Source organism: Alteromonas sp. Mac1 (assembly GCF_001562125.1).
Classification (GTDB): domain Bacteria; phylum Pseudomonadota; class Gammaproteobacteria; order Enterobacterales; family Alteromonadaceae; genus Alteromonas; species Alteromonas stellipolaris.
Map to the genome: position 1 here is coordinate 3,611,930 of NZ_CP013932.1, position 461,373 is coordinate 4,073,302.

General features: G+C 43.5%; 356 protein-coding genes, 3 tRNA genes, 3 rRNA genes and 2 pseudogenes (2 of these 364 only partly in view). 193 read left to right on the forward strand and 171 right to left on the reverse strand.

Annotation, left to right across the window (positions count from 1 at the left end):
• The 3 genes in view from gshB to ruvX are tightly spaced (at most 42 nt apart) and all read left to right on the forward strand, a layout consistent with a single transcriptional unit that may run on beyond the window.
• Positions 1-461, forward strand: partial view of a glutathione synthase gene (gshB, locus tag AV939_RS15440; protein WP_057789899.1) — the final stretch only. It extends 493 nt beyond the left edge of the window; only the last 461 of its 954 coding nucleotides appear in the window; its start codon lies off the left edge, out of view; its stop codon occupies positions 459-461.
• A 42-nt stretch (positions 462-503) separates the two neighbouring features.
• The gene (locus tag AV939_RS15445; protein WP_082604836.1) at positions 504-1,070 is read left to right on the forward strand and encodes a YqgE/AlgH family protein; all 567 of its coding nucleotides are present in this window, start codon (positions 504-506) and stop codon (positions 1,068-1,070) included.
• Positions 1,063-1,497, forward strand: a complete 435-nt coding sequence (gene ruvX, locus AV939_RS15450) for a Holliday junction resolvase RuvX (protein WP_057789897.1) — start codon at positions 1,063-1,065, stop codon at positions 1,495-1,497. Before AV939_RS15445 ends, ruvX begins: the two co-directional genes overlap by 8 nt.
• A gap of 227 nt (positions 1,498-1,724) precedes the next feature.
• Here ruvX and AV939_RS15455 read toward each other — a convergent pair whose 3' ends face one another.
• Genes AV939_RS15455 through AV939_RS15465 form a run of 3 tightly spaced genes read right to left on the reverse strand, consistent with a single transcriptional unit; the run spans position 1,725 to position 4,210 of the window.
• A complete protein-coding gene (locus AV939_RS15455; protein ID WP_057789895.1) occupies positions 1,725-2,039 on the reverse strand; it encodes a putative signal transducing protein in 315 nt (104 codons plus the stop codon).
• Positions 2,040-2,044: 5 nt separating this feature from the next.
• Complete coding sequence (locus AV939_RS15460) at positions 2,045-3,157, reverse strand: PilT/PilU family type 4a pilus ATPase (RefSeq protein WP_057789893.1); 1,113 nt, start codon at positions 3,155-3,157, stop codon at positions 2,045-2,047.
• A 9-nt stretch (positions 3,158-3,166) separates the two neighbouring features.
• Complete coding sequence (locus AV939_RS15465) at positions 3,167-4,210, reverse strand: type IV pilus twitching motility protein PilT (RefSeq protein WP_057789891.1); 1,044 nt, start codon at positions 4,208-4,210, stop codon at positions 3,167-3,169.
• Between the two features lie 24 nt (positions 4,211-4,234).
• Between AV939_RS15465 and AV939_RS15470 the strand changes: the two genes are divergently transcribed.
• The 6 genes from AV939_RS15470 to AV939_RS15495 all read left to right on the forward strand — a co-directional run bounded on the left by AV939_RS15470 (position 4,235) and on the right by AV939_RS15495 (position 10,331).
• Positions 4,235-4,921, forward strand: coding sequence for a YggS family pyridoxal phosphate-dependent enzyme (locus AV939_RS15470; protein WP_057789889.1), 687 nt, complete (start codon positions 4,235-4,237; stop codon positions 4,919-4,921).
• Positions 4,922-4,977: 56 nt separating this feature from the next.
• A complete protein-coding gene (proC, locus tag AV939_RS15475) occupies positions 4,978-5,799 on the forward strand; it encodes a pyrroline-5-carboxylate reductase (protein WP_057789887.1) in 822 nt (273 codons plus the stop codon).
• A 21-nt stretch (positions 5,800-5,820) separates the two neighbouring features.
• Positions 5,821-6,360: a YggT family protein gene (locus tag AV939_RS15480; RefSeq protein ID WP_057789885.1), complete on the forward strand. Its 540-nt coding sequence runs from the start codon at positions 5,821-5,823 to the stop codon at positions 6,358-6,360.
• 22 nt (positions 6,361-6,382) lie between these two features.
• Positions 6,383-6,823: a DUF4426 domain-containing protein gene (locus AV939_RS15485; protein WP_057789883.1), complete on the forward strand. Its 441-nt coding sequence runs from the start codon at positions 6,383-6,385 to the stop codon at positions 6,821-6,823.
• 200 nt (positions 6,824-7,023) lie between these two features.
• On the forward strand, positions 7,024-7,962 hold the full coding sequence (locus tag AV939_RS15490) for a transposase (protein ID WP_057789880.1): 939 nt from the start codon (positions 7,024-7,026) through the stop codon (positions 7,960-7,962).
• A gap of 347 nt (positions 7,963-8,309) precedes the next feature.
• Positions 8,310-10,331 (forward strand): NADPH-dependent 2,4-dienoyl-CoA reductase, encoded by a 2,022-nt coding sequence (locus AV939_RS15495; protein ID WP_082746064.1) that lies wholly within the window; start codon positions 8,310-8,312, stop codon positions 10,329-10,331.
• A gap of 93 nt (positions 10,332-10,424) precedes the next feature.
• Here the strand turns inward: AV939_RS15495 and AV939_RS15500 are convergent, their stop codons facing one another.
• Positions 10,425-10,760: a VOC family protein gene (locus AV939_RS15500; protein ID WP_057789876.1), complete on the reverse strand. Its 336-nt coding sequence runs from the start codon at positions 10,758-10,760 to the stop codon at positions 10,425-10,427.
• Between the two features lie 579 nt (positions 10,761-11,339).
• Positions 11,340-12,356: pseudogene (locus AV939_RS15505) on the reverse strand (polysaccharide lyase family 7 protein); the annotation flags it as partial.
• A 508-nt stretch (positions 12,357-12,864) separates the two neighbouring features.
• Between AV939_RS15505 and AV939_RS15510 the strand changes: the two are divergent.
• Positions 12,865-13,203, forward strand: a complete 339-nt coding sequence (locus AV939_RS15510) for a tRNA-binding protein (RefSeq protein WP_425593396.1) — start codon at positions 12,865-12,867, stop codon at positions 13,201-13,203.
• Positions 13,204-13,278: 75 nt separating this feature from the next.
• On the opposite strand, the gene AV939_RS15515 is transcribed toward AV939_RS15510, so the two are convergent.
• Together AV939_RS15515 and yaaA are read right to left on the reverse strand one after the other, a co-directional pair.
• Positions 13,279-13,917: a glutathione S-transferase family protein gene (locus AV939_RS15515; RefSeq protein ID WP_057789870.1), complete on the reverse strand. Its 639-nt coding sequence runs from the start codon at positions 13,915-13,917 to the stop codon at positions 13,279-13,281.
• 75 nt (positions 13,918-13,992) lie between these two features.
• Positions 13,993-14,769: a peroxide stress protein YaaA gene (gene yaaA, locus AV939_RS15520; RefSeq protein ID WP_061997874.1), complete on the reverse strand. Its 777-nt coding sequence runs from the start codon at positions 14,767-14,769 to the stop codon at positions 13,993-13,995.
• 288 nt (positions 14,770-15,057) lie between these two features.
• Here yaaA and tal point away from each other — a divergent pair, with 288 nt between their 5' ends.
• The 4 genes from tal to AV939_RS20525 all read left to right on the forward strand — a co-directional run bounded on the left by tal (position 15,058) and on the right by AV939_RS20525 (position 18,357).
• Positions 15,058-16,017 (forward strand): transaldolase, encoded by a 960-nt coding sequence (tal, locus tag AV939_RS15525; RefSeq protein WP_013782892.1) that lies wholly within the window; start codon positions 15,058-15,060, stop codon positions 16,015-16,017.
• Between the two features lie 18 nt (positions 16,018-16,035).
• On the forward strand, positions 16,036-17,685 hold the full coding sequence (gene pgi / locus AV939_RS15530) for a glucose-6-phosphate isomerase (RefSeq protein ID WP_061997875.1): 1,650 nt from the start codon (positions 16,036-16,038) through the stop codon (positions 17,683-17,685).
• A 307-nt stretch (positions 17,686-17,992) separates the two neighbouring features.
• Positions 17,993-18,169, forward strand: a complete 177-nt coding sequence (locus AV939_RS20070; RefSeq protein ID WP_013782890.1) for a DUF3545 family protein — start codon at positions 17,993-17,995, stop codon at positions 18,167-18,169.
• A gap of 122 nt (positions 18,170-18,291) precedes the next feature.
• Positions 18,292-18,357: an IS3 family transposase gene (locus tag AV939_RS20525; protein WP_442854556.1), complete on the forward strand. Its 66-nt coding sequence runs from the start codon at positions 18,292-18,294 to the stop codon at positions 18,355-18,357.
• A 140-nt stretch (positions 18,358-18,497) separates the two neighbouring features.
• Here the strand turns inward: AV939_RS20525 and ung are convergent, their stop codons facing one another.
• The 5 genes from ung to AV939_RS15555 all read right to left on the reverse strand — a co-directional run bounded on the left by ung (position 18,498) and on the right by AV939_RS15555 (position 25,180).
• Positions 18,498-19,157: a uracil-DNA glycosylase gene (gene ung / locus AV939_RS15535; RefSeq protein ID WP_061997876.1), complete on the reverse strand. Its 660-nt coding sequence runs from the start codon at positions 19,155-19,157 to the stop codon at positions 18,498-18,500.
• Positions 19,154-20,440 carry a threonine synthase gene (gene thrC / locus AV939_RS15540; protein ID WP_061997877.1) on the reverse strand — a complete coding sequence of 429 codons (1,287 nt, stop codon included), beginning with the start codon at positions 20,438-20,440 and terminating at the stop codon, positions 19,154-19,156. Before thrC ends, ung begins: the two co-directional genes overlap by 4 nt.
• 53 nt (positions 20,441-20,493) lie before the next feature.
• The gene (thrB, locus tag AV939_RS15545) at positions 20,494-21,447 is read right to left on the reverse strand and encodes a homoserine kinase (RefSeq protein WP_057789860.1); all 954 of its coding nucleotides are present in this window, start codon (positions 21,445-21,447) and stop codon (positions 20,494-20,496) included.
• A gap of 62 nt (positions 21,448-21,509) precedes the next feature.
• Positions 21,510-23,975, reverse strand: a complete 2,466-nt coding sequence (gene thrA / locus AV939_RS15550; protein WP_057789858.1) for a bifunctional aspartate kinase/homoserine dehydrogenase I — start codon at positions 23,973-23,975, stop codon at positions 21,510-21,512.
• A 329-nt stretch (positions 23,976-24,304) separates the two neighbouring features.
• A complete protein-coding gene (locus tag AV939_RS15555) occupies positions 24,305-25,180 on the reverse strand; it encodes a LysR substrate-binding domain-containing protein (RefSeq protein WP_061997878.1) in 876 nt (291 codons plus the stop codon).
• Between the two features lie 240 nt (positions 25,181-25,420).
• Between AV939_RS15555 and AV939_RS15560 the strand changes: the two genes are divergently transcribed.
• Positions 25,421-26,569: an S-(hydroxymethyl)glutathione dehydrogenase/class III alcohol dehydrogenase gene (locus AV939_RS15560; protein WP_057789854.1), complete on the forward strand. Its 1,149-nt coding sequence runs from the start codon at positions 25,421-25,423 to the stop codon at positions 26,567-26,569.
• A gap of 71 nt (positions 26,570-26,640) precedes the next feature.
• Here AV939_RS15560 and AV939_RS15565 read toward each other — a convergent pair whose 3' ends face one another.
• Together AV939_RS15565 and AV939_RS15570 are read right to left on the reverse strand one after the other, a co-directional pair.
• Entirely contained in the window at positions 26,641-27,285 is a 645-nt protein-coding gene (locus AV939_RS15565) for a response regulator transcription factor (RefSeq protein ID WP_057789852.1), read from the reverse strand.
• Positions 27,282-28,421 (reverse strand): sensor histidine kinase, encoded by a 1,140-nt coding sequence (locus tag AV939_RS15570; RefSeq protein ID WP_057789850.1) that lies wholly within the window; start codon positions 28,419-28,421, stop codon positions 27,282-27,284. The genes AV939_RS15565 and AV939_RS15570 overlap by 4 nt, the downstream gene beginning before the upstream one ends.
• Before the next feature lie 132 nt (positions 28,422-28,553).
• Between AV939_RS15570 and AV939_RS15575 the strand changes: the two genes are divergently transcribed.
• The 7 genes from AV939_RS15575 (at position 28,554) to arsB (ending at position 33,420) form a co-directional block, all read left to right on the forward strand.
• Positions 28,554-29,324 (forward strand): hypothetical protein, encoded by a 771-nt coding sequence (locus AV939_RS15575; protein ID WP_057789848.1) that lies wholly within the window; start codon positions 28,554-28,556, stop codon positions 29,322-29,324.
• A 66-nt stretch (positions 29,325-29,390) separates the two neighbouring features.
• On the forward strand, positions 29,391-29,915 hold the full coding sequence (locus tag AV939_RS15580; protein WP_057789846.1) for a hypothetical protein: 525 nt from the start codon (positions 29,391-29,393) through the stop codon (positions 29,913-29,915).
• Between the two features lie 57 nt (positions 29,916-29,972).
• Positions 29,973-30,620 (forward strand): protein tyrosine phosphatase family protein, encoded by a 648-nt coding sequence (locus AV939_RS15585; protein ID WP_231701226.1) that lies wholly within the window; start codon positions 29,973-29,975, stop codon positions 30,618-30,620.
• Between the two features lie 124 nt (positions 30,621-30,744).
• The gene (locus AV939_RS15590) at positions 30,745-31,098 is read left to right on the forward strand and encodes a metalloregulator ArsR/SmtB family transcription factor (protein WP_057789843.1); all 354 of its coding nucleotides are present in this window, start codon (positions 30,745-30,747) and stop codon (positions 31,096-31,098) included.
• A 53-nt stretch (positions 31,099-31,151) separates the two neighbouring features.
• Positions 31,152-31,622 (forward strand): arsenate reductase ArsC, encoded by a 471-nt coding sequence (locus AV939_RS15595; RefSeq protein ID WP_057789841.1) that lies wholly within the window; start codon positions 31,152-31,154, stop codon positions 31,620-31,622.
• The gene (gene arsH / locus AV939_RS15600) at positions 31,622-32,341 is read left to right on the forward strand and encodes an arsenical resistance protein ArsH (RefSeq protein WP_138118219.1); all 720 of its coding nucleotides are present in this window, start codon (positions 31,622-31,624) and stop codon (positions 32,339-32,341) included. The genes AV939_RS15595 and arsH overlap by 1 nt, the downstream gene beginning before the upstream one ends.
• A gap of 65 nt (positions 32,342-32,406) precedes the next feature.
• Positions 32,407-33,420, forward strand: a complete 1,014-nt coding sequence (arsB, locus tag AV939_RS15605) for an ACR3 family arsenite efflux transporter (RefSeq protein ID WP_061997879.1) — start codon at positions 32,407-32,409, stop codon at positions 33,418-33,420.
• Between the two features lie 105 nt (positions 33,421-33,525).
• Here arsB and AV939_RS15610 read toward each other — a convergent pair whose 3' ends face one another.
• Positions 33,526-33,912, reverse strand: a complete 387-nt coding sequence (locus AV939_RS15610; RefSeq protein ID WP_061997880.1) for a response regulator — start codon at positions 33,910-33,912, stop codon at positions 33,526-33,528.
• A gap of 252 nt (positions 33,913-34,164) precedes the next feature.
• Between AV939_RS15610 and aceK the strand changes: the two genes are divergently transcribed.
• The 3 genes from aceK to AV939_RS15625 all read left to right on the forward strand — a co-directional run bounded on the left by aceK (position 34,165) and on the right by AV939_RS15625 (position 38,091).
• Positions 34,165-35,895: a bifunctional isocitrate dehydrogenase kinase/phosphatase gene (gene aceK / locus AV939_RS15615; protein WP_082746065.1), complete on the forward strand. Its 1,731-nt coding sequence runs from the start codon at positions 34,165-34,167 to the stop codon at positions 35,893-35,895.
• Between the two features lie 67 nt (positions 35,896-35,962).
• Entirely contained in the window at positions 35,963-36,646 is a 684-nt protein-coding gene (locus AV939_RS15620) for a response regulator transcription factor (RefSeq protein ID WP_061997881.1), read from the forward strand.
• Complete coding sequence (locus tag AV939_RS15625) at positions 36,640-38,091, forward strand: sensor histidine kinase (protein ID WP_061997882.1); 1,452 nt, start codon at positions 36,640-36,642, stop codon at positions 38,089-38,091. The genes AV939_RS15620 and AV939_RS15625 overlap by 7 nt, the downstream gene beginning before the upstream one ends.
• A gap of 26 nt (positions 38,092-38,117) precedes the next feature.
• On the opposite strand, the gene AV939_RS15630 is transcribed toward AV939_RS15625, so the two are convergent.
• A complete protein-coding gene (locus tag AV939_RS15630; protein ID WP_061997883.1) occupies positions 38,118-38,666 on the reverse strand; it encodes a DUF3833 domain-containing protein in 549 nt (182 codons plus the stop codon).
• A 181-nt stretch (positions 38,667-38,847) separates the two neighbouring features.
• The gene (locus tag AV939_RS15635) at positions 38,848-39,399 is read right to left on the reverse strand and encodes a chalcone isomerase family protein (RefSeq protein ID WP_231519326.1); all 552 of its coding nucleotides are present in this window, start codon (positions 39,397-39,399) and stop codon (positions 38,848-38,850) included.
• 178 nt (positions 39,400-39,577) lie between these two features.
• Between AV939_RS15635 and AV939_RS15640 the strand changes: the two genes are divergently transcribed.
• The 4 genes from AV939_RS15640 to nspC all read left to right on the forward strand — a co-directional run bounded on the left by AV939_RS15640 (position 39,578) and on the right by nspC (position 43,697).
• Entirely contained in the window at positions 39,578-40,636 is a 1,059-nt protein-coding gene (locus AV939_RS15640) for a 1-aminocyclopropane-1-carboxylate deaminase/D-cysteine desulfhydrase (protein WP_082604829.1), read from the forward strand.
• 137 nt (positions 40,637-40,773) lie between these two features.
• The gene (locus tag AV939_RS15645) at positions 40,774-41,184 is read left to right on the forward strand and encodes a hypothetical protein (RefSeq protein WP_061997885.1); all 411 of its coding nucleotides are present in this window, start codon (positions 40,774-40,776) and stop codon (positions 41,182-41,184) included.
• Between the two features lie 150 nt (positions 41,185-41,334).
• Positions 41,335-42,537, forward strand: a complete 1,203-nt coding sequence (locus tag AV939_RS15650) for a saccharopine dehydrogenase family protein (protein WP_057789823.1) — start codon at positions 41,335-41,337, stop codon at positions 42,535-42,537.
• A 29-nt stretch (positions 42,538-42,566) separates the two neighbouring features.
• The gene (nspC, locus tag AV939_RS15655; protein ID WP_057789821.1) at positions 42,567-43,697 is read left to right on the forward strand and encodes a carboxynorspermidine decarboxylase; all 1,131 of its coding nucleotides are present in this window, start codon (positions 42,567-42,569) and stop codon (positions 43,695-43,697) included.
• A 105-nt stretch (positions 43,698-43,802) separates the two neighbouring features.
• Here nspC and AV939_RS15660 read toward each other — a convergent pair whose 3' ends face one another.
• The gene (locus tag AV939_RS15660) at positions 43,803-44,066 is read right to left on the reverse strand and encodes a hypothetical protein (protein ID WP_057789818.1); all 264 of its coding nucleotides are present in this window, start codon (positions 44,064-44,066) and stop codon (positions 43,803-43,805) included.
• Positions 44,067-44,179: 113 nt separating this feature from the next.
• Positions 44,180-45,022, reverse strand: coding sequence for a 16S rRNA (cytidine(1402)-2'-O)-methyltransferase (gene rsmI, locus AV939_RS15665; RefSeq protein WP_057795940.1), 843 nt, complete (start codon positions 45,020-45,022; stop codon positions 44,180-44,182).
• A 139-nt stretch (positions 45,023-45,161) separates the two neighbouring features.
• Between rsmI and AV939_RS15670 the strand changes: the two genes are divergently transcribed.
• The 14 genes from AV939_RS15670 to AV939_RS15735 all read left to right on the forward strand — a co-directional run bounded on the left by AV939_RS15670 (position 45,162) and on the right by AV939_RS15735 (position 58,656).
• The gene (locus AV939_RS15670; protein ID WP_057789816.1) at positions 45,162-47,144 is read left to right on the forward strand and encodes a penicillin-binding protein activator; all 1,983 of its coding nucleotides are present in this window, start codon (positions 45,162-45,164) and stop codon (positions 47,142-47,144) included.
• Positions 47,145-47,150: 6 nt separating this feature from the next.
• Entirely contained in the window at positions 47,151-47,492 is a 342-nt protein-coding gene (locus tag AV939_RS15675) for a YraN family protein (protein WP_041452467.1), read from the forward strand.
• 230 nt (positions 47,493-47,722) lie between these two features.
• Positions 47,723-48,319 (forward strand): phosphoheptose isomerase, encoded by a 597-nt coding sequence (locus AV939_RS15680; protein ID WP_013782861.1) that lies wholly within the window; start codon positions 47,723-47,725, stop codon positions 48,317-48,319.
• A gap of 13 nt (positions 48,320-48,332) precedes the next feature.
• Positions 48,333-48,914: a BON domain-containing protein gene (locus AV939_RS15685; RefSeq protein WP_057789814.1), complete on the forward strand. Its 582-nt coding sequence runs from the start codon at positions 48,333-48,335 to the stop codon at positions 48,912-48,914.
• Positions 48,915-48,957: 43 nt separating this feature from the next.
• Entirely contained in the window at positions 48,958-50,313 is a 1,356-nt protein-coding gene (locus AV939_RS15690; RefSeq protein ID WP_082605028.1) for an MFS transporter, read from the forward strand.
• Positions 50,314-50,477: 164 nt separating this feature from the next.
• A complete protein-coding gene (locus AV939_RS15695) occupies positions 50,478-51,140 on the forward strand; it encodes a deoxynucleoside kinase (protein ID WP_057789810.1) in 663 nt (220 codons plus the stop codon).
• Entirely contained in the window at positions 51,137-51,946 is an 810-nt protein-coding gene (locus tag AV939_RS15700) for a hypothetical protein (RefSeq protein ID WP_057789808.1), read from the forward strand. Before AV939_RS15695 ends, AV939_RS15700 begins: the two co-directional genes overlap by 4 nt.
• A gap of 234 nt (positions 51,947-52,180) precedes the next feature.
• On the forward strand, positions 52,181-53,140 hold the full coding sequence (locus AV939_RS15705) for a hypothetical protein (RefSeq protein ID WP_061093594.1): 960 nt from the start codon (positions 52,181-52,183) through the stop codon (positions 53,138-53,140).
• Between the two features lie 139 nt (positions 53,141-53,279).
• Positions 53,280-53,942 (forward strand): hypothetical protein, encoded by a 663-nt coding sequence (locus tag AV939_RS15710; protein ID WP_057789803.1) that lies wholly within the window; start codon positions 53,280-53,282, stop codon positions 53,940-53,942.
• A gap of 137 nt (positions 53,943-54,079) precedes the next feature.
• Positions 54,080-55,396, forward strand: a complete 1,317-nt coding sequence (locus tag AV939_RS15715; protein WP_057789801.1) for a HEPN domain-containing protein — start codon at positions 54,080-54,082, stop codon at positions 55,394-55,396.
• Between the two features lie 263 nt (positions 55,397-55,659).
• Positions 55,660-56,337, forward strand: coding sequence for a DUF7010 family protein (locus tag AV939_RS15720; RefSeq protein WP_231751131.1), 678 nt, complete (start codon positions 55,660-55,662; stop codon positions 56,335-56,337).
• A 124-nt stretch (positions 56,338-56,461) separates the two neighbouring features.
• Positions 56,462-56,791 carry a DMT family transporter gene (locus tag AV939_RS15725; protein ID WP_057789799.1) on the forward strand — a complete coding sequence of 110 codons (330 nt, stop codon included), beginning with the start codon at positions 56,462-56,464 and terminating at the stop codon, positions 56,789-56,791.
• A 15-nt stretch (positions 56,792-56,806) separates the two neighbouring features.
• Positions 56,807-58,000, forward strand: a complete 1,194-nt coding sequence (locus AV939_RS15730; protein WP_057789797.1) for a sensor histidine kinase — start codon at positions 56,807-56,809, stop codon at positions 57,998-58,000.
• A gap of 50 nt (positions 58,001-58,050) precedes the next feature.
• Positions 58,051-58,656 carry a response regulator transcription factor gene (locus AV939_RS15735; RefSeq protein WP_057789795.1) on the forward strand — a complete coding sequence of 202 codons (606 nt, stop codon included), beginning with the start codon at positions 58,051-58,053 and terminating at the stop codon, positions 58,654-58,656.
• Between the two features lie 95 nt (positions 58,657-58,751).
• Here AV939_RS15735 and AV939_RS15740 read toward each other — a convergent pair whose 3' ends face one another.
• The gene (locus tag AV939_RS15740; RefSeq protein WP_057789793.1) at positions 58,752-61,016 is read right to left on the reverse strand and encodes a TonB-dependent receptor; all 2,265 of its coding nucleotides are present in this window, start codon (positions 61,014-61,016) and stop codon (positions 58,752-58,754) included.
• Positions 61,017-61,763: 747 nt separating this feature from the next.
• On the opposite strand from AV939_RS15740, the gene AV939_RS15745 reads away from it, so the two are divergent.
• The 6 genes from AV939_RS15745 to AV939_RS15770 all read left to right on the forward strand — a co-directional run bounded on the left by AV939_RS15745 (position 61,764) and on the right by AV939_RS15770 (position 70,327).
• Positions 61,764-62,432, forward strand: a complete 669-nt coding sequence (locus AV939_RS15745) for a GntR family transcriptional regulator (protein ID WP_057795938.1) — start codon at positions 61,764-61,766, stop codon at positions 62,430-62,432.
• A gap of 23 nt (positions 62,433-62,455) precedes the next feature.
• A complete protein-coding gene (gene prpB / locus AV939_RS15750; RefSeq protein ID WP_013782842.1) occupies positions 62,456-63,331 on the forward strand; it encodes a methylisocitrate lyase in 876 nt (291 codons plus the stop codon).
• Positions 63,332-63,683: 352 nt separating this feature from the next.
• On the forward strand, positions 63,684-64,808 hold the full coding sequence (gene prpC / locus AV939_RS15755; protein WP_057789789.1) for a bifunctional 2-methylcitrate synthase/citrate synthase: 1,125 nt from the start codon (positions 63,684-63,686) through the stop codon (positions 64,806-64,808).
• A gap of 27 nt (positions 64,809-64,835) precedes the next feature.
• Complete coding sequence (acnD, locus tag AV939_RS15760; RefSeq protein WP_061998227.1) at positions 64,836-67,427, forward strand: Fe/S-dependent 2-methylisocitrate dehydratase AcnD; 2,592 nt, start codon at positions 64,836-64,838, stop codon at positions 67,425-67,427.
• A gap of 335 nt (positions 67,428-67,762) precedes the next feature.
• On the forward strand, positions 67,763-68,941 hold the full coding sequence (prpF, locus tag AV939_RS15765) for a 2-methylaconitate cis-trans isomerase PrpF (protein ID WP_061997886.1): 1,179 nt from the start codon (positions 67,763-67,765) through the stop codon (positions 68,939-68,941).
• Positions 68,942-69,091: 150 nt separating this feature from the next.
• Complete coding sequence (locus AV939_RS15770) at positions 69,092-70,327, forward strand: response regulator (protein WP_061997887.1); 1,236 nt, start codon at positions 69,092-69,094, stop codon at positions 70,325-70,327.
• 24 nt (positions 70,328-70,351) lie between these two features.
• Here AV939_RS15770 and AV939_RS15775 read toward each other — a convergent pair whose 3' ends face one another.
• The 4 genes from AV939_RS15775 to AV939_RS15790 all read right to left on the reverse strand — a co-directional run bounded on the left by AV939_RS15775 (position 70,352) and on the right by AV939_RS15790 (position 76,957).
• Entirely contained in the window at positions 70,352-71,530 is a 1,179-nt protein-coding gene (locus tag AV939_RS15775) for an ROK family transcriptional regulator (RefSeq protein WP_057789783.1), read from the reverse strand.
• A 74-nt stretch (positions 71,531-71,604) separates the two neighbouring features.
• Positions 71,605-72,834, reverse strand: a complete 1,230-nt coding sequence (locus AV939_RS15780; protein WP_061997888.1) for a glycerate kinase type-2 family protein — start codon at positions 72,832-72,834, stop codon at positions 71,605-71,607.
• An 11-nt stretch (positions 72,835-72,845) separates the two neighbouring features.
• Entirely contained in the window at positions 72,846-74,420 is a 1,575-nt protein-coding gene (locus AV939_RS15785; RefSeq protein ID WP_057789778.1) for a sodium:solute symporter, read from the reverse strand.
• Between the two features lie 83 nt (positions 74,421-74,503).
• Positions 74,504-76,957, reverse strand: coding sequence for a TonB-dependent receptor (locus AV939_RS15790; protein WP_057789776.1), 2,454 nt, complete (start codon positions 76,955-76,957; stop codon positions 74,504-74,506).
• Positions 76,958-77,146: 189 nt separating this feature from the next.
• Between AV939_RS15790 and AV939_RS15795 the strand changes: the two genes are divergently transcribed.
• The gene (locus AV939_RS15795; protein ID WP_057789774.1) at positions 77,147-78,442 is read left to right on the forward strand and encodes an MGH1-like glycoside hydrolase domain-containing protein; all 1,296 of its coding nucleotides are present in this window, start codon (positions 77,147-77,149) and stop codon (positions 78,440-78,442) included.
• 15 nt (positions 78,443-78,457) lie between these two features.
• Positions 78,458-79,696, forward strand: a complete 1,239-nt coding sequence (locus AV939_RS15800; RefSeq protein ID WP_231701230.1) for an AGE family epimerase/isomerase — start codon at positions 78,458-78,460, stop codon at positions 79,694-79,696.
• Between the two features lie 97 nt (positions 79,697-79,793).
• Here AV939_RS15800 and AV939_RS15805 read toward each other — a convergent pair whose 3' ends face one another.
• The 3 genes from AV939_RS15805 to arcB all read right to left on the reverse strand — a co-directional run bounded on the left by AV939_RS15805 (position 79,794) and on the right by arcB (position 84,487).
• Positions 79,794-81,470 (reverse strand): PH domain-containing protein, encoded by a 1,677-nt coding sequence (locus tag AV939_RS15805; RefSeq protein ID WP_057789771.1) that lies wholly within the window; start codon positions 81,468-81,470, stop codon positions 79,794-79,796.
• Positions 81,470-82,048 (reverse strand): PH domain-containing protein, encoded by a 579-nt coding sequence (locus tag AV939_RS15810; protein ID WP_061997889.1) that lies wholly within the window; start codon positions 82,046-82,048, stop codon positions 81,470-81,472. The genes AV939_RS15805 and AV939_RS15810 overlap by 1 nt, the downstream gene beginning before the upstream one ends.
• Before the next feature lie 81 nt (positions 82,049-82,129).
• Positions 82,130-84,487, reverse strand: coding sequence for an aerobic respiration two-component sensor histidine kinase ArcB (gene arcB, locus AV939_RS15815; RefSeq protein ID WP_057789766.1), 2,358 nt, complete (start codon positions 84,485-84,487; stop codon positions 82,130-82,132).
• A 650-nt stretch (positions 84,488-85,137) separates the two neighbouring features.
• Here arcB and gltB point away from each other — a divergent pair.
• From gltB to AV939_RS15835, 4 genes are all read left to right on the forward strand, one after another.
• A complete protein-coding gene (gene gltB, locus AV939_RS15820; protein ID WP_057789764.1) occupies positions 85,138-89,604 on the forward strand; it encodes a glutamate synthase large subunit in 4,467 nt (1,488 codons plus the stop codon).
• A gap of 14 nt (positions 89,605-89,618) precedes the next feature.
• Positions 89,619-91,034 carry an FAD-dependent oxidoreductase gene (locus AV939_RS15825; protein ID WP_057789763.1) on the forward strand — a complete coding sequence of 472 codons (1,416 nt, stop codon included), beginning with the start codon at positions 89,619-89,621 and terminating at the stop codon, positions 91,032-91,034.
• A gap of 276 nt (positions 91,035-91,310) precedes the next feature.
• Complete coding sequence (locus tag AV939_RS15830) at positions 91,311-91,778, forward strand: hypothetical protein (protein ID WP_057789760.1); 468 nt, start codon at positions 91,311-91,313, stop codon at positions 91,776-91,778.
• Entirely contained in the window at positions 91,778-92,002 is a 225-nt protein-coding gene (locus AV939_RS15835) for a helix-turn-helix transcriptional regulator (protein ID WP_057789758.1), read from the forward strand. The genes AV939_RS15830 and AV939_RS15835 overlap by 1 nt, the downstream gene beginning before the upstream one ends.
• 121 nt (positions 92,003-92,123) lie before the next feature.
• On the opposite strand, the gene AV939_RS15840 is transcribed toward AV939_RS15835, so the two are convergent.
• The 5 genes from AV939_RS15840 to AV939_RS15860 all read right to left on the reverse strand — a co-directional run bounded on the left by AV939_RS15840 (position 92,124) and on the right by AV939_RS15860 (position 105,661).
• Positions 92,124-98,258, reverse strand: coding sequence for a pectinesterase family protein (locus tag AV939_RS15840; protein WP_061997890.1), 6,135 nt, complete (start codon positions 98,256-98,258; stop codon positions 92,124-92,126).
• 98 nt (positions 98,259-98,356) lie between these two features.
• On the reverse strand, positions 98,357-101,293 hold the full coding sequence (locus AV939_RS15845) for a TonB-dependent receptor (protein WP_057789756.1): 2,937 nt from the start codon (positions 101,291-101,293) through the stop codon (positions 98,357-98,359).
• A 138-nt stretch (positions 101,294-101,431) separates the two neighbouring features.
• Complete coding sequence (locus AV939_RS15850) at positions 101,432-102,775, reverse strand: pectate lyase family protein (RefSeq protein WP_231751132.1); 1,344 nt, start codon at positions 102,773-102,775, stop codon at positions 101,432-101,434.
• Positions 102,772-103,515 (reverse strand): IclR family transcriptional regulator, encoded by a 744-nt coding sequence (locus tag AV939_RS15855; RefSeq protein WP_057789754.1) that lies wholly within the window; start codon positions 103,513-103,515, stop codon positions 102,772-102,774. Before AV939_RS15855 ends, AV939_RS15850 begins: the two co-directional genes overlap by 4 nt.
• A 109-nt stretch (positions 103,516-103,624) precedes the next feature.
• Complete coding sequence (locus tag AV939_RS15860; protein WP_063456795.1) at positions 103,625-105,661, reverse strand: pectate lyase family protein; 2,037 nt, start codon at positions 105,659-105,661, stop codon at positions 103,625-103,627.
• 476 nt (positions 105,662-106,137) lie between these two features.
• Here AV939_RS15860 and AV939_RS15865 point away from each other — a divergent pair, with 476 nt between their 5' ends.
• The 8 genes from AV939_RS15865 (at position 106,138) to AV939_RS15900 (ending at position 111,540) form a co-directional block, all read left to right on the forward strand.
• Complete coding sequence (locus tag AV939_RS15865; protein ID WP_057789752.1) at positions 106,138-106,533, forward strand: hypothetical protein; 396 nt, start codon at positions 106,138-106,140, stop codon at positions 106,531-106,533.
• Positions 106,534-106,676: 143 nt separating this feature from the next.
• Positions 106,677-107,264, forward strand: a complete 588-nt coding sequence (locus tag AV939_RS15870; RefSeq protein WP_013782829.1) for a DUF2726 domain-containing protein — start codon at positions 106,677-106,679, stop codon at positions 107,262-107,264.
• 192 nt (positions 107,265-107,456) lie between these two features.
• Entirely contained in the window at positions 107,457-108,155 is a 699-nt protein-coding gene (locus AV939_RS15875; protein WP_057795931.1) for a 5'-methylthioadenosine/adenosylhomocysteine nucleosidase, read from the forward strand.
• A 6-nt stretch (positions 108,156-108,161) separates the two neighbouring features.
• A complete protein-coding gene (locus AV939_RS15880) occupies positions 108,162-109,130 on the forward strand; it encodes a cobalamin biosynthesis protein CobD/CbiB (protein ID WP_057789750.1) in 969 nt (322 codons plus the stop codon).
• A gap of 1 nt (position 109,131) precedes the next feature.
• Positions 109,132-109,968, forward strand: a complete 837-nt coding sequence (locus AV939_RS15885) for a cobalamin-binding protein (protein WP_231751133.1) — start codon at positions 109,132-109,134, stop codon at positions 109,966-109,968.
• Positions 109,969-110,015: 47 nt separating this feature from the next.
• A complete protein-coding gene (locus AV939_RS15890; RefSeq protein WP_057789748.1) occupies positions 110,016-110,420 on the forward strand; it encodes a rhodanese-like domain-containing protein in 405 nt (134 codons plus the stop codon).
• Between the two features lie 156 nt (positions 110,421-110,576).
• The gene (locus AV939_RS15895; protein ID WP_013782824.1) at positions 110,577-110,981 is read left to right on the forward strand and encodes a DUF2721 domain-containing protein; all 405 of its coding nucleotides are present in this window, start codon (positions 110,577-110,579) and stop codon (positions 110,979-110,981) included.
• The gene (locus tag AV939_RS15900; protein ID WP_057789746.1) at positions 110,959-111,540 is read left to right on the forward strand and encodes a GNAT family N-acetyltransferase; all 582 of its coding nucleotides are present in this window, start codon (positions 110,959-110,961) and stop codon (positions 111,538-111,540) included. The genes AV939_RS15895 and AV939_RS15900 overlap by 23 nt, the downstream gene beginning before the upstream one ends.
• A 92-nt stretch (positions 111,541-111,632) precedes the next feature.
• Here the strand turns inward: AV939_RS15900 and tyrS are convergent, their stop codons facing one another.
• On the reverse strand, positions 111,633-112,832 hold the full coding sequence (gene tyrS, locus AV939_RS15905; RefSeq protein WP_057789744.1) for a tyrosine--tRNA ligase: 1,200 nt from the start codon (positions 112,830-112,832) through the stop codon (positions 111,633-111,635).
• Between the two features lie 466 nt (positions 112,833-113,298).
• On the opposite strand from tyrS, the gene AV939_RS15910 reads away from it, so the two are divergent.
• Together AV939_RS15910 and AV939_RS15915 are read left to right on the forward strand one after the other, a co-directional pair.
• The gene (locus AV939_RS15910) at positions 113,299-114,624 is read left to right on the forward strand and encodes an OapA family protein (protein WP_061997891.1); all 1,326 of its coding nucleotides are present in this window, start codon (positions 113,299-113,301) and stop codon (positions 114,622-114,624) included.
• 7 nt (positions 114,625-114,631) lie between these two features.
• Positions 114,632-115,786 (forward strand): anhydro-N-acetylmuramic acid kinase, encoded by a 1,155-nt coding sequence (locus tag AV939_RS15915; protein ID WP_057789741.1) that lies wholly within the window; start codon positions 114,632-114,634, stop codon positions 115,784-115,786.
• A 15-nt stretch (positions 115,787-115,801) separates the two neighbouring features.
• Here the strand turns inward: AV939_RS15915 and AV939_RS15920 are convergent, their stop codons facing one another.
• The gene (locus tag AV939_RS15920; protein ID WP_057789739.1) at positions 115,802-117,877 is read right to left on the reverse strand and encodes an extracellular solute-binding protein; all 2,076 of its coding nucleotides are present in this window, start codon (positions 117,875-117,877) and stop codon (positions 115,802-115,804) included.
• A 285-nt stretch (positions 117,878-118,162) separates the two neighbouring features.
• Positions 118,163-119,494, reverse strand: a complete 1,332-nt coding sequence (gene fucP / locus AV939_RS15925) for an L-fucose:H+ symporter permease (protein WP_057789737.1) — start codon at positions 119,492-119,494, stop codon at positions 118,163-118,165.
• Between the two features lie 489 nt (positions 119,495-119,983).
• On the opposite strand from fucP, the gene AV939_RS15930 reads away from it, so the two are divergent.
• Positions 119,984-121,303, forward strand: a complete 1,320-nt coding sequence (locus AV939_RS15930) for a carbohydrate porin (RefSeq protein ID WP_082604826.1) — start codon at positions 119,984-119,986, stop codon at positions 121,301-121,303.
• Between the two features lie 267 nt (positions 121,304-121,570).
• Positions 121,571-122,692 (forward strand): alkene reductase, encoded by a 1,122-nt coding sequence (locus tag AV939_RS15935; protein WP_057789736.1) that lies wholly within the window; start codon positions 121,571-121,573, stop codon positions 122,690-122,692.
• 150 nt (positions 122,693-122,842) lie between these two features.
• Here AV939_RS15935 and AV939_RS15940 read toward each other — a convergent pair whose 3' ends face one another.
• Positions 122,843-123,289, reverse strand: coding sequence for an SRPBCC family protein (locus AV939_RS15940; RefSeq protein WP_057789734.1), 447 nt, complete (start codon positions 123,287-123,289; stop codon positions 122,843-122,845).
• Between the two features lie 239 nt (positions 123,290-123,528).
• Here AV939_RS15940 and AV939_RS15945 point away from each other — a divergent pair, with 239 nt between their 5' ends.
• Positions 123,529-124,491 carry a D-2-hydroxyacid dehydrogenase gene (locus AV939_RS15945; protein WP_057789732.1) on the forward strand — a complete coding sequence of 321 codons (963 nt, stop codon included), beginning with the start codon at positions 123,529-123,531 and terminating at the stop codon, positions 124,489-124,491.
• Here the strand turns inward: AV939_RS15945 and AV939_RS15950 are convergent.
• Together AV939_RS15950 and erpA are read right to left on the reverse strand one after the other, a co-directional pair.
• Positions 124,485-125,057, reverse strand: a complete 573-nt coding sequence (locus tag AV939_RS15950; RefSeq protein ID WP_057789730.1) for a glutathione S-transferase family protein — start codon at positions 125,055-125,057, stop codon at positions 124,485-124,487. The two genes, AV939_RS15945 and AV939_RS15950, sit on opposite strands and share 7 nt — an antisense overlap.
• Positions 125,058-125,181: 124 nt before the next feature.
• On the reverse strand, positions 125,182-125,526 hold the full coding sequence (erpA, locus tag AV939_RS15955) for an iron-sulfur cluster insertion protein ErpA (protein WP_013782811.1): 345 nt from the start codon (positions 125,524-125,526) through the stop codon (positions 125,182-125,184).
• Positions 125,527-125,736: 210 nt separating this feature from the next.
• Between erpA and AV939_RS15960 the strand changes: the two genes are divergently transcribed.
• Positions 125,737-126,570: a polyphosphate kinase 2 family protein gene (locus AV939_RS15960; RefSeq protein ID WP_057789729.1), complete on the forward strand. Its 834-nt coding sequence runs from the start codon at positions 125,737-125,739 to the stop codon at positions 126,568-126,570.
• 88 nt (positions 126,571-126,658) lie between these two features.
• Here AV939_RS15960 and minE read toward each other — a convergent pair whose 3' ends face one another.
• The 4 genes from minE to AV939_RS15980 all read right to left on the reverse strand — a co-directional run bounded on the left by minE (position 126,659) and on the right by AV939_RS15980 (position 130,199).
• Positions 126,659-126,916 (reverse strand): cell division topological specificity factor MinE, encoded by a 258-nt coding sequence (gene minE / locus AV939_RS15965; RefSeq protein ID WP_057789728.1) that lies wholly within the window; start codon positions 126,914-126,916, stop codon positions 126,659-126,661.
• Complete coding sequence (gene minD, locus AV939_RS15970; RefSeq protein ID WP_013782808.1) at positions 126,916-127,725, reverse strand: septum site-determining protein MinD; 810 nt, start codon at positions 127,723-127,725, stop codon at positions 126,916-126,918. The genes minE and minD overlap by 1 nt, the downstream gene beginning before the upstream one ends.
• 29 nt (positions 127,726-127,754) lie before the next feature.
• A complete protein-coding gene (gene minC, locus AV939_RS15975; protein WP_057789727.1) occupies positions 127,755-128,510 on the reverse strand; it encodes a septum site-determining protein MinC in 756 nt (251 codons plus the stop codon).
• 297 nt (positions 128,511-128,807) lie between these two features.
• Positions 128,808-130,199: a class II fumarate hydratase gene (locus AV939_RS15980; protein WP_057789725.1), complete on the reverse strand. Its 1,392-nt coding sequence runs from the start codon at positions 130,197-130,199 to the stop codon at positions 128,808-128,810.
• Positions 130,200-130,640: 441 nt separating this feature from the next.
• On the opposite strand from AV939_RS15980, the gene AV939_RS15985 reads away from it, so the two are divergent.
• Positions 130,641-131,801 carry a putative manganese transporter gene (locus AV939_RS15985; protein ID WP_063456791.1) on the forward strand — a complete coding sequence of 387 codons (1,161 nt, stop codon included), beginning with the start codon at positions 130,641-130,643 and terminating at the stop codon, positions 131,799-131,801.
• 64 nt (positions 131,802-131,865) lie between these two features.
• Here AV939_RS15985 and AV939_RS15990 read toward each other — a convergent pair whose 3' ends face one another.
• Complete coding sequence (locus AV939_RS15990; RefSeq protein ID WP_057789720.1) at positions 131,866-132,591, reverse strand: DUF6776 family protein; 726 nt, start codon at positions 132,589-132,591, stop codon at positions 131,866-131,868.
• A 116-nt stretch (positions 132,592-132,707) separates the two neighbouring features.
• On the opposite strand from AV939_RS15990, the gene AV939_RS15995 reads away from it, so the two are divergent.
• The 3 genes from AV939_RS15995 (at position 132,708) to AV939_RS16005 (ending at position 135,081) form a co-directional block, all read left to right on the forward strand.
• Entirely contained in the window at positions 132,708-134,384 is a 1,677-nt protein-coding gene (locus AV939_RS15995) for a chloride channel protein (RefSeq protein WP_057789718.1), read from the forward strand.
• A gap of 2 nt (positions 134,385-134,386) precedes the next feature.
• Positions 134,387-134,815 carry a protoporphyrinogen oxidase HemJ gene (gene hemJ / locus AV939_RS16000; protein WP_057789716.1) on the forward strand — a complete coding sequence of 143 codons (429 nt, stop codon included), beginning with the start codon at positions 134,387-134,389 and terminating at the stop codon, positions 134,813-134,815.
• A 68-nt stretch (positions 134,816-134,883) separates the two neighbouring features.
• Entirely contained in the window at positions 134,884-135,081 is a 198-nt protein-coding gene (locus AV939_RS16005) for a hypothetical protein (protein WP_057789713.1), read from the forward strand.
• On the opposite strand, the gene AV939_RS16010 is transcribed toward AV939_RS16005, so the two are convergent.
• Entirely contained in the window at positions 135,078-135,755 is a 678-nt protein-coding gene (locus AV939_RS16010) for a UPF0149 family protein (protein ID WP_057789711.1), read from the reverse strand. The two genes, AV939_RS16005 and AV939_RS16010, sit on opposite strands and share 4 nt — an antisense overlap.
• Positions 135,756-135,973: 218 nt before the next feature.
• On the opposite strand from AV939_RS16010, the gene AV939_RS16015 reads away from it, so the two are divergent.
• Positions 135,974-137,230 carry an Nramp family divalent metal transporter gene (locus AV939_RS16015; protein WP_057789709.1) on the forward strand — a complete coding sequence of 419 codons (1,257 nt, stop codon included), beginning with the start codon at positions 135,974-135,976 and terminating at the stop codon, positions 137,228-137,230.
• A 127-nt stretch (positions 137,231-137,357) separates the two neighbouring features.
• Here the strand turns inward: AV939_RS16015 and AV939_RS16020 are convergent, their stop codons facing one another.
• From AV939_RS16020 to typA, 3 genes are all read right to left on the reverse strand, one after another.
• Positions 137,358-138,503: a MalY/PatB family protein gene (locus tag AV939_RS16020; protein ID WP_057789707.1), complete on the reverse strand. Its 1,146-nt coding sequence runs from the start codon at positions 138,501-138,503 to the stop codon at positions 137,358-137,360.
• Between the two features lie 141 nt (positions 138,504-138,644).
• Positions 138,645-139,037, reverse strand: a complete 393-nt coding sequence (locus AV939_RS16025; protein WP_057789705.1) for a response regulator — start codon at positions 139,035-139,037, stop codon at positions 138,645-138,647.
• 209 nt (positions 139,038-139,246) lie between these two features.
• The gene (typA, locus tag AV939_RS16035; protein WP_057789703.1) at positions 139,247-141,076 is read right to left on the reverse strand and encodes a translational GTPase TypA; all 1,830 of its coding nucleotides are present in this window, start codon (positions 141,074-141,076) and stop codon (positions 139,247-139,249) included.
• Positions 141,077-141,506: 430 nt separating this feature from the next.
• On the opposite strand from typA, the gene glnA reads away from it, so the two are divergent.
• The 4 genes from glnA to glnG all read left to right on the forward strand — a co-directional run bounded on the left by glnA (position 141,507) and on the right by glnG (position 146,202).
• Positions 141,507-142,916 carry a glutamate--ammonia ligase gene (gene glnA / locus AV939_RS16040; RefSeq protein WP_057789700.1) on the forward strand — a complete coding sequence of 470 codons (1,410 nt, stop codon included), beginning with the start codon at positions 141,507-141,509 and terminating at the stop codon, positions 142,914-142,916.
• A gap of 105 nt (positions 142,917-143,021) precedes the next feature.
• Positions 143,022-143,591, forward strand: a complete 570-nt coding sequence (locus tag AV939_RS16045) for a hypothetical protein (protein WP_057789698.1) — start codon at positions 143,022-143,024, stop codon at positions 143,589-143,591.
• A 126-nt stretch (positions 143,592-143,717) separates the two neighbouring features.
• On the forward strand, positions 143,718-144,803 hold the full coding sequence (gene glnL / locus AV939_RS16050) for a nitrogen regulation protein NR(II) (protein WP_057789696.1): 1,086 nt from the start codon (positions 143,718-143,720) through the stop codon (positions 144,801-144,803).
• Positions 144,793-146,202 carry a nitrogen regulation protein NR(I) gene (glnG, locus tag AV939_RS16055; protein ID WP_057789694.1) on the forward strand — a complete coding sequence of 470 codons (1,410 nt, stop codon included), beginning with the start codon at positions 144,793-144,795 and terminating at the stop codon, positions 146,200-146,202. The genes glnL and glnG overlap by 11 nt, the downstream gene beginning before the upstream one ends.
• Before the next feature lie 115 nt (positions 146,203-146,317).
• On the opposite strand, the gene AV939_RS16060 is transcribed toward glnG, so the two are convergent.
• Entirely contained in the window at positions 146,318-147,457 is a 1,140-nt protein-coding gene (locus AV939_RS16060; protein WP_057789692.1) for an HD domain-containing phosphohydrolase, read from the reverse strand.
• A gap of 226 nt (positions 147,458-147,683) precedes the next feature.
• Between AV939_RS16060 and AV939_RS16065 the strand changes: the two genes are divergently transcribed.
• From AV939_RS16065 to AV939_RS16090, 6 genes are all read left to right on the forward strand, one after another.
• The gene (locus AV939_RS16065) at positions 147,684-148,409 is read left to right on the forward strand and encodes a 1-acylglycerol-3-phosphate O-acyltransferase (protein ID WP_057789690.1); all 726 of its coding nucleotides are present in this window, start codon (positions 147,684-147,686) and stop codon (positions 148,407-148,409) included.
• Between the two features lie 30 nt (positions 148,410-148,439).
• A complete protein-coding gene (rraB, locus tag AV939_RS16070) occupies positions 148,440-148,838 on the forward strand; it encodes a ribonuclease E inhibitor RraB (protein ID WP_057789688.1) in 399 nt (132 codons plus the stop codon).
• 113 nt (positions 148,839-148,951) lie between these two features.
• Positions 148,952-149,791 carry a choice-of-anchor H family protein gene (locus AV939_RS16075; RefSeq protein ID WP_057789686.1) on the forward strand — a complete coding sequence of 280 codons (840 nt, stop codon included), beginning with the start codon at positions 148,952-148,954 and terminating at the stop codon, positions 149,789-149,791.
• Positions 149,792-149,974: 183 nt separating this feature from the next.
• Complete coding sequence (locus tag AV939_RS16080) at positions 149,975-151,381, forward strand: sensor domain-containing diguanylate cyclase (protein ID WP_057789684.1); 1,407 nt, start codon at positions 149,975-149,977, stop codon at positions 151,379-151,381.
• Positions 151,382-151,523: 142 nt separating this feature from the next.
• Positions 151,524-152,810, forward strand: a complete 1,287-nt coding sequence (locus AV939_RS16085; RefSeq protein ID WP_057789682.1) for an ABC transporter substrate-binding protein — start codon at positions 151,524-151,526, stop codon at positions 152,808-152,810.
• A 34-nt stretch (positions 152,811-152,844) separates the two neighbouring features.
• Positions 152,845-155,508: an ATP-binding protein gene (locus tag AV939_RS16090; RefSeq protein ID WP_057789680.1), complete on the forward strand. Its 2,664-nt coding sequence runs from the start codon at positions 152,845-152,847 to the stop codon at positions 155,506-155,508.
• Between the two features lie 159 nt (positions 155,509-155,667).
• On the opposite strand, the gene AV939_RS16095 is transcribed toward AV939_RS16090, so the two are convergent.
• From AV939_RS16095 to pepA, 3 genes are read right to left on the reverse strand one after another with little or no spacing between them, the layout of a single operon-like run.
• A complete protein-coding gene (locus AV939_RS16095; RefSeq protein WP_057789678.1) occupies positions 155,668-158,442 on the reverse strand; it encodes a valine--tRNA ligase in 2,775 nt (924 codons plus the stop codon).
• Between the two features lie 39 nt (positions 158,443-158,481).
• Positions 158,482-158,907, reverse strand: a complete 426-nt coding sequence (locus AV939_RS16100; protein WP_013782780.1) for a DNA polymerase III subunit chi — start codon at positions 158,905-158,907, stop codon at positions 158,482-158,484.
• Between the two features lie 6 nt (positions 158,908-158,913).
• A complete protein-coding gene (pepA, locus tag AV939_RS16105) occupies positions 158,914-160,419 on the reverse strand; it encodes a leucyl aminopeptidase (protein ID WP_057795927.1) in 1,506 nt (501 codons plus the stop codon).
• 262 nt (positions 160,420-160,681) lie between these two features.
• On the opposite strand from pepA, the gene lptF reads away from it, so the two are divergent.
• A complete protein-coding gene (gene lptF / locus AV939_RS16110; RefSeq protein ID WP_057789675.1) occupies positions 160,682-161,782 on the forward strand; it encodes an LPS export ABC transporter permease LptF in 1,101 nt (366 codons plus the stop codon).
• A complete protein-coding gene (gene lptG / locus AV939_RS16115) occupies positions 161,783-162,844 on the forward strand; it encodes an LPS export ABC transporter permease LptG (protein ID WP_057789673.1) in 1,062 nt (353 codons plus the stop codon).
• 151 nt (positions 162,845-162,995) lie between these two features.
• Here lptG and AV939_RS16120 read toward each other — a convergent pair whose 3' ends face one another.
• Positions 162,996-163,439, reverse strand: a complete 444-nt coding sequence (locus AV939_RS16120) for an RDD family protein (protein WP_057795925.1) — start codon at positions 163,437-163,439, stop codon at positions 162,996-162,998.
• A 463-nt stretch (positions 163,440-163,902) separates the two neighbouring features.
• Between AV939_RS16120 and AV939_RS16125 the strand changes: the two genes are divergently transcribed.
• From AV939_RS16125 to AV939_RS16190, 14 genes are all read left to right on the forward strand, one after another.
• The gene (locus AV939_RS16125; protein WP_057789671.1) at positions 163,903-164,436 is read left to right on the forward strand and encodes a sigma-70 family RNA polymerase sigma factor; all 534 of its coding nucleotides are present in this window, start codon (positions 163,903-163,905) and stop codon (positions 164,434-164,436) included.
• Complete coding sequence (locus tag AV939_RS16130) at positions 164,433-165,134, forward strand: anti-sigma factor (RefSeq protein ID WP_057789669.1); 702 nt, start codon at positions 164,433-164,435, stop codon at positions 165,132-165,134. The genes AV939_RS16125 and AV939_RS16130 overlap by 4 nt, the downstream gene beginning before the upstream one ends.
• A gap of 156 nt (positions 165,135-165,290) precedes the next feature.
• Positions 165,291-166,871: a DUF4331 domain-containing protein gene (locus AV939_RS16135; RefSeq protein ID WP_057789667.1), complete on the forward strand. Its 1,581-nt coding sequence runs from the start codon at positions 165,291-165,293 to the stop codon at positions 166,869-166,871.
• Positions 166,872-166,883: 12 nt separating this feature from the next.
• Complete coding sequence (locus tag AV939_RS16140) at positions 166,884-167,384, forward strand: Ig-like domain-containing protein (protein ID WP_057789665.1); 501 nt, start codon at positions 166,884-166,886, stop codon at positions 167,382-167,384.
• A 75-nt stretch (positions 167,385-167,459) separates the two neighbouring features.
• Complete coding sequence (locus AV939_RS16145) at positions 167,460-168,599, forward strand: hypothetical protein (protein ID WP_057789663.1); 1,140 nt, start codon at positions 167,460-167,462, stop codon at positions 168,597-168,599.
• Between the two features lie 9 nt (positions 168,600-168,608).
• Positions 168,609-169,751, forward strand: a complete 1,143-nt coding sequence (locus AV939_RS16150; RefSeq protein ID WP_057789661.1) for a HupE/UreJ family protein — start codon at positions 168,609-168,611, stop codon at positions 169,749-169,751.
• A gap of 204 nt (positions 169,752-169,955) precedes the next feature.
• A complete protein-coding gene (locus AV939_RS16155; protein ID WP_057789659.1) occupies positions 169,956-171,329 on the forward strand; it encodes an MATE family efflux transporter in 1,374 nt (457 codons plus the stop codon).
• 86 nt (positions 171,330-171,415) lie between these two features.
• A complete protein-coding gene (locus AV939_RS16160; RefSeq protein WP_057789657.1) occupies positions 171,416-173,281 on the forward strand; it encodes an IucA/IucC family protein in 1,866 nt (621 codons plus the stop codon).
• Positions 173,268-175,034, forward strand: coding sequence for an IucA/IucC family protein (locus tag AV939_RS16165; RefSeq protein WP_057789655.1), 1,767 nt, complete (start codon positions 173,268-173,270; stop codon positions 175,032-175,034). The genes AV939_RS16160 and AV939_RS16165 overlap by 14 nt, the downstream gene beginning before the upstream one ends.
• A gap of 16 nt (positions 175,035-175,050) precedes the next feature.
• Positions 175,051-176,358: an AMP-binding protein gene (locus tag AV939_RS16170; RefSeq protein WP_057789653.1), complete on the forward strand. Its 1,308-nt coding sequence runs from the start codon at positions 175,051-175,053 to the stop codon at positions 176,356-176,358.
• A gap of 2 nt (positions 176,359-176,360) precedes the next feature.
• Entirely contained in the window at positions 176,361-177,692 is a 1,332-nt protein-coding gene (locus AV939_RS16175) for a DUF6005 family protein (RefSeq protein ID WP_061997892.1), read from the forward strand.
• Positions 177,689-178,531 carry a sugar phosphate isomerase/epimerase family protein gene (locus AV939_RS16180; protein ID WP_057789649.1) on the forward strand — a complete coding sequence of 281 codons (843 nt, stop codon included), beginning with the start codon at positions 177,689-177,691 and terminating at the stop codon, positions 178,529-178,531. Before AV939_RS16175 ends, AV939_RS16180 begins: the two co-directional genes overlap by 4 nt.
• A gap of 29 nt (positions 178,532-178,560) precedes the next feature.
• On the forward strand, positions 178,561-179,655 hold the full coding sequence (locus AV939_RS16185) for a heparan-alpha-glucosaminide N-acetyltransferase domain-containing protein (protein WP_057789646.1): 1,095 nt from the start codon (positions 178,561-178,563) through the stop codon (positions 179,653-179,655).
• Positions 179,656-179,820: 165 nt separating this feature from the next.
• A tRNA-Leu gene (locus AV939_RS16190) sits at positions 179,821-179,907 on the forward strand.
• A gap of 308 nt (positions 179,908-180,215) precedes the next feature.
• Here the strand turns inward: AV939_RS16190 and AV939_RS16195 are convergent.
• Positions 180,216-181,313, reverse strand: coding sequence for a Gfo/Idh/MocA family protein (locus AV939_RS16195; protein ID WP_057789644.1), 1,098 nt, complete (start codon positions 181,311-181,313; stop codon positions 180,216-180,218).
• A gap of 367 nt (positions 181,314-181,680) precedes the next feature.
• On the opposite strand from AV939_RS16195, the gene AV939_RS16200 reads away from it, so the two are divergent.
• From AV939_RS16200 to AV939_RS16210, 3 genes are all read left to right on the forward strand, one after another.
• Positions 181,681-182,469, forward strand: coding sequence for a lipase family protein (locus AV939_RS16200; RefSeq protein ID WP_057789642.1), 789 nt, complete (start codon positions 181,681-181,683; stop codon positions 182,467-182,469).
• Between the two features lie 405 nt (positions 182,470-182,874).
• Positions 182,875-186,483 (forward strand): FG-GAP-like repeat-containing protein, encoded by a 3,609-nt coding sequence (locus AV939_RS16205; RefSeq protein WP_061093596.1) that lies wholly within the window; start codon positions 182,875-182,877, stop codon positions 186,481-186,483.
• Entirely contained in the window at positions 186,480-188,579 is a 2,100-nt protein-coding gene (locus AV939_RS16210) for a multiheme c-type cytochrome (protein WP_082604822.1), read from the forward strand. The genes AV939_RS16205 and AV939_RS16210 overlap by 4 nt, the downstream gene beginning before the upstream one ends.
• A gap of 35 nt (positions 188,580-188,614) precedes the next feature.
• Here the strand turns inward: AV939_RS16210 and AV939_RS16215 are convergent, their stop codons facing one another.
• The 8 genes from AV939_RS16215 to AV939_RS16250 all read right to left on the reverse strand — a co-directional run bounded on the left by AV939_RS16215 (position 188,615) and on the right by AV939_RS16250 (position 204,588).
• On the reverse strand, positions 188,615-189,478 hold the full coding sequence (locus AV939_RS16215) for a hypothetical protein (protein WP_057789636.1): 864 nt from the start codon (positions 189,476-189,478) through the stop codon (positions 188,615-188,617).
• Between the two features lies 1 nt (position 189,479).
• Positions 189,480-189,953, reverse strand: a complete 474-nt coding sequence (locus tag AV939_RS16220; RefSeq protein ID WP_057789634.1) for a hypothetical protein — start codon at positions 189,951-189,953, stop codon at positions 189,480-189,482.
• Positions 189,954-189,973: 20 nt separating this feature from the next.
• A complete protein-coding gene (locus tag AV939_RS16225) occupies positions 189,974-191,254 on the reverse strand; it encodes an Ig-like domain-containing protein (protein WP_082746066.1) in 1,281 nt (426 codons plus the stop codon).
• 10 nt (positions 191,255-191,264) lie between these two features.
• Positions 191,265-195,080, reverse strand: coding sequence for an Ig-like domain-containing protein (locus AV939_RS16230; RefSeq protein WP_061093598.1), 3,816 nt, complete (start codon positions 195,078-195,080; stop codon positions 191,265-191,267).
• Positions 195,081-195,234: 154 nt separating this feature from the next.
• Positions 195,235-196,368 carry a hypothetical protein gene (locus tag AV939_RS16235; protein ID WP_057789630.1) on the reverse strand — a complete coding sequence of 378 codons (1,134 nt, stop codon included), beginning with the start codon at positions 196,366-196,368 and terminating at the stop codon, positions 195,235-195,237.
• 16 nt (positions 196,369-196,384) lie between these two features.
• The gene (locus tag AV939_RS16240) at positions 196,385-199,999 is read right to left on the reverse strand and encodes a carboxypeptidase regulatory-like domain-containing protein (RefSeq protein ID WP_197427682.1); all 3,615 of its coding nucleotides are present in this window, start codon (positions 199,997-199,999) and stop codon (positions 196,385-196,387) included.
• Between the two features lie 155 nt (positions 200,000-200,154).
• The gene (locus AV939_RS16245; protein ID WP_057789626.1) at positions 200,155-200,757 is read right to left on the reverse strand and encodes a PEP-CTERM sorting domain-containing protein; all 603 of its coding nucleotides are present in this window, start codon (positions 200,755-200,757) and stop codon (positions 200,155-200,157) included.
• A 687-nt stretch (positions 200,758-201,444) separates the two neighbouring features.
• Complete coding sequence (locus AV939_RS16250; protein WP_057789624.1) at positions 201,445-204,588, reverse strand: WD40/YVTN/BNR-like repeat-containing protein; 3,144 nt, start codon at positions 204,586-204,588, stop codon at positions 201,445-201,447.
• A 272-nt stretch (positions 204,589-204,860) separates the two neighbouring features.
• Between AV939_RS16250 and AV939_RS16255 the strand changes: the two genes are divergently transcribed.
• Positions 204,861-205,118: a hypothetical protein gene (locus tag AV939_RS16255; protein ID WP_057789622.1), complete on the forward strand. Its 258-nt coding sequence runs from the start codon at positions 204,861-204,863 to the stop codon at positions 205,116-205,118.
• A gap of 11 nt (positions 205,119-205,129) precedes the next feature.
• Here the strand turns inward: AV939_RS16255 and AV939_RS16260 are convergent, their stop codons facing one another.
• The 3 genes from AV939_RS16260 to AV939_RS16270 form a co-directional block, all read right to left on the reverse strand.
• Positions 205,130-206,395, reverse strand: coding sequence for a GGDEF domain-containing protein (locus AV939_RS16260; protein ID WP_057789620.1), 1,266 nt, complete (start codon positions 206,393-206,395; stop codon positions 205,130-205,132).
• Between the two features lie 331 nt (positions 206,396-206,726).
• Positions 206,727-207,845, reverse strand: a complete 1,119-nt coding sequence (locus AV939_RS16265) for an adenosylhomocysteinase (protein WP_057789618.1) — start codon at positions 207,843-207,845, stop codon at positions 206,727-206,729.
• A gap of 237 nt (positions 207,846-208,082) precedes the next feature.
• Positions 208,083-209,126, reverse strand: coding sequence for a CDP-glycerol glycerophosphotransferase family protein (locus AV939_RS16270; protein WP_057789617.1), 1,044 nt, complete (start codon positions 209,124-209,126; stop codon positions 208,083-208,085).
• Positions 209,127-209,350: 224 nt separating this feature from the next.
• Between AV939_RS16270 and AV939_RS16275 the strand changes: the two genes are divergently transcribed.
• Both AV939_RS16275 and AV939_RS16280 read left to right on the forward strand, forming a co-directional pair.
• Positions 209,351-210,433: an ADP-ribosylglycohydrolase family protein gene (locus AV939_RS16275; protein ID WP_061093599.1), complete on the forward strand. Its 1,083-nt coding sequence runs from the start codon at positions 209,351-209,353 to the stop codon at positions 210,431-210,433.
• A gap of 41 nt (positions 210,434-210,474) precedes the next feature.
• Positions 210,475-210,831, forward strand: a complete 357-nt coding sequence (locus tag AV939_RS16280; RefSeq protein ID WP_057789615.1) for a RidA family protein — start codon at positions 210,475-210,477, stop codon at positions 210,829-210,831.
• A 133-nt stretch (positions 210,832-210,964) separates the two neighbouring features.
• On the opposite strand, the gene AV939_RS16285 is transcribed toward AV939_RS16280, so the two are convergent.
• From AV939_RS16285 to AV939_RS16325, 9 genes are all read right to left on the reverse strand, one after another.
• Positions 210,965-212,116, reverse strand: a complete 1,152-nt coding sequence (locus tag AV939_RS16285) for a hypothetical protein (RefSeq protein WP_057789613.1) — start codon at positions 212,114-212,116, stop codon at positions 210,965-210,967.
• Positions 212,117-212,124: 8 nt separating this feature from the next.
• A complete protein-coding gene (locus tag AV939_RS16290; protein WP_057789611.1) occupies positions 212,125-212,841 on the reverse strand; it encodes a hypothetical protein in 717 nt (238 codons plus the stop codon).
• Positions 212,838-215,015, reverse strand: a complete 2,178-nt coding sequence (locus AV939_RS16295; RefSeq protein ID WP_057789609.1) for a hypothetical protein — start codon at positions 215,013-215,015, stop codon at positions 212,838-212,840. Before AV939_RS16295 ends, AV939_RS16290 begins: the two co-directional genes overlap by 4 nt.
• Positions 215,016-215,220: 205 nt before the next feature.
• On the reverse strand, positions 215,221-215,892 hold the full coding sequence (locus tag AV939_RS16300; RefSeq protein WP_057789607.1) for a hypothetical protein: 672 nt from the start codon (positions 215,890-215,892) through the stop codon (positions 215,221-215,223).
• Positions 215,893-215,915: 23 nt separating this feature from the next.
• On the reverse strand, positions 215,916-216,542 hold the full coding sequence (locus AV939_RS16305) for a hypothetical protein (protein WP_057789605.1): 627 nt from the start codon (positions 216,540-216,542) through the stop codon (positions 215,916-215,918).
• Between the two features lie 113 nt (positions 216,543-216,655).
• Positions 216,656-217,240 (reverse strand): RNA polymerase sigma factor, encoded by a 585-nt coding sequence (locus AV939_RS16310; RefSeq protein WP_057789603.1) that lies wholly within the window; start codon positions 217,238-217,240, stop codon positions 216,656-216,658.
• Positions 217,237-220,416, reverse strand: coding sequence for a CHAT domain-containing protein (locus tag AV939_RS16315; RefSeq protein WP_158443224.1), 3,180 nt, complete (start codon positions 220,414-220,416; stop codon positions 217,237-217,239). Before AV939_RS16315 ends, AV939_RS16310 begins: the two co-directional genes overlap by 4 nt.
• 233 nt (positions 220,417-220,649) lie before the next feature.
• Entirely contained in the window at positions 220,650-221,858 is a 1,209-nt protein-coding gene (locus AV939_RS16320; protein ID WP_057789598.1) for a M24 family metallopeptidase, read from the reverse strand.
• 85 nt (positions 221,859-221,943) lie between these two features.
• The gene (locus AV939_RS16325) at positions 221,944-223,743 is read right to left on the reverse strand and encodes a sensor histidine kinase (RefSeq protein WP_057789596.1); all 1,800 of its coding nucleotides are present in this window, start codon (positions 223,741-223,743) and stop codon (positions 221,944-221,946) included.
• An 84-nt stretch (positions 223,744-223,827) separates the two neighbouring features.
• Between AV939_RS16325 and AV939_RS16330 the strand changes: the two genes are divergently transcribed.
• Positions 223,828-224,247, forward strand: a complete 420-nt coding sequence (locus AV939_RS16330) for a BLUF domain-containing protein (protein WP_057789594.1) — start codon at positions 223,828-223,830, stop codon at positions 224,245-224,247.
• Positions 224,248-224,318: 71 nt separating this feature from the next.
• On the opposite strand, the gene AV939_RS16335 is transcribed toward AV939_RS16330, so the two are convergent.
• The 11 genes from AV939_RS16335 to AV939_RS16385 all read right to left on the reverse strand — a co-directional run bounded on the left by AV939_RS16335 (position 224,319) and on the right by AV939_RS16385 (position 239,243).
• Complete coding sequence (locus AV939_RS16335; protein ID WP_057789593.1) at positions 224,319-225,044, reverse strand: HAD family hydrolase; 726 nt, start codon at positions 225,042-225,044, stop codon at positions 224,319-224,321.
• An 80-nt stretch (positions 225,045-225,124) separates the two neighbouring features.
• Positions 225,125-226,156 carry an ABC transporter ATP-binding protein gene (locus AV939_RS16340; RefSeq protein WP_057789591.1) on the reverse strand — a complete coding sequence of 344 codons (1,032 nt, stop codon included), beginning with the start codon at positions 226,154-226,156 and terminating at the stop codon, positions 225,125-225,127.
• Between the two features lie 10 nt (positions 226,157-226,166).
• Positions 226,167-226,991: a carbohydrate ABC transporter permease gene (locus AV939_RS16345; RefSeq protein ID WP_057789589.1), complete on the reverse strand. Its 825-nt coding sequence runs from the start codon at positions 226,989-226,991 to the stop codon at positions 226,167-226,169.
• 3 nt (positions 226,992-226,994) lie between these two features.
• On the reverse strand, positions 226,995-227,867 hold the full coding sequence (locus AV939_RS16350) for a carbohydrate ABC transporter permease (RefSeq protein ID WP_013782745.1): 873 nt from the start codon (positions 227,865-227,867) through the stop codon (positions 226,995-226,997).
• Between the two features lie 68 nt (positions 227,868-227,935).
• Positions 227,936-229,243, reverse strand: a complete 1,308-nt coding sequence (locus tag AV939_RS16355; RefSeq protein ID WP_057789587.1) for an ABC transporter substrate-binding protein — start codon at positions 229,241-229,243, stop codon at positions 227,936-227,938.
• Positions 229,244-229,403: 160 nt separating this feature from the next.
• Complete coding sequence (locus AV939_RS16360; RefSeq protein WP_061997893.1) at positions 229,404-230,819, reverse strand: hypothetical protein; 1,416 nt, start codon at positions 230,817-230,819, stop codon at positions 229,404-229,406.
• Positions 230,820-231,418: 599 nt separating this feature from the next.
• Positions 231,419-233,167, reverse strand: a complete 1,749-nt coding sequence (locus AV939_RS16365; RefSeq protein WP_061997894.1) for a diguanylate cyclase — start codon at positions 233,165-233,167, stop codon at positions 231,419-231,421.
• Between the two features lie 232 nt (positions 233,168-233,399).
• Positions 233,400-235,511, reverse strand: coding sequence for a GGDEF domain-containing protein (locus tag AV939_RS16370; protein WP_082604820.1), 2,112 nt, complete (start codon positions 235,509-235,511; stop codon positions 233,400-233,402).
• A 206-nt stretch (positions 235,512-235,717) separates the two neighbouring features.
• A complete protein-coding gene (pedF, locus tag AV939_RS16375; protein WP_063456788.1) occupies positions 235,718-236,218 on the reverse strand; it encodes a cytochrome c-550 PedF in 501 nt (166 codons plus the stop codon).
• A 165-nt stretch (positions 236,219-236,383) separates the two neighbouring features.
• The gene (locus tag AV939_RS16380) at positions 236,384-238,171 is read right to left on the reverse strand and encodes a PQQ-dependent methanol/ethanol family dehydrogenase (protein ID WP_057789580.1); all 1,788 of its coding nucleotides are present in this window, start codon (positions 238,169-238,171) and stop codon (positions 236,384-236,386) included.
• A 184-nt stretch (positions 238,172-238,355) separates the two neighbouring features.
• A complete protein-coding gene (locus AV939_RS16385) occupies positions 238,356-239,243 on the reverse strand; it encodes a substrate-binding periplasmic protein (protein ID WP_057789578.1) in 888 nt (295 codons plus the stop codon).
• A gap of 172 nt (positions 239,244-239,415) precedes the next feature.
• Between AV939_RS16385 and AV939_RS16390 the strand changes: the two genes are divergently transcribed.
• The 15 genes from AV939_RS16390 to AV939_RS16455 all read left to right on the forward strand — a co-directional run bounded on the left by AV939_RS16390 (position 239,416) and on the right by AV939_RS16455 (position 255,973).
• Positions 239,416-240,702: a hypothetical protein gene (locus tag AV939_RS16390; protein WP_231751134.1), complete on the forward strand. Its 1,287-nt coding sequence runs from the start codon at positions 239,416-239,418 to the stop codon at positions 240,700-240,702.
• Positions 240,699-241,679 carry a PQQ-dependent catabolism-associated beta-propeller protein gene (locus AV939_RS16395; protein WP_057789576.1) on the forward strand — a complete coding sequence of 327 codons (981 nt, stop codon included), beginning with the start codon at positions 240,699-240,701 and terminating at the stop codon, positions 241,677-241,679. Before AV939_RS16390 ends, AV939_RS16395 begins: the two co-directional genes overlap by 4 nt.
• Complete coding sequence (locus AV939_RS16400; protein ID WP_057789574.1) at positions 241,670-242,389, forward strand: ATP-binding cassette domain-containing protein; 720 nt, start codon at positions 241,670-241,672, stop codon at positions 242,387-242,389. Before AV939_RS16395 ends, AV939_RS16400 begins: the two co-directional genes overlap by 10 nt.
• A 60-nt stretch (positions 242,390-242,449) precedes the next feature.
• The gene (locus AV939_RS16405) at positions 242,450-243,259 is read left to right on the forward strand and encodes an ABC transporter permease (protein ID WP_057795914.1); all 810 of its coding nucleotides are present in this window, start codon (positions 242,450-242,452) and stop codon (positions 243,257-243,259) included.
• A 26-nt stretch (positions 243,260-243,285) separates the two neighbouring features.
• Complete coding sequence (locus AV939_RS20415; RefSeq protein ID WP_082746067.1) at positions 243,286-245,064, forward strand: leucyl aminopeptidase family protein; 1,779 nt, start codon at positions 243,286-243,288, stop codon at positions 245,062-245,064.
• Positions 245,065-245,158: 94 nt separating this feature from the next.
• Positions 245,159-245,230, forward strand: a complete 72-nt coding sequence (gene pqqA, locus AV939_RS20075; RefSeq protein WP_073324441.1) for a pyrroloquinoline quinone precursor peptide PqqA — start codon at positions 245,159-245,161, stop codon at positions 245,228-245,230.
• A gap of 70 nt (positions 245,231-245,300) precedes the next feature.
• A complete protein-coding gene (gene pqqB / locus AV939_RS16415; protein ID WP_057789570.1) occupies positions 245,301-246,221 on the forward strand; it encodes a pyrroloquinoline quinone biosynthesis protein PqqB in 921 nt (306 codons plus the stop codon).
• Between the two features lies 1 nt (position 246,222).
• Positions 246,223-246,978, forward strand: a complete 756-nt coding sequence (gene pqqC / locus AV939_RS16420; protein WP_057789569.1) for a pyrroloquinoline-quinone synthase PqqC — start codon at positions 246,223-246,225, stop codon at positions 246,976-246,978.
• A complete protein-coding gene (pqqD, locus tag AV939_RS16425; protein WP_057789567.1) occupies positions 246,978-247,253 on the forward strand; it encodes a pyrroloquinoline quinone biosynthesis peptide chaperone PqqD in 276 nt (91 codons plus the stop codon). Before pqqC ends, pqqD begins: the two co-directional genes overlap by 1 nt.
• Positions 247,246-248,430, forward strand: coding sequence for a pyrroloquinoline quinone biosynthesis protein PqqE (pqqE, locus tag AV939_RS16430; RefSeq protein ID WP_057789565.1), 1,185 nt, complete (start codon positions 247,246-247,248; stop codon positions 248,428-248,430). Before pqqD ends, pqqE begins: the two co-directional genes overlap by 8 nt.
• An 18-nt stretch (positions 248,431-248,448) precedes the next feature.
• Positions 248,449-250,176, forward strand: a complete 1,728-nt coding sequence (locus AV939_RS16435; RefSeq protein ID WP_057789563.1) for an insulinase family protein — start codon at positions 248,449-248,451, stop codon at positions 250,174-250,176.
• 129 nt (positions 250,177-250,305) lie between these two features.
• A complete protein-coding gene (locus AV939_RS16440) occupies positions 250,306-252,771 on the forward strand; it encodes a TonB-dependent receptor (RefSeq protein WP_082604818.1) in 2,466 nt (821 codons plus the stop codon).
• Between the two features lie 215 nt (positions 252,772-252,986).
• The gene (locus AV939_RS16445) at positions 252,987-254,216 is read left to right on the forward strand and encodes a hypothetical protein (RefSeq protein ID WP_057789561.1); all 1,230 of its coding nucleotides are present in this window, start codon (positions 252,987-252,989) and stop codon (positions 254,214-254,216) included.
• A gap of 114 nt (positions 254,217-254,330) precedes the next feature.
• The gene (locus AV939_RS16450; protein ID WP_057789559.1) at positions 254,331-255,161 is read left to right on the forward strand and encodes an SHOCT domain-containing protein; all 831 of its coding nucleotides are present in this window, start codon (positions 254,331-254,333) and stop codon (positions 255,159-255,161) included.
• Positions 255,162-255,313: 152 nt separating this feature from the next.
• On the forward strand, positions 255,314-255,973 hold the full coding sequence (locus AV939_RS16455) for a response regulator (protein ID WP_057789552.1): 660 nt from the start codon (positions 255,314-255,316) through the stop codon (positions 255,971-255,973).
• 63 nt (positions 255,974-256,036) lie between these two features.
• On the opposite strand, the gene AV939_RS16460 is transcribed toward AV939_RS16455, so the two are convergent.
• From AV939_RS16460 to AV939_RS16490, 7 genes are all read right to left on the reverse strand, one after another.
• Positions 256,037-258,580 (reverse strand): hybrid sensor histidine kinase/response regulator, encoded by a 2,544-nt coding sequence (locus AV939_RS16460; protein ID WP_082604817.1) that lies wholly within the window; start codon positions 258,578-258,580, stop codon positions 256,037-256,039.
• Positions 258,567-259,742, reverse strand: a complete 1,176-nt coding sequence (nosP, locus tag AV939_RS16465) for a nitric oxide-sensing protein NosP (RefSeq protein WP_057789550.1) — start codon at positions 259,740-259,742, stop codon at positions 258,567-258,569. The genes AV939_RS16460 and nosP overlap by 14 nt, the downstream gene beginning before the upstream one ends.
• Entirely contained in the window at positions 259,708-261,798 is a 2,091-nt protein-coding gene (locus AV939_RS16470) for a 4Fe-4S binding protein (RefSeq protein ID WP_057795908.1), read from the reverse strand. The genes nosP and AV939_RS16470 overlap by 35 nt, the downstream gene beginning before the upstream one ends.
• Positions 261,799-261,839: 41 nt before the next feature.
• Positions 261,840-263,357: an acetaldehyde dehydrogenase ExaC gene (gene exaC / locus AV939_RS16475; protein ID WP_057789547.1), complete on the reverse strand. Its 1,518-nt coding sequence runs from the start codon at positions 263,355-263,357 to the stop codon at positions 261,840-261,842.
• Between the two features lie 143 nt (positions 263,358-263,500).
• On the reverse strand, positions 263,501-264,130 hold the full coding sequence (locus AV939_RS16480) for a response regulator transcription factor (RefSeq protein WP_057789544.1): 630 nt from the start codon (positions 264,128-264,130) through the stop codon (positions 263,501-263,503).
• Entirely contained in the window at positions 264,127-265,368 is a 1,242-nt protein-coding gene (locus AV939_RS16485) for a sensor histidine kinase (protein ID WP_057789542.1), read from the reverse strand. Before AV939_RS16485 ends, AV939_RS16480 begins: the two co-directional genes overlap by 4 nt.
• Positions 265,369-265,539: 171 nt before the next feature.
• Positions 265,540-266,364 (reverse strand): alpha/beta fold hydrolase, encoded by an 825-nt coding sequence (locus AV939_RS16490; RefSeq protein ID WP_057789540.1) that lies wholly within the window; start codon positions 266,362-266,364, stop codon positions 265,540-265,542.
• 686 nt (positions 266,365-267,050) lie between these two features.
• On the opposite strand from AV939_RS16490, the gene AV939_RS16495 reads away from it, so the two are divergent.
• From AV939_RS16495 to AV939_RS16520, 6 genes are all read left to right on the forward strand, one after another.
• On the forward strand, positions 267,051-267,782 hold the full coding sequence (locus AV939_RS16495; RefSeq protein ID WP_057789538.1) for a FadR/GntR family transcriptional regulator: 732 nt from the start codon (positions 267,051-267,053) through the stop codon (positions 267,780-267,782).
• Positions 267,783-268,023: 241 nt separating this feature from the next.
• On the forward strand, positions 268,024-269,487 hold the full coding sequence (locus AV939_RS16500; RefSeq protein WP_061997896.1) for a polysaccharide lyase family 7 protein: 1,464 nt from the start codon (positions 268,024-268,026) through the stop codon (positions 269,485-269,487).
• Positions 269,488-269,651: 164 nt separating this feature from the next.
• The gene (locus AV939_RS20310) at positions 269,652-270,374 is read left to right on the forward strand and encodes a hypothetical protein (RefSeq protein ID WP_197427683.1); all 723 of its coding nucleotides are present in this window, start codon (positions 269,652-269,654) and stop codon (positions 270,372-270,374) included.
• A 63-nt stretch (positions 270,375-270,437) separates the two neighbouring features.
• Complete coding sequence (locus AV939_RS16510) at positions 270,438-273,326, forward strand: Ig-like domain-containing protein (RefSeq protein WP_057789534.1); 2,889 nt, start codon at positions 270,438-270,440, stop codon at positions 273,324-273,326.
• An 18-nt stretch (positions 273,327-273,344) separates the two neighbouring features.
• On the forward strand, positions 273,345-276,107 hold the full coding sequence (locus AV939_RS16515) for a TonB-dependent receptor plug domain-containing protein (protein ID WP_057789532.1): 2,763 nt from the start codon (positions 273,345-273,347) through the stop codon (positions 276,105-276,107).
• On the forward strand, positions 276,098-277,183 hold the full coding sequence (locus tag AV939_RS16520) for a cytochrome-c peroxidase (RefSeq protein WP_063456787.1): 1,086 nt from the start codon (positions 276,098-276,100) through the stop codon (positions 277,181-277,183). Before AV939_RS16515 ends, AV939_RS16520 begins: the two co-directional genes overlap by 10 nt.
• A gap of 101 nt (positions 277,184-277,284) precedes the next feature.
• Here AV939_RS16520 and AV939_RS16525 read toward each other — a convergent pair whose 3' ends face one another.
• The 6 genes from AV939_RS16525 to AV939_RS16550 all read right to left on the reverse strand — a co-directional run bounded on the left by AV939_RS16525 (position 277,285) and on the right by AV939_RS16550 (position 289,426).
• Positions 277,285-280,317, reverse strand: coding sequence for a TonB-dependent receptor (locus AV939_RS16525; RefSeq protein WP_057789530.1), 3,033 nt, complete (start codon positions 280,315-280,317; stop codon positions 277,285-277,287).
• 51 nt (positions 280,318-280,368) lie between these two features.
• A complete protein-coding gene (locus AV939_RS16530) occupies positions 280,369-283,086 on the reverse strand; it encodes a chondroitinase-B domain-containing protein (protein ID WP_057789528.1) in 2,718 nt (905 codons plus the stop codon).
• A 436-nt stretch (positions 283,087-283,522) separates the two neighbouring features.
• Positions 283,523-284,524, reverse strand: coding sequence for a polysaccharide lyase family 7 protein (locus AV939_RS16535; RefSeq protein ID WP_057789526.1), 1,002 nt, complete (start codon positions 284,522-284,524; stop codon positions 283,523-283,525).
• Between the two features lie 48 nt (positions 284,525-284,572).
• Positions 284,573-285,868, reverse strand: a complete 1,296-nt coding sequence (locus AV939_RS16540) for an MFS transporter (protein ID WP_057789524.1) — start codon at positions 285,866-285,868, stop codon at positions 284,573-284,575.
• A 75-nt stretch (positions 285,869-285,943) separates the two neighbouring features.
• Positions 285,944-288,265, reverse strand: coding sequence for a polysaccharide lyase 6 family protein (locus AV939_RS16545; protein ID WP_057789522.1), 2,322 nt, complete (start codon positions 288,263-288,265; stop codon positions 285,944-285,946).
• 414 nt (positions 288,266-288,679) lie between these two features.
• Positions 288,680-289,426, reverse strand: coding sequence for an SDR family NAD(P)-dependent oxidoreductase (locus AV939_RS16550; protein WP_057789520.1), 747 nt, complete (start codon positions 289,424-289,426; stop codon positions 288,680-288,682).
• Positions 289,427-290,197: 771 nt separating this feature from the next.
• Between AV939_RS16550 and AV939_RS16555 the strand changes: the two genes are divergently transcribed.
• The 5 genes from AV939_RS16555 (at position 290,198) to AV939_RS16575 (ending at position 297,461) form a co-directional block, all read left to right on the forward strand.
• Entirely contained in the window at positions 290,198-291,076 is an 879-nt protein-coding gene (locus tag AV939_RS16555) for an NAD(P)-dependent oxidoreductase (RefSeq protein WP_057789518.1), read from the forward strand.
• 420 nt (positions 291,077-291,496) lie between these two features.
• Entirely contained in the window at positions 291,497-291,841 is a 345-nt protein-coding gene (locus AV939_RS16560) for a cupin domain-containing protein (RefSeq protein WP_057789516.1), read from the forward strand.
• Between the two features lie 4 nt (positions 291,842-291,845).
• Positions 291,846-293,153 (forward strand): MFS transporter, encoded by a 1,308-nt coding sequence (locus tag AV939_RS16565; RefSeq protein ID WP_057789514.1) that lies wholly within the window; start codon positions 291,846-291,848, stop codon positions 293,151-293,153.
• Positions 293,154-293,450: 297 nt separating this feature from the next.
• Complete coding sequence (locus tag AV939_RS16570) at positions 293,451-294,014, forward strand: DUF2780 domain-containing protein (protein WP_057789513.1); 564 nt, start codon at positions 293,451-293,453, stop codon at positions 294,012-294,014.
• 90 nt (positions 294,015-294,104) lie between these two features.
• Positions 294,105-297,461: a DUF748 domain-containing protein gene (locus AV939_RS16575; RefSeq protein WP_057789511.1), complete on the forward strand. Its 3,357-nt coding sequence runs from the start codon at positions 294,105-294,107 to the stop codon at positions 297,459-297,461.
• An 85-nt stretch (positions 297,462-297,546) separates the two neighbouring features.
• Here the strand turns inward: AV939_RS16575 and AV939_RS16580 are convergent, their stop codons facing one another.
• The 9 genes from AV939_RS16580 to AV939_RS16620 all read right to left on the reverse strand — a co-directional run bounded on the left by AV939_RS16580 (position 297,547) and on the right by AV939_RS16620 (position 306,114).
• Positions 297,547-298,512: a vWA domain-containing protein gene (locus AV939_RS16580; RefSeq protein WP_057789509.1), complete on the reverse strand. Its 966-nt coding sequence runs from the start codon at positions 298,510-298,512 to the stop codon at positions 297,547-297,549.
• 22 nt (positions 298,513-298,534) lie between these two features.
• Positions 298,535-300,046, reverse strand: a complete 1,512-nt coding sequence (locus AV939_RS16585) for an FHA domain-containing protein (protein ID WP_156454645.1) — start codon at positions 300,044-300,046, stop codon at positions 298,535-298,537.
• Between the two features lie 36 nt (positions 300,047-300,082).
• Positions 300,083-300,901 carry a PP2C family protein-serine/threonine phosphatase gene (locus tag AV939_RS16590; RefSeq protein ID WP_057789504.1) on the reverse strand — a complete coding sequence of 273 codons (819 nt, stop codon included), beginning with the start codon at positions 300,899-300,901 and terminating at the stop codon, positions 300,083-300,085.
• A 2-nt stretch (positions 300,902-300,903) separates the two neighbouring features.
• The gene (locus AV939_RS20315; protein WP_197427684.1) at positions 300,904-301,710 is read right to left on the reverse strand and encodes an FHA domain-containing protein; all 807 of its coding nucleotides are present in this window, start codon (positions 301,708-301,710) and stop codon (positions 300,904-300,906) included.
• A gap of 9 nt (positions 301,711-301,719) precedes the next feature.
• A complete protein-coding gene (locus AV939_RS16600) occupies positions 301,720-302,529 on the reverse strand; it encodes a MotA/TolQ/ExbB proton channel family protein (RefSeq protein ID WP_057789502.1) in 810 nt (269 codons plus the stop codon).
• A gap of 33 nt (positions 302,530-302,562) precedes the next feature.
• Positions 302,563-302,931: an FHA domain-containing protein gene (locus tag AV939_RS16605; protein ID WP_057789500.1), complete on the reverse strand. Its 369-nt coding sequence runs from the start codon at positions 302,929-302,931 to the stop codon at positions 302,563-302,565.
• A gap of 1 nt (position 302,932) precedes the next feature.
• Positions 302,933-303,460 (reverse strand): hypothetical protein, encoded by a 528-nt coding sequence (locus AV939_RS16610; RefSeq protein ID WP_057789498.1) that lies wholly within the window; start codon positions 303,458-303,460, stop codon positions 302,933-302,935.
• Positions 303,461-303,471: 11 nt separating this feature from the next.
• A complete protein-coding gene (locus tag AV939_RS16615; protein WP_057789496.1) occupies positions 303,472-304,278 on the reverse strand; it encodes a hypothetical protein in 807 nt (268 codons plus the stop codon).
• Between the two features lie 69 nt (positions 304,279-304,347).
• A complete protein-coding gene (locus AV939_RS16620; RefSeq protein ID WP_057789494.1) occupies positions 304,348-306,114 on the reverse strand; it encodes a serine/threonine protein kinase in 1,767 nt (588 codons plus the stop codon).
• Positions 306,115-306,649: 535 nt separating this feature from the next.
• On the opposite strand from AV939_RS16620, the gene AV939_RS16625 reads away from it, so the two are divergent.
• From AV939_RS16625 to AV939_RS16635, 3 genes are read left to right on the forward strand one after another with little or no spacing between them, the layout of a single operon-like run.
• Entirely contained in the window at positions 306,650-308,482 is a 1,833-nt protein-coding gene (locus AV939_RS16625) for a PP2C family protein-serine/threonine phosphatase (protein ID WP_061997898.1), read from the forward strand.
• Complete coding sequence (locus AV939_RS16630) at positions 308,469-310,832, forward strand: M4 family metallopeptidase (protein WP_158443223.1); 2,364 nt, start codon at positions 308,469-308,471, stop codon at positions 310,830-310,832. Before AV939_RS16625 ends, AV939_RS16630 begins: the two co-directional genes overlap by 14 nt.
• Before the next feature lie 41 nt (positions 310,833-310,873).
• Positions 310,874-313,378 (forward strand): ATP-binding cassette domain-containing protein, encoded by a 2,505-nt coding sequence (locus tag AV939_RS16635; protein ID WP_138118244.1) that lies wholly within the window; start codon positions 310,874-310,876, stop codon positions 313,376-313,378.
• 139 nt (positions 313,379-313,517) lie between these two features.
• On the opposite strand, the gene AV939_RS16640 is transcribed toward AV939_RS16635, so the two are convergent.
• The 3 genes from AV939_RS16640 to AV939_RS16650 form a co-directional block, all read right to left on the reverse strand.
• Complete coding sequence (locus AV939_RS16640) at positions 313,518-314,909, reverse strand: DEAD/DEAH box helicase (protein ID WP_057789485.1); 1,392 nt, start codon at positions 314,907-314,909, stop codon at positions 313,518-313,520.
• 510 nt (positions 314,910-315,419) lie between these two features.
• On the reverse strand, positions 315,420-316,034 hold the full coding sequence (gene eda, locus AV939_RS16645; RefSeq protein WP_013782684.1) for a bifunctional 4-hydroxy-2-oxoglutarate aldolase/2-dehydro-3-deoxy-phosphogluconate aldolase: 615 nt from the start codon (positions 316,032-316,034) through the stop codon (positions 315,420-315,422).
• 29 nt (positions 316,035-316,063) lie between these two features.
• Positions 316,064-316,966 (reverse strand): sugar kinase, encoded by a 903-nt coding sequence (locus AV939_RS16650; RefSeq protein WP_231701231.1) that lies wholly within the window; start codon positions 316,964-316,966, stop codon positions 316,064-316,066.
• A gap of 520 nt (positions 316,967-317,486) precedes the next feature.
• On the opposite strand from AV939_RS16650, the gene AV939_RS16655 reads away from it, so the two are divergent.
• Both AV939_RS16655 and AV939_RS16665 read left to right on the forward strand, forming a co-directional pair.
• Positions 317,487-318,218: a FadR/GntR family transcriptional regulator gene (locus AV939_RS16655; RefSeq protein WP_057789480.1), complete on the forward strand. Its 732-nt coding sequence runs from the start codon at positions 317,487-317,489 to the stop codon at positions 318,216-318,218.
• Between the two features lie 446 nt (positions 318,219-318,664).
• Positions 318,665-319,990, forward strand: a complete 1,326-nt coding sequence (locus AV939_RS16665) for a mechanosensitive ion channel family protein (RefSeq protein ID WP_057789476.1) — start codon at positions 318,665-318,667, stop codon at positions 319,988-319,990.
• Here AV939_RS16665 and AV939_RS16670 read toward each other — a convergent pair.
• Positions 319,987-320,472, reverse strand: a complete 486-nt coding sequence (locus AV939_RS16670; RefSeq protein WP_057789474.1) for a hypothetical protein — start codon at positions 320,470-320,472, stop codon at positions 319,987-319,989. The genes AV939_RS16665 and AV939_RS16670 overlap by 4 nt on opposite strands.
• A gap of 388 nt (positions 320,473-320,860) precedes the next feature.
• The gene (katG, locus tag AV939_RS16675; RefSeq protein ID WP_061093601.1) at positions 320,861-323,161 is read right to left on the reverse strand and encodes a catalase/peroxidase HPI; all 2,301 of its coding nucleotides are present in this window, start codon (positions 323,159-323,161) and stop codon (positions 320,861-320,863) included.
• Between the two features lie 507 nt (positions 323,162-323,668).
• Here katG (AV939_RS16675) and AV939_RS16680 point away from each other — a divergent pair.
• The 5 genes from AV939_RS16680 to AV939_RS16700 all read left to right on the forward strand — a co-directional run bounded on the left by AV939_RS16680 (position 323,669) and on the right by AV939_RS16700 (position 330,779).
• Positions 323,669-324,247 carry a porin family protein gene (locus AV939_RS16680; protein WP_057789472.1) on the forward strand — a complete coding sequence of 193 codons (579 nt, stop codon included), beginning with the start codon at positions 323,669-323,671 and terminating at the stop codon, positions 324,245-324,247.
• Positions 324,248-324,420: 173 nt separating this feature from the next.
• Complete coding sequence (locus AV939_RS16685) at positions 324,421-326,271, forward strand: monovalent cation:proton antiporter-2 (CPA2) family protein (protein WP_057789470.1); 1,851 nt, start codon at positions 324,421-324,423, stop codon at positions 326,269-326,271.
• A 188-nt stretch (positions 326,272-326,459) separates the two neighbouring features.
• Positions 326,460-327,620 carry a GGDEF domain-containing protein gene (locus AV939_RS16690; protein ID WP_061093602.1) on the forward strand — a complete coding sequence of 387 codons (1,161 nt, stop codon included), beginning with the start codon at positions 326,460-326,462 and terminating at the stop codon, positions 327,618-327,620.
• Between the two features lie 241 nt (positions 327,621-327,861).
• Entirely contained in the window at positions 327,862-330,063 is a 2,202-nt protein-coding gene (locus tag AV939_RS16695; RefSeq protein WP_057789466.1) for a VTT domain-containing protein, read from the forward strand.
• Positions 330,051-330,779, forward strand: a complete 729-nt coding sequence (locus AV939_RS16700) for an endonuclease/exonuclease/phosphatase family protein (protein ID WP_057789464.1) — start codon at positions 330,051-330,053, stop codon at positions 330,777-330,779. Before AV939_RS16695 ends, AV939_RS16700 begins: the two co-directional genes overlap by 13 nt.
• Here the strand turns inward: AV939_RS16700 and AV939_RS16705 are convergent.
• Entirely contained in the window at positions 330,728-331,732 is a 1,005-nt protein-coding gene (locus AV939_RS16705; RefSeq protein WP_057789462.1) for a LysR family transcriptional regulator, read from the reverse strand. The genes AV939_RS16700 and AV939_RS16705 overlap by 52 nt on opposite strands.
• A gap of 422 nt (positions 331,733-332,154) precedes the next feature.
• On the opposite strand from AV939_RS16705, the gene AV939_RS16710 reads away from it, so the two are divergent.
• The 6 genes from AV939_RS16710 (at position 332,155) to AV939_RS16735 (ending at position 339,379) form a co-directional block, all read left to right on the forward strand.
• Positions 332,155-334,755, forward strand: a complete 2,601-nt coding sequence (locus tag AV939_RS16710) for a TonB-dependent receptor plug domain-containing protein (RefSeq protein WP_057789460.1) — start codon at positions 332,155-332,157, stop codon at positions 334,753-334,755.
• 118 nt (positions 334,756-334,873) lie between these two features.
• On the forward strand, positions 334,874-335,695 hold the full coding sequence (locus tag AV939_RS16715) for a sulfite exporter TauE/SafE family protein (RefSeq protein ID WP_057789454.1): 822 nt from the start codon (positions 334,874-334,876) through the stop codon (positions 335,693-335,695).
• A gap of 32 nt (positions 335,696-335,727) precedes the next feature.
• Positions 335,728-336,897, forward strand: a complete 1,170-nt coding sequence (locus AV939_RS16720) for a pyridoxal phosphate-dependent aminotransferase (protein ID WP_057789450.1) — start codon at positions 335,728-335,730, stop codon at positions 336,895-336,897.
• A 249-nt stretch (positions 336,898-337,146) separates the two neighbouring features.
• Positions 337,147-337,515: a response regulator gene (locus AV939_RS16725; RefSeq protein WP_057789445.1), complete on the forward strand. Its 369-nt coding sequence runs from the start codon at positions 337,147-337,149 to the stop codon at positions 337,513-337,515.
• Positions 337,512-338,096, forward strand: coding sequence for a chemotaxis protein CheX (locus AV939_RS16730; protein WP_057789440.1), 585 nt, complete (start codon positions 337,512-337,514; stop codon positions 338,094-338,096). Before AV939_RS16725 ends, AV939_RS16730 begins: the two co-directional genes overlap by 4 nt.
• Positions 338,096-339,379, forward strand: a complete 1,284-nt coding sequence (locus tag AV939_RS16735) for a sensor histidine kinase (RefSeq protein WP_057789439.1) — start codon at positions 338,096-338,098, stop codon at positions 339,377-339,379. Before AV939_RS16730 ends, AV939_RS16735 begins: the two co-directional genes overlap by 1 nt.
• 3 nt (positions 339,380-339,382) lie before the next feature.
• On the opposite strand, the gene AV939_RS16740 is transcribed toward AV939_RS16735, so the two are convergent.
• Positions 339,383-340,393 carry an MBL fold metallo-hydrolase gene (locus tag AV939_RS16740; protein ID WP_057789437.1) on the reverse strand — a complete coding sequence of 337 codons (1,011 nt, stop codon included), beginning with the start codon at positions 340,391-340,393 and terminating at the stop codon, positions 339,383-339,385.
• Between the two features lie 231 nt (positions 340,394-340,624).
• Here AV939_RS16740 and AV939_RS16745 point away from each other — a divergent pair, with 231 nt between their 5' ends.
• Positions 340,625-342,994 carry a DNA polymerase II gene (locus tag AV939_RS16745; RefSeq protein WP_082604814.1) on the forward strand — a complete coding sequence of 790 codons (2,370 nt, stop codon included), beginning with the start codon at positions 340,625-340,627 and terminating at the stop codon, positions 342,992-342,994.
• 241 nt (positions 342,995-343,235) lie between these two features.
• The gene (locus tag AV939_RS16750) at positions 343,236-343,835 is read left to right on the forward strand and encodes an EF-hand domain-containing protein (RefSeq protein WP_057789435.1); all 600 of its coding nucleotides are present in this window, start codon (positions 343,236-343,238) and stop codon (positions 343,833-343,835) included.
• A gap of 623 nt (positions 343,836-344,458) precedes the next feature.
• On the opposite strand, the gene rrf is transcribed toward AV939_RS16750, so the two are convergent.
• The 5 genes from rrf to AV939_RS16775 all read right to left on the reverse strand — a co-directional run bounded on the left by rrf (position 344,459) and on the right by AV939_RS16775 (position 350,113).
• A 5S ribosomal RNA gene (gene rrf, locus AV939_RS16755) occupies positions 344,459-344,574 on the reverse strand.
• A gap of 168 nt (positions 344,575-344,742) precedes the next feature.
• Positions 344,743-347,732 (reverse strand): 23S ribosomal RNA (locus tag AV939_RS16760).
• A 591-nt stretch (positions 347,733-348,323) separates the two neighbouring features.
• Positions 348,324-348,400, reverse strand: a tRNA-Ile gene (locus tag AV939_RS16765).
• A gap of 4 nt (positions 348,401-348,404) precedes the next feature.
• Positions 348,405-348,480: transfer RNA gene (locus AV939_RS16770), tRNA-Ala, on the reverse strand.
• Positions 348,481-348,580: 100 nt separating this feature from the next.
• Positions 348,581-350,113, reverse strand: a 16S ribosomal RNA gene (locus AV939_RS16775).
• The 16S, 23S and 5S rRNA genes sit together here with 2 tRNA genes alongside, the layout of an rRNA operon.
• Before the next feature lie 263 nt (positions 350,114-350,376).
• Between AV939_RS16775 and AV939_RS16780 the strand changes: the two genes are divergently transcribed.
• Positions 350,377-350,841, forward strand: a complete 465-nt coding sequence (locus AV939_RS16780) for an RNA recognition motif domain-containing protein (protein ID WP_057789431.1) — start codon at positions 350,377-350,379, stop codon at positions 350,839-350,841.
• A 37-nt stretch (positions 350,842-350,878) separates the two neighbouring features.
• On the opposite strand, the gene AV939_RS16785 is transcribed toward AV939_RS16780, so the two are convergent.
• Positions 350,879-352,156: a DUF5610 domain-containing protein gene (locus AV939_RS16785; RefSeq protein ID WP_057795900.1), complete on the reverse strand. Its 1,278-nt coding sequence runs from the start codon at positions 352,154-352,156 to the stop codon at positions 350,879-350,881.
• 157 nt (positions 352,157-352,313) lie between these two features.
• Between AV939_RS16785 and trmA the strand changes: the two genes are divergently transcribed.
• Positions 352,314-353,408, forward strand: a complete 1,095-nt coding sequence (gene trmA, locus AV939_RS16790) for a tRNA (uridine(54)-C5)-methyltransferase TrmA (protein ID WP_057789430.1) — start codon at positions 352,314-352,316, stop codon at positions 353,406-353,408.
• 64 nt (positions 353,409-353,472) lie between these two features.
• Here trmA and fabR read toward each other — a convergent pair whose 3' ends face one another.
• Positions 353,473-354,093, reverse strand: coding sequence for an HTH-type transcriptional repressor FabR (gene fabR / locus AV939_RS16795; RefSeq protein WP_057789428.1), 621 nt, complete (start codon positions 354,091-354,093; stop codon positions 353,473-353,475).
• 283 nt (positions 354,094-354,376) lie between these two features.
• Between fabR and AV939_RS16800 the strand changes: the two genes are divergently transcribed.
• The 4 genes from AV939_RS16800 (at position 354,377) to sthA (ending at position 359,005) form a co-directional block, all read left to right on the forward strand.
• Positions 354,377-355,702: a DsbA family protein gene (locus AV939_RS16800; protein WP_057789426.1), complete on the forward strand. Its 1,326-nt coding sequence runs from the start codon at positions 354,377-354,379 to the stop codon at positions 355,700-355,702.
• A gap of 48 nt (positions 355,703-355,750) precedes the next feature.
• Positions 355,751-355,924, forward strand: coding sequence for a hypothetical protein (locus tag AV939_RS20205; RefSeq protein WP_156454646.1), 174 nt, complete (start codon positions 355,751-355,753; stop codon positions 355,922-355,924).
• A gap of 356 nt (positions 355,925-356,280) precedes the next feature.
• Positions 356,281-357,408 carry an acyl-CoA desaturase gene (locus AV939_RS16805; protein WP_057789424.1) on the forward strand — a complete coding sequence of 376 codons (1,128 nt, stop codon included), beginning with the start codon at positions 356,281-356,283 and terminating at the stop codon, positions 357,406-357,408.
• A 169-nt stretch (positions 357,409-357,577) separates the two neighbouring features.
• Positions 357,578-359,005, forward strand: a complete 1,428-nt coding sequence (gene sthA / locus AV939_RS16810) for a Si-specific NAD(P)(+) transhydrogenase (protein WP_057789422.1) — start codon at positions 357,578-357,580, stop codon at positions 359,003-359,005.
• 52 nt (positions 359,006-359,057) lie between these two features.
• Here the strand turns inward: sthA and AV939_RS16815 are convergent, their stop codons facing one another.
• Positions 359,058-359,372 (reverse strand): hypothetical protein, encoded by a 315-nt coding sequence (locus AV939_RS16815; RefSeq protein WP_057789421.1) that lies wholly within the window; start codon positions 359,370-359,372, stop codon positions 359,058-359,060.
• A 115-nt stretch (positions 359,373-359,487) separates the two neighbouring features.
• Between AV939_RS16815 and AV939_RS16820 the strand changes: the two genes are divergently transcribed.
• Positions 359,488-360,066 (forward strand): uracil-DNA glycosylase family protein, encoded by a 579-nt coding sequence (locus AV939_RS16820; RefSeq protein WP_057789419.1) that lies wholly within the window; start codon positions 359,488-359,490, stop codon positions 360,064-360,066.
• Positions 360,067-360,070: 4 nt separating this feature from the next.
• Here AV939_RS16820 and AV939_RS16825 read toward each other — a convergent pair whose 3' ends face one another.
• Positions 360,071-362,305, reverse strand: a complete 2,235-nt coding sequence (locus tag AV939_RS16825) for a bifunctional diguanylate cyclase/phosphodiesterase (protein ID WP_057789417.1) — start codon at positions 362,303-362,305, stop codon at positions 360,071-360,073.
• 134 nt (positions 362,306-362,439) lie between these two features.
• On the opposite strand from AV939_RS16825, the gene AV939_RS16830 reads away from it, so the two are divergent.
• Positions 362,440-363,351 carry a TIGR03899 family protein gene (locus tag AV939_RS16830; RefSeq protein ID WP_063456780.1) on the forward strand — a complete coding sequence of 304 codons (912 nt, stop codon included), beginning with the start codon at positions 362,440-362,442 and terminating at the stop codon, positions 363,349-363,351.
• Positions 363,352-363,460: 109 nt separating this feature from the next.
• Here AV939_RS16830 and AV939_RS16835 read toward each other — a convergent pair whose 3' ends face one another.
• Genes AV939_RS16835 through AV939_RS16845 form a run of 3 tightly spaced genes read right to left on the reverse strand, consistent with a single transcriptional unit; the run spans position 363,461 to position 367,744 of the window.
• Positions 363,461-364,207 carry a phosphoadenylyl-sulfate reductase gene (locus AV939_RS16835; RefSeq protein ID WP_057789415.1) on the reverse strand — a complete coding sequence of 249 codons (747 nt, stop codon included), beginning with the start codon at positions 364,205-364,207 and terminating at the stop codon, positions 363,461-363,463.
• Positions 364,200-365,918, reverse strand: a complete 1,719-nt coding sequence (gene cysI / locus AV939_RS16840; protein WP_013782651.1) for an assimilatory sulfite reductase (NADPH) hemoprotein subunit — start codon at positions 365,916-365,918, stop codon at positions 364,200-364,202. Before cysI ends, AV939_RS16835 begins: the two co-directional genes overlap by 8 nt.
• Positions 365,918-367,744 carry an assimilatory sulfite reductase (NADPH) flavoprotein subunit gene (locus tag AV939_RS16845; protein WP_057789412.1) on the reverse strand — a complete coding sequence of 609 codons (1,827 nt, stop codon included), beginning with the start codon at positions 367,742-367,744 and terminating at the stop codon, positions 365,918-365,920. The genes cysI and AV939_RS16845 overlap by 1 nt, the downstream gene beginning before the upstream one ends.
• Before the next feature lie 372 nt (positions 367,745-368,116).
• Between AV939_RS16845 and AV939_RS16850 the strand changes: the two genes are divergently transcribed.
• Entirely contained in the window at positions 368,117-370,174 is a 2,058-nt protein-coding gene (locus AV939_RS16850; protein ID WP_057789410.1) for a TonB-dependent receptor plug domain-containing protein, read from the forward strand.
• 71 nt (positions 370,175-370,245) lie between these two features.
• Here AV939_RS16850 and AV939_RS16855 read toward each other — a convergent pair whose 3' ends face one another.
• From AV939_RS16855 to dusA, 7 genes are all read right to left on the reverse strand, one after another.
• Positions 370,246-371,001, reverse strand: a complete 756-nt coding sequence (locus AV939_RS16855) for a TIGR04219 family outer membrane beta-barrel protein (protein WP_057789408.1) — start codon at positions 370,999-371,001, stop codon at positions 370,246-370,248.
• Positions 371,002-371,004: 3 nt separating this feature from the next.
• The gene (locus AV939_RS16860) at positions 371,005-371,997 is read right to left on the reverse strand and encodes a DUF2333 family protein (protein ID WP_057789406.1); all 993 of its coding nucleotides are present in this window, start codon (positions 371,995-371,997) and stop codon (positions 371,005-371,007) included.
• A 157-nt stretch (positions 371,998-372,154) separates the two neighbouring features.
• Positions 372,155-372,499: a hypothetical protein gene (locus AV939_RS16865; protein ID WP_057789404.1), complete on the reverse strand. Its 345-nt coding sequence runs from the start codon at positions 372,497-372,499 to the stop codon at positions 372,155-372,157.
• Complete coding sequence (locus AV939_RS16870) at positions 372,499-372,699, reverse strand: PspC domain-containing protein (protein WP_013782645.1); 201 nt, start codon at positions 372,697-372,699, stop codon at positions 372,499-372,501. Before AV939_RS16870 ends, AV939_RS16865 begins: the two co-directional genes overlap by 1 nt.
• Before the next feature lie 88 nt (positions 372,700-372,787).
• Positions 372,788-373,459: a phage shock protein PspA gene (gene pspA / locus AV939_RS16875; RefSeq protein WP_057789403.1), complete on the reverse strand. Its 672-nt coding sequence runs from the start codon at positions 373,457-373,459 to the stop codon at positions 372,788-372,790.
• 354 nt (positions 373,460-373,813) lie between these two features.
• Positions 373,814-374,095, reverse strand: coding sequence for a hypothetical protein (locus tag AV939_RS16880; RefSeq protein ID WP_057789401.1), 282 nt, complete (start codon positions 374,093-374,095; stop codon positions 373,814-373,816).
• A gap of 228 nt (positions 374,096-374,323) precedes the next feature.
• Positions 374,324-375,367 (reverse strand): tRNA dihydrouridine(20/20a) synthase DusA, encoded by a 1,044-nt coding sequence (gene dusA, locus AV939_RS16885; RefSeq protein ID WP_082604812.1) that lies wholly within the window; start codon positions 375,365-375,367, stop codon positions 374,324-374,326.
• A 330-nt stretch (positions 375,368-375,697) separates the two neighbouring features.
• On the opposite strand from dusA, the gene AV939_RS16890 reads away from it, so the two are divergent.
• Genes AV939_RS16890 through AV939_RS16905 form a run of 4 tightly spaced genes read left to right on the forward strand, consistent with a single transcriptional unit; the run spans position 375,698 to position 380,610 of the window.
• A complete protein-coding gene (locus AV939_RS16890; RefSeq protein ID WP_057789400.1) occupies positions 375,698-376,234 on the forward strand; it encodes a hypothetical protein in 537 nt (178 codons plus the stop codon).
• Positions 376,235-376,240: 6 nt separating this feature from the next.
• The gene (locus AV939_RS16895) at positions 376,241-378,013 is read left to right on the forward strand and encodes an OmpA family protein (RefSeq protein ID WP_057789399.1); all 1,773 of its coding nucleotides are present in this window, start codon (positions 376,241-376,243) and stop codon (positions 378,011-378,013) included.
• Entirely contained in the window at positions 378,010-378,495 is a 486-nt protein-coding gene (locus tag AV939_RS16900; RefSeq protein ID WP_057789398.1) for a Rab family GTPase, read from the forward strand. The genes AV939_RS16895 and AV939_RS16900 overlap by 4 nt, the downstream gene beginning before the upstream one ends.
• A gap of 9 nt (positions 378,496-378,504) precedes the next feature.
• Complete coding sequence (locus AV939_RS16905) at positions 378,505-380,610, forward strand: sensor domain-containing protein (protein WP_057789397.1); 2,106 nt, start codon at positions 378,505-378,507, stop codon at positions 380,608-380,610.
• Positions 380,611-380,685: 75 nt separating this feature from the next.
• Here the strand turns inward: AV939_RS16905 and fghA are convergent, their stop codons facing one another.
• Complete coding sequence (gene fghA, locus AV939_RS16910) at positions 380,686-381,528, reverse strand: S-formylglutathione hydrolase (protein WP_057789386.1); 843 nt, start codon at positions 381,526-381,528, stop codon at positions 380,686-380,688.
• A 124-nt stretch (positions 381,529-381,652) separates the two neighbouring features.
• On the opposite strand from fghA, the gene AV939_RS16915 reads away from it, so the two are divergent.
• From AV939_RS16915 to AV939_RS16925, 3 genes are read left to right on the forward strand one after another with little or no spacing between them, the layout of a single operon-like run.
• Positions 381,653-382,567, forward strand: a complete 915-nt coding sequence (locus AV939_RS16915) for an acyltransferase (protein WP_057789382.1) — start codon at positions 381,653-381,655, stop codon at positions 382,565-382,567.
• Complete coding sequence (locus AV939_RS16920; protein ID WP_057789377.1) at positions 382,564-383,457, forward strand: acyltransferase; 894 nt, start codon at positions 382,564-382,566, stop codon at positions 383,455-383,457. Before AV939_RS16915 ends, AV939_RS16920 begins: the two co-directional genes overlap by 4 nt.
• 2 nt (positions 383,458-383,459) lie before the next feature.
• Positions 383,460-384,746, forward strand: coding sequence for a mechanosensitive ion channel family protein (locus AV939_RS16925; RefSeq protein WP_057789375.1), 1,287 nt, complete (start codon positions 383,460-383,462; stop codon positions 384,744-384,746).
• Positions 384,747-384,827: 81 nt separating this feature from the next.
• On the opposite strand, the gene AV939_RS16930 is transcribed toward AV939_RS16925, so the two are convergent.
• A complete protein-coding gene (locus AV939_RS16930; RefSeq protein WP_013782633.1) occupies positions 384,828-385,019 on the reverse strand; it encodes a hypothetical protein in 192 nt (63 codons plus the stop codon).
• Positions 385,020-385,364: 345 nt separating this feature from the next.
• Here AV939_RS16930 and AV939_RS16935 point away from each other — a divergent pair, with 345 nt between their 5' ends.
• Together AV939_RS16935 and AV939_RS16940 are read left to right on the forward strand one after the other, a co-directional pair.
• The gene (locus tag AV939_RS16935) at positions 385,365-386,165 is read left to right on the forward strand and encodes a DUF2884 family protein (protein ID WP_061997899.1); all 801 of its coding nucleotides are present in this window, start codon (positions 385,365-385,367) and stop codon (positions 386,163-386,165) included.
• Positions 386,166-386,414: 249 nt separating this feature from the next.
• Positions 386,415-387,275, forward strand: a complete 861-nt coding sequence (locus tag AV939_RS16940; protein ID WP_057789371.1) for an NAD-dependent epimerase/dehydratase family protein — start codon at positions 386,415-386,417, stop codon at positions 387,273-387,275.
• 133 nt (positions 387,276-387,408) lie between these two features.
• Here the strand turns inward: AV939_RS16940 and AV939_RS16945 are convergent, their stop codons facing one another.
• The 3 genes and pseudogenes from AV939_RS16945 to AV939_RS16955 all read right to left on the reverse strand — a co-directional run.
• Positions 387,409-388,830, reverse strand: a complete 1,422-nt coding sequence (locus AV939_RS16945) for a sodium-dependent transporter (protein WP_057789369.1) — start codon at positions 388,828-388,830, stop codon at positions 387,409-387,411.
• Positions 388,831-389,037: 207 nt separating this feature from the next.
• A complete protein-coding gene (locus AV939_RS16950) occupies positions 389,038-389,847 on the reverse strand; it encodes an SDR family NAD(P)-dependent oxidoreductase (protein ID WP_057789367.1) in 810 nt (269 codons plus the stop codon).
• Positions 389,848-389,941: 94 nt separating this feature from the next.
• A pseudogene (locus AV939_RS16955) lies at positions 389,942-390,334 on the reverse strand (thiol-disulfide oxidoreductase DCC family protein); the annotation flags it as partial.
• Positions 390,335-390,517: 183 nt separating this feature from the next.
• Here AV939_RS16955 and msrA point away from each other — a divergent pair.
• Entirely contained in the window at positions 390,518-391,063 is a 546-nt protein-coding gene (gene msrA / locus AV939_RS16960) for a peptide-methionine (S)-S-oxide reductase MsrA (protein WP_057789365.1), read from the forward strand.
• Between the two features lie 188 nt (positions 391,064-391,251).
• Here msrA and AV939_RS16965 read toward each other — a convergent pair whose 3' ends face one another.
• Positions 391,252-392,397 (reverse strand): hypothetical protein, encoded by a 1,146-nt coding sequence (locus AV939_RS16965; protein ID WP_057795892.1) that lies wholly within the window; start codon positions 392,395-392,397, stop codon positions 391,252-391,254.
• 255 nt (positions 392,398-392,652) lie between these two features.
• On the opposite strand from AV939_RS16965, the gene AV939_RS16970 reads away from it, so the two are divergent.
• The 5 genes from AV939_RS16970 (at position 392,653) to AV939_RS16990 (ending at position 397,947) form a co-directional block, all read left to right on the forward strand.
• The gene (locus tag AV939_RS16970) at positions 392,653-394,527 is read left to right on the forward strand and encodes an alkaline phosphatase family protein (RefSeq protein ID WP_231751135.1); all 1,875 of its coding nucleotides are present in this window, start codon (positions 392,653-392,655) and stop codon (positions 394,525-394,527) included.
• A gap of 20 nt (positions 394,528-394,547) precedes the next feature.
• Entirely contained in the window at positions 394,548-395,087 is a 540-nt protein-coding gene (gene fldB / locus AV939_RS16975) for a flavodoxin FldB (protein ID WP_057789361.1), read from the forward strand.
• A gap of 2 nt (positions 395,088-395,089) precedes the next feature.
• On the forward strand, positions 395,090-395,875 hold the full coding sequence (locus AV939_RS16980) for a CLCA_X family protein (RefSeq protein ID WP_057789359.1): 786 nt from the start codon (positions 395,090-395,092) through the stop codon (positions 395,873-395,875).
• A gap of 140 nt (positions 395,876-396,015) precedes the next feature.
• Positions 396,016-396,423, forward strand: a complete 408-nt coding sequence (locus AV939_RS16985) for an ExbD/TolR family protein (RefSeq protein WP_057789357.1) — start codon at positions 396,016-396,018, stop codon at positions 396,421-396,423.
• A gap of 171 nt (positions 396,424-396,594) precedes the next feature.
• Positions 396,595-397,947 carry a choice-of-anchor A family protein gene (locus AV939_RS16990; RefSeq protein ID WP_057789355.1) on the forward strand — a complete coding sequence of 451 codons (1,353 nt, stop codon included), beginning with the start codon at positions 396,595-396,597 and terminating at the stop codon, positions 397,945-397,947.
• Here AV939_RS16990 and AV939_RS16995 read toward each other — a convergent pair.
• From AV939_RS16995 to AV939_RS17030, 8 genes are all read right to left on the reverse strand, one after another.
• Positions 397,930-400,500 (reverse strand): cellulose synthase subunit BcsC-related outer membrane protein, encoded by a 2,571-nt coding sequence (locus AV939_RS16995; RefSeq protein WP_057789353.1) that lies wholly within the window; start codon positions 400,498-400,500, stop codon positions 397,930-397,932. The two genes, AV939_RS16990 and AV939_RS16995, sit on opposite strands and share 18 nt — an antisense overlap.
• Positions 400,500-401,537 carry a glycosyl hydrolase family 8 gene (locus tag AV939_RS17000; RefSeq protein WP_063457261.1) on the reverse strand — a complete coding sequence of 346 codons (1,038 nt, stop codon included), beginning with the start codon at positions 401,535-401,537 and terminating at the stop codon, positions 400,500-400,502. Before AV939_RS17000 ends, AV939_RS16995 begins: the two co-directional genes overlap by 1 nt.
• 14 nt (positions 401,538-401,551) lie before the next feature.
• Complete coding sequence (locus AV939_RS17005) at positions 401,552-403,825, reverse strand: cellulose biosynthesis cyclic di-GMP-binding regulatory protein BcsB (protein WP_057789349.1); 2,274 nt, start codon at positions 403,823-403,825, stop codon at positions 401,552-401,554.
• A gap of 2 nt (positions 403,826-403,827) precedes the next feature.
• Positions 403,828-406,044, reverse strand: coding sequence for a UDP-forming cellulose synthase catalytic subunit (gene bcsA / locus AV939_RS17010; RefSeq protein WP_057789346.1), 2,217 nt, complete (start codon positions 406,042-406,044; stop codon positions 403,828-403,830).
• Entirely contained in the window at positions 406,025-406,528 is a 504-nt protein-coding gene (locus AV939_RS17015) for a hypothetical protein (RefSeq protein ID WP_057789344.1), read from the reverse strand. Before AV939_RS17015 ends, bcsA begins: the two co-directional genes overlap by 20 nt.
• 201 nt (positions 406,529-406,729) lie before the next feature.
• Positions 406,730-407,236: a YgjV family protein gene (locus AV939_RS17020; protein ID WP_057789342.1), complete on the reverse strand. Its 507-nt coding sequence runs from the start codon at positions 407,234-407,236 to the stop codon at positions 406,730-406,732.
• A 15-nt stretch (positions 407,237-407,251) separates the two neighbouring features.
• Positions 407,252-407,986 carry a tRNA1(Val) (adenine(37)-N6)-methyltransferase gene (locus AV939_RS17025; protein ID WP_061997900.1) on the reverse strand — a complete coding sequence of 245 codons (735 nt, stop codon included), beginning with the start codon at positions 407,984-407,986 and terminating at the stop codon, positions 407,252-407,254.
• Between the two features lie 72 nt (positions 407,987-408,058).
• Positions 408,059-408,679 (reverse strand): NAD(P)H-binding protein, encoded by a 621-nt coding sequence (locus AV939_RS17030; protein WP_057789339.1) that lies wholly within the window; start codon positions 408,677-408,679, stop codon positions 408,059-408,061.
• A gap of 72 nt (positions 408,680-408,751) precedes the next feature.
• Between AV939_RS17030 and AV939_RS17035 the strand changes: the two genes are divergently transcribed.
• Entirely contained in the window at positions 408,752-410,959 is a 2,208-nt protein-coding gene (locus AV939_RS17035) for a S9 family peptidase (RefSeq protein WP_057789333.1), read from the forward strand.
• A gap of 142 nt (positions 410,960-411,101) precedes the next feature.
• On the opposite strand, the gene AV939_RS17040 is transcribed toward AV939_RS17035, so the two are convergent.
• Entirely contained in the window at positions 411,102-411,476 is a 375-nt protein-coding gene (locus tag AV939_RS17040; RefSeq protein WP_013782610.1) for a PH domain-containing protein, read from the reverse strand.
• Between the two features lie 9 nt (positions 411,477-411,485).
• Positions 411,486-414,458, reverse strand: coding sequence for a putative bifunctional diguanylate cyclase/phosphodiesterase (locus tag AV939_RS17045; RefSeq protein ID WP_057789328.1), 2,973 nt, complete (start codon positions 414,456-414,458; stop codon positions 411,486-411,488).
• A gap of 157 nt (positions 414,459-414,615) precedes the next feature.
• On the opposite strand from AV939_RS17045, the gene AV939_RS17050 reads away from it, so the two are divergent.
• Genes AV939_RS17050 through AV939_RS17060 form a run of 3 tightly spaced genes read left to right on the forward strand, consistent with a single transcriptional unit; the run spans position 414,616 to position 418,040 of the window.
• Positions 414,616-415,629, forward strand: a complete 1,014-nt coding sequence (locus tag AV939_RS17050) for a serine/threonine dehydratase (protein WP_057789326.1) — start codon at positions 414,616-414,618, stop codon at positions 415,627-415,629.
• A 2-nt stretch (positions 415,630-415,631) separates the two neighbouring features.
• A complete protein-coding gene (locus AV939_RS17055; protein ID WP_082604809.1) occupies positions 415,632-417,377 on the forward strand; it encodes an amidohydrolase in 1,746 nt (581 codons plus the stop codon).
• 21 nt (positions 417,378-417,398) lie between these two features.
• The gene (locus tag AV939_RS17060; protein WP_057789324.1) at positions 417,399-418,040 is read left to right on the forward strand and encodes an MBL fold metallo-hydrolase; all 642 of its coding nucleotides are present in this window, start codon (positions 417,399-417,401) and stop codon (positions 418,038-418,040) included.
• 117 nt (positions 418,041-418,157) lie between these two features.
• Here AV939_RS17060 and AV939_RS17065 read toward each other — a convergent pair whose 3' ends face one another.
• The gene (locus tag AV939_RS17065; RefSeq protein ID WP_057789322.1) at positions 418,158-418,673 is read right to left on the reverse strand and encodes a lactoylglutathione lyase family protein; all 516 of its coding nucleotides are present in this window, start codon (positions 418,671-418,673) and stop codon (positions 418,158-418,160) included.
• Between the two features lie 99 nt (positions 418,674-418,772).
• Between AV939_RS17065 and AV939_RS17070 the strand changes: the two genes are divergently transcribed.
• Positions 418,773-419,666: a LysR family transcriptional regulator gene (locus tag AV939_RS17070; protein WP_057789320.1), complete on the forward strand. Its 894-nt coding sequence runs from the start codon at positions 418,773-418,775 to the stop codon at positions 419,664-419,666.
• A 31-nt stretch (positions 419,667-419,697) separates the two neighbouring features.
• On the opposite strand, the gene AV939_RS17075 is transcribed toward AV939_RS17070, so the two are convergent.
• The 3 genes from AV939_RS17075 to AV939_RS17085 form a co-directional block, all read right to left on the reverse strand.
• Positions 419,698-420,543: a class II glutamine amidotransferase gene (locus AV939_RS17075; RefSeq protein ID WP_061997901.1), complete on the reverse strand. Its 846-nt coding sequence runs from the start codon at positions 420,541-420,543 to the stop codon at positions 419,698-419,700.
• A gap of 91 nt (positions 420,544-420,634) precedes the next feature.
• Positions 420,635-421,750: a DUF917 domain-containing protein gene (locus AV939_RS17080; protein ID WP_057789317.1), complete on the reverse strand. Its 1,116-nt coding sequence runs from the start codon at positions 421,748-421,750 to the stop codon at positions 420,635-420,637.
• A complete protein-coding gene (locus AV939_RS17085) occupies positions 421,747-423,111 on the reverse strand; it encodes a cytosine permease (RefSeq protein WP_057789316.1) in 1,365 nt (454 codons plus the stop codon). Before AV939_RS17085 ends, AV939_RS17080 begins: the two co-directional genes overlap by 4 nt.
• A gap of 481 nt (positions 423,112-423,592) precedes the next feature.
• Between AV939_RS17085 and AV939_RS17090 the strand changes: the two genes are divergently transcribed.
• A complete protein-coding gene (locus AV939_RS17090; protein WP_057789314.1) occupies positions 423,593-424,126 on the forward strand; it encodes an Lrp/AsnC family transcriptional regulator in 534 nt (177 codons plus the stop codon).
• Here the strand turns inward: AV939_RS17090 and AV939_RS17095 are convergent.
• Entirely contained in the window at positions 424,115-424,831 is a 717-nt protein-coding gene (locus tag AV939_RS17095) for a Crp/Fnr family transcriptional regulator (protein WP_057789313.1), read from the reverse strand. The two genes, AV939_RS17090 and AV939_RS17095, sit on opposite strands and share 12 nt — an antisense overlap.
• Positions 424,832-424,909: 78 nt before the next feature.
• Between AV939_RS17095 and AV939_RS17100 the strand changes: the two genes are divergently transcribed.
• Positions 424,910-425,899, forward strand: coding sequence for a sterol desaturase family protein (locus tag AV939_RS17100; RefSeq protein WP_082604807.1), 990 nt, complete (start codon positions 424,910-424,912; stop codon positions 425,897-425,899).
• Positions 425,900-425,949: 50 nt separating this feature from the next.
• Here the strand turns inward: AV939_RS17100 and AV939_RS17105 are convergent, their stop codons facing one another.
• From AV939_RS17105 to AV939_RS17165, 13 genes are all read right to left on the reverse strand, one after another.
• A complete protein-coding gene (locus tag AV939_RS17105; RefSeq protein ID WP_376738722.1) occupies positions 425,950-426,801 on the reverse strand; it encodes an MBL fold metallo-hydrolase in 852 nt (283 codons plus the stop codon).
• Between the two features lie 89 nt (positions 426,802-426,890).
• Positions 426,891-427,154: a DUF1653 domain-containing protein gene (locus tag AV939_RS17110; protein ID WP_057789310.1), complete on the reverse strand. Its 264-nt coding sequence runs from the start codon at positions 427,152-427,154 to the stop codon at positions 426,891-426,893.
• A gap of 114 nt (positions 427,155-427,268) precedes the next feature.
• On the reverse strand, positions 427,269-428,342 hold the full coding sequence (gene dinB, locus AV939_RS17115) for a DNA polymerase IV (RefSeq protein ID WP_057789309.1): 1,074 nt from the start codon (positions 428,340-428,342) through the stop codon (positions 427,269-427,271).
• 256 nt (positions 428,343-428,598) lie between these two features.
• The gene (nqrM, locus tag AV939_RS17120) at positions 428,599-428,832 is read right to left on the reverse strand and encodes a (Na+)-NQR maturation NqrM (RefSeq protein WP_013782597.1); all 234 of its coding nucleotides are present in this window, start codon (positions 428,830-428,832) and stop codon (positions 428,599-428,601) included.
• 10 nt (positions 428,833-428,842) lie between these two features.
• The gene (locus AV939_RS17125) at positions 428,843-429,874 is read right to left on the reverse strand and encodes an FAD:protein FMN transferase (protein ID WP_082604806.1); all 1,032 of its coding nucleotides are present in this window, start codon (positions 429,872-429,874) and stop codon (positions 428,843-428,845) included.
• A gap of 66 nt (positions 429,875-429,940) precedes the next feature.
• Positions 429,941-431,173: an NADH:ubiquinone reductase (Na(+)-transporting) subunit F gene (nqrF, locus tag AV939_RS17130; protein ID WP_057789307.1), complete on the reverse strand. Its 1,233-nt coding sequence runs from the start codon at positions 431,171-431,173 to the stop codon at positions 429,941-429,943.
• Positions 431,174-431,193: 20 nt separating this feature from the next.
• On the reverse strand, positions 431,194-431,802 hold the full coding sequence (gene nqrE, locus AV939_RS17135; protein ID WP_013782594.1) for an NADH:ubiquinone reductase (Na(+)-transporting) subunit E: 609 nt from the start codon (positions 431,800-431,802) through the stop codon (positions 431,194-431,196).
• A gap of 3 nt (positions 431,803-431,805) precedes the next feature.
• Positions 431,806-432,438: an NADH:ubiquinone reductase (Na(+)-transporting) subunit D gene (locus AV939_RS17140; protein WP_057789306.1), complete on the reverse strand. Its 633-nt coding sequence runs from the start codon at positions 432,436-432,438 to the stop codon at positions 431,806-431,808.
• Between the two features lie 10 nt (positions 432,439-432,448).
• Positions 432,449-433,213: a Na(+)-translocating NADH-quinone reductase subunit C gene (locus AV939_RS17145; RefSeq protein ID WP_057789305.1), complete on the reverse strand. Its 765-nt coding sequence runs from the start codon at positions 433,211-433,213 to the stop codon at positions 432,449-432,451.
• Positions 433,203-434,405 (reverse strand): NADH:ubiquinone reductase (Na(+)-transporting) subunit B, encoded by a 1,203-nt coding sequence (locus AV939_RS17150; RefSeq protein WP_013782591.1) that lies wholly within the window; start codon positions 434,403-434,405, stop codon positions 433,203-433,205. The genes AV939_RS17145 and AV939_RS17150 overlap by 11 nt, the downstream gene beginning before the upstream one ends.
• Before the next feature lie 2 nt (positions 434,406-434,407).
• Positions 434,408-435,748, reverse strand: a complete 1,341-nt coding sequence (locus AV939_RS17155; RefSeq protein WP_057795884.1) for a Na(+)-translocating NADH-quinone reductase subunit A — start codon at positions 435,746-435,748, stop codon at positions 434,408-434,410.
• Between the two features lie 476 nt (positions 435,749-436,224).
• Positions 436,225-437,403 carry an enoyl-ACP reductase FabV gene (fabV, locus tag AV939_RS17160; protein WP_061997902.1) on the reverse strand — a complete coding sequence of 393 codons (1,179 nt, stop codon included), beginning with the start codon at positions 437,401-437,403 and terminating at the stop codon, positions 436,225-436,227.
• Between the two features lie 386 nt (positions 437,404-437,789).
• Positions 437,790-438,410, reverse strand: a complete 621-nt coding sequence (locus tag AV939_RS17165; RefSeq protein WP_057789303.1) for an FKBP-type peptidyl-prolyl cis-trans isomerase — start codon at positions 438,408-438,410, stop codon at positions 437,790-437,792.
• 233 nt (positions 438,411-438,643) lie between these two features.
• On the opposite strand from AV939_RS17165, the gene ppc reads away from it, so the two are divergent.
• Positions 438,644-441,265: a phosphoenolpyruvate carboxylase gene (gene ppc / locus AV939_RS17170; protein WP_061997903.1), complete on the forward strand. Its 2,622-nt coding sequence runs from the start codon at positions 438,644-438,646 to the stop codon at positions 441,263-441,265.
• 106 nt (positions 441,266-441,371) lie between these two features.
• Here ppc and katG (AV939_RS17175) read toward each other — a convergent pair whose 3' ends face one another.
• Complete coding sequence (gene katG / locus AV939_RS17175; RefSeq protein ID WP_061997904.1) at positions 441,372-443,561, reverse strand: catalase/peroxidase HPI; 2,190 nt, start codon at positions 443,559-443,561, stop codon at positions 441,372-441,374.
• A 611-nt stretch (positions 443,562-444,172) separates the two neighbouring features.
• Positions 444,173-445,111 (reverse strand): malate dehydrogenase, encoded by a 939-nt coding sequence (mdh, locus tag AV939_RS17180; protein WP_057789297.1) that lies wholly within the window; start codon positions 445,109-445,111, stop codon positions 444,173-444,175.
• 232 nt (positions 445,112-445,343) lie between these two features.
• Here mdh and argR point away from each other — a divergent pair, with 232 nt between their 5' ends.
• A complete protein-coding gene (gene argR, locus AV939_RS17185) occupies positions 445,344-445,808 on the forward strand; it encodes a transcriptional regulator ArgR (protein WP_013782583.1) in 465 nt (154 codons plus the stop codon).
• Positions 445,809-446,576: 768 nt separating this feature from the next.
• Positions 446,577-449,177: a TonB-dependent receptor plug domain-containing protein gene (locus tag AV939_RS17190; protein WP_061997905.1), complete on the forward strand. Its 2,601-nt coding sequence runs from the start codon at positions 446,577-446,579 to the stop codon at positions 449,175-449,177.
• A 177-nt stretch (positions 449,178-449,354) separates the two neighbouring features.
• Here AV939_RS17190 and AV939_RS17195 read toward each other — a convergent pair whose 3' ends face one another.
• Together AV939_RS17195 and AV939_RS17200 are read right to left on the reverse strand one after the other, a co-directional pair.
• Positions 449,355-450,038: a type 1 glutamine amidotransferase domain-containing protein gene (locus AV939_RS17195; RefSeq protein WP_061997906.1), complete on the reverse strand. Its 684-nt coding sequence runs from the start codon at positions 450,036-450,038 to the stop codon at positions 449,355-449,357.
• A 181-nt stretch (positions 450,039-450,219) separates the two neighbouring features.
• On the reverse strand, positions 450,220-453,240 hold the full coding sequence (locus tag AV939_RS17200; RefSeq protein WP_061997907.1) for a TonB-dependent receptor: 3,021 nt from the start codon (positions 453,238-453,240) through the stop codon (positions 450,220-450,222).
• Between the two features lie 434 nt (positions 453,241-453,674).
• On the opposite strand from AV939_RS17200, the gene AV939_RS17205 reads away from it, so the two are divergent.
• From AV939_RS17205 to AV939_RS17225, 5 genes are all read left to right on the forward strand, one after another.
• A complete protein-coding gene (locus AV939_RS17205) occupies positions 453,675-454,535 on the forward strand; it encodes a PhnD/SsuA/transferrin family substrate-binding protein (protein WP_231517765.1) in 861 nt (286 codons plus the stop codon).
• Between the two features lies 1 nt (position 454,536).
• Positions 454,537-455,475, forward strand: a complete 939-nt coding sequence (locus AV939_RS17210; protein WP_231517764.1) for a hypothetical protein — start codon at positions 454,537-454,539, stop codon at positions 455,473-455,475.
• 188 nt (positions 455,476-455,663) lie between these two features.
• The gene (udk, locus tag AV939_RS17215) at positions 455,664-456,287 is read left to right on the forward strand and encodes a uridine kinase (RefSeq protein ID WP_061997908.1); all 624 of its coding nucleotides are present in this window, start codon (positions 455,664-455,666) and stop codon (positions 456,285-456,287) included.
• Positions 456,288-456,299: 12 nt separating this feature from the next.
• The gene (locus AV939_RS17220) at positions 456,300-457,511 is read left to right on the forward strand and encodes a NupC/NupG family nucleoside CNT transporter (RefSeq protein WP_057789282.1); all 1,212 of its coding nucleotides are present in this window, start codon (positions 456,300-456,302) and stop codon (positions 457,509-457,511) included.
• A gap of 185 nt (positions 457,512-457,696) precedes the next feature.
• Positions 457,697-458,536, forward strand: coding sequence for an isopenicillin N synthase family dioxygenase (locus AV939_RS17225; RefSeq protein WP_061997909.1), 840 nt, complete (start codon positions 457,697-457,699; stop codon positions 458,534-458,536).
• A gap of 138 nt (positions 458,537-458,674) precedes the next feature.
• Here the strand turns inward: AV939_RS17225 and AV939_RS17230 are convergent, their stop codons facing one another.
• A complete protein-coding gene (locus tag AV939_RS17230; protein ID WP_061997910.1) occupies positions 458,675-459,844 on the reverse strand; it encodes a tetratricopeptide repeat protein in 1,170 nt (389 codons plus the stop codon).
• A 187-nt stretch (positions 459,845-460,031) separates the two neighbouring features.
• On the opposite strand from AV939_RS17230, the gene AV939_RS17235 reads away from it, so the two are divergent.
• From AV939_RS17235 to AV939_RS17245, 3 genes are all read left to right on the forward strand, one after another.
• Positions 460,032-460,538: a fasciclin domain-containing protein gene (locus AV939_RS17235; RefSeq protein ID WP_156454647.1), complete on the forward strand. Its 507-nt coding sequence runs from the start codon at positions 460,032-460,034 to the stop codon at positions 460,536-460,538.
• 147 nt (positions 460,539-460,685) lie between these two features.
• A complete protein-coding gene (locus tag AV939_RS17240) occupies positions 460,686-461,102 on the forward strand; it encodes an MAPEG family protein (protein WP_061997912.1) in 417 nt (138 codons plus the stop codon).
• Between the two features lie 120 nt (positions 461,103-461,222).
• Positions 461,223-461,373 carry the beginning of a GGDEF domain-containing response regulator gene (locus AV939_RS17245; RefSeq protein WP_057789273.1) on the forward strand. Its footprint extends 809 nt past the window's final position, so only the first 151 of its 960 coding nucleotides appear in the window; its start codon is at positions 461,223-461,225; its stop codon lies off the right edge, out of view.

Sequence of the window (461,373 nt, forward strand, 5' to 3'; positions counted from 1 at the left end):
GCATGGGCGGCGCTTCAATTTTCAGAGTGAAGCCAGATGGAAATAACTTAGGCGTAATCATTGAAACGTTAACCAACTTGGGCAAACGTTACATGATGGTTCAAGAATACTTACCACAAATTAAAGATGGCGATAAACGTATTCTGATTGTGGACGGTGAAGTGATTCCTTATTGCTTAGCGCGCTTACCTACTAAAGGGGAAACCCGCGGTAATTTAGCTGCAGGCGGAACGGGCAGACCCCAAGAGATTTCAGAAACCGATCGTGCGTTGGCTGAAGCCGTGGCTCCCACGTTACGAGATAACAACATTTTATTTGTTGGGCTGGATGTGATTGGCGAAAAAATCACAGAAATAAACATTACTAGCCCAACGTGCGTAAGAGAAATAGAGGGTCACTATAATGTTAATATTATGGGCTCGTTATTCGACGCAATTGAAAAGCGCCTTACAGCTAAATAGCGTTTTGCACTGACAGTAGGTAAGTGAGAAGTAGAGGAAACAATGACAGAACTGAAAAGTTTACAAAACCACTTTCTAGTAGCGATGCCTTCGCTAGATGACCCGTATTTTTCTCGCTCTCTCACTTATATTTGCGAACACAATAAAGACGGTGCCATGGGGCTGGTAATCAATCAGCCTTCAACCATGAATTTGAAAGAGTTGCTTGAGCAAACCGACAAAGACTTAACCGTGGCAGAAGATAAAGCCGAGCAAATTATTCTTGCTGGCGGACCGGTGAGTCAAGAGCGAGGGTTTGTTCTGCATTCCAGTCAAAGTGGGTGGGACTCAAGCTTGACCTTATCGCCTGACGTTATGATTACCACTTCAAAAGATATTTTATCCGCCATTGGCACTAATACAGGGCCAGATTCATCCATTATCGCGTTAGGTTACGCGGGCTGGACTGCCGGGCAACTTGAACAGGAAATGCAAGATAACTCATGGCTAACCATAGAGGCCGATGACGAAATTTTGTTTAACACACCTATCCATAAAAAGTGGCAAGCAGCAGTTAATAAACTTGGAGTAGATGTGTGGCAACTTGCCCCAGGAGCTGGGCATGCCTGATATTGGTAGTAGAACAGTACTAGCGTTCGACTTCGGCACAAAAAGTATTGGTGTAGCAGTAGGACAAGAAATTACCGGTACGGCGTCGCCGCTTGCAGCCCTTAAAGCCCGTGATGGCATTCCAGATTGGAATGTAATTGAAAAGCTTTATGAAGAATGGCAACCGCACCTTGTGGTAGTTGGTTTACCGCTGAATATGGACGGCACCGAGCAAGAAGTCACACAGCGCGCCAAGAAATTCGCTAACCGCTTGCACGGTAGGTTCAAAGTAGCAGTGGATTTATGCGATGAAAGGCTCACCACCACAGATGCAAAGTCTATGTTGTTCGAACTTGGCGGTTATAAAAAGCTAACCAAGGAAAAAATAGACAGCGTATCGGCCTGTGTGATTTTTACTAGCTGGGTTGAAAATCAATACGGCGACTAGCCACTCGCCGTTATCTGGACACCCGCCGTTATCTGGACACCCACCTTTCCAGTTTGCTGGACACCCACCTTTTCAACCCCCTTGTTACACTGATATTTTTTTGAGCAGTTTGCTGGACACCCACCTTTTCAACACCGTTGTTACACTGATATTTTTGGCTAACGCTAGCTGGACACTCACAGTTCCAATTACGAATTAACGAATAAGAAAATCAGTAATCGGTAACGCTAAGGTCTACTTTCTCCGCACTTCCAGCAGGTATCAAAAGCTTCACCGTTTGGCTCACCACAGTTACCACACACCCACGGAATTTGCTCGGTAGGTTCGTGGCTGTCCATTAAAGAGCTCACAACCTTATTGGCTCTGGCAGACCAAGATTCATCAATTAGCCAAAGTTCAGGCTGTGATTCTTGCCATGGCAGTTCGCCCATCGCCCCACCTGCAAATTCGTTTTTCACTAGGTAAGGTATAGAGAGCGCATCGAGTTCACTTTTTACCGACTGAAGTAAAAAAGGGTCTGGCGACGTAAAAAGCTTAATCAAGAGTTTTAGTCATCCATATCTATCGAGACATTCGACAATGTGCCTAAGCTTGACCCATCGTTGGAATCTAGCTTAATCATTAGGCGCAAATCATTAGGAGAATCAGCGTGATGTAATGCTTGGTCTAAATCAATACTTCCCTCGCGATATAAGTCGTACAACGCCATATCAAAGCTTTGCATTCCTAACTCTTTGCCCTTTTTCATCGCTTCTTTCAAGCTACCTATTTCATTACGTTGAATAAGATCGCTCACTAAGGGAGAGTTTAATAGAATTTCAATTGCCGCTACCCGTCCCTCACCGTCTTTGGTTGGAAGAAGCTGTTGCGCCACGATAGCTTTTATATTTTGGCTTAGGTCAAAACGTAACTTGTCGTGCTGATCTTTTGGCGCTAAGTGCATAATACGCTCAATTGCTTGGTTAGCATTGTTGGCATGGAGGGTTGCTACGCACAAATGACCCGTATCAGCGAACGACATGGCGTATTCCATTGTCTCCATTGAACGAATTTCACCAATAAGAATGACGTCAGGCGCTTGTCTCAGCGAGCTTTTCAATGCATCGTCAAATGAGTGGGTGTCTATGCCTACTTCACGCTGAGTTATCACGCAAGATTTATGCTCGTGCACAAACTCAATAGGATCTTCAATAGTTAGAATATGTCCGAAAGAATTACTATTTCGGTGGCCGATTAAGGCCGCCAAAGAGGTCGATTTACCTGTACCGGTACCTCCTACAAAAAGCACCAAGCCACGTTTTGACATGATGATATCTTTTAGCACCGTGGGTAAACCCAGGTCATCAACCTTAGGTATTTCGGTAACAATACGACGTACCACCATCCCAGCTTGATCTCTTTGCCAAAACGCTGAACAACGAAAACGACCTAGGCCTTCTCGTACAATGGCAAAATTACATTCCTTGGTACTATGAAAAGCCTCTTTTTGCTTTTCATTCATAGCTTCATGAACAAGTGCTAATGCATCTTCGTCATTAAAAGAATTTTCCGAAATGGGGGTTAGCTTACCGTGCACTTTCGCGCTAACGGGAAAGCCCGCGGTAACGAATAAGTCAGAAGCAGATTTCTCTACCATTTTTTCTAAAAAGCTATCTAACATTACTCGTCCTTAAAAATTACTCATCGATTGCTTGTCTTTCGATTTAGCAGCGGCGTCTTCTTTAGAAATTGCACCTAGTGCCAACAAACGTTGTAAGCACTGATCCATAGTTTGCATACCCGTAGCTTGCCCCGTCTGAATAACGGAATACATTTGAGGTACTTTATCTTCACGAATAAGATTTCGAATTGCTGGAATACCTACCATGATTTCATGCGCTGCTATTCGCCCTCCCCCCACTTTTTTCAGCAGGGTTTGAGAAATAACTGCCCTCAGTGATTCAGATAACATAGAGCGCACCATCGCTTTTTCTTCGGCAGGGAACACATCGATAATACGGTCTATGGTTTTAGGGGCAGAGTTAGTATGCAAGGTGCCAAAGACTAGATGCCCCGTTTCCGCAGCTGAAATGGCCAAGCGAATTGTTTCTAAATCACGTAGCTCACCCACTAATATCACGTCCGGATCTTCACGTAATGCTGAGCGAAGTGCGTTACTAAAAGAGTGGGTGTCTCGATGGACTTCTCGTTGATTTACTAAACTCAATTTATTTTCGTGTACAAACTCGATAGGATCTTCAATAGTGAGAATGTGCTCGCGCTTGTGCGAATTGATATGATCAACCATCGCGGCAAGGGTTGTACTCTTACCCGACCCCGTGGCGCCGGTGACTAGAACTATTCCGGTAGGTTGGTTGATTATTTCTTTGAATATTTCAGGTGCACCTAAATCATCAAGGGTAAGGACCGTGTTGGGGATAGTTCGAAGCACTGCTGCTGCACCGCGATTTTGTACAAAAGCATTTACACGAAACCTCGACAAGCCACTAATTTCGAATGAGAAATCGGTTTCCAAGTTCTCTTCGTATTCTTTACGTTGCATGTCATTCATTATTTCATAAATAAGTGCATGGACTTGTTTATGATCTAATGCGGGTACATTAAGCTTACGCATTTCTCCGTCTACGCGGATAAGAGGTGGCAGACCTGCTGATAAGTGCAAATCTGACGCTTTATTTTTAACGCTGAAAGCCAAAAGTTCGGTAATATCCACAACAACTCCTCAAAAAGGTGAATAATGCAAACAATAGCAGAAAGACTCAATAGTGCACGACAGGATGTGAGCCTAGCTACTGCCAGCGCTAATCGTCCACCAAATTCAGTTAAATTGCTAGCCGTGAGCAAAACTAAACCGGTATCGGATATTATGGCAGCGTATGAAGAGGGACAACGTACATTCGGCGAAAACTATATACAAGAAGGTGTAGATAAAATACAGCAACTGTCTGCACTTATCGATGTTGAATGGCATATGATAGGCCCTATTCAATCGAACAAGACAAAAGTAGTAGCCGAGCATTTCGATTGGGTCCAATCCGTTGACAGGGAAAAAATAGCCCGTCGTTTGAATGACCAACGCCCAGCGAATATGGCGCCTCTGAATGTGTGTATTCAAGTGAATATCGATGATGAAGCGAGCAAGTCAGGTGTAAAACCTGAAGAGGTAGATGAACTAGTACGCTTTATTAGCCAGCAAGACAAGCTTTGCTTACGTGGGCTAATGGCAATTCCAAAAGCAAACCCAGACAGCCATGAACAAGCGCAAAGCCTCAGTGCTTTAAAGGAATTGTTCGACCGATACCATACAAACTTGACCAATTTTGATACCCTGTCCGTAGGAATGAGCAGTGATATGCAAAGCGCCATCGCTCATGGGTCTACCATGGTAAGAATTGGCACCGCTATCTTTGGCTCACGCGACTAGTTCCTACTATTTTTTACTGAACACTGTTCGTTTTTTCAACTTACAATAGGATTCATATGCAACAAAAGAAATTGGCATTTATAGGCGCGGGCAACATGAGCCGCAGCATTATTAGTGGTTTAATTCAGTCTGGCTACGATAAGACACGCATCTTAGCGAGCAACCCGTCTACTCCGAAACTCGATAAGTTAAAAGAAGAATTCGGTATTCAAATTACCCAATCTAATGATGAAGCCTGCCAGTTTGCAGATGCTATTGTGCTAGCCGTGAAGCCCCAAATGATGGGTGATATGTGCGCAGACCTTCAGCAGAACAACGATTTATCTGGCAAGCTATTTCTTAGTATTGCAGCTGGGTTGCCCGTTTCTCGTTTACAAGAAATGTTAGGTGGCGAATATCCGGTTGTTCGTATTATGCCAAATACGCCAAGCCTACTTAGTAAGGGTATGTCGGGCATGTACGCAGATAACACCGTGTCAGAAGACGACAGAACTTACGTTGATGATGTGATGAATAGCGTAGGTGAAACGGTATGGGTTGAAGAGGAAGATGGAATTAACGGCGTTATCGCCGCGGCAGGCAGCAGCCCAGCCTATTTCTTCTTGTTTTTACAAGCCATGCAAGACGAAGCCATAAACATGGGCTTCGATAAAGCCCAATCCCGTTTGATGGTACAACAAGCTATGTTGGGCGCTGCTGAAATGGTTTGTCACAATCCTGACCTTGAATTAAGTGAGCTTCGTGCCCAAGTTACTTCTAAGGGCGGCACCACGGCCGCGGCAGTCAATACCTTAATTGATCAAGGTTTGAGTGATATCGTAAGTAACGCGATGCGCGCTGCGGTAGCTCGCGCTGAAGAAATGGCAAAACAGCTTTAACGTTTTTAGGAACATCAAAACATGAATGCAACGGTTTTTCTGGTAGATACACTATTTGGTTTGTATTTAATGGTGGTTGTCTTACGCCTATGGTTGCAACTGGTTAGGGCTGATTTTTATAACCCTATGAGCCAGTTTATCGTAAAGGCCACGCACCCTCTTGTGGGGCCGTTGCGCAGATTAATTCCTTCGATTGGCCGCTTCGACACGGCTACCTTCGTGCTAGCGCTGGTTGTTGCGGCGTTGAAAATAATTACGCTTTCACTGATGGTTGGTGGGAGTTTGAATCCTGTGGGCATCATAATCGTTGCGCTGATTGAAGTAGTAAAAGAAACCCTTTCTATCATGTTCTGGGTGTTAATTTTACGCGCGATTCTAAGTTGGGTATCGCAAGGCCAAACGCCTATCGACTACCTTCTTTATCAACTTACTGAGCCGTTCTTAGCCCCCATTAGAAAAGTTATACCGCCATTAGGTGGTCTAGACCTATCAGTGCTGATTGCCATTATTGGGCTACAGTTTTTACAATTGCTACTTCAAGACACATTCAGGTTCTTTTAAGCTGAATCTGCGGAGTGATAAGATGAAAAAAATCAGTACATTACTTTTTGGTTTATTGGGTAGTTTATTACTTATTATAAGTAGTGCAGCACACGCCGAGCAAAAGCAACAACTAGGCGAATGGGATGTGCATTACATGGTAGTGAGTACTCCCTTTCTTACCCCGGAAGTTGCGGCCTCTTATGGCATAGTTCGTAGTAAGTTTAACGCCCTGGTCAATATTTCTGTCCTAGATGCCGTAACCGGAACCGCTCAACGCGTATCTGTTTCAGGTACTGCCAAAAACTTGATAGGCACCACTAAGACACTCACCTTTAAGAAGGTAGAAGAAGGCGATGCAATTTACTACCTAGCGGTGCTGCCTTTTAGAGACAGAGAAAACTACAGGTTTAGTATTGATGTTCAACGCGGAAATACTATGCAAACCTTGAATTTTAAACAAGAAATGTTTGTTGATAGTTAGGGTTTAAAGTAAGCGTGAAGCATATAAATGTGATTGTGTAAAAACCTCAAAGGGCGATTGAAAATTCGCCTTTTTTTATGCGCGCTAAAAGTTTGGACGCTAAAAGTTTGGACACCCACCCGAACTATCCTCTTGTTCAGTATATTTAACCTGAAATGTAGCTCAGTATCATTATCACTATTTTGAAATTGAGCTCCATTATGCCAAGCCCTAGAAAGTCACTAATCTGTTTACAGAACACGCCCTACTATCACTGCGTATCTCGGTGTGTGAGGCGAGCATTTTTGTGTGGTAAAGACCGTTATTCGGGGAAGAGCTACGAGCATAGGCGCCAGTGGGTTGAAGATAGGCTCATAACGCTAACAAGCGTATTTTCAATTGATGTATGTGCTTATGCGGTAATGAGTAACCATACCCACTTGGTATTACATGTAGATAGAAACGAAGCGTTGTCGTGGACCACCGAGGAAGTATTGAGGCGTTGGCATTCACTACATAAGGGCACTGTATTAACCCAGCAATATATGCAGCCCGCACAGCGAGCTTCGCTTACAGAAGCTCAGATAACGACCATCATATCGACAGCAAATATATATAGACAACGGTTGTACGATATCAGTTGGTTTATGAGGTTACTGAATGAGTTTATTGCTCGTGAAGCTAACAAGGAGGATGAGTGCACTGGACGTTTTTGGGAAGGAAGATTTAAATCGCAGGCTCTACTTGATGAAGCCGCATTGGTGGCATGTATGGCCTACGTAGATTTGAATCCACTACGCGTGGGACTTTCAAAAACGCCAGAAACATCTGAATTCACCAGCATTAAGCATCGAATAGAGGCAGTGCAACTTGGGGGGCAACCTAAGTTCCTTAAACCATTAGTGGGAAACGCTTCGCAAGCTTTGAAAGGGTTGCCTTTTAATTTAGCTGATTACTTAACCTTGGTCGATGAAACTGCTAGGCAAATTAGCACAGGTAAATCCGGTTACGTACTCCACAATACCTCGCCAATTATACAACGCACCGGCTTATCGCAAATAAACTGGAATAGTATGGTCGTTGGGATTGAAGATATCTTTTCAAACTCTATTGGCCTTTCAATTGCCCAGCGAAGGCTAGCCCTCTCTAGAGCGGGTTGATATCACCCAAATAGATCAAATTCATTAAAATAGCGCGCAGCCAGGTTCACTGAAATCAGATCAATCACAAGTTTTAGCTTAATATTTTCCATACCTAAAACTTTTAGTTTTAGGTGAGTATTCGCTGCACCATTTTGCCTCACCAATGTTTTATATCGCGTCTGAAAAGCTTAATTTAACCTGTGTCGTAGTGCCTAAATTTGTGCTTAAAACTATGGGTGTCTTAACATTATATTCAATTTTTTATAGCTCAATCCTTTACCCCCAAAGCATACTGGTAAATAATCTTAAGATACTGGTCGGGCAAGTTTGTGGCTGTCCGAATAAAAATTATAACGAGAACAACCATGACCAACGCATACCCTCACTTACTTGAGCCCTTAGATCTTGGCTTCACCACGTTAAAAAATCGTACTTTAATGGGCTCTATGCACTTAGGCCTTGAAGAAGAAAAAGGAGGCTTTGACAAGCTTGCAGCATTTTACGCAGAACGAGCTAAAGGTGGTGTGGCGCTTATTGTAACAGGTGGGATCAGCCCAAACATTTCTGGCTGGGTAGCCCCTTTTGCAGGAAGAATGACAGCCAAGCGTCATGCTAAAAAACATAAAGTGATTACTGAGGCTGTACATGCAGAAGGCGGTAAAATTTGTATGCAAATTTTGCACTCTGGTCGTTACGGATATCATCCTCTAGCGGTATCAGCTTCCCCAATGAAGTCTCCAATTACCCCTTTTAAACCGCGAGCTCTATCCTCAAAAGCTGTGACAGGCACAATTAAGGACTATGTAAATTGTGCTGCTCTTGCCAAGGAAGCTGGGTACGATGGCGTAGAAGTGATGGGCTCTGAAGGTTATTTAATTAATCAATTTTTAGTGAAGCGAACTAATCATCGAGATGATGAATGGGGTGGGTGTCTAGAAAACAGGGTGAAAATAGCGGTAGAGATCGTCAAAGGGATCCGTGAAAAGGTGGGCACTAATTTCATCATTATTTATCGCCTATCGATGCTGGATTTAGTTGAAGGCGGCGCAAAATGGGACGACGTTGTTTATCTTGCCAAAGCGATAGAAAAAGCTGGTGCTACGCTCATCAATACGGGGATTGGTTGGCATGAAGCTCGTGTTCCAACTATCTCTACTTCGGTGCCACGCGCTGCGTTCACGTGGATTACACAGCGGATGAAAAAAGAAGTATCAATTCCGCTTGTTACCACTAATCGAATTAATACACCTGAAGTCGCCGAAAGCGTCTTGGCTGATGGCCATGCTGACATGGTATCAATGGCGCGTCCATTTCTAGCTGATTCTCAGTTTGTCACCAAAGCTATGCGCAACGAATCCAAATTAATTAATACGTGTATTGCGTGCAATCAAGCATGTTTAGACCATGCGTTTGAACAAAAACGTGCTAGCTGTTTAGTAAACCCTCAGGCCTGCTACGAAACAGAACTTACTTTTACTCCAGTAGAGCACAGTAAACATATTGCAGTGGTCGGGGCCGGTCCTGCTGGGCTTGCATTCGCTATGTACGCTGCTGATAGAGGCCATAAAGTCACCATATTCGACAAAGCGAGTGAGCTTGGTGGGCAATTCAACTATGCGAAACAAGTACCTGGTAAAGAAGAGTTTTATGAAACCATTCGCTACTTTAGTAATCAACTTGAGCGTACCGGAGTTATAGTAACACTCAATACCGATGTTACCTCTAAACACCTTATTGAAAGCGGGTTTGATGATGTTGTATTGGCTACGGGTATCAACCCTCGAAAACTAACTATCGAAGGTGCAGACCATCCAAAGGTCATGAGTTATATCGATGTGCTGCGCGACCACAAGCCTGTGGGGCAAAAAGTAGCTATCGTTGGTGCGGGAGGCATCGGGTTCGATATAGCCGAGTATTTAGTTGAAGACAAAGAACTAACGCTCAACACTGATAAGTGGCTGTCTCATTGGGGGATTGATAAAAACTACACCAACGAAGGCGCGCTCACTGAGAAAAAATATACCCCATCAAGCCGAGAGGTATTTTTACTGCAACGCAAGACATCTAAAGTTGGCAAGGGTTTAGGTAAAACGACAGGCTGGATCCATCGCCAATCATTGAAGCTTCACAATGTACAAATGGTAAATGGTGTCAGTTATGAAAAGGTTGATGATGAAGGTTTACATGTTCTAATAAATGACAAACCAAAATGCTTAGTCGTAGACAACGTTATCGTGTGTGCGGGGCAAGTACCGTTCAAGCCTTTGCAGGCTCCACTGGAGGCAGCCGGTGTGAGTGTCCACATTATAGGTGGTGCAGATGTTGCCGCTGAACTAGACGCGAAGCGTGCTATTCGCCAAGGTGCTGAGCTAGCTGCTAAAACTTAAAGATTAGTATTTAAAGGTGGGTGTCTCAGTTTAGCTTTATAAAAAAGAAGGGAAGCTAATTAGCTTCCCTTCTCTATATTTCTTATATTTTTACTAGAATTGGTCGAACATGATGGTGTTCCCATCAGGATCTTTCACTACGCAATGCCCTGGCCCCTCTTCGCCTTTGACTGGCACATCTATTTCAATGCCTTTGTCCATTAAGCGCTGCTCGAGTTCGCGCACGTCAGCGGGGTTGAAGGTTAAAATATTGCCTTCAAACATGCCCTCGAACAAACCAATCATGGTTTGACCACTTTTCATGATAACCCACTTTTCTTCTACAGAGCCGCATGACGGCATTGCCTCAAAACCGAGTGTTTCATAAAACGTTTTCGAGATGGCAATATCACTGACCGCTAAACTTAACGAAAAAAGCCCAGGTTGCACTGTGTTCTCCTAAGAACCTAACAGAATGAATTACATACTGTAGATAAGTGCGCGAGCAAGATCACGGCAACTGGTCGCAAAACGTTCAATTTTTACGCTATATTAGTGCTGCCACTCTTTCGTCAGCAAAACCGCTTCACCGCCCTCTACCTTCACTTCTTTGCGCGACTCTTGGCCTTGGCTGTCTACCGCATAAAACTCGTAAACGGTTATGCCAGTGCCATGCTGAATACTCTCAATAATGCGTTTGGCTTCGAAATCAGGTGAAGATTGTTTTAAAGCCCCACTAACATTCTCAGGCAACTGCGACCACACTAGGTCTCTTTGTACTTCTACAACTGTCCATTCGTCAGCCACTTGTAACATATCAAACTCAATTTCTTTGCCATCGACCAATACACCTTCAACATCAAGATAAGTCTTGCCATGCTTTAGCTCTTTTTCCACTTCATTTACTGTGAAAGATGGCTCAATAGCTTTGATAGCAGTTAACGCATTGGCTGGAATGTCACTAACATTCATACTTACTTTTTGGTTTAGCGTAGCACCAATTTTGGCTTTTTCACCATGATTGGCTTTTGGCGCAACGCTCTCTCCTACTTCTAACCGCGTGAACGTTACACTGGCGTAATCACCATTAGCTTTATCTTCTGCCCAATTTCCTGTACCAAGACACGCAGGGTACCAAAAACCTGGGTCATCTTTGGTGCTACATTGGTTATAGGCTCCTGCTTTGAAATAGTTCCAATCCAACGTATACCCATAAGGGTGATCGTGCTTATCTAACTTACCGTAAGCATCTACACCGTTAGCGAGGTTAATTTTGTATTCAACGGTTTCATGCCCCTCGGCTTCAAAGGTTAAATACATCACATCACCATGCACATTTACTACGTAGCTTAATGCTTCGCCTAACGCTAGCCCAGCTTCACCAGGATCTTCTGGATTCGTCCATAAATTGCCCCATACCGGATAAGCAATATCTCTTCGATTAGCATCATCTTTCGGAAGATTACGTTCATAAGTCCAAAATACCGAGCCTTTTTCATGGTTAGGCCATTTTTTATAATAAATTTTAAGCGGTTCGTTGCCCCAACCAAAACCTTGTACCTTTTTTTCCCATTTGCTGGCATGTATCTGACCAATAACCACGGAATAAGCGGGCGCTTTTTCAGGGTATTTAGCACGAAGAGCAACATGATTCACTTTTAACGTAGCTTCCATCTTGCCGCCTATTCGTCCAAAACGTTTCGCAATAGGGTTACTAGCTACAGTGAAATTGTTCTTTGGCGACTTAGTTTTAATTCGTGTACTTTTTCCACGTAACATATGACGCAGTTCACTTCGCGTATTGCTTGAATTCGCGGTTGTCAGCGCTTTGTTTGGAGACGTGAATACCATACCGCCATTTTCGTCTATGTAGAAAAAGTCAGGATGGGAAAAATCTTGGATATCTTTAACTGACACACTATCCGGCTTCCCATCATTATTTTCATCGGTCGGCAACGTAATGTTCCACTCACTCAAATCAAATTTATCAGCGGGAACGTCATCCGCAATAGCACCAACACTGAATACTGAAAGTAGGAGCAACATAGCCGCATTGCTGCGATTTACTCGCTGAGGAAAAGCTCTCATAAAAAACCTCTGTAATAATATGTTAAGCGTACTTCTTATGCGGTACTTGCTTGATACATACCTCCTCCATAAAAACAACCTATGGCATTACCAATAAACCATCAGAAGCGCTTTTAGGAGCAGATTTAAAATACCAGAAAACATTACCAACCAAGAATTAATGTAATACCAATTTAACATTCAAACAATTTAATTACAAAATACTTTCATTTTATTCATTAGATTGTGGAGAACGATTGCTCAATATGTAGTGATGAAATGTAAAGGAGGGTTCGATATTGAAAATATGTGGGTGTCCATGAACGAAACACTGGCACGTAGGATGTCGATAGGTGTGTGTCCATGAACGAAACAATTTTGCTTAAAGTGTCTAATTACCCACTAATTGCGGCTTATCTGCAACTTAGTTGTTCGCGACAACCTTTATACTGGCTTGAATAAACACTTAGATAGAAACTAGGACAGCATGATGGACACCATTCAGTGGCAAGAGTTTGATATGGTTGAATTAAGAACAGGGACTATTATTGAAGTCAGTGATTTTCCTGAAGCTCGTAAACCAGCTTACAAACTACTTATTGATTTTGGGGAGGATATTGGAACCCGTAAATCCAGTGCCCAAATAACTGAACACTATCTAGCTGAAGAATTGTTGGGAAAGCAAATTGTGGCTGTAGTTAACTTTCCGCCCAAGCAAATAGGCCCGTTCATGTCAGAATGCTTAGTCACGGGCTTGTATCGTAAGGATGGCGTTGTTTTAATCAGCCCAGATAAACCTGTGCCTAATGGCGCAAAATTGGGCTGACTATCTAACCGCAGTCTGATCCGCTCTACATCGATTATCAAAATGGGCAATCAACATCTGACCCATAAAGCTGTCTTAAGTATCAGTCTTAGACAAATGTGCCATCTCGTTGCGCCATGCTTTTTCATAAGCAGGGCGAGATAGCACCCGTTCAGCGTACGATTTCACATTGTCGAACTTAAGGTCAAGGTCGCTACCTTTAGCCCATGACAATACTTGGGCTGTCACAATGTCTGCCATTGTAAACAGGCTTCCGCACACATACTCTTTGTCGTTGAGAAGTAGCGAGAAAGCCGTTAATGCTCGGTCGAATTCCCACGCCGCTGTATCTTGCATTTGGGGAATACGGTGCTGCTCAGGTAAAGCAAAGGTATGTTTAGCTTTACTCCAAAGCGGCTGTTCTAACTCAGTAACAGCAAATACCATCATTTGCTCATACAGCCCGCGAGCGAAAGTACCGGGTGCAGGTATAAACTCTTCCATTGCATGCTTTTCAGCTAAGAAAGTGACAATAGCAGCCGACTCAGAAAGCGCACCTTCTTCAGTGACTAATACAGGAATTTTAGTGGCCGGGTTAAGTGTTTTAAAAGCTGAGTTTAAGTGTTCACCGGCTTTTAAATTCACCACCTTGTACTCGTAAGGTAAGCCAATTTCTTCTAAAGCCCATGCCACCCTTACCGACCGAGTTTTCGGGTATCCATAAAGTGTATACATTGCGTGCTCCGCGTTTAAAATACTTCAATTTAACAGCATAAAGCCATATTGAAGCCAAAACGCGGTGCAAACAACTTATGCGTCTTGGCGACGTAAAAAGACTAACTCAGTGGCCGTGCTTTGTGACTCGCTATAAACATAACCTTCACTATCGAAAGCCTGCAACCCTTCCACATCACTCACTTCGTTTTCAAGAATATATCTTGCCATTAATCCACGAGCTTTTTTTGCAAAAAAGCTGATGATCTTATATTGATCATTTTTATAGTCTTTAAAGACAGGTGTAATCACCATCCCTTCAAGTTCTTTTTTCTTAACGGCCTTGAAGTACTCATTAGAAGCAAGGTTCACCAACACGTTATCGCCCTGCGCTTGCATGGCGTCGTTTAGAACCTGTGTAATGCGGCTACCCCAAAATGCATAAAGATCTTTACCTTCAGGGTTAGCTAGCTTGGTCCCCATTTCTAAACGGTATGCTTGCATTAAATCTAATGGGCGTAACAAACCATAAAGGCCTGACAAAATTCGCAAGTGGTCTTGCGCATAGCTCACTGCTTTATTACTTAATGTATTAGCGTCTAGCCCTGTGTATACATCGCCATTGAATGCGTACATGGCTTGTCGCGCGTTATCAGCGGTGAAAGGGGTAGAAAACTCAGCAAATCGATTAGCATTAAGTGTGGCTAACTTGTCACTAATTTTCATCAACGAAGAAAGGTCGGCTGGCGAAAGGGTACGACACACTTCCATCAAACGCTCAGTGTCTTGAAGCATGGTAGGCTGCGTGAAATCATCCACTTTAATGGGGGTTTCAAAATCTAGGTTTTTCGCTGGGGATACTACAACTAACATCTTCGACTCCTTATCTTTTTCAGGCTTCATTATACCACTGTGGAAAAGTTGAGGTTGAATTTACCGTCAAAAAACCATAAATCAAGGTAACAGAGAAATCCGATTAGCCAGTATTTCCCGTGTCTGCGCTATAAATTGTCACACGGGTTTGGTATAACTATACCCAAATACGCAAACGTTTGAATCTATCAAACTGTTACGCCCTACATACGCAAAAGCGAACCGCTTTACACGACTTGCCTTACCGGCAATTCGTCCGAGTTTTTTAATTTAAGATTAGAGAGAATTATGAGCAACCAGCTAGCTTCGTTACGTGAGATCACCACGGTCGTTGCCGACACCGGCGATATCGACGCAATCAAAAAATACCAGCCAGTAGACGCAACAACAAACCCTTCTTTGTTGTTAAAAGCCGCCAGCTTGCCTCAGTATGCCAGCCTAATCGACGACTCAGTAGCATGGGCCAAACTACAATCATCAGATAGCGACCAACAACTTATCGATGCATCCGACAAACTTGCCGTCGCTATTGGTAAAGAGATTTCAGACTCTATTCCAGGTCGTATTTCTACCGAAGTAGATGCCCGTTTATCTTTCGACAAAAATGCCACAGTTGAAAAAGCGGAGCGTCTTGTTCAGCTTTATCAGGATGCCGGTATCGATAAGTCACGTATTCTTATTAAAATGGCATCAACCTGGGAAGGTATTCAAGCAGCTGAAATACTTGAGAAAAAAGGCATTCAGTGCAACCTAACTTTATTGTTTAGTTTCGCCCAAGCACGTGCTTGTGCCGAAGCTGGCGCATACCTAATTTCACCGTTTGTAGGCCGTATTCTAGATTGGTACAAAAAGTCGACCGGTAAAACTGAATACGCTGCTGATGAAGATCCAGGTGTGGTGTCGGTTACCAGTATTTATAACTACTACAAAGAGCATGGTTACAACACGGTAGTAATGGGCGCAAGCTTCCGCAATATTGGCGAAATTCAATCGCTAGCGGGCTGCGATCGACTAACTATTAGCCCCGCTTTATTAGAAGAGCTTGCCAATGAACCGGGCGAGCTTACTGTGAAGCTTAAAGATAACGGCGCAACAAAAACCCCTGGCGATCGTTTGACCGAGTCTGAATTCCGCTGGGAAATGAACCAAGATGCTATGGCGACTGAAAAGCTTTCTGAAGGTATCCGCAACTTCGCTGCAGACCAAGACAAGCTTGAAGTGATGCTTCGTGAAAAGTTAAGTGCATAAACCATAGGGAATTAGTAAATGAGTACATTGACATCATTGCCACAATGGCAAGCACTTAATCAAATTGCAGCTTCGATGAAAGATGCACACATGCGTGATTGGTTTAAAGCAGATCCCAAACGTGCTGAAAAAATGCAGTTAGAAGCGTGCGGCATTTTTCTTGATTACTCAAAGAACCGTGTAAACGAACACGCGCTAGGTGCTCTTTTCGATTTAGCCCGTGCGTGTAAGTTAGATGACGCCCGCGACGCCATGTTTAACGGCGAGCAAATCAACAGCACTGAAGGACGAGCGGTTCTTCACACGGCACTACGAAACTTCTCCGACTCACCTGTCATGGTTGATGGCGAAGACGTGATGCCCGAAGTACGTGCCACCCTTGATAAAATTCGCGACTTCACCGCATTAGTTCACAGTGGCGAGCATAAAGGCTACACAGGCAAATCTGTGAAGCATATTGTTGCTATTGGTATTGGTGGTTCTTTCCTTGGTCCTAAGATCATGACTGAAGCCCTAAAACCTCATGCGGTTGAGACGGTTAAGGTTCATTTTGTAGCGAATGTTGATGGCTGCCATATCCATGATGTGTTAACTAAACTCGATCATGAAGAAACCCTTGTCGTGATGTCTTCTAAGTCATTCACTACGCAAGAAACGTTGCAGAATACCCTTTCTGCCAAGGCTTGGTTCTTGAAGTCTGGCGGCACGCAAGAAGATATCGCCAAGCACTTTGTTGCCGTGTCTTCAAACGTAAAAGCAGCCACTGAATTCGGAATAGCAGAAGATAACATTTTCCCTATGTGGGATTGGGTGGGCGGTCGTTATTCTTTGTGGTCAGCAATTGGGTTACCTATTTCATTAGCTTTAGGTTTTGATAACTTTAAAGGCTTGCTTGAAGGCGCGTTCGATATGGACACGCACTTTAAAACAGCACCTTTAGAGCAAAATCTACCTGTTTTACTTGGCCTATTAGGCGTGTGGTATCGCAATTTCTTCGATGCGCAATCTCAGGTGCTATTGCCTTATTATCATTATCTTCGCGGCTTACCAGCTTACGTACAGCAGCTTGATATGGAAAGTAATGGTAAACAAGTCACTCAAGGCGGCGAAGCGGTAGATTACGCTACAGGCCCTATTATTTGGGGTAGTGAAGGAACTAACGGTCAGCACAGCTTCCATCAGCTTATTCATCAAGGTTCTGGGGTTATTCCGGCCGACTTTATGTTGCCATTGAATGTGCCTAACCAAGATGACACACATCATGCGATGTTAGCATCAAACTGCTTTGGGCAAGCGCAAGCGCTTATGCAAGGCAAAACCTTTGATGAGTGTTATGCAGACCTAGAAGGTAAAGGCTTAGACGAAGCGCAGCGCACTCGTTTGGCGGCGCACAAGACCATGCCGGGTAACAAGCCTAGTAACACTTTGATGTTTGATAGCCTTACGCCTAAGACACTTGGCGCACTAGTTGCAATGTATGAGCATAAGGTATTCGTTCAGGGTGTTATCTGGAACCTTAACTCATTCGACCAATGGGGCGTAGAGTTAGGAAAAGTACTGGGCAACCAAGTACTGGCAGGCATTCAAGGAAATGCGGAAGAAGAAAGTTTTGACGCATCTACCCAACAATTGATTGCCCGTTTCAGAGCAGCGAATGCACCAAAATAAGGAACTCCGAGTGATGTAATCACTCAAATTTGGTGCAAATAATAACTGAACGGCCGGCTTACCCCCGGCCGTTTTTATTGGCAGAAAATAAGAACGTACAAGCTAATGTGCAACTAAGTATGTCACCTGCCAACTGTTTTGCTAAACACGCTGACGATATCTCCCTGTGTCATCATACTGTCACAATTTGTTAATAAAAAGTAAATTTACTTGTTTTATTTTAATTGTGGCTGTGATACAAAATTATACAGAGGGAATAAAAACTAAACTCTGTATTGTTGTAGTGGTAATAAAAAGGAGAATCCCAGTGGACAAATCAGACTTATTTGCCATGCTAGATATTGAAGCAAGCCCAGCGAAAACAAAAAGTAAAAAACGCAAGTGGAGAGAGATTGAAGCGCTTCAAGATCGCTTCAAACTGGAAAAGGAGCTCTCTGAACTCGATTGTGGTTTCGAATACGAGTTAGAAACACTGGAAAGATAATATAAAGGCCGCCTGCTAATAATGAAGTGACCCCCAATAGTTGGACTATCCAATTACTGGGGGTCTTTTTATGTCCAAACATCACAGAGCATTTAAGTTAAATCTAGCGCGACTAGCGCAATATTAAGCTGAAATTAAAAGGCCTGAGTCCGATACAATATCGAAATCAGGCCTTGGTTGCCGCTTAGAAATGAGTCCAACTTAATGGGGTCACTTCATAACAGGCGGCCTTTTTACTTTCTGGGTTCTTAACTTTCGACGCTGCGTAAGCACTATGGCTGACGCTGGCTTTTAGTCACTCGCTATTCTAGCCAGGTGCTGCCATAGACTATACCTGCCAAAGAATGGGTGAAAGCCCTTTGCTTGTTAGGTAGGCATTGGTGTCGCTAAAATGATGACAGCCAAAGAAGCCTCTGTAAGCTGATAATGGTGACGGATGCGGCGCATGTAGCACACAGTGCTTAGTGCGATCGATATGCTTGCCTTTTTTCTGTGCATGACTGCCCCACAATAAAAACACCACGTTTTCTGCGTGCGTGTTAACCGCCTCTATTACCGCATCGGTATAGGTTTCCCATCCCCACTTAGCATGACTGTGTGCCTTGCCCTGCTCTACCGTTAATACTGTATTAAGCAGCAGTACGCCTTGCTTTGCCCAAGGGGTAAGCGTGCCATGGTTTGGAATTGAGAAGTCGGTAATATCGTTGGCCAATTCTTTATAAATATTAACCAGCGAAGGAGGTGTTTTAATATTTGGTAAAACCGAGAAGCATAAGCCGTGGGCTTGATGTGGGCCGTGATAAGGATCTTGCCCTAATATCACTACCCTAACCTTTTCAAGCGGTGTCATGTTCAGTGCGTTGAATACATCTTCTGAAGGCGGGTAAATAACTTTACCCGCTTCACGTTCAGATGCTACTTTTTGCATTAGGGCTTTAAAGTAAGGTTTGCCTTCTTCACTGCCCAATGCTTGTGCCCATGTGGTCACGCTTTTAGTAAATCCAACATATGCTGTTTTAAAGCATCGTAAGAGGCAGGTAAATCAACCGCTAGGCTGTCTTCACCGGCAACATCAGCTAACGGCTTAGGTAAGCTAATAGGTGTACCCAATACGTTTTCTACCGTCTCACGGAATTTCGCAGGATGCGCAGTACCTAAGAAAAGACCAATTTCGCCGTCTTCTAGGTCATGGCTTACTGCACGGTAAGCAATAGCCGCATGAGGCTCACTGGTGTAGCCTAACTGCGCTAATTGCCGCATGGCTAACTGAGTGTACTCTTCATCTACCATTTCGCCTTTTAAGCAGCTTTTATCTACATAGCCTTGCTCAATTAAGGCTTCAATGCGTGGCCAATTGTTAGGTTGGCTAACATCCATGGCATTCGACATGGTAGCGACTGTCTTCTTCGGTGCCCACTCGCCGGTTTTTAAATAGCGAGGTACAGTATCATTGGCGTTAGTAGCAGCGATAAAGCGTTTAATCGGTAAGCCCATTGATTTAGCAATCATACCGGCAGTTAGGTTACCAAAGTTACCACTTGGTACTGAGATAACCAGTTGGTCACGCTTTTCTTTAGGTAACTGACTTACCGCTTCAAAGTAATAGCACACTTGAGCGAGTAAGCGACTAATATTAATTGAGTTGGCTGAGTTAAGGTGTAAACCTTCACGAATATCTGGGTCGTCGAATGAGGCCTTCACTAGCGACTGACATTCATCAAAGTCAGATTCCACCGCGACTGTGTGAATATTACCACCAAGGGTGGTAAACAGCTTTTCTTGCAGTGCACTAATTTTCCCTTTAGGGAACAAGATAACCACATTGATATTATCAATACCGTGGAATGCATGCGCTACCGCAGCCCCTGTATCTCCAGAGGTAGCAGTCAGAATAGTGACCGGTTTACCTTCACTGATTCTTGATAAGGTTTGCGCCATGAAGCGACCACCAAAATCTTTAAACGCCAACGTGGGCCCGTGGAAAAGCTCCAAGGTATAAATGTTGTCGCTTACTTTCTCTACCGGCGCGCCAAAGGCAAACGCGGTATTCACGATTTCTTCTAATTCACCATTGTTAAGCTCATCACCAATAATGGCGCGAAGTACTGCAATGCTGCGCTCCGCGAACGGCATTTCAAGCAGTTCATCAATGTTTTCTAGTTTCGGAATATGAGTAGGGAAATACAAACCTTGTTGTTTACCCAACCCTCTTTTAACTGCTTCAGAAAATGAGGCAGTGTCCTGTGCATCTTTTAAATTAACCAATTCCACGTTTTAATACCTTTTTTCGTTGTGCCGTAACATCTAGCTGCTGTATCACTTCATTAAGTGATAGGGCCAACCGTGGTTCCCTGCTCAGGGATTTGGCACACATGGCTAAAGCCATCTTCATTTTGAATATAATGTTCGTCTAAATAGGCAACGATACGCTGCGCTTTTTCTTCACTATCACACACGGCAAATACCGTTGGACCTGAACCCGAAATACCAAAGGCTAACGCGCCTTCTTGCTCGCTGAAGGCTCTTGCGTCATCGAAACCCGGTAATAGCTGTTTACGATAGGGTTCAGCAATCACATCTTTCATCACCGAAGCTGCAAGCTCATTTTCTCCTGCATGCAAGGCGTGTACAAACACCCCTAGCTGGCGACCAAATGTTAGCGCTGTGGCCATGTCAACCTGCTTGGGTAATATGTCTCGGGCGGCCGCCGTAGAGACGCTAATACCAGAATAACAAATAGCATAATACCAGTCTTTCACTAAAGGTAGCGACAAGGTAACTGGCGACGTAGCGCCTGTCATCAATGTCATACCGCCAACATAACATGGCGCTACGTTATCGTAGTGAATACTACCGCTGATTTGCCCTTCTAATTCGCCCATCATGGTCAACAAAGTGTCTTCATCGAAGGGATAATCGAAAAAAGCATTTAGCGCAACGAAGGCAGCAACAATTGAGCTTGCGCTCGACCCCAGTCCACTGCCGATAGGCAAGTTTTTAGATAAGGTCATCGCCACTGGCGTGGTGGTTTTACCCACCTTTTCCATTTGCGCACAAAAGTAGTGATAGCATTGCGTCACAATATTGCTATCGGCGTCGCCAGGCAATTTGTGTGCGAAAGGGCCAACCGTGTTTAACGAAAAGGTATCTGCACTCTCAATATCGACTTCGTCGCCTAAGCGGGAACCATCGACAGGGGCAAGCGCGGCGCCTAGTACATCAAACCCTAAACTTACATTGCCAATAGATGCTGGCGCATATGCTCGTAATGCTTTCATAATACTTTTCTTTAATTACTCTTTTAACTTCAGTGGCTCTTTTGTTCTAGAAGAAGAGCCAGTTAGTGTGCCATTTGCTTCCATGGCATAGTACGCAGTATATCTGCAAATACACCCGCAGCCGTTACTGTACCACCTGCCCCATAGCCTCGAATAACATAAGGAATAGGCTGGTAATAATCGCTGTTAATGGCCAACGCGTTTTCGCCGTCTTTTACTTGCGATAATGGGTTAGATGCAGGTACCGCCTCAATAGTTACTTTACACTTATCGCCTTCAATGCTGCCAATATAGCGAAGTACTTTTCCTTCGGCTTTTGCAGCATCTACACGCTTAGCGAATTCAGCATCAAGTTCAGGTAACTGTGTCATGAATTCATCAATGGAGCAGTCTTCGGCAAAACCGGCTGGCAACACTGATTCAATTTCAATATCAGAAAGTTCAAGATCTAGGTCTGCTTCACGAGCCATAATAAGCAGTTTACGCGCAACGTCCATACCACTTAAGTCATCACGGGGATCTGGCTCGGTATACCCATTGTCTTTAGCTGAACCAGTGGCTTGCGATAACGACATGCCTTCTTCTAATTTACCGAATACGTAAGATAAGCTGCCTGACAATATACCTTCGAAACGATGCAACACATCACCGGCACTAAATAGCTTTTGAAGGTTATCGATAACCGGCAAGCCGGCACCTACTGTGGTTTCGTACAAGTACTGACGGTTGGTAGATAATGCCGTCTTTTTCAATTTACGATAGTAGTCTATTGAACTAGTATTGGCTTTCTTGTTTGGTGTCACTACGTGAAAACCATTTTCCATCATGTCTACATATTGCTGAGCAATAGCATCATGACTGGTGCAATCCACAATAACTGGGTTTACTAAGCTATTGTCGTTCACAAACTGCTGCAAACGTTCAACAGAAAGCCCTTCGCTGGCCGCATCTAATGCGGGTTTCCAGTCTTGGTTTAGGTCAATACCTTGGCTATTGAGTAACAACTTACGGCTATTGGCAATACCGTAAACCCGCAACTGAATATTACGATTAAGTAAAGCTGGCTGTTGTTTTGCAATTTGGCTTAACAGCTCGGTTCCCACGTTGCCACACCCTACTAAAAATACATCAATGGTATGGCGGTCTGAGAAAAAATTCTGATGGATTACCTTAACGGCTTTTTTCGCCCGTTTATTTTCAATAACCGTTGAAATAGAGCGTTCTGAAGACCCTTGGGCAATTGCCACGTTATTAACGCGAGCTTGCGCCAACGAGTTAAAGAAGCGCGCCGCTAAGCCCTTCGCATGACGCATACCGTCACCCACTAGGGTAACAATCGCTAAGTCGTGGCGTACTTCAATAGGATCTAACAATTGGTTTTGCAACTCTAACGCAAAAGCATCTTCTAACAAGCTTAATGCGCGATCAGCATCTTTGCTTTGAATACAGAAGCTTATTGAGTATTCAGAAGATGACTGAGTGATTAGGCTTATAGAAATATTAGCATTCGACATTACTTCAAACACACGGCTCGCCATGCCAACCATGCCTTTTAGGCCAGGACCTGCCACGTTGAACATAGTGACATTTTCAAGTTGTGAGATGCCTTTAACCGAGGTCCATTTTTCACTGGCTTCGTTACTAATTAACGTGCCAGGTGCCGCAGGGTTAAGCGTATTACGAATTAGGCAAGGAATATGATGCTGTGCAATTGGCCCAATGGTTTTAGGGTGAAGTACTTTCGCACCAAAATAAGAAAGCTCCATGGCTTCTTGATAAGTTAGCTTATCAAGAAGTACTGCGCCTTCAACCTGATTCGGATCGGCATTATACACGCCGTCTACATCGGTCCAGATCTCACAACAGCTCGCGTCGATACAAGCCGCTAAAATAGCCGCAGAGTAGTCAGAGCCATTGCGTCCAAGCGTTACTTTTTCACCGGCCTCGTTCGCAGCAACAAAACCAGGCATTACCAATAATTCACTGCCATCTACAGGCACATCAGTAAAACGAGCTTTACTTAATGAAACATCAGCAATGCTGTCTAAGTACTCACCTTCTGCAAGAATGTAAGTCACAGGGTCGATAATACGATTTTTAACGCCTTTTGCCGTTAAGATACCGCTAAATAACGTAACCGAGATGTACTCACCAATACTTAATATACCGGCTGCAATATTGTCAGGTGCTACACCTAACAATTTAATGCCATCGAGGTGCTGATTGAGTACACGCAGTTGCGCCTGAATAAAGTCAGTAACATCAGCGTGAGCGAAGCCGCTGAGCTCTTCGTTTAGTGCATCAGCAATACCGGTCACGGTAGACGTCAATTTTTCAAATAGAGGGTGGAAATCTTCGCCAGCGGCTGCTTGCTCACACAAAAGTGACAATGCATTCGTTACCCCTTTAGGGGCAGAAAGTACCACTGCAGCGCCATCGGTTTGGTGGGTGGCCGTGCTAATGTCGTTCACGCGCAAGTAGCGCGGTGCGTCGGCAAGTGATGAGCCCCCAAACTTTAAGACTTTCATGTGCTGCTCCTATATCGGTTACGCCAGGTTACTGCTTTTAACGGTTACTATGACGTGAGTAAAAAAAAGCCCGCTCTCTGTGAGGGCGGGCTTTCGTTGTCTTATGCTTACTTGCACTAGCCAGCGACCGCCCGTTTTAAGGTGGTAATCATAATGCCGGTGGTGCCAATAAGAAGAATCGTTTTCATAGGGTCAATTTGCCGTATAGACGTCTATCTGTCAACCGCAGTTTTCACCATACTGTATTGCAAAAAGTGAAACACAATCCATTTCACATTTCGATTTCAGCGATATTCCATTATAAGTGGCAGAAAATATAACGAAACCCACTATTCATCATCAATTAACTTCGCCGATAGAAAATCAACTAATAAGCGTATTTTTGGCACTAAATGCCTATTCGATGGGAACAATGCCCATACCGCCTCTCGCTTGTCTCGATAGGGCGATAGCACTTCAATTAACTTGCCTGAGGCTAACGAATCGCGCACATAAAACCCTGGAAGTTGCACTAATCCCAGCCCAGCCAAGGCAGCATGATGTAGTGCATTACCACTGTTGTACTTCACACGTCCCTTCACCCTTACGGTTTGTATTTTCCCGTCATGATTAAAGCGCCAGTGAGGCTGTGAACCTACTAAGCACTGATGTTCACTAAGCATGTTGGTACTCGTTGGTGCAGGAAAAGCATGTAAATATTCAGGGCTGGCGCAAACGTAGAGTTGCCGAGTAGCCAGCTTTTTGGCCACCATTGTCGAGTCTTCTAAATTGCCAATGCGGATAGCAAGGTCAAAGCCCTCGTCGATAATATCCATCGTGTCGTTAGTAAACCGGCACTCCACCTCTATACCTTCGTATTTTTTCAAAAACTGATTAATAAGCGGAGCAATAAAAGCCTCGCCAAAGGCGACTGGCACGGTGAGCTTAATTAGTCCTTGGGGTACTTTTTGAAGTTGGCTCACGTTGAGCTCTGCCTCTGCCAAGGCACTTAGTGCGGGCTGGCATTGCTCAAAATAAATGTGCCCAGCTTGAGTCAGTGACACACTTCGAGTAGTGCGGTTGAATAACTTTACCCCTAAACGCTTTTCCACGTTAGCGACTTTTCTACTAATTTGCGCACCTGATGTGTCTAACTTGGTAGCCGCCGCGGTAAAACTGCCAGTACTGGCCACTGCGCAAAACTCTGCAATACCTTCCCACATCATGGCGTTTACCCTTATTGATTCTAGTTTGCTGCATGGTGCTTACAATTGATGATACTCAATAAAGGGCACCGTTTAACTGATAATTAAACACCAACTAATTATTACACTCAAGTAATAATGAATTACCAAATCTGTATTTATAAAACCAGACCTCAGGTCTATAATCTATCTCATAACCTAGACATTACAGGTAGCGGCATCGTGCTGTTTACCCACGCAGTATTATATTAGGAGCATGCCATGACATTAGCATTGAAAGAAGGTCAGACTCATATTAAGTCTAAAGCAGCTGTTGCTTGGGGCCCAGGCGAAGCATTAAAAATGGAAGAGCTTGACGTAGAGCTTCCGAAAAAAGGCGAAGTGCTAGTACGTATTGTTGCCACTGGCGTGTGTCATACCGATGCATTTACCCTTTCAGGTGACGATCCAGAAGGTGTTTTCCCATCTGTACTTGGCCACGAAGGTGGCGGTATTGTTGAAATGGTTGGTGAAGGCGTGACTTCTGTTGAAGTAGGCGACCATGTTATTCCTTTATACACAGCAGAATGCGGTGTATGTAAATTCTGTACGTCTGGCAAAACCAACCTATGCCAAGCAGTGCGTGAAACCCAAGGTAAAGGCTTAATGCCAGATGGTACCAGCCGTTTCTCGAAAGACGGTGAGCCAATCTACCATTACATGGGTTGCTCTACCTTTTCTGAGTACACTGTTTTACCTGAAATTTCATTGGCGAAAGTAAATAAATCAGCGCCCCTTGAAGAAGTCTGCTTGTTAGGCTGCGGTGTTACTACCGGTATGGGCGCAGTACTTAATACTGCAAAAGTGAAAGAAGGCGATACCGTTGCTATCTTCGGCTTAGGCGGCATTGGGCTTTCAGCCATCATTGGTGCCCGTATGGCTGGCGCTAGCCGCATTATTGGTATTGATATTAACGAAAGTAAGTTTGACCTAGCCAAACAACTTGGTGCGACTGACGTTATAAACCCTAAAAATTTCGACAAACCTATTCAGGAAGTCATTGTTGAAATGACTGACGGCGGTGTTGATTTCTCATTTGAGTGTATTGGTAACGTGAACGTAATGCGTTCGGCGTTAGAGTGTTGTCATAAAGGTTGGGGCGAATCGGTGATTATCGGTGTTGCCGGTGCGGGTCAGGAAATCTCTACTCGCCCATTCCAGCTTGTAACTGGTCGAGTATGGCGTGGTTCAGCGTTCGGCGGTGTGAAAGGTCGCTCTGAACTTCCTGGCATTGTTGAGCGTTATTTAGATGGCGAGTTCGGGTTGCAAGAATTCATCACCCACACAATGGGGCTAGATGAAATTAACGATGCATTCGATTTAATGCACAAAGGTGAAAGTATTCGCTCTGTTGTTCATATGAATAAATAGCTCTTAGTTGTCACTATTGCCGTCAAGTGTAAAAGGCCCGCGTTGAGTAACTTATGCGGGCTTTTTTGTGTTTACAACCAACCCAATTCTAGCGCTTTAAGTACTGCTCGGGTTCTGTCTCGTACCCCCATTTTCGCCATAATCGCAGAAACTTGATTTTTAACCGTTCCGGTTGATTTAAACATCGCTTCAGATATTTCTTTATTGCTGTAACCGGCGGCAACTAAGCGTAAAATTTCTATTTCTTTTGGGCTTAAGGTTTCTGGCTGTTCAAACGACTCGAAATTCACTTCTAACCCTTGCAACCCTTTAAGCACTTTTTCGGTTACGCTTGGTTGAATAAGGGTTTCCCCATTAACTACCGATTTAATTGCGCTAATTAAAGTTTCCAGCGAGACATCTTTAAGTAAATATCCTTTCGCCCCCGACTGCATCGCTTGGGTCACCAGTTCGTGATCGTCAAATGTGGTTAGCATAATAACGGGGGTATCGATGTTATGGTCGCGCATGGCACGCAAGGCATCAATTCCCGTCATTTCGGGCATACGAATGTCCATTAATACAATATCTGCACTATTAATAGTAAGCGTATTAATAACTTGGGCACCGTCATCACATTCCGCGACTACTTCAACACTGCTATCCAGTGCCAACAACGATCGAATACCTTGTCGCACTAGCATTTGGTCTTCTACCAACACAACACGAATGCTCATAGCGGCTCCGGCAACAATATATGTGTAGAAAAGCCATGTTTATTAAAACTAAACTTCACTGAGCCACCCGCCTCTTCGATTCGCTCCGACATACCTGTTAACCCATTCCCTAACTGTATTGTTTTTGCCGTAGGCACTTGTTCATCCTGTAGCGTTAATGAATACCCTTCTTGGTTTTTTTCCAAGGTCACATACAAGTGCGCAGACTGCGTATGCTTAATAGTATTGGTTAAGCTTTCTTGTACACAGCGAAGCAAAATATCAGCTGTCGAGACATCTTCAATACTGACATTATCAGCAATAGATAATTGAAGGCTGGGTCGCGGTAAGTCTTTAAATAATGCCCTTACCGCTTGTTGCCAATCTAATGGCGCGTTTTCACGAATATCAGAAACCGCTTCTCGCACATCTGAAAGTAACAACTTTGCTAAGCTGTGACATTGGTCTACATGTGCCTTTACCTCGTCTTGGCCTGCTGCGTTGGCTTTGTGGGAAGCCACCTGCAAGTGAATGGTCAGTGCAGTTAAGTGGTGACCCAGTACATCGTGAATATTTCTGGCAATTCGCAGCCTTTCGTCTTGCCGACCAGCTTGGTGAATAAGTTGCTGGGTACTGGTTAATTGTCGATTTAGTGCTTCGGATTTTTCTCTGGCCGACTTTTCTTTAATAGCCACATTCGACATCATCATGGCAAACAAATTAAATGTCCAAAACAGCGCCGCTGTTAGCCATGCGTGGGGATCTTGCCAATAAAAGGTATGTATCACTCCTAAAGGTAATGCGGCGAATACCGAAACGACCAAACACGTTCCCCACCCTGCATAATAAGGTAACAGTGCCGACCATATCACCAAAAATATAGCAAGGTAGCTGTAGGGAAGTAAGAACAAACCTCCCACTGCCAATAAGTACATTGCAATTAATAGAGGAATACGCCACTTAGGAAGCGTCATATCTCGGCGAGTTATTACGCTAAGGCACGCCGCTATTCCAACAACCACCGCAACAATTAACCATGGCCTGTGGGATGAGGCACCATATTTTGCAAATGCATAGTAAAGCGCTGAGCAACTCACAAACAGCCATGTAACTGAGGCGCTTGCTCGCTCTATATTAAAAAAACTAATTATTTTCATAAACCTATTATTAACTTAAGCGGGAATAAATACATAGGCCAAAAGTCACTTTCTATCTTGTGACTTTCAGCACTAATACAACAAAGAAGATATTGGCAAACTGACTACATCACAACATTAAGGATGTAAGTCATGCAGAACATTCACAGCGCTATCGTTATATTTCATATTATTTGTGGTGCAATATCACTGTTACTTTTTTGGGGGCCATGCTTCACTAAGAAGGGCGGAAAACAACATAAAAAGATAGGTAACATTTACTTGGCCACAATGACGCTGACATCAGTCAGTGGCGTGGTTAGCTCATCATTAGTGCTGCTTGCTCCCCTTCTCATTTTCCCTACAATGCCGGCACATTTTGAATCTGTTGAGTATTTTCTTGCTTACCTTCAAGGCCAATACATATTTTTATTGATGCTAAGCCTGCTGGTTTGGAACAACGTTCGCCACGCAAAACGGGTGCTTGAAGTAAAAGCGAATCGTGCCGAACTTCGTAATATTGAATACTTATGGCTACCCAGCGCATTATTTATCGTGGCCAGCATTGCCTTATATCAAGGCATAAAATACAACATTACACTGACCCAAATTTTTGCCCCCCTTGCTCTTTTTAACTGTATTGGTATTGCACGATATGCATTCAAAAATGACATCGCTAAGGGGGAATGGGTAATTCAACACATTGGGCATATTATCGGGTCAGGCATTGGAGCCTACACTGCGTTTTTCGCTTTCGGTGGCCGCTCGCTATTTCAAAGCCTCCCCCTACTTCAAATAGGAAGTTGGGTATTGCCAAGTTTAATCGGCGTCCCTTTTATTATTTGGCTAAGTAGGAAGTATTTGAATATGTTTAATCCAACTGCCCTTTCGACATCAATCGTTAAAAAACCATCAAACACATAGTGCACTTGCTCTTTACCAGAAAAATATATTAGTGTGTATATATCATACAAAAGGATTTGTGATTTCATGAAAAAGAAAATGGAAAAAAAGCTAAATGTGCTAATTATCCTAGTGTTACTTTCTGCGTCCGCCCCCTGTTTTAGTAAAGCAGATTCTGAGCAGGCACCTGAAAAAGAAAACGACATTGAAACCATAGAAGTCACCGCTAAACTAAAATTGCATCAATTAAAGTACGCTATAAAACAGCGCTCTTACGAATTTTTCGATGTTTTTAATAAGTACAATGATGTACCTGAGTTCGAAGTCATTTGTCATTACCGAGCACCAAAAGGCTCAAAAATAAAGCGAAAAGAGTGTGAATCTCGTTATATAAAAGCGAAAAGAACACAGCTTATTGATATTGCAGTGACAACAGGCGGTAGACTTCCAGACGAAGGGCTTGTTGATATTCAAACTCGAGTCATGCGTATTGAATCACAAATGCACCTGCGCTCATTAATTATCGACAACCCTGAGCTACAAGAAAGTTATAGTTCGTTAAAAGATGCTATGGACCGATATGAAAAGCATAAAGATGCAAGCAAAGAGTAATGCTTTAATCGTTAACGATTATTCCCCTTTTAAAAATATCAATAACGAGACCTTAAAATGAAAATGTTAGTCGCTTTGTCGTCAGTTTTATCTATCGCATTAACCCTGAGTAATGCATACGCGAACCAAGCAGCTGAAAGCACAGAAACTAATAACGTAGAAGCTAAAGTTAGCTCTGAAACGACGCCTACGCCTAACATTGAAATTACTCTCGACTCGTTAACCAATTACCAAGTCAATAACGACCACATGGTGAGTTCAGGGTTACCTTCTGCTGCACACTTTCAATTATTAAAAGACGAAGGCGTAAATCGGGTTATCGATTTAATACCCGGCGATAGACTGCAAGAACAGCAAGTGGTTGAGGGGTTATCGCTGAACTATCACAATGTTCAGGTTGAATGGGAAAACCCCACCCTTGCTAATTTCAAAGAGTATATTGGCTATATGGCACTAGGGAACTCAAATGACGATAAAGTGCTTACACACTGTAAATTGAATTGGCGGGGCGCTGTATTTACCTACTTATACCGCATTACCGCATTGGGTGAGTCAGAACTATCGGCAAAACAAGACTTACTTGCTATTTGGCAACCTAACCAAACATGGTTTGCGTTTATGAATACGGTTATCGACGACTTCAATGCAGGAAATAACGCAAACATTTCCACAACCGTCACTCCACAAATAGAGCCCCCAAAATAAAACTCACAATTCAATAACCCACCTCCTAAGTAGTTAGCTTACTGACTTACTCTTTTCGCTTTACATATACGAAAAATCATATACGATATGCAACATATATGATTTAACGTATTTGAGATGAGTGATGACTGCATCAGTATCTTCAAAATGTGTGTCGCTTTCACCGCTGTCATTGTTTAAATGTCTGGCGGAAGAAACTCGGCTAAAAACATTATTAATGCTTTGTGTAAAAGACGAGCTTTGCGTGTGCGATCTCACAGAAGCCCTTAACCTCAGCCAACCTAAAATTTCTCGTCATTTAGCCGATTTACGCAAGTGCGAGCTAGTGGCTGACGAACGCCGTGGTAAGTGGGTTTATTATCGTTTAAATCCAGCTCTTCCAGCATGGGCAAAAGAGGTTCTTCATTTATCTGCCAGCAGCAATGCGGAATACATTAAAGACGCACTGAACAATCTCAAATGTGACACGGACTGTTAATCGCTCTTCTTACTTTATTCAAATATGTGACGTAAACCACCAGGATTTTTGTAATGAAAATATTGTATATCTGCACGCACAACCGTTGTCGTAGCATCCTTTGTGAAGCCATTACTAATGCTTCAAGCCATTCATCCTTAGAAGCGCGCAGTGCGGGAAGCCAACCTGTGGGTGAAGTACATCCTTTGTCATTAAAGTACCTAGCCGAGCAAGGCTATAGTACAGATGGGCTTAAAAGCGAATCTTGGGATGACTTTGAAGACTACCAGCCTGACATCGTTATTACTGTATGTGACTCTGCGGCCGGTGAGGCCTGCCCTGTATACTTCGGTAATTCACTAAAGCTGCACTGGGGTCTTGAAGATCCGTCGAAAATAGAAGGCAGTGAAGAAGACAAAGCTCAAGCGTTTTATAACACTATCGATATTATCGAAAAACGCGTTGCCGCACTTACCGATATTGTTTCTCGCAAACTCGCTATTGAAGACATTAAAAAAGCCCTGCAAGAAAAAGGAGCGCAATAATGTCTGAACCAGCATCACCTTCTAGCAATTTAGTGGCAAGCGTTGCGCCTTCACCAACTTCTGAAGATTTCGCAAAAACGTACTCTGAACACAAGCCGCGTATATTATTACTTTACGGATCGTTACGAGCGCGTTCTTACAGCCGACTCGTGATTGAAGAAAGCGCACGATTGCTTGAATACTATGGTTGTGAAGCCAAAATTTTTGACCCAACAGGCTTGCCTCAGCCGGATACCGAAGATGAAACCCATCCCAAGGTAAAAGAGCTTCGTGAATTAATGATGTGGTCTGAAGGGCAAATTTGGTGCTCTCCTGAGCGTCATGGAAGCATGACAGGCATTATTAAAAGTATTATCGATTGGGTGCCATTAAGCATTGGCGCGGTTCGTCCAACCCAAGGAAAAACGCTAGCGGTAATGCAAGTAAGCGGTGGTTCCCAGTCATTTAACGCAGTAAACCAAATGCGAGTGCTTGGTCGTTGGATGCGCATGTTGACCATTCCAAACCAGTCATCGGTAGCAAAAGCCTTTTTAGAATTTGAAGACAATGGCCGGATGAAGCCATCTTCGTACTATAACCGCATCGTCGATGTAGTAGAGGAATTGGTGAAATTTACCCTGCTGACTCGCGACAACAAGGATCATCTTGTTAATCGCTATTCTGAGCGTGTTGAAAGCGCAGAGGAATTGAGTAAACGCGTTAACCAAAAAACGATTTAATCAACACCATAGTAGCTAGCTACTATCAACATAAAAGACATTAAAACCATTAAGGACAGTGTCTCATGGGATTTTTTGAACGATACCTCTCTGTATGGGTGGGGCTTTGTATTATTGCTGGCGTAACTGTCGGAAGCCTTTTCCCTGATTTTTTTGCCCTGGTTGCAAGCCTTGAGTACGCCCACGTAAATTTGGTTATAGCGGTACTGATTTGGCTCATGATTTACCCTATGATGATTCAAATTGATTTTTCATCTATCAAGGATGTAGGTAAAAAGCCTAAAGGGCTGGTGCTCACTCTCGTGGTGAACTGGCTTATCAAGCCTTTCACTATGGCACTACTTAGTTGGTTATTCTTTAAAGGCATTTTTGCCGACTGGGTAGACCCACAAACGGCCACAGAATATATCGCGGGTATGATTTTACTTGGCGTAGCCCCTTGTACCGCCATGGTTTTTGTGTGGAGCCATTTAACTAAAGGCGATGCCAACTACACCTTGGTGCAGGTCTCGATTAATGACTTAATAATGATCATCTTGTTTGCCCCTATTACCGCGATGCTTCTAGGTGTTACTGACATTACAGTACCTTGGGATACCTTACTTCTCTCGGTTGTCCTATACGTGGTACTGCCACTAATTGCAGGAGTAGTAACCCGCAAAAAGATTGAGAAAAAAGGCGAGCAAGCCGTTACCGCAATTATCGAACGCTTAAAGCCATTCTCAGTCCTTGGGCTATTAATTACCATTGTATTGCTGTTTGGCTTTCAAGCAGAAACAATATTGGCTCAACCTCAAGATATAGTGCTTATCGCGATTCCGCTTCTTATTCAAACCTACGGTATTTTTGCGATAGCGTATTTTGCAGCGAAAAAAATGAAGCTACCACACAATATTGCCGCACCTGCTTGCATGATTGGTACGTCTAACTTTTTCGAACTGGCCGTGGCTGTTGCCATTTCATTATTTGGCTTACACAGTGGTGCCGCGTTGGCGACTGTAGTGGGTGTGTTGGTTGAAGTGCCTGTAATGTTGTCGCTGGTTTGGTTTGCCAATAGAACCCGCCACTGGTTCGATTAAAACTCATATCAGTTTGCACTAGAAAGATTAAAAGCAAAAAGGAGCTCATTGAGCTCCTTTTTTAATATTCTTTATTTTTAGTTGTTTCTTTATTTTCTTCGTTCTTTAACATGCCATGGTTTCTGGCAAGATAAAGCCGTAGCGTTTTAAGGTAGTTTCTAAAGGCAGTCGTTTAAGCGGCTTTTCAATGAACGCCAGAGCGCCCAACTCCATCACGCGGTTTTGCATTACTGGCTGAATATCACCTGAAATGACTACAACAAACACTTCAATTTTACGGCGCTTTATTTCTTCAAGCACACCAACTCCATCGAGTATCGGCATGGTTAAATCTAGCAGCACTAAATCAATGCGATGATGCCCCATTACCTCAAGTGCATCCACGCCATTAGAGGCTTCAAAAATTTCACTCGCTAATCCATCGGGCAAGTTACGGCGCGCCATTTTTCTCGCTAGCGCCGAATCGTCACAAATCAGAATGTTGAAGCTCATGGTCTACTCTTAGTAATCTACAAGTACTTAATTCGCTACATAGAATTGGTAGCTGTAAATGTATTGTCGAAAACGTGGATGAATAAAGTAAGGTTAAGACTATATTAAACGAAAGTATAAAAAAACACTTTTAGGCTAATTTTCCAGTAGCTTATCGTAAATTTTTGTTATTTTAGGAGGTATATGCAGCCAAACTTAAAAATAAAACTCACTGCGCCGCATGAAAAATCACTAATTGTTAAAGGCTAAATTATGCTGGATGTCACCCTTTCTAAAAAAGTCGCTTATCAAATTCTTTCTCATTTTGATAAGAGCTATCGTTGGTTTACGCGTATCACGAGAGGTGCCCAATCTCGATTTGAACAAGGCCAATGGAAAGAAATTCAGCTAGCGTCAAAAGAGCGCATTACCATTTATGAGCAAAGCCTTTCCGATGCCGTTGCCGATGTTTACCATTTAACTGAAGTACACAAAAAGAATGACGAATTTTGGCAAGAGCTAAAGAAGACGTTCGCACGACAACTTGAAGGTCACCCGCAATTTGAGCTGGCCGAAACCTTTTATAACTCAGTAATTGGGCGTTTATTCAAGCACCGCAAAATAGACAACAGCATGATGTTTGTATTGCCAAGTCGCTGCTTTTTACCCGGCCAAGACCGAGATAAGGTCATTCACAGCTTCGATACCACTACCACGGTGCGCGAGATGTACGTGTCTATATTCAAAATCTATCGCTACGGCATCCCTTTTGAAGACTATGAACGTGACATGCAAAACCTTGAAGAAGCACTTAGAAAGCGATTAACCACACAGCAATTGGCCAGCGTTCATACCGTCGAACTTCTAAAGCCCACGTTTTTTAGAGGAAAATCAGCGTATCTTATTGGCAGAATTTGTATGCCAGAAGAAACCCTTCCTTTTGTTATCTCGTTGCAACGCAGTGATGAACACACATTGTTCGTAGATGCATTACTTACACACAGAAGTGATTTGAGCGTTATTTTCGGTTTTGCCAGAAGTTACTTCATGGCTGATACCCAAAACCCAGCAGAAGTGGCTGCGTTTTTACAAGAACTCCTACCCAATAAAAAACACTTTGAGCTATACATGTCACTGGGTCACTACAAGCATGGAAAAACGGTCTTTTATCGAAACTTCCTCGATCACATGGATACCACTGACGATCACTTCGAGGCCGCTCCTGGCATAAGAGGATTGGTAATGATGGTTTTCCACCTACCCTCTTACGGTGTGGTGTTTAAAATCATCAAAGATGAATTTGCAGAAAGTAAGAAGATCACCCGTGAGCATGTTAAAGACTGCTACCGGTTAGTGAAAATGTCAGATCGTGTTGGCCGCATGGCAGACACCCATGAATACGTTAACTTTCGCTTTCCCCTGTCTCGAATCGACCCTTTACTCATTGAAGAGTTAAAGGAAACCTGCGCATCTAGCCTAGAATTTACCGAAGATGAACTTGTCATCAAGCATTTATACATAGAACGTAAAATGACGCCGCTTAACTTGTATCTTCAACAAGAAGAAGATGAAGATAAAATACGCAGCGCTTTAAACGAACTCGGACTTTGTATTAAGCAGATTGCCATGGCCAATATCTTCCCAGGCGATATGTTACATAAAAATTTCGGTATTACGCGTCATGGCAGAGTTATCTTTTACGACTATGATGAAATATGTTTAATGAACGAACGTCATTTTAGAGCGCTACCCAAATCAGATGACCCTTATGCGATGGACATGTTGTCGGTTGGTCCAACCGATGTTTTCCCCGAGCAGTTTGAGCATTTTATTGTTGGAAAACGGAAACTTAAGGATATTTTGAAGTCGTTACATGGTGACCTGATGACCCCTGAATACTGGCACGAAGTACAGATGAAATGTGCTCGCGGGGACATTCAACATTTTACGCCATATAACGCTAATGTCCGTTTTAATAGGGGTGTTAAAAGCATCTCAAAGTGATCGCAACACGATAGATTGTATGTATAAACGTTGATATTTAACTCCATTAATTAGAAGTACCAAAATCATGAATGTGCTACTTGTTGAAGATGATCCTAAGGTTGCCGCTCACATTGAAAAAGGATTTATTGGTGAAGGGCACAGCTGCGTTGCAGCGCGTGATGGCGAAAGAGGCTTAGCTGAAGCCTTGTCCAATGATGTAGATGTTATTGTACTAGATGTAATGCTTCCTTTATTAGACGGCTTTACTATCTTGGAACGTTTACGGAATGACAACGTGCTTACCCCAGTCCTACTACTTAGCGCGAAAAGCCAAGTAGAAGATAAAGTGCGAGGCTTGCGTTCAGGCGCTAACGATTACTTAACTAAACCTTTTGCGTTTGAAGAGCTACTTGCCCGTGTAGAAGGATTAGCGGGAAGAGAACGCGAAAGCGGCGATAAAACACTTATTAAAGTGGGCGATCTCACCCTTGACCTTGTGAACAGAAAGGTACAACGCGGTGACACCGAAATAGACTTACAATCAAAAGAGTTTCAGTTGTTAGAATGCTTATTGCGCCATCAAGGGAAAGTCGTTACACGTAGCATGTTGTTGGAGCAAGTCTGGAATTATCACTTCGATCCGCAAACGAACGTTATCGATGTGCATATAAGCCGTCTGCGTCAAAAAGTAGACAAAGCATTTAACGTCCCTCTGATTGAAACCGTAAGAGGCACGGGATATAGAATTGCGGATCCTGTTGTGTGTTAGCAATAGGTAATTTCACCCGAAGTTCTAGTTTCCGTGTTGGGGTACTACTTACTTCATTAGCGCTTGTTGCTATTTTATTTATCGTTTACTTCTGGCGCCTTGCCAGTAGTGACGTATTTATTCGTGAGGCAAGCGCTGCTGTTGATGCAGAAACGTATGCGTTTACGCTATTGCATGAACAAGCGGGCATTGAAGCCGTAATCAGCAATATTAAGACAAGAACCTCACCAAGTCTTTCGCCAGATTCGAACGAAATCGACACCTCACACTCCTTTACGCCATCTCGATTAATTGTGGTACTTCGCGACAGCGAAAACCAGATAGTAGCGGGCAATTATCCACTGTGGCCTATTACCATGGGTACAAGTGTTGACTCTGGCACTTCCTCCACCAGCATTATCAACTTACCAGCCTTCACTGGTGGCAAAGGCAGCACTGCGCAAGACAGCACCAGCTATTCGTTTTCTGACTCCACCAACAGCATTCTTTTCGAAGAAGTAAACCTTGCGGGTTATTCTTTGTTTGTTGGCCGGAATATTGATGATTTATACAGTGCACAGTGGTTAGGGAAAACGTTTGGTTGGATAATTATTGCCTTGCTATGTGTTTTGGGTGCCATAAGCTTTGCGGTCGCACTTTACGTGGTTAAACGCATAAACCGCATGGCACAAACTGCTGATTACATTATTCGTACCGGTAATTTGGAAGAACGTTTGGAAATAGACAGCAGCTGGGATGACTTAAGTCGACTAGCAGTTGTGTTCAATCATATGCTCGATACCATTGAAAGTGCGGTAAACAATATAAAGTCGGTAAGCGATAGTATCGCCCACGATTTGCGTACTCCACTGGCTCGCTTACGCAATAATTTAGAACATATTGATGATGAAAAGCTTCGGCACGAAACGACCTACGAAGCCGACAAACTATTAAACATGTTCAATAGTCTTTTACGTATTAGCAAACTAGAAACGGTTCACAAAAAAGAAGGGTTTTGTGAAACTGAGCTTAGCGATATGGTTACGGACGTGGAGGATTTATATCAGCCATTGGCCGAAGACCGAGATATTAAGCTTATTAGCCAACTGTCTAAAATTCAGTTCTACGGCGATCCTAACTTGCTGTTTCAAGCTGTAGCGAATGTGCTAGATAACGCCATAAAATACACCCCTGATGGCGGCACAGTGACGCTTCAACTTACCGCCACATCTTCGCATGTGATTATTAGCGTTAACGATAATGGTAAGGGTGTTGATGAACACGAACTTGATAGTTTAGAACGCCGCTTCTTTCAGGCTGACAAAAGCAGAACCTGTGAAGGAAACGGATTGGGATTATCTCTTGTTTCGGCAATTATTAAACTGCACAAAGGTAAGCTTTGGTTCGTGCACGACCCGCTTATGCAAGGTCACGGGTTGGGTGTTGTTTTCACCTTCCCCCGTTGATGCTTTAATAAAAAGCCAAACCTACACTAATCTTGTTTCTGCATAAAGATAGTCACTTCTGCCATCACCACACCAAACTTTCTAATGTATGATCGGTTCATCATGGCACTATCGTCAAATGCCCAAAACCAGTCATCGAAGGTAACGGCGTAGGTTGTATCATCAACCGGTAAATCCATATTGTAGTGAAAGTTAAATGCGTTACCGTACGATGTGCCTGTTGCAGGACCATCTATGTCACCCGCGTTTCCTACGTAGGTGCCATCGGCCTGTTTAACGATTTTCCACGTACGTTGTTTTGGCCCTTCGCCTACCCCGTAAGTAAATGTCTCGTCTAGCGTTAACGAGCCGCCCTCGTTTTTACCTTCGATATCTACCACAAAGCGCTGAACCACTTCGCCGGACCGATTTTGCACTATTCCCCATGCTCGAACGTTACCGGCAAAAAATTCCTCGATATTGAAGGTGGGTGAAACTTGTTTGTACGTATTGCCATCTATCGATGTAGAACACCCTGCGATGAGGGCAAAGCAAGACAGAAGTCCGACTGCGACCGAGCGCTGAATAAATTTCATAATTACCTCAGTTTAAATTTATGTGACTGTACAGTTAGCGTGCAGCCTGTTAGCGGCGTATGCTTTTTATTAAGCATTTTGCTAATAGGTACAATCCACTACGCTTGTTGCTGCGCTTTTTGTTGTTAAACTTTCTTAATAAACTCGAGTCGTTGCTTTTAATACAAAAAGAACAGGAGCATCAATTTTGTAGCAAGGCCTTGCGTAGCTTCGGTTCAGACGTTTTTTCTGATAACCAAATATCGAAAAAAGCCTGAGTGAAATTTTCATCTTCAATCTTGCCAACCAATTCGCCATTGATATAAAACTCACTGGCTCGATTTGTTGTGGCCACGCCGGTTATCACATCACCGTCTTCAACATCGGGAAAAAGCGCCACCATTTTGTCTCGCCACTCGCTTAACTTTGCTTCATCGCTAATACCTTGCTTGCGCATTTCATCTACTGAACGCTGTGCTATTTTTTTACCGTCTAGCCCTCGTTGGTAATCTAGCTTTAACGCAAATGGAGCGTTAGACTGCCACTCTCCTTTAGGGGCATAAAGCGTAGCGTCGTATACATCCCAGAAAAGATACGTAAACATGGCATTACCCACTACTTTCGCCTCAGGCACCTGTTTAGTCACATAATCAGGCACGCTTTGCGCCAGCACATTTTTCGATAGAACCAAAAGTGATATTCCTACTGCGAGAGCAAGGTTTAATGAAGCATAACGGCGTTGAAACATGTTCATGTACCTTCTATATAAATCGTTTAAAATCTGAGCCACTGCGTTCATGCCCCAGATACTTCAAATTAAAAAATTGCAGTGAAGAATCAAAAACGACGAGGCCAAAAAGCAAGACACTTTTTATTTTACGGTGTGCTCTAGTTATACTGTTGTGATTGCCACATTGATCATTTGACAGCGCATTTTGAATTTAGATAATTTTGCCGACACCCTGTGCTTACCCTCGCCTCTCGAGCCCTTTACGCCAGACTGGGAAGGTGCCGAACATGTATCAATGTTTGTTAAGCGTGACGATAGAATACATCCCGTCATTTCAGGCAATAAATGGCGTAAATTAAAGCACGCGTTTAATCTTACCCCGCCGTACACAGTGGATTTAGATACCGGATCGGGCTCGGGTCTGAGTTCAGTTTTGTACAGCCAGCCCTCCTCCGTAGTCAGTTTTGGCGGAGGTTTTTCCAACCATTTACATGCATTAGGTTATTTGTGTAATCAGCTGAATATTCCTTTTCACGCTATTATTCGCGGCGATTACACAAAACACCCCAGCCCAATGATTCAGGATTTAGTGCAATGGGGCACCCAAATTCATTACGTGAATAAAGTAACCTACCAGCAAAGGGATGACCCTGCCTATTTAACCAGCCTACGCATACAGTTTCCTGATGCGTTGATTATTCCCGAAGGCGGTAGCCAAGTGGCGGCGCTAAAAGGCGTTCAAGAAGTTGTTAACGAAATAGATATCCCTTTCGACCATATTATTGCCCCTGTTGCTAGTGGCGCGACCTTAGCAGGGTTAACGTCTGCCCTGTCCCCCCACCAACACGCTATTGGTATCGGAGTGTTAAAAGGAGAGGGATATTTAGAAGGGCTGGTCGAACAGTTTCTAGCGCCGGAGCTTGCTCTTAATTTTACTCAGGCATCTGCTTTGGCCTCTGACAAAACAAACCAATTCAGCATTAGTCATGATTTTCATTGCGGTGGATACGGAAAAATTCCCCCGTACCTGCAAACATTCTGTGAAAACTTCAATCAAACAATGCCGTTCGAAATTGAAGGGGTTTACTCTGGAAAGGTGTTTTGGGCACTTAAGAACTTGTTAGCAACGTTGGCTTCTACGAATACGTCGACCAATGCATGTGAAAAAAAACCACTCGAAAAAGCAATTGAAAAAGGACAGACACTTATCATTGTTCACACTGGCGGTATTCAGGGTGCCAGAAAAAATAAAAACCCTTGATCTTATAGACCCACACATTCGTTTAACCTAATATCAAGGCTGTGGAGAGTATTTATTTAAAAGCTCAGCCTGGTTGTATCTAGCTTCGCGTTACTCATAGCTACCGCTCAAACGCAATAATCGTTAGGAGATGCACCATGATAAAAGGAACAAGTAGCTTACCACCACCTTTAAACATACTGGTTTCTAGGGCACTTAAATTATGCGAGATGGTGCTTTCTACCAGTTCCGTATTCTACCCCTTCGCGGCTATCTATGAAGATGGAAAAGTTGGCTGTTTATTTAGCGAAGAAACCCATTACCGCATCGACGAAAGTCAGCTCATTGAGTGCTTACAGTGGCGAATTATCGACACTACCACAGACTCTGACAGTTACAGCATTCTCGTTTATGCCGCGACGGTTGAAACGCAAAAGCATACACGTTTAGACGCTATCGCCATCAGCGCAGCTTGCCCAAAGGATGAGGAACAGCTATTACTCTATCCTTATTATCGAGTGGGTGACAAAATTGTGGTTTCCCCTCCCATCAATACAATGCCAGAATAGGCGTTATCGCGTATAAATTATGCTTATTCGTTTTCCTTGTGTTTACGATGACTATTTTTTGTCGAACCTATGCTGTCTTTGCTTGCCAATTTGGTATCGTCTGCTAGCATTCAGCCCAAAATTCATTAGCTTATTTAGGGATTAATTATTATGTCTCGCGTTTTAATAATTGGTGCTGGTGGCGTTGCCTCAGTAACCGTAAAAAAGTGTGCACGTTTACCACAGCACTTTGACGAAATCTTTCTTGCCAGCCGCACAGTGTCTAAGTGTGAAGCTTTGCAACAAGAAGTAGGTGCAGACCGCGTTAAAGGTGTATTCGCCCTTGATGCTGATAACGCCAAAGAAGTAGAAGCGCTTATTAACGATGTTAAGCCTGACCTAGTAATTAACCTCGCGTTGCCTTATCAAGACTTGCCTATTATGGACGCGTGTTTAGCGACTAACACCGACTACTTAGACACAGCAAACTACGAGCCAAAAGACGAAGCGAAATTCGAATACTCTTGGCAGTGGGCTTACCAGCAGAAATTTAAAGACGCTGGCATTATGGCGTTGTTAGGCAGTGGTTTTGATCCAGGTGTAACCAACGTATACACCGCTTACGCGGCTAAACACTATTTCGACGAAATTCACTACTTGGATATTGTTGATTGTAATGGTGGCGACCACGGACAAGCATTTGCGACCAACTTCAATCCTGAAATCAATATTCGTGAAATTACTCAACGTGGTCGTTTCTGGGAAAATGGCGAGTGGAAAGAAACCGATCCACTGAGCGTACGTGAAGATTTAGATTATCAAAACATTGGTGTACGCGCGTCTTACCTCATGTTCCATGAAGAATTGGAATCTTTAGTGAAGCATTTCCCTACCCTTAAACGTGCTCGATTTTGGATGACCTTTGGTGATGAATACCTAACGCACCTTCGCGTATTAGAAGGCGTAGGCATGACCAGTATTGAACCGGTAGAATTCCAAGGCCAAAAAGTAGTGCCGCTAGAGTTCTTAAAAGCAGTACTGCCCAACCCAGGTTCACTGGCTGAAGGCTATACCGGCATGACCTGTATTGGTACTTACATTACGGGCATGAAAGATGGCAAAGAAAAAACCATCTTCATCTATAACAACTGTGAACATGCTAAGTGTAATGATGAAGTGGGTGCACAAGCGGTATCTTACACCACGGGTGTTCCGGCCATGATTGGCGCAGCACTAATGCTAAACGGCACTTGGAAAGAAAACGGTGTTTGGAACATGGAACAATTTGATCCAGATCCATTCATGGACATGCTAAACGAGCACGGCCTACCTTGGCACGTACTTGAATGTGATAGCAGCCCATTCACCAAGTAATATTATACTGTAACTGGAGCAAATAAAGGTTGGCAGACTTAACGCAACGAACAGATATCCCTTCTCCTTGCTACGTGCTGGAAGAGGAAAAACTCATCCGAAACCTTGAGTTGATGAAGCGTGTACAAGATGAGTCAGGCGTTAGAATTATTCTGGCTTTGAAAGGTTTTTCAATGTGGTCGAGCTTCGACATCATTAAACCTTATTTACATGGCGCAACCGCAAGCTCGGTATGGGAAGCCAAATTAGCCGCTGAAATGGGTAAAGAAGTACATGCCTATTCTCCAGCTTATAAAAAGGCGGATATAGAAGAACTGGCGACGCTGGTGAATCACTTGTCGTTTAATAGTCTGTCACAATGGCAAACTCATAAAGATGCGCTTGCAGGCGTATCTTTAGGTTTGCGCATTAATCCAGAACATCAAGAAGCAGATACCCCGCTTTACGATCCCGCAGCGCCTGGTTCGCGATTAGGGCTTCGTGTCAGCGAATTAGAAGGCGTAGATTTATCTGGCATTGACGGCTTCCATTGTCATAACCTGTGTGAGTGCGACTCGTTTGCTACCGAACGTACGCTTAAAGCAATAGAGGCACGCTTTGGCGATTACCTAGCCCAATTGAAATGGCTAAACTTAGGTGGCGGCCACTTGATGACTAGCGAAGGTTACGATGTAGAACATCTAATCAAAACCCTAAGCGATTTTAAACAACGTTACCCGCATTTAGACGTGATTTTGGAGCCAGGCTCTGCAGTTGCATGGCAGACAGGACCGTTGATTGCTGAAGTGGTGGATGTGGTAAACAACGATGGTGATATTGCCATTTTAGATATTTCAGCCACGGCGCACATGCCAGATGTGCTTGAAATGCCTTATCGCCCGACGATTTTAAATGCATCCTTAGCTGGCGAAAAAGCCTACGACTATCGCTTAGGTGGAAACTCCTGCTTAGCGGGCGATGTTATTGATACTTACTCTTTCGATGCACCACTAAAAGCCGGTGACCGATTGCAGTTTGAAGACATGATGCACTACACCATGGTGAAAACGTCGTTCTTCAACGGCGTTGAACACCCTGCTATTGGTATTTTACGTAAAAATGGTGAGTTCGAAATTGTTCGCCAGTTTACTTACGAAGACTTTAAAGGCCGCTTGTCTTAAACAACAAATAGCGACTTTTGCAAAAAATAAATGCCCGCAGCGTTAAACGCTAGCGGGCATTTTTATTCGTGGCGATTGAACAAAGGGGAGTTGATAAAAACTATTCTATAAGATGCCTGTACCATTAAGGTTTTGGCTTTTATCTACTGTACCTTCCGCGATAACCGTATCATCAAGATAAATGGCAAATGGCGTACCTTCTGGGCCTGTTAAATTGTACCGAAAGCCATGCATTTCATCGGCTAAAGCTAATTTCACCTGAGTTTTAGGATGAATTAAATCGTATTCACCGGAATCGCCGGATTTATCAAAAATATCGACGACCCATTTACCCTCTGGCATCTCAATTCTTAAGAGTTGCTGACTCATAACTATCCTCCAACCTTACACTTAACGTTATAAGCAATAGTACAAAATGCACTAAGCCTATTTCGTGTTAACTATATTGTTTAGATAGGTACCCTCAACATATGGGTCTGAGATCAATCAGTTTCTTTTGCTTCCAGCCCAGCTTGGTACAAGGCATTCTTTTTTAAGTCATAGTGATCGGCCACAACGGCTGCCGCTTTTTTCAATGGCATGTGATCACATAACGTGGTTAAAAGAGACATGGCTTCGGCCGATATTTCAGATAAATTCACTTGGGCTGGCGACACCATCACTACAAACTCACCTTTTTGGTGGGCTGCTTCAGCCTCCAAATAATCAATAACATCACTTGGGGTGCCACTCACGTAAGTTTCAAAGGTTTTGCTAAGTTCTTTGGCCACTACAATATGCCTGTCTCCTAGCACGCGGTCGATGTCTTTCACCGTGGCTAAAATTCGACGGGGAGCTTCGTAAAATACGCTTGTGCAAGTGCGTTCTTTTAATTCAGCAAGTTGGTTGTCTTTGGCTTGAGTTTTTACTGGTAGAAAACCTTCAAAAATGAACCGGTCTGTTGGCAGCCCTGAAGCACTTAACGCGGTAATAGCGGCACATGGGCCTGGCAGTGCAGTAACCGGAATACCTTCTTCACGACAGCGCCTAACAAATACGAAACCTGGATCGCTAATTAATGGTGTACCCGCATCACTGATTAACGCTACCGATTCGCCGTCTTTTAAGCGCTGTACCAACATCGCCGTACGTTTATCTTCATTGTGATCATGCAGCGATAAGGTACGGGTTGAAATACTGAAGTGCTGTAACAACCGCGAGCTGTGTCGTGTATCTTCCGCAGCAATCCAATTAACCTGTTTTAATACCTCGATAGCTCTGGCGCTAATATCATCAAGGTTGCCGATAGGTGTAGGAACAATATACAAGGTGGCGAAATTGGTCATATAAACAATAAAAATAACGAATAATAAAGAAAGTGTACCACGCCATTGGGCTAGTTTACGCCGGCAAACGTAGATTTTCATCGTGGTTAGGATAAACTTGCTGCTACTTGCCGTTAAACGAAGTGAAAGGAAACAGACTGTGGGTCACATTGGACATTTTACAAAGCGCATTACCTTTGCAATGGCGACAGCCACCAGCGTGCTGTATTTAGCGGGCTGCGGAAGCACACCTGAACCCACCTCGGCACCTAAAATTATCAACACTGAACCAGTAGCAGCGCCAGTAGAGCAGCACATTACGCCTGAACACAAGCTGGTAGAAGCCAAAAAAGTATGGCTTCAAACCCGAGATAAAGTGAAACGAGATACCTTACTGCTAGATGCAGTGAGCCTTTATCTCGCGCAAGGCGATACCATTTTAGCGCAGCAAATCTTGTTTGAAATGAAACAAGACGGTGTAGCTACCTCGCTACAAGATAGCTACGCCATACATGTTGCGATGGCGTATCAAAACGACCCATCTTCGTCACCAGCACAACTTACAGCAATGTTAGAAGACGTTAACACTAGCCCTGCCCTTATTGCCAAACTGGCAGCCCTTCAAGCAGACCTTTATGCCAAACAAGGGTTGTGGGCTAAAGCGGCAAATAGCGTTTTGTCTACCGAGCTAGAAGATGAGAAAAAAGTGGCGCAGGTGTGGACATTTCTGAATCAAATACCAGCCGATGAACTCAAGCAAAGTGAAAACCAATACCCTAAGTTGCAGCCTTTCTTTGCCCTTCGTCAATTAACCATTGAAAGTGCACGAAACCCACAACAGTTGAACCAGTCAATTGCGCAGTACCAGCAGGTTTATGCAGGCCATATGTTGGCGCAGCATTTACCTAAAGAGGTTGCCTTAGCTCAAGAGCTCACCGCCCCTCAAATTCGCGAACTCGTCGTGCTACTGCCATTAAGCGGAAGATTGGCGGCTACTGGTGAAGCAGTGAAGGATGGCATTATGGCGGGCTATTACCAACAGCTTCAACGAAGCAGCAACCCAAATAGCTTGCCTGCCATTCGGTTTGTAGATACCACCAATGCCGATACACAAACCATGGTCGCCGCCATTGGCGATGCTAAATTTATAGTGGGTCCGCTACTAAAAGAAACCGTTGAGCAATTAATACCAGCGTTACCCCCTGGCGTGAACATGCTAGCGTTAAACCGCCCAGACGAAATGCCGACAATTTCAGAGAGCTCAGCCTCAGTAAACTCTGCGCCTTCAAACTCAAAGCCTTTAATCCCAGAAGCCGTTAACGCTGAATCTGAAATGCCTTCCAGCGCAGCACCGGCCGTTAATTATTTCGCACTTGCGCCGGAAGATGAAGCGAACCAACTTGCAGAGTTTATCTATAGCAAAGGCTTTAGAGCCCCTATCGTTATTGCGGCACAAAGTAACTTGTACCAGCGTATGAACGATGCCTTTAAATCCCGTTGGAACACCTTGCACGAACAAGAAGCCCAAGCCCGAAAGGCCAATATTACCTCAGTAACGTTCAACGATAGTGAATCGTTACGAGAAGGTATTACCCAAGCTTTAGATGTAGCGCAAAGTAATCAGCGCATTAACCAAATTGAATACATGACGAACGAAGAAGTGTACAACATGCCTCGTAGCAGACGAGACATCGATGCGATTGTCGCGTTCGCGTCGCCGCAAGATACCGAACTTTTGAACCCCATTATTGAAGCTAGCTTAAACCCATACGATGGAAAACAAGTGCCTGTTTATGCGACCTCTCGCTCAATGGATTACAACAGCGGCAAGAACCAATGGCGTGATTTACAAAACGTACGCTTTATCGACATGCCATGGATGATGCCAGATCATAAGTGGCAGCAACTTGCTCAAGAAACGAAGCAAACCTGGCCCGATCGCAGCACGTTGCAAAATAGACTATTCGCCTTTGGTGTAGATGCATACGAATTGCTTCCCCAATTAGGAATGCTAAATACCTTGTCTTACATCACATTTGACGGGTTAACCGGCACTCTTACACTGAACAAAAACAGCGAAGTAGAACGAAACTTACCTCAAGCCGTTATACGTAACGAGCGTGTGCAAATGCTAATGGAGTAAATAACATTGTCCGTATTGCAAGGGAATGCAGCAGAAAACAAGGCCGTTGATTACTTAGAGGAACAAGGGCTTACATTACGTTGTCGTAACTACCGAACTAAACGTGGTGAACTTGATATCGTTATGCAAGATGGTGACACCATTGTTTGCGTAGAAGTGAAGTTTCGCAAACAATCTCAGTATGGTCACGCTGCCGAATTTGTCACAATGAAGAAACTTCAACGAATTCAGGCTGCGTTTGCGTTCTATTTGTTAGATAATAAGCTTAATCCCGCGTCTACCCCATTACGCATAGACGTTATCGCCATTGACGGAAGCGACCTTCAGTGGCTTAAAAATATTGGATAAACCGCGCGTAGCTGTTAGGTATGCTGGTGAATAGGTGTAGGTAGTACTTAGGCTGTAGTAAACCCTCCGCCGCATGGATGCGGCGGCGGAGCTCCCATAGATGGGTTCACAGCGTGTTTACGGAAGCCTAAGTACTGAACTGCGCCAAATTCTCAAGCCCTACCTCCTACAGCGTGATGTGCACTCATTATTGAGATTGCTTGATATCCTGAAATGCAGAGAAAAGAAGTATGATTGAACAAATTAAAGCGAACTTTACTGAAAGTATTCAAACCAAAATTGCTGCATCTGAAATTTTGCCTGAATCAATTGAAAAAGCAGCCATGATGATGGTTGAAGCGTTAATTCGCGGCAATAAGATTTTAAGCTGTGGTAATGGTGGTTCAGCAGGTGATGCACAGCATTTTTCTTCTGAAATGCTTAATCGCTATGAGCGCGACCGCCCTAGCCTTCCTGCTATTGCGTTAAGTACTGATACTTCTACTATTACCTCAATTGCCAACGATTATAGCTACGACGAAATTTTTGCTAAGCAAGTGCGTGCTTTAGGTCAGTCTGGCGATATTTTGTTTGCTATATCAACCAGTGGTAACTCACGCAATGTAATAGCCGCCATGGAAGCTGCTTTATCACGCGATATGACCATTGTGGCCCTTACCGGAAAAGACGGCGGTGAAATGGCAGGTTTCTTAAGCGAGCACGATGTTGAAGTGCGTGTGCCTTCTAACCGCACTGCCCGTATTCAGGAAGTTCACTTGTTGGTTATTCACAACTTATGTGAATGCATTGATGACAGCTTATTCCCAGCCGACCTTGGAGACGAATAACGTTTACCCATTTATGAAACGAGTTAAAACGTTAAGTATTACCCTTGTATCACTACTTTTTGTAATGCAATTACAGGGCTGCGTAGTGGCGGTTGGTGCTGCGGGTGCCATGGCAGCAAAAGTGGCGAACGACAGACGCACCGTTGGGACTCAACTTGATGACCAAAACGCAGGTCGCTCTGTAGCTTATCAGTGGTCCAAAAGTGAAGCGCTTAAAGAGCAAACCAACCTACAAGTAGATATGTATAACGGCATTGCTTTGCTTACTGGCCAAGCCCCCACGCAAGCGTTAATTGATGAAGCGGTTAGACGGGCTCAAGAAGTCGATTACCTTAAGAAAATACACAATCAAATTCGCATTGGCGAGCCTATTGGCGCGGGCACCCAAGCCAACGATATTTGGCTTGCATCAAAAGTCCGCACCAAGATAGTGGCCGATGAACGCGTGCCTGCATTGCAGGTTAGCGTGGTAGTGCAAGACTCTGAAGTGTTCTTAATGGGCCGATTAACCAATGCAGAAGCTAATGCTGCTGTAGATATCGCAAGGAACATAACGGGCGTAGCCCGCGTAGTGCGCGCATTTGAGATCATTTAGTCGCGATACCGCAACGGCCCTACTGGTTGCTGGGGCCTTGTTTATGGAAATTCTGGATGCCACGGTGATCACCACCGCGCTTCCCGTTATTGCTGCTGATTTTGGCGTGCCAGCAACCCAGCTTTCTATTGGCGTTTCTGCCTACCTTGTTGCAGTTACCTTTTTTATTCCGCTAAGTGGTTATGTTGCCGACAAATTTGGTGCCCGTAACGTTTTTATGGCTGCCATTGTTATTTTTGTGGTGGCATCAATACTGTGTGGCATTAGCACTAACCTAACCAGCTTTACCTTATCTCGTATTATGCAGGGCATTGGCGGAGCCCTGATGGTGCCCGTAGGCCGATTAGTGGTGCTGCGAGACTTACCCAAAGAAAAGCTGGTAAAAACCGTGGCCATTATTACGTGGCCCGCATTAAGTGCGCCTATTCTTGGCCCTGTATTAGGGGGGTGGATTGCCACCCACTTAAGCTGGCAATGGATATTCTTTATGAATGTGCCATTAGGTATATTCGCGCTTATTGCTTCCGCTTATTTGCTTGAGAACTTCACCGCCAATGTAGGTAAGTTTGATGTGGTAGGTTTTCTGCTAACCGGCATTGGCTTTGCCTCTTTTATGGCCGGTATAGAGCTATTTGCTGGGCACAACACCTCTACCCTATTGGGCGCTGTGATGACCGTGTTTGGGCTTTTACTATTGTTAACTGCAGTATTTCATATTCGCCGTGCTGATAAACCTTTGTTTTCTTTTGAAGCTATGCAGTTTCGTACCTTTCGACTGTCGATGTACGGCGGCTCGGTGGTACGTATTGCCCTAGGCAGTGCGCCGTTTTTGGTGCCGCTTATGCTGCAATTAGGTATGGGTTACTCGCCGGTAGAAGCGGGCACATTATTACTATGGCTATTTGTAGGCAATATTGCCATTAAGCCAGCTACCACATGGATAATGAACACCTTTGGTTTTAAGCGAGTGCTTATTGCAAATGGCATTATGATTTCGCTGGGCTTTGTGGCGTTATCGTTAATAACCCAACAAAGCTCATCGTTTATTATTGCTGTAATTTTGTTTGTTAGCGGTGTGAATAGGTCGATGCACTTAACCTTGTTAAACACCATCGCCTTTGCAGATGTGCCGAAAGATAAAATGCGCGATGCGAATACACTGGGTGCTATTTTGATGCAAATGAACCGTGGCATGGGGATAACCATTTCTGCGCTTATGCTGGCCGTTGCTTCATTAATGGTAGGAAATTCAAGCAGTGATCCTTCGCTTATCAACTTTAAAATTGCCATGGCCATGATGGCGGTAGTGGCGCTGCTTAGTATTACCGACAGCCTAATGCTATCGAAAACCGATGGCGACTCGGTTTTAAAAAAGCGGCTTAAAAAGCAGGTAAGCTAAGGCAAGGCAGGCCGCTGTGTACGTAAACCGGACGGCCAATATTCATTCCTATACAAACACTGGTAAATGGTTTTTTAGGGGTAACGGATGTTACTATGAATTCTCAGTAATAAGCTTTTATGTCAGCTCAAATTCATCACGTTAAATTAGATTTAAGAGATAGAATGGAAAATAAAACCAGAATTTGCATTTCAGGAATGATCGCCGTTGGAAAATCAACACTAGCACGCGCTTTAGCTAAAGATTTCGATATGGAGCTTATATCTGAGGCAAAACTTGGAATATCGTATTTGGAAAGGCTGTTTGATGATCCAGCCCGCTGGAGTTATGAAGCTCAAGCAGCATTCTTGATTGGAAAGGCAAATGCTATAAGAAAAATAGAAAAGAAGCATAAGTCGTATGTTTTAGACCGGTCTATTTGTGAAGACGCGAGTATATTTTTTGAGTACTTCAAAGAGGTATATCAACTAGATGACCTGACATGTTTGAACTACCAATATTTGTACGATCTTATCGATGACTGTACACCCAAAGAAGACATTAGCATCATTTGTACAATCGATTATGAAAGCGTAGTCAATAGGATTATTTCACGAGATAAATTTAATGCCTATGTGGAAGGTTACGTAAATTCTGTTTATGACCGATATACAAAGTTCATCGAGGAGAAGCGCGGCAATCAAAATACATACATTTGTGACAGTAACATTTTTGATTGGACCGACGACAAAGTTTGCAAGTTGATAATAGATGATGTTCAAAGATTGATAGATCGCGACGCCTCAAATTCGGATATAAACCTAAATGTCTTGAGGGCTCATATATGAATCAATCCACAAGAAAGAATATAATATTTTTTATTGGCGTATTTATGGCTCTAGCGAGTGCTGGTGTCGAGTTATGGCTATTTGTTGTCTTAGTTAACGAGGGTAGCTTTGAAGCTCTAAAGCTCACGGTAGCCGCCGCAAACGGTCTTTTGGTTTTTGGCTCAATTAAAATGATTCTCAAGTCATGGGGTTCTATGTTTATTGAAGAATCGAACCCTGTTGCTCTAGGGAGCCTCTCTAGTTGTTACTCAAGTAGGTTTCAGGTGGTTAGTCAGACAGATCTTAATAGCCGCCATATAGTTCCGCCATTAAACCGTCAATTGATTACCCAGTATCTTGTTCTTCTTGAAGGGTTGTTGCAGACGAATCTGGGACGTCATCATTACGAGTTATCGCTTTTTTGTGGTTCTGAAGCTCCAGAAATAATCGCGTACTTCGATTCTAATAGAAATATGACCCCAAGAAGTCATTCCAAACGTGCCGAAAATTCACAGTACTATATAGAGAACAACTATGAAGTAGTGGAAATTCTTAAAAATCCCAGTACGGAGACGCAGTTCATTGAAAATACGTTAGTTGATTCAGAGGACTATTCATTTACATCAGAAGAGCAGAAGGGAAAAGTTCGGTCAACACTTCTCCATTGCATAGATGTAAGGATACCTGCGGCTATTGTGATTACATGTAATAAAGAAAAAATTCTTGGGCCGGGTAGCGATTTTAAAGAAGCCTTTCTGTCTGTTTATTTTGGAATAGCAACCGACCTATATCTCGGCTTGCTAATGGGAGCTACCGAACAAAAATGACATAACAATACTTGCCAGTGGACCAGTTTGCTTCGTGGCTTTTTTATGCTGATCGCTACGCTAGTACAAAACGCAGTTCCACCGACTGTAGCTGCACTTGGCGTTGAATGTCTGCTGTTTGTCTATTGATGGCAGTCTTTGCTAGCAAAAGGAATGCTGTATACGTATAACTGACGAACATCACCGCTTTGGTGGCAGCTAAGTAAGGCGATAATTAGAAAAGGGAAATTCTGAGTGTCAAATGAATTAAGGGATTACATTTATACATTAATGCCCAATATCGATGCGTTGCTAGCGGAAAAGGGAATTCCCATACCTAAACGGTTTCTAGTCGCCGGGAGGTTCTTTGTTGATCATTTCGTTAAGAATTCGTCTTTTGAGTCGAAAGAACAACTACTTGAAAGTAAAGTGTATCGCGAATCCATTCTTCCTATATTCAACGAGTGGTTTTATGAAAAATATAGAGATCTGACAAAGGCAAACGTAAAAAGCTTTTACCTAGGTGTGACCTTCGTCCACGGTCAACCCATAGAGCTAAGAATACCTGCAACTACATCGGAGGTCGTGGAGGAAGGGAAATTATCAAAGTTGATGTTTCCAGATCACATGCAAAAAAGTGAAAAAATAGAGGATATAATTCAACCTACTATCAATTTTGAGCACATGACAGAGAAAGATAAGTTTGACCTCAAAAAGCAAATCGCTGAAATCGTCGCCTATTCAAGATCAATAAATATTGACCTCAATACATCTTGTGAACTTGACCAACTGGCGCGAAATATGTCAATGGGTGTGTGGGGGCATTTTGAAAAAGGTGTAACTGATTTACTTTCAAACAATGCTGCATCATCAGCCGTGGCTTGCTGGGAATTCCACTTAGCAATAGAGAAAGCCCTAAAAGTGTTAATCCATTCTAAAACCGGTCAAGGCATACACGGTCACAGCCTGGAAAAGCTTGTTTTGCGGCTTAACCAGTATGGATGCGAGTTGAATTCATCAGAGTTAATGAAACTTCCAAACGATAAGGAAGCTATTAAATTGAGATATGCGGAAATGATTAGTAAACCCATAGATGCATTCAAATACTATCTAGTTGCACTTTATTTTGTTGCTGATGTGTGCACGAAGCTCGAACATAAGCACGGCTTTAAAAATTCTTCGTTTACCTTAAAGATGGCACCATGGGCAAGATAATTTCGACAAATTGATGGCTGACCGAAACGTTGAACATCTGCTGTATGTCTATTGATGCCAGTGAAAACTCACTGTTGTTCTGCTCGGTTCGTGAAGCGGACCTTATTTAAAAGTTATACCTAAATAGGGAGGTGCAAACATGGATGTGGTTTATGAGATAATTTCTGCAAACCCACAATTTTTTACTTGGATTTTTGGATTGATAAATGTCCTATGGGGCGTGTTTATCTATTTCAACAAAAAACGGCATCAAAATGAGCTTGTAAAGCTTAAGTCATCTCTTAATCTTGATTTAGAAAGAAGGAAAAAAGTTTTTGAGATGAAAACGGCTCAGTATGAGGATTACTTTAAAAACATGGACGCAATCCATAATCGTCATCAGAGTGATTATCAGAAAATACTTGTTCCTATAATCAATGAGTTTAATGCTTCCTACCAGAGAGCATGTGCTATTGGGGACGAACAAAATGCAGCTGAAGCATCAATTAATTTTCAAGAAAAAATAAGCAAAATCACATTTGATGGGTTTGAAGAGCTTCAAGTAATACGTTCTCAAACGAACACGTTGCGATTAACAGCAAGTGATGAAGTAGCTAACTTGTTAGATGAACTTCAAGATCTTTATGAGAGTTTGTTTGAGATATCGTCAAAAATGGTTAAAGACCTTGTGCAAGTAATTCTTCAAGGAAACACTGCTCTCGCTGATGAAAATCAGAAACGGCTAAACGCAGTGGGAGAAGCAACGAAGAAAAAAGCAAATTTACTCAGGGAGCAGATGAGGCAAGACTTAACGACCATTTAGATATAACAATCAAATCAAGTCGCTCGCAAGCTCGCTGGGACAGTAACACATGGGCACTGGCGCTTCGCTCTGATTTTAACCCATGTATTATTGCCCCTTATTTGGGTGTTATTATGCTTCCATTCTAAGGTCGTTACATGTCATTAAATATTCATGAAAAATGCAAAGAAAGATTAGTGCAAGTCATTGCTGACAGTTTAGAGAAAATCGACGTTAAAAATAAGATGTTTGTTGAGCGAATGTCTTGTGTTGACTTAGTTAGCGCAGATTCTATTTTACCAACTTCGGGAAGAATTAAATCAACATTACAAAGCGCTATAGGTGAGCTTCCTGTCTTTGAGTTTATTTATGCCACTTTGTCTAGAGAGTTAACTGAAAAATTTGGATATGATTCAGACATTCCTTTATCAAAACTAACAGAAATTGATGGTTATCAAGATACTGCCGACGTTGCTAGGCGATTGGTTGATGAATTTGACAGCCTACCTTGGCAGTATATTTTCAGTATTGAATTGAATAGTGATATTGCGAAGCTATTCCAAGAAGGCTTAGATAACTTTGATATATCTGAAAGTATAGCTATCCGAAAGTCTGACGACGACTTTTCATTAATTTATCCTCCGAAGTCGGGAATTGAAAAAAGGGATCAGTCAATTTCAGGAAGTGGCTTAGGTTTGTTTTCGTTATTCACTGAGAATACATGGAATTCCAAAGGCGCATTTCTCCAAATAAAAAGTGAAGGTTTTGTTGGTCAATATGGCCCTGATGAAACTCATACCCAAGTGATTGAAAAATTAAAATCGTTTTGCGGGTTAGGTATCGCACTTAGACTTTTTAAAATTAATGCTAAATATCGTTCAACTCCAACAAAAGCAAAATTTTTCATTCATAAACTAGAAAATGAAAACTGGGTAGTGCAAGGAAAGCATGAGTTAGATTATGATATTTCGGACACCTTTCACGATCTTGTAATCCATGATTTTGATGGCGTCCTTGATACTCAAGATAAACAAGCTTCATGGGTAAATCGTAAACTTAGTGATATGAACACTGTTTTTTCATGCGAAGATAAAGCTAAAACACAGAAATTGCTATTGGCCTGCCAGTGGTTATTTGAAAGCTTTAGTGGTAAAAATGAGTTGCTTTCCTTTGTTCAAACTACTGTAGTAATTGAAATTCTATTAGGTGACAAGGCGTCATCTGAACAAGTTGGTCTAGGCACATTATTAAGAAACCGTTGTGCGTACTTAATAGGTACAAGCCAAAGTCAACGGAACGAAATATTAGATGACTTTCAAAAAATTTATGATGTTAGATCTAAAATTGTTCATGGCGGTAAAAGTAGACTAAATTACGTCGAACGAGGCCTTATGGATAAACTACAATGGATGTGCCGCAGAGTAATTCAAGAAGAAGTAAAATTGCTTTGTAAAGATGAGCAAAAAGAAGCATAACAAATCAATCCAGCAGGACAAAAAACAGTTGCTTTTGCTCCTGCGTCGCTAATTTTAATCAACTATTTTATTGCCTCTGATTGAGGCGTTGAATGTCCGTTGTTTGTCTATAGCCGACTGTCATACCCTGCCCGAACCCACAAACTATTCATGACAAATGTCATGTTACTTTGCTTACCTTTGTGACTAACTAAAACTCTCCACGCACTACATACTTTCATCACTGCTTACGCACTTTTATTTATCAACTAAAAGGCATCGTGATGAACACACAAACACTAACGCTAGAACAGCAACGCGACATTATGAAACAACGCCGCTTTATCGCCATGCCACTGGCCGGCACATTAGTTTGGGCGGCAATTGGTTGTGCATCGCCTTTTTTCAATGAGGTAATTCAAACTTGGATGCTCTACCTTGGAACCGGCGCTATTTTCTATATTGGTTCAGGGCTTTCTTATTTAACTGGCGAACGCTTCTTTTCGAAAGACCGCCAAAATACTGAATTCGACACCTTGTTTTTTATTGGAATGGCCATGGCATTACTGGTATTTGCCATCGCCCTGCCCGTTGCCGCTATCGACCATACTACGCTTCCACTCAGTATTGGCATACTCACTGGGCTTATGTGGATGCCGCTATCGTGGGCTATCCAACACTGGGTTGGCTACTTTCACACTATTGCCCGTACCTTGGGCATTCTCATTGCTTGGTATGTGTTTCCAGAAGCTCGTATTGAAGCCATATCAGCGGTTATTGTGGCGGTGTATTTGGTCTCGCTCGTTACCCTAGAATCTAGGTACCAGAATATTAAACTTGCCACTTCGAACGCCGTTGACGGCACTGCAACTAGTGCTACAAATACCTCTGCCACTGACACAGGCTCTACTTCACGGGCCAATCCAAAGGTTGCCACTAGAACTTCGCTAGCTTCTTTTTGAAGAAAGGGGTTTTGTCAGGAGGTCGCTATACACTAGACCCTTTTTAAACTAGAGCAAATTTAGCCCAAAAATCTCAATTAACCGAGACACTATTTCGACCTAAGGTTTATACCGGAGAAAAAACATGACTTATTTATTACTCGCCCTAGCCATTGTGACAGAGGTCACTGCCACCTTATTACTAAAAGCCTCAAACGGCTGGGAGAAATGGTACTTCGGCTACGGCGCTATCGCGTTTTACATGATTTCAGGAATACTCTTTGCCACTGTACTCAAGCATATGGGGGTAGGTGTTGCTTATGCTATATGGTCTGGAATGGGTATTGCCCTTATTACCGCAGCCTCTGTCATCTTATGGAAACAAACTTTCGACTTCTATGCTGCAATGGGTATTATATTAATTGTTTCAGGTACTTTGCTTATCACCAGCAAGTCTGCCGTTGTATTTCAATAAGGACGAAATACCTAGATGAATAGCAGTTCAATAAAAAGCAATGCTCAGGCACAAGTTCCCGCATTACCTTTGCTGGCACATGGACGTAAGAAGAAGTGGTCGTACAGCTCGTTAATTTTTTCGCTGTTCTATTTTGTTCCACCGCTATTCATGCGAGATGCGCCTTCCAATGGGGTAATGGCGCTTATTGTTATGGGCTTTGTCACCTTTGTTTTTCTTTACGTACTGAGTGTAAATCAACCTGTAAATCGCCTGCCTTATTACCTAACGGGAATGATTTTATTAGCCTATACCACCAGCTTGGTTAACCCGGGTGGCACGGTGATTTTTGGCTTTGTTAGCTTTATTGTTGGCTACTACTATCGCTTCAGTATTGGCATTATCTTGTTACTGGCAGTATCTGCTTCGCTTATTTTTATGAAAGTGTATTTATACCCTACCGGTTTGTTTTTTTTCCTCGCCGCAGGGGCAAACATCGCTGTACTATTTGGCTTTGGCGTAATGGAACGCAAAGAAACCCTTTTCCAACAAAAGGAAGCGAAACACGCTGCCGCATTGGGCACTTTAAGTGCTATTGCCGAACGAGAACGCATAGGTCGTGATCTTCACGATGTGGCCGGCCATGCATTAAGCAGTATTTCGTTGAAAGCTCAAGTGGCCGACAAGCTACTAACCAAGGGCCGCACTGCTGAAGCGCAAGCAGAAGTAAAAGCATTGGCTCAGCTTTCTCAGCAATTGCTCAGTGAGATTAGGCAAACGGTAAGTGGCATTAAACAGCTATCGTTGCGCGAAGAAATAGCTAAAAACATGGCTAAATTGTCTGAGCAAGGCTTTGATGTAATGAGCGACGTGGTAAGTGATGCAGTGAGCGATGTAGACGAGAGCCGCTTCACTCACCTTACTCCTCTTACTCCCCTTCAAGAAACCCAATTGTCGTTAATTATAAAAGAAGCGACTACAAATATTCTGCGCCACAGCAAGGGCAATCAAGTAACGCTTACCCTTCAATGCACAAACGATATATTGAACCTTGTTATTGCTGACAATGGTAACAGTCGCTGCAAAACAGAGGGCAACGGCGTTCAAGGTATTCGTGAGCGGGCTGAACTCATTAATGCAACAGTTGAGTTTCAGTGGGGCTCACCAACGGTGCTTACACTTCAATTACCGCTACTTGCTAAACATAATAGTAGCGAGCCGAGCGCATAGTGCATGTGCACATAGATAAAAATGACTAATTTCATATCGAGCAACCAGCAATGAATCGAATCTTAGTAGTAGAAGATCAATCTTTAGTGCGTGATGCTATTGCCACCTTATTGTCGTTAGAAGACGACTTTGAAATAAGCGGGAAGTGCGCCAACGGACAAGAAGCTTTAGATTGGCTTGGCGCGAACAACGCACCCGATATTATTCTTACCGACATTGAAATGCCCTTAGTATCGGGGCTAGATTTAGCAGAAAAGCTAAACGCTTTATCTATAAGCAGCAAAGTGGTGGTAATGACCACATTCTCTAAACCTGGCTATATAAAGCGAGCGCTGGCATTGGGCGCTAAAGGGTTTGTTCTAAAAGAGGCCGACAGTGAGTACTTAGTGAATGCGCTACAAAAAATAGCAAAAGGTGAAAGGGTTATTAGCCCTGAACTTGCGTTAATGGCGCTGGATGACAGTAACCCGCTTTCGGCAAAAGAAAGTAAAGCGTTAAAGCTCGCAGGAGATGGATTAAAAACCCAAGATATCGCGAAAACGCTATTTTTATCAGAAGGTACTGTGCGTAATTATTTATCTGAAGCTATAGCAAAACTAGATGCAACAAACCGTGTCGATGCTGCCAGAATCGCAAAACAAAAAGGCTGGTTATAAACCAGCCTTTTTGTTTGCCTATATCCGCTGCATTTAGTACAAATGCAGCGGTTATTTTTTTGCTCTTAAGCTTTTTAGCTTACTCAATTCGTTAATTAAAACTCAGTTGAGAAACGTACACCAAATTCGCTCGCGTCGTTGCTTAATACTTGCAGAATATAATCGCCCGTATTCAAGCGAGCATTGTCATAACGCTCATCAAAAATGTTACGACCATATAATGCAACCGTGTAAGCCTCATCCGCTGGCGTGTACGCCACATCGAAGTTAACTAATTCGCGGCTTTCAATTTCTGTCATGCGAGCAGGCTCTGAGCTAGGCTCACCGTACATGTCTGCGCGGTATGAATAGTCGATACGAGCGCGAATTTTGTCGCCACCTTCAAGGTCGAAAGTATACGACGGGCCAATCGCAAACGTTAAATCAGGCGTTAATGGCGCGACAGGGTTAAAACCGTCTTGCTCATCAACTTCAACATCCATGTAACCAATGCTGGTTAGCATGCTGAAGTTGCCTACGTTCAAGGTAGTGTCTAGTTCGATACCGCGAGAGGTTTGTTCAACCACTAAGTTTGCTGTATCAAAACCACCTTCGCTTACTCGGCTAACTTGGTACGGAAGATCTTCAAACTCAGTGTTGAATACTGCAACGCTTACGTCGAAGTATTCATTAACACGACCTTTAACACCCACTTCGTAGTTCACAGCAGTGATGTTATCAGAAGCGACGAAACAGTTGCTCGCATTAACTGCCGCTACTGCATTGTCTAAATCATCAAAACCGCCAGCGCCAAAGAACTCGCCAATCAAGCAATAAGGGCGTGCTGGATATTGACCAGACTGATACCCATTTTGAATAGTGGCATAACCTGTCATGCCATTTTCAAAGGTATAGTTGGTGGCCAGTTCCCAGGTAACTTCATCCCAATCATTTGCATCGTAAATAGTGCCAAGGGCATCAAATACGTTTGCAGACGCGTCTTTTTCATCTTCAGTGTAACGAATACCACCAGACACACTAAGCTCGTCAGTTAAATCATGACGAAGGTTTAGGTATACCGCTTTACTTGTGGTTTCTTGGTCGAGTTGAAGGGTGTTTCCACCGCCATCGAAACTTGAATCGCTACCTTGGCGGTTGCTACCTTCTTCATTGAAATAATAAAGGCCAGCAACGAAGTCAGTGTACTCATTGATGTAACCATTTAATTGAACTTCAATTGACGTTTGGTCGGCTTCACCGCGCTCTGGGTATTGGTCTAACGAGTAAATAGTACCATCATCATCAAGCCCAGCTTTGTACTTAGATGTACGACGGCTCGCTACTACCTTGGCGGTATAGTCATCGCTAATATCCCACTCTGTAGTTAGAGACACACCGCGGGCTTCATTCGATACGCTAGTCACTTCAGGTGTGCCAGTAGCGTTATCGTATATATCATACCCTTCTGGGGTAACATCGGTATTTCTAAGTTCTAGCCCTAAGCTGTTTGTGCCAGCATAAAAACGCCCTTCTGGCATTTCATCAATAAGCACAGTATAAGGACGTAAACCACCATCACCATTATTGGCATCGGCAGTTAATACCATACGGAAGTCATCAGACGGCTCAAATTTTACCGAGATACGACCTGAAATATCTTCAGTTTCACCAACATCATATTCTGCATTAGGTACGTTAATGAACTCGCCCAAACCATCACGGGTGTTGTAAGCAAGGTTCATGTTAAATGCCAAGGTGTCAGATAATGCATGGTTCACGAACAAGTCAGTTTTAACACGACCGCGAGTACCGAACTCTGCATTTACTTTGGTAACATCGCCTTGATCTGGCTCTTTGGTGATGATGTTAATAGCACCACCAATCGAGTTACGACCATAAAGTGTACCTTGAGGACCACGAAGTACCTCAATACGCTCGATGTTGTTCAAGCTCCAGTTTTGACCTACTTGGCGGCCTAAATACACGCCATCCACATACACACTTACACCTGGATCAGTAGTGATAAGGTGATCTTGAAGACCAATACCACGAATGAAAGGGTTTACTGAGGAAGTGTGACCCGCTGAGAAGCCAGTTACGTTTAAGTTTGGAACAAACTTACCAACATCCGTTAAGTCAGTAATGCCTTGTTCAGCTAGCATATCACCGTCAAATGCACTAATTGCAATTGGTACTTCATAGATAACCTGAGGGCGCTTAGTCGCAGTAACGGTAATGGCTTCGTACTTTTGCTCTTCAGTTACTTCAGCTTCTTGAGCAAATGTAGAAAAAGAAATAGCAGGTACAGTTAGTGCTACTGCCAAAGCGACAGGCGAAAGCTTACTGGCGAGTGTCTTAGACACGTCAGTATTCGTGATCATGTGTAACCCCTTTGCGAGAGTGTTTAGTGTCGAAAATTTATTGTTTTTAGGCTGCTTCACGTTCTCTTTGGAACTTTAAAAGCCAGTAAACTCACAAATAGAGGGTGTTACGAAGCGTAACGTTTAGCTGATTTATGGATATCCTTATGAAAGTGGCGTGTATCCCTACTGGTATCAATGTCACTTTCTCTACCCTACCAGCCCCCATCTACTCACGACTGGAGTTTTGGCTTGAAGACTGGAAAAATATGATACTGACTTCCTGATAGCTTGCATAGCGAAATATTGCACTTTTATTAAATTGAGCTTTTAAAATTAGACCAATTGGTTAGGCTAATTACTCATCAATGCTTTCTTCACTAACCCTGACTTTTTGTCTAATAATCATACTGTTAGGTAGCAATGTTAAACGCTTTCTACACAACTGTGTGCGTCAGGTTTACTAGACCATTTAGACAATCATTTTTTCTCTGCTTCTGCCGAGCGAGAAGTTGAACTGCTTCGCTGGCAATCAATGTTTAGGCTCATAATAAATGAGTAGGGCCTCGCGTATGTGTTAACCCAAGGGATAGATAGCCTAGGCAAAGGTAGTCTATGCTACAAACCGTATTTACTCGCCCTCAACTTAGTTTGAACATTTAAAACGACCGGCACTTTGTCGACAATTAATAGCAATTTAGTTTGACCAAAGCCTAAATCACCCCTATATTGTCGACATGTCATTATTTTAGGGTGCCTAACTTGTCGGTGCAAATAGACCTAGAAAAGCCTGTAACAAATGCAGATAGAACCTTTTTTCAATTGCGTAAAGACATTGTAGAAGGGGTTATTCCTGCGGGCTCCAAACTCAGTGAAACTGAGTTGTCGACAAAATATGAAGTCAGCCGCGCGGTTATTCGCGAAGGAATTAACCGACTTGCTGCCTGCCACCTTGTAGAACGCAAAGCCAACGTAGGAGCCAAAGTTGTTTCCCTCACCCCAGAAGGGCTTATTCAACTTTATCAAGTACGAGAAGCGTTAGAAGGTATGGCAGCCCGCTTAGCCGCTAGGCATATGAGTGATGAAGAAGTTGCGTCACTGCAAGCCTTATTAGATTCCCATTTCAACACAGTAAAAGACGCCCAGCTTTATTACCAAGAAGCGGGAGATGTAGACTTTCACTACCGCATCGTCACTGGCAGTAAGAACAATCACCTGATTAGCGTGTTAATAGATGGACTCTATCATCTTGTACGCATGTATCGCGTGCAACTTGGTATGGCTGGCCCACGAGTAAGCACCGCTTTCGATGAACACAGACATATTGTGAATGCCATTGCGAATCGCGATGAAGAGCTAGCCGAAATGCTAATGCGCCGCCATATTCTTTATTCAAAGAACAATATTGAAAACAAACTTAGCCCCACACCAACCTAATTTGAAACCAGAGAGTGTTATTTATGAGTGCAGGAAAGAAATTCAGACAAGCACTGGCCGACAATAAGCCACTGCAAATATTAGGCACCATTAATGCCTATACCGCCATGATGGCAAAATCTATCGGCCATAAAGCGATATACCTCTCCGGTGGCGGCGTTGCCAATGCTTCATACGGTTTACCCGATTTGGGCATGACATCACTTAACGACGTTATTGTTGATGTACAACGCATTACATCAGCCTGCGATTTACCGTTATTGGTAGACATAGACACGGGCTGGGGCGGCGCATTTAATATTGCAAAAACCATTCGCGATATGGAAAAAGCCGGTGCAGCAGCTGTTCACATGGAAGATCAAGTCGCGCAAAAGCGCTGCGGCCATCGCCCTAACAAAGAAATTGTGAGCACTGAAGAAATGGTCGACCGAATTAAAGCCGCGGTAGATGCTAGAACCGACCCCGACTTTTTCATTATGGCGCGAACCGATTCTTTCGCACAAGAAGGATTAGAAAAAGCCATTGAACGCGCCAAGGCTTATGTAGCCGCTGGGGCTGACGGCATATTCGCAGAAGCGGTAAAGACTGAAGAACATTACCGTGCATTTTCAGAAGCGCTAGACGTCCCTATTCTTGCCAACATTACCGAATTCGGACAAACCGAACTATGGAACAAAGAACAGCTTGGCGAATGGGGTGCCGCGATGGTGCTTTACCCACTAAGTGCCTTCCGCGCCATGAACAAAGCCGCTGAAAACGTGTACCAATCAATACTTGATAATGGCGATCAAAAAGCCGTTGTCGACACCATGCAAACCCGCATGGAGTTATACGATTACCTTGGCTATCACGACTACGAGCAAAAGCTCGACGAACTGTTCGCCAAGGGCAAAGGCTAACGGCTGGCGGCTAAAGCTGCTTTGGCTACGGAGGTCACTTTGGCTGCGGAGGTCGCTTTGGCTGCGGAGGTCGCTTTGGCTGCGGAGGTCGCTTTGGCTGCGGAGGTCGCCTTGGCTGCGGAGGCAGGGATACGGCGCTGCCACGCCGTAAACCCATCCATGGGGGCTCCGCCTCGGCATCCATGCCTCGGAGGGGCAGCGCTCGTATTCCCTGCCTCCACATCCGCGGCCTCGAGCGACAATTTGCATCGAGTAATATTTTGTTAAAAGCAGCAATTTTTCATAACGATTGTTGAATTAGAAAACTAAACAAACTTTTGTACCTTACATACACAAGACCGGAGACAACAAGATGGCTAAACAATTAAGTGGCGCGGGATTACGCGGCCAAGTTGCAGGAAAAACAGCACTGTCTACTGTAGGCGTATCAGGTTCTGGCCTGACATACCGTGGTTACGATGTAAAAGATTTAGCAGCCAGTTGCCAGTTTGAAGAAGTAGCTTATCTTATTTTAAAAGGTAAATTGCCTAATCAATCCGAGTTAGATGGATACAAAACCACACTTCGTAGTATGCGCGGATTACCCCAAGCCCTTAAAGATGTGCTAGAGCGTATTCCAAAAGACGCCCATCCTATGGATGTACTTCGTACGGGTTGTTCTATGTTGGGTAATCTTGAAATGGAAAACGATTTCAGTGAGCAGGGCCATGCTACCGACCGCATGCTGGCCTGCTTCCCAAGCATTATCTGTTACTGGTATCGCTTTACTCACGATGGCGTTCGTATTGATGTAGAAACCGATGACGATTCTATCGGTGGTCATTTCTTGCATATGCTACACGGCGAAAAACCACGTGAGCTACATGAACAAGTGATGCACGTTTCACTTATTTTGTACGCAGAGCACGAATTCAACGCATCTACCTTCACCGCTCGTGTGTGTGCCTCAACATTGTCTGATATGCACTCATGTGTCACTGGTGCTATTGGCTCACTTCGCGGTCCATTACATGGTGGGGCTAATGAAGCAGCCATGGAAATGATTGAAGGCTTTACCTCAGCCGACGACGCTGAAGAAAAAATGATGGCTATGCTATCGCGTAAAGACAAAATCATGGGCTTTGGTCATGCCATTTATTCTGAATCTGACCCACGCAACGAGATTATTAAAGGCTGGTCTGAAAAACTGGCAGCCGATGTGGGTGACAATGTGCTTTACCCTGTTTCTGTACGCTGTGAAGAAGTGATGTGGCGCGAGAAGAAGCTTTTCTGTAACGCTGATTTCTTCCATGCATCAGCCTACAACTTTATGGGTATTCCTACTAAGTTGTTTACCCCTATATTCGTAATGTCTCGCCTAACCGGCTGGGCAGCCCACGTGATGGAACAGCGCGCTGACAACCGCATTATTCGTCCGTCAGCGGAATATACAGGTGAAGATATTCGTGACGTACCTCCTATGTCTGCACGTAGTTAATGACTAAGGCTTAAAATCATGAGTAATATGAATTACGAATACCGTAAACCTCTGCCTGGCGCAGGAATCGATTTTTTCGATACCCGCGAGGCAGTGGAAGCCATTGAACCTGGCGCCTACGACAAACTTCCCTACACTTCTCGTGTGTTTGCTGAAAACTTAGTGCGCCGTTGTAACCCAGACGCACTAACAGAGTCACTCAAGCAGTTTATTTACCGCAAGAACGACTTAGATTTTCCGTGGTTTCCTGCCCGGGTGGTATGCCACGATATTTTAGGGCAAACCGCGTTAGTCGACTTAGCTGGTTTACGGGATGCCATTGCCGCAAAAGGCGGCGATCCGGCGAAAGTAAATCCTGTAGTGCCTACCCAGTTAATTGTCGATCACTCATTAGCCGTTGAACATGCGGGTTTTGAACCCGACGCGTTTGAAAAAAACCGCGCTATTGAAGACAGACGTAACGACGACCGTTTTCATTTTATCGACTGGACTAAATTAGCGTTTAAAAACGTGGATGTGATACCGCCAGGTAACGGCATCATGCACCAAATCAATTTAGAGCGGATGTCGCCGGTTATTCAGTCTCGCGATGGTGTAGCCTTTCCTGATACCTTGGTTGGCACCGACAGTCACACCCCGCATGTTGATGCGCTAGGCGTTATTGCTATTGGTGTGGGCGGCCTTGAAGCGGAAAGCGTTATGCTAGGGCGCGCCTCTTACATGCGCCTACCCGATATAATGGGTGTCGAGCTTACGGGTAAACCACAGCCAAATATTACGGCTACCGATATTGTACTTGCCCTTACCGAGTTTTTACGTAAAGAGCGCGTGGTGTCTTCTTATTTGGAATTTTATGGCGAGGGAACCACTCACCTCACCCTTGGCGACCGCGCCACTATTTCAAACATGACACCCGAATATGGCGCTACCGCGGCCATGTTCTACATCGACCAACAAACTATCGATTATTTGCGTTTAACAGGCCGAGAAGAAAAGCAAATTGCGTTAGTTGAACAGTATGCCAAACACACTGGTTTATGGGCAGATTCATTAGCGAGTGCCGAATACGAGCGTGTTCTTACCTTTGATTTATCATCAGTTGGCCGCAACATGGCTGGCCCATCGAATCCACATGCTCGTTTAGCCACCAGCGATTTGGCACAGCGCGGTGTCGCCAGCGCATGGGAACAAGAAGAAGGCAAAATGCCTGATGGCGCAGTAATTATTGCTGCCATTACCAGTTGTACCAATACATCAAACCCTCGCAATGTAATTGCAGCAGGCTTAATTGCCCGCAATGCAAACCAGCGTGGTTTAACCCGCAAACCTTGGGTGAAAAGTTCATTAGCCCCTGGATCTAAAGCAGTAAAACTGTATTTAGAAGAGGCCGATTTAATGGGCGAACTAGAACAGTTAGGCTTTGGTGTAGTGGCCTTTGCCTGTACAACGTGTAACGGTATGAGCGGCGCGCTAGACCCTAAAATTCAGCAAGAAATTATAGACCGAGACTTATACGCCACAGCGGTACTTTCTGGTAACCGTAACTTCGATGGTCGTATTCACCCATATGCGAAACAAGCCTTTTTGGCCTCACCGCCATTAGTGGTGGCGTACGCTATTGCGGGCACTGTCCGTTTTGATATTGAAAAAGACGTGTTAGGTATTGATAACGACGGTAACCCGGTCACGCTTAAAGATATTTGGCCAAGCGATGAAGAGATTGATGCCATTGTCGCGAAAAGCGTGAAACCAGAGCATTTTCGTAAAGTGTACGAGCCTATGTTCGACTTAAAAGTGAATACTGGCAGCGACATTAGCCCGCTATACGATTGGCGTGAAATGAGCACCTATATTCGCCGCCCACCTTATTGGGAAGGCGCGATGGATGCTGAACGTACCATGACGGGCATGCGTCCGCTGGCTATATTGGGCGATAACATTACTACCGATCATTTGTCGCCCTCTAACGCGATTATGGCGGCGAGTGCGGCAGGTGAGTATTTGGCGAAAATGGGATTGCCAGAAGAGGACTTTAACTCTTATGCCACCCACAGGGGCGATCATTTAACGGCGCTTCGCGCCACCCTTGCGAACCCGAAAGTGTTCAACGAGATGGTGCTTGAAAATGGCGAAGTGAAGCAAGGTTCGCTGGCTCGCATTGAGCCTGAAGGCAAAGTGGTTCGCATGTGGGAAGCCATTGAAGCCTATATGCAGCGCAGACAGCCACTAATTATTGTGGCGGGCGCCGACTATGGTCAGGGTTCTTCACGTGATTGGGCTGCTAAAGGTGTACGCCTAGCTGGGGTAGAAGTAATTGCAGCGGAAGGCTTCGAGCGCATTCACCGGACCAACTTGCTTGGCATGGGTGTATTACCCCTTGAGTTTAAACCGGGCACAACCCGTAAAACGCTTGAGCTTGATGGTACTGAAACCTACGACGTTAAAGGCGAACCTGCACCGGGTGCAACATTAACCTTGGTGGTAAATCGTACTAATGGTGAAACCCTCGACGTACCGGTAACTTGCCGTTTAGATACCGCTGAAGAGGTATCGATTTACAGCGCAGGCGGTGTACTTCAGCGTTTTGCCAAAGACTTCTTAGAAGCTGAAGCTACTTAGTTATCGCTGGGATAGGGGAAAGTAATGTCGGTACCGGGCACGCCGTAAATACGTCCCTGTAGGCTCCCAATTCGCATCCATGCGAATTGAGGGCCCTGAACCGACATCACCTTTCCCCTACCATTCTCCAACAACGTTAATTAGAAGATGAATTTAGGTGGTGGATTTAGAGGTTGTTCAGGATTTGAATGTTTACCTCCTCTAACTACAGTATGGATTGGTGTGTTTTGAGCGGGGCTTAATCGTTATCACTCTTAGTAAGCAACCATCGCAACCAGCCAATGCCACCAATCATCGTAAAAAACCATTGCCATCACTCAAAAAAGGAATAACCAATGAAGCATGCTCCTCAAATTCGTGTACCGGCTACTTATATGCGTGGTGGCACAAGTAAAGGTGTGTTCTTTAACGTATCTGATTTACCCGAAGCAGCTCAACAGCCTGGCCCTGCGCGAGATGCGCTATTATTGCGTGTAATTGGCAGCCCAGATCCTTACGGCAAGCAAACTGATGGCATGGGTGGCGCTACATCTAGCACCAGCAAAACCGTACTTATTAGTAAGAGCGAACACGACGGCTACGATGTTGACTACTTATTTGGTCAAGTCTCTATCGATAAGCCTTTTGTAGATTGGAGCGGTAACTGCGGTAACTTAACTGCCGCCGTGGGCGCATTTGCAATCAATAATGGACTGGTTGATGCCAGTAAAATTCCAGACAACGGCGTTGCCGTAGTAGATATTTGGCAAGCTAATATCAGCAAAGCCATTATTGCCAAGGTGCCTATTACTAATGGTGAAGTGCAAGAAACTGGCGACTTTGAGTTAGACGGAGTGACGTTTCCAGCCGCTGAAGTTGAAGTGGCTTTTGTCGATCCTGCCGATGGCGAGGGGGCGATATTTCCTACCGGCCGTTTAGTCGATACTCTTGAAGTGCCTGATGTAGGCTCTTTCAGCGCCACTATGATTAACGCGGGTATTCCTACTATCTTCATCAACGCGGAAGACATTGGCTACACGGGTACAGAACTGCAAGATGACATTAATAATGATGATGCCGCCCTTGCCAAATTTGAAGCTATTCGGGCTTATGGCGCAGTTAAAATGGGGCTAATCAACGACATTGGCGAAGCGGTCACACGCCAACACACCCCCAAAGTAGCTATGGTTGCGCCACCTAAAGGCTATAAGGCCTCTAGTGGTAAAGACATTTTGGGAAATGACATTGATGTACTCGTGCGCGCTATGTCTATGGGTAAACTGCACCACGCCATGATGGGCACGGCCGCTGTAGCCATTGCTGCAGCCGCAGCTATTCCCGGCACATTAGTGAACCTTGCTGCTGGCGGCACAGAACGTGAAGCGATAGTTTTCGGGCACCCATCTGGCACTTTGCGTGTAGGTGCAAAAGCTAGCTTCGAAAACGATAAATGGAACATTGAACAAGCGGTCATGAGCAGAAGCGCCCGTATTTTAATGGAAGGTTGGGTTCGCGTACCCCCAGAGCAGAATTAGTTGGCAGTACAAAATTTAACCCACTGAGGTGTAACAGCTTTTTTCGCTTATCGCGAAGGTAGACTTCAGTATAATATTGCGCTCCTAGGGGCGCATTGTTCCTACATTTTCGTTATTCTTGGCGTCTAGTTTCTAAGAGCCGATGTCGTCATGAATAAAGTATTGGTGGTAGAAGACAGCCTAACCGTCCGCAAAATTTTAAGTAAACTGTTGGAAGACAATCCTTACCTTACGCCAGTCCTTTGCAAAGATTTTGCCGAGGCTACTCGGGAACTTGAGAAAGGAAGCGATTTTCTTGCCTCCATCGTAGATTTGAATTTACCAGATGCCCCCAACGGTGAGAGCGTAGAACTCAGCTTATCGTACTCAATACCCACCTTGGTGTTAACGGGTAACTTTGATGAGTTTACGCGTTCGCAGCTTCTCGATTTAGGTGTACTTGATTATATAACCAAAGAATCACGTTATTCCTACAATCAGGTGATTAAGCTCATTGACCGCTTAAGAAAAAATCTCACCACCAAAGTACTCGTGGTCGAAGACTCTGTTACCAGTCGAAACTATATTTGTGGTCTGCTAAAAAAGTTTCATTTCCAAATACATGAGGCAAGTGATGGTAGAGAGGCACTTAACGTGCTTTCTGAGCATCAAGATATCCGCATGGTAATTTCTGATCACCGTATGCCGAATATGGATGGATACGAACTGATCAAAGCCATAAGACACGAGCGTCGCATGCAAGACTTAATCTTTATTGGACTTTCCGGTACCAATGATGGCGTACTTTCCTCCAAATTTATTAAAAGTGGCGCAAATGACTTTCTTTCTAAACCTTTCTATCACGAAGAGTTTTTTTGCCGAGTGATGCAAAATTTAGAAGCACAGGAAATGATTCAAACCATCAGGCAGTCTGCCAATATCGACCCCCTTACTCAAGTTTACAACCGCCGCTACCTTATTGAGCAAGGTGGGGCAATACTAGCCCAAAACACACTCTTCTCTGGGGTAACGGTATGCATGATTGATATCGATAATTTTAAAGAAGTAAACGACAACCAGGGCCATAAAGCCGGAGATATGTTACTTCAAGAGTTTGCCACTCTATTAAAAGAACATTTTAGTGAAGACTTAGTGGTTCGCTATGGGGGTGAAGAGTTTACAGTGATATCTACCCGAGCGTTGAAGGAACACCTAGGGAACGTTTCGCAATTTATTAATCTTGTACGAAGCACACACTTTACGCAGCACCAATTAAACATAACGTGCAGCATTGGTATTTGCGCAGAAAAACACACTAACCTTGAGACGCAAATTGATATAGCCGACAAACGGCTTTATCAAGCTAAGCGTACTGGTAAAGATAGAATTGTTGCCAGTGACAGTTAACGCTACATCCTTCTGATGCGGTGACTAAAGAAACCACTCTCTTAAAGGTAGCGTCGCCGCGCCTACTGCAACAGGACTCCTAGTGACTTTCGCGCACACAATTTCAGGTAAGGGGCGCTTTGCGCCTCGTCTAAACTGCGCATAAACATCGATTCGGGGAATTACCTTTTCTGCCAGCTGGGTAGGGATATGCCCACCAATTATAATGGCTTGACTGTCGAGTAGCGCTGAACTTGCGGTGGCGACTAAATCAAAAGAATCCTGAACCTTGTAAATCCATTCATCTACCCCAGGCCAGTTAGGATCGAAGATTTCATTTAACTTATAAATTGAAGGCACGTCGACGCCATGCTTTGACAAGATTCGCTGTAGCAATTGCAAGTTAGGATGGCTGTAAAGCTTGGCTGGAAGCATGTCTCCGAGCTCGCCGGCGTTGCCATGCGTACCACGAATCATTTCGCCGTTGTTCACCAGCCCACCGCCAAACGCACTTGAAACAAACAAGTACACAAAATTCTTGTACTGTCTTCCTACTCCTGCAATACCCTCACCGGCTGCCGCGCCAGTACCATCGTTAACCACCCAAGTAGGCAGTTGAAAGGCTTCTGCAACAGTTTCTGCAATGTTAATATCCGCCCACTCTTCAATGGCATGGTGGGTATTCATTTTTCCATCGGTGGAACTGAAAAAGCCAGAGATCCCCACTCCAATACCTAAAATTCGGTCAGTAGGAATAGCGTGGGTATCAATCAATTCATTCGCCATTGCTACCGCTTTTCGCAATACCGATTCAATACCCATATCACCAAGCTCAAGAATTAAGGTATCGACAACCTCGCCAGTAAAATCCAGCACAGCTACCGAAATGGCATCAAGTAGTACCGATAAACCAAACGAATAGGCGAACTTTGGGTTTGGCGCTATGCCTGATGCACTTTTTCCTTTCGAAGATTTGGTTGCAGTGCTGCTTTCTCCTTTTTCTTCGTTAACTCGAAGTACGCCTTGCTCAATCAGTCCTTTCACAAGTCGTGACACGGTTTGCTGAGGAATTTGAGTCTGCTCTGCTATTTTACTTTGCGTGGTGTTCATGTTCCAAAACACTTCACGTACAATAGCGCGAGGGTTATCCGGTAATAATTTATCACCTTTGCTAACAGTAAAAGCCGATCGTAAAAGCTGATTATTTTTAATAGACGCAAGCATAATTAGCACTTCATTAACGTAGGAGGGCAAGGTATAAAACCGAATTATACCCTTGCCATCACACAGTTGCAGTTTTAAAAAACACAAATAACGCGAAAGTCGTTTACGTTGGTGCGAGTGGGCCCAATAATAATATGATCTTTTAAGCCATCAAAAAACGCAAAACTATTGTGCTGTTTGATAAGTTTTTTTAAGTCTAGCCCTTTTTCTGATGCGCGAGAAAGCGTACTTTCATCAATATAGCCTCCCGCTACATCTTTGCTGCCATCAACCCCATCGGTGTCAGCGGCAAGCGCACATATACCTGCTTGCTCTTGTAAGGCTTCGGCCAATACCATCAAATACTCTTGGTTTGGCCCGCCCTCGCCTTCTGTATCACCCAAGGTTACTGTAAGTTCGCCACCAGAAAACAATAAGCAGGTTTTACCTTTTCTTTTATAGTCTAACGCTATCTCAGCATGACGTTTTGCCACCTCGGCAGCTTCGCCAGTTTCAGCGTAGCTAATAACGTGCGTATTCCAGCCCTCGGTTTGTGCACTTTTAACCGCAACATCTATTGCCGTATTCGCGTTGGCAACAATGTGATAATCACCACTTATTTTGGGCAACGGTGGGGCGTGCTTCAAATGTTCGGCAATACCACTGTCTTCATCCCAGCCATATTGTTCTAATATAGCAAGTGCTTCGTCAGGGGTTGAGTTATCTTGTACCGTTAAACCAGACGCAATAAAGGCGGGGTTATCACCCACAACATCCGATATCACCAAAGACGTGTTTTTACCTTTACTGGCTGCGGCTAACCGCCCTCCTTTAATTAATGAAACATGCTTTCGTACCGTGTTCATTTCTTCAATACTGGCACCACTTCGTAGTAAGAACTTATGTAGTATCAGTTTTTCTTCAAGAGTAACGCCCTTAGCCGGTGCACAGGCCAGCGCAGAGCCACCACCAGAGATAAGAAAAATAACCTGCTCGTTTTTCGGTACACGGCTAGCGATGTCCATTAAGGTATTAGCCGCTATAACACTGTTTTCATCGGGTACCGGATGAGAAGCACTCATAACCTTTATGTTCCCGGTTGAGCCCGTGGCTTCGTACCCATAACGGGTAACCACCGCACCGTAAGCATTGTTGCCAAAATAACGATAGGCCTCTTGAGCCATATCGGCGGCGGCTTTACCCGCGCCTAATATGCATACCCGCTCGTAAGGAGACAAAGCGGTAAAATAAGGACCAAGACACGCTTTAGGTTTACTTACATCTACCCCTGAAAGATAAAGCGAGGTTAAGAAATCTTTATTCATAGCACATCCTGTTAGCTAAAAAGTGATGGTAAAATCATGCAGGTTATCACCATGAAAGCGAAAAATGCGCTTAGTAAAATGATGTCTTTCCACGTTAAAATTGAATGGAAAGTTAATTTTTGCAGTGCTACCCCTTTTGGGTGATGTGTAGGCCACACAATGCTAGTAACCCACGCTACCGAACATGTCACCACAAACCCAATCACGTTCCACCAGAACCAGAACACATCGGGTACAAATAACCACACTATGATATTAGTGCCTACGCCAGCGATAAGTCCTAGGTTCACATGCCGTCCTTTAAGCGTTTGGCTTAATACTGCCAACAAGAACAGCGCTAAAATAGGGCCATAGAAAACCGATCCCACTTTATTGATAGCTTCAATAATAGTAGGCGCAATATTACCTGCGAACAGTGAAAGCACTAAGGTAATAGCGCCCCATACCAGCCCTGTAAACTTAGCCAAACGCAGGTAGTTAGAATGCTCTAAGTCTTTATTGGTAATGCGACAATAGTCTTCAACGGTAACCGCAGACAATGAATTAATGGCCGAACTAAGTGAAGACATAGCCGCTGACAATATGGCTACAATCAGCAAGCCGATAAGCCCGTGTGGCAAATAGTTAAGAATAAACGTGGGCATTAACCAATCAGGGTTATTGGCTGGAATTTTTTCAAAGAAATCTAAGTTTGTTAACGCTAGCGTACCGACAATAAGCCCTGAAAAGCAGTACAGCAAGGTGATCGGAAAACGTACTATGCCGTTTGCCACAATCATTTTTCTTAGGTCGTTTTCATTCCTAGCCGATAAAGCGCGCTGCGCCTGTGTTTGGTCACAGCCATAATAAGATGCATATAAAACAAGGCCACCAAATAGCATAGGTAGAAAGCCAAACCCATCACCATTGAAGCCGAATGACGTAAAGTTAATCGCCACTAAACGTTCTTTTGGCACCTCGGCGATAAGCACATCTAGCCCACCTAGTGCATTAAGGCCAATGGCGATACAAGCAATGGTGCCAAGCACTATAATAACCATTTGAATGGCATCAGCGTACACCACCGCTTTCATGCCGCCTTGAAGCGAGTAAAGCACGGTAATGATACCGGTCAATATTACCGCTTGCCAGGCTTCAATACCCATAGTGCCCTGTAGAATGATAGACACCGCATAAATCATTATTCCCGTGGCAAACGCACGGCTAAATTGAAACACAACGCTAATTAACACCCGCGTTGCGCGGCCAAAGCGTTGCTCAAGGTAATCATAAATACTAACCACGCCCGATTTATACAGTGTGGGCAAAACAGTACCTAGTAGCAATATCATCGCAATAGGAATTGCTAGCTCGTAGGAAAGCCAAATCATGCCCCCACCTTCACGCAACCCTACGAATGCAGGTGCAGAGATAAAGCTAATAGCAGAAAGTTGAGTCGCCATGACTGAAAGAGTAAGGGGTTTCCAGCCTAATGAACGGCCGCCAAGAAAATAATCACCCTTGCTTTCTTGTTGTCGCATGGAAAAACCCATTACAAGCAAAGCACCCAAGTAGCCAACCACGACAATATAATCTAGTAAATTCATATGCGGTTCTTATTATGCGTTAGTAATAAAAAATGCTGATAGCGCCATACGGAACTATCAGCAATGGGGAGCGTCAACGTCGACTAAAAATCGTAACGTACACGCAGCGATACGCGGCGTGGTAAAATGGGACGACCTACAAAATAAGACTCGCCCGCCGTTTGGCTATTGCCAAGACGTGGAGATCCTTCTGTAACACCATCTGAATCAAACAAGTTCCAAACCGCGATACTGGTTCGAATGCGTTCGCCTTGTCCAAGCTCCCAGGTGTAACCTGTATCTAAACGGAACACATGGAAATCATCTAGCTCAACGGAGTTCGCATCATTGGTGAAGTTTTTTCCGTGGTAGTTGTGATAAAAAGAGATGTCCCAGTCATCTAGTGTGTAGCGCAGTGAAGAGTTGAACATGACTTTCGGCTTTCTGCGTAACTCGTTACCTACCACACTTGGATCAGATTCATACTCAGTGAACTCATGGTCGGTGTAGGTGAAGTTGGCATCGAAAATAAGGTCGTCAGTAATATTGTAGCTACCCACTACCTCAACCCCGTAAGCCTCGGTAGATTGGAAAACGGGCACTTCTACAGCAACGCCATTTTCATCATTTACAAAGTCGACTGAGCGGCGATCTTCAAGGTCGGTTTTAAACAGCGCTACCGTACCCACGAAATCGTTGAAGAAGAATTTGGCTCCAAGTTCCGCTTGCTTAACAATTTCACTTTCGTAAGTGCCTGGCTCACCGTTCGGATCGAACGCAACACCACGCAATTCTGGGAAGAAGAACCCTCGAGAATAGTTGGCGTACACATTGAAGTTGTCTGCCATTTTATACAATGCAGCAACTGAGTAAGCGATTTCAGAGTTAGACACGTTGCCATGTGTCAGGGCACCATTACCTGTGACGTTTTGCTGTAAATCGGTATAAAGAGAAGGGTCATCGTTTACAATTACTGTTTGGCTTCCTTCGCGTGTTATGGTGCCGTCAATATCTTCCCAGCGAATACCTACGTCAATAATCCAATCGTCGCTTTGCATTTGATCGGCAATATAGAATGCGGTTCTGCGAGCAGAAATAGTGGCATCAGAGAAGCTTATGCCTGGGCCTGTTACCCCGTTTTGACTAACAATAATGTCGTTGTTGTCGCTATCGGTGATGGTTAAATCAACCAATCTTGCTTGGTTGTTAAATTCACCTAAGTAACGGGTAATAACATTGTTGTCTTCTGCTTCTGAACTTGAAAAGAAGGTACCCACAGTAATGCTGTGAGAAAAGTCGCCTACATCTAGGTATTTCACAAGGTTAAGTTCAGATGAAAAGTCAGTAACCGGTCTGTCTCGGTCCAAAATACGGTTAGCAAATAACAAATCACCTTCAGGTAACGCAATATCGGTACCGGCATAGGTAAACTGCGCATCTTGAACATCGCCTAATCCACGGCTTGCTAAATACTCACTTTGCGTTTCGGGTACGTTGATAATACCGTCACCATCAAGGAATAGGTTAAATTGATGGTCGTAGCTGGCATACTTAGCACGAGCAAGCACGTTAAAGTCGTTGCCCAGCTCTTTTTGAAACTCCATAGAAATTGAGCCACCCTGAGTGGCCACACCTTCTTCAATGGGGGTTGTATATCTGCCGTTCGCGGTATCGTAGGATAAGCCAGAAGCATAAAAGGTTTGTGTCGATTCTACTTCGCTACCATCATTACCGGCTACGCGGTCTCGGCTTTGAGAATCCAGCGGTATAGGTAAAAAGAACTGCACTTCATCATCAATCGCTTGGCCGTAAATAGTGAAATAACCACTGCCATCATCAAATTCTTTGTGTAAGTTACCGCGAAGCTGATAACCCTCTGTAGGTAAACCAGTATCAATGGGGCCCTCATCGTAACGATAAAAACCTGATAGCGCGTAAAATAGCCCTTTTTCGTTAAGCGGGCCGCTAGTCGCAAAATCTATTCTTTTACGATTATTGTCTGATAGCTCAAGTTGCACTGTGCTTTCTGATTCTTCAGTGCCCTTTTTAGACAGGTAGTTAATGACACCAGCTACAGAACCTTGCCCAAACAAGTTAGATACACCGCCTCGCACAAACTCAACGCGTTCAATACCTAGGTCATTTCGATAGTAAACATCGTAAGCGGATGAGTTTAAGCCAAACGCACTCAATGTTGGCGACCCGTCATATAACAAAGGCGTAAATTGGAACTGACCTGAAGAAGGTAAACCGCGAACTTGTAAGTTAGTTGCTACTTCACCTCCACCACCTTCAACTTTAACGCCTGGAACATAACGCAGCACATCTGCTTGGCTACTCATCGAAAGCTTTGCCACTTCAGCCTCACCCAGTGAGGTTGTCGATTGCGGCGTTTCGGCAATTAGCCGCGCTCGGCTTGTCCCTGTTACGACAATCTGTTCGTAGTCGGCTTTATTCTTATCAACACTTTCTTCTTTGGTTTGCTGATTTGTATCTTGAGCTAATGCATTTCCTGCTAGTAGCGAAGAAATGGTAGTGGCTAGAAGTAGTTTGTTCACGGTGTATCTCCAATATGTTTTGGCATTTGGTGTTGCTAACGGCTTCCCACTTTGCCGTACATCACCTATTTATAATTAACTTCGCATTTACAATAAAACACATTTTTCTTACTTTCAACCCAAAATGGGTTTATTTTTTTGCCTATTGTGCAATAATCATCTTAATTAGAACTCAATATGGGTATTTAGATGACTACTATCGCCACACAAACTGACGACCAGTTAATTGCTGATGCAAAAGCTACGCTAATTAAGAACGACTTAGGTGGGTACACAGTGCCTACTCACGGCCTCTACCCTTTTCAGTGGAATTGGGACTCTGCCATTGTGGCGCTAGGCTGGCTTCCATTTGATGAACCTCGTGCATGGGAAGAAACCACTTCACTGTTAAGTGCTCAATGGAAAAACGGCATGGTGCCTCACGTTGTATTCCACCAACATTCTGATACCTATTTCCCTGGCCCTGATATTTGGGGTGTTAAAAATAACCCCGACAGTACATCGATTACTCAACCGCCGGTGCTGGCCACGGTTATTCGCCAATTATTCGAACAAACTAAAGATAGAGCGCTAGTCGACTCTCAAATATCGCAGATTGTTCAACAACTTATTGACTATCACTTATGGTGGTATAAGCAGCGCGATCCTGAATATACGGGACTAGTGGTAAGCTATCACCCATGGGAATCAGGCATGGATAACAGCCCAGCGTGGGATGATGCATTACGCGCTGTACCTAAAGTGGGTTGGGAATACACCCGCCGTGATATTAATCACATCGATGCATCTGAGCGTCCGCACAAAGAAGAGTACGACCGTTTTCTATACCTTGTAGATTTCTTCCGCAAAATGAATTTTGATGACACGCTGATTTATCAAGACTGCCCTTATCGTGTTAATGATGTGAGTATCATCTCGATTTTGCATCGCGGGACAAAGGATCTCCTTGCCCTATGCGAAACGCTAAATATCGATAACAAACAAACGGCCTATTTAGCCCATCGTATGGATTTAACCGAAGCGGCAATAGGTAAATTGTGGTCTGGCGAAACCAGTATGTTTCATAGCTTTGATACCCGCAGTGGCAAACTGTGCGGTGCAAGAACCAATGCTGGGTTACTGCCGTTTTTTGCAGGGCTGGTAAACGAAAACCTCATGCCAAAACTTATCGACGTACTTGATGACTGGCTTGCCGATCAACCCTTTGCTATATCGTCAACTCATCCTGAAGACCCTTGTTATGAGCCACAACGTTATTGGCGCGGACCTATTTGGTTACACATTAACTGGATGATTACGCTGGGGTTAGAAGACTACGGTTTCTTCAAGCAAGCTAAACAAGTGACCGATGCGAGCAGAAACCTTATTTACACTAGCGGGTTTAATGAGTCGTTCCATGCAGAAACAGGCGCAAGAAGTGGGGGAGCTGACTTTTCATGGACAGCGGCCATGGCACTTTATTGGCTTCTACCCAATCAAGAATAACAAGGTGAGGGAATAATGATGACTTCAGTGACAACGAATAAAACGCCTAGCGATCTCGGGTTTTCATCACCGGATTTTCTTAGCCAACATATAAAAAGTATTTTGGCATTTTACGAACCGAATGTTGATGCCCTATCTGGTGGCTTCCATCAAAATTTTTCTGATGATGGCAGTGTGTTTGACGAAAACACACGCCATCTGGTTAGCTCAACCAGATTTGTTTTCAATTACGCTCGCGCTTATTTAACTTTTGGTGATAGCCGGTATCTATCTAGAGTGGCGTCTGGAATTAAGTTTCTTCGGGAGTATCACTTAAACCCCGAAACCCAAGGCTATGCGTGGGTGTTAAATGTAGAGGGTGTTGAGCACAGCGTTAAAGATGCTACCAATCATTGTTATGGATTAGCCTTCGTAATGCTAGCCTACAGCTGGGCATATCGAGCTGGTATTACTGAGGCGAAATACTATTTAGACGAGACCTTCGCGTTAATGGACACCCACTTTTGGGATAAGGATTACGGGCTCTACAAAGACGAGTTTAACGCTGATTTTAGTATTTGCAGTGACTACCGTGGACAGAATGCAAATATGCATAGCTGCGAAGCGTTAATAGCGGCCTTTGAAGCCACCCAAGACCAGCGCTTTTTAAAACGCGCTTTACTGGTTGCCGAAAATATTACCTTACGCCAAGCAGCAAAAGCTGATAACCGTATATGGGAACATTACACTTCAAACTGGGAGGTTGATTGGGAGTACAACAAAAACGATCCTAAAAACCTATTCCGCCCATGGGGTTTTCAGCCTGGTCATCATACAGAATGGTCTAAACTGTTGTTACAGCTTAATCAGTATAGCCCTCAACCTTGGCTGGTCGAGCGAGCGCAAAGCCTGTTTGATGCTGTGATAGATATAAGTTGGGATAGCATAAATGGCGGTATAGCCTATGGGTTTGCGCCAGATAGCAGCGTTTGCGACAACGAAAAATATTTCTGGGTGCAGGCAGAAAGTTTCGCCTGTGCGGCAAGGTTGGCTATCGTCACTCAAGATGATAAATACTGGGATTGGTACTATCGTATTTGGCAATACGCGTGGACGCATTTTGTCGATCATGAGTATGGGGCGTGGTTCAGAATTCTATCGCCTGAAAATGGCAAGTTAGAAACCACTAAAAGCCCAGTCGGGAAAACCGATTACCATACTATGGGTGCCTGCTACGATATAATGGACGCATTAACCTTTAATGCTCATAAATAGTAGATAGTAGATAGTAGATACCTGATAACAGATAGTGGCAATATTACTTTTTAATACCTTGGATGCAGCGGCGCATCGCTTTTTATCAGCGTTGCCGCTACATCCAAGATTTTCGTTTCGATTCCACTTCAAACAACACGTTATTCGCCAACTCATTCGCATAGTCTTCAGGTAAAAACGGTACTGAAATAGCCCCTGATGCTAATACAAACTGCACCGTTGCCAGCTTTCGCCTTTTCATGAATACACTTTGCTTTACCACCACCTGCTGAACTTTGTAGGGTTCGAAGCATAAGTAATCCACGCCTATGCGGCCTCGCCTTACATAAATGTATTTATCATCACTTGCCACGCCCCAGCGCCACCATCTAAGCGCAATAACACCCAGCAGTAATACGCTAACAAAGGTCACCCCTGCGGTAATATCTAAATGCTCTATATAGATACCAAATCCAGCACCCACCACAAAAGGAATAGAAAGCCCTGCGATAACCCAATGTAAAATATACCGCTTGCTAATAGACTGGTAATCGCTACGGCGAATTTTACTTTCCGGCATAACCTCTTGGCTTAATTCATCCGCTTCGTCTTCGGTAACAGAAGGTACAATAAGCCGGTTTGGCGACATTAGTTCATTGGTACTGTGCCCAATCGATGCATTTTGCTCGAAATACAAGTTCACACGCTTAAGTATTCTATCTAACCAATCTTGCTTTGCCGAGATAACCTGAATGCGAGATGCCCGCATACTCACTTCTTGTTTATTCAATAAACCACTTCTGCGAATGTACCTATCATCTTGGCGTGACAAGGTATAGTCGTAAAAGGTAAACAGAGCGCCGCCAATACTAATCAGTGCCACTACTGCCATGGCCATCATCAACATAACAAAAGCATACAAGCCGAACTGCCACCACGCTATAGTCTGTTCTCCCACAAGTTGATTTAACTGCAAGCCCTTTTCAGCCAACCATTCCGATAGATAGCCAAAGGCATTGTCATAAAAGGGGGCTGCAGCACCTAATAAAATCCATACTCGGTTGTTGGTAATGCCGTGGATCACGATATCGGTGATAGAGCGCCTATTAAGTATGGTTTCGCCATCTTCATTGGTTTCAGAATAGCGCTTGCTTGGGTCGCCCTCAACACAAGCTTGGCTGCTATTATTCGCATGCGCTCTAATATTTACATGACCGCTGTCATTTACATTGGCGCTGGTCTCGCGTTCTTGATGGCCATGCTCTTGGTGCTCGGCCAGCACTTGTTTTCTAAGGGCATGGGCATACACCAATGGAACCGCTACTATTTTCGCCTCTTCTCCTGCACTTCCAGCAGTATCTAGGATCACCAATGCGAAACCGAATGGGCGGTAGTAGAAAGGTAATTCAATTTTTACATTCTGAATACGCCAAAATGGCAGATTGGTATAACTTCGAGAAAATACCCCACTGTGAATTTCAACATGCTGATTGCTAACTCGAAAGCGGTACATGAAGAAGCTAACCACACCGCTTGAAAAGAAAATAATGAGGATAGCTGCAATACTTAACAAGGTGTTGGGGGATTGAATGTTATCGGTAATGTTTGCCGTTACTGCAATGGCGGGTACGGCATAAATAGCACCTTGTGCCATATTTTTAATGCTACGTAGGGTAAAATACGCAATAGCTATGGGTGACAGTCTGCGCCACTCTTCGCCGGTGTCAACCTTAACCGCTTGGGCGCCCTCGCTGCTTTTGGAAGGCTTCACCGTGTCTACTTCGGGGGAAGCCACTATTTTGCACTCACATCTTTATGATCGAGAATAAACTGCCTTAATCGTTCTGCTACTTCTACCTCTATACCTGGAATTTCAAATGTGTGGGTAGCACCACCAGCTGAAAATACCTGTAAAGAAGCTAGCCCGGCTAAACGAGCAATAGGCCCACGCTTTAATTCAACGTGTTGAACACGCAATATAGGCTGGCAAGACAACGACCTAAATACCAAGCCTGATTGCAAGCTTAAGTCTTGTTCTCGTAAGGCATATTTGATGAGCGGATCGGCAAAAAAGTGATAGGTCGTCCATAAACATCCCAGCACACAAATTCCCATCACAATAAACGGGTAAGCAATCACTAAGGGGTCTGGTAACACAAAGAACGACTGATACCGTAGCGCGCTAGCAACCATGATCAATACAAACGCACTGCAAAAAGCCAATGAGATGTTAATAACGCGGTAACGCGGAGAAATAGCTTCTAAGTTTAGTTGGTAAAGTTGCGGTATGTCTGATGCAGACGTGTTTTCATTAGTTGTTATAGCGTTTAGCTGAGCATTACTAAACGTTTCGTTTTCGGTTCCTAATGTCATTATGTCTACCCCTTGTAAACTCGCGAAATCGACTTCTAAATAAAAACGGGGCTTAACCAGCCCCGTTTTTTGTTAAACGATTTAATCGTCTACCCGCTGCTGATTAAGCCACTCCTGCAGTGCTTTCATGTCGTGCTGTACAGCCATTTGCAACTCTTCAACCCAATCGTGGACGTTCTGCCACCAGGTAGGGTGATCCCCTTGTTGAATTTGATTGGCAATACGTTGCACACGTGCAAGCCCTACAGAGCCTGCAGCCCCTTTAATCTTATGCGCTTGAGAGCACACTTCAGATTTTTCATCTGCACTTAGGCTTAACTGCAGAATTTCCATGTATTCAGGCATTTTTTCCTGAAACACTTTAACGCTTGCCCGCACCATATCATCGCCTATTGTATCCACTAACATCTGGAGCAAGTCCATATCTAAAATGTTACTTAATATTTTACTCGGCTCTGGTGGGCGCTCTACCTGCCCTTCAATTTCCAACGGCGCAGGTGGCGCATGGAATAACTCGTTAAACACCTCAATCACGCGAGACTTCTTAATGGGCTTGGCGATAATATCGTCCATGCCGTTCTGCAAATACTCTTCCCGCTTTTTAATCACGTTCGCAGTAAGTGCCACAATAGGCGTTTGCATCACTAAGTCTTCTTCATGCAGCGTACTGGCCACGTCGAAGCCGGTCATATCTGGTAATTGAATGTCTAACAGTATCAGGTCGTATTGGGTAGCTCGGGCTTTATCAATGGCTTCTTGCCCTGTCATGGCCACATCTACCTTTTGTCCCATTTTTTCTAGCAAGGCTTTGGCAACCATCACGTTAAGCTCAATATCTTCTACCAACAGAATATTCAAATCGGTAACTTGAAGCTGCGCCACTTGCATAGGCTTTTTCGATATCTCTACCGGTAGCTCTATTTCAAAGCGCGTACCTTTACCTACCACACTGGTAACTTTGATATTACCCTTCATCAAATCGACCATTTGCTTACAAATAGCCAATCCAATGCCAGTACCCGTAGCAGACTGGTGGTCAGGGTGATCAACCTGATAGTACATGGCGAAGATCTTTTCTATCTCTTCTTCAGGTATGCCTACCCCAGTATCTTCAATCACAAAGGTGACGAACGCTAAGTCATTTTCAGGTTTGGTGGCTTCAATCGATAAGCTTACGTGACCTTTTTGGGTAAACTTCACTGCGTTAAACAGGATATTCCACAAAATCTGGCGCAAGCGCGTACCGTCTACTTCAACCAACCTTGGTAGAGGCTCTTTAATCGTGGTTTTAAGCTCTAACTGTTTATCACCGGCTAACAGTCGAATAATACTGCTTAGCTCTTCGGTAAAATCTCGAAGCGATACGGTCTTCAAGCTCAGTTCAACTTTGTCTCTATCTAGCTTATCAAGGTCGATAATATCGTTGAAGATATTGCCAAGGGTGATAGCACTGGCATAAATAGTACTTACCCAGCTAAATTGCTCTTCGCTTAACTCGGTATCGCGAAGCATTCTACTTAAGCCAACAATACCGTTTAGCGGCGTACGTAGCTCGTGGCTAATCGTGGCGATAAAGCGCGTTTTATCGGTACTGGCTTTCGCTGCTGCATTTTCTGCTTGTTTACGTTCAGTCATGTCTCGACCAAATGATAGCAAGCCTAAACGATTGCCTTCTTTATCGAAGAAAGGTACTCGCTTCATTTCGAAGTAGCGACGGCGGCCATCGGCAAAGCGCAGCCATAACTCTTCGGTGATACTGGCGTTAGTTTCCAGCACTTCGTGGTCGCTGGCGACTATTTGACGGGCTAGGTCTTCTTCATAAACATCAGTTGGCGTTAAACCAAGCAGTTCTTGCTCGGTCTTACCTGTCATGAGCTCTGCTATACGATTGCAGCCAGCAAAACGCCCTTCTTCATTTCGGTAGTAAATAAGATCTGGCGAGGCATCGATAATCGAGCGAAGTAAGGTAGACAAGCGGCGGGCTTGTGCTTCTTGTTCAGATTTATCCTGAATTTCACGCTCTAAGTCTTTAAATAAGGCTTCACGCTCTTCTTGCGCTAATTTACGCTGCTCAATTTCGTGATTTAATTGGCGAATATTAGTTTGCAACTCGCGGTTAAGAAAAACATCTTCTTCTCGCAAGCGCTCTAATTGGCTTACCACTTCTTTAAGATTGGTACGTGAGTTTTCTAACTGCTTTATTAGTTCGCTAAAAAAGTACAGCACCCAAGGTGCCGAAAGCATGGTTAGAATAACCGCGCTGATAAAGTCATCAGGTTGTACCGCACTGCCCATGCTTACACGAATTACGTAAGAGCCGCCAAGCGTAAATACCAGCGAAAATACCACGAACAGAATACTTAACTTAAGCGTACCAAAGCGCTGCACAAATTGTGCAAAGCGAATAGCCCAAGAGTCATTTGGAGAATCTGAATGCATGAACGACTTATTTTTAGGATTATTTTCGACATATCCTATCAGGGTTTATGCATTACGGAAATGCTCACTGAGTTCGCAAATATTGAAGAGTGGCTGCGCGTTTGGGTGAATTGACTTACTACGGTGCATTATTTGTACAATACTGAATGATTCTGGTATCGTGTAAGAAAGGATTTACAACTACATAAAAATACAGCAAACAAGCCCTTGACTAGATATTAAACGCCTCAACATGAATTTTTATTCACTTTTGGCGATTTAAAGACACTTGCTATACTTTCATTGCCTACCAATAAGACGATATATTGGGTTATAACATTTTTGTTACAAAGATGAATTTATAAGTTTAACACCATGAAAATAGTGAATATTTTAAACTATATGCTAAATCTTTGTTATACCCCCTACTTTAGCGTTTGATTTTACATATCAATATAGGTATTTTGTACGCCCCGCAAAGCAATAATGCATAAAAATGCGGAACACGACTGGAATCCTCTAATAATAAATAACGACAAGAAAAGGCGCATAGAGCGGTAATAGTGCCAGCTCGACAAAAGACGTCTGAACAATGTTGTGATACGCAATACCTAGGCGCATCTACACGCAACGCACACCTTGCCCCAGTCAAAGGTTGAAGGAGTTAAGAGATGAGTTTATACAACCCCAACGATTCCCGGGATAACTGTGGATTTGGCTTAATCGCCCATACCCACGGAGAAGCTAGCCATACGCTAGTAGAGACTGCTATTCACGGTTTAGACCGTATGCAGCATCGAGGCGGTATTGCCGCTGACGGGAAAACCGGAGACGGCTGTGGTTTACTACTGCAGAAACCGGATGCGTTCTTCCATACTATCGCCGCAGAAAATGGCTGGAAACTCAGCAAAAAATACGGCGTTGGCATGATCTTTCTAAGCCAGGACCAGGCCCTTGCGCAAACTGCGCGTGAGGTGTTGAATGAAGAACTTGAAAAAGAAACCCTTAGTGTTGTTGGCTGGCGCGAAGTGCCTGTCGATCGCTCTGTTTTGGGTGAACTTGCTCTTACCGGCGTGCCACAAATAGAACAAGTATTTGTGAATGCACCAGCAGGTTGGCGCAAGCGCGATCTTGAACGCCGCCTTTATATGGTGCGTCGACGTGCTGAAAAGCGCCTTGAAAGCGATCCAGATTTTTACGTTGCCTGCCTATCTGGTTTGGTAACGATATATAAAGGCTTGGTAATGCCGAAAGACTTACCAGCTTTCTATTTAGATTTAGCCGACGAGCGTTTAAAAAGTGCTATTTGTGTATTCCACCAGCGCTTTTCAACCAACACGCTTCCACGTTGGCCGTTGGCTCAGCCGTTCCGTTTCTTGGCCCATAATGGTGAAATTAATACCATTAAAGGTAACCGAGATTGGGCAATGGCACGTGCATCTAAATTTGCTACGCCGCTTATTCCTGATTTGAAAGAAGCAGCCCCTTTTGTTAATACCGAAGGTTCTGATTCATCGTCACTTGATAACATGCTTGAGCTATTTTTAGCCGGTGGTATGGATTTATTCCGTGCCATGCGTTTATTAGTGCCGCCTGCATATCAAAACAACAAAACTATGGATAACGACCTACGTGCATTTTATGAGTTTAACTCAATGCACATGGAACCGTGGGATGGCCCTGCCGGTATCGTATTAACGAACGGTCGCCATGTGGCATGTAACCTTGACCGTAATGGTCTTCGCCCTGCCCGCTACGTTATCACTAAAAATGGCTTCATCACGCTTGCCTCGGAAGTAGGTATTTGGGATTACGAAGAAGCTGACGTTATTGAAAAAGGCCGCGTAGGCCCTGGTGAAATGCTAGCCGTTGATACCTACACAGGTAAAATCTGGCGTTCCACTGAAATTGATGAAGAGTTAAAAGCGCGCCACCCTTATAAAGAGTGGCTCGATAAACATATTCGTCATTTAACCCCTATTGAAGAACTTGATGCTTCACTGATTGGCAAGCGCGTTTTTGATGACGACACCATTTCGGTATTCCACAAGCAGTTCAGCTATAGCTATGAAGAAATTCAGCAAGTTATCAAGGTACTTGCGAAAGACGGTCAAGAAGCCGTAGGTTCTATGGGTGATGATACGCCAATGGCGGTCATGTCTTCACGCCAGCGTACCGTTTACGATTATTTCCGTCAGCAGTTTGCACAGGTAACTAACCCGCCTATCGATCCGTTACGTGAAAACCATGTAATGTCGTTAGCCACCTGTATTGGCCGAGAGCAAAACGTATTCAGCGAAACCTCAGGTTATGCAGACCGCGTATTGTTTAACTCGCCAATACTCATGTATACCGATTTAAAACAGCTACGTGAATTTAACCCTGATAACTACTATTCAGAAGTGGTTGAACTTCAGTACCAACCGCAAGAAGGCTTGAAGAAAGCCATCGAGCGTATCTGTAATGAAGTAGAACACTTAGTTAAACAAAAGCGTGCGGCGTTCGTGATTTTATCCGACCGCAACATCAGACAAAACCGCTTACCTATTCCAGCTGCTATGGCCGTTGGTGCAGTACAGCGCCGTCTAGTTGATAAATCACTACGTTGCGACGCTAACGTAGTCATTGAAACAGCCAGTGCCCGTGACCCTCATCACTTCGCCGTACTCATAGGTTTAGGTGCTACCGCGGTTTATCCGTTCTTAGCCTACGAAACCATTGAGCAGCTTTGTGAAAAAGGCGAACTCGACATTTCACCAATGCAAGCCACATTGAATTACCGTAAAGGTATTAACAAAGGCTTGTACAAAATAATGTCGAAAATGGGTATCAGTACCGTGGCGAGTTACCGTAGTTCGAAACTATTTGAAGCTATCGGTATTAACGATGCGGTAATGGATCTGTGTTTCAGAGGTGTTACCTCGCGCCTTCAAGGTGCCGATTTCGACGACTTCCAACAAGATACTGTTAACCTGAACCGTGTTGCTTGGTTAAAACGCAAGCCTGTTGATCATGGTGGTTTGCTCAAGTATGTTCACGGCGGCGAATACCATGCATATAACCCTGATGTAGTCAGCACACTGCAAAAAGCAGTAATGAGTGGCGAATACAGCGATTACCAACAGTATGCAAAACTGGTTAACGAGCGCTCTCCTGCGCACATTCGTGACTTGCTAGCGCTAGACCCACAAAGCGAGCCTGTTGATATTAGCGAAGTAGAAAGCGCGCAGAACTTGTTCCCGCGTTTCGATACCGCCGCTATGTCTATTGGTGCATTAAGCCCAGAGGCGCATGAAGCTTTGGCGATTGCGATGAACCGCTTAGGCGGGCAGTCGAACTCAGGAGAAGGTGGTGAACATCCATCACGCTTTGGAACTGAAAAGAACTCGAAAATAAAGCAGGTTGCTTCTGGTCGCTTTGGGGTAACACCGCATTACCTTGTGAATGCGAATGTTATTCAAATTAAAGTGGCCCAAGGCGCGAAGCCTGGTGAAGGTGGTCAGTTACCTGGCGACAAAGTGAATAAGTACATTGCCCAGCTGCGCTTCTCAGTGCCTGGAGTAACCCTTATTTCGCCTCCACCACATCACGATATTTATTCAATTGAAGATTTAGCCCAGCTTATCTTCGACTTGAAACAGGTGAACCCAACTGCACTGATTTCAGTGAAGTTAGTGTCTGAACCTGGTGTAGGTACTATTGCTACTGGTGTAGCAAAAGCCTATGCAGACCTTATTACAGTGTCAGGCTACGACGGCGGCACAGGCGCTAGCCCACTAACGTCGGTTAAGTATGCTGGAAGCCCGTTCGAATTAGGTTTGTCTGAAACACAACAAGCCCTAATTGAAAACGGCCTTCGCCATAAAGTACGCGTACAAACTGACGGCGGCCTAAAAACAGGCTTAGACGTTGTTAAAGCGGGTATTTTAGGTGCGGAAAGCTTCGGTTTCGGTACGGGTCCTATGGTGGCGTTAGGGTGTAAATACTTACGTATTTGTCACTTGAACAACTGTGCGACCGGTGTAGCAACACAAGATCAAAAGCTTCGTGACGACCACTTCATTGGTTTGCCAGACATGGTAATGAACTACTTTAAGTTTATTGCTCAAGAAGTACGTGAAATTATGGCCGCCCTTGGCGTGACTAAGTTTGACGACCTTGTTGGCCGTACTGAGCTACTTAAAGTGATTGACGGTGTGACTGCGAAGCAAAACCGCCTTGATTTAACGCCGTTGTTGGTAAGACCGAAAGCAGGTGAACATACCCGTTTATTCTGCTCGCAAACCACCAATGAGCCCGTTGATAAAGGTGTGCTTAACGCACAAATGCTCAAAGACGCACAACAAGCAGTTGTTGACGGCGAGTCACTTGAATTGAAATATCCTGTTCGCAATACTGACCGTTCGGTAGGTGCATTGTTGTCAGGTGAAATTGCCAAGCACCATGGTAACCACGACTTTGAAGATACACCGATAAAAGTGAATCTTACCGGTACTGCCGGCCAAAGTTTTGGTGTGTGGAACGCAGGCGGCTTGCACATGCATCTTGAAGGTGACGCCAACGATTACGTAGGTAAAGGAATGACTGGCGGTAAGCTTGTTATTCATCCACCAAGAAACATGACTTATAATGCGCATGAAAGTGCCATTATGGGTAATACCTGCTTATATGGTGCAACTGGCGGTAAATTATTTGCTGCAGGCCGAGCCGGTGAGCGTTTTGGTGTACGTAACTCAGGTGCTATTGCGGTAGTTGAAGGTATTGGTGACAACGGTTGTGAATACATGACCGGTGGTATTGTTGCTGTACTTGGCCCAGTAGGCGTGAACTTCGGTGCCGGTATGACAGGTGGTTTTGCGTACCTTATGGACGACAACGACGACCTCGATAACCGTGTAAACCAAGATCTTATTGAGATTATGCCTGTTGACGGTAAAGCGATTTTAGTAGAGCACTTACGTGGTCTTATTAATCAGCATTACGAAGAAACTGGCAGCGACCATTCGTTAGGCTTGCTAACCGATTTCGCGGCAACGCTGAAACGCTTCAAGCTTATTAAGCCGAAGACCAGTGATGTGAAGAACCTATTAGGCCACATCAGTCGTTCAAGCGCTGAATTGCGCATTCAGGCTCAGTAGGAGGAGAAAAGTTTATGGCAAAGAACGTATACCAGTTTGTCGATGTTGAACGTATCGATCCGCCGAAAAAGCCGATCATGGTGCGTAAACACGAGTTCGCTGAAATTTATCAGCCGTTAAGTCAGTCACAAACCGAAGGCCAGGCAGATCGCTGCTTGGACTGCGGTAACCCGTATTGCGAATGGAAATGCCCAGTACATAACTACATTCCTCAATGGTTAGACCTTGCCAATGAAGGCCGTATTATTGAGGCGGCTGAGTTATCGCACAAAACCAATAGCTTGCCAGAAGTATGTGGCCGTGTTTGTCCTCAAGACAGACTATGCGAAGGGGCATGTACCCTAAATGACGACTTTGGCGCGGTAACTATCGGTAGTATTGAAAAATACATTACCGATACCGCATTTAAAATGGGCTGGCGCCCAGATATGTCTGACGTAGTTTGGACAGATAAGAAAGTCGCTATTGTAGGTGCGGGCCCAGCCGGATTAGCTTGTGCCGACATTCTTGTTCGAAACGGTGTGAAGCCTGTTGTATTCGACAAGTATGAAGAAATTGGCGGCTTGCTAACCTTTGGTATTCCATCATTTAAGCTTGAAAAAGACGTGATTAAGCTTCGCCGCGAAATCTTTACCGACATGGGTGTTGAGTTTGTACTTAAGACTGAAATTGGTAAAGACATTGAAATGCAAACCCTGCTAGATGACTACGACGCTGTGTTCTTAGGCATGGGGACGTATAAATCGATGCAAGGCGGCTTTGAAAATGAACATGTACACGGTGTTCATGATGCCCTGCCTTTCCTTATCTCAAACACAAACCGCGTGATGGGTCTTGAAAAAGACGAAGCCGACTTTGTTGATATGAAAGGCAAACGCGTAGTGGTTCTTGGGGGTGGTGATACCACCATGGACTGTGTACGTACGTCTATCCGCCAAGAAGCCGACCGCGTAATATGTGCTTATCGTCGAGATGAAGAAAGCATGCCTGGCTCTCGCCGAGAAGTGGTTAACGCAAAAGAAGAAGGGGTTGAATTCATGTTCAACATTCAACCTTTAGACATTGCTGTTGATAGTGAAGGCAACGCATGCGGTGTTAAATTCGTAAAAACCGAAATGGGCCCACCGGATATTAACGGCCGTCGTCGCCCCGTTGAAATTGAAGGTTCAGAGCACGTGGTTGAAGCAGATGCAATTATTATCGCGTTTGGTTTCCAGCCTAGCCCTGCCCCTTGGTTTGCTGAGTTTGGCATTATGCTAGACGAAAAAGGTCGCGTACGCGCCCCTGCTGCCGGTAAATATGCTTTCCAAACATCACACCCGCAAATCTTTGCTGGCGGTGATATGGTGCGTGGTAGTGACCTTGTGGTTACGGCTATCGATGAAGGCAGAAAAGCTGCAGACGGTATTATGGATTATATTGGCGTTTAATATCGACATGTGAAACAGCACGTTAACCGTGCCTCGTTGCACGTAATCTATTTAAAAGCTCGCTTAGGCGAGCTTTTTTGTGGCCAGCATATCTAAACCTTCAAAGAAATCCGCCTAGGGTACTTTCACCTACTACAACATCGCCTACAACATACTTTGTAACAACCTACCACAAGCTTTCTACAAGCACAAATGTATAGTATATTTAACATCAAGTTATATTTAATATACACAAAGTAAAACTTAATCACCATTAATAGGGCGCGGAGAAAAATAATGATTTCGTTCAGAGAGAAAAGTTTGTGGGTGTCTTTGCTAGTATCTGCGGTGATCGCCTCTATCTTTGGAGATAGCGTATACACACTTATGTTTTTGCAACCAAATACTAGCCTAGATGACACCACCGCCCTCATCATGCGAATTACTATTGCCTTCATAATCTTAGAGGTAGCTTTACACATCGCGTTAGCAATGAACCAGCAAGAAGATGCTAACATCCCTGAAGATGAGCGAGAGCGTTATCATCGACTTACCGCAAACAATGCGGGCTACTGGGTGCTATCAGCTGGTATTGTTAGTTGTGTGATACAGCAGATGATCAATAACCATATCGATTTTGACGTGCAAAATAGCTATAGCAATTATGCTCTTGCACCTATTGAGCTAAAATTAGTCCTTATTTTTTGGCTCTCGGAAGTAACCCGATTTGGTACTGAGATTTACTACTTCCGGAAAGAAAGTTAATGACGGCTAAATACACAATTACCAACAATATAAGAACCTTACGCTTTCTTGTCGATGAAATGACTCAGCAAGAGCTCGCGTCAAAGGTGGGCGTTACGCGACAAACTATCATGGCAATTGAAAAAGGAAAATACTCCCCTTCCCTTGAAGTCGCCTTCAAAATTGCCTTGGTATTTAATAAGCCCTTTAATGAGGTATTTCAGTATTCGAAAGAGGGGGAGTGATGCCATTAATACGCTAAAGCTAATACCTTAGAGACGTGCGTTTTAAGATATTTTTCTGACATTCAAAAGCGCCATTATCTTCTCAATAATGGCGCTTTTCAACTCATCATCAGTTTGCGTATTAGTGTTTACCTGGAATAGCAGACATATCTTGGATAATCTTACCTACGCCAGAGTGATTAATAACACGCTGCTTCACGACATCTGCGTTTTCAAGCACATAATCGTAAGGTACTTCAAAACTTGATGTAGGAGTTGCATCTGGCCCAGCGACAACATCCCCTTCTTCAGGCTCAGACCACGTGACTCCCTCACCGAATACGTTACCCGATGTGTTCCAATACCCAATAACATCGGAGTAAAAAGATACTATTGGGTTTTTGGTATTCTCGAACACGTTGTTCTCAATTTGTAACTCAGCACCAATTCTCGAATTGATGGCGGTAGAGGATATTTGGTTATAGTAGTTATTATACAAATGCCCGTGGCCATAGCGAAATAATGGCAATCGAGATTCAATATTCTCAAAGCGATTGTGATGGAAGGTAATTAAGCGCTCAGTGCTTGCACTGCTAGTATCGCTTTCGGTATGACCGTGCAACGATGCCTTCCAGTGATCATGCAGATAATTGTATGAAATAGTAATATTTTTTGCGCCCCGTTTACTATCAACTAACCCATCGTAAAAATCTTTATCTACCGCTAAGGTGCTATATAACTCGTTATGGTCGATCCAAATATTGCTTGTGCTTGAACCGTCGTTATCACCTTCAATAGAGATAGCATCTTTACCTTCTGTAAGTACATGGTGGATACGTAAGTTGCGAATTATCACATTATTGGCACGTTTAATTAAAATACCAATTCCATCAAATTCACCTCTGTTGGCCACACCAATAATCGACACATCATTCATATCACGTATTTCAATGGCAGACCCCGTGCCTCCTGAGTTGGCATCAGTAATAGTGCCATCAACATAAATCGTTATCGGTGTATTCGCTGCACTTGCATTATCCAGTGCAGTCTTTAAATCCAAACCGTTATCCACAGTAACGACCGTTCCACCCGCTCCACCAGTTAAATCGAAACTATACTGTGCGAAGCCGCTTGCCGTAAAGGTAGGTGCCGGCGCAATCTCTGGTACATTGGGTGCTTGCGGTTCCCAGCCTTCACCATTGTTAAAATGAGAAAAAATATCACTTCGATTGGTAAGCGCAGCAACCTCACTCTCAGATAAAATGTACACGAACTCTCTAGCTGAAAGATCTAGTGGGTTACCGTTGATGTCCATACTGCCATACTCGCGCCAGCCTGCCGTCGATGTTGCTGGACTAGGATTGGTAGCGGGTTGGTTTCGAACGCCTTCACCCGCCCAGCCCCTAGTCGCTATGTGAGTATCAAATCGATTATTAATAAGGGTGATATTATCGAAGTAATCCGCACTTCCACCACTGCGTGCAATATAGGTTGAGTTATCAAGTACACCGTTACCGATAGGACCTGGTCCATGGGTAAATTGATTGTTCAGGAAAATAAAACCTTTATTGGTAATCTCAGGAACTCTCGCCTGCAGAATGTACCCACCTGCGGTGTCTTCCTCTGGATCTCCATTTTTAGAATCACCAATTGTTCGAATTTCACTCTCTTCAAACAACGCAGTATCAACATAGCCCCAGATGAAATCTACATTGCCTGCCACTAACGATTGGTAGAACCAACTAAAGCCTTTAAGCAAGAGCGTATCTTGTTCACTGACAAAGTTCATACGCACCGCGGTTAATCTTCCGGCATCGCTATTAAAATAAAGTGTTTCTGCTTGGTTTGAATAGGCATTACTTCGAATATGTGAATTTTTCAGAGTAAAGTTATTAAAGGTTAAGTCATCTACGCCCTCTATAAGAAACACACTTCTGCCGCCTGAAGGAGTCCCTGTTGAGGGCGCTTCGCTTTTGCCACTCCCGCTGTTAAAGCTTTCAAAGTTGTCGTAATAAACAAGGGTATTGTCACGGCTCTCTCCTTGCAAAGTAACCTTATTGTTACCCCGTAAGAACAGCATTTCTTGATATTCACCGTCTCTAATCGTGACGTTCGACGGTGTTTCAACAGGGACATTTTGCATAATGTGATTAAGCGCGCCCTGCACCGTGCGAAAATCGGCCTCAGCGTCGTCATCAACGACAATCGAATTGCCTGAAGGAGCGGCCTCTCGAGTACTAAAGGCCCAATCCGCATCTTTCCCAAGGCCTACAAACGTTTCTCCATTCAGAGTACCGCTGGTTAAGACGTTATCCCCAATAGATACATAGTAAGAATGACCGTAATCGAGTGCATTTGTATGCGGCTTAACTACAAGTGAATTCCCCTTAACGTAAACTGGACGATAATTAACTTTGCGTTGTCTTTCCTGGCCTTTGAAACCAATGTAGTCGGTATCACCAGCTACATTCACCACATCGACAAGCGTATCGTCAGAAGCGTTGTAAATGCGAATTTCACCGCTACTCCCTAACGTGGGCGTATCGTCAAACGTTAAGGTGAGTAGCGTATCGACATAAGCATTTTGATTGCCAGAACTGGGGATCGTATCCGCAGACAAATCACCATAAGCGGCCGTCGGCATAATAAATCCTTCCTCGACAGTAACAGCAATGTGCTTTACTAACGTGGGGTCAGAACCCGATGTGATTGTGACTATCGCATTTCCTTCAGCCGTAGGCGTAAGTGTCACCTGCGGGCCATCTTGAGCAATCGTTAATACATTGGCATCACTGGTTGTTACGGTAAATGTATCTTCGGTAATACCATCATCTTGCACTGCGGTGACATAGATAAACAACGGATCGCTACTGGTGGTGGTTTCCCAATTAGGCTCTTTATAATCAAGCGTAAGCTGAACCGGCTTTACCAACGGGTTTCCAACCTTGAGGTCATCTAATTCAAAAGATCTGTTGTTGGTAAAAATTCCTATTAAACCCGCTGCGTTATAGGTTGAATCCACAGTACTCCCCATGTTTTCACCATCAAGGTAAACCGTTAGGTTTTCACCATCCATGTCAAAACGTACTCGATACCACGTGCCATCAGTTTCCTCTTTTTCACCTAGCAAGATAGGTGATTTTTTCTGTACAGGACGGGCAATGCTCCCATCAGTACTAATCGCCACTTCAACTTGCGTGCTACTCGATGAATTTTGTATATTAAGTCCACCAGCGTACCAGTTGCCAGCACTAACATAACGCCCCATTAAGAAAAGTTGTTTGTTACGAGTAGTACTATTTTGACGCGGACGAATACGGGCTTCGACATAATAATTGCCGCTTTCAGGCAACCCACTTAGTGCCGTTTCTTTAACTAACAAAATTTCCCCGCCTTCGCCACCAGCGGTATAACGAAGAACGTTGTTGCCATCATCATCAAGAATATCGAATACGCCTTGAGGTCCGTTAGTGCCTGCATCGTCTGCAATCAGGGTAAAGTTATCCAATGAACCTTCTGCAAAATCGTCACAAAAATAAAGTTCAGGCTCGCTATCACAATTGAACTGACTATTGTTAGGCGCATCACCAACGTAGGCGATGACCACGTTATCAATCACTACTTTACCGCCACTTTCAGTTCGCATTTGAAGAAACGACGTGGGCGTTGCAACCAATCCTTCTATCGTCAACTTTTGGCCTGGTATGAGGGAGGTAATGAGTTCGCTGTAGAACTTAGAATCACTGCCATGTATCGACTTACCACTACTACTGGTATTGTTATCGACATAGATTTGGAAGTTGTTATTAGCTTCGGCATCTTCTATAGCAATCACATCCATGCTAATCGTGTATTCACGGCTTAAATCAAGCACGCCAGTCGTGGTGGTATCTTCAGCTGTGGTATCGATTTCAGGAGTGGTATTGCCCAACGTGAATCGAGCGCTGTCCATAGATAATTCGCCGTCAGTGATGGTAATACCTGAACCACCACCGGTAACACTATAAAAAGGCGTAGTAGCATCGGTCGCTTTATACTCTGCACTAAAGAAAGTATCGATATCGGTTTCAAACGTTTCATCTAACAATACATTCGCTTCGATATACTCAATATGAATATTGTCGATTACGACAACTGAGCCACTTTCGGTTCTAAATTGTAGGTATGAATTTGGTGTCGCTACCTGCCCCTCTACGGTCATGGTAGTCCCTGCTACTAAATCAACCACCGGCTCATTAAAGAAACGTGAATCTCCCCCTAAGTGTGAATTAGCGCTACCTGACGTATTATTATCTACGTAAATTTGGAAGTGATTATCGCCTTCGGTATCTTCCGCTGAGATAACATCGAATACCACCGTGTATGGCCGACTTAAATCGAGTGCGCCGGTAGAAGATGTATCGTCAGACGAGCTTATTACATCCGGCTCAGTGTTTCCTAACGTGAAACGACCACCATCCAGTTCAATACCGGTTGCAACCTGAGTTACAGAGCCGCCGGTAATACTAAGCATAGGAACTTGTTCACCCTCCCCATTTTCTATTGCAGCAAAATTAGTTGAAAATATATCTTCACTCTCTTCGGCAAAGCTGAGCGACAGGGGTAGCGATACACTTGGAATAATAACGGGTTCTTCAGGCTCGGTAGGATCCGGTTCTGACGGCGGAGGCGGTTCAACCGCATCTGCTATCGTCTCAATTTTTAAATTATCAATGGTAATCGTTGCACTTGAGTCTGTGCGTAATTGGAAGAAGCTATTAGTGATACTGCTGTCGAGTATTTTGGCATCTGGAGCCGTGGGATCACCACCGCCAATATCGTCGCCAGGCTCGTAGGTATAAGTGAAACGTTCACCCGCCACTATAGCGCCATCCGCTAAACCTTCACTCACAAATTTAGAGGCAGCACCATGTACAGAGTTATCTTGTCCTGTCGTGTTGTTGTCGACATAAAGCGAGAATGACCCACCACTATTATGAGAAATAACATCGAAGCTAATGGTAAAACCTTCACTCAGGTTGTAAATACCCGAGCCTACGGTATTAGATGAAGATGTGTTTGCACCAGGGTTTTGAGCGGCGTTTCCAATGCTAAACCGATCGCCTTCCAAGGTAAGCTGTCCTGTAGTAGCATCAACTAATGGGCTACCACCGGTAACGTAATAAAGCGCACCAGCATCAGGCTCGTCACTTAGACGTTTATATGAAGATGAAAAAAATGTATCTGTATCGGTATCAAAATTCTCTTCTAGTGCGGCTTGAATAGCGTTCGCGGCCTCCTCTAACTTCATCAATTGTGCGTCAGACTGTGCTTGAGTAAAAGCGAACAAATACGCTGCGGGATCGTCTTTAGCCAGACAACTTTCAACTTGTAGTGCTAACGCGTTAGTCGTGGCTTCTTCGCCCGATACCACACAAAGGCTGTATACATCGTTTACCGTATTGTAAGCCCGAGAAATAAGGTGCTCAGTCTGATCGTCATAATTTAACGTAATGACTTTTCTGCCAAATGAAAACGTGTAACTGCCAGTAACGTTAGTTTCGCCGTGAACCCGTACAAAACCACCTGCTAAATTTGTTTCATCGCTTGGTGTAAAGGTATAAGTGGCTTGAGAAACCGTACGCCCTTTAATGTTTGGGGCGTATATTTCCCCAGTAAATTTTGTCACATCAAAGGTATTTGGAAACAATGTACCAAGATCAGTTTCAAGATAATTGACGAAGTGAGTTACGGCAGTTGCTTTATCAACAAGGGTACTACTCGCCCCGCCAGCCGAGCCTAGCCAAATTTCTACGTCGGCGGCAAAATCAGCATCTGATTGATTAAAGAAATCACCAAGTGACTGCCCGTCATCAAGGGTGGCCACTGCCACATTAGCCGCGCTATCGCTAACCGATATACCGTTGCTAGCATCGCCATCAATATCTAACGATTGAAGCAAACGAATGGTATTCACTACCGATTGATTAAATGGGTTGTCGGTAGCGAATAAATCGAGAGGTGATATAACACTAGATGCTGGCGCATCAGGAAATATGAGGTCACCTATATGAAAGCTTAGTTGCTCACCTCTAAAATAAGAAAACTCTCCACTGGCATTGGTTACGCCATCGGGGACCGATGCAGATGTATAACCCAACCCCGACACCGGACTGTCTACAAACACCCCTGTTAATGCGGGATCTGGGGGAAGGGTGACATTAGTGTTGCTTTTTTCGCCGCAGGCGCTAATGAGAATAACACCGCCCACAAGGGCTGCTATTTTTGTGAGTTTCATAGTACTCAATCTCCATTTTCTACTGGGCGCACTACGTCTTAAATTGTCCGCTCCAGCGATATAGGGTGGATAAAGCCGGGTTACCCCAGCACAAACAATTAGTAGAACTTAATATTTACGCCAAGCTGATAGCTGCGGCCATACTCTTCCTTTTGAAACAGCACATTACCGCCACTTAAGGCATTGCCTTCGAAATAGCGCAAGTCGGCTTCATCGGTAAGGTTAATTGCATCGAAATAGACTTGGGCATAATCAGTGATGTCGTACTGAAGTTTGAAGTCGAGACTTTTCACATCGTCTTGATATTGGTCACCCCATACCTTACAAGCTTTTGGATCGTTCAAATTAGCAGTGCCTGGACAGGAGCCAATTTGCTCAAGAACTTCTGAGCGCATATTGCCAATCAATCGAGCCGAAAAGGTTTTACTTTCCCACCCTACAACAAGATTAAATGTTGTATCAGCCTGATCCGGTAAGGCCACAGTTCCCTGACGAATACTGCTATCTAAAGTGGCTTCGCTATCTAGCAAAGTCGCGTTGCTTTGCAAGAAAAAACCATTTTCAAAGTATTGATTGTAGCTAAGCTCTATCCCAAATACGGTGGCTTTGTCCCCATTAACGGTAATGTTGATTTCGTTGAGGTATAAGTCTTGTGGAATGACAAACTCGGTCACCTGATTAACCGGTAACGTAAGGGGAAGTTCATCAAGCGACATGCCTATACCGTTAACATCAACAATAAAATTATCGATGTCTTTGTAAAACACAGCCGCTTCCATGAATAGGTTTTCGCTAGGATACCATCCAATTGATGCATCGTAGTTAATCGAGGTCATTGCCAATAAATTAGGATTGCCAACATCTAATGCGTTGTCAGAGCCCAATACAAACTGGCTAAGCTGTTGTAACGAAGCGCCACCTTGGCTATCGTCACAGTCATCAGAGCCCGGAGGGCACAGCTCAATATCACTATCAAAAATGGCATATGCGCGTGCTTGTTTAAATGATGGACGCGTAAAGCTGGTCCATACCGCTCCCCGAACTAACAAGGTTTCAGAGGGCTCCCATTTCACATGTGCGCTTGGGAAAAACTCACTGTATTTGATGGTTGCATCAGGAAGAGGAATAGCAATATCTAACGTACCCGCTCCTGCCCCATTGAACTCAAAGTCATCGTTTTCAAGTGACATATAACCCGCAGATGAAAATTCTGTTTGTGCCCAACGAACGCCCGTTGTTAACGTAGCGTCAGCTCCAAGTGGAAGTTCCGCCATTGCGTAGACTGCTTGTGTATCTTCAACAATGCTGTAGTCGCCTTTAGTACTTTCTATTGATACTTCACCGTTGGTCGCGGGCACCACCGTTTGCCGTGTAGCATTAACGATTTCATCAACAACACTACGACTTTCGAAGGGCAGTTGAAAGGCGCTGTTGTCAGGAATACTACTTTCATAATCGGCCAAAGTGGAATTAACAGCCGCAATGCAAACCTCGTCGCTACAATCACTCGCAGAAGGATCGAAACTCCACCGGTCTTTATTACGCACATGGTCTCGTTCGGTAACTTCGGCACCTATCTTAATGAAGTCTAACCAGTCGTTAAAAACATCGGCGCGTAAATTCAAACTGAAGGTTTTAATCTCATCAACACGGTCGCCTCCTTCGAGAAACAAATTATCGAATTGATAATTGGAAAGGTCAGAGCCATCTCCACTTCCCGACGTGCCAAATATGCTGTTATTGGGGTCATAAGAAAGACCAGCGATACCTGCTGCTTCATCTGGACTAAGCGTTTTTGCGCGTATGTTATCTCTAGATGCTTGGCCATATACAATCAGGTCGCGCTCGCGAAATTGAACCCGCCTATCACCGTTTGAGTCTTCGTCAGAACGAGACTGGGCATACTCATAATCGAACACAAATCTATCGGCAATTCTATTTTCTCCCCCGATACTGAAGGTCGCCGTTTTGTTCTCACTTTCTTGAATAAAATGCTGATGAAAAACATCGATATCACTGAGAATAAATTCTTTTGTTTGGCTGTTTACGTAAACAATTTCCCCATTACCTACCGAACCGGCATCTTGAAAGTCGTAGAATTCCCTTAAGGCTAAATCGTCGTCTTCGAATTGCGTGTACGTTCCTTTAACATAGTAGTACGCATCTGCAGAAGGCTTGTATTCAATATTAAGCGCTGCAGCTTGTCGGGTTCTCCCCGCTATTTCTCGGCGAACTTCAAGCTGAGCCGGAGCGAGAATTTCGTCTCCCGCAGCAATTTCTTCCTCGGTTTTACCTAAATCAGCCGTGTAAAACTTCATTTCGTTACTACTATGATGACGGGTTTCGTCTATTTGCGTTTTTCGGTCTTCATGTGAAAGCGCAAATCCTATGCCAAGGGTGTTCTCAAGAAAAAATTGAGTCCCGTCAATGCTAAATTTAGGTGAATGGGCTTCACGAGCATCTGAATATGCATCTTGAATGCGCATTTTGAGGGTGTTCTTTCCTCGATCAAACGCCGATATTGCTTTTACGTTAACGGTGCCGCCAATCGAATTTAAATTCTGATCTGGGGTCAGCGTTTTCAGTACCTCAATGGTTCCTAATAAATCAGCGGGCAGCGCATCTAGGCCTACTTTGCGCTCTTCGCCTGCGCCTGACATCTGTGAACCGTTCATGTTGATAGATACAAAACCAGGCCCAAGGCCTCGAACCGTTACGTACTTCCCTTCACCTTCAGAACGCTGCAGCGTAACACCAGGCAACCGTCTAAGAGACTCAGCAACGTTTTGATCAACAAAATTTCCTAAATCGTCGGTTGAAATAACAGAACTAAACCCGCTTTTCATCCGCTCTAAATCACGAGCTTTCAAATCGGCTTGTTTAACCCCTTTTACTTCAACTACTTCTATATCATCAGGGGTGTCACTAGCTTGGGTTTGTTCAGTTTGATCTTCTATCGACTCATTGGTTTGTGCCATGCCTGAAAAGGCTGTGGAAACCGTTAGCGCAAGCGCTGTCCATTTAAACACTTTCATGTTTTGAACTCCTAAATTCCAAAATCAACACAGCGCTGTAGGTGCCTTTGCCGTGCCACCGGTGGCATTATCACTCAAAAGGAAAAGATTTCACATTAAAATTAACCACTTCTTAACAAAATATTAAAATATGAATCATTAATGCTGATTTGGAGTAATTCCAGCAAGTATTTGCCACTTTTCGTCACTAACAGGTTGCTGAATTTTAATGTTGGAAGGTATTTTCAGGTTAAAGTATTCGTTGTAGTCTTCCCATGCCATTACATCTAACTCATTATCTATAATTCCCTTTTCATACATATACGTATTAGTTGTTAGCTGGGCAAGAATCCGAGTATCGACAGGGTCTAATTGCATACCGTACCGAGTTTGATTTGCGCCTATATTCCTGTTAATGATCAATGTATTCCAGCTCGCTTCTGCACTTACAATAGGGTCATTCAGCGCATCAATCGCCTTTGTATTAAGCGGCTTATCCACTAAGACGTTGTCTAATATAAGCTGTGCGGATGGGGTATTTAACTTAAGATTCTTTACAACAACACCTAACCGGTTATTAGATGTCATCTGTGGATGAGAACGCATTACGTTGTCGGCAATAAAAACCGACGTTGCGGGATTATCAAGCGCCCATATTTGATAGAACCACACTTTCTGTGTAGCTGGTCCTGGCACGTATACATTACCTACAAGGTTGGCTTTCCCATTTTCCCCTCCATAGGTTGAGTTGCTCTGCCAATTGGCAATTATGTTGTTTCTGATGTCGACAAATTCATTTTTCTGAGCATAAAGAGGCTTAAGCCGCCACCCATTAATTCTAGGATTTCGGCTGGTGTGGTTTGCAAGTAAATTCTGTATAAAACTTGCATTGCTTCCCCCCCATATCCCGCCATACCCATGGTTACCCTTGTGGTGCCCCGCATTATTCAGGCTCTCAGATAGAATGCTGTTTTGAAGTGTGAACCGTTCGTTGTTGTAGAAAGATCCTACTTCGTCGCTAGACCAGCTAAGAGAACAATGGTCTATTATGACATCTTTTGTGTTGCGTACCGTGAGGGCATCGCCCTCTTCGCTTGAGCGGCCAGGCCGAAAGCGCAAGTGCCGAAAAATAACCTGATTAGCCTCTATGCTGGTAGAAGCTCCTGAAATAACGATGCCTCTAGGGGAAGTATGCCCTGCGATAGTCACGTTTCCATGTTTTATTTCAAGCTCTTTCTCCAAGTGAATAATGCCTGAAACGCTAAACACGATGAGCCGAGGATAAGCCTGTCTTACTGCCCACCTAAGCGTACCTTTTTGAGGGGATTTAGCATTATCATTTAATGACGAAACTACTAGGACTCTTCCACGGTTTCCGCCTTCTGTATACTTTCCAAATCCTCTTGCCCCATCAAACGCTAACGGCGTGGCTTCACACCTAAATAAACCGCAATAGAAAAATACACACGATAGTATTACGCATCCAGATACTAAATATTTCACACTGATTCCTCTTCATCAGCAAGACTAAAGGTTAGGGGTATTCGAGCGATGGACTTTAGTTTTTCACCCCATGATTGTAATGTCTTGTAATCGAACTCTTTGCCTTCAAGTTCTACCGCCAACATGGCAACAAACTCTCCTTCTTTTGCAAATACAGGAACCGAAAGTAACGTTGCATTCCGTCTAGTGTAATAGCTCATGGCAAACCCACGAGTACATACTTCAGTCCGGTATTTCGTGGCTAGATTTTTATCGAAAAACGCTATTTTTTCAGAATCTTTAAGGCGTGTATAACGATTATGATATGTGAGCATAATATGACCTGGTGCAGAGTTAAAAAGTGGAAGTTTGCTTCCTGGACGAATGCTTGATATACGGCTTGGGCGCGCATCCAATACATCAATAACAAATGCACAATAATCGCCTGGCACACATATAATGGCACTGCAGTCTGAAGAAGCTAACAAAGAAGCAAGCGACGGTGCGATAAGCCTTTGAAGATGGCGGGCGCGAGAATTAGCCGCAGAAATTTCGTAAACTCTACTACCGTAAAAGTAGCGAGTTCCTCGTTTTTCAATTACCCGTTCACTCGACAACGTTCTTAGTAATCTAAATACAGATGTACGCGGTAGGTGAAGTGTCTCTTCAATTTGAGTAGCCGTTAATCCAGTTTTAGATTTAGCAATGAATTGACACAATTGAATTGCTTGAAAAACACTGGGAATAATATATCGCTCCATTCCTAACCTGCTCCAAATTTGAACAATCAGGCGATATTAACATGAATTTAATAAAATGCTACCGGTGGCATATAAAAGCGCCCACACCACAAGTTGGGCGCGTATTTATTTACTGTCTAGTCAATTCAAACATTTGATTGTCTGCTTGAGCAATACAAGTCCACTGAATTATATTGGCACCATTACCCCCGCCCTGCCCAGCTATATCAAGGCATAGCTCGCTGTTTCTTGCTACAATTCGCCACTTACCCGAACCGGCAGATTGAAAGCGGAACAGTTGATTATTGCCTCCACTATATTGCCACAATTGAACGTTCTCCCCTGCAGATGTCGAGTTATTTGATATCTCTAAACTCTGCTGCAATGCGTTTAATGGTGAGATACGGTGCCAAATTCCATCCACTTGCGAAATGGTAAATTTTTGACAATCATTGTCTAACCATTCCCATTGGCGAATATTTGAACCATTTGTAGTTCCGCAGTTGGCTACATCAAAACTTCGTCCGCTATGTACAGGGGTAATTCTATAGATTCCGTTCACCGTGCCATTGACAACATTTGAACCTCCATCACTACTGCCCCCTCCATTACTATCTAGCCCAAAATAAATTTCGAATTCAGCTATTTGAGGCGTCGATGATGATGAATCAATGACAAAGTTAAGTTTGCCTAAGCTTACATCTGAAAACGTTATGGGATCAGGAATAGTGTTACCTGATGTAATGATTGAACCAGTGTCGTTATTAACCAATCTCCAAGACGTAACGCGCCCTTCAGCACCACTTCTTTCTACAATTCGAACTGCGTTAATGGTTGTGTCCAACCCTTTGATACTAACGCGACCGGTTGAACCGTTAGGTGACCAATAGGTGCTGGTATCCCCATCTTTAACGTTGCCATAACTGGTACCACTTGCTTTTGAACTACCATCAGCATCGGCCGAGAGAGAGAGGTTAACGCCGGAAGGCGTATCGCCGTTATCACCGCCGCCGTTATCACCGCCGCCGTTATCACCGCCGCCGTTGTCACCACCGCCGTTGTCACCACCGCCGTTGTCACCACCGCCAGTAGTTCCACAACTACCGTCAGATACTTGCAAATTTTTATTCGCGCCAGCTGTTTGTTGCAAGATGTTGCGGACGCATGAGGCATTATCGAGAGTATAAGAATACGGGATGCCAACACTAGTGGTAGAAACCACGTTCGGACCGGCTGGCTGATAGTCATCGTCAGATGAACTCCATGTTACGCCGCTTCCAAAAATGTTCCCGGCTACCTGCCAATCGCCATCAGTCGTGGTATAAAACGTTCCCAACACATCTTTAGCATCTTCAAAATAGTTATTCTCAACTTTAACCTCAGCCCCTGCTCTTGAATTGATACCCGACGATTCAATACCGTCGTAATGATTGTTGTAAATATGCGCAGTGGCCCCTCGCACTAGAGGTACTCGCGAGTTTAAATTCTCAAAAATATTATGGTGATAGGTTAATGGCCCATTATTGACTTGGGATTCGCTTGAACCTACTAATCCCCCACGACCAGAGTTGAGCAAATGACTGTACGAAAGCGTGATATATTTTGAATTGTCCTTTACATCAAATAACCCGTCGTAACCCTCGCTTTCGCCGCCACTTGCTTCTAATGTTACGTGATCTACCCACACGTTTCGCACATCGGTTTCAATACCGATGGCATCGCCACCGTTAGATGTTGGTGAACCCGATTTTTTCACATTTCGAACGTGAACATTTCGTATAATAATGTTGGTAGAATTCCGTATGTGTATTCCAAGTTCATCAAACAAGGCACCTTGACCTACCCCTATAAGGGTTACGTTACTAATGTCTTTTAATTCAATTTTATCCTCTGCGGTATTGCAACTACTTCCCGACACTTTTTCAGTATTACCGTGATTTATAGTGCCTTCTACTTCGATGATAATCGGTGTTTCACTGGTGTTCCGATTACAGAGTGCCTCATGTATCTGTTTGCCCGTTGTTACGCGTACCACATCACCTCCTGCGCCACCGGTCGCACCCCCGTTTTGGGTATGAAAGCCCGAGCCATAAGCACCTGACATTGAGCACACAAGCAATACAGCAATCGAGGCTCTACCTTTCTTCAAATTAGTTATAACATTCATCTTTAATCCCTGAATTTTATTAAAAAAATAAAAATAAACTTTTACCAAAAACTAAGAAAACATTACCTTCAATTACTTCAAAAAAGATATTAAAGCTAAACTAAAGCAAAAGTTCACAAGCTATTTTAAATAAGTAAACCAACCACCAAATGCCACCGGTGGCAAATGTAGAGTAGTTTAATTTGAAAAAAATGTTAAATAAATATTAAAAATAATCGAGATCATTATTACTATCTTTTATCCCAAGGCTAATGGGCCATACTTTCAAGTAGATACTAGGGGGCATGATGATGATATTGGAATGCGTTATATAAAGAAGTACAAATAATAGGTTGAATACATAGCGCAAAAGATAAAAGTGGCCGCAATATACCCATCATGTAATGAACATACCTTGTGCAACTATTTGTCTATTGCTCTTATATAGTTAGCCCACTATTATCGATACAAAGAGTGATTACGGGTTAACAAGAATAATGACAAGCGGTTTACGTAAAAGCATCAATATAGTTTTACTTGGCGGGCTAGCAATGGCCAGCCAAGCTTTAGCCGATACTGTGACCACCAACAGTTCATTAGATGCACCTGTTGTTCAGACTTGCCCTGCTTCCTTTTTTGACGTCTCGCTGATGACCAATGCCCGTCAGTGTCAGCAATTCGACGATAGCTTGCCTGCTAGCTTAGTTTATTTTACTAAGCACACACCTAAAGATGTTATTGCCTACTATCAAAATGCCTATCCGCAATTTGTAAAAAAATCGCCGGTTAACCACCGCACCATGCTTGCAGCAATAGATGACTCGGTTCGTATTGTGGTGTCACCGGATAATATGGGCACGCAAGTTGATGTACTTATCATTAGTAAGCCGTAACCTCCCCTAAGTTTTATTTCCGCCTAGCTCCTCTCCTCGTTCAATGTGGCACTGCCTTTGCAATTTCAGTAAAGAACCACAGTGGTGTCAAAAAAAGCGTCATTTTTATGACGCGCATTACACGTTGATATGCGAGGAATATGATGGAACTGGCAATTATTTTAATGATGTTACTTATTGTGGTGGCATTAGGCGCCATAAAATTATCAGATGGTGGCGTAGCGTTTCCTTTTCGCCGAAAGCCACAGCTTTTCACTCCTGTAGAGCACTCATTTTTAAACCTTATTGAACAAGCAATGGGGCGAGAGTTTCGTATCATTTGCCGTGTGCGCTTGAGCGACATAGTGTCAGTAAGGCAATCGGCCAACAAGAAAACGGCCAGCCAAGCTATTTCTAGAGCCTCTTCGCGCCAACTCGATTTTATTCTGGTCGATAAACAGGACATGAGCCCAATATTAGCTATCGACCTTGTGCATAACCAAGGGAAGGAAGGTTACAAAACCCAGCGCGATTGGTTTGTATCTGGCGCATTAGATGCGGCGGGTGTTCCTCATGCGCGCATTAAGGTTAAGTCGGGTTATACCGTCGACGACATTCGTGAATGCCTTGAAAACAAGCTTATTCCTTATAGAAGAATTCAACAAAAAATGTCACAGCTTCCTACGCACAACCCTGAACCGACTAAGCGCCCTACTCGCCCAGTAAGGTCTAGCCGCGCGGCAGCTGCGTAAAATATTACTATTTCCCCCTAGCCTTTGTTGCGCTCCATTATTGCTGTAATAGCAGGTGACAAAGGCTTTTTCCTGTCAGTTTTCCTCATTTCCTTATACAATTCATTACCATATCTATAGCAATTTTTGCTTTCCCCCATATTTGACTAAATCGTTAATGACGTGAAAGAGACTGACATGAAAGAGACTGGCATGAAAAAAATTGGCATTCTAGGCGCAATGGACGAAGAAGTTGCGTTACTTAAAGCTTCACTTTCAAACCTAAAAGAAACCACATGGAAACACTTAACCTTTTATGAAGGCACCCTTAATAATGTTGAGGTTGTGTTGGTAAAATGCGGCATAGGAAAAGTTGCAGCGGCACTTGCCACTACGGTACTTATTGAACAATACGCGCCAGATGCTGTAGTAAACACAGGTTCAGCTGGCGGCTTTGATAAAAGCTTAAACATTGGTGACTTGGTGATTGCCACACACGTTATCCATCACGACGTGGATTTAACCCATTTCGGTTACAAGCTTGGCCAATGTGCTGGCATGCCTGAAGACTACCGTTGTGACAATACGCTAATTGAAGCTGCCAAAACGGCGACGGGCGAGTTAGAAAACATCCAATCTACCAGTGGCCTTATTTGTACTGGCGATTCGTTTATCGGTACCGATGAAGCTGTAGAAGCGTTACGTGAAAGTTTCCCTGATATGAAAGCGGTTGAAATGGAAGGTGCTGCGATAGCCCAAACCTGTCACATGCTTGATGTTCCGTTTCTTGTCATACGTTCGCTGTCGGATATCGCAGGCAAGACATCAACGGTCAGTTTTAAAGAATATTTAGATACTGCTGCAAAACATTCAGCGCAACTTGTTATGGCTATGATTAAAGCGTTGGCGTAACAGTTAATGGAAGCATTGCTGACCCAATCAGCATATCAGTCGGTGCTGGTATTATGGTTGGCAGTTGTTTTAGATGCCGTTTGGCGGTGGCCGCTTAGCAGCCACCCGCTTACCCTTATGCGTTATCTGGTTAGGCAGATGGGGTTTAAAGTTCTTCCCTCTCTAAGCTACTCCCGTTCTCAACATTATATCTCCGGTTCATTGGCGGCCATTGTTTTATTGGCGCCCTTAATCGTTTGCCTTGCCATACTCATATACATGGCCCAATACCCTGCTTTTTTCGAAGCCGTGATCATGGTCGCCTTGCTCGATTTTGCCTATCAGCGCCATCAATTCAGTAAGATTTTAAAAACGGTAGGTAAAAATAAAAAAGTCCTTACCAGAGAAACGGTAGACACCATAGTCGCCCGTGAATGCACCCAATTAACCGATGTAGGTATTGCGAAAGCGGCTATTGAATCGCTATGGCTTAAGTTTTTATATCTATATTGCGGCGTTATTTTTTACTTTATGTTGGCTGGCCCGATTGGAGCGCTCACCTACCGTCTGTTATTGCTCACCTCATGGCAATGGCACTATCGAAATCCTAAAATGGTGCATTTTGCAAAACCGGTGAGAAAGCTTGTTTCTTTGTTAGTAGTTCCCCCTGCACTACTCGGGTGTGTCGCAGTGCTACTTTTCACTCATCCTGTAAAAGGTATTCGAGCGGTAAAACGAAGTAAAGCACGAGATAAAACCTCCCTGTTGCTCGCGCTATTTGGTGGAATACAAAACATTCAATTAGGCGGCCCTGCATTTTATCATGGTCGGAAGTACCGCTACCCTCGCGTGGGTGGTGCCGAGCAAGTAAAGTATTCAGATATGATACGCAGCAAACGCACTATAGTCGGTGCCATGGCTGTAGTTACCGCCATCGCGAGTGTCTTTTTGTTATTAGTCGCAGTACAAACACAAACCCTAAGCGAGGTCTTCTAACGTGAAAAGCGTATTTCACAAGCTGCGCACGCAAGTTGCGTTAATAACTACTACATTACTACTCGTACTAGCCCCTCATTGTGCTTCAGCTAATGAGTCAGCTCCGCGTATTATTACGCTTGCACCTCATTTAACCGAGTGGGTTTATAGCCTTGGTTTAGAAGCGCACTTAATTGGCGTTAGCGACTACAGTAACTTTCCTAAAGAAGCACAGCTATTACCTAAAGTAGCCGACTATCAAGGTGCAGATTTAACACAAATAATGGCGCTACAACCTACCCTTATATTAGCGTGGGAAGGGGGTAATAAGCCGCAAGATTTACACCGCTTAGAAAGCTTAGGTTATAAAGTGTTTCGAGCCAAAATCACCGAAGTTGAAGACATTGCCAGTGAGTTGAAGCGTTTAGGTAAAGTAACTAACACAGAAGAAAAAGCCAATGCGCTCACCAATGCGTTTTTACGCCATCTGGCGGCACTGAGAAACGAGTACGCCACGCCATCAAAGCACAAGGTGTTCTACTACTCTTGGACATCGCCACTAATGACCATAGGTGACAATGCGTGGCCGAATAAGCTGCTTAACGTATGTGGTGCGCAAACCTTATTTGGTGATAGCCCCGTCGATTACCCGCAAGTGTCGGTACAAGAAGTGTTATCTAGACAGCCTTTTGCATTGGTAGCCGCAAGCAAACAGCCAGCGTCCGATCTTGAGCAATTTTGGCATCCCCACCGCCGCTTTATGTCAGCCCCCTTGATTGTCGTCAATCCAGACATTACCAGCAGGTTCTCACTGCGGTTAATTAATGAACTAAAAACACTGTGTAAGGGTATTAACTAGCTCTGCCACAAGGTATAATATTGCTTCGTTTTATCTAAAGGTTTTTCATGCGAATCGTTTTAGTCACGTTTCTCTGCGTTGTTGCAATCACGTTATTTGTTTCGTTGCAATGCACAGCGAAAGCAACCTCTCAAGGATCGGTTGCGGCTTCCCCGTACCTCATTGAGCGGGTGAAAAACAATGACTGGATGCTTATAGACGTGCGTTCTCCAAGCGACTTTGCCGATGGACACATTCCTGGTGCTATCAATATGCCTCAAGAAAACATTAACGACTATCTTACCGAGCTAGAGGGCCATAAAGACAAGCCTATTATTATTTATTGCCAATCTGGCACTCAGGCTAAACTTGCTATGAAGTTTTTAAAAGACTTAGATTTTTCTGAAGTCATGCATTTAGAAGGCGACATGCTGGGCTGGAATGCTTCTCAAATGCCAATTGACAGAATGTAGTTTTCTGTAAAAAACTTCTGTAATTAAAGCCTTTTCAACTGCATTTCGTTTCTAACACCAACTAAACACTCACCTACACTACTATTCACTATCAGACGACAACATCCCTACACTTTTGATACACTGACACGCATTCACTAAGGTGACAGACAATTCATGAAAATAGATCTCGCAACACCCGCCATGCTCTTTCCAGCAATCTCATTGCTGTTGCTGGCCTATACCAACCGTTTTTTAACCCTTGCTACGCTTATTCGTAACTTTTCAAAAGAAGAGCGTGACGACAATACCCTAGCCCAAATCAAGAACTTGAGACTGCGTATTCAGCTTATTAAGCGGATGCAAATTGCCGGGGTTGGCAGTTTCTTTTTGTGTGTCGTCTCTATGCTTGCGATTTACCTTACTTATCAGCAAGTGGGTAATTGGATATTCGCATTAAGCCTAGTCTCCCTTCTGTATTCACTTTGGATGTCGGTAAAAGAAATACTCATTTCTGTAGAAGCATTAGATTTTCACCTTGATGGTATGAAAGAGCAACATGACAGCAGCAAACTTAAATAGCGTTAAATACCTACCTTTAGCGCCCGAACATTTTGATGATGTTATACGCTTAGGTAATGAGGTTCAGGGTGAAAATTACCTGATGCCTGACACATTAAAGGCCATGTACGATAAAAGCTGGCACAACAATATCAATGCTAGCTTGGTAAGCTATTGTGGTAACGACATTGTTGGTTTTCGAATTACCTACGCTCATTCGCAGTGGCAATGTGATAAATGGTGCAGCCCAGAACTTTGGCCGGTGGCACCGGAAAAAGTATGCTATTTCAAATGCAATACGGTATCGCCTGCTATGCAAGGAGTGGGCATTGGAAGTACCTTATTGGCAAAGTCGGTAAGCGCGGCCAAAGCGCAAGGCGCTGAAGCAGGCCTTGCTCATATTTGGCTTTCAAGCCCAGGTAATAGTGCGTTTAAATACTTTAGCAAAAACGGGGGTGAACTTATTAAAAAGCACCCAAACAAATGGCGCTATGAGTCAATCCACGAAGGTTACGACTGCCCTGTGTGCCCTGAAACCTGCGAATGTGAAGGCGCAGAAATGTTACTCCGGTTTTCCTAAAAATCTACTGAAATTAAAAAGCCCCGATAAATCGGGGCTTTTTGGTATTTGCGTTAACACCTAAATACTAAGGCCTAAGCGCTAATACCAAACTAGGCTAACGTAATTCTCGCAAATTTACGTTTACCCACTTGATAAACGTTTTCGCCAGCTTCGGTCAGTACAAGACGAGTATCTTCTACTTTATCGCCGTTAATTTTCACAGCACCTTGCTTAATCATACGCATTGCGTCAGACGTTGAACCTACTAGCTTGGTTTCTTTTAATAAGTTACCAATAGCAATACCTTCTTCGCCAAGTGCAATTTCGAACTCTGGCATTTCATCAGGAATAGCATTTTTCTGGAAACGCTGAATGAAATCTTGATGTGCGCCTTCCGCTGCCGCATCGTCGTGGAAACGAGCGATAATTTCTTTCGCTAGCAATATCTTAATATCACGTGGGTTTTCACCGTTTTCAACGCGCTGCTTAAGTTCAGCTATCTCTTCAAGCGGACGAAAGCTTACCAGGTCATAATAACGCCACATCAAGTCATCTGAAATCGACATTACTTTACCAAACATATCGTTTGGCGCATCAGTAATACCAATATAGTTATTTAATGACTTAGACATTTTTTGAACGCCATCTAGGCCTTCAAGTAATGGCACCATCACAATAGACTGTGGCTTGATACCTTGCTCTTTTTGAAGCTCGCGGCCCATTAGCAAATTAAAGCGTTGATCGGTACCGCCTAACTCAACATCAGATTTAAGCGCTACTGAATCCCAACCTTGCACAAGTGGATACAAAAATTCGTGTATCGCGATAGGTTGGCCATTGTTGTAACGCTTTTTAAAATCATCACGCTCTAGCATACGTGCAACAGTTTGGCTGGCAGCGAGTTTAATCATGCCAGCAGCGCCTAACTGATCCATCCACTCTGAGTTGAAGCGAATTTGAGTCAGTTCAGGATCAAGAATTTTGAACACTTGTTCTTGATACGTTTGCGCGTTTTCTAATACCTGTTCTTTATTTAAGGGCTTGCGTGTCACATTTTTCCCTGTAGGATCGCCAATCAGGCCAGTAAAATCCCCAATAAGAAAAACAACGGTATGGCCTAACTGCTGAAAGGTACGCAGTTTATTGATCAAAACAGTGTGACCAAGATGAAGATCAGGCGCAGTAGGATCAAAACCCGCTTTAATGGTTAGGGTTTTGCCGGATTTTAATTTCTCAATTAAATCCTCTTCGGGGAGAATTTCATCCGTTCCCCGTTTAATTTCAGCTAGCGCTGTTTGCCAGTCTTTCATCGGTTATTTCACACTCTTGATGTTGTAGAATCTATTTTGAGCGGCATTTTACGCGGACATTGGAACCATTAAAAGGTTTCTGCGTCAAAAAGCGGATGACTTGTCGTCACGTTCGTTATTGAACGCAATGGTTGAGGTGTGTTTATTGCCTTGCTATTACTTTAGTGAAGAGCGATAACTCGCATGTGTCTGTGGGGAAGAAGCTGTAACAAACCCTCCATCGCATGGATGCGATGGCGGAGCGCCCATGGATGGGTTTACAGCGTGTTTGTGGAAGCTTCTTCCCCGCGGGCGCAAAAGCGAGTTATCGCTCTCGACCTGCTCAGTCCAACTCAATAAGCAGGAGTTGGACTGCCATTGCGTTCAATAATTAACTTTTGCGCTAAAAAACAATGAGAAAAGTTGCATTTTTGAGCAACTTATGTGACAAGTACATTGCACATAAAATTCTCAAGTAGGTAGTATTATGAGAATCAAACTAGACGCCCTAAAGGCGCTAAACATATTTAAACAATTGCCAAAGCAACACCGAACAGGATTAGCTATTGCTAGTATGTTCTTAGGTGGGCTTATTCTTTTGCCGTCAGACACGGTAGAAGCGAGTCGTCATCAAGATGCTTTGGTACTTGATACCGGTATTCGTTACCCTCTCGATTTGAACATTATGCCGTCAACCGACGTCTTTTCAATCGAAGAAGAGTCGAACTGGCAAACCTATAAAGTTCGCAGCGGCGATACCCTAGCAAAGCTATTTAAGCGTGCGGGTTTTACCTCTCGTGACGTTTACAATGTTACTCAAGCTGGTGACCTTGCTAAAACACTGGTTACCTTGTTACCTGGTGATGAGCTTTCGTTCAAAATTAATAACGACGGTACGTTTGGTGAGCTTAAATATAAGCTTTCTTCTACCGAAACTTTATTCATTCGCCCCGCCCCCACCAGTGAAGATAATAGCTTAACAGCCGATCTTGAAAAGCGTGACGTTGATATTCGCTATAATTTTGCACAAGGTGAAATTCATTCAAGCTTTTGGAATGCTGGGGCAACGGCCGGATTAACCAGCAATCAAATTATGAACCTTGCGGGTATTTTTGGCTGGGATATCGATTTTGCGACAGAAATTCGTTCAGGCGATACCTTTAACGTGGTGTTTGAAGAACAATACATCGATGGTGAGTTTGTGGGCTATGGCGACATAGTCGCCGCAGAGTTTACCAACCAAGGTGAAGACTTTAGCGCTATCTTGCATGAAGACGGCACTTACTACACGCCTGAGGGCAGAAGCATGCGTAAGAGCTTCTTACGTGCACCTATTAACTTTAGGTACGTGAGCTCTAACTTCTCCAAAGCACGTTTTCACCCTGTGCAAAAACGCTGGAAAGCACACCGTGGTACCGATTATGTTGCTGCCGTTGGTACGCCAGTTATGGCGGCGGGCGATGGTAAAGTCATTAAGTCAGCGTACGACAAGTACAATGGTCACCATGTATTTGTGCAACACGGTGAAAAATATACCACTAAGTATCTGCACTTTAAAAAACGTGCAGTGAAAGTAGGCGACACGGTAAAACAGGGTCAAACTATTGGTTATTTAGGTAGCACAGGCTTGGCGTCTGGCCCGCATGTTCACTATGAATTCTTGGTAGACGGCGTACACCGTAACCCTCGTACTGTTTCGCTGCCAAAAGCATTACCTATTGCCGCTGAAGAGCGTGAAGCATTCATGGACATTGCCCATGTACGTCAACAGCAGCTTAATAACAACAAACGCATAATGCTTGCAATGAAATAGCCTTCTTATGGCAAAGTATATTGGCCTTATGTCAGGAACTAGCATGGACGGCGTTGACGCCGTCCTTTGCGATATCACTGCCAATAAGTGCCAAACCTTACATGCGGTATCTATTTCTTATCCAGCTAATCTACTTTCTTTACTTCATTCACTTTGCACACCTACTCCTAACGAGCTCAATGCTATGGCAACAGCCGATAGGTTGGTGGCAGAAAGCTTTGCACATGCCGTAAGCGTGTTGCTATTAGAAACTCAGCTTTCATCAAGCGATATCACCGCAGTTGGCTCTCATGGACAAACCATTAGGCACTTCCCGCAGGGAGTTGAGCTTCACAACGACGTTGAGCAAAAAGGTTTTACGTGTCAGATTGGCGACCCAAATACACTTGCCGTACTCACAAATATTGATGTTGTTGCTGACTTTAGGCGCAAAGATATTGCCCTAGGCGGCCAAGGTGCGCCCTTAGTTCCAGCCTACCATAATGCTATCTTCGCGCACGATACCCAGCCAAGAGTGTTGGTTAACATTGGCGGTATTGCGAACATTTCAGTTTTAGCAGCAAAACAAAATACTATTGCTCCTCTTGGCTATGATACTGGCCCAGGCAATACCCTAATGGATGCGTGGGTTAAGCTGCATTTGAATAAGCCCTATGATGACAAGGGGCTATGGGCTAATACCGGTGTAGTAAGTGATGACTTATTAACAACGTTACTTTCCGATAGCTATTTTCATCAAACCGCGCCGAAGAGCACTGGCAGAGAATATTTCAATATAGCATGGTTAACGTCTTATCTTGATACGCTCGCCAATTCACAAGCCTGCACACTTCCCCCTCAAGATGTGCAAGCGACGCTACTAGCGCTAACAGCAACAAGCATTGCCGATGAGATTAACAAGCAAAAAATGCCTATAGGTGCACAAGTCATCGTTTGTGGGGGCGGTGCCTTTAACCCTGTGCTGATGCAACGCATAGCCAACTTATTGCCAAGTTATCAAGTGAGCGACAGCCACAGTATCAATATTCACCCCCAACACGTTGAAGGGGCTGCATTCGCGTGGCTAGCTTTTGCACACAACAATAATATTCCAGGCAACGTACCTGCTGTTACCGGCGCTTCGCGAGAGGCTGTATTGGGTATTTTTTGCCCTGCAAACTAAATGTAAGTGGGAATTTCAGTTGTTATAATAACCAGCGCGCCTCATTACGGCTTCAGATTGGTGTTGCGCTGTTTTTAATGCCTCTTGAATAGTAACTTGCTGCTTCACTGCTAAATTTATCTGAACTCCCACAAGGTAACCGAGCGCCGTAAATTCTGGGATTGGAACAAACTGGCTTCCAGTCGTGGGGACATTAATATTATCAAGCTCAGTTGCTAGCAGTGCGTTGTATTCATAGCTAGCATAAGGAATAGCGTTTATATAGCTGTCACTGTAGGTTGAATGACGAGTGCCAGCTGGCGCTGCGTAATAACCATACTTACCTTTAACCGAAGTAATAAACGCTTTAGAAGTTAACCAATAAGCTAATTGCTGTGCTATTTCTTTATTGTGAGCTAAATGAGGTATCGCGAAATTCCACGACCAAAACCATTGTGCCCCTTTTGGTGTTGTTCCTATTGGCGCATAAGTCACCCCGACATTCTCCGAAACTTTCGAAGAAGAAGGATCTAAGATGTAGCCACCTAATGATGATGCATCAACAAAGAATGCTAATTTTCCGTCAGCAAAGAGTTGCTGGTTATCTTTCCACCCTAAATCGTATTCACCTGGGGGACCGTTGTTTACCGCGATTGAAACATAGTCCTTGATTGCTCGCTCCCACGACCTAGAAGTAAGCAGCGGCTTCATATCTTCATCAAACCAGCTTCCACCGTACGTATTTACCATGGTGCCAATTAATGCCATATTTTGCCCCCAACCTACTTTTGTGCGCAGCCCTACACCATACAGTTGCGATTTGGGATCTTGAATTTCCATAGCAATGGCGCTTAGGTTTCTATAAGTCATCTGCTTGGGCAAACTAATATCAGCGTTCTGCAACAGATCTTTTCGGTAGAAGGTTAGCGTTGTTTCTCCTACAAACGGTAAACCATAGACCTCACCTTCGTATGTATTTGAATGCTTTGCGATGGGTATAATATCTTTCATATCGTAGTTCGAGGGCGGCTCGGGAAAAGGTAACAACCAACCATTTCTGGCCCAAATAGGCACCTCGAAATTACCTAGCATTACTAAGTCAAACTGTGTTTCGTTAACTGCAAAATCTCCCTGTATGTGCTTTCTGAGTATACTCTCCTCCATGACACGCCACTGAATATCTTGCTCTGGGAAAGTCGTACCGCTGTCATTCAAGTATCTAATAGCGGTTTCAATACCATTAATATTAGGCGCACCAACTATTAATTTTCTCTCTGTAACGACATTTTCCGGCTCGATGAAAATACCGTATCGCTTTAATATTGTATCGATGCTTCCATCAGCTTCTAGAGAAGCCAATGCTTGATTGAAACGCGCAATAATTTGGGGGGCGTCGGGCAAGTTTTTCGATATCCCTAAGAAATGGGGATTGCTTTTTCTAAGCGATTTAATGAATTTAAATTTCTGTGATAAGTGGGGACGATGATTAGTTATTGTTTGTTTTGCGCTGTATTCATCTATATAAATAAAGTCAACTCGCCCCCTATCTAACATATCTAACAATGTCGGTAATGATTTGGCTAAGAGTACATCGATATTTTCAGCCTCACGAAGACTCAACGGCAACTGTGCACCGCGTAAAACCCCAAGACGGGAAAGGCCTAAGTTGTTGAATTGTGATATCGAATCGCCTAATTCGGTGTTTAATAAGCTATGAATGTTTCGACTGTTATGGACAAGATAGTTGATGCTCCCACCACGGATAGCATCGGAATATATCATCCCCTCAACACGTACTGTGCTATCGCGAAGTGGAAAAACACCTTCAACTTTTCCGCCGTCGGCGAGATATATCGCTCTAGCATGTGGAAAGAATTCAATTTTGGGGATGTAGCCCATTTTTTCAAATGTAAGGTGAATGACCTCGTTTACGTACCCTTGTTTAGGGTTGTGCGCGCTACTGAATGGACTCGCTTCTGAGGTGGCTAAAGTAATTGTGTTTCGTTGCTCGGCGTAAACGCCAAGTGAAAACGTATAGCTTCCAAGTAGAACCAAAAATACCGAAAAATGGCTGATGATATTTGAGTTAATAGAGCCAGACCAATTATTCATAATCCCAATAGTAGTTGAAAACCATTAAGTTAGTATTGGCATGAACGACAGAAATTACCAGTTAATCTAGTTTTCTGCGCTACTCGAATTTTATGTAATTGGCTTTTTGATATTGAGGCTGCAATCTTATCTACTAGTATTTTTAGTCCACCCAACGTTACCTGCAACTATTAGATCCTTGCTTCTTGTGCCAATCTACTTCGCCGTTCATCTCACATAAAAAAATGCCAGCAAAGGCTGGCATTTTTTTAAATCATGATGAGCATCACTACAGTAAAGTAAGTATTACTTCGCCATGCTTGTCTTCAAATTGTTGGTCTTCAAATCGTCAATGGATACTTTCTGAGGACTTTTAACTGCTTTAATGTCAAACAGTCCATAGCAAGCCACAAATATAAAGCATATAGCAGGAACAATATAAGAAACGACAATACCTGCTGAATCGATAATTGCAGCTTGGAAGAGTGGCATAATTGCACCACCTAAAATAGCCATTACTAAGCCCGCCGCGCCAAGTTTAGTATCTTTCCCTAGCCCTTCTAATGCGATGCCGTAGATAGTAGGAAACATTAGCGATAGACATGCAGATATTGAAATTAGTGCCACCACACCAACGATATTTGGCGATTGTGTCATAACAATACACAAACCTACTGCCACCAGTGACATCACCATAAGCAGTCGTGCTGGGTAGAGATACTGCATTACCCACGTCATCACAAATCGTGAAATAAGAAACACTATCATGCTGTATTGAAGTACATCGCCACCTTGCACCTCGTTACCCCCAATCGCTTTCATGACGTATTGGATAGTAAAAGTCCACACACAGGTTTGCGCGCCTACATTGAAAAACTGCGCCATTACACCAAAGCGATAATGCTTATTCGCCACTAGGCGCTTCAATGATGCTGCGATATCGATATCGTCAGCTTTAGACTCAGTGGCTTCATCCACAGGGGTTTTAATCAAAGCTACGGCAACCCAAACCACTAGAAGTACACACGCCATAGCGACATAGGGGATCATCACTGCATCCAGTTCAGCACCTATAACAGATTTTAGCTCAGTCATAGACATAGCACTTCGCTCTTCAGCTGACGCCTGATTCAGATTAGGTAGTATGAGCGTAGCGGCTAAGAATACGCCAAAGTTTGTCCCTACAGGGTTGAATGCCTGTGCTAGGTTCAATCTTCTGGTGGCGCTTTGCTCGTTGCCCATCGCCATGACATAAGGATTAGCGGACGTTTCCAAAATAGACAACCCACCGGCCATCACAAACAAGGCCATCAGGAAAAAGCCATATGTCATTGTCTGACTTGCTGGGTAAAATAGAAAGGCACCGGCTGCAGCACATCCTAGCCCTACTAGCACACCCGTTTTATAAGAGTATCGTTTATTAATAAAGGCTGCGGGTATCGCTAAACAGAAATAAGCACCGTAGTAAGCGAACTGAACTAAGGCCGATTGTAGTGACGACATAGTAAATATCTTACTAAAGACTTTCACTAGTGGATCTGTCATGTTGGCGGCAACACCCCATGCAGCAAAACACACCGTCAATAGAATAAACGGCAATAGCATATCTCTGGAAACTATAGGCGTTTTAGTTTGCATCACCCCAACCTCATCTTGTAAACAATTTGTTGAGCAATTTAAACAACAAAAAATGTCCATGTCAATAAATCAACAAGACTTATTTAATAACGAACCAGACTACAAAAGTCACAACAAATTCACATCAATGCGATCACTTCAATTATCCATATCATTCCAAATCTTATTAATTCTTTATAATAAACAAGGTTTAAACTGCATTAAAACCTGCAAAAGGTACTACAAAAGTCTATAAAAATTGTATGTCCGCACTAACAAAACATCATACTGCCTCACTTCAACCATTAACACCTTTGTAAAATAAAAATAAATAAACATGATTGATTTATTCCTTTAACTGCATTAAATTGCGTTTCCCATACGAAACTGTTAACACGATGTAACTTGAGCTCACTTTGTTCTAGGCGTTGGAAACAAATAGAAACATCGTGATGAGCACAAAGATAAGTGCAAGTTATAAGCACGTTCAATCAACTCTAAGGGTAAGATATGAAGCATACTTTTCATTGGTTAAAGCAAAAAACTTTGGCTTTAAAGCCACTTACACTTACTTCCTGCTATTTATTAGTCAGTTTTTCTTATCCTGCATTTTCTGCTCAAGATACATCGGAATACATAGAATGGCTGGCTAGCTACACGGGAGAAGCCGCTGCTAATGTTGATGGGGGTAAGCGTGAAGGGAGTGCTTATGCTGGTCAATTATTTTTGGGCGCAGAAATAGACTTAGAAAAATTTGCAGGTTGGGAAAATACTAAAGTCCATGTGGCATTTACTAATCGTCACGGACAAAACCTAGCGGCTACACATATTGGAAGCAGTACGTCTGTTCAAGAAATCTATGGCGGCCAAAACTCCCGTTTAGCCAGGCTTACCGTAGAGAAAAGCTTTTTTGACGACCAGCTACAAGTAGAGGTTGGCAGAACCGTGGCAAACATCAGCTTTCTTGGTTCAGAGCTATGTCAGTACTTTCAAACGAATTCTGCCTGCGGTAACCCCACCTTTGTATTTAAAACCAGTAACTTTACATGGTGGCCTGTTTCAAGTTGGGGAGGTCACGCGAAGTACTGGCTTTCGCCTGAAATCTACTTTCATACTGGAGTGTATGAAGAGAACACTCCTCACCAAGATTTGAGTGATCATGGCTTTGATTGGTCAACGGATGAATCTACTGGCGTAGTCGTACCTGTGACATTGGGCTATCAAACTACATGGGAAAATGACGCCTACCCAAAACGCTATGAAATTGGCGGTTGGTATGATGGCGCGGACTATACCGATCCAGCTAAAGATGAGAATGGTAATTTTGCTGCTGTCACCGGTAATGACTATGCAACACAAAATGGGCGCTCTGGTATTTTCGCCCGATTCGAGCAAACCATTTTACGTCCAAATTTAAATTCTAAACGCAGTGTTACTATTTTTGGTGCCGTGTTAGCGGGCACATCTGGTGAGCTCATAGAAGATGAATATATTAAAGCAGGCTTTGTTAAACGCGGTACCTTCACAGGAAGAGATGAAGACACTATAGGCTTTGTCGTCACTCAACAGTTTTACAATAAAGATGCCATTGAAGACCAACGTATATTGCGCGAAGCAAAAGGTGGTTTAGGTCGCCCTGAAAGCAGTCAAACAATGATGGAGTTAAGTTATGGCATTCATATTAATGACAACATACGGGTTCAACCTAACGTGCATTATATAATCAATCCTGACCAGTTTAGCGAGCGTGACCGCCTTCAATCGTTAGATGATGTATGGGTGGTGGGCGTACGATTTGACGTGAACCTTGCAGGGTTACTACTGCGCTAGTTAAAGCCCCCCCTCTCATTTCCACCGCATGGGTCGTCATTTTGATGGCCTTTTTTCTTTTTAGTTTTAGCACTTTTTCATTAGTTAACGCCTCTTTCGGATTACGCTATTAACATCTGCATTACTAACTTCGCAGGGTACCCCTCGCCTTCCTCGCACTCATTTTGCTATTTGTTAGTGCCAATCGGCATATCCTTTCATCTTGAATCAATCCAAGTCGCGTCCATTTCTGTAATCACTAACACACAGTTTTAAAAGGAACGACAAATGTCAGAGTTATCTCTGTTTAAGCCTCTAGAGTGGGCAGACAATACGCTTCAAAACCGCATGGTATTAGCACCAATGACACGTGGCCGTGCAGGTAGTGACCGCATACCTAACAAAATCATGGGCGACCAATACGTACAGCGCGCCGATGCGGGCCTTATTATTACCGAAGCGACAGCTATATCAGAAGAAGGTATTGGCTGGGTAGACACCCCCGGCATCTATACGGATGAAATGGTAGAAGGATGGCGCTCTATTAACGAAAGAGTGCATGAAGCTGGCGGCAAGATTATCCTTCAATTATGGCATACAGGCCGTGCCTCTCACAGTGACTTTCATGACGGCGACCTCCCTTTCTCTGCTTCCGCTATTGCCATTGAGGGTGATGAAATTCACACACCAAAAGGTAAGAAACCTTACGAAGTGCCACGAGCAATGACACAAGATGACATTCGTAGGACGGTTGCTGATTTCAAACATGCAGCGGTTAATGCTAAAGCTGCAGGCTTTGATGGTATAGAAGTTCATGCAGCTAATGGTTACCTGCTGAATCAGTTTTTAGACAGTCGCAGCAATCAACGTAGTGATGAATATGGCGGCAGCGTAGATAATCGATATCGCTTCCTTAGTGAAGTGATGGACGCTGTACTAGAGATTTGGCCTGCAGAGCAAGTCGGTGTGCGTTTATCGCCTAACGGCGTATTTAATGACATGGGTGCAGATGATTTTCGCGATACATTCACTTATGTCGCCCAAGCACTTAATAAGCTTAACCTTGGCTATTTACATGTGATGGATGGCCTAGCGTTTGGTTTCCATGAACGCGGTGAGCCGATGACACTTGCTGAGTTTCGTGCATTGTTCGACGGCATGTTAATAGGTAACTGTGGTTACACCCAAGAAGAGGCAGAGAAACGTATTAGCGACGGTGATGCCGACATGATTGCTTTCGGGCGACCTTGGATCACTAACCCAGATTTACCGACACGGTTTAAAAACAACTACCCGCTGGCGGCGTTTGATGACCCATCTACATGGTACGGTGGCGGTGAAGAAGGTTATACTGACTACAATACTTACCGCGAAGAAAGCGGCAAAGCAGCCATGGAGTCTTTAACCTAAATAATAGAGTTAACCTAAATAAGGGTAACCTAATTTATAAGGTTAACCTCACTACTGGTGCAAATATCTTGTAATCAGTTAATAAAAAGCAGTCATTTCATGACTGCTTTTTTTATATCTTTAGTAATACTGTTCGCTAGTAATAGCGCACTAGTTAAACGCCACTTGTTTATCGGCTAATACTGCAAGCTTTTCTAGGCAAGACATCCATGCATATTGATGCTGGTCGCATTCTTCTTGGTTATTGAAACCACTATGAATTAACGTTAACGCCACTTCTCCTTCGCGCGTTTCTTCAAATAAAATTTCCACTGAGCTCATGACGGTTTCTTCTACGCCATCTTCCCACGCCCAAGAAAACACAAGCTTCTCGTTAGCTAAAATAGTCACGTATTCGCCAGTTAGTGCGATTTCTACCCCGTTGGGTTCAAGCAATTTTATGCGATACCTTCCGCCTTCTTTAAAGCTACTCATTATTTGCGATACCTTACAATTACCCGGCGCAAACCATTCAGATAAGTATTCAGGTTCGTGGAATGCTGCAAACAAAAAAGAGATGGGCGCATGAAGGGATACATTCAGGGTAAATTGAAACATGTTACGTCGCCTGTAAAAAAACCTAGAGCCTTGGTAAGTTTAGGCCCTAGAAGAAAAGGATTCTAGGTTGTTATCGGCTATGTTCGACATTTTCTTTAGTTCGAGCGGTAGCGTTGCCTTATGTGAATGATTATCTTAGGGTATCCTCACTAGCAGTATCTATTCTGCGTTAACTATTTAAGCTATGTATTCGTGTGCTAATTGTAAAAGCCACCAATAAAGATTCTTAAGGCTCACTTATGTCAACTCAATCGCCTACACTCAACGTCTCTATTCTCAGTGAAGATGCCAATGCACTAGCAGAGGAAATAGCAAATGCATGGCCCACGCCTAATACTTTGCATATCTGCCAAGCCGTTACGACTTCTGAACAAATCAACCCTGACGAGGTTGAGGTATTACTTGCCGCTCCTAATTTGGCGGCTAAAGTTATCGACCAATGCTCGGGCTTGAAATGGTGTCAATCCACGTGGGCTGGCAATGCACCGCTGCTTAATTTGGACAAAAGCGATTATATACTCACTGGCGTAAAAGGTGTGTTTGGAAAACTAATGCGCGAATATGTGTTTGCCTACCTTTTGCAATACGCTCGCAATATTCCAGCGTTCGCGCATAACCAAAATCACCAACCCCCAATTTGGGAAGAAAGTCCTCGCGCGCCTCTTACGGGTAAAACCCTTGGCATTTTAGGTGCAGGTTCAATAGCCCAAGCACTTATTCCCGTGGCCAAAAGCTTTGAAATGAAAGTAATTGGCTTAACGAGAAGCGGTCAAGCGATAGAGGGATTCGATAACGTCTATGCAGCAACTGACTTGCTCAAGTTTACTCAGAAAGTCGATCATGTAGTAAACCTGATGCCAGATACCCCCGCGACTACAGGGGTATTAGACCAAGCTTTCTTTGAAGCACTAAAGCCACACAGTGTGTTTATCAACGCAGGGCGTGGAAGTGCGATTGTCGATGATGCGCTTCTAAACGCATTAGATAGCGGGCAACTGCGAGCCGCCGTTCTTGATGTATTCACCCAAGAGCCCCTGCCAGAGCAGCACCCGTTCTGGAGCCACCCCAAGGTGGTGATTACTGCACATACTGCGGCAGTATCATCACCTGAGGATGTAGCTGGCGTGTTTGTTACAAACGCAACACGCTATATGGCCAACGAACCGCTTCTATATCAATTTGATTTTAACAAAGGCTACTGACGGGGATCGGTAGCGGTTAACTCTATACGGTCGCGGTGTTTTTCATGGAATTCCAGTAACAAAGGATAGTCTTTAAAACTGTGCAATTCTCTGAATAGCACCCAATCTACCATTGAGTACAAACATATTTCAGGATACGTCCAGCCACTAAAACCACCCGCTTCGAGCTGCTTAGACAGTGATGAAAAAACCGATTCGATACGTTCTTTTTGCAAACGAATGATGAGCTTATCTTGATTGATATCGATATCAGAGCGCTTAAGTAGCATCAATTGCACGAATGAATCGTTAGCTGCGTCTATCAGAGTAAGCAGGTTTTCTTCCTCCCATGACAGAGAGTCATGGTCGAGTTTGCTCGCCAAATAGCTATAAATAACTCTAGAATCAAAAATGAGTTGCCCATCGTCTTCTAGGCAAGGCACTTTCAAGGTGGGGTTTCGTGATGCGAGTAGCGCTCTGTCTTCCCCAGAGAATATTTGTAAATCGAGGAATTCATGGGGCGTGTTGGAAAGTACTACGCGAATTCGACGTACAAATGGAGATGTTACCGAACCATACAGTTTCATAGCTTCAACCTGAGTGAATTTATTTACACACTTAGTTTAGCCATAAAATTAACGAGGAGAAAAGCACTATACTGTAAAGGCGAGACAAGCATACACCAAGATGCGGTGTACGCCCGATAATCATTTACACGCTGAAACTAGCGCCGCATCCACAGGTAGTGGTTGCATTTGGATTTTGTACTAAAAAGCGTGACCCTTCTAAACCTTCAACATAATCAACAACGCCGCCCACTAAATATTGCAAGCTCATAGGGTCTACCACTAAGGTAACGTCATCTTTATCAATTGTCATATCGCCGTCGTTCACCTTCTCATCAAAAGTGAAACCATACTGAAAGCCTGAGCAACCGCCTCCAGTAACATAAACCCGCAGTTTTAACGCAGGATTTTCTTCTTCCGTGATGAGCGCTTTTACTTTTGTCGCCGCTGCATCAGAGAACTCAATTGGCAACGCCATTTCTACAGACATACTCACCTCTTCATTAACCATGTGCACCTGCACGCATTAGCGTACACGCATCGATAACCCAATTATCTAATACTTGAGTAACGCTATCAACTATTGGGGTGAAACTAACTGAAACAATAGCTAGTGCCTTTCATTTAGCATGAAAATAAGTGGCGACATGGACACTCATGGCCTTAAGGCATACTCTAAAAAGAAACCGACGGGACTAACATGACTTATTCAGTATCTTCTATTTCCCCTCAAAATCGTAAGCTTAGGCTGCCAGAAGGAGCACAAGCACCCGCTATTGATGAACATGAACACTACAAACAGGCATTGAAGAGCTGGCAAAAAAAGTTACTCCATGCTCAACAGGCTTACTACCACCAAGGCCGACGCGCAATTATTGTATTTGAAGGATGGGATGCCTCAGGAAAAGGCGGCGCGATTAGAAGGGTGACCGAAAAACTCGATCCTCGCGGTTTTCGAGTTCACCCCTTTGCCAAACCTACACCAGAAGAGCAAGGTCGCCATTACCTTTACCGGTTTCAAACTCGGCTCCCCACACCTGGCAGGCTTGCCATTTTCGATCGCTCTTACTACGGTCGAGTCATGGTCGAACGCATTGAAGGCTTCACACCACAACCTGCATGGGAAAGAGCCTTTCAGGAGATTAACGAGTTCGAGCGACTATTAATTGACGACGGCGTGACAATTATAAAACTCTTTATGCATATTTCAGCAGCCGAGCAATTAGAGCGCTTTGAAGAACGCTTAAGTAACCCTTACAAACGCTGGAAGCTTACCGAAGAAGATATACGAAATCGTGGCCGACGGGATGACTACATTACTGCCATAGAAGAGATGTTTGATAAAACCGATACTCAAATGGCGCCGTGGCATGTGATACAGGCTGAGCATAAATGGTTTGCTCGTATTAGCGTGTTAAAAACCATTGTTGAGGCGCTGAGTGAAGGCGTGACAGTAGAACCACCGCCAATCGACCCTACCGTGGTGCATTTAGCGAAGCAGCAACTTGGTATAACGTTAGACCAAAGCAAATAAACGACAGCAGTTTACCCATGTCTTGTTACCAAAACATGGGTAGCATTATTTATGGCAAGTCGTTGGCTCTGGGAAGCTTAGATGAGCTCTAGTTTTCAGGCAAGGTAACGTTTAGTTCTAGCACGCTACAATCGTCACTGCTTTCCAACTGTACCGATACTTGGTCATCTGCAATGCTCACATACTTGCGTATCACCTGAATGATTTCTTGCTGCATCATTGGCAGATAATCAGGCTCAGTACGTTTGCGTCTTTCATGCGCAACAATAATTTGTAACCGCTCTTTGGCCACGGCCGCAGTGCGCGGCTTTTCCTTTTTCTTGAGTAGGTAATCGAAAATACTCATTACTTGCCTCCTAGCAGGCGTTTAAAGAACCCTTTCTTCTCTGCTTCTAGAAATCTATGTTCAATGGTTTCACCTAACAAACGGCGAACGGCGTCTGAATATGCCTGACCTGCGTTAGCTTCTAAATCTAGAATAACTGGCTGACCTTGGTTAGACGCCTTAAGTACCGCTTCTGATTCAGGAATAACACCCAATAATGGTATGGCTAAGATTTCTTCAACGTCAGCAACGCTCAGCATTTCTGCACTTTCTACTCGCTGAGGGTTGTAGCGGGTAAGCAATAAATGCTCTTTTACCGGCTTTCCTTGTTCAGCGCGCAAAGACTTACTTTGCAAAATACCTAAAATACGATCTGAATCACGTACCGAAGATACTTCTGGGTTAGTAACCACGATAGCTTCATCGGCAAAATACAATGCCATTTGGGCGCCTTGTTCTATACCCGCTGGCGAATCACAAATAATAAAGTCGAAATCTTCTTTCAACTCGTTAAGTACGGCTTGAACACCATCGATGGTAAGCGCGTCTTTATCACGGGTTTGCGATGCTGGCAGAATAAACAAGTTGTCGGTACGCTTATCTTTAATAAGCGCTTGTTTCAGTGTAGCTTCTTTATTTATCACGTTAACGAAGTCGTAAACCACTCGGCGTTCACAGCCCATGATCAAATCAAGGTTACGCAAACCCACATCAAAGTCGATCACGACGGTTTTATGACCCGCTAAGGCTAAACCTGTACTGATAGCCGCACTTGAGGTGGTTTTACCAACCCCACCTTTACCCGATGTTACTACGATAATCTTTGCCATTTTTAATTCCTTGTAGAATACGTTAACACTTAGGCGATAGGCTCAATGCGTAACGTGTCCTCTTCTAAATAGATTTGTGCGGGCTGTTTCCAGCATGATGCTTTTACGGTTTCATGCATAATGAATTGCCCAGCGATTGAAATAAGTTCTGCATCTAACGACTGACAAAAAACGCGGGCATGCACGTTGCCTTTTACGCCCGCCAGAGCTCGGCCTCTAAGTGTGCCGTAAACGTGAATATTTCCATCTGCAAGTACTTCTGCCCCTTCACTTACTGCCGCGGTAATGACCAAATCACCACCTTCAGCATATACTTGCTGCCCTGAGCGTACCGGGCGGCTAATAACCTTTACTGGTTTAGTGGCAGGTGCTGGTGTTGGCACTGGTGAAGAAACTGGAGTGGATGCTGCAGGCTCATTCGCGGCCTGCTCTTTTAACGTGGTGCTTTCAGGTTTTGTGGTTTTCAACGAGCTTTCTGTAAATTTACTTTGGCTAACATCCGCTAAGCCCAAGTCGTTGATGATACTTCTCAGAGGCCCTACTTCACCGCGTACAGCCATAGGTTGAAGTTTAAAGCGTCGACACAATGCAACGAGCAACTCGAACTCGGTTGCATTCAGTGATTTGACTAAATGCAAAATTAGCGATGAACGAGTGAAAAACTGGGGTGCACTATTTACCTTTTCAGCAAGCTGAGATTCAAAGGTATCTGGATCAAAATCGATCACTTCTAACACGATGCTGGTTAGTGTGGTGCCCTTCATGCGAAAGCATGTATCTGTCATTAATTATTCCTGAGTAATTTTTATTGCTCAACTGCCCAACCATGAGGGCTTAAAGCGAGTATGCACTCTATCAAATTCCGCTTCATCGGCAATAGGCAAGCGCTTAACAAGCGCACAACTGCTCACAAAACAATCACAATCTAGCATTCCTTTGCACTAGGCATCTAGTATCGACCAAAAATAACATTCGAAACCCATAAAAAAAGCGTGGAGCGCCACGCTTTGTAAATCAACATTTTGTCCATAGAGCGTTTCAACCGGCGTATCAAAGCCAGTTTCAACACCCTATTAACAGCCTTAACGCTGAATTTCAGTCAGTTTTTTAGGATCTAACAACGATTCCAATTCAGACCTTGGCAAGTCAGTCATCGCTTCAGCAACATCGATAACAGGCATTTTATCTTTGTAAGCTTTTTTCGCTATTTCTGCGGCTTTCGCATATCCAATGATAGGGTTAAGCGCAGTCACTAAAATAGGATTTTTCGCCAATGCTTTCTCAAGGTTTTCTTGGTTGACTGTAAATCCTTCAATGGCCTGTTCGCCCAACAGCACACAGCTATTCGACATTAGCTTAATACTCGACAGCAAATTATCGGCAATCATAGGTAGCATAACGTTAAGCTCGAAATTACCCGACTGCCCCCCTATTGTTATGGCTGCATCGTTCCCTATCACCTGCGCCGAAGCCATTGCCACCGCTTCGGGTATTACTGGGTTCACTTTGCCCGGCATAATAGATGACCCTGGTTGTAATGCGGGTAGCGATACTTCACCTAAACCGGCAAGTGGCCCTGAATTCATCCAGCGTAAGTCATTTGAAACTTTCATTAAGGTAACCGCGAGAGATTTTATTGCGCCAGATAAGGTTACCGCAGTGTCTTGCGAACTAATTAATGCAAAGCAATTCTCAGCAGGGGTAAATGCGATGCCAGTAAGCTCAGATAGCTTACTAGCAAAGGTTTCAGCAAAGTCAGGATGTGCATTTACACCTGTGCCCACTGCTGTTCCACCTTGCGCTAACGTTTGAATGGCGGGTTGAAGCATTTTTACTGTTTCTAACTGCTGGCTAAGCTGCGCAGACCATGCCCGTAAACTTTGATCCATCCTAACCGGCATAGCATCCATTAAATGTGTACGGCCCGTTTTGCAATAGTCAGACACTGAATTCGCTTTGGTATCTATAATATCAATTAGCCTAGTAATAGCAGGGATAAGCGACTCTGACACTTCAATGGCGGCACTTGCATGAATAGTTGTGGGAATAACATCGTTTGAGCTTTGCCCGTTGTTCACATGATCGTTAGGGTGAACCACTCCCCCTTCACGTTTACCCTGTCGTTGATTCGCCAAGTTAGCGATAACCTCATTGGCATTCATATTTGTGCTAGTCCCCGAGCCTGTTTGAAATATATCTACAGGGAAATGCTGCTGTAACTCAGGGTCACTCAGTAATGTGTCACAGGCTTGTTCGATAGCGTCGGCAATGTCAGCATCAAGTGTATCGAGTTTTCTATTCGCAATTGCAGCGGCTTTTTTAATTGTCACTAGGGTGCGAATGAAAGTAAGCGGCATTCGCTCACCACTTACTGGAAAGTTATTGATTGCGCGTTGTGTTTGGGCGCCATATAACGCATCGCTAGGGACTTCTAACTCCCCCATGCTGTCACTTTCTGTTCGGGTATTTGTCATAACTATCCCCTTAATCTGAAGAAATCAATCTTACTACTACTCTTGCCTACTTCGCCCTGCACGGTTTGGATCCTTATTTTACCTTTCAACAACAGTGCTTCTATCAATGTAATCATCAAAGTCCACATGGATGCATTTATAGAAGCGCTGCCCAATACATGTAATTTATAAGCGCTGAAGATGAAGATTGACAGATTACTATTGAATGATAATAATTACCATTATCATTATTGGCGTTTGCAGCATGATCTGATCACGCGAGAATTCGTAGGAATTAGTACAGGTCGCTAACGAAAAACGTTGTAAGTGTCCTCGGTAAAACTTGTATTTTTTACCATATCGGGTGGGTTAACCACATATTGCTATCATTTGGAATCGAGAGTGTCTTCCCTAACCTCAACTGAAAAAGTCAGTAAATTCAGCATTAGGCAAAAAACACTAATGTTAAACAAGCGCCTCTTCTTACCGGCGTTTGTTGTTGTGCTCCTTGTTTACTCATTCACTCAGGAAGCGACCATCGCGGTTCTGTCTGATGCCTATTTCCAAGTAGCGGCATTTGTTTACGCATCACTCTCTATTTACTACATTGCCACGTTAAAAGTATCCGCTGAAGCCATCGGCGACTTTATGCGCAAGCATCCATTTTATGAAGTAGGCTTAGCCTCTTTCCTTGGTGCCCTTCCCGGCTGCGGGGGCGCGATCATAGTCGTCACGCAATACACGCGAGGTGTCACAAGCTTCGGTGCGGTAGTTGCTGTACTAACAAGTACCATGGGTGACGCCGCGTTCTTATTATTGGCACAAGCGCCGCTTGACGGTTTAACGGTCATGGGTGTTGGAATGGTGGTGGGTACCCTAACCGGCGTTATTGTGAACCGTTTCCACAATTACCAACCACCGTCCTCGACCAATGCTCTTGCTAGTACAGGTGGCAACGAAGGACATAATACCGACGACAGTGAGCAAGCACAAAGTACGGCTTCTTCTTCTATTGATAAACTTTCAACATACTTTTGGCTGATTGTAGCGTTACCGTCACTTGCCATCGCACTGGCCTTGTCGTTTCAATCGCCAGTTCATGAATATTTAGGTATTACGGAACCAACGTTGCAACTTATGGGTGCTGTATTGTGCTTATCGGCAATTACACTGTGGTCGTTAAATGGTGGCAGTGACGGTTACGCCTCGCTTACCAAAGAAGATGCTATTACGCCTCCACCACGCTGGCAGAGTAAAGCCGCGTTAGACACCCAATTTGTATTAGCTTGGGTTGTCGTCGCTTTTTTATTGTTTGAATTATCGATACTGTGGTTTGGACTAGATATAGGTGCCACGCTGACATCGATGGGCGCAAGCGTTGTAGGCTTAGCAATTTTAGTTGGCTTTTTACCTGGGTGTGGCCCACAAATTTTAATTACCAGTCTGTATTTGAATGGTGCAGTGCCATTTTCAGCTCAGCTTGGTAATGCTATTAGTAACGACGGTGATGCATTGTTTCCAGCCATTGCCCTATCGCCAAAAGCGGCCATTCTAGCCACTGTTTATTCCGCTTTTCCTGCTATAGCAGTAGGTTACGGGTATTATTTTCTATTTGAGAGATAGCGATGCAAGTAACGCTAACCACTGCATAACACTGTCGGTTTACATTTAACGTATCGACGAGGTGCTACTGAGTATCTTCTAACATACTGCCACTATTCAATGCGTCTTCCCACTTAACCGTTTTAGCTAAGTCTCCGCGCTTTGCATTATATTGGTATACAGTAGTTTCTAGGGTAATTGATGTAGGCTGAAATCCATCGGGTAGCGTAAAGCTTGTATTAATGGCTTGAAAATATTTAAACCTGTACTCAATTTCTTGCTGAATAAACTCTGGCTCACCAATAGTAACCGTGTACTCCTTCCCTTCCCGCTCACCTACTAAGGTGACAGCAAGTTTGCCCTTAACTAACGCTTTGTTTTGTCGCTGCTGAAGCACGACAAAACGCATTTGAAATTGATTAGGCTCTGGCAGTGAGACAACCTCTACACCTTCAATGACAAAACCATCTTGGGTGGTTTCAGGTGCCATAATTCGCTGATAAAAAGCTAATTGCTGTTGAAGCTCAGCCTGCTCGACTTGAACGTTATTGAGTTGCTCAGTAATCGATTTTTTTTCAAGTTCTGTTAACTGTAATGCGACTTCCAGTTGATTAACCTGAGTCACATATTGATTATTTTCACTGACTAATATCGCAATGGTTTTATCTTGAGCGGCTACCTTCACGCTATCGCCCTCATCCACTATTCGCGCTAACTTGTAGCCAAACGCTATCATCACCAGTAACAAAGCAGCGACAAGCAATGACCACTTATAATCGCCTAGGAGTTGTTTCAATTTATCAGTTGTCATGAATAGTTTTGGTTCTTAATTTACTTGAGCCAGACACATTAAAATTCTTAACATTATGAATTTCAAGTGTTTGTGGTAAGCTGCTTATATCTACGATTTCTCTACTGTATCACAACATGCGTTTGCAGGCTTTACGACAAGAAGTGGCTCACCCGAGGACGTCTATACAACTTTGCCTCTTGGGTATTGTGGGCGGCGTAAGTGCTGCATCGCTGATCATCATGTTTCGTCTTTGCGTTGAATGGCTTCAAGCGTCAGGTTTTGGCGCACTGCGGGAGTGGTTCAATGATGAATGGCCGGTTTGGTTTCTCATGCCCTTACTTAGCGTGCTGTGTATTTTGCTTATTGCCTATATCACTGGTTTTAAGCACTATCGAATGGGTATTCCCTTTGTTATCCATCGAGTAAAATATTACTACGGCCATATTCCCTTTCGCACCACTATTAATCAGTTTTTCGGCGGTATGCTGGCCTTAGCCGGCGGCTTCGTGGTAGGTCGAGAAGGCCCTTGCGTTCATTTAGGTGCATCGGCCAGCAGCTTCTTAGGTCAATGGCTACGACTTCCCTATAACAGCATTCGTATTTTAGCGGGATGTGGTATTGCTGCGGGTATATCCGCCTCATTTAACACCCCGTTTGCGGCAGTTATCTTCGTTATGGAAGTGGTGCTGAGAGAATATAAAATTCATATATTTGTGCCCGTAATGCTTGCCGCCGCCTGTGGCTCGGTGCTAACCCGTATCGTATTTGGGCAAGTAAATGAACTGTCGTTTTTGTCTTTTACTGCGTTCAGTCAATGGATGTACCTATACCTCGTTTTATTAGGCGTATTACTCGGTATGCTCGCTACATTATTTAATAATCAACTTATGCGGGTAATGACCTGGTTTAGACCTGTCCCTATGGTGTGGCGTCTCATGCTGGCGGCGCTAATAACGGGAACCGTGGGTATGTTGTTGCCCGAGGCACTAGGGGCCAACTTTGTTGATGTTGAAACGCTGTTTGCCAGTAACCCAGAAACCCTTTTACTGTGTGCTATTTTAGTGAGCAAGGTCGTGCTGGCTGTATTTGCTATTGGGCTGGGTATTCCCGGCGGCATTATTGGGCCTGTCATGGTTATCGGCATGCTTGCTGGCGCTGTACTATTGGTGCCCTTGTCATATTTTATTGACGTGCCTGAATTTACTAACAGCTTTGCCTTATTAGGCATTGCTGGCATGCTTACCGCCGTGCTTCATGCGCCGTTAGCGGCCTTATCTGCGGTAATGGAGTTATCTTACAGCCCTGAAATTATCCTGCCCGCTATGCTAGTCATCGTGCCTGCTTATGTGACATCAACACAGTTTTTCGGCAACCGGTCTATTTTTATTCGCCAATTAGACTATCAAAACTTACCCTATGCTATCTCTTCCATTCGCGAAGCCCTTGAAAAAACCGGTGTACTAGCTGCATTAAGCAAAGACTATAAGCTTTTTCATGATGCGCCAGATAAAGCGCTAGAAGACTATTTATCGAAAAATCCGACAAAAATTGTAATTCAGCAGTCAAAATTTGAAATAGATGTGCAGTATCGTCTGGTCCAATATAATGTGAGCTTAGAACATGATGCTAATGCACTCAGTTATCACGAGATGGAAGGCTTAAATGCCCAAAGCACTCTGCATGAAGTGTATGAACATCTTAAAAATACGCGTTCTGGCGCAGTCTATATTTACGATCAGGAACACAACGACATCATTGGCGTTATTACCTGGAATATTTTGCAAAGCTTTTTACAAAAGGCACAGTATTAACAATGTACATTTTATGGTTTAAAGCACTTCACATTTTCTTCATGCTTGCGTGGATGGCAGGTATTTTCTATCTTCCTCGGCTTTTTGTTTACCACGCTGAAGCCACATCGCAAGACGTGAAAGATCAGTTTAAAGTGATGGAGAGAAGGCTATGGTTTTTTGTCACCCCTTTCGCTTTTTTAACCTTAGCGTTTGGCGTCGCACTTATTGTAAGTTACGGCAGTACGTGGTTTAAAATGTCAGGTTGGCTGCACATTAAATTCATGCTTTTGCTTGCGCTTTATAGCTATCACTTCTATTTGTTTAAGCTAGTAAAACAATTCTCCCGTGATGAAAACCGTCACAGTGCCAAATTTTACCGCATTATTAATGAAGCTCCGGTACTGCTTATATTGGCTATTGTTTGTTTAGCAGTAGTAAAACCGCTATAAATTGAACAGGCCGTATTACCACGGACTGATGTTATGGAATAACCGTTAAATAATCTAAAGGAAACTACATGGATGATAGTAACCAGCATTTAAAAGACTTGTTGTCGCAAACTGATTTGGCGTTTAAAGCGCTGATGCGCCAACCTGGCTCTAGTGAGCTGAGTAACGCTTACGACAGCGCTAAGGCTGAGTTAGACGCCTATATGAAGTCGTTGCGAAATACCCTTTCTCAGCGCAAACACCTGCAACGCCAGAAAGCCCGTTAAGAGGTTTTCGTAAAGGTTTCAAATTGGTTAGGTAATGCTGCGCTCAGCTCTCCAGCCAGAGCAATATAATCTTGGATCATCGCAGGAAGCTGCTTCCACAATAAGGGTAAGTTTTCTTTTAGCTGTTGAGCTTGGCCGGGGTTACGATACTGCAACGCCAGTTCAACATTCGCTAGGGTAGTAAATAACTTCAAGCAACGAGACAGCCTTTTCTCTGGGGTATCTGAGGCATTGATATCTTCACGCAAGGCCTCTTTTGCACTTAGCTTTTCCCACGCCTGTTGCCAGACGTCTTCAAGTTGCTGGTGCACATAAAGTAACCCTTCAAGCCATTGGGCTACTTCAGCTGGTATTTCAGGCGCAGTATCAACCTCACCATCTGAATACTCACAGCGCGTGGGCATTAAGGGGCTGTCGTCTGTCATACACTGCAGGTGAGCCCTTAAGTTATTCATTAGTACATCCGCTAAAGCATCTACATCTTTGTCTACTAGGGCACTTGAAGAGCTTTGAATCAACCATGGCATCCACTGCTCTGGCATAGGAATTTCTGGTGATGCCGCAACGGCGAATATCATACCGTCGGCTTTGTAAGCGCTAGGTAGTACATGCGTTAATTTGCCCTTTTCAAACACAGGCAAAAGAATATCGATGGGACGCGCCGTTTCTGACATTAAAATTTCCTACTAGCCGTTGAAATGACCTATTTATAACCTGTACCCTTCGCGCCCGTTTACAATGTTGGATTAAAAACGTTGGCTAAAAACGTATTTTTTCAATTGTATCGAAAGCACAAGAACACTGTGAGCGAATAGCAATAGCGTTTGTTTGCGTAGTTGCGCAATAGCTAACCTATTGTCATGATAGCAAAACTAAACTAAGAGTGACTGCAATGGCAAAAGATAAATCAGGATATATTATCGCGGCAGCCTTCATTGGCCCAGGTACAGTAACAACGGCAAGTCTAGCAGGCGCTAACTTCGGTTTTCATTTGGTGTGGGCATTATTGTTTTCAATTTTTGCCACCATCGTATTACAAGATATGGCTGCTCGCTTAGGGGTGGCAACGGGCAAAGGCTTGGCATCAGCGATGAAAGACATGGTGTCTACACCATGGCTGAAAATGCTTTTTATTGCGTTAATTGTTAGCGCAATTGGTATTGGGAACGCCGCCTATGAATCAGGCAACCTTACCGGCGCCGCCATTGGTCTGGATGCGTTTTGGGAAATTGGCACAGGCACTTGGGCATTTATTCTTGGTGCGCTAGCTATCGCACTGCTTTGGACGGGTAGCTATTCGTGGATAGAAAGCGTACTGGTGTACCTCGTGTTTATTATGGCTGGGGTGTTTTTCGTTACCCTTGTTGTGGCTAAGCCTGATATATCATTAATGTTTAGCCAGTTACTGCAACCCCGTTTAGCCGCCGATTCTATTACTACCATACTTGCGTTAATAGGCACCACCATTGTGCCTTACAACTTATTTCTTCATGCAAGCCTTGTGGCGAAGTCTTCCCCAAACACGGACAAAACGACTTCGGAAAACCCAAATACGGAAAATCAAAGCACGATTAAAAAGAATTCTGATAAAAGCGATGCGATTAAAGCGTGCAGAAAACAATCGGCAACGGCTATTAGCATGGGCGGCTTAATTACCCTTGTGGTGATGGCGACGGCCATGATGGCCTTTTTCAATCAAGCCGCCACTATGGACGCCGGAAACATGGGCGAACAGTTAAAGCCAGTGTTAGGCGACAAAGCCCAGTGGTTCTTTGCACTAGGTTTATTTGCGGCAGGGCTAACCAGTGCCATCACCGCCCCGCTTGCCGCTGCATATGCGGTTTGTGGAGCACTGGGGCTTTCTGACGACATGAAAAGTAAAGGATTTCGCACGGTATGGCTGGCAATAATTGTGTGCGGAGTTGCCGTTGCTGCATTAGGGTTTAAACCTTTGCCGGCTATCTTATTTGCTCAGGCTACCAACGGCTTATTGCTGCCTATTATTGCTATCTTTTTGTTGGTAGTCATGAATAAAAGCAAAGCCCTCGGTGATTTCAAAAATACCCTATGGAGTAACATCGCAGGCGTTTTAGTGGTATCGGTTGTGGTGGGGTTAGGTCTTTATAAACTGACTAGCCTATTCATCTAATCCGCTAATTTTAGCCACTAAAAAGCCCGTTATGCGTTAAGCAAACGGGCTTTTTAATATGCTAGTGTTTAATTAATAGTTAGCGCGTAAATAGGGGCTAGCGTGTAATTAGTTGCTAACTGGCCGGCTACTTAGCTAAACGTTGTAGCACATCATTAAGCATCGACTGACTGCAGCCGAAGTTTATTCGGAAGTGATCAGCTTTATGAAAGTCTGCGCCAGGAGAAGGCCCTACGCCTTTCTCTTCTGCCCATGTTTGCACGTTTTCTACGCCTAAACCACTTGCGTCCACCCAGGCTAAAAAGGTAGCGTCAGGTTTCAACATTGATAACCCGTCGATACCGTTTATCGTTTCATACACGGCATCACGGTTCGCACGTAAATAGTCAATTTGAGCACTGTGCCAATCATCACACAACGTAAATGCGGCTTCGGTAGCGGCTAATCCCAGCACGGTAACCCAAGGCATAATGCCCGCGGCTGCGCTGGTAAATTGCTGCCTAAGTTTAGGATCTGGAATAATCGCAAAAGACGTGCCTAAACCAGCTACGTTAAAGGTTTTGCTAGCTGCCATTAAGGTAACGCTGTTGTCGGCTAAGTTAGCCTCACGTCCTGCCGGAATATGCTTAACGCCTGGCTCTAAAATTAAGTCACAGTGGATTTCATCTGAACATAAACGCACGTCATTCGCGTTACAGATATCAGCAACCCGATCAAGCTCTGCTTTAGTTAACACCGAACCAACTGGGTTCATCGGATTACAAAGAATGAATAGCTTACATTTGGGGTCGGCAGCATTGGCTTCTAATGCTTCAAAATCCAACGTATAACGCTTTCCTTCTGATACTGGGTCAATCACAGTGCCAATATCGATGCGCTCTAGTTCATTTAATTTTGGCGCCGCTAGCAATGGGGGGTAGTTAGGCGTTTGAATAAGCACCTTATCGCCAGGTTCACAATACGCTTTACAGGCAACGTTAAACGCTGGTACTACACCTGGTGTCCACACAATCCATTCTGATTTTACATCCCAATCATGTTTTTGTTTCAACCAGCGCTGAATTGCGCTTATAGCGCCTTGATGCTGACCAGGTAATACATAACCTAAGTTGCCGTGCTCTACTTGTGCTGAAATTGCATCCAAAATAGGCTGTGCGCAACGAAATTCAGTGTCTGCAACCCAAGCAGGAATAATGTCCTTACCTTTGTATTTCTGCCACTTAAACGAATAGGTATCTTTACGAGGTGGGGTTTGGTCAAAATTAAACGTCACACTTTCATCCTGTTGCCATTACATTATGAGCACCAGTGTAATAATTCGTAAGCATATAAACTAGCGCTGCTTAGATCATTTAGGACTTTTTTATTTGTTTGCTAACACCATTGCATACTTTTGCTGACGAGTAGCTCGTTACTAACTAACGCGACTTTTTGTTTTTGCTAGCACTACGGATTTCGCCTTTGCGGCCAAGGCGTCCATTTCTAGGGGTTTCGCTAAAAATCCAGATACACCTAATTTGCGTGCTTCCATAACGAGTTCTTTATTAGGATCGCCAGTGATAAGTAAAAAAGGAACGGATAAATTCGCCGACCGGCATGCTTTTAATAAGCTTATGCCATCATACTCTTTCATGACTTGGTCGCTAATAATAAGTTGTAGTGTGTCTGGCGTTTGTTGAAGTAAAAATTCACGAGCAATTTTACTTCGGCTAAATGGGTAAACCGTAGCCGACAAGCGGGTTTCTAATGCATCGGTAATAAGATCGAGCGTGATAACATCGTCTTCAATAACTGCTACAGAGAACACGGGCTTAGCCTTTTTAGTTTCATTAACTTGATGATAGAGGCCAAACTCGATGTTGCCAACTCATCTTTCGTCGAAATTTCAGCAAAATGCTTTAGCAAAAAGCGCCAGCAAAAATACGTTGGCAAAAAAAACGCCGGCTTTAGGGCCGGCGTTTCTTGAATCATCTTTACTGCTTTTAATTACCTACAAGGCTATCAAAGCAAAAGTGATTACTTTTTCTCGCGTGAAGAACGCTTACGTTCGTTTTCAGTAAGAAGTTTCTTACGAATACGAATAGACACAGGCGTTACTTCTACTAGTTCGTCTTCATCGATGAACTCAAGCGCTTGCTCAAGAGACATCTTGATAGGCGGAACCAAAGTTTGCGCTTCATCAGTACCAGATGCACGAACGTTCGTTAACTGCTTACCTTTAAGGGCGTTAACGGTAAGGTCATTGTCGCGGCTGTGAATACCGATAACCATACCTTCGTAAACTTCTACACCGTGACCGATAAACAAACGACCACGCTCTTGAAGGTTAAACAAGGCGTTAGTTAGGGCTTTACCGTTAGCGTTGGCAATAAGAACACCGTTTTTACGCTTACCTATAACACCGCCTTTGTACGGACCATAATGATCGAATGTATGGTAAAGCAAACCAGAACCAGACGTCATCGTCATGAATTCAGTTTGGAAACCAATCAAACCACGGCTAGGAATAACGAAGTCGATACGTACACGGCCTTTACCATCTGGTGACATGTTGGTCATTTCAGCTTTACGCAGACCAAGTTGTTCCATGATAGAGCCCTGATGCGCTTCTTCACAGTCTACCGTAAGTGTTTCAAACGGTTCTTGTGTTTCGCCATTCTCTTCTTTAAGAATAACTTCTGGACGTGATACTGCTAGCTCGTAGCCTTCACGACGCATGTTTTCAATCAAGATACCCAAGTGAAGCTCACCACGACCTGATACGCGGAATTTATCCGGATCTGGCGTTTCTTCAACACGTAGTGCAACGTTATGTACTAGTTCGTCGTTCAAACGTTCTAGAATGTTACGTGAAGTAACGTATTTACCTTCTTTACCAGAAAACGGTGAAGTGTTTACTTGGAAAGTCATGGTTACTGTTGGTTCATCAACAGATAACGGAGTCATTGCTTCTACTTGGTTAACATCACAAATAGTGTCAGAAATTTTAAGCGAACCTAAACCTGTGATTGCGATGATATCGCCTGCGCTTGCACCTTCAACTTCGTGACGTGCTAGACCAAGATAACCATATACTAGACCAACTTTACCGTTACGCTTTTCGCCTTCAGCAGTAACAACAGTTACTTGTTGGTTTGGCTTAACAGTACCGCGCTTAATACGACCAACACCAATTACACCTACATATGAGTTGTAATCAAGTTGAGAAATCTGCATTTGGAATGCACCAGAAGCATCAGCGTCTGGAGGAGATACTTGGTCAACAATAGTTTGGAACAAAGCATTCATGTCATCTTCAGGTTTGTCGGCATCTAATGAAGCCCAACCGTTCAATGCTGAAGCATAAACTACTTGGAAATCTAACTGGTCGTCAGTTGCACCAAGGTTGTCGAACAAATCGAATACTTGATCCATAACCCAATCAGGACGTGCACCTGGCTTGTCAATTTTGTTGATAACAACAATTGGCTTCAAGCCTTGAGCAAATGCTTTTTGTGTTACGAAACGCGTTTGAGGCATAGGGCCTTCTTGCGCATCAACTAGAAGCAACACTGAATCAGCCATTGACATTACACGCTCTACTTCACCACCGAAATCGGCGTGTCCTGGAGTATCTACGATGTTGATACGGTAGTCGTTCCAGTTAATAGCAGTGTTTTTCGCTAAGATTGTGATGCCGCGTTCTTTCTCGATGTCATTCGAGTCCATCACGCGCTCTTCTTGCTCTCCGCGAGTTTCAAGAGTGCCTGACTGTTGTAACAGTTTATCAACCAAAGTTGTTTTACCGTGGTCAACGTGAGCAATAATAGCAATGTTACGTAATTTATTAATATCAGTGGTAGTCATCTAGGGAGCCTGTGTAAATCATTACATGTTTTTAAGCATGCATAAGATTTGTTGCAAAAAATGCAGATAGAAAAATTTGCGCGGATTGTACAGAAAAACCACGGTGTTTGCGCACTTTTTTTTATACGGACGCATGTTTTTCATTATTATAGTCTCTGATTAACGAATTTATTACTTTTGCGCCCTGTTTTCGGTGGTAAGTGAAGACGAGTTACTCTAGGCTAGCTAAAGCTACCCAAACTTAATTTGCACCAAAATAGAGCGACCAAGCACCATTTGCGTGCAGCACCATTGATCATTCAGTTATCCTCTTGCTGCTAAGCCAGCAAAATTGGAACCACGATAGATGGCATGAAAATCGCTTTTAGTTTTTCCACTGTTGGGATGAAGCTGATCATTCCGCATTTTTACATTAAACCTGGAGGACACGATGTCAGTAGAAAAGGCATTAGAGCTGATTAAAGAAAGTGAAGCGAAATTTGTTGATTTGCGTTTTACTGATACTAAAGGCAAGGAACAACACGTATCGATTCCTGCTGCTACGGTAGACGAAGAGACATTTGAAGAAGGTAAAATGTTCGATGGCTCTTCAATTGCTGGCTGGAAAGGCATTAACGAATCAGACATGGTTCTTATGCCAGACCCTACGAGTGCGGTAATCGACCCATTCGCAGAAGAAACACAAGTTAACATTCGTTGTGACATCTTAGAGCCTTCAACAATGGAAGGTTACGAGCGCGATCCACGCTCTGTTGCGCGTCGTGCAGAAGAATACCTAAAATCTACCGGCATTGGCGACACTGTTTTCTTCGGTCCAGAGCCAGAATTTTTCTTATTCGACGATGTGAAATTCCACACCGATATGGCCGGTTCTTTCTATAAGATTGATGCTGCTGAAGCGAAATGGAACTCAGGCGCTGATTTTGAAGGCGGAAACATGGGTCACCGTCCTGGTGTTAAAGGCGGTTACTTCCCAGTTCCTCCAGTAGATTCAGCACACGACATTCGTGCTGCAATGTGTTTAGTTATGGAAGAAATGGGCTTAGTTATTGAAGCGCATCACCATGAAGTTGCTACAGCTGGTCAAAACGAAATCGCGTGCGAATTCAACACACTAGTAACGAAAGCAGATGAAATCCAAGTATACAAGTATGTAGTTCACAACGTAGCACACGCTTACGGTCAAACGGCTACGTTCATGCCTAAGCCTCTTGTAGGTGATAACGGTTCTGGTATGCACTGCCACCAATCAATCGCAAAAGATGGCGTAAACATCTTTGCAGGTGATAAGTATGCGGGTCTGTCTGAAGAAGCACTTTTCTACATTGGCGGTATTATTAAACACGCTCGTGCAATTAACGCTTTTGCAAACGCATCAACAAACTCTTACAAGCGTTTGGTTCCAGGGTTTGAAGCACCAGTAATGCTTGCATACTCTGCACGTAACCGTTCTGCATCTATCCGTATTCCATACGTAACTAGCGATAAAGCGCGTCGTATCGAAGTACGTTTCCCTGACCCAACAGCTAACCCATACCTTGCTTTCTCAGCAATGCTTATGGCTGGCCTTGACGGTATTAAGAACAAGATCCATCCTGGCGACTCTATGGATAAAGACTTGTACGACCTACCACCAGAAGAAGCAGCAGAAATTCCAACAGTTGCTAGCTCGCTAGAAATGGCACTAGAAGCATTGGATAACGACCGTGAATTCCTTAAAGCGGGTGGCGTTATGACTGACGACATGATTGATGCATACATCGATCTTAAGTCTGAAGAAGTGACTACGCTTGCTATGACAACTCACCCAGTTGAGTTCGATATGTACTACAGCGTTTAATTAACGTTTAAGTGCGTAAATATACAAAAGCCCGCTTATGCGGGCTTTTTTTTATGCTAAAGCTTTTCTACTATATAAGTAAGAAAAGATGAGCAGGTCTATCTATTGAAAATTTATCCTTATATTGCGTTACTTACCGCGATTGCGTTAACCCCTTATGAAAGCCATGGGCAAAGCACATCAAAGGATTCTAATCCATCTAACAGCACAAGCGCTCCTGTATACAAAGTAAAGCAGGCCGATGGTACTGTGCTTTATACCGACACCCCTTCACCAGAAAGTGATACCGTTGAGTTTGATACGAAAACACAGAATGTAGTGTCCAGCCCCTCAACGCCAAAATCCACACTGGCTCAAACGGCTACTTCGAAGACAAAAACCTATAAAGTTGTTATTGCCTCTCCAGCCCCTAACGCCACCCTTCGAAACAATGCCGGAAACTTCACCATACGTGCGAACCAACCGACTTCAGTAAAGGCGCCGCGCTATCAATTAATCTTCGATGGCGCCCTATTGCAGAGCAATACAACAGGCGTATTTACCTTAAATGACATAAATCGGGGCGAACATCAGTATAAGGTTGAGCTGACAGACAATAAGGGCAAGACTCTTGCATCTTCTGCACTACAAACGCTGTTTCTGCATCAAGCATCAGCGTTAATAAATAGCAACTAACGTTCGAAAGTAGCGCAAAGCCCGCACCATAGCGGGGAACAGAAAAAAAGTAACACCAAATCTGTGCCTACGATTTTTGCCGATACGTTACAATGCACCCATATAGTGCAAAGGAGATAAGCTCGGATGCAATCAACCGAGTTAGACACGCAACAATTTTTGAATAGCCTGAATACTGCGCTTGTGATGGTGGACGATAGATTAAATATCGTTTACGCCAACCACGCGGGAGAAGCGCTATTCGAAACAGGCAGAAAGCAATTATGCGGCCATCGTTTAGATGACTTTTTCCTGCCTGGAAATATCGACACTACGCGCTTGCGCGCAGCGCTAAGACATGGGGAGGATTTTACTGAAAACGAAATTCGCCTGTGTTTCAGAGACAACCGCAATGTCATGGTTGATTTAACCGTAACGAACTTGCAGTTAGAAGAAGGGGCTCGGCTACTATTTGAAGTAAAAAAAATAGATCAGCAAAAAAGAATATCCCGAGAAAATTTACAGAACGCACAACATTATGCAGCGCGAGAACTGGTTCGTGGTTTAGCCCATGAAATCAAGAACCCGCTGGGTGGCATTCGCGGAGCTGCACAACTACTCGAAAAAGAGTTAAGCGAAGAGCATAAAGAATTTACTCAGATGATTATTGAGCAGTCTGATCGACTGAGAAATTTAGTCGACCGCTTACTTGGGCCAAATTCTCTTCCTAGGCTCAATTGGAACAATGTGCATCAAGCATTGGAGCAAGTGAGAAATTTGATGCGGGTTGACTCAGAAACCCCCATAACCATCATTCGTGATTACGACCCCAGTATTCCGCCACTGATGATTGACGCCGATATGATTCAACAAGCCGTGTTAAATATAGTCAGAAATAGCATTCAGGCGCTAACTGAAAGTGAAACGCCTAATCCTCAAATTCGTTTGGTGACACGCATTGAACGTCAAATGACAATTCAGGGAAATCGCCATGCGTTAATCGCCAAAATTAAAGTGATAGATAATGGCCCGGGTATCCCTTCAGACATAAAAGACACGCTTTTTTACCCTATGGTGAGTAGTAAGCAAAATGGCTCCGGCTTAGGGTTATCGATATCGCAAACATTGATAAACCATCATGGCGGAAAAATAGATGTAGAAAGCCACCCTGGGCACACCGAATTTGTAATTTATATTCCGATAGACCGCAAGGAGACAGGCAATGACGAATGAGTCAGTATGGATTGTCGATGACGATAGTTCTATTCGTTGGGTGCTTCAAAAGGCCTTACAAACAGCAAGCATTGGATGCTTGTGTTTTGAAAACCCGCAAGATTTACTCCTTCAATTACAAAGCGGTCAAGCGCCAGAAGTGATTATCTCTGATATTAAAATGCCGCAGATGGACGGTATGACACTGCTTAATGAAGTGCATGCAACCCACCCCATGATGCCTGTAATCATAATGACTGCGCATTCTGATTTAGACAGTGCGGTAAACGCCTATCAAAAAGGGGCATTTGAATATTTACCCAAACCCTTCGATATAGATGAAGCGGTCACGCTTACTCAACGTGCGCTGGCTCATGCAAGGGAACAGTCAAAAACTCAGCAAGCACCGCAAGATGATCCGGAAACCGAAATTATTGGTGAAGCCCCTGCCATGCAGGAAGTGTTTCGAGCCATAGGAAGATTATCTCGTTCATCAATTAGTGTATTGATTAATGGCCAGTCTGGTACTGGTAAAGAGCTTGTTGCCCACGCTTTGCATCGCCATAGCCCTCGCTCTAGTAAGCCTTTCATCGCACTTAATATGGCTGCTATTCCAGCCGACTTGGTGGAGTCTGAGCTATTTGGCCATGAAAAAGGCGCGTTTACCGGTGCACAAAATGCGCGTCAGGGCCGCTTTGAGCAAGCTGATGGCGGCACCCTTTTTCTTGATGAAATAGGCGATATGCCGTTAGACGTTCAAACCCGCTTATTACGGGTATTGGCCGACGGACAGTTTTACCGAGTGGGTGGCCACCAATCGGTGGCTGTAGATGTACGTATTATTGCCGCAACCCACCAAAACTTAGAAAAGCGGGTGGCCGATGGCAAGTTCCGCGAAGATTTATTTCACCGTTTAAATGTTATCCGTGTACATCTGCCTTCCCTATCTGAACGCCGTGAAGATATTCATTTATTAGCGCGCCATTTCTTACGCCGAGCAGCGAAAGAGTTAGATGTAGAAGCAAAAAGTTTAAGTAAAGATGCTGAAAAGTTGATGGCTCAGCTTCCTTGGCCAGGTAACGTGAGGCAACTCGAAAACGTATGTCGATGGCTAACCGTAATGGCCAGTGGACAAGAAGTGTTACCCAGTGACTTACCACCAGAAATCCACTCTGACAGCAGCATAGAAAAGCCCGCCGCAGAAGCTGGAGATTGGCCAGATTTACTAGCCCGTTGGACCGACAAACAACTTCGTGATGGCAGATATAATATTCTGAATGACGCCATGCTTACGTTTGAAAAAATTATGTTGGAACGTGCCCTCCAGCATACTCACGGCCATAAGCAAGATGCCGCTAAGCGTTTAGGTTGGGGGCGTAATACCCTTACACGCAAATTAAAAGAGCTAGGTATTACATAGTTTTTACTCGGTTCTAAGACCTACAAATACACAAAAGCCCGCATTATTTTTTCTGAAATAGCGGGCTTTTTAATGCGCATTACAAACAAGAAGCATGCTTGTTACAAGTCGGAGACTAACCGCCTTTTTTCAACAAACTTGTCATCGCTTGGTTGAACAACCTCACCCACTGCATGCTAAATTGGCCTTTAGCACTGCGGTTGATTTCAATAACTGCTTCTTTCTTGGATAGTTGCTTTTCATCATTATGAGCCCGAGGGTGTGTCATCGCATCATAAGTATCGACAATGGCGAGTAACTTAGCCCCATCACAAATATCTTCTTCTTTAAGGCCTAATGGATAACCGGTACCATCAGTACGTTCATGGTGCTGCATCACTATTTTACGAGCCAAATCCCATTGGTCTAAGTGTTCGAGCAAACGAGAGCTTTTATAAACATGGGAACGCATTAAGTTAAATTCTATATCAGTCAACGCTTCACTCTTATGCAAAAGCTTTAATGGCATAAATGCCATACCGAAATCATGTACATAACTGGCTACGGCCAGCTGAGATTCATCAATTGGCTTACCCGCAGTACTATTAATATACAATGCTAACTTAGCAACTCTATCCCCTCTGCCTACCCAGAAATTCGAACGCTTCTCAATGGTTTGCATAAGATCACGAAAGAAAAGCACATCCAGCTTCTTTTCATTACTCATGTCTTTGGGTATACCAGAGGTTGCCAATGTAGGCGGTTTTATTTGGATATTTTCAGGGTTGCTGTCGTCGGTAATTACATCTAACGCGGGATTGAGTAACAAAACCGCCTCTGTAAGCCGCTTCTCATGTTCATCGCCATTATCCGGCGTAATTCGACTTATCGCCATGACCAGCTGTTGGTGCAAAGTATCGTCATATTCGGCTTTTCCTTCAGCCATAACAGCTTCTACAAATGCCTTAACCCTATCCATGGTAAGCAACACCAAGTCACTCATGGTGCTGGTATATGACACCTGCCCTTTACGCAAGTAATCGAGTAAATCTTCTACATGCTGAAGTAAGGGTATCATGGGTGAGAAATTCACTAACCCAAGGTCGCCTTTAATAGTATGGATTGATCGGAACAACGCGCGTTGCAGTTCATTGTCTTCTGGACGAAGCTCTAATTCGATTAATGTCTGCTCACTCGATTCGTAAAGCTCATTAATTTCTTCCATTAAGTCACAAAGAATATCTTCTTCGAGGTCGTCAGGTACAAATGTCTGCATTATAGATACCGGGTTGATGAGGTTACGCTTTCTCTTATTGTAAGATGCTATCGACCAAGTTACCTCATACTAAAGTTAAGTATTTTAGATTAACTTGCCTAATTTGAACGTATTTCTAGCTATACCATGGCAACAGAACCGCTAAAGCATCTATAATAACTCATCGGACAAGTGTACGCTGAAACTTACTCTATACTTCGCGCGTCATTTATATTCAGGAGCCACTTTGATTGCTTTACTACGCGTTCCCGCGCTTTTACTCACCTTTCTGCTAGTTAATATAGCCCTATTTGCAGTATGCATTTTTCGTCCTTTTCATAAAGATAACGTACATACGGCAGGCAAACTTTATTCATTAATGTCTTATGTGATGGGTTTAAAGGTGATTGTTCGAAAAGATTCAGCTGTAGATATAAAAGAGCCCTACGTATTTATTGCGAATCATCAAAATAATTACGACCTGATGACTATTTGTAAAGCCGCGTTACCGGGCGTTGTTACTATTGGAAAGAAAAGCCTTAAGTGGATCCCCATTTTCGGTCAAATTTATTGGCTATCAGGCAATATTCTCATCGATCGTAAAAATTCAGGCAAAGCTAGAAATACCTTAGATATAGCAGCCAACCGCATTGCCAAAAAGCGTACCTCAGTATGGTTCTTCCCTGAAGGAACAAGAAGCTATGGACGGGGCTTACTGCCTTTCAAACAAGGCGCATTTAGGCTGGCGAAAACCACTAATGAACCCATTGTTATGGTGACTGCCAGTAATCTACACAATAAAGTAAAGTGGAACCGATGGGACAATGGTGTAGTACTTATCGATATTAGTGCACCTGAAGCCCTTACCGACGACAAGCCACTTAAAGCCTGGATGCAGTATTTCAACGACCAGATGAAAAACAAGATAACTGAGTTGAATGCTGAAGTCGCTGAAATGGAAAAAAGCAGGTAAACTTGCGAAAAATGATTGAGGTTTTGCTTTATGAGTCAGTTTGATGAAAGAGAAGAATGGTATTCCTTCAACGAGGAAACCATAGAAGCGCTATTAGAAGACGGTAGTCAGGCCGATGCGGAATACACCATTGAGCATCACTTTGCGAGTAACGACTTCGACAAGCTAGAAAAAGCCGCTGTTGATACATTCAAAGCCGGTTTTGAAGTGACGGACGCAGAAGAGTTAATGCTTGATGATGGCGGCACAATTTTTTGTTTCGATGCTATCGTTGAGCGAGAGTTAAACCTTGAAAAACTCAATGCTGATTCCGATGCTTTACTTAAAATTGCTGACAAACAAGACGTTCAGTACGACGGCTGGGGAACGTATTTCATGCCCCGCGGCGATGACGAAGATGAGTACGAAGACGATTACCTAGAAGACTAAACCTCGCAGTCTACTCCCTTTACTCAACACTACATTAAGGGTGGCTTCAGTTTTTGTTCATCTTATTTAATCAACAATGGCACCTGTCATTTTGATTAGAAAGGATGTTAACAATGAAATCACCCATTCAACCCCTAGCGAAGCTCTGCCTACTAGCCCTATTACCTTGCTCGTTGATTAACACTTCATACGCGGAACAAACGCTATCAAGTGACCCGGTGTCTGTTGAATCAACAGAATATCGCTACGGCGCTATTTACTCCCCTACTGAAGCATCTACTCAGGCCGCAATTGATGCAACAGCCAAGACTGCCACTACCAGCGCTATTAATGATACTAAAAACAATAACGTTACAAAAGCTGACACGTTGGGGGTTGCTTCGCTGGCTGAGAAAAAAGCGAAACGTGAAAGTCTTTTTAGCAGCACCAGTAAATCCTATGCCGAAGCACAATCAACCGTACTATTGTCCGATTACTGGATTTATGACAGTTGGGTGTCTTTAGATACTGATATTGACTATGACGGATATTATTCTGAATTTACCGTTGAGTTCGATGCGGATACCGCTTACGACAGTGCTCTTGTATATGGGGTTATTTACTTAGGTAGAAACGACCGGTACGAAGCCATCCATGTCACCTCTGAATTTGTGCTGTATGGCGAAGATTCCTCAGATGCATTTGTGGTAGAAAGCCGGCTGCTTTCAGGTTTCCCCGCGGCAGATTATGATGTGCTCATCGAACTATATGATGCCTATTCGGAGCAACTGGTCGCTTTTTCTGACGGCTATGATGATGCCGACCTTGCTTACTTAAGTTTAGAAAGCGACAACCACGAGTATATCTACGAAGATACTGTCATAGTGGTAGAAGAGCACGGCGGTAGCACGACTATCTTCAGTTTACTATTCATCGCCTTTACCCTAGTGGTGCGTAGAGTAATTCGACACTAACACCTTACGTTTTACTAAAAAGACTTCCATTGAAACGCTGCGTTTTATCCGTTTATTACTATACTAAAGTCGTAGAACGAAAAATAAGCATTATGCAATAAGGTCTGCCCGCATAATGACTTACGAAAGTGGCTACTGTTTGGTAGCCACATCGATATGTTAAGTCTAGATGGTATACGTGCGATGAAAATTGAAAATGTAAACCTGATCAACCTTTTGGAACATGCGCACATTGGCGTAGTAATACATTCTTGGGATTCGCAGATTGTCTACGTGAACCCCGCAGCTATGAAACTTTTTAAAACGTCACTTGAACGTTTACAAAGCCGACATCTGCTAGAAGATGGATGGGAGCTGGTAGACAGGCAAAATCGCCGCCTTCACCCCGACGAATATCCGGTAAACAAAGTGACATCGCTAAATGTCTCAATTACTGATGAAGTAATAGGGTTAGTTGACGAAACAAGCGCAGAGGTGTGCTGGTTGAGTGTTAGTGCTTACCCTGAAAATAGCAATGGCGCTGGTTTTGTGGTGGTTTACTTTACCGAAATCACCGAAAAAATTGCAGCATTCTCATTCCTTGATATTGTGCAAAGTGCACAAGATATGATTATTGTCACCGAAGCCAAAGCCATTGATGGTCCTTTGTCTCCTAAAATCATTTACGTCAACGATGCGATTTGTAAATTGACAGGTTATTCCCGAGAAGAACTCATTGGAGAAACGCCTCGCATTTTTCAAGGCACGCTGACAGACAAGGAGGCGACAACCCGTATTCACTGTGCTCTTGCAGAGAATAAATCCATAACCGAAACACTTCTTAATTATACTAAAAGCGGTACGCCTTATTGGGTTGAAATGAGTATATTCCCACTGAAAAACCAGCTGGGAGAAGTTACGCACTTTGCTTCGGTCGAGCGAGATGTAAGTGCCGTCAAGTTTCACGCCGAGCAATTGAATAGCCGTAATTTTGAGCTAAAAAGCATCCGGGAAAATTTAGAAGACTTGGTAAGTCAACGCACTAGAGAGCTTCGTAACGTTAACGTAAAGCTTGAAAAACTAGCTTATTTCGATCCGCTTACAGACATTCCGAATAGGCGCGCCTTCGAAGAAACATTAGATAAGTCTACGCATTATGCTCACCGTCACGGCCATTCTCTATTAATCGGCATTGCTGATGTTGACCATTTCAAAAAGCTTAATGATACCTTCGGGCATGCGTTTGGTGATGATGTACTAGTCGCTGTTGCGAAGTCGATGAAACAATTTTTTCGCCAAGAAGATGGCATAGGTCGTGTTGGCGGAGAAGAGTTTGCTTTTTGTATGGTATTGCCCGGCTCCCACGACCCCAAAGATATTCTTGAGCGACTCAGAAAGCGGGTTGAGCTAATTTCAAGCTCGCTTCCTGCATTAAGGGGTTATGAAGTAACTATTAGCATTGGCGCTTATTATGTAAGCGAGGTAAAACCCAACGAAACAAAAGAAATGGTAAGCATGGCTGATGAAGCACTGTACCGCGCTAAACGAGAAGGGAGAAATCGGGTTAGCTTGGTGCGACAAGATAAAACGGAATTCAATTCAGTCAGTTAGTAGCATAACCTGAACGATCAGAATCCGTTAATTTTTATCGTTCTTTTGTCTAAAGCTTCGCTCGTATTGGCAAATAATTTGGTAAATATCGAAATTCGATGCCAGAATAAAAATACTATAAAGAACAACTGGAATCGTTCTAATGCCACCCAGCCAACGTTTAACTTCTCGCCCTCGGCGTAGTTTTATTAAAGGAGCCGCTGCGCTGGGAGTAACCGCTGGCGTCACTGCCGGAGTAGCGCCTTTTGCAATAGGTAAGCCAACGCCAACGTTAAAAGTCATGGGCACTCATGTCACGCTGCAAGAAGAAATCCGTCAACACGCAATGGCCGACCTGGGTATTAATATAGCGTTTCAGCCAGGTGGAAGCGCGACTGTACTGCAAAAAGCATCAATGAATCCTGGCGCTTTCGATTTATATGAACAATGGTCAAACAGCATTAATGTTTTATGGCGTTCAAAAGCTATTCAGCCTATCGAAAAGAAAAAGCTTACTTATTGGGATGAAATAAACGATTTAACCAAAACAGGTAAAGTCACGGATGCAGCTCGATTAGGCGCTGGTGATGCCCCCCATAAGATTATTAATGTCCAAGCTGATGGCAGTTTAGGGATAGAACATACAGACACCATTAGCTTTCTTCCCTATGTGCACAACGTAGACTCATTTGGCTACAATACGTCTCAATTTCCTGAACAACTCAAAAACCAAGAAGAAAGCTGGGGATGGCTACTCGATAGTCGGTTGTCTGGCAAAGTGGGGATTGTAAATGATCCCACCATTGGACTTTTCGATTTAGCCCTAGCGGCACAAGCAAAGGGCTACATTACATTTGAAGATATAGGGGCAATGACCACACAAGAGCTGGATAACTTATTCAGTATTCTTATTGAGTTATCCCAGTTAAATCACTTCAGTGGCTTTTGGACATCAGTGCCTGAATCTGTGCAATTTATGAAAAGCCAACGCGTCTCTATAGAGAGCATGTTCTCTCCTGCGGTATCGGCGTTAAACAGCCAAAACATTCCCGTTAAATTTGCTGCGCCGAAGGAAGGTTACCGAGGTTGGCATGGTGTAATGTGTTTATCGTCAGCTTCACAAGGAAGAAGTAAAGATGTGGCTTATGAATATATGAATTGGTGGCTGTCAGGCTGGCCCGGGGCATTTATTGCTCGTCAGGGTTATTACATATCTAATCCAGAGCGTTCTGCAAAATATTTATCGCAAGCCGAATGGGATTATTGGTACAAAGGGTTACCTGCAAGCGAAAATCTAAAAGGCCCGGCAGGTAAGGTTAGTGTTCAAAAAGGTGAACAGCGCTCAGGTGGAAGCTATGAAGATAGGTTTAGTAACATCGCAGTATGGAATACTGTCATGCCAACCTACGAATATAGCCTCCAAAAATGGTATGAATTTATTACGTCTTAACCCAATTGGTTAAGTCAAAGGCACAATAATAGCTATGCTGTCATCGATTCGAACGCAACTTATTCTCGTATTAATTGCTTTAGTCGCCCTGCTCTTAGTACAAGGGTATATTGCTAGAGAAAACCAATCTGTATTAAGCAGCGGCATGGCGGCATCGAGTCGTGCTGTGGTTGATGTGGGAATAGTAAAAGAACTCGAAAGAGATGTTATCGACCTACAGCGGAATGTGCTCATCTACAAAGAAAATGCGAGCCAATCTGCGGTAACACGTTTTGAAAGGTTGATGCTCTCTATCAATAAAAGGCTAGATGAGCTTGCCGATCCTGTTACCCAAAGTGGTGAGATTGACGATACCTATGTGCTGTCTCGTATGCATAAGCACCTTAGTGCCTACCAAGAAAATTTTCGCCAAGTTATTGATGCACGCTCTAGAAAAGACGACTTAATCATTGATGGATCATTGTCAGATTTACTGGCGATTAAGCGGCTATTTGATACTGCCAATGAAGACTTCGCGCTTCCTCAAAGTACCATTGATAAACTTAACTTCCACATTGCTAAAGCGGAAAATGCAATCCTGCGTTATTTGATGAAGCCTGATATGGCCTTAATCACGCAATTTAATGAAGCCATTAGTGCAGTCAAAGAAATTACGATAGACAACCAAGCACTTCATAGCCAAGTGAATGAGTTACTTGAAAAGGCCGAAGCTGACCTATTTAAGCTAACACAAATTACCCAAGGGAATTTGTTTTTGGTTAATGTGGTTATGGCCGGTTCAGCGAATGAGTTTTTATATTTAAGCGGCGAACTTGCTAATCAAGTAACATCGAAAACCGAATCTATTACTCACAACACCTATTTGGTAGCGCAAGAAACACAACGTAATGGTGAGATATTTTCACTGGTCGCCATTCTACTTGCGGTCATCGCCGCCATATTTACCGCCTATCGTATTTTAGGCCCTATTCGTACCATAACCCACGTATTCAATCGATTATCTGAAGGCCAAAACATTTCGAGTATTCCAGGCAACAGCCGCAACGATGAAATCGGAAACCTTGCTCGAGCCGCCCATGTATTTAGTGATAAAAACAAGCAAACAGAAAGCTTATTATTAGAAGCCCGTGGTCTGAATGGCAGATTGGAATCTTTAAACTCAGAACTGACTGAAAGTAAAATAAAAGCCGAGCGAGCGACAGCTTCGAAGAGTATTTTCTTAGCCAATATGAGCCATGAAATTCGTACGCCCATGAATGGAATTATTGGCTTGATAGAACTCGCTCAGCAACACCCAGTGCCTGATATTGTCAGCGGTTATCTTGATAAAGCGGCCTATTCAAGCCAGATTTTAATGAGTGTTATCAATGATATTTTAGATTTCTCAAAAATTGAAGCCGGCAAACTTAAAATTGAAGAAGTCAGTTTTTCCCTTCATTCTTTGTTCGACAATCTCATTGCTGTTATTGCGCTTAAAGCCAAAGAGAAAAACTTAGTTGTTCGCTTTATCGTGTCACCATCCATACCGCCTCAAGTTATTGGCGATCCGCTACGTATTGCGCAAATCATCATGAATATTGGAAGCAATGCGGTGAAGTTTACCGAACAAGGGCAAATTTGCATTCGGTTTGATGGCAGTATTAACGATAAAGGTAATTTGCTCTCCCTAACAATGAATATTGAAGATTCGGGTATTGGAATGAGTGAGCGGCAACTTGCTCGTATTTTTAACCCCTTTACTCAAGCGGATGACGCGACCAACCGCAAGTACGGTGGAACCGGCTTGGGTTTAACCATTGTAAAACAACTCACCGACTTGATGGGTGGCTCACTATCAGCTACTTCAGTAGAAGGAAAAGGCAGTACCTTTACAATATCCTTGCCCCTTCGTGTATTTAAGAATCAGCCTGGTATTTTTGACCTTACGCCTCAGTTGCCCACATCCAGTGTGTACTTAACCTCTTCGCCTCTTCTGCCAGATGCCTATCAGTCGGTAATACAGATTAGCCAAACCAGTATTATGGACATTAACGCCGCCCAAACCCTCGACTCTCTGCCTAAACACCTTATTGTTGATATTCCCAGCTTTAGTGTATTTAAAGACAATATTCGCTGGTTACACGAACTGGCAGAGCAAGGAACACATGTTGGTTTGATCATGGATACCGTAGGGAGTGCGCTGCAAGATAAGTACAACAGCCTGTGGAAAGGCCCTCTTATTATGCACCCCTTTACGCCTGCACAATTTGAACATTTCATGTCTATGTTAGTCAGTAATGAAACACGAAAAACCATGACTAAAAAGGCGGATATCATTGAAGATATTAGCTTAGAAGGGCATGTATTATTGGTTGAAGATAACAACATAAATCAGATTGTTACCGGTGAAATGCTTAAAACCCTAGGGATTACGTTTGATATCGCGGAAGATGGTAATCAGGCGGTGCGCAAAATAGAAAATGCCCCTCACTATGATTTAGTATTAATGGATGTACAAATGCCCGTAATGGATGGTTATGAGGCAACAAAAGCCTTAAGAAAAGCGGGCTTTACTACCCTTCCCATTATCGGGCTCTCGGCTAATGCTATGAAAGAAGACAAACAGAGCGCTATCGATGTAGGCATGAACGACTATCTCACTAAGCCAATTAAACGCAGAGCCTTGGTGGATATGTTAAAGCGTTACATGAACCATTAAAAAGCGCAGCGCTTTATTCCTGTGCCACCAATGCACGATTTTTAGCAAAAAAAAGAGTTGTCTTTCGACAACCCTTTTTCAATTCGCTTGTTAGCTCTGACTTATAAAGTAGCTCTTTCAAGGCGGCTACAAACCAGTCAAAACCCTGCTACAACAAACTTATAACGCCGCAATAGTTTCGTATTGAGCTTTTAACTTCTCAAGCTGCTTTTCACCTTCTTCCAGCTTAGCGCGTTCTTTCTCAATCACGGCGTCTGGGGCGTTGCTTACAAACTTATCGTTACCTAGCTTTCCGCGTGTACGTGAAACGTCTTTATCCACTTTATCCATAGCCTTAGTGATACGAGCAAGCTCGGCATCTTTGTCGATAAGACCAGCCATTGGAATAAGAATTTCCATTTCACCTACTAGCGCTGTAGCACTCGCAGGCGCTTCTTCACCGTCTTTAAGAATGGTTACTGTTTCCAGCTTAGATAACTTATCTAAGAAGGCCTTCGCAGCCTCTAAACGGCGGCTATCTTCCGCACTTACATTTTTAAGTAAGGCATTGAGCGGTTTGTTTGGAGATATATCCATTTCGCCGCGAATATTACGAATACCCACGATGAATTTCTTCACCCACTCAATATCGGCAAGCACTTGCTCATCTTGCTTAGCAGCATCTTGTACAGGGAATGCTTGCACCATAATACTGGCATTTTCTTCAACCTGTAGAGCGCTCAATGGCACAACGCGCTGCCAAATAGTATCGGTAATAAACGGCATTAATGGGTGCAACAAACGTAGTAAGTTTTCTAGTACGTTAATTAACGTATGACGTGTACCACGCTTCTCAGCTTCACTGCTGGCTTCATTGCTAAGCACAGGTTTAGTCAGTTCTAAGTACCAATCGCAGAACTGGTTCCAGGTAAACTCGTAAACAATATGCGCAGCAATGTCGAAACGGTAGTCTTCTAACGCTTTTTCAAACTCAACAAGGGTTTGTTGGAACTTAGCCCAAATCCAGCGATCGGCAATACTTAATACCATTTCGCCGCCTTCACGGCCTGTATCGTGCTCTTCAGCATTCATCAGTACAAAACGTGATGCATTCCAAATCTTGTTACAGAAGTTACGGTAGCCTTCAACTCGCGCCATATCAAAGTTGATATCACGGCTGGTTGACGCCATGGCAGCAAAAGTAAAACGAAGTGCATCTGTACCGTAAGCATGAATACCATCCGGGAATTGCTTACGAGTACGTTTCTCAATCTTTTCAGCTAGCTTTGGCTGCATCATCCCTGAGGTGCGTTTTTTCACTAGCGTTTCAAGGTCAATACCGTCAATAAGGTCGATTGGGTCAAGTACGTTCCCTTTCGACTTAGACATTTTATCGCCGTTCTCATCTCGGATAAGACCAGTAATATAAATATCTTTAAACGGAATTTGGCCTGTGAACTTCTTCGTCATCATGATCATTCTGGCAACCCAGAAGAAAATGATATCGAAGCCAGTTACCAATACCGATGAAGGCAAGAAGGTTTCAAGCTCAGGCGTTTTTTCTGGCCAGCCCATGGTCGCGAACGGCCATAATGCAGATGAGAACCACGTATCAAGTACATCGTCATCTTGGCGAAGCGCAATGTTGTCGCCCAAGCTGTTTTTAGCGCGGACTTCTGCTTCAGTACGACCCACGTAAATATTTCCGCTGTCGTCATACCATGCAGGAATGCGGTGTCCCCACCACAACTGACGCGAAATACACCAATCTTGGATGTTGTGCATCCACTGGTAATAGGTTTTGTTCCAGTTTTCTGGCACAAAACGAATCTCGCCGCTTTCAACCGCTTCAATAGCAGGCTTAGCCAGTGACTCAACCGCAACATACCATTGGTCAGTAAGGTAAGGTTCAATGACCGCGCCGGTTCTGTCGCCGCGAGGTACTTTAAGCTTATGTGGTTCAATTTTAACCAATGCGCCTTGGGCGTCTAAGTCGGCCACAATTTGCTTACGAGCGTCGAAACGGTCTAAGCCGCGATAAGCTTCTGGCGACTCATCGTTAATTTTCGCATCGTCAGTTAAGATATTGATCATGGGTAGGCTGTGGCGCTTACCCATATCGTAATCGTTAAAGTCGTGAGCTGGCGTAATCTTAACGCAGCCTGTACCGAACTCTTGATCTACATAGTCATCGGCAATAACAGGAATTAAACGGCCAGTAATAGGCAGTTTAATGTCTTTACCAATGTAAGCTTGATAACGTTCGTCATCAGGGTGTACCGCAACGGCGGTATCACCTAGCATAGTTTCTGGACGTGTAGTAGCTACGACTAACTCACCGCTGCCATCAGCAAGTGGGTAGCGCATGTGCCACATGTGGCCATCTTCTTCTTCGTTCAGTACTTCTAAATCTGATACTGCGGTGTGCAGTACTGGATCCCAGTTAACCAAACGCTTACCGCGATAAATTAGGCCTTCTTCGTGAAGCTTCACGAAAGTCTCGGTTACCGCATCAGACAACTTGTCGTCCATGGTAAACACTTCACGAGACCAATCAGGTGATGTTCCTAAGCGGCGCATTTGCCCGGTAATGGTTCCGCCACTGTGCTCTTTCCATTCCCAGACTTTTTTGATGAAGTCTTCACGACCTAAGTCATGACGGGTTTTACCTTCTGCATTTAATTGACGTTCTACTACCATTTGGGTAGCAATACCCGCGTGGTCGGTACCCACTTGCCATAGGGTGTTGTCACCCTTCATACGACGATAGCGGGTTAAGGCATCCATAATGGTTTGTTGAAAACCGTGCCCCATGTGAAGGCTACCGGTAACATTTGGCGGTGGAAGCAAAATACAATACGGATCGCCGCTGCCCGATGCTTTAAAAAGGCCCGAATTTTCCCATTTTTCATAGCATTGCTGCTCAATGGACTGTGGTTCGAAGGTTTTATCCATTACTTACTCTCGTTGTGAAGCCCGATTCTGATGTGATCACTACGCAGTTTTCTTAAACTGCATATTACATCCGGCTTGCTGGTAGTTCTTATATCGCACCCGTGCAGCCTGTTTGGCTTCGTCATCTACGGGAACAAAATCGATAATTTGGCGATGTTGATTTGGCGAAGGCACCATGCCCGAACCAACGTTAACCACCATTTGACGGCGGGCAACCTGCTCGGGTTGCCAACAAATTTCCACCGGCGTGCCGCTTTGTGGCCCTTCACCATATAGGTTGTGGGGAACAAAGCGATTGGCTGGCAGTTGCCATAAAAATTCATCAACTTCTTCGGCTTGCTTTTGCGTATCGCATAACACGCTTATCTTTTGCTTATTCGCAAAAGCATCTGCAATAAGTTCGCTCGCACGAGACGCCACACTAGTGTCGCCTGCGCTCAGTTGATAAAACACGACTTGAGGCATCGTGCGTTAGTCCTCTAGCTTGGTGCCAGCGCGGTTCATTAAGAACTGCGATAACATAGGAACAGGTCGCCCTGTTGCACCTTTGTTCTTGCCACTGCGCCATGCAGTACCAGCAATATCTAAGTGTGCCCAGTTGTATTTCTTAGTGAAACGAGACAAGAAACACGCCGCAGTAATACTGCCTGCCGGACGACCACCTAAGTTAGTCATATCAGCAAACGGGCTTTCAAGCTGTTCTTGGTAATCATCCCACACGGGTAAACGCCATGCTCTGTCTGAACTTTGCTCAGAGGCATTTAGCAATTCGTGAGCTAGCGGGTTATGTGTACTCATTAGGCCAGTAGCATGATGACCGAGCGCAATAATGACAGCACCGGTTAGGGTAGCCACATCAATCACTAACTCTGGCTCGTAACGTTCAACGTAAGTTAGCGCATCACACAGTACCAAGCGCCCTTCTGCATCGGTATTTAATACTTCAACAGTTTGCCCTGACATGGTGGTTAAAATATCGCCGGGGCGATAAGCGGTACCATCAGGCATGTTTTCACAGCCTGCTAGCACACCAATAATGTTAATAGGCAAGTTTAGCGCGGCAATAGTATGCATAGTACCAAGTACACCAGCTGCACCGCCCATGTCGTATTTCATTTCATCCATGGCTTCGCCAGGTTTAATCGAAATACCACCTGAGTCGAAGGTAAGGCCTTTACCCACCAATACAATTGGCGCTTGATCGGCTGGACCGCCGCGGTGATGCATAATACTCATCATGCTTTCGTTTGCAGAACCACGACCCACAGCTAAATAAGCTTGCATGCCTAATTCAGCCATTTGGGTTTCATCCACAACTTCAGCACTTATGCTTTCGTACTGGCTGGCCAATGACTGAGCTTGCTCCCAAAGATAAGCAGGGTTACAGATATTCGGCGGCATGTTGGCCACATCTTTCGTTACCTTGGCACCGCGAGAAATAGCAAGTCCATGCTCTACTGCACGCTCGCCTACGGTTAATTCGCGGCGTGTAGGTACGTTAAATACAATTTTACGTAACGGACGACGTGGCTCACCTTTCTTGGTCTTAAGTTGCAAGAAGGTATATAAAGAGTCTTCGGTCGCTTCTACGGCCTGACGCACTTTCCAATAAGTGTCGCGACCTTTAACGTGTAATTCCGTTAAGAAACACACCGCTTCCATCGAGCCCGTTTCGTTTAGGGTAGTAATGGTTTTGGCAATAATTTGCTTGTATTGGCGCTCATCAAGTTCGCGCTCTTTTCCGCAGCCCACTAATAATACGCGCTCACTCAGTACATTCGGTACATGGTGCAGCAATAGCATTTGCCCAGCTTTACCTTCTAGGTCGCCGCGTCGTAATAAGTTGCTAATATAGCCTTCACTGATTTCGTCTAGTTGTTCAGCCACCGCGGTAAGGCGGCGCGGCTCGAAGACCCCGACAACAATACAGGCACTGCGTTGTTTTTCCGGACTGCCACTTTTTACACTAAACTCCACGATATCACCTCGTTTTTCGTCGTTTAAGATTTGCATGCTGACTAAATTCACATAACGTTTCGCGCTGCTTTATGTTTTAATACGCAGCCATACTTGCATGCTAGCTGCGAATGACGCAATGTTGACCGTAAATTATGTCAATTTTGCTTCGCCATACCATGCAATAAATTTTATGATTGCAGGCAAAACTTGTAAAAACGGTAAGTTTACTCAAAATTGTGGTTTCTTTCACTAAAATTCCAAAGTTTCCGGTAGGACTGAGATGTTGATATTCCGCTATTTGCTTAAGGAAACCCTTAAGTCTCAGTTAGCCATATTTTTCATTCTAATGGCGATATTTGTCACCCTTAGATTTGTACGTGTGCTTGGCGATGCCTCAGACGGCGATATACCAGCAGGACTAGTACTTGGCTTTCTTGGGCTCTACGCTCCTATTCTCGCATCACTCGTGCTGCCTATCAGTGCTTATTTAGGCATTATGCTTGCCCATGGGCGGCTGTATGTAGACAGTGAAATGACCGTCATGCGCGCATGCGGTATCAGTGAGTGGTACATCACCCGGGTGATGTTATTCTTATCTGTACTCATTATGATAGTAACGGGGGCTATTACCCTCTACTTTGCCCCTATGGCGGCTGAAAACGAATACCAACTTAGGGAAAAAGCCCGTAATGAGGCGGGTCTTTCTGCCATTATCCCTGGTCGTTTCCAACAAACCGGCAATGCAAAAGCCGTTATTTTTGTTCACGACATTGATACTGACGACCAATTACGCCGCGTGTTTTTATCGCAAAATAAAACTGAGAATGGTGAAAATCAGGTTCAAGTGGTCTATGCGCAGACAGGCCAAGTGGCCAGCAACCCAGACGGCACACGTAACTTAGTGCTAAAACAAGGGGTGCAGTACGAAGGTCAACAGTCGCAAAAAAGCTACCGAAAGGTAGAGTTCGATGAATACCAAATTCAAATAGCTGATAAACCGGCAGAGGAAGCAAGGCGCAAGGTAAGCGTATTGCCTACTACCGAATTATGGGGTGATGAATCGATAGAAGCCCGTGCAGAGTTGCAATGGCGTATCGCGATTCCACTTTCACTTCCCTTCTTAATTCTAATTGCGGTGCCTTTGAGCGCCGTAGACCCTCGCCAAGGCCGATTTGGAAAAATGTTCCCGGCTATACTGCTCTATCTTGGCTACTTCTTGTTGTTACTCGCCAGTAGACGGGTACTAGAGGACGGCAAAATACCACCTCAACTTGGGCTGTGGTGGGTGCATACCATCATGCTGTTTATTGGGGTTGCGCTCATTGTGCGAGACAGAAAAACAGGCACCCAATTTAGGGCCTGGATATTGGGGAAAAAGTAGATGTTTAAAATCCTCGATTTATATATTGCTCGCACGCTGTTAGGTACAGTAACGGTTACTTTATCGGTTCTTATTGGCTTAAGCGCACTGATTAAATTTGTAGAGCAACTGCGTAAAGTGGGCGAAGGCGACTACGACATGATGGTGGCATTCCTTTATGTGGTGCTTAGCTTACCAAGAGATTTAGAACAGTTTTTCCCCATGGCAACCCTGCTGGGTGGATTAATTGGTATGGGTGTACTTGCCAGCAACAGCGAGCTTGTTGTTATGCAAGCAGCGGGCATGAGTAGATGGAACATTATTGTCTCTACCATGAAGTCTGCCACTATTATGATTTTACTCGTGATGGCGGTGGGCGAATGGGTAACACCGTTCAGTGAATCTAAGGCCAAAGAAATTCGTACCGAGGCCATTTCAGGCGGAAGCTTGTTCTCTTCTGAGCAATTGGTGTGGGCAAAAGACGGCGAGCACTTCGTGAGTATTGGCGAAGTTTTAAGCCGTGATTCTTTAAAAGATATCAACATTTTTGATTTTAACGATGACCTTTCACTTGAAAGTATTACCTATGCTAAATCGGGTAATTTCGATGGCAGTGAGTGGCGCTTGAACGATGTAGACGTTACCCGTTTTAGTGAAACTGCGGTAACGTTAGATAATGAAAAAAGCATGCAATGGAACTCGACGTTAACGCCAGATAAGTTGGGTATTGTTGCGGTAAAACCTGAAGCTCTATCTATTTCTGGTTTGCTAGATTACGTGGGCTATTTAGCCAATAACGGACAAGATCCATCTCGTTATGAGTTGGCACTGTGGCGTAAAATATTACAGCCTGTGTCGGTTGGGGTAATGCTGTTAATGGCCTTGTCGTTTATCTTTGGTCCATTACGCAGCGTTACCATGGGTGCCCGGGTGATCATGGGTGTACTAACGGGCTTTGGCTTCTTTATCTTAAATGAAGTGTTTGGCCCGCTTAGTTTGGTATATCAAATTCCGCCATTTTTAGGCGCTTTGCTTCCCAGCTTATTATTTGCGGCCATCGCCGCCATCATGCTGCGAAAGTAGTCTAATTTCAGTAGCCCTATTTAAGCTGTTTAGTTTAAGTCGCTATATTAAGCGTTTGGTTGAATCACGAGGCACACTAGGTTCTACCGTTCAATATTGGATACAAAAAAGGGAAGCTCTGCTTCCCTTTTTTGTATCCAGTGTTTTTTGCTTACCAGCTTTTGTGATCGTTACTTTCTTTCGTCAATTTAAGCACTTGAGTTTGCGCCATTCTATCTTGCAAAGACTGCTTGTGCTTAAAATCAAACAGTACCAATAAAGTGCCTAAGCCCCCTAATGATGCCACTAGGCGAATGAGTAATCGTGGCCACGTCATAGGCGCATCTACGGTGCTGAAAATACGCAGTCGCCACGCACGCATGCCCAAGGTTTGCCCACCTCGCTTCCAAAACCATAAAAAGAAACCAACTACCCACAATCCAACCCATACTTGAATAAGTAACTTATACCCCGTAGATGCCTGAATTAATTCAGCCGGTTGCTCATAGCCTTGCAAATCCAATACACCATTTGAAAGCAACACAATAAGCGTCACTATTACTACCATGGCTGCACACATCCCCACCGCTACGGCAACCAATGTATCGTAAATCATGGCAGCTAAACGGCGAATAAATCCTGCACGTTCAGAGGCAGAGGTTAACTCGGCAGCTTCATTTTTGATGAGTTTTTCACGCTTATTCGCTTTTTTCGCGTTGCGTGCAGCTCGTGACGCTTTGTTGTTACTTTTGTTCAAAATACTTCCGATACAGTTCAATACCGCGCTAGTGTGCCACAACACCGACAAGGCATAAATAACCGATAGTGGAACAGGGCTAGTTTTAATACTTAGTAACGTGTGTTGCTAAACCCTAATCGATTAGAAACAGCTGTAGGGTGAAGCGGACAAATAATATTTGTACTTTTTGCATCTAATCACAGGTGGTAAACGTTTAATAACATGTAAACACAAATAATCGATCGAAAAATTCTTGTGTCTATACCCTGATCAGAGTTCCGATGCTTAAGGCCATTTAATTTCTAAATGCCATGTATGGCTCGGTAAAGAAGGATACTTTATGGAACATGAAACCTTGTTTCCCCTACTGTGTGAAACAGCGAATGGCAATAAAGCCGCGTTTGCTGAGCTATATAAATTAACCAGCCCTCAACTATATGCTGTTGTGTTAAAGCTTTTAAAGCGGCCGGAACTAGCCGATGAAGCCACCCAAGATGCTTTTATCAAGATATGGCATAACGCAGGCAGTTACCAACGAGGTAAAGGTACTGTGCTGACTTGGATGGTAAGTATTGCGCGCTACCGCGCATTAGATTTAATGCGTTATCACAATGTGCGAAACGAAGTTGAATTGGATAGCGAAGCGCCTCAATTAGATGAGTCTTCTGACACCGTTCGGATGAATACCGAGCAAGATAAATTAGCGGAATGCTTGGATGAATTGGACCACCCCCAACGCCAAGCAATACAGCTAGCTTATGTAAACGGACTTTCCCATCAAGAAGTTGTGAACCATTTGTCGTCGCCTCTGGGCACTATTAAAAGCTGGATTAGACGTGGACTTCAAAGCTTACAAAGGTGTTTGTCATTATGAATTATTTGAAAGAAGAACGGTTAAACGCACTCGCGGCCGAATATGTGGTGGGTACCTTGCGTGGCAAAGCACGTCTGCGCTATCAAAAGTTATTGATGCAGTACCAAATTGTAGGTGAAACCACAGCGAAGTGGGAAGAGTACTTAGTGGGCTTCTCAGACGGCATTACTCCTGTAGAGCCTCCCCATGCTGTGTGGGAACAAATTCAGCGCCGTCTTGATCACGGCAATTCAACCAAACCAGCATCTAACGTACTTGAATTTGAACAAGCAAAGCAGGCTAGATGGCGTTATCTCTCTTTACTGTCTACCGCGGCTGCCATGATATTTGCGGTACTTCTCGTAGTAATGATGCCTGTTCCAGAGGAAGAAGTTTCACATGTTGCTGTTGTAAATAATGCAGATAACGCACCTTTGTGGGTGATAGAAATCTCCGAATCTACCATGGATGTTAAAGTAACCAACGCTTTAGCCCCCATTACCGATAAAGATTACGAATTATGGATGGTACCTGAAAATGGTGAAGCGCCTATTTCTTTGGGCCTACTACCCGAGTCGGGCTTCGAGCACTTTGCTACCAATGCCATATTGCTAAATGGAAGCATTGCTGCCCTTGCCGTAAGTTTAGAAGCTCCTGGAGGCTCTAAAACTGGCGCACCTACTGAAGTACTATATATAGCGCCGTTGGTTTCCGTTTAATAGCGAAGACGTTCTAAAAAACACTTACAAAAGCCGACGTTCAAGTCGGCTTTTTTATGATTGATAAAAAGGTTTTAAATAAAAGTAAATTATATTGCATCCAACTTCCCATCCGAATCGTTTGGCTTTATGAACTCACTCACTAAGAGACATAATATGATTTCGATTAAACGTTCAGTAGTTGCTGTATCTTGCGCACTTATTGCCGCAAGCGCAGTTGCTTCAAGTCACCGAGAAGCACCAAACATTACTCGTCACCCTGCTTTAGACAGTACCGATTTTTACGCATTTAACAGCTACGAAGAAGGACGTGAGGGCTACGTTACTTTCATCGCAAATTACATTCCACTGCAAGATGCCTACGGCGGTCCTAACTATTTCGCCATGGATCCCAGCGCGCAATATACTATTCATATCGACAGCGATGGCGATGCAGTTGAAGACATTAGTTTCGTTTTTGAGTTTCAATCTATGCTTGCCGCTGAAAATGAAGGCATTGCATTGCCTATTGGCGCAGCTGGCGAAGAAAAAATGGTCAAAGTGCCATTAAAGAACATCGGCCCTGTTAGCGCAGACGATCAAAGTGCCGCTAACTTCTCAGAAATGTATAGCTTAACTATGGTATCGGGCGACATGCAAAGCGGTGAGCGTACTACGCTAACGCCAAGTGCAGGTGATATGTTTACCAAACCGCTTGATTACATTGGTAATAAAACCTTCACCAGCGAAGCAGAATACGCCCGCTATGCCGAAAGTTTTATTTATTCATTCTCGATACCTGGCTGTGATGACATGGCAAAGGTATTTGTAGGCCAACGTAAAGACCCGTTTGTGGTAAACCTAGGTAAAACCTTCGACTTGGTGAATTATGTACCCGTTGAAGGCGACAGTGCCCCTGGCGCTGGTGATGGCGGCGGCTTCCCAGGGGGCATTACGCAAAGTGATGACAATGATGACTTGGCAGATAAAAATGTGACTTCGATTTCTGTAGAAGTGCCATCAACGTGTGTTACGGGCGACGGTAACGGCGTAGTAGGAAGCTGGACAACAGCAAGCCTTCCGCAAGCCCGTATTTTGAACCCAGATGCAACCTTTGCATCGCCAGAAGTTAATGGCGGCGCGATGACCCAAGTATCTCGCTTAGGCAGCCCTTTAGTTAACGAGCTTGTTATCGGGATTGGTGATAAAGATACCTTCTCTAGTGCCCACCCAAGTGATGACGGCCAGTTCGCTGATTATGTTACTCACCCTGCACTACCAGAATTACTAAACATCTTGTTTAAGGATGCAGTAAACACAACGTTAGGTACATCAATTGAAACCCTTGCACCTACTAACTTCCCTAGAAACGATTTAGTTGCTGCGTTCTTAACCGGTTTCCCTGGCGTTAACCAGCAAGCCACGGTAACGGCGTCTGAAATGCTTCGCTTAAATACAGGCATTCCAGCAACACCTGCAGCTGATCAATCTGCATTCGGTGTAGCAGGCGACGATTTAGCTGGTTTTCCGAATGGAAGAAGACCAGGCGATGATGTAGTAGATATTGCCCTTCGCGTTGTAATGGGTCGCTTGTGTTATCCCATTCCAGTGAACGGTGAAGAAACTAACCTTGGCTTATGCGCAGAAGAAGATGCGAGCGTAGGTAATGTTCCATTCACTGATGGTGCGCCAGTTGATGCCAGTATGACCGATGCGTCATTCCCTTACCTTAAAACACCTATTGCAGGTTCTGAATAAGGAGTGATGATTATGAACAACGCTCTTTTAAGAGGCATAGTGTTAGTGGGCGCAGTAAGCGCGCTCACTGGATGCTTTGATAATGACGATGATAAGCCAGAAGTAAACGTGGCACCAGTAGCTGAAGATGCCATGTTCACTACCCAGGCAGATATTGCGTTTACCGAAATGCTCAGTGCAAGTGATGCTAATGGCGACCCGTTAACCTATACGCTGGCCACAGACAGCGAAAACGGAACCACAACGGTAACAGCAGACGGTGATTTTACCTATACGCCTAATGCGCAGTTTACCGGAACTGATTCTTTTGTTTTCAGTGTATCTGACGGCGTAGCTGATGCTGACACAGGTGAAGTCACTATTACTATAGATGCGCAACAAGTCTCGTTTTCAAGCTATACACGAGAAGCATTTAATCAAGAAGAGACTGATGAGCCCCTTCCTATTAATGGAAGAGCATTCACTCAGGATGCTGAAGAAAGCAGTTTTGATGACTTACTACCTCAGCAGTAAATAGCCGTAGCGCTAGGGAAGGCGCTTTTTCTTACGTTTGCTTATTAGCGAAAAATAACCACAGTAGGTTAAGTTATGAAGAAATTAGTCAGTCGTTTTTTGGCATTAAGCACGTTAACTCTGCTAAACATTTCAGCATTTTCCGCAAGCAGCACTGAATATTCAAGCGATACGGTAATTGCGACTTGGAGTGCAAAATCCGAAACAGAGATGACCTTATCCCAAGCTAAAAAATTGCTTAATGAAAGCCGCTATCCCGATGCTACGGGCAATGAAAGACAACAAGTTACCCACTTTATTCATTATCAAAAGCAAAAAAAAGATACCCTATCGGCAACAGCGCTAACAGAATTAATGGTGCTAGAAGCCAAAGTGCTACAAGGCACTCACCAATTTAGCCAAGCTGCGGCTATTTTAAATACTATAGATACAACCAATAATGCAGCGGCTTTATTGCTACTCGCTGACATTAATATTCAACAAGGCAACCCTGCAGCAGCCAAAACACATTGCCAGCAACTAGTAGGCAAAACTAGCTACTTATTAGCCTTTACGTGTATGTTGAACGCCGAATTCACACTCAATACCAGTACTGCCACTTATGAGAAATTACTAAGCCTTGAAGGATTTGCTGACAAAGCGCATGCAGAGGAAGTAAGCGATAGCGAAAGGTTGTGGTACTACGAAACCTTGGCAGCCATGGCTTATAGCCTAGACAAGCCAGAGGCGACTATTTCACATCTAGACAAGCTAAGCGCTCAAAAGCTACCAGTAAGTGCATTATTGTTGTGGTCTGATGCGCAGCTAAAACTCGCACAACCTCAACGTATCATCGATAGATTCAAGGCAATGCAATCAGCTTCAAACTCTACCTCTAAACGTACTTTTAGCCTTACTTCTAACGATAGCGGTAATAATGCTGGCAATAGCATTGATGATGGCTTACTGCTTCGCTGGGCAAAAGCAGAAAGACAAATAAGTCTTCATGGTACTGAAATTCAAAAGCAATTAGCTGATAGAATGGCCTTACGTACTTGGCGAGAAGATGTGTCTCATGCAGCGCAAGTGGCTAGTTACTTTTTGGATATTGACTATAAACCTGCTATAGCCCTGAAGTTCGCTAGGCTAAATTGGCAAGCGGCACAAACACGAAGTGACGCTAGGCTACTTGCACGAGCCGAAAGCGCTGTTGCCACATCATCTACATTGAATTAAAGAATATATATGAAAGCACTTGTAGTTACCCTTTTTTTGTCACTTTTAGTTATGAACGCAAGCGTAGTAAACGCCCACGAACTTAGTAGCGGATATTTAACGTTAAGCGCGGGTGAAGAAAATACCTATAGCGGCGAATTGTTATTAAAGCCCGATGATATTGGGCAAGTAGCAGGGCTAGATACTAACGGCAATGGCGCACTAACCTGGGGTGAAATTCACCAAAACCAGCCCCTATTACAAAGCTATATCGCTAAAGTGCTAAGTATTAAAGTAGATGACACACCCTGCAAAATTAGCCTTAGCATGCCAAATATTAGAAGTGTTTCCGGCGATTCCTACTTAGTTTCACCTATTCAAGTTATGTGTGAATCAGCCGGCACGTTGGGCATTCACTACGACGGCATTTTTGAACATAGCCCCACCCATAAGCTTCTTGTGAACGTAAACCTTGCTGGCCAATCAGGAGTTAGTTCACAAAGCAGCACAGAGAAGACATCAGTTACCAGCGTACTTGATTTTGATAATCGCAGCGTGACATATGATGCTGTCACTACGTCGCTAACCGCACTGTTCATTTCGCTAGTGTACGAAGGCGTGTGGCACATCTTTATTGGGATCGACCACATCCTATTCTTAGTGGCTACCTTGCTGACAGTTAACTTAGCAAGAGAGAAAAAACAGTGGCAAAAAGAGCCTTCAGCCTCACGAGTAGTAAAGCACACTGTAATATTAGTCAGTGCGTTCACTCTGGCGCACTCTATTACCTTAACCGCTACCGCGCTTAATTTTATTGCGTTAGATAGCCGTTTAGTTGAACTAGGTATCGCTATTTCAGTATTGCTGACGGCCCTTAATAACATTTACCCGCTCATTGTGCGATTAGGCATTATTACGTTTGCTTTTGGCTTATTGCATGGAATGGGGTTCGCCAGCGTATTTGCCGATTTAAATGCGCAGTCAAATAACCTTGTGCTAAGTGTGGCTGCATTTAACATTGGTGTTGAAGTAGGTCAGTTAGCTATTGTAGCAGTGTTATTGCCTTTGTTGTTGTGGCTTAGACATTATACGTTTTATGCCAAAACCTTAATGCCACTGCTATCATCAGTCATTGCCATCATTGCGATTAACTGGACTATTCAGCGCTGGTAAGAGTCTTAAAAGTAGGCCTTTTTTATCATGCCGCTTAGCACTTGTGTTAGGCGGTTCTTTTTGAATGCCATATCAACGCACATCAAATGTCACAAATGTAACCTTGATTGCACCTAACGCTTCTCGCGCATAACCTTTGCCTCTTCGCGCTGGCCACCGATGAGGTTTCTAGCACAGGGATAAATATTTACAAACGAGCAGGCAATGAGTAGTCGCGAGCAAAACCGGGTTCTGGCAGGCCCCCCCATCATCACATTTTTCTATTACGTTATTCCTTCAATGATAGGCTTACTATCACTCACCACAGCAAGCCTTGTAGATGGTATTTTTGTAGGGAATATCGTTGGCTCAGATGCTCTAGCCGCCGTTAGTCTGCTGCTGCCGTATTTAACCTTCCTTATAGCTATATCACTCATGCTCGCCATTGGCGGTGCGGTAACTGCTGGTAAGTATTTAGGAGAAGGTAACACCACAGCCGCCTCTGACATTATGAGTAAGACACTGATAACCGCAGTGCTAGTTAATCTTTTTTTCGCACTGCTAAGCTTGGCTCTTGAGCCTACGTTGTACGCAATTTTAAACGTACCTGCACATATTCAACCGCTGGTAACCGAGTATTTTGCCATTATTCGTTGGGTGTTCATTCTGCAACTAAGCACCATGGTGCTTTATTATTTTGTGCGCACCGATGGTCATCCTGTGCTGGGAACAAAAGCCTTAGTCATAGGGGCGCTTACTAATGTTGTTCTTGATTGGGTATTCATATTGCACCTTGATATGGGAATAGCGGGCGCCGCCTATGCCACTGCCATCGCGCAACTTATACAGTGCATGGTGCTTGTGACCTACTTCTTCAGCCCCAAACGTACCTTGCGTTTTTCTTTTAAACAGCAAAATTGGCGCGCCATCGTTTCCACTGCCTATAACGGCGTTTCAGAATTCGTAAATGAAGTATCAGTTGGTGCGCTTTTCTTACTACTAAATTGGCTGCTGATTGCGCAGTTAGGTGCAAATGGTGTTGCTGCGTTTAGCGTGGTGAATTATTTTATTTTTCTTAGCGTGATGGTGTCTTATGGGGTCGCTGATGCTCTTCATTTACTGGTTAGCCAGAATTACGGCGCCAAGAACACCCCTCGAGTTTACGCATTTTTAAAGATTTCACTTTCAAGTGTATTACTAACCGGCTTGCTGTTGGCGGGAGCACTGATTTTTGCACAAACATCTCTCACCACCTTATTTTTAAATGAACGGGACAGCGAGGTAACTGAACTTGTTGGTGACGTTATTGGCCTAATGTGGCCGGTATTCATTGTAAATGGTATTAATATTCTTTTAGGATGCTACCTAACGGCCATTCATAAACCCGCACCATCGGCTCTGATAGCGCTATGCCGTAGCATTTTGTTCCCTGCCACTATGCTGGTATTTCTCTACCTGGTTTTTTATCACACCACACTATTGTCGCTGTCACCTTCCCCGCTATTATTTCTGATCGCACTGCCTATTGCCGAATGGCTGACCTTTGTTTTTGCACTCATATATAGCTATCGTTTTCGCCCTTCTACGCTTTTGGAATAAGTAACAAATGTAAACCAACTTGAGTATGATAATCATTCTCATTACGATGACTGCGAATTTTAATGTCTGAGTAAGGGGAGAAAAGCATGGCCACAATCGCCAAGCAAATCGCAGATAATGCATCCTACCAAGCCTTTGTTAACGGCTATTTAAAAGAAATAGATGAAGGGGTTTGGCACTCGATAGCACAATGGAATTTAGCAAGCGGCTTCGATACAGGGAACCACGATAAATTCATGCTGGAATTACAACTTCAGCACAGTGAAATAAAGCTGGTATTCGGTGTGGCGTTTCGGTCAATCGTGGGAAGACACAAACTCACTGGAATCTACCATCAACGACTTAACAGCATGGAGTGGCGCCAGCTAGATTCCATTTCAGCCATCATGCTCTTAATTAAAGAAATCTACGCTCGGTCGAACAGCCACCATGTTTGCGATCAAGAATTAGAGCTCACATCTCGCACTATTGAAAGCCATCAGATTATGGCTGATTATATTCAAGAAAGAAAAGATGATCCCGCACTACAAAGCCCTCGCTTCATTGACTCTGAACAGTCGGTGTTGTTTGGCCACTGGCTGCACCCTACTCCCAAGTCTCGCCAAGGTATGCACCGATGGCAACACGCGCATTATGCCCCTGAACTTAAAGGCTGTTTCAAACTGCATTTTTTTGCCGTGGAGCGCCAATGGTTAAACCAAAGTTCTGCAATTGCACTTTGTGCAGAACAGATTGTACTTCGTATTGCAGAGCAAGGTGCCTGTGATACAGAACTCGCTTTAGTTAAGCAGTTTAGTGAGTCGGGAAAAGCATTAGTGGCCGTTCACCCACTTCAAGCAGAATGGTTACTGAAGCAAGATTACATTCAACAATTAATTTCCACCGGGCAACTGCATCCCATAGGTCCGCTGGGCGCAACGTTCACACCAACATCGTCGGTTCGAACTCTGTATTGTGAACAGCTTAACTTCATGGTGAAAGTTTCTATTCCGGTTAAAATCACCAACTCCATGCGTATTAATATGGGTCATGAGCTTGATGCTGGCGTGACCTTAGCGAAGCTACTTAATACCACACGTTTTTCGTCACTTCATCCACAGTTTCAAGTTATTGGCGACCCCGCTTATCTATCACTTTCTCTACCTGATAGGGATGAAAGTGGCTTTGAAATGATATTGCGCGACAACCCCTTTAAACAAACCAAGAATGAATTAGGTATTGGAGGCATACAGTCGATAGCGGCACTGGTGCAGGACGCTATTCTTCCTAATGAGCGCTCGAAGCTTTCTACCATTGTTCATACACTTTCTGAGCAACAGGGCCGTTCACTGCATCAAACAAGCATTGCATGGTTCGACCGCTACTGGCAATGCGCTATAGAGCCTGCCATTCGCTTATTCGATCAATTTGGTATTGCACTTGAAGCCCACCAGCAAAATTCCCTGCTAGACCTTACTGAAGGCTATCCTAAAACGTATTTTTATCGAGACAATCAAGGGTTCTATCTTTCAAGTTCGGTTAAAAGCACGCTGATGCAGCTTGAGCCCGATCTCATTAAATGCCCAGAGTTATTTTACGATAACAATATGATTTTTGACCGGTTTGGCTATTACTTGGTCATTAACCAACTCTTCTCGGTAATCAACCGCTTAGGCTTAGACGGGTTAGTGAGTGAAGAAACCCTGCTTAACCTAGCCCGCATTAAATTAGATAAACTTCTAACCCAAGTATCTCCTCTTGGACAGGGCTTGATACGCTCCATTACAGAGCGTAAGTCCATTCCTTGTAAAGGCAATTTACTGACACGAGTCGACGACGTTGATGAATTGCAGGCTGAGATGGAACAAGCCGTTTATACCCAAATTAAAAATCCTTTCTATCGCAAAGCCCCTCAAGTTTCTGTATCCAGTACCGCAACAACCACCCTCGAGGCCTGCCTTGAATCAGCTTAATGTAGAAACCAGTACTAAATTAGCCCATCGTCAGCATGGGCTAAATTCAGCTGCAAAATCACGGGTTATCAAGCAGCTTGTTGAGGCATTACTGTTTGAGCAGCTTGTTCCTTATCACTACACCAACGGTAATTTTTGGTTTTCCGTTGGCGACACTCGCTATATTGCCCGCGGCCATATCTCAAGCTTCGGCCGCATTCGATTAGATGCAACCTATATAAAGCAAATCGCGCCTTTTAAGACTGCCACTATCGATTTACCTACGCTGATAAATGCTTTACCCGCAAGTGATGCCACGAAAGACCAATTACTGAAGGAGTTGTCTCAAACCATTGGGTTTTCTGAGTGGAACGATGCCCATTTAACGCCGATTAAAAGCCGTCGCGACCTTAATTACTCGGCGCTAGAGTCAGCTATTTTAGAAGGTCACCCTTACCACCCTTGCTTTAAAGCTCGAACAGGTTTTAGCCTTAGCGATCATGCTAGTTATAGCCCTGAAGCAGGCAGTGAATTCAAGCTTCATTGGCTAGCCATCAAACGCCAATTCTTAGCGGCAAATCTACCTACTGAGGAAGATTGTTTTTGGCAGCAAGAACTTGGGGAAAGCACCCTAACTACATTACGACAACGTCTGCAGGTATTGACGCCTGATAGCCAAGAGTATGGTTTACTGCCAATACACCCATGGCAACGGAACAAACTTAGCACTGCACTTTCGCAGCCAATCAATAACAAAGAGATTATCGACCTAGGCGAGTGTGGTGATAGCTATCAAGCCACCATTTCAGTAAGGACTTTACTGAATATCACTTCCCCCCAAAAAGCACATGTAAAGTTACCTATGAACATGGTAAATACGTCTTCTTTGCGAACCATTGAGCCTCACTCAGTGACAACAGCCCCGGTCATTTCAAACTGGTTAGATACGCTTATTAAGCAAGACAGCTGGTATCAAAAAAGGCAAAACTTTGCTATCCAACATGAATATGCAGGCATCGTAGTTCGACATCCTAATGTTGCTGCGGGTAGCGAACATTGGGCGAATAAGTTATCCCCAAGCCTTAGTGTAATCTTTCGCAACAGCCAACCTCTACAGGGGGGCCATACAGACGCCCTTCCCTTTGCTGCATTATCACTTGTTGAACAAGACGGCTTGCCCTTTATCGATCCATGGATAAATAAATACGGCTGTGAAGCGTGGCTAACTCAATTAATTGAAGCAACCATTATTCCGGTTTGGCACTTGCTAGTTAAGCACGGAATAGCCGTGGAAGCACATGCACAAAATATGATATTACGGCATCAGCATGGGTGGCCAACGTCGGTAGTACTTCGAGATTTTCACGAAAGTGTGGAGTACGTAGAAGATTACCTCGCTCAACCTAAACTGAAACCCCATTTCGCTGAATTACATCACGACTATGTTCATGCGCCAGACAATCAGTATTACTGGATGTCACAAGTTGATGCTCTTCGGGAACTCTTAGTTGATACCCTGTTTGTTTACAACCTTACCGACGTAGCCACACTAATGCAGCGCTTCTATCACTATGAAGAAACGCAGTTTTGGCAACAGGTTACCAATACATTATCCGCCTACGAAAAAAATTCCCCTTCGTGGCGTAGTCGTATACACAAAATCGATTTGCTTGCGCCCAAAATTCAAACCGAATCACTACTCGCTAAAAAGCTGAGCGGACAAGGTGCGCAAGAATTCCATCACACCATTCCTAACCCTTTACATCCACTTTAATGTGCAGGAGATTTTCATGTTAAGTGTTGATACCACTTTTTATTCCACCTACGATTTTGAACGTTTCTATCAGCAATTCTCAACCATTTCCGTATTGCATGATAAGCACGTCAATATAGCAGTGTGTCTTCGTGACACCGCGACTTGGTTGGCGCTATGTCTTTATGCTAAAAACCATGACATTTCTGTACTGCCCATTCACCCAGATACACCACTAGAGCTGGCTAAACGCAACGCATGCCGAGCAAAATGTGGGGTGTTGTTTTTCGGCGATATGCACAACCAAATAACTGTTGATTATCGCGGCGAAACAGACGGTATTGCAGGGCTTATTCAAATGAGTTCAGGCACTACAGGCGAACCTAAGTGCATAAAACGAAGTTGGGTTGCAATCGATATAGAAATTGCCAGTTACATTTCTCATTTTCAAGACGCCGATGACATGACCCCATATGTAGCGTGCCCCGTTACCCATTCCTATGGACTTATATGCGGCGTTTTGGTTGCCTTAGGCAGAGGAAAAAGCCCAACAATCATTACTAACATCAATCCTAAATTCATCATGAAGATGGTGATGGCAGCGAAAAAGCCACTGCTTTATTCATCGCCCGCGATGCTAAATATGATTAGCTTGCTTTGGCCCAAAACCAACTCACTTTATGCCGCAATGACCTCAGGCACCTTAATGTCAAAACCAACACTTGAAAAGGTAGGCAAGCGGGTAACACACCTTTATCAACAGTATGGCTGCTCTGAGTCTGGGTGCGTAAGCTTAAGCCGTATCGAATCTTCGAATACCAGCATTGGAGAAGTTCTCCCCCATGTTCAAATATCTAGTGGGCAAGATGCCAATCATCCAGAAGAAATTGTAATAACCGTACCTGCAATTAATACATGCCATCAGCCACAAATCATTTATACCCAAGACTTAGGCTATTTTGAGCACGTAGAAAACGCTTCTCCTGTATTGCACTTCGTTGCCCGCCAAGACGACACCATTATTGTGTCGGGTTTAAATGTATACCCGCAAGAGATTGAAGATATTGTTCTTGAGCATCCAAGCGTGATAGATGCCGTACTATTTAAAGTAAACGACACCACGGCGGGTCAGCGAGCCTGTTTATATTTCACCACCGACCAACTCGATGCCGATGCGCTGCGTATGTGGTGCCGTGACAAACTTGCCGCATACCAAATTCCGCAGTATTTGCATGCAGTGGAGCACATTGAACGCCTAGCAAACGGCAAAGTGAATCGGAAAAAACTGGCAGAAAATTATGCAAACCAAAAGCCTCAAAGCGCGCTTGAGCAGGTAGCGGGTTAACCATGAATAAAACCACCATTATTGATGCTATTAAATTGATACTTGAAAAAGAACTCAACAATCAGAAGCTGCATCACTTCACGCCTTCGGCTCGGCTAAATGAAGATTTGTATTTAGATTCAGTACAAATTATGCAGCTACTCGTACATATTGAATTAACCCTTGGTATCGGCATACCCGATGCTGCACTAAACAACGACGACGTTGCTACTGTGTCTTCGCTAGCAGACTTTCTATTAACACAATCGAATACCGATACGAGTAAAAGTAGCGACGCAACTGATGACTTATCGCAAGCTCAGGAAGAATTTGAAGATATTAAGGTGCACTGCTTCGTAAGCTGCTTATGTGAAAGCATTAAAGTTAACCCAAATGTAGATCATAGGCCTTTCTATTTTGGCGTGTGGGACGCTGAAGTACTCGTCAACCAAGATCACCATTTAGCCTATCACTCAGATGACATCAACCACGATGACTTTAGGGAATGGTATAAAAAATTATATGGCGTGACTGTTACGTCTTGGTACTGCGAGACGCTCAGTAAACAAGAGAACCTTCATACCTTACAAACATTATTGGCACAGAAATCTGAAAGCGAAAATATCATGGTTATGCTTGATATGTATTTGCTGCCGGAACGTGAGAACAAATTCAATCAAAACCCCTTCCCCCACTATGTGATGTTAGAAGAAACAAACGACCCAGAAACATGGTTCATGCACGATCCTGATTTTCGTTGGGAAGGCACACAAAGTAAAACACAAGTCATCGCCGCTATTGAATCAAAAGCCGTTGCAGGCGGGTATATCTTTGATAGCAGAGACATAACGCCCACAAGCAACAGCGTTATCGCCGAATATTTTCTTGCGAGCTTCAATGACAAAAACAACCCTATGACCGACAAGGTGCGCGAGATTGTTGATGCACATATAGACACGAACAATAGCTCGACTGATATCACTCAACTAGGTGAAGCCCTTAAGCAGCTTCCCGTATTAGCCATTCGTAAATATGCCTATGAACATGGATTCGCGTTTTTCTGGCGCGATATTGGCTTTCCTGAAGCTGAATTTGAACACTGGTGTGATGTGATTGAAGCGCTGGTTAGCAACTATAAAAACATTCAGTTTCGCGCGATGAAACTTGCTACAGAACAACTTAGTTTGGCCAATAAGAATGTGTTAATCACTGAAATCTATTCGTTAATAGATCAGCAAGATGAACGAGAATTTAGGATTAAGCAGCATTTATTCAACGTATTTTCACAGTGGTCGGCATTGCACAAACTAGACCTTCACGGCTCGCAGACAATCACTGAGGAAGCTACTGCATGAACCTTTCAATTTGTACCATCTCTTTTCGACACCAACTGATTTCGATAGAAGAAATAGCACAATGGGCCCAGGCCAACCACTTTCAAGGGATTGAGCTTTGGGGCGCACATGCAAATAACCTTGCTGACCAACCGCATTACGATAAGCATTGGCTGGCAACATATGGCCTAAAAACCACTATGCTTAGTGATTACCTGCCGCTACTGGTTTCTGAGAACGTGCTTTACCACAAAGTACAGCACCTTTGCAGGCTAGCCAAACATTGGGGCGCGAGCAAAATTCGCACTTTCGCTGGCGGCAAAGGCAGCCTTGATTACACTGACTCCCAAAAAGTAGAGCTGTTCAATCGCCTACAAAAAATATGCGACTGGCTAGCCCCCCACGGCTTGAATTTGGTGATAGAGACTCACCCAAAAACCTACGCGGACTCAGTAACAGCAACACAAGAAATGTTCGCTTGTGTGGATAGAAATAATCTTCAGTTAAATTTCGACGTACTGCACGTGTGGGAGTCAGGCGCTGAAATTACCCATGCGCTTGATGAACTGTTGCCACATATTAATCACTTTCACTTTAAGAATATTAGCAGCGAAAGTCATCTGTCTGTCTTTGCCCCTGAAAACGTCTATGCCGCTGCAGGAACGCGAGAAGGCATGGTACCTATTTTTGAAGGCGCGGTAGATTATCAGGATTTCATTGAATATCTGCACCTGCATCATAGTGCAGGTATAGCCAATGCAGATACCTCATTAGAGTGGTTTGGAAACCATTGTAAACAAGTACTCAGTCGCGATAGGTATTTAATCCAGCGATTACAGCAAACATGCTTAAGCGCATAGATGGCAACTCGTGAAGTAAGGAAGTAAAAATGACCATTTCAGCCTCCCCGTCACCGCAGCAAGGTGCCTCTCTAAATCACCGGCTTCATACCTTCGATTTTGCTAGAGGCATACTGATTGTATTGATGGTGTTAGTGCATGTTCTAGATTTCTATGGCTCTACTGAAACGCACGAAAGTTTCATAGGTTCATCAATTAACCTTCTCGCTAGCTGGCAAGTGGCCGCGTGGTTTGTATTTATCATGGGAATGTTTATTACCTATACCCCTCACCAACCGTTGGCAGCAGGCTTAAAGCGAGCGTTTGGTTTATTTGCCCTAGGTTATTTACTTAACCTTACGAGAGGCACCATTCCCATGTGGCTTTCGCTGAAAAATGGACTCGTTACACAGGCACAATTGGGTAGCTACACACCCACCACAGAATTTTTCATCGTGGATATTCTGCAATTTGCAGGCATAGCACTAGCGTGCTGTTTACTTGTTAAGCACTTTCTCCCTCACCCTAAATATTGGTTTTTAAGCGCCTTTCTAGTGACTTTCGCATCCCCTTTTATATGGGATGTATCAACAGGCTGGGGGTATATTGACGGGGTATTAAAACTGTTTAATGGAAATAAATATCAAGGGGCGATGTTCCCACTATTTCCTTGGCTGGCCTACCCCCTTGTGGGTATGATATTTGGCTACCGATTGAGGAAGTCGAGCAATATTTATGATTTTTTTCAAAAATCATTTTGGATAGGCATCGCCATCATCGCAGTGGGTTTACCAATAACCATCACCGACACAGATTATCATATGGCCAGTAACATGCGGCCGGGACCAGGAATGATAATTAGCCTAACGGGTGGTGCGCTTGTTTTTCTATGGCTTTGTCAACGCTTAACACAAGGTCAGAATGCTAATCGCTTTGTTTCACTTTTGTGCTTTTGGGGGAGAAACGTTACAACCTACTATGTTATTCAATGGTTGTTAGTTGGCTGGGGGCTCATGCTAGTAGGTGCTCAGCAGTTACCTCCGTTTGCGGCAATGTCGGCAATGATAGCAGTGATGGCGTTATCGCATATTGGCGTTGTTATATGGTTAAAGGTACATAATATTCGCGCTATGAAATTGGCTTAACTACCATCAACGTTCTTGGCTGCGCTGGTATTTAAAGCCTTCTAGAGCCAAGAATGTTTATCTTTTATTCAGTCAGACACATAACGGCAATAAAACCCTAAAAAAAACTTGTACACCTGAGCTACATCGCTATAATGCAGCCTCATTGATAGCAAGCCTATCTAAGCCAGTGTGATGGAATTGGTAGACATGACGGATTCAAAATCCGTTGCCAGCAATGGCGTGGCGGTTCAAGTCCGCCCACTGGTACCAAACATTTAAGCCAACTTTTTAGTTGGTTTTTTTGTGCCTGAAATTCATGAAATCGCCACGCAAGCGTGTCGGCCGAGTGTCGGCCCAGCCAAAGTCCGCCCACTGGTACCAAACATTTAAGCCAACTTTTTAGTTGGTTTTTTGTGCCTGAAATTCATGAAATCGCCACGCAGGCGTGTCGGCCGAGTGTCGGCCCCTCGCGTGGCGACCAACCTAAAGTCCGCCCACTGGTACCATCTCTTTTTAGTCTATGAAAAGAGATAACAACAAACCGACTTTATGTCGGTTTTTTTGTGTCTGGTGGTTAGTCAGACCGCCACCGCTTTTCCTGTTTGTGCAGCGCGAAATATTGCATTAACAATACGAATATCGGCTAGCCCTTCACTTCCTGTTACTAGCGGTTGTCGGTCGGTGAGTATGGCTAAAGCATCATTGTCCATTTGAAGCGTTTGCTGCATGCCTTTAATAGGCTCAAATTTTTTCCCATCAGAGGTTGTGCCCGTTACGCCGTTGTAGCTTTGCATAGGCTTTAATTGATACCAACCTTGTTGGCATTCTGCTTTAAAGTGGTTGAATTCTTTTACTACGCTGGTACCACAATCAGCCATTAGGCCATCTCCAAAATCCATGGTAAACATGGTGGTTTCATCGACCTCGGTAAACTTATTAGGGAAACGCTGGGGCGGATGACTACCTGTAACAGATAATGGCTCTTTACCCGTTAAAAACCGAGCGCTATTAATAGCGTATACACCCATATCATAAAGCGCCCCACCTCCCATGTGTTGCTGCATTCGCCAATTGCTAGCATCTCTTCCTTGCCCCGCGTAACCAGCAAAGCTAGATACCTTCTTAAACTTCCCATAAGGCATGCTTTCCAGATAGTGATGAAAAGTGCGTGTGTTGGGCTCATGTTGCATGCGATAACCAATAGACAGCGTCACGCCATTCTTGTTACATGTGTCTATAATGGCTTGGCATTCGTCGCTATCCATGGCCATAGGCTTTTCACACCAAACGTGCTTTCCTGTGTTCGCGGCTTTTACTGCAAAATCTTTATGTGTACCGGTTGGCGTAACGACATAAATAACATCAATATCTTTGTTATTCGCAATCTCATCCATAGTATCGTAGGTATACACATTACTATCCTGAATACCGTATTCATGCTGCCACTGTGAGATTTTACTTTCTGTACCGGTAACTATGCCGCGTAGTTCACAATGTTCGGTATGCTGAAGTGCCGGTGCAAGTAAATTGGCGCTATAATTTCCTAAACCTAGCAAAGCAACACCTAACTTTTTCTGCGATTGAGTGCTTCCTAAAGCCAAGGAGAGCGGGCTATGAGCGACTAATAAGCCAGCTCCTGTCATACGAATAAAGTGGCGACGTGTTACGCTTGACATAAAAACTCCCTAATGAAGACCTGTATTTCCCTTCTAATTAATAGTGTGAATTATATACAGTTAGATCACTTTGCCGCGGCGCATTATTCGGTTCTATTCATAAACGATTTTAACTGCAAACAATGGCGTATCAGCATTCCAGAGAGCATCGCATACTGCGGTTTTGTAGCCTGGTTATGATGATTTACTTCTCCTCTTTTGCTCGCCCTGCTTATTCCGCCCTCTACGCGACTTCTTTTATTCGCCCTCATTATTCTGTGCGTAATATCGCTGAAACATAAACACTATAGCTTTATAGAATTCGAGTCATTGTGTCTGAATTAATCCTTCTCACAAAACAGAGTAAAGCGAGTTGATATAGTTTTCTATGAAAAAACTGAAACGCTATCAATACGAGCGATATGCCATTCTTTGCCAACTAGCCTACCCCGATGCCGAAGCGCATTATCGTCAAATACTCAAACCCTTTTACGAGCGCCACTTAGTCGATAAATATGGCAGGATGAGCGTGAGGATATTGTGGGTAGATAATAAAAAAGAAGCCATCGTGGTATTTAGAGGCTCACTAGGTTTTAAAGACTGGTTAGCAAACTTGATTTTTTTGCCTACAAAGATCCGACAAATAGATAAAAAATTCTATGTGCATTGGGGCTTCAGTCGATTACTAAATCAACCTATGTATTCAAGTACGAAGACAATTAACGAAGCACTGCCGTTACAGGAGTTACTTGTAAAAGTTCTAGAACCTCTGCAAAAACAGGGTAAGCGCTTTACGTTCATTGGGCATTCTTCTGGCGGTGCAGTAGCGGTGCTAATGGCCGATTATTTCGAACGAAAAAATGCGAAAGCCGTTAAACGAGTTGTGACCTTTGGGCAACCTGCAGTGGGCAGTCGCTCATGGTACAAAAATTATCTTTTACACCATAAAACATATCGTATTTGCTGCGACTTAGACGTAGTCACGTTTATGCCCCCCTTCCCTTTCTATTTTTGGCATGTGGGTAAAATGCTGTGGCTGCACGACGATCAAATTTATGAAAACACGCCCACGCACGAGCGATTTTTGAAATCGCTACGCAGTTGGCTACTTCGGCCTATTACCTACCACTACATGCGCAAGTACATCAGAAATAAGTCATTATTTGATGAGCATTAGGGCAGTTTTTCTCGTTGCGGCTTCAGTCTCCGAGGCTTATCTCTAGGCTAGGATTATTGCAGTTCAAGAGAGATATTCTAAGTCAAAAAAACCATCTGTATAGCCATTAATATTCAATGAACAGCCAAAAATGGCTCCCAACTAGTGTCTATGACAAAAATCTTCTTAACTTTTAAATCAAAAGAGAAATACGCGGCTAATTTATGTTTACTATTCACCATTCATACACTTACTATATTGGAAAAGGAGTTTTCATCAACTAGGAAGGTTTATGCTACAAAACACAACTTATAATTTATTCGCTTATAACTTTGGGGTCATATGCGGATCCCACTAAAAAAAAATAGTCGCGTATATTTTTTTTTACTGCTTTCATTATTGTTTTCGATTCTTGTTTTCGGGAAAATGTCGAGATCTTATTTTTCACTAGTCCCCCTAGAAATCACAGAGAAATCTAACCCTAAGTCTACTCCAACTATAGTTTTTAAAGATAAAACTTTAGAAACAGGGCTGTTAGCTTCTCATCAGCAAACCACCAAGGTTCTTACATCAATTCAACAGCTAATTGGTGGAGGTATATGCGTACTGGATGTCAACAATGATGGCTGGCAAGATTTATTTATTATAGGTGGAAGTGGGGAGCATCGCTTTTATGGGAGACAAACTTGGTGGAAAAACAAGGTCCCTCAAACTAATACTTTGTGGCTGAATAATGAAGGCCGAACCTTCGAAAATATTACAGTAACATCAAACCTATCCACGCATTTATATCCTATGGGATGTAGTGCAGGCGACCTTGATAATGACGGAGACGAAGATCTCCTTGTGACTAATATCGGGCAAAACCAAATATACGAAAACCTTGGAGGTGGTGTTTTTAAGGATCGGACAGAAAACTCTGGACTACAAGACCTGAAAAACTGGTCAACATCTGCAAGTATGGCAGATTTTGACAATGATGGCTTACTAGATATTTACGTCACTAACTTTATTGATTTCCAACAGGGTAAAAAAGTATTTGAACAAGCAAGTGGCTTTGTCGGCAGTGTTAACGACTCTCTCAATCCTATTTTATATGAAAGCGAAAGTAACTATTTGCTTAAAAATAAAGGCCATTTTCAATTCAATGAAGTAGCGGTATCCCAAGGAGTCCAGGACAACTCAGGGCGAGGTGTTGCAGCACGTTGGTTTGATATAAACCAAGATAATTACCCAGATTTACTTGTAGTGAATAGCGCTGGATCACCTCAACGACTGTTTATAAACCAACGCCCGGCAAATCAAGGCTTTGAAGAAAGCGCTAGGCACTACAATTTATCTCATTCCGATGGTAGTCATAGCATAGCTATCGGCGATACTAACCTTGATGGCTATCAAGACTTGTTACTTTCTTCTCCCGCAGGATTCCCCCCTAAGCTATATACTCATACTCGTCTAGAGCCTTTCAAATCCAACAGCTCTATTAGCCAACAACTCTATGAATCAAGTTGGGAATCTGGAATTGCAGACAATAGGCTGTTGTACATGTTTGGCTGGGGGGCTGTACTTTCAGATTTTAACAACGATATGTTTCCAGACTTGTTTATAGGTAATGGCGCAACAAGTATTGATAGTGATGCACCTTCATTATCCATTGGTCAACCGAACCAATTATGGGTCAACAAAAACGGTCTATTTAGGTCGGAGCTTCTTCTATCTGATAACACGGCGCCAACACGAGGGGTCATTAACTTAGATATAAATAACGACGGAAAAATGGATATTGTTACTACGCAAAATAATGATTATGTCAGCGTACTCATTAATGAAAGCGACCTTGATGCTCCTTGGATAGATGTTGAATTAAAGCATCCGAAAAAATTAAGTAATGGTGCAAAAGTCACCCTTACATTTGAGTCCCAACAATCAAAAACTAACCAGCAAATTATTACTTCGGCTTTCCAGCCCTCCAGTTTCCTATCACAAAGTACCTCTCGCTTACATTTTGCATTGCCACCTTCCGTAAATATGGTCGATATCGAAGTTCTATGGCCCGACAATACAATCACTCGCTACCCGTCTTTAGAAGTAAACAGAATCTGGCAACTAAAAAACGCTGAAGAAGCCTCTATTTTAACAAACCAGACTTCAGACCAGACAAGCGAAATAAGTACAAAGACAGTTAGTGATAAACCCTGGCTATCAATGCTGTCAGAAAAACAACAATCGCAATTAATACAGAGTATTGAAGGGGCTATCCTTTCTTCATCTAACATGCAGCCAGACGTTAATGCATTGATGTATAGAGAACTTGACTATCTCTTCACCCATGTCGACAGTAGTCTTCATACACGAAACACTATAGTTCAAGCTCTCACTTCCGCGTCATTTACACGTGACTCTTTGAGCTTAAAATTCATCGAAAGGGCGCTCGTTTCAAGTGACGATAAAATTCGTATAGCGGGAATCAAAGCCCTCATGCAACAAGAACATGAGATTAGCATTCGCAGGCTAATTCGTATGGATAAGGACGCTTCACCGAAGGTTCGTTGTAAGATTGCCAATACCTTTAAGCACTTTTTTCATGAAGAAGAAGCCGTAGTTAGAAGAAAAGGATTGGCCAACTCACACTTAATTTTTATGCTCTCGGCTAAAGAAGAAAGTGTAAAACTATGTACGATTGAAGCACTTGCTGAAGCAGAGAATTATCGGGCTGTTGTTCCATTAATAGCATTAGCAACTCAACCAAGTTCATCGGAAAAAGTTACAATAGCAGCAATACGCGCTCTTGGACTAATACGGGACATTAAAGCTGTACCAGAGCTATTTAGACTGCTCGAAACCGAATCCTCGGCAAGGGTAAAAGCAGCTACCTTGATAGCTTTAAAACGTCTTGGCTATGAAAACTTTCAATCATTGATAGCTCAATTGTTAGATTTCGAGCATAACGGTACTCAGTCAATAAATGTAGCCGTAGCATTACTGCATGATAATCAATTGGACAGTCTGGTATTAAAGCCCGATGTGATTTGGCAACCGTTAGAGTCAACTTTAAATAAATTAGAAAGATTGCAGCTCACTATTGAGGATCAGATACTTGCAGCCTTAGATTTACTAATTTTAAGTGATAGGAATAGAAAGAGGGAGATCCTTGAAAATTACCTTACTTCTGATAAATCTAGCATTGCCGATAAGGCAGCCACTCATTTAGCGTCCATAAGTCCCTCAGATGAAGATACTACAAAATGGCGCTTTGCTGACCGAACTATAAAGGCACAAAAACACATTATCAAAAAACTGATACAGCGACAGCATGTCTTCTCTAAAAAAGAACTATCCGATTTTCTAAGAAATGAAGAAACTACTCAGGCCTTGCTCTACAGCTTAAAAACTTATAAGTACCCTAAGCTCTTGTCGTTATTAAAAAGTATTCCAATAGAACTAATCAACTCAGAAAACAGTCGATGGCTTAAGTTATGTGACTACCAAACTAAACTAACAGGAACTATTAGTTTAAGTTGGTTGGAGAATAGGCCGACATCTTATCAAGCCTTAAACTGTTGGTTGAAAACAGATTCCAATGTTGCCTCATCCCCACCATTGAGCTTTTTAAAAAAGTTAATTCCCTCTGCACCACTGTCAACTGAAATGGTCTCTAGTAGGTTGACTACTGTCATTGAGGCTATCGCAAATCACCCAACTTATGAAGCAGATCGAGTTCTTATTGAGTTAATTAAACATCACCACATATTAAAAGTTAGGAAAACCGCATTAGCTATAGGGTTAGCGTTTAAAAAGCCCTATGCATTAGACCTAGCTATGCATTATGCAAAAGCAGCAACAAGAGATGTAATGACTGAATTCAGTCAAATTCAACTTACGTCTGCAGTACCAACTGATTTTCAAGCCCAGAAATTCTATGACTACCTAAAGATCATAGCCTTTTCCCCGGCAATTCCCTTCGACAAACGCTGGGCCGCAATGTTTAAGCTTATCCAGGATGGACAAGCCACTTTAGAGAGCTTTTTACTGTGAACAACACAACAAGTACATCTCAATTGTTAATGAGAGAAAAACGGCAGAACCGCTGGCTGTATAGCATGTTAGTCGTATTGCTACTATCTGGCCTATATAGCTACATATCTAGTAGCCATAGTGTTTTTAGTCAGTGGCTTGTATTAGCCCATGGCTTTATTGGTACTGCCAGCTTGCTCCTGTTGGTTCCCTTTATAATTAATCATTTTTATCGAACTTTAGGTCAACGGAGAGCTGGATTATTCACATCGGGTATTTTTCTGTTTGTGCTTTCTATTGTTATGGGTTTTACAGGGGTTTATATTATCGTAGCCGGACTAACTGAGCAGACAGCTTGGCTACTGAATATTCATATCGCATCTGGCTTTTCATTATTTGGAGTGCTCATTTTTCATGTCATTTCACATTATATTTGGTTGGCCCCCAAACGACGTGCTTCACTCGCTCGCTCTAAAGAGCAAAACTTCCGATACTTTCCTAGCCTCGAAGAGCAGGCCTTTCTTCGAATAGGTACTTTTGCACTAGGCTTTTTTACTATTACATTCAGTTTAAGCTTAATATATCTGGCATTCGAAATTGAGCCAAGTAACCAGCCCGCTGTCACTGATTACCAGTATAACTACGGTCCGCATCCATTTCGTCCAAGTCAAACTGACACGGCTAGCGGTACATTTATAGACAAAAACCAAATCGCGGGGTCTCAAAACTGCGCCAATTGTCACAAAGAAATTGCAGAGCAATGGTATAGCTCTATTCATAAACAGGCAGCATCAGACCCAACTTATGTCAAAAACATCACATTACTGTCAGAAAATAAAGGAATTGAAGCCACGCGCTATTGTGAGGGGTGTCATGCACCTGTTGCATTATTAACAGGTCAATTATCTGAAGGTGGCACACATGGAGGTATAAAAAACACGACCGCATTTCACGAAGGAATAAGCTGTTTAAGTTGTCATAATATTGAATCCGCAACGCATTTGAAGGGCGTAGCCAGCTATCGGTATGAGCCGCACAAACCTTATCTTTTTGATGGTTATGAATCGAATTTTTTTAGCGCGTTGCGTGAGTATTTGATTCGAATCAACCCTAGCCAACATAAGACTGACATGGCAAAAGAAATACTTATTGAACCCGAATTGTGCGCAACCTGTCATGTTCAGTTCATGGACAAGGAAATGAATAACTGGGGTTGGGTAAAAATGCAGGATGAATACACAGCTTGGCTGGAAAGCCCTTATTCGATGCAAAGTGAGCAAGTCTTCGCTCATTCTAAAAAAACTCGGTGTCAAGATTGTCATATGCCTTTGGTCAAAGGAAATGACCCGTCAGCTAATTCGGAAGGTGAGTTTCGTTCTCACCGATTTATTGGTGCCAATACAATGCTCCCTTCGCTCAACGGCGATAAAGAACAGCTAGCACAAACTCAAAAATTCCTTCAAAGTAATAAAGTACGCCTAACCATCAACCCACCAAACCGTAAAGACGCTACGCAATCAGATAAACAAATAACCGAGGATATTCGAGCGATAACGGAAACACCTGCCTACTTTTATTTGAACGAGACAGTCAAATTAAATGTAGTTGCAGCAAACATTGGAGTGGGCCATAACTTTCCCGCTGGAACTTTGGATATCAATGAGGCGTGGATCGCTTTTACTGCTTTAGATGCAACCGGAAAAGTCATATATCAAAGTGGATTCCTTGAGGATGATCTTTCAGTTGAAACCAACGCTTACTTTTATCGTTCGTTACCCATAGATCGCTTTGGGAAATTAGTTTGGAAACACGACCTTTTCAATCGCGTTGGAGAGACCTACAAAAACTTTATTCCTGCTGGGGGCTCTGACATTGTCGAGTACACGTTCGATGTGCCTAGTTGGGCCAAGGGCCCAATTACCCTCAATGCAGTGCTTAAATATAGAAAACTTAATCAGAGATATGCTAAGTGGGCACTAGGGGAAGATTATCAAGACCTGCCAATTACTGACATGGCAAGGGCGACTATTTTGGTTCCCTTACGTCAACAGCCCCCAGTAAGAATGGAGTCTGCCAGCTCGTCGTTTTTGAACAATACAGAAATAGAAGCAAACTAAGCTTGGCTTAGTTTGCAACTTAATAAACTATTTTTCTAATTAACCATACTTTTTGAAAATAGCTTAGTGGGGTCATTTAGTAATACCCCATTTAATACATACTGTACTTTATCGCTACTCTTTAGGTCATAAAGTAACTGAATTTCAGCGGAGCGCTTTCTATAGCCTTCTTTTGCCTCTAATTCACATCCCTCATTCAGTTGAGAACAAATTGCTTCAAAATTTGCCCCTGCGACATACCAATCGAACTTCGCGTCTAGGGGGATATTATTCTGCACTTCGTTAGCTGACCATTCCGTCGGTACAACTGCTATTAGTTTTGCAAGGTTATGATTATTTCGACGCCACCTCAGTTCAGCATATCTTGACCAGTCCAATTTAACTGTAGACTCTAATTGGTTTACACCATTGACCATTCTAGCTAGTTCACCAAGTCCGACACGGCGCCCACCAAAATAATAGGATGGAACCGCCATTGGGTCATAAGCATCTGCCATATGTTGTGCCAACTCTCTGTGATCAAGAGACTTGCTCGTGTCACATTCGGGGGCTATTCTTTGCACAACACTGTTAATTACTGATTCAGAGACAGGATTATTGCAGGCAAGTATTTCCTCTACCCGAGCGATGCTTCTATCACCTAAAATGCCAGCCCAAAATATAAATGTATTGTAGTATTGATAACGTTCTTTCGACTTTAGTGCCTTGATACAGTATGGGCAATATGGATCGATAAAGGCGACTAGAACTGGAGCTTCGGGCTTCCATGGGTCGAGCAAGAAGGCGCCGTGCTCGTTCTGGTTTGGAATAGGTAATACTTGCGCATTACTACTAAAAACTGCGGTAAAAGCGACGGAAGAGATAAACAGCACTCTCATTCCAATAATTCGCCATTTCATTCTAGTTTTCTCCTTCATTGTTATTTAACTGCCTTACCTTGGCGATAATATTTTGCTTATAATCTGCTGAAGTTTCTTTGAAACGTTTCTTTAACGCTTTTTGGTTGTCTCGATTAGCTAGATTAGCGTTGTAGTCTTTTATAAGCGTATCGAACTCTAATTCTCGCTGCATTATCAAGCTTTCATCTACCACTATCGTCACTTCATTTGGGTTGGATTTGACAGAATTAAGATGTGGAGGTAGTGGCGCTTGGACACTACTTTGAGTCTGAGAACCAGAAGTATCCGAGAGCATATTTTTGAACCAACTGAGCTTTTCGGACTTTTGTTCTTTATAACCTGAGGATGGCCTTTGTTGGCTTTCCTCATTATTAATTTCTAAGTCTGTGGATTCATTGTTGTTCAAAAAATAAAAGGCAGCAATGACACTACAAATAGCGATTGCAACAATATACAGCTTAATATGGTTATTCATAATATTGGCTAGTCCTATAGTTAAAATGATGTGGTAGTAATATAGCGAGTGGTTACACCACTCTCATTTCCTACTTGATCATCAACATCATTCACCCTTACATAAATCGCTGTATCAGCAGGTAAGGGGTTCAACGGATCAAACGTTGCTATATTTCGAACAACGGTCCAGTTACCTGAAATTGTGTCTGAACTGGAATAAACACGTATGTCGTTCGCCCTTATCTCAGTTAAAAATCTTTCAGCATCAATGGGTTCATCAAACTCAACACTAATATTTGTCGTTAACGAAACATCAGTGGTATAAGCCTCTGGCGTGAAGCTTACAATCCTTGGTGCGGATGTATCTACACTGTCACCTGTAGTGAAGGCCAGTTGAAAATCAGCCATCTTGTTTAGGCTTAAGTCACAAACATTTTTAAGCTGCAGTGCGTAATTTGATACAGCTTTTAAATTAGTAGTGGGTGTGACAAGTAAGGTTAATTGATCTGAACTCAGGCCTACATTTATAGGAACTAAGCCATCTAGATCACTTAGCAATACATTACTCGAGGTTACGCAGAGAGGGTTAGCCTTTTCTGACAGCGTAACTCTCAATTGGATGTTGGTTGCAACCTCATTTTGGCTTCCACTTAAATTATGATTCTTCACTTCTATAGCTACATCATCTTCCGCATCACCGCTGTAAAAATAAAAGGATGTATAAGGTAGCCGGTTTCCAGCTAAATCATAGAGGTTTTCCCCATACCCAAAATAAACGCGGTATCGGTTATTTGCTTCAAAATTATCGGATGGCGTTAACCTTGCCGTTTGGCCATCTTCACTTAGTAATAACGAAGCAAGTATTGGAAGACCATCTCCATCAACGTCAATCACATAGAATGAACCACTGGTGAGTAAAGTAGGGTCTAATTCATCACTCACTTTGAACTCGATAACCGCATTAAGTGGTACATCAGTCGCATTACTAGATGGAGAGTACGTCACTATATTACCTGCTATTGAGTCAACAAAACCACCTGTAGTGAACGAGACTGTAACTGGAGTCACAGTATTTCCTGACAAATCAGGAGATTGGCCAATATTCAAAGTATACGTAGTATTAATACCCATCAGCTGTTTAGGGATCAACGTCAACAGTGTTCTGTCACTGTTCCAGCTATAATTCACTGGCACAGATTCTCCTAGTGACGTCAGGAACACTAACTCAGATTCTAAGGAAGACATCGGCTCACTAAATCTCACGCGCAGTCTGGCATTCAGTGGAACTTCGGTTTGTCCTTCCGTTACTGATGTACTCAAAACGGTAGGCTTAACATAATCCGCTTCGGATCAGACTTATTCGTTGTCCATCATTGCTGAGACTAACCTCTGCACTGACACGTGCGCGGGTGCCGTCGTAATCAAGCAGATAAACTTCATTTCCTGTTACCGTTGTAGGATCAAGTCGCCCGCTAATAGAAAAATCAAGAATCGCATTGAGTGGAGTTTCACGATCGTTGCTTTTGGGAGAAGTCCCTGTGATTGACTCTGAAGCTGTATCTGTCTCAGAGGTAGTAGTAAAACCAATCGTCTTAGACTGTTGTAAGAAATTTCCGCTTAAATCTGTTACTAAATCGACAAATAATTCATAACTCGTATTGGGTTCCAGCATCAACCTAGGCGTTAAACTCACAACGGTATTATTGTCGCTAATTGCTGTATCAACAGCAACTTCATTACCATTGAGTAGTAACTTAGTGTTATCTAGCGTAAGGCTATTTACTGCTTCATCGAAGCGCACGCGAATGCGTGCATTTATCGGTACATCTGACTGCTCGTCCAAAACACTTGTCGCTATTATTTGGGGCCCAGTAGCGTCAGTATCAAAGCTTGTGGTGAAATAGTAATTGGTATTGTAGAGTGTGTTACCGAAGAGGTCTTTAATCTGACTCGTTAACACTATTTGATGTTGCCGCCCAACCAAAAAGGCAACGTTAGGCGCAAAGGTGAGCGATTGATTGTCATCTAAAAGCGTTGTCACGCCATCTATGCGAAGCCCTGTTGTTCTATCCACCACATAAAGTGCATTTTCATCAATTGTTAGTGGATCTATTCGCTCGCTTAAAACCACTGTTATAGACGCATTTACTGGCACACCAGTGCTATTTGCTGTGGGTGTTACTGAAATGACTGTGGGGCGATCAGTATCAACCGTATTCCCTGTTTCAAAGCTAAACTGATAATCTTCAACAATTGGATTGCCAGCAATATCTTTAACACCAGCAACTACAACAGTGTAATTCGTATAGTCTTTTAGCAGGTCACTCGCAGTAAATGACAGTGTTGTACCGCCATTCGTTAACCTCAATGAACCAGGCACTTCCAGCAAACCATCTTCTAATATACTTAACGCACCACTTTTCACAGATTTGGCAAGTAAAGGCTCATTGAATACAACTTCTACTGGCGTATTTTCTGCCTGATCCGTTACACCATTCTCGGGTGAAGTCGCGGTAACAAATGGTGCCTCTGTGTCTGGATTTCTGGGATCGGTACCATTAAGTAATTCTTCACCATCGTTTAATCCATCGCTATCAGAATCAACGTTATTTGGGTCAATACCCCTAGCAATTTCCTCTCCATCTAATACACCATCGTTATCGCTATCTGCATCATTAGGATCTGTATGCCAGACATCAACTTCTTCGTTGTCACCTAAACCATCGTTGTCGCCATCAGGCTGAACCTCTACGAGATGAGGAGAGCTTTCAGCTGAGTTACTTCCATAGTCAAACACTTTAGCAACTATAGTGAGCACACGTTCATCAGAGACAACCGTATAGGGAACTTGATAAGGATAAGTTGAGTCTTCCGCAACTTTATTACCGTTAACCCAAAATTCAACTGCTCGCACTGCAACATCATCATTCGCTGTCGCAGATAAATTAATTCTACTTCCTGCTACAACAACTGAGCGATCTGTCGGCCCTAACAAATTGACCTCTGGAGCAATGCCATTTGCATCGTTTAGCATACGGTATTGGGCAATAAATAACTTAGTTGTACCTGTTGCCTTATAGTCTGAACTTACGATGTAACGTTCTTCCGTTATGTAAGCATAGGCGCTGTCGACCGCTATTCCAGTACCGGCGTAATCACCTAATGAAGAAAGATTAATTGTGCTTTGAAAGAATGGATTTTCTGCGTCTCGAGTATTTACAAATGCAACAACATTAGGGAATAGTTGCTCAGCAAAAAAGGTAAAACCATCTGCAACAGCAACATCTCGGGGCACAAAGTCACGATTCCCTGCCACCTGCTGTAACGACACTTCCGCGTCTGGTTCACTTGCAGATGGCTGATTCAGTTTATATGATCTCCACCCTGTGCTATAAGCAGCTACGTATATATAGCCATTATCGAAATCTATACTTTTTAAGTTACCGATATTTGAAGAGGTAATTCTTAGCGGTGCTGTGCGATCTGTAATATCAAATACTGCAAGTGCGTTATCGTTAATTAGGGCTAGCAAGTCTCCATCAGTGGCGACACCTTTAGCTTTCGATAAAGCATCATTTTCCCCAACAGGGATTACATTATTAGGATCTGCGATGCTAAAAATTTCTAGACCAATATCACTCGCAATATATATATAATCATCATGCAAGCTTAGATCTTTTGCGAACCCAGAAGTGCTTATTTCCTGAACTACAGTAGGGGCAAGTTCATCAGACACGTTTACTACAATTAAGCCACCGCTACCATCGGCAATATAAACATATTCCCCACGCACTTTAACATCAATTGCGGTTCCACTAGTGTCAATTGCCGAAATGATTGAGGGATTGGTTCTGTCAGCAACGTTGACGATTTGCAAGCCACTTCCTCCCGCTGCAACATAGGCAATATCACCTTGAACATCAACATTGTTTGCATAGCCTGGAATAGAGATTGCTGACACCGCAACTGGCTCAAACTCATCAACTTCTACTGCCACAGTAAATTCTGAGCCGTTGTTAGAGACAATAATTTCAGTTGTACCTTCTTGACCAGCAAAAACTTCGCCGTCTTCTAGGCCAAAGCTCGCTATAGTTAGGTCGGCACTAGTATAGGTAGTACCACTTCCCTGTTCGGTCAAATCAATTTCGCTACCGTCTAGCATGTGCCCTGTGACACGAAGTTGCCCACTCGCTTCACCATCAATAGCGTTATAAGTTAAGAAAATAGCAGCAGGAGAAACGGTTATAAAGTTGACCGCATTAGAGAGGTCACCACTGTTTTCGTCATTTGGATCAGAGCCAATAAATATTTCTAAACCATCTCGAATACCGTCACCGTCGCTATCGGCTAATAACGGGTTAGTAATGAAACCATCTTCACCGGCCTCTAGTTCTTCCTTGTCAGAAATGCCGTCATTGTCACTATCAGCATTGTTAATATCTGTTCCCGCAGAGTACTCTTCCAAGGCTGTTAGGCCATCACCGTCTTTATCTTCAAAAGCATCCACGGGATCAGCTGGGTTTAAACCGTTTTCAGTTTCGTAATCATCGGGGAGACCATCACCGTCAGCATCTCCACTCGTTGAAATATTCACTGCACGGCTTACCAACACACCATCTTTCCGAGCACTTATTAGTGCAATGCCATTCGCGTGCGCCGTCACTAGGCCATTAGCTGTTACGGAAGCGATAGCAGGGTTAGTTGAACCGTAATTAATGCCTGAAATTTCAGAAGTGACGTCCTGAACACTATCATCACTGTAAGATGCTGTGATTGTTAATTGGAAGGTCTGATCGATAGTATCTAGAGAAATTGGCGTTGATGCAGAAAAATTTAAATCTGAAGGGATAGGGGCAACGTTTTCGAACTGGATATCACCTACTTGAACTACGCTGTTTTGAACAACAGCAAAGTAATCACTCTGTCCTGATACAGTTCTGCCGTCATCTAATTGGCATGTAGCTCGGGCTCTTATCCTACCCATATTGGAGGGCACATTAGGTAAAGCCCAATAGCCGTCTTGGTCAACTTGAATAGTGCGATTTAAAATATTCACCACACACTTTTCATTTAGCTCTACTGCATAAGAGGGTAGACTCGAAGCAACTGTCGCTATACACAAAACTACCAGATTCAACTTGTTCATTTTATTTCCCTAAACCAATATCCTATCCCGCACTTTTTCAAAAAATATCGTCTAAAAAACTTCAATGACGATTTAACACTACTTAATTGCCCTTAAAAATTTTGACGAAGTTTTAGTCTTCAAATCAACCTTTCCAAAAATTTAAATATAACTTTTATTTCTGATTCGAACTTAATATTGGAGCCAATACTGAGTCAGCAATAAAATTACCTTTTCTTAAAACCATATCAAACTGATTGACATACCTAACATTAACAAATTCGAAGCCATTCTTGCCTTTATATAAATACGCATAACTAAAATTAACCCTAGATAGAATATCGCTGTCATTGCCTTTTTCTGCAGCTTCAGCCAACAATCGACTATCGTTAGTTCCAAAAACCAAATAAAACGGGTCTGCATCCAAAACAAAAACCAAATCAATAGGCAAAAGTAAATTTTTTAAGTATTCTGATACTTCTTTGCTTTCTGATGGGGATGGATACCCTCCTATCCTTTTCTGGCTTTTGGGTGACAAATTATCAATGAAAGAATTCAATGAATTGGTTTTTATATAGCTCAACATGTTTTGATAGAATGGAAAAATTAGTAAGCTATCGTTATTTTCTTTAAAATATTCTTCATCGTTTCTGCTCATAGTAAGAAGATTTCCTGAAAACTGCATATAGGCTCCAGAAGGGCTTTCATCATTTAATAATTCAACTTCATACTGGCTTTTGTAATTCGATAAAGATGGGTATTTTTTGGGCATATAGTATGAATTTACAGCCGCTTGTTTAACTACTAATTCAAGTGGTGATGCCGATTCAAGCTGCTTGTATTTTAACGTTCCATTTATCTTCTCAAATATGTGAGACGTAGCTATTGTTCTCCCCCGAACATTCACGCTCCAGACATATAAAACCCTTTGGTAGAGCGTTATTTTTGCAATTATCTGTAAGTCTGAAAAACCCGAATACAAGTTGTTAAATTTTAATATGTAAGACTTAATCTCTTCTTTATTTGACAAACCGCTTTCTAGTTTTATTAGAGAAAACAGAGATTTAGCATCGTTCCCCCTAAGTGCATCCATCGTTTTCAAGAAAATCAAGTCTTCTTGACTTAGATCTCCCTGCCTAAATTGATCATATGACTTATCTACCAACTCATAAGGAAAATTAATATAAAGGGAAGATGGATTCGGCAAGCTATCTTTAAAAATAGAAACTGGAAAGCTAATCCTTTGATCTCCCAAAGCACTTCCTACTAAAAGCATATTTAATAATAAAAAAGAAACTAATTTATACATTTTCAAAGCCTAAAACCTATATATCGAAACCATTTAATAAAATAACCTTACCCATACTGACGCCAAAATCATCGCTACCTAATATTATTTTTATCTCTCCAGTAACCGCAACATCATCAATTTTTCCACCACCAGATGATCCAATCGTACAACTGCCAACATTCATCGATTTAGAGTAACTGACGCCTGACGTTAAACTTATAATACCGTCAACCCCTGCGCACCCATCAATTGACACACCAAAAACATCATAAGCTAAACATACAATAGCTTCGGCAAATGGCGATAGTGCCGGAGAAAAGTTTACTGACAACTGGCCAAAAGCACAGTCCTCTCCATCGTTGACACAAGATTCATATCGTTGTCCAAATTCACCATTAAATTTTAAAGCAATAGAAGCTTTGACACCTATACCAAAATCTACACTTCCAGTAAAACCGCCTACATCGAAGCCAACTTCACTAAAGCCTCTAGATAACCCCGGGATTCTTCCCTCTGCTTTAACGTCGAGGCTTAAGTTTCCTTTTGCCTCTGTGACGGCTTCTTCAACAAGTATCCCATCTGAAGGGTTACAGCAAGGCCCTGCTTTATAAGACACTGAAGCCCCCAAACTAGCACTCGCGTTAATCCCCATCTTTTTTAAACCCGCTTCAATTGCACTTGTAAGAGGTTTTGCTCTGTCTAAATCTAAAGACAAATTCGGACCGTCGGAAATAGGTTTAAAATTTTCAGGATCGACCTTATTTATTAGTTTACCCCCTTTACAAACCTTGCATAAATTAGAAGCTTCAGGAGCAACTCCATCTTCTACATTCGCCACCTTACCAGATGAACATTCTTTACAAACTTCGCCCTCAATTTCAGTTCCATTTGGCTTGTTCTTTACTGCTCCCCCTTGGCACTCTTGGCAAATTTCTCCTGATACTGCAGTGCCATCAAGTTTACTTGTGAGCTCTAACCCACTGCATTCCTTACACTCTTTATCCTCTTCTTTAATGTCATTTGGGTCTGCAATTTCTGTTGCAGACCCAGCTTCACAACCAGGTTTTTTACAGTCACCTACCACATCATTTGTCGGTATATCGCTATTGTCCTCTTTCGATGGACCACAATATTCTTTCTGGCAGTTTCCTGGCGTTTGTACCTCAGCTATACGATCCGGCACAAACTCACAAGTTCCAGGGCAGCTACCAACTTTATTAGAGCAATAATCACACGTCTTTTTCTTATTTTCACAGCATCCAGAACCGCCTGGTTGAGAACCACAATGCCAACCTGCTTTTACAACACCAACTCCTGGATTAGACTCCACTAAAGACCCATCTTCCGTTACTGTGCCCAAGCCTATCGCAACGAACTCTTCCAAATCATGGTCGAATGAATACATCTCCACCTGAGCACCGGGGCTATGTCCATCAACGTTTGGCAATGTTAGTTTAGCTGGAGGATAAAATTGTGTACCTGTAGGCTGTATGGTCACAATAAATTGTGGTTGCATTCCATTTGGTGGCGCCATAGGTACTGCTGCGGCATTTACTGGCGTAACGGAAACGAAGCCTTCACGTGAGCCATCTGGAAAGGTTACAGAATCTTTGGCAATGTCGAGTTTAAAACCTGGGAATTTTTCTAAAGTAAGCGAAACGTCTTCTTTACCCGCATAAACTGCATTATCTAAATTAAGTTTGACCATATAAATTGGCGAAGATAAAGGGTTTTCGACCCCGGCGATCGTCACTATCCGGTAACTTAAAGCCGGATATTCTCCGGTTCCTTTCACCGTCGAGCCATCTGCAATCAAATGAACCGGACCGACAGGTACCGAATCAATTTCGAATCGACCTTGACCATCTGTTTTCGATTCACGTGTCGTGCCATCTACTCTGACAGTAACACCTTCTAAGGGCTCATCTTGATTGCTAAGCACTACCCCAGAAATCGTCGTATCTGCGGGATCCGCTGCTTCAAAACCACTTGCTAAAAATCCAGCCGTTAATGTTTCGCCTTCGGGCGCATCAATCAGCGTTACGTTAACTCGTTGCGCATCCAAACCGTGCAACTGACCTAATGTAAGAATTGCACTTGCTCGACCGTCACTATCTGTTGTGGTTTCGTAAGTACCTTTTCCATTTTGTAAAACGCCACCACCTACAAGGACTTCAAACTTTACTCTCGCCCCCGACACTACATTTGAACCAATATCAGTAACCGCCACTACAAATGGAGATGGTAAAGGCTGCCCAATTATACCGCGTTGATTGTTGCCTGAATTCACGCTTATTTTGTCACCGATTTTAGCCAAGCCTGACGCAACAAAAGATACAGCTCCATCAAAGCCAACAACTTTTGCCGACACTTTATGATTCGCTTTTCCAACTCGAGCACCAATACCAAACTTCGTTGACGCGATACCTTCTGCGTCAGTATCAACCACAACAGCTCTACCTTCATTCGAATCACCATAGGCCACTAAACCAGCACCTTGGGTTACCCTGAAAATAACTGCTTCATTCGCTAGTGGATTGCCGCTATCATCTGATACTTTAACTGAAAGAGGCTCGGATAAAAGATCGCCAATCGGTGCTGACTGATCTTGCCCACTATTTAATTCAATTTTTTTGCCTATCGGTAACTTGTATTCAATATTAAAGCTAATCTTGTCTGTATTACCTACTTGGTCGGAGGCTGAGACTTCGATGACGTTATCGCCCACCTCCAACGGAACATCTTTCACGACATAACTACGATTCGATACTTCGCCAACTTGGCCGTTAGCTTTTACATTAGCTTGAGTAGATTCAACAGTGCCTCTTACAATGTCGTTAACAAGACCCGTTACCGTTATTTTGTCTGTATATACCACGTCGCCATCTTCGTGTGACTCAAGGGTGACGTAGGGCGGTGTTAGGTCTAACGATACTGTAATCGATGCTGTCTCTACGTTATTATTGGTGTCGACAGTTCTTGCAACAATTACATTGTGGCCTTCAGTTAACGCAACTTGAGCTTCAAACTGGCCTGAGGCAGGTGTAAGAGCTATACCGTTTAACGTGAGTGTTGTAACATCTTCTGACACAGTACCGGTTACTAAAACTGGAGAATGTCCAAAAGTGCTTAATGTGACCGGAGAATCAATGGTTACAGTTGGCTCGGTGTTCAATGGCATACAACCATTCGCAGCAACTAAGGTTCCCGACGGCGTATTTGGGCATTCATCTTCATGGTCGTAAACGCCATCGTTATCGCTATCAATCAAGACTATCGTTTTTTCATTGTAAGCATTAGAGGAATATGAAATACGGTCGCGACCACTAAATATGACTGAAAATTCAATTGTCAAACCATCTTCTAAGGTGTCGGTATCACTTACGAAAACAGCATTCCCTGCGCTGGTAGTGTCGGATGGATTTACAACCGTAACCCTTGTGCTACTAATATCTGCAATCTCGAGGTAAAATGGCCCTTTCAATTCCTCACCACTCACATTGGTATAAGTCGCAACGTATTGCATTTGGCCAGTTCTGCGATCGTATCGCCCTCCGTTATATTGAACTACGACCTGCTCCGGGCTAAGTAACGATAAATCATCAATTAACACCTCTGCATTCGCTCCAAAAGAGCAAAATAGTGACATCAGAAGTACGAATAAAAGAGAATGGAGTATTTCTGTAATTTTTAGCCCGGGCATAATGGTTCCGTCCGCTTATGTGTTCAGCCAGTTAGGGTCGTTTTATTTTCAGTTAAGGCACTATATGAGTTTAAGTTGTGCCATATCAGTCAGAATCTATTTTATTTCATGGGCACTTTGCGTTTACGTGTTACGAAAAAACACATGAGCGCTGCAAGTGAAGCCATCAATGTACTTGGTTCTGGAACCTGAGAGTCTGGTGGGGGGGAGGTAACGGTAATAAGTGATAAGTTAGAAATGTTAGCTGTTGAATTTAATAGGCTGTCCAAAGAATTTAATCCGAAATAAAGCCCTAACGTTCTTCCGACTAAGCTAGATAAATCAAGGCTAACCGAATCAGTTTTGGAATTAGTAAATGCAGCAAAAGCGAGGTCTTCCAATGTGCTGGAATCGAACAATGCATAAACAAATTCATCATTTTCATTTAATGCCTCGTTAAACGAAAAATCAAAGTTCAAAAATACATTTAAGCCAGGGATGATAATATCAGGGTCACCTAAAAATGGGTCTAAGGAGATTGTCGACACTGCAAAATCAATGTCCTCACGGATTATCGCTTCAGACCCATCTGCGGCTACTGAAACACTTGGATCGGCGAAGAAATCATTAAAACTCAGTAGCCCTGCGTGAGCACCTGAACATATATTTAGAGAGGCTATGACTAAAAGTACCGAGAAAACCGGTTTCTTTACCAGCTTGACCATGATAATTATTCCTTGTCTTAAAAACAAAACAGCTATCAAGTAATAGCTGTATAAATATTCTTATTATCCGTCCTAGAAAATGCATCGTCTAACAAAGCTAAGTTTTAGGTTGGTATTACACCTTTATCATTTATAGATTAGCTTTAAATTTTACTAGGCATTTACAATATTTGCGATAACTATACAAATAAACACGATGAGTTAGCAACTCATATTTGATCATAATTTCAACTTTTACCATTTATTCTGTTTTCAGCTCTACAGGGGGTGATATCCAGTACTATATTTGTTATCTCTTTTATTACTGCAGACAGAGTTTCAAACTCAGACAAAAGAAACTTTACAATATGATATTCGATACATATATCTCTCCCCAATACACCTTATTGAGCATGTTACTGTCAGTTAAAAACGCGACAAAGAAAATGAAAGCCGACGCTAGGTCGGCTTTTTTTGTAATCGTATGATGAGTAGAGATAATCTACCGTGTTAAGTAAAACGTTTACGGTGTCTAAACGCTTTAGGTAGAGCCCTCAGTGCACGTGCTGTAATTAAGGCGCTCGATAATGCTATCGAACACCTTCCTTGTATAAAGCACATATTTAACGCGCCTCAATTAACGCGCCTTGTTTTACACACTCTATTTTGCGGGCCATACTTTATGGACTTAGCCGGCTTACAAGCAGCCTACAAACTGTCTAAGTCGTAAACACCTTTTTCAGCAAGCGCTTTATTTACTGGCTTAACGTTTTCTTTAAATAAAACTTCTAACTGCAGTTTGTACTTTTGCCATCTTGCTTCTAAATCTTCTAAACGCTGCACTGCTCCAGCTTGCGCGGGCGCGCCAGTTCTATCGAAGTTATCCATTAAAAAGCGCACTTGCCTATCTAGCATGTTAGGCCAGTTAATATCATCTTCGAATGTTTGATGCTTAGGTTGAATAACCAATGCTTCCCAATCATCAATAGCACTGACAATACGGTCGATAGATGCCGATACTTCACTGGCTAGTACCACATTCGACTCAGTGACCCCATTTAGTGTTGCACGCACGTTACGGGCTTTTTGCAGATGTTCAAATAGCTCGTTCAATAAAGCTTCACTGGCCTGAATACTTTGCTCTACAACCTGTAATTGGGCAGCGTTAGCTTCTTCCCTTGGATCAGGTAACACCTTAAAGGCTCTGGTTTGAGAGTGCTCGCCCACCGTAATAGTCGCTTTATAGTCGCCAGGCATTACCCTAGCGCCTTTCCACCCACCGAACAGTTTTACATTATCGATACAATGCAAAGGTGAACGACGTAAATCCCACACAAACTGGTTATAGCCTTCTTTTGTAGAGGGGTGTTTAAACTTCAACGGGCTTCGTGCATCTTCGTTACCCTTAGCACACTTTTCAAACGCATCTGCGGTTGACGATAACGTGCGCACAAGTTGATTTTTAGAATCAAAAATATCGATGCGAAGGCTGTCGCTCTCTTCAAGCTCATCTTTTAAGTAGTAACGAAAGGTGGCACCACGAGCGGGGTTTTTCGCTTCTGGTTGGCCACTCATATTGCCGCCTGACAACAAACGCACACCATCAACAGGGCTAAATTGAAACAGCGCTTCATTATGTAATGAACCACTGACTTCACGTAGCGGGTTTATGTCATCCAAAATCCAGAAGCCACGCCCTTGGGTCGCCACAACTAAGTCATCACCTTTCACTTGCATATCGGTTATTGCGACAGGCGGTAAATTAAGCGCCATCTCCTGCCAGTTATCACCATCATCGAAACTAACGAACATGCCGCTTTCTGTACCCGCAAACAGCATACCTTCATGTTGCTTATCTTCGCGTACCACGCGTACAAACGCATCTTCAGGCAGGCCTTTATCTATACGAGTCCAGCGCTTTCCATAGTTTTCCGTTTTATAAATATAGGGCTTATAGTCATTCAATTTATAGCCGGTTACGGCTACATAGGCTTTACCTTCAGTATGAACGCTTAGCTCAATAGCATTAACCTGAGCTTCTTTTTTATGAGGCGTTATGTCTTTCCAGTTTTTGCCTTCATCTGTGGTTAAATGTAATTTGCCGTCATCTGCACCTACCCATAGTTCACCCGCCTTTGTTGGCGATTCAGCAATATAGAAAACCGTATTGTAGTATTCCGCACCTGCTTGTTCATTGGTGATAGGTCCGCCGTTCAAGCCCTGCTTTTCGGCATCGTTGCGCGTTAAGTCTGGGCTGATTTCTTGCCAATTGACGCCTCGATCGGTGGTTTTCAAGATCATTTGTGTGCCGTAGTACACGGTTTTCGGGTCGTGTTGCGACACCAATACCGGCGCATTCCAGTTGGTACGGTATTTCTGATCTCGTGCGTTTCGCCCAAACACATATTCAGGGTAAGGCATGATAGGACGAGTAAGCCCGGTGTCTTTGTTGAACTCGGTTAATGTGCCATTGATAGTGGTGGCGTATATAAGCGTGGGGTTGTCTGCATCAAACGCGATATGTGCGCTTTCTCCTCCACCTACAGCGAACTGCTCGGCTATACCAATACCGCTATCCCATGTAGAGGAAGGGGTAGCCATAGTCGTGTTATCTTGCTGACCACCATAAACATGATAGGGCTCAAGGTTATCAGTCACTACACGGTAAAACTGCGCAGTTGGCTGATTATAAATACTAGACCATGATTTTCCACCATCAAAGGTCACGGTTGCCCCACCGTCGTTGGCATTAATCATATTTAGGCTGTTTTCAGGGTTTATCCACATATCGTGGGTATCACCGTGTGGCAGTGATTTTATTTCGAAGGTTTTGCCGCCATCAATAGATTTATGCAACTGTACGTTCATCACATACAGGGTGTTTTCGTCGTTAGGATCGACCTTAATATGATTGTAATACCAGGCTCTGGCTTTAAGAATATTGTCGCCATTCATTAACTGCCAAGAAGCGCCAGCGTCGTCGCTGCGGTACAAGCCACCTTTGTCAGCTTCAATAATGGCGTAAACGCGCTTAGGGTTAGAGGCCGAAATATCTATTCCCACCTTTCCGATAAGCTTGGGTAAATCCTTTTCTAGTTTATCCCAAGTTTCGCCACCGTCAGTGGATTTATAAATGCCACCACCATCGCCACCTGATTTTACAAACCATGGCGTTCTTCCGTGGTGCCACATGCTGGCGTACAACACTCGTGGGTTAGACGGGTCGAGTGCTAAATCTGCAGCGCCCGTGTCGGCATTAACTTTAAGCACATGCTTCCAGCTTTTACCGCCATCGGTAGTTTTAAATACACCGCGCGCTTCATTTGGCGCCCAAATATTACCTTGAACAGCCGCCCACGCTATATCTGGATTGGTGGGGTGAATGCGAATTTTGGGAATTTGACCACGGTTTTCTAAACCGACTAGCTCCCAGGTTTCACCTGCATCGGTAGACTTATATACACCTTTACCATGGCTGGTAGTTACACCTCGAATAGGCCCTTCCCCTGTGCCAACATAAATAACATTGTGATCGGAAGGCGCAACAGCAATAGCACCAATACTACCTACTTCAAAGTGCTTGTCAGACAAGGGTTTCCAAGACAAACCGGCGTTATCTGTTTTCCACACACCGCCACCTGCGGCCCCCATGTAATAAAGGTTAGTGTTACCTTCAACACCAGAAACGGCAACAGAGCGACCGCCACGAAAAGGGCCAATATTACGATATTCCATTTTATCGAAAAGCTTCGGGTTAACGGTATCTTCTAACGCAATTGCAGGAAAAGAGAGACTAACCAGCGTGCTAATAGATACTACTAAAGCGGCTAGTGTTCGCCGTAATGTCATCATTGAAGGCCTTTTTATATTTAGTGGTTTATTAAGGATAGGTTCTTATGATTTATATAGTGCAACGTATTTAGCCATACGGTAAAGGCTTAAATATTTAATTTATTAGTCTTTCGCATTGCCTTAATGAGTTCATGCACTTGTGTTTTTTTTAAACATTACCATTAAAGCACAGAGAAGGGATTTTAATTGGTACGACAAATACTGCGTCTTGTCGCATCTATCCATATAAGTGGAATTGGAAGTGAAAGTGGAAATGGAAAAAGCAGTGCAATATGGATTTTTTTAGCGATACCTTGTTTGCACTTAGCGTATTTGTAGGTTTCACTTTTGTTGTAGGCTTCTTTGTCCTTATGTATTTATGGGCCAGAAAACAAAAAGGTGCAGCAATAGTATTTGGTATGTTGATGCAGATGATTTTACCCGACCCCAAAGTGCAGCACACTATCGAAATGGTTACCGAGGCCAAGCAAGAAAAAAGCGGACAAGAAGACATAAACCAAGATGATAACGAAACGGGGGATGTCGACTAGTTTCTGTAGGGTCAGGATAAATCACTGAGAGTAGCAATACCCACAGCATTTTTTCCTTTATGCTTGGCGCTATACAAGGCTTCATCTGCGCTTGATAACATTTGGTTCGGCAAATCGGCCATCGTTAGCTGGTCTGGGGTAACACTGACTATGCCAAACGAACAAGACGCACTAAATGAACAATCTCCCTTCCCGAAACTTGTTTCAGCAATACGTTTTCGTATACGTTCGACAGTCGTAGGCGCAGAATTCTCATCTTGTTTGCTAGCAAATAAAATGACGAACTCATCCCCGCCTAACCGAGCGATGCAATCAGACTGACGAATATTGTCTTTGATAATATTCGTAATTTGGGTGAGCAACGCATCACCGTTTGCGTGCCCGTATTGATCGTTAATGTTTTTAAAATCATCTACATCGAATACGCATACTGATAACCAATTCAACTCTTTACGTAGCATTAAGTTGACGGCTTCTGATAAACGTATCTCTAAATAACTACGTGAGAATGCTTGGGTTAAATGGTCATACATAAGACGATTGCTAAGCAAGCGTCTTTCTTCATAAAGTTCATCTATATGCAAAACCAAAACCCACGCAATACAGGAAGTAACTAAAAATGAGCCTATCCAACTCAATGGGGGTACATCTACAACTTGAATGCCCGTAAACGTATCGCAAAGGCCTGTGATCACCCACACGATGTTAGCCACCAGCAGTAATAACACTGTATTCGTATTACTGTTTTCTTGCCTAACACGCTGGCGATTAAACACTCTCACGAGTATGAAAATACAATAGGCGGCGAGAACTAATATCCATGCCCCCCACAACTGGAATAACACACCGTACTTTAAGCCTGTGTAGTACTGAGATGTTGAGTAGAAAGCATTACTCAGAAAGTACTGGTTAGGCACCATAGTTAACAAGGAAAAGGCACCACAAATGACGTAACACCATTTCAGAAAGGTGGGCACTTTGTATTGAAAAAAAGCAACGTAGAAATGCAAGCTCAGCACTATGGTAAACATTGCCGCAATAACGGTTATACGGTTAGAAATACTAAGATAAATAAGGTTATTGCTTGAGTTAACGAGCACCGCAAAGGCACCAAAAAAAATGCCACTGGTTAACGCTGAAAGCGCAAAAATCAGGTAATACTTCACGAACTCTTCATGCCGAGAGGTCAAACGATAATATAAAAGCAAAAAGAAAAAGCTTAAAAGTAAGCAGATACTGGCAGTAATAAACAAAGGGATAGAAGATGCTTGAACCATACTATTTTCCCATACCCCCAACTCCCTGTCGTTATGTAATTTATGTAAGCGCCCTAGCGTAAGCAATACCTTATGGCAAAAGGGCAACACAAATTTAGTGTCTACGCTAACATGTTACGAGTATGTTAGCGTAAAAGCACTCAGTCCGCTTACTCTTTGTATAGGAAACTTTGTTTATTAAGTAATTGGTGGGGATCGAGGATTTATCTCACGCTTCCTCAATGAGTTGAGGTCCTTCTTTTTTAGATACCCTTTTTTATCAACGCCTCTTTTGCCTCTTGTCTCCCTTGCCCTCCTTGTCCCTCTTATCAACAATGATAAGGGGGGCGCCTTAAAGCGCCGCCTTCCATGCTTTTTCAGGTAGTAAATATAACCCATTTTGGTGGGTACTACCTTCCCCTACAATATGCCCAATGCCTGCAGCCATTACGGCCAAGGTTACGTCAAAGGCATTCAAGCTATCACCATAGCCTGCTGTCAGATTGAACATAGAACCATCTGCAAGTAAGAATAGGGTTTTGCCATTCAAAGTATAAGCATTCACGTAAGGCATTGGCTCGCTGTGGACGGCATGCTCTTTAAGATAAGGCACATCAATTTCTTGCGCCACATGTCCAACATTTAATATGAAGGTGCCTTCCTTCATCGCATCCAGATGTTTCGCACTTACCACGCCGTAACCACCTGTGGCAGTAGCAATAACATCGGCATCTTTTACCGCAATGCCCAAATCAACCACCGGCCAGCCATCATATTTAGCTTGTAGCGCACGAGCAGGGTCTAGCTCTGCCACTTGCACTTGTGCACCAAAAGCTTTTGCAGATGCCGCAACGCCCTGCCCTACTAAACCATAACCTATGACTACTACTACTTTTTCATGCAGGGTAAGATGTGTGGTTTGGAAAAACGTTTGCCATGCACTTAAGCCCACCATATGGCGATTATGTAAGCCTTCTTTAACGGGTAAATCGTCCCAGTTAAAAATAGGATACTCGGGCTGCATACCGTTTAATCGCGTAATACCTGAACCTGTCGCCTCTAAGCCCGCAACAATGCTTGGAACAGCTTCATTCGTTTGCACTTTTTCATGCAGACGCGTGGTTAAATCGGCCCCCATTTCACACAAGTGGGTTGGCTGCCAAGCTAATGCTTTATCAAAAGAATCTGACCAATCGGCGTTGCTCATATCTCGCCATGCGTGAGCCGTAGCCCCTTTATCTACCAAATACTTCACTACGTCATCTTGAACTGTAGTGGGATTACAGGTTGTCAGAAACACCTCACATCCACGAGATAATAGCCCTTCAACCAAAGGGGCCATTTTTAAATCAAGGTGCATATTACAGGCTAGCCTAATGCCGTCTAAGCTGGGAAGAGAGGAAATAGCTTCACGGGTGCGCGGCATGTGTAAACTGGCCCAGGAAAGCTCAGCTTGAAAATCTTGATACATAGAGAAGTCTTAATGTCGAAAAGGAGAAAACGCTATAGTACGCCACAATATCTTTGCTCTACAACTATCAATGTTGAACTAACCTATGGAAACAAGACCTTGAATTACATGAAATTAGTTTTCACAATCATCCATTTTTATGTCTAATGCTGTAACTAGTTATTCTGGGTGAAAGGTTCAAGTTAGCGCTTGCCGATCAGGCGCTCTGTCAAAAGCGCGCTAAATCGAACGCCCTGATCACAACTTCCAATATTTTAGTTTCTTCCTGATTTTAAAGTTTCTTAATAGATTTCTAGGCTTCTTATCAACCCAATGGCTACCCACCATTTCTTCAACCGCTTTCACCACGCGTTGAGACGACTTTCCATCTAGGTAGGGTGTTATTGATGGCCCGTATTTTTTAATACTATCGATAAGTTCAGGCGATGGTGACAAAGCTTGTTTTACTGCGCCCTCAAGCGCGTTGCTTTCTGTGATGTTAATAAAGCAATCGAGTGGGTCGCGGTTGTTTACCGTAACAACAGGCTTATTTAATAATAAGAACTCTTGGAAAATAGAGGAGTTATCGCAAATCATCACATCCGCTCTGTGCAACGCTTCGATGACTTGATTATTTTCAAAAAACATTAGGTTTTCACTTTCTAACGCTTTGTATTTTTCAACCGTTGACACTGCCATTTTGGGGTGCAATGTGACTAACCACTGCCAACTCCCGTTTTGACTTAATCGCTTTACCTCTTCATAGACGAGTTCAGCGCAAGACAAGGAAGCAGAGAAAGTGGAACCAAATAGCACCTGCGGTTTATCGAAATGCTCTGTCGATTGATATTGGAATAATGAGTCTAGTTTAACCCACCCAGTTTCAACCACATTGTAATGGCCTTTATTACTGCGTGTTAACGTACCCGTGCGTTCAGGCCCTTCAGTACAATATAAGTCGAACAACCCTCGTTCAGGGTAAACATTGCCTCGTTTGCTTTCATTAAGACCATGAAAGACCTGCACCTTAATGCCGGGGATGAAATTGGGCACTCTATCTCCGGGGACGAACACCGCATCAGGTTTAAAGCTTATAGCTTGTTCAATAGAAGCTAATGCCTGCTCATTTTCATGTAAAAAGTGTTTAGACGCATCATTTCCCACCACCAACCACTTAACCTGATGACCGTGCTTTTTCGCTTCATTTTGTATGGGTCGAAGAATATCGAAGGAGTAATTTTGCTCTACATACAACAGGAAGTTTAAAGGTTTCCCCGCGGTACTTGATGGCGATGCATGCATATCTTTACCCTTTATTTTCAAACTAAAACCCACACTAAAATTCAAACCAAAAAAAGAATAGTAATGAGACTGTCACTTTTTAGCAAATGGCTTTTAGAAACGCCCACTCTGCGATCAATATTCAATCAAACCACGTATTAAACCCTCTAATCATTCGATGTTATTTTACTTGTTGCGTATTAGACAAAACCAATGAGTGCATTAGTCTTTAAGGGGAAAACTAAGTGTCATCTGAATTATATAAATCACGGGTAATCGCGGCGCTAAAAAATGCATTTATTGCTGACGCTTTGGCAATGCCAGTACATTGGTATTATAACCCTGCGGACATTTTAAAAGATTTCCCCGGCGGTATTCAGCAGTTCGAAGACGCGCCATCATTTCATCCATCTTCCATCATGTCTTTGCATTCCACCAGCGAAGGTGGGCGGTCCAAAGTATCTAAGCAGGAAAAGAAAGACATTGTGGGCGATGTTATCTTAAAGGGTAAACGACAATATTGGACTGGTGCTAACCAGCATTATCATCAGGGTATGAAGGCGGGTGAAAATACCCTGAATGCCCATTGTGCAAGGGTGGTGCTTAGCGTTGCAGCGCTGCAATATCAACAAGCTGCTTTTTTAGATGGGTACATTAAGCTGTTGTGCGCAGACAAGCCCGCCCACCCAGATACCTACGCGGAATCGTATCATAGGGGCTTTTTTGCGAATCTAGTAGACGGTAAACCTGCCGATAAATGCGCCGCAGTTACCCACGATACGGCTTCTATAGGTGGCCTTGTTACCATTGGGCCTTTAGCGCTTACCTGCGCTTTAAAAGGTGATGACCTGAATGATATTAAAAACCTATGCAGAAGCCATTTGTATTTAACTCACCCCAGTGACGCGCTTGGTGTAGTGTGTGACTATTATGTCGAGCTGCTTTATCGATTGCTCTACCGCACGAATGAATCTCCTCAAGACATAATTGAAGATATTGCCTTACGGGGGAATCATCTGTCTTTGGCAAAGCTAGTTGCCAAGAATAAAAGTGATATCGAAATAGTGGGCCGTCAATTCTCTCCCGCATGCTACATTTCTGATGCATGGCCTAGTGTGCTGTATTTTGCCTACCGCTACATTGCCGATGGGAAAAAAGCACTCACAGCCAACGCCAATGTAGGAGGGGATAACGTGCACCGTGGTTTTGTATTAGGTACACTCATGGGTTTGATTGAAGGCGCGCCAATTCGCGACATGTTTGAACAACTTGCTGATGCAGAAGAGTTAGGGCATGAAATTCAGCAAGCTTGTAGAAATGAAAAATAAACCATTTAAACTTTTAGATTAAAAGCACGGACACCTTAGCAATGACCATAGAGCGAATAGAAACAAAACAGCGTATGAGCCGTATAGTAAAACATAACGGCACTATCTATTTATGCGGCCAAGTGTGCGCAGATGCTACCCAAGGTATTACCGAACAAACCCAAACTATGCTAGATAAAGTGGATACCTTGCTAGCACAAGCGGGTAGCGATAAAGAACATATTTTATCTGCCACTATTTACATCAAAAGCATGAAATACTTTGCCGAGATGAACGCCGTTTGGGATAACTGGGTACCAGAAGGGCATGCCCCAGCTCGCGCTTGCGTTACCGCTAACATGGCTCGTGAAGCTTTGTTGGTTGAAATAACGGTAGTCGCGGCTGAGAAGTGTGAATAGGCCATAGCGCTTGTTCTAGGCTTTGTTGCACCTTTGAATTAATTACCACTCGCCATCAAGACACATTAGAGGCGAACTTCAAAGGTGCGCAACCTTCATGTTTAAATGAAGCAGCCTACGCAGTAAACTCACTTTAGTTACTGGAAAAAAAACTGTTCGCCAATTTCTTCAGTGATTCTGGTCTTATATTTACCGCTGCAAGATTTGCATTATATTGAGGGGCCAATCTCAAACGTAATGTATGCACTAATTCTTCAGGCATGTATACGCGCTCTGGCTTTCCTTGTGCAATGACGTCCAAGTCAATTTGATTGCTTAAGGGATCCCAACTTATATTTGTTGGAATGAATTTTCCGGTTACACCGGAAGGTACATTTATTGCGGAGTCTTTGATTGCAGATTCATTGAGTGAAGCGTCGCCGACTGAGGCGTCCCCCCATTGATTCTCTGGCACCTCACTATCATTAAGGCCCACCGATTTATCTACAGAAACTTGCTCTTTAAGGTCTTTCAGCGTCATCAGCCTGCTTAATTGTTGACGCCAAAATGGCGCACCTAACCCTGCGAGCAATCCCGTGAGCACGCAGCCGAAAATCCATTCAATAGACATTCGATTTATACCTGGCGCTATGGGACCAACTGAAAATGTTTTACTCTCTAAATCAGAGCGTTGATTTAACCTACTTCTTAACTCAATCATTATCGCCCCTGCGTTAGTCGGGTCGTCCTCTGCCTCAAGCCTAGTGTTTAAACTCTCAATTTGACTTTGAAGACGGATCAAATCATCGGCATCAGTATTTTCAAGCTCATTTATCAATGACAAGCTGCTGATATTTAATGCCAAGGCAATAATGGTGGCAACACATGCCACTTTAACGCCAGTCCTCAAACGAAATCGACTTGTGGCACTATGATCGCATTTTGCTATTCTATCGGGTAATACTTGCGCTAATTTATCCGCCATTTTTGGTGCTGACACTTTACTGGCTGTCGATAAAATATTATTCAACAATACTGACCTATTTAAATATGGCTTTGCTTTTTCACGCTCATATGCCATTAAGATATTAAGCTTTTCTAGCACATGTGCGCTTTGCGCTGCAGTAAAATCGACATCATGTATTAAAGACAACCGGACTTCTTCAACTACACATTCACACCAATAGTCGTAGCCACGGGTTCGAGAGCCAATCATAGACATGAGTTTATCTGTAGTCAGTGCTGAAAACTCAGCAACGGTAATGATCACTAAGGTCAGCACTATAGCGGTATCAAGATAATCCATAACTCACCTCACAAATCTAAAGATAAAGTATCGTTTTTAAATTCAGGAATAAACCGGTTGGCATTTTGAATAAAATCGACAGCAGGAAGCATATAGCCCTTGCTCCCATTCCCAGCGATATGCATGCCCAACAGTGTATCTCCATCATCACTAAGAACAGGTGAACCACTATCACCAGCCATGGTCTCTCCATCGTAGCTTACAATAAGGCGATGAACTGCCTGAAGACGGTTAAGCTCGGGCCCATAGGAAACAATTTGTTGATTGCCCCTTTTAGCGCATACATTAGATAGGGTGATTTTACTTTCAGTGTCATTAGAGTCAGTGGCTTTGACCCGCGGACTGTGCATGATGGCAGTCTTTGGCAACTCATCCATGTAATACAGTATTTTTGTTGGTACTGGTCCGGGAATCGCATTGCGCGCGAGCGCTAGGTTCTTTGGCTCCACTTTTGCAAATGCGACATCGAAGCTCCAAGTATCAGTGCCCAGCGGCGCAATACTCCCGCAAATACCTTTATAATTGGCAATCACTTTTCCGTCATGCTCAATGACGGCCTGCTGACAAGGCTGCTTTATGTTTCTCGCTAATAATCCAAATAGGTGGAAACAACTCACTAGATAGTGCTCAACGGATAGGTTTTTTCGGGTACGGCGTATTAATGCAACAGCACTGCCTTGATCGTATTTTGACTTTTTAGTATCAATGACTTTTATATAACTCATTGCACTTTCCCCTCTTGTAAACCGTCAATTTTGGCTTTTATTTCCTCATGATTACTGAACTTCAAATCGCTGTATTTTAATGTATTCCCCCCTGTAAACCGCTTAAGTGATTTGTTAATCGTCACTTTTGCTTGAGCGGCTAAATCCTCTACTTTATCTACATAAAGTGTTGGGCAAATTGAATCTAGGTCACGCAGTGTTACGGTCAGTATGCCCTGACTAAAATTCGAGTAGGCTAACGTAAAATCGTCACCGCAATCTCCAGCTTCCATTGGCGTGCGTAATGCACATTGTAGCCTTCCTACATCGTCATCGGCTTTGCAAACATCAGGGGTTGAGCTCAAGGCATTTGCTAAGCTTGCATGAGGCGTTAGTTTGTCGTTACTGGTAATGTTTTTACAATGTAGACTTTTTAGTAGAGGGTCGGTGGCGAGCTTCGCGAGCAATGCGCTTTTAACCGCCTCTATATTCTTCGCCTCAGGGGGGAGAGAAAACTGACCAGTAAGCGCTATTTCTCCTGATATAGTGCTTCCTAATAAAGCGGGGTTTTCCAAAACAATACCATTCGCATGTGTTCCCATTACCGGGTAGCCAATAACACCGAAGGTTTCATTCCATGTAGTGGTTTTGCTATTTTCGCAGTTTTTCAACGCTGCTTGTGGTGCCTCTGTAACGTTCTCTTTCGCAGCATCACTTTCAGTTTTTTTAACTGGCTCTTTAATCGATACGTTAATAATGGCGTGCTGAGTGCTACTATCTTTCACTTTAATCGTAAAGACTTCACCCGCCTTTGCCTCGCTAGTAAGCGTAACGATAATTCCAGAGCCTCCTGCCACCGTCGCAACATTTACCGATGAGTTAGGCATTTTAGTTAGCTGTGCAGAATAAGGCTTTGTTCCACCGGATACTTCAACAGTGGCCGTTTGAATAGTGCCCTGTGTGAATTCTAATGAGGAATGATCGAGTTTTAGCTGAGTAGTAATATTATCAGTAAGGGCGCCACAAGATTTAAACGTAGTTTCATTTAAATTGAGGGGCATCGCCAACAAACCATTCAATTCGCTGGCTCTTGCCAACATAATTTGACGCTTCGCTTGCATCTTCCCCATGGCAACACTGATGTTAGAAATGACTTTTTCGTAAACGCCTATAATCGCATTTTTAACGTTCTCAGCATTCTCGGCGTTCTCTTTGGTTTTTTTATCGAAGTCCCCCATCGCCTGCGCTAACATTTTATTGATAACAGTATCCGTATTGGAACCTTCCGAACTAGCGAGTGTTGTTTGTAGTATTTGAGCGAAGTCTAGCCCGGGCGTAAAATATTGTGCGTAATCACTCAATGCAGCTATTTGCGAACCGATACTATCTGTACTCGCCAATGTTGACGTTAAGGCTTCATCAACGGCTACACGAATGTTATCCACTTGCGCAAATACCCTAGGCCCAATCGTGGAGGACTTTGCAAGCAAGGTGTTGGTGCTTTGAAGTAGCTTTGCGGCCCGTTCTCTGTCGCTGTCTATCACCTTTAATTGCGCCTGCGCTGCCGCTTTTAAGCTTTTGGTGGCGTCATTATAGAGAACGAGTTGGTTCATGTTATTGGTCAAGTCTCCCGCCGCTATGGCGTACTCGTCCATTGCGCTACGAAGCCGTTCGGCATTTTTTTGAATATGCTGATAATTGCTAGTAATTCCCACCATAGGGCTAACAATATCTTTTATGCACACCATTGCTCGCATACCAGCAATATACTGTGCACGCCTGCCAACATTTTCATTTGCCGTTCCTAAATGATAGGCGCCCCCTCCGAGCAACCCCGCCGCTTTGAACGTATCAATATTGGCCTCGAATGCTGCTAAACCCAATGTTACTGTGCCAAGAGCAATCAGGCCTTGGCTTAATTCTTGGCTTTGCTTTGCATCTTCTAAAAGCTTTCTGCGATAGCCGTCGTAAGTGTAATCGACGTAAGCCATTGCCCGCTGAAGCTCTACTTCGCGTGACTCACACATTGTGCACGCTCTTGTGTATTCGGGGCGAGGGTCTTCAACATAAGGAAAAGTAGTACAGCCAAACAGAGAGCTTGCTAAAATACACATTGCCGATATTCGACTAGCTTTTTTGTTTCGGTTAAACGACTTGCCAAATTTGGCATAGGAATCGGAATTAATCACGTTCATGTTGCCCTCACAATCCATTTTTATTGGTATATAGGAGCAGTGCATGCACATTGATTATTCTCTCACCTAAATAAAACTTTTTATTTAGGTGAGAGAATACAAATGACGGGATAATAAAAAGGGGGTTTAGCTGAGCCAGGCTTAACTTCTAGCCCAGCGCAACTACAATGTAAGAATACTGCTAGCTAGTTCGCGGTTGCGGTACCTATGTACCTATACCACCACCATGGGTAGTATTGTGCTTCAGAACTTGATTTTTTTCTTTATCATGCGAGTGTGAACCATCGCCATCGTGATTATGAGCTCCGTCATTACTAAATTGCTTATCTCTGTGAAAGACACGGTAAGTCATCGAATTTTTATCACCGTGATAAACGTATATCTGCATAGAATGGGGATGGTCTGTCACGAGTTTAGCAACTTCGGTTCCATGTTTCGGGTTATCTAATGTCGGTATATAAAGAACCGTGAAGTTAACCGTTTCATAAACCTGATAGCAATTTCCGTTATAGCTGATGTCATCAATGCTATCTTGGTGAATTCCATTAACGTCTGTAAATCCAATACTAATGTCAGGTCTTGGCGTGTTGGGGGTTTCTGAATTTAACTCACAAGTATCTTTAAGCGCTAAAGCACCGCCACTTTTATCTACAATTAGAGCTCCCAATGCGTTTGCTCGTTGTGATTGGGAGGCGTTATCCGCCTTAAGGGTAGTTTTATCATTACCTAAAAATTCGACCTTATAACTCGCTGTAACTTTCGATAGCATGCATTCTACGTCATCTTCGCACTTTTTATTGTCATGCGAACAACCAAGTAATGTTAAAAGTAATAATGTCAGTCCTACACTTGATACCATTTTATTGAATAAAGTCATTAGGGTCCGCTCCTAGTCATTGACTAATTAAATTGTATTAATCCACTATGCAGTGGTGTTTTTGTCATATCGTTGTAGCCCAACACTTCAAAATCGTATACTCCTGATTCGACGTGCTGTAATCCCATGTTTATGAAAATTTCGCTTGTAGAGGTTAAATGTAAAGCGCTTGTCGTGAACACTTGCTCTCCTTTTTGATTAGTTAACGTGAACCCATAGCTGGGGTAATCAAATTCAGGTATTTCAGTATCAACGTAGATTGCAAACACGAGCTGGCTGTCCGATTGAGTCACCTTAACCGCATCAAATTCTGAAGCTCGAACGTTAGCCATTTCTAAGCGATAAACATTTAAATCGGAATTCGGAGCTAAGCGCTGAGAGGTATTGAACGGCGTAGGCATTAACAAAACGAGAATCATTGCAGCTGCCGCGGCCCAAAGTGGAATAGGCTGTTTCCACATTCGAGGTTTGCTTTGCATAGGCGTTATATTATCAACACTGTTTGCTTGCATTCCTTTGTACAAACGCTCTGTAAGCTCTAGTTGATCTAAACACGCTTGGTTAGACAAAAAATAAGCTTCAAACTCCGCTTCTTCACTCGGTGTCATTCTACCTAGCACATACCGCTCTATTCTTTCATCTTGCTTCACTGCGCAAACTCCTAACCATGAGTACTCTGGGTCTATTGTTTGTGAAATGCCTATGCTCTTGTGTACTAACGTCTTGTGCACTAACTAGGCCAAACCTCTCAGTGAAATTCATATCAGTTATCTTCCATTACCGCTAACCACAGCGTTTTAAACCGCTGTTTACAGCGATAAAGCACATTGTCGAAGTTTTTAGCGTTAACATTTAGTTCATTACAAATCAGGCTTTTATCTTGTTCATGTATATAGTAACGATGGAGTAATTCTCTATCTCTCGGTGTATTCAACTCTTTAATAACCGTTTGAACAAGCAAGCCTAAATTATGTCGTTCTAGCGCATCCTCGGGCGATTGTGTTGACGGGCCGGAATACTCAGACTCCAACGCTTCCCCCATACCCGTTTGTTGGCGCTTAATGTCATTTTTTCTAAAATGCATCAGTAGCTGATTTTTGGCCGTCTGAAGAATAAACGCTGACAACTTAGCTGGTTCACGTAGCTCATTATTTCGAATACGTTCAATAACAATACGCCACGTTTCTTGACTAATATCTGCGGTCAAATCAAGGTCGTGACACTTTCGCCGAAGCACATAACGTAACCCCCTTTTATATCGCTCTATCATTTGTAATTCTGCGGCAGCATCACCCGCTAAAATCCCTTTTACTAAAGCGGTAGCAATAACGCTCTCAGACTCAGTCATGCCGCGTTACCATGTAAAACAAATCCCGCCCAGTAATAGGGCGATCGCCACGGGTGAGTTCCATTTTTTCTTTTGTGATTTTTCACCGCCACTTTCGCTTTTTCTAATGCTTCAGAGATGGGTAATTCATGTTGTAGTAAATAACGATAAAACTCCTTCATCAGCATCGCGGTTGCATCGTCTTGTACTTGCCACAAACTGCCTATAACACTATGTGCTCCAGCTTCGATGAAGGCGCGGGTTAAACCAAGCATGCCTTCGCCCTCTATCAAGTGTCCTTGGGTAGTTTCGCAACCACTTAACACAACAAGTTGAGCTTTTAGCCTAAGCCGCCTGATTTCCGAGGCAAACAGCAAATTGTCTGCACTTGAATCGTTTGATAAAACGAGTCCACCCAATTCAGGCACTTGATTATTTGCTAACCCATGTGTCGCCATATGCACAATATTAAAGGTAGATAAATCTAATTCTGCTAACGCTTGTTTACTGGCTTTACCTTTATTTAGAAGGGTTATCGGTTGAGCAGAGAACTCGTTTATGTAACTTGCCTCTTTTGCTGTATAAGGCAATGAGGAAGACTGAAAACCATAGCCTAGCGGGCTGCTTTGGTCTTTTGGCATAGTCTTCATTAAAGGGTCTGCCACAACAAGAATACTGCCTTCATCCACAGCGGTAGCGTAATTATCTCTTCTCGAATCTACTATGTTTTTCAAAGAATGTTGATAGCTTACTGACCAGCCGCTCTGCGCGGGAGAAGATGCTGGCAGTAACGAAAATGGTAAACGGGTTAACGCGCCATCCGGTATTACAATTAAGTTCGTTTTGCCTTTGAATAGAGACTCTGCATTGCTAGGAAAAAGTGTATTGCGTAGCTCTGCCACCTCTTTACGCATTTTACGCAAAGGCAGTTTTTGCGATATCACATTCAGTACAGCGCCCACACGTTCACTAAAAAAACGCTCATGTTCACTCTTAAAGCTTACAATCTGCTGCTGATCAATAAACCACAACCTAGACTCTACTTCTGCGGTATCGATAAATAACACCATGTCATGCTCTGTTAAAGACTGCTGAAGTTGGGCCAATGATTTGGCCGAAAATTTAGCGGTAGACTGCGGAACAACATAATTGTCACTCTCAAGCTGATATAACGCTTCTGACAATGCCCGTATCTCTCTGATGGTCTGTTTTCTCTGCTGTGTTTCAATTTGTGTACTAAGCTCAATCAATTTCACCTGCTGTTTTTGATTGAGCTTTTTTTGTTCACGTTGAATGTCGTTATTAGTGCTATTGTCGCGGTAAAGACCGTACCCTATGGTTCGTGATCGCGCAGCCTCAGCAAGTAATAAGCTCTGCTCTGCAGAAAGTGAGTTATCAACACGAATCAGCAAACTGACCACCTTCTGATAGGTGGAGAAATACCCCCTACGTAAATCAGTTCGCTTTATTTCTGAAAAAATAGCATCGATCTGCTCGCTAATATCACGCCCTATTTGTAGTGCAAGTACTGGTTTAATTTGGGCTATTTCATTGGCATAGGCATATGTACTGTCTAATTGTGATAGCGTGGAGCGCGTTTGAATAAGTTTGCTCGTTCCTTTATTAAAATAGGTTTCAGCATTTTCGAAGTTACCCATGGATGCATGCAGCGTGGCCATTTGTATTTGTGCTAAGCCAATTGACCGAATATCTTGCGTTTGCATCAGAACATTTAACGCATTTTCCTGATATTTCATTGCCTCATCTTTGTTACCAAGTAACGTAAGGGCATGTGCTAGGTTTGAAGCAGCAATAGCATGCTCATAATCCGTGGCAATTCCGTCAGTGTTAAACAAGTAACTCTCTATCCGCTCTTTCGCCTGTTGATGCTCTCCAAGTTGCATGTTGAGTAAACCAACAAAAAAGTCGATTTCACTCGCCCCCTTTGAGGCATTCAATTCAAAAAATCTGCGCTTTGCTATATCAAACGTATCCTTCGAATAAATATACTGCCCCGTTGCCTGCAGAAGCTTCGCTTTTTCTACATTAGCCCACGCATCTAAATATGCATGCTTAAACCTACCGCTTAGCTTTAGCGCCTGAGTAACATGATGATTGGCTTGCTCGATATTGCCTAGTTGTCGATATACACCCGAGAGTTTGATATGCAAGTTCGTGATTGCGTAGTTATCTGAAATTTGGGTTGCTAATTTCTTGGCGAGAACGTATTGCTGCATGGCGTTGTTAAAATCGCCCGTGTGATAAAACAGCCAACCTAAAGAGGTCATGCTTTTAATAGCATTTGACACATCACCTTGTTCTAAGAAAATTTTGCTGGTTTCTTCAAAGGCCGCTACGGCATTCAAATAGCTTCCTATTTCAATTTCTATTGACGCTTCTAACTCTTTCGCCTCTGCATACAACAAGGGATAGTGCCCAGAATTTAGATGGTCGAACACAATGCTTAAATACGCCACTGCGGTATCAAATTCACCTTCCTCATAAATATAGTAACTCGCTAAATCCATGTTAACTTTGATAAGGTAGGATTGAGGGATAGATGTCTGCTGTAGAATACGTTTCAGCAAATCAGCTTGATTGTCGTATTCTCCAAGGTAGTGGCTCACTATGGATTGCATATAGGCACTGAAAACAATGAGAGAGTGATCTTCTAACGATGTTGCAATATTCTCTGCTTTTTCGTAGTGGGAACGCACATCGTGTAAGGCTTCTTTATACTCCATCTCTGCAAGCTGATTTTCTGCCGCAGACCATGTTAATGAAGCCAATTGGATGGCATTGTAGAAATTCTTGCGAGCGTCCAATCCGGTACCAATTGCGCTAAATAGGATATCGCTGCGACCTTGCGTTGGCGATGATGCCGAAGTATCTATTTCAACGTAACAAATGACACAGTCGTTCGCATCGAAGAGTAAATATTCAGGTTGTCTGTAGGCGGCTGGAATATCAAGGGTGAGTAAGGGCTCGCTAGTTTTATATTCATCGCCATAAAGCGCTAAGCGAACATTTGCTACTGATTGCGTTGCTTTAATAAGCACCGCCCCTCCCGTTGTAGGGATAACTCTAAACGTTGCTTTTTCATTAAGGCTTAATTGGAAATTCGCCGTGGTAGCGTCCGATACTGTCACGGTAGGAATCAATGTATTTTCTTCCGCCCATCCAGAAAAAGAAAACATATAAAGCATAGAAATAAAGAAAGGAAAACCACATAGCAAAGCTACTGATCTTTTGAGAAAAGAGACGCTTAGAGTTTCCATACATGCATTTACGCCACCAAAGTATTGTTCAAAAAGTACACTATTTTATTTGAACACTCAAGTCACCTCATATCAGCAGGATTTAATACTCAGCGTTGGCTTTTCCTTTTTCTAACAAAACTGGCAGAACGTAAAATTCGTCTACTCTGTCTTTAAAAAGGCTCATCTATAGCTTTGCTAGGCTCAGTGAACCACACTGCGCCAGTGTCAGATACATAGAAGTGATCTTCTAAACGAATACCAAACTCATTAGGGACCACTATCATGGGCTCATTGCTAAAGCACATACCTAGTGCCAGAGGGTATGGATTATTCTTCACCAAGTATGGCCACTCGTGAATGTCCATACCAATGCCATGACCTGTTCTATGGGGCAAACCAGGGAGATTATAATCTGGACCTAAGCCATCGGACGCTAGACTGTCTCGCGCGGCCTTATCAATATCTCCACAGGGTACGCCTGGCTTTACTGCATTAAATGCGGCGTACTGCGCGCGTTTTTCACTTTCCCACATCGCCTTTTGCTTCTCCGTTGGCTTACCAAAACAGTAGGTTCTCGTGATATCAGATAAATACCCATGCACCTTACAGCCCGTATCAATAAGCACCAAGTCGTTATCTTTCAACACTTGCGGGTCTTTCACTCCATGTGGAAATGACGTTGCTTTACCAAAAAGTACAATGCAAAAATAATTGCCATTAGCACCTACTTTTTTGTGGGCATCATTGATAAAGGCTTCCACTTCTGTGGTAGTAATTCCTGTATAGAGCATACTGGCTGTAGCTTTATGCACTGCAAGGGTCATATCCATAGCACGCTGTATAAGTGCAAGCTCATTTATTGATTTGTGCATTCGGCAGTGGGCAGTAATCTCTGCGCCATTAATAATGCTGGCGCCTTCTGGAATAGCTTTATTAAACCCGTCAACAACGAAGAATTGGGTCGATTCATCTACTGCGATTTTCTTGCCACCAGCAGTATCAATTTCATCCAGTAAATGAGCAAAGAGTGCATAAGGGCTTTCATGCTCTTGCCACCCAATAATGTCGCCGTTTATCACTTTACGCTCTTCAAGGGAGTCAATTTCAAAATAAGGTGCTACGTAGATAACATCACCAGAGGCAGGAAGAATAGCACCCACTAAACGTTCACTGGCATACCACTGCATACCCGTAAAGTAAGACAAGTTAGTGCCGGCATTAAGGTACAGCGCAGCAATACTATTTTGCTGCATATAGTGCTGAGCTTTATCTATTCGAGATAAGTATTCACTTTTTTGAATAGGCGTTAGATCGCTAGTCATATTTGAAAGACTGCCCAGCGCTTCTTCCTTTGTTTTCCCGCCAATAAGTGTTGTCATTACCTGCCCTTATAATTATATTCGTCGATGAAGCAGGTGCACTGTACAACACTGAAATGAAAAGTCGAGAATGCCAGTCAGAGGATCATTCCCCCCCTACCTGCTTGGGTAATTTAAGCGTAAATGTGGTGTCTAATTCACTCGATTCATCCACAGGGGCAAGTGCCAACGTTCCTTGCATTTTCTTCGCCAAATTAAAACAGACAGACAACCCCATGCCTGTTCCCTCACCAACGTCTTTTGTAGTGAAGAAAGGGTCAAAAACATGTTTACGACTTTTTTCTGCTATACCGCCCGCGTTATCTGAAACATTTATTAGTACAAACTCCGATTTTTCTTCAACACTGACTTTGATGACTCTATGCTGAGTTTGCTTCTCTGACGTGGCGTGGGCTTGAATCGCATTTTTAACCAAATTGGCGATTATCTGTTGGATGAACCCTTTATGTGACGTTATCCTAATATCACTATCAATAGCTAATTGTACTTCAACATCATCACTCAATTCATATTTGAGCATTCGAACGGTTTCTTTGGTTACTTCACTGAGGTTTAGCAGCTGATTCTCAAGTGATTCTTTACGAGAATAGCTCCCCAAGTCACTAATGATATCCCTTACTCTCAGTAGACCTTCTTTTGAATCATGAACAAGCGCTTTTATATCTTCGGTCACAAAATCAATATCACTGGTTTGTTTAAAGCTTTGTATTGATTGGGTGAGCTTCTGACTTACTGGCTGCTCAATTTCGTTAATAGATTGAATGAGCTGTTCGTGCAAATCCACCATGCTGATTAGCGTTTCTACGTAATGATCTAGGGGGTCGAAGTTGCTGATAACAAATGCCAACGGATTATTTATTTCATGGGCAATCCCAGCTGCCATATGACCAACAGAAGCCATTTTTTCTGCATGAATCAGATGATCTTGGGTTACTTTCAGTTCGGCCAAGGTTTCTTTTAAACGCTGATAATGCGTGGCCATTCGCGATTCGGCAAATCGACGTTCTAATATTATTTTAAGCTGCAAGGAAGCGTCACGCATAACGTTTAGCTGCGTGGTAGATACGCTATCTAGCGCCTCTTCACTTATGAAACAAATAATGGACGTCAAATTATTGTTGTACACAATCAACGGAAATACTAAGTAGCTCGCCACTGGGTTTGGCAATATATCGATTAATGCGCGCATAGGTGCAAGCTCAGGCGACAAGTTAACCACGGGGGCCTTACATTGCAGGGCTAGGTTGATGATATATCGCTTTGTATCATCATCTACAGCTTCAAGTTCGCTCGGGCTGATAGAGGGCTGGGAAGTGGGTACACAGGTAACTTTAGCGGGAGTAACCACTAAACCACTATGTCCACCACAAAATTGCAGCAACGCTTCTGCATAGGATGCGATTAACGCTTGAATGTTCTGACGTTGATGGGAAAATCGATTCACCGAGGTGAGCATATTCACTTGCGCATCTTTTTCCATTAGATGCTTTTTGCTAATGATAATGCGCTTAATAATGCGCGCTATTTTACGTTGTACAAACGTAGCGTCTTCCTTATTTAAGCGGATAACATCGTCCACATCCGCCTTATTCATTATTTCACTTGGTGTGGTAGAAACTGCATCACTCACGCAAATAACCAAGGTGCTACTATGCGATGCTAATGACGTTCGCACGTAGTGTACGATCTCAATACTATCCGATTCACTTTGTGCATCATTAATATGGAAAAACAATTTGTCTGGCGTATTGGAACGCAGTGCTTTTTTTAGCTTTTTGGCTGATGAATAACAGTGAGTGTTGAGGCCTTCGGGTAAAAACTCAGCCAACTCAGATGGCGCGTTAGTGTATATCATTGCCATTTGAGGCAGATTAGAATTCACCATTGATTTGAAGATTTCATCCTTTTGCTCTATTTATTCTTAATAAACTTATAGTTTGTTTTTGCAAAAAGGAGTATTAATAACTCTATGAAAAATATCGTGCGCTTAATTTATTTGAGTTCGGCAACCCGAGATATGTCGCTTTCAGACATGAAAGATATCTTAACTTATGCCCGTAAGAATAATCAGTCTTTAGGGATCTGCGGGATGCTCTGCTACGACAACCGCTATTTTGTACAAGCCCTGGAAGGTGAGCGCGAAGCGGTTAATGAATTATTTTTTCATATTTCAGATGATGCTCGACATTCGGATGTCATTATCACCAGTTACGAATATATCGATAAGCCCACTTTTACCGAGTGGAATATGGGTTACGCTGGCAGTACGCCAATTTTCACTGAATTACTTGCTCGATTATCACAAACCGAGTTTGAACCCACTAAACTTCCCCCAAAGCAAATTTATGCCTTGCTCAGGCACCTTTCAGCACATCAGCAAAAGGTGTAATGTTAATCACATTTCGCGATCGTTCGCGACTGTTTAATATCAGAGGTTTAGGCTTTAACTTAACGCTTTGCCTAGTCAGTTGTTTTTAAATTTGGGTACAGATTGAAAAACTCACACCAATGAGAAATCGACGATACCTTGTCGTTCTTATCTGCGCTAATTGGTTCATTCTTATCTGCGCTAGTTGGCAGTACACCTTTAAAATGACTCGCGCCGGTATATTTCACCACCTGCATATCAGCAGCTAGTGCACCTTGAATACCCGCTTCTGAGTCTTCGATAACTAAACAATGCTCAGGCTTAACACCTACTTTTGATGCCGCAAGTAAAAATATATCAGGGGCTGGCTTCCCATTTACAACTTCTGTACTTGTTGTAATGCGCCCTTCAAAAAAAGGAAGAAGACCTGTTTTTTCTAGTGCAAACGCAACCCGCTTTGGGCTACTACTGGTTGCAATGCAGTTTCTGACATTTAAGCCGGCGAGCACACTGTTAAGCTCGGGCGTAGTTTGTAACTCTTCAGCAAACACCTTTAATAGCGCGGTTAGGTAGTTATCTCTAAACTCAGCAGGAAGCGAAATGTTGAAGTCGGTTAAAATCTGTCTATGTGCAGATTCATAACTTTTTCCCAGAAAGTGTTCGTCAAAGTAAGCGCTTGAAACCACGACTTTTAAATCAGCCAACATGGCGATGATGACGCGTTTACACAGCACTTCACTATCGACTAATACGCCATCACAGTCGAAAATAACCAGCTGAATATCAATTCCTGGTTGGGACGTTTTACTGCTGCCCATTTGAGTTTCCTTGTATCTTATACCTTACACATTGGCGAGTTACTGTTGTTCACAGTAACTCGCCAGTAAACCGGTAATGATTATGCAACGATTGCGTCACCCCAAGAAAGTGAAGCAATCGTCACGCCTGCTTTATCAAAATGCATAATTTTGCTTTGCGCCGCAGTGAGATTAACCACATCGCCGTAGCTAACCGGGCAATCACCGTCCGCTTTAACCGTAAGTGTGCCAGCGCCTTCTACATGTACGTGCAAAAAGGTTTCAGAGCCTAAGTGCTCTACTACGCCTACTTTACCAGTCCATAACCCTCGCTCTTGGGTAATTTTAAGGTGCTCTGGACGCACCCCAATGGTGTGAGTGTCGTCACCTGCTTTAGGCATCACATCAATGAAATTCATTTTTGGCGACCCAATAAACCCTGCTACAAAGCGGTTAACTGGTTTTTGGTAAAGCTCCAGCGGCGTGCCTACTTGCTCGATAATACCGCCATTAAATACCGCAATACGATCGGCCATAGTCATGGCTTCCACCTGATCGTGCGTCACGTAGATCATGGTGGTATCTAAGCTTTTGTGAAGCTCTGAAATTTCCAAACGCATGTTAACCCGAAGCGAGGCATCAAGGTTAGATAAGGGTTCGTCGAACAAAAATGCCGAAGGTTGGCGCACAATAGCACGGCCAATCGCTACACGCTGACGCTGCCCACCAGATAACTGACCAGGCTTGCGGTCAAGATAATCGGTAAGGTTCAGCATTTTTGCGGCTTTTTCGATTTTTTCGTCAATCACAGCAGGCGCTACTTTTGCGCGCTTAAGCGGAAACGCAATATTACTGCGCACAGACATATGCGGGTACAACGCGTAAGACTGAAATACCATCGCCAAGCCACGTTTAGCTGGCGGCATATTCGTGGCATCTTCACCATCAATATCTATGTTGCCGCTAGTAGTATCTTCAAGCCCTGCAATCATACGAAGTAAGGTAGATTTACCGCAGCCCGATGGCCCAACAAATACAATGAACTCACCGTCGCGAATATGTAAATCTAGCGGCTTAATAACATTTACATCGCCAAAGCTTTTTGTCACTTGTTTTAAAGTAATGCTTCCCATTGGAATACTCCTACTTAACCGCGCCGAAACTTAATCCGCGCACTAATTGTTTTTGACTGAACCAACCAAGAATAAGGATTGGCACCACAGCCATCACAGAGGCGGCTGATAATTTCGCGTAAAATAAGCCTTCTGGGCTTGAATAACTGGCAATAAACGCAGTTAACGGTGCTGCATTGGCAGCGGTAAGAATGAGCGTCCAAAAGGCTTCATTCCACGCCAAAATAACGTTTAGCAGCAAGGTCGACGCAATACCGGGTAAGGCGATTGGCAGTAGCACATGAAAGATTTCTTCTTTAATGCCCGCGCCATCCATACGCGCCGCTTCAAGAATTTCATGAGGAATTTCTCTGAAATAGGTGTATAGCATCCACACCATGATAGGTAAGTTAATTAGTGTCATTACAATCACCAAACCTAAGCGGGTATCTAGCAAACCGAAATCGCGGAACAATAGATAAATAGGGATTAGCACCCCAACTGGTGGCAACATTTTGGTAGATAGCATCCACATCAATAGGTTCTTAGTCCGCTTAGTTTGCACAAATGCCATCGACCATGCAGCCGGAATAGCAATAAGCAGCCCAAGCAAACTTGCCCCTAATGAGATGATCACAGAGTTCATAAAGTGATCGAAATAAGGTGAGCGTGCTAACACATCTTTGTAGTTCTCTAGCGTCCACTCAAACATGAATAAACTTGGAGTGGCCGAGATAGCTTCCGATTCCGTTTTAAAGCTGGTGATCATGGTCCAAAGAATAGGGAAGAAGATCATCCCACTGATGGTCCATGCTAATAGGGTGTAAATGACTTTTGATTTATTGCTGCTGTTCATTGTTTAGCCCTCCAAATTCTTGCCAATAAGGCGCATTAAGAAGATGGCAACAATGTTGGCAATAATAACTGCCACTATTCCACCAGCTGAACCACCGCCCACATCAAACTGAAGTAGCGATTGGGTATAAATTAAGTACGTGATGTTAGTAGAGGAGTAACCTGGGCCACCACTCGTAGTAACTAGAATTTCAGCAAAAATAGACAGTAGGAAGATGGTTTCAATAAGTATTACTGCGGTAACTGCACGTGATAAATGCGGCAATACAATATAAATAAACTTACTGAACGGGCCCGCACCATCTAAGTCAGCAGCTTCTAATTGCTCTCTATCTAGCGATTGAATAGCGGTAAGTAGAATTAGCGCTGCAAAAGGTAGCCACTGCCAAGACACTATAATGATGATGGACAGCAACGGAATTTCTGCAAAGAAATCGATTGGGGTTGCACCAAAGAACTCAGCAAGGTGAGCAAATAGCCCATTTACTGGGTTCATGAACATATTTTTCCACACTAATGCGGAAACTGTCGGCATAACAAAAAATGGTGCCAATACCATGATGCGAACATAGTTTCTGCCCCATATGGCTTGGTCGAGCAATATGGCTAAACCAATACCGCCGCAGATTGTGATAAACAGCACACCGCCCACTAGCAATAAGGTATTAAAAAATGACTCTATAAACGCGGGATCGGTAAGAAAAAACTCGTAGTTCAAAAAGCCTATGTATTCATTATCGCCAGGCATGAGCAAGTTATAATCTAAAAACGAGAAATATAACGTCATGCAAAGCGGAACAATCATCCAAGCTAACAGCAAGGTGACCGAAGGAAACAGCATCATTTTGGCTAAGGTACGAGATTGGGTAGTCGCCATTGCTAAGCCCCTTACAAGTGAAAAAAGTGGGTAAGTGCACCTTGCACCTACCCGTGGTTAATATTTTATTATTTTGGGTAACGCGCTTTGCGCATGGCTCTTTCAACTAATCGCTGTGAGCTTTGCAGTGCTTGGTCTACCGTCATACGGCCCGTTAACGCTGCACTAAACTGCTGACCTACTGCGGTTCCTATCCCTTGGAACTCAGGAATCGCAACAAACTGGACACCCACGTAAGGCACAGGCTCTACCGTTGGATTTTTAGGATCTGCTGAGTTGATAGAATCAAGGGTAATTTGTGCAAATGGCGCGGCGTTCATGTACTCAGGGTTTTCGTAAAGCGAAGCTCGTGTACCTGGAGGTACATTTGCCCAACCTTTCTTTTCAGCCACTAATGCAGAGTATTCTTTTGAGGTAGCCCAGCTGATGAACTTCATCGCCGCATCACTCTTTTTGCTGCTTGAAGGAATAGCTAATGTCCATGCCCACAACCAGTTACCACGCTTACCTAGGCCGTTATCTGGCGCTAGTGCGAAGCCTACTTTGTCAGCAACTTCAGAATCTTTTTCGTTTGTTACAAAACCGCCTGCAACCGTTGCATCAATCCAAATACCGCATTTACCGGTTTGGAACAGCGCAAGGTTTTCATTAAAGCCGTTCGCTGATGAACCTGGAGGGCCATACTTGTCCATTACATCAACATAGTATTCTAGCGTGTCTTTCCATGCTTTTGAGTCGAACTGAGGTTTCCAGTTTTCATCAAACCAGCGCGCGCCAAACGAGTTAGACATAGAGGTCAACAAAGCAATGTTTTCACCCCACCCCGCTTTACCACGAAGACAAATACCGTAAACGCCTGCGTCTTTGTCTGTCATTGCTTTGGCAGCTTCGCGGATAAACTTCCACGTAGGTGCTTTAGGCATTTCAAGACCCGCTTTCGCCATTAAGTCTGTGCGATACATCACCATCGAGCTTTCACCGTAAAACGGAGCTGCATATAGCTTATTATCTACTGATAGACCGCTTCGAATTGCAGGTAATAAATCTTCTACATCGTAATCAGCGCCAAGCCCATCAAGCTCTTCTAGCCAACCTTGGTTACCCCAAATTGGCACTTCATAAGTACCAATCGTCATCACATCGTACTGACCACCGCCGGTGGCAACATCGGTAGTTACACGTTGGCGTAGAATGTTTTCTTCCAGCGTTACCCACTTAAGGTCGATACCTGGGTTCTTCGCTTCAAAGTCACTACTAAGTTCTTTCATGGCAATCATGTCGCCATTATTTACCGTTGCAATAGTAATGGTTTCTGCATTCACTGCTGCACTCATCGTCATTGCACCAGCAAGCATTAATGATAGTTTTTTCAACATCGGGTTGTTCCCCTTTAGGTTTTGAAGGGTATGACTTACCCCTCCCCTTCATTTTCGATGGGGATAAAAGTCACACTCGTTTCATTACTTAATGTTTTGGTTGGTTTGAAAGCGTCAGCGTTTCAGATTAAAACGCTGAGGCTGCAGAACGTTTATTGAATTAAAACTTCACTGATATTTCTGATGTTATACCGTCGAAGCCTGTACCAATCTGGCCACCAGAGTTGGCACCTTCTTCTTGGTTAACGTATTCCACTTTCCACAATGTTCTATCGTTAATCCAGTAACCTGCAGATACTTGTAAACGCGTTACATCGTTATCAGTTTGTTCAATTAGGTCTGAGGTATTTTCAGATTCCGCGTAACGTGCTGCTACGTAAAGCTTCTCAGGAAGAATGTACTGTTGTGCTTCTAGCGCCCAATACTGCACCGATGAATCGCCTTCAATCACTTGATTTGAATCAAAGGTTGTACCCGCTGGGTCTAACACGCCATCTGTACCAAAGTAAGTAATACCCGCTACCGCGTTTCCATCGGAATCGGCAAAGGTGTAGTCGTCAGACGCTTTACCCAACATTACAATAACACTCGTTTGATCAGACGGTTGGTAAGCTAAGTTCAATTGCATAATTGACTGGTTCAAGCCTGGCAGTGCACCAACATGGGTATCACGCTCACTAGATGCAGAGGCTGAAAAATTATAGTTCTCACCATCGCCGAAACGATAGTTGGTGGTGGTTACGCCATCAAGGCTTGCTACACCATCTGTGAATACTAGCTGGTCGCCTTGATTAGCTTGAAACATATTCAAGCCGGCTTTGAATCCACCTTTAAATTCAAGGGTACCTTGCAATCGATAGTTGTAGCCTCGGTCTTCTTGGAACGCTTCGCCGAAGCTAGACGTAGTCATGTGACCCGCCACATTGTAGGAACGAAGAATGCCGCTATCGAAGGTTTCGGTGTAGCTTAGTTGAATACCGTTCTCAGCTGTAGCGTAGTCGTTGATACCATTACCAATTAACGCATTACCTTGGTTGTCAGCGCCATCTTGGAATCCTTTAAACTGGAAAGGAGATGCGCCAATATTACCTACTCGCAAGATAAGGCTTGAATTCTCTTTTTCATAACCAGTAAGGCCAAACATATCAAACTCTATGCCGGCGAAGTCTTGGTGGAACGAGAAGTCTCTGTCGCCATTATTACCAAAATCATTTGGCTCTTCAGCAATATCAATATCGGCTGTGATGTTGTCAGTAATTTTAAACTTGAACATCAAGTTTACGCGCAAACGACCAAAACCATCTGACTGAGTCTCATCCTCTGGGCGAAACGCACCGTCTTTCGCTTGAATAGCCTGATAGTTCTGCATGGCTAGAAAATTAACTTGAACACGGCCATCTAGAAACTCATTAGGTTCACTCGGCGGCACATACATTGGCTTAGATTCGCTTAATTCCTGAGCCCCTACAAGTGATGGCGCCATGGCAGCCAAAATTGCCGATGCCAGTACGCTTAACCCTGCAATTTTAGAATTAGGTCGAGAAGTCGCTTGTTGAAGCTGATTATTTTCTAACATGGTGAACCCTCAAGTTTCTATGTTCAGTTTTATAAAGTGATTGGAATTTTCGTCAGACTCTTGTCTGTGCATATTCTCTGTTCGCTATGAGCAAAAACCTTTGGGATGAACTCAAACGGTCACATGCTCAAGATTGGAGCATATGACCATTTTTAAAATTTAACGTCAACAACTTTTTTAACAAATAGTTTTCATTTATATTTCAAGATGAAATAAATACTTTAAATTCAATACAATAACTAAGTAACATCAAGATTACATTTACAATCAATGTAAACGCTAACAATTAAGTCAAATTAGAAAACAGTCAAAAATTGTTGTTTCAAGTGAAACGCGGGGCGGCAAAACAAAGAGCAAAAGATAACAACGATAGCAATAAACCAAAAAGAATATTAATTTGCTGGTCGCAATATAAGGCAATTTTCGAAGGGGATTTTAGACGCATACAGTTATGCGTTGAACAGTGGGTGAGAGCGTCACCATGCTAGTTTGAGACTCAACTACGTTCTATTCCGGGTTTATGGCGAGTTTTGTGAAGGGTTTTAGACAAGGAAAAAAGGGATAGCAACGAATTGAAGCCTAGCGGGTAACTACTCAAATCAATCTGGAACTGCTGCAATGATCCTATTGCGTCCCGCATCTTTTGCTTTGTATAAGGCTTTATCTGCACGTCTAAATGCATAGACAATATCGGCAGCGTCTTTACATATTGTCCAACCTATACAAGCGCCGATTTTTAAGCCGTTGAGTTGCGCAAGGCTAAGTGCATTGATTTGCTTATGAATATCATTAAGCGTATCGCTAAAATCTTGTTCACTCACGTTTTGTTGAATAATGGCAAACTCTTCACCACCAAATCTACCCGCCATGCATGCCCTATTATTCAAAGGCTGCAGTATATTGGCTATTTCAATCAAAACAGTGTCACCTGCATCATGACCAAAGCTGTCGTTAATATTCTTAAAGTGATCTAGGTCTATCAACGCCACTGCAATGTGATGATGGCTATCCGCCTCAGATGAAAAGCTGGCGTCTACGAATAAGTCGATACTTCTTCGGTTTGGTAAGTTCGTTAACCCATCGTTGGCTGCCAGCTTTCTTAGCATCTCATTTGATGCACTTAATGCTTTTGTACGCTCTTGAATTAATGCTTCAAGCTTCGAGGCTTGCTCGCTTTTTAATAATGCATTGGCCTTTTCGGTATCCCGCTCTTTTTGTACAATTTTCACGAAAAGCCGAGACGCTAATATCACCATGAACATACACGTAACCAATACGCCAACCATGAACATGGTGATAGGATCTAATTGAAGCTCGATCTCAAAAAGAGCGATAACCACGAGTGATAACGTGCTTAATACTACAGGGAAAACCGTTACCGCCAGCCACTTGGCCCTGTCTGAGCCATTCATGTGTTCTTTGTAAATCACAAAGCTTGCGAAAATTACGAAAGGAAACAACAAAATAACGGGTAAACGCAGCGCTTCATCTAACCCCATGTAGCGCCATACAAGTAAACCGATAATAGGCAAAATTAACCCGCAGGCGCTGGCAAACCTCAAGCCATAAACCGTCCTGTTGGGGCGCTTCAAACTAGAAAAAACGGTCCATCCTGCCGTTAACAAGACGGCGTAAATACTTACGGCATAAGTGATGTCATTTAACTGAGGGGTATTTGGCCATAAAATTTCAAAGGAGTAGCCAAATACCCTAAAAAACCAAAATGATGTAGCGAAGATAAAACCGGCAAAACTCAAAAAAGCCATCTTTCTTGTGATAGTAAAAACAACCAAACTAAGAATGGTGAGTATCGACATGGCGCCAAAAAATGTCATATCACGCTGCAGCGAATCGACATACATCTTGTTCACCTTTTCGGGGGTGGCAACAAAGAAGTTGTAGCGCAGTATTTTTCCTTCCATATAACCATAGATTTGTATTTTATCTTTGGCGGGAAGTATGAAGGGGAAATGATAATTAGGTACCAGCACTTCTCGGCTGGAAAATGGCAGCGCGTCGCCGGTTATCCATGAGTGGGTGCCATCTGACACGTACAAATGCTCAATCGAAGGGAAAGTAATAGAAAACCAAAGGGGAACAGGCTGATCAAGTGCATTTTCGATGGTAACCCGAAAATGCAAATACTGATGGGTTTCGCGGTTTATTTCACTATCATCGTCTACCCATAATTCGCTACCTACAAGGGTATCACCGTCAGCGACTGCAAATTCCATATGCCCAGTTAAATCGAGTTGTAACGCCTTATCATTAAATAAAGCATTGCTGTAGCAAGCTGTACTTTGCACCATAATCAGCAGTGCGAAAAGCACAAGCAAAAGCCTAACCATGTAGGTTCCTTATACAAACAACACACACTTCAAAATTAATAATATTGGTGCGTTTAATACCTTAGGCGCATCAATATTCATCACATTCGTCGTGAAATGCAACTATTTCTGCTGCATTAAAAGTATATCACTAAAGGTTTGTTTTCAAACGTTGATTTCACATATTGGAATGCGTAATAGCAATAAAAAGTACCGAATATGGTAACGTTTCATCTTAAAATTAATGCTAAATTCACTTCCCTGGCTCGCGTCTTATTGTCACCCTTTTTTGTCGAATTAGCGTTTCTAACCAAGACTTATTGAAATCTTCAGCAAATGCTTCTTCATCATTAACTGACTCTAAGCCTACCCAAGTATTTTTGCCCGATGCTTTGGCGAGATATAAACACGCGTCTGACATCTCAAGGAGTTTTTCCAAATGACATGAGACAACATTAGTTGGAATAAGTGGATAGCATACGTAACCTACCGAGCAAGTTATCGGTAAGGCCATGTTGTCGTGCATTTCAAATTTTGTGTCATTAATTGCTTTTACTAGGCGCTGCGCTAACACCATGGCACTTTTTCGATCAACAAACCTTGCTACCGCAACAAACTCTTCACCGCCCCACCGAACAATATAATCAGACTGCCTGAAAACATGTTCTAATCGCTTAGAAAACTCGATTAAGACTTCGTCACCTATTTGGTGACCAAATCTGTCATTTACTTGTTTAAAGTCATCAATATCAACGATGAAAACCAATAAATCTGAACCAATGGGTTTACGGCTTTTGCCTTGATGCCAGTCGGAAAACTCACGGTCGCACAATGCAATATCTGTTTTAATGAATTTTTGTAAATAACGGCGATTCTTCAATCCGGTTAGCGTATCAGTGATACTTTCGGACTCTATTAGTTTAAGTGACTGAATGAGCTGTTCATTCTTTTCGCTTAGCTCTCGGGTTTGAATTCTTACTTTCCACTCTAAGCGTTCGTTCGCTTTGCGCAATGTATAGCGCCGGTATAATACAAAAAGAAGAGAAAATAGGATGAGGATGAGCCCAATAAAAAAATTTTTCAAAAGCAACTTTTCGCTTAGCCCGGCTTGCTCAAGTGCCTGCTCTTTTAACTTCAAGTCTAACTCTAGTTCTTTACGTACAGTCTCAGTTTGCGCTTGCGCTCTAGCAATCGCTTCCACCTTATTTTCATTGTTGAGCTTTTCTTTGACTCGCATCAGTTCTTTAAGGGCGATAAAAGCCGCATCGAAGCGATTCATAGCTTCTAGCGAATTGACCTTAGCTTCATGAAACTGAACTTCAATTGGTAGCCGCTCTGCCTGCTTTGCTTTCTTTATTCCCTGATCAGCATAGTCGATGGAAATTTCATGTTCACTAGTGAGAAATGCATGCTGCGCAGCAACGACTAAAGCATTCAATGTCAGTGCTGGGAATCGCCCGTTGGCAGTATGCAATACATTTTGGATAACGTCGTTAGCTTGGTCGTAACTACCTCTAGCGATATGTATTTTAGCGAGCGTTAACTTATACATATCAGCGTATTCAGTCGATTTAACTTCATTAAAAAGACGAATTGCTTCATTAGCATGTGATTCAGCAGCTTCAAAATCTGACAACGCTAGCAATGATTCAGCAATTAAGGCGTTATTGAATGCAATATTCTGCACCATGCCACGCTTGGTATCTATCTCCAGAGAACTATAGAAATACGCTAATGCACTGCGGTGATCTCCCATCTTGGCATTAAGACCCCCTAAGCTATAAAATACCTGCGACTTTTCAGCATCACTGCCTTGTTCAATCGCATGATCAAGCGCGGTTTGGTATGCCAAAATAGCCCCATCATAATCGCCGATAGCGCCCAATGCTAGGCCCATATAACTGCCAACCATGCTTAGGCTTTTTTTATCATCTAAGGCATTGTAAATCCGCTCACCGCGATGGTAATAGTCGAGGGCCAACGGATAATCAGACATGCTGTAGTAGGCGTACCCAAGCATGGTGTACACATACGCTAATGCAAGATCGTTAGACGAACGAGAATATGCTAACTCTGCTGATTTCAATAATTCGATAGCATGTGGGTATCGAGTTCGGCTGATCTCATTTTCTGCCGTAATGGTGGCTAGGTCAGCCTGTAATTCGGGGTTCTGAGACTTAGCAACAATGCCTTGCAAATTTTGCGTTAACAACTCTGCTTTCTGAATATTTCCTAACTCTCGTTCAGTACGAATAGATACTTTTAACGCATCGATATCGCTTTTCTTACCGGTATCAACACGTTGGGCATCTACGTGCAAACTGGTGATGAGAAGTAAACAGAGAAGGAACCGCAGGATGTACATTTAAGGCCTAAAAATAAGTAGTTTCGTCCGATGAACTACCAAAATAATAGTCGCAAACGCTTAATACTGCACAGAATTATTTTGAATAACGTAAGTCATTTATTTTAATAATTGGGTGCGCTTTAGCTACTTCATTTTTTGGGAAGCCATTAGCCTATAAAAAAGCCGGGCGATTTCTCGACCCGGCCGACAAAACGGGAACATATTTAGTCTACTTCAATCTCGCCTTCTTCAATTGCTACTATTCTGCGTGCTTCTACATAGGTTTTAATGGCCCATAATGTCTCTTGATCTAAAATAGGCTCTGATTGTCCCTCTGGTATACCTCCTAGTGCAGGCATGCCTTTTGATGAACCAAAACGAAGGCGCTCCACGTACCATTCATCGTCTTCCATACTTTCTGGATCAAGCAGTCGTAAATCGGGATTTATGCCACCTGACTGCGCATGCAGACCATGACATACAGCGCAATTATTGGAATAGGCTGACTCACCAAACTCGTACACTTTTTTTTGTGTCTCTTGGTCTAAATTACGATAAGGGTTTTCAAAAACCCAGCCATCTTCAGACTCATCACCATTGGTAATTTTTTGCATTTCAGAGCTGTCAGCGCCTTGTGGCGTCACGTTGCCATGTGCAGCTAACTTGTGCGCCGTCAAGGCTAGAAAAAGCGTTGTAATTAATAGAGATACTTTTACTTTCATCATTCATACATCCTCAAAAGCCGATGAAAAAATTATACTTAATGTGATAATTGGGGTAACTCTACTTTGGTTTTGAAAGGCTCCTCCTTTGGGAGGATAAAGGGGAAATCAAACATAAAAAAAGCCGATACCTTCGACAGTACCGGCCTCAATTGTATTTATGAACTATTAGTTTTTGGCTACCTGCTCGTAGCGTTTGGGCAATTTAAATGTCCATACCGTGCCACCTTGGTTAAGGTGTTTAACCCGCTTAGCGACTTCACCGCCCCATAGAGGTACTGCGCCGCCCCAGCCAGATAACACAGACACGTATTGCTCGCCTTCCATCTCCCAAGTTACAGGCGAACCTACAATGCCTGAGCCTGTTTGGAACTTATAAACCATCTCGCCGGTTTTGTCGTCAAAGGCCATTAAGTAGCCTTCCGGGTTGCCGGTCCAGACTAACCCGCCGCCGGTGGTCATTACACCACCCCACAGTGGCGCAAAGTTATTATAGCGCCACACTTCTTTGCCCGTTTTAGGGTCAATGGCACGAAGCACACCAATAAAATCTTCATTAACTGATTTAATCGTAAAGCCAGCTCCTAGGTAAGCAGCGCCTTTTTTATACGAGGTGGTCTCGTTCCAAATATCCATTTCCCATTCATTGGAAGGTACATAAAACAAACCAGTATCAGGTGAATACGCCATTGGCATCCAGTTTTTCCCACCTAAGAATGCAGGGCGAGCAACAACCTGAGCACCTTTCTTACCATCATCAGATAATGATGGGTTACCTGGACGAACATCTTCAATATAAAGTGGTCGGCCGTTTTCATCTAACCCTTTAGCCCACGTTAATTTATCTACAAATGGAAAGCCACGGATGAAATCACCATCTTCACGGTTCAACACGTAAAAGAAGCCGTTTCTATCCGCGGTTGCAGCGGCTTTCACCGTTTTACCTGACTCTTCGTAATCAAACGCGATAAGCTCGTTTACGCCATCGAAGTCCCAACCATCGTGAGGCGTGGTTTGAAAGTGCCACACAATTTTGCCAGTCTTAGGGTCAATCGCTAAGCGAGAGGATGAGAAATAATTGTCTCCCGGACGAAGATGAGAATTCCAAGGAGACGGGTTACCTGTGCCAAAGAACAACAACCCGGTGTCAGCATCGTACGTGCCACCTAGCCAGGTTGCCGCTCCGCCTGTTTTCCATAAATCAGCTGGCCATGTTTCACCCGGCGCACCACCAGAAATACCATTCTCGGTTTTTTTACCGTCCTTCCACATATAGCCCATGTGGCCTTCGACGGTAGGTCTAACCCAAATTTGTTTGCCGGTCTTAGCGTCATAAGCGTATACCTTACCCACAACACCAAACTCGCCGCCCGAATTCCCTGTGATCACCATGCCATCAATAATAATAGGCGCAGCAGTAATAGAGTAACCGGCTTTATAGTCTTCTACTTTTTTCTTCCAAACGGTTTTGCCCGTGTCTTTATCAAGGGCTACCAGTTTGGCATCTAGTGTGCCGAATATAACCAAGTTATCATACAAGGCAACGCCACGATTAATAACATCACAACAAGGCATAATGCCATCGGGCAAACGGGCTTCGTACTGCCATAGTTCTTCGCCAGTCATAGCATCAATAGCCCAGACTCGAGAGTAAGAACCTGTGACATACATAACGCCATCTTTCACCATAGGCTGAGACTCTTGGCCTCGCTGCTTTTCGCCGCCGAGTGAAAATGCCCAGACTGGTCGAATTTCTTCGATGGTATCTTTATTAATCGCAGACAATGGGCTGTATCGCTGTGCGCGTAGCCCCATGCCATAGGATACGATATCGTCAGTAGTGGCTTGATCATTTTGTATATCTTTGTCGGTCACGTTAGCTTGAGCGGGGGAAATTGCCCCTGCACAAACCAATAAAGCTAAGGCAATTCTTTTTAATGGTAATGATTTATTCATAACGTTTCCTAATTGCGTATTGGCCATGAATGGATCTGACATGCAGACTATTCGATAGAATTAGAATAGCGGTGCACAATGGTCGTGCCTATGGAACGGCTGAGTGAATTGTCCCCTCCTTTAGTAGGAGGAATTAACAGGAAGCATGCCCAAAATATTTAAGCAATTGGAAAAGCTTGAGCAACTAGGGCTCTACTGCATAGTAAGCAGGCATTTCATAAGTGGCATGATACTGACTAAAAATGTGCGCCATTTTTCCGGTCTGTACCATCTCGGTGATCACATCACCAACTTCATACGCTAGGGTTCGGTAGTCGTTATGTACTGCAATACCTAAGTCCCACTTCTGCTTCCCTATCAAGGGGAACGCATTACTAGCAAGCTGAAATTTTGCGTTATCAACAAATTGGGACAAATAACTGATTTGTGTTCGAAGCCCCATTACCGCATCAACATCCCCTTTTTTCATGGCACCAATGGCGAGTTCGTTGCTGGTATATTGCGTTGTGTTCTCTCTTAACCTCCCGCCAAAGGCAGAGGTGAGGTAAAAATGAGGAATACTGTCAATTTCAGCGCCAATCTTGTGGTATTGAAACATCGCCATGGTCTCTACCTCTGGCAATTGCTCAGTATTGTGAATTATCTGCCAGCTTTCTTGGTGGTAGGGAGCAAACATATGAACTAATTCATTGGCCAACAAGCCTATATCGTCTCGTTTTTGGGAAAATGAACGGTCGTAAGGAGCACGCATCATCAAATCAGCTTTTACTTTGTGAATGATGTGGCCCTTCCACAAAAAGTTGCGGAAATCATCTTCAGTTGTCTCTCCTGGCGTCATCCAAGTTAAGATAAGTTCCACGTTTAGCTTAGCTGCAATTTCTTTAGCAATATCGACATCTATTCCCCTAGCGGTATCAGCGTCTAAATATGAATAAGGAGGGTAATCGTTGTAAACCGCTATATTGATGTACTTGCTTTCGATAATGTCATCAAAAGACCGAGCGGCGACGTTCGCACTCCACCAGCAAAGTAAAATTAAAGGAAAAAATAAGGTAATTCGAAAACCTGACACTTTGAAAACTCTGTTTACGCTAGGTGCTTTTTATACTAATGCGCAGTTGGGTATTCTCGAATGATACTTTAGCGCCATAGCATTCCTCCTTTAGGAGGATGTTATTCGGGAATAATGCCATATACCCTTTTTGTATCTCGACTGACAAAAGGCACACTTTCAAATAAGAAGTGTGAATAGAAGTGTGAATAAAGCCCTTCGCTGGTTTATGAAAAAAGCAAAAGTATGGATAGGAATATCAACCTTACTGCTAAGCGTATCAGCCTTGCATGCTCATGTTCATGCCCAAATCCAGTCTGGAAGCAAATATAAAGGGCAAGCTGAAGCTCAGCAAAACACTACGAACATGGTCTATCTTAAGCTGAAACGCCCTACGCCCGCGGGCACGCCTTCGTATTTAATTAGCCCTACTGACGAAGGAATTGCGGGTGCCGAAATTGGTATTGAAGATGCCAATATTACGGGAAAGTTTTTAGGCTACTCGTTGACGCTTGCCCACATAAATGCTTTAGATTCAGCCGCTACCGACGCTATTACCCATGCCCCCGTGGTGCTTATCGATAGCCCAGATGCTCAATATCAAGAAGCCGTTCGTTCAGTGGTGTCGATTAATCCCAGCGCATTGGTTGTGAATGTAGCCAGTGGTAAGGATACATTTCGCCGCATGCACTGCGAGCTTAACGTCTTACACACCTACCCTAGCTACCAAATGAAAACCGATGCGCTTGGTCAGTGGCTTAGAACTAAGCGTTTGAGCTCGGTGCTTACCTTGCGCGGCGCTCATGAAAGCGATGAGGCTTACTTAGACGCATTTTTACGTACCGCGAAGAAATTTAAATTAAATATTGTTGAAAAGAAAACATGGCAGGCAAGCTTCGACTTACGTCGCTCTGCTTTTTCTGAAATCCCCCTTTTCACTCGAACTAAGAAACCTTACGACGCTATTTTTGCTGCCGACACCCAAAGTCAGTATGCCTACAGCTTACCGTTTAATACCCACCTTATTGTGCCCATTATGGGTTCGGCAGGTTTGAAACCATTAGGGTGGCATTTTACTCATGAGCAATGGGGCGCAAGACAGCTTCAGAATCGCTTTAAAGACAAGTTTTCACGCACTATGAATGAAGTAGACTTTGCTGCTTATGCCGCCATTATTGCTATATCGACCGCTTTGCAGCGAAGTGATAGCAGTGATTTTAAAAATAATGACTCTCAAATGCATGAGTCTGTTACAGGTACACGATTATTTAACGCATTAGTAGAGGGTCAACTGAGTATTGCGGCGTATAAAGGTAGGCAATTAACTTTCAGAAAAGGCACTCGACAACTTCGCCAGCCTATGGCGCTAGCACACGAAGAAGCGCTTGTGACCCACGCTCCCCTGTCTGGTTTTTTACACCAACTCGATGAATTAGACACCCTAGGTGATGCCACCACTACTTGTAAGGACGCCCTATGAGAACGCGATTTTTAGTCACTGGTATTTCGTTACTAAGTTTGTGGGTCACCAGCCTGAGTGTCAGCGCTATGCCACGGGCGTATGTAACTAATGAAAAAGACAATACCCTATCAGTTATTGATATGAATACATTTGAAGTGACTGATACATTAGACATTGGCGAGCGTCCAAGGGGCTTTATATTAAGTGCCGATCAATCGCATGCTTATATTTGCGCCTCAGATTCAGATCGCATTCAAATTATCGATTTAGACACCCATACCATCGTAGGCGACTTACCGTCAGGTGAAGACCCTGAAACTATAGCCCTTCATCCCAATGGCACTACCATTTACACCGCCAATGAAGACGATGCCCTGCTCACCGTTATCGATATTCCCTCCAGTCAGGTAATTGCACAAATAGATGTAGGGGTTGAGCCCGAAGGGTTAGCGGTAAGCCATGACGGCCGTATGATGGTGGTTACTTCAGAAACAACAAACATGGTGCACTGGATAGACACCAACACCCACGAGAACATTGCCAATAGCTTAGTGGATGCTCGCCCACGTGACGCCCACTTCACCGCCGACGATAAACATCTTTGGGTAAGCTCTGAAATTGGCGGCACAGTCACCATATTTGATACTCAAACCAAGCAAAAAGCACATACCTTGTCTTTTGATGTAAAAGGCGTGTACCGCGACAAGATACAACCCGTGGGGATATTGTTGATGCGAGACTCCCCCTACGCGTTTGTTGCCCTTGGCCCTGCAAACCGTGTTGCCGTGGTAAACACCAATACGTTTGAAATAGAAAAATACATAGTGGTAGGTAGACGTGTGTGGCAATTAGCGTTTAACCAAGACCAATCATTATTACTCACTACAAACGGAGTAAGCGGTGACGTGTCGGTAATTAATACTGAAACGCTCAATGTTGAAAAGACGGTTAAGGTGGGGCGTTACCCATGGGGAATTGCCGTTAAATGGAAATAGATATTCAGGGGGTTAGCCACACTTACGGTAAAGTGATAGCCCTTGATGACATTTCACTTACCTTAAAACCGGGTTTTAATATTTTACTTGGTCCTAATGGCGCAGGTAAGAGCAGCCTATTTGGGTTGCTCACAGGGTTACAACGGATTGGCCGTGGCAATATCCTATTTAATGGCAGTACTATAACGCATAACCGTGCGCCAATAATGAAACAGCTTGGCGTGGTATTTCAACAAAGCACCTTAGATATCGACCTTACCGTAAAGCAGAACCTAGCCTACTTTGCATCCCTCCATGGGCTGGCTCCAGATAAGTCAATTCTACGCATTAGTGACTTATTAAACGAACTTGATCTTAGCGACCGTCTGAATACTAAAATCCGACATTTAAATGGTGGTCACCGCCGTCGTGTTGAGTTGGCAAGATGCCTTATTCACCAACCCAGCACCTTGTTACTCGATGAACCCACTGTAGGGTTAGATATTGTCTCTCGGCAGTTAATTCATTCGGTGGTTCATGACCTAGCAGTGAAACAAGGCGTAACTGTGTTATGGGCTACCCATCTATTTGAAGAGGTATCGCTAACTGATCCCCTTGCCATATTGTTAAATGGCCGACTAGTAGAACGAGATATTTGCTCGGCATTGCTTGCTAAGCATCAGGCCCTAGATATTCATCAGCTTTGGGAGGTACTCACTCGTGCAGCATAATATCAATACCTACTGTAAGTACGAAAAAGCTACGCAGGCTAAAGCCCAGGACCTGCCATGATGTACTGGCGCTGTTTTGTGGGTGTTTTAAATCGTGAAATGCTGAAGTTTTGGCAACAGCGCTCGCGATTATTAAGTGCCTTAGTTCGCCCCTTGTTATGGCTATTTGTATTTGCGGCTGGTTTCCGTTCGGCGCTAGGGCTTTCTATGATCCCGCCCTACGAGACTTACATTCTTTATGAGGAATACATTGTGCCGGGTTTAGGCGCCATGATTATCCTTTTCAATAGTATGCAGAGTTCATTATCTATGGTTTACGATAGAGAAATGGGCAGCATGAAGGTACTGCTAATGAGCCCAGTGCCCCGATCATTTTTGTTATGCAGTAAGTTAGTAGCCAATACACTGGTTTCAGCAATACAGGTTTATTTATTCTTTTGCTTTGCGTTACTTGTTGACGTGCAGTTACCCTTAATGGGTTATGTCTACGCGCTGCCCATCATTGCAATACTGTCGATTTTTCTTGGCGCGCTAGGCTTATTACTGGCCAACTCGATTAAGCAATTAGAGAACTTTGCTGGTGTCATGAACTTCGTTATCTTTCCTATGTTTTTCCTTTCGAGCGCACTTTACCCGTTGTGGAAAATGCAAGAAGCAAGTGAGTGGTTATATCAAGTATGCGCCTTCAATCCGTTTACCAGCGGCGTTGAACTGCTGCGCTTCGGGTTATATGAAAAGCTTGCAACAAAAGAGCTTATGATTGTCTCCATGCTTACCCTTATTACCTTTACCCTGGCAGTAAGAAGCTTTAGGCCAAAACCGGCTACTGCTGGCTTTGGAAAAAAGAGCCTCGGAAAGAACAGCGCATAAAAAAGTCCTGACCAACAAGGCCGCTTATGACAAACACGACACACATGACAAACGTGATATTAGTACCCGAGTGCAACTTGCACGACATAGACGCAGATTGCGTGATTTGGCTTTGCTCGTCGGCAGATATAAACCCCACCATTAGCAACCTCCCCAAGAGCACGCAAACTTTTATTCAGCAGGTATTTGTTGATGAAGCGTTTATAGGCGCTAAGGGGCAAAGCATTTTATTGCATCGACCTGTAGGGGCGGCTGCAAAACGATGGCTTATATGGGGAGTGGGTGCTCTAGAGGAAAACCTCAATATTAGTTTTGATCATCCCTCGGCTTCTCATGGCACTCGCAAACTATTTATTGATATGTTTAAGTACGCCCTTTCGTTAAAAGCGGCAACGATCACTTTGGTGCTACCTTGCCGTGCTGTTTCTCGCAGTTTGCAAGAAGCAAGTAAACAGAGTAAGCAAGAAATAACATTTGTTAGCCAGTTATTGCGAGCATTTCACTTTTGTTATTACCAGTTTGCAGGATATAAATCGGCCCCCTGCTTAGCGGCGAAGAAAGTGACACGCTTAAATATACAAGTATCATCAACAGACATGGCAGCTGGCTTAGTTTTAGATAGCACGTTAGATGAAGTGTCAGGCGAGGCTCTTAGTGCGGACTCAACGTTAGCATCGGGCGACATTTCAGATGAATTACTAGCCTGCATTAATTATGAAGCAGCACTGGCACAAGGTATGGAATTAGCGCGAGATTTATCTCACATGCCAGCGAATTTATGTACCCCCGTGTATTTGGCTGAACAAGCTAAAATACTCGCTAACACCTACTCTCAAGTTACCACTAAGATAATCAATCAAGATGCGTTAGAAGCACTGGGCATGAATGCGTATTTAGCGGTTAATCGCGCGTCGGCATTCCCTGCGTCTATGCCGGTAATTCATTATTCAGGTAATTACTCTGAAAATGCCGAGAGTAGTGACAGTGCCTATAGCGGTAATAATGCCCATAGCGGTAATAATGCCCATAGCGGTGAAAACGACGATAGCATTACCGACAAAGGCAACAGCAGAAACACCAAGCCAATAGTCTTAATAGGTAAAGGTGTAACGTTTGACTCTGGTGGCATCACCCTAAAACGCGGTGGTGACATGCATCACATGATTTACGACATGGCAGGTGCAGCTTGCGTACTTGGTGTAATAAAAGCAGCTGCCGAGTTAGGCTTGAATATTAATATCATTGGAATATTGGCTACCGCTGAAAACAGCATTGGCGGCAACGCCTACCGGCCCGGTGATATTATTACTACCCACTCCAAACAAACTGTTGAAGTTATAAGCACTGACGCTGAAGGGCGCATGCTAATGTGTGACGCACTAAGTTACAGCGAACGGTTTTCCCCTCACTCTGTCATAGATATCGCCACCCTAACCGGCGCTGCCATTACCGCGTTAGGGCACACGTGCAGCGGTGTAATGAGCAACTCTCGTTCGCTAGAACAAGCGCTAGTTAAAGCCGGAGAGCAAAGCCACGACCCAATATGGCCCTTTCCGCTGTGGCCTGAATATCAAGACGCTATAGCCTCTTCCCATGCGGATATGACTAACGCAGGGAAAAACTCTCCGGGTATGATTACCGCAGGTTGCTTTTTATCTCGCTTTGCTCAGAGTTTTCCTTGGGCTCATATGGACGTGGCTGGTACCGCATTTAAATATGGTACTGCTAATTCGGCCACCGGCCGACCCATCCCACTTCTATTGGCCTATTTGCAACGCTTAGCCACTACCCGAAAATCATCATGATTCATGGTAATTCTCCTCCTTTAGAAGGATATCTGTTAACAGATAATCAACATATACTCATATTGAACTCATCCAAAAGACAGAGGAAATGACAATGTGGACTAAACCTCAATACACTGAAATGCGCCTAGGTTTTGAAGTAACGCTATATATCAGCAACCGCTAAACCAAAGCCATTGTGATAAGTAATCAAAAGGCTGCTATTGCAGCCTTTTTCAATTACCCAAGGAGTAGTTATGCAGGTATTGATTCTTGGCGCAGGCGCAGGTGGCGGTTTTCCTCAGTGGAATTGTCATTGCGAGAATTGCAAAGGCGCACGTCAGCAAACTATTAAGACAATCCCACGTACTCAATCGAGCATTGCGGTTAGTGTAGATGGTAACAAATGGGTACTCATTAACGCCTCGCCCGATTTACGGGAGCAAATAAATAGCCACCCGCAACTTTGGCCTGAAGAGCACGTTGCCCGAGGCACACGTATTTCATCTATAGTGCTAACCGACAGCCAAATAGACCATACCACCGGCTTGCTTACCTTAAGAGAAGGCCTGCCACTCCCTGTTTATTGCACCGATGTGGTAAAAGAAGACTTAACCACCAGCTTTCCTTTGTTTACTGTACTGAAACATTGGCACGGTGGCCTTCATCAACGCTCAATTAGTACTGACTTTAACCATACCTTTGTGCCTGAAGGCGCGGATGGACTTTTATTCCAACCTGTAGTGCTAGAGTCGAACGCGCCGCCCTATTCTACTTACCGCGATAACATTGTCCCGGGCAACAACATTGGCCTTAAAATTACCGACACCCAAACAGGACATGTGTTGTTTTACGCACCAGGATGCATGCAAGCCAATGACACGGTAAAGCAGGTTATGGCCAACGCTGAGTGCGTTCTTTTCGATGGCACCTTATGGGTGAACGAGGAAATGATTGAGTATGGCTTTAGCCAAAAACTCGGTACCCAAATGGGGCACATGCCAGTAAATGGTGAAAATGGCGCCATTGCGCTGCTTAATCGCTTCAACGTTAAGCGCAAAGTGCTGATTCATATTAACAACACTAATCCCGTGCTGAATGAAGATTCATCAGCCTTCCATGCCTTACAAGAGCAGAATATAGAGTTGGCCTACGATGGCATGCAAATAGAGGTGTAACATGTTGAAACCTGCATGGACTAAAGAAGAATTCGAACAACAACTACGCGCTAAAGGCGCTTACTACCATATTCATCACCCCTTCCATAAACGAATGAATGCAGGACATTGCAGCAAAGAAGAAATACAAGGATGGGTGGCAAACAGGCTGTATTATCAAATGGCTATTCCGGTTAAAGACGCCGCCATATTAGCAAACTGTGAAGACCAAGAAGTAAGACGCACGTGGATCCAACGGCTTATCGACCATGACGGCCGTGAAGGTGATACCAGTTTAGGTGGTATTGAAGCTTGGCTTCGCTTAGGAGAAGCCGTAGGGCTTAACCGCGATGAATTACTTGATGAATCTCACATATTGCCCGGTGTTAAATTTGCGGTAAACGCCTATGTGAATTTTGCACGCCGCGCATCGTGGCAAGAAGCCGCGTGTTCGTCTCTAACCGAAATGTTCGCCCCTGAAATACACCAAAGCCGACTTGATACCTGGCCTACCCATTACACGTGGATAAACCAAGAAGGATTTACCTATTTTCAAATGCGTTTAGGGCAAGCAAGACGCGATGTAGAACACGGGCTTCAAATAACCCTCGAGCACTTTGTTACCCGCGAGCAGCAAGAGCGTGCTTTGAACATTCTTCAATTTAAAATAGATATTCTGTGGAGCATTGCCGACGCCATCTGTTTTGCCTACGAATATGGCAGAAAACCTTTCGATGGCATTGCAGATCAACAAATTTGCCATACAGGGAGATTCTAATGACAAGCATAATAAAAACCCCATCGATGAACCCCTTGTTTCGCTTACAATACGAAAAAGTGCAAGATGGTTATGTGCTTCTCTTTCCCGAAGGCATGATTAAATTAAACCCATCGGCGTCGGAAATTTTAACCCTTGTTGATGGTGTGCGCACCACTGATGATATTGCAGTAGCACTTAGAAAAGCATTCCCCAATGCACCTGAAGATTTAGAAGATGACGTAGCCACTTTTCTACAACACGCTGAAGAGAAAAAGTGGGTGGTTTATGACTAACCAGGCATCGCAAGCTACTAAGTCTTCACAAGCTACCAAGGCTTCACAACCTGCCAAAGCTACGACACCACCTTTATGGCTACTCGCTGAGTTAACCTATCAATGTCCGCTACATTGCCCCTATTGTTCTAACCCCGTGAATATGGAAGAAACCTTTAACGAACTCAGCACTTCTCAATGGAAAAAGGTGTTTAGAGAAGCGAGGGAAATGGGTGCGGTTCAGTTAGGTTTTTCTGGCGGAGAACCCTTATTAAGAAAGGACTTAGAAGAGTTGGTAGCCTATGCCCGCGAACTTGGCTTTTACACCAACTTGATCACCTCTGGCATAGGCATGACAGAAAAGCGCATCGCCAAATTAAAAGACGCGGGGCTTGATCATATTCAGCTTAGTTTTCAGTCAGCGAATGCCGAAGTTAACGACCTTATTGGCAATAAACGCCACTCGTTCAAACAAAAACTGAATATTGCCAAGTTAGTTAAAGCCTATAACTACCCTATGGTGTTGAACTTCTGTATTACTGCGCAAAACATTCATGAAATTGAAGAAGTGATGGCTCTTAGTACTGAGCTTAAGGCCGATTTTGTAGAGCTTGCCACAGTACAATATTATGGTTGGGCGTACGAAAATCGTGAGCACTTACTACCAACAAAAAACCAGCTAGAGGAAGCTGAGCAGGCCGTTAACCGTTATAGAGACCAGCAAGATGGTGTGGGCCCTAAGTTTATGTTTGTCACCCCCGATTATTATGAAAATCGCCCCAAGGCGTGTATGAATGGATGGGGAACTACTTTTTTAACGGTAACGCCAGATGGCAGTGCCCTGCCCTGTCATAGCGCCAAAATTCTTCCCCTTACCTTTCCTAATGTAAAAGACTCCTCGGTGCAGAATATTTGGGAACACGATTTTAGCTTTAATCATTTTAGAGGCGATGACTGGATGCCCTCGCTCTGTAAAACCTGTGATGAAAAAGACAAAGATTTTGGCGGATGCCGCTGCCAAGCCTTTTTACTCACCGGTGATATGCACAAAACTGACCCCGTGTGCGATAAGTCACCAGATCATCATTTAATGAAAACAATTACCGACAAAGCTGGGCAACAGACAAGCTCAACTTTAAAATTTCGCACAGTGAAAAACAATATTCCTGTGAAGACGATACAAGACCTTACCGTTTAAATACTTAAACGCTTAGTCATGATTGATATTCGATATGTACCACACCATGCTCAAAGCCCTAAAGGAAGCGTATCACCATTCACGGGAGTATTCGTTGTAAATACCCCAGCACATGATCATTCTGGCATCTCTCACCTGGCAGAACACATGTGCTTTCGTGGGTCGCCGTACTACCCTGCCGATCATGAACTTTTTGTAGCAAATGCATTGTTACCCTTAGCTATCAACGCAACGACCTACGCTGGTTGTACGTATTTTTATGTCCAATCCGAAGATAAAGCGCTGTTCATCAGTGCGATCCAATACTTATATAGTGGCCTTACAAATACCCATTTCTCCCAATGCGCTTTTGAAGCAGAGCGAAATGGCGTACTCGTTAACGAGCTCACGCTGCTTGAAGGCAATATCGATTATGCCAATAACATTGCAATACGCCGAAATGATACCAGCCCCATGGCCTATCAACATGCCGGCGGCTTTTCAGATTCAGTATTAGAGATTAGTTTTGACGACTTAATTGATTATAAGAAAACATGGTACAAGGGGAGTCATAGCACCCTTTTAGTCCGTGGCGCAGATACTGACGGTAATGAAATAATATCATTATGTAGCCAGGCTATCGCAAAGGTTGGCGCTAGAGGTTTTCATGCTAAGTCAGGCGATGCTATGCCTCATGATAAGGTTGCTGAAGCGCCCTTAAACACTTTGAAGCGCGAGACCTCAGACTCTGTTTTACCTATGAGCAGCTACCCTATAAGTACTCATCATATGAGCACTCCCCAAATAAGTAATCCCCATTTGAGACCAACAGAAAATTACGTGTCTACGTGGTGGGTGCCACAGGAATTCACTCACGACTTGCTTAAGGTCGAAAGCCTGATTAAAAGTAAGATTGAAAGCCTGGTTCAAAAAAAGGTTGAATGCAGCTCTGACGCTTTAGGCCATTTTTTTATTGATGATGAAGTAAACCATGCGGGCATGATTGCTCTTCGGTTTGTACATAATTCAAAGGCCAATGCTCAAGCGCGTACAGTTGCACATAAAAATGTGGTGTCCCTATTAACTGACCTCAATGTTGAAGCCAAACCTCGATTATTTACCGACACTAAATTACCCAACACAGTGCAGCGACTTATTAGAGATTTTCAACAACAAACGCATTCTCGGTATAGCAAGCCGCACTCGCCTTTAAAATTATCACCGTTTGTCGACTACCTGTGCAGTGTGCATGTTTGCCAAGCTGCTATCCATGAAGTTGGCGTTAAAAATAAGAACGAAGACGCGCCGATAAACGATAACTGGGCTCCTACAGTTGAGGTTGAGAATAAGAATGAGGACAAGGTAAAAGACAGCGAAACTGCGCTGCTCGCTGCAAACTTTGCCTCGTTGTTGTCATTAGATAACCTACCTGTATTACCTAGATTACTGCATAAGCTTGCCGTACGTTCTACACAATCCGCACAGTCGGCACAAAACCCGGAGAACAGGTTCCAGTGTATTGGCAATCACTGGGTGTATCGAGTAGATACCCAATTCCATCATTATTTGATAGATACCGTGACTGGCGCTTCGTTTTGGCAACCTCGTACAAACGGGGAGTGTTACGCACTAGGGGTAGCACAGTTTAATGGTGAGATTTTCATTTATGGAGCGCAAGATAATCAAGCGTCGACCCGTGACCTGTGGTGTAAAAACACGCTCGCCAAAATTGACACCAATGCTAGCGTAAGTTATAGCCCTGCATAATAAAAATCCGCTACTTAGGACTTTTATATACTACCAATTTACGACTCTTCCTCCCCCTTTAGGAGGATATTTTTCGGGAACCACCTACACGATACTGATTGCATACTCGTTCATTGAAGAATCAGAATCATGATAATAAAAAACACAACACCTTTATCTTACGCACTCATCGCTTCAAGCGTGTCATTGGCACTTTGCAGTCCAGCCTATGCCAATACTAAAACAGACAGCCAACAGCCAAACAGTGAAGTAGAGGTAATAGAAGTTCATGGAGCAACCGCACTGCAAACCGGCAGTGATGCAGTGCCAATTTTTGGTAGTGTTCAATCCATATCTCAAGAAGAGATAGAAACAAGCGTAAGTCGCTCTCTGCCAGAACTCTTAAAGTCCCAATTTGCCAGCGTGAATTTGAATGATGCGCAAAACAATCCGTTTCAACCCGATTTACAATACCGAGGTTTTACCGCGTCACCACTGCTCGGCTTACCTCAAGGTATCTCGGTGTACATGAATGGTGGCAGAATTAACGAGGCGTTTGGCGATACCGTAAATTGGGATCTTATGCCTCTTGATGCTATCGATACGGTGGCGCTGTATTCGGGCTCTAATCCCCTGTTCGGCCAAAATACATTAGGTGGCGCACTGGCACTAAATACCAAAACTGGCTTTTCCTTCGATGCCAACGAAGTAGATGCCACTGTAGGGCAATACGGTCAGTCAGCGCTATCGATAGAATCTGGTGGAAATAATGGTAATTGGGGCTATTACATTAATGCCAATCATTATAAAGAAGATGGGTGGCGGGATTACTCGCCTTCAGAGGTAAATCAAGTATTCAGCGCCGTGTCTTACCAGGACAGTAAGCGACGAATCGATTTTAACTACTTATATGCCGATAGCGAGCTATTAGGCAATGGTGCCTCACCAATTGAACTACTAGAAATAGAAGGCCGCGAAGCGGTGTATACTCATCCCGATCAAACGAACAATGAGCTACATCACTTCAGCCTTTCTGGAGACCTACAGCTAAGCGACAATCACCTTCTCTCGTTCAACGCCTTTTACCGCGACAATGAAACCACCAGCATAAATGGTGATGACAGCGACTTTGGCGCATGCCAATTTAGCGATGGCCGTATCACCTTGTGTGAGCTGGAAGATGACGACGATGATGATGATTTTGATGGCGATGACGATGATTTTGATGGCGATGACGATGACGACGACGACGATGATGACGAACTAGCCACGGTTGGCGATGATGTAGAAGCCGTTGCTTTCATTGGCTACGATGAAGAAACTGCCCTATCAGATATTTCAAATGTATCACCCGATGAGATAGACGGCACATACAACACGGGGTTATCAAGTTCAGAAGCTTTCGGGGTTTCTTCTCAGCTTGCCAGTAATTATGAATTATTAGGCAAACCATCTGTGCTGGTGATAGGGGCTACTTACAATAAAGGTGATATCAATTATTCAGCAGATACCACCTTTGGGATATTAGAGAATGATACCGCTAGCGATTCCCGTACGGTTATTCCACTTCAAGGGATCCAATCTGCTGAAGAAAGAGTAAGGCTTGATGTAGACACCACTGCGTGGTCGTTACTCTTTGTTAATACCACCCAACTTACAGATAAAGTATCGCTAAACATTGGTGGCCGCTTCAATCGCGACCATGTGCTAATGGAAGATTTAAGTGAAGACGGTGATGATTCTCTTGATGGTGACCATAGATTTACGCAGTTTAATCCCGCCATAGGGTTAGATATTGCGCTTAGTGATACGTCGCAGCTAAACCTAGCTTTTAGCCAGTCATCTAGAGCACCAAGCCCAGCAGAATTAAGCTGTGCGGACGAAGAAGATCCGTGCCGATTACCCAATGGTTTCGTTGCCGATCCGCCATTAGCTCAGGTAGTTACACAAACTATTGAAGCTAACTATGTCGCAACTTTTAATAACATCGACATGATGCTAAATGTTTATCGTAGTGAGAGTGAAGATGACATCATTTTTCAGCAAGCTGGCTCAGTCGCATCGAGAGGCTACTTTATTAATATCGACGCTACCCGCAGACAGGGCGTTGAATTCAGTATCAGCTCATTTTGGAAAAAGCTTGATTATCGATTTAATTACAACTATCTAGACGCGACGTTCGAGTCTCCCTTCACCTCTTTTAGTCCTTTTAATCCGTTAGGGGCAAATAGACAAGTTGAAGCGGGTGACACTATTCCTGGACAACCAAAGCACAATATCAAATTTTATCTAGACTACCCGTTAAGCCAAGAAACCAGATTAGGCGCAGAAGTTATCTTAGCATCTAGCCAATACTTCCGAGGTGATGAAGCCAACGAAAATGACACCTTAGATAGCTATGTGGTGACTAATCTTTACTTGAACCATCAGTTTAATCACACCTTTAGTGCCCAACTACGAGTGAACAATGTGTTCGATAAAGAATATGAAACCTTCGGCACTTATGGCGAGGCTGATGAAGTATTAGAAGACATTTACCCTGATGTAGAAAGCCCCTTATTTGTAGGGCCAGCCCAACCTCGCATGGTGAGTTTAAATGTGAAAGCTAAATTTTAATTTAGCGAGCTTTTAAATTAAAGGTATAGATTAGGCGTTATGCGCCTAATTTTTCTTAGTCCTAAAGGACGAGGCTAACAAGCCTTACGTCCAATGGTTCAAAAACTATATAAATCTATTATCAATTTTACTGACACCCGAAATTTAAATTAGGGCATATGAGAAAAGATTAAATTCTCATTATTAAAAAATACCACTCACACTGGGACAGTAAAATGAAAAATAAATTACTTGTTAAATCATATTTATCTATCGCTATTTTAAGTACCTTAAGTTTGAAAAGCTATGCTGAGGACGAAAAATACTCTTGGAATATTTCAGGTTGGATTAACGAAGGGTTAACCTATTACGATGATGGTGTTGGCAGTGATGTTGCCCAGCTTTCAGATAATGGCACCACACTTGGTAGTCGCATTACCCTATCGGGAGATTACAAACTTGAAGAGCATGGTTTAGACGTAGGGTTTGAAGTTATTATTGAACCGCTTTCCGGTACACCGAACTATGGTGGCGGCGGCCATCAAACACCACTGTTATTTGCCAATCAAGATAACTTAGACACCTTCAATGGTGGCGATATTGGGCTTCTAGGCAGTAGCCTTCATATTGGCGGCGATTGGGGAAAAGTCACTATCGGCTTACAAAGCTTACCCACTGATAACATTGCTGTACTTGCCGACCCATCCGGCACTATTTGGTCAGGTATTTCCCCATTGTTCAGAGCAAACGGTTTTTTCATTCGGGGAATAGACGAAGGCTCAACCAATGTGGCGTGGGGGCAATTTGCACAGTGCTTGGCCACCCCAGGACTGGGCATAGGCCTTGACTGTAACGGGATTTACCGCAATGGCGTACGTTATGATTTACCTAAAATGGGTAATTTTAGTGTAGCGGTAGGCTATGCAAACGATGAAATATACGATATCGCGGTTAAATACTCAGCTGAACATGGCGGGTTTAAAACAAACCTACATGGCGGGTATTCGGTGAATAAAGATGGCGGCACCAACGTGGGTGGCGATGGCTCTACGACCCTTCAATTTCAAGCCGGGGCAATGCACTTAGAATCTGGCATGTTTGGGGTGGCCACCTATCAAATGGAAGAAACTGATGACGCGGTTGTCGGTTCTGGTGATGACACGGATGCTTACTACTTTAAAGCGGGTATTCGCAAGCAATATAACGGGTTTGGTGATTCAGCATTTTACGCAGAATACGCAAGCTATAACGACCAATACGGTATGGCGCACTTAGATGGCGTAGTGGGCTCTGAACTGAGCCAATGGGGCATAGCAGCGGAACAGTATTTTGGTTCTCGTTTTCTTATTTACGCTAAGTATGAAAATTTGAGTTTGGACGTCACTGGCTCTGAAACTGCTCAATCAATATATAACAGCGCAGAAGATCTCACGCTTATTCAATTAGGCGGAACCATTTTCTTCTAATTGTTAGCTTAAATAGGGAGCAATTTTGTTCCCTATTTAAGTAGTTTTTTAGTGATAAGTGGCATTTCCAGTAAGCGGTTTTAAATAATGCTCAGCTTTAATTGGTACTCGATTATGATGAAATTAACGTTAAAAATTCAATTGGCTATTATTTCAATATTTTTCGCCACACCATCATTTTCATCAAATACTATTTTATGGAGTGAGGATGAAAATACGGTTATCAAAATACAAGACAATAATTTTGAAGGAAAAAAATCAAGAAAATTCGACATCACAGAAAGTGAATTAATAGCACAAAAAAATTCTCAACCAGTCGTGCTCAATGAACGAGATGTATTAAAATTCTTATCCAGTATAAAAATAGTAAAAAATAAAAATACTACTGAGCCACTATTTACAGAAGAACAACAAAGCAACCTCGCGAAATATTTAGCCATAGGCCTAAAAAAAGCGAGCCCCCAGCAAGATATTTTATTTTCGTTAGCGAGAGAAAAAAGAGCCCTAGGAGGGTTAAAGAAACAAACTTACTTTATTGCAGGTAGGGCGTTTTTCAACGATGGCTTGCTTAATCTCATCATTGGCGAATACAACCGACTAGCTAACAGCGCGTATGAAATGGCCTACGATCCCACCAACCAAGGCCTTGTTGAATACGACTTTAATTACGGTGACCGAGCTGCGTCGAAATTTCAATTTAGCGAAAAACTACAATTCACTTTTTCAGGTATGTCCATGAAGCCTGATAGAACTGATTGGGTAACCGTAAACCTAGAAGAGTTGCAGAAAACGATATCATCAACAGAGAACCTTAAGGAAGCGTTAAAACCGAATGAAGATACGCTAATAAAGAGATTCAAAACCCTTGAAAAACTTAAAAAAGAAGGGTTAATTACACAAGAAGAGTATGAACAAAAGCGCAAAGTACTTTTGGAAAATTTATGATGAATTTTAAGGCTTTTTTGTTATAAGACTTCGGTCGTATTTGCTTGCTCACGATGTAACTATTTTGTTAAAATAAATTTAACAAACATAGCGGTAGATTACGTATTGTGTGAGTGCATTTGGGTACTTACTGAGCTGAGGGTAGTAATAGTATGCAAAGAATTCTTATCATTGACGACCACCCTATTTTTCGTCACGCCATGGTGACGATACTAGGTAAAAAATTTCCTGATTCTCAAACCCTTGAAGCTAATTCGCTCTCTGAAGCGCTTGAGTTACTCGAAGCTGATGCTGCTTTCGATCTTGTGATGCTAGATTTAAATATGCCTGAAACCTGTGGGCTTAAAGGCTTACTTGAAATTAGGAATCAACACCCTAACCTGCCTGTTGTTATCATCTCAGCGGAAACCGAAAAACAAAACATTCTTCAAACCATTTCTTATGGGGCAGTAGGCTTCATATCAAAGAGCAGTAAAATAGAAGAAATTGCCACGTCGGTGGAATCTATTTTTGAGGGTAATGTATGCCTTCCTTCTGAAATTTTGCGGACATCGTCGGTAAGAAATCGCGTGAAAAAAGAAGATGCTATTTCGCTTGATCAAATTCGTTCATTAACCAGAAAAGAATTAGCTGTTTTGAAATATTTAACCCAGGGATTAGCGAATAAAGTCATCGCTTATGAGCTCAATATTTCAGAAACAACTGTGAAATCGCACGTTTCATCTATTTTGAAGAAATTAGGGGCAAGCAACCGAGTTAAAGTAGTGGCTAGCGCCGCCAATATCGACTTTAATCAGTACGTATTTAACTAGTAGGTGCTCGACAATAGATACTATAGCTAACGCCTGTTACCTTTCTGTTCGAATAAAAAGCACTTAAGAGACCGCCGCTTTAAGTGCTTGTTTCAAGCGCAGTGAATTAATTGGCTTGTGCAACAACTGAATATTCGTCCCTTCCAACTCATTTTCTAGCGCTTTAGAGTGATTGGCTGTACACAGCATAATTGGCATATTGGGCAGTGTTTGCTTAATATGTTTCGCAATTTCCAGTCCGTTCTCACCGTCATCTAAATGATAATCGACGATAAGCAGATCACAGTCGTCAAAGCTGTTACCCATCACTGCCATGCACTGGGCAAAACCAGAAAATGTAACCACTTCCATCCCCCAATTTTCAAATAGCGTTTGCATGGCTATTCGCATATTGGTGTCGTTGTCGATATGCCAAATTTGTTTATCAATGAGGTTATCAGGCAAGCTGTCTTGAGGCATGGCATCAACCGTTGCCTCGTGCTCAACTTCTTGAACAGAGGCTAAAGGCACCAATAAAGTAAAACAAGATCCTACCCCTTGCGTAGATAAAACGCTGATATCATGCTCTAGTAGACGACTCATTTTATCAACAATATAAAGCCCTAGTCCCAAACTGTAAGAATAATTAAAGTCATTTTCCAATCGACTAAATTCTTTGAAGATTACTTTTTGATCGTCGTTACTTATCCCCACTCCTTGGTCAAAAATACTGATTCGAAGGTGTTTGCCCATTGTTCTTGCCGTAAAAAGCACTTTCCCTTTTGCACCGTACTTCATTGCATTACTCAGTAAGTTACGCAAAATTCGTGACAGTAAACTTAAATCCGTATGGACTATAGCGTCTTGAAATTTGTAGCGAAAGTTCACCTGATAGTCATGGCTGATGTGGCAGAACTCCTCGGCTAACTGTGTTAGCAACGGGAGTGCATCCTCTCGCTGTTTATCAGGCTGCACTACACCGGCATCTAACTTTGAGGTTTCTATCAGTGTGCGAATTAGACTGTTCAAATCAGACAATGAGTTATCTAACGCACTAACGATTGGGCCTGCTGAGGCTTGCACTTGATCTCGTAAAGATTCATTAAACAAAATAGCCGCACTCAAGGGCTGCATTAAATCATGACTGATAGCCGCTAAAAACTTACTCTTAGAATTCATCGCTTCTTGCAGCGCAATATTCGCGTGATTAAGCTCTCGAGTACGTTTTTCAACATTTGACTCAAGCTGGTCTTTCGCAGCTTGTAGTTGCTGCTTACTTCTTACTTGTTCTGACACATCTGTAGCTAGAACAAAGTGCCCTTCTATTTCGTGCTTATCGTTAAAATGCGGTAAATAGACTTTTTGTAAGAAACCTGTTTCGCCCTGAGCATTGATTTCTTCACTTTGAAAGCTGACAATCTCCCCCCGATTAACCCGTTCTACATAATGGATAAGCCGAGGATATACCTGCTTTAAGTGGCTTTGTTCCATTGCGACGCCATACAAAGGCTCCTCCCCTAAGCCATACCAATCTCGATAACCTTTATTGGTGTATAAAAAGTTTTTATTTGTGCCAATATAGGCGATAAGCGCAGGCACATTATCGGTGATCATGCGGATCCAGCTTTCGTTCTGCTTTAAGGTTTCCGCATACTTATGCTGGGACGTTACATTAGTAAAGGTGCACAGGGTGTTACCATCGGGCAGCATGGTAATACGTCTATCTACTACCAAGTTTTCGTTGATGATTTGGGTGGTATCACCCGTTTTTTCAAGGTTTAACCCGCTCCAGTCAGTATGCATTTGCAGGGAATAGATGTTCTTGCAATCGAACATTGTTTGCTTCGACAGATTAGATTGGGTTAAAAACGTATCGTTCCAAAAGGCAACGCCCCCCTCTTGGTTAATTAGTAATATGCCAACATCAACACTATCAATGAGGCTTTGCAGCAGTTTATTTTTCTCTTTGATGACCTGCTCATACCGGTTCGACTCATTCAGTTTCACTTCGGTAATATCGTTGAACAAGATAACTTTACCGCCTTCTTGGGTGCGACGAATAGTGAGCTGATACCACCTGCTATTAGACAACTGGTAGATAATGCGACCTTCTGAATCAGGAGGAAGCACCCGTCGGATAACTCCTAAATGCTTTGCATGTTGGGTAATATCATAATAGTTATCGCCAATTTGGGGCGTAATGGTCAGATTGTCCCACACTGTGGTGAAGTGACGATTAAAATAGATTACTGCACCCTTGCTGTCGAGTAACACCATGGCTTGGTTTATACTTTCAATAGCATCATTCAAGCGCTGCTTTAACTGGTTAGTTTCTTGATGGGCTATTGCTATTTCGGCATTCGATTTTTCTAACTTTTGTAGTACAACTTGCAGGGCTTCGGTCTTTTCGTTTACTTTTTCTGATAGCTGCACTGCATGCTCAAAGGCACGGTAACTATGGTGATTGAACCCACCTTCTTCGATGCGATACATGAGTGCAGCGTTAATTTTTTCAAGCTTTTCGTTTTCATCAACTTGGCGTGTGAGTTCGCGACGAAGCCTCTCTAGTTCAGTTTCCTCGTGCGCCTTGTTCACTTCAGTCTCGATGTGCGACTCACTTTTTAGCAAAATACACCCCCGTGAAGGTCTGGTTTAAATGTACCGAATGTATATGTTCACCATAAGCATTAAACCCAGCTACTTGATATTTATTTTGTAGCCGCTGAATTTCAGCCGTTTTTTTATTTTGCTCTATTTCTAAGCGCCGCAAAAAGCAATCACACGTATACACAAACTCGGCTTCTCCCAGTTCCTTGCTCAGGGTGTCTAACTTTTGCTCCATAGCATCAATACAGTCACCAAGCTGCACAAAGGTGAGAATGATGCCGATATCTACCGCACAATAAAAAGTAATAGCGTTGGTGGCCAAATCGACTTTTTGTATCGAGCGGATAAAATACCTATCCCCTACCAGCACCGCCAATGGAAATACTGAAAACACATCAGGGGTTAAATCAGCAGCCTTTAGCCCAAGTAAACTCGCATAGTATTGTGCAGCTGGTTCGCCGTTAATCTCATAGACTGTGCGAGATTCAGGATCTGCCTTGGTGACCACCAGCTTAGATACTGGCGAGTCTATGTGGTCGACTGAAAAAACAGAGAAAGGTTTACCGGTTCCCACCAACATTAATACTGCGGCGTTCTGGTGAAACTCACCTTGATAAAAAACATAGGTCGCTTCAAGTTTTAAATCGTCTCCGGCACTTCCTCCTAAATGAGGAATATTGCCGAACGCGGTAGCAAACGTTTCAAGGAAATGCTCCTCGTGGCGGGTAAGCCCGTCTAATACAGAAATCACAAAATGTTGATTGGTATCGTATCGCCTATCTCTTGCCTGCAAGGTGTTACGCAATCCACTTGCTGTGTCGTGGGCTTCGTCGAAATTAATTTCGTCTAAGTTTGAAACTAGCGCGGTAGCTATGGAAAACTCGCATTTTAAAAAAGCCACAACAACTAAGCTTTCAGTACAATACCCGTTTTTATTAAACTCTCCTGCGCTAGTGCAACCTACTGTGGGCACATTGGCAAACAGCGATGTCATTTGCTGCGCAACTTCATCTAAATCAAAGGATGTGGATGTATGGAAAAGTACTAACTCTATTTCATCTAGTCTGGCTTTAGATAATATTTCATTGGCAACATCGTGACACGCATCTGCCGCTACATATGTTGCAAACGGTGACTGACTGGCAGGTTTACTCAGCGCGGACAGGATGGAAGTTTTTGACACGTGTTGGCACCTTATTTTTCTTATATTTATCAATTTTGCATAGATTGGGATTATCTAGCGTTACGACACATTCAAAGCACTGTACGCATTCTGCGTAATCAATACTGCCGTCTTGCTCGATGGCATCTACGCCGCACTTCTTCTGCTTACACAGTTGGCAAGGGTTACCACATTCTTTACGACGCTCTAAAAGCTTCACTAAAGGAAAGCGGCCTAAAATCGCTAAACCGGCTCCTAACGGACAAAGGTAACGACAATAGACTTTGTGAATTTTTAAGCTTAATCCTAAAAGTAAAAGTGCATAGAGTACGAACGGCCAGTAGCGCACAAAGTAGAGTGTGATAGAGGTTTTAAATGGCTCTATCTCGGCCAGTTTCTCGGCCAATGTCAGTGAGTAAAACGACGTTGCAACCAAGACAACAAGCACGACATACTTAAGTTTTTGCGCATATTTATGATGTTTTGGCTTTATTCGAATCTGCCTTATTTTTAACTTTTGTGCAACAACTGCCATAACCTCCTGAAGCGCCCCAAAGGGGCATAACCAGCCACAATAAAGCCCGCGCCCCACAATAAACAACGACACAAATACAAAGCACCACAACACAAAGATGACAGGGTCTAGCAAATAGACTTCAATAGAAAAGCCATCGGCCAAATCGAGTAACAATGTATAGATATTGACGACCGACAATTGCCCTTGTGCATAGATACCAATAAAGAACAAAACAAAAAGCAGTGATGCCCCTCTGACTGCATGCACCATGCGCGTGTATTTCATAAGCTTTCGTTGGAAACCAAAGAACAATGACAGCACAATTAAGTAAGTAATTGTAATACTGAGTTCTAGCCACCTGCTTTTCCATAATTGCTGCCAAAGCGGCATAGCAGTGCTTTGTTGTGCCTCGGAATTCTCCATAAATAGCACGTCAGGTAATAAGAAAGTGTGGTTAAACAGGTGCTCATCTTGCTCCATAAATCGAGGACTAAAGGGCAAGCTAATGGAGGCCGTCATTTCTTGGTCAAGTGACAGCCCACCTTGTGATTTAATCCTAAGTATCTTTATGGTTTTAAACTCTGGTATCGGTTGCTTGAAGCTAGGATCGTAAAAACTATAAAAATCTAGGTCCCTAGCATCAATAGTAAATGCCGATTGGGATAGGCGAAAAAACTCAGGTGCGGTTTGGGGGATAAATTCATCACTGACAAAACTAAAGCCGTGAGTATTTATTATGAACAAGGCCACTTCGCCTGGTTTCAAGCTTTCTTGTAACCTGGCGTATTCATCGTTGCTTAAAAGATTTTTCCCCACAACGGGTATACTAAGAAAGCCGTAATAATGCTCAGAAAATAAAGGTACTTGAGGGTCGGAAAAGGTATTTGCAGCGTCAACGATTTCGGTGGCAAGGCCATCTAATTCATTACGATAAATGGTTTGTTTTTGGATATAACCGGCTTTTACAAGTTGCTCAAAGGTTAGCGCTTCAAAATAGTCAGGGTTAATAATGCGTGAGCTCGGTACCACAAAACCATCTAGCTTAGCCCGGGCTACTGCCAATGCCGATGTTACGATGGTATCGTTAATGACCAATACTGATACCGTCGCTTTAGTCACACCATCAAAGTAGGTCGCATTCTTGCCTACATGACTCTTGCCCCCAACGACAAAGCGCTCTTTCACGTTGTGGTTCTTATACTGTGCAATAAAGTCTCTGAGTGACTGCTCTCCCAATCCATGCAAAAAAATAGGTTCACTGTGTTTTTTAATGGTCAGATCGACAAAATTACCTTGGGTATCTAGCCCAATTAACACATTAACAGGCTTACCCGAGAAACCAATAAAATCGACAAAATTTTTCGATTCAAATACATACCCTAGCAATTGCTGCAATTGATAAACCGGTGTTACGTTGATGTCAGCGTGCTCAGCGCCTACACGGGTAGCGGTAGGAAAAATGCGGTGTACTTCTTCGGGGATCTCAGTGGCGTCTGACTGCGCGAAGACTAACGATATTGAGGTTATCGCAACAAAAAGGAATAAAAGCGCTTTCAACATAACAAAATAAGGCAGCACATAAGTGCTGCCTTCCCGCTTAATTAAAAGAAGCCAAGTGGGTTGATGTCGTAACTCACCAACAAGTTTTTAGTTTGCTGATAGTGATCCATCATCATTTTGTGAGTTTCACGGCCTATTCCCGACTTTTTATAACCACCAAATGCGGCATGCGCTGGATAAAGGTGATAACAATTGGTCCACACGCGCCCAGCTTCAATAGCGCGTCCTACTCTAAAGGCAATGTTCGCGTCTCGGCTCCAAAGGCCGGCACCTAAACCAAAGCTAGTGTTGTTTGCAATTTCAATCGCTTCTTCTTCAGTTTTAAAAGTTTGTACCGCGATAACGGGGCCAAAAATTTCTTCTTGGAACACACGCATTTGGTTGTGCCCTTTTAGAATAGTGGGCTGAATGTAGTACCCTTTATCTAAACCTGGTAATTGTTCTTTTTCACCGCCAGTAACAACTTCAGCGCCCTCAGATTTACCTATATCAATGTACTTAAGGATTTTATCGAACTGTTCACTAGACGCTTGCGCACCTACCATAGTCTCGGTATCAAGCGGGTTACCACGTTTAATTTTGTGGATTTTTTCAATCACTTTATCCATGAAGGCATCGTAGATATCTTCATGGATAATTGCCCGTGAAGGACAAGTACACACTTCCCCCTGGTTGAAGTAACCCAATACTAAACCTTCGGCACATTTATCAATGAATTCAGGTTCGTGATCCATAATGTCTGGGAAGAATAGATTCGGCGATTTACCGCCTAGTTCAACCGTAGATGGAATAAGGTTTTCAGCTGCGCAGCGAAGAATATGTTCGCCTACTGGTGTTGAACCAGTAAAAGCAATTTTGGCAATTCGCGTACTTGTAGCAAGCGCTTGGCCCGCCTCTGCACCAAAGCCATTTACAATATTCAGCACGCCCGGCGGTAGTAAGTCTTGAATAAGTTCAGCAAAGACCAAAATAGACACTGGCGTTTGTTCTGCAGGTTTTAACACCACGACGTTACCCGTTACGATAGCCGGTGCGAGTTTCCACGCCGCCATAAGGAGTGGGAAGTTCCACGGAATGATTTGGCCGACGACACCGTATGGTTCGTGGAAGTGATAAGCCACTGTGTTCTTATCAATTTCGCCGATAGTACCTTCTTGGCTACGTATACAACCAGCATAATAGCGGAAGTGGTCAGCGGCTAATGGGACGTCTGCGTTAAGCGTTTCGCGCACGGCCTTACCGTTATCCCATGTTTCCGCTACCGCAAGCATTTCAAGATTAGCTTCAATACGATCGGCTATTTTTAAAAGAATATTTGAACGTTCAGCGACTGACGTATCCGCCCACCCTTTTTTGGCAGCATGAGCAGCATCAATGGCTAGCTCGATATCTTCAGCAGTAGAACGTGGGATTTGTGCTATATCGCTGCCATCTACAGGCGACGTAGTGATAAAGTATTCACCTTTAACTGGCGCAACCCATTCACCACCGATAAAATTACCATAACTTTCTTTGAAACTGACTACTGAACCTTCACTTCCTGGATTTGCGTAAATCATAATGACACCTTTTTTGAATGCTTAGCGCGTTAACACGCTGCTAGTTATCGTTTACTGTGTCATTTGATAATCGTACTTTTGCAGCCAATCTACCATAATGCGATAGACCGATTTGGCTCCTACTTTAGGAGGGGAAAAGAAGTCTATGCCTTGCCAATATAGCCATGCTTGGTGGCAAGCTCGGTAAATTCTGAAGGGGTTGTATTTAACTTTCGCTTTATCACTGTTAGCGCGTTTGACACTGTTTTCACAGACAAGGCTAATTCATTGGCAATATCAAAACGGGTTTTCCCCATCGCGGTTGCTATGAAGATTTCGAACTCACGCTTCGTTAATTTTGCCGCAATATCAACATCAGCATTTAACAACTGATTAGCCAAATTTACCGCCAATGAACGTTCTATATATTTTTGCCCTTTGGCTACCACTTTTATGGCTGATATAAGCGTATCTGGCGGGCTACTTTTGCTGATATAACCCATAGCACCTGTTTGCATGGCGCGCTGCAATATAGCGCAATCTTCAAACATACTAAAAAATATGATTTTTAAACTAGGCTGCGAGGCTAAAAAGTCAGGCGCGAGTAATAAGCCGCTCTCTTTCGCAAGATTAATATCCAGAACCAAGGTGTCGATAGTATGTATTCTAAGTAAATGATGAGTTTGCTGGCCATCAACGGCTTCTAAAACCGTATATTCAGGCAACATGGCATTTAGCAAAGCTTTATAGCCTTCTCTTACTACTGCGTGGTCATCTACTAGTAAGATATTCATGCCACGTTAACCTGGCGCAAGTCTTCAGTTTCCAATAAACATAAAGATAACTGAACCCTTACACCGCCCTCTTTGTGTAATTCTACCGCGCAGGTAGCACCAATACACCTGGCCCTACTGTGCATAGATGACATGCCAATACTTTCAACGGCATTCCCGTCAAATCCTTTGCCGTCATCTCGAATATTGATAGTAAGCCCTTGCTCGTCACCGGCTATGTGTACCCATACTTTTGACGCATCAGCATGTTTTACCACATTGTTAATAGCTTCCTGAACAAAGCGATAAATATGAATGTCTCGCTCATGCTCTTGGGCAAATTTGTTCAAATTGATAGAAACTTGCCATTCAATTTGAGGGTGGGCTAACTCCTGTTCAAATACCAATTTTTCAAGGGATTGCTGTAACGATACCCTGTCTAATACTAACGGGTGAAGATGAGCAGTTAAGTGACGAATGGCGTCACTAATTTGCTGGCTCATGGTCTGCACTTTATGGGCCGACAACTCAAGAACACTGGGCTCATTTGAATTCACTAAAATATAGGCGTGGGCTTTAATAGTGGTAAGTAGCTGCCCTACATTGTCGTGTAACTCCCTCGCTAGGTAGCTTCTTTCTTGTTCTTGTAACAGCGCAAGTTTTTTGTCTATTTTAACTAACTGCCTTTCTTTGTTTTGTAGCGAACCTTGAAGGCGTTGGAATTGCCCAATAACACGCTTTACTTCTTTAATATCACTGTCTTCAAAATCATTCGTCGCTTTGCCATCTACTAGTTGTTGCAAAGCGTCACCTAATTGATTTAAGGGCTTCAAACGCTGCGTTACGGCAACCTTAAGCGTAAATAGCAACACGCTTAGCGTTGTAAAAAACAACGCGGCCACTAGCCAAAATAGGTTCATATTTTGCACCAACTCGGCAGTATCGTGGGCTCTTACCACCAAATATTGATTTTCATGGATGGGGATATAGATAGGTTGATTGTCAGAATGATAATTAGTAGGCATGGATAACCGACCAGTAAAGCCTGTTACCGATAAATGCGGGCTTTGCTCTGCCACTGCTTTAATATCCTTAGCATTCATATTCGCTTTGAGCATCTCTTGCACTTGGTTTAGCGCACTTGATGTTTCATCGCTTATATTTTGGCGAATTTGGAAATAGACCGAACAGGAAAAGACAATAAAACACACGATAAAGACGGCCACGATGGCACTGGATATTTTCTTAAATCCCGACATGGCAACACCATAAACACAAAATAGACGTGTCTATGCTAACCATTCATCGTTAACAAACACATCCTGCAATAGCGCTGTTTTATTCATTCAAAAGGAGGAGAAGATAGCGGCGGCCAGCTAGATAATCACCCATTTTACCGGTGCTAAGCCGCCAGAAGTACTTTAGTGAAGTTATAAAAATGCTACGAGAGACTCTGACACAGCTTCCGGTTGCTCATCAGTAACCCAATGTGCCGCGCCTTCTATCCATTTGATAGACGAATCAGAGATGGTATCCGCTAACATTGGTGCATATTTCGGTTTCTGAAACTCGTCCTTATCACCCCACAGAATCAGTGTTTCATGGGGAAGGTTATGCAATGCACCCGCTATCGCTTGAGTGTACTCTTTGTTAAGCCTACGCATATTTCGGAAGAAGGCAGACTTCCCTTTTTCATTACTCCACGGCGTAATGTATAAATCTATCATCTCTTTAACCGGCACTTTGTCTCCATAAACGCCGTTTGGAATGAAATCTTCAAGAATACCGCTAAACTTTTCCACACTAGTGCTTTCTTCGAAGCCAGGCTCTAGCATGGGTTCAAATTCGGGAATGGGCCAAGAGTCGAAACAAACGCTGTCAATTAATACTAGCTTGCTCACCTTTTCAGGAGCGTTCACAGCCATCAATTGTGCCACACCACCACCGATGTCATGCGCCACTACATGTGCGCTAGCTATACCCAAGGCGTCCATCAACTTTAAAATGATTCGACATTGCGCGTTAATGGATACATCCACATCAGTTGGCATGTCTGACTCACCATAATTGAGAAGATCGGGGGCAATCACTCTGTGTGTTTGACTAAGAGATGGAATTATATTGCGCCAAAGAAATTTGTTAGTCGGTATGCCATGCAAAAGAAACACTGGCACGCCTTCACCAACATCCTGATAGGCAATATTATGACCCTCAATTTTAGCGTATTGCGTTTCAACAACCGTATTAGTACTCATTAAACCCTCCTAGTTTGTCTGCCATCGCTAATCTGCAAAAAAAGACAAGTTTGCGTCTCTCATCTTGTTCTTGCTCACATAATTAGTACCAATGCCGATGAGCGAGAGATCAAAAGTGATTGGTTCGTCGAACTGCAACTACGTTTACAAACTTTTAGTGTCTAGGGGAAATTGATAAGTGAATATTTATGTCGTCTTTGGAAACCGGGTTCGAAATTTTTTATGAATAATCAGATATGTTAATTCCGAACAGATGAAACCAGTAAAAAATGAACATTAAATGTTAACCAATTGATAATTTTAAGCGCAAAAAACCATCTCAAATTGTTGACCAATACACCCTATATGCTATAACTAATAGAAGATAAAATCCTTCAAACCCTTAGTTTTTGAGCGCCTTCGGCTGCAAATAGCATAAATTTAATCTCGTTGGTGCACATAAATATATGATTTGATAAGCCTCTTTTAACAAATACTTCTGTATTTGTAGAATAAGACGTAGAATATCCTGAATTGATTGTTTTAAATGGTAGGTTTTGTTAGCGGATTTAGCAGAACAAACGTAGCTAGGCACCGGTATGCTTGAACCTTTTAAAGCAATTGAATTGTGTTGAACAATAAGTACAATTTAACCGATTAAGTTGTATCTGTTTGTACCTAATTATTGCAGTTATAAGGTTTAGTTGATGAAAAATCGTCGCATGTTCTGGCATATCGTTGAAAAAATAGAAGCGCAAATCGACGCTGGCCGATATCCCCCTGGAAGTCGCTTGCCGCCAGAAAGAGAACTTGCTGAAAATTTTGATGTCAGCAGACCAACCATTAGAGAAGCCATTATTGCACTTGAGGTGCGAGGCCGCGTGGAAGTTAAAGTAAGTTCTGGTGTGTATGTGCTAGACAATCAGCCTCAACAAAGTGAAGTACAACGTATTAGTGCTTTTGAGCTTACTCAAGCGCGCGCGCTGGTTGAGGGCGAAGCGGCAGCACTGGCCGCGCTTTCAATAACCGATGAAGAGCTTAATAGTCTTAACGACACCCTTATTGCAATGGAAAATGACGACGAGCCGGAAAAAGCCGATAGAGAATTCCACTCTATTATCGCCAAGGCTACTCGTAATAACGCGCTGTTGTTATCTATTCAACATTATTGGAAGTTAAGAGAATCTCAACCTCAAATCATATCGTCGTACAAAAGCGTTTGCGGTACCAGTAGTCAAGACCGGCTAGAAGAGCACAAGCGTATATTTATGGCGTTAAAATCACGTGATTCACAAAGCGCGCGAACCGCCATGCATGGACATTTTAATCGATTGATTAATGCTTTATTTGAAGCCTCAGAGGCCAAAGCCTTGGAAGAAATTAAAAAGAAATCAAGCGAAACCCGAGACCGATACTCTATTACTCATTTAGTCGGTTAAGCCGACAGCTCGAACCTATCACTTAATATTAAGCCGTTTAATTCACCTTAAGCGGTTTTTTTACGTCTGTACAACCCTCCTTCTAGAAAATATTCAGTAACCAAAACCTTCACACCAGCAGACTTACCAAAGTGTAAGAATAATAAAAAATTTTGGTATGACATAAGTGTTGGATAAAACTATCCACGCGCTTATACTTGAAACTTATTAATTACATTGCGTTTACATTAAGGAGTGCGCTGTGTTGTCTCAAAAAGCACTGACCAATCAATCTTACCTTTCCCTTTTTACGAGTTCATTACTCGTTCCACTACTGCTAACCGGCTGTGGTGGCGGTGGAAGCTCCGGCAGTACATCTCCTGTCACAACACCCACTCCACCCGCTGTTGAAACACCTGTAACTGAAGTTTGCGCTAACAAAATACATACCATAGTCAGTGCAACCGATGATGGCAGTTCGGCAACAGAGTTTTCGCCTGCGAATGCTATCGATGGAAACACCGCTTCAATATCAAGATGGTCTAGCGATGGGGTAGATAAAGCCCTCACTCTTGACTTAGGAACAACTGAAACCGTTGGCGCGCTTACCATAAAGTGGTTTGAAGGCGCTGAACGGGTTGCCAGCTTTTCGGTTGAAACCTCTATTGATCAGAACACATGGGTTACTGTTCTCACTCAAGCTGAATCAAAAGGTAACCAAAGTGGCTTCGAACTCGTCAATGTCGACTCATCGCAAGCACGCTATGTCAGAATTATTGGGTTAGGTAACAGTGAAAACACCAACAACGGTATTGTTGAAGTACAAGTTCACCATTGTGAAGACGCCACAGGGCTATTTACCGATGTGTTGCCGAACGAGGTAGGTATTGAACTTGTGGATTGGTATTTAAGTGTTCCAACCGACGAGGACGATAGTGGCACGTCTGACTCTATCTCGGAAACTGAGCTTGCTGGCGGTTACAGTAACTCAGAGTACTTTTATGCGTCAGGTGATAACGGCATCGTTATGCGCTCACCAAGCTATGGCTTTAAAACCTCAACAAACACTAACTATGTACGGGTCGAGTTGCGTGAAATGTTACGAAGAGGCGACCGTGCTATTAGTACCCAAGGAGTAAACAAGAATAATTGGGTATTTGGCAGTGCATCCGCAGTAGGGCAAGCGGATGCTGGCGGCATAGATGGTGATTTACGTGTAACCCTTGCAGTAAACGATGTGACTACCACCGGTGAAAACTATCAAATTGGCCGACTAGTGATAGGTCAAATACATGCCAATGATGATGAGCCAATTCGCTTGTATTATCGCAAGCTACCGGGTAATGAACTTGGTTCAGTGTACTTTGCCCACGAGAGCCGCGTTGAAGACAGTGAAGGTGATAATATTGAAACCTATGTCGAACTCATTGGCTCAAGAAGCAATTCAGCCAGCAATCCTGTTGATGGCATTGCTCTGAATGAGAAGTTTAGTTACCACATAAATGTGAACGTAAACTTACTGACCGTGACCATTAGCCGTGAAGGTAAAGCTGATGTTTCTGCACACTATGATATGAGTGAAAGTAAGTACGATGAAGACGGTCAATATCATTATTTTAAAGTGGGTGTATACCACTTAAATAACTCGAGCGATCCTGACGAATTTGCGCAAGCTACATTTTACGAGATTAAAAATAGCCATACAGGTTATGTGCAAAGTGAGTGAATATAACCAGTAAATCAAACTATCAACTACTCTTCTAAGCTGAACATTCTATTTGCTGCTTCCCTAATGAAAAAGACCGCCTTTGTGGTCTTTTTTGCATTCGTACAGATTTGTAATTGTTTAGGGAAGTGTTCTACTCTGTCGCCTTTTTTAAGGAGACATTTATGCGAATCACTCAGCTCCTGCTGTCAATTTCTATTCTTTTTATGCCCAGTGCCCTTGCTGAAGTAAAAATAAAAGGGTCAGTGATAATTTATACTGGCGAAATAACATCAGAACAAACACAAAAAGCCATTGCACTATTTGAACAGTACCAACATAAGATCACCGAGATATCGATGACCAGTGGTGGCGGTAACATAAACGCAGGTATGGAATTAGCAGAATTCATTTTGGCACATAGACTCGACGTACGCATTCCCAGTTTCTGCTTCTCTTCATGCGCGAACTATGTGTTCGTTGCGGGAAAACACAAATATATTGGCGACAATGCCATTATTGGCTGGCATGGAGATGCAGCATCAGCGCGCTGGCGAAATTCAGACATAGATGCCATGGTTACGCATTTAAAAAGCGGTGCAAAAGAAAAACAGTGGCAAGAATATCGAGCTTACTACGACAATGTTATTGAAGAGGCCGTTAAGCGGGAAACTGCCTTGTATGAAAAGTTACACCTTGATAAAAACATCATGCAAATAGGGCTTAGTGGAGATTTAATGAAGGCCATTATTTCTAACCGAGCACGTGGCTGGAGTTTCAATATAGAGGCTATGCGGGAATTAGGCGTATCTGGACTACCTATCGATTCTACTTGGTCACCTAAGTACCACAAAAACTTCCCATTAATAGGAGTAGAAAGCCCCCTCAACACAAATGATAATGGTTAGCATTTACATTGGCATTTCAAAAAGATAATATACGCGCCTTTGGGAATTCTTGAGGCGTATACAGTGTCAAAAAAAATTATTAGAAATTCATTGTCTTTGCTTATTGCATCGTCATTAGCCGCGTGCGGAGGTGGAAGTGATGGTGGCAACTCTGCACCAACAGTAGAAAGTTCAACACTTGCATTTCAGCTTAACGAAGATTCACAGCTCACCGGGCAAATTATTGCTTCTGATACTAATGGTGATGTTCTGGCATTTGGCTTAGGCCAATCTCCTGCAAATGGAAGCCTTTCAATTGATCAAAATGGCGCTTTCATATTTACACCTAACAGCAACTTTTTCGGCGAAGATAGCGCACAAATAGTGGTCTCTGATAGCATTGACGAAGTGCGGGTTGACCTCTCTTTTACCATACAGAATATCAATGACTTACCTGAAATTGTGACGTCAAGCGTAGCTATATCGAGTACTGGCGAAACTGAAGGGAAAATAGAAGCCATTGATGTCGACGACGACGTTTTGGTATTTGAAGTTGTAACCCAACCGAGTTTAGGTACTGTAGTTATCGACAGCGCAACTGGCGCTTTCACTTACCAACACCCTGGCATCGAAAATGTCTCTGATAGTGTGATTATCAGCGTCAGCGATTCCATTGGTGATCCTGTGGTTGCCACTGTATCTTTGTCTCCATCCTATGTCAGCAATGACGACAAACTCGCTTATTACTATGCATCTTCACACTCTCACTTAGCAAAAGCCGAAAGTTACATTAATAGCGACAGTGCCGACGACACTACTGAAATTACTGATGCAGAGATCACCGCAGATGTTTATAGTGAACTTGCCGTTGGCTATACAGAAGCAGGGTTCCCCGAGCTTGCTGAATCAAATGCCATTAGCAACATCATAGACCGCCCTACTCGTGCCAGAGCTTATTTGGATAGCGCAGTAGAACTAGATGCACTAGGTGATACAGACCAAGCGAACGCATTTAGAACCAAAGCGATAGCACAGTACAATGCATATATTGCCGAAATTGGTATTACTAATATTCGCTCCACTGATGCTTTGTTTTACTTAGAAGCGGTACGTTCATATGTAAAGGCAGAGCAGAGCGAAGAGGCCACCGACCTATTTTCTGTCATTCGAATTTACGCAGATGCCAACCTTGATGAAGAGTCTCCTCACACCAGCGCCTACGGCTATTTCTTACAAGCTGCAAAAGATTATGCCGAAGAGCGCGTGGCCATTTACCTTGAGGCCTCAACTCAAAATAACTTTGATTTTGCATACGAAGCAATAAACTTTCAACGTTCACTAGCTGAACAAGGAAGCTATCAGGAGCGCCCGGATTATCGCTACTATCAAGTTAAAACCTTCCACTTAGTCGATGCTACACGATCAGCTCACTACCTCTCCCTAGTGGGTGACGACATCAATAAGGCGTCAGCAGAAACGCTTGCAAAATCACTTTTAGCTCTTAGTTTAAGCTTATATAGCGATATTGATTACGACGAAAACTATGCAATGCCAGCAGACGAATACGCGCAATACACCCTGCTGCGTTACCCAACGGGGGTTGGTTTGCTATCAGGCATTTTTAATGCGCTTTACCCTGATTATGTCAATGCGAATAAAGATGATGGTTACCTAGGTAATTTACCCATTAAACTCGTAACTGAAGAAGAGGGAGTCAACGACGCAGATACACTTAGAGCTTACCGAGATCATTACGCCTACCAACTGCTGAACGATGCAAAAAATGGTATCGCTCTGGATGAAACTATCAATAAAATTGAGACTTTGTTTACAACCACTTACACCGACACCGAATATGCGGCAGAAGCGTTAGTCGAACAGGACCACTTGGGTATTCTTGATCAGCGAGCTGCATGGCTGTTGTCTTATGCGGGCTATAACGAGCAAGCAAAATACGTTATATCCGAAGCTATTCGCATTGTAAGCACGACGCCTTACCTAGAAGATGTTAACTATAGCCTAGATAAAATGGTCGATGATCAGGGATGTCTTCGTTATGTCAATTTATATCAAAAGTTCGGGGGAGAAAGTACCGATATCACAGCGCCTCTGGCAGCCTGTGAGAACATACTAACCACGTATTTTAGTGATGACACTTATATTAGTGATGCAAATCGTGTAACGGGTTTACTGACGGGTGCATCCATTTACGAACTTGGCGGTAAGACCGAAAATGCCATTCAAATATTAGATGATGCAAGCGAACTGGCAACTACGTTAGAAGATTTCGAAACCCAGCTAGAGCATCGTATTGAAGTCACGAACACTTACGCCTCTTTGGGTTATCTAGAACAAGCGCTTTCACAGTTTGTCGCGCTGACGGATGACGCGATTGCATTACTAGACAATACCCCTGATATTACCGAGCGCGTTGAAGCGGTAGACGATATTCTTGGTGAACTAGAGTATGCCTACGAACCCGATGATGAGAACTCTTTTACCGGAACGTATCAACTGTTTGAAGCGGTTAAACGCCATGCAGGTAACAACACCCAATATGCGCAAGCCATTGCAGCTTTAAATGAGAAGGCGCAACAGGTACAAGCAGCCATTCTTACCCATACTAGCGACTTTGCAGATAACGAAAAACTATCCGTATATGAACAGCTCATTGAACAATATAGTTGGCTTACGTTATTCGATGAGGCAACTGCACTGGCACAAAATGCGATTTATACCGATGCAGATCGAAACTCACTGTTTGCTAACATTGCTATCCAGGCTGCAACAAAAGACGACTTCCCTGCTTCAACAGTGGCCAACGTAGATACGGATGCTGATGGACTACCTAACTTTTTCTTATCCAATGCTACCGAGCAAGACATTATTTTGTCGGGCTTAATTGCAGATACAGATGCCGATGGAGACGGCCTTGTAGATCAAGAAGACCTTAGCCCACTAGATCCAAACTAACGGTAGGTGCAAATTACAATGTTAAATAAAGCAGCTCAAAATGGGCTGCTTTTGTCGTTGGTTGCACTGAACAGTGCAGCTTTCGCTCAAGAGCAGTCGGTCGGTACCCGCAGTGCCATTAGCGCAACTAGCGATGCAAATACCTCCATAAAAACGACTTCATCGTGTGTAAGTAAAGATGCAGTTTCGCGCGAGGCAAGAGATGATCTGAACGCATGTGTTCTTCAATCAAAAGAAGAGATGGTTACAAAAATAGAAAAAATTGAAGTGTTTGGTCAGTACATTGGTCTACAAGTTCCCGAGGTCGAAGGGCGTTTTTACCTCGATCGACAACTCATAGACGCTGCCCCTCGAACAGGGGGAGATTTTACGGAACTATTAGAGTTACTACCAGGCATTGAGTTAGGTAGTGAGCGCTACGACGCAGATGAACAGGGCGAAATTGGGGCACAGCGGGTGTCAATAATGGGAGCGCAGCCTTGGCAAACAGGTTTCTTCATTAACGGAGTTAACTTTAATAGCCGACAAGATCCTGAAACCTATCGCGATAATGATGTGCTAGTTAACGATATAGAAGGCACGACACAAGCTTTCAATATTAACCAACACATTCTTGAATCGATCACGGTTTATACTAACAATATTCCCGCTCGTTACGGTAGCTTCAGTGGCGGTGTCGTTGATGTTGAAACACGCGAAGCACGCTCTGATAAAGCGAGTTTCAGTACTTCTTTTCGTACGTCGCAAAGCGAATGGAACAACTATCATGTGTTTCTTGAAGAGGACGTCATTGAAGGTGACACAGACGAACCTGTAGAGCCTCAATTCAAAAAAGAAGCACTCAATATTAACGCAGAAATACCACTGGGTGAGCATTATGGGCTATTAATATCAGGCAACTATACAACCAGTGAAATCACTAAGCTTTCTCTCAATCAGCCAGTACTCACCGAACGAGAGAATACCAACTTATTGGTAAGCTTAACGCAAAGAAACCTAGGTGTGGATAAGGTAAAACTGACTTTTAATTATTCCCCCTATGAAAGTCACGATATTGTAACCAATGCGCTAGACAGCGAGTTTACGATTAAAGGTGGTGGCACCAATGCTACGCTATCTCTCCAACACGCGTTTCAGCATTTCTCTGTCGATTCGCGAGCGAGCTACACAACTAGTGACAACTCTAGGCGCGCTAATCCACATTTCTATAAATGGGCGAAAGCCACAGGGCGTGCGTGGGGAATTGGCGACCCGACTGAAGAAACCAGTATTTCACAACAAGGTGGCTATGGTGATCTTGATAAAAAACAACAAAACATCAACCTAGAAACTACGCTTCGCTTTGACACTTTTTCTGCACTGGGAACCAGTCATAATATCGAATGGGGCGTACAATTTCAGGATGAAAACCTTACCAGAGAGCGCTTTTACGACACCTATATCTATGAATCTGCGGTCACTGGTGTATCTAACTTGGACTGTAACGGCGCATTATTCGATTGTGTAGAGCTTGAAACCTCTATCTCAATCGAAGAATTAGAAGCACAACTGGGTGCACCATTAGATTTCTCTAATCCAAACCATATTCTTGCCTATTCCGACATTGTTACCGCTTCACCCCAGTACTTTTCTATTCGAGCAGTCTACCCAGAAGAATACTTAGATGTGGGCGTACAAGTGCTTTCAACCTACCTTACCGACACTATTGAAGTGGGTAACTTCAATTTGAATTTAGGCGTTCGAGTAGACTATGACGACTTTCTTAAAAACGTCAATATTGCACCACGACTAAGCGGTGGCTATCAATTATTCGGTGAAACCGACACGCTTCTTACATTTGGTATTAACCGCTACTACGACGCAAACTTGCTTACCTATAAAGTAAAAGAGCAACAAACCCCATTTATCTATCAGCGACGTGCCATTTCAACCAACGGTGCACTACAAGAATGGCAAAACTTGTCGGCAGCATCTGACACTAGGTATATTTATAATGATCTCGATACCCCATTCAACGACGAAATTGCACTTGGTTGGAAGCAAGCAACAGCCTTAGGTAACTTTTCAGTAGAATACACAAAGCGCTGGCAGCGCGATCAGCTTCTTCGGACAGGCTCCCCTGATTACAATCCCGAAGATGGGTTCTATTACCAAAGCCAATCTAATAACGGTAAAGGGCAAAACAGTCGAGTGTCATTGTCATGGGCGGCACTGTTTGATATTCATAGTCTGTCGTTTAATACCAGCTATATTCTTTCAGAAAGCTATTCTGGGTCTGAGGAAGAAGACATAGAAGATGCTTTATTGAGCGACCTTATCTTCTTAAAAGATGGGGACGGCGCACTGAAAGAAACTACGCTGTCGAACTTAAACATCATTGAATCAGAGTTTTCTCGGCCGCTTTCGATAAACTTCATATGGGCAACGAACTGGTCTGAGCAACTGGCCACGAGCGTAACAGGTACCTTTAGAACAAGTTATGAAGACTACACATTAACCGAGGATGTATCACCTACCTCCCAGTTAGGCAGGTTATCGTCACAAATTAGTGCAGAAGAGACCTTTAATATTCCTATTTACGCACGCGTAGATTATCCAAGCCGTTTACTTTTTAATGCATCCTTCAAATACTCACCAATGGTATTCGAAGACAACGCGTTGCAGTTCAGGCTTGACCTACAGAATATATTTGACCAGCGCACCTACGCCGTAGCTCCCGGCAATTCGGGTATCGAAATAGGCCGCTCAGTTTGGTTAGAAGTAGGTTACGAATGGCGATAATGCGCAACCTCATTACGGTATTATTAGTGGTTGCGACCTCTTATGATTTACGCGCAAGCGAACCGGGAGATACGCTACGCCAATGGTATGCATCAAAGCAAGTGGATTGGCCCAAAGCCATTACTGCCGATGGTAGAAAGCCTATTAGATTGGGCCCCCTTTTACCCAAGGGGCCCCAAGCCAATGAAGAGATTATCGCCTTAGGTAAATCATTATTTCATGATCCTATTTTATCAAAAGACAATACCGTGAGCTGTGCATCATGTCACGATAGTTCGACATTCTTTCAAGATGGAAAAGGCCAATCGGTTGGGGTAAGAGCGCAAAAAGGGACGCGAAATGCACCTCCTATTTTCGGGGTAGATCACTGGAAATCCTTTTTTTGGGATGGCAGGGCGGCGTCTGCAGAAGAACAAGCATTGATGCCTATCGAAAACCCAATCGAAATGGACTTACCCGTAGCTAAGGCTGTCGAAAGGCTAAATTCTCACACTGCGTACCCAGTAAATTTCAAACAAGCTTTTGGAACCGACACCATTGACAAGACACTTCTTGCCAGTGCCCTCGTCGCTTTTGAAAGAACCATCCCCGCACCAGATACACCTTATCAAGAGTTTATTACTGCGGTAAGTAAAGGCGACACTAATGCTCATTTGATGCTGCCTGATAAAGCCCTCTTAGGGTTGCACCTTTTTCGCACCAAAGCTAAATGCATGAGTTGTCATGAGGGGCCGTTATTAAGTGATAACCAATTTCATGTAACCGGGTTTCATCTATACGGCCGCCCTTTTGAAGATGTAGGCAGAATAGATGCGACCGGCAAGATTGAAGATATTGGGAAATTTAGAACCCCTTCGTTATTGGGAGTCACACATACCGCGCCATGGATGCATAATGGGCTATTCATCGAATTTACTCCATTGATAATGCAATACAATAAAGGAGGGTTCAGGCCTAAACCCAAAGGCCGACTTAAAGATGACCCCCACTTCCCAATAACAACTTCTTTAATAGAACCCCTAGGGCTTGATAAAGACGAAATAGATGCACTGGTTGTTTTTCTAAAAACACTCTAGCTTTTCATCAAAAAAAATGGCTGCCCGTCATTACAACGGGCAGCCATTCATTTTGCAGTAAGGAGTAGAGTCGCTTAATCAACCCTATCCGTTCACCACGATTAGTACTTCAAGCTAACGCCTGCGAATAAGCGAGGACCGTAATCGTTCACTTCACCTAGGTTACCTTGTACATAGTAATCCTGTGATTTAGGCGCACTGAATAGGTTAATGGCTTCAAGTTTCACGCGCACATGCTCGTTAACTTTGTAAGACATACGCGCTTCCCATACACCTACTTCATCTACATAACGTAAACGGGTACCGTTACTAGTGTAAGGTTGGAAGTACTCACTACGATACTTGTAGATAATAGCCGTATCTAAATCGCCAATTTGGTAGTAAACCTGAGTACTGAATACGTGCTCAGAGAAACCTGGTACGGAAGCTGGGTCAACAATACCTGCCGTTAACTGCGTGGTGTTACCGTCTACGTCAGTGATAAAGGTGTCACCATACAAACTGTCTTCAAACTCGAAGTCTGTGTCTGCGTAGTTGTAGCCTATTTTAACACCGATGCCGTTGTCCCAACGGTAAGCAATTGACGCTTCTAAACCAAAAATATCACTCTCATCGTCGGTAGTTACAGAGTTGGTCACTGGAAGTGCGAACTCTTGACCATCAATAACGAAGTTTTCTAATACTGTACGCTGTTGGAATCCACCTTGGAATTGCTTGTAGTACAAGCCAAACGCAAAGATTGAATCTTCGTTAGGATACCATTCGAAAGCAACATCATAGTTCCACGACATAAGCGGCTGTGTATCAGGGTTACCTGAACCGTTTACACCTACTAATAAATCTGCAAGTGACGTTGGCGCTAAGTCATCATCGGTTTGGAACGTACGGCTGTAACCTAAATCAGATGGATCGGCACGTGACATACCACGGTATATACCACCACGAATAAGAATATCATCGCTATAGTCCACAACTAAGTTGAAGCTTGGAAGCACTTCAGTGTAGTCACCGCCACCTTCAATTCTTTCGAGTGAGTCGCCACTCACTAAGCTAATAACACCTAGCTCGTCAGTAACAACGTCGAATGAGTTTCTAAAGCCCACTGAAGTAACTTCGGTATCTACAATACGCACACCAAAGTTACCACGAATGTACTTGTTAAACATTTCTGTATCGTAACTGGCCATCACGTATGCAGAGTTAGTTTTTTCAGTTACGTCGATAGTACCACTGTTTTCATACTCTACATCTGGGTAGCCAAACTCACCGTTTTGAGATGCAACTACAGCTTGTGAGAAACAAACGTTATCGTAAGTAGCCCAAGAAGAACCGCCACCAATTACATTGCCGTCACTATCGACATTTGTAATGAGGTCGCCATCTGACACACCGTCTAAGAAGTCCGATTCAGGAAAGTCTTTCTGACAGCTCTGCAATAACTCAAGTGCATCTGCATTTGCAGTATCTAGCGTAAACTCGTTGCGTGAACCATTACCTTGGCTACCACCATATTGAATGAAGCTCAGTTCAGATGTTCTCAAGCCTGCTTGAACACTGGTGAACACATCGCCACTTAGTGCATATTCAAAATCTAAACGTGCAGACTTAATTTCGTTATCGCGTGTATTTTCTCTATCGATACGAGTACGAAGGCTATCTGTGTAGTTAGAAATATCAGTAACATCGAAGTCAGTCACGGTGAAATGAGGAATATATTCGCCCATGTCCCAGCTAAAAGATTGTCTGTCAGCAGTTCTCGCACGGTTAGAGATTTGTAACTCTTCACGTGACGTTTTTGAATAAGCCAAATCCAATTTAACCGTCAGTGCATCAGTCGCATAGTGCTCGATGTTCAAGCCGTAACCGCGGTAGTTCTCTTCACGAGAGAATTGCTCACCTGAAGATTCAATGCGATCTTGTCCTTCCCAATGCAGAATACCGCCTACATCGTTTGTCACTAACGTAGGACCAGTAAGCCCAGGAATAGCACGTTTTTGTAAGAAGATTAAATCGTGACGTGATTCTTGTTGCGTTCTATCCGACACCTGCGCATCAAAGTTAATATCCCAAGACTCAGAAGGTTGGAATTGAAGCGCTAAGAATAGTGCATCACGTTCATCAGACGTTTCATTTTGACGGTAACTACGGCTGCTTCCAGTCCATGCGTACGGCGTACCATCGCTAACCGCTTTGCCTGTTTCAGGGTCGATAGCTGTATTATAACCTTGGTTACTGCTGCCACTAACTTGGTCTTCACAGTCACCGGCACTACTACGATAGAAACCTTCGTTAGTGTTAGTTGGGTCGTTCAAACACGCCCACAGTGAAGAACCTGTTGGGCTTGAACTTCTGTATTCTGCTTCTGGCTGACTGATATCTTGACGTTGCAAACCAAAAGAAATACCTAACGCTTGGCCGTTATCAAATTCAAACTGGTCTACGTAACTAAAGGTTCCACGAAAACCTAAATCACCTTGAAGTGAGTTGTCTACGTTACCTTCGTCAGGGTTGTAGTTAGTTTTAACTTCACCTTGAATACGTTGCTTGCCGTAATCTAGCGGCTGTACTGTTTCTAGTGAAATAACACCGGCCACACCACCTTCAATCATGGAGGCGTCTTGGGTCTTATAAATAGCCACTTTCTTCACAAGCTCTGAAGGGAACTGTGAGAAGTTTACCGAACGGTCACCACTACCATTTGTCGCTTCACGACCATTGATATGTGTAGCACTCAAAAACGGGCCAAGACCACGAATGGTAATTTCAGTAGCACCACCATTTTCACGGTGGGAAGCTGCACCAGTAATAGACTCTAGTGCTTCACCAATTGAAAGTGCAGGCAATTCACCAATATCTTCTGATGATAAACCATCAACAACAGTTGTTGATTCACGCTTGATAGCAATTTGGTCTTGAATTGTCTTTCGCGTACCAACTACGTCGATAACTTCGACGTCAGCCTGGTCTTCTTCAGTTACATTGGCTTCTTGAGCGTGAAGTGAAAATGCGCTGGTAGTGGCTACGCTGGCAATAATTGCAGTGCGTACCCACTTGGCCACAGGGCGAAGAGTGAATTCAGCATTCTCCACGTTATCACCGCTCAAGGTTTTACTCTGTTGTGTTTTCAACGACATTACGAGATCTCCGTTGTGTCTTTTAATATGTATAGGGCTGTGTGTGTTGTGTTATTCATTTTCTGCTGTCCATGTTGAGCCTACGCCCACATCAGATGCTTGAATGTAGTAAAGGCCTTTCGCACCAGCAATTGCTTGCGCACCACTTGCGTCTGTTTCGATAAGTGTGCTTTCAGCAACTACAAATTCAGGCACTTCTTTTCCATTTCCAGCAGGGTCTTGGTCAATGGCGCCATCGGTATCAAACTCGCCATTTCCATCGATATTTCTAATATCTACCCACTCGTCAGAGGTATCACCCGACATATAGCTGTCGCTAAAACCAAAGTTATTAGTGAGGGTTGATTCTGTATGGTTGATTAGGTCGCAGTCGTATTCGAAGGAATGGTCACTGAAACCACCGTCGGCATTAAGGTATAAACCTTCAGTCGAAGCGTCATTGTTCAAGCCATTTGCAATTAAGTTCGCGTCAAAGTCGATAACGAAAAACTGGTTACTAAGGCCGTATAGCGTTGTGGTTTCTGCTAAATCATCACAATCATCAACACCGGCTTTTGAACCAATTTCAGTACTAAAGACGATAGGTTGTAGCGAGTTAAGTACCGTATTGTTTGTAACGGTAAGCGATAGGTCGCCAGAACCGTCTAATACTGCTTGGTTACCAGAGTTTGGAACGCCGCCATCAGCTTGTGAGAATGGGTTTACCGTGAATACGATACCGCCAGCTTCTTTATTGCCGGAGCGAATACCAGCAATATAATTGTTAGTGATGGTGTGGCCTAATGGTGTTACTAACACGCCACTTGGTCTGTCGTCAGAGCTTGCAATGTCTGTGGTGCGAATAATGACATTATCACTAATGGTATTGAATCCACCGTCTTCTAGCGAAATACCACCACTAGCATCTACAATGGTATTGCCTTTAATCGTGGCACCTGACGTTTGAACACGCATTAGGCGGCGACCAGTAGTCACATTGTCAATCAAGTTATACTGGACAGTAAAATTAGCCATGTCGGCTGAATCGTCACCGGTAGTACTACCTAAGTTGAGTAACAGAAGACTAGAGTTGCCGAAGTTTTCATTCGGGCTTTCGCTAAACAAGTTATATTGAATAACGTGGTCTGAACCCGATGATGCCAATTTGATAACAGAACCTTCCGCAGCTTCTGTCCGGCCAGAGAACGTATTACGTTCAATAAGTGCGCCGCTACCTTTCACTACCATCCAATGGAAAGCGTCATCTGGGTAGTTCAACGTAGCTTGCTCATTACCCATGGTATTTTGCGAGAAAACGAAATTATCGCCTTCCGAGTAAATCATGGCTTCTTCGCCGCTATCACACGTTGAGCCTGAAAGTGTATCAATATCGGTAAAAGTTAAACCTGTTACCGCAGCGCCGTCAGCTGAGCTTGCAACGTGAATACAGAAATCGCCGGTAAAGGTAGGGGTTTCACCTTCAACCGCACGAAGTTCAATGCCACTGGTTAATTCAAGGGCTGCCATACCTGTATAGGTATTCGTATTTAGGCCTAGTACATCGCCATCAACTAAGCTAACCAGTGCAGATTCTAGTGCTGCAGCATCGCCTACCACTTGGGTATAAACCACAGAGTCTAGTGAGTCTGACACCGTGTCGGTGAACGAATCGTTATCCGTATACGCAGCGCTAACTGAAATAATCGCGCCGGCATAGGCAGTAGGTGTGAAGGTTTTAGTGTTTGAATCGGCAATTTCAACACCGTCCGCCGACCACGTGTATACCACGTTTGCTTCATCAATACCGTTATTGTCAGTAATTTCAGCTGTCAGAGTGGCACTGGCTAGGTAAGGTGCAGTACCCATAATTTCGATACTACCCGCTTGGTCAACCGCAACACTGGTAACCGGAATTGTTGGCGCAGACGTAATGTCTTCTTCAAAACCGTTGTCATCTACATAAGTCACTTGTACGGTAACTACTGAGCCCACTAGTGAGGCATCCACCACGTAGCTACTGGTAGTTGCTCCATCAATGGCCGCATCATCTGCATACCACTGGTAAGAGATATCGCCTGTCGCACCATCTTCATCAGCAATTTCGGCCGTAAGCGTATTGCCTACTGTCGGCGTACCCGTAATAACAACTGCGCCTTCAGAGTTAACTCGTGCCACTACATCCGTTGCCGCTGAGGTGACAGACTCACTAAAACCACGATCATCTTCGAAACTGGCATTAGCAGTAATTACCGTACCGAACTGTGCATCGGTAAGTTCTAATTCTGCAGTAACTTCATCTGCTATTTGCGTATCGTCCGCGAACCATGCGTAAACGATAACGGCATTTTCAATTCCGTTTTCGTCAGCAACGGTGGCTGTTAACGTTGAACCTACAAGTGCGTCGCCACTAAGCGTAATTGTCGCATCTGACGCAATAGCCATTACATCGTCAGTAGGGTCACTGATATGGGACTCATTAATACCACCATCATCGGTATAAAGGCCTTGAACTGTAATTGGTGAACCAATCTGATCATCGGTGAGTGTGAATGATGAAGAGTTAGCGCCTTCAATAGCAACACCATCAGCATACCAATAGTAGGTTACGGAGTTAGAAATACCATCTGGGTCGCTTACGGTTGCATTTAGTGTTTGACCGCTAATTGCTGTTCCCGCAAGGGTTATAGATCCTAATGTATTAGGGTTGTTATCTGTACTAACATCTGTACTAACGTCACAGCCTGTAATAGCTGCTGCAACTGCACAAAGTGCGAATGTTTTAAACTTCATAATGGCTCTATTCTCCGAGTTCTTGGTTTTGGCTATTGAGTAGTGGACCGCACCATATTATTACCAAATTAAAGAGTTATAGGTTACCAATTGAAATAACAGTAAGACAACATTGTTAACCTGTTGGCACATATAAACACAATAAAATAACTTTTGCCACCATTATCATGCCATTGCGATAACATTTGATTCACATTATTAATTTCAGATAGTATCAGCGCGGCTGACACCCTTCCGACAATGGTGAACACATTGTTATTACCAATTTATTTTTACTGTGAATGTTGGGTATAAAGCGGCAAGATGCACTCGCAAAGTAGTACTAAAAGTAAAGCGTGGTGCCTTGTGAAGTAGAATCAAGAAAAGTTGAATTGAGCAGAGCGAAGTGAAAAAGAGACATTACTAGGGTTAATAATACAAGCTTGATTACCCCTTTTTAATGTTGGTTCTCTAGATGATAAAAGGTGGCTTGTACGTAATCTTTATCTGAGCCGCTGTTGTTTTGATTATAAACACCCGCTTTAAAATACATATACTGGTTGTTTTTGTTATAACCACTTTTGCTCATGTCGAAGCTTTTGGTTAAGTTTTGTTTACCTTCACGGATTAAGGTGACGAATAAAATATTGTTTTTCACTGTAATTTTATAACTAAACTTTTCGTTGAGGGCTATGCCCTCTTCAGGATTTTCTAACGTGTGAGAGCGACTTCCCACCATGTTGACCCATACATCATCGCCGCCATTAATTTCATGAGCGAAGTAAATAGAGCCGTTGTCATTGCCCGGTAATTTGCGGTAGTACAGCCTAATAGGCTCATCATCGGTAGCATGAATTTGCCCAATAATCACTCGCCCTACTTTTTTCTCGTCTCCGGTAGTAGAAACGCGATTTACCGCAAGAGTTGCTTCTAGACTGCCTTCCACTGCCCCTGCTTTACGCTTGACTGAACCGTGCGCCGAATTAAGCACCCAATTGTTCTCGGTGATCCCCTTCGTTTTAATGCGGGTGTTACCTCGTCTGAGCATTTCTCGTAATTCAGTTCGTGCGTACTTGGTATTTTTAGATGTTTTTGCCCCAGCATTAGGGCAGGCAAATACCATTCCTCCGTCTGTAGACGTGTAAAAAAGCGGCTTCAATGCAAAACTATCGCTTAACGCTTTTTCATAAATGATGTCGGCTTTTAAATCTTTATTTAAATCGGTAGGGAGGCTAAGAGTCCAACTTAATAAATCAAAATTCTCACTTGGAGATTTTGAAGGGTCAAGTGAATTAAAATCACCAAGCAACTCCCCTTGGGGAAGTGCTTGATGTGATTCAGGAAGTATATGGGTAGTAGCCAGCGTTTCAGCCAGTGAATGGTTTTCTACAAGCGCACTACCTAGTGCTAATACCGTAAAAACCACACTGCGTAATAACCCTTTTGTTGCTGTTATCATATTCACTATCTACCCATTCGACTCAACCCAATTAACGCTGAGTGACGATTATCGCTTAGCTTCAACCGGTTCAATTTTCGGGCATAACACCCAAATACTCAGCGCAGCAATGATGGCAAGTGCCGCACCAATAACAAAGACCACTGTGTAACTGCCATCAGCAGTTAATGAAGGTACTGCGTATATCAAAAGCCCTGCCGCCAACTTGGCCGCCATACCCGCAAAACCAGCCAACGTACCCACCGACTTTCCGCCGAATAAATCGCTAGGTAAGGTTTGCACGTTTCCAATTGCCGTTTGAAAGCCAAATAGAATGGTGGCCATAATTAACACAGCAGCAACTTCACTGTTCGGGTTAGATAACATCAACAGTGCTGGCAACATAATTAAGCAACCCAGCGTAATCACTAACTTACGCGCTTTGTTTACCGACCAACCTGCTCCCAGTCTGTTTTGTGCAAGCAGTCCACCGAACCAAGCACCTAACATGGCACCTACATAAGGTACCCAACCATAAATAGCCAAGCCCTTCACATCCATGGCGTAAACTTCAACCAAATAGGTGGGGATCCAAACAATAAATAGCCACCAAATAGGGTCGATTGCCGCAGTGGCAATAATTACGCCCCAGCTTTGTTTATGTGATAACAACTGTCCAGTGGTAGGGGTGTATTCAGCAATAGCACTGCCATCTGCGTTGGTCGCTTCGTTTCTTTGACCTGTAAGAATGTACTCTCTTTCTTCATCTGTGATCCAAGGGTGTGAACCTGGCGGCGATTTAACCACGATGATCCAAGGAATAAGCCAAAGTAGCCCCGTGCAACCCACTATCACAAAGATTGCTTTCCAACTAAAAAACAAAGCAAGATAGGCAATGAGAGGAATGGAAATAATGCCGCCAATAGCTGCACCAGAGTTGAATATACCTTGAGCTAAAGCACGCTCTTTGGTGGGAAACCACTCAGCGTTAGCTTTTGCTGCACCTGGCCAGTTTCCTGCCTCTGAAACACCTAAAATGGCGCGGAACACACTGAATGTGAGTATTCCTTGTGCAAAAGCATGCAGCACGGTAGCCACAGACCAAATACCAATAGAAAGAACAAAACCTATGCGCGTTCCAACCCAATCAAACACTTTACCAAAAATAGCTTGACCGAAAGCATAGGAAAAAAGAAATACAATACTAATGATGCCGTACACTTCTTTTAATTCGGCATCTGTTTTATTGGGGTAAATTTCCTTTCCCATAAACGGCCACAATACACTAAGCGATTGTCTATCTATGTAGTTAATCACTGTTGCAAGTGCAACCAGTGCAATTACCCACCATCTCAAATTCTTCATGTTACTACCTTACCTAATATTACTTTGTCGTCATTTTTATAAACCGTACTGTCTAAAGCGTAAGCCCGCAGGGTGTCACTTCGACTGGTTCCCTTTTACCGTTGCCGTTGATGCCCCTTTAGTAAAGGTTTCGGTCACTTCAGGAAGTGGCGTAGAATCAAAGGTGTTATTAAGAATTTGTGTTTGTGGCTCACCTACCGTGTGATCGATAGTTACTAGCTTGCTATCCACAAACGTATTGCCACTAATTAGGCTTTGTTGCACACCCAATAGAAAAATAGAAGACTTGGATTTATTGCGTTTCCCCTTTCCAACATTCGATACATTACTGTCGGTTAGGGTGAAGTGCGGACCAAAGGTACTTTCATCTGTGCCGCCGCGATAAATTTTTGCAATGGCACCTTCAATGTTTGAAAAAGTAGAGTTTTTGATGGTGACGTATTCGGCATTGTAAATGCCTAAATCATCTTGCTCTTTGTCTAAACGCAGTACGTCACCCGTAATGTTTTGAAATACACTGTCAGTTATGTCGATGTTGTCGGCTAAGCTTCTGTAACCCGCATCGAATACATGAGAGGAGTGGTTCACGTTTAAATCGGTAATGTGCGTATTATGAATGGCAAGCTTGTGATTAAACAAGGTAGGCAACTTGGTGTTGCGGATAAGCACATTGCCTGCACTGTCAGGCGATTTTTTACCTGATATATTCAGCCCATCCAGTTTCAAGCTTCCCCCATCTTCAATTTCAATCATTAAAGAACGCATGGGGTACAGGGTAACTGAGCGAGGTGACTCTGCTTTTAGTGTTACTACACTTTTAACCTGCATCTGTTTGTTTAGTGAGTAACTTCCCGCTTTAAGCAGTATCGTGCTTCCGCTTTCTGCTTCGGCCACGGCACGGTAAAGCTCATCAGCAGAACTCACGCTAACGGTTTTACCGGAGTCAAAGTCAATGGGTAAGCCTGCTTTGTCATACCAGTTTACACCTGTGTTTTCTTTTAGCGTTGGGTTTAAAGATGCGGGTGCGCCAACCTCTAATTGCTGCGCTTGTTTACTTTGCAACAACCCATTTTCGCCTCGTACTAATTCGATATCTTTAACATCGAAACCTTCTGCTAATTCATCTTGCGGTAATTGGCTGGCAAGGTTATTTTTGAAGCTAATTCCTGACACATCGTCAAAAATTTTAAATGGATTTTCGCCGCTATTATTTACCACTAAGTTGTTCGCGAAACTACTATTGATAGGCGTCGCCGAGCGTTCTGCATCACTACCAGCGGCTAGGTTGATATTGTCCAAGTTCACTAAGGTATTGTTATCAATTTTGGCATTGTTAACTTGATGGTAGCGGTTAATAGATGAATTCGGCACACCATTCATAACGGTAAAACCACCACCAAATCTTATGCCTGTTAACCCTTCCATGTAGTTATTGCGAACCGTTTGGTCGGCATTGATAATGCGGATACCACCGGTGTGGTGTTTGCCATTACCAAAGAACACATTCCCTTCCACTAGGTTTCCATTGCCGTGGCGAAGGGTAAGCGTACCTCTGCTTTCAAAAAATACGTTATTTAAAAATTGGTTCTTGCCCGATTTATTCGAAATAATTTCTACTTCGCCATTACATCTGTCGAAATAGTTATTTTCAACAATCGTAAATGAGTCACTTAATGAGTATTTACTGGTACCAATGCGAAGGGTTTCACCACCATTAGAGCCCAAAATTGGACGAGGGCCAAAGTAGTTGTGATCGATACGATGATGATTTTGTTGGCTATCTTTCGTATTCAAGCGTACCGCCATCGTCACGCCCGCGTTACTTTTCCCTTCTAAATGACTGTGGTCAAAGCGGTTGTGTTTACCATACATAACAACCCATTTATCAGAGTTGAATTTGTCTGGATTACTGAACCCATCAATAACCACTTGAGTAACTCGGGAATGGTATGCAAGGTTATTGTCGTTCTCCTTAAACGATACCACTTCACCGGTAGGACTATATCCGTCTTTAAATACTAAGCCTTCTACGACAAGATACTCGCCCGCTAGTCGAAGGTTAGATAACCCTGATAATACGACACCACCGTTAGTCTGCGCTTTTAATGTAATGGGCTTTTCTGGTGTACCGACACCTTTGAATAAAATTTCAAAATCTTCCCAAACGCCATCAGCAAGTACAATGGTATCACCCGCTTTTAACGACTCAGCTTGTTTGAAAAATTGTTTCTTATTGGCAACTAAAATGCCATCCGAATGAGCTGCTTGTATCGAAGGGTTGGTGACGTCAGTGCCGGCATCATTTGCGCCAGCTTGTGGAGAAGTTGTATTACAGCCAGCAACAAATAGTAAGCTACAAGTGACTAAAACAGGAACAGAAAACACACTAGCATTCATGCAAACAACCTAAGTTATCTGAAAGACGACAATCGCCTTTATATGATTAAAGAAGGGGCTCTTCAAACACTTAACACTTGCATGAAACATAGCAGCGATATCAAATAAAGAGGTGCTGATTAGCGTCATGCCAAAAGTCAAAAATGTTTCAACTTGAGCCGAAAGATATTAGGTATCAATGTAACCAACCCCACAACACAATGTCAACCAGTTGTTAACTTTCTATATTACCAATTAATATACCTATTGATATTACCAAAGCTAAAAATAAATCTAAGGACATGATTTAATGAAATTATCTTAACTTCACAGTTGTAAACCAAGCAAAAATAAAAGCCTCTCAGAGGAGGCTTTTATTTAACTATCGGTAATAATTTATCAACATCTGAGTTGATAAAGTTTACTTGTCAACTGCTAGGAGAAAAGTAAACCACCATTAATATCCACATTATTGCCGGTCATATAAGACGCATCATCACACGCCAAGAATGCCACCAGCTTAGCGACTTCTTCAGATGTACCTTCTCGCTTAATACAGGTGGCTCCTGCTACATTTGAACGTACATTGTCTGGAGTGAAGGTGTCATGAAATCCGGTGGATATCATACCTGGGCAAACTGAATTCACGCGGATATCTGGCCCTAGCTCTTTCGCTAAGCCTCTTGTGAAAGTAGAGACAGCACCTTTAGATGTTGCGTATGGGATAGCGCCACCGCCACCGCCATCTCTTGCGGCTTGTGACGAGAAGGTAACAATTGAACTACCCGGTTTCATGTGGGGGATAACCCCTTGCACCATAAGGAACAAGGACGTTAAGTTTACGTCGAGTACTTTATGCCAATGTGCTAAGTCCATTTCTACTATCTTTTTACGTTCTACCAACCCCCCCGATACGTGGACTAGGCAGTCTATTGCCCCATAAGTCGACAATGTGGTTTCAACCGTATTATAAACATCAGCTTTTTGAGTGAGGTCGGCATGAATAGCAATGGCATTTCCTCCCGCAGCGACTATCCGCTCAACAGTGTCTTTCGCCCTGTCGGCACTTGCCTGATACGTAATAACAATATTAGCACCACGAGCAGCAAGCTCTACTGCACAAGCAGCACCAATATCTCTGCCACCACCCGCTACAATTGCAACTTTACCTGTCATCGACATTGTCTTATCTCCCGAAATTCATGTTTCTAAGTAAGTAGATATTCACGCGATAGGCTCGTTGATAGTAAACCAGTGAACTGGATGACTCGAATCTGTGGCGAAAACTGCTAGAATGAATATCTGAATCTGGTTTAACCCTCAACCTGTTCAAAGACTAACCAACCCAACCATAGTCGTCAACCCTCTACCAAGCCACTAGTTACCAATTAAAATTACCAAATAGATCAAGATATTCACGGTTATTAAACATTTCAAAAGCGTTATTATCGATTAATAAAAACCCATATATTTCAACTGGATGAATCAATTAAACTTTGTAATATGCAATTTTACGGCAAAGAAAACCGTTAACAAAAAATTCAAATTAAAATTAAAAAACAAACCAAATTAGTACCATTTTTTAATTATTGGTTGACAATATGGCATGATACTAATAATGTTTTTGATATGCTGATTGGTTCAAGAAGCAAAATGGACTGTCATCATACTAGTCGATAAGAGACACGAATTAAGTTTGGCATTGGTTAATGGTGAATATTTAATTGGTAAGTGGTCTTTTGATAGGAAGAATGTATTGCCCCTTCAATTTTAGCGGGTACATCTATCATCAGTCACTCTGTTCAATACAGAGCCCAGTTATTTAGCGAGACGTTAATCTTAAGCTCAAATTACTTATTAAATTAATTAGAAGCAAGATAGCGCACTCGGCTATGAAGTGAAGTTCACATCACTCTCATCACAGCCTGTGCCATGATATTTTAGGAGTTATACATGTCAAAACCTGTCATCGGTTTCATCGGTCTAGGCCTTATGGGCGGCAATATGGTCGAAAATTTACAAAAGAAAGGCTACGAGCTTAATGTAATGGACCTTAACAAAGATGCGGTAGCAGCATGTGTTGCAAGAGGTGCTAGTGCAGTTTCTTCAGCTAAGGAACTAGCTGAAGCATCAGATATCGTTATGCTTTGTTTAACTACTTCAGCCATTGTCGAAAAAGTAATGTATGCAGAAGACGGCATTCTTGCAGGCATGAAAGAAGGCTCTGTATTGGTAGACTTTGGTACTTCAATTCCTGCATCTACTCGCAAGATTGGTGCTGACCTAGCAGAGAAAGGCGTTGGTATGATTGATGCACCTCTTGGTCGTACACCAGCTCACGCTAAAGATGGTTTACTTAATATTATGGCTGCGGGCGATATCGAAACCTTCAACAAGGTTAAGCCTGTACTAGAAGACCAAGGCGAGAACGTTTTCCACCTTGGCGCATTAGGCGCTGGTCATACAACTAAGTTAATCAATAACTTCATGGGTATGACAACAGTATGTGCAATGTCTCAAGCATTTGCTGTAGCTGACTTAGCTGGTGTAGATCGCCAACAACTTTTCGATATTATGTCGACCGGCCCATCTAGCTCACCATTCATGCAGTTCTGTAAGAACTATGCGGTTGATGATGTAAGTGATCTAGGTTTCTCAATCGCAAATGCGAATAAAGATCTTGGCTATTTCTTACAAATGGTAGAAGACTTAGGAACACAGTCTAAAATTGCAGAAGGTTCATCTTCTAACTTGCAGGCTGCGTTTGACGCTGGCATGGGTAACGGAAACGTACCAGAGATTTTTGATTACTTTCTAAAATTAAAAAAGTAGATCCTGTCTGAACTACTTGGGTGCTTGATGCCAACCAATCGCTTTATTAATATTGGTTAGTATTAAGCACCCCGTTACACCTCAATTTACAAAGCAAATAACTAGACTACTGTGATTTTTGGGGTTACTAGGCTATAACGAAAGCACACACCTGTAGTTAACGTGCTGTGAAGTTAACCGAACTCTTACTGTGTTAGTAACTGAACTGTTTCATTAACAATAAAAAGGTGAGGTAACACCCTATGTGCTTCTTATCCTACATCACACAAACAATACCCCTTCCTTCTACCGAATTTGCTTCGTTTACTAACAACACATCTCTGAATGACACTCGTTTCAAATTCACATAAGAATTCAAACCCTATTTGTTAAATGGTAGACCGCCATTTAAGAGCTATTTAATTATTAGGAGCAAGTAAAATGCAAAAGCAAAGCGCACTTTTTTTATCAGGCAACGAAACTGAAATAGAAGATATCGGCGGCGGGCTAAAACGCCAAATGCTTGGGTATAACGAAGAATTAATGATGGTTAAAGTCTTTTTTGACAAAGGCGCAGAAGGGTACGTGCACGCACACAGACACTCTCAAGTTACTTACGTTATCGAAGGTGAATTCCATTTTAGTATTAACGGCGAAGTAAAAGTAATGAAGCCGGGTGATAGTTGTCTTATTCCACCGCATGCAGACCATGGCGCAGTTTGTCCTACTGGCGGCATATTAATTGACACCTTTAGTCCTCCTCGCGAAGACTTTTTAGAGGAATAAAACTGTGAAATTAAATGGCTTACGTTGGTGGGTAATCGCATTAATTGCGCTTGCCACCGTGATTAACTATATCGACCGTCAGGCGCTTAGCGTGTTATGGCCTGATATTGTTGAAGAGTTATTTCCGGATGAATCAGCGTTAGAACGCAAGCAAATTTACGCTAATATTTCCATTGTGTTTGTATTTGCTTACGCGTTTGGGCAAGCCATTTTTGGTAAAATTTTCGACTGGGTTGGTACCCGTTTAGGCTTTGTATTGTCTATCGGCGTATGGTCGTTAGCCACCATTGCTCATGCATTTGCACAGGGTCTATTAACCTTTAGCATCTTTCGCGCCATATTAGGTGTTGCTGAAGCTGGCAACTGGCCAGGTGCAGCAAAAGGAAATGCAGAATGGTTTCCCACCAAGGAACGTGCGCTTGCACAGGGTATATTCAATTCCGGCGCTGCCATTGGCGGTATTATTGCCATCCCCTTAATAGCATTTTTAACCGTTTATTTTAGTTGGCAAATGTTGTTTGTTGTTGTGGGTGCAGTTGGATTACTGTGGTTAATTCCTTGGTTAATTCTGGTGAAAGCACCACCTGGTGCACACCCTTGGATTACTGACGAAGAGCGTGAGTATATCCTTACTGGCCAACGTCAAACTACTATGTCAGCAGACTTAGTTGAGACAGAAGTAGAAGAATACAACCCTTCCACTGGTGAGCTACTTAAGCGCAAGCAAAGCTGGGGCGTAATCATAGCCTCTGCCGCTATCGACCCTATTTGGTGGCTGTTTGTATTTTGGATCCCTATTTACCTAAATGAAGTTTATTCAATGGATGTTAAATCTATTGGTATTTACGGATGGGTACCTTATGTGGGCGCAATGTTCGGTGCTTGGTTTGGTGGGCTTCTTGCCCAAAATAGACTTAAAGCCGGATGGGATACAGATAAAACCCGAAAGCTAACCATCACCCTTGGTTGCTTAATTATGCTTCCTTCGCTGTTGGCTATGTCGCAGCCTGGTTCCCCTACTATGGCGGTGATTATTATGGCCGTTATCTTGTTTGGTTTTCAAACCGCTATTGGTAATGTACAAACACTACCTAGCGATTTGTTAGGCAAAAAAGCCGTAGGCACCTTAGCGGGCTTTTCAGGCATGGCTGCAAAGTTAGGCGCGGTTGGTTTAACTGCATTGGTCCCATACCTTACCGCCGATGGTAACTATGCTCCTGCATTTATCATTGGTGCGACACTTGCCATTGTGGCAATGGCAGCAGTATGGGTATTAATCCCTAAAATTGAACCACTGAAAAAGCTAGACTAGGCTTAGACTAAGATAAGCACTGACGATGGCTACAACACATAGGTTGTAGCCATTTACATGCCTTATGAAGTAACAACCTCAAGCAGTACTTCCCCCATGTAAATGTAAAGCTGCTTTACATTTTATTTCAGGCAATAGCACTAAATTTACGTTAGGATAGCGCTTCAGAATACCGCCTAAATTTCACCTATTTCACTATCTTTAACACTATCGAGCTAGACTAGCGCTAACCTTGCTTCTTAGTTTGCTGAGATACTTGCTACAGCCCGGTAGATTTTTACTTCAAAGGAAAATCTTATGAAAATTTTATCTTTATTCGTTATCGCTACATTATCATTTTCGGCACACGCTTCTGCCAACGACACGCTTAACAAACTAAAAGGTATGTTGGGTGATGCCAGTACATCCACTTCACAAACCACAGAAGCGGCTGTGGCTAGCTCGTTGGATGTGTCTAGTTTGGTAAGTATGGTGTCAGAAAATTTAGGCGTAAGTGAAACGCAATCTGAAGGTGGTTTAGCATCTATTTTTGATTATGCTAAAGGCAACCTCACTACTGCTGATTATTCAGAACTTGCCAGTGCCATCCCTGGGCTAGACTCTTTGTTAGAAAACGTACCCTCTGTTGCGGCAGATTCTACCAATGGCGGTTCAACCATATCAGGCTTACTAAGCAAAGCCTCTGAATACAGCAGCTCTCTAGGTTCTATAAACGAATTGAAGCAACAATTCGATGCACTGGGTTTAGATGCAGATATGATAAGCAGCTTTATCACACAAATTAACACTTACCTGAACAGCAATGAAGAAACACAGACTTTACTTCAGTCTGGTTTAGGTAATTTAGCCTCAATGCTTTAATATTTATTTTAGCGGCTGTATGAGTGATTGATCTATGCCATCACTTATTCGCCGCTTTTTCCTCTTCTTTTTAATACGTCTAGAATAATTATGCCCATAAAAAACTTAACCACTTCATTTAAGCAGCAACCTAAATGGCGGCGTATTGCTACCTACTTTCTGTTGGCATACTTATTCTACGCGTTAATACTGGGCCTAATTGCCCCCTTGGTTCTTGAATCTAAAGCGCCCAAAATATTAAGTGAAAAGTTAGGGCGAAATGTCAGTATCGACAGTATTCGCATTAACCCTTTCTTATTGCGCGCCAGGGTGTCTGGGTTTTCTATTGAAGAAGCGAGTAGCAACGAAGCATTTATTGCGTTTACACTGCTTGAACTTGATGTGGGCTTTTGGCAAACCCTATTCAGCTTTACCCCTACCCTAGAGCACTTTTATTTAAATACGCCTTATGCGCATATTGCTAGGGTATCGGACGTTGATACTTCACCTACAGCTGGTCAAGAATCTACAGTATTTAATTTTTCTGACATTATCGACACGCTCGCTAAAGCAAACGAAAACAGCCCAGAGCCTGAAGCGCAAGAGCAAAGCGAAATACCTCATATTCGTTTGGGGGAATTTCGCCTGAGCAATGGTCATATTTCAGTGGCCGATCATGTCACCGACACACAACTTGATTATCCAGAACTGTCATTCACATTAACCAACCTTGATACCCTCGCCACCGGCTTAAACGCAAATGCAGACAATAGTGCAGGCAATAGCTCTACTAGTGCCGCTGATAATAGCAGCGAAAAAAAGTCTGCTAATCACTATGCGTTCACCTTAGCGACCAACGAAGGCGGAAGCGTTCAATTTGATGGGCAGTTTCAGCTGTCTCCTATAGATATAGCGGGTAGTTTTGAGGTTAGCCAAATTGCGCTAGCGCCGCTGTGGCCATTGTCTGATGACGTGATTGATGCAAAAATAACAGACGGCGTCCTAAGCTTCTCACTCAATTATCACCTATCAGAAGACAACAACGATTTTCGCTTTCAAGCCAACGATGCGAAGTTATCCCTATCTCATTTAGTTATCTCTGACAAAGAAAGTCCTAGAATTAAGCTAGCTGAATTACGTGTTAGTGACATAAACCTAGACACAAAAACACAGCAGGTTGATGTGGACAATTTTAGCCTACAGCAACCTTGGATAAGTGCTCAAATCGACAAATCGGGGGTAGATTTAGTCTCAATATTTACCCCAAAAGGGCTTAATGAAAAAGCGCCGCAAGCGGCCTCGCGTTCTCTTTCTACAACAGCCCCGTCTACAACAGCCCCGTCTTCTACAGCAGCCGCAGAAGCTTCGCCTACGCCATCAGATTCTAGCGCCAGCGCAGCGTCAAACACAGGGAACTCAGCTTCTGTTGACCCCACACAAAGTGATAAAGCGGCTTGGCGCGTAATATTGCAAGAGTTCGCGTTGAACGATGGCGATATAATTGTACAAGAAAGTATGGTTTCTGACGGGGTTAACTGGCGAATATTTCCGCTAAACGTAAGCACAGGCGTGATTGATTCTACCCTGACTACGCCTATCGATTACGCTATTGATATGAAGCTCGGTGGCAGCCTAGTGCAGTCTTCACCTTCAAGCCTATCAGACACTTCATCGATAGCCCCACCCGCTTCATCAATAGGCAGTAAAGGCACTATTTTAGCCAATGAGCAAGCCGTCTCGGGTACTATTGATGTCAGCCAGTTCGGCCTTTCACAACTTCAGCCTTATGTAGGACAGTACTTAAATCTTGCTCTTAAAGAAGGTAGTGCAGCCCTTTCAGGGAGTTTCGAAGCGGATAGTGACAGTAAAATAGTATTTAATGGTCAGGCGGATATAGCGTCACTCACAATTATCGATGGCTTAAAGCAAGAGCCTTTATTGCAATGGGCAGACTTTCAAGCAAAGGGTATTGAGTATAGTTCTACTGACAGCACCTTTTCCTTAGAAAAAATTACGCTGGATAAACCTTACGCGAAGCTTTTAATCGCTGAAGATAAGCAAACTAACTTTAGTAATATTGTGGTGGAGCAAACAACCTCGACAACTAATACGCCCGAAGGTGTCCAATCTGAATCTAATCAGGAAGCTCAACCCGCCTCTACTGAAGAAGCCTCTGAACTTGTTATTCGCATTCAAGAAATAGTCTTTAATGATGGTAGCGCCTACTTTGCAGATAATTCTTTGCGCCCACGCTTTGCGTCCGGTATTGAAAGCCTAAACGGCAGTATTACTAAGCTTTCATCCAATGCCGACACCGCCGCGGATGTAGACATAAAAGGCAAAATAGATGGTTACGCGCCAGTCGCTTTATACGGTTCTATTAACCCGCTAATAGAAGATATCTTTTTAGACCTCACGTTCACCGTAGAGGGCGCTGAATTAACTTCAGTAAACCCTTATTCTGGCACTTACATGGGCCACTTTATCGACAAGGGTTTATTGTCACTTGATATACAGTATTTGCTAGAAAACAATCAATTAGCGGGTAATAACCACGTGGTCATCGACCAGCTAACCTTGGGTAGAAAAACAGACTCTGACCAAGCGCTTAGCTTACCCCTTGGGCTCGCCATTGCATTATTAGAAGACTCGAACGGTGTTATCGATCTTGGTCTTGAAGTGTCTGGCGATTTAGATAGCCCAACCTTTGGTTTTGGCTCTATCATATTAAAAGCAATTGGTAACTTGATCACGAAAGCTGTGACTGCCCCCTTTTCGTTATTAGCGAACTTAGTCGGCAGCGACGACGATGAGCTTAACGAAATTGACTTTACGCATGGCTCATCACAGTTAACTGACACCGCTTCAAGCAAACTCGCTACCCTTGCCGATGCACTATCAAAACGCCCAGGGCTTCGCGTAAACATTGAGGGTACAGTAGATGAAGTGCCAGATACCTATGAACTGGCAGAACAGAAACTGCAACAACAGCTGTTAGCACTTTCTGGCCAAGAGACATTACCAGTAGACTTGTCGCCAAGTACCATGCCGGTGAGCGGCCCTCTAGCTGACGCATTAAGTGAGTTATTCATTAACACCACCGGCAAAACTGTGGAAGAAGAACGTGTAGTGGTCATCGCTAAGTTGCAGCAAAACGCGGACGGTGAAGGTTCACTTGGTGATACACGTGAAGATACTGGGAATAGCGAAACAACACCTACTCAAGTAACACCTGATGCATCACTAGTTGAACAAGCACTCTATATCGCCATGTACAACCAAGTTAGAAGTGGTATTGATATACCGAAGCGAGAACTTGCACACTTGGCCGATGCACGCGCCAAAACCGTAAAGAACGTTTTGGCAAATGACCTTCAGATTGACGCGAATCGTCTGTTTTTGCTGAATAGCAGGCAACACTTACAACTTAAAAAGAGCGGTGTAGCACTCACCCTTGAAGCTAACTAGTTCTTCAGGCAGATTTTCATACTTTTCAATGTTAGATGTTACAGACTACTTAAAACATGCCACTTATCACAGCTTAGCCGCTTCATTAAGATGCGGCTAACACTGCAATAAGCAGCATAGAGAGCATTTCAGAAGGCTCTTCAGAATAGTGCCCATTATCCGCACCACCTTTCTTGGACACAGCTTTAAAGAACGGGATACTATGCGGTTTAGTTAGCGCAATAATATTGTACGAACTGTCACCCCGCCGAGTCGCGTTCCCTGTGTACATGGCCATCACGCTTCGCAGTTTGTTGCCTGAGATAAAACTGCTTACGCTGTTTAATATTTCAGCCTCATAATTTTTGCTCACTTGTACTCCTCTACCTGAGTTAATCAATATATTGGCCTGGGCTTCAGATATTGCATAAATATCAAAACTTCTAGAGCCAATCATTTCATAAGGACCTACATCACCGATAAGTACGTAAGCTTTGCGCACTTTGTCATTGGGGGGCGAGAACATCGCCATGGCATTCGATACCGCTTCTGGTACATCGGTTTCACCTGGTAAAAGCTCAAGCGCATCTATCTGCTGAATGAAGCCTGCCCGAGATGCCTTTGTAATAACAACACTTGGCACAGTGATAAACTTGCCATCGCCACCATAGGCCACCACACCAATCTTAAACTCCCGAGTAACCTTCGGCACTTCAATAGTGAGCCGTTTAATGGCATCTTTTAATCGTTGTAAAGGCACTGCCATCGAGCCACTGATATCAATGGTGATCACCAACTCTATCGGGTATTTATTTATGCCTTCTGCAAGTTCTTGCTTGGCTTCTTCTAAGCTTTTTTGCGCAGAAGCTAACTCTTTTTTAGTTTGAGTAGACTCTGCTTTAGCCGCATCAAGTTCTTTTTTAATTTCACTTATAGATTCGGGAGAAGAGCCCGTGTTGGGGAAAAAAGGCAGTGCAATAATGGCTAAAAACATGAATGCTCCCATCGCTGAGGCAAAGAGATCAAGTGCAGACATGCTAAATACGTTGACTTCCCTGTTACGTAGTTTCATTTGCTTTCACCTGTTCTTTCACCTAAGACGGCAAAAAATGAACCGAAAAAGTTACCGTACCAATTCGAAGGGTATCGCCATTTTCTAGTTCGGCCTTCGTATTTGGCGCTAAGTTTCTATTATTTATTGCAGTTCCATTTACGCTTCCTAAATCTTCAATCATTACCTTATTGTCTATCAAAATAACGTTTAAATGCTCTCGTGAAACACCCGGCACATTAATAACGTAGTTTACTTTTTGTGCCGACCGTCCTATTAGTATGCCGCCTTCGGTTCTAGCCAAAGTAGACCCAATAACTTTAATGCGATGCTCACCACCTGCTTCATCTTTGCCATCGAGAACAATGTCGTCAAAGTTTGCAGACGCTTTGCTAAGCGCTTCTTGAGCCGATACGACTTTGGCTTTCTCTGCCGACAGTTGCTGCTTGTTTTCTGAGGCCTCTTGCTCCACTTCAAGCAGTTTTTTCCTACGGCGGCTTAAAACAATAAGCACCACAACCAGCACTAGAATGATTGGAATGGCATAGTAAATCATTTTTTGTTGTTCACTTTTCTTTTCTTCTTCAAATTCCAGCTCTTTTTGCTTACTCTTCGCTTCGGTTTCTTTTACTTTTTCTTCTTGTTCTTTAATCGCTTTTTCAGCATCTTCTAGCTTTTTCTGTTGCTCAATAGTCTGTTGCCTAGCTTCTTCTAGTGCCTCTTCGGCCTTTTGACGTTCCGCATCTTGGCGGGTCGTATCAGCTTTAGCTTCTTCTAGCGCTTTTTTCTTTTCTTCTGCTTCCTTCTTTAACTTTTCAAGCTCTTCTTCCACCGCCTTGCGTTCAGCTTCTTGCTTCTCAAGTGTTGCTTGCTGCTTTTTCTTTTCTTTTTCTAACGCGGCCAATTGATCTGCTTCAGATAGACAACTATTTTCTGACTCTTTGAAATCTATGTTTTGCTTAGTAAGAAACGTTTTTAAGGTGGTTAGGCTGGTCGCTGCTGAAAATGATGAAGACAGTTTAAGGCGCTTATCGAAAACCCCTTTGATATCGCTAACACTCACCCCCAATAGCTCTTGGCAATTGTTCACCAGCGGTGCACCAAACTCTCCTTCACTCAGCAATGCCGTGTGCTGCCACCGCTGTTCAGGGTGGTTTTTATCTGCCGGAAGTATAGAGTGAAGTGTGCCTGCCGTTGACAGATCATTTAGCTTCAACAAGTAGATTTTACTTCCAATGGAAGTATCCTCCTTAGCCACTACCGCAGGATTACCCGTTAACCCGTTCACATGTAGAATGGCTAAATCTAAGCCTTCATCATTTGCTGATAGGTCAGCAATCAACTTCGCCTTGCTGGTAGGGTCGGTAACAACATACTGATTTCCTTGTGCCAGCAGTTTTTGGTTGATAATGACGGTTTCGTTTGCGACCAGCGTAGCGATACCTGTTTGCTCAACTTTTCCATCATCAAGCACCTCTATAGTAACCGTAGTAAAGGCATAGGATGGCAAAGTAAAAAGTACCCAAAGTGCAATAAACATCCCTACTCTATACACAAGCGTATTCCTTAAATTATCTGTCAGTTAATTTTGTTAGTGGGTAGATGGCTCTTCTAATATTTCACCCGCTTCCGGCTGCACCGTAGCGGGCTCATTTACCACAGGTTCTTTTACCTGCATGACAATAAGTGTCGCGTTATCTTGTTTAAGCCGTTCTTGTGCTTTAACTGCGTTTAACAGTGCCATTGTTAGCTCATCAGTATCATTTGAAGACTGGTGACATACCTCAATGATGGTTTCATCACTACAACTTTCCACCCCATCGCTAGCCAAAATAAGTAAATCGTTTGGTTTGAGTTCTCTGGAGTGGTCTGGCGCATCAACTCTCTCAATATTTTCGCCCATTACGGCCTCAAGTAATTGAGAGCGAATCGGTGATGTCCTTGCGTCTTCACTAGAGATTTCGCCTAACTCAACCTTTCTAGCCAAGACTTCCGACATAGAATGGTTTTCGTTGAGTCGCACCAGCGTCTTATCACGTAGCAACCACATTGGGCTGTCTCCCACGCTTAGCCATTGCAGATATAGGCCATCAAAAACCGCCGCGATTAACGTGGTTCCCATACCTGATAACTCAGGCTTTTCCTTTACCTGATGATAAATCGCAAGGTTAGCCGCATCTAACGCGTTAATTAAACGCTGCTTAATATCCTGCTCATCACTTTCAATAAAGTGCTGTTTGAATGTATCGATAACCAAGTGACTGGCGATATCTCCTCCTACATGCCCTCCCATTCCATCAGCTAACAGCAACAATCGGAAACCATTAGGCCAAGTTACTACTGAGGCGCTGTCTTGCTGACTTTTACGAGCACCTATTATTTGAGACCACGCCACCTGTACCGAATACATGATTAATCCTCTTCCATGCTTTCCCAAGTAAAGTTTTCGCCACACAAAGGAACAAACCTCAATGTAGTTTCGCCAATGGAAATGTGACTAAAAGCGGGTAATATCATAGGCTGCAGCACCGGTGCGGGCTGGTTATCTAAGTAAGTCATATTGGTACCTGAACCCGGCTGAATATAGAACTGATTACCCCGAGGATCGTAAGAGATTGTGGCATGATTAACCCTAGATACTTGGCCATCCCCGAAATCAACACAAACCCTTTCTGATGCACTTCGACCGATACTATTTTGCCCAAATCCCAATTTTAAAAAGTGCCCTTTACCTGGCCCTTTTACCACCACTAGCCACCCAGAGATGGGGTCTTGCATAGGATCAGGCATCGAATGTGGTGACTGCGCGGCGGTTTCAGTCGTACTGACTGGCGGCGCGCTAGGTCTTCTATTTCCCCCTATCACAGTGGGTAATGCATCAATGTCATCGTGTTCTGATATTCCAGCGTTTTCTCGAATATCAACGAACTCGTCAGGTGTTGTCGATGGATGCCGGTTGGCCGGTGTTGTTGGAGGCTCATCAAATATTAAACCCGAGGTTGCAGACCTTGATGGGCTGGTGCTGGAGGGCACAGTATTAACGGGGGTAGCGTTAGAGGGTGTGGTCACTGTTGGCCCGTCATTAGCGGTATTGCTACCCATACCACTCGCACGAGTTTCAGGTTCGGTTGGAGCTGTATCTTTAGAAGCTGTATCTCCAGAAACTATGACTGACGGCATATCAACTGGAACGCCATCAGGGCCTCGTTTAATCGCCATGGTGCACCTCTATTTGTTTTCGTAAAGTCTATTAATTAAATTATCCATACAATATTGACCGGCATTATTAAGTGCCATTTCTTCTCTGGCCTGCACGATATGCAGTAAGAAAACCAATACCGCTGACATGATCAGCGCCACTAACGTGGTATTGAACGCTAAGCCTAAATCTGTGGTAAGTAGCCCTAGCCATTCTCTAATCGCGTCGGTGTCTGATACATCGGGCATATCTGCCGCCGACGATAAGGCTAATGCAATACCCACCACCGTGCCGATAAACCCCAGCGTAGGTATTAACCACACAAGGTATCGCAACATATTAAATTTGAGCTCTATTTCATGCTGCATTAACTCAAGGCTGGAATTCATTAAAGAGTTGGCTTGGTCAGCTGAATTACTGCCCTGGAATTGCAGGATCACCCGTTTGGTGAGCCGTTGAACAAAGAAGTGTTGAGCAACTTTACGCTCGCATATACCGGTATAAATAGGTACGAGATCTTTCGCCCTCAGCATAACGTCATCTTCTTCAGGCAATATATAAAGCTTAAGCTGCTCTAACTCTTTGGCGGAACGATTGTGCCTAACCCACATTTCGCCTAGCCCTATAAAGAACATGAGCCACATTAGGTTTTGTAAGGTAGCGGGAAACATACCACTACTGCGATCGAACAATACATCGCCCACGTTTATTTGACCGGTTTTGGCTTCGCTGACAGGAAGAATTAATGCAAATACGCCAACCACAAATATGGTGATAAATATAGCGACTAAAGCCACAATGACTCGATATTTCTGCTCGTCTGATTCCAATAAATTCATAACGTTTATCAATCCATGTTTCATGTTAGCTATTTACGAGGACGATTCAATTTCACCCGTAGCAGAGTTGCGAATAGGCTTGAATGACATAGGCTCGACATCTTCATTCACGTCTTTTTGCTTTGAAAAGCTAGCCACTGCAGGGGAATTTATAATGCTACTGAACTTAATTTTTTTCGTTCCCAATACGAGGGAATCGGCTCCGTCTATGTAGCCTTGCTTAAGCGGCTTCCACTCGCCGTTTTTATTAAAAAAAGTGCCGTGGGAAGACCCATGATCGGCACAAAAATAACGCCCACCACTGGTAATAGTGATTTCCATGTGAATGCGAGAAATACTTGGGTCGTTTACGCAAATGTCAGCTTGACTCGACCTGCCTACGGTATAGGTTACAAACGCCATATTATTCTTCCAATGAGTAGCGGGTTCGCATGGCCACAATGTCTTTTATACCTGTAGATACAATACCCACCTGCTTTTCCACGCTGTCTACTTGTGAGTCTAATTGCTTTAAATCTTTAACCAGTTCATCTTGGCTACCTTTTTTCTCGCGAAGCTGCGCATTTTTATTTTCAATGAGCTGAGCACTGTCTTTGTTCTGTTGATCAAGTGCGAGGGTTTGCTGTTCAACTTGCGCTATTTCCTGTTTTAAATCGGCAAGCTGCTGCTCGGTGAGTTCGTAGGTAGATAACTCTTTTTTAACTAAAAAAAGCTGACTTTTATAATAATCTACTTCTTCATCTACCCCTTTCACTCGGCTGTTTAAGGTATCCAGTTTTTCCTGCATACTCGCAATGGTTTTTTCATCGAGCCCGCTAACACTTGCCCAAATTCGATCCGCCGTGCTTTGTTCTCTAGGATCAGCAGATACTGCACAGCCCACCACCATTACACTTAACATTACCGCAGCGACTTTATTAAAAGGGTTCATTTCTAAGCTCCTTAGCCTGCAATTAGGCTAGTAAGTGCGGTACTTTGCTCATCGAGTTGTGACGACTGAGTTTGAATAGAGGCCAGCTGCATTGAAAGTTGATTACGCTTAGCCAGTAGCTCTTCATGCGCCTGTTGAGTCTTTGCCTTATCTTCTGTTAGCGACGCAATTTCTTCTTCGCTGTCTTCAAGTGCACTGTCTAAATACACAAGCGTTTCTTCGTACCGAGTTTCAAGCATTTTATTTTTTTCTCGCAGTGCTTTAACTTCAGTTAGAAGTGCTGTTGCCTCAGCAATTTCAGCTTTAGTTAACGATGCTTTACTTTTAAGTAATTCAACCCTATCTTCCATGGTGGTAATATTTAATTTGGTTTGTGCTAACTCGTCTTCACGTGTTTTAATCGCGTTTTCAGACGCTTCAATTTCTGACTCTAAGAACTCGTAATTACTGGCATAATTCATTCGTCTTATGGCTATCGCTTCACCTATGTATTTTCCCAATTTATCGCCTGCTATCCCTCCGATCGTGGCACATCCCGCCATAAGCAGCGTGTTGCCGTTAAATTTCTTATAGCACGCGAATCCTCCAACAATAGCGCCAATAACTTGGCCAACAGTCCGAGCAGTACTGATGTCCTCTTTGCCTAATTCTTCAACTGGCGAACTCACTTCAAATGAGCTGAAGTCCATACCACCTTCACTACTTCCCTGATTACTCTCTGGCGTTAAAGCCCCCATCAAACTTTCTGCTGTATTTGCGCATCCTGTTAAGAGTAAGCATGCAATGCTAGCTGGTACTACTTTGTTTAACGTATTCATCGTTTAAATCCCTATTAAATTGATAGACGTCTTTCAAGTTTGTATTTCGTATGTATCTCGTACGTAGTCTTAACTGCAATCTGTCGGGGTCACCGTGATGCGCTTTTCGAGTAACGCGGTGATTTTAGATTTCTCACTTAACAACGATGCTTCTTGAATAAGTGCTTTTAGCGACGTGAGATAATCAGCTTTATCGTATTTCCCGCGCTGTTGATTTGTACTAATCATGTCGTCAAAGACACTGTCAATTCGGCTTGACGAAGATTGATGACGAGTCACCAAATCGAAAGCTCGCTCTCTGGCTTTGGCTAAATTCTTTTCAATGTTTAAAGTCCGATTTTCAATACCTGAGCGAAGCAATTCTATATTTCGCTCCCCGGCTTCATCCATATCATCGATGTCTTGCATCGCGCATAACATTCTCTTTTCAATAGTATTACTGTCGTTATCCATCTCTGCCTTAGTGACCAAAGAATAGATAATATCTATCTCTTCGTTCACTAATACTTGCGTAGATGCGGTACTACTGTCAGTCGACTGCAAGCCATAAAAGACACCAAGCAACACCACCACAGCCAAGCAAAGTGCGCCAACCCATACTTTGAAACTATTATTTTTAGATGCTGGAGCCCGATGGTGAGGTTGATTTTGATAAGACTGTGGCTCAGCACCATTAGTAGTCGGCCCTGTCTGGTAGCCGGTATTACTGCTCACGGGAATAGGGGCGGAACTAATAGGCCCAGCACTAGAACTTACATTCGAAGTCGGCGGTGAAGTAGCATGTGAGGTTTGAATATGCGCCACATGAGGCGGATAACTTGTCGATGAACCAGGTGTCGAATGAGCCGACGAATCAGGTGAATCTATTCGCGTGGTTTGTTGCTCATCCAACCCAACGCCCGTGCCCTCATAAACATCTGATGAAACCGGTACACCTTGCAGCGCTGCGATAACCTCGTTAGCCGTTTGGAATCGCTCACTTACCCTTATCGCGATCGATTTTTTAATCGTATTAATAAAATTTTCAGAATACTGGCCTTTAACTTCATCAATACGTGTTAATGCAGGGTCTGCTTGCCCTTGAAGCACCCGAGCAGTGCGATCCTCCACACGTGGTGGGTTAGCGTTAAGAACGATACGCCACATCATGGCACCCACAGCATGAATGTCAGTCCATGGCCCTAGTTCACCTTCAGAGCCGACTTGCTCTAAAGGTGCATATCCATAAGTTTGCATCTGATTTTCAGACTTTTGAGTATGACCGAAGTTTTGCTTCGCCGCGCCAAAATCTATCAGTAGCGGGCGCTCATCTATTGAACGAACAAAAATATTAGCAGGCTTAATATCTCTGTGTAAAACACCTTGTTCGTGTATGTATTGCAACCCTTCTAACACTGGAATCATCAACTTTGTAATTTGCGCTTCAGTGAGTGGACTGCCTTGTGCGGTATGGGCTTTGAGTATTTGAGCGAGCTCTTTCCCTCGCTCCAAATTCATCACTAAATACGCCGTTCCATTGTGCTTAAAGAAATCCTTGCAGCGAATAATATTAGGATGGTCATCAAACTGAACAAGCTGCTTTGCTTCATCGAGAAATTTTTGAATGCCTGTTTCAAACTCTATTTCATCAGACTGGCTGAGGGGGTAAACCGTTTGACCTTCGCGGGTAGCACAGTGCTGTGGCATGAACTCTTTGATCGCCACCAAAGATTCAAGGTGTGTATGGCGGGCTTGATAAACAATACCGAAGCCTCCAACCCCAAGGACTGACTCAATTTGATATTGTTGAAGTTGCGTGCCAGCTGGCAACGCCAGTTTGTGTACCTTACTGCTCATTCGTCCCTCTGCAGTGGTAAAATACTTACCTGTATACTCACAATTCTTGTTTTAAATTTTTATCGTAAAATTTTGTTAGATTGTGTGGCGCCTTATAGCGCTAATTTTGGAAACTTTACAAAATACGAAAGCCCTTATCGATCATTTTTTAAACAACCCTAAAAGGTATACACCAAAGAAAATGACGGTGCAATAACTTCCCCGCCCATAATATGTTTATTTTTTAAACGCTAGCCACGGTACGAAAAATGATCAATACTCGTAGTTAGTAGTGAAAAGAATTTGCCTCTTTTCGTCGTTCTACGCAGTTATGAAATATATAAAAAATATATATAAATGCGACATTGACGACACCAAGGACAGGTAAAAATATGAAAACTACATCTCCCCTCGCACTACTCACTACTGTGTCTATCTATCCGATTTACCGGCAACAACCAAACCTAATGTCCTTATCTGCCATCGTGTGATGGATGTTTAGCGATGCATTATTAATAACGCCATTAATCGCTGTGTTGCTTTATGGGAGGGGAATATGCAAAACCAATATCGCGTTTTCTCAGCTAGTCATATCGGCCAGCGAAATGAAAACCAAGATGCATTTGCCGTTTTAACACACTCTAAGTGTGATGAGTTACTGTGTGTGGTGGCCGATGGTATGGGTGGGCATGAAGGGGGCGCGTTTGCCGCTAAGAAAGTTGTTGAAACGTGCAAGGTTAAATGGGAGGAATCTGAAAGTGTTATCGACCCCGACACTTTCCTTAACGAATTAGCCTTCTGTGCTCATGAGGCAGTAATAGATTCTGGAAATGCAAAATTCGACCAAGCGCAATCTCTGGTGAGTGTGCTGTATATTCATTTAGAAAAAAGCATCTACGTCTCTATGCATGTGGGTGATTGTCGAACTATTCAGTTTGCCAATAAAAACTTCATTAAGCGGACCATCGACCAATCTCTCGCGCAACTCCACGCTTTGAAAGGCGACATTTCAGATGATGAAATTGCCTCTCATCCAGATCAAAATAAAATTTATTCGAGTATTGGCGGTAGTGAACCTCCTTCTCCCATTATTGAGCATTATAGCCCTGACGGAGACACTTTTTTGATTTGCTCCGATGGGTTTTGGGAGCTTTTTAATCAACATGCGTTAGGCGTTGCAATAGAAAAAATTGAGAGTGCGGAAGCGTTAGAAGAACTGATAGAACAGCAGGTGTCAGGTAAGACGCACCACGATAATACCACCGCAATTATTGTGAAATTACCTCCGAGTGAAGATAGTTCTTCCATGGTCGTTCCCCCATCCCTTGCCGCGGGGCACCAAGAAAGTGAAGTTGAGGGATCTTTACGTACTGAAGGCGCTTTGCCAGCTGAAAGCTCTTTATCCGCTGAAAGCTCTAAACCCGCTGAAGGCGCTTTATCCGCTGAAGGCTCTAAACCCGCTGAAGGCGCTTTATCCGCTGAAGGCTCTACGTCATCGAATGACAAGAATACATCAACCAAATTAACCACTTACCACTATAAATTTTTGCTAGGTTTGGGAAGCATCATTTTTGTTATCGCTCTGACGTATTACTTTCTAAGTAGTACTGATAGCACGCATGATTTACCTGAGCCCTTGCCCACATCGGGGAAGACTTCTCCCTCTAAGCAGTCATCAGAGCAACCATCAGGACAGGCGCCCGACCAAAAACCTGAACAGACAAGTGAACAAAATAAAACCACGCCTTCTGAACCCCAAGGAAAATCATCAAAAGAGGCTATAGGCACTCAAGCTTCTACGGGCGAATCAGGGAATATAGAAACCCGTAGACAGACGCCTAATATCCCTATATTGAATATCGATGATGCTATCGAAAAAACCGAAGACGTCATAAGGCAAAAAGGAGGTTTAGGTGAAAACGACACGCTTAAAGTCACTACCCGAGGTAATGTTATAGGTAATAGTCAGGTTATTAAATTTCAACAATTTTATAAAGACTTACCTGTATATGGTGCCCAAACCATCACCTTAGTTCGAGATGGCAAAATAGCCAACATAGACAGTAAGACACTCAATGATATCGACATAGATATTTCTCCTACATTATCTGCAAAAGAAGCGGTCATATTGGCTGAAGATGAAATTGGCACTCGCTTAAATGTACTTGAAGCCCCTCAGCTAATTATCTTTAAAAAAGAAGATAGCTATTTACTCATATGGCGAGCAGAAGTCGAAAAAGCAAGTGGCGAACGAGTCATGTTATTTCTAGACAGTACTAATGCCCTGATTGTCGAAGAAATTAGCCTGCATATCTCTGGGGGCCAAGAAGAGATAAGCTTTGAGGATATTGCCTCTGAAGATGAAGCTTCAGAAAATGAAAAAGACTAATTTTTCATTTAGCAAGCGCCGAATAGCGGGCATGTTATGGCTTGGGCTTCTTTTCTCCTTTCAGCTAGAACCCACGCTTGCAGCAGAGAAAATAGGTGTAAATCGTGCACCAAAGCCACTAGAGAACCAATCTATACTTTCTTCGGCAGCTGAAAGAAAAGCCTGGGTAAAAAATGCTTTATCTGCACAATTTAATTTAGATGAACACAACACCCTAGATACAAAAGACCAAGAACAGCTTTTAAATAGCTTTCGTGTAGTGTCTGTTTTCCAAAAATACAACAAGGTTCCTGTGGTGAATGGGGAGTCCCGTTTGCTTTTGAATGAGAAGAATCAGCCGGCTTATGTTCTGGGTAAGCACGGTAATATTTCTTCAACAAGCACAACAGTTCCAATGCTTAGCGAGGCAGATGCACTCTCAAGATTGCAAAGTGCCAAAGAGACTGATGTTGCGTCTAGGTTAGTGTATTGGCCATCGCCAGAAGGTCACCACGTTCTGGCTTATGAATTCGAAGGTGAGTTTACAACTAAATTGGGGTTTGCCCCTTCACAGCGTGTTTTTATTGATGCATCTACCGGTGAAGAGTTAGACCGAATACCTTTATTTCACACTGCAATGCACCGGCAGGTAAATAACTTTGTAGCAGCGTGCAACGAATTTAAAGTTAAATTCCCTCTTATCCCCCCCCTCACCGATCGCGTTGAAGCGCGAGCTATGAAAATGCATGCGCGAACCGAAGGCAGCACCCCAAGTAATGATGCCTCTGTTGAAACTGCATTTACACTATTAGGTGATGCCTATGAATTTATAGATGCCGTACTGGGTATGGATAGCATTGACGGGAATGGTTTACGATTGAACATGTTTATCAATGTGCATTTTTTAAAGGGCATGCCCACTATTCAGTGTTACGGCGATGTGTTCAATGCCATGTGGATGTCGCGGAAACAGTCTTTATATGTGCCAGAGGAAGGCCTTCATTTTATTGAGATTACTATGCATGAACTGGCTCATGGCATAGTTTCAAATGGCAGTAATCTTGAATATTCATTTCAGTCAGGGGCGTTAAATGAATCGATTGCTGACTCCATCGGCATTGCATTTCGAATTTGGCTAGAGCATGCAAATAAACAAACCAATTCAATCAAAATTCCCAGGGAGTACTGGATATTACGGATGCCTTCTGGTCCAGAAAGGGATTTAGCCGACCCAAGTTCTCTTGATTTTGGACAAGGCAGTTACCCCGATCACATGGATGATTTTTTCAGTTGGCCAATTAAAAAAGATCGGGGGGGCGTGCATATAAACTCTTCCATAATGAATATGGCGTTCTATTTAATGGCCAATGGTGGGCCGCATCCACGCCATTCTGGGACGGATAAGGTAGTGGCTATTGGGCTATCCTCGGCAGTGCACATAGTTGCACAAGCAGCATCTAAACTTCTGGTGCAAAGTTCCAATTTTGAAGACGCTCGCTTTGCCTACGCATTGGCCGCAGAGGCATTACATGGGAAAGGCTCAAAAGAATGGATATCGGTGCACCAAGCAATGGATGCCGTAGGCGTATCCGGTGCGTGGAGTATGCCTCAAGAAATTCCAGAAATAGAGCCTGAACCTGAAACTACTCCTATACCTAAACCAGAGCCAGAGCCAGCTCCCCAGCCAGAACCAGAGCAAAAACAAACCGAAACGGTGCCTGCTCCTCCTGCACCTGAAAAAAGGCCTGAACAAACACCCGCCCCTAGTGAAACACAACACGACAATCAACTCATCATTATATTGGTGTTAGGCGGTGTAGGCCTTTGTATTGCATTGCTCGCGCTATTTAAATTGAAGCCTGCTTATAGCAAAAACGAAGGGCCTGTAGGGTATGGCGCTTATATTTCGGCAACTAGAGCTTCATCGACCAGTACTTCAGTGCATGCAAGCCGAGCGTCAAGTCGAACAGCTAATGAAACCACTAGCGGAACTGCCAGTTCAGCTTCTAAGCAACCTGAAAGGCAATCCTCCCCTTCTCTAACGTCGGTGTCACTCGCGTCGCCTTGTTACTTACAATCGCTTGCGGGCAGCCAAAAACTTGATATTTCTGTTGCTACCGCGGCTAAGGGTGAAGGCTTTGTGATTGGCCGAGCTTTGGAGTTAGTGCATTTGCAGCTTAGAGATGAACGAATATCCAGACGGCATTTAAGAATTAAATTAAAAGGCAGCAGTTTCACGGTTGAAGATTTAAATTCAACACACGGTACTTTGCTGGACGGTGAGCGACTCCAGGCTTTTACACCAGCACCCATTAGGCACGGACAGCTTCTTCGTATTGCTGACTTTAGTTATGTTTTCAAAGTAAATTGAGCGAAGCACTGCAAGCGCCAACCTATGTTAAAGAGAACAAAATGGCAGAGTTACAAGCAGTAAGCGTTACCATAACTTCCTTGAGTGGGGTTGAGTCGGAATTTGTCCTGTCGCAAAACGGTGAGTTCGATATTGGTCGTTCTGACACTTGCTATTCAAGCATTAATGCTGAGTTATTATCGCGGCGGCATTTAACGTTGCGCTACACAGATGGGCAGATTTTTGTTACCGATAATAACAGCTCTAATGGCAGCGCTATTGGCGACGTGAGATTGATTGGGGGGCAAACCTATGCAGTACAACTGCCCAGTACTATTTTATTGGCCAATGGCAGCATTCACGTTCAGCTTTCATCTGTTGCAGAGCAACTAGCTTCAAATTCACCACCCAATACACTAAAACCGACTACGTCATCGCCTTCATCGACTTCACATTTAACCGGACAGGGCTTGAATTTGGCGTCTAATTTGGATGCTGCACCGCAAGGGCCTATAACCCACAGCGGATCAGGAAATGACGAGCTTCATCAACTGTTGTTAACCCACGGGCAAGTATTAATTGGTCGTTCTTACGACTGCAATTACGTAATTGATTCGCTACAAGCTTCACGCAAACATGCGTTGCTTACGCTTTCTAATAATCGCATTACCCTTAAAGATCTTGATACAACCAATGGCACCTTTGTAAACGGCGAAAGAATAGCTGGCTCAGTAAACATCACCGCCACTGACGAAATTACTATTGGTACTACAACGTTTGCGATTCAAACCGGAACTGTAGAACTCAAATATGCCATTGTGGCAGATAATATTGAAAAGGTTTATGCCAAGGGGATAGTTGGCCTGAACACCATGAGTTTGAAAATACCCAGTCAGCAATTTATTGCCCTAATGGGCCCTTCTGGATGCGGTAAATCAACCCTTTTGAAAGGCTTAAATGGCGCCAATCCTATTACGTCAGGTGCGATTACTGTTCAAGGCTTAAAGCTTAATAATAGTAACTACAATACCCTTAAGAAATACATTGGCTACGTGCCCCAAGACGATATTGTGCACGGTGAATTAAGTGTGGAAAAGACCCTTTTTTACGCGGCCAAATTACGCATTTCAGACGACGTAACAAAGCAGGAAATCAAAAATAAAATTAGTACGGTATTGGCAAGTTTAAACTTAGATACCGACGCTATCAGAAAGAGTAAAGTGAGTGATTTATCCGGCGGGCAAAGAAAACGAGTATCTATTGCTGTAGAACTACTTAACGATCCTAAAATACTGTTTCTTGACGAACCCACCTCCCCTTTAGATCCCGAAACTATTGAAGATTTTTTATCGTGTATTAGGCGACTAGTGAGTAAAGGCCAAACGGTTATTATGGTAACGCATAAACCCTCGGATTTAGACTATGTTGATCAGGTTATCTTTTTGTCGAAGGGGGGATATCAGACCTACTACGGCGATAAAAACCAGCTGCTTAACCACTTCGAAAAAGACAATATCATTGAAGTGTATTCTATGATGAAAAATCCTAATCAAGGCAAGCGTTGGTACGATCACTGGGTGAGTCAAAACCCGGCTTCTGAACTTAGCGTTAAGCAGGAAGTACTTGCGAATAAGTCGAATACCGCGCTTTTAGGGCAATATTTCTGGCTATGTGTTCGCTATTTTAATATCAAACTTAACGACCACGCCAATTTGCTTCTACTGCTTGCTCAGCCTCTTATTATTGGGGGGTTATTGGTCTTCATATTTAGCAAGTTACAGGTCAGCGTAATGTTTATGATGGCGGTTTCCGCCGTGTGGTTTGGCGTAAGCAACGCTGCCAAGGAAATAGTATCAGAACTGCCCATTTATGAACGAGAACGCATGTATAACCTAAACATCTTTAATTATATTGCATCTAAATTAACGGTACTGTCGATTATTGCCTGCATTCAAGTTGCCATATTCATCGGGATTACTCATTTAGCTTACAGCGGCGGTAATAGCGTTAATGGCATTAGTGAAGAGACACAATTATGGAGTATAAGTAGCACCGCGCTCTTTATGCTGCTGTTATCGGTTTCTGCCACCCTATTCGGATTGTTTCTATCAGCAGTTTTCACTACAACCGAAAAAGTCATGACCTTTGTACCTATCGCCCTTATGCCTCAGATTATGCTTGCTGGTATTATTGCGCCATTAGATAACAATATAAAAATTCTACTTAGCTATTTAACGTTAGGTCGCTGGGGAACGGAAGGGTTTGCCCACATTCAAGATGAAGCCGCTAGAGAGCTAGGTAAATGGACAAATGAAAAAGCCGATATTCCTGCTTCGGTTATGCAACGCGTGTTAACTCCACCCACAACGGGAAACGAAAATAATGCCGCAGAATTCACCACACAAGGCGCAATGCAGCAACTCAATTTATATGACGATAAGTCAGGGATGGTGAGCTTATTTCCTGAAAGTTTTACAGGAGTAATTATTGCCATCACATTGATAAATATATTGGCTTTCTGTGGATTGTTACTTGCACTTCGAAGCAAAGATAAACGCTTTATTTAGCCTTAACTGTTGCAGTGAATTAGTAGCAGAGGATTAGCCGCGAGAAATTTTTGATAGTAAAGTTTGCACAAGAAAATGGCAGCGAGTAGTTTGCGGTTAGCCATTAGCGGCAGTAGTCTTACCTGCCGCTATGATAATCTTAAGCTTTACTCGTTGGCGCTCTACGCGAGCTAGGTTTGCCAGCGTTTGAACGACCTGAACCACTAGGTTTTCCAGAGCCGCCTGGCTTGCCAGAACCGCCCGGTCTGCCCTGCCCACGAGGTCCATTTCGGCTACCTGAACGACGTGCGGGCCTGTCACCTTGGCTATTACCGTTACCATTGCCACCTTGAGATTGGCGCGGACGCTTAGGCTTGTTTGGCTTTTTAGGCGCTGACAATGTAGTTTCTGGTACTTTAGCTTGAGGCTCGAAACCTTCAATAACGTGGCGCGGAAGCAGTTGTTGAATAAGGGTTTCGATATCTTTAAGTTGATCTAGTTCATCAATACTAACGAAAGACCATGCTTGACCACTCGCCCCTGCTCTACCAGTTCTGCCAATTCGGTGAACGTAATCAGCTGGCGTGTTTGGCAAGTCGATATTAATAACAATCGGTAGCTCGTTGATATCGATACCTCGGGCAGCGATATCAGTTGCTACTAGCACATCAATGTCACCACTTTTAAACTCAGACAGCGCCTTAGTACGTGCACCTTGGCTTTTATTGCCATGGATTGCTGCACTGGGAATACGCGCTCGACTCAGTTTGTCTGCAATACGGTTAGCGCCATGCTTAGTTCTACTAAACACTAACACCTGCTTCCAACCATTTTTCTTAATTAGACTAATTAAGGCTGCTGTTTTTTTAGACTTGTCGATAGGCACTAAATGCTGCAGAACGGTTTCAACAGTAGTATTAGCAGGTGCCGTAGACACTTTTTCAGGGTTGTTCGTAATAGTTTGCGCCAGCGTGGTTATTTCAGACGAGAACGTGGCTGAGAACAATAGAGTTTGTCGCTTAGTTGGCAACAATTTAAGAATACGCTTTATGTCATGGATGAAGCCCATGTCTAGCATTCTATCCGCTTCATCTAACACCAAAGTTTCTAGTTGGCTGAATTTCACCGCGTTTTGTTGGTAAAGGTCAAGCAAGCGGCCTGGGGTGGCGATAAGTACATCAACACCTGAGCGTAGCGCTTTCATTTGCGGGTTAATACCCACACCACCAAACACCACGGCGGTTTTAAGTGGCAAAAATTCACTAAACGATTTTACGTTTTCTTCCACCTGAGCCGCGAGTTCACGGGTTGGCGTTAAAATAAGTGCGCGAACACAATTAGATGCAGCGGGTCTGCCATCCAATAAACGGTGTAGCAAAGGTAAAGAAAAGCCCGCGGTTTTACCTGTACCTGTTTGTGCTGCTGCCAGTATGTCTTTGCCTTCAAGAATAATGGGAATAGCTTGCTGCTGAATTGGCGAAGGCGTTGTATAGCCCTGTTTTTCAATAGCTTGTAGTAGCGGGGCAGCTAGGCCCAACTCAGAAAAAGACATGGATAACTCCTGGAAATAAAAATTAGGTTACGCAACGTAACCGGTCTGCGCTGAAGGGTTATCAGTCTGAAGCAGGTGTAAAACGGTAAAGTTCGTAATGTGAAACGCGAGAGGGACTTGCAATAGTAATTATAAAAGCAGAAACAATTATCAAATTAAAATAGTACCTACAAAATGCGGGCGCATATTACCACTGTTTAGCCTCACTCGCTAGGTTAATTTTTAACCTTGATCGTTAAGCTCGTATGCATAGATACAAGAAATGGTATAACGGTGATTCTATATTTCCGTTTTCAATACGTAATTATCGAATTCGCTTGAAAGCGCTTATTCAAAGTTGCGTGCAAAACAGCCTATTATTGACTATCTCATTAGTGAAAACGCAGTGGTTTACACCATTTTGCCAGTAAGTTAAGAGAAAAATCATTTGCAGTAAAAAAGACGGGCTACCAGAAGTAAGGGTAAGCCCCTTACTCTGGCAGCAACTTGTAGAATTGACGGTTTTCTTGACTATTTAACGTCTAGGCACGCATCAGTAATAGCTTGCCAGTTTTTCGCTTCAACCCACTCAGGCTTTGCTACCCACGTTCCACCCACAGCAAAGATATTGCTCATGGATAGGTAGTCTTGGTAGTTACTTTCCGATACACCGCCAGTTGGACAGAAACGTGTATCTTTAAATAGACCACCAACGGCTTTTAAGAATGCAGCACCACCTGAAAGTGACGCTGGGAACAACTTCATTTCACGAAAGCCATGTTCTCTTGCTAATACAATATCAGCAACGGTGGAAACGCCTGGTAATACAGGTAATCCACAAGCTGTTAATGCTGTGAGTAAGCGCTCGGTGACGGCTGGCGTCACTATGAAATCAGCGCCCGCGTCTTTAGCAATTTTCAATGAAGCTTCATCGATAATCGTTCCCGCGCTTACAATCATTTCAGGTAGAGCTGCTTTTATCGCTGTAATGGCTTCGGCAGACTTTTCTGAGCGAAGTACCACTTCTACCGTGCGCAAGTTCGCTTCATACATCGCTTTAGCGATATCTACACCATCGTCTGCGTTATTGACTTGGATAATAGGTAAAAGCTTCTGCTCTCCCATAATTGAAGATATAGAATTCATAGTTTTCTCTGTGTAATTTTGCGTAAGGATCAGGTTAAATTTTTACTAAAGAGGCTATAAGCGGTGGCATCCACAATGGCGCCTTTGTGCTGGATAACAAATCCCGCGCTTTTGGAGGCTTTCTCGACCGCTTCTTTTTGTGACGAATCTTCTAGTCTTGCCCCAAGATAAACGCCGTTGAAGGCATCTCCTGCAGATGTTGTATCGACCACATTCTCAACGGGCGTAAGCGGGACTTGAGATATATCGCCCTGCTGGTTGATAACGGTAACAGCGTCACTGCCATTTTTTATAATCACTTCGTCGAAGGTGTAATCACTTAAAAATTTCAGTGTTTCGTCAATAGTGTCTATGCCATATAAGAAGTTGAAGTCTTCAATACCAGGAAGAATAATATCTGCTAGCTCATAAGCTTTAGCATAGAGACGCTTGGCGTCGTCTTTACTTTTCCACAACGAGGGGCGGTGATTGATATCAAAGACTAACTTAACGCCAGCCGACTTTAATCGGGTTAATAAAGAAAAATACGTCGAAAGGTCTTCTTCGTTTATTATCGCTAAGCTAATGCCACTAAACAACACCATGTCGAAGGCGGTCATTGCGGCAATATCGTTGCTGTCGAGGGTTTGCATCATGCTTTTTGCAGCAGAATCCGAACGCCAATAAACAAACGAGCGTTCACCAGTATCGTCAGTATAGATACGGTAAAGACCTAGGTGCTTCTCTTCATGTCTGCCAATAAATCGTGGATTTATTCCTTCATTGACAGCATGCATGACCATTTCATCACTTAACGCATCCTTGCCAACGGCACTGATGTAATAAACATCATGTTGAGGAAATGTACGTTTCATATAAACGGCTGAATTATACGTGTCACCTGCGAAACCTTGAGAGAGTAAGCCGTTTTCGGCTTCTCTAAGCTCTGACATACATTCGCCAATAAAACCAACTCTCATGCTACACAGACTCCAATTTAATATGCACTGTCTACTTAACGTAGTAGCCGTTCAATCCGAAGGCCAGCGAAAGGTTGATTACAGATAGACTTCGCTTACCTAATCGCCACTTTTATGGGACTATCGTCGATATCGTTCACTGCTATCCAGTATAACTAGATATGACAGCTGTCTCGCCTAATCGCACTGAACCTATACTGATTTCACTTTTTGCTCGCCAACCATGGCCATATAAGCCATTTACGATGTTCATTTTGTGTAAAAGAAATGTCACACGAAAAACACAATCTAACCAATTGGACGACCAAATACAACCAATTTATTTTACCAGAGCAATGACCAGTTATTACCAAGCATGAATATCTAGAAATTTAATCATGCTTTTATTTGTGATTAGCATTGCGATATTTGTCGCACTTTGCGAATAGACACACTTTCAGGCTACAATCTGTGTAACAGCGACGTTACCAATATATGTAAATAAGGTTAAAACATGAAATCTCGCCGGCTTTTCTGGAGTATTGTAGAAAAACTCGAAGACTTAATCGATCAAGGTATATGCCCAGCTGGGAGTCGACTGCCAGCGGAACGAGAGCTAGCACAGACCTACAACGTGAGCCGCCCTACTATTCGTGAAGCAATAATCGCACTAGAGGTTCGCGAACGAGTGGAAGTGAAAACTGGATCAGGTGTTTATGTAATAGCGCAAAAAAATCCCCAGCACACAGTAAAACCTATTAGTGCTTTCGAGCTTACTCAAGCCAGAGCATTGATTGAAGGAGAAGCTGCTGCGTTGGCCGCATCTACGATAAGCGACGACGAGGTGACTGCGCTTAAAAAAGCCTTGTCAGATATGGCCTCCCCCGCTCTTGCTGATGAAGCGGACCAACGTTTCCACCATATTATTTCCCAAGCCACACATAACCATGCAGTGCAGCTTTCGGTTGAAAATTTATGGGAGCTTCGTCGTTCAACACCTGAAATAGTGGCGGCCTATAACGATGTCTGCTCTCAAGGTATTGACCAACGAATAAAAGAGCACACGGAAATTTTCAACGCAATTGCTAGCAACGACACGGCAGCGGCTCGCAAAGCCATGCACAGCCATTTTAACCGTTTAATAAATGCATTATTTGATGCTAGTGAAGCAAGAGAGTTAGAAGAGGTTAAACGCAAGACGGATAAGACGAGGGGCTTATATTCAATTTCTCATCTAAGTAAATAAATCACCTGTCTCGCTTAAATGGTGAAAATCCTTTTGCGTTTAGCACAAACAAAACAGGCTTCTTTCGAAGCCTGTTACTTAGTAGGGTACTCAGAGTATTTTTATTTTTCTTGATATGAGTTTGTATTTGAGTAAATCTGTTTTTACTAATACGGATGTCTAAAAAGTAGCGCGTCAGCATTAGTCGCGTTAACTTCAGCTCAAAATATATAAACATCACGCCACTTTGTCAACCACAAACAAGAAAAGATATTACCAATAAGCATTACCAATAAATAATGAGCGCCTATAACGTTAGGTTCATCAACCAGGATAGTTTTGTATAAATACGTATTCTGTGTACGAAATTGCTTTACGGCATGCAAAAATCAGTTTAAAAAGCGCGCTATTGTTTAGTCTATAATTTCGAGTATTCTGCTCGTCATGGTTTTGCGAATTATAATCAAATGATCCTAAATACGTTTTTCGACTTCATACAAGAAAAATGGACCCTGATACAAGCATCGGTGTATACCTCGACGTTTCTCATTCAAGTTTTGCTCATTGCGGTGATATACGCGCTTGCCTTTATTCTAGCAAGGCAAGTTAGAAAGCCTTTTAAGTTTACACGGGAAGCGCCAAAAAGCGGGGCACATACATTACACAACATGCTATTCAAACTTGGCGGTACACTATTCCCCGTCATTACCATCAGCATACTAAAATTGACTACGGTGCTAGGTGAGCAATTTCAGTTCGATGCTTGGGTGCTTGAAGTAGCAGTTGTTGTGGCAGTCATGTTATTTGTTGCTTCCATGATTAGCGGTTTTATAGACAACCCCGTTTTCGCTGGTTTCATGCGATGGATAGGCTTACCTATTTTATTTCTACACCTAGTCGGTGTATTACCGGTTGTTACCGGTGCGTTAGAATCGATGTCGTTATCCATTGGTAATGTCGATATTTCAGCCTATGGAATAACAAGGGTATTCCTCTTCGGCGGCTTGTTGTTTTGGTTAGGCCGAGCATCGAATACCCTCGGAAAAGACATTATTCGCAGCCACACCACGCTAGATGTGTCTACGAAGGAAGTGTTCGCTAAACTCTTTGAAGTTGCCTTATTTTGCATTGTATTCCTGCTACTACTCAACGTAATGGGAATAAACCTAACTGCCCTGGCGGTTTTCGGTGGTGCACTGGGTGTGGGCTTAGGCTTGGGACTGCAATCTATCGCTTCAAACTTTATATCAGGCATTATTATATTGCTTGATAGATCGCTTACGGTAGGTGATTTCGTAGAACTTGAAGATGGCCAAAAAGGTATAGTGCGGGAATTCAAAATGCGCTACGCGGTGCTGGAAACTTTCGACGGTAAAGACATACTCGTACCTAACGAAAAGTTTATTAGCTCATTACTTATAAACTGGACCCACAAAGATCCGAAACAGCGCTACCGCATCGATTTTTCAGTTGCTTATAAAACTGATATTCGAGCAATGGTAGAAATTATAAAAGATGCAGTGGCCCAACATCCTCAAGTTATTAGCGGCGAAGGCATACCCTTTGAAGAACTGCCTGATTGCGAAATTGACAGTTTTGGTGACTCAGGCGTTAATATGTTCGTTGAGTTTTGGATGGATGGCGTTGATGATGGAAAAAACCGCGTTGGCGGCGACCTTTTATTAACCGTGTTCGAAACACTGCGAGAGCACCAGATTGAAATCCCCTTCCCTCAACGTGAAGTGCGTGTGGTCAACGAAAATGGTATTGGTATTCGAAATACCACGCCCTAGTAGCGAGAAAGTAACACATCCCACTGCCATTGGGCATCACGCAGATTTAGCAGGTCGATAAAGTTTTGATAATCGGCCTGCCCCATAGCATGGGCCACCGTTTTTAGTTGAGCCTTGGCTCTTATGGCTTTTACTTGTAGCAACTCTAAGCGTTTGTCGGCATTTTCACCAAAGTTACTGTCTAATATTAGATTGGCTTTTTGATTTGCATCCCAAAAGGTGAGCACGTAACCAATGAGTTTTAGATGTACACCTATCATCTGCTTACTTTCCAGAACGTGGGCTAACGTAGATGTCGCCAGCCTTTTTTTAAAACCACTTTCCGTTTCTGGTTTGGCACTATCTGATAAGTGGTCAAGGGCTTCTTTGTATTCTTCAATGAGCCTAATATGCTGCTCGCCCCCATACTGTTCACTTGAAAGTGAAGCCAAATCTTCGGCTAGTATTTCGAGGTTCACAAGCTGTCGCTGTATAGTTGCCATGATTATTTATTAAATACTTAGGTATGCTAGGTGGTTTTATGGGTTATTAGCTGATGCATCAGTATCAATCACTACCTTCTCATCACGACTTTGCAGATATTTTCTGCCTTCAACATATCGCTTTCACTACCTGACTTCACTGCTCTGACTGTCATGCCTTCATAGTCACTTCTATGCAGTTGCTTCTCTGGCAACGCAAGGAGGTAAATTACAACATTGCTAGCGCGTATTGTTTTTTATCTTAGCTATTCAGTGTATAGAAAGTTTGCGGCAGGTGCAGCGTTAATCTTTGGTATCTTTCTTACTTCTTTCACGTAGTGTTTAATTTCTTAGCAATAAAAAAACGCGGGCATGCCCGCGTTCTTAATAAGTAAGTTAATCTTTAACTTTAGCGCTTCAAAGGACTGCTTAAGTCATGACGTAAATCGAAGCGGTCTAGTGTCATCACTTTTGTCCACGCATCTACAAAATCCTCGACGAATTTAGTTTTTGCATTGTCATAAGCGTAAACTTCTGACACGGCGCGCAATTCACTATTTGAACCAAACACTAAATCAACAGGTGTAGCTGAGTAGAGCACTTTACCGGTTTTACGGTTTATGCCTTCATAAACCGCAGCGTCGTCTGTTTTTCTCCACTTAACATTCATATCAAGCAATGTAGTAAAGAAATCGTTGTTCAGCGTACCCACATTACTTGTGAACACACCATGAGTACTATTGCCATTATTTGCACCTAAGGAACGCATACCACCAATTAACACCGTCATTTCTGGAACGGTTAAGTTCAGTTGGTCGGCTTTATCTACCAACATTTCTGCAGGTGAGCGATAGCTAGTCTCTGCATTGTAGTAGTTTCGAAATGCATCAGCTGTTGGCTCTAACAGTGAGAACGAGTTCACATCAGTTTGCGCTTGCGTAGCGTCACCACGCCCTGGAACAAACGGTACCGAAACTTCAACGCCTGCATCGGCAGCCGCTTTTTCAATAGCGGCTCCACCTGCCAATACAATGAGGTCAGCCAACGAAATTTTAGGGCTTGATGCTTTACCGCCATTAAAGTCTTTTTGTATCTCTTTTAACGTAGATATAACAGCTTTAACGGTTTCAGGTTCATTTACCGACCAATCCATTTGTGGTGCAAGTGCGATACGCGCACCGTTTGCGCCCCCTCGGTAGTCTGATGCTCTAAAGCTTGCTGCAGAGCCCCACGCTGTTTTAACCAACTGTTGTACGCTAAGGCCCGAATCTAAAATAGCCGCTTTTAACTTTTTAGCATCGCCATCACTTACCAACTTGTGATCAGTGTTAGTAACCGGGTCTTGCCATACAAAATTTTCTTCAGGAATATCGTTTCCAAGATAACGAGCTTTAGGGCCCATATCGCGGTGAGTTAACTTGAACCAAGCTTTCGCAAAGGCGGTTTGATATTCTTTTGGATCAGCAAGAAAGCGTTCCGCTATCTTGCGATATTCAGGGTCGTACTTAAGGGCGAGGTCTGCTGTTGTCATCACTGGCGCGTGTCGCTTCCCTTCTACATGAGCGTCTGGCACTGCGGTTTGCGCCGACTCATCAGTAGGTATCCATTGAATAGCGCCTGCAGGGCTACGAGTTTGTTTCCACTCAAAACCTAATAGATTTTGTAGATATAAACTGGTCCATCGCGTTGGAAGCTGCGTCCACGCCCCTTCTAAACCACTCGTAACTGTATCTTCAGAATGCCCCTTGCCGCAGTTGTTTTTCCAACCTAAGCCTTGTTCTTCAAGACCTGCACCACCAGGCTCTGCTTCTAAACAGTCGGCAGGCTTGTGAGCGCCGTGCATCTTACCAAAGGTATGTCCACCTGCGATTAGCGCCACTGTTTCCTCATCGTTCATGGCCATACGATTAAATGCGGTACGAATATTCTTCGCTGATCCCATAGGATCAGGTACACCTTTAGGCCCTTCTGGATTAACGTAAATTAAACCCATGTGAGTCGCGCCTAGTGGGCGTTGAAGCTCACCGCCTTTTTCTTCGCGATCACTCGCCAACATTTCTACTTCTGGCCCCCAATAAACCATATCAGGTTCCCAGTCATCTGTTCGACCACCGGCATAACCATAGGTATCAAAACCCATGTTTTCCATACCTACCGTGCCGGCAAGTATCATGAGATCTCCCCACGATAATGCTTTACCGTACTTTTGCTTTATTGGCCAAAGTAATCGGCGTGCTTTATCTAAGCTTGCATTATCAGGCCAGCTATTAAGCGGGTCGAAGCGCATTTGACCACCGTCGCCCCCGCCTCGACCATCTAACGTACGGTATGTACCTGCACTGTGCCATGAAAGTCGAATAAAGAAAGGGCCATAGTTTCCATAATCTGCTGGCCACCAATCTTGCGAAGTGGTCAGTAATTCATTCACATCAGCTTTAACTTGGTCTAAATCAAGTGAGGAGAATGCTTTTGCATAGTCAAAGTCGTCACCAAGTGGGTTTGAGCGGCTATCGTGGTCTCTAAGTTGAGATAAGTTTAATTGTTCTGGCCACCAAAAATTATTCGTTCTTGCTTGAAAAGGTTGAACCATGCCAGTCCCTTTTGCGCCGGCTGGCTTGCTAATTTCATTGTCAGCAAATGAATGCGAAGTACCTAGCGCCAACGAAATCAGACCTGCTAATGTAGCTTTGCGTACCCTGGTAATTTTCATGTTGTTGTCCCATTTTAGTGTGTTTACCCGCCGCACGTGAATAGGTACGAAAAGTCACCTACCCATAACACTTCGCGGTTAACAATTATTTCACATAACTAAGATAGTTAGAGGTTAGCTTAAAAGACAGTTAATAAATTGAATGAACCCGATAGGAAATACTGATTAAGATATTTTGTGCTTAGACATCGCATCCCCAAAAAGTATTTTGTTCACATTAGTCTTGAAGGAAGATATTGCGTATTTAAGGCGCTATGTACTCTTTTCATACTGTAAGAAAGTTATGCCGTACAACTTTTAATCGGCGGCTAAAACTTGTTCAATACCAATCAAACATTAAGTTAGATCGTGAAACTCTTTCCCACTATTTCCCTCATTTAAGACAATTTTACGCTGGCACGCCGAATGAATAGTCAGTGTTATCAAACGTGAAGCATTTCATCTTCACGTGGATCTTCCTTTACTGGAAGCTAATGGAACGTTGGAAATTAAAACGAGGATGTCATTATGAAAAACACACTTACAGCACTTGCAGGTATTGCAGCACTTACATCATTCGGTAGTTACGCTCAGTCGAATGACTACTCCGTCGACGAAAGTGGCTTTTATGTCGGTGGTAACTACGGATACCTTCGCGTAGAAGGTGAAGACGATTTTGATGACGACAAAGATGTATGGCAGGGATTACTAGGCTATAAATTTAACGAGTGGGTTGCGGTAGAAGGTAGTTTCATCGATTTCGGTGACTATGGCAACGATATCGCTGGCGGGGATACCGATGGGTACACGGCAGCAATTAAGGGTATCCTTCCGGTAACAGACCGTTTCTCTTTGTACGCGAAAGTAGGTCAATTATGGTCAGAAACTGAATACAATTTAGGTGGTATTTCTAGCGACTACGATGACGAAAGTCTTTTCGTTGGCGCAGGTTTAAGCTACGCCATTACTAAAAACTTTTTGGTTAACGCCGAATACACAGTGTACGACGCAGAGCTAGATGCGGACGAAGCAGTAGATGATATCGACGACACTAATTTCGAGACAGACCTGAAGCAGGCAAGCATCGGTGTTGAGTACCGATTCTAAATACCAAAGTTAATTGAGTTATACCTAAATGCGGCGCTGCAAAGCGCCGCATTTTTATTTGCATCCCTTGCTATAAACAGTTACCTCAAAAACAGATAAATGATTATCAAGCTAACCACATGTTTTTGAGATAGCATAAATAATTCATATAACCGAATAACGGCAGAGACTCCATGCTAACACTTGCTCTTATCTACCTTGGTGCTGCGCTAATTGCTGTACCTATTGCTAAACGATTGGGTTTGGGCTCAGTGCTAGGCTATCTCATTGCCGGCATTCTTATAGGACCATTTGTTTTATCGCTAGTAGGCGACCAAACCGAAGTCATGCATTTCGCCGAGTTTGGAGTAGTAATGATGCTGTTTCTTATTGGGCTGGAGTTGCAACCTTCCCGCTTATGGACGTTACGCCATTCCATAGTAGGCCTAGGTGGGCTGCAAGTGCTACTTTCTACTGGGGCTATCTTTGCCATTACCTATTACGGATTAGGGCTTGCTTGGCAAAGCGCATTAGCAATTGGCTTGATGTTAGCCCTCTCATCAACCGCTATTGTTATTCAATCATTGGAAGAGAAAGGCTGGTTAAAATTAGACGCAGGGCAAAATAGTTTCTCGGTACTGTTATTTCAAGATATCGCCGTTATCCCTATTTTGGCACTTATGCCGTTACTCTCATTTCTTCCCGCCAGTGCCGTTGATGGTTCGAGCCACTCTCTAGTATCGGATTGGTCAGCCATGGGTAAAGTGGGTATTTCTATTGCCGTGATTGTTACCATTATCCTAGCGGGCAAATACATTTCCACCCCTATATTCAGGTACATATCCCAAACCCACATGCGAGAAATATTCACGGTTTTCGCGCTATTCTTAGTGATTGCAATAGCACTACTCATGCAGACCGTGGGCCTTTCTCCGGCTCTAGGCACTTTCTTGGCGGGCGTGGTGCTTGCAGAAAGTGAGTTTAGGCATGAACTAGAAGCTGATATTGAACCCTTCAAAGGGCTGCTACTAGGGCTATTTTTCGTTACCGTTGGCGCATCCATTGATTTCGGATTATTAGCTGAGAACAGTTTACTTATTTTGCTGCTGGTTGTTGGCCTTGTCGCTATTAAAGGCTTAGTACTTTATGGCTTAGCCCATCTGTTTTCGATAAATTCTCGTCAACGATTGTTATTCACGTTAGCCCTAGCACAAGGCGGGGAATTTGCCTTCGTGTTGCTTTCGCTATCTCGAGAATTAAGTATTTTAAGTTCTGAGGAAGCTAATATTGTCACCTTAGTAGTGGCGCTTTCCATGGTTATTACCCCATTACTGTTAATGATTTACGACCGCGCACAGAAATTTCAAAAGTCATCAGCACCTGCATTTGATAAACCTGAGGAAATAGAAGCTTCTCGACACGTGATTATTGCGGGCTACGGTAGATTCGGACAAGTTATTGGACGACTGTTGAAAGCCCAAGGTTATGAAGTAAGTGTGCTTGATCATAGCCCTAGTCAAATCGACTTGTTGAGACGATTTGGCAACAAAGTTTTCTACGGCGACGCCGCCAGAAAAGAATTATTAGAAGCAGCAGGGGCGAACACCGCCGATCTGCTTGTTATCGCCATTGATGATCCACACAAAACAATTGAAATTATCGACATTGCCCGTAAGCACTATCCAAACTTGAAGCTAGCGGTTCGTGCTAGAGACCGGCGACATGCTTATGAGCTTATCCGTATGAAGGTCGGCACGTTTAACCGAGAGACTTTCGACTCAGCATTGGTACTTGCGGTTGAATCGTTAAAATTATTAGGGAACGATGATATCGACGCCGAACGTGCAGGAAGATTATTTAGAGAACATGATGTTGAGTCTATGAATTTACTTGCTGAGTTGTGGGGCGACGACCACTCTTATGGCGTAGCAATTAAACAGCGGATGGATGACCTCACCCAAGTATTAGCACAAGATACTGAAGCAAAAGATAAGTTTAATACCTGCGACAGTACCGTTAATCCCAACCAGGCTAAAGAAGAGTAAGGTTAAAAAGGATGAGGCTAAACAAGGGTGATACTGAATAAGGGCAAAACTTCAACGAAAGATTAGCCATAATAAAGTATAGGATTTAATAACTTTATCTAATTTACAATACCAGCCTTAGGATGAGTGCCCTATTGCACTTTTTATACTTTGGTATAATTCTGCCTCGAATCAATCTTAAGGGCTGTGTGTTGTATTTTTTTCTAGCCACCTGCATTCTTGTTTCTATCTCGGTATGTGCGGCACTTTGCGGCTACTTCACGATAAAAACGGTATATCAGAAAAAGACAATATTCCGCTACTGGTCAATTGCCAGTGGCTTGCTTTGCGGTAGCTTAGTTACTCGCCTTTGCGACACCCTATTTGCACTCCCCTCTTCTTTTTTTATTTTAGGGCTGATTGCTCTTTTAGTAGGCTTCTATCAGATATTTTTGGGGTTAGAGTCGCTTCAAAAGCACAAAGACTACAAACTTAACCGCCATGCACTTCCTGTACTCGGGGTGGGTGTAAGTGGAATTTGCGTGTTATGGACAATGCCTGCACTGGCCGAATCTGTGGCCATGTTTTTTTGTGCTGCGCTTGTGCTGTTGAGCGAGGGCGTACTGTATAACGATAATAGAGTAAAAGAGGAAAGGCGCGCCTTACTCCGCCGTTTGCTGCTTATCTCCTCTTTTTCGCTTTTCTTACATGGCACGGTATCGGTGGTAAATTCTATTACCGGCGGTATGGATGATTTATCGTTGCTGTACCAATTCACTTCTATGCAAATGGTGATAAGTGCAGCATTAATTGTTTTATCGTTGATGCGATGCAGCACAGAGCCAGCTTCTCAATCACGTTATGCTCGTTCGCTTAGTCGCTCTGGTGCAGTGGTACTAACCCGTGACGATTTTATTCAACAAGCCATAAAGAAACTTCAACACACTGATAAAGATGAAAACGTGCTCTTGCTAGTTGAAATAGATGGCTATCAGGAAGTTATCGATAACTACGGTGCAAGTGCCGGTGAAAGCGCCAGTTATCAAGTGGGCCAGTCTCTCATTCATTTTACCCGCTCCAATGATATAGCAGGGCAAATAAGTGAGAGTAAATTTGCGATTATGCTAAGCGGTGTCACCATTGATTCGGTTCATGTAGTCGCAGATAGATTAGTGAAACAAGTGTTCTCTAAAAATGTCCAAACACTGGAAAGCGCCCCCATGTTTACTGCCAGTATTGGTATTGCGCCTTCATCTGATATCGTATTTTCGTGGCAACAAGGAGAGCCCTTCGATGTAGCCAGCATTAAACGGCAAGATGGAACCAGTTTGGTTTACATGCTGCCATCGCTTTTAACGGCTACGCTGTAAATTATATGCTTTAACACCCCATCTTTAGCTCATCCGTTCATTACGCCTCAATTACTCTATTTCTGTGAAAAAGTTACACTTTAAAATTTTAGCCAATTGAAAAATTTTCACTGAAAAATCCTTAAAACCAATAATATTAATAAGTTAGCGTTCAAACTTACCACTACAGTGATCCGGAACGTTTCCTGCAACTTCTCACGTATATTTACTTTATTACACGGAAGCGATTTCGGGAGACGACATGGTTGATAACAATAATATATTCAAACCAGGTGAAAACTGTTGGGTTAGCAGCAAAGCTAATTTTGTTGCACCACTGATAGACTGTGGAAACTATTACAAAGCGCTACACAGCGCTATTGTAAAAGCCAAGCACAGTATTTTTATCATTGGGTGGGACATTGATAGTCGCATACGCCTTTTAAGAGGTGATGATGAAGCAAACAGTGAAGCCCCAAGTGTTGTCAGCGATTTACTTGCGTGGAAGGCAGAAAATAACCCCGACTTAAATATTTACCTACTACGCTGGGATTCTTCTCTCGCGTTTTTTTCTAAACGAGAAATGTGGGCAAAAGAAGTGTGGGAAGAGAAGACGCCAGATAACGTGCAAACCGAGCTTGATGACACCATTCCTATGGGCGGCAGTCAGCACCAAAAAATTATCGTTATAGACGATGAACTGGTTTTCTCTGGCGGCATGGATATTTCAACGAACCGTTGGGACACCCGTGACCACCCTGTTGAGTCAGAAGAGCGAGATGGCCCAGACGGTGAGTATGCACCACTACACGATGTGCAAATGGTCTCTTCAGGCCCCGTAGTGGCCGATTTTTCTAAATTAGTGCGCTGGAGATGGCTGAGGGTTGCCGAAAGTGAACCAGTAGAGATTCGCGAGCAAGCGGATACGTCTTTAGATGGCCCTATTCCCGACACGTGGCCGGAGGGTTTCCCGCCTATATTTGAAGAAGTCGATTGTGCGCTAGCCAGAACCATTCCGTTTATGGACGAAGTTGAGCCCGCGCAAGAAGTACGCACTATGCTGCTTGATTTGATTGGTCAAGCCGAGTCGCTTATCTACATCGAGAACCAATTCACTACTCGTCAGGAAATTGCTGAAGCGCTGAACAAACGTATGAAGGCGCGCCCTGATTTACACGTTATCATTGTGAGTTCTTACGAGCCTAAAGGTAAGTTCGAATGTGAAGCCTTCTGGGCAAGCCGTATTGAATTTAAATCTATTCTTGAAAAAGACATCGACCCGAAAAGAGTAAAATTGACTTACTCGTCGTGCGAAGACTTACAAGGCAGGAAAGCCTACAAACGCATTCATTCTAAAGTTATGACCGTTGACGACAAATACTTAGTGATAGGTTCGTCTAACCTAAGTAACCGTTCTATGACGCTTGATACCGAAATTGACGTTGTACTTAGCGGCAATAGCGACTTAAACCGAGCGGCCATTTTGAACGTTCGTAATGACTTGCTTGCTGAGCATACGGGTAGAGACATCTCAGATATGCCTGCATTGTTCGCTGAAGAATATCCTGTTGAAGCATTAATCCATGGGCAAATTGCTCACGGGTATGTATTAACAGAGGTTCGTGATGAAGTATTCACTACGCAGTCAGTGAACAACGTATTTCGTTCTTTGTCAGATCCAGAGGAGCCATTGATTTCTATGCCTTCATTCGATGGCGGGGCACTACCCGCGCGTAACCCAAGACGTCGAACTATCATGATCATGCTGGGGGTGGCCGTTATTGCTCTGCTCGGTGGCCTGATGTTTTGGGCTAGCCAATCCATTTCATGGTTAAGTGGTGAAAGCATTAATGCGTTTCTTGAAAAGAGTCGAGGAACTTATTTTGCGCTGCCTACGGTACTATTAGTTTACGTAGTGGGAGGCATACTCTTCTTCCCGGTTACTGTATTGTCGTTAGCGGTTGCCGCTATTTTTGGACCCATTTGGGGGCCAATATACGGCATCATGGGTGCACTGCTAAGCTCTGCAATTTTATTTGCTATCGGTAAACTTTCTGGTGACGCTGGTCTTCGAAAAGTAGGTGGACCCAAAGTAGAAGCCTTGGATGAGAAGCTTAAACAAAGCGGGATAGTGGGTGTTGCTGCCATCAGAATGCTGCCTATTGCGCCGTTCAGCCTAGTGAACTTAGTCGCCGGTATTTCGTCTATTGGTTTACTACAGTTTCTAATCGGTACCTTCTTTGGCATGTTCCCTCCAATGATTGCGAAAGGACTGGTAGGCGACTCTATCACTCAAATCTTCCGCAACCCGTCGGTTGAAACCATTAGCTATTTAGTGGGTGGTATCGTGCTGTGGGGATTAATGATTTGGGGTTCTCAAAAGTTCGCTCGCTATTATCAGGAAAACCGTCAAAAGCGTGCATCAGATAATGAAGCGTCGGAAAGTAAAGAATGTGCCGCATAATTAGTTACAACATTCACAGTGGGCTGGGCAGAGACAAGTTACAAAACTATCAGCGAATTGGGCAATTCCTAGCTGAATCGGGTGCCGATATTGTACTGTTACAGGAGATGGACACACGTCCTTCAGAGCGTGCAATTGAGCGAGATATTGAAGATATTTGTGCTAAAAATGTCTACAACTTGGTGTCTTCTCCAGCGCTAAACGAGCCAAGCGGATGGTATGGCAATGCCATACTTTCCCGTTTCAAGGTTCTTGAACAAGAAACCTTCGACGTAAGTCAGCATGGGCGACAGCCCAGAAATGTACAAGTAGTGGTATTACAAACTGACAAGGGGCCACTTACCGTAGTTAACACCCACAAAGGGCTGAAACGATTAGAGCGCCGCTCGCAATTTGCCTTATTGCATGATTATCTTGAACAAAGGCTGCAAGCTAATCCAATGCCATTGGTATTGGCCGGAGACTTCAATGAGTGGCAATTCTTTTCTCGGGCTTTCACCTCGTTAAATCAGCTTTTGAATCAAAAAAAGGTAGGACCGACTTTTCCTAGTCAATTTCCTATTTTTTCTTTAGATCGTGTGTGGGTAAGTGATGACATCACTGTTTCACAGTGCAAAAAGCTCACATCTAAAAAGGCAAGGGTCTTTTCTGATCATCTGCCAGTTCAACTAGACATCAAACTTCCAGAAGCTAATACCCCTTTCATTTCTGACTGATCAGTAAATGCCAAGGAACCTCGCCAGTGTTGCAGCGCTTGCTCACTGGCGACAACCTGCTTTATCACTTTAAGCATTTTTAACACGGCCTCATTCAACGGACTCGTTTTGTTTGTGGCAGCCAGCACCAGACGCTGCATTTCTGGCTCAACTATTTTTAAGGTTGAAACCAAGCCCGATTCTTCAAGATGAAAAATGGCCGACGTCGGTAATATCATCACCCCCTCACCTTGCATAACTTGTCGCAAACCTGTCATTAACTGCCCCGAATAGGCTAGATTATGCTGCAAACATACCCCTGTGGCATTTTCATAATGTTCGATGAGTTTACCTAAAGCATCTTTATTTCCAGGCGATAGCAAAGGGAATTGGCTCAATGCCCAAAACGGAATACTTTCTCTGCCCGCTAGGTGGCTGTATTCACTGGACGTTGCTTGATTGGCCATCACTAAATGCAAATTCTCACGAATAAGCGGTGAAACCGTCATAAACCTTGGGTCAACGTCTTGCTCATAGGTTAATGCAATATCGACTTGCCGCCCTTCTAGCCACCCCTTTACTGAATACGAAGGGCCGGTACTTATTTCCAATTTCAGTTTCGGATGGTTTTGTTTTACTTCAGCAATAAGCGGCATGGAAAGTACATTGCCAATAGAAGGAAGCATACCCACTTTTACCGTGCCTGCAGTCTTACCCACTAACTCTCGCAGTTCAGATTTAGCCGTATTGATATCATCCATGAGCCTAGTGGCATGGCCGAGAAACAAGTCGCCTGCTGGTGTTAACGTTACTCCAGAGAAAGTTCGACTTAGCAATTGCGCTCCCATCTCTCTTTCTAGGCTTGCCAATTGCTGACTTATGGCTGGTTGAGCGATATCAAGCTCACGTGCTGCACCTGCAATACTGCCTTTGTGAACTGTGGTCAAAAAATACTGAAGTTGTTTAGAGTTCAATGTCTAGTTTCCCGAATATGACAGTTTTGTAACACATCGTCATAAAGCACAGGTCGCTTTATTGAGATTAAAATCAGCAAGTTACATGCCACAGACCAGTAAAGCCCAACTGACACTTGTTAATATAAAGTTAAGCTTGAAGCGGCGTTTATTTTTTTATCGTCACACTGAAACAATTAAGACCAATTAAATCAGCTAGTTAAATAGAGCCTCAATACTTTTCTTATACCCCTCAATATTCTTTTTTCTTTCGCGATTTTAAAAGAATTTTTAGCCTGAGCACTAATACAGGTAACCACACAAAACATTTATAAGATGCTGGATGCATCAAGGTGGTGCTTGTTATGCCAAACGTGGGCGGCATTAATCCCTGCTCCAAGTGAAGAATAACAACTCATAACGGCTCGTTTTAGGGAACACACATGAGAAAAAACAAAATACATAATTCAATTGCACTAGCGTTCACTGGAATCACTTTATCTTTGGCAGCACCACTCGCGCTAGCGCAAGAAGCTGAAGAAACCGCAGTAGATACTCAAAATGTTGAAAAAATTGCTGTTGTTGGTGCACGTGGTGCACCTCGGTCGGTAACTAGCTCGCCTGTACCTGTTGATGTATTAAGTGCTGAAGATATTGAAGCAGTAGCCTTCACCGACATGAACAACGTACTAATGACTTTGGTCCCATCTTATTCAGTAGCTCGACAGCCCATTTCTGATGGTGGTACTTTCATTCGTCCTGCAACTTTACGTGGTATGCCCACAGATAAAACGTTGGTGCTAGTTAACTCTAAGCGCCGTCACAGAGCAGCGTTGGTATCTATTGGGGGTTCTGGTACACAAGGCCCTGATATTGCCACTATCCCTACCGCTGCGATTGGCAGTGTAGAAGTATTGCGCGATGGTGCGGCAGCCCAGTATGGTTCTGATGCCATTGCTGGTGTTATCAACTTCCAGTTAAAAGAAAATACCGAAGGTGGATCGTTTACCGCCGATTATGGAAGCTACTTTGAAGGTGATGGCGACCAAATTACCATTACCGGAAACAAAGGTTTCGCACTTGGTGATGATGGTTTCTTAAGTATTTCAGCGGAATACTCAGACAGCGAAGCCACATATCGCGGCGAGCAGTACTGTGAATCTTGGTTTTGTGTAGATGACCAGTCAGAACAATACATCGCAGATGCCACTGCAATGGCTAATACGGTGCACGGGTCGGACGTAGTTCAGCCTTGGGGACAGCCAAACACTAGCGGCGCTCGTATCTTCTTTAATGCTGGCTATGCATTAACTGCTGAGATGGAGCTTTATGCATTTGGTAACTATTCAGAAAGTGAAGGTGATGGCTCATTCTATTATCGTTACCCAGGTAACGGCACTATAGAAGATATTCGCTTAGAAGATGGTTCTATATGGAGCCCTACTGAATTTTTCCCTGGTGGCTTTACACCGCGCTTTTCTGGCGATGTTACCGACTACTCTTTTGTTGGTGGTATTAAAGGGATGTCTGGCGACTTAGGCTATGACATAAGTGGTCGTTACGGCTACAACGATATTTCATATACGCTTGCTAACACCATTAACCCGTCTATGGGTAATGAGTCACCTACATCATTTCAACCTGGTGACTTAACCAACGAAGAAACACAAATTCAAGCCGATTTCACCTACGACTTTGACGAATATATTCTAGCGTTCGGTGCAAGCTACCTTGATGAATCTTATGAAATATCAGAAGGCGAAGTTGATTCTTACTTTGCAGGGCCTTACGCAACATCTGATCCTTGGGGCTTCTGTGACGGAGATACGGCTAGTGCAGCGGGTTTAGCCGTCATTGCTAACGGTTCTACGCTAGATTGTGCTGACAGTGATGATGCGGTTTATACCGTAGTGGGTGTAGGCTCAAACGGTTTCCCTGGTTATTCACCTGACTACTCAGGTACGTATAGCCGGGATTCTTACGCGGTATATGCCGATGTTTCTGGTGATATTACTGACGAACTGTTTGCACAAGCAGCTATCCGTTATGAAGACTACTCAGACTTTGGTTCTGAAGTGGTTTATAAGGTTGCGGGTATTTATCAAATAAACGATGAAGTTGCGGTAAGAAGTTCATACGGCACAGGCTTCAGAGCACCGACGCCAGGTCAACAAGGTACTACAAACGTATCGACCCGTTTACCTGATGGTTTCCCAGTAGCAACGGGCTTGTTCCCTGCTGGTGGCGATGTGGCCCAAGCGTTAGGTGCAGAAGAGCTTCTTCCTGAAAAATCGACTAACTTTACACTTGGTTTAACTGCTAGCTTTGGTGATTTAACCCTTACTGCCGATTACTACAACATTAAACTAGAAGACAGACTGTACTCAGTATCTACACGCGACGTTTCTACTACAGTAGTTACCGACCCAGACGCTGATGGTTATGCTGCATACCAAAATTACTTAGCACTATCGGGTGCTGGTGTATCAGGTGCAGAATCAATTGGTGGTGTGTTCTTCTTCCAAAATGCGTTTGATACGGTTACTGAAGGTGTTGATCTCGTTGCCACTTATAAGATGGAAACGACCTACGGTTCAACTATGATTACAGGGTCTATTAACTATAACGATACTTCGTTCGACTCAGATCCTAGCGAATACCTAGACCCCGAAGACATGTTCGATTTTGAAAATGGAACGCCAGAAATGCGCGGTGTGTTCTCTGTGACACATAGTTATGATGTGTGGTCTGCGGTGGCACGATTGAGTTACTACGGTGAATACGAAAATGTAGGCAGCGATGATGGTACCGTAATCGATGCCGAAACAATTCAAACCTACGGCTCTGAATTTATGTTTGATATTGAAGGGTCATACCTCATCAATGAAAACCTAACCTTATCAGTAGGTGTACGTAACCTATTTGATAGCTATCCAGACCCTACAATAAATGGTGATGCTTGCTGTGGCCAAGTCTATGACTCAGGTTCAGTCGTCGACTGGCAGGGTGGTTACTACTACACCCGCTTAGCGGCAAGATTCTAAAAGCAACTAATAATAAACACCGGCAAATGCCGGTGTTTATGTTTTTACCCCTCGTTTTGTAAGCAAAATTTAAAGGTCTGTTCATGTTATTAGAAGTATTTGCTGGAGATGTTATTTTATGGAAATAGAGCTTCTCTGGTTCGTTGTTACTCTTTGTATTACAGGTGCTATTGCCGGTATTACTGCTGGTCTTTTTGGTAATGGAGGTGGATTTGTTGTTGTTCCCGCTCTATTAGCTGTATTTCCATTTTTTACGCCCCCATCACAAGAGTTAGTCAAGGTTGCAATAGGCACTTCTTTAGCTTCAATTGTGGTATCTAGTACCCGCTCAGTAATGGCTCACCATAAAAAAGGCGCTGTTGATTTTGATATTCTAAAATCATGGAGCATCTGGATCGTAATGGGCGTAATTGGCGGTATTTATATTGCCAGTAGCACAAGTAGCGATGGTTTAACGGTCGTTTTTGCGGCAGGTGTTTTACTTTATTCTATTTACTTCTTGTTCCCAGAATTTGTCATTCGCCCTGGTGTAGCGTTATCTATGCCTGAAGGTATTGCTAAATCTGCACTTGCTTTTGTACTTGGAGGCTTTTCGGCTCTTCTGGGTATTGGCGGCGGCACACCCATGGTAATTACTATGGTTATCTGTCAACGCACCATCCAGCAAGCGGTAGCCACAGCCGCTGGCGTTGGTTTCCTAATTGGTCTGCCTGGCGCTATCGGATTTCTCTTTATGAAGCATCCTGAAGCCGCCATTCTGCCAGTTGGAACAATAGGCTATATCAATATCCCCGCGTTAGTCGCTATTAGTATAGGGGCCATTATTACGGCACCTATGGGAGCAAAAATGGCGCATAACTTCAGCGAGAAAAAATTAAAACGAATGTTTGGTATTTACTTAGTAATTGTTTCTAGCGCCATGTTTTACAAGGCCCTGTAAACACTTACGATGTTTGAGATAAGGAATTAACAATGTCACATAACGTTTCAAGACGCCTATTTTTGGGTGGTAGTGCTGCCGCTACTGCCATTGGTGCCTCAGGCTTGATTACCTCTGCAGGCCTTCAAGCTGCCACGCCCACTATGTCCAAGGTACTGTATGGTCCAAAGCCAGGTATCGCTAAATTAAATGCGAATGAAAATCCATTTGGACCAAGCTCAGCAGCATTAAAAGCGATTGCTACTGCCTCTGCCGAGGGGGGCGCATACTATGCCTACCCCGCCGCAATGACTTTGCTAGATATGATTGCAGAGCGCCATGGAATTACCCCTAAGAATATTTCGTTAAGTGCAGGTTCTAGCCCAATCCTTTCTTACGCCGCCCTTGCTGCGAGCAAGAAAGGAAAGATTTTAGGCCCCGATCTTTTTTGGGATACCACCTCTAAAGCACCAGAGAAACAAGGTGCACCTGAGATTGTTCGGGTACCTAACACAAAAGACTTAGCAATCGATTTGGATGCCATGTATGCAGCCATTGATGACGGCGTTGGCATGGTGCATATCACCAATCCTAACAACCCAACAGGACGCCTTTTAGACCCTGCAAAGCTTCGAGAATTCTGTATCAAAGCTTCTAAAAAGACGTTAGTACTTGTTGATGAAGCTTATAATGAACTTACAGATGATCCGCCTGCAAACTCAATGATTCCGTTAGTGAAAGCCGGGCACAATATTATTGTTGCGCGAACCTTTTCCAAAATTTACGGCTTAGCGGGTATGCGAGTTGGTTACATGATTGCTTCTGAAGAAAATACAGAATGGATCAATCGCTATGGCATGGGGGGTTACACATTAAACCAAGCTGGTTTAGCCGCAGCCATTGCTTCATATAATGATGAAGCCTTCCTTACGTTTGTTAAAGATAAGGTTGTAGAAGCAAAAGGCTTAGTGATGGACGGCCTCAAGGCTAATGGCCTAACTGCCCTCCCTTCTAGTACTAACTTTGTTTTTGTGGATCTTGGTAAAGGAGATGCTGAATTATTTAGGGCCGCCATGGCGGAGAAAGATATTCACATCCGCGGTATTTATCGCACCTATACTAATTGGTCAAGAGTCAGCATGGGCAAAATCGCAGATGTGCAGCGCTATGTCGATGCTATTCCGCAAGCACTTGAAACAATGACTAAAAAACAGAATTCTTAATTGAGTTTACACATCTTTATTTTATGCGTGCAGCCACTCTAGGCTGTACGCTTCTCTCGTTTTCCCTCATCCACAAGTATTTACACGTAAAGTATAATGCTCATAAATGCCCTCCTTGTCATATACTCTTAAAGTACCTTGTGCAAATACACCTACCTAGGTTTTAGAATCTTAGAATGTCTACTAAGCTTCTTTCAGGCACTGAGAAATTGCACACACTGTTCTAACAGACGTAAAAGGAGGCTGTTGATGGCACTATCTGTTTTAGTTGCTGACGACTCTAAATTGTCACGCCGTAGCGTAAAAAAATCGCTACCGCCGGAATTAGACTACGATATTTCAGAGGCAACGAATGGCCAAGAAGCGATAGATTTGTTAGCTGAAAACACCTTCGACCTTGTGCTGCTTGATTTAACCATGCCAGAGGTTGATGGTGTGGATGTGCTGGAATACTTATCCAAGCGTGAAGATGCCTTCCCTAATGTCATCGTGATCAGCGCAGATTTTCAGCCAGAAAAACAGCGCATCGTACTGTCCTTAGGGGCACAACGATTCATTAGAAAACCATTAGACAAAGAAGAGCTGGCAATGACTATGTTCGAATTGGGGTATCTATGAGCGCTGTAATACCATTAGACGAGGAACAACGCGATGCGCTGCAAGAATTGCTCAATATTTCAATGGGCCAAGCAGCAAATTCACTCGCGCAACTCATTGAAACTAAAATTGATATTTCAATTCCTAAAATAACGTCAGTGACCCCTACTCAGCTTTACACCTTGCTGTTTGGCTCTGCAGATACATTTCATACCCGCCAGTCTTTTCTAGGTGATATTCAAGGTGAAGTGATGTCAGTACTTTCCCGCTCTGGTCTGAACGAGATGGCCAAACTGATGGAATACAGTGAACCGCTGAGTAAAGAAGATGTAGAAGAAATTATACTCGAGCTTTCTAATATTTTAGCCGGCGCTTGTTTGGCAGGCTTATCGAGCCAATTGGAACTGACCACCAATTTGAATATGCCCACGTTGTTTACTCCTAACAAAGAGAACTTCGACGAGCTAAAGTGGCAACATAGCTTAGTCATGGAAGTGCAATTCACCGTAGCCGTTTCATCCTTTTCTATGCGTGTTGTTTTCTGCCTAGATGACGATTCACTGACAAGAATGAAAGATACTTTAGATGAACTTCTAGAATAATGTTTGAGCAACTGGTTGAAAAACTTCCGGTTGGAATTGGCATCGTTGATGAAGATTTTCTGGTTGTTTATTTAAACGACTTTTTTAGAGATCGTCTTCCTCACGAGAATCGCGATTCGTACAAAGACACCCCTGTTACCGATATTTTTAGCGGCCAAGGAAAATTTCTAAAGCGAAGGTTAAAATCGGTTTTTGTTCTCCAGCATCCTAGTTTCAGCTACTGGGAACAGCGCCCCCATATATTTCCGTTTAAAAGCAGTAGACCGATAACTGGCGAAGAAACACAAATGTATCAAAACATGGAGATATTGCCGGTAAAGGACAAAAGCACAGGAAAAAAATACGCCTGCATTTTCTTGCAAGACGTTACCGCGCAAGCCAGCTACTTCCGTACCCAACAAAAGCTATCTGCCGCACTTAAAGAAGAACACGAAGCACAACGCAAACTTATTCGTAAACTTGATACCGCTCAGTCTCAACTCATTCAAGCGGAAAAAATGGCATCAACGGGCCAATTAGCTGCGGGGATTGCCCATGAAATAAATAACCCTATTGGCTTTATCAATGCAAACTTAGACACCCTGTCGCAATACGCTAATAATTTAATATCTATTTGCGATGGGGTAGAAAATCACGTTACCGATTTTAACGATGAAGTAAAAGAACAAATAAAAAACCTTTTCGAAGCACAGCACTATGATTTGATAAAAGATGACATTGAAGAGTTGCTCGAAGAATCGAAAGCGGGCTTAAATCGAGTTAAGGATATTGTCGATAATCTAAAACAGTTTTCCCTCGACAGCACACAAGGTAGTCAGATTGTAGAGTTAAACGACGTCGCCTCACAAACTATCAAGCTTGTATCTACCCAATATGCTTCTCATCACTATAAGGTTGAATCAGCCGACGAAAAGATAGAGATAATGGCCAACCCAGGGATGATAAAACAAGCCTTGATGAACATATTACTCAACGCTGCCCAAGCTATTCCAGACAAAGGCTACGTTAAGTTATCCTTATTAAAAAATAGCGAGAGCATTACGATTAAGGTGCTAGACAGCGGTGAAGGTATAGAGCAAAAAAATATGAAAAGAGTCTTCGAACCCTTTTTTACTACCCGCCCTGAAGGTCAAGGCCAAGGGTTGGGATTATCCACTGCCTATACCATTATAGAAAAGCACAAAGGCAAAATTTCAATCAATAGCAAAGTGAGCAAAGGTACGGTGGTTACAATAGAACTACCTATCACTTCAGAAGACAATTCAGCTACAGCCCCTCAGTAACATCTATTGTTGCGCCCCATATAAATAAATTCCGTCATCAGATAAATGTCGCGTTATTTTTCCATGAGACAAGAGGTAGTTTAAGTGGGACACACACTCAGCTACGGCAAACACGACATTTCTACCACTCAGTTCCCGTTTAAATAAAACGGGCAACAACTCGACCACCGTCTGAGGTTTACTGCAAGCCTCCACAAGCGCATTTAAATGACCATGGTGATGTTCAATAAGCTCATTCACTCGGTCTTTTACACCAACAAAAGGTTGTCGGTGTGCGGGTAACACCAAGGTTTTTTCCGGTAAATCAGTGAAAGGCAGTAGCGTAGACAAATAATCTTGAAGCGTATTGCCCTCAGGCTCCGTTGAATATACGCCTATATTGGGTGTTATCTGCGGCAGTATATGGTCGCCAGCTAACAGTATTCCAAGTTCTTTAGAATATAGGCATACGTGTTCTGGTGAATGCCCTCTGCCGATCATCACTTCCCATGAGTTACCCTTAAGCGTAAGCACATCACTTTGCTTTAACCGTCTATAGCTGATAGGAATTGGCGATACAACATTGCTGTAACCTTTGTTGCCTGACATGAGCGAAGTTACGTCATCTGGCTGTAAACCGACACGATGATAATATTGCTCATCCCGCCATGCTGAGGTGTCGCTTTTCCCCCCTGTGAATGCGCGCGCAGTAAAATACTCAACCTGCGACATGTATAGAGGCACTTTGAATTGGTCGGCTATCCAACCGGCTAAACCCACGTGGTCAGGATGCAAATGCGTAACTAAAACCGCTGAAATGGGTTTATCCAATGCGGCAAAAATCTCATTCCACAATGTCTTTGTTGTGCTCGTACCGAGCCCAGTATCAATAACCACCCAGCCATCATCATCTTCAACAAGGTAGAGATTTATATGGTCGAGTTCGAAAGGCAGTGGCATACGAAGCCAAAGTACACCTTTCACTATCTCTGTCCATTCACCTGGAGACGGTTGCTCAATTGCTGGGTAATGCATACATCTTCACCTTTTCGCTGGTATACTTAGTTCTATAACGATAGGTAGGCAAAAACAAACGTATCTGTTTGATAATCAACTATAGCGTTAAGTAATATCACCGCTTTTCCTAGCGATAGCGAGAGTTAGCGAGCAATAGTGAACAATTTACCTCTCTCATCTTAAGTAAAGAATATCGACTGCTCTGTACCATGCGTCCTTCATTATTTCACCAACGAAAATTGACTTGCCGTGATTAGAAAAGGTTACATTCTAAGTAAACACACTCATGTTAAACATGCGAACAGTAAGCATAAAGGTGCTTGTGTTGAAGTGTGGGTGTCTACCGATGATGGTCCAGTATGTCTTCAAAGCGCTATGCAGAAACCCTCATGTTTTGTGGCTACCGAAAACACGAAAAATATATTGGAAAAGGCAAAGCGAGAAGGTATTGAGGTTGAAGTCTCCTCAGACAGTTTCTTTACCCTTGAGCAAGTGGAAGTAGACACCCTTAAAACCACGTCTGACTCCTACATGCACCAATTAAGACAGCTTGCCAAAAGTTTACACATCACTTTGTATGAAGCTGATATAAGACTTGCCGATAGGTATTTGATGGAGCGGTTTATATACGGTTCGTTGGAGTTTGTTGCTCCTGACGAAAACGCAACATTAATACCTGATGCGCGAATTAGGCCCGCAATCTACACGCCAAATCTTTACTCGATTAGCATCGATATTGAGTGCGATGAAAATGAAAACCTATTCAGTATAGCGCTAGCTTCTAGCGACGTTAACGAAGTGATGTTGGTTTCTGCGTCCACTCACCCCAAGACGCTAGATGTTCCAGACACATTTTCACTGAGCCTGTTTTCTACTGAATCAGCGCTACTTACTGCATTTGCAAAGCGTATACGCGATATTGATCCAGACGTTATCTTAGGCTGGAACGTCAAACAATTTGATATGGCCGTGCTTGCAAGGAGAGCAAAAAAACAAGGCGTCAAATTTACAATAGGCAGAGAAAAACGAGAAGCCTTCGTAAGGGATTGGGATGGCCAAACTATCGTGGATATACCCGGTCGCAGTATTGTAGATGGCATTGAAGCGCTAAAGACTATGACCTATCAATTTGACTCTTTCTCTTTAGACAATGTTGCACAGCAATTACTGGGTGATAAAAAGCTCATACAGAGTGAAGACAAGCTTGCAGCAATTAAAGCCTTGTATTACGAAGACCCCTCTTCGCTCGCCAGCTATAACCACAAAGACTGTGTATTGGTAAATGAGATTGCTGCAAAAACCCGATTTATCGAATTTCTCATTTTGAGAGGCACCTTAACAGGGCTCGATTTAGGAAGGCCCGGAGGGTCAGTCGCTGCATTTCTAAATGTGTATTTACCAAAGTTACACCGACAAGGTTACATAAGTGGTGTACGCCCGGAACACGGCGGGTTGGCTAGCCCAGGTGGCTATGTAATGAATTCACAGCCTGGCCTGTACTCTGATGTACTCGTACTCGACTTTAAGAGCCTATACCCATCAATTATTCGCACGTTTAAGATTGACCCTATGGGGCTTGCCGAAGGCCTTAAAGATCCAAGCAGTGCCATCGAGGGGTTCAAAGGAGCTATGTTCAGTCGTGACAATCATTTTTTGCCCGATATTATAGACAACCTATGGCGCCAAAGAGACGAAGCAAAAAAACAAAACGATGCGCCACGATCTCAGGCTATAAAAATCTTAATGAACTCCTTTTACGGTGTATTAGGCAGTGGCGGATGCCCCTTTTATGACCCAAGGTTAGCAAGCTCTATTACTCTGCGTGGGCATGAAATAATGCAAACTACTGCAAAATGGATAGAAGAAGCAGGGTTCTCAGTTATCTATGGCGATACAGACTCTACCTTTGTACACGTGAATAACAACACATCGTTAGGCACGCCTAATGAAACGGGACAGTCCCTAGCAAACACTATTAATCATAAGTGGCAACGCAAGCTTCGAGAAGACTATGATATAGACTGCCATTTGGACATTGAATTTGAGACCCATTTTGAAACCTTTTTTATGCCCACAATTAGAGGCTCTGCATTAGGTAGCAAGAAGCGATATGCAGGTTTAAAGCAAACTGGCGACAAAAAAGAGCTGGTTTTTAAAGGGTTGGAAAACGTACGTTCAGACTGGACCGAATTAGCTAAATACTTTCAGTATGAATTGTATCGACGGGTTTTCGAAAAAGCCCCTGTATCTGATTTTATTAAACAAACTGTAGATAATATTCGCCACGGGAAAGAAGACGCCAGACTCGTATATGCAAAACGATTAAGGAAGCCATTAAGTGACTACATCAAATCTTTGCCTCCTCATGTAAAAGCCGCGCGCCTCGCAGATGATATTAATCGTAAAACGGGCCAACGATTACGTTACCAACACAATACAACCATACGCTATGTTATGACGGTACAAGGCCCTCAAACTACCGAGCACCAGATGGCACCGCTTGATTACGACCATTACATTGAAAAGCAAATCATGCCCATAGCGGACAGTATACTTCCTCTCATCAACCTATCTTTTTCTGAACTAACTAACGAACAATTATCGTTATTTCCTAACTAAGGTACTGACGCCTGAGCATTCACATCATGAATACCCTTTTTTATGTGATTTGCCTGAATATATTTCAAAGCTTTGTTGCAAATTAACAAGAATGAAAAACACCCGCCACTAATATTTATCAATTAAATATATATAATTCAATTACTTACTGCAGCGGCACAATCAATGAATGAGTTAATGTGAGTATTTTGTTCCTTGCTCTAACCGAGCAAAGTGTTAATCACTACAAAAGGAGAATGTGATGAAAAAGCTTACACTATCACTTGTTATAGGCGCAGTAATGTCAACGACCGCAGTTGCTGGAGACATCCAAGGTGGTCATAACTCAAATATTAGCGCAGATTTTTCTACTCTCGATAATGATGGAAATGGACACATCACCAAAACAGAATTGAAAGAAGCAAACTCTAGTAAATTCTTCAAAAAAATGGATGCAGATGGTAATGATAAAGTGTCCCGGTCAGAGTTTGATAAATACGTAAAAAATAACCCTAGTATGTTTTCTGGAGATACTGTGACAAAGGTTAAATCAAGTGGCACTACCGATGCAGTGCTAACCCGGAAAATGACTACATCAACATCTCAGTCCATGAATGAGCCTATGATAACTGGTACCGGTACGACTATGGAAAAAGGTAAAGAGGCGTTGGGTAAAGAGATGTCTAGTGAAATGAAGGCTGAAGTTACTGCTAAATTTAAAAAAGCAGACCGTAATAATGACGGTAAGCTCTCAATGATGGAAGTTGAGAAGGCTGGCATTAATGGCGATTTTAGTGAAATGGATAAAGACGATAACCAACTACTAACCAAAATGGAATTTCGTCAGCATTTAGCACACTAACTGATAATAGTCGCCTAGTTTAAGCCCCGCCCCTGCGGGGCTTTTTATTGCCTGTTCACTTTCTTACAAGCATAAAAAAAGGCTATCCGTTAGGATAGGCTTCGTTGTGAAGCAATCGTTGTGAAGCAATCGTTGTGAAGCAATCGTTGTGAAGCAATCGTTGTGAAGCAATCGTTGTGAAGCAATCGTTGTGAAGCAATTTCTTCGAATGGGATTGCTTCACAACGAACTATGGCAGTGTGGAGGGCCACCCCGTGCTAACTCTGGCAACCATTTCATGGCTTGCACGTTGTCCCATGGGGCTGGGCCACACTAGCTGGGCCACACTGGCTGGGCCGGTCACCGGAACCCCGCACTATCCCCACGCCAGTTACTGGCCGCCGAGTCTCGGCATGCGCTAATACGTTTCACTTCAGAGTTCGGTGGCTCATATACCACTGGGTGCAGAATCATGATGCTTTTTTGGAATGAGCGCGCAAGGAGGACCTGCAGTACGCTCAGTTTTTTACTACGGCGTAACTGCTAATATTATTTTCTATTAGACATAAAAAAAGCCCTTATCATACGATAAGGGCTTTCTTCGAATGGGAGCTTGGCAGTGTGCTACTCTCACATGGGGAAACGCTTGGCAGTGTGCTACTCTCACATGGGGAAACCCCACACTACCATCGCCGCTAATACGTTTCACTTCTGAGTTCGGAATGGGATCAGGTGGTACCGTATCGCTATGGCTGCCAAGGCAAAAACTTTTGCAAACGTTAGTTTGCGTAATACCGACTTATTTAGTCCATATTACTTTAATAATTAACAATTTAGGAATTCTGATATTCACGTAATCAATCTTTTGAGCACTGAGTACTACTACTCTCGTTGCTTTAATCAGCTTTGTCTTACAACACTCAAGATATAAAGCGCCTCTCGGGCAATTAGTACAGGTTAGCTTAACGCCTTACAACGCTTCCACATCCTGCCTATCAACGTCATCGTCTATAACAACCCTTCCGGACTTTAAAAGTCAGGGATGACTCATCTTTGGGCCGGCTTCCCGCTTAGATGCTTTCAGCGGTTATCCGTTCCGAACGTAGCTACCGGGCAATGCCATTGGCATGACAACCCGAACACCAGCGGTTCGTCCACTCCGGTCCTCTCGTACTAGGAGCAGCTCCCATCAATCATCCAACGCCCACACCAGATAGGGACCGAACTGTCTCACGACGTTCTAAACCCAGCTCGCGTACCACTTTAAATGGCGAACAGCCATACCCTTGGGACCGACTTCAGCCCCAGGATGTGATGAGCCGACATCGAGGTGCCAAACACCGCCGTCGATATGAACTCTTGGGCGGTATCAGCCTGTTATCCCCGGAGTACCTTTTATCCGTTGAGCGATGGCCCTTCCATACAGAACCACCGGATCACTATGACCTACTTTCGTACCTGCTCGACGTGTCTGTCTCGCAGTTAAGCTAGCTTATGCCATTGCACTAACCTCACGATGTCCGACCGTGATTAGCTAACCTTCGTGCTCCTCCGTTACTATTTGGGAGGAGACCGCCCCAGTCAAACTACCCACCAGACACTGTCCATAATCCCGATAAGGGACCAATGTTAGAACATCAAACATACAAGGGTGGTATTTCAAGGACGGCTCCACACAATCTAGCGACTGTGCTTCGAAGCCTCCCACCTATCCTACACATGTAGGTTCAATGTTCAGTGCCAAGCTGTAGTAAAGGTTCACGGGGTCTTTCCGTCTAGGTGCGGGTACACAGCATCTTCACTGCGATTTCAATTTCACTGAGTCTCGGGTGGAGACAGCGTGGCCATGGTTACACCATTCGTGCAGGTCGGAACTTACCCGACAAGGAATTTCGCTACCTTAGGACCGTTATAGTTACGGCCGCCGTTTACCGGGGCTTCGATCAAGAGCTTCTCCGAAGATAACCCCATCAATTAACCTTCCGGCACCGGGCAGGTGTCACACCCTATACGTCCTCTTGCGAGTTAGCAGAGTGCTGTGTTTTTAATAAACAGTCCCAGCCACCTGGTCACTGCGGCCCTCATCTGCTCAAGGAGCAAGTCCTATCACAAACAAGGGCGTACCTTCTCCCGAAGTTACGGTACAATTTTGCCGAGTTCCTTCACCCGAGTTCTCTCAAGCGCCTTAGTATTCTCTACCTGACCACCTGTGTCGGTTTGGGGTACGGTTTATATAATCATAAGTTTAGAAGCTTTTCCTGGAAGCAGGGCATCAACAACTTCACTACCGTAGTAGCTCGTCTCGCATCTCAGCTTTAAGCGTCCGGATTTACCTAAACACTCGGCCTACTTGCTTTCACTTGGACAACCAACGCCAAGCTTGCTTAGCCTTCTCCGTCCCTCCATCACTGATTATATAAGTACGGAAATATTAATCCGTTTCCCATCGACTACGCATTTCTGCCTCGCCTTAGGGGCCGACTTACCCTGCCCTGATTAGCATGGGACAGGAAACCTTGGTCTTCCGGCGTGGGAGTTTTTCACTCCCATTATCGTTACTCATGTCAGCATTCGCACTTGTGATATGTCCAGCAGACTTCTCAATCCACCTTCATCCACTTACACAACGCTCCCCTACCATACGTGTAAACACGTATCCGCAGCTTCGGTATATTGCTTAGCCCCGTTACATCTTCCGCGCAGGCCGACTCGACTAGTGAGCTATTACGCTTTCTTTAAAGGGTGGCTGCTTCTAAGCCAACCTCCTAGCTGTCTATGCCTTCCCACATCGTTTCCCACTTAGCAATATTTTGGGACCTTAGCTGGCGGTCTGGGTTGTTTCCCTCTTCACGACGGACGTTAGCACCCGCCGTGTGTCTCCCGGATAGTTCTCATTGGTATTCGGAGTTTGCAAAGGGTTGGTAAGTCGGGATGACCCCCTAGCCTTAACAGTGCTCTACCCCCAATGGAATTCGTCCGAGGCTCTACCTAAATAGATTTCGGGGAGAACCAGCTATCTCCCGGTTTGATTGGCCTTTCACCCCCAGCCACAAGTCATCCCCTAACTTTTCAACGTTAGTGGGTTCGGTCCTCCAGTTGATGTTACTCAACCTTCAACCTGCCCATGGCTAGATCACCGGGTTTCGGGTCTATACCTAGCAACTAAACGCGCAGTTAACACTCGCTTTCGCTACGGCTCCGCTATTCGCTTAACCTTGCTACTAAATATAAGTCGCTGACCCATTATACAAAAGGTACGCAGTCACCCCATCACTAAGCACCCTGCTTGATTTTTGGCGGTTTACCGTTGGCTGCTTCGCAGGTCAACGTTACGCGCTTATCAAACGGTTGCACTTTGTGAGTCACATCACTAAAGGCACTTAGTGATGGGGCTCCCACTGCTTGTACGTATACGGTTTCAGGTTCTATTTCACTCCCCTCACAGGGGTTCTTTTCGCCTTTCCCTCACGGTACTGGTTCACTATCGGTCAGTTAGGAGTATTTAGCCTTGGAGGATGGTCCCCCCATATTCAGTCAAGATAACACGTGTCCCGACCTACTCGATTTCACAAAAACAAACACTTCGTGTACAGGGCTATCACCTTGTATCGCGCCACTTCCCAGAGGCTTCCACTACGTTCATAATTGCTTAAGGGCTAATCCCCGTTCGCTCGCCGCTACTAGGGGAATCTCGGTTGATTTCTTTTCCTAAGGGTACTTAGATGTTTCAGTTCCCCTCGTTCGCCTCGTTACACTATATATTCATGTAACGATACCTATAAATAGGTGGGTTTCCCCATTCGGACATCTGTGGCTCAAATGCATTTTGTCGGCTCACCACAGCTTTTCGCAGACTTACACGTCCTTCATCGCCTCTAACTGCCAAGGCATCCACCGTATACGCTTAGTCAATGGCCTTCGTTAACACTTCCTATTCTTCCTAAATTTTCCTCGTTCGCTCAGTTACATACTAAAAGTATGTGCCTTCGCTTACGCGTCGATTTAGTCGACTAGAAACTGTTACCTCGCCCATTGCGCTAATACACACCGAAGTGATATTAAAACAATGATTGAGCGAAGAGCTCTCCCGCCTTTTGAAATCAGGACTGGATGAGATCTAACTCAGTTGTATGCATGACAAGCTAATCGTGAAATTGCCTTGCTATCAAATTAAGATTGATAACAAGCAATTCAAGTCAAGTAGAGTAGTAAGTACGTCTTTCGTTTGATTGATTTACTAATTAAATATCAGCTTTCCAAATTGTTAAAGAACGTTGGATATTTCATGCTAAAAGCATTACTTTCTTCCTTAGAGTAAAAAACCCTAATCAATGCTTACTCATTCGAGTAAAAATTCATTAGGATTCATGGTCCAACATGACACAAAAACAAGCTTTCTAAGTTGATTCATAACTACCGCTAACTTTAGCGAGTAGAAAAACCGTCAGGAAGCTCCGCTTCCGGTTAAGCGGATTTTTTACGACCACTTGCAAAGCAAGTGAAGGTAAATGGTAGGCTTGGGCAGACTTGAACTGCCGACCTCACCCTTATCAGGGGTGCGCTCTAACCAGCTGAGCTACAAGCCTGTAGTGGTGGAGCTAAGCAGGATCGAACTGCTGACCTCCTGCGTGCAAGGCAGGCGCTCTCCCAGCTGAGCTATAGCCCCATTTTCTGTATAACTACAAAAAACTTCGTGTCGTTCTTCATTTAATAACAAAACAATCTGTGTAGGCACTACACTAACAATGTCACCATCGACATGTTGGTAAGGAGGTGATCCAACCCCAGGTTCCCCTAGGGTTACCTTGTTACGACTTCACCCCAGTCATGAAACACAAAGTGGTAATCGTTCTCCCGAAGGTTAAACTAACTACTTCTTTTGCATCCCACTCCCATGGTGTGACGGGCGGTGTGTACAAGGCCCGGGAACGTATTCACCGCAGTATTCTGACCTGCGATTACTAGCGATTCCGACTTCATGGAGTCGAGTTGCAGACTCCAATCCGGACTACGACATACTTTAAGGGGTCCGCTCCACATCACTGTCTCGCATCCCTCTGTATATGCCATTGTAGCACGTGTGTAGCCCTACACGTAAGGGCCATGATGACTTGACGTCGTCCCCACCTTCCTCCGGTTTGTCACCGGCAGTCTCCTTAGAGTGCCCAACTGAATGCTGGCAACTAAGGACAAGGGTTGCGCTCGTTGCGGGACTTAACCCAACATCTCACGACACGAGCTGACGACAGCCATGCAGCACCTGTGTTTGAGTTCCCGAAGGCACGAAACCATCTCTGGTAACTTCTCAACATGTCAAGTGTAGGTAAGGTTCTTCGCGTTGCATCGAATTAAACCACATGCTCCACCGCTTGTGCGGGCCCCCGTCAATTCATTTGAGTTTTAACCTTGCGGCCGTACTCCCCAGGCGGTCTACTTATCGCGTTAGCTTCGCTACTCACGACTTAAAGTCACAAACAGCTAGTAGACAGCGTTTACGGTGTGGACTACCAGGGTATCTAATCCTGTTCGCTACCCACACTTTCGCACATGAGCGTCAGTCTTTGGCCAGGGAGTCGCCTTCGCCACTGATGTTCCTCCAGATATCTACGCATTTCACCGCTACACCTGGAATTCCACTCCCCTCTCCAAGACTCTAGTCTGCCAGTTCTAAATGACCGTCCCAGGTTGAGCCCGGGGCTTTCACATCTAGCTTAACAAACCGCCTGCGTGCGCTTTACGCCCAGTAATTCCGATTAACGCTCGCACCCTCCGTATTACCGCGGCTGCTGGCACGGAGTTAGCCGGTGCTTCTTCTGTTGTTAACGTCACGGCTAGCAGGTATTAACTACTAACTTTTCCTCACAACTGAAAGTGCTTTACAACCCGAAGGCCTTCTTCACACACGCGGCATGGCTGCATCAGGGTTTCCCCCATTGTGCAATATTCCCCACTGCTGCCTCCCGTAGGAGTCTGGGCCGTGTCTCAGTCCCAGTGTGGCTGATCTTCCTCTCAGAACAGCTAGAGATCGTTGCCTTGGTGAGCCTTTACCTCACCAACTAGCTAATCTCACTTGGGCCTCTCTTTGCGCCGGAGCCGAAGCCCCGTTTGGTCCGAAGACATTATGCGGTATTAGCAGTCGTTTCCAACTGTTATCCCCCTCGCAAAGGCAAGTTCCCAAGCATTACTCACCCGTCCGCCACTCGACATCATCTAGCAAGCTAGACATGTTTCCGTTCGACTTGCATGTGTTAGGCCTGCCGCCAGCGTTCAATCTGAGCCATGATCAAACTCTTCAATTAAATACTCTTCAATTAAATAAATATATCGAATATGAATCGTCGTTGTGTGACACTCTTAATGAGTGCCCACACAGATTGTCTTGTTATAAATTGTTAAAGAACTATCGTGCAAAAATCATAATGCGAAGCATTCTGTTTTTGCGCAAGGAGGACTAACACTACATATAGTTGCTTAGACTTCCTCACCTCACCCGAACGGCCGTTGCCTTTTCGATGAGCGCTTCTCTTCGAAGCGGATGCGCATTCTACGCGTTTCGTTGTATATGAAAGTAGGCTTTATTCAATGCACTGTTATTAGTGCTATCTTTGCAATCGCAGGATATCTGTTGTTTTCATCAGCTAGTATAGAAGCGCACGTTCCGTTAACGGTTTCAGCGTCTTTATTAATAAGCGGTATTTTAACGCCGTGGCTAGCTTCACTCCTTAACAATTCACCCTCTGAAACAGCTGCGCCCTCCACCAGCAGCACAACCACTGAAACACTCTATGTGGGTAATCTACCGTATCGTGCAAACGAATCTGCGGTTAAAGAGTATTTTGGTAGTTTTGTCGAAGTGCAATCTGTCCGACTCATGAAGGATAGAAAAACTGGCAAGCGAAAAGGTTATGGCTTTATTGAAGTGATAACGAGCGACCTTGACCCAGTAATAGCGAAGACTAACGACTCAGTGTTCCAAGAGCGAACATTAAAAGTTAGGCCAGCTAAAGATAAAGTAGAACAAGCATAAATTAAAAAACCTGGGCATGACCCAGGTTTTTTTTACTTTATTCTGAAGCCACTTGCTGTGGCATCGCGTTCAATAAGTTTTGGTTAAACGTATGGAAGCGATTTATAGCCGATACTAAATCTGGTATTTGTACATCTTTCATTTCACTAATAATACCTGCAAGCAATGTGTTGTAATCATCGCCAGAGCCTAATGTATTCTCAGCATTTCCAAATGTAGACATCATCTTTTCTAGATACTGTGCTATTGGGCTTACAACATTACCGTATTGGTTTTCCGCTTCACCTTCTTCACTATAATGCTTAACGTTCTCATAAGCCTTTACCATTTCGGTTTGTGTAGTACGGTTTAACTGCAACGCATACCCAACTAACTCTTTATCATCGAAACCTAAATTCAATGCTTGTTCGAACGCCTTATCCATATCGCCGCTATAGAAGGTATCAGCTAAATCTTGTGCTTCACCCACAAGGTTTGCAATAGCTGTCATTTCATCTTCGTCTATTTCACCCTTTAACGAAAAGCTAATGCCACTTCGTTCAAAGTATTCATATTGAGATGACTGCTGCGCCACAACTGAACCTGTATTCGAACTAGATTCTTCAGTATCGTCATTTGCGGGTATATACAGCGAAGCCTGACTCGCAGCGCTAAATTGTCTGATACTTTCAAAGCTAAGGTTTACTTCATCCCCATCTTTGGTTCGAATAAGCAAACTACCTGATTTAGCATCAGATGCAGATACCGCGTTAAGCTCGCTCACACTCACTGGATTAGGATTGAAGATATTCTGTTCCAGATCATTGATGCCGCCGTCTATCATTTCGCGACTACGCGTAACACCTTCTTCAATCTCATCATTCATAAAGCCAGCGAGATCCTTTTCAGCCATAGCGAATCCACGACTTACCCCTTCACGGGCCTGACCAAACAACCCTTTCAGGGTATCGTCATCCGCACCTCCATCAGCCGCACCTTGAATGACACCGGTCACGAACCCAAGTACATTACGTGCGACTTTCTCGAAATCGAATAAACTTTTATTTTCTTCGCCGTCACCTGACTGTTTGCTTTCATTCGGGCGCTTGCCATCAACAACCACATTCTGACTTAAGCTACCACTGAAGACCTTTAAGCCAATACTGGTTTGCGTGCTATTCACGGTGACCGTCGCTGAATGCTGCTTGGTAAACTCGGCAGCTTGTTGTAAGCCTTCCTGTTGAAGCTGCTTCTTTATAGCTTCATTCGGGTGAACCGATGCCTTTTCATCCACTTTCTGGTCGCCCATGAAAGCCTTAATTTGACTCACGTTCATAATTTGATCCTCACTATCCTCAATCAAGTTATCGGCACCAATCACGTATTGTTTAATTTTAATACTAAATTTTTGCTTCTGTGAGTTTTATCCGTTGCACATATAATATAAGGCACTACAATTCGCAGCCTTATTTAAATGATGTTCGGAGAACCACATGACAACCACCACTGCAAAAGACTATCAAGCTCAACTCGATGAGAAAGTGGATCGGTTAGGTACTCTCCTTGCGCCGTTTAACGCCCCTACCCTGTCGGTGTATCCGTCTAAACCTGAAAACTACCGCATGCGAGCTGAATTTCGCGTATGGCATGACGGTGACGATCTTTATCACATCATGTTCGATCAGGGTTCTAAAGAGAAATACCGCGTAGATACATTTCCACCAGCAAGTGAAACCATCAACAATGCAATGCAGCAGTTAATAGAATATTTAAAGCCAAATGAACTGCTGCGCAAAAAACTTTTCCAAATTGATTATTTAACTGGGCTATCCGGCGAACTGGTTATTAGCCTTCTTTATCACAAGCCACTTGATGATGAATGGGAAGCGCAAGCTGAACTACTTCGCACCTTTTTAGCTACGCAATTTACCGCGGTAAGTATTATTGGGCGGGCTAGAAAGCAAAAACGCATTGTGGGTAACGATTTTATTATAGAACGTCTACCTATTAATGGCCGTGAATTTGAATTCAAACATATCGAAAATAGCTTTACTCAACCTAATGCAGAAGTGAATTGCAGCATGATTGAGTGGTCACTTGAATGCTCTGCTCCCCTAACCGGCGATTTACTCGAAATGTATTGTGGTGCAGGGAACTTCTCAATGCCATTGGCAGTTCATTTTGACAACGTGATAGGAACCGAAATAGCAAAGCCCTCGGTACAAGCAGCGCAATATAATATTGCGGCAAACCACTTAGATAACGTGAAAATTGTGAGACTATCGGCTGAAGAGTTTACTGAAGCAATGAACGGGGAAAGAAGCTTCTCTCGTTTAGAAGGTATCAACTTAACTGAATACAATTTTACTACTGTATTGGTCGACCCTCCTCGGGCAGGGTTAGACGTAGATTCATTAAAGATGATTCAAGGGTACGATAATATTATCTATATTTCTTGTAACCCTGAAACCTTAGCTGAAAACTTAGGCCTGCTTTGTGAAACTCACGAAGTAGCAAATGCGGCGCTGTTCGATCAATTCCCTTTCACCCACCATATAGAAGCAGGTGTGTTACTCACCAAAAAGTAATGCTCTGTATATTGTGAATGTCGCATATTGTCAATAAATCGGCAGCACACTTAGGCTTTAAAGCTTAAGATGCGTCGGAAGATATCTCTGATGAAAGCTTCGACATTGCGCCCAATTGCACGAAACGTAATTGGGCTTTAACCCTTTCGCCAATTTCCATCTTCAACTTAGTATCAGCTTCTAGTGCTTCTGCCCCTGCACTAAATACCAACCTAACCATAGCATCCGCTTGGAGCTGCGCAATGTTGTACTCTACGCTTTGCTGCTCGATGATGTAATCGGTTAGCTCTTCAATAAAATGCTGAATTTCGCGAAAGACCGCCATTCGGTATGCAGCTGATGTGCCTGTATGTTCCCGCAACAATAATCGAAATACATTTTTGTTTGCAGAAATGAACTCCATGAAGGTTTCAACTGACGTGTGGATTACCCCGCCACCTGAAGCAATTCGACGGCGAGCTTGGCGCATTAATTGACGAAGGGCTAACCCAGCTTCATCCACCAGTGTTAATCCTAATTCATCCATGTCTTTAAAGTGTCGGTAGAAAGACGTTGGTGCAATGCCAGCTTCTCGTGCTACTTCACGTAAGCTAATAGCAGACAAACTGCGGTTTTCATCCAGTAATAGGAATGCCGCATGAATGATATTTTGGCGGGTTTTAAGCTTTTGTTCCTGACGAGTCACAATAATACCAGTTTGTTAGTCTTTACTAGTCTATCGCATGAGTGCCTATAGGGAGAAGCTTAAATTCATTCTGCCCTAGGCCGAAAAACTATTAGCGCTTACTCAATACTATCTCCGTAGCGTTTTTTAGTAACTGTTGTTACTGTACAGCCTTATTTTAACAAGTTGTTAACCATATAGCCATTATCCCCCTAGCTCCAATTACTGTCGGAATATAAGGCTATGGCACTAAGCGTCTACATGGAGTTAACGACCTATATGAACAAAAATAGCTGACCTAATAATGAAAAAAAGTATTCAGCCTTACGTGCTACAGTTAATTTCGAGTAACACGCTACGAAGTATTAAACGTGCCTATTATACTTGTGCACGCCTTTTTACTCGTGATGTACCTAAATTAGAGGTTTTCATTAAAGTAGATGACCCTTACTCACTTTTACTTGTTCAAGCTTTACCTAAACTAGAAGAAAAGTATCGCGTCACGATAACAGCTCGCGTCATTATCAATTCAGATCCAGTGATGTTCCCCGAATTAGCTATGTGGAACCAACACTCAGTTAACGATGCGATGCATTTAGCAAACGTCTACCGCCTTCAGTTTCCGTGCTCGGCTACTGGGGTTACTCACCAAGCTCGCTCAGTTTTTACTGCGTCCTGTGCCGTTCAGCAAAAAATAGATGAAGGCACTTCATGGACAGGTATTACTGAATTACTACTTGCCTATTGGAAAGGTGATCAGATTGATGCCTTCTTGAGCGTTGATGAGGCGGCATTAGAGAAACGTTTTAAAGCACACCAACATCAACTTTTCTTGAAAGGTCACTACCTGCCCGCCACGACTTATTACGATGGCGAATGGTATTGGGGTGTAGATAGGCTCGATCACCTAGAACGTCGACTTATCGATGAAGGCTATGCAAATCAACCCAACACTCAAATTGAATTTAATAAAACCTACGCACCGCTTTTTCAGCCTTTCAATTTTACTGACGTGAAGGAAAAGTACAGCGAGCCCTTAACGCTGTTTTGGTCTGCCCGTAGCCCCTATTCTTATATTGCGTTGCTACAGGCGGTAAAACTAACTATACACTACGGCATTCCCCTTGAAGTAAAGCCAGTACTGCCGATGATGATGCGTGGGTTGTATGTCCCCCCTAAAAAAGCCATTTATATTTTTCTAGACACAAAACGCGAAGCGCAAAAACTGGGGATTGATTATGGGTTTCTCGCCGACCCGTTAGGTGAAGGTGTAGAGCGATGCTATGCACTATTAGCTTATGCTCGGGAAAACAACAAGTATCTAGACTATTTGTTATCGTTCGCCAAGGCGGTAAATGCCCATGGTGTTAGAGCAGATACTGATAGTGGAATGAAGAAAATAGTAGAAGGCGCAGGTTTGTCTTGGCAGGAAGCGAAGTTGCATCTAAACAATACTGACTACAAAGAAGAGGTTACTGCAAACCAAGCGGATATATACCAAAAAGGCAGTTGGGGTGTGCCCGTTTTCAGATATAAAGATATTCAGGTATGGGGCCAAGATAGATTATTTGTTATGGAAGATGCCATTCGACAAAACCTTAACTCTCATAACAGTGCTTCTAGTAATTAAGCACTACATAACACTTATACAGCAGTAGGTAATTTAAATGGCTTATGCATGAGTAAGAAAAGTATCACGCGCAGCATGTGCGATGTATTTGGTGAGCGCACCCTACCTAGCGAACAAGATTTAGAAGACTTTTGGCAATTAATAAATGGTCGAGGAGGAAGGCGGGTTTTCCATAAGCTAATTCGCTATATGAACGAGCGAATTACACACAGAGAAAGATAAGTTGATGCTCTTAAACATAGCCCCTGCCCGATTCAAATTGTCAATGGGAGTGCGGATGCTATCTCCGGTGAACATATGGCTCAACGATATGAAGAAATTATCACGAGGCAGCATATTGTAAGACTGTCTAATATTGGACACTACCCTCAGCTCGAAGCGCCTATAGATGTAAGTAACTCAATAATTTCCTTTATAAACAACATTAAAACGCCCTTAGCATAAAGTGTAGTAGGCAATTTTTTGAAGCTTACTATAATTAAAGTTTACACACGTAAGCAGAACTTCTGTCCATTCTGCTTGCCTGATGAGCAAGAAAACGATAAATTGGCGCACAGTTGTAAGCTGAGTTGTAGAAAATGAATAAACCACCTCTTATCCTGACGAATGTCTTAGTGTTCTTAATTACCGGCGCCATCGCCTTTATCGGCGTACCTGTATGGGTTATCAATCATGGAATTGATTGGGCGGAAATAGGCACTGCGATTTTCTTATTTTATTTCACTGGTATGTCAATTACTGCCGGTTACCATCGTCTGTGGTCACATAAAACCTATGATGCGAATATTGTCGTGCGCGTAATACTTGCTATCGGCGGCGCAATGGCACTGCAAAATAGTATCTTGCACTGGAGTTCAGATCACAGAATTCACCACCGTCATGTAGATGACAACGAAAAAGACCCTTATTCAGCAAAACGCGGTTTGTGGTTTGCACACATTGGTTGGATGCTCCGCGAGTATCAAGAAAAGCGATATGACGACTATAGAAACTGTAAAGACTTGCAGAAAGATAAAGTTGTTATGTGGCAACACAACTACTACCTGCCAATCGTTCTTGCTGCTAACTTTGGCGTTACTGGCTTTTTGGGCTGGTTAAATGGCGACATCCTAGGCATGATTTTAGTCGCTGGCGTATTACGTTTGGTGCTTGTTCATCACGTCACTTTCTTTATTAATTCCTTGGCACATTTCTGGGGAAACCAGCCGTACACTGATTCAAACACGGCCAGAGACAACGGCGTGCTTGCGTTTTTCACCTTTGGCGAGGGTTATCACAATTACCATCATATTTTTGAATATGACTATCGCAACGGTATTCGTTGGTATCAGTTTGATCCAACAAAATGGTTAATCCGCGGGCTTTCTTACATGGGTCTAACGTATAACCTACGTCGTGTGCCTGAAGAGCGTATTGAAAAAGCAAGAGCAGCAATGCAATTGCAACGCGCTAGCGAACAAGTATCTGTATTACCTAATGCAGAAGAGCTTATGCAAACTATTGAGCAAGAGTACGAGCTACTTATGCAACGTATGTCTGATTACTATGCGGCGAAAAAGCGTTTGATGAAAGTAAAACAAAAATCACTCAAACGCACCATAGAAGGCTTAGAGCTTACCTACAAGTACAAAGAGCTTAAGCATGCATTAGCCGTTCAAAAAGAAAAATGGCTTCAATTGCAGAGTCTTTCGCTTCAAGTCGCGTAGATTTATTGGCTCTACGCCACTTTATTTAAAAACCCACATGCGCTTTGCACATGTGGGTTTTGTTTATTTGGCGATTAGCACTAGAGTTAGTGTTACAAACCCAGTAACGTAGAATATTAGTAGTAGTTATTTTACGACAAACGCGGCCACTGAAAAATAGGATGTAGTTATGGCGACAAAGCAAAAAGACAAACCAGTAACCCCTTCTTACCAATATGATGCAATTGTTATTGGCACAGGACCTGGGGGTGAAGGCGTAGCCATGCAATTAGCTAAAGCTGGCAAGAAAGTCGCTGTAGTAGAAAGATACGAAGCGGTGGGAGGTGGATGTACGCATTGGGGTACTATTCCGTCGAAAGCTTTAAGGCACTCCGTTAGCCGCTTAATTGAATATAATAACTCCCCCCTTTTTGCTGACAATCATTTAAGCCGAAGCCTCACTTTTGCAGAAATTATGCATCACGCCAGTGGTGTGGTAAAAAGTCAAACTCGTCTTAGATCGTCATTTTATGACAGAAACCGCGTTAACTTGTATCACGGTGAAGCTAGCTTCCTTGATGCTAATACCTTACAGATTGTCCGTGATGATGGTTCGAAAGATATTTTAACAGCGGCACAAATTGCTATTGCCACTGGCTCGCGCCCTTACACGCCACCCGATATCGATTTTGATCATCCCAGAATTTATAACTCAGACACTATTTTGTCTCTTGATCACGATCCCAAATCCATCATTATTTACGGTGCAGGTGTTATCGGGTCAGAATACGCCAGTATCTTTCGCGGCATGGGCGTAAAAGTAGACCTCGTGAATATGCGAGACAGACTCCTTTCTTTCCTTGATACCGAAATTTCAGATGCGCTAAGTTACCACCTATGGAACAACGGCGTACTTATTAGGCATAACGAAACCTATAAGTCGGTGGAAGGTAAAGAAGACAGCGTAGTATTAAACCTAGAGTCAGGTAAACGAATGAAAGCTGATTGCTTATTGTTTGCCAACGGCCGTACCGGTAATACTGACATGCTAGGTTTAGAGGCCATTGGTCTAAAAGCAGATAATCGCGGGCAACTCAGTGTAAATGAAAAATACCAAACTCAAGTAGATAACATCTTCGCCGTAGGCGACGTTATCGGATACCCAAGCTTGGCCTCTGCTGCCTACAATCAGGGCAGATTTGCCGCTGAAGCTATGTTAGGGGCCACGACACACACCGCATTGGTGGCAGATATTCCCACTGGCATTTATACCATTCCAGAGATTAGTTCGGTGGGTAAAACCGAACAAGAGCTTACCGCCGCAAAAATACCTTACGAAGTGGGTAGAGCCCAGTTTAAGCATTTGGCTCGCGCTCAGATTGCGTCAACACAGGTTGGTAGTTTAAAAATTCTATTTCATAGAGAAACTAAGAAAGTCTTAGGTATTCATTGTTTTGGAGAGCGTGCATCTGAAATTGTGCACATTGGACAAGCGATTATGCAGCAAAAGGGCGAAGGAAATACCATCGACTACTTTGTGAATACGACCTTTAATTACCCAACCATGGCCGAAGCTTATCGCGTAGCAGCAATTAATGGGCTAAATAGAATATTTTAAGGAAATTTGGGCACAAAAAAACCGGCACCTAGTGCCGGTTTTTTTAGTGCGATTAATCTCGGTTTGCAGCCAGAGTATTTAGCGCTGAAAGCGCATCTCGATGTGCTACGATATCGATCTGCATCTTTTCTTGGTCGAATGTCATTGTTGCAGTTGCGTAGTCTCCAAGACTTTCGCTGGCAACATTTACCAATTCAGTTTGTGCATCACGGAAATGAATGTTGTTGTTGATGTTTTCAGCTATACATTCATTATTCAATTCGAACGATTTTGCGTCCATACAATCGAAAAGCTGGTTTTCGCCAGAGCCCGCATGCGCAATACCAAAGACGGACATTAAGGTTAATCCTAGTACTACTTTACGCATGGTTTATCTCCTGTTCTGCAGTTCATTACTGCGATGATCAAATAATAATGTATATACGTTTTAATGTCAAATCGGATCATGGGAATATGACAGCAATATTACAAAGTGAAATAATATGACTAATTCGGCGATTATTTTTGATAATTTAGTAAAAGAGGCGAAACAGTGTTCGTTGTGTATTGAACACCTTCCCTATGGCGTAAACCCAATTTTCTCAATTGGGCCACAGGCAAAAGTTGTGCTAATTGGTCAAGCGCCCGGCCTGATCGCACATCAAAACACGAAAGCCTTCAGTGATAAAAGTGGTGAAAGGCTGAGGCAGTGGCTAAAAATTGATACTACAACGTTTTACGATGAAAGCAAATTAGCCATTATGCCTATGGGATTTTGCTTTCCTGGCTACAAAAATGGGGCTGATGCACCACCTAGAAAAGAATGTGCCCCCACTTGGCACAATAGGATGTTAGACGCCATACGACCAGAATTAATCCTGCTTGTCGGTAGATATGCCCAGCAATATTACTTACCCGAGTACCGAACGTTAACAGACGCTATAAAGAACAATCGTGATGAGAGGTTTGCTGTGCTGCCCCACCCGTCTGGTAGAAACAACCGCTGGCTTGCACAGCACCCTTGGTTTGAAACTGAGTATCTACCTCACGTGGTAGAGCGTTTAACGCCACGACTAAAGTGAATCGTTAGTTCGCGTCTTTTTGCGATACAAGGTAATCCATCAATTCACTAAATGGCATGGGTTTAGCGTAGAAGAAACCCTGCGCTTCGTTACAACCCAATTCAATCATATACTCAGCTTGCTCTTTGGTTTCAATCCCTTCAGCAATAGTGAGCAGCCCTAATTTGTTTCCTAAAGTCACAATAGTCTCGGCAAGCACTGCACTTTTACCCGGTTCAATGTCTCGGATAAACGAGCGATCTACTTTTAAACGATCTAATGGGAGTTGCTGCAAGTAACTCATAGAAGAAAACCCCGTTCCGAAGTCGTCTATTGCTATGGCTACACCATGCTCTTTTAACGTTCTAAGGGCATCTATCACAATTTGCGGTTCATCCATCACCACACTTTCTGTTATTTCTAACTCGAGTAGACTTGGATCGCATTCAGATGCGCTAATAGTGCCAAGCACTTTACTAACAAATGACCTATCTCTAAATTGAGGCATTGATATATTTACCGCAACCCGTAAGTCGCCGAAATTCGCCTCTTTTAAATCTTTCAATCGGCGGCATGCTTCTTCAAGTACCCACTCACCAATATCTACAATAAGACCTGAATACTCAGCCATAGGCACAAACACAGCCGGCGAAATATAGCCATTATTGCCATCAGGCCAACGTAGCAAACCTTCCATACCTACCACTTTTTCACTGACTAAGTCTACTTGTGGTTGAAACCATAACTCCAGCTTACGTGCCATAAAGTCGCTACGCAGGCGACGGATCATTTCAAGGCGCCACGTCGTTTTATCTTCAATATCTTTCGCAAAATATTCGAAGTTATCGCTGATGTTCTTTTTCGCGCGGTTTAACGCAATATTAATGCGTTTCAAAATTTCTAAGCCAATATTTCGTTTGTCATCGAGCTGACATAGCCCAATTGTCACGTTCACCGGTAAGGTGTGGTCGCTAACTTTAAACGACGATTGAAACAATGAATTGATATTGTCTGGGTTAACCACATTTGAAGGGCCGATAAGCCCAAACACATCCGCGCCAATGCGCCCAATTTTCACCGAGTCATCGAAGCAAGCTTGAAACCTATCACTGATAGCACGCAATAACTCGTTTCCAGCCTCTTGGCCTAAACCATCGTTAATGTCTGAAAAGTGGTTTACATCAATAAGCGCGACTGAACAGTTTTCACAGGCAAAAATATGCGGTTTATCGAGCATATTGATAAATTCATTACGATTAGGAAGTCGTGTGAGCCAATCCCTGAAAGCAGCATTTCTTAATTGATGGAACAAGTTTACGTTTTCGTAGCCTACTGAAATACTGGATAAAAACACTTCTAACAAGCTTTTATCTAGGTTAGTAATTTCACTTACCATGTTCACATAAACGGCCGCTTCAAACCCAGAACGGTTTATATACAACACAGATGAATCAGATTCGAAAATATGACGTTTTAAGCGAAGACAACGACCTACTTGCTCTGAAATTTCACTGTTATTAATATTATCGATGGATTCATTAATAAAAGAAGCATATTCCCCAGCTGCCCCTAAGATATACACACCGTTGTCGTCTTTATCTAAAACCGAACCAGCCCTAGCGCAAACAAGCCCTTCAGCATCTAATCCAATCAACGAACTAATTTGAGTGACAACCCCTTCGCAAAACCCTTTTACAGAATGCTCTTCAAAAAGATTGGCCGACGAGGTAATGATTTTTTCTAAACCAATGCGGTTTTGATTGATTGTCATTATTTGCTGATAGGAGCGCAGAGAAGAGATAACCGTGGTCATCAGTTTAGCGCGGGTAAGCTCAGTCTTTGTTTTGTAATCGTTAATATCATAAAGCTTAATCACTTCTTCTTCTGGCGCATAACCAGGTTGCCCTGTTCTTAAGACAATACGAGGCTCGGTTAGCCCCATAGATTCGCGAATGTAACGCACAACATCGAAACCGGCGTCGTCAGTTTCCATCACTACATCCAGAAGAATAATCGCAATAGACTTACCGTAATCGTGCAAGAGTGTTTTGGCTTCTTTAGCCGAATAGGCATGTAAGAAATTAAGCTTTCTATCATTTACAATAAGGTCGGAGAGCGCGAGACGCGTAACGGTATGAATTTCCTCGTCGTCATCAACGATGAGAATGTTCCATTCCTTATAAATCGTAGTGTCGATATCAGAACTTCCATCGTCATCTAAGAAGATAAGTTCATCATTATCGTAATCCGTTGCCGACATAACTGCTTAAACCCTCGTCACTGATTCACACATACTTTTTCCCATATGATGTTTATCAGAATTGCTAATTCGATACTGCAATGCAATAGTGGTAACCTATTGTTTATGCTTTTAATGGCAATCTACATATTAAAATGAAGATAACCCCTGATCCTTATACTAGTTCACTTCCTAAGACCAAGCGCCCTACTGAACCATCGCCGGCTAGCCGTAACGACAATCCAAACCAAAGTGCGACTCAAAACGTGCAACAAGATACACCGACGCACTTTGTACGACAAAAGATACTCTCTTGGTTCTCTCGTGTCGGCATTTCTCCTTCAATGGCGAAAGATCCGAAAAGCCAACGAAACACGTTAGAACGAAGAAAGCAGATAATTGAATTACAAAAAGCTGTAAACCTCCAAGCTGTCTTAAATATAGCACTAAATGTAACTATAACCGAATCAGAAAGTGATGGACTTGATCCAGATTGGTTTTTTGCTTTTAGCAATATGGCAGAAGAGATCCACAGTCCAGGAATGCAGGAGCTTTGGGGCAAGATTTTTGCCGTTGAGGTAAGTAAACCCGGCAGCTTTTCTCTTCGCAGCTTACAAATGCTAAAATTGCTTACTCACAGAGATGCGAAAGTCTTTGCGAAGGCGGTTAGTATAGCCAGTAGACGGCAACATGATACCATCCCTCGTATATTAGTCGGTTTCCATAGGAAAAAAGGCATACTATCGTTTTTCAAACGTGCAGTACCGGAACAGTTAAATTTAGCCTCTGTGGGTCTTTCCTATCCTGATTTACTTGCCCTTCAAGATATGAAGCTACTTTATGCCAGTGAGATTGAAAGCGGTGAGTATGCAGAAGGTCAACAAACAAGTTGGCGCTGTGGTGCCGAGCAATTCACACTAGAAAGTAAGCAGCCAGGTGTCGCCTTGGTGTATTTTAAGTTTACCGCAGTAGGTAGTGAGCTTTATAAGCTCGTACCAAGAAAACAAAACCCAGCTTACCTATCGGCACTTAAGGGCGTATTAAGCGAAGTCTTTAATATTCATTAACCCGCAGTTTGAGCCCCACCTATTTTAGCACCGCCTTTTTTAGACCGGCTACTCAGACATGGTTCGCCAGCCCCACTGTTTCGGTGAGCTAGGCGAACGGGGTGACAGATTAAATTCCGTCACCAAACTCGTGCAACCCACATTCACGCTTAAGTCCGAAGAAACGAGTATCTTGTTCACTCATGCCTTCTTGCAATGATTGCGTAGTATGCCAATCGCCAATAGATACATAGCCTTCATCCCACAAAGGATGGTACGACAAACCATGCTCTTTCAAATAGTAGTGCAGATCTTTGTTGCTCCAATCAATAATAGGATAGAGCTTAAACTGATTGCCTACCTTTTGAAGCACAGGTAATTTGCCGCGGGTATCAGATTGGCTGCGGCGTAAACCGGCAAACCATGTACCTGCGTTAAGTTCTTTCAAAGCACGCTGCATAGGTTCAACCTTGTTCATTCGGTTGTACTGCTCAATGCCTTCAACACCTTGTTCCCATAATCGACCAAAGCGAGCTTCTTGCCACGCAGATGAAATATCTGCGTTATACACGTGCAAGTTTAGATTCAATGCGTCTTTCAGCTCGTCAATAAACTTGTAGGTTTCAGGAAACAAATAGCCAGTATCCGTTAATACTACGGGAATATCTGGCTTAGCTTGGGTAAGCATGTGTAGCATAACCGCAGATTGGGCACCAAAGCTTGATGACACAATGTGACTGTCAGGTAAGTTTTCAAGCGCCCACGCAACGCGGGCTTGAGCACTCATCTCTTCCAGTTCAACATTGATATCGGCAAGGGCTTCCTTGCTGATATCAAATGCTAACGGACTGCTATTAATTAGCGTCGAATTACTCATAAAAGTCTCTAGCTGAATCGACAACGGGCGCGACAATTTCAGCGCGAATAACATAATCACCGAACGATTCGTTACCGTTACGCTCTTTCGCCCACTTGCCAATTAATGAATCAAGTTCGGCCATAATTTCTTCTTCACTGATGTTTTCACGATACATCTTAGGAATACGGGTTCCTTCACGATCGCCACCTAAGTGGAAGTTATATTTACCAGGGCCTTTACCCACTAAACCAACTTCGGCCAACATGGCACGACCACACCCATTCGGGCAGCCCGTTACACGGAAAATAATACTGTCGTCCGCTAAACCATGCTTCGCTAGCAAACCTTCAAGTTCCGTTACCGCATCAGGCAAATAGCGTTCTGCTTCTGCCATTGCTAATGGGCAGGTTGGCAAGGCAACACAAGCCATAGAATCAAGACGTTGATTTGAAGTCTCTGGCGCAATAAGTCCGTGCTCACGGGCCAAGGCTTCAATCTTTTCTTTATCTTCTGCTGGTACACCCGCAACAATCAGGTTCTGATTCGCAGTTAAGCGGAAGTCGCCGGTATGAATTTTTGCAATCTCAGCACACCCTGTTTTTAAGGTTTTACCCGGATAATCTAAAATTCGGCCGTTTTCGATAAATAACGTTAAATGGTATTTGCCGTCTATACCTTCAACCCAACCGAAACTATCGCCGCGAGTCGTGAATTCATAAGGACGGGTTTCGCCAAAGGTAACGCCTGCACGCTTCTCTACTTCAGCTTTAAAATTGTCTACACCCACACGTTCTAGTGTGTATTTGGTTTTGGCGTTTTTACGATTAACACGGTTACCCCAATCGCGCTGGGTAGTCACTACTGCTGCAGCAACGGCTAATGTGTCATCCAAACCAATAAAACCGAAGTCACTGGCTTTACGTGGGAAGGTGCTCTTATCGCCATGCGTCATGGCTAGGCCGCCGCCCACTAATACGTTAAAACCAATCAGCTTACCGTTTTCAGCAATAGCCACAAAGTTAAGATCGTTCGCGTGAACATCTACATCGTTTTGTGGTGGAATAACTACTGTAGTTTTAAACTTACGAGGTAAGTAATTGTCACCTAAAATTGGTTCTACTGGCTTTTCAGTGGTTTCAACTCTTTCGCCATCTAGCCAAATTTCAGCATAAGCACGGGTTTTAGGAAGTAAGTGCTCGCTTATCTTTTTAGCCCACGCATATGCTTCAACGTGTAAGGCAGACTCAACCGGGTTAGAGGTACAAAGTACGTTTCGGTTTACGTCACCTGCAGTAGCAATAGAGTCGATACCGGCTTTATTAAGCATTTGGTGCATCGACTTAATTTTCGGCTTTAATACACCATGAAACTGGAACGTTTGACGGGTAGTAAGACGAATACTGCCGTACATAGTGTGGTCGGCGGCAAACTTGTCGATAGCTAACCATTGGTCAGGGGTAATAACCCCACCTGGTAAACGGGCACGTAGCATTACATTATGCAACGGCTCTAGTTTTTGCTTAGCACGCTCGGCGCGAATATCGCGGTCATCTTGCTGATACATACCGTGGAAGCGAATAAGTTGGAAATTATCCGCTGTAAACCCACCGGTTAAATCGTCTTTTAAATCTGTTTCGATAGTGCCGCGCAAGTTATTACTTTCACGCTTTAAACGCTCGTTGTCAGCCAGTTTGCCCTCAACGATAAATGGTGATTTTTCATTGCTCATTAATAGACATCCTTCTGGTAACGTTTCGCTTTGCGTAATTCAACTAAGTACGCTTTAGCATCGGCTTCTGACTTTTCGCCGTACTGTTGCACAATACTGATAAGTGCGTTTTCTACATCTTTCGCCATGTACATTGCATCGCCACACACATAAAAATGTGCGCCTTGCTGAAGCCATTCGTACACTTCTTTTCCATGCTCAAGCAAACGGTGCTGCACATACACTTTCTCTTCTTGGTCGCGAGAGAATGCCAAAGTAATTTTATCTAGTAGGCCGTCTTTCACGTAGCCTTGCCATTCCACTTGATACAAGAAGTCTTGCGTGAAATGTGGGTTCCCGAAGAACAACCAGTTTTTGCCTTGTGCATCTTGTGCATCACGCTCTTGCATGAAAGCTCTGAATGGCGCAATACCGGTACCTGGGCCTACCATAATGACTGGTGTATTAGCATCATCAGGTAAGCGGAAGTGATCGTTGTTTTCAACAAACACGTCTACTTCACCGTTTTCTTCTAAATACTCGCATAAGAAACCAGACGCCCCGCCTTGGTGACGATGACCAAAGGCTTCATAGTCTACGTGAGCTACCGTTAGATGAACTTCATCTTCAACTTCGGTTTGGCTAGACGCAATAGAGTACAAGCGTGGTGTTAGCGGTCGAAACGCTTCAACAAGTTGTTGCGCAGTTAAGCTGCCCGGATGATCGCGCACAATATCAATCAATTGACGCTCTGCCATATAAGTGCGCAGTTTAGCTTTATCTTCCATCATCGCGGCTAAGCTTTCAGAGCCTGTCGCTGCTTGATAGGCTTTAATGAAGTTAGGGTAGCTAAGCGTAAGCTCAAGCTTGCTACTTAGCGCTTCACGCAACGTGAGCGTTGCGTCAGCAACCTTCACTTCTGCATCGCCATCAAGAGAAAGTGTATCTATGAACGCATCAACAAGACTTGGCGCATTTTTAAACCACACACCTAATGCATCGCCTGCTTTATAGGTGATACCAGAATCTTCTAGGCTAATCTCAATATGACGAATGTCTTTTACTGAATCTCGGCCGGTAATTTTTTGAGCATCAAGCAAGGTCGCGGTGAAAGGCGCTTTTTTGGTATACGCTTGTTCGGGTGCACCTTGAACCGCCGAGCCGGTTTGTACCGCTTGGGCAGTAGGCGCTGCTGCACTAAAGTCATTCTTAAGGGATGCAATTAAATCGTTCAGCCAGCTTTCAGCTTGTGCTTCATAATCAACATCGCAATCGGCACGCGCAACCAACTCGGTTCCACCAAGTTTGCCTAGGCGTTCATCGAAGTCTTTGCCAGTTTGACAGAAGAATTCGTAACTACTATCACCTAACCCTAATACCGCGTACTTGGTGTTAGTTAATTTAGGTGCTTTCTTGCCGCTAACAAATTCATGTAACTCGATTGCATCATCTGGCGCATCGCCTTCACCATGGGTGCTAACAAATAGCGCCACATGGGTTTCAGCTTTAAGCGAACGAGGCTTGTAATCTGCCATGCTAACTAACTTAGAGTTAAAGCCCGCTTCTTCCGCTTTAGCCTGACACTGCTGTGCCACGCCTTTCGCATTACCGGTTTGCGAGCCGAATAAAATCGTAAGCGTAGGGGCATCAGTCTGCGCGGGTGCTACTGCACCGGTAGCAGTTGGCGCAACGGCGCCGCCTTGTGCAGCGGCCATACCGGCAGCATAGCCACTGATCCAAGTCAGTTGATCACGGTTTAACCCAGAAATTGCTTGGGTAATTGCATTGAACTGTTGTTCATTTAATACGGCACCAGTAGCCGATGGATTGTTCGATTGTTGTGACATAATTCTTTAGCCTTAATTCGATGGGCATAAGGCTAACGACTTTCTACAAGAAGAGAAAAGAATAAATGAAACTTTTTTATTACTGAAAGTGATTAAGAGTGAGTATTGAATTATAAACAGGGCTATTTTCTGCAGGCTTCACAACAGATTGACAGTATTTATCTGCTTTCCTACCCATAAATTGACAGAATATAAACCAAAAAAGTATTAAAAAAAGGTGTTTTAAGCAAACGTAAAAACGAATAGCACATTTTATTAGGCAAACGAAAAAACATCTAAACAATTAATAATTAAAGAGGTTTCAGGATAAAACCATAAAGACTAATAAGGCAAAATATGCTGTAATTACCCAAACTTTTCAATCGTTGCATTATGTCTCAATTTTCACTTTTTAGATCAACCACCGCGTTAATCATTCTGTTCTTTCTTAGCGCAATTTCATCTAGTCATGCCGACACATTTAAGCACTCGGATGTGCAATTGAACCAAGAGGGGCACAAAGATGAGCATGGTGAACAAAAACATGACCAACGTGAAGCTCATGATGACCATCACGACGAGGTTGAAAAGATTCTTATTCAAGCGACCCGTTCTGGCCGTATAGCCGATGAGCAACCCATTCGCGTTGAACTGATTAACCGCGAAGAAATTGAAGAAAAAGCGGCAATGCGTCCGGGAAATATCTCTATGCTGGTAGCAGAAACCGGCGGCGTAAGAATGCAAACCACCTCGCCCGCTTTAGGCAGTGCCAATATTAGACTGCAAGGTTTATATGGTCGATATACCCAATTGCTTGCAGACGGTTTACCGTTATATGGCAACCAAGCAGCTTCTATCGGGCTACTTCAAATACCACCTACCGATTTGGGTCGCATCGAAATTATAAAAGGGTCTGCCTCTTCCCTTTACGGTGGCTCTGCCTTAGGCGGTGTTATTAACTTAGTGTCTCGCCAGCCCGGCGATGAGTTTAGTGGCGAAACCTTACTTAATGCCACCACGCGAGACGGCCAAGATCTCACTACCTATTTCGAAGCTCCCATTAACGATTCAATAAAAACGTCGATTACCGCAGGCGCGCACTACCAGAATGAACAAGATATTGATGGTGACGGCTGGATTGATTTAGCAGGTTATGAACGCTACACCGCTCGCCCTCGTCTTTTTTGGGAAGGGGAAGATGGCGAAAACCTTTATGTCACTACTGGCTTCATGACAGAACAACGTGAAGGTGGCACGCTAGAGGGTGCAACCGTTGCCAATTCAGAGGCATTCGCGCAAACACAAGATTCAAAGCGCATTGACGGTGGGTTTGTATTTAACAAACCGGTATTCGATACACTTACCTTTAATGCTCGCGCCTCAGCGATGCTTCAAGAGCATGAGCACGCGTACGGGAACGACTTTGACGATGATGAACACGAGAGCTATTTAGCCGAAACCAGTCTAGCTGGCTACACGGATAAAAGTGATTGGGTGGTAGGCATTGCTTACCAGTCAGAGGTTTTCACTTCCCACACATACCCAGAATTTGATTACGATTATCAGGTTCCTGGTATTTTCACTCAAGTCGACTACGAGCTTACTGACATCCTTACCACATCGCTTAGCGCCCGGGTCGACGAGCATAACGAGTTCGGCACCCAGTTCAGCCCTCGGGTATCGTTACTTTATCGTCCAGGCGATATTACGGTAAGAGGATCTTATGGTCAGGGCTACTTTGCTCCTACTCCCTTTGTTGAAGAAATAGAGGCAGCCGGACTATCTCGCTTAGCCAGTATTGAAGATTTAGAAGAAGAAGATGCAGAAACTGCCTCGCTTGATGTGACTTATACGTTAGGCAATATTGAAACGAGCTTAACTTTGTTTGGTTCAAACGTTGATAATGTTACCGAGTTAGAGGCATTTTCGAGTAATGGAACGAGTGAACTAGACCGAGTCAGGTTAGTGAATGCTGAAGGTGAAAGTAAAATTCGTGGTTCCGAGTTTTTGGTGCGCTATTACTGGCGTGATGTAAAGCTAACCGCGAGTTACCTGTACGTTGATGCAACTGAAGTATCAGAAACGAATGAAGGCAGACAAGAAATTGCACTTACACCCCGCCATTCAGCAGGTTTTGTGGCCATGTGGGAACAGCATGGCAGTTTCAGAACCGGTTTTGAAGCCTATTACACCGGCGTACAGCGCTTGAACGACAACCCTTATTTAAATGAGTCTAAACCTTACTGGCATTTAGGTTTAATGGGAGAAATCACTCTGGGCCGCATTAGTTACTTCATTAACTTAGAAAACCTATTGAATGTACGCCAAACCGACGAACACCCATTGCTTTTGCCTAACCGCGCCGCCAGCGGACAATGGACTACTGATATATGGTCCCGTAACGATGGCTTTATTGCCAATGCAGGAATAAGAATTAAATTTGGCCACTAGCGCAACCGCGCTGACACAAAAAAACCGACACATGTCGGTTTTTTTGTTTATCAGGTAGATGTTAGCAAAAATTAGAAGTGAACTTCTAACCCTGCAAACGCGCCATCAAATTCCATGTCTGCATAGATATCGTCAAGATCTTCAATATCCATTGTCACTTTGCGATAGCCAACCTGTAGAGTCATATCAACCGCAATACTTTCTATAAATGAGTAGGTCACTGCCACTTGGTAATCGCTGAGTTCGTGATCGTCAAACGACAAATAGCTACCTTCTGCATAAGCCGCTAAGCCCGTAAACGGCAAGCCAACTTGTACTTTCGAATACACCATGGGTATCACACCAGAAAAATCACCCGACCCCTGTGTGTCACTAGCGGTATCGTAAACTGAGAACGCGCCATCGATATACTTAGCATTCAAGCCCACATCGAAACTAATTAAGTCGTTATCGAACAGCTCGTAATACAAGATAATGTCTGTAGCATCTAACTCAACAATAGTATCTATCTGGCTCTCTGCGGTATACAAGTCACCGTCGAAAGTGAAGTTAGTATTTAGCGTAGTGGTGCCAGAGTTATCTAAGGTGGTATGCCCTATCTTAACGTTTGGCACAAATGGCAACGGGTGTTCGAACGCCACATAAAGCGCGGTGTTTGTTTCATCATCAAAATTAAAGTCGGCAGTAGATGAATTGTCGGCAAACCCACCACTGGTATCGGTTTGCCAAACTTGTGCACCTGCGTACACCCCTGCAATTGTGTCTGCATGTGAAGATGCGGAGAAAAGAGCACAACCTACTAAGGTTGCCAATAGACACTTTTTCATTTGTTATCCTTGACTGAGAAGTTCTGAAAGTTCAATTAAAGCAGCGTTTGCGCGAGAAATATAGTTCGCCATCACTAAAGAATGGTTAGCCAGCATGCCAAAGCCACTGCCATTTAGAATAACAGGACTGAACACAGACTGCTGAGTTGCTTCAAGCTCACGAATTATCTGCTGTAAGCTAACCAATGCGTTTTTATCTTCTAATACATCGTAGAATTCAACTTCTACCGCTTTAAGAAAATGCAGTAGCGCCCACGTCGCACCGCGCGCTTCATGAAAATTATTATCTAACTTGAACCAGCTGGTTTTAACGGTGCGCTGCTGCGCTACCGACGTAGACTGCTTCGCTTTAGAATCGCCGGCTAAATCTGTATTAATTCTTGCAGAACCAACACTGGCACTTAAACGCTGAGAATAGCTGCCTAAACGCTTTTCAACTTGTTTTAACCACTCACGTAAATTATCAGCACGGGTATAAAATTGACTGTCGGAATTTTGCGGGTTCGCAAGCTGATCGCGATAAAGCTTTAGAAGCGCTATGCCGTCTCGGTAGCTAGACTCAGACGACGGAAACATCCAGCTTTTATGATCCATGTTAAATTTAGGATGCGCTTTAGTAAGATAAGGGTTTTCTAACGATTGAGATTGCGAACGGCTAAAGTCTTTACGCATAGAAAGCGCAAGGTCACGAATCATTTCCAGTGCGCCAAATTCAAAAGAAGGCATATTGTCTAAGAAAACACCCGGCGGCATCACATCGTTCGACAGGTAGCCACCAGGCTTATCTAGTAAGGTTTCAGAGACATCAATCATGGTTGCAGTAAGCGTATAGCCGGCCACGTCTTCTGGATTAATATTTTGTGCTTGTTGCGCCACCCGCTTTTTAACGTCATAGGCGTCTGGTGCCATGCTCCAATACAGACCTATTAACCAAAAAATTAGAAACAACACTGCAATGACAAGGGCTACTCGTTTTGTGCTAATTGATTTTCTCATATCAATGCCAACCTTCCTTTCAAATGACACAAAGCCGGACTTAACCGGCAATGTATAACTAATTATAAATACGCGAGAATTACTAAACCTTTATGACGGTTGCAGTTATATCACCATTTATCGGCCTAATAACACAACTTAAATAAACTTATAATCATCATACAGGACGATTTAGGTGTTGATCACGCTTGGATTTGTCCTTAAATGCATAGATAAGTATAGCAAGAACAACGATTGGCCAAAACGCGCCAATGCCTGCAGCTAGTAACGCCAAAAATACCGCGCCGACAGCCAGCAATAGTGTGCCAAGAACACTCACTGCTACTACAAAACCCACTACCGCTAACAGAATACCTATGACAGATAGCGCAGCAAGGTTTTCCCAAGGACTAAGTAATTCGTCTGACATCACGATATGCATGCCAAACCAGTCGTCGATGACACTGCCTAAACAATTAACCAGGATCACAGCTAACACAATCGCGATAAGAAAGTTTTTCATTACACTGCCCTTGGTAATAGCATGACTGCTGCAAAATAAGAGACCACTGCGATAGCTGGCATAAAGATAAGGGCCGTTGCTGCGCCAACTCGAACCCAAATTGGATCTACCTCTAAGTGCCGTGCAACGCCTGCGCAAACACCTGAAATAACCGCGCTGTCTAAATCTCTATAAATACGTTTTTGTGATGGCATTTTCATTTTCATTTCCTCAAATTCATTTCAGATTGCTTAGGGTTGTACGGTAAGAGCGCGCAGGTAATGACCTACCCCACGCTCTACGCGATATTTACGCTACCTTTTTTTTCTTAAGCGCAGCGAGTTCATTCTCTATCGTTTCATCTGCTTCAAGGGCATCGAACTCAGCGGCTAAAGAGGTAGCACTGCCGCTATCCTTTGTTAGGTCGTAGGCATCAACCTGCGCTTCTAGTGTGTCAATGCGCTGCTCGTAATGCTCAAAACGCACCATGGCATCATCGATTTTGTTGCTGTTATCCACGCTTTTTACTTTTAGGCGCGTTTCTAACGTTTGTTTGCGGCTAACAAGCGACTTTTGCTTTTGCTTCGCTTCATTTAGCTTGCTATTTAAACGCCCAGTATCAACTTGAATCTTTTCGATAATTTCAGCCAGCTGTACCTGCTGCTGTTCTAACTGGCTTAGCTTGGCAACATACTTCTGCTTTTCAACCAACGCGGCCTTAGCCAAACCTTCTTTGTCGTTATTCATGGCAAGCTGCGCTTTATCCTGCCAACCGTTGATATCCTTTTCTGCTGACGCCATATGGCGAGCTAAGGTTTTCTGGTCGGCGAGGTAACGTGCTGCATCAGTGCGCACCTCAACCAAGGTCTCTTCCATTTCTTGAATAATGAGGCGAATGATTTTTTCTGGATCTTCAGCCTTATCTAGCATGGCGTTTAAGTTTGATTGCACGATGTCATTTATTCTTGAAAACATACCCATTGTTATTGCTCCGTTTCAGTGTGATTAATAACGTAGACTAAGGCAGTGGCCATGCTACGGTTGGCGATTAACTGTGCTGACGCCAATCTTGTCGCTTACATCTCTTTGCTTATTAAATACATTACAATTGGCGTGCCAAATCAGTAAAACACTGTTTTTATTAATTAAAACTCAAAAATGAAAATGACTGGTGCTTCGTCACTTTCCTATAAACCAACTATTTAGTAAATTTAACCACTCACTGTTCGTCAATTTAACCAGTAACAAAATCAGCGCTACGTTTCAAAAAATTAAGGCAAAAAAAAACGACCTTATCAGGTCGCTTTTCATAAATAGGGTAGAGCCGCTGATGGCTTACTCAGCACGTGGAGATACTTCTTCAGTATCCGCAGATGATGTTGCTGCTATATCGGTAACTTGTACTTTACCCATTGTAGCTTCACCTTCTAACTCAAAGTGATATGCCGTATTCGCCACAGTCTGGTACACATTTGCTTTTACTTCGTTGGTAGTGATACTCACGGCGTGCTCAACCATATTCGTCAATATTGACTGAAGGATTGATTCTTGCGCATTTGCGCCAGCGCTAAATAAAGTGATAGAAACGATTGATGCTGCTAAAAGTGAAGTTTTCATAATTTCCCTTGATGGTAATCACTGCAACAGCCCTTCGCTATTGCTTTGATTAATAGATAGCCAAACTCGTGCCACCTAGGAAAATTACATTTAAACAATTGAAATTAAAGAAAATAGCAGAAAATATTGCGCTCACAACATTTCGAGTAAATTTCGTACAACGCCAAGGTTTAGTCAAATTCATTAAGTGGTTTAGTGTATTTGACCACTTGGCGCCTTATTATTGATTTAAGAAATATTATTCGCCGCTTTTTGCGCGTTGTAGTCATTGATTTCTTGCTGTGCTGACTCCACTGCGTGCAGTGCATTCATTAACAAATCCGGATCTGGCGATTTTCCTGTACCATTTTGACTTAAATAGCGACGCCAAATTCGGCCGCCAGCTTGTCCTTGATACAAGCCAAGCATATGTCTAGCAACGTGCCAAGGCTTGAAATAAGGGTCATCTTGGCGCGCAATACACGCTTCTATGTATTGCTGCATTTTAAGTACTACATCACGGCGACTAATAGGTTGAACTGATTCGTCACCAAAAATCTCAGCATCTACATTGGCCAGAATATAAGGGTTGGCATACACTTCCCTGCCCATCATTACACCATCAACATATTTCAACTGCTCTTGAGTATCGGCCAGTGTTTTAACACCGCCATTAATACTAATAGAAAGTCGGGGGTGAGCCTCTTTTAGCATATGGACTCTAGGGTAATTCAGCGGCGGAATATCTCTGTTCTCTTTTGGGCTCAACCCTTGCAGCCAAGCTTTGCGCGCGTGAACAATAAAAGTATCGCAACCAGCGTCGGCAACAATATCTACAAACCGCGCGAAGTCTTCATATTCATCCATATCGTCAATACCAATTCGGCATTTCACCGTAACCGGAATGTCCACTACCGCTTGCATAGCCCTAACGTTATCAGCCACAATTTCTGGCTGCGCCATCAAGCAAGCACCAAAACTGCCATTTTTCACCCTATCAGATGGGCAACCCACGTTAATATTCACTTCATCGTAGCCGCGTTCTTGAGCAAGTACCGCACATTTCGCCATGTGGTCTGGGTTACTGCCACCTAGTTGCAAGGCTACAGGATGCTCTTCTTGATTAAACCCAAGGTAGTCGCCTTTCCCATAAATAATCGCACCTGTGGTGACCATTTCGGTATAAAGCAAAGAATGCTTAGAGAGCAGCCGAAGAAAATAACGGCAATGACGATCGGTCCAATCCAGCATTGGAGCGATGGAGAATTTGCGATTTAGCGGAGCGATAGACAAAAAAGTCACCTCAAAATTAAATAGATAAGTAGCGTTTCCTTGTTTTAAAGACTAATACTTAAGTCTATAAACACTTCGCTGAATGGCCTTATTTTACTACTGTAAGTGTAAAGGTTAAAGCTGTTCGCTCATATTAGCGACGCGCTTTGGTGTGAAAGTAAAAAACACATTTAGAACTAATGTGTTATTTCCAATCTCGCCTTTACGCGCTATGGTAGAAAAAAGAATAATAAACATCCTATTTTTCAATTTAATGGGTTTATCTGATACGCCCATTTCAGAGGTTTGATGTGAACGCAGTTATGTTTATGCCTAAGGGAGATTTTTTGCATGGCAAATAAACCGTCTAAAAACGTGGAAGCCAAACCCGATGTTACACAAGCGGGTGACGAGCTCACTCAGTTAAGAGAAATACTTTTTGGTCAAACTAATCGAGCATTCAAGGCAGATTTAGCCAGCTTGGAATCTCGCATAAATGACAACTTCGCCACATTAAATAATCAGTTAGAAGTTCAGTTCAACGACATTAGAAAACTCATCGATAACCAGGTTCAAGATTTATCACATCGACTTGAAGGGGCGAATAGCTCAAACAGCAATGTTCAAAATCAGCTTCAAGCCACGACAGATAAATTGCAATCAGAACTTGAAATAGCCGAAACCTCTGCCAAAAACGATAACGATGCCTTAGAAGCACACGTGGTTAAAGAACTAGATTCTTTGGAAAGTGTATTTAGTAAACGTCATCAAGAACTACTTGAGCGTCTGCAGCAGGTGACAAGTGAACTATCAGAAACAAAAACTGATAGAAAAACGCTGGCTAACCTGCTTTCCACTATGGCTTCGAACTTAGCAACTGACCAGTAGCCATAAATGGAAGACAAAGGGCTTTCTCCTGAGTCAAAAGATAATTCTCTGCATCAAATCAGAGCGTTAATACTTGGCCGAGACGACAAATATGTTCAAGAAATATTAAAACGCGATGCCAAAGAAGTGGTAGGCGGTATTATTTCTGAAGCATTGCATGACAGAGAAAACAAAGATGGCTCGGTTAATAAAGTGCTGGTGCCCTTGGTCGAGAAGTCGCTGCATCGCTCTATTGAAGCAAATAGCGATAAAATCGTAGGTACACTCTACCCTCTTGTTGGCACCTTGGTTCGTAAAGCAGTATCGTCATTTTTAGTCGATTTCGTTGAAAGAACCAACGCACTTATCGAAAACAGTCTTAGCCCTAAAAGCGTATCGTGGCGTTTTAAAGCGTGGCAATCTGGTATTAGGTATTCTGATTACGTTGCTTCTCAAGTCTATCAATACCAAGTTCAACAGCTTTTTGTCATTCACCGAGAAACCGGTACGCTGCTACATACTATTTCTTCTGATCCTGAACGCAGCAAAGATGCCGATCTTATTTCTTCAATGCTGGTTGCCATTAATGATTTTGTTGCTGATGCATTTCAGTCGCAAGAGAATGAGGCCGAAAACGAATTAGGTGAAATTAAAACCGGTGATTTCACTCTGCTTATAAAAATAGGTCCGCAGGCCATCTTGGTTGCCGCGGTTGTTGGCAGTGTTCCTCCGGAAATTAGAAGCCGACTACAACAAGCACTAGAAGAATTCCATCAGTTTTATCAGGTTCCATTACAAGAGTATCAGGGCGACAGCGCGCCTTTTGCGGGTTGCGAAACCTTGTTGAACGACTGTTTAATTAGCGCGAAGAAAGATGAAGCAAAGGGTAAGAAAAAAAGGCTGTTCGGTGGTGTTGTTATCGCCATCGTACTACTGCTTTTAGCTTATCTTGCATTTTTACGAATAGATTTATCGATATTACAAAGCACGATAAGGGATTTACCTCCTCCAGCTGGTATTGTGCTTACTGACACCGCCGTAAAAGATGGTAAGGTGCAAGTGCGCTTGCTGCGCGATCCTCATATGCAATCATCTATTACATGGTTAGAAAACCAAGACATTAACACCAACAAAGTGATTATTCTCGAAGAACCCTTTGTGTCGCTACAAAAAAATGTCGTTATCGATAAAGTTTTATCCTTAGTAGCAACAACGAACAACGAACTGACAGCCATTTATGATGAAAATGATGCATTGTTTCTGAGCGGCGAGATGACGATTGATGCATTACGCGCATTCACAAGGGAACTTCGTGCAATACCCGGTATTTCTCAGTTGAAACCTGACCTGTCTGGTATTGATATTGTCGATGGGGGGCGTGCTAATACAGAAGAACTTAACACTGTGGTTATAAACGACCTTGTCGCGAGAATTTCTTCAACACATTTAGCGTTTGCAATTGCACAAGAGAACCTAGATTCTGAGCAATTGGAAGTACTAGAACGATTGGGCCAAGAGTTGCAGCAGTTGCAGGTGCTTGCGAAGCAGCTTAATCTGTCAGTTGCAGTCTTTATTTTGGGCGCAAGTGATAATTCAGGTAGTTCTACACGCAATCTTGCCTTAAGCAAATTAAGAGCTAACAACGTGAAAGAAGCGCTGATACCCATGAAGGTTGACCCTAGCATTCTTTTTCCAATAGGGCTTGGCCAGTTATCTTTAAGTGAGGGTTCAATGGGACGAACTGTATTTATAAATGTTTTGCTATCTGACTCGAAAACATCAGAGGTAAATACACAGTGATTCAAAAAAAGGTGTGCATCTTAGGCCCTACCGGTGTTGGGAAGACGAGCCTGGTTAAACAGTTTGTCGAAAGTATTTTCTCTGAAAAATATAAAACGACAATCGGTGTGAAAATCGATAAAAAACAAGTTAACAAAGATGGTCGAGGCGTGCAGTTGCTGCTTTGGGATCTTGAAGGTATCGACAGATACTGCGGATTCAATCCACGGTATTTACGTGGCGCAAGTGCCTATATCATTGTGGTCGATCAAACCCGCTCTCAGTCGTTATTAGAAGGTATCGAAATTCTTGAAATGGCGAGGGAACATTACCCTGATATTCCGGCTTTTTTCGTGGTCAATAAAACCGACCTTCCTTCAAGCTGGCACTGGAGTGAAGAAGAACTTGATTCCTATGCAAAAAAGTTTGAATCACTAACAAAAACCAGTGCAAAGACCGGCGAGAATGTCGAAAACCTCTTTAGTACAATTGCGTTTTGGTAGGAGCTACGTATGGATATACACCTTCTTAATGCGCTAGGAATAACAGACTGCGCTATCTTTAAAAGCACAACGAGCCTTCAATGCCTCACGCCTGATGTTTCGTGGCTTCATAAGATTGCCATCCTAGATGATGATAACAAGGTTAATCCAGACAATTTCTCCTCCATGTTTCTAGACGACTTTATGACAGATGCCAATGACATATGGCAGAATGACAACGTCTTTACCCTATCTTCAGGCTTCTGGACTGAAGAAAACGAGAATGAGGCGCTTCACTTAGAAGCCCTTGCGATTAATAGTGGTAAAGGTCAGCACTTCTTAGTTATAAAGAATGTAGAAACACAATACGAAGAAAAACAAAAAACCCTACAAGCTGCCAGAGAGCTACTTTTAAGTCATCACGAAATTGTTGGTCAGCACGAATACATCCGCCAGCGTCTAGATAAAACACTGCTTAAAAACAAAAATTACGAAAAGCTGGTTCCTCCCATAAAACAAGCTATCCACCACTTAGAAACTGGGGTGGTTATTTTAGATAAAGACCGTGAAACGGTATTAGATAATAAGTCCGCTAGGCAACTCCTTTCTTGCAGCCGTTCCAATGACAGTGCCAATAGGCTTGAACACTTACTCCAAGATGTGAGTGTGCCAGACACTTTCCTCCCAACGCTCATCGAAAAGCGTTCAGCATGGCAAGGTGAGCTCTATTGGCAGCCCACGCAAAATTATGAGGTATGGTTACAGGTAACCATTCACCCTGTTATTCACGATAATGAACTTACCCATTGGGTGTATCTTCTTACCGATATCAGTCACATTCGAAATAAAGAAGAAAGCGTACTATCTGCTACGGGCATGGACTCTTTGACTAAAATTGCCAACCGTAATTTTTTCAATAGCTATGTTCAGAAGTTGGTTCAAGAAGACGTTAAATTTGCTCTGTTTGTTATAGATATACGAGAGTTTAAGAAGATTAACGAAAAACTTGGTTACCATTCAGGTGATGAAATACTCAAGTCTTTTGCATCAAGATTACAAGGTTTTGTTGGCAATAGTGGGTTTATCGCCAGAATGGGGAGCAACGAATTTTCCATTGTAAAGCGCACCGATACCTTCAGTGGTGTTAACCCATTGGACTATGCGCAGGATATGAAGAAGAAGCTGGTAAATACCTATACTTCACTTCATGGCGCTGAATCGAACCTTGGGATCAATATTGGCATCGCGAGTTATCCCCAACACGGAGATCAAGGGAATATATTATTGCGTCATGCGGATATCGCCCTCCAGATTGCGAAGTTTCAAGGTAAAAACGTTATTCTTGAATACAGTGAAATGCTGCAACGCCAGCATCAGAGTATGTCTGAGCTGGAAAGCAAACTTCGCACCGCCATTGAAAACAATCAATTAGCGCTTTTCTTACAGCCTATCGTTGATTTACAAACCGGTAAAATTGTTAAGTGCGAAGCATTAGCGCGCTGGAAACAAGAAGACGGAAGCTACATTCCACCGGATGTTTTTATTCCGATTGCTGAACGTACTGAGTTGATATTTCCATTTGGTGAATGGTTAGTAGAAGAGGCGTGTAATGCTATTGATAAGCTTACAGAAGCTAATTTAGACATTCGCTTAGCGATTAATATCTCTGGCCGACAAGTTACCGATCTTGTGCTGCTTCACCAAATACAATCATCCCTAAAGCGAAGAGCCATCGACCCTAGGCATTTATCGATAGAGCTCACCGAAAGTGTGTTTATTGATAGTTTAGATACTGTGTCTGTGTTGCTGAACGAACTTAGAGCTATGGGTATTACCATATCAATTGATGATTTTGGAACGGGTTTCAGCTCTTTGGTTTACCTTAAAAAGCTTCCTATTGATGAACTAAAGATAGACCGTTCTTTTGTGAGCGATTTAGAAGCGAATACCGACGATCAAGCTATTATCCAAGCTATTTTAGGCTTGGCCAAAAATTTAAATATTAGCATTATTGCCGAGGGTGTTGAGACGCAAGATCAGCAGAGGTTTTTGGTAGATAATGCCTGTAGTTATGCCCAAGGTTACTACTTTGACAAACCAATGTCGATTGGGGACTTTGTAGAAAAGCTGCGCTAGAAAACCGCATCAGAAAGCTGCGATATAACGCTTGGTCACGCAGCTAACTAACGCACTTATACGGGATGCTGGCACTTAAATTAGGCCTAGATGTCCAGCGTGAAATTCTAAATGATCTTCAATAAACGACGCTATAAAGAAGTAACTATGATCGTAGCCTTCATGCATGTTTAGCGTTAATTGCGTATCTGATTGCTGAGCCGCTTGCACGAGAGCCAGTGGCTTTAATTGCTCAGACAGAAATTCATCACTATTGCCCTGCTCAACCAGCAATGGAATGGCGTGGTTCTTACTTGCAATAATCTTTGCTGCATCGTATTCACGCCATGCTGATTTATCATCACCTAAATACTGACCCAGCGCTTTTTGGCCCCATGGGCAATCAGAAGGGTTCGCCACTGGGCTGAACGCAGAAACAGATACATAGCGATTCGGATTACGTAAACCAGCAACAAGCGCACCATGGCCGCCCATTGAATGGCCGCTAATGGCACGCTCTTTTGTTACGGGGAAGTGTTGCTCTACAACGCTAGGCAGCTCTTCTGTGACATAGCTATACATCTGATAGTGCTCTTTCCACGGTGCTTGTGTTGCATCAACATAAAAACCAGCACCTAGCCCAAAATCATAAGCGCCGTTTTCGTCATCAGGAACACCTTCACCCCGAGGGCTAGTGTCTGGTGCAACAATGGCCATGCCGAGCTCTGCAGCTAATTTCATCGCCCCTGCTTTTTGCATGAAATTTTGGTCATTACAGGTAAGCCCTGATAACCAATATAAAACTGGTACAGGTTTCTCAGCGGAGGCAAACGGTGGTAGATAAATTGCAAATGTCATACTGCAATTGGTGCTCTTTGCATCGTGACGGTAGCGCAAATGCCTACCGCCAAACGCACGATTTTCACTAATAAGCTCCATAATGACTCCTGTACAATAATAAATTCGGAAAAATAACCACTTTGCTGTAGCAAACAGTAAAGGGTCTATCGGATTTTAAATCAAGTTCGTTTACACTAAGTGCCTAATTTTTGAGGTAAGTACGATGATAAGAAGCCTAATGCATCATCTGGTTGGCACCATTTCAGTAATTTTTTATTTTTTAAATACAGTTTTATGGGCAACGCCCATCATTATTTTATCTTTTTTCAAACTTATTCCGCTTGCGCCATGGAGACGATTTATATCGTACATTTTGGACGCTTGCGCAACCGCATGGATTACGATTAACAATCTTAATCAACGAGTGAGTAGTAGAACGAAATGGGATGTTACAGGCCTTGACCAACTTACCCGCAATGACTGGTACTTAGTTATTGCTAATCATCAATCTTGGGTCGATATCTTGGTTTTACAACGCGTATTCAACCGAAAAATCCCGTTTTTAAAATTTTTCCTTAAAAAAGAGCTTATCTATGTACCTATTTTAGGACTAGCTTGGTGGGCCCTCGACTTTCCGTTCATGCGTCGATACTCAAAATCTTTCTTGGCCAAGAACCCGCATTTAAAAGGGAAAGATATGGAAACTACCCGCAAAGCATGCGAGAAGTTTCAAACCAAGCCGGTAAGTATCATGAACTTTGTGGAAGGAACCCGGTTTACCCAAGAAAAACATGATAGACAAAACTCACCGTTCAGCCACCTGCTGAAGCCTAAAGCGGGCGGCGTGGCCTTTGTACTTTCTGCCATGGGCTCACAGTTACACAAGCTAATTGATGTAACGATTGATTACCCTGGTGGCGTTCCCTCATTTTGGGATTTCGTCAGCGGCAAGGTACGTGACATTCGTGTGAGTATTAAAGTTACTCCCATTAAGGATATTACCGAAAATGGCTATTTTAATGATAATTACTTTGACGACCCGAAAGTTAGAAGCCAATTTCAGCGTTGGTTAAATAGCCGCTGGCAAGATAAAAACGACCAATTAGAATCGATTAACGCAACTCAGAAGCCACTATGATCCGTACCTTGTTTTCCCCTGTAATTTTCGTGATCCACACCGCGCTTCAAATAACTAACCTTGCGCTGTGGGGAGGGCTGATCATCTTGTTCGGCGTGGTTAAACTGATACTCCCATCGGGTAAAATTACCGAGGCGTGGAATAGTGTTATGCACGCTTGCTTGTTTAGTTTCGGCCGCGTTAGTGTAGTGCTTATTCGCCTCTTTAATAATGTCAATATTGAGTGTGCGGTTCATGGCGAATTGTCGAAAGATAGATGGTATTTAATTATCGCCAATCATCTTAGTTACCTTGATATTGTGTTACTAATTGAATTCGCCACTCATCGCATACCTGCCCCTAAATTTTTTCTTAAAAAGGAATTAATTTGGCTTCCTTTTGTAGGGTTAGGGGCTTGGGCGTTAGATATGCCGTTTATGCACAGATACACCAAGGCCTATTTAGATAAGTACCCTGAGAAAAAGGGTAAAGATCTAGAGACAACACGAGCATCTTGTGAAAAGTTTCGTACGGTGCCCACCACTGTTATTAACTTTGTTGAAGGCACGCGATTTACCACTCAAAAACATCATCAGAAGCGAAGCCCTTATGAAACCTTACTTCCGCCTAAAGCGGGAGGCGTGTCTTTCACATTGGCTGCTATGGGTGAGTTGTTCACTAATGTGCTCGATATTTCATTGTTGTACCCAGAGAATAAACGCCACCCAATGATGGCTATGCTAAGTGGCACCATGACCAAAATCATAATCGATGTTAATGTGATGCCAGTGCCTGCACTTCAGCAACACTCCACATTGAGTGAATCTGAGTTTCGCACCACTTTTCAAGATTGGCTTAATGCCATGTGGAAAAATAAAGATAGCCGTATTAAACGTCTTTTGGAGTCGTAATTGTGGAAGTAAGTTCGACTGTACGCGATAACTTCATGCATTTAGTGAAGGATTTTTTTCCATCACTTACCATGCACGACCCGCTATATAATGCGCTAGCGTTGGGCACCATCTTAACGATAGCAATTGTTATTTATATCTTTGCAAGATTGATTGTTCGCCCTGAAATAGCAAGGTGGGTATCAAAAACCACCAACATTTGGGATAACGCATTGCAGGAACACGGCTTCTTCCGCCGTCTTATGCATTTATTCCCTGCCCTGTTTATATTCCTTGCTACACCAGTGCTTATTGAAGAAGCCTCTGTATTGTATGGCTTATTAATAAAAAGTGCTTTGTTGTACATGCTGTACAGTGGTCTGCTGGGTATTTATGCCATTTTGAGTACGGTGGAAGATGTTTACAACGCGTCAGCGTTATCTAAACGTGCGCCTATCACTGGTTTTATTCAAGTCACTAAGCTTGGCTTTGCCATTCTTACCATACTGTTCAGCATCTCGTTAATTGTTGATAAAAGCCCGCTTCTGCTGGTATCAGGGCTAACCGCCATTGCCGCTGTACTGCTATTAATTTTCCGCGATACCATATTAGGCTTTGTGGCAGGTATTCAAATTGCTGCTAACCGCATGTTTAATACCGGTGATTGGATCACCATGCAGAAATACGAAGTAGACGGTGAAATTAAAGAGATAGGTTTAACCAACGTAAAAGTACAGAACTGGGATAAAACCATTTCAACGCTGCCAACCTATAATTTGACTACCGAGGCAGTTAAAAACTGGCGTGGCATGCAAGAATCTGGTGGCCGCAGAATAAAGCGCTCTGTGTATATCGATGTTCATTCTATTAAATTGTGTGACAACGAAATGTTAGAACGCTTCTCTAAAATTCGTTATATCAGCGAGTATATCGAGAAGAAAACTAATGAACTGCGTGCTTACCACAGAGACTATTCTATTGATGAGTCTGATTTATTGAATAGTCGAAAGTTAACCAATATTGGCACCTTCAGAGCGTATTTAGAGTCTTATTTGCGTAAACACCCAAGTGTGAACCAAGAAATGACATTAATGGTGCGTCAACTGCCCCCTAATGAGATTGGACTGCCACTAGAGCTATATTGTTTTAGCATTGAAAAAGATTGGGTGAAATACGAAAAGGTTCAAGCGGATATATTTGACCATGTCATGGCCATGCTGTCTTTGTTTGACTTAGTTGCTTACCAACGTGACGGCCATTTGGGTTACTTATCCAATGCTATGGAAATAAGCCAGAGCGAACAAGACTAGCGCTTGCTAGTGTAGCAACGAAATTTAAACGCTAGACATAAAAAAACCGGCCTAAGCCGGTTTTTTTATGGAAATCATTACTTAAGCTAACGCATAACCCATTAGCAAGCAAACCACTAGCCCAGACACACCAAAGAAACCATACTCGATTTTTTCTTGCATGCCTTTAGCGCCAGTTTCAGCTGTCATGAAACCCATTACGATGCTGCTAAGCCCCAGAGTGAAGGCAATTAGCGCAACACCAAATACAATTGCGTTAATCCAATCAGTCATTCTCTAAACCCTTTAATTTTTCTGGCGTTATTATGCATGAAATCAATCTAGATGAACATGCCTCAAAAAGCATTAAATACGAGTAATGCGCTCTTTTTCTTACCTCTTTGATCTTAGTCAAAAATGCCAAATAGTTAAGCTAATTACTAATTTTTGGTAAATAGTGAATGCCACAGCTTACCTATAAAACTGTAAGGCATTGAAATATTGTAATTTATTAAAATGGCACTGAGGTTGCAATACTGAGATTAGAACTGGAGTTTTTATAACAGGTTATAAAAACCGCGTGAGTTCATCACGCTAGACAGTATTCCAGACAGCATCATGGTTTATAGGATTTCAAAAATGAAAATTAAACAATTTCTTCCACTCGCCTTAGTAACTACATCTTTACTTAGCGTGCCAGCGTTTGCGTTTGAGACTAGCTGCGACATCGAATTGGATGGCCACCTTAAATACCACCAAGGCCTCATTACAGTCGACATGCAAAATGGTTCTACCATGTCGATTGATGACACTTACCATTTAGTCATTAACGGTGACAGTGTTGCGCTGAACAACGAGCAACAACAATGGGTAAATACCTATTACGACCGTATCGATACTGCCATCCCCATGACCCTTAATATCGCAAGTGAAGGGTTAGAGATTGCGAGTGTTGCCGTTTCTGAAGTATTCGGTGAACTGCTTGGCGGCGATAATGAGCTTACTGAAGATTTCGATACCATGTTCACTTCGCTTAACGAAAAGTTAGCAACGTCTTTTTACGACGACAACGGCAATATCAAAGTGGATACAACTGAGTTTGACGAACCAGGCTTTTTCGACGAAAGCTGGGAAGACGAATTTGAAGCGCAATTCGAGTCGCTAGTTAGTGAATCAATTGGCCGCATTCTGATTGCTGTTGGTGCGCAAATGCTATGGAATGGTGGCGACATGGAAGCGTTCGAGGCAAAAATGGAACGCTTTGGTGAATCTATTGAACACCGTGTTGAAACTCAAGCCGCAGCACTTGAAGAAAAAGGCGATGCCCTGTGTGAAGTGTTACAAGAAGCTAATTATGCAGAAAACAAAATGCAAGCCAGCATTCCTGGGTTAGGTGGCTTAGACTTAATCGATATGCGCAGTGGCGAAATGAAAATGTAACTGTGTTTTTGTTTGTGTAGTGACTTCCCCTCCACTGCATTCAAACTACGTTTAATAACCTTACAACGCTAGCTTTCCAGCTAGCGTTTTTGTTTTTTAACTTATGTCATTGTAATAGCTTTTCACCCTTATCAATTATGGGCTCTCGTTTTGCACCCCGCACTTCCCCCCTGAATCAATCCGTTTTGCACCTTACCGCGTATTTTTGATACTTTACTTTCACGCCCCATTTTCATCTAAGAAGACGTTATGAATAATAAGCTAGTTATATGCGGTTACGGTTGGCTTGGCCGCTACCTAGGCGAGGCCATGTCAGCTACCCATTCCATTATTGCCACCACGCGAAGCGAAGAAAAGGCGCAGCAAATACACAATAAGCACCTTAAAGGCTTAGTATTTAGTTTGGGGAACGACACCACCGCGCTGTGTGATGAACTTGTTGGTGCAACACTGGTGCTAAACATTCCACCTGGCCGTCGAAATACTCAGTTAGATGATTTTACAAATAGCATGCTTGCCCTTATTGATAGCGCAGTGGCGGCCAATGTAGCCCGAATTATCTTTATAAGCACCACCTCGGTATACGGCGACACTAGGAACGATGAGCTGAATGAACACGTCAGCACTCAACCTGAAACCGCGTCGGCGAAAGCCCATGTCGCGATAGAACAGCACCTATTAGATTTGAAAACGAATGCCAAGGTGGACGTTAAGATAGTTCGCCTTGCGGGGTTAACAGGACCAGATCGTCACCCAGTAAATTCGTTAAGTGGCAGAAGCTTGAATGCGGGCAATAAGAGAATTAACTTAGTGCATATTCGTGATGTGGTTGCCGCTTTAAAGACTCTTATTTTAGCCGCCAGTAGCAAGGCTGATAGTAGCAACAGTGAAACTAGCAAGACTGACAGCACAGACTTATATCACTTATGTAGCTTACAGCACCCGAAAAGAGGCGAATACTACACCCAAGCCGCAAACAAAAAAGGGATACCTGCACCCACGTTTAGTGAGTCAGACTTACCGCCTACGGGCAAAGTGATTGATGCAAAAGCAAGTTGGGATTTACTAGGAATAGTGCCTGACTATGCTAACCCTGATGACATGATTTAGTGAGATAGAATGTTGTGACATGATGACGTTACACGCATAGGGTTATAAATAAGGCGCTCACATTTGAGCGCCTTGTTATTGATATACGTTTTACATCAACTAGCCTAGTGCAACTACCAATCGAGAACAACGACTAGCCAAACAGGCTAACGCCGAAGTATTTAACCGCCACGGTATTGATGAAAATAACCAATAAGATGGCTGGGATAAAGGTCTTAAGCGATACATCAACATACTTTTCAAACCATCCGCCGCGATAGCCTGAACTTCCCTCTTCAAGGGATGCATTGAAATTTGCACTCTTCCAACGATAGATAACGAAGATACAAATCAAGAAGCCGTTTAATGGCAAAATGGTCTCGTAAAATACGTCAATAATAACGTCGAAAAGCGACTTATCGACACCCGCGTAGCTGGCAAACTGCGTAAGTGCTTCCACTTTGCCAAAAGACAAAGTACACAGTATCGCTAGCACAAGCATTACGCTGCCAAGTGATGCTAACGCCCACTTTCTGCTTACGCCCCTCTCATCCATTAAAGCCGCTACTGGCACTTCAAAGATAGACACTAAAGACGTAATGGCGGCAAAGAACACTAATAAGAAGAATAGGCTTGCCACGATAGACGCCCCAACATAGCCAATAGAGCTTTGCAGCGCTAAAAATATGTTAGGTAAATAAGTGAAAATCATGCTCACCGATGACTCACTCAGTTCATCAGGATTAATATCAGGATTGAATGAGAATATCGCCGGTAGAATCATCAAGCCGGCCGTGAAGGCCACCGCGGTGTCTGTTATGGCTACTAACTTTGCCGACGTAGGTACATCCGCTCTTTTGTCGATATAACTGCCGTAGGTAATCAATATCCCCATACCTAGCGATAGCGAGAAAAAGGCTTGTGCAAGCGCACCATTCACCACAGCTGCTGTGAGTTTTGAGAAGTCTGGAATGATATAAAACTTCACACCTGCCATGGCATTTTCGCGAGTAAGTACAAATACTACAAGACCAATTAGCATGACAAAAAGGGCTGGCATTAGCAGCTTAGCTGCTTTTTCAATTCCCTCTTTAACACCGCCTTGTAGAATGAGGTAAACCACACCGACAACCACGGCCATATAAGCAAAAATAGACGATGAATTGATAAATAGCCCAAAGGTATCTGGGTTAGCTAAGGTGTCTAAATTACCGCTGACAGTTTCAAAAAGATAACCGAAAATCCACACCGTGATCACCATGTAGAACACGGCAATCATAAATGGCGTAGCAATGGCTAACCAGCCAGCGATTTTCCACTTTCCAGAATTACCACTGATTGCACTGTATGCGCCTAATGGATCCTTTTTGGCATGACGCCCCACTGACATTTCCGCTAACATCACAGGTAAGCAAATAGCGAATACAAAAATGGCGTACATTAATAAGAATGCACCACCGCCATTTTTTGCTGCGCCCACAGGAAAACCCACTAGGTTACCAATACCTACTGCCGATCCTGCCGCTGCTAGAATAAAACCTATGCGCGATCCGAACTGTTCTCTGGCCCCGCTCATATCCCTTCCTCTTGTTGAGTTTATTTTTATGTTTTCTGGGATGGCGATAACTTATGATTATTTCATCGTGCTAATGGCGTCGACTACGTCGTATTGCTCGCCTTTTTTAAGCGAGTCAAAACACTGCACCATTCCCTGAAATGCATGGTAACAGCAGTGCAATAAAAAGTCTTGATATTGGGCTTACAGAAAGCGGCAATTGGCGTATCACCAAGTTACCACTTTACCGTCCCAGTCAATGAAGTAGCAGCTTTCGTTGTCGTTTAGATGGCGAGATTCACTCAGTTTTGACAAATGAGTAAGCAGTTGATTAGCCGTAAATTCAGGCGTAAACAGCTTTTTTGCTTTCACGTTTTTCTGAAACGGCGCTGATAAACCAGTATCTACAGTACCCGGGTGATAACACATTAAAAGTGGCTCTTTTAAACGCCGTGTGTACTCTACCGCTGCTGTTTTTACCAACATATTAAGCGCGGCTTTTGAAGCTCGATATCCATACCAGCCCCCTAGTTTATTATCAGAAATACTGCCCACCCGAGCACTGATACAAACGATAGATGGGTTTTCTCTCACCATCACAGTCACCAAGTACTTCATCCACAGAGCGGGCATCGTACTATTGACTGCAAAGTAAGTTGCTAGCGCTTCTTCACTAATATCTTCAAGCCGTTTTTCTGGGCGAAACCCCTGCGATTCGTTATGAAGTACACCGGTAGCGACGATTGCTAACTTCACTCGTGTACCTTGGGCTTGAAGGTCTTTAACAAACGCCGCTATACTGGCTTCATTGTGTTCAGGCAAACTAATTGCCGTTACATTACTTGGCCACGTAGGGTCTTTATAACCACTGCGGCTAAGCGCTATAACCTTTTTAGGGTACTCACCTTCACGGACGTCAGCGCTTGCCAATAAATAAACCAATGCCTTCCCTATTCCCCCCGACGCCCCAATGACAAGAGACACGGTATTAGCGCTTCGCTCAGCAGTATTTTGCTCAGCTTTGGGATTATCAGTCATTGTTGCCACCTGTGCCTTTTGTGCTTTCGATACTCGCAGTATTTTTTGCCCCAGCTGTGATTTTATTATGCACAGCATTCGCATCACTGGGTGATTCCTGTTGAATGTCGCCAGGTACGCAGCGGTCACAGGTACGTTTTTTACCGGTCAGTAAATACGAAATGGTATAGCGGTGTTTGGCGAATTTGAGGTAACACCAATCGGCAACAATTCGAATAACAGGCCAGCGCAAAGGGGCGTATAGCCACCCCACACCCACGGCTTTCCAAGCTTGGTGGGTTACATCTAGCCCGGTAATAAGTGTGCCATCGGGTAATAACCCGTGAATTCTGGCATTCAGCGCATGCCAATCTAACTCAGGGTATTGAGCAGCAAACTCTGGTGTTTGAATATCTACAAGGGTTAATGCGCCGTGTTTATCCCGTTTTCGTAAATGGCGCATTTCTGTTTTACACAAGGGGCAGTAGCCATCGTAAAAAATTATCAATGTAGTCACCTCTGACATGGCGGTAGCTTTCTAAGTTTTTGTACTTTCTATGTTTTGGGTTGTATATGGGTTGGGCTTTTTATTTATTATGCTTTTATACGCTAAAAAAATGCACTTGGATGACTTGAGTTTAACCTCGCTCACACCCACACTGATGTCATAAGTTTTTTCTGAGGTATCACAATGGCAAATTTAAAAGTAGCCACCCTAGCAGGCGGGTGTTTTTGGTGTATAGAGTCAGCATTTAATACTGTTGAAGGTGTTGAAAAGGCAGTATCTGGGTATGCAGGCGGCGAAGATGCCTCACCAACCTATGAATCGGTTTGTGGTGGCGGTACTGGTCACGCTGAAGTGGTTCAGGTGACTTATGATGCAGATAACATCAGTTATCGAGAAATATTAGAGATATTCTTTGCATTGCACGATCCTACTCAGTTGAACCGACAAGGCAATGATGTGGGTACCCAATACCGCAGTGCTATTTTCTATCATGACGACGCGCAAAAAGACGCTGCTGAAACTATTATTGCAGAGATCACGTCAGAAGAGATTTGGCCTAATCCGGTTGTCACCGAAGTTGTGCCAATTGATAACTACCATCAGGCTGAAGACTACCACCAAGATTACTTTAAAAATAATCCGCAGAACCAATACTGTTCAATGGTGGTTGCGCCTAAACTAGCGAAGTTTAAAAAGACATTTGCTTCACGTTTACGCACGCAAGCATAAGCTGTCACAATAGAATTAGCTTGGCTTGCTCGCCTTGAACAGCCAAACAAAAATGCGGTTACAGATTAAAACCTGTAACCGCATTTTTTATTTCTATTGATAGCCCCTGCATTGAAGCCCAGCGCTATTGCAACTCAGTGTTTTTGGAGTTCATGGCTACTGAAGCTAAGTATTACTGACGCTTATCGCTACTGAAACCATGCGTCATTTAAAGGTACCGAGAACAACAAAGGTGCCATGGCTTCGTAACGTGGTGTCTCTGCTTCACATTTGATGTTCTTCAAGTAGTTTACTTTCCAAGGATCGTTAATTAGCCACAAGGTATCTTCTACTACTGCCAGTCCTTCAATTGAGGCGTTATCCATTACATATTCGCCACACTCATTGTCCGCACTTACATTAAACTGCATAGAGATACGTTTTGTTTCAACCTTACCAGCAACATCAATAACCCAGACCTCGTTATCATTTCGGGCCGCGGCCAGTAAGAAGTTATTACCGCCCTCTGCACTATAAAGTGCTAAGCCATTAATAGGGTGGCTACCCGCATCAAAAATAGGAACAGATAAATCAGGTTCATCTACCACAGCGAAGTCCGCACTTTGCCAAAAGTCATCTGTAATGTTTAACGAGAAAATACGGGGCTGCCCCGCTTTGTCTTTCTCAAGACCTAAGTATAAGGTGCCATCTTTTGACATGGCCATGCCCTCAATACCGTCGTTGGGAAAGTTACCCACTTCAAATTCGGTAGGAAACTGCAAAGGACGAACATGGGTCATGGTGACGCTATCATTTTCATCCCGCTCTAATCGAACCAACAAGGTGGGATAATCGGTTGAGCCCGTGTTTTGATATTTCTTTTCGCAGCGGGTAGAGAGAGTCCCCGTGCGGGTGGCATCTTCGGTTACGGTATAAATCACATTCGAGTTACTTGGGTCGCTTGCTAGCGCTTCTAAATCTGGTGCATTGGTTAAATAGTCACTAAAACAACTTCGGCGCACTCTTGTGGCAAGTTTAAACGCATTACTTGAGGCAGTCAGTGTTGCCGTATCTTTATCAAGAAAATGCAGTTTTCTTTGCTGCTCGAACGCGGCACTACCATCTGCAATGGTGACTAACTGTCCATTAATTTCGATTAGCCCTGAGGTTTGAGGGTCTTGCATTACATCGCTAGTATCAGTGGATATCCAACGCCCAACAGAGGTTAAGACCGAGCTAGTTGTGGCACTAGGTGCGTCTTCGCTAAATGCGGCATCTTTGCTCTCGCTACAGCCTGCCATAACACTACTTAACGCTACGACAACACACGCGGCAACCGGCCAATTTTTCAACATGATATTCACTTCCTTTAACATTAAGACGCCCATTTATCACACGCCTAGCATAAGCCGTAAGCGCTAACTTATTATCAACATACCGCCTGGAGTTTTAGCCGTTGGGCAAAGGCAAATTTATGGGCGCAAACCGTCACGAGTTAAGCCCATCAGGGTAAAAAATGTAAGCGAGTATATCTACCATACCGTTTAAAGCCAAAAAAGAGTAAGGTACATTTTTCTTCTTATTGCTTTTGGTAGGAGCATATTATTTCTATGCAGTATATTCCTGCGGTGATTGCAGGCCCAATTGTTAGGCGAGTCACACAAAGTGCGTGTCATATCTGGCTAGTAACCTCTGAGGCTACAGCCCCTACATTTACGCTTACCCAACATGAGTTGCAGCTCACCGCAGAGGTGACGAGCACTTGTGTGCAAGTAGGTGAGCATGCATTCATTCATTTATTGTCTGCCACTGTAGATGAAAGCTTTACTGCCAATATACCTATTTACTACCAACTCAACTTTGCAGCGACTGAGTACCAAGAAAAGTGGCAACAAGAGCAAGCAGACTTACTTTATGCCAATCAAACTTCTTTAAGCTTTTGCTGGACCAACAAGCCAGAAACCATACTGCATGGCTCATGTCGAAAGCCTCATTTTGATAGTGATGACGCCCTCGCCCAAGTCGATAATTTGCTCGATAGCGCCATTGCTTCAAACAGCCCTCGCCCTGATGTGCTTATGATGACAGGAGATCAGGTTTACACCGATGATGTCGCCGGCCCTACTCTGCAAGCCATTCACCAAACTATTGCCTTACTTGGGCTTTTCGAAGAGCCTCTTGATGGCGCGGTATTAGATAACTCAGCAGAGTTGCCTACTCACCCCCATGGTTTTTATGAACGAGAGCAGTTACTGCCTCAAACAGAAACAAACACCGCCCTTTCATCACTCTTCTTTGGTGCCAAAAGAAAACCCATATTCACTTCGGTAAATGCGCAAAATCACTTAATAAGCTGCGCAGAAGTGATGGCTATGTATTTCTTGGTGTGGTCCCCTGCCCTATGGCGAAACGTGACATTTCATGTCAATGATATAGCCGCGCAACACAAAGACACCTTTGAGAAAGAACAAAGTGCCATTGAAGGGTTTGTAAGTAAGTTGCCAAAAGTTCGAAGGGCATTGGCGCATATTCCCGTTTATATGATTTTTGACGATCATGATGTGACCGACGACTGGAATCTTACACGAGGTTGGGAACAAGAAGTTTATGGAAATCCTTTTTCTAAACGTATGATTGGTAACGCCCTTACCGGTTATCTACTTTGCCAAGGATGGGGCAATGCGCCGCAAAAGTGCGCGCCTTTAATAGCTAAAGCCGGTGAAACCTTTACCGAAAGTGGCATGGTGAAACAAGATGAACTCATCGACCAATTGCTAGACTTTGAACATTGGAATTACCGATTAGACACTACGCCACCTATTGAGGTGTTAGATACCCGAACCCGTCGCTGGCGCTCTGAATCAAGTATGAAAAAGCCGTCGGGCTTGATGGACTGGGAAGCCTTATGCGACTTTCAGCACAATATTATTGGAAAGGATGCCGTAATAGTGGTGTCGGCGGCCCCTATTTATGGGGTTAAATTTATTGAAGCTATTCAAAAGATTTTCACCTTTTTTGGCAAAGCACTTACTGTGGATGCCGAGAACTGGATGGCGCACAAAGGCACGGCGAATGTCATGTTGAACATTTTTCGACATTACAAAACGCCCCCTGAATTTATAATCTTGTCCGGTGATGTTCACTACTCGTTTGTATACGATGTACGATTGCGCTTTCGTCGCAATAGCCCTCACATTACCCAGTTTACTTGTAGCGGATTAAAGAACGCCTTTCCCGATGGCTTAATTCGCTGGTTAGATAGGCTCAACCGCGTTTTCTACGGGCCAAAATCTGTGCTTAACGTGTTTACACGCCGCAGAAATATGTCGGTCACCGCCAGAGAACCCTCATCAGGATACGGTGAGCTTTATAACGGCTGCGCCATCGGTATATTACAAATTTCACAAAATAGTACAGTTGTTGGCTGCAAAGCTTTGTTGAGCAACGGTAAAGAGGTAGAATTCCCGCCCTTAAAAGATGATTAGTTTGTACGAAAGAGGTTTTCATGAGTGATAATGCGCTGTCGATTGGCTTGTTCTACGGTTCAACAACCTGTTATACGGAAATGGCAGCGGAAAAAATTCAGGCACAATTGAACAGCTTATTCGACGAAGACATTGTAGATGTTCACAACATTAAAGATGTGAGTTTGGCTAGAACCGCCGACTACGACGTTATTATCTTTGGTATTTCTACCTGGGACTTTGGTGAACTGCAAGAAGACTGGGAATCTCACTGGGAAGAAGCCCACCAGCTTAATTTGGAAGGTAAAACCGTGGCTTTGTATGGCATGGGCGACCAACTTGGTTATGCTGATTGGTTTCAAGACGCCTTGGGCATGCTGCACGATGCTATCGCCCCATCCAACTGCACTATCATTGGTTATTGGCCCAATGAGGGCTATGAGTTCACAGCATCCAAAGCATTGACTGAAGACAAGTCACAGTTTTTAGGGCTCTCGCTGGATGACGAAAACCAGTACGACAAATCAGATGAACGTATTGCTGCATGGTGTGAACAACTGCTTATATCGTTAGCGGGTTAGCTGTGACCCAAGGGCGCATACATCAAGACTTCTATCGTAATGGTCCTAGCCATAGAGATGGTGCCGATGTCACTTTCCAAGATATTCGCAAACTGTTTAATTTTTCGAGTATCACCATTGGAAAATGGGTAACTGCTGATGAACAGCAAATAGCGGCGAATCTATTCTTCGACGCCTTGTATGATCTAGCCACCATTTTAAACGTTAACGAACAAGTGCTGTCTTTAAACGGCACATTGTCGTTAGCTTTTGGCAGTGGCGGTCAAAAAGGCGCGAGTGCCCATTATAATAGTGCACGAAGACAACTTGCATTAGCCAAGAATGCCGGTGCAGGGGCATTAGCCCATGAGTGGTTTCATGCGTTTGATCATTATATCGCGCCCAAAATGTTTGCCGATGTAGGAGCTGGCAGCTTTGCCTCGCAAGCTTGGTTAGATAATGCTCAGCTTAACCCCCACCCACTCAATGAAAAACTGAGTAAATGCTTCTCTTCGTTGTTTTTAGACAACAATAATCGGCCTAACGATTATTTTGTACGATCTGTAGAGGCGGATCGCGCATTAAAAATCTATTATTACGCAATGCCACAAGAAATGGCCGCCAGAGCCTTTGAGGCCTGCATTCAAGACCATTTGATCAAAAACGCATTCTTGGTTCAAGGCACAAAAAGATCAACAGAGGCTAGACTTGGCATTTATCCTCATGGTAATTTGCGTATAGCGCTCAATGAGTCGTTGATGTTGTATTTTTACCAATTAGGCGTCGCCATTTCCCACAAACAATCTTAAGTTTGTTGTTTTACGATGGAAACTGAGCAATTTTTCAGCAACAAGTGTTAACGAGCACGCTGTTTTGTACAAAACCCTGTTTATTTTTGTTACAGGCAGTATACTAATGCGCTCGAACGTAACAGAAAAAAGAAGACGAGATGAAAAGAAAAAAGCATACCTCGGCCGAAGACGAGGCTCAGATTGATATGACCCCCATGTTGGACATCGTGTTCATCATGTTGATTTTCTTCATCGTAACGACCTCGTTCGTGAAAGAAAAAGGGTTAGATACAAACCGCCCAGAAGACAATCAGTCTAAAAATGATCAGCCTTCAAAAGCCCTATCTATTCGTATAGCTGCCGATGGCACTATCATGATGGGTGGCCGTGAAGTTGATATCCGCCGTGTTGTAGCAAACACGCAAACTTATTTAGCGGAAAACAACACTGATTCAGCAGCTATCCAAGCTGATGAAGATACTGAACACGGTACAGTGGTAGAAGTAATGAACCAAGTTAAAGTAGCTGGTATCGCTAAAGTTTCGGTACTGGTTAAGAAAGGCTAGTTCTTTCGAAAGTTTAAAAAAGCCGCCTGAAGGGCGGCTTTTTCGTATCTATACCTATACGAAAGTATCTCTTGTGGTGATGCGCACATTTTGTTCTGATCGTACCATTCGGTGTGCCTGGAAATCCATGTTGAAAATTGATTCCAGTTGCTGATTTCACTGGAGCAAAATATGTCAACTATACGTAAACACACAATTTCAACGAAACTCGCCAGTTCCTTTGGCGCGCTAACCTTGGCGGTTAGTGCACAAGGTATTGGTCATGCCGCTCAAATTACCTTGAGCGAAGCATTCGACTACAATGCATTCATCTTCGAAGACTATACCGGTTACTACTCCGACGTAGAGGGTAGCCTTGCTGTTGGTGGTAGCCTAGTCGTGAACGATTTTGATGTAGGCCTACAACTTTCCCCAGATTTAACCACAAGCTCATTGTTTGTGGGTGGCGATATCGTCTATACAAACGGAAAAATTCGTAACGGCCAAACCACCGTTAGTGGCAATATTGTGGCTAACAATGTTGAGTTTGAAGGCGCCGTTAATGCAGCTGACAATGCCACTATTACCGAAAGTACGGTTTTAAGCGGCGATGTTAATGTGGGGGGTGTTTTTACCTCAGCTAATGCACAAATCAGTAACGGCGATATCAATGCAGGCAGTGTACAGCTAACTAATACTAGCGTAGAAAACGGTGATATCAGTGCAGTTAATAGTGTTGCTCTAGTAAGCTCTGAAGTTACCAATGGCAGCATTACTGCTGGTGGCGCGGTTGTCCTAGATATGAACTCTACAGCCAGTGACGGCGTCATTGCAGACACTGTCACATCTTCGGCGATAGATAATATCGACTTTGAAGCTATAGAGTCTGAAATCAAAGCACAGTCGTTAGAATTCGCTGATATGACAGCAAACGGCAGTACTACCTTTTATTGCCAAGGCGATACAAGCTGCGCAGATAGCAGTGACGTAGATGGTATCGTGTTTTCTGGTGACGACAGTATCAATATTTACGACATCGATGCCGATTGGTTATCTGTGGCGAACAAGAGTATTACTTACGACTTCTCAACCACTAGCTACAACATCATCAACGTAACGGGTGATGCGGTTGACTTATTTAATACCGGTTTTTTCAATACTGCGTTTGCTGGGCAGTATAAAGATAACGACCAAAATGCAGATTACCGCCACGACGGCACCTACACCAACAATATCCTATTTAACTTTGTGGATGCTACCAGCGTGACTATTCAGTCAATTGGGGTTAAGGGAAGTATATTAGCGCCTTATGCCGATATTGCTTTCTACAACGGCCATATTGATGGGAACCTTATTGCGAGTAGCGTGTTTACCCCAGAAGTTTACCTAACCAGTGATAATGGCGTTGAATATTTAGCGCCCACTGGGCAAGTCAATAATTATAGTTTCGGCGTAACGCAAGTATCTGCGCCGGGCTCAATACTTCTTATGCTTCCTGCATTCGCGGTAGTGTTTATTCGTAATAAGCTAAAGCGCAAAGCCTGATAACCGCGGTGACGAGCGCATTAGCTCGTCACTGGTTACGCCTTCGCCTTTTCCTGGTCGCCAACGTATTTGTATCCCCGCCTCAAAGGCCTGATACTCCACCGCAAAGGCTTTACCAACGTAACCTGCTACTATCCATTTGTCAGATATTCTATATTGGCCTTCAAACATCATATTACCGCTTAATCCCGTGCTACGACTATAAGGCAGGTTTAAGCTTGATAACGAATTGCTCGTATCATTAGCCGTTAATAGAGGAAACCTAGGATCGCTAGGCTCTGCTAATCTAGACAGTCCTAATGAGGTACTTAATTTAAATTGCCAGCGGTGCGCTTCCATCGTCAGCAGTTCGGAATAACCGCCAATACTTAACATATAATTTGGGCTGAAATACCCACCATGCCCGTAAGTAAAACCGCTTAGATTTTCATCGTAGCCTAAATAACTGAAAAAAGGCCCTACGCGCCAATAATCCAACGTAGTCGATATTTTTGGTGCAAGGTTAAAGTTTATATCCGTACGAAGAGATAAGTATTTATTATCGGCAACCCCATCGCCACTTAAACTTGCCCATGTTAATGTGCCCGCAACCGACCACTGTGGTTTGAAGCTGTGTGCAGCTAACACCGAAATGCCGTCTGCAATAACATAGCCCCACCGTTCGGTTTGTTCGCTATTAAAGGTACCGGCCTGACTTAATAGGCTATCGGTTTTAGGTAAATGAAATAGTGTTGTCGCCAACGTGACTTCAGGTAAAAACCACGTTGCAGAAAGTTGGCCTGTTAGCTCTGCGTCCACAGGCTGGTCAAGTAATTCATACTCTAGGTTAGCGTAAAAATTGAAAGCGGATTGTTGATACGTGACTTCTGCACGCAGTCCTTTATCTTCAAAACCAGCAATACCTGCAAAGTCATCTGAAGCTTGCCCATCAGCAAACCAACTATTCGTTGCAGGCTTACCGCTATACAACTGTTGATAATCGAGTGCTACCTGCCATTGCCAACTGTCTATCATACCGCCAACACCAATATAACTCGTGAACACATCAAAATTACCCAGTCCCTCATCACCACTTCGAGACCGCGTAGTTAAGCCTGCAACCACAGTATGAGCATCTTTAGTTTGCGATGTTATCGCTCTAGCATCTTCAAGATTATAAGATAAGATAAATTGTTTTCTTGGCCATGCACTCGCCGCGTCTTGTTGCTGCAGTATATGTGCAACCGAAGGGTATTTTTCAGCTAATGCAGCACGCCCCTCGGCACTTTCTAACCCTATAAGCGCATTGGCGATATCGATGTTACTCGCCTCACCTGCTGTTCGTTGTGATGCAAGAGCAGCAGAAAAAGCATCTCTGGCAATTTGAGCATTTTCATCGGTAAGGCTAATACTTGCTTGTGACGCACTCCAGCCCAACAGCGCCTGCTCATCAGGGCTTAAACGCCGAATATCTCGCAATGCTAATCCAGCATCTACACTGCGCTGGAATTGCCCGTTGTTGTAATATTCGGCCTGCTCGGAAGCTAAAAAATCAGCGCAGTGGTTGAGAAATTTTTGCGAGTTTGCTTTTTCACACGCATAAGCCCCCGCCTTTGCATTCTCCCCTTGCCCCCGCAGACTCAGCCACACGCCTTCATGATTATCTAACAGTACAAATAAATCATAAGCCGCGTGATAGCGCTCGGCGTCATAATGTTTCCAGGCTTCGCCCAGTAGCGTTTCACTCACCTGCTGGCCATTAGCACCCAACAACATCGACTTGAGTTGCGCTGCGCTTTCTCTGGTAATGCTGGCTTTGGTAATACTGTCTTTGGTAATGCTGTCTTTTATGTTTGCATTGCTAGCGCTGTTGCCCAGAGCAATTTGAATACGTGCATTCACAATGGCACGCATGCCATCAACTACGCCTTTTTTCTGCACTACAGTTTCATGTAAGGCTTCAGCACGCTCAAAATGATACTGAGCATCGCTTAGCAGGCTTTTGTCTAGGGCAGTCCACCCCAATAACATGTGATAATCGTAACGGGCTAAGTTGTCAGCTAACGTTGATAGCTGCGTAAACTCACCTACGCTAATGAGTACACGTTGCGCGGAGGTTTTTTGCGCAAATATTTGCAGTGGTGCGTCTTTCGCCACCCTGTTTTGCGGTGGCGTTTTTGATGACCCCGAATTCGAAGCAGCCTGATTTAAAGCTTTCTGATTTGAAACAGTCTGATTTGTAACAACATCAGAGGGCTTGGAAGGATTGTTCAATTGATACAATGCCGTTTCAATGTCGCTAGGTACTATCCATTGCGGAAACGCGCTTTTAAGCCGGCCTAATTCTTGGTTTGCTAGTTGTGTCTGTTTTTGATTAATGTGATACCACAACCCCGTTACATCAGGTTTGCCATATTGCGTTAATTGTCCTTGCTTATCTTGTTGCTCTTTATACGTAGTTGAGACTTGGGCACTGACTTGGGAGCCGCCTAACATCGTTCCCACCATACTGGCCGACAACATGGCTAAAAAAAGTTTTGATGGGCGCTTTTCGCAATAAAGTAGTGAAGGCATTAAGACTTGGCATCCATAACAGCAACCATAGAAAGCAAGGTCAAACTCGCTGAATAATAATCCATATTTCTGTCAATCAATGGAAGTGACAGTGGGCTATCGTCAATAATATGTTTTACCGCAGACTCAACCGCTTTCATCCCTGGTGTCATCGAATATTCAGCCATGTCGTTCGTGACTAAATTGACGGTAGCGGGTGTGTTTTCTATATCCCACCAGCGTTTAAAATCAGAATAAAATGCCGCATCATCAATATCTGCCCATGCTAGGTGAAGCGGTATACGGCAGGCATTAAAGCCATATTCCTGAGACACCGTATTGGTTAAAGACAACTCTCCGTCGTTCACTCTTAACCAGTCAGGCGGCAGTTTGTGTTCAGAAAAGCGCGCCTTGTAAATAAACGCAGTACCACTACTGTGTAATGCTTTCCAGCGAAGCGCCTTAGACGAAATCTCAGCAATCGCATCAATGGCAGGAAACACCCAATAAGACAAATTGACTTGTATGCCCTCATCACTATTCTCATCACTCTTAAAACCGAATTCTCCTGGCAACAGCACTAGGTACTCTTCGGTTTCAATAAACAGCTTTTCTTCTATTGCCGTTATGATGGCTTGAGCATCACGCCGATAGCTTTTGTCTCCCCACTTATTAGCTGCACGCAATAGTGCCCAAGCAATAAGTATGTCGCCATCTGAGGCGTTGTTAGGGTCGTCTATACATTGCTTATTTTTACTTTCACAAGGGCGGTAGCGCCAATGAAATAGCTTATCGTCTCGCTGAAGTACAGTGTGAGTCCACGTCCAGATACCATCAAACGCAGTCCTATCGTTTGCAGCAACGGCGAACAACAGACCATAACCTTGCCCCTCACTATGCGACACATCGCCATTACCCGTATCGATGACACGACCATTGTCGATAAACAAGGCTTTATAAGCTTGAAATGCTTCTTGTATTTCACGCTCTTTAGGATTGCTACACGATACCAAAATACTTAGCAGCCCAAACAGGCCGACGAGTCGAATGAACCGCATGCCCCTGCTACCCTCTACCATGAATCTTGTGCTCTTTTATTGCGGCGTCGTAGCAACAAGTAAATAAATAAGCTAACGAAAAATACTAGTACCATGAAGGTGACCAACCAATACCAAGGATTATTAGACAACCACAAGCGAAGGGTAAGTAAAACATCATCTGGCTCACCCACTTCATATTTATCGTTAACCTGCATAACCAGCAATGGTGATTCGTTGTCGTTCCAAACGAAGAAGTCGCCAGCCATTTGTCCCCACAAAGACAAGCTAATTAGGTCATCCACTCTGGCGGCCAATTTTTCAGGTGTTTGTGCAACCAATAAAAACAGGGTGTCGGAATTTGTGCCACTGGGGTGACGCTGTGCCACAAACACCGCATTATCACCCAAATCACTTTCCTGTACTGTAGTGCCTTCGGTAAGCATTTGGCGATATGATTTATCGTTGCTGAAATCCCTCACACGGTTGTACAACATATTTTGTGCACGGTAGGGCCAACGCTTGGTATTTCCAATGGAAGTAACAAAACTATCTTGCTCAAGGCTGTTTAGTGTTTCTGGGCTTCCTAATACAATTAACGACCCCTCACCTTCACTTGCATCTTTAGTAATTGAAAGGTTCAACAAGGGAATTTTTGCAACTTGAGCAAGCTTACCAGCAAGGGTTAGCGCACTGTTTAAATAGTCGTTAGACGGTATGAATATTTGGCTTTTAGGTGCTGAATTAAAGCGTGCTAACGGATACCCCGTATCACCAAACAAACCTAAATCGGGCTGCACAGCAACATGACCTGCTTGGGGAAGTTGTATGCTAGAGCTGTTGTTAAACTGGAACAACAGATGAGAGCCTTGCACTTCGTTACATGCGAGTCCAGAAACAGGAGGCCGCATAGTAACAATAAAGCTGACGTTGTTGGTTCCACCTTTAAAAAAACGTGCTGGGATCTTCAGTTGATAATCTCTAAAAGATTCACCATTCACGTCGCCAAGATACAAGCCATGAACGAGTTCGCCATTCACATTAACGTTCATTGAAGAACCAGGGCCAACGCCAGCCCCATAACCAAAATCGAGAAGAAACTCTACGCTGGCATTTTCAGGTACAAAGAAATCAGCGGGTAGCTTCATTGTGACATTTTTCTCAAAGCGCCCCTCATCAACAAATTGATCGCTTGATACCCCTAAATCGCTGAAGGTGTAACTTTCACCTGGTTGTAATGCAGCAGTTTGCTGTAACCTAGTTGCGTCCATTTGCGTCTGAGAACGCACGATAGTGCGAGCTCCAGGGTTTAATACATCGTCCATTACTGACAAGGCTTTTGCTGCGTCTAAAACCTCATCATTATTATTTCCGCTGACAATAAGTCGATATGCTGCTGGCACCCAGGTTTTATCAACAGCGACAAACGCTTCGGTGCGTTGCACTTTTAGGAAAGGGCCGTTAATTTCATTTACCACCGCGTCAGATAGCACTGGCGACAATGCTTGTTTATTCCCTACCAGAACATGAATCTCTCGCGTCTTGGCTTCATCTAAATACCACGCTGTTTTTTCATATGCATCTATTCTATTTTCACTCCAAAATCCCTCTTCTTCTTGAGTCACTTTAGGTAAAACATATCCTTGGGGAATGTGCGTATGCATGACACCAAGAGGTTGATATTGGTTTCTGAGTGCCAGCCCTTGCGCTATTAGGGGCAACGCTTTTTCGACAGTTTCGCTATCGGCATCTTCAGCACTGAGTAACTGAACACTACGCTGCCCGCCAATGCCTGCACTGAAGAATCCGGATAAATCTTTAATGCCAAAATCATCCACATCTATATCGGCGTCTACTGTGAGCGAAGAAGTGTAAAGGTTCACCTCGCTCCATAGTTCCGGCGCATTACCATTGACGCATTGCATCGCGTAGTGCTGGCTGACCGCCAACGTTAAATTGTTAAAGCCTTCGCGCCAAAGCTGAGAAGGAATATCAATTGTAGAGATAATATTGGGTTGATTTGGGACATAGGCTATCTGCCCGATGGTGGCATTGTTAAATCGCACATACATTTGTGAACGTTTCTCTATTAGCGCTTGTGAACTCACAATTTCTAATTTGAGCGAGGCTTTCGATATGTCACTAATAGCACTTAGCGGTATTGCAATATCCACGCTACTAGACTTCCCTTCTAAGCGCGCAATACTGTCACCAGCATAAAAATCACTAAGTCGAAATGTTTGTGTTTCAGCCATAATGCTTGCAGAGAAAAACAAGCTAAACATCAGTAAGAAGTAAGGTTTTATCATTATTATTCCTTCAATACCCCAGTACGCAATTTTAATCGTAGAAGAAGTTTCTTTAGTAAAAAAAACAGATGAGCAAATATAGGACCTAGCCCTACATTTAAAACATGTCGCATACCAAACCAGTATGATATTGGACGAGTTCGGCGTCGTTGAAATGATTGCCAACGCCTACTGTCACATAAACAATAGGCCACAACGTTATTTCGTTCCACGTCGCTTTGTGGATTAAACGTTGCACGTAAGGTCTTCTTATTACTATCGAATTCAACCACTTTAAGATGTAAATCCACATTAGCTTTTAATGCCTCTGCCCAGGACGTTAATACCACATTAGAAGGAATCATCGGTAAATCCCCTCTAATCTGTATTTTTACCCCACTAGAAGACATGTCGTTTAACTCCCCTACCCAGGCTTGTCCTTCGTGCGTACTAATCACAACGTTATCAGTGGCGGGTAGTCGCGATTGGCTTCGAAGTTGTTTACGCTCAAGCAATACGCTCATAGCGCTGAACAACAGCAATAAATTAAAACCATTCCACAGTAATACAACGAGTGTAAGCTCTCGGGTAAGCGGCTCATTAATGAATTTATAAATGCCGATAATCATGGCAAACGAAAGTAATGCGGTTACCCAGTAAAACACGCTAGAAAGTGGCGAAACAAAGTTTTTATCTAAACTCTCCCCTTTGGGAGTAACCACAAATGAGGGCGCGCGAGGCTTTAAAAATACTTTGATGAGCGCCATCAGTGTAAACGCACATTGCAGTATTTCGTACAACTCAGAGACCAGCGGCCAGCGGGTTCGCCCAAACAGCATAGTGGAAATCATGTAGGTTGCGATAACGTGTGGCATGGTAAACGCCAAAATTTCCATCATTGAGGCATGGTAAACCTGTAGCCCAAACACCAGATAACCCAGCGGCATTAGCAGAAAGATAACCCGTGCGAAGGGAAACAGCCAAAACATAATAGAGCTCATGTAACCAACCCGTTGATACCAAGACAAGCCTTTCGCGTTGTAGGGTTTTTTCAGCAATAAAATTTGGGTCATACCCTGTGCCCAGCGCATACGTTGCTGGATAAAGGCATCAAAGGTTTCCGGCGCTAATCCGCTTACCATTGGTCGGTCAACATACACTGATTCATAGCCCATTTTATGTAAATCTAGCGCTGTTTCTGCGTCTTCAGTGATAGATTCTCCCGAAATGCCCCCTACCAATTCTAAATGTGCTCGGCGCATTAGCGCAGCCGACCCACAAAAAAACGAACTAGACCAGTAATCTAAGCCTTTTTGGATAGTGCCGTAAAACATGTCATTTTCAGAGGGCATGCGGGTAAACGCCGAGAAATAGTTTCGTTCGACGGGGTCTGGGTTAGCCATAAAGTGAGGGGTTTGTACCAAGAACACTTTTTCTTTTTTAACCATCCAAGGCACGGTTCGGCTTAAAAAGTCGCTAGTGGGGACGTGGTCCGCATCTAAGATAACAATGAGCTCACCAAAGGTATTATTAATGGCGCTGTTTACGTTGCCCGCTTTCGCGTAAAGGTTCTGCGCACGAGTATGGTAGGTTACCCCCAACCTTTCACAAAGCGCCTTTAATTCTGCACGTCGCTCCACTGCTACTTGCGCTTTTTGTGGGTCTGCTTGGTTAATTTTTTGGTCAGTACCGCCGTCATCTAACAGGTGAATACTGACCTTGTCAGCTGGATAATCCATCACTTTGGCTGCCCGAATAGTTATTTCTAGAATGTCTTGTGATTCGTTGTACGTGGGGATCATGACATCTACAGTGGGCAACTGTGTTCTATCTATATCGTCAAGAGAAAGCTGAGGTCGACTAAGTGGGAATACATTTACAATACACCCCAGTATCGAGGTAATTCCAGCATAAATTTCAGCTAGAAATAGAAGCCATATCGCAATAAATGAAAACACGTCAGTGGCTGAAAGCGTGTACAAGCCCCGCCAGAATAAATAGCGCAAAGTAATAGCGACGCCGAGTACCAGCGCGAGTGTTCTAAAGAAATATTGAAATCGTTGTGCGAAATTTGCTTCACGGCTACATATTGAAATGATAACCAGAATAACAGAAGAAGAGATTAGTTGGCCTGCTGCGTCCATAGGGGCAAGAAGCAGTAATCCTAGGAGCGTTGAGACAATAAATAGGGCAATTAGAAGATAACGAGTGTGATGCTTATTAGTTAACGAATTGCCCAAGGTTACTATCCAAAATATTAACGTGAGTCACGTTAGCATAGCTCGCTCTATTAATTAACGTAACCTTACCGTCTGCAATTTCGAGTTCGTGGTTACTCTGGTAAAACATTCGAGAAATGCTATCGCGAGTTTTCTGGCTACTACGGCCCAATAAAAACCAAGCAGGATACGTTGCCACGCCCAGTGCCATTACCACCACCATACTGAAAAATACGAAAGGAGTAAGAATAGGGGCCATGTACAAAGAGAAAAATAATGCTCCCATACAAGCTAAGGTAACAACTCCTGTTACTTTACGCAGTCGTTTAATTTTTAACAACTTTTTTTCTGCATTAACATATAAGTTAAGACGTTTTTTCCAAAGTTGTTCGGTCTCTTCTTTAGATTGACCACCAATCAGCTTCGCACAGGGCTCGGCTGCTTCATCAATATGACTATCGGCAAGCGATGTCACTCGATGAGCGTGCAAGTTCACTACATTCATAAAATACACCACTTCTCAGACTACGGAAGAGTTTACAAATACTCTTGCAAGGTAAAAATCTGAGGCCTGATACCCTCAGATGATTCTTTATACCCATTGAAGTGGTGTGATTAAATTCAACTTTGGCTTATTAGCATAAAGTAGAAAGCATAAAGCAATGTTTTAAAAGGTTTTTTAAAAACCTCGCGCAGCCACTTTAGACTAATGGTTTACCTTCTTTTTATCACTAATCATCTTTGTCACGATGCTGAATAAGTTACTGATATTAAAAACAGTACCAAAAATACTGCCTACTGATAGGGCGTACATGAGCCCTAATGTTTCTGCGAGCAAGAAATAACGCCTTATTTTATCTGCCTCTCTTAACACAATTGAGCCTATCGTAAAGATAAGCGATGAGGCATAGGCAATAAATATGTTCCAGTCATGGTGCAGAATAAACCACTCATACAGCATGAAGAGGATATTGGCGGCCACGAAAATAAACAGTACCCATCGGCTACGATTTTTAATAGCAATAAAGTTACGTAACCCCGCTAAGCAAGTACCCACGCCGGCAGCCATGGCATCAAGCATAAAAAAGTGCACGCTTAAGCTCAGCAAAGCAAAGGCAGATATAAACAAATAGCGCTCTACACTATTTTGCCTATAACCAATAAAATTAAGTACGACGGCAATGGCACCGAACGCTTCAGCTACAATCAACATGCCAAACTACCTTTGTTAAAAGCGTAAATAAAATTCGCGGCAAAGCGCTTTGAAATCACATGAATAGTCTCCGGCTTCATCTCTAATCGCCAGGTGTTCTATGTCTCTGTGTTTATGGTTCTGGTTTTGGTTCTGTTGCTTGCTCATACAAAATACCGTTACATAAGGGCCGCGCTGGTCATCGTGCTGTACTCTCAATATACGATTCGTGAATAAACCTAATTCAGCAGCCATGTCTATAATTTCGTTCTCTCTGGCAAAAGGATAAAGGCAATAGAATTCACCAGTACGGGTAAGTGTTTCAGCAACAAATGAAAGAAGATTTACTGGAGTGAGTGAAACAGTTTGCCTAGCATTTTCTCTTATTTCGCTTTGTGATTGGTAGGCGTGGCTATCGCCTTTAACCTGTTCGAAATAGGGCGGATTAGACACGATAAGATCGAAAGCGTTATCTGCGGCTAAGTCGGACAACTTGGTATGCTGCACTGTTATTTTTGTTGGCCAAGGCGAAGCAGCAACGTTAGCGCTTGCTTGTAATGCAGCTCCTTTATCAATATCGATAGCGGTAATTTTAGCCGATGGGATAGACTGTTGCGCCATCATTAGCGCGAGAATACCCGTGCCAGTGCCGATATCAAGAATATGGACACCTTGATTGGGCTTAGCCCAACTGCCTAAAATAATACTGTCAGTATTTACCTTCATGGCACAATTGGTTTGATTAACAACGAATTGCTTACAGCGAAACATGGTGGTTCTCTTTATATTTCTGATTTTTGGTTTTGGTTTTGGTTTTGGCTGTTTAAGGCGCTGCGCTCTGCCCTACCACTTTTGCCTTGTCATCATGTTTCTTGCTACATCGACAGCATGTACTGGGCGATATTTCTTTAACGGTCCTTGCATCAACATTTTCCAAACTGGTGCAGTTTTTTGTGCCACATCTTCTAGAGTGCGAGATTCGCTTCGCGTGCCTAACAGAAGTGAAGGACGAACTGCCGCCGCATGAGGAAGCTGAGGCATACGCATTATCGCGTTTTCTAACTCACCTTTCACCCGCAAATAAAAATTACTGCTTTTTGCATCTGCCCCTACCGATGAGATCCACACAAAGCTACCGGTTCGCTGGGCACGGGTTAGTTGCGCGGCAATATGCACGTATTCGAAGTCAACGCGTCTGAACGCCGATTTAGAGCCGGCTTGTTTAAGTGTGGTACCTAAACAGCAATACACGTGATCAACACCAAAATACCCTTGGTAGTCCTGCAGGTTATCAAAATCGATAACCACGGGTTTTAACCTATTATATGGATCGGAAAATTGACTAGACTGCAGCGGTTTTCTAACCAAACAGGTCACTTCGCTGTAGCGACGGTCCTGTAAAAGTATATTTACCAACGTTCGTCCCACTAATCCGGTCGCTCCTAGCACCATTGCGGTTTTCATACTTAGTACCTTGTATCCTAAGACAGTTTCTCTACAATCAACCATTCGACAGTTAAAAATATGCAGATAAAAATGAAAAAAGCCCTTTTAATAGGAGCCGCTATGCTCTCTACAGCTGTACAGGCCGAACCGCTCGATATTGAGCGTATTTTCGCTTCTCCTTCCCTTGATGGCAATGCGCCTCGCGCACTTAAAGTTTCTCCAGATGGAGAAAGAGTTACGTTCTTAAAAGGAAAACAGACCGATTATGAACGTCTCGATTTATGGGAATACCATATAGACAGTGGCGAAACCCGCCTATTGTTCGATTCAAATGACCTTCAAAGTGGCGAAGAAGTGTTAAGTGACGAAGAAAAAGCCCGTCGCGAACGTATGCGTCTGTCGGGTAGTGGTATTGTAAGCTATCAATGGTCTGCAGACGGTAAGGCCCTCCTTTTCCCGCTAGGTGGTGATGTTTATTACCACAAACTCGGTGAAAAAGGGGCAAAGCAACTTCTTGATACTGACGTATTCGAAACTGATATTAAGCTTTCTCCTAAAGGAAATTACATTTCTTTCATTCGCGACCAAAACTTGTTTGTAAAACATATTGAGTCGGGCAAAGAAACCGCCATCACAAAAGAAGGCGGCGGTAACATTAAATTTGGAATGGCCGAATTCGTTGCCCAAGAAGAAATGGGCAGAATGACAGGTTACTGGTGGTCGCCAGATGAAAGCTTTATTGCATTTACCAAAGTAGATGAAAGCCCTGTAGATGTTATTTCTCGTTCTGAAATTTATGCCGACGACATTAAAACCATTGAACAAAAATACCCGAAAGCAGGCACCAACAATGTACTTGTTGAACTGGCTATTCAAAACATCAATAACGGTGCACGTAGATGGGTAGATTTAGGCGAAGACAAAGACATTTACCTTGCCCGCGGTAAGTGGATGCCTAACAGTGAAACCTTCACGTATCAGTGGCAGACTCGCGATCAACAAACGCTTGAGCTTAGAGCGTATAACGTTCCAACAGAAAAGCAGGACGTGTTGTTAAGCGAAACCAGTAATACGTGGGTTAACTTGCATAACGATTTGTACTTTTTGTCTGACTCAGACCAGTTTATCTGGGCTTCTGAGCGAGATGGCTTCAAGCACCTTTACCTTTACGAGAACAGCGGTAAGTTAGTACGTCAGCTAACTCAAGGCGACTGGGTGGTTGATAACATTGAGGCGGTTGATGCTAAGAGCAACCGAATTTACTTCGCAGGTCGTAAAGACACACCGCTTGAAAGTCACGCCTATTCAGTGTCATTAGACGGTGGTGATATTTCACGTATTACCAATGAAGGCGCTTATCACAGTGTATCGTTCAGTAAAGATGCTTCTATCTTTATCGACCGCTTCTCTACCATTAATTCACCTGCCCAAGTGAATTTAAATGATGCTTCTGGCAAGCGTATTACATGGCTTGAAGAAAACAAAGTTGAAGAAGGCCACCCGCTACATCCCTATATGGACACGTGGACTAAACCTGAATTTGGTGACATTACCACCAAAGATGGCGCAACCTTAAAGTACCGTATTTACAAACCTGAAAACCTTGAAAAGAAACACCCTGTTATTGTGTATCTTTACGGTGGTCCACACGCGCAAGTTGTGACGAATAGCTGGGCAGGTAACCGTGGGTTACTGATGCAGCATTGGGTAGATAAGGGCTATGTGGTGTTTACCCTTGATAACCGTGGCTCTAACTACCGTGGTAAAGCATTTGAAGATCCTATCTACAAGAAAATGGGCTTTATTGAAGTTGACGACCAAGTAGCAGGTGTTGAGTTTTTACGTACCCTACCGTACGTAGATGCTAAGCGTATTGGTGTTCATGGCCACAGTTATGGTGGTTATATGACGCTAATGACCATGTTTAAAGCCGGTGATTACTTCCAAGCAGGTGTGTCTGGCGCACCAGTTACCGACTGGCGCTTATACGACACCCATTACACCGAACGCTATATGGGTAACCCTAAAACCGATGACGATGCGTACACCGCCTCTTCCGTATTCCCATACGCAAAAGACTTAAAGGGTGACTTGCTTATTTATCACGGAATGGCTGACGACAACGTGTTGTTCACCCACTCTACCATGCTATACAAACATCTTCAGGATTTGGCAATTCCATTTGAAACCATGGATTACCCTGGTAAGAAGCACAGTATTCGTGGTAAGCAAACGGGGATCCATTTGTACAAAACAATTACTAACTTCTTCGATAGAAATTTAACGCCTGAGCAATAAGGTTTTATATTTTTAAGCTTTGAAAAAAGGTTTTAACAAAAAAACGGCGGTGCTTTTAAAAGCACCGCCGTTTTTATTTATACTTCGCTTATTCTTTTTTAACCCGCCGTTAAACCTAGGCTGGCAATAACAAAATATGGCGTTAGGCGAACATCTGATTAGCTAAGTTCTTCTGCACATCTTGCGCCGACGCTTTACTTAACTCAATTTCGATAGCATCACTTTTACCTGATAACCATATTTTTAGTTCTGCATCGGTATCGAAGTGGCCCGCAGTTTCTACCACAAACTGCGTGATCGACTTATAAGGAATAGAGTGGTAGTTCACCTTTCTGCCTGTTAATCCTTGCTTATCAATAAGGATCAAACGCTTATTGGTAAATACACTTAAATCTCTTACTAGTTTAAATGCCGCGGTGACGGTTTCATTTTCAGCCAGTATGGGTGAGAGTTCTTCATTTACCGCTTCAGCGCTGGTTTCACTAGCGTTACCTAGCAAGGTGTCAAATAAGCCCATTTTATTCTCCTAAACAGACACGAGTTTTGTAAGCCACTGTACGCGATGAGCAAGGGGTTGGGGCTTATCTAAGGCAAAACCTTGACCGTAGTCTACCTGTAATACCTTTAGTACATTTGCCGTTGCGGTATCTACCACAAACTCCGCCACCGTTTGCTTACCCATACTGTGAGCAATATTATTTATCGCGGTAACTGTAGCATGATCGATTGGATCGTGAACAATATTTCGAACAAAGGAACCGTCAATTTTGACGTAGTCGACATCCAAGTTTTTAAGGTAGGTGAAAGACGACATCCCCGCACCAAAATCGTCGAGGGCAAAGCTACAGCCTATTGCTCGAAGCGTGGAGATAAAATGCTTTGCCGCACTTAAGTTGGTGACCGCGGTGGTTTCGGTGATTTCAAAGCAAATCTTTTCTAAAGGTACTGGGGTGCCTTGAAGCCGCTGGGTAATTTTCAACAAGGTGATTTCATCACCAAGGGTAATCCCTGACAAGTTAATGGCCACTTTAGCCACATTGTCTACGTGCAGCGGATTGGCCTCTAACATCTTTAACGTATTATCTACTACCCAATAGTCCACTTTGTTCATTAAGCCATGACGCTCGGCAAGAGGAATAAATAAACCTGGGCTAATTAGGCTACCGTCGCTTCCCGTCAGGCGAAGCAATATTTCATAGTGCTCAAGGGCGGTGGCAGTGTCTTCGCCTATGCTATTTAGCGGCATAATGGCTTGGCTATATAATTCAAAACCATCGAACTGAAGTGCTTTATGCAGGGTGTGTAGTACGTCATTTTCGCTGCTATCCATGCCTAGCTGAGCATCTTGAGCGTGATAGACAAAGTATCTGTTTCTTCCTAAATGCTTGGCCTTATAACAGGCATTGTCAGCTGCCTTTATAAGCTCTGCCGCATTATGTTCTTGAGGGGTTATTTCAATGACACCAATGCTTGCACCAACGAAAAATAGCTTATCTCCATACATAAACCGATAAGTAGAGATAGCCTTTAACAGTTTATCGAGCTTTATTTTTACCTTATCGAGGGGCTGTTGATGATAAATAATACAAAACTCATCCCCGCCGATGCGGGCAAGTAAGTCTTTGTCACTGATATGCCGCTTAAAGATGGTAGACACTTCCTGAAGTAACTTATCGCCAGCTGGGTGCCCACAACTGTCGTTCACTAACTTAAATCTGTCCATATCGATAAAGCACATCACGCCGGGGTTAGTTGTATCACCCGACGTGGATGCTGGGAATATGGAAGTGACGTTATCTCTTACAATTTCGACATTTTTATCAACAGTATTGACGGCATTAGACTCTAAAATTTCTCGTAGTTGCTTATCAAAAGCATAGCGGTTGAGTAGACCCGTCAATTGATCATGATTTGCTTGATACGCTACTTCAGCTTGTAATTCTTGCTCTTTTGTCACATCCCTGGCTATGCCCTCCACCGCAATTAGCGCGCCAGATTCATCTAATATAGGGGTATCTGAAAACTCTAGTACCAACTCGGTACCATCATAACTGGTGTAGTGAACCAGATAAGGGGCGGGTTTTACTCCCAGACCCGATTTCGCTCGTATTTCGAAAGTCTCATCTGGTATTCTTCTGACAAGTCGAGATTGTTTTTCGATAAAATTATCTGGAGTAAAACCTAAGATAGTACTAATTCCTGCACTCACATAAATAAACTTATGTTCAGCGGTTTTGGTATAAACGAAGTGCCTGTGCATGCCATCTACCAACCTGCGATAGCGCTCTTCGCTATGTTTAAGAGCTTGCTGAGCCTTAAATCTCTCTGTGACATCCCTTGCGGTCAAGGCAATATTGTCCCCGGCTTTAACTACTTGTACCTTCAACCATTCAGGTGCAATTTTATTCCCTTTGATAGCAACATACTCTTCAAAGGGCTTGTTGTTTATTGCCACCGCAACAACACTATCAAAGAGGTCAGCTTTGCCTAGAAGCGTTAACTGAGCTTTCAGTGTTTTAGTGCTTAACTCTGAACATGCCCCACGAAATAGAAATCGACTGTAGCGGTTTGCTTCAACTAACTCATAATCATTGCCTGCAGGGCGATAAATGACTAACGCATCTAACGATGCCTCACTGGCCGTAAGGTAACGCTTTTGACTGGCCGATAGATTCACCGCACCTTTCATTTGCTTATGAAAAATCCAACTGGCCAACGCCGACATGAAAAGCCCTATCACCACGACTAATACACCAGATCTATAACGCCCCACTTCGGTCTGCATAGACAGCGAAAACTGACGACCAATAAACGGAAACGGCTCAGTCGCAATCACGGTTCCGTCATCAACTAACTCACCATTGCTAAATAGGGTGCGACCAGCGTCTTGAAGCGCAAAATTAAACTGAGGACCTTCTAGCTCGCCAAGCATAACGCCCAAAATCGTTTGTGCATCAAAGCCCGCCAGTAAGAACCCGTGATTGAGTTCTTGAGGGCTAATGGTACGGCCAACAATAATATGATAATGCCCCGTTACCGACGAATGAACCAATGTACTGGTCAACGACTCAGCAGGTGTGGGAATAGTGAGCCCTACCGATGCGAGTGGCTTGCCGATAAGTTCGTTTGATAGGCGAGTTTTCATTCCATGGCTAGGGGTAGCTATCCATTGGATGACACCATTTTGATCAGCAAAGGTTAGCGAACTATACCCGCGCTGCATTCCCATCAACGACATCGCTTGCGCATTAAACCAATCCACCTGATTGGGCGCAAAGGTTGGCCAGTTTCGCATTAAATTATGAACGGCTTGCATACGTTCTGTAGAGAATACTTCTAAGCTAATCTTTACCTGTTCGGCAACGGATTGGGCTTTCGAAATTCGAACTCGCTTGTCTTCATTGTCTAGATAGACACCAGCTGCGACAAAAAGCAGGGATAGAAACACGAACAGCACTAGGGGCAGCCCGTATATTCGCTGGGTAACTCTTGATTGCATTACGATTACCTCTCATCGAGAGGGTAGGAATATAAACCGCGAAGATGAATTTTTTATGAATTAGCCTTTTAGCATTTAAATGATAGGGTATAACTTTACTTAAATATAAACTGCGTTTAAATAAACGTATTTCTAATGCAGATACAAGGCGTTACTCATGCACTCTAGTGAAACGGAACTCTCCTACTCGGCCATAACTCAAGCGTATGACAGAATTAAAGACCACGTTAAGCGCACACCTATTATGGAGTCGAGCCTGTTAAATAAGTGGATGGGGCATCGTATTTTATTTAAAGCTGAATGCCTTCAAACCATAGGAGCATTTAAGCTGCGCGGCGCACTAAATTTCTTGGCGCACTTAGATGAACGGGGTGAACTACCTAAAAAGGTGGTGGCCAATAGTTCAGGTAATCATGCCCAGGCTGTGGCTTATGCTGCTGCAAAATATGGCATTCCCGCCACTATTTTCGCTAGCGAAACCATTTCTCCTATTAAAGCAGCGGCCACCGAAAGCTATGGAGCAAAGTTGAAACTCTTTGCTACCCGCCAAGAAGCCGATATTGCCGTGGCCAATGCCGCTGAGGAAGCAGGTACGGTATGGATACCGCCGTTTAACCATCCAGATATTGTAGCTGGCCAAGGTACTGCTGCCGTTGAAGCCCTAGAAGATGCAGGTAAAGTAGATGCTATATTCGCCCCTTGTGGCGGTGGTGGTTTGTTATCGGGCACTTTGCTTACTGCTCGGGCGTTACAACCCGATGCGTTAGTTATTGGGGCTGAACCACTTGCCGCCAACGATGCCTCTCAGTCATTGCAGCAAGGTGAGATAGTTGCCCTTGATGCACCGCCGGTGACCCTTGCCGACGGCGCTGCAACGCCCTCAGTGGGCAATGTGACCTTTCCTCTATTACAAGAACTTGATGATTTTTACGAAGTGGACGAATTGCAAATAGCCTACTGGACACAGTGGCTGCAGCACCTATTGAAACTTCACATAGAACCCACTTGCGCCATGAGTATGGCAGCGGTTGCGGCATGGGCTGCTAACACACCACCTGGCCAAACTGCGTTGGTTATGCTGTCTGGCGGCAATATTAGCCAAGCCTCTATGGCTGCAATTTGGGAACGAGACTTTTTGCTTCAACCCCCTATTATTAACACGGAAGAATAAGCATGCTAAAAATGCACGTTAATACGACAGAAATAGTACGTGAAATTACCCTTAGTCAAAGTAACAACCGCCTCATAAAGCGCTCCATTCTTAAATTAGGTGGCGCGTTTGCTATTGCCTCACTATCCAGTATCGCTTGTGCAGCAACACTTTTTACCAACGTAAAAGGTTACACGCTGAATGATGATGCTGAGTTAGTGACCTTCTCAAACATCCTTATTGATGACGGTAAGGTGGTATCGCTAAACGTCAGTGCAAAAGACACTAAAGCCGGCATGACTGATGATGTGTCGATAACAGAAACCATTGATGGTGAAGGTCTCGTTATGTTGCCTGGCCTTATTGATGCTCACGGGCACTTATTGGGCTTGGGGGCTAACCTACTTGAAGTGGATTTACGTGAAAGCACCAGTGCTGCCAATGCCGCAGAAAGCGTGGCGGAATATGCACTGGCAAATAGCACGCAACCTTGGATTACTGGCCGAGGTTGGAACCAAGAATTATGGTCTGATAGAGCCTTTCCAACCAGTTCTGATTTAGACAAAAAAGTGTCTGACCGCCCTGTTTGGCTCACTCGTGTAGACGGCCATGCTGGCTGGGCAAATACCAAGACCCTCACCTTAGCGGGTATCACTAAAGACACGCCTACACCGGTTGGCGGTGAGATTGTTAAAGATGCGAATGGCGAGCCAACAGGGGTATTAATTGATAATGCCATGGCGTTAGTCGAACCCTATTTGCCAACGCAAAGCAATGCGGTATACAAACGCCAACTAGATGCAGCAGGTAAGCACTTACTATCAAATGGCATTACGTCAATGCATGATGCAGGTGTCGGCCGTGGTGTGTACGACTTTTATATTAAACAAGCAGTTCAAGCTGAACTGCCCATTCGAATATACGCCATGATAAGCGCCACTGACCCCGACTTAAGTAAACTATTAGGAAAAGGGCCCATTCGCGACGCTAACGATTATTTATATATTCGTTCAGTAAAAGCCTATGGCGATGGTGCGCTTGGCAGCAGAGGCGCAGCCTTATTAGCCCCCTACTCTGACGCACCCCACCAGCATGGTTTATTACTCACTCAGCCTGAAGATATGACGCCGTTGTTTACGTCGGTCATAGGCGCTGGGTTTCAATTGAATTACCACGCTATTGGCGATAAAGCGAATCATGTTGCGCTGAATGAGTTTGAAAAAACATTTACGGCTATCGGCGGTAGTGAATTACGTAACCGAATAGAACATGCGCAAGTTATCGCGCCTGAAGATCTCGCTCGTTTTGCCGAGTTAGATGTATTGCCATCCATGCAGCCCACTCACGCTACCAGCGATAAAAACATGGCTGAAGATCGTATTGGCAAAGACAGAATGGAAGGCGCTTATGCGTGGCAAACTTTACTTGAATCAGGTATTCCTTTGCCTCTTGGCTCAGATTTCCCAGTGGAGTTGGCTAACCCATTCTATGGTTTACACGCTGCGGTAACCCGCCAAGACAGAGAAAACCAGCCAGTTAAAGGCTGGTATGCCCACGAGGCGCTTACTATTAAGCAAGCCTTTAAAGGTTTTACCTTAGATGCTGCTTACGCGGGACATATGGAAGACACCCTTGGCACTCTTACGCCTGGCAAGTGGGCGGATTTCATACTGGTTGATCAAGATATCTTTACCATAGATAAAAAAGATATTTGGAAAACCCAAGTGCATGCTACCTACATAGCAGGTAAAAAAGTGTTTTCGAAATAGCCTTTGTTGGGAGGAAGCACATTGGAAATTATTATTATACCGGTGACGCCATTTGCTCAAAACTGTTCGCTTATTTGGGACGCAGGTAGCAAGCAAGGGGCATTTGTTGACCCTGGCGGAGATATACAGAAGCTCATCTGCGCGGCGTCAGATAATCAGGTAACTATTGAAAAAATCATTCTTACCCACGGTCATTTAGACCATGTAGGCGGCACTGTCGAACTTGCTAAATACTACGATGTGCCGATAGTAGGACCACACCTAGGTGACAAATTCTGGCTAGATGCTCTAATGCAGCAAAGCCAAATGTTTGGCTTTCCACCTGCCACGCCCTTTGTGCCGAACCAATGGTTAAGCGACAACGATACCATTTCAGTTGGAGAGCTAACGCTTGAGGTATTGCACTGCCCGGGGCATACCCCTGGCCATGTGGTTCTCGTGGAGCGAATAAGTAACAAGGTTATTGTGGGTGATGTGATTTTTGCTGGTTCAATTGGGCGCACTGATTTCCCTCAAGGAGATCATCAACAGCTACTCGATTCAATAAACGCAAAAATTTTAACACTACCTGACGATATGGTGATTTATCCTGGTCATGGCCCTACCACCACGGTAGCAAAAGAAAAAGCCAGTAACCCTTACGTTGCATCACAATGGGGTTAAGTGCCAGTAGGAATAGCAATAGAAGCGCCAATAGAATAGTTTTTCTGCCCATTAAAAAAGGCGAGTGATCCACTCGCCCTTTACTTATTGCGCTTCTTTACCTATTGCCTTCTTTACTTACTGGTAGGCACCGCTAGCATAATGAAGTTCATAGCTGTGGCTATAAATTTCAAGGATGTTACCAAACGGGTCTTCCATGTAAATCATGCGGTAAGGCTTTTCGCCTGGGTAGTAATAACGTGGTGCTTTCATGCGTTTCTTACCACCGGCTTCTACAATCTTTTCTGCCAAGCCTTCAACATCAGGGTCTTGAACACAGAAATGGAACACACCCGTTTTCCAGTATTCGAAGTTGTTCTCAGGGTTTTCCTGATTTTTAAATTCAAATATTTCAACACCTACGCGGTCGCCCGTTGAAAGGTGAGCAATGCGGAATTTATCCCAACCTGCACCAAATACATCAGTACACATTTCACCAATTGCTGAGTCATCTTCAACAATTTCAGTTGGCTTCATGATTAAGTACCAGCCTAGTACTTCAGTGTAAAACTTAACGGCGGCATCAAGGTCTGGAACCGAAATACCAATATGTGAAAACGTACGTGGATAAGGGGTCTTAACTGCTTCAGTCATCTTTATCTCCTCGATGTAAAGTATGCACGTATATTAACTAGACAAACCCACTACTGGAAATTATGATTATTTCTTAAATCCATAACATAAATTTATAGCATGCTGAATCCTTTGTGGCTCGACACCTTTAAGATGTTAGTTGAAACGGGTAATTTCACCCGCACCGCAGAACAGCGGTTTATGACCCAGCCAGGCGTGAGCCAGCATATTAAGAAGCTTGAAGATGCCTGTGGCTGTGCGCTACTTATTCGTTTGGGTAAAGGGGTTGAACTGACCGAACAAGGCCAACGAGTTTACGACTATGCGCTAAGCTTGAGTAAGCATGAGCAAGCGCTGATAGAGAGTTTAAAGTTTGATGCACCCTATGAAGGTAAGTGCGTAATTGGGTGTTCTGGTGCGTTAGCACAGCGTTTGTACCCTGTGTTAGTTGAGCTACAAGTCACCCATCCTCGCTTGAGCATACATTTAGAAGTTGCCCCAAACCGCACCATATTAAACAACATTCAAGCATCTAGCCTTGAACTAGGCATAGTTACCCAGCAGCCTGACGAGGAATTGTTTTCATCTGAAAAGATAGGCCATGAATCACTGGGGCTTATTTTACCCAAGGATACGCCTTATGAGGCCATTGACGATACATTGCTCGCCCTTGGATTGATAAATCACCCAGATGCCATGCATTACTTAAAGCTTTATTTTAGTCACAGCGGCGAGCAAGCCTTGATGCAGTTAGATCCTAGCCGGTTGCCACAGCGTGGTTATATAAACCAACTGTCTCAAATTTTATTGCCGGTTAGTAAAGGGCTAGGCTTTACCGTACTGCCTATTAAGGTGCTTGATAGCTTTGCTGACGCGGCAAACAGCTTAACCATTTACCCCGCAAGGCACGATGTGACTGAACCGCTGTATTTTGTGAAAACACCTCACCGCTCACTGCCACTTCGCTATCAAAAAATTCAGTCGTTGATTGTGGAAGCGCTCGAAAGCAGCTAAGTTAATAAAATCAGTTAAAAGCGATGCGAGCTCAACTTGCTTGTTGAGCACTCAAATCGGGATCGGGGCTGGTCATAGCGGCTTCAGATTTATGTATGGGTACATCTACTTTGCCGCTGGCAATCACTTCGCCTTGCTGCCATAGCTTCCATTCACCACGCTCGTATATATCCCACTGTTCGTCATGAGTAAGCGGCGCGGTTGCAATAATGCTCACCACATCATTGGGTGTAGTTTCAGCGGCAAAATCAATTTCTACTTCCACGTCACTTAAGCAAGCTGGGCCAAACGGCGCGCGGCGGGTAATACTGGCCATTTTAGTGCTGCAAAATGAAAACAACCATTCGCCATTGCTGAGCAAGCAATTAAATACACCTTGCTCTGCGTAGCCTTTGGCGATATTTACCAGCGTATCGGCCAATTGTTGCGGCATAGCATCTCGAGGCAGGTTTTCCCGCACTTGATTCATTAAATCGCAGAACATGGCTTCGCTGTCGGTATCTCCTACCGCTTCATACATGCCTTCACGAGGCACAAAGTTAGGTAGCTGCCCATTATGTGCGAACACCCAATACTTACCCCACATTTCTCGGGTAAAGGGGTGGGTGTTGGCGAGGTTAATATTGCCGACATTGGCTTGGCGAATATGACAAATAGCCGTTTCGCTCTTAATCGGCAGATGAGAAACAAACTCTGCAATTTGAGAGGTAGCACAGGGTTCGGGGTCGTGAAAAAGGCGGATGCCCTTGCCTTCATAAAATGCCATACCCCAGCCATCCTTGTGCGGGCCTGTTTCGCCACCGCGTCGGGTGAGGCCGGTAAAGCTAAAACACAAATCAGTTGGCGTATTGGCACTCATGCCAAGCAGTTCACACACGATATACCCTTTTTAGAACGTAAATATTAGCAGGCATTGAGCATAAACAAGCTTGGCGCGCTAAGCAACGCGCAATACGGCTAATTTATACCTATTTATTATGCCTATTTTGCAAGCTAGCAGGGCGGTAAGGCGCATCCACACCCACATAGGCTGGGCCAAAGGTGGCTAAACCTTTCTGGGTTAAAAACGCTTCAGGGGCAGGTAAGATAATAACCGCCAACGATTGCCCAATTTCGTAATGTGGATTAGTCACTGGCTCCCCCGTATTATCATCTATCACGCAAATAAGGTCTGGTATAGTTACGTCCACTTCACCGTCGTAATAACTAACTAAGTTTTCGTTCTTAACCCCTAGCTGATAGGTATGGCCTTCATCATCGCCTGCGCCAGCTAAATCAACGGTTCCGACAGAAAAGCCACCTATGGTATCAAATTCAAAGGCGGTCACTTTGCCTCTAAAGGCAACAAAACCATTACCGACGTCTGCAATCACTTTGGCAGCATCACCACCTTGCAGCTTGGCAGCCGACACCGCTTTACCTAGCGCCCATGCCTTTGAAATCGTTCCGCCTATTAGGGCGTGGCGAATGTCTTTTACAGGCATAGCATGGTCGATAGCCGCAATGTCGTTGGCGCTCACTTGGCAAAGTGCACGCATAACATGCTCGGCTCTTTGATCGTCACGCAAGCCTTCACACACAAAGGTTTCGCAAAAGTTATTAGCGGCAATAACAGGCGCGGCATTAAGGCCATTTAGATAATAGGTTGAATGGGTAATTTCTGGTACTGCCCGCCCAGCAGGGTCAGCGTCAATCACCACACCGTTATTCAACGCCGCGGTATAAAATGCCACTGCCGTATTAGAACCGCCCATTTCACAGCACACGGTGCCATAAAACTTCCTATCAAAATAAGATTCTATGCGGCTATACGCGCTGCAAATTGCTGGCTCGGTATTTCTAGGTAGCGCTTTGTATTCGTCGGCCTCTTTGGCACTTAAATCTAGCGCACCAAGTAAATAAGGCGTACAAATCCATGCATCATCAGGAGCTTCATCAAGCCCTACTAGGCGTATTGGCAAGCCTTTTTCGATTACCTCATCAATGAGTGCTAGGCCTTCACTCATTTCGCCACCGCCCCCTGTACCTAGCACAGTGCAGCCTAGCAAAATGTCTTTCATATCTTGAAAGCTTAACTCTTTCATGGGTTTTCTCTCTTAGTACTGTTCTTGATAGGGTTGTCAGTTCTGCTATCTGTATTGCTATCGATGCTGCTCCTAGTACTTATGTTAGTTCTGAAAGCGCGAGTTATATAAGATAAAATGAGGTAGCTGACTAGCGACACAATTAAAGCGTCTATCGCTTCAATAGGCGTGATAAAAAGCCCTGTTTCAACGCTTGTAAAGGTAAACAAGATGCCAGTTATCCACGCAGCTATGGCGCTAATATTAAAAGAGGGAATAAAGTCATCCGTTCGGTACACAGCTTGCTTTCTTAAAATAAAAAAATCAGCGCAGTAGATAGCGGCCACAGGGGTAAACATGATGGACAACGAGAATAAAAACTCAGAAAAACTATCAAGTAAATTAAGGGATGACGCTACAGCTCCCATCACACCCATGGCTATGATCAATACCTTTTGTTTACCGCCGTTAATGACTGCCGCAGCCCCCAATGAGGCGCTATATAGATTCAACACATTGGTGAGCCAACTTGAACAAATAAGCAGTACAAAGGCTGCTAGCCCTAGTCCAACTTTTACCATTAGCGCAAGAATATCGTCGCTACCGAATACATTTGCGGCTAAAGAGGCAGCAATGTATACGAACGTACTTAGTAGAAAGAAGGGAATGAAAGACGCTGACCATGCATCTCGTTTTGTTCGACAAAAGCGCGCTAAATCAGGCAGTAAAACAATAGATACAATAAAGCTTCCTACCACTGCCGATACCGCCGTACCAAAACTCATTGTAGGCTCGACCGCCGCCAAGCCGCCTGAAGACTCCATTGCCATGGCGCTTTTTATTAATAGGAATAATGTGACCACTCCCATTATGGGCACCAGCCAAGTGGATAATTTTTCCATGCGCTGAAAGCCGTACAAGGTAGTGATTACAATCACCGCACTAACGCCCCACTCAATAGCACTGGAGTTAAAGGTAATGCTCAAGTAATCAACTAACAAACCGTTGGTGGCCAGCGCGAACAAGTCTAAGTTAACGCCGTACCAGCCGAGTAACGACAGCACAAAACAAAATGACACCAGCTTTGCGCCCCACACGCCAAACACATGCCGTATGGTGACATACGATGTTAGCCGGTTGGCACGCCCTACCAGCGCAGTCACCGTGCCAAAGAAAGCTAAAATTAAGCCCCCTACCAGAAAAGCAGCAAGACTTTCCCAAAAGCCCAGCGCTTCGCCTATTTCTATACCCGTAATTAGTCCAGGTACCGCAAAAGCTAATGCCCCGTTAATCATACCTACCGCCACACCGCTTGTTTGTGCACTTTCAGGCACAGGCTCTAGGGCATAGTCGTTAGTATCTGCTGTACTTTCAGACGTCATCTTTTTGTTATCCCTGTTAGGTTGCGGCTTTCGATAAAGCGCTGGGCAATATAGCTCAACCATTTCAGTATTTATCGTATTAATTTATTCGGTTGATGTCAGATTGGCGCACATAAGGTGCCAAGCTTAAATTGACGCATCAAAAACACTCTGGGTTGGTGAGACAAAAATCACTATGGTTGCTTTGTCTCACATACTGTATTTCACAATTCCTATATCGCATGTCCTGTTTTAATTACTGGAACTATTGTGCAAACTTATCGCAAAATAATATTTTGTTTGTTAGTTAATTTTGATAATTTGACTAGCGAACTTCACGTTCACAAAGAACTTTTTCCCACTCACGAAAATTTTATTTCACATGAGCCGGATATCTTTGCTGCGGGTAATCTGTGATTAGCGGCGCCAATAAAGGCTTTTGGTACGTAAGATACGTCGTATATGTAGCAAACCGTGCGTTTAAGACAAAAGAAGCCACCTTATGAAAAAGATTATTCATTTAGACAGCTACAATCAAAAGATATTGGCCATATTACATTTGCAAGCAGACCTCACCAACGTGGAGTTAGCGGGACGCGTTAACCTTTCACCTAGTGCCTGCTTCCAGCGGGTTAAGGCACTTAAAGAGGCCGGCTACTTTCGTACCTTTCATGCAGACGTGAATATTGAAGCTATGTGCGAACATGTTTTTGCGTATGTTGAATTTACCTTGCATGACAATAGCGCCCCTTTCAAACGGCGCTTCATTGCCGCTATTCAAGAAATACCTGAGTTCATGGATTGCATGCAGATAACGGGGAAAGTGGATTATGTGTCGTTCAGTTGTTTTGCGAATATCGCTAAACTCAATGACGCCTGTACATTGCTAAGTGACAGAGAGGAGCTTGGTATTAAGCGCATTGAAAATAGAATTATTTTATCCAGAGAAAAGTTTTTTTTAGGCTATCCCCTCGCGCAATTGAAATGGTTGGATAAAGCGGAGGTTTCAATGAGTGATCACGCCTCAGACAGGTAACAAAGATACATTGTCATTTAGCCACTTCGACATTGCTTGCATATCAACAATCTCCACTTTCCCATATTGCTTTCGAATTAGTGAAAGGGATACCAACTTATTTAGCGCTTTGTGGGCGGTTAACACAGTTACCCCTAAACGCTCAGCATAGTCGCTTTGCCTAAGCGCTACTGCAGTGCTAGTTTGACTTAAGCTAGCTTGAACGGATTTAGTTTCAACTGAGCTTGCTTGCGCAACGCTGGTTTGGTAAATCAATTTTGCCAATTGTACATGAGTCGGTAAGCGTAAAATGTCATCTAGCCGCTCTAAGGTAGCGTGAAGCTTTATGGCAAGATTGCGCGTTAAAAATACGCCAACTTCAGGGTGCGCAGCTTCGAGTTGCCGAAAGCGACTTTCATTAATTTGCAGCACGGTGCAGTCGGACATTGCTTGCGCATGATGGGTTCTGGCTAACGATGCATATAAAGTGAATTCACCAAAAGTGTCGCCCCGTTCTAGCACTGTGGTAAGTTGATAATTACCGTCCACGCCATAATTGCCCACCTTCACCTGCCCAGCCTCCACGATAGAAAGCCCAGGTTTTAAATCCCCTCGATTGTGGATCATAGCGCCCTTGTCGTACTCAGTTGGCGTACCAAATTGCGTGCACAGCTCAAGTAATGATTCAGGCATGATAATTTGATTGAGCGCTTTTATATAAGACACTTTTTCACCAAATCTATAGTTCTATATATTTACTATGTTAATGGGGTGTTAATTTTACTGCAATACGTGGAGAGAACTATGAACTATCAAATTGCGATTATCGGTATTTTTTTGATATTTGCGTTACTGGAAGCAAAGCAAGGTAAGCTTTTTAAGAAATGCGCAGAAGTGAGCGATGATGGAAAAGTCGAACTCATTGGCACCTTAGTGCTTTTTGTAATTACCCAGCCTTTCGTGCTTTTTAGTGCCGGTGCGTTAATGTTACTTGTTGTGCCCCAATACCAAGGAGCACTAGATCAAGAAGCATTAGGCGACTCATCTATTTTTCTGCATATTGCATTGCTGCTGATATTCGATGACATGATGCAATATTGGTGGCACCGCCTGTCTCACTCCACCCGTTTCCTGTACAACTTGCATCGTGCACACCACAACGGCAAGTACATGAGCGTGCGCATTATCTATCGTAATAACGTGTTCTATTACCTGTTGATGCCGTCGCTGTGGTTTTCAGGCGCGCTTATCTATTTAGGGTTAGGCTGGACTTATGCGTTCTATCTTGTGGTAAAGCTAAGTGTCATTACCGGTGCGCATGCCGAATGGAAATGGGACAGATTTTTATACCAAACGCCAATGCTTAACAAGCTAGCGTGGATTGTGGAAAGGACAATATCGACACCCTCTACCCATAGCGCACACCACGGTCTAAAGGCTGACGATGGCATTACCAACTATAAAGGTAATTACGGAAATCTATTGTTTTTCTGGGACGTGTTATTTGGAACTGCCAAAATCACGCGAAAATACCCAGCTCAATATGGTATTGAAGGAATGTTTTACGCTAACTGGGTAGAGCAACTCGTTTGGCCGCTATATAAAACACCACGCAAACCTAAAATGGTTGCTCACTCGCCCACCAACAAAGCTGCTAAAGCGGCGTCCAATACGATAAACGAAGCGGAAAAGAAAAGCGCAATCGAAACCGCGTCTAGTCCTAACAATAGTACACATACTGATGGGGTATTAAATCCGGAGTCTGTGGTGAATAAAACTGACGCAGCTATATAGTTACGAGTCGGAGTAGGAGCAATGTTGAGCCTGCTCCTAAACCGGCTTGATTAGGCCTCTTCGTAAAGGGTAGCAATCCACTTCTCTTCCGATATGAAGCTCCACGCCCACTTATCCCACTGACTGTCTAGTCCTGCTTCTGTAATCGCTTCAAGGCTTTTACCCTGTGCTTTCTGCGCTTTCACAAAAGCAAAGGTTTCTTCAATCATTGCAAGAAAGCTGGTGTACTCGGCTTTGTTACTAAGTGCACCATGGCCTGGAATCAGAACCGTATCGTCATCTATTTTCGCCATCACTTGCTTAACTGATTCAATGTAGCCTTTAACGCTACCGCCGGACTTTAAGTCGATGTACGGGAATAATCCGTTGAAGAACAAGTCGCCAGTGTGCATGACATCCGGCTGTTCAAACCATACGATGCTGTCGCCGTCGGTATGCCCTGATTCAAGATGCATAATGTGAATGGTTTCACCGTTAAAATGTAGCTTGATACCGTTTTCATAGGTAATAGCCGGTAGCGCATCAGGAGAGACTTTTTCATCGTTGGCCAATCGAACACGCACGTTGTCATGGGCTAAAATAGTCGCGCCTTTGTGACTGTGAAAAAACGCATTCGACCCTGTATGGTCGCCATGATAATGGGTGTTAATCACATACTTTGGCTTGTCGCTACCAAGCTCGCCTAGCGCGGCAGCTATTTTTTCTGCAAGCGGAGCAAACTGATCATCAATAATAAGAATGCCATCATCACCTGCAGAAACGCCGATATTGCCGCCCATCCCCGTTAACATATGCACGGAACCTTTAAGTGCTGTTGCTTCTATTTCAACCTTTTCAAAACGGTCTTGCGAAAAAGCAGCTGGAATGAAAGTTGTCGATACTAAACTTGCAGCTAGTAGCATACTTCGGGTACGTGATTGCGCCATTGGGGTTTCCTTAGGAAGTGCTTATTATTTATTAGGTCTACATACACTATGACCTAGCTTCCGGTTCAGATCATTTTTTCATCAGTTGGGATGTCACCAATATAAGCAAACCGCGGAACAGGCTTGCCTTCTACTACCACCTCTTCTAAAAACATACTTAATGGGCGAACCCACAAGGCTTTTTCACCATAACATGGGCGATACACCACTAAGGAAGACTCATCTTCTGAATGTGTCGCCACTTCGTAAACATCGTAATCACTGCCTTTATAGTGGCGGTAGCGACCTGGGGTTCTAAGTTCGGGAGTTTTAGTTTCTGTGGCACTCATGATGGCTCCTGCTTTTCATTATTTTTCATTTAAATACTGTTAATTAGGGCTAAGTTTATAAGACGTCTGATAAGGTTGACGCCGTTTCAATTACTCACCTTTTTACTCACTATTTTATTCACCCTCTAGGGGCAAAGGAAGTTGATGTATGGTTTGTGCCTCACCAAGGCCAATGTGCAGCCCAACTAATCGTATACCGCGGCCTTTGGCGCGCTCGTAAGCTTCTTGCAATAGGGTATCAAAGTAATGAGCATTTAACGAAGGGCATCGATGCTCAACGGTAGTAAGTTGGAAATCTTGAAATTTCAGTTTCACCCCTTGAGTGCGAATACGAACAGGCTTTCCTGTGCGCTTTTCATGGGCATCCATACGCTCCTGAAGCTTTTGTAGTAAGTGAGGCATAAAGTCTCGACAGTCTTTTAATGAGTGAATATCGTTGCTTAGGGTGCGTTCTACGCCTATAGACTTGCGTTCTCTTGAAACCGATAGTTCTCTGTCATCAATACCGTGAGCTCGTTCCCACAGTACCGCGCCAAACTTACCTAATTCCTTTTGAATACGCTCGAAAGGGTAAACACGCACGTCGCTGCACGTCGCTAACCCTAATCTCTGTAACTTTTGCATTGTCACTTTGCCTACCCCTGGAATCTTTTTAAGGGGCATAGCGCTAACAAAACTGTCTAATTTGTCCGGTGTAATAACACAAATCCCATTAGGCTTGTTTTCATCGCTGGCCACTTTTGCTACAAACTTACAGGGGGCAACGCCCGCCGACGCGGTTAGCCCCAATTCTGCTTCAATACGGCTTCTAATTTCTTCGGCAATTAGGGTGGCGCTCCCTCCGCAGTATTGGCTATTGGTGACATCAAGGTAAGCTTCATCTAACGAAAGTGGCTCGATTAAATCGGTATAGTCGGCGAAGATTTCGCGAATTCGTTGAGACTCTTTTACATAAGCATCCATGCGCCCTTTTACTAAGGTGAGATTCGGGCAAAGCTTAAACGCGTATGCGGTGGCCATGGCGGAACGCACCCCATATTTACGGGCAGGATAATTACAGGTAGAGATAACGCCACGGTGCTGTGAGCTTCCACCAATGGCAATAGGGATATTACGTAACGCAGGGTTGTCACGCATTTCAACCGCAGCATAAAAGCAGTCCATATCTACATGGATGATTTTTCGCATGCCGTATTGCCCCCTAAACTGCCAAACGAATTGAACCGCTCTATAAAAAAACTGTATAGAAAGACAGTATTCTAGAGCATATTAATTCGCCTTACCAGTGAACGAGATGAATAGTGAGCAACTACTTACTCCACAAGTAATAAATGAAGCATACAAAAAAGCGCGGTAAGCTTTTAACTTACCGCGCATCTATATTTATACATTGTAACTCTTTTGCGTATTGTTTTTGTCTAAGCAAAAGAGCGATAAGATCAGATTAAAGGATCTGATTCTGTTTCCATTCATTCAATTTCTTTTCTCTCGCTTCTTCTTTTTCCATGCGAGATTTCTTTCTGTCACAAGGCTCTGGGCAATCACATGCTTTAGCGATACCCAATGCGCCTAGTCCACCGCAGCTACCTGAAATGGTTTTGCGCTGCACTAAGTAGCCTACCGCCATGGCAAGTACCATAGTGAGGAAGAAACCGAATGCTAGAATAAACGTAGACATAGCCTACTCCTTAATTATTTACTTTTACCAGTTTATCAAATTCTGGCGTGGCATACTCTTCAAATCCATCGGCTGTGCGACGAATGAGAAATACAGCAAGTTGTTCCTGCTCTGCAAGGTCGATAGCACGTTGCCATCCCATTACGTTGAAGGCAGTGGCTAAGCCATCAGCAATCATTGAAGATGGGTTTACCACCGTAACCGACACCAAATCATGAGTTATCGGCGAGCCAGTATTTGGGTCAATCAAATGAGAGTAGCGTTTCCCATCTTCTTCGTAATAGTTACGATAATCACCCGATGTCGCTATGGCATTAGTGCCTATAGACACCACTTTTTGTACGGCGCGTTCTGTCGTTACCGGCTTTTCAATTGCAATTAGCCATTCACTGCCATCACCACGTTCGCCTTTAACCCGCATTTCACCGCCAATCTCTACAAGGTAATGCTGCAGGTCATGGGCATCTAAAATAGCTGCCACTTCATCCACGCCATAACCTTTCGCAATAGTTGATAAATCAACATACAACATGGGGTTTGCTTTCATAAGACCGGTTGGCGTAGTAGATAATTTCTCATAACCTACATAATCCCGTACGGCATCAATATCGGCTTGGGTTGGCACTTTCTCTGGGCGTTTGTTAGGTCCAAACCCCCACAAATTCACCAAGGGCCCGACCGTAACATCTAGCACACCATCACTCAAACGGGCCAAACGAAGGGCTTCATTCACCACGGTAAGCGTCTCTTGAGACACCGCAAAGTTATCTGAATATCGATATTGGTTAAAACGAGACAACTCAGACGTTGTGTCGTAGGTCGACATCATCTTATTGATGTTAACTAACTTAGCGTCAATTTCTTCCTGCAAACCTTCTACTGCAGTTTCACCTTCACCAAGAACGTACTTAATATTATAAGTCGTGCCCATAGTTTGGCCTTGCAAATGCTCAACCGAAAGTGGCTTTTCACTGCAACTGGCAATAAAAAGGATGCTCATAGCAATAACCGCTAATGCTATTCTGGCAAAGAATCGAATCACGTTTTGGGTCCTTTAACTAAACAAAAAGGGGGCTCACGCCCCCTTTACTCACTTGTAGATTTCGGATTAACCACCGAAGTCATCAAGCATAATGTTTTCGTCTTCAACACCTAGGTCTTTCAACATGTTGATAACGGCTGCGTTCATCATAGGTGGTCCACACATGTAGAACTCACAATCTTCAGGCGCAGGGTGGTCTTTCAGGTAGTTCTCAAGAAGAACTTGGTGAATGAACCCAGTGTAACCTTCCCAGTTGTCCTCAGGCTGAGGATCTGAAAGGGCAACATGCCACTTGAAGTTATCGTTTTCTGCAGCTAACTCATCGAAGTCTTCTGTATAGAACATTTCGCGAAGTGAACGAGCACCGTACCAGAAACTCATCTTACGATCGGTATTTAAGCGACGAAGTTGGTCGAAGATATGCGAACGCATTGGCGCCATACCCGCACCACCGCCAACAAATACCATTTCGTTTTCGGTTTCTTTTGCGAAGAATTCCCCAAATGGACCAGAGATCGTTGCTTTGTCACCTTCTTTAAGGCTCCAAATATACGATGACATTTTACCAGCAGGTAGGCTTAGGTTATTAGGTGGCGGCGTAGCAATACGCACGTTCAACATAATAATGCCTTCTTCTTCTGGGTAGTTAGCCATTGAGTAAGCACGAATGGTTTCTTCATCTACTTTAGATTCGATATCGAAGAAGCCAAAACGTTCCCAATCACCGCGATACTCATCAGGGATTTCAAACTCTTTGTACTTAACGTGGTGTGCAGGGGCTTCAATTTGAATGTAACCACCAGCACGGAAAGGTACGCTTTCACCGTTAGGAATTTGAAGCTTAAGTTCTTTGATGAAAGTAGCTTTGTTATCGTTAGAGATAACTTCACAATCCCACTTCTTAACACCAAATACCGACTCTTCAAGCTCGATTTCCATGTCTTGCTTAATCGCAACCTGACATGATAAACGGCAGCCTTCACGAGCTTCACCTTTAGTGATGTGATCAAGTTCAGTTGGAAGGATTTCACCACCACCTGAATGAACGTCTACACGACACTGACCACAAGAACCACCACCACCACATGCTGAAGATACGAAATATCCTGCATCTGCTAGTGCGCCAAGAAGCTTGCCGCCTGGCTCAGTTTTAATTGCTTTGTCTGGGTCACCGTTGATAGTGATGGTTACATCACCGCTTGGTACCAGCTTCGACTTGGCAAACATGATGATAAATACTAGCGCCAATACAATGGCAATAAACATGCCGACGCCTAGGAAAATTTCTACTTGATTCATTTATATGCTCCCGAGCTCGATTACAGCTGAATACCAGTGAATGACTGGAAGCCAAGTGCCATAAGACCCGCAATCATGAACACAGAGCCCAGACCACGAATACCATCAGGCATATCGGCATATTTAAGCTTTTCACGTACAGCGGCCAATAACACAATAGCTATTGCCCAGCCCATACCACTTCCTACGCCGTAAACGACACTTTCGGTCAAGTTATATTCACGTTGTACCGCGAATGCCACACCACCGAAGATAGCGCAGTTAACCGTAATTAGCGGAAGGAAGATACCAAGCGCGTTATAAAGCGCAGGGAAAAACTTGTCTAAGCTCATTTCCAAAATTTGAACCAATGCCGCGATAACGCCGATAAAGGTTAGGAAGTTTAGGAAGCTTAAATCTGCATCAGGGAAACCAGCCCACGCTAGTGCACCTGGCGCAAGGATGTTCACATAAATGATTTGGTTAACCGGTACAGAAATACCTAGCACTACGATTACCGCAACACCAAGACCCATAGCAGTTTTAACTTTCTTCGATACCGCCAAGAAGGTACACATACCTAAGAAAAGTGATAACGCCATGTTCTCAACAAAAATTGAGCGAACAAATAACGACAAATAATGTTCCATGACTTACTCCTTAGGCTCTACTTGCTCGGGACGAAGGGTACGGATAACCCAAATCATACCGCCGATTAAGAAGAATGAGCTAAATGGTAGGATCAACAAACCATTACCCTGATACCAACCACCGTTTTGAACTAGCGGTAGAATTTCGAAACCTAAAATAGTACCGAAACCGAATAGTTCTTTAATTGTACCAATAACAACCAATACGAATGAGTAACCCAAACCGTTACCAATACCATCTAAAAAGCTCATCAGAGGTGGGCTCTTCATTGCATAGGCTTCAGCACGACCCATTACGATACAGTTAGTAATAATCAAACCAACGAATACTGACAGCTGCTTCGAAATTTCGTACGAGTAAGCTTTCAATATTTGGTCAACTACGATTACCAATGACGCAATAATAGTCATTTGGATGATGATACGAACGCTCGATGGAATCTGGTTACGAATCATCGAAATAAACAAGTTCGAGAACGCAACAACCGTCGTAAGCGCCAAAGACATTACCAAGGCTGTTTCCAGCTTAGTAGTAATAGCCAGTGCTGAACAAATACCTAGTACCTGTAAGGCAATTGGGTTGTTGTCCATAATTGGCCCAAAGAGGGCCTTTTTCATTTCTTTAGTATCTGCCATGAGACTCCCCTTATGAACGCCATGCCTGATTCTTCAGGAACTGGCCGAAGCCTTGCTCGCCTACCCAATAACGAATTGTGTTTTCAACACCGTTACTGGTTAGCGTAGCACCTGAAAGCGCATCAATAGTGTGTGGATTACTTGGGTTTGCGTTTTTAACTACACGGATAGCGACTTCGCCATTCTCGAATAATTCTTTACCGTCCCATTTGTCCTGCCACGCTGGGTTTTGCACTTCGCCACCTAATCCAGGTGTTTCTTTTTGTTGATAGTAAATCAACTCACGAACTGTTTCGCCGTCGGCGTCAAGTGCAAGAAAACCGTACATAAGATCCCATAGACCACTACCGTGCACAGGCAAGATAATGCGAGATACATCGCCAGCTTCGTCACGAACCAAATAAACACTGGCAACATTAGGGCGACGTTGGAAGCCAACGTTACTGTTAGTTACTTTTGTGCTGTATTCAGTTTGCTTCGCTGCTTTATACATATCGTAATCTGGCTCAGGCGCTTCTACAAACTCACCGCTTTCCAAATCAACATAGCGAGATTCAATCTTTTCGCTGTATGTACTTTCGATTGCTTTACCCGTCATACCGGTTTCGTAAAGCCCTGCTGCATTCAAAATGTTGCTCTTTTTATCAAGCGACGCATTGGTTTGCTGTAACGAGCGCAAACCTACTGCTGCGCCAGAAACGACAATTGAACACACAAGACAAACGGCAACTACAACGCCAATCGTTTTTCCTAAAGATTCTTTCTTAGCCGACACGAGCTACCCTCCGCTTGATATTACTTTGTGCGACGAAATAGTCGAACAGTGGCGCCCAAAGGTTGGCAAAAAGAATGGCCAACATTACACCTTCTGGGAAGGCTGGGTTTAGCACACGTACAAGTACTGTCATAAAGCCGATGAAAATACCGTATGCCCACTTACCTTGGTTGGTAAACGATGCAGACACAGGGTCTGTCGCCATAAAGAACATACCAAAGGCAAGACCACCAATAACGAAGTGCCAATAGGCAGGCATTGCAAACATGTAGTTGGTATCGCTACCAATCATGTTCAGCAAGGTGGCAAACACGGCTACACCGATTGCTACACCAGCTACAATTCGCCAGCTTGCAATACGCATGTACATGATGAACAAGCCACCAATTAGGATAGCCAATGCAGATACTTCACCCGCAGAACCTGCGATAGTACCGAAGAAGCTGTCAAACCAAAGGTCCATGTTAGCGTAATCAAGCGCGCCTGAAGCTGCTTGGCTTAATGACGTTGCACCCGAGTAACCATCAGCAGCAACCCAAACTTGGTCGCCAGAGATTTGTGCAGGGTATGCGAAGTATAAGAACGCACGACCAGACAATGCGGGGTTAAGGAAGTTACGGCCAGTTCCACCGAAGACTTCTTTAGCGATAACCACACCAAAGGTAATACCTAATGCAACCTGCCAAAGCGGAATAGTTGCCGGTAGGGTTAATGCGAAAAGTACCGAGGTAACGAAGAAACCTTCGTTAACTTCGTGCTTACGTACTGAAGCAAATAATACTTCCCAGAAGCCACCAACAATAAAGGTAACTGCATAGATAGGTAACCAGAAGCAGGCACCGTAGAAGAACATGCCTAGCAAACCAGAATTCGCTAAGTCTCCACCTAAGGCGGTGAATAACCCTGCTTGCCATGTATCAGGAAGTGTACCGGCACCAGCAGCAATAGCTTCTTGCGCTTGGAAACCAATGTTGTACATACCGAAGAACATTGCTGGGAATGTTGCTAACCACACCAAAATCATGATGCGTTTAAGGTCAATGCTGTCACGCACGTGCGTGTTAGCTTTGTTTACTTTACCAGGAGTATAGAAAATAGTTGCCGCTGCTTCATACAGTGCATACCATTTTTCGTGCTTTCCACCTGGCTCAAAGTTCGGTTCAATCTTTTCTAAATACGCTTTTAAACCCATGACTAACCCTCTTTCTCAATCGTGGTCAAACAGTCGCGTAAAATCGGGCCGTAGTTGTATTTGCCTGGGCATACATAAGTACACAAAGACAAATCTTCTTCGTCCAACTCTAAACAACCCAATGTCTGAGCACTGTCACAATCACCAGAAATCAAGTCTCTAAGCAAAAGCGTAGGAATGATATCTAGGGGCATAACGCGTTCGTAATTACCAATTGGCACCATAGAGCGCTCAGAGCCATTGGTTGTTGTTGTCATATCAAACTTCTTGCTGCCACCTAAGTGACCAAGATAAGCGCGCGTGACGGAATGCTTGTCTGAACCAGGCGTGATCCAGCCAAGGAATTTCTTCTCGCGACCTTCTTTAAGCAGTGATACTTGGGTGTGGAAACGACCTAGGAAGCCGTGAACACCTTGTGCAGTTACGCCGTTTAACACGGAACCTGAAACGACACGTACGTCACCGTCTTGTTGTTCGTTTGCTAGCAACTCTTCTAAATCAGCACCGATAGAGGTACGAACAAGACGAGGATTTTTAGCAGATGGACCACCGATAGCAATAACACGGCGTGTGTCTAGCTCACCAGTAGTTAGCAATGCGCCAAAGGCCATTACGTCTTGGTAGCTAATGTGCCAAACCGTTTTGTTCAAACCTGCAGAATCCAAGTAATGGATATGTGTACCTGCTAAGCCTGCTGGGTGTGGTCCACCGAATTCTTCTACGTCTACTGCCGCATCGCCAGTTGCTACTGATGAGCCCGCTGCTTTACAAACGTAAACCTTGCCGCCACTTAACTGCGTTAACGCTTTTAAGCCGTTCACGAAGTCGTCGTTGCGCTCAGCAATAATCACCGCTGGATCCGCGGCTAGCGGATTGGTGTCCATTGCTGTAACAAAGATTGAATTTGGTACCGAGTCAAGGGCTGGAGATTTGCTAAATGGACGCGTACGTAACGCTGTCCACATTCCTGACTCAACAAGGATTGATTGGAGTTGCTCCCGCTCAGTACTCGCGATTTTGTCTGCAGCAATTTTATCAAAGCTAACTGCATCGCTGCCGCTAACTTTAACTACTACTGATTGCAAAACACGCTTTGCACCACGGTTTACCTCTACCACTTCACCCGCAGCTGGAGCAGTGAACTTAACGCCAGGATTCTTTTTGTCTTCAAAAAGCATCTGGCCTTTTTTCACTACATCGCCAACTTGGACGTGCATGGTAGGACGCATACCCACATATTCTTCTCCCAGAATGGCAACGCGTGAAACAGCAGACCCTTCAGCGATCTCCTGCTTCGGCGCTCCCTCTATTGGGAGGTCGAGACCTTTCTTGATTTTTATCATATGTAATCGCACTACTCTAATAGAAATACTCTTTTGCATGACCGCAGAAAATCCTGCTTATCAGCATGCAAAAGCGTACTATTTTTAAGGTGTAGAACACCTTTAATATTTAGATTGACGGAATTTACTTACTGTTACGGTCAGCCTGTTATGAAGCCGTAACTTACATTCCAAATGTACAAGCGACGTTATACGCCTTTTCTTTTATAGACCAACAGTGAAAATTCACACTTATTTTTGTTGTTGTATTACTGCAATAAACGCTGTTGTTGAGTAGGAGTAGAATAGACCCCTACTTAATTTCGGGATTTTAGCATTAACCGAGCGGTTTGTGCCACGCAAATCATAGATAAAGAGCAACTTTTCTATAATTTAATGTAAACCCCATTTACGTTTAAGTAGTAAGTAAACAACGAAAAAGCCGTCTGATTCGACGGCTCTACTCAATATTAGGCTTATTTAAGTATAGTAAACCTTTACCATTTCACGAGTGGGTCAATATCTTCTTCGTAATCAACACCTTCAATATCAAAACCAAACAGTTTTAAAAATTCGTGATGATAACCAGCATAATCGCTTAGCTCATGAAAGTTCTCTTGGGTCACTTTGTCCCATAAGGCTTGAATTTTAGCTTGCGTAACGTCATTGGTTTCAATGCCGTCCATGCGATAACGGTTTGCCTCATCTAATGTGGGTGTATCACCAAATAGGCAGGTAGTGAACAAACCATGTATTTGTTCAATACAGCCCTCATGGGTACCGTCACGCTTCATCACTTCTTGCATTAACGAGATATAAAGCGGCATAACAGGAATAGCAGAGCTGGCCTGCGTGACCAAGGCTTTCAACGAACTTACATTCGCTTCAACCAATAATTCGGTATTTTTGCCAATAATAGCAGCAGCGGCTCTGTCTAAGTCTTCTTTCGCTTTTCCAATGGTCGCCTGACCGTAAATAGGCCAAGTTAGGGCTTTACCAATATAAGTGTACGCCGTGGTTTTACAACCTTCGGCCAGTACACCCGCTTCGGCAAGCTTATCCATCCAACGCTCCCAATCTTCTCCGCCCATCACTTTAATGGTGTTTAAGATTTCGTCATCGTTTGCTGCCTCTAACGTGACATCATGTACTTTATCTTTGTCGGTATCGTAAGTTTTGGTGGTGTACTCACGCCCTACTGGTTTAAGGGTAGATTTGTATACCACTCCCGTATCTGGGTCTGTTCTGCGCGGTGACGCTAAACTATAAATAACAAGGTCGACCTTGCCCATATTGGCTTTAATCTTATCTATCGTTTGCGCTTTAATTTCATCAGAAAACGCATCACCATTGATGGTGTCAGCATAAAGCCCTTTTTTAGACGCCTGCTGATGGAACGCAGCTGTATTGTACCAGCCCGCTGTACCTGTTTTGCGTTCTGTTGGCGCTTTTTCGAAGCAAACGCCAAGGGTTTTTGCACCATAACCAAATGCAGAAGTAATACGCGATGCCAACCCATAACCGGTTGAGCTGCCAATGACTAGCACGTTTTTAGGGCCATCACCTAAGCTGCCTTTTTCTTCAATATAGGCAATTTGTTGTTCTACCGACGTTGCACAACCCACAGGATGTGCGTTTGTGCAGATAAAGCCTCTCACTTTAGGCTTGATAACCATAATCATTTTCCTTTTTTATGCGTGCGCCTATTGTAAACGTGCAAAGGCTTATAACAACTCGGAGCAGATGACATCAATATAAGCACCGAACACCTTATTCATCAAAAAGATACACATGTACAAACGGGTAGCGCAGTTCGAAAGCGTTTTTAAAGTCTATATCGAAAGAATATCTTGGAACGCTATGTAATGTATACGAAAACAAAAATGATTAGCGGCTATTGCGCTAGAAGCAAATGAACAAGTGAGGGTTGAAGCTGTAATATGAACTGAAAATAAGTAAGGCAGGGACAGAAAAGTTAAGTGTGAAATATGGCGTTTAATGAATCATAACTAAACATGAATAAAAAGGTGAGCCCCCACAAGAGCTCACCTTTTTGTATGAATTAACCTAAGATATCAAGCAATTCAACATCAAAAATTAACGTGCTGTAAGGTGCGATTGCTGCACCAGCACCTTGCTCACCGTACGCAAGATCGTGTGGTACGTATAAACGCAGCTTAGCACCAACTTTCATAAGCTGTAGTGCTTCAGTCCAGCCTCTGATCACGCCGCCAACTGGGAATTCAGCCGGTTGACCACGATCGTAAGAGCTGTCAAAAACGTCACCTGAGGTTAGTGTACCGTGGTAGTGAACGCGAACGGTGCTATCTGCAGTTGGCGTTTCGCCATCGCCTTCAGCCAATACTTCGTATTGTAGGCCAGACTCAGTCACCTGAACTTCTTCACGCTTTGCGTTTTCTTCAAGGAACTTAACGCCTTCTTCAATAACCGCTTTGCTAGCTTCTTCTTTCTCAGCCTGCATACGCTTATGGATTTCGCCGAATGCATCACGTAGTGCGTCGTTGTCAACCTGCGGAGCTTGACCCGCGAAAGCATCTTTTAAACCTGTCACTACTGCGTCAATCGCTAAACCTTCAAAAGGATTAGATTGCAATTGTTGACCCATTTGAAAACCAATGCCGTAACTTGCTTGGGTTTCTACTGTGTTGAATGTATCAGTCACAAGAACTCCTGAAATTAAATTACAAATGCAGTACAAATTTCAAACAAACCGCGTTTCACGAATATGTTTCTGCATTTTCCGGTGCAAGAGTGTAGCACACCAGAATTTATCTTGCCTTGAGCATTAAATAGATGGGTGCAAATGGAACAAAATATTGTAAATTATAACGCAAAGTGGTTTTACAACTTGTTAAGTACTTAGTATGGTGAAGGCCATATAATTGGGAGGATAGCATGCACACTCATTACGATGCTGAACTAAAAGATACAGTTAGATACCTTGGCAAAACGCTAGGTGAAACCATCAAAAACCAATTAGGCCAAGAGTGGCTTGATCGCATTGAGAAGATTCGAAAAGACGGCCGAGCGTCTTATCAGGGAGACACGAGTTGTAGTGACGAACTGAAAGAAACTTTCAAAACGATGACTGACAGCGATTTGTTGACGGTAGGTCGTGCTTTCGCACAGTTTCTAAATCTAGGTAATATTGCTGAGCAAGAATATAACAGTGCAATGAACGTTGACGCGTCTATTGATGCATTGTTTAAACATCTAGATAAAGCAGACCTCACGGTTGATAAAGTGCAAGAGGCTGTAGGCAAGTTGAATATCGACTTGGTATTAACGGCTCATCCTACCGAGGTAACTCGTCGTACTCTTATTCATAAACATAAAGAGTTAGCAGACTGCTTACAGGCTGTACATCAAGAGTCTTTAACCGATGCAGATAGAAGCAAGGTAGAAACCCGTGTTGCTGATTTAATTAGCCAGGCTTGGCATACAGAAGAAATTCGTTCTGTTCGCCCTACCCCTGTTGATGAAGCTCGCTGGGGCTTCTCGGTAATCGAAAATTCTCTTTGGGAAGCGGTTCCTGATTTCTTGCGCGAACTAGATGGCCGTTTACAAGAAGACTACAGTGTATCGCTTCCGCTAGACGCTTCACCGGTACAATTTAGTTCTTGGATGGGCGGTGACCGCGACGGTAACCCGTTCGTCACCTCTAAAGTTACCGAACAAGTCCTGCTGTTGGCACGTAAACGTGCCGCAAAACTTTTCGCTTTAGACTTAGATCGCTTACAAGTTGAGTTATCTATGTACGACTGCAACGACGCACTGCGTGAAAAAGTAGGTGATGCGAACGAACCTTACCGTGCGCTACTTCGTCCTTTGCTTGACCGCTTTGTTGCCACAAGAGACGGCATTGCTGACTACTTGGCAGGTAAAAATCCAGATTCCTCTAACTGGATTGAAAGCAATGACGAGCTATTAGAAGCCCTACTACTTTGCCACCAGTCACTAATCGACTGCGGTATGGATGTTGTTGCTAAAGGTTTATTGTTAGACACCATTCGCCGTGCCCGCGTCTTCGGAATTCACTTACTTCGTTTGGACGTACGTCAAGATTCAGAGCGCCACGCCGACGTATTTAGTGAACTAACTCGCTACCTTGGTCTTGGTGACTATTCTCAGTGGAGCGAAGAAGACAAGCAAGCCTTCTTGCTACGTGAACTTGGTTCGAAACGACCGCTATTCCCTGCTCAATGGGGGGCATCTGATGATGTGAAAGAAGTACTTGATACGTGTAAAGTAGTGGCTAAGCATAGTAAGCACGGATTTGGTATTTACATTATCTCGATGGCGAGTGAGCCATCAGACGTACTTGCGGTTCAATTACTGCTTAAAGAAAGCGGTGTAGATTGGCCAATGCCGGTAGCGCCTTTGTTTGAAACACTGGACGACCTTAACAACTCGCCAAGTGTTATGCGCAAATTACTTTCTATCGACTGGTATCGTGGCTATGTAAAAGGCCGCCAGTTTGTGATGATTGGTTATTCAGATTCAGCCAAAGATGCTGGCGCACTAGCGGCAGGTTGGGCTCAATATCAATCTCAAGAAGCGCTAGTGGCTATTGCTGAAGAGTTTAACTGTTCACTTACCTTGTTCCACGGTCGTGGCGGTACAATTGGCCGCGGCGGTTTACCTGCCCACGCAGCTATTTACTCACAGCCTCCAGGTTCATTAGAAGGTGGATTCCGCGTTACTGAACAAGGCGAAACCATTCGTTATAAATTCGGTATGCCCAAACTGGCCAAACGAAGCTTAGGCATTTATGCCAGCGCGATAATTGAAGCCATGTTGTTCCCACCCCCAGCGCCAAAAGAAGAGTGGCGTGAACTTATTACCACTATGGCGGGACAAGGTCGTGATAACTATCGCGGCACAGTTCGCCATGATAAGGATTTCGTACCTTATTTCCGCGTAGCTACGCCTGAACAGGAACTGGGTAAGTTACCGCTAGGCAGCCGACCCTCTAAGCGTAAACCACAAGGTGGTATCGAAAGTCTTCGTGCTATCCCTTGGATATTTGCATGGGCACAAACGCGCCTTGTATTACCATCTTGGTTGGGTGTAATGCGCGCTATCGATAGCGTGAAAAATGCCGAGAACGAAAAAGTCGTGAATGAAATGTTTGCCGAATGGCCATTCTACCGCTCACGCCTTTCGATGCTCGACATGGTATTCCATAAAGCGGATCCACGTATAAGTGAAGCTTACGATGAGCGCTTAGTTCCAGAAGAGCTTAAGCATTTCGGTGCAGCACTTCGAGAGGAGCTCAAAGAAAGTATCGCCTCATTACTGGAGCTTACTGGCGAAGACGACATCATGAAGACCGATCCTCTAGGCAAAGAGTCGATGGAAATTCGTGCCGCGTATTTGCAACCCCTTCACTACTTACAAATTGAATTGCTAGATAGAATTCGTAAAGCAGGTGACGATGCGCAAAATACAGCATTAGAGCGTGCCATGATGGTAACCATTACTGGTATTGCTACCGGCATGCGTAATACAGGTTAGTACTTTACATAGTGAGTACATAATAATGCTATTTGTCTTAATAGCACTGTAAGAAAAAGCCCGCTTAAAGCGGGCTTTTTAATGGCATTAACCTACGTATTGTGAACTAAGCTTGCAGTTCGAAGCGATCAGCATTCATCACTTTAGTCCAAGCACTAACAAAGTCTTTAACGAACTTCTCTTTGTTATCGTCTTGCGCATAAACCTCAGCGTAAGAACGTAATATAGAGTTTGAACCGAAGACTAAGTCAACACGAGTAGCTGAATAAACTTGCTCACCAGACACTCTATCAACAATGCCGTACGTGCTTTTACTTGTGGGCTTCCACGTGTATTGCATGTCGGTAATAGTAGTGAAAAAGTCATTCGTTAGTGAGCCAGCACTTGCGGTAAACACGCCGTGTGCAGTGCCTTGGTAGTTCGTGCCCATTACACGCATACCACCTACTAACACCGTCATTTCTGCAGCGGTTAATCCAAGCAACTGTGCTTTGTCTAACAATAGCTCTTCTGGTTTAACTACATAATCTTTTGGCAAGTAATTTCTGAAACCATCGGCCTGCGGCTCTAGCGGTGCAAAAGAATCAGCATCCGTCATATCATCAGTAGCATCACCACGACCTGCTGCGAAAGGAACATCAACACTGAATCCTGCCGCCTCGATGGCTTTCTCTACGCCTACATTACCGGCCAACACTATGGTATCAGCTAGACTTGCACCGGCTGCCTCAGCAAGTGGTGTTAACACCGACAATACCTTAGCTAGTTTTTCCGGTTCATTCGCTTCCCAGTCTTTCTGAGGCGCTAACTGAATGCGGGCACCATTAGCACCGCCACGTAAGTCTGAACTGCGGAAGGTTCTAGCACTGTCCCACGCCGTAGATACCATTTCACTAATACTTAGGCCAGAATCCGCAATACTCGCTTTTAATGCATCCACATCGTAAGACGTACTGCCTGCTGGCACAGGATCTTGCCAAATAAGCGTTTCTTGTGGCACTTCAGGACCGATATAACGTACCTTTGGCCCTAAATCACGGTGAGTCAGTTTAAACCAAGCTCGAGCAAATACTTCACTGAAATAGTCTGGGTTGTTGTAAAACTTCTCAGAAATTTCACGATAGATTGGGTCCATTTTCATGGCCATATCTGCATCGGTCATGATGGGGTTATAACGTTTTGAAGGGTCTTCAACATCAACAGGCTTGTCTTCCTCTTTAATGTCGATAGGCTCCCATTGCTCTGCACCCGCTGGTGATTTTTTCAATTCCCAGTCGTAGTTAAGTAGCAATTCAAAGTAGCCGTTATCCCACTGTGTTGGATTAGTCGTCCACGCGCCTTCAATACCACTTGATACTGTATCGCGGCCAATGCTGCGAGTTTCATGATTCATCCAGCCTAAGCCCTGCTCAACAATATCAGCGCCTTCTGGATCTGGTCCTAAACGGTCTGCACTTCCGTTACCATGACATTTACCCACCGTATGACCACCGGCTGTTAGTGCCACGGTTTCTTCATCGTTCATGGCCATACGAGCAAAAGTTTCACGAACGTGCAATGCAGTTTTAAGTGGATCCGGTTTACCGTTTACCCCTTCAGGGTTAACGTAAATTAGCCCCATTTGCACAGCCGCTAATGGGTTCTCCATTGTTTCTGGGGTTTCAACGTCGTTGTAGCGCTCATCACTTGGCGCAAGCCATTCTTTTTCAGCACCCCAGTAGGTGTCTTTTTCTGGGTGCCAAATATCGGCGCGACCGAATGCAAAACCATAAGTTTTAAGCCCCATACTTTCATAGGCAACAGTACCAGCAAACACTAAAAGGTCGGCCCAGCTAAGCTTGTTGCCGTATTTCTTCTTGATTGGCCACAATAAACGGCGCGCTTTATCAAGGTTCACATTGTCCGGCCAAGAGTTTAGCGGCGCAAAACGTTGGTTACCCGTAGACGCACCACCACGACCATCAGCAATACGATACGAACCGGCGGCGTGCCAAGACATTCTGATCATAAGGCCACCGTAGTGCCCCCAATCTGCTGGCCACCATGACTGAGAATCCGTCATTAGCGCAATCATGTCTTTTTTCAATTCATCAAAATCTAGAGTCTTTACCGCTTCGCGATAGTCGAAGTCATCACCCATTGGGTTTGTCTTTGTATCGTGCTGATGCAAAATATCTAGGTTAAGCGCTTCTGGCCACCAATCCATATTCGTGCTGCCAGTAGCCGTAAGACCACCGTGCATGACGGGGCACTTTCTATCTGAATCATTTACATCGCCTAGCTTCGCGTTACTCATATTTGTTACCTCTTGCTGTTCGACAAAGGACTTTATCAATACAATCTATTGATTAGCATTGTTTCATTCTAGTTATTAGATGATTATAACTACAGTGAGTTTTTTCGATGCTGACGAATAGGTTTAACGATTAGAACGAACTAAACCTAGTCACATTTAACCAATAAGCTTCAGCCGCTATTTGCAATGCTTACCATCTCAACCACTTAGAAATAGCGTAGACAATATCCACAAATTTTCTGTAACTTTTTCTCATTTTCTATAGAGCTTTAAAAATAGCTTGATGCATTAGACAAAAAACTGGATTAGTAAGGTCGTAACAAACTGTCAGCAGCATGGATGCTGTCTTACAAAAAGGAAGTTTACTGAGTGGGGGAAATATGTAGCCACTCCCTTGCCAAGGATGCGGTGGCGGAGCCTACATGGACGTATTTATGGCGTGGCTATTATGCATATGCCACAAATAAAAAGGCAGGATTAGTAAACTCGTAACAAACTGTCAGCAGCATGGATGCTGCTGTCAAGCCTCCATGGATGGATACTCGGCGTGTTTGTGTAGAGCTTACTAATCCTGCCTTATACATGGGAGCAGCGCTCCCATATTCCTAGCCTTAGCCAGTTACGAAATCTACGCCTAGCTTGATATCGCCACGAAGGCCTTCAAGCATGTCGTTTTTCGCTTTTTCTTCAAATGCGCTTAGCTCGCCGTATGGCAAGATTTCTTCAACACCGTTTGCACCAAGGCGAACAGGGTGTGCGAAGAATGCAGCATCGTCGCTGTCGTCAGTTTGAACGTAAGTGTATTCAACTACGTTCTCACCTTGCATTGCTGCAACCAATGATAAGCAGAAACGTGCAGCTGCTTGACCCATAGATAGGGTTGCAGAACCGCCGCCAGCTTTAGCTTCAACAACTTCAGTACCCGCATTTTGGATACGAGTAGTTAGGCTTGAAACTTCATCATCAGAGAACTCAACACCTTCAACTTGCGAAAGCAAAGGAAGAATAGTTGTGCCTGAGTGACCACCGATTACCGGTACGTGTACAGAAGCAACGTCTACGCCTTTAAGCTCAGCAACGAAAGTCTCTGCGCGAATTACGTCAAGGGTAGTAACACCGAACAATTTGTTCTTGTTATATACACCTTTTGCTTTAAGCGTTTCAGCAGCAATTGCCACTGTTGTGTTAACTGGGTTAGTAATAATACCAACACAAGCATCTGGACAGTTGTCAGCAACACCTTCAATAAGGTTCTTAACAATACCAGCGTTGATGTTGAACAAGTCTGAACGATCCATGCCCGGCTTACGCGGAACACCAGCAGGAATAAGAACAACGTCTGTACCTGTTAATGCACCAGCTAGGTCATCTTTACCGTGACCGGTTACTTTTACTGCAGTTGGGATGTGGCTCAAATCAACAGCTACACCAGGAACAACTGGCGCTACATCATAAAGCGCTAGTTCAGAACCAGCTGGCAATTGTGTTTTTAACAACAAAGACAGCGCTTGGCCAATACCACCGGCAGCACCTAACACGGCTACTTTCATACCATTTCTCCTATGGGATTACTCACGTATTTAAACGGAACGTCACACTAATGCAACGCGGGGGAAAACTCAATCATCTGATGGTCTTAATACGGCCATTTAAGGCATTTTTACGTCGATATTCACTATCATGCATGATTATGCAATTAAATTGCGCAAAGGTCACCTGTAAGGCACAATATAACATATATGATTATTTAACTTATTACCGCTAACTGATGTGCAGGATGCTATGGCCAACGCAAAACAAGAGCAACTGATTAAAGCCTTTAAAGAAATTTTGAAAGCGGAAAGCTATGGATCTCAAGGTGAAATAGTGGATGCCCTTAAAACTCAAGGTCATGACAATATTAGCCAGTCTAAAATTTCCCGCATGCTAAGTAAGTTTGGTGCGGTACGTACCCGCAATGCCCGTGGCGATATGGTGTACTGCCTTCCGCCTGAACTAGGCATGCCTACGGCTAAAAGCCCATTAAAGCAGCTGGTTCTCGATATTGTGCATAATAATGTGATGGTGATTATTCGCACCAGCCCAGGTGCAGCACAGCTTATTGCTCGTTTACTTGATTCATTAAGCAAAAAAGATGGTGTGCTTGGTACCATTGCGGGCGACGATACCATTTTTATCGCCCCAGCCGACGTGACACTTATTGAAGAGTTACGCCAACGGGTAGAAGACTTATTCGAGAACGTTTGAGGCTCTGCCTTGAGTTTTGAGCAAAAAAAACCGCCATCACAAGATGGCGGTAAAGAATTTGTACCAGGGAGATACAAAACAACTTGGTAGCTGTGCATTTAAATTATCACAGACTTAGAAAAGAGTAAGAAAAGAAAAGTAAAGAATTCGAAAAATAGAAATTAATTATAAATTTATAAAATCCAGCCTTTGATAAAAACAGAAAAATGTAAACTTAAATTTTAAAATTAAATAATATCAACATAATTAAAAACCTTCTCAAATCTACCAACTTATAAATTCTAAAATCCACAACAATACCATTGTCACTAATTGTAATTACAGAAACTTTCTTTCACTTTTTAATCTGTACTAAAACGCCCTCACCCACTTTTACTTAAAACAGATTTAACTACGCTGAATTTGCGCAAAGCCTACGCCAATCATGCACTAAACCTACACAATTCGTACACAAAAACTGCACACCACCCACAGCCTCGCATTATTTTTATTTCTTTTTTAATTAATATCTATTGTTATCTTTAAATAAATATTAAGAGAGAAAAAGCAATAATTATTTTACCAATGTATAGAACCGTAAAGGTTTCATCACTCTGCGTATAATTAAAGTAAATTAGGTCTAAATAGAACAAATTATACACTTTGTAAATTGCCAAACAGCACGACGAAGTGCTTAATTCTCCCGACAGAAAACATCTGTTCAAAATAAAAACTAATAAACGTCTTTGTAATTACAACGTGTAATCACCTTCGACAAGGGGAATTAAAATGTTTAACACCAATAAACTCAGCAGTGCTGTTAGGCGCGGAATTTTACTGGCGGGTTCCGCTAGCCTGTTTGCCGCGCCAATGGCCCTCGCACAATCAGATGACGAAAATTCAGCTGAACCTGTAGAAAAAATTCAAGTTACTGGCTCTCGAATTAAACGAGTGGATTTAGAGTCAGTTTCTCCGGTCACTGTTATTACAGCTGAATCTATCGCGTTATCTGGCGATACATCGGTAGCGCAAGTTTTACGTAACTCTTCAATTAACACCTTTGGTTCGTTTCGTGGCCAATCTGGTTACGGTAGCGGTGCTTCAGCTTCAAGCGAAGTAAACTTGCGTGGTCTGGGTGCGGGCGCAACACTCGTTCTTATGGACGGCCGTCGCCTTCCAGGTTTAGGGTACGATGGTGGTTCATCTTCTGATATGTCGATGATCCCGATGTCGATTGTTGAGCGCATTGAAATTCTTCGCGATGGCGCATCGGCCATATACGGTTCAGATGCTGTTGCAGGTGTAATTAACATTATTACCAAGAAACAGTTCGACGGCGTAAATGTAGGTTATAGCTTTGAAGATCCAGGTGCTGACGGTGGTAATTCCAGTAAGTACAATTTTTCTGCTGGTGTTACAAGCGACAAAGGCAGCATTGTATTCATTGCCGAGCATGAAAACACACAAGAAGTTAGCGATGTCGCGGTATCAGGTGATTATGCATTAAATAGCTATTCAACCTATAGCCCAGTGGCAAACTTCTATGATTCAGAAGCCGGTGAGTTTCTCTATAACGAAGATTTGTGTGGCGATGTAGCAGATACGTCTATTGAGTCAGACCGTTGTGGTTACTATTATGGCAATACCACGTGGCTATACGGCGCGACTGAGAAAAACTCACTGATGACAAAAGTGGAATATGAGTTGGCAGAAAATTTACAACTCATCACTCGCTTCTCTGCAATGCAGACATCTACAGATACTCGTTATGCTGCTACCCCGGTATCTACATCTTCGCTAACTATCGACGCCGATAATGCAATGAACCCATATGGCCAAGACGGTTCGGTCTATTTCCGCACCTCTAGCTTGGGCACGCGCGATACTAAAACTGAAAAAACCACTTTTGAAATGGTTTCAGGCCTTGAAGGCTATACCGAAATTGCTGGAAACGAGTGGGACTGGCAGGTTTATTACCAGCGCACATCAGCAAAAGAAGAAGTATTTGGCTACAACTTGGTTAATGACACCGTTGTACAAGGTCTAATTGATACCGAGCAACTTGATTTATTCAACGTACAAGGCCTTAGCACCGATGATTGGTATGCTTATAACGCTGACCTTTTAACAAACGCTGATCATACTGGCACCTATCAAACCACCCAAATGCGCGACATTATCGATGGCAGTATTTCCGGTCAGCTTTTTTCAAATAACTTCATGACGGTTAGTGCTGTATTTGGTGCTGAGTACTCGTATCTTGATTTTGAACAGGTATCTGACCCTGAATCAGGTTTAGGCATTATCTCGGGCGGTTCGGGCGGTGACGACGTTTACGCAAGCCGTGAACGACAGTCATACTACACTGAGCTTGCCATTGAATTACCACATGAAGTAGAAGTCTCAGCCGCGCTTCGTTACGACGGCTATGAGCTTGAAGGCGATACGGGTGCTAGCATCTCAACCTCAGAGTTCTCAGATACGGTGCCCAAGCTAGGCATTAGCTGGCGCCCGACTGAATCACTTTTACTTCGCGCCAGCTGGGGAGAAGCTTTCCGTACCCCAACAATGAGTGAAATGTTCGCGACCATTTCTTACGGTTTCCCTGATGCCTACGACTCCTACTACTGCGATACCTTAGGAAACCCAGGTAGCGATGACAGTTACTGTTCATCGGGTCAACAGCATCTAACCTACTACGGTGGTAATCCAGACCTTAGTCCTGAAAACTCTGAGTCGCTTACTCTTGGTGTGGTTTATGATGTAACGGATGATTTGTCACTTGAAGTCTCTTATTACCAGTATGACTATGAGAACAAAATTGAAGATATCGATGTTGAAGACTTAATTGCCGCCGACTTAGATGGAACTTCTAGCAGTATCGTACGTGACAGCGATGGTAAAATTACATCTATTACATCGGGCTATACTAACTACTCAGAAGTAACAACAAACGGTTTTGATATTACTGCCAACTACGACTTAGCAACGGAGATTGGGAATTTTGGGGTTAACCTCGAATATTCGCATGTGTTTAGTTACGAAGAAGAAGGTACTGAGTGGGCTGGCGAATTATTCTATCCTGATAATCGCGCTAACCTAACGGTAGATTGGACAGACGGTGATAAATGGACAGCCTCGTGGAGGACACTATTCATTGGTGCCAACGGGGAAACCTTTTACTCTTCTTACGATTATGCTGATAATTACTTCAAGCATAATGTCACCGTTTCGTATCATGTGAACGATAACGTCAAGGTATCAGCAGGCATAGCTAACCTTACCGATGAACTTGAAGAATACTTGCCCGGCGAATGGCGCGGTTTCGACGATACACTTTACGATCCATTAGGTCGCACCATGAGCTTCAACGTTCAAGCTAGCTTCTAACGTTTAACTCACACAAAAACGCCGCTTGTACAATGGCCTATCTCTCGTACATTTGAGATAGGACATAGTCAGCGGCGTTTCATTATTTCTTCCAGTATTAACGTTTTATAAAACTGGCACACCGGCTATCAGTGAGTCGGCGTGGACTTAGTAATGAGTTTAAGTGCTTGCAGTACGCTACGAAAGTACCTTAATAAGCGCTTCTGCTGCAGGCCCTGACGACGCAGGATTTTGACCCGTCACCAAAAGACCATCAACACACACTTTAACGCCAAAGTCCTCTGTACTCTCGTACTTACCGCCCTTACTAATAAGTGCGTCTTCCACTAAATAGGGCACAACCTCGGTCAATTTCATTGCCTCTTCTTCACTATTTGAAAAGCCAGTTACCGTTTTGCCATTAATGAAAAACTCGCCATCGGCACGTTTTACTTCTTTAAGCACGATAGGAGCATGGCATACAGCGCCTACAGGCTTCTGTGCTTTGATCATATCTTCAATTAGCATTGTGGAGTGGGTATTGTCAGATAAGTCCCACAGCGGGCCGTGGCCGCCTGGGTAGAACACAGCATCAAACTCATCAGCTCTTACATCTTCTAACACAATCGTTGAAGACATTGCGCTTCGTGCTACCTCATCTTTTGTATAACGGATAGCATCGTCGGTCATAGCATCATCTGCCAAGCTGTTTGGGTCAATTGGCACTTGGCCGCCCATAGGTGAAGCTAAGGTGATGGTATACCCTGCATCCTTGAACGCATAATAGGGCGATGCGAACTCTTCCAGCCACATCCCTGTTTTATTGCCTGTATCACCTAACAATTCATGTGAGGTCATTACCATCAATATATGTTTCGACATAAGTTCTCCATGTGAACAATTCATTTAGTTATTCGTTCGTATGGCGACAATGGTTAGATCAGAAAAAGAAAGGGAATGCGATGAGAAACATAAAGAGAAGTTGATTTACAAGATAAAAAAAATGCCACTTCCAAAATTGGAAAGTGGCATTTAACACTACAACTGGTTTTTAAACTGTTGCTTAGAAGCGGTAGTCAATACCTACACGCATTTCCCAAAGTGATGCATCACCCTGACGACTTTCAGGAGATGAGGTACCTAGCGCAGCAGTATTGAAGTTAACTTCTTCCAAAATACCCCATTCATCGTTGATGAAGTTGGTGAAGTTATTCATAACGAAATAAACCTGAGCAGAGTGATCTTCACGGAACGCAGGAATATTTTGTCTAACTGCGATATCCATTTTGAACCACCAAGGGCTAGTTTGGTCGTTACGCTCTGCACCAATCGGTAACACGTTGTTACCTTCAAGGTATGGTGTGTAGCCATATACAGAGTTACCACTGATGGTGTAACTAAACGGACGACCAGACTGCGCTACTGCATAAGCAGAGAAGATAGTGCTGTAACCGTCGATAAGTTCAGTAGTGTAACGAAGGTCAGCAGTAAAGCGGTGCTCGATATTCCAATCAGACAGTGAAGATACTTCTTCGTTAATGTCAGTAAATGCTCTGTACTGGAAGTTAGAGAACGCTACTGAACTCGTCATTGGTTGTACATCTTCAGCGTGGCTGTAGTTATAACCACCGGTGAAAGTAATACCGTTGTCCCAAGACTTGTTCATGGTCGCTGTTAGTGAGTAAGACACTGAATCTTCATCAGAGTTAGTCAGTTCAAGTGAACCGTAACCTACTGAGTCATAATCAGGGTAACCTTCGTCAGTTGTGCCTACACGCTCAAGACCCACATATTTAATCATGGCTTGTTTCTGCGTCACACTTAGAAGGAAATCTAAGTTGAATACGTAATCTTCGTCATTGATGTGAGTCATACCCGCAGAGATTTTCCATTCGCGAGGCATTACGAAGCCTGGATCTAGGTTGTTACTTTCAAAGTTACTACCTGCACCAGAAGACATCTCTTCGTCTAAATCAGAAGGTACTGAGTAGCCAGGTCCAGCAGTTACGCCGTCTTCTGTATTAACCCATACAACGCTTCCGTCGAATAAGTTAGCGTATTCACCTTCAACTTCACCACCAATAACGTTCGTGTTTTGATAGTTGTTTGTCATCCATACGTTCGGGTTACCGCCTGAGAACAAGCCAACACCACCACGTAGTTCAGTTGAATCACTCAACGTATAGTTAAGGCCAACACGTGGTTGTAGCAAGCTAAGTCCATCTAGGTTAGCCGTGTTGTCATAACCGTTCCCAGCTACGAAATCAGCATTTCCAACAGGCTCGTCTGATGTTGTAATCCAGTCATAACGTAAACCAGCAACTACTTTTAAATCGTCAGTAAGATAGAACTCATCTTGTGCGTAAGTAGAGTGTGACGTGTAACCCCACTCAGCAGCACGGTCTAATAGGTTGCCAGAATATGCATAACCGTATTCGATTTCTGCATTTGTTCCGTTAGTGAAATCTTCTAAGCTTTCAAAAGTAATAGAGGTTTCAGAGTGCTGAACGAAAAGGTTGTAGATATCTAGTTTGTCGCTCTCGTAACCGAAAGTTAACGCGTGGCCGTTGTCGAAGTAATAGTTACCACGGAACATTAGGCTTAACGCTTCCCAGTCTAAGTCGTTAGCTTGACGGCTGTCATCAGAACCTAAGAAAACCGTAAGGTCGTCTTCAGAAGTATCTGTATCATTACCTAGCTCAATTTTAATTTCGCCAAAGTCGTTACCGCCTGGAGTGCCGTCACCATACATAGAACGCTGTAGGTTATCTAGCTCTGTGCGAGAAACGCGGATTTCAGTCGAGAATTTGTCTGTCCAATCTGAGTAAAGTACACCAACAAATGATTGTAGCTCTGCGCCACGCTCGTAGATGTGGCTAGATAGTTCAAACTCATCTGCGTCGCCGTCAGATTCTGAGAAGTTGTTTCCATCGTTATAGTTGTACGTAAACGCAAAACGGTGGTTTTCGTTAATGTTCCAGTCTAACTTAACAAGAAGCTTTTCATCTTCGTTAGGCATGCTAAGTGGCGTTGTACCAGCATCAAAGTTATATAATGACTGAGATACAGACTGAATTTGTTCAAGTTGTGCTTGTGTAAGCGCAACTTCATTAATTGCGCCAGAACCGATAGCACCACGGTCAAATGTGTTTGCGCCTTCTAGTTTTTCGTAAGCAGCAAAAACAAATAGCTTATCTTTAATCAGCGGTGCACCCACTGTGAAGCCGTAACGTTTTTCAGTGTAACTACCAAGGTTGATATCATCACCTTCAAGTGAGTCACCACGTAGGCTGTCGCTACCATAGTCGTAGAACGCAGAACCATGAACTTCGTTAGTACCTGTTTTACTTACTGCACTGATGTTACACGCAGAGAAGCCGCCGTAAATTACATCAAAAGGAGCAATTTCTACTGACACACCTTCGATAGCGTCAAAAGAGAAAGGCATTCTTTCTGTAGGGTAACCGTTCGAGTTAAGACCGAAAAGGTCATTCATGCGAACGCCATCAACCGTCAAGCTGTTAAAACGAGGGCTTTTACCCACACACTGGATACCACCGCTACCGCCTTCATCTACATAGATACGAGGGTCAATACGAACGATATCAGTGATATCACGGTTGATCGCTGGCGCTTGTTGAAGTGTTGCCAAGTCAAAGTTTGCTGAAGGGCCAGTTTGACCGAAAGCCAAACTACCTACTTGAGAAGCGGTTACTACGATGTTTTCGTAGTTAGCTGCAGATTCAAGTGTTCTTTGGATAGTTGCCGCTTCACCAAGCTCTAGGTAAATATCGCTGATAGTTTGATCTGCGAATTCATCCGAGTCGATTTCAACAGTGTAAGGACCACCTACACGTAAACCACGAAGGTTAAATGTACCAGCACTGTTTACTGTGACTGTTTTAACCGCACCAGTTGGTACGTGAGTTACTTTAACTACGGTTCCAACAGCAGGGTTGCCGTTTGGACCGACTATCTGGCCATTCATATCTGAAGACGTTACTTGAGCCATTGCAGTCGTGGTTAGACCCACTGTTAGTGCAACTGCTGCAGCAACGCGGCTGAGCTTAGCTGATGAGTACATGTGTGTTTCCCTTTTTGTTTAAAATTCTTTTTTTTAGCGTAGAGGGAATTTATTCCCCTCTACGACCTCTGATATTGACTAAAAGACTTCTTTGAGTGGATGAAATTGTTATAGACCTTCGTGTCATATTTATTACAGTTTTGTATATTTCGTCAATTCCGTGACGTGATTTCATCGCGTTTTTCGCACCACACACCTGACCATTTGGTCAAGTTATTTTACTTATCAAAACCAAGGTCGTCTGACTTGTTCTTGTGGTTTCTATTGATGACATATCATGGACTAATAAACAGCGTTTAACAAAATTCAGTCTGATTTGTAAAAAACACTTACTTTTCATGATTATAACCAATTAAAATAAATTTACCTATTGCAATAAATAACCTTAGCTGATGAAATCAGCACATAAATCACTAACTCATTTGGTTATTTTTTTGCCAAAAGTCAGAATTATTGCTACCGGAAGGTGGATCATACTCCTTATTGCCGCACTTGTTTGCGGTAGTGCTGGCTATTTTTCACAAAAAATAGAATTTATTCCGGTCCCCCCCCAAACTGGTCGAACTTTAACCTGCCAAACTGAGTTACAAAACAACCTAGATATCTTTTCAGTGTATGTCACAGATGGCTCTATCGCGAATATGGCCCTAGAACGTTTATGCGATAACAAAATCATCAAAAGGCAATTTGGCCAAGTCAGGGTCATCGTCGGGCAAAGCGACTACGATACCTTTCGATATATAAACCATGGCGTGGTCGATTTAGCCTTAATTAAACGTAATGTAGTAGATGCCTTCGGTGCAGATCAAATTTATGGTTTAACTTTGATAGCGTCGCACCCTAATTACAGCGCTTTCTTTATATCTCAACGTGAGAAGCCCCTGCTTGAAAAAGAGTACTTGCTTGGCAAACGAATTGGGCTGCTCGATTATCCTTCCAGCCGCTCAGGTCACATTGTTCCAAAAACCATACTTCAAGATCTTGGGTTAACTGAGAACAATGTAGACATTGTGTACTTCAATTCCCACAAAGATTTGCGTAGAGCATTGCTTGCGGGAGAAGTCGATATTATCTCATCGTATTGGGCCGAAGAAGATGAGCAAATTTTATCTAAGAACTATGCAACCCCTCTGTTAAAGAACGTTAGCGGCATGCAATGGTTTTTGAAAATGCAAATGCAAAACACTGATTTACTTTGCGCCATGCAGTCTGTAGTGAAAGACATCGCCGATTCTCACTCACGCCCCTATTACAAAACCCTAGTTCTCGTGAATGGATGTAGTAAAGATGAGTAGTATGATGTCAACTGTTCGCCCATTTACCCTAATCTGTGTGCTGATACTCTTTGCGGTACTTCAAATCATCAGTACGTTTGGTCAGATTATTGGTATTCAGTCTGCTCGCCACAATGCGAAAGACAACGTAGAAAGAAGAATCATATTAGACAGTGCGTTTCTTGATGTTGGGAATGCAACGCTAAATACCCCCGTCAATACGTATGCAGTGGGTCGCTATATTGAAACTATTAACGAAGATTTAGCCGCTGACAATTATCCAATTAGAGTCTCCTCAATTCAGGGGGTAAATGCTGATGTAACGTATACTGAATACAGCTTATCCCATACATTTGTATTCGAAAACGCAGAGCAAAAAATTACACTAACTATGCAATCGCTTCCTATGTATCAAAACCTGACGATTAGTTGGTGGGCGTTGATAGTATCGGTGCTGCTTGCACCAGCGTTTGCTATTCCTAGGCAGCGAAAAGCCAAGCATATTGTCAATGAAGAATTAATTGTCCCACCTACGCCCAAGCTTGCTATTAATTTGCGAGATAAAACGTTAGGCAACAGCGTAAATGACACTGTTGTTATATTGCAAAACAAGCCCCTTTGCTTTTATACGGCACTCGTTAAATATTGCACAGAGAACCCAGAGCACCCACTTCCTCCGCATAAAGATGTGCCTATCGAGCTTATTGCACTGGCTAATAAAGCCTTTTCACGATTGATTGAACTAGGACATACAAAACGTAAAAGGCCAGACTTTAACGCCAACTTAGATAAAACCTTAAGCGAGATTCGCGCCTCATTAGATGAAGTGTTTGCCTTATACCCAGAGGAAAAAGAACGCTATTACCCACCAAGAGCTCAGGGGGAAGGCTCTCGTTCAAAACAACACTCTTATGCGCTTACCAGTTTATCCCCTGACGATGTAGAAATTATCGGAAACTAGCTATTTTTTAATCAATTATGACAGTGGTATGAAAATAAATTTAGGAATGTAAACGCGCTCAAAATAAGCGAATGTTATTGATTCAGCTAGCAAATAGCGATCCATTTGACCAATTGGTATGAATATAACATTGATTCATAGAGGCTAAACGCGTATCTTTGCTCCAATAAAATCAGCTTTCTAGAATTATGCAATCGCCTTTAATTATTGCCATTTCTGGAGCTTCAGGCTCTGGAAAGTCACTGTTTACCGAAAATTTGTTTAACGGCTTCTCTGCTCAAGGAAGGCCTGTGCAAGTGCTTCGCGAAGATCATTACTATCGCGCTCAAGACCACTTGCCCATGGAAGCACGAGAAAAAAACAACTACGATCACCCCAATGCATTTGAGCATGAATTGCTGAAAGCGCATTTGCAGGCACTTAGAGATGGTCAACCTATTGATTATCCTCATTACTGCTTTAAAACGCATACTCGCCTGCCTGACACTGAACGTTTGAACCCAGCACCAGTTATAATTCTTGAAGGAATTATGCTGCTTGCCCGTGCAGATCTTCTGCCACTTTATGACGTGAAAATCTTTGTCGATACTCCACTGGATATCTGCCTTATGCGCCGCATGATACGAGATATCAAAGAACGTGGACGTACTATCGAGTCAGTTGCCAAACAATACGAAGAAACTGTAAAACCGATGTATCACCAATTTATCGAGCCAAGCCGGTTCACTGCTGATGTAGTAGTTACACAAGGTGGTAAAAACCAAATTGCTCTAGATGTGATCAAATCTCACATTCAGCAAGCGCTTCTATAAAGGATTGATATTATGGTGAGTTTACTGGGCATTGCAGTCCTTTTAGGTATTGCATTCGCGCTCTCGTCGGCGAAACGCAGCATTAGTTTGCGTACTGTTGGTGGCGCCTTCGCTATGCAAGCTTTAATCGGTGCATTTGTTCTGTATTCTGAGCCTGGCAAAGAAGTTCTGTTAGCAGCAACAGGGTTTGTTGCTAACATCATTGCCTACAGTCAAGACGGTATTAACTTCCTATTTGGCCCTATCGGCGACAAATCTATTGCCTTTATTTTTGCTTTCAATGTTTTACCCGTTATCGTTTTCTTCTCATCACTTATCGCAGTGTTATATCACTTAAAAGTGATGGGCTTAATTATTAAAGTGATTGGTGGTTTCCTTCAAAAGGTATTGAGAACTAGCCGCCCTGAATCCATGTCAGCGGCAGCAAATATATTTGTAGGGCAGACAGAAGCCCCATTGGTAGTTCGCCCTTTCATACCTCATATGACGCGTTCTGAGCTATTTGCCGTAATGGTAGGTGGCCTTGCCTCTATTGCAGGTTCAGTAATGGCAGGTTATGCGGGTATGGGCGTTGACTTAAAATACTTACTCGCAGCGAGCTTTATGGCAGCCCCTGGCGGTATGTTAATGGCAAAGATTATTCTGCCAGAAACTGAAAAAACCAAAGACGGCTTAAGCGAAATAGATTCGGAAGACACAGGCTACGCCAACGTCTTCGATGCAGCAGCTAGCGGCGCTGCATCTGGTATGACACTCGCATTGAACGTGGGTGCTATGCTACTTGCATTCATTGCCCTCATCGCCATGTTCAACGGCCTAGTGGGTTGGACAGGTGGTTTATTAGGGTATGAAAATGTCACCTTTGAAGGGATCATGGGTTACATACTTCAACCTCTAGCATGGGCAATTGGCGTTCCATGGGAAGAAGCTCAGATTGCAGGAAGCTTTATAGGTCAGAAAATGGTAGTGAACGAATTTGTGGCTTACCTTAACTACCTCGAGCACCAACCTAACCTGTCTGAATCAACACAAGCTATTGTCACTTTTGCACTTTGTGGTTTCGCAAACTTGTCCTCTATCGCTATTTTGATGGGTGGTATTGGTGCTATGGCACCTACCCGCCGAAAAGAAATTGCTCAGTTGGGCCTAAAAGCGGTTATCGCGGCTACGTTATCAAATTTGATGAGCGCAGCGCTTGCAGGCTTTTACTTAACACTTGGCTAAACTGTCAGATTGAAGTACTAGATTAAGGCTTAGGCTAAGTTTTTGCCCAAATGTAGACTAAATGGTCTACATTGATTACATTAGGCATCTTAGATGACGTTGATTGATTTAAGTCAACTACCAAAGCTTTTTTGGCGGCCCGTCTACTCTTATAATGCCGCAATCAAATTAAACGGGATAAAGTTATGCAATTAGTTGCTGTTGATTACACGGCGGAAAACGCCCAAGAAGAATTCGTTAAGTCACTACGAGAGACGGGCTTTGGGGTATTGAAAAACCACCCAATTCAACAGTCACTCGTGCAAGGCATTTATGATAGCTGGCAAGGCTTTTTCGATAGTGAAGAAAAAAATGACTACCTTTACAACAAGGGTAAGCAAGATGGATTCTTCCCTCAAAGCGTTTCTGAGGTAGCCAAAGGCTTCACGAAAAAAGATATTAAAGAGTACTTCCATTATTACCCTTGGGGTCAATGTCCTGACGAACTTCGTCCTTTGCTGTCACAGTACTATTCAGAAGCTAACACCCTTGCCTCTGAACTTTTAGGCTGGATTGAGAAACACTCTCCAGAGGAAGTAAGCGACAAGTACAGCCAACCGTTAGGCGACATGATCAAAGATTCAGATCAGACCCTATTACGTGTACTTCATTACCCACCACTTAGTGGCGAAGAAGAAGTAGATGCTATTCGTGCAGCGGCTCACGAAGATATTAATCTTATTACTATCCTTCCGGCTTCTAACGAACCAGGATTACAAGTAAAAGCGCAAGATGGCAGCTGGTTAGACGTACCTTGCGATTTTGGTAGCTTGATTGTGAATATCGGCGATATGCTTCAAGAAGCATCTGGTCACTACTTTCCATCTACGACTCACCGTGTTGTGAATCCAGATGGCGCAGACATGACCAAGTCACGTATTTCATTGCCACTGTTCTTGCACCCTCGTCCGGATGTGAAGCTTTCAGAACGCCATACTGCAGGCACATATCTGCAGGAACGTTTGAAAGAGCTAGGTGTTATCTAAAAGAGCGCTATTCTCTATAAAAAAAAGCCACGTTAAAACGTGGCTTTTTTGTTGGTCCGATTTATTGGTACGTTTGCTGCAAGATTCGCTGCAAGTAGGTACTCACTGCTTGTTTTGCAAGTCGTTAGTCGTTATTAATTAGTAGTTCAGAGCAATGTTAGAAAGCTTACTCATGTAACGGTTCTCATCTTGTGAATTGGGTGCAAGTTGAATGGCGCGTTTAATGTAACGCTCAGCGTTATTGATATCTCCTATCTCGTAATACACTTTAGCCAATCCAAAAAACACTTCGTGTCTTGTATTATCTAAGCGAAGTGCGCGCTGGAAATGTTCTAATGCGTCTGCAAACTCCCCATCATCCAGAGCTTGTTCCCCAAGAATGAAATGGTAAAAAGGGTTTTCTTTACGTTGCGCTTCAACTCTAGCTTTAATCTGCGCTGATTTATCAAATAAGCCTTGGTGGTAATACAAAATAGACAAGTTGTCCCACGCAGTTAGATTATTTTCATCCAAATTTAACGCAAACTGATAACTTTGCTCTGCTGCTTCAAATGCGTCAACCATACGGTACAGCACGCCTAAATTAACCCAGCTTTGCTGTAACTCTGGTGATAACACTGCAGCAGCCCTAAAGTAACTGTATGCTCGCGTATAACTGTTCGCAATTAGCGCGTCTGCACCTTTATTGTTGTAGAACATAGACAACACAAGGCGCTTGGTAACAGGCACCCGTGGAAAGTGCGTTCTAATCATTTGCGGATCAAAATCAACATCTGCGCTACTTGGCCCTATGTTAGTCACTAGCGGATCTTTAGGTACATTTATGGTTAAGTTAACGTGACCATTTAGAAAACTGAAGCCGTCACGCCTTGTCCAATACTCAGGTATGTCTACTTCATAGAATGTGGCATCGTAGCCTGCGTGCTGCGCCATGGCGTAAGTCATGATTGACAAAGAAAGGCAGTTTGCAGAACGATTATTAAACGTCTCATTGGCAACCGAATTCGCATTACTGCGGTATAACAACCCCATTTCAGAATGATCAAAGATTGAGGAAATTAGCCCTTTTACGTTGGTTGTCTTTCCTCCTGACTCATAAACAGCCTCATCCACAAATAACTGTGCATCTTCTTCTAGTGCAAAGACTTGCTCTTGTGTCTCAATCGGAAAAGACGCATAACTAGGAAACAAATGATCGTGTAATGCAGGATAAGGATTCTTGGCAACAACAGGCGCAGTGCTAGCACAACCTAGCATAGCTGAACTGAATAAAACGAGTAGTGCGGTAATAAGATGTCGAAGTAACATAATGCAGCCCTCCCCTATTAACACCTTGACGAAGTATAGCGCAATTCGCTAAATTTAACATTATATTTACATCCCATCTAATGCACTGCTTTCTATTACGTAAACTTAATCATCAATTTTGTTAGGAGAAACGTAACCATTCTCGCTACATCAATTTATGTTCTCCCAAAATTTAAGGAAGGTATTTATGGTTAAGTTAATCCCGTTGGTAATGATGAGCTTGATGAGTATATCGGCTTTTGCCGGACATCATATGGAATCAGAGAAGGCAGATATCGTTGATACTGCAGCAAGTAAAGAGATGTTTTCTACCTTAGTCGCGGCGGTTGAAGCTGCGGATTTAGTTGATACCCTAAAAAGTAAGGGCCCTTTCACAGTATTCGCCCCAACCAATAAAGCTTTCTCTAAACTACCAGAAGGTACGGTAGAGATGCTGCTCAAGCCTGAAAATAAGGCATTACTATCACAGGTGCTTACTTATCATGTAGTATCGGGTAGCGTGATGGCTGAAGATGTGATGTCGCTAACCAGTGCCACTACCGTAGAAGGTACTGATATCACTGTGGTTACCGCCATGGGGAAAGTAATGATTAACGATGCCACCGTGATTAAAGCCGATGTAAAAACATCTAATGGTGTCATTCATGTTATTGATACCGTATTACTTCCCGCTGAAGTCAAAAAAGCGTTATAGCCCATTATTAGTAAGTAGCGGGTTTCCGCTACTTACTCCCCCCTTTTATACAAAACTACGTTTCAAAACCAATAACCCCGATGCTTTTTTAATCCATAACCTTCTTGTAATCCGTATACCAATTAATTAGCTTACAAGGATGAAGTCATGTTCACTGTTTACACCTACGCTATCGCAGGGCTTGCGGTAATCATTTTTACAGTATTAATTCAGAACATTGTTGCCGCTGTGGCGCACCGCAAACAATCATCTTATGTACCAGGCAAAGTTGCCGAAGACCTAAGTCACGACAGCTTCGTATTTAGAAGCCATAGAACGTTTCACAATTCACTTGAGAACGTAAACCAATTTATTATTCCGGCGATACTTTGCATGTTTGTTGGCGTTACCCCTCTCTATCTGGCTATATTAGCTTGGGTGTATGGCTTATGTAGAATTGTTCATATGGCACTATATTATGCGATGGCGACTGAGCGTAATCCAAGCCCGAGGACCTATTTTTATATGATAGGGCTGGTAACTAACCTAATACTGTACGTGCTTCTTTTTATGTCGTTAATTTAAATACAAAAAAATGTTAATTATTAAACTTTTGTTTAATGCATTTTTTACACTTGCCGCGTTACTCTGGGTTTAACGTTTACAAATAGTTGGAAACGGTTGCGTTGTAGGTAAAGGACTAACATGTTTATTGAGCAAGTAAATAAACGAGCATTATCAGACTGCCATTTATTAATTGTAGATGACCAAGCAAGCTCTCGAATGATTTTAGAAGGGCTTCTTGAAGAGATGGTGAGTTGTACCTCTGTTTCCTCTGGAGAAGCTGCGCTTGCTT

Bases quoted from the DNA above. Each gene is read 5' to 3' on its own strand.
- AV939_RS16635 (WP_138118244.1), top strand. From the start codon at position 310,874: ATGGCAGAGTTACAAGCAGTAAGCGTTACCATAACTTCCTTGAGTGGG.
- AV939_RS17240 (WP_061997912.1), top strand. From the start codon at position 460,686: ATGTTCACTGTTTACACCTACGCTATCGCAGGGCTTGCGGTAATCATT.
- AV939_RS15565 (WP_057789852.1), bottom strand. From the start codon at position 27,285: ATGAGCATTCGTGTTGTGTTGGTAGAAGACCAAATGCTAGTGCGACAA.
- pqqC (WP_057789569.1), top strand. From the start codon at position 246,223: ATGTTGAAACCTGCATGGACTAAAGAAGAATTCGAACAACAACTACGC.
- AV939_RS16200 (WP_057789642.1), top strand. From the start codon at position 181,681: ATGAAAAAACTGAAACGCTATCAATACGAGCGATATGCCATTCTTTGC.
- AV939_RS16355 (WP_057789587.1), bottom strand. From the start codon at position 229,243: ATGTTGAAAAAACTATCATTAATGCTTGCTGGTGCAATGACGATGAGT.
- AV939_RS16435 (WP_057789563.1), top strand. From the start codon at position 248,449: ATGATTGATATTCGATATGTACCACACCATGCTCAAAGCCCTAAAGGA.
- AV939_RS16405 (WP_057795914.1), top strand. From the start codon at position 242,450: ATGTACTGGCGCTGTTTTGTGGGTGTTTTAAATCGTGAAATGCTGAAG.
- lptF (WP_057789675.1), top strand. From the start codon at position 160,682: ATGTTGATATTCCGCTATTTGCTTAAGGAAACCCTTAAGTCTCAGTTA.
- AV939_RS15725 (WP_057789799.1), top strand. From the start codon at position 56,462: ATGACTTATTTATTACTCGCCCTAGCCATTGTGACAGAGGTCACTGCC.
- AV939_RS16710 (WP_057789460.1), top strand. From the start codon at position 332,155: ATGAGAAAAAACAAAATACATAATTCAATTGCACTAGCGTTCACTGGA.
- AV939_RS15920 (WP_057789739.1), bottom strand. From the start codon at position 117,877: ATGAATAATTGGTCTGGCTCTATTAACTCAAATATCATCAGCCATTTT.
- AV939_RS15825 (WP_057789763.1), top strand. From the start codon at position 89,619: ATGGCAAAGAACGTATACCAGTTTGTCGATGTTGAACGTATCGATCCG.
- AV939_RS15870 (WP_013782829.1), top strand. From the start codon at position 106,677: ATGGAACTGGCAATTATTTTAATGATGTTACTTATTGTGGTGGCATTA.
- AV939_RS16085 (WP_057789682.1), top strand. From the start codon at position 151,524: ATGCCACCCAGCCAACGTTTAACTTCTCGCCCTCGGCGTAGTTTTATT.
- AV939_RS15990 (WP_057789720.1), bottom strand. From the start codon at position 132,591: ATGACAACTGATAAATTGAAACAACTCCTAGGCGATTATAAGTGGTCA.
- AV939_RS16445 (WP_057789561.1), top strand. From the start codon at position 252,987: ATGAAAAATAAATTACTTGTTAAATCATATTTATCTATCGCTATTTTA.
- AV939_RS16850 (WP_057789410.1), top strand. From the start codon at position 368,117: ATGTCTCAATTTTCACTTTTTAGATCAACCACCGCGTTAATCATTCTG.
- lptG (WP_057789673.1), top strand. From the start codon at position 161,783: ATGTTTAAAATCCTCGATTTATATATTGCTCGCACGCTGTTAGGTACA.
- prpF (WP_061997886.1), top strand. From the start codon at position 67,763: ATGAAGCATGCTCCTCAAATTCGTGTACCGGCTACTTATATGCGTGGT.
- fghA (WP_057789386.1), bottom strand. From the start codon at position 381,528: ATGGAGCTTATTAGTGAAAATCGTGCGTTTGGCGGTAGGCATTTGCGC.
- glnL (WP_057789696.1), top strand. From the start codon at position 143,718: ATGCAATCAACCGAGTTAGACACGCAACAATTTTTGAATAGCCTGAAT.
- AV939_RS20205 (WP_156454646.1), top strand. From the start codon at position 355,751: ATGAGTAAGAAAAGTATCACGCGCAGCATGTGCGATGTATTTGGTGAG.
- pqqB (WP_057789570.1), top strand. From the start codon at position 245,301: ATGCAGGTATTGATTCTTGGCGCAGGCGCAGGTGGCGGTTTTCCTCAG.
- AV939_RS16715 (WP_057789454.1), top strand. From the start codon at position 334,874: ATGGAAATAGAGCTTCTCTGGTTCGTTGTTACTCTTTGTATTACAGGT.
- dinB (WP_057789309.1), bottom strand. From the start codon at position 428,342: ATGCGAAAAATCATCCATGTAGATATGGACTGCTTTTATGCTGCGGTT.
- AV939_RS15645 (WP_061997885.1), top strand. From the start codon at position 40,774: ATGATAAAAGGAACAAGTAGCTTACCACCACCTTTAAACATACTGGTT.
- AV939_RS16360 (WP_061997893.1), bottom strand. From the start codon at position 230,819: ATGTTAGAAAATAATCAGCTTCAACAAGCGACTTCTCGACCTAATTCT.
- AV939_RS15695 (WP_057789810.1), top strand. From the start codon at position 50,478: ATGGAAAATAAAACCAGAATTTGCATTTCAGGAATGATCGCCGTTGGA.
- AV939_RS15740 (WP_057789793.1), bottom strand. From the start codon at position 61,016: ATGATCACGAATACTGACGTGTCTAAGACACTCGCCAGTAAGCTTTCG.
- AV939_RS17235 (WP_156454647.1), top strand. From the start codon at position 460,032: ATGGTTAAGTTAATCCCGTTGGTAATGATGAGCTTGATGAGTATATCG.
- AV939_RS16440 (WP_082604818.1), top strand. From the start codon at position 250,306: ATGATAATAAAAAACACAACACCTTTATCTTACGCACTCATCGCTTCA.
- AV939_RS16815 (WP_057789421.1), bottom strand. From the start codon at position 359,372: ATGCGTAAAGTAGTACTAGGATTAACCTTAATGTCCGTCTTTGGTATT.
- AV939_RS15720 (WP_231751131.1), top strand. From the start codon at position 55,660: ATGAACACACAAACACTAACGCTAGAACAGCAACGCGACATTATGAAA.
- AV939_RS15485 (WP_057789883.1), top strand. From the start codon at position 6,383: ATGAAAAAAATCAGTACATTACTTTTTGGTTTATTGGGTAGTTTATTA.
- AV939_RS16580 (WP_057789509.1), bottom strand. From the start codon at position 298,512: ATGAAACTACGTAACAGGGAAGTCAACGTATTTAGCATGTCTGCACTT.
- AV939_RS17055 (WP_082604809.1), top strand. From the start codon at position 415,632: ATGCTAAAAATGCACGTTAATACGACAGAAATAGTACGTGAAATTACC.
- AV939_RS15710 (WP_057789803.1), top strand. From the start codon at position 53,280: ATGGATGTGGTTTATGAGATAATTTCTGCAAACCCACAATTTTTTACT.
- AV939_RS15785 (WP_057789778.1), bottom strand. From the start codon at position 74,420: ATGAATTTACTAGATTATATTGTCGTGGTTGGCTACTTGGGTGCTTTG.
- AV939_RS16670 (WP_057789474.1), bottom strand. From the start codon at position 320,472: ATGGCAACTATACAGCGACAGCTTGTGAACCTCGAAATACTAGCCGAA.
- AV939_RS15490 (WP_057789880.1), top strand. From the start codon at position 7,024: ATGCCAAGCCCTAGAAAGTCACTAATCTGTTTACAGAACACGCCCTAC.
- AV939_RS15835 (WP_057789758.1), top strand. From the start codon at position 91,778: ATGACGGCTAAATACACAATTACCAACAATATAAGAACCTTACGCTTT.
- AV939_RS16535 (WP_057789526.1), bottom strand. From the start codon at position 284,524: ATGATAACAGCAACAAAAGGGTTATTACGCAGTGTGGTTTTTACGGTA.
- acnD (WP_061998227.1), top strand. From the start codon at position 64,836: ATGAATTACGAATACCGTAAACCTCTGCCTGGCGCAGGAATCGATTTT.
- AV939_RS16930 (WP_013782633.1), bottom strand. From the start codon at position 385,019: ATGACTGATTGGATTAACGCAATTGTATTTGGTGTTGCGCTAATTGCC.
- AV939_RS16870 (WP_013782645.1), bottom strand. From the start codon at position 372,699: ATGAAAATGCCATCACAAAAACGTATTTATAGAGATTTAGACAGCGCG.
- AV939_RS15950 (WP_057789730.1), bottom strand. From the start codon at position 125,057: ATGAAACTGTATGGTTCGGTAACATCTCCATTTGTACGTCGAATTCGC.
- AV939_RS16895 (WP_057789399.1), top strand. From the start codon at position 376,241: ATGGAAGACAAAGGGCTTTCTCCTGAGTCAAAAGATAATTCTCTGCAT.
- AV939_RS16860 (WP_057789406.1), bottom strand. From the start codon at position 371,997: ATGAGAAAATCAATTAGCACAAAACGAGTAGCCCTTGTCATTGCAGTG.
- AV939_RS16205 (WP_061093596.1), top strand. From the start codon at position 182,875: ATGTCGAGATCTTATTTTTCACTAGTCCCCCTAGAAATCACAGAGAAA.
- AV939_RS16230 (WP_061093598.1), bottom strand. From the start codon at position 195,080: ATGAACAAGTTGAATCTGGTAGTTTTGTGTATAGCGACAGTTGCTTCG.
- AV939_RS16295 (WP_057789609.1), bottom strand. From the start codon at position 215,015: ATGAACGTGATTAATTCCGATTCCTATGCCAAATTTGGCAAGTCGTTT.
- AV939_RS15795 (WP_057789774.1), top strand. From the start codon at position 77,147: ATGACTACTATCGCCACACAAACTGACGACCAGTTAATTGCTGATGCA.
- AV939_RS16990 (WP_057789355.1), top strand. From the start codon at position 396,595: ATGTCAACTATACGTAAACACACAATTTCAACGAAACTCGCCAGTTCC.
- msrA (WP_057789365.1), top strand. From the start codon at position 390,518: ATGGCAAATTTAAAAGTAGCCACCCTAGCAGGCGGGTGTTTTTGGTGT.
- AV939_RS17225 (WP_061997909.1), top strand. From the start codon at position 457,697: ATGCAATTAGTTGCTGTTGATTACACGGCGGAAAACGCCCAAGAAGAA.
- AV939_RS17040 (WP_013782610.1), bottom strand. From the start codon at position 411,476: ATGGGCTTATTTGACACCTTGCTAGGTAACGCTAGTGAAACCAGCGCT.
- AV939_RS16265 (WP_057789618.1), bottom strand. From the start codon at position 207,845: ATGTATCAAGATTTTCAAGCTGAGCTTTCCTGGGCCAGTTTACACATG.
- AV939_RS16450 (WP_057789559.1), top strand. From the start codon at position 254,331: ATGATGAAATTAACGTTAAAAATTCAATTGGCTATTATTTCAATATTT.
- AV939_RS15845 (WP_057789756.1), bottom strand. From the start codon at position 101,293: ATGAAAGTGTTTAAATGGACAGCGCTTGCGCTAACGGTTTCCACAGCC.
- AV939_RS16155 (WP_057789659.1), top strand. From the start codon at position 169,956: ATGAGTAGTCGCGAGCAAAACCGGGTTCTGGCAGGCCCCCCCATCATC.
- AV939_RS17140 (WP_057789306.1), bottom strand. From the start codon at position 432,438: ATGGCAGATACTAAAGAAATGAAAAAGGCCCTCTTTGGGCCAATTATG.
- AV939_RS16325 (WP_057789596.1), bottom strand. From the start codon at position 223,743: ATGGTGAATTCTAATCTGCCTCAAATGGCAATGATATACACTAACGCG.
- arsH (WP_138118219.1), top strand. From the start codon at position 31,622: ATGTCTGAACCAGCATCACCTTCTAGCAATTTAGTGGCAAGCGTTGCG.
- yaaA (WP_061997874.1), bottom strand. From the start codon at position 14,769: ATGTTAGTTGTAGTATCCCCAGCGAAAAACCTAGATTTTGAAACCCCC.
- argR (WP_013782583.1), top strand. From the start codon at position 445,344: ATGGCCAACGCAAAACAAGAGCAACTGATTAAAGCCTTTAAAGAAATT.
- AV939_RS17005 (WP_057789349.1), bottom strand. From the start codon at position 403,825: ATGATAAAACCTTACTTCTTACTGATGTTTAGCTTGTTTTTCTCTGCA.
- AV939_RS15875 (WP_057795931.1), top strand. From the start codon at position 107,457: ATGAAAAAAATTGGCATTCTAGGCGCAATGGACGAAGAAGTTGCGTTA.
- pqqD (WP_057789567.1), top strand. From the start codon at position 246,978: ATGACAAGCATAATAAAAACCCCATCGATGAACCCCTTGTTTCGCTTA.
- AV939_RS17220 (WP_057789282.1), top strand. From the start codon at position 456,300: ATGGTGAGTTTACTGGGCATTGCAGTCCTTTTAGGTATTGCATTCGCG.
- AV939_RS15865 (WP_057789752.1), top strand. From the start codon at position 106,138: ATGACAAGCGGTTTACGTAAAAGCATCAATATAGTTTTACTTGGCGGG.
- AV939_RS17200 (WP_061997907.1), bottom strand. From the start codon at position 453,240: ATGTACTCATCAGCTAAGCTCAGCCGCGTTGCTGCAGCAGTTGCACTA.
- AV939_RS16620 (WP_057789494.1), bottom strand. From the start codon at position 306,114: ATGAGCAGTAAGGTACACAAACTGGCGTTGCCAGCTGGCACGCAACTT.
- fabV (WP_061997902.1), bottom strand. From the start codon at position 437,403: ATGGTTATCAAGCCTAAAGTGAGAGGCTTTATCTGCACAAACGCACAT.
- AV939_RS16010 (WP_057789711.1), bottom strand. From the start codon at position 135,755: ATGTCAGAAACGGCGCGTCCCATCGATATTCTTTTGCCTGTGTTTGAA.
- AV939_RS16170 (WP_057789653.1), top strand. From the start codon at position 175,051: ATGTTAAGTGTTGATACCACTTTTTATTCCACCTACGATTTTGAACGT.
- AV939_RS16950 (WP_057789367.1), bottom strand. From the start codon at position 389,847: ATGACTGATAATCCCAAAGCTGAGCAAAATACTGCTGAGCGAAGCGCT.
- AV939_RS16455 (WP_057789552.1), top strand. From the start codon at position 255,314: ATGCAAAGAATTCTTATCATTGACGACCACCCTATTTTTCGTCACGCC.
- AV939_RS16185 (WP_057789646.1), top strand. From the start codon at position 178,561: ATGACCATTTCAGCCTCCCCGTCACCGCAGCAAGGTGCCTCTCTAAAT.
- minC (WP_057789727.1), bottom strand. From the start codon at position 128,510: ATGACAGATACATGCTTTCGCATGAAGGGCACCACACTAACCAGCATC.
- katG (WP_061093601.1), bottom strand. From the start codon at position 323,161: ATGAAAATTACCAGGGTACGCAAAGCTACATTAGCAGGTCTGATTTCG.
- AV939_RS16570 (WP_057789513.1), top strand. From the start codon at position 293,451: ATGAAAATTTTATCTTTATTCGTTATCGCTACATTATCATTTTCGGCA.
- AV939_RS16650 (WP_231701231.1), bottom strand. From the start codon at position 316,966: ATGTCAGAGCTTAGAGAAGCCGAAAACGGCTTACTCTCTCAAGGTTTC.
- AV939_RS15610 (WP_061997880.1), bottom strand. From the start codon at position 33,912: ATGAGCTTCAACATTCTGATTTGTGACGATTCGGCGCTAGCGAGAAAA.
- AV939_RS17065 (WP_057789322.1), bottom strand. From the start codon at position 418,673: ATGACTGAAGCAGTTAAGACCCCTTATCCACGTACGTTTTCACATATT.
- AV939_RS17190 (WP_061997905.1), top strand. From the start codon at position 446,577: ATGTTTAACACCAATAAACTCAGCAGTGCTGTTAGGCGCGGAATTTTA.
- AV939_RS16080 (WP_057789684.1), top strand. From the start codon at position 149,975: ATGAAAATTGAAAATGTAAACCTGATCAACCTTTTGGAACATGCGCAC.
- AV939_RS15445 (WP_082604836.1), top strand. From the start codon at position 504: ATGACAGAACTGAAAAGTTTACAAAACCACTTTCTAGTAGCGATGCCT.
- AV939_RS15980 (WP_057789725.1), bottom strand. From the start codon at position 130,199: ATGACAAATACCCGAACAGAAAGTGACAGCATGGGGGAGTTAGAAGTC.
- sthA (WP_057789422.1), top strand. From the start codon at position 357,578: ATGGCGACAAAGCAAAAAGACAAACCAGTAACCCCTTCTTACCAATAT.
- AV939_RS16235 (WP_057789630.1), bottom strand. From the start codon at position 196,368: ATGTATAAATTAGTTTCTTTTTTATTATTAAATATGCTTTTAGTAGGA.
- AV939_RS16060 (WP_057789692.1), bottom strand. From the start codon at position 147,457: ATGCAGACATTTGTACCTGACGACCTCGAAGAAGATATTCTTTGTGAC.
- AV939_RS16555 (WP_057789518.1), top strand. From the start codon at position 290,198: ATGTCAAAACCTGTCATCGGTTTCATCGGTCTAGGCCTTATGGGCGGC.
- rraB (WP_057789688.1), top strand. From the start codon at position 148,440: ATGAGTCAGTTTGATGAAAGAGAAGAATGGTATTCCTTCAACGAGGAA.
- nqrM (WP_013782597.1), bottom strand. From the start codon at position 428,832: ATGTCTACGTTTATTCTAGCATTCGGTTTCTTCCTCACTATGGTACTT.
- AV939_RS16845 (WP_057789412.1), bottom strand. From the start codon at position 367,744: ATGTCACAACAATCGAACAATCCATCGGCTACTGGTGCCGTATTAAAT.
- AV939_RS16310 (WP_057789603.1), bottom strand. From the start codon at position 217,240: ATGACTGAGTCTGAGAGCGTTATTGCTACCGCTTTAGTAAAAGGGATT.
- AV939_RS16665 (WP_057789476.1), top strand. From the start codon at position 318,665: ATGATCCTAAATACGTTTTTCGACTTCATACAAGAAAAATGGACCCTG.
- AV939_RS16730 (WP_057789440.1), top strand. From the start codon at position 337,512: ATGAGCGCTGTAATACCATTAGACGAGGAACAACGCGATGCGCTGCAA.
- erpA (WP_013782811.1), bottom strand. From the start codon at position 125,526: ATGTCTGTAGAAATGGCGTTGCCAATTGAGTTCTCTGATGCAGCGGCG.
- AV939_RS15780 (WP_061997888.1), bottom strand. From the start codon at position 72,834: ATGAATAAAGATTTCTTAACCTCGCTTTATCTTTCAGGGGTAGATGTA.
- AV939_RS15595 (WP_057789841.1), top strand. From the start codon at position 31,152: ATGAAAATATTGTATATCTGCACGCACAACCGTTGTCGTAGCATCCTT.
- AV939_RS17100 (WP_082604807.1), top strand. From the start codon at position 424,910: ATGAACTATCAAATTGCGATTATCGGTATTTTTTTGATATTTGCGTTA.
- AV939_RS15830 (WP_057789760.1), top strand. From the start codon at position 91,311: ATGATTTCGTTCAGAGAGAAAAGTTTGTGGGTGTCTTTGCTAGTATCT.
- minD (WP_013782808.1), bottom strand. From the start codon at position 127,725: ATGGCAAAGATTATCGTAGTAACATCGGGTAAAGGTGGGGTTGGTAAA.
- AV939_RS17045 (WP_057789328.1), bottom strand. From the start codon at position 414,458: ATGCAATCAAGAGTTACCCAGCGAATATACGGGCTGCCCCTAGTGCTG.
- aceK (WP_082746065.1), top strand. From the start codon at position 34,165: ATGCTGGATGTCACCCTTTCTAAAAAAGTCGCTTATCAAATTCTTTCT.
- AV939_RS17070 (WP_057789320.1), top strand. From the start codon at position 418,773: ATGCTGAATCCTTTGTGGCTCGACACCTTTAAGATGTTAGTTGAAACG.
- AV939_RS16345 (WP_057789589.1), bottom strand. From the start codon at position 226,991: ATGAACAGCAGCAATAAATCAAAAGTCATTTACACCCTATTAGCATGG.
- AV939_RS16005 (WP_057789713.1), top strand. From the start codon at position 134,884: ATGGATGATAGTAACCAGCATTTAAAAGACTTGTTGTCGCAAACTGAT.
- fucP (WP_057789737.1), bottom strand. From the start codon at position 119,494: ATGCAAACTAAAACGCCTATAGTTTCCAGAGATATGCTATTGCCGTTT.
- AV939_RS16380 (WP_057789580.1), bottom strand. From the start codon at position 238,171: ATGAATAAATCATTACCATTAAAAAGAATTGCCTTAGCTTTATTGGTT.
- AV939_RS15770 (WP_061997887.1), top strand. From the start codon at position 69,092: ATGAATAAAGTATTGGTGGTAGAAGACAGCCTAACCGTCCGCAAAATT.
- AV939_RS16220 (WP_057789634.1), bottom strand. From the start codon at position 189,953: ATGAATAACCATATTAAGCTGTATATTGTTGCAATCGCTATTTGTAGT.
- AV939_RS16700 (WP_057789464.1), top strand. From the start codon at position 330,051: ATGTGCCGCATAATTAGTTACAACATTCACAGTGGGCTGGGCAGAGAC.
- trmA (WP_057789430.1), top strand. From the start codon at position 352,314: ATGACAACCACCACTGCAAAAGACTATCAAGCTCAACTCGATGAGAAA.
- AV939_RS15800 (WP_231701230.1), top strand. From the start codon at position 78,458: ATGATGACTTCAGTGACAACGAATAAAACGCCTAGCGATCTCGGGTTT.
- AV939_RS16255 (WP_057789622.1), top strand. From the start codon at position 204,861: ATGGATTTTTTTAGCGATACCTTGTTTGCACTTAGCGTATTTGTAGGT.
- AV939_RS16915 (WP_057789382.1), top strand. From the start codon at position 381,653: ATGATAAGAAGCCTAATGCATCATCTGGTTGGCACCATTTCAGTAATT.
- AV939_RS15890 (WP_057789748.1), top strand. From the start codon at position 110,016: ATGCGAATCGTTTTAGTCACGTTTCTCTGCGTTGTTGCAATCACGTTA.
- AV939_RS15960 (WP_057789729.1), top strand. From the start codon at position 125,737: ATGACTTATTCAGTATCTTCTATTTCCCCTCAAAATCGTAAGCTTAGG.
- AV939_RS15730 (WP_057789797.1), top strand. From the start codon at position 56,807: ATGAATAGCAGTTCAATAAAAAGCAATGCTCAGGCACAAGTTCCCGCA.
- AV939_RS15880 (WP_057789750.1), top strand. From the start codon at position 108,162: ATGGAAGCATTGCTGACCCAATCAGCATATCAGTCGGTGCTGGTATTA.
- AV939_RS16530 (WP_057789528.1), bottom strand. From the start codon at position 283,086: ATGAAGTTTAAAACATTCGCACTTTGTGCAGTTGCAGCAGCTATTACA.
- AV939_RS15660 (WP_057789818.1), bottom strand. From the start codon at position 44,066: ATGAGTCAGCAACTCTTAAGAATTGAGATGCCAGAGGGTAAATGGGTC.
- AV939_RS16740 (WP_057789437.1), bottom strand. From the start codon at position 340,393: ATGCATTACCCAGCAATTGAGCAACCGTCTCCAGGTGAATGGACAGAG.
- AV939_RS16350 (WP_013782745.1), bottom strand. From the start codon at position 227,867: ATGGCGACTACCCAATCTCGTACCTTAGCCAAAATGATGCTGTTTCCT.
- AV939_RS16485 (WP_057789542.1), bottom strand. From the start codon at position 265,368: ATGTCGGGATTTAAGAAAATATCCAGTGCCATCGTGGCCGTCTTTATC.
- AV939_RS15580 (WP_057789846.1), top strand. From the start codon at position 29,391: ATGAAAAAGAAAATGGAAAAAAAGCTAAATGTGCTAATTATCCTAGTG.
- AV939_RS16625 (WP_061997898.1), top strand. From the start codon at position 306,650: ATGCAAAACCAATATCGCGTTTTCTCAGCTAGTCATATCGGCCAGCGA.
- AV939_RS17110 (WP_057789310.1), bottom strand. From the start codon at position 427,154: ATGAGTGCCACAGAAACTAAAACTCCCGAACTTAGAACCCCAGGTCGC.
- AV939_RS15555 (WP_061997878.1), bottom strand. From the start codon at position 25,180: ATGATGTGGGAAGGTATTGCAGAGTTTTGCGCAGTGGCCAGTACTGGC.
- tal (WP_013782892.1), top strand. From the start codon at position 15,058: ATGAGCAACCAGCTAGCTTCGTTACGTGAGATCACCACGGTCGTTGCC.
- AV939_RS17090 (WP_057789314.1), top strand. From the start codon at position 423,593: ATGAAAAAGATTATTCATTTAGACAGCTACAATCAAAAGATATTGGCC.
- AV939_RS16300 (WP_057789607.1), bottom strand. From the start codon at position 215,892: ATGACTTTATTCAATAAAATGGTATCAAGTGTAGGACTGACATTATTA.
- AV939_RS16835 (WP_057789415.1), bottom strand. From the start codon at position 364,207: ATGAGTAATTCGACGCTAATTAATAGCAGTCCGTTAGCATTTGATATC.
- AV939_RS16800 (WP_057789426.1), top strand. From the start codon at position 354,377: ATGAAAAAAAGTATTCAGCCTTACGTGCTACAGTTAATTTCGAGTAAC.
- AV939_RS16140 (WP_057789665.1), top strand. From the start codon at position 166,884: ATGAACAACGCTCTTTTAAGAGGCATAGTGTTAGTGGGCGCAGTAAGC.
- AV939_RS15480 (WP_057789885.1), top strand. From the start codon at position 5,821: ATGAATGCAACGGTTTTTCTGGTAGATACACTATTTGGTTTGTATTTA.
- AV939_RS15510 (WP_425593396.1), top strand. From the start codon at position 12,865: ATGATGGACACCATTCAGTGGCAAGAGTTTGATATGGTTGAATTAAGA.
- AV939_RS16750 (WP_057789435.1), top strand. From the start codon at position 343,236: ATGAAAAAGCTTACACTATCACTTGTTATAGGCGCAGTAATGTCAACG.
- AV939_RS17000 (WP_063457261.1), bottom strand. From the start codon at position 401,537: ATGCGGTTCATTCGACTCGTCGGCCTGTTTGGGCTGCTAAGTATTTTG.
- typA (WP_057789703.1), bottom strand. From the start codon at position 141,076: ATGACTACCACTGATATTAATAAATTACGTAACATTGCTATTATTGCT.
- AV939_RS15915 (WP_057789741.1), top strand. From the start codon at position 114,632: ATGGCAAAGTATATTGGCCTTATGTCAGGAACTAGCATGGACGGCGTT.
- AV939_RS15630 (WP_061997883.1), bottom strand. From the start codon at position 38,666: ATGAAATTTATTCAGCGCTCGGTCGCAGTCGGACTTCTGTCTTGCTTT.
- AV939_RS16100 (WP_013782780.1), bottom strand. From the start codon at position 158,907: ATGCCTCAAGTCGTGTTTTATCAACTGAGCGCAGGCGACACTAGTGTG.
- thrA (WP_057789858.1), bottom strand. From the start codon at position 23,975: ATGAAAGTCTTAAAGTTTGGGGGCTCATCACTTGCCGACGCACCGCGC.
- AV939_RS17080 (WP_057789317.1), bottom strand. From the start codon at position 421,750: ATGAAAGAGTTAAGCTTTCAAGATATGAAAGACATTTTGCTAGGCTGC.
- AV939_RS16130 (WP_057789669.1), top strand. From the start codon at position 164,433: ATGAATTATTTGAAAGAAGAACGGTTAAACGCACTCGCGGCCGAATAT.
- AV939_RS16175 (WP_061997892.1), top strand. From the start codon at position 176,361: ATGAATAAAACCACCATTATTGATGCTATTAAATTGATACTTGAAAAA.
- AV939_RS20310 (WP_197427683.1), top strand. From the start codon at position 269,652: ATGCGAATCACTCAGCTCCTGCTGTCAATTTCTATTCTTTTTATGCCC.
- AV939_RS17150 (WP_013782591.1), bottom strand. From the start codon at position 434,405: ATGGGTTTAAAAGCGTATTTAGAAAAGATTGAACCGAACTTTGAGCCA.
- AV939_RS16470 (WP_057795908.1), bottom strand. From the start codon at position 261,798: ATGTTGAAAGCGCTTTTATTCCTTTTTGTTGCGATAACCTCAATATCG.
- AV939_RS16520 (WP_063456787.1), top strand. From the start codon at position 276,098: ATGGCGATAATGCGCAACCTCATTACGGTATTATTAGTGGTTGCGACC.
- AV939_RS16495 (WP_057789538.1), top strand. From the start codon at position 267,051: ATGAAAAATCGTCGCATGTTCTGGCATATCGTTGAAAAAATAGAAGCG.
- AV939_RS16970 (WP_231751135.1), top strand. From the start codon at position 392,653: ATGCAGTATATTCCTGCGGTGATTGCAGGCCCAATTGTTAGGCGAGTC.
- AV939_RS16195 (WP_057789644.1), bottom strand. From the start codon at position 181,313: ATGTCAAGCGTAACACGTCGCCACTTTATTCGTATGACAGGAGCTGGC.
- AV939_RS15860 (WP_063456795.1), bottom strand. From the start codon at position 105,661: ATGAATGTTATAACTAATTTGAAGAAAGGTAGAGCCTCGATTGCTGTA.
- AV939_RS16615 (WP_057789496.1), bottom strand. From the start codon at position 304,278: ATGAATACGTTAAACAAAGTAGTACCAGCTAGCATTGCATGCTTACTC.
- thrB (WP_057789860.1), bottom strand. From the start codon at position 21,447: ATGAAAGCATTACGAGCATATGCGCCAGCATCTATTGGCAATGTAAGT.
- AV939_RS16935 (WP_061997899.1), top strand. From the start codon at position 385,365: ATGAAAATTAAACAATTTCTTCCACTCGCCTTAGTAACTACATCTTTA.
- AV939_RS16780 (WP_057789431.1), top strand. From the start codon at position 350,377: ATGAAAGTAGGCTTTATTCAATGCACTGTTATTAGTGCTATCTTTGCA.
- AV939_RS15570 (WP_057789850.1), bottom strand. From the start codon at position 28,421: ATGAAAATAATTAGTTTTTTTAATATAGAGCGAGCAAGCGCCTCAGTT.
- AV939_RS16825 (WP_057789417.1), bottom strand. From the start codon at position 362,305: ATGTCGGCAACGGATTACGATAATGATGAACTTATCTTCTTAGATGAC.
- katG (WP_061997904.1), bottom strand. From the start codon at position 443,561: ATGAGTAACGCGAAGCTAGGCGATGTAAATGATTCAGATAGAAAGTGC.
- AV939_RS15635 (WP_231519326.1), bottom strand. From the start codon at position 39,399: ATGAACATGTTTCAACGCCGTTATGCTTCATTAAACCTTGCTCTCGCA.
- AV939_RS16125 (WP_057789671.1), top strand. From the start codon at position 163,903: ATGGAACATGAAACCTTGTTTCCCCTACTGTGTGAAACAGCGAATGGC.
- AV939_RS16725 (WP_057789445.1), top strand. From the start codon at position 337,147: ATGGCACTATCTGTTTTAGTTGCTGACGACTCTAAATTGTCACGCCGT.
- AV939_RS16340 (WP_057789591.1), bottom strand. From the start codon at position 226,156: ATGGGAAGCATTACTTTAAAACAAGTGACAAAAAGCTTTGGCGATGTA.
- AV939_RS15560 (WP_057789854.1), top strand. From the start codon at position 25,421: ATGACATTAGCATTGAAAGAAGGTCAGACTCATATTAAGTCTAAAGCA.
- AV939_RS16395 (WP_057789576.1), top strand. From the start codon at position 240,699: ATGAGAACGCGATTTTTAGTCACTGGTATTTCGTTACTAAGTTTGTGG.
- AV939_RS16720 (WP_057789450.1), top strand. From the start codon at position 335,728: ATGTCACATAACGTTTCAAGACGCCTATTTTTGGGTGGTAGTGCTGCC.
- hemJ (WP_057789716.1), top strand. From the start codon at position 134,387: ATGTACATTTTATGGTTTAAAGCACTTCACATTTTCTTCATGCTTGCG.
- gltB (WP_057789764.1), top strand. From the start codon at position 85,138: ATGAGTTTATACAACCCCAACGATTCCCGGGATAACTGTGGATTTGGC.
- AV939_RS16890 (WP_057789400.1), top strand. From the start codon at position 375,698: ATGGCAAATAAACCGTCTAAAAACGTGGAAGCCAAACCCGATGTTACA.
- AV939_RS17230 (WP_061997910.1), bottom strand. From the start codon at position 459,844: ATGTTACTTCGACATCTTATTACCGCACTACTCGTTTTATTCAGTTCA.
- AV939_RS16550 (WP_057789520.1), bottom strand. From the start codon at position 289,426: ATGTCGATGACAGGTAAAGTTGCAATTGTAGCGGGTGGTGGCAGAGAT.
- AV939_RS15910 (WP_061997891.1), top strand. From the start codon at position 113,299: ATGAGAATCAAACTAGACGCCCTAAAGGCGCTAAACATATTTAAACAA.
- AV939_RS15690 (WP_082605028.1), top strand. From the start codon at position 48,958: ATGGAAATTCTGGATGCCACGGTGATCACCACCGCGCTTCCCGTTATT.
- AV939_RS15840 (WP_061997890.1), bottom strand. From the start codon at position 98,258: ATGAAACTCACAAAAATAGCAGCCCTTGTGGGCGGTGTTATTCTCATT.
- nqrF (WP_057789307.1), bottom strand. From the start codon at position 431,173: ATGAATCAAGTAGAAATTTTCCTAGGCGTCGGCATGTTTATTGCCATT.
- pedF (WP_063456788.1), bottom strand. From the start codon at position 236,218: ATGATGAAAGTAAAAGTATCTCTATTAATTACAACGCTTTTTCTAGCC.
- AV939_RS15495 (WP_082746064.1), top strand. From the start codon at position 8,310: ATGACCAACGCATACCCTCACTTACTTGAGCCCTTAGATCTTGGCTTC.
- AV939_RS15735 (WP_057789795.1), top strand. From the start codon at position 58,051: ATGAATCGAATCTTAGTAGTAGAAGATCAATCTTTAGTGCGTGATGCT.
- AV939_RS17025 (WP_061997900.1), bottom strand. From the start codon at position 407,986: ATGTTTCGCTGTAAGCAATTCGTTGTTAATCAAACCAATTGTGCCATG.
- AV939_RS16075 (WP_057789686.1), top strand. From the start codon at position 148,952: ATGAAATCACCCATTCAACCCCTAGCGAAGCTCTGCCTACTAGCCCTA.
- AV939_RS15620 (WP_061997881.1), top strand. From the start codon at position 35,963: ATGAATGTGCTACTTGTTGAAGATGATCCTAAGGTTGCCGCTCACATT.
- arsB (WP_061997879.1), top strand. From the start codon at position 32,407: ATGGGATTTTTTGAACGATACCTCTCTGTATGGGTGGGGCTTTGTATT.
- exaC (WP_057789547.1), bottom strand. From the start codon at position 263,357: ATGATTTACGCAAATCCAGGAAGTGAAGGTTCAGTAGTCAGTTTCAAA.
- AV939_RS16905 (WP_057789397.1), top strand. From the start codon at position 378,505: ATGGATATACACCTTCTTAATGCGCTAGGAATAACAGACTGCGCTATC.
- AV939_RS16940 (WP_057789371.1), top strand. From the start codon at position 386,415: ATGAATAATAAGCTAGTTATATGCGGTTACGGTTGGCTTGGCCGCTAC.
- AV939_RS16830 (WP_063456780.1), top strand. From the start codon at position 362,440: ATGAAGATAACCCCTGATCCTTATACTAGTTCACTTCCTAAGACCAAG.
- AV939_RS16575 (WP_057789511.1), top strand. From the start codon at position 294,105: ATGCCCATAAAAAACTTAACCACTTCATTTAAGCAGCAACCTAAATGG.
- AV939_RS15775 (WP_057789783.1), bottom strand. From the start codon at position 71,530: ATGCTTGCGTCTATTAAAAATAATCAGCTTTTACGATCGGCTTTTACT.
- arcB (WP_057789766.1), bottom strand. From the start codon at position 84,487: ATGCATTCAGATTCTCCAAATGACTCTTGGGCTATTCGCTTTGCACAA.
- AV939_RS17020 (WP_057789342.1), bottom strand. From the start codon at position 407,236: ATGTTGATTGTAGCTGAAGCGTTCGGTGCCATTGCCGTCGTACTTAAT.
- AV939_RS15995 (WP_057789718.1), top strand. From the start codon at position 132,708: ATGCGTTTGCAGGCTTTACGACAAGAAGTGGCTCACCCGAGGACGTCT.
- AV939_RS16365 (WP_061997894.1), bottom strand. From the start codon at position 233,167: ATGGTTAGGCTTTTGCTTGTGCTTTTCGCACTGCTGATTATGGTGCAA.
- AV939_RS16280 (WP_057789615.1), top strand. From the start codon at position 210,475: ATGACCATAGAGCGAATAGAAACAAAACAGCGTATGAGCCGTATAGTA.
- AV939_RS16995 (WP_057789353.1), bottom strand. From the start codon at position 400,500: ATGCCTTCACTACTTTATTGCGAAAAGCGCCCATCAAAACTTTTTTTA.
- AV939_RS16120 (WP_057795925.1), bottom strand. From the start codon at position 163,439: ATGATTTACGATACATTGGTTGCCGTAGCGGTGGGGATGTGTGCAGCC.
- AV939_RS16150 (WP_057789661.1), top strand. From the start codon at position 168,609: ATGAAAGCACTTGTAGTTACCCTTTTTTTGTCACTTTTAGTTATGAAC.
- AV939_RS15855 (WP_057789754.1), bottom strand. From the start codon at position 103,515: ATGGAGCGATATATTATTCCCAGTGTTTTTCAAGCAATTCAATTGTGT.
- AV939_RS16315 (WP_158443224.1), bottom strand. From the start codon at position 220,416: ATGTTTTCTTTTTCTGGATGGGCGGAAGAAAATACATTGATTCCTACC.
- cysI (WP_013782651.1), bottom strand. From the start codon at position 365,918: ATGAGCAATGAAAAATCACCATTTATCGTTGAGGGCAAACTGGCTGAC.
- AV939_RS16480 (WP_057789544.1), bottom strand. From the start codon at position 264,130: ATGAATATCTTACTAGTAGATGACCACGCAGTAGTAAGAGAAGGCTAT.
- proC (WP_057789887.1), top strand. From the start codon at position 4,978: ATGCAACAAAAGAAATTGGCATTTATAGGCGCGGGCAACATGAGCCGC.
- AV939_RS16945 (WP_057789369.1), bottom strand. From the start codon at position 388,830: ATGAGCGGGGCCAGAGAACAGTTCGGATCGCGCATAGGTTTTATTCTA.
- pspA (WP_057789403.1), bottom strand. From the start codon at position 373,459: ATGGGTATGTTTTCAAGAATAAATGACATCGTGCAATCAAACTTAAAC.
- AV939_RS16160 (WP_057789657.1), top strand. From the start codon at position 171,416: ATGGCCACAATCGCCAAGCAAATCGCAGATAATGCATCCTACCAAGCC.
- AV939_RS15590 (WP_057789843.1), top strand. From the start codon at position 30,745: ATGACTGCATCAGTATCTTCAAAATGTGTGTCGCTTTCACCGCTGTCA.
- glnG (WP_057789694.1), top strand. From the start codon at position 144,793: ATGACGAATGAGTCAGTATGGATTGTCGATGACGATAGTTCTATTCGT.
- AV939_RS16290 (WP_057789611.1), bottom strand. From the start codon at position 212,841: ATGAGTTATATAAAAGTCATTGATACTAAAAAGTCAAAATACGATCAA.
- mdh (WP_057789297.1), bottom strand. From the start codon at position 445,111: ATGAAAGTAGCCGTGTTAGGTGCTGCCGGTGGTATTGGCCAAGCGCTG.
- AV939_RS15685 (WP_057789814.1), top strand. From the start codon at position 48,333: ATGAAACGAGTTAAAACGTTAAGTATTACCCTTGTATCACTACTTTTT.
- AV939_RS16335 (WP_057789593.1), bottom strand. From the start codon at position 225,044: ATGGGCAGCAGTAAAACGTCCCAACCAGGAATTGATATTCAGCTGGTT.
- AV939_RS17085 (WP_057789316.1), bottom strand. From the start codon at position 423,111: ATGACGTCTGAAAGTACAGCAGATACTAACGACTATGCCCTAGAGCCT.
- AV939_RS16540 (WP_057789524.1), bottom strand. From the start codon at position 285,868: ATGAAGAATTTGAGATGGTGGGTAATTGCACTGGTTGCACTTGCAACA.
- prpB (WP_013782842.1), top strand. From the start codon at position 62,456: ATGAGTGCAGGAAAGAAATTCAGACAAGCACTGGCCGACAATAAGCCA.
- rsmI (WP_057795940.1), bottom strand. From the start codon at position 45,022: ATGACCAATTTCGCCACCTTGTATATTGTTCCTACACCTATCGGCAAC.
- AV939_RS15940 (WP_057789734.1), bottom strand. From the start codon at position 123,289: ATGTTTCAATTTACCCTGAATGTATCCCTTCATGCGCCCATCTCTTTT.
- ruvX (WP_057789897.1), top strand. From the start codon at position 1,063: ATGCCTGATATTGGTAGTAGAACAGTACTAGCGTTCGACTTCGGCACA.
- AV939_RS16525 (WP_057789530.1), bottom strand. From the start codon at position 280,317: ATGTCGTTGAAAACACAACAGAGTAAAACCTTGAGCGGTGATAACGTG.
- AV939_RS16240 (WP_197427682.1), bottom strand. From the start codon at position 199,999: ATGTCACTATTTTGCTCTTTTGGAGCGAATGCAGAGGTGTTAATTGAT.
- AV939_RS17105 (WP_376738722.1), bottom strand. From the start codon at position 426,801: ATGCTACTAGCTGCAAGTTTAGTATCGACAACTTTCATTCCAGCTGCT.
- AV939_RS16090 (WP_057789680.1), top strand. From the start codon at position 152,845: ATGCTGTCATCGATTCGAACGCAACTTATTCTCGTATTAATTGCTTTA.
- AV939_RS15945 (WP_057789732.1), top strand. From the start codon at position 123,529: ATGTCAACTCAATCGCCTACACTCAACGTCTCTATTCTCAGTGAAGAT.
- fldB (WP_057789361.1), top strand. From the start codon at position 394,548: ATGAGTGATAATGCGCTGTCGATTGGCTTGTTCTACGGTTCAACAACC.
- AV939_RS16330 (WP_057789594.1), top strand. From the start codon at position 223,828: ATGAAAAATATCGTGCGCTTAATTTATTTGAGTTCGGCAACCCGAGAT.
- AV939_RS15585 (WP_231701226.1), top strand. From the start codon at position 29,973: ATGAAAATGTTAGTCGCTTTGTCGTCAGTTTTATCTATCGCATTAACC.
- AV939_RS15930 (WP_082604826.1), top strand. From the start codon at position 119,984: ATGAAGCATACTTTTCATTGGTTAAAGCAAAAAACTTTGGCTTTAAAG.
- tyrS (WP_057789744.1), bottom strand. From the start codon at position 112,832: ATGAAAGACTGGCAAACAGCGCTAGCTGAAATTAAACGGGGAACGGAT.
- AV939_RS15985 (WP_063456791.1), top strand. From the start codon at position 130,641: ATGTTAAACAAGCGCCTCTTCTTACCGGCGTTTGTTGTTGTGCTCCTT.
- AV939_RS16605 (WP_057789500.1), bottom strand. From the start codon at position 302,931: ATGGCGTTTGTAACCTATACCGTAGGCAGGTCGAGTCAAGCTGACATT.
- AV939_RS17015 (WP_057789344.1), bottom strand. From the start codon at position 406,528: ATGAATGTAGTGAACTTGCACGCTCATCGAGTGACATCGCTTGCCGAT.
- AV939_RS17030 (WP_057789339.1), bottom strand. From the start codon at position 408,679: ATGAAAACCGCAATGGTGCTAGGAGCGACCGGATTAGTGGGACGAACG.
- AV939_RS16320 (WP_057789598.1), bottom strand. From the start codon at position 221,858: ATGACAACACTTATTGGCGGGAAAACAAAGGAAGAAGCGCTGGGCAGT.
- udk (WP_061997908.1), top strand. From the start codon at position 455,664: ATGCAATCGCCTTTAATTATTGCCATTTCTGGAGCTTCAGGCTCTGGA.
- AV939_RS16015 (WP_057789709.1), top strand. From the start codon at position 135,974: ATGGCAAAAGATAAATCAGGATATATTATCGCGGCAGCCTTCATTGGC.
- AV939_RS15900 (WP_057789746.1), top strand. From the start codon at position 110,959: ATGACAGCAGCAAACTTAAATAGCGTTAAATACCTACCTTTAGCGCCC.
- AV939_RS20315 (WP_197427684.1), bottom strand. From the start codon at position 301,710: ATGGCGATTAAACGAGGCCCTGATGGCGTTCCAGTTGATATGCCGTCA.
- AV939_RS16610 (WP_057789498.1), bottom strand. From the start codon at position 303,460: ATGAACCCTTTTAATAAAGTCGCTGCGGTAATGTTAAGTGTAATGGTG.
- AV939_RS15700 (WP_057789808.1), top strand. From the start codon at position 51,137: ATGAATCAATCCACAAGAAAGAATATAATATTTTTTATTGGCGTATTT.
- AV939_RS16640 (WP_057789485.1), bottom strand. From the start codon at position 314,909: ATGTCTTTTTCTGAGTTGGGCCTAGCTGCCCCGCTACTACAAGCTATT.
- AV939_RS16590 (WP_057789504.1), bottom strand. From the start codon at position 300,901: ATGTATTCGGTACAGGTGGCGTGGTCTCAAATAATAGGTGCTCGTAAA.
- AV939_RS17210 (WP_231517764.1), top strand. From the start codon at position 454,537: ATGATGTCAACTGTTCGCCCATTTACCCTAATCTGTGTGCTGATACTC.
- AV939_RS16785 (WP_057795900.1), bottom strand. From the start codon at position 352,156: ATGAACGTGAGTCAAATTAAGGCTTTCATGGGCGACCAGAAAGTGGAT.
- AV939_RS16805 (WP_057789424.1), top strand. From the start codon at position 356,281: ATGAATAAACCACCTCTTATCCTGACGAATGTCTTAGTGTTCTTAATT.
- AV939_RS20415 (WP_082746067.1), top strand. From the start codon at position 243,286: ATGACAAACACGACACACATGACAAACGTGATATTAGTACCCGAGTGC.
- AV939_RS16560 (WP_057789516.1), top strand. From the start codon at position 291,497: ATGCAAAAGCAAAGCGCACTTTTTTTATCAGGCAACGAAACTGAAATA.
- AV939_RS16250 (WP_057789624.1), bottom strand. From the start codon at position 204,588: ATGATGACATTACGGCGAACACTAGCCGCTTTAGTAGTATCTATTAGC.
- AV939_RS15680 (WP_013782861.1), top strand. From the start codon at position 47,723: ATGATTGAACAAATTAAAGCGAACTTTACTGAAAGTATTCAAACCAAA.
- AV939_RS16965 (WP_057795892.1), bottom strand. From the start codon at position 392,397: ATGTTGAAAAATTGGCCGGTTGCCGCGTGTGTTGTCGTAGCGTTAAGT.
- AV939_RS15575 (WP_057789848.1), top strand. From the start codon at position 28,554: ATGCAGAACATTCACAGCGCTATCGTTATATTTCATATTATTTGTGGT.
- ppc (WP_061997903.1), top strand. From the start codon at position 438,644: ATGCACACTCATTACGATGCTGAACTAAAAGATACAGTTAGATACCTT.
- AV939_RS16245 (WP_057789626.1), bottom strand. From the start codon at position 200,757: ATGGTCAAGCTGGTAAAGAAACCGGTTTTCTCGGTACTTTTAGTCATA.
- AV939_RS16855 (WP_057789408.1), bottom strand. From the start codon at position 371,001: ATGAAAAAGTGTCTATTGGCAACCTTAGTAGGTTGTGCTCTTTTCTCC.
- prpC (WP_057789789.1), top strand. From the start codon at position 63,684: ATGGCTAAACAATTAAGTGGCGCGGGATTACGCGGCCAAGTTGCAGGA.
- AV939_RS16180 (WP_057789649.1), top strand. From the start codon at position 177,689: ATGAACCTTTCAATTTGTACCATCTCTTTTCGACACCAACTGATTTCG.
- AV939_RS15935 (WP_057789736.1), top strand. From the start codon at position 121,571: ATGTCAGAGTTATCTCTGTTTAAGCCTCTAGAGTGGGCAGACAATACG.
- AV939_RS16135 (WP_057789667.1), top strand. From the start codon at position 165,291: ATGATTTCGATTAAACGTTCAGTAGTTGCTGTATCTTGCGCACTTATT.
- AV939_RS17050 (WP_057789326.1), top strand. From the start codon at position 414,616: ATGCACTCTAGTGAAACGGAACTCTCCTACTCGGCCATAACTCAAGCG.
- nqrE (WP_013782594.1), bottom strand. From the start codon at position 431,802: ATGGAACATTATTTGTCGTTATTTGTTCGCTCAATTTTTGTTGAGAAC.
- AV939_RS15650 (WP_057789823.1), top strand. From the start codon at position 41,335: ATGTCTCGCGTTTTAATAATTGGTGCTGGTGGCGTTGCCTCAGTAACC.
- AV939_RS16270 (WP_057789617.1), bottom strand. From the start codon at position 209,126: ATGCATGCATCGCCATCAAGTACCGCGGGGAAACCTTTAAACTTCCTG.
- AV939_RS16695 (WP_057789466.1), top strand. From the start codon at position 327,862: ATGGTTGATAACAATAATATATTCAAACCAGGTGAAAACTGTTGGGTT.
- AV939_RS16545 (WP_057789522.1), bottom strand. From the start codon at position 288,265: ATGAATGCTAGTGTGTTTTCTGTTCCTGTTTTAGTCACTTGTAGCTTA.
- AV939_RS16600 (WP_057789502.1), bottom strand. From the start codon at position 302,529: ATGAATTTATTGGAATCAGACGAGCAGAAATATCGAGTCATTGTGGCT.
- AV939_RS16260 (WP_057789620.1), bottom strand. From the start codon at position 206,395: ATGGTTCAAGCATCTTCTATCCCTTTGTTTATTACTGCCAGTATCTGC.
- AV939_RS16215 (WP_057789636.1), bottom strand. From the start codon at position 189,478: ATGAAATGGCGAATTATTGGAATGAGAGTGCTGTTTATCTCTTCCGTC.
- pqqE (WP_057789565.1), top strand. From the start codon at position 247,246: ATGACTAACCAGGCATCGCAAGCTACTAAGTCTTCACAAGCTACCAAG.
- AV939_RS16880 (WP_057789401.1), bottom strand. From the start codon at position 374,095: ATGAAAACTTCACTTTTAGCAGCATCAATCGTTTCTATCACTTTATTT.
- AV939_RS16630 (WP_158443223.1), top strand. From the start codon at position 308,469: ATGAAAAAGACTAATTTTTCATTTAGCAAGCGCCGAATAGCGGGCATG.
- AV939_RS16680 (WP_057789472.1), top strand. From the start codon at position 323,669: ATGAAAAACACACTTACAGCACTTGCAGGTATTGCAGCACTTACATCA.
- AV939_RS15515 (WP_057789870.1), bottom strand. From the start codon at position 13,917: ATGTATACACTTTATGGATACCCGAAAACTCGGTCGGTAAGGGTGGCA.
- AV939_RS16820 (WP_057789419.1), top strand. From the start codon at position 359,488: ATGACTAATTCGGCGATTATTTTTGATAATTTAGTAAAAGAGGCGAAA.
- AV939_RS15470 (WP_057789889.1), top strand. From the start codon at position 4,235: ATGCAAACAATAGCAGAAAGACTCAATAGTGCACGACAGGATGTGAGC.
- AV939_RS16400 (WP_057789574.1), top strand. From the start codon at position 241,670: ATGGAAATAGATATTCAGGGGGTTAGCCACACTTACGGTAAAGTGATA.
- AV939_RS17155 (WP_057795884.1), bottom strand. From the start codon at position 435,748: ATGATAAAAATCAAGAAAGGTCTCGACCTCCCAATAGAGGGAGCGCCG.
- AV939_RS16515 (WP_057789532.1), top strand. From the start codon at position 273,345: ATGTTAAATAAAGCAGCTCAAAATGGGCTGCTTTTGTCGTTGGTTGCA.
- eda (WP_013782684.1), bottom strand. From the start codon at position 316,034: ATGAATTCTATATCTTCAATTATGGGAGAGCAGAAGCTTTTACCTATT.
- AV939_RS15460 (WP_057789893.1), bottom strand. From the start codon at position 3,157: ATGTTAGATAGCTTTTTAGAAAAAATGGTAGAGAAATCTGCTTCTGAC.
- AV939_RS16865 (WP_057789404.1), bottom strand. From the start codon at position 372,499: ATGAAAAACTTTCTTATCGCGATTGTGTTAGCTGTGATCCTGGTTAAT.
- minE (WP_057789728.1), bottom strand. From the start codon at position 126,916: ATGAGTATTTTCGATTACCTACTCAAGAAAAAGGAAAAGCCGCGCACT.
- pgi (WP_061997875.1), top strand. From the start codon at position 16,036: ATGAGTACATTGACATCATTGCCACAATGGCAAGCACTTAATCAAATT.
- AV939_RS15895 (WP_013782824.1), top strand. From the start codon at position 110,577: ATGAAAATAGATCTCGCAACACCCGCCATGCTCTTTCCAGCAATCTCA.
- AV939_RS17035 (WP_057789333.1), top strand. From the start codon at position 408,752: ATGAAAAAAGCCCTTTTAATAGGAGCCGCTATGCTCTCTACAGCTGTA.
- AV939_RS15810 (WP_061997889.1), bottom strand. From the start codon at position 82,048: ATGACATTAGGAACCGAAAACGAAACGTTTAGTAATGCTCAGCTAAAC.
- AV939_RS16735 (WP_057789439.1), top strand. From the start codon at position 338,096: ATGTTTGAGCAACTGGTTGAAAAACTTCCGGTTGGAATTGGCATCGTT.
- AV939_RS16655 (WP_057789480.1), top strand. From the start codon at position 317,487: ATGAAATCTCGCCGGCTTTTCTGGAGTATTGTAGAAAAACTCGAAGAC.
- AV939_RS16370 (WP_082604820.1), bottom strand. From the start codon at position 235,511: ATGTACATCCTGCGGTTCCTTCTCTGTTTACTTCTCATCACCAGTTTG.
- AV939_RS16685 (WP_057789470.1), top strand. From the start codon at position 324,421: ATGCTAACACTTGCTCTTATCTACCTTGGTGCTGCGCTAATTGCTGTA.
- AV939_RS16985 (WP_057789357.1), top strand. From the start codon at position 396,016: ATGAAAAGAAAAAAGCATACCTCGGCCGAAGACGAGGCTCAGATTGAT.
- glnA (WP_057789700.1), top strand. From the start codon at position 141,507: ATGTCAGTAGAAAAGGCATTAGAGCTGATTAAAGAAAGTGAAGCGAAA.
- AV939_RS16095 (WP_057789678.1), bottom strand. From the start codon at position 158,442: ATGGATAAAACCTTCGAACCACAGTCCATTGAGCAGCAATGCTATGAA.
- AV939_RS15715 (WP_057789801.1), top strand. From the start codon at position 54,080: ATGTCATTAAATATTCATGAAAAATGCAAAGAAAGATTAGTGCAAGTC.
- AV939_RS16285 (WP_057789613.1), bottom strand. From the start codon at position 212,116: ATGGATTATCTTGATACCGCTATAGTGCTGACCTTAGTGATCATTACC.
- AV939_RS16145 (WP_057789663.1), top strand. From the start codon at position 167,460: ATGAAGAAATTAGTCAGTCGTTTTTTGGCATTAAGCACGTTAACTCTG.
- AV939_RS16490 (WP_057789540.1), bottom strand. From the start codon at position 266,364: ATGAGTACTAATACGGTTGTTGAAACGCAATACGCTAAAATTGAGGGT.
- AV939_RS16920 (WP_057789377.1), top strand. From the start codon at position 382,564: ATGATCCGTACCTTGTTTTCCCCTGTAATTTTCGTGATCCACACCGCG.
- AV939_RS17195 (WP_061997906.1), bottom strand. From the start codon at position 450,038: ATGTCGAAACATATATTGATGGTAATGACCTCACATGAATTGTTAGGT.